Consider the following 461,373-nt stretch of genomic DNA (forward strand, 5'->3'; position numbering starts at 1 on the left):
TTCGTTGGGGGAGATGGAACCGAAGCGGTACGACCTCATTCAGCAGATCAACACTCGAGGCACCTACCTGACGACGCACTATGCGCTGCCCTATCTCCGGGAGAGTTCACACGCCCATGTACTGACCCTCTCCCCGCCGCTGTCCACCGATGCGAAGTGGTTCGCCCCCGGCCCGTACACCGCATCGAAGTTCTCCATGACGATCATGACGCTGGGCGTATCGGAAAGCGAATCGGACAACGGGATTGCCGCCAACTGCCTGTGGCCCAAGACCACGATTGCGACCGCGGCGGTTCGCTACGGCTTGGGCGGTCAGGACATGATCGACCGCAGCCGCTCCGTTGACCTGGTCTCCGACGCGGCGTTGGCGATCTTGAGTCGGAACCCCTCCGATTACACCGGACACGCCACCTTGGCGGAAGACGTCCTGCACGAGGAGGGAATCGACGACCTGTCACCGTACTCGGTGGTCGAAGGTCAGACCGACTTCCATCAAGACCTGTACGTGGAAAAGGACTCCTAAGCGGCAATGGGCCGTCATCCGAAGGTCGCCGGATCGTCTCCTTGACGTTTCCCGGTGTCCAGACGGTCGATGGCGGTCATCTCCGCGTCGTTCAGAGCAAAATCGAACAATTCCAGGTTCTGCCGGATACGGTCGGGGTTTTGGCTCTTGGGAATGGGGAGCAGGCCATGTTGTAGATGCCAGCGCAAAACTATTTGCGCTGGTGTTTTACCATGCTCGGCGGCAATGGAGGTCAGGGTTTTCTCCTCGAACAGGTTGCCGCTGCGGTGGCCCAGCGGACCCCAGCATTGAATCGGGATACCGGCCTCGGCGTGCCAGGACCGCAGGTCCGCCTGATTGAAGTACGGGTGCAACTCGATTTGGTTGACCGCCGGCGTCTGACCGGTTTCGCGAACCAGACGTTCGATGTGTTGGGGGAGGAAGTTCGAAACCCCGATCGACCGAATCAGGCCCTCGTCCTGTGCCTTCAGCATTGACTTCCACGTATCGACGTAGAGGTCCTGCTGTGGCGCGGGCCAGTGAATCAGGTACAGGTCGAGGTAGTCGGTCCCCAATCTCTCCAGACTCGCCTCCAGCGCCTGTCGTGTCGCGTCATAGCCTTGATGATTGTTCCAGACCTTGGATTGAATGATGACGTCACCGCGAGTATGCCCGGACTCTTCGACGCCTTCCCTCACCGCCTCTTCGTTTCGGTACAGTTCGGCGGTATCGAGAAATCGGTACCCGAGGTCGATTGCGGTGCTGACGGCGTTGGGGCCCGAATCGTCGTCCAGCCTCCACGTACCGAATCCGATATGGGGCAGGGTACGGCCATCGTGGAGCGAGACGGTATCGCTGAGTTCTGTCATGGTGTCGATCTTAAGTCGTTGCCTGCCTGAAGGGAAGCGATATCGGCATCAACCATGAGACGGGCCAGGTCGTCCCATTTGGTAGTGGCCTCCCACCCGAGGCCGGCTTTAATACGGCTGGGATCGCCGGTCAACGCGGGTACCTCGGCGGGGCGTTCGTAACGTTTGTCGATCTGAACGTGTTCGCGCCAATCCAAGCCCACGTGCCGGAAGGCGACCTCGGCGAAGTCCCGTACCGTGGCGGGAACTCCCGTGGCGAGGATGTAATCGCGTGGCTCGTCCGCCTGCAGCATGTGCCAGAACGCGGTCACATATTCAGGTGCGTACCCCCAGTCGCGGACGGCGTCGACGTTTCCCAAATAAACGAACTGCTCCAACCCCGCGTGGATGCGGGCCACCGCACGGGTGATCTTGCGGGTCACAAACGTTTCTCCCCGGCGCGGACTCTCGTGGTTGAACGCGATGCCATTGACGGCGAACAGGTCGTAGGATTCGCGATAGTTCACCGTGGACCAGTGGGCGAAGGCCTTGGCGACCCCGTACGGACTGCGGGGATGGAAAGGAGTGTTCTCGTCCTGTGGCGGTTCGATCGTGCCGAACAGTTCCGAACTTCCCGCTTGATACAGCCGAGTATCGATTCCCGAGGCGCGGACGGCCTCGAGCAATCGGATCGTGCCCAGCCCCGTCACGTTCGCGGTGTAATCGGGTAGGTCAAAGCTGACTCGAACATGGCTCTGCGCGGCTAGATTGTAGATTTCCTGCGGCTGCACGTCCCGAATGAGGTTGACCATGAACCCGGCATCGGTAATGTCGCCGTGATGCAGATACAGTTTCCGATTGGATTCATGGGGATCTTGATAGAGGTGATCGATGCGGGTGGTGGAGGCGATCTGGGAGGAACGCCGTACGATTCCATGGACCTCGTACCCCTTACCCAGGAGGAATTCGGCCAGATAGGAGCCGTCCTGGCCGGTGATTCCGGTAATCAATGCGGTACGGGTCGGCAAGGTGAACTCCTTAGTGTGGAGGGTCGGTCTAACCGTGGAACATTACGGCGGAAACTACGTTACACGAACGGAACTCATCCGATTCGAAGTCGTGACGTGGCTTCCACCTGCGACCGGACAGGCGAGCGGAAACACCCATTCGAGATCAAATAACGGTCAGACCCTTATTATGAACCCATGCGTGCAATGACTATCGCGGATGGAACGGTCCGCGTCGATACCGTTCCCGACGTGGTTCCCGGAGACGGGGAGGTACTCATCGAGGTCCGAGCCGCGGGGGTCAACCGGGCCGATCTGCTGCAAGTCTCGGGCAATTACCCGTCCCCACCCGGTGCTCCCTCATGGCCGGGCCTTGAAGTGTCGGGCTCGGTCATCGCGGTGGGCGAAGGAGTGGACCTCCCGCTTGAACAAGAGGTATGTGCCCTTCTCCCCGGCGGTGGTTGGGCTGAGTTCGTCACCGTGGACGCCGGCCTCGTTCTGCCCAAACCGACCGGTGTATCGCTGATCGAAGCGGCAGGGCTGCCCGAGGTGGCCGCCACGGTTCATTCCAACCTGGGCGATCAATTCTCCGAACCGGGTCAACGCGCTCTCATTCACGGGGCGTCCGGCGGAATCGGTACCTTCGCCGTACAGTACGCCTCAAAAGTGGGGCGAGCCGAGGTATGGGCCACGGCGCGCGAGACCTTCGCCTCGGCACTCCATGACCTGGGCGCTTCCGAAGTCATCGACTATCGCCACGACGATTTCGCCGCGCGCCTGCGCGCCGCCGGAGGCGCGGATGTGATTCTGGACGTCATTGGCGCGGCCTACCTGGAAGGAAACGTCGCCGCCTTGCGACCGGACGGCACCCTGGTCGTCATCGGTCTGCAGAAGGGACGACGCGCCGAACTCGACTTGGGAAGCCTGCTTCCCAAACGTCTGACCGTTCGTGGCTCTACCCTGCGGGGACGCCCGCTGGAACAGAAACGTGACATTATGTCCGCCGTTCACCGGGAGGTATGGCCGTATATAGGCGAGTCCATTCACCCGGTGGTCGACAAGGTCGTTCCCATGGAGCGGGCCGCCGACGCCCTACAGAGTCTGCGAGCAGGTGGTCAGTGGGGAAAGATCGTACTCAGTCAATGAGCGCTCGCCCGTTACCGCCGGTCGGGCACATTCAAGCGATGCTGCCTTCGGACGTGGCGGTCGAGGCATCCGGGCCGGTTGCCGCAGTCAGCATGGCCACAAGGCCTTGTGCCGCCGAGGTGGAGTCCATCGTCGGTAGTTTCCCGTCCAGAGACTGGCCGGGTGAGGCGGGAATATGCACGAATCCGGCCCTCAAGTCGGGGCGTTGTGTATTGACCCAGTGCATGAGATGGAAAAACAACGCATTGCAGACATAGGTTCCGGCGCTGTTGGAGGCGGCGGCCGGTACTCCGGATCGGCGTGACGCGACAATACAGGCGTCGAGCGGCAGAGTGGTGAAATAGGCGGCCGGAGCGTGTCCCTCCAAGGTTTCGGCGGTGGGTTGATGCCCGGCGTTGTCGGCGATGGGTGCGGCGGCGAAATTGAGCGCGGCCCTCTCCACGGTGAGGGCATGTCGTCCGCTTGCCTGGCCGGTGGTGACCACGATGTCGGGCTCGACCTCGTCGATGGCGGAAAACAGCTCGCGATGTGCCCCGGCAAAGGTCACCGGTAGACGTCGTAGAACGACGGAGGAGTCGATCTCGGCGGCGTTGCGAACGGCGTCCCAGGAGGAATTCGTGGCGTCGTCGCCGAACGGTTCGAAGCCGGTCAGCAGAATGCGATGTTCAGCCATGTCCCAAGTGTAGAGGCCGGGCCGCGAGGAGGCGAGGCGTGATCCCCGGGGCGTGCTGCTGCTCCGTTTCGATGCCGAAGCGCGGAGTGGTCCGACTCCCATCACGACGCGAAATATCGACTTCATCCCTCGATGCGTCACGGTTTAAGATGGAGAGGGCCCTAATGACGAGGTACGAGACGACATCGCTCGTCCGGTACGAACTCGATCTGCGGCCTAAGTGCACACCAATGTCTACACGAAGAAAAACGAGGGAGAACTGTGGCATCCGCACACGCCGACGTCGGCTCGAACGTCTATGAACCACTCTGGGTCAAGGCCGGCACTACCTGCACCGACGCCGTGACGGACGCGGGGCTCCCTACGCGCGGAAACGACGCCATCGTGGTAGTGCGCGACTCGGACGGCCAGCTGCGCGACCTCGATTGGGCCCCCGAATCCGAGGTGAAGGTGGAGCCGGTCGCGCTGAACAGTCCCGACGGACTGAATGTGATGCGCCACTCCGCCGCACACGTTCTCGCGCAAGCGGTCCAAGAGTTGCATGAGGCAAAGCTGGGTATCGGTCCGCCGGTCACCAACGGTTTCTACTACGACTTCGATGTCGCCGAACCGTTCACCCCCGATGATTTGAAGCAGATCGAGAAGCGGATGCTGCAGATCATCAAGCAGGGTCAGACCTTCCGGCGGCGGCGTTTCGACTCGCAAGAGGAAGCGCGCACGGAACTGGCCAACGAACCTTTCAAACTGGAGTTGATCGAGTCCAAAGGCTCCGATATCGACGCCGAGGAGGTCATGGAGGTGGGAGACGGGGAGCTGACCTCGTACGACAACCTCGACCCCAAATCCGGTGACGTCGTCTGGTCGGACCTGTGCCGGGGCCCGCACCTGCCGACCACCAAACTGATCGGGGCGGTCAAACTGATGCGGGTTGCCGCCGCGTATTGGATGGGTTCGGAGAAGAATCCGCAGTTGCAGCGCATCTACGGGACCGCCTGGCCGTCCAAGGCCGAGCAGAAGGAATACCTCAATCGTTTGGCGGAGGCGGAGAAGCGCGACCACCGCAAGCTGGGGGCGCAGTTGGACCTGTTTTCCTTCCCCGAAGAAGTCGGGTCGGGGCTACCGGTGTTCCACCCCAAAGGCGGTCTGGTGCGCAACATCATGGAGGACTATTCACGTCAAAAGCATATCGACGGGGGCTACTCCTTCGTCAATAGCCCGCACGTGACGAAGGAAAACCTGTTCCAAACCTCCGGCCACCTCGATTGGTATCGCGACGGGATGTTCCCGGCGATGGAAATGGAAGGGGCCGACTACTACCTCAAGCCGATGAACTGCCCGTTCCACTGTTTGATCTTCCGCAGTCGGGGGCGTTCGTACCGGGAACTGCCACTGCGCATGTTCGAATTCGGATCGGTCTACCGGTACGAGAAGTCCGGGGTGATCCACGGTCTGACCCGCGTGCGCGGTATGACGCAGGACGACGCGCACATTTACACCACCAAGGACAAACTGGCCGAGGAACTGACCGGCACGTTGAAATTCGTTCTGGAACTGCTCCAGGATTACGGGCTGGACGATTTCTACCTCGAGCTGTCGACCAAGAACCCGGAGAAGTACGTCGGAGACGACGCCATCTGGGAGGAGGCGACCCAGATCCTGGCCGACGTGGCGGCCGCTTCGGGCCTGGAACTGGTCGACGACCCGGGCGGTGCCGCCTTCTATGGACCGAAGATCTCGGTGCAGGCCAAGGACGCGATCGGTCGGACCTGGCAAATGTCGACCATGCAGTTGGACTTCAACACTCCGGAGCGATTCGATCTGCAGTACATTGCCCCGGACGGTAGCCGGCAGCGTCCCATCATGATTCACCGCGCTCTGTTCGGTTCGATCGAACGGTTCTTCGGGGTTCTGCTGGAGCACTATGCGGGTGCCTTCCCCGCCTGGTTGGCACCGGTTCAGGTGCAGGGTATTCCGGTACGCGAGGAGAACTCCGACTACCTGTGGGACTTCGTCGATCAGCTACGCGCCTCGGGAATCCGAGCCGAAGTCGACGTATCCGACGATCGTATGCAGAAGAAGGTACGTAACGCCCAGCTGCAGAAGATCCCGTTCATGGTCATTGCGGGTGACGACGATCAGAACGCCGGAACCGTGTCCTTCCGTTATCGCGACGGTTCGACGTGGAACGGTGTTCCCATCGCTCAGGCGGTCGAACACGTCGTGGAGGTCGTCGAGACGCGAGTCAACCACGGCCCCAGCAACGCCGAGGCCGCTGCGGAGTAACGTCGATGGAGCGGCGCCGCTGATCCGCGTGTGAATCAGCGGCGCCGCTCGTCATCGGACCGATCGACGTGCCATCCGGTGAGGCGACCCTCTCGCGAGAGCGCCTCGAGGCGTTCCTCTGTAGCGATACGGCAATGGCTCGGCGTGACCACCAACATTTCATCGCCGATCATGAGGCGATCGTCGTCGCCGGGGACGGTCATGATCCCGTTCCGCACGATTCCGGCGACCGAGGTATTGGTGGGCAGTCGCAATTCGAACAGCCACAGCCCCGACAGGCGTGAACCTTCCGGAATGGACACGCTCAGAACCTCACCGTCGATCGTTTCCAACGGTGCCGCCTCCATCTCGAGGTCCTTGACGGGGCTTTTGCCGCGCAGTGGGAGGCGCTTGGCCACCCACGGCAATGTCGGGCCTTGCGCCAACGTGAAAATGATGACCAGGACAAAGACGATGTCCCAGAGGTAACCGGCCCCGGTCAACATGCTGGCGGTGGGGATGGTAGCCAGCACAATGGGAACCGCTCCTCGAAGACCGGCCCAGGAGATCATGATCTGTTCGCTGAAGCGAAACCGGAACGGGGACAGGCATACCGCCACCGCAATAGGACGTGCCACCAGGGTGAGGATCAATCCCACCGCCACCGCGGGCAATACCACGGCGGGGAGACTGGACGGACTGGCCAAAAGGCCCAGCATCATAAAGAGTCCGACTTGGGCGATCCAACCGAGTCCGACGGCAAACGACATGGTGGCGGCGCGGTGGGGGAGAGAGGAATTTCCCAGCACCAGCGCTGCAATATAGGCGGCCAAAATACCCGAGGCGCCCAAGGTTCCCGCCAGAGCGAAGGACGCCAAGGCGATGGAGAACACCGTCAACGGGTACAGTCCGACGACCGGCAAGGCCAGGTGCCGCACCACCGCCGCGCCGACAAATCCCACCGCCAGTCCGATACCGGTACCGCCGGACAGTTGCCACAGAATCTGACCGACGACCTCCCACACCCCGGTCGACTCGGAGGTGGCGTTCAACGCCAAGGTGGTCACCAGAATGAACGCGGGAGCGTCATTGAGTCCGGATTCCGCTTCCAAGGTTCCACTGACTCTTTTGGGAAGGCTGACCCCGCGTAGGACGGAAAAGACCGCGGCGGCGTCGGTGGAGGAGACGATGGCGCCGAGCAGAAACGCGATCTGCCAATTGAAGTCCAGAATATAATGGGCCGCCACGGCGGTGACGCAGACGCTCACACCCACTCCCACCGTCGCCAACACCCCCGCCGGTTGGAGCTGGCGCGAAATGGTGGAGAAACGGGTGGAGAGGCCACCGTCGATGAGAATAATGGCCAACGCCAACGTCCCCAGGGTCTGCGCCAGGGCCATGTCGTCGAATTCGATTCCCAGCCCGTTTTCACCCAGCGCGACCCCGACGCCGAGAAAGACCAGTAGAGCCGGGAGACCGAGCCGGTGCGTCGCCCGCACGACCGCTACGGCGGCCAAAGTCGACACACAGGCGATGAGGAGAACGACGTAGAGCATGGGAAGTGACACAGCGCCAGTCTATAGGCACAAACTAACGGGTGTGGCGCTCTTAGCGACGACATCACACACGTGGGAACCACGCGTCGATTCCAGTAGGATCGGAACCATGACTGATGAGAACGACGACTGTTTTGACCGCCTGTGGACTCCACATCGCATGGCCTACATCAAAGGGGAAGGCAAACCCAGTGGCCCGAGGGCACAAGACGGTTGCCCCTTCTGCGACATCTCCGCCGTCGACGATCGTTCGGGCCTGGTGGTGACCCGAGGCAAGGCAATGTACGTCATTCTCAATAAGTACCCGTACAATTCCGGGCACCTCATGGTGATTCCGTTTCGGCACGTGGCCGACTACACCGACCTCGACAGTGAAGAGGTGACGGAAATGGGAGAACTGACCCAGCAGGCGATGCGTACCGTGCGGGAGGTACTGGGGCCCCACGGATTCAATCTCGGCATCAACCAAGGTCAGATTGCCGGGGCCGGAATAGCCGCGCATCTGCATCAGCACATCGTGCCGCGCTGGGGCGGTGATTCGAACTTCATGCCCGTCATCGCGCGCACCAAGACCATTCCCGAAATGCTGGACGACACCCGCGAGCGCTTGGCCGCCGCCTGGAAAACCGTCGGCTGAACGCGAGTCGCTCCGAAACCCGACCTCCTCCCGAGCCGTCGTCGACCGCCCGGGGTGACCGATACGGCGACGGATACCCTATAAGTGCTTGTGACAACCGGTCGGGGCGCTAGAGTACACATGTCTCCACACCACTGTGTGGACACTTCTTTTCAGTCGGATGTTGTGGGATTATCATGGCGAAATTTCTGAGGACCTCGGGTCGAGCCCGCTTGCGTCGTAGCTTGGAGGCGGTCGCCCGGCCGTTGGCACGCATCGGATTGACCGCCAATATCGTGACCATGCTCGGCACGGCCGTCATCGTCGCCGCCGCGGTCGTACTCATCCCACAAGGGCGTATCCTGACCGCTTTGATCGTGATCACCTTGGCCGCCTTCACCGATCTGATCGACGGGGCCATGGCCCGTGTCAGCGGTGGTGGATCTCGCTTTGGGGCCCTGCTGGATTCGACCTGCGACCGAATCGCCGACGGAGCGCTGTTCGCGGCGCTCGCCTTCTACCTTTTCGCCGAAGGTCGAACCGTGGCCGGCGCTTTTGCATTGTGGACCTTGGTGGCCTCCGAAGTGATCTCCTACGTCAAGGCGCGTGCCGAAAGTCTGGGAGTGCGAGGTTCCGTCGGACTTATGGAACGTCCGGAACGCTTGATACTCATCGGTGTGGTCGCCATCGTCGAACTTCTCGGGGTGCCCTACGCCTGGGAGGCCGGTTTCGCGCTACTGGCGGTGCTGTCCAGCGTTACGGTCGTACAACGGCTACTTTATTCGAAACGGTTCCTGAACTCCGAGGATCGAGTGGATGCACGATAAACTTCACGAATGGGCCTATCTGACCGCCTGGCGCGGAATCCGGCTTCTCCCCGACAACGTTGCCGACCGACTGTTCCGCTATGGAGCCGATCGTTCGTTCCGACGCGGCGGTCCCCGCGTCGATCAACTACGACGCAACCTCGAACGCGTTACCGGAACCGATGTGGACGACGCCATGCTGCGCACCGCACTACGTTCGTACGCGCGGTACTGGAAGGAAGCGTTTCGGCTCCCTTCGATGAGCGACCGCGCGTTCGCCGCCGCCTTTGAAATGAACGGCTTCGAACCGGTCGCCGAACGCGCTCGTCAAGGGATGGGAAGCATCGTCGCCTTGCCGCACACCGGGAATTGGGACCTGGCCGGAGCATGGGTGGCCAAGCAGGGCCACGGCATCACCGCCGTTGTCGAACGGCTGAAACCCGAAGGCGTCTACCGACGTTTCGTGGAATTCCGTGAATCACTCGGAATGCACGTCATCCCCACCGACGGATCCGACACGGCCCCTTTGGCGCTCTTGGGCAATCGATTGCAAGCAGGGGACGTGGTGGCACTCGTGGCCGACCGCGACCTCAGCGACAGTGGCATCGACGTCGACTTCTTCAATGCCACCGCCTCGTTTCCCGCAGGACCCGCCTACCTCGCCGTTCGCCACCAGGTCCCGCTCTACACCGCCTCCATCCACTATGAGGACGACCGCGCCGTCTGCCATATCTCCGGTCCGGTTGATACCGGCCAAGGGCGTCTACGCGAACGTATGAACCATACGACCCAACAGATGGCCGACATGTTTCAAAAGAGTATCGCGGATCATCCCACCGATTGGCACATGATGCAACGTTTCTGGACCGACCAATGACGGAATCAATGCGCGTGGGGATCGTCAGTCCCTACTCCTTCGACGTCGCGGGAGGAGTACAGTTCCATATTCGCGACTTGGCGGAGACCCTGATGGCGAGGGGACATGAGGTGTCAGTGCTCGCCCCCGGTGACGCGAACGCCGACCTACCGTCGTACGTGGTGGGTGCCGGACGTTCGGTGGCGGTGCGCTACAACGGCTCGATCGCCCGACTCGCTTTCGGCCCCCGCTCGGCCGCGCGCGTGCGGCGCTGGCTCAACAAGGGACGCTTCGACGTCATACACGTCCATGAACCCTTGAGCCCCTCGTTGTCGTGTTTGGCCGTACTCGCCTCCGGCGATACTCCCGTCGTCGCCACCTTCCACACCGCTCTCACGCGTTCGCGGGTTCTGGCCGCAGGGAAGTATCTCGCCCAGTTGGTTTTGGAAAGGGTGTCGGCGCGCATCGCGGTGAGCCCCTTGGCGCGCAAGGTCCAGGTGGAGCATCTGGGAGGTGGGGCGACCGAAATCCCCAACGGCGTCGACGTGGGCTATTTCCGTGAGGCGGAACCTTTGGCGGAAGCGGGGCCGGGACCGACCATCGGTTTCGTGGGTCGCTTCGAGGAGCCCCGCAAGGGGTTTCCTTTGTTGGCGGAGGCGTTCAATACCGTCGTCACCGAGGTTCCTACCGCGCGTTTGCTGGTGGTGGGCCCCGGAGAGGCGGAGGCGGTTCGCCGGTACCTCAACCCTCAGGCCGCGGAACAGGTGACGTTCATGGGAGCGGTGGACAACGATACCAAGGCGGCCATGCTGTCGGCTCTGGACGTTTATGTGGCTCCGAATACGGGTGGGGAGTCGTTCGGCATGATTCTCACCGAGGCGATGAGTGCGGGCGCGACCGTGTTGGCCAGCGACATTCCCGCGTTTTCGTCGGTACTGGACGGGGGCCGTGCCGGGCGGCTGTTTCGCTCCGAAGACGTCGTCGATTTGGCGAGCAACCTGGTTGATCTGCTCAAGGCCCCGGATATTCGGCTGCGATATCGCACCGAAGCCGATGCCTGGGTGCAACGTTACGACTGGTCGACCGTGGCGGCACGAGTGTCGGAGGTGTATCGCGCCGCCATTGAGGCGCAGGCCGTGCCGCAGAGCTGACCGCTGGATTTCCTAGATCGACGACAAGACGGTGACGGGCGTCGAATTCGTCCGGACTGATGTCGACTGGTCTTACTTGTCCGTTTAACGTGGGAGTAATGTGGTGGCTGATTGTTGTGGTCGTCGTGGCGGCCGGCCTGGGGGCGTACCTGACCTGGACCGCTGGGCGGGTGGAGAGGCTGCATCAGCGTGCCCGCAGTGCGGAGTCGGCCCTGTTGGGAGCTCTGGACGATCGAGCCGAACTGATTTTGACCTTCATCGGCAGCCCAGACTATGAGAAGCCCTCAGCCCTGGCGCTTTCGGTGGTCGCCGTTCCAGTGGCCACTCCCCAGCAACGGGAGATGCGTGAGTACGCCGAAAACGATCTGACGCGCGCCTTGCGCGATCTCACTGAGGACGCTCCCGGCCATGCCGAAGTGTCCGAGTCGAACCGCAGAGTCTCCTACGCCCGACAGATTCACAGCGATGTGGTCCGTGACGCCTTGGCCGCCCGCGATCTGCCAACGGTGAGATGGCTGGGACTGCTGCGGCGCTTGGAGCGACCCGCCTACTGGGACATCGAAGACCCCAGTCGTTCGTGATTCCTCGGAGGAAACTCGGCCGGGCGGGGAATTGTATGGTGACGGTCACGGAAGTCGGCTCCTACACGTCGAGTGTGAACTGGAACGCGGAGTAAAATGAGAAGAGTCCTATCGTTGACAACCTGCGACAGATGGAGCCACGAGCGTGTCTGAGAACAACTCCGCGAACAGCCAATCGAATGTCGGCACCGCCCGCGTAAAGCGCGGTATGGCCGACATGTTGAAAGGCGGCGTCATTATGGACGTCGTCACTCCCGAACAAGCCAAGATCGCAGAGGACGCCGGTGCGGTCGCGGTCATGGCTCTGGAACGCGTTCCGGCCGACATCCGTGCCGAAGGCGGCGTGACCCGCATGAGCGATCCCGACATGATCGAAGGGATCATCGACGCCGTTTCGATTCCGGTGATGGCCAAGGCGCGTATCGGGCACTTTGTCGAGTCGCAGGTTCTGGAATCGGTCGGGGTCGACTACGTCGACGAGTCCGAGGTCTTGACGCCCGCCGACGAGGCCAACCACATCGACAAGTGGAATTTCACCGTGCCTTTCGTCTGCGGTGCCACTAACCTTTCCGAGGCGTTGCGGCGTATCTCCGAAGGTGCCGCCATGATTCGCTCGAAAGGTGAGGCGGGTACGGGCAACGTCGTCGAGGCGACGCGCCACATGCGCCAGATTCGTGCCGATATCGGCCGCTTGACCACCTTGGATGAAGCGGAGCTCTTCGCCGCGGCGAAGGAGCTGCGCGCTCCTTACGAGTTGGTGGCCGAAATCGCCCGTACCGGAACGCTACCGGTCGTCCTGTTCACCGCCGGAGGCATTGCCACGCCCGCCGACGCGGCGATGATGATGCAGCTCGGTGCTCAGGGTGTGTTCGTAGGCTCGGGTATCTTCAAGTCGGGCGACCCCGCCAAACGAGCGGAAGCCATCGTCAAGGCCACCACCTTCTACGACGACCCCAAGGTGATTGCGGACGTGTCACGCGGACTGGGTGACGCGATGGTGGGAATCAACGTTGACGACCTTTCCGAAGAGGAAAAACTCGCCAAGCGCGGTTGGTAGACCGCCGTTCTCCGGCCGCTCGGACCCCAGTGGGGGAGGAGAGGCCGGAGGCATCTGACGCGATCGGCGCGCTGGAACCGGAAACGCTTTAAGCTGGTCTTATGAACTTCGACCAGCTGGATCAGCTTAGTACGGAAGAACTGCAGTCGCGCGCTTTCGCCCTGGCGCGATCCAAGGGCGATTGGCGATTCTTCCTCGACATCATGCGTCATACGTCGTCGGCGGCCGAAACCGAGGACCTGAACAGTGATCTCGCGGAGGTGGGCAGCATCGTCGACGACTTGGTCGGCATGTGGCGGGAGGCGACGCGAGGCGAATGGGGATCGGTGGAGCCGATGGCCCGGGCCGATTTCATCGATTACCTGATGCGGAACGCGAAGGACGCACCGTCTTCCGGTGAATGAGCTTTGCGGCGCTCGTGTGGAGTTCGGTGCGGGTTCCGATCGGCGTGAGGCATTTCGCTCCCCGGTTGAGGACAGGTCGTTTCAGCCTGTCACGCCGTATTCTGGAAGAGTACCTGAATTCTCTACGCCCGGAGGTAGCCGTGACACCAACCGTCGGGGTTCTCGCCTTGCAAGGCGATGTGGCCGACCACATCGCGATGATGGAAGCGACCGGTGCCCGTGCGGTGGCGGTTCGTCGTCAAGCGGAGATCGAATCCGTGGACGGACTCATCATCCCCGGGGGAGAGTCCACGACCATGAGCCGTCTTCTGCAGGTGTTCGATCTGTTCGATCCCCTGGACGTGCTGTTGAAGGACGGTCTTCCGGTATACGGCTCCTGCGCGGGAATGATCATGCTGGCGTCGGAGGTATGGGACGGACGGCCGGACCAGAGATCGTTCAGTGCTATCCCTATGACGGTGCGCCGTAACGCTTTCGGGCGACAGGTGGACTCCTTTGAAGCTCCGATATCCTTCGCACGCATGGCGGGCGGTCCTTATCCGGGGGTGTTCATTCGCGCCCCGTGGGTGGAATCCGTTTCCGGCGATACCGAGGTCTTGGGAACAGTCACGCCGGGCCAGGGGACGTCGCAGGCGCACACGGGTGCTAGCGTTGACGCAGCTTCCCAGCGAAGTGAAGGCGACCGAATCGTCGCCGTGCGCTCGGGCTCGTGTCTCGCGACGTCATTTCACCCGGAGATGACCCAGGATAATCGGGTCCACGAGTACTTTCTCAGTCTGGTGCGTGCTGCCCGGACTTGAACTGAACGCCGGTATCACACTATGCAACGAGGGGAACTACCTGGATGAGTGGCCACTCTAAGTGGGCGACGACCAAGCACAAAAAAGCCGCCATTGACGCTAAGCGCGGTAAGTTGTTCGCCAAACTGATCAAGAACATTGAAGTCGCGGCGCGTACCGGTGGCCCCGACCCCGAAGGTAACCCCACCCTCTACGACGCGATCCAGAAAGCCAAGAAGAGCTCGGTTCCCAGTGACAACATCGACCGGGCCGTCAAGCGTGGCGGTGGTCTCGACGGTGGTGGCGTCAACTATGAAACGGCCATGTACGAAGGCTATGCTCCAGGCGGAGTGGCCTTGTTGATCGAATGTCTCACCGACAATCGCAATCGCGCTACCAGCGAGGTGCGTGTGGCGCTTACCCGCAACGGCGGAAGCCTGGGGGACGCCGGCTCGGTATCGTACCTGTTCTCCCGTAAAGGGCAGGTCATCGTCCCCAAAACCGCGGACCTGGATGAGGACGAAGTCCTCATGGCGGTGCTCGACGCGGGTGCAGAAGAAGTGCGGGACCTGGGGGAGAATTTCGAGGTGGTCAGCGAACCCACCGATTTGATCGCGGTCCGTACCGCTCTTCAGGAGGCGGGCATCGAATACGACTCCGCCGAGTCGGTATTCCAGCCTTTCACCAGCGTTCCCATGGACGCCGACGGAGCCAAGAAGGTCTTCAAGATCATCGACGCTCTAGAGGACAGCGACGAAGTCCAGAACGTGTACTCCAATATCGACCTCTCCGACGAGGTCTTGGCGGCTCTGGACGCTTAAGCGACGACACGTGTGGGGTGACCGTTCGATTCTCGGTCACCCCACACGTGTCTTGTCATCGAATTAGGCCGCGAGGGCCTGCGGCTGCTTGTAGGTGCGTACGGTCAACGACACCGCTATCGTGGCCAGGGCCGACAGAATCAACATGCCCCAGGCCATGTGTTGCAGATTGACCGTTCCGAACATCACCAGTGCCGGCAGAGCGCCACCGGAGGCCATCTGGAGGCAACCCATCAGAGCCGAAGCGGTGCCGGCGGTGTTGGGCGGTTGCGAACTCATCGCCAAGGCACCGGTATTGGGGAACACCAGTCCGTTGCCGTACATCATCACCACGACGACCACCGTCAGGTTCACGAGGTTGGCCTGTCCGCTGGCATGAAGAGTGAAGAGCGAAACCACGCCGAGAACCGCCAGACTCATTCCCGAGATCATCCGAGTGGGAGCGGGAATCTCGCGTCGCATCAAGAAGACGTTGGTTTGATTGCCCGACAACACCGCGATGGTCCCGATGGCGAAAATCAAGCTGTAGGTCTGCTCCGAGGCGCCGAACTCCACCTGTGAAACGAAGGAGAACGACGAAATATAGGTGAACATCGTCGCGAAGGTGAAGCACACCGTCAGGACGGGGAAGACGAACTGCGGCGTGCGCAGCAGCCGTACGACATCGCGTCCCAGGCTCTTGAGGTTGATCTCGCGACGTTCCCGCTCCGGCAGACTCTCCGGGAGGAAGCGCCAGATGAGCAGGGTGGCGGCAATGGAAATGAGGCCCAGGAGCACGAAGATCATCTGCCACGGTGCCACGACGACGATCTGTCCGCCGATGATCGGTCCCAGCATGGGCGCGAGCATCGTAATGAACATCATTTTTGAGATGAAACGGGTCATGGCGTCGCCGGTGAAGTGGTCACGAATGACCGCACGGGCCACCACCATGCCGGCGGCGCCGGCGAACCCTTGCATGGCTCGGGCGGCGATCAGCATGTAAGCGGTGGTGGAAAGGGCGCTCAACGCGGTGGCCAGGGTGAACACCGTCATGCCTATGATCAGAGGCTTACGTCGCCCATAGCGGTCCGACAGGGGACCGATCAGGGCTTGACCGATGGCCAACCCCACCATGTTGGCCGTCAGAGTCAACTGGATATAGGCTTCGGTCGTGTCCAGACCGTCGGCGATGGCCGGGAAGGCCGGGAGGTACATGTCAGTGGACAGGGGGCCGACCGCGGTCAAGATGCCCAGCACGACCATCAGGAGAAGAACGTAGCGTTTGGAGTGGGTCTGTTCGCTCAGTGGAGCTTCCGCGGTAGAAGAGTTCGCTGGTGGTGTCATAGGCAGCCCTCACTCACTAACAGTTCGATTCGTATCGGGGTGGCAGCGCGCCGGTCGGGATTGCGGTGGCGCCAACGTGATGCTGAATGTCAATTGCCGGTTCGGAAGGATCGACGGCACCGTCGCGCGCCGGTAGGTGACGGCGTCTGATCCAAATACACGCTTTGGCCGTACTATTTGAATTTAACTCAGGCACTAGCCGGTCGGCAAGTAATTTTGCGGGTTCAGGGACGTTTCCTCGCTCACCCACGCCGGGAACAACGCATGCCTGGTCGACGGACATTCCCCACAAAGCACACCTGTGTCGTAGTCAACGCCTAATCTGAATAGCGATGCCGCACTCCGGTGCGGTACAACAACCGTCGGCGACACCACGACACCCGCCCACAACGGCAATGAAACGGAGACAGATGCGCGTAATGGGAATCGATCCCGGCCTTACCCGATGCGGTATCGGAATCATCGAAGGACAACCGGGAAACAAGGGGCGCCTGATCGCCGTCGGAGTCATCCGCACCTCGGCCGACGACGAGACACCGCAACGACTCCGAAAACTGGACGACGAACTCGATCACTATCTCGATACCTACCGTCCCGACGCCGTCGCCGTAGAACGTGTCTTCTCCCAACACAACCTGGCCAGCGTGATTCCCACCGCCCAGGCCGCCGGAATCGCCCTCGTCCACGGGGCCAAACGGGATCTGCCCACCCACAGCTATACTCCCTCGGAGGCCAAAGCCGCCGTCTGCGGCAACGGAGGAGCCGACAAACGCCAAGTCACCACCATGGTGACGCGAATATTGCGCCTGGAAAGCCCGCCTAAACCCGCCGACGCCGCCGATGCGCTCGCCCTCGCCTTGTGTCATCTTTGGAGGGGAGCGCTGAAGAGTCGCCTGAACCAGGCCGGTCGACAACAAGTGGAGGCCAAGAGGAAAGCCGCTCTCGAGCGTTACCGGAACCAAAGGAGTTCACGTTGATCGCACAGCTCACCGGCACCGTTGCCGCCATCGGACCCACCTACGTCACCGTGGACGTGGGAGGAGTGGGCTATGCCGTGCACGCCGGAGCCAACACCCTCGCCAACCTGGCGGTCGGACACGACTACGTACTGCACGTCTCCACCCGCGTCCGCGAAGACGCGATCACGCTCTACGGCTTCACCAGCCTCGACGACCGGGACCTCTTCGAGTTGCTGCAGACGGCCCAGAAAATCGGCCCTCGCATCGCTCAAGACGCTCTGGATGCTCTGGACGCCGACCAAATCCGTAACGCCATTGCCAACGGCGACATCGCGACGCTGTCGCGCATACCGGGAGTCGGAAAGAAAAGCGCCGAACGCATCGTTCTGGACCTCGCCGACAAGGTCGGCCCGGCGTCGAGCCCGACCGGACTGCCACAACAGAGCGGCCGACCCGCCGAATGGCGGCAACAGGTCTCCCAAGGCATCCAAGCACTGGGCTGGAGCGCCAAGGAAGCCGAAGAGGTCATCAAAGAACTTGACAGCGACGGGGCCGGGACCGCCCAAGTCCCCACCTTGCTCAAACAGGCCATCCGAATGTTGGGAAAGAAATAAGTCATGACCGACGAATCAGACATCAGCGCCGACGACTGGGCGAAAGCCCTCACCGCCGCCGAAGCCGGTCCCGAAGACGATGCCGCCGAAAACTCCATACGCCCCGGGAAACTGGACGACGTCGTCGGTCAAACCCGAGTACGCGAGCAGTTGCACCTACTGCTGGAAAGCGCACGACGGCGGGGAAGTGCCCCCGACCATCTTCTGCTCTCCGGCCCACCCGGCCTCGGGAAGACCACTCTTGCGATGATCGTCGCCGCCGAAATGGGCGTCAGCCTGCGACAGACCTCTGGTCCCGCCATCGAACGTTCCGGCGACCTGGCCGCCATTCTCACCAGTCTTGCGCCCGGGGAAGTCCTCTTCATCGATGAAATTCACCGTATGGCGCGGCCCGCCGAAGAGTTGCTGTATACGGCGATGGAGGACTTTCGAGTCGACGTCGTCGTCGGAAAAGGGCCCGGAGCCACCGCCATCCCCCTCGACCTGGAGCCGTTCACCCTGGTGGGGGCGACGACTCGCTCCGGTCTGCTGACCGGACCGCTGCGGGATCGCTTCGGCTTCATGGGCCAACTGGAGTTCTACACCGATGCCGAGCTCGCCACCATCGTGCACCGTTCGGCCGCCATCCTCGAAGTCGAGATCGACGCCGCGGGAGCCGACGAGATCGCGCGGCGCTCGCGCGGCACTCCGCGAATCGCCAACCGGCTCTTGCGACGAGTACGGGACTTCGCTCAAGTGCGGTCGGACGGTTCGATCGACGCCGCGACCGCCGACGCGGCCCTGGATCTCTACGACGTGGATATCCTCGGTCTGGACCGTCTGGACCGTGCCGTCTTGAATGCGCTGGTTGGGACCTTTGGGGGAGGACCGGTCGGTGTGACCACCATAGCGGTCGCGGTCGGTGAACAATCCGACACCGTGGAAGAGGTTAGCGAGCCGTATCTGGTGCGTACCGGTTTGATAGCGCGCACGCCGCGCGGTAGGGTTGCCACAGCCGCAGCCTGGCGTCACCTGGGGAAAACTCCGCCGGACACGATTCCGTTGTAGTTCGCAGCGATCGTCGACCGCTGCGGAACCGCTGGGAAGGCGGTTGTCGTGGGGCGGTCGGAGGCGGCTTCGATATGTCAGATCGCCGTGTGGCGATACTCCTGCGGGAACGGCGTAAGGGTCCTTATTGCCGTTCAGTGAGGTCGGGGTAAACTTCGGCCACGCCCACAGTTTAATTCAATGATACTGGTGAGGTTTATACGACTTCGAGCGATGGGGCCGAGGCACTGGAGCTCGACGGCACGGACGTCCGGCGACTGCGCACGGTTCGACGCCGGATCGGTAGCGGCCTTACCAGATATACACTGCAACGAAAGGCTCAAAAGTGCTCGACGCTCAGATCCAGCTGGCGCAAGACGGCGGCGACAGTGGAAGCTTCATTCCCATGCTCCTGATGATGGTGGCGATTTTCGCGCTGCTGTATTTCGTCATGATCCGCCCCCAGAAGAAACGCCAGCGCCAGCAGGCGGAAATGCAGAACACCGTGGACAACGGCACCAAGGTCGTGACCATCGGTGGGCTCTACGGCACGGTCGTGGACTCCGACGACGACACCATCACCTTGGAAGCTTCGGAGGACACCTTCCTGGTGTTCGCTCGGCAGGCCATCGGACGCGTGATTCCCGAAGAGGAAGCCGCGACCGAAACCGAAGCCGCGGAAGACCCGAAGCTCACCGATGACGACCTTGACAAACTTCGCGACGGAGACGACGACAAGAAAGACCACGGCAAAAACTACTAATCCGACATTCGGGTCGGCATCGGAATCAGCGTGTGATCGATAGGCCGATGTGAGACGGGCCAGGTGTCTGTGATTACATTATCTCGCGCCCCAAAAACGTCCGATGCCGTGGTTTCAGTTCGCACCAAGGCATATCGGCCAGCGCCCCGGCCTGTGAAATTGGATCAAGGAAGAGACTGAGCATTGGCTAGTAAAACGGGCACCAGACGCCCGCAGAAAAAGATTCAGCGGAAACGCCTCCGGCTGGCACCGTATTTCTTGTCGCTTCTGACTGTCATCGCGATCCTCTGGGTGGCCGCATTCGTCGGTAGCGGTAACTGGAAGGATGTGCCCACTCCTAAACTCGGTTTGGATCTGCAAGGTGGGCTGTCGATGACGTTGACGGCCTACCAGGACGGGTCGGATTCACCTCCTGACGAAGAAACCATGGAGCAGGCACGGCAGATCATTGAAAACCGTGTCAACTCCACGGGTGTCGCTGAGCCGGAAATCTACGTCGAAGGCGACGACAATGTCGTCGTCAACGTGGCCGGCCACGATATGGATGAGGATGCGTTGCGTTCGGTGGGTGCCCCGGCCGAACTTCGTTTCCGTATCGTCAGCAACAACACCGTCGACACCTCAAGCACCGTTGACGAGCAGATCGAGGCCGCCGAAGAAGGCGAAGAGGACGCCGAGGAGGAGACCTCCGAACAGGAGGCCACCGAGGACGAGGACGCGGCCCCGGAGGACTCCGAAACGGGCGGCGACATTGAGTCGCTCGTCGAAATGGAACGGGAAGACGCCTCCGATCTCGAGGAACTCGAATCGGGTGAAACCCTGACCGACGTGTTGGAGAAGGTCGGTTACGAGGCGGCCAACACCGCCTACAATCTGAGCGAGATCCCCACCGACCCCGCGACGTTGACAACGCTGAAGCCCTTCGCGGATCTCAGCGCCGAAGAAGTGGCGCTGCTTCCGGCGGGAGTTCAGTTCGGCGTCCCCACGATTTCCTGTGAACAGTTGGACAATCGTCCTCCCGGCGCGGTGCAGAATCCCGATAAGGTCGTGACCTCATGCGGAGAGACGCAGAGCGCGGGAGAAGGCGAAAACTCCGACATTCGCACCAAGTACATTCTGGCCCCGGCCGACGTATTGGGCAGCGATGTGAGCGATGCCAACGTCGGCAGCGACCCGAACCGCCCCAACACCTTCGTCGTCAACGTTCGTTTCACTCCCGACGGAGCCGATCGTTGGGGAACCCTGACGAATGAGAACGTGCAGAACCAGGTCGCGATCGTTCTGGACAACAAGGTGGTGTCGGCTCCGGTCATCCAGGCCCCGACCCGCGATCAGACGCAGATCACCGGCGATTTCACGCCCGGCGAGGCGCAGGAGCTGGCCGATCAGCTCAACTTCGGTTCCCTCCCGACGAACTTCGTCACCGAGACGGTCAACAATGTCACCGCCACCTTGGGTGTACAGCAGTTGAAAGCCGGGCTGATCGCCGGAGCGATCGGGCTTGGCCTGGTCTTTCTTTACTGTCTGGCGTATTACCGGATTCTCGGTTTCATCGTTCTGGGCTCGCTGACGACCGCCACACTCATTCTGTATCCCTTCCTGGCGCTACTCGGTTCGCAGATCGGGTTGACGCTGACCCTGGCGGGAATGGCCGGTTTCGTCGTTTCCATCGGTATTACCGCCGACTCGTTCGTGGTGTACTTCGAACGAATCAAGGAGGAGATGAAGGACGGACGTTCCGCGAAGTCGGCCGTCCCTCGGGCGTGGGAGCGTACCCGGCGTACGATCCTGTCGGCCAACGCCGTATCCATTATTTCGGCGCTCGTCCTGTACTTCCTGGCGATTGGCCCGGTACAGGCCTTCGCCTTCGCCCTGGGGCTCTCCACGCTGGTGAATATCCTGGTGGTCTTCCTGTTCACCCACCCGATCGCCGAATTGCTCGCTCGGGGCAATGTGCTGAACAACCGGCGTCTGTCCGGTTTGCATACGCGGTTGAACCTGTCCACCAAGCCGTCCACCAGTGCCACGCCGAGCACAGTGGCCGCCGAGAACTAAGGAGCACCGGTGAAGACAACGAATGATCCGCAGAAACTCTCGGTGTGGAGTCAGCTTTACCGAGGCCGCAATGATTTTGCTTTCGTAGAGTACCGAAAGCGCTGGTACATTGCCTCTGGAATTATTTTGGCCGCCTGTGTGGTAGTCATGCTTTTCAAGGGTTTTGTGCTCGGGATTGATTTCGCTGGCGGAAACCAGTTCAACGTCACGCCGAACAACGACGTGTCGTTGGAAGAGGTCGAAGACGCCGCCGAGGACGCCGGTGCGAAGGTTGGCAGCGGTCAGGAAGTCGGCAGTGGCGACGAGCGCTCCTACGTCGTGCGTACGGCGGCGACCACGGCCGACGAATCACAGACGATCCGTGACGCCATCGCAGAGGTATCCGGGGTGGAATCCGGTCAGGTATCGGAAACCTCCGTGTCGGCGACCTGGGGACAGGCCGTGTCACAGCAGGCCCTGGTGGCCCTGGCGGTCTTCCTGGTTCTGGTGACGGTCTTCATCTGGATTCGCTTCGAACGCCGCATGGCCTGGGCGGCCCTGATCGCCCTGGCGCATGACCTGGTTCTTACCGCCGGAGTCTTCTCCCTGGTCGGATTCGAAGTCACACCTTCCACGATCGTCGGTATGTTGATGATCCTGGGCTATTCGCTCTACGACACGGTCGTCGTGTTCGACAAGCTGCAGGAAAACACGAAGAACCTCCTGAACACCCGGCGCAAGACCTATTCCGAGGCGACCAACGACGCGATCAACCAGACGTTGATGCGTTCGTTGAACACGTCCCTGATCGGTGCGCTTCCGGTGGCGGGACTGCTGTTCATCGGTGTGGGAATGCTCGGTGTGGGTACTTTGCGGGACCTGGCGCTGGTGCTGTTCGTCGGTATCATCACCGGTACCTATTCCTCGATCTTCCTGGCGGCACCCGTGGTGGCCGATATGGCGAACCGATCGTCGGAGTACAAGCGCCATAACCGCAAGGTCCACAATAAGCGGACGGCCGCCGGTGACGACGATGGCGCGGACGACGGCATCGACGACGATGACGATGACGGCATCGATTTCGAGCTGGAGCCGGAACCGGCAGCGGCGGGTTCGGCCGCTGCGACGGGGAATCGAAAGTCGCGGCGCAGTAGGAACTGACTGAGGTTACCTGCCCATACGATTCACGCGGGGCGCTCCACCTGATCGACGGTGGAGCGCCCCGCGTGTGTGCTCGGTGAGAACGTGGTCGGCCGTTTCAGCGGCCTATTCGTCCTTTTTCTTGGCCTCTTGGGCTTTCTGCTTTGCGGTATCGGCCATGTCCTCAGTCTTGTCTTTACCGGACTCCTTCATGTCCTCGGCCTTATGCTTGGCGTGCGAGGCGGAGTCCTTGGACTTGTTGATCAGGTCTTCGCCCTTGTCCTTAGCGCTGGAGGCCGCGTCGGACATCTTGTCCTTGGCTTCCGAGGTCGCATCTTCGGCTTTGTCCTTCGCTTCAGAGGCGGCGTCGCTGATTTTGTCCTTCATATCCTTGAACTTGTCGCTGATACCCACAGCAATCCTCCTAAAGATGAGTTGATATCACCTTAGGTCTTTTAGCGGCTGCTGTGGGTCAAAACGGCAGACTCAGGTCAGGACGAGGTGTCGGAACTACTGAGTTCGTAGGCGTCGTAGACACCGTCGATTTTGCGGATCACCTTGATGATGTGGTTGACATGCTCGGGATTGGCCAACTCAAAGGTGAAGCGGGACAGTGCCACGCGGTCGCGCGTGGTGGTGACCGTGGCCGAGAGGATCGATACCCGTTCCCCGGAAAGCGCCTGGGTGACGTCGGCGAGCAAACGGTGGCGATCGAGGGCTTCCACTTGCACCGTCGCGATGAAGGTGGACTCCTCGCCGCGGTCGGCCCAGGAGACGTCGACGACGCGGTCGGGTTGGAAGGCCATGCGCTCTTCGGCGTTCTCGCAGTCGGCGCGATGCACACTGACCACGTGGTAGCGCGTGGTGAATCCGACGATCTCATCGCCCGGTACGGGACCGCAGCATTGTGCCAGTCGTACCGGCATGTCGCCTTTGTCCATGCCCGCGACCTTCACCCCGGCTCCCAGATCACCGTGGGCCTCGGGGACGATGCGGTCGGGTTGGCTCGGTCGCGTCACTTCGGCGACGTCTTCGGTGACACCTTCGGAACCGCCTTGGGTTTCCACCAGTTTGGCGATGACCTGCGAGGGTTTGATCTGGTGTTCCCCGATGGAGGCGTAGAGGCTTTCCACGTCCTTTTGATTGAGTTCGCGGGCCACCGTGGTGAGGTTGTCGCCGGAGAGAAGCCGCTGGATGGGGAGGCGACGCTTGCGCATGAGCCGGGCGAGGTCGTCCTGCCCGTTCTGAATCGCCTCTTCGCGCCGCTCGCGATTGAAGAACTGCTTGATCTTGGTGCGGGCGCGCGGGGACTTGACGAAATTGAGCCACGCCCGGTTGGGCGACGCCGATTCCGACTTCTTGGACGTGAAGATCTCTACTACATCCCCGTTGGACAGGGACGATTCCAATGGAACGATCTTGCCGTTGACCGAGGCGCCGATACAGCGGTGCCCGATTTCGGTGTGAACCGCGTAGGCGAAGTCGACCGGGGTGGAGCCGGCGGGCAGGGCGATCACCGCTCCCTTGGGAGTGAAGACGTACAGCTCGGAGGAGGCGAGGTCGAAACGCAGGGCGTCCAGGAATTCCGAGGGGTCGGAGGCTTCGCGTTGCCAATCCAGCAGTTGCCGTAGCCACGCCATGTCGTCGATATGTGCGGCCGCACCCGCCACGGTCGAGCTCTTGGTTTCCTTGTACTTCCAGTGCGCCGCGATACCGTATTCGGCCGTCCGGTGCATGGCCCAGGTGCGGATTTGCAGTTCAATCGGCTTGCCACCCGGACCGATCACCGTCGTGTGCAGGGATTGGTACATATTGAACTTTGGCATGGCGATGTAGTCTTTGAACCGCCCCGGCACCGGCTTCCAATTGGCATGGATGACACCCAAGGCCGCGTAGCAGTCGCGTTCGGATTCCACGAGGAGGCGCAGTCCCACCAGATCGTAGATGTCTTCGAAGTCACGTCCCCGCACTATCATCTTCTGGTAGATGGAGTACAGGTGTTTCGGGCGGCCGTTCACATCGGCCTTGATGTGGGACTCCTTGAGCTTGTCCTCGACTTGGCCGATCACCATCTGCAGGGTTTTCTCCCGCTGCGGTGCGTGGTCGGCAACGAGTCGTTTGATCTCCTCAAAGCGTTTGGGGTAGAGGGTTCGGAACGAGAGGTCTTCCAGTTCCCATTTAATGGTATTCATACCCAGGCGATGTGCCAGGGGAGCGAGAATTTCGATGGTTTCGCGGGCCTTCTGCTCCTGTTTCTTGGGAGGAAGGAACATGAGGGTGCGCATGTTGTGGAGGCGATCGGCGAGTTTGATGACCAGTACTCGCGGATCCTTCGCCATTGCCACGACCATTTTGCGGATCGTTTCGGCTTTGGCGGCATCGCCCAGTTTGACGCGGTCGAGCTTGGTGACCCCGTCGACCAGCAGGCGGATTTCGTCACCGAACTCGTCTTTAAGTTCATCCAGGGTGTATTCGGTGTCCTCGACCGTGTCGTGCATGAGGGCGGCGACGAGGGTGTTGGTGTCCATACCGAGGTCGGCCAGGATTTGGGCTACCGCCAGTGGATGGGTGATGTAGGCGTCGCCCGACTTGCGATACTGTGTCCGGTGCAGTTGTTCGGCGCGTTCGTAGGCCTTTTCCAGCACCTGGACGTTGGCCCGAGGGTGCGATTTACGGTGCGAGGCGACCAATGGTTCCAGCACCTGAGGCACGCTGGGGGATTGCCACGGCGAATTGAACCGCGCCAGACGGGCACGCATCCGCCGTCCGGTATGTGGGCCGGAATCCTTGTTATTGGCGTTCTCGGCGTTCGCGGCCTTGTCGGTCGCCACTGTTGCCCCCTCGTGGAAATGCGAAAACTATATTTTAAGCGTAGAACTTTGCTGCCGACCATGCCAGGATGAGCGTGGGTTCGCCCTGACGGTGGATCGTCACCGGCCCGGAAAGCCGCTTCGGCCGTACGACACCCTGTGGAGGAGCGACCGACACCCTGGAATGACGTTTAAAACGACGGGTAACCCTCGGCGAGGTCGTTGGGAAGGGACCGGGGTGGGACATGGCCGCAGCAGGTCATGATGCTTAGTGTAAAACTCGGCCCCGGGGGTTGGGGCGTAGCGCGTACGCGCGCCCCAACGTGAGCTTAACGACAGGTCCGAAGCCGACGGCTCCGGGCCCGCCTGGTAGCCCCTGATCAACCGTACAACGGTCGAACACTCCGGGAGTATTCCACTTGTCGGTACGAGGGCGTCTGTAGTCTGCGACCTGAGAGGTACGGGCGCCGCGAAGCGGTTCGGCCTAACCCTGCTCAGGAGATTCCACCGACACGATGCTAATGGTGAACACCAAGGTTCCTTCCCCATAGGCCATATCGGAAGGAATGACAAGAGTCAATACTTCGCCCGGCTTGGCTCCTATGAGGCCTTTGTCCCAGCCTTCGATGACCTGACCGCCACCGATATTGTTGATCGGGAGTGCTTCGCCACGGTCCCAGGACGAATCGAAGACTTCACTGTCGTCCCAGTTGACGCCGACATAGTCGGCAGTGACCGTGTCGCCCGCCTTGATCGGTTCGCCGTCGCCCTCGACGAGGGTTTCGGAGACGAGTTCTTCGGGTGGATCACAGTCGGGCTGCACCTGGATTTCAGGGTGCGTGTCGTCGACGTTGGCGATATCGACGGTGCAGTCGCCCGCGACATCGAAACCGGTGTCATCGAACTTGATCGGTTCGGAGGGGACGGTTTCGGGCTGATTGTCCATTTCCGATCCCGGGTCCGAGTCCGATTCCATCTCCGACTCCCCGTCTTCGGCGGTCCAATCGGAGCTCGGATCGTGCGTGGCCACTTGGTAGCCGCCGTAAACGATCAGTCCGAGGAGGAGGAACACCCCGGCGCCGACGCCGGTGAAGATAAGGACGCTACGGCGCTTTTCCTTTTTCTGATTCTCTTCGGCGATGCGGGCCAGCTCGGCGCGCTTCTCGCTCATGCGGTTCTGAATCGCATTCTTTTTATTCTGTGAAGCTGTCATGGTGCCTCTCGCTTGGGGTGCTATTCGTCGGATGTATCGGTATCGGAACCCTCGTCCGATTCGGTCTCGTCAGAAGAGCCGTCCTCGGAACCCGTTTCGCCCTCCGGCTGCTCCTCGGAATCCGGCATGTCCTCCGGCTCCGGCATATCCTCGGGTAGCTCATTAGGGTCGGTGACCGTCGTGGGGTCGTCGTCCAGCTGCGACTCCGCGGGGTCGTCGAAGAAGCCCCCTTGAAACATCAAGAGCAGGGTGATCGCAGCGGCGATGGCCAATATCCCGCCCCCGGCCTGCCACTGGCGGCGGTGACGCAGTTTACGGGCCAACCGCGCGTTCTTTTTCGCTTTGGCAAGACGCTCTTTACGGCGCTGCATATGCCGGGATTTGGCGGGCACGGGCGCAGTCCTCCTTGTGTCGCACAGATGAGTGGTCTAGTCAGGAGTTTATAAGAAACGAGATTCCTCCTCGTGGGCGGCTGGGTCACGATCGTCATACGGGCACCGTCACCGCCACCGTCGTCGGTTTTGTCCGCTCTCCCGAGCGATGTAGCGGCCCCGGCCGCGAACGATCGTGCCGAAACCGCGTCGTCAATACTCCGCCTCCGGCCGATCGCCGTGCCTGCCTGTACACCCTCGGGCCGTTCGTAGCTTACCGTGGTTTTGAGCCGCCTCAAAGCCGATAGGAGTAGAGAGATGTTGATAGAAACGATCGTGGCCGACGCCTTCGGGACGAACTGCTACGTGGTGGCCGACGGCCGCAGCAACGAATGCCTGGTGATAGATCCGGGAATCGGCATCGCCGACCGATTGGACGAGGTATATCACCGCCATCACCTCAAACCGGTGGCCGTGATGCTTACCCACGGACACTTGGATCACACCTTTTCGGTCACCCCGGTGTGCCGTAACAGCGAGATCCCCGCCTACATCCATCCGGACGACTCCGAACTGCTACGCGACCCGCTCAAAGGCTTCAGCGCCAATATGGCTCAGATGATGGGGGCGGGCTTCGAATGGACCGAGCCCGACGACGTCGCCACCCTGACCGACCACGACACGATCGAATTGGCCGGAATGAAACTGCAAGTACAGCACGCGCCCGGACACACCCCCGGTTCGGCCATGTTCAACATGCGGGGGCGCGGTGATGAACCGCCCTACAGTTTTACCGGAGACGTCTTGTTCGCGGGTAGCATTGGGCGTACCGATCTTCCCGGCGGTTCCATGGAGGAAATGACCCGATCCCTCGGGGACAAGGTCTTGCCGATGGACGATAACGTCGTTATTCTCCCCGGACACGGCCCCCGTTCCACCATCGGAGACGAACGCAGGAATAATCGGTTTTTGAAATCCGTAGCGGCGCAACGCTCATCGTAATCATGTGCCGACGGCCGTCGCTGAGACCGTATTCGACCAATCGACAAGGAGATGGCAATGTCCAAACCACAGCCGATATCAGGTTTTCCTGAATTGCTGCCCGGCCAGCGAATCGTGGAGCAACAGGTTGTGGACCATCTTCGGAAGACGTTCGAACTGCACGGTTTCGTCAATATTCAAACCCGCTCGGCCGAACCCTTGGATCAACTGTTGCGCAAAGGCGAGACCTCCAAGGAGGTATACGTTCTGCGGCGACTGCAGGCCGAAGACGAAAGCTCCGACGCGGGTCTGGGCCTCCACTTCGACTTGACCGTACCCTTCGCCCGCTACGTGCTGGAAAACTCCGGAAAGCTGGAGTTTCCCTTCCGTCGTTACCAGATTCAGCCCTGTTGGCGAGGCGAACGTCCCCAGGACGGGCGGTACCGCGAATTCTGGCAGGCCGATATCGACATCGTGGACAAGGGGCACCTGCCCGCCCACTATGAAACCGAGATCCCACTGGTCATCGCCGATGCGCTCGCCGGGCTGCCCTTGCCGAAGATGACCGTCCACGTCAATAACCGCAAACTCTCCCAAGGCTTTTACCAAGGACTGGGAATCGAGGATCCGGAAGAAACCCTGCGTATCATCGATAAATTGGACAAAATCGGACCCGACGCGGTGATCGACATGCTGCGCGACAAGGTGGGTGCCGATGCCGAGCAGGCTGAACAATGCCTGGCGCTCGCCTCGATCAACTCCACCGATACCTCGTTTGTGGAGCGGGTCCGTGAGCTCGGGGTCAAGCATGAGCTGCTGGATCAGGGTCTGGAGGAGTTGGCGACCCTCGTGGAGGCGGCCAACAAGCGCTCACCGGGCCTGGTGCGCGCCAATATGTCGATCGCCCGGGGGCTGGATTACTACACCGGGACGGTCTACGAGACCTTCGTCGACGGCCAGGAAAACCTCGGTTCGGTCTGCTCCGGAGGCCGTTACGACACCTTGGCCGACGACGGTAAGAACACCTATCCGGGAGTCGGCCTATCGATCGGGGTGTCGCGTTTGGTGATTCCGCTGCTGCGTTCGGGGGTGCTGCGTCCCACACGTGACGTTCCCACCTGTGTGCTGGTGGCGTTGAACGACGAAGAGTCCCGTGGCCACAGCATGGATGTGGCGCAACGATTGCGGTCGCGTGGAATCGCCAGTCAGGTGGCTCCGGCGGCGCAGAAGTACGGCAAGCAGATCAAGTTCGCCGACAAGCGTGGGATTCCCTTCGTACTGTTTCTGGACGAGGAGTCCGGTGGGGCTCAGATAAAGGACATTCGTTCGGGCGACCAGTTCGACGTCGACCCGGACGAGTGGTGCCCACCGCAGGACGACCTGCACCCTACGATCGTCGCGGAGTAATGCCGGGCGAGTAGACGGTGGCACGAGGTTTGTCGGGGGATCGAACGCACCGAGCGTTCGATCCCCCGACTTCGTTTCGGCGGTGACGTCCCTGGCAACGCGCTTGGCGTGTAGGTTCCTCCGGGACGGCTCCGGTCAGTCGTTGTACTCCGCGCAAAGAATGCGAAGGAGCTGGTGCTCGTCCGGATCCCATTCCTCCCCGCTCGCCAGGGAGGTGTCCTGATAGACGTAGTCGGCCCAGTCGGTGTCGGAACAGGCCTCCACGGCGGCTTCATAGTGGGTGGAGTCCGAAGGATCGGGGTCCTCAGGGTCGTCCACCCTCTTGACGATGATGAACGCCGCGTCCGGGTGGTCGCAGTCGATGACTTCGATCGTCTCGATGCTGTCGGTGATGCATTCGTCGACGCGGGGAAGACGTACCTCGATGTCGGGCTCGTCGTCCTCGGACACCTGCGCACTCGGCGTGGGATCGGGCTCCTCGGAGGAAGGATCGGTTTCCGGGCTCTCGTCGTCGGTCGAGGTGGAGGGGTCGTCGGTGGCGGTGTCGTTGTCGTCGGAGGCGTTGAGGGCCACCATGGTGACGATTCCGCCCACGATAACGGTGAGTGCGATCACGCCCAGGGTGAGGACAAGTCCGATGCTGGAGTTGTTTCCCGGAGGCGGTCCGGACGGGGCGGAATATTGATAAGGGCCCTGAGGTGGTCCTCCAGGTGGCCCTCCGGGGGCTCCTCCCATCGGTGAGGGGGCGTAGCCCCCGGCGGGGGAGGTGACACCGTGGCCGCCTGCCGAATTCGGATAATGGGGCTGTTGTGGGTGGTAGGGGTCCGTGGTGTAATGCTGCGACCCACTCGGTGGCTGTGAGGGGTCCGGGGACGAATGCGGTTGTGGCGGGTACGTCATCGCTGAGCTCCGTGGGCGGATGGACAGATGTATTTACTACCTAAGCTTATGAGGTTGCAACACATGCCTGATAGGGGCGTCGTTCGTATTTCGGACCATAGTATGGTGGAGGGGCCACGAAGTTAACTGGTGAGTAACTTGTCCTTGTCACCGGCGATAAGGACGAGAGTGAAGTGCAACCGATGTCCGCATCGTAGGACCCGTGTTTCATTACGATGAGCCATGGATTACACTCACAAGACACGCTAGCGGTTTGAACTGTATTCACGTAAGCCAAGGAACGGGCCGACGTCGTCCCGTATCGATCAAGTACCGAGCCTGATCTCCCCGATCGGGTGCGCTGACGACGACGAGGAGGCCCTGCTTGCGCGCTGTATCCGCATTCAAAAGCCACCAGAACGACGATTCCCGTGAGGGTTCGGAGATCCCGCGTTCCGGTCTGTACGACCCTGCGCAGGAGCACGACGCGTGCGGAGTGGCCTTCCTTGCCGACCTGACGGGGCGCGGCAGTCATAAACTCGTGGCCGACGCACTGGGCGCTCTCGAACGAATGGAGCACCGTGGGGCGACCGCACCCGACCCGGACTCAGGAGACGGAGCGGGCATTCTCCTGCAGGTTCCCGACTCCTTCCTGCGTGCCGTGTCCGACATCGAGCTTCCCCCCATGGGCTTTTACGCCACCGGGCTCGTCTTCAGCGACCATGCCGACGACGCCTGTGCGGCCGTGCGCGCCGTCGTGGAAAAATACGCCCGCTCCGAAGGGTGTGAGGTGCTCGGTTGGCGTGACGTCCCCACCGACATGACCGAGCTCGGCAGCGCCTCCCGCGCCACGGCTCCCCGCGTCAGTCAGGTGTTCGTGACCGCCGCCGGTCGCGACGTCTCCGACCTCGATCTCGATCGGATCGTCTACGCGGTACGGAAACAGGCCGAACGAGAACTACGGGAACGTGCCCTGGAACGCGCCGCCGTCATTTCGCTGTCGGCACGCACCATGACCTACAAGGGCATGCTGACGCCGGCGCAGGTCGCCGTCTATTACCCCGATCTGCGTGATAAGCGACTGTCCAGCGCCATCGGCCTGGTCCACTCCCGCTTCTCCACCAATACGTTCCCCTCGTGGGACTTGGCCCACCCCTACCGGATGGTCGCCCACAACGGTGAAATCAACACCATTCGAGGAAACCGCAACTGGATTACCGCGCGCCAGGCCGAACTGGCCACCGGCACCATTCCCGGGCGCCTTCGTCGCCTCTTTCCCATCGCCACGCCCGGTGGATCGGACTCCCTCAACTTCGACGAAGTCGTCGAACTCCTGCACCTCGGCGGACGCAGCCTTCCCCACGCCATGCTGATGATGATGCCGGAAGCCTGGGAAGGCAACCCGCACATGGACCCCAAGCGACGCGACTTTTATCGCTACCATTCCTCCATCATGGAACCCTGGGACGGACCCGCCTGCGTCACCTTCACCGACGGAACGCAGATCGGCGCGGTCCTCGACCGTAACGGACTGCGTCCGGCACGCTGGTGGCGAACCTCCGACGACATCGTCATCCTCTCCTCCGAAGTCGGAGTGGTCGACGTGCCACCCGGCGACGTCGTCGCGAAGGGACGCCTGGAACCGGGGCGAATGTTCCTGGCCGACATCGCTAAAGGTCAGCTCGTCGACGACGACGAAATCAAGCACGGTCTCGCCTGTCAACACCCGTACGGAGACTGGCTGGAAGAAGGCCTCACCCGACTCGAAGAACTCCCCGAACGCAAGCGCGTCGTCTTCAACACCGAATCCTTGCGCCGACAACAACGCACCTTCGGATACACCGACGAGGAAATGCGTCTGCTTCTCGGCCCCATGGCCACTACCGGCGCCGAACCGGTCGTCTCCATGGGAAGCGACACTCCCATCGCCGGGCTCTCCCAACGCCCCAAACAGTTGGCCGACTACTTCACCCAACTGTTCGCACAGGTCACCAACCCGCCGCTGGACGCGATCCGCGAGCAGATGGTGACCGCCACCGGTACCCTCATCGGTCCGGAAGGCAACATCCTCGAACCGGGACCGCACTCCTGTCGGCAAATCGAATTGCCTCGCCCGGTCATCGACAACGACGAACTCGCCAAGATCCTGCGCATCGACGATGACGGCGACCACTCCAGATTGAAGGCCGTCCGCGTCTCCGGGCTGTACAAAGCCAGGCACGGCGCTCGAGGCATGCGCGAACGGCTCGTGGAAATCCGCCGCCACGTCTCCGAAGCCATCGAAGACGGAGTACGCATCCTCGTACTGTCCGATCGGGACTCCAACGCCGACCTGGCCCCCATCCCGTCCCTACTGTTGACGGCGGCCGTACACCAGCACCTGGTGGCCGAACAGACTCGAACCAAGGTGGCGTTGGTCGTCGAAAGCGGCGACTGCCGCACCGTGCACCACGCCTCAGTGCTCCTGGGCTACGGTGCCGCCGCGGTCAACCCCTACCTGGCCTTCGACTCCATCGAAAACATGTGCTCCACCGGAAGCCTCGACGAGGCCCCGGAACAGGCCGTGGAAAACTACATTCAGGGACTGGTCAAAGGCATCGTCAAAGTGATGTCCAAAATGGGGATATCCACGGTGGCCTCCTACACCGGCGCGCAGGTATTCGAAGCCGTCGGACTCGACGCCGACTTCGTAGACCGCTACTTCAAGGGAACCGCCTCCCGCATCGGCGGAATCGGCATGTCCACCATCGCCAAGGCCGTCGCCACCCGACATCGAGACGCTTATAGCCAAGTCACCGACGTGGAAGCCGAGCCCCTGCCGCCGGGAGGCGAATACCAATGGCGGCGTGACGGGGAAAAACACCTGTTCAACCCCGAAACCGTCTTCCTCCTACAGCACTCCACCAAAGCCGGACAGTACGACGTCTTCAAACGCTACACGCGGGAAGTCGACAACCTGGCCGGCGACAACGGGCTGCTGCGCGGGCTCCTCGACTTCGAACACGGCACCCGCCCCGCCATCGGCATCGACGAGGTCGAACCGGTCGAAGACATCGTCAAACGTTTTCACACCGGAGCGATGTCCTACGGAGCACTGTCCGCCGAATCCCATGAAACCCTCGCGATCGCCATGAACCGACTCGGCGGTCGCTCCAACTCGGGAGAGGGCGGCGAATCCCGCGAGCGCCTCTACGATCCCGAACGACGCTCCGCCATCAAACAGGTCGCGTCCGGGCGTTTCGGAGTGACGGCCGAATACCTGGCCACCGCCGACGCCATCCAGATCAAAATGGCGCAAGGGGCCAAACCCGGTGAAGGTGGACAACTGCCCGGGAAGAAGGTTCACCCCTGGATCGCCTCCACGCGAAACGCCACCCCGGGCGTGGGATTGATTTCACCGCCCCCGCACCACGACATCTACTCGATCGAAGACCTGGCGCAACTCATCTACGACCTGAAGCACGCCGGGGGAGGAACCGCCGAGGTCCAGGTCAAACTCGTCAGCGAAGTCGGTGTGGGCACCGTCGCCGCCGGAGTGTCAAAGGCCAAGGCGGACTCGATCCTGGTGTCCGGCTACGACGGCGGCACCGGCGCCGCACCCGCCAACTCGGTCAAACACGCCGGAACCCCCTGGGAGGTCGGTCTGGCCGAAGCCCAGCAGACCCTGGTGCGCAACGGACTTCGGGACCGCGTCCGCCTCGAAGTGGACGGCGCCATGAAGACGGGACGTGACGTCGTCATCGCCGCTCTTCTGGGCGCCGAAGGATACGGCTTCGCCACCGCCCCGTTGATCGTCTCCGGCTGTGTCATGATGCGCGTCTGCCACCTCGACACCTGCCCGGTCGGAGTCGCGACCCAAAACCCCGAACTGCGGAAACGCTTCAACGGTCAGCCCGAGTTCGTGGAGAACTTCTTCCGCTACATCGCCCAAGAAGTCCGCGAAAACCTCGCCGCCCTGGGCTACCGCAGTCTCGATGAAGCAATCGGCCAGGTCAATCGCCTGAAACAACGTGAACGCGACGACCAGAGCAGCCGCATCGACCTCGGACTGGTCCTCGAAGAACCACAGGCGGGACCGCGCTCGCAATTGCGTGGTCAGGAACACGGGGTGGAGACGACGATGGGCCAACATGTCGTCGACCTCAGTGGTTCCGCCATCGCGGAGGGCACTCCGGTGAGTACCGAACTGTCCATCACCAACCGGGATCGCTCCGTGGGAGCTTTGCTCGGTGCGGCGGTGGCCCGTAGCCGCAGCGACGATCCCTTGCCCGACGACACCATCGACATCGGATTCCGGGGTTCGGCCGGTCAGTCCTTCGGTGCCTTTCTACCGCAAGGGGCGACGTTCCGTCTCAAGGGCGACGCCAACGACTATGTCGGTAAGGGTCTGAGCGGCGGTCGATTGAGCCTGCGGCCGGACGAGGCGGCGACGTTCAACCGGCAGACCAACATCATTGCCGGTAATACGCTTTTGTACGGAGCGACCGGTGGCGAGGCTTTCATCTCCGGTTCGGTCGGGGAGCGGTTCGCCGTGCGTAACTCCGGTGCCGTCGCCGTCGTCGAAGGCGTGGGCGATCACGGTTGTGAGTACATGACCGGCGGCCGGGTGGTCGTTTTGGGAGCGACCGGACGTAACTTCGCTGCCGGAATGAGCGGTGGTATCGCCTATGTCTGGCGGCTGGACGAGGCGAAGACGAATCTGGCTCTGGTGGAATGCGAGAGCCTGGACGAGGACGATGAGGACTTCCTGCGTTCCACGCTGTTGACCCACGTGGAGGAGACGGGGTCTCCCTTGGCCAACCAGTTGCTGCAGACCTGGCAGCAGTCCCGTCGTGCGTTCACCAAAGTCATCCCCACCGAGTACAAAGCGGTACTCGCCCAACAAGCGAAGGAGACCGCCCATGCCTAATCCCAGTGGCTTCATGGAATATCCCCGCAAAAACGCCCCACGTCGGCCGGTGCCGATCCGCCTGCGCGATTGGCGTGAGGTATATGAAAAGCCGGATGACGAATTGCTGCACGAGCAGGCTTCTCGATGCATGGACTGCGGTATTCCCTTCTGCCATAACGGGTGTCCCCTGGGGAACCGGATTCCGGAGTGGAACGACCTGGCCCGTGTCGGACAATGGGACGAAGCGCTGAATCAGCTGCACGCCACCAATAACTTCCCCGAGTTCACCGGGCGACTGTGCCCGGCACCGTGTGAAGGGGCCTGTGTTTTGGGGATCGGAGACGATCCGGTGTCGATTAAGACGATGGAGCAGGCCATCGCCGATCACGGTGGAACCGATGAGCCCTTCACCCCGCAGCCGTCGGAACATCGCACGGGCAAACTGGTAGCCGTCATCGGCTCGGGCCCGGCCGGATTGGCCGCCGCACAGCAGCTGGCGCGGGCGGGGCACGCGGTGATCGTCTACGAGCGGGATGATGCTCCCGGCGGTCTGCTGCGATACGGCATCCCTGACTTCAAGTTGGAAAAGCATCTGATCGATCGGCGCATCAAGCAGATGGAGGCCGAAGGGGTGGAGTTCGCCTGCGGTGTGAACGTAGGCGTGGACGTCTCCGCCGACGAGATTCGTGACTTCCATGATGCGGTCGTGATCGCCACCGGTGCGCTGGAACCGCGCGAGACCGATCAGCCGGGGCGTGAACTGACCGGGATTCACCAGGCCATGGAGCATTTGACCGAAGCCAATCGAGTGCAGGCCGGACGCGTTCCCTTCGCCGGGATCGACGCGAAGGACAAGCACGTCATCATTATCGGTGGCGGCGATACGGGTGCGGATTGCCTGGGAACCGCGCACCGCCAGGGAGCCGCTTCGGTGCGACAGTTGGATCTGTATCCCATGCCGCCCGAAACTCGTACCGGGGTCAAAGACCCGTGGCCGACGTGGCCGTTGGTCGTGCGCAACTATCCTGCTCACGAGGAAGGCGGGGAGCGAAACTTCGGCGCCGCCGCTCTGGAGTTCATCGGTGACGACGACGGCCATGTGCGCCAGATGCGCATGAGCGAGGTGACGGTCGACAAATCCACTGGGAAACGCATCGTGAATCCCGTAGAGGGAACGCAGCGTACGGTACCGGCTGATCTGGTTCTGTTGGCGATCGGATTCTCCGGAACCGAGGACCAGCCCATGCTTCCGCAGCTGGGGTTGGAACGCAATGCGCGCAACGTGATCGACTGTGACGACGATTGGCAGACCGACACGCCGGGGGTCTTCGTGGCCGGGGACGCGCAGCGGGGCGCCTCGTTGATCGTGTGGGCCATCGCCGAGGGACGAGCGGCCGCCGCTGCCGCTCATAACCACCTGAGTTCCAACGCCGAGTTGCCCGCGCCGGTGCGCCCGGGCACTCGTGACCTGAGCCTGTAGTCGTGCTCCCCGATCGGGAGCACCCGTGCCGGTCGAGGAGACCGGTCATCGGGCGGTAGGCACAATCGTGAAATCCGCATTTCTAGGGCCGTCGGAATTACCGACGGCCCTAGAAATGCGTGCAATATTTGTGCAGGTCAACTTAGGTATTGTGGCAAAAATTCCGCCGTGAACTTGGCCTCTTAGAGCGTTTGGAGTCGGCCACCGGAGCCGAATGTGGCATAGACTGGCAAGAGTGACACGTAGAGCAAAAATAGTATGTACGATAGGTCCGGCCACGGCCACGCCGGACCGCATGAACGCCCTCATCAATGCGGGGATGAATGTGGCCCGCATGAACTTCAGCCATGGGTCGCGCGCCGATCATGAAGCGGTGTACCAGATGGTACGCGAGGCCTCGCGAGTCGCGGGCAAGCCGGTCGCGATTCTGGCTGACATGCAGGGGCCGAAGATCCGACTCGGTACCTTTGCCGATGGAGAGGTTTCCTGGAACACCGGTGACCACGTCACCATCACCTCTGACGAGGTGGAGGGAACGGCCGAGCGTGTGTCCTGCACGTACAAGAAACTGCCGCAGGAAGTCACCATCGGCGATCGGCTCTTGGTGGACGACGGAAAACTGGCCCTGGAGGTGACCGGGGTCGAGGGAAACGACATCCATCTCCTGGTGGTAGAGGGTGGACCGGTATCCAACCATAAGGGACTGTCGCTTCCCAATGTCAACATCTCCGTTCCCGCCTTGTCGGAAAAGGACATCGAGGACATGAAGTTCGCCCTGAACCTGGGAGTGGACTTGATCGCGATGTCCTTTGTACGTCATCCTCACGACGTGCGGCAGGGCCACCGTGTGATGGACGAGGTCGGGGTGCGACGCCCCATCATCGCGAAGGTGGAGAAACCGGAGGCCGTGGAGAGGTTGGAGGAGATCGTCCTCGCCTTCGACGGCATGATGGTCGCTCGCGGGGACCTGGGCGTGGAGATGCCCTTGGACGAGGTTCCATTGGTGCAGAAGCAGATCATCCGGCTGGCGCGCGCCAACGCCAAACCGGTCATCGTCGCCACGCAGATGTTGGATTCGATGATCGAGAACGCCCGCCCGACCCGCGCGGAGGTATCCGACGTCGCCAATGCCGTTTTGGACGGTACCGACGCGGTCATGTTGTCGGGGGAGACCTCGGTGGGCAAGTACCCTATCGGCACGGTACGTACCATGTCGAGGATCGTGCGCACCACAGAGGACGGGCCGATGTCCTTCGACACCTTGGATCATGATCCGCGTACCAAACCCGGTGCCGTGACGGCGGCAGCCTGGCAGATCGCCGATGCTCTGGACGCCAAGGCACTGTGTGCGTTCACGCAGACCGGCGACACCATCCGACGGCTGGCGCGCCTGAAGCCCGACATTCCGATCATCGGATTCACCCCGATCGAATCGGTGCGCAACCAGATGGCACTGTCGTGGGGAACGAAGGCTTATATTGTGGAGTACGTCGATCACACCGACGCCATGTTCCAGCAGGTGGATCAGGCCATGCAGAGCAACGGCCTCGCCGAGATAGGAGACACTGTCGTCATTGTGGCCGGGTCGCCGCCCGGAAAGCCGGGATCGACCAACACAGTGCGTGTACATCAGATAGGAAGTTAACGTGGTACCAGAAGTGCTCGTCGGACAAGAAGCGGTCGATGACATGCTGGCCGTACTGGATCTCGAAGAGATCGACAGTGACCTGTTCCGCGGTCCTAAGGCGAAAGTCGGCCCACAGCGCGTGTTCGGTGGACAAGTCGCCGGTCAGGCACTGGTGGCGGCCGGTCGTACCGTCTCAGGGGACCGCCATGTGCATTCGCTGCACGGCTATTTCGTCCGCCCAGGCGATGCCGAACGCCCCATTGTGTACGAAGTGGAGAACATTCGCGACGGTCGCTCCTTCTCAGTGCGGCGAACCGTGGCCAAACAAGGTGGGAAGACGATCTTCTTCATGTCGGCGTCGTTCCACCGTGGTGAACAGGGACTGGAACACGAGGAAGGTGGGCCCACCGACGACATCCCACCGCCCGAAGAGGTACCCACACTGCAGGAGCGCCTGCAGACCCATCCCGAACGCCTGGGCATCTGGGCGCGTATACCTCGCCCCATCGACGTGCGTTACGTCGGAACGTCGGGATTTGCCCCGCAAGGTGACCGCCCCGCCGAATCGCGCCAGCGCGTCTGGATGCGAGCCGACGGCAAGCTACCCGACGACCCGCTCATCCACGTCTGCGTCCTCACCTACGCCTCGGATCTAACCCTCCTCGACACCGTTTTGAACCGACACGGCGAGGTATGGGGTCCCGGCGGATTCCTCGGCTCGAGTCTGGACCATGCCCTATGGTTCCACCGCCCGTTCCGCGTCGACGACTGGGTGCTGTACGACTCCAGTTCGCCGACCGCCTCGGAAGGTCGTGGTCTGGCGCAGGGTCGTTTCTTTACCGCCGACGGACACCACATTGCCTCGGCGACCCAGGAAGGACTGTTGCGTCGGATGCCGTCCGACAATATTCCTCCCGGGGTTCCCTAACCGTTCGGTGTCGTTCGGTTCGAGCGGGTGGCAGCGTCTGCGCCGCCACCCGCTCGTCGTCCGTGAGGCATGCCGGGCGAAGCGACTCCTTTAATAGCGTTAGTCGCGAGCGGTGACGCGTTCCAATTCGTCCCCGTCGACCGGAGTTCGCCGCTCCGCCAGTCGGTCGACCGTGTTCTGCAGTTCCTCGAGTCGTGCCAGGAGGAGCTTGGTGTCGTCCGAGGCCTCCCAGGCGATCCCGGAATTCTCTTCCTCGATTTTCTGTGCCTCTTCCATGGAGGCCAGTACGACACCGATCAAGATGTTGAGAAGTAGAAAAGCTCCAAAGACGATGAACGTCAGACAGTAGGGGACCGCCCAGAGACTGTGGGCCATGGCCGTCCGAATGACATTGCCGATGCTGTCAAGTGCCACCATCTGCAAGAGAGTCAGCAAGGCCTGCCCGATGGAGCCGAACTGTTCCGGATTGTCCTCTCCGAAGGCCATCCAACCCAGCATCGCCCAGAGATACATGATGACGCCCATGAGGGCGAAGAGGCCGACGGACTTGGGAACGGCCTTCTTCGCCGCGACGAGGATGATGCGCAGGCTGGGGATATTGCGCAGGAGGCGAGCGATGCGCGCCAGGCGAAGGAGCCGAATGATGGTGATGTTTTCCCGCAACCCGGGGATGTAGGCGGCGACGACGATGGTGAAGTCGAAGATGTTCCATCCGCTGGCGAAATAACGCCACGTCCGTGGCGCATAGGCGATAAGCCCAATGACCACTTCCACGGTGAAAAACGCGAGAAAGACCTTGTCCAGGCGTTCCAGGGCCGCGCCCCACCGAGTGGCGACGGATTCGAAGGTTACCGCGCCGAGGACGAGGCCGTTGAGAATGATGACGGCCATGGACAGATACTGGAATCGGCTGGAGTCGTACCAGCGACGGCATTGCGCCACAATAGGATTGAGGACTTCGGTTCCATTGGGTGACATACCAGAAGGTTAGTGTAAGGCCCGGTTGAGATCGTGTTGGGGCGGAGGAGAGGTGTGGTCGACGTGGAACCGATGACGGCCGAGACGCGAGAGGTACGCGGCACGTCCAATGAGGGTGGCGACAAATAGGCGGGACCGACGGATGTCGATCCCGCCCACCGGGGAGTATTCAGGTCATCGCGCTTTTGAAGCGACCGGGCTACCAGTCCATTGTGTATAGGAGCAGGTTCGGTGTTCCACTTCCCGGGTTGGAAACGGCGCCTGAGGTGGCGCTGGAGGTGATCGCACCGTGGACCTGGCTGGGCGAGGCTCCCGGGTTCGTTTCCAGGTACAGGGCGGCTCCTCCGGCGACGTGCGGGGAGGCCATGGACGTTCCACTCGCCACATAGGTGGAGTCGTCACCGTCGATCCACGCCGACGTAATGTCGACGCCGGGAGCGAAGAGGTCGACACAGCTTCCGCTTGAGGTAAACGACGCCGCGGCGTCGGCATTGTCACTGGCGGCCACGGTAATGGCGTCCGCGACCCGGGCCGGTGACTGCCAACAGGCGGGGAGCCAGGAGGTGTTACCGGCGGCGACGGCCACTGTTACCCCGGAATCGATGAGTCCCTGCACGGCGTCGTCCAGAGTGCTGTTCATGAAGCCGCCCAAGCTCATATTAGCCACTGAAGGACCATTGGCGTTGTCGGCCACCCAGTCGAGTCCACTGAGAATGTCAGCCGAGGTTCCCGAACCCTCACAGTCAAGGACACGCACCGGAACGACGTTGGCCTCCTTCGCCACGCCGAACTCGGAGCCCGCTACGGTTCCGGCGACGTGAGTGCCGTGCCCGTGGCAGTCGGAGCCGTCCCCGCCGTCGACGGCGTCGAATCCGGGTTTCATGCGACCGGTGAAATCGTTGTGGGAGATGTTGACTCCGGTGTCGACGATGTAGGCGTCCACCCCGTTTCCGGTGCGATTGTACTCGTAGGAATCGTCCAGGGGAAGGTTGCGCTGATCGATGCGATCGATTCCCCATGACGACGGGTTGTCCTGAGAGGCCTGCGAACTGAACGGTTCGTCCAGTTCAACCTCGATATTCGCTTCCACGGTGTCCACATGTGGATGCGCGGCGAGTCGCTCGGCTTCGGACTGAGACATGTCGACGGCGAAACCGTTGACGAGATCCCATTTCTCGGTCACCTGCGCGTTGTAGCGCGACATCGACGGTGCCGTGTGTCCGTCCTGCATGGTGACGAGATAAGAGCCGGACACGGCGTCGGGATGTTCGGCGTTGAGAACGTGGCCGTCGGCGTTGGGCTGTGCGGTGGCGGCGGTGGCGGCGAACACCCCGATGGCAAGCGCACCGGTCGCCACTGTACCGATGGCGCGGCGTCGAATGGATTGTGTCATGTGTCGTCTCCCTGTCGTGTTGGCGCGTAGGCGCACCTGTTGTCATACCGTTGGGTACGACATACTAGAGAGTAAAATAAAAGTATAAGCATGTAAATGTAAATGTGTACGGTTGATGAACCGTGCGTTGCGAAACGGGGTTCGCAGCAGCGCACGGTGCCGAATCCGATTGCCGACAGTTCTCGATCGGAGGTCGCACCGCCGCTTGCGGGACAGCGAAACGACCTCCGCTCTCAGGGGTGCGTGTAGACCGCCACGTAGTCGATCAACATGGATTTGCCGTCGACGGTGTCGCTCACCGGGGTCGATCCGGGGCCGTCGTGGTAGGCATCGGGAAATTGTCCGCCGATGGCGACGTTTAGGATCAAAAACACCCCTTGGTCGAGGGCATCGCTCCAGGCCCGAGGTCCGATATCGTCGCGTGTGATCGAATGAAACAGCCGACCGTCCAGATACCAGCGCACCTCACCGACTTCATGGTCGATTTCGGCGGCATAGCGGTGGAAGGACTCCGAACAGCTGTAACAGTCCTGAGGCGGTGACCCGAGTCCGCCGGTTTCCTCCTGGCAGGGACCGTCTTCCAGTGACCCGCAATGCAGTGCTCCGAAGACCGAACCGTTGCCGTTCACGCTCTCCATCATGTCGATTTCACCGGTGGCCGGCCATCCGGTATAGCCGTCACGGAGATCGGCGCCCATCGCCCAGAAGGCCGACCAGTACCCGAGTCCGTCGGATTCGTCGACGTCTGGCAGTCGCAAGGACGCTTCGAGCCGCACGACTCCTTCCGAGTCGGCACCGAAATCATCGCGTGCGGTCTCGATCCGGCCGGACGTCCACCGGCCTTGAGCGTCGCGCCGCGGGGTGATGGCCAGGTTTCCCTTCCCGTCGTGTGAAACATTGTCGATCTCATCGGTGTGGACGGCGATTTCGCCGGTTCCCCAATCGGGTGCCGGACATCCGGGGTAACAGGTGCCCGTGTCGTAGATCCAGTCCTCGCTCAATCCGGTTCCGGCGTCTCGGTCGAAGTCGTCGCGGAAGGCGATCCGCCAATCGTCCCCGGGCTGGACGGTCGTCACGGCGGCCGTGTCCGCTGCGACCAGTCCCGTGGTGGCGAGTTCGTGCTCCAGACGTGCGGTGAGGCGGGAGACCGCCGCTTGGGTCAAGTGTGACTCGTCGCGATAGAGCAGAAGGTTGTCCACGACCGACGGACAGGTATCGGCGGAACACAGGGTCGGCGACAGGTCGATCAAATGAACGTCGTCCCATACGTCTTGGGCGATGCGTTCTGCCGTCGGGTCGGGCCACAGGCCGTCGGTGCGGGGAAATTCGCAGGATTCCCAGTCGCTCGGATCGTTCGATAGACAGGTGGGGACGTCGAATCCCGGATACGGCGTGTCCCGCAGGTAGGCGACCGGTGCGCCGCTGTCGGTCAGACGTGACAGCGATGTCTCCCAAGCGGAGGTGACCTCGTCGGCGTCGGCCGAGTAGCGGTTGAGAGAGGCTACCAGTATGAGAGCGGGCGGGGGACCGGACTCAATTCGCTTGAACATGGCCTCTCTCCAGTCGTCGCATTCGGTGTAGCTGCGATCGAGCTGATCGTTGTGCACCGTCATGGACGGCACCGGGCAACCGGATTTCGTCAGGATCTCGACCGCCGCGTCCCGTTCGTGAGCGATGGCCTCAATCGCGGGCAACCATTGGGACGCGTGTGAATCACCGAATACGACGATCCGGTCTCCGTCTCCCCGGACGCATGTGTCGTGTTCTATCTCGGTGGGTTCGAGCTGACAGTCTCCGGCGGTTCCAAAGTCCTGTGACGCCTCCAAAGGGGACGGCGAAAGCGGTTGCTCGCGGTCGGTCGACACCGGCAGCCCCGCTTCCCAGCGACTTCCGCTTCCTCCGGGATCCAGGTCGGTCCATTGACCCTGCTGTTCCAGAACCTTCATGGCTCCACTTCCTACCAGCAGTGCCACGATCACCGGAATGATCATGGACGACGCTCCGACCGAGAGTCCCGCCGAAACGCGGTGATACCTCGGCTGGTGGAATCTAATGGGCTGCTCCACCGTCACGAGCGTCAGCCAGGCCGGCAGTACCGCCACGGCGACGATGAGGAGATTGACGGCCCAATGTTGTGGCCCCCAGGCGGCGTGGAACAGAATCAACACCGGCCAATGCCAGAGATACCAACCGAAGGAGACTCGTCCCGCCCATCGCAGGGCCGGTAGTCGCAGTAGACGATTGGACTGCGGTCCTACCGCGATCAGGAGCGCGGCCGCCAGGGTGGGGAGTAGAGCGGCGCTACCGGGGAAAGCGGTCGTGGCATCGAACCACACCATCGCCGTGAGCAGCCCCGCCGTTGCCAGCGCGGCCAGACAGTGTTTCAGCCAGGCGGCTTGCTCGTCCAGGAACCTCGGCACCAGCGCCAAGGCCGCACCGACCGCGAACTGCCAGGCACGCGACGGGGTGCTGAAATAGGCGAGGGGTCCAGAAGACTCCACCCACCACAGGTTGAGGAGGAAGGACACGACCGCGATCACGGCAATGGTGACGGCCAAGGCTCGCCGCCATCGTGCGGTCAGGACGCACACGGCGGCGAGCGGTGCCCACAGCAGGTAGAACTGTTCCTCCACCGCCAGTGACCAAAAGTGCAGCAGTGGCGACGGTTCACTGTGTCCCGCCAGGTAATCGGTTTGCTGGTCGATGTAGCGCCAATTGGCCACCGACAGCGCCGACGTCACGGCGTCCCAGGCGATGTCGCGAATACGCAAAGGCGGCAGCAGAAACCACGCGGCCACCAGGGTGGTGACCAGAACCGTGGTGGCGGCGGGCAGCAAACGGCGAGCGCGGCGTCCGTAAAAGGCGGGCAGATTGATTCGTCCGTGGCGTTCTTTCTCTCGTATCAGCAGTCCGGTGATGAGGAAACCGGATACGACGAAGAAGACGTCCACCCCGACGTAACCGCCGAGGGCGAAGGGAACTCCGGCGTGAAAAAGCAGCACGCCGATCACGGCGACTCCCCGCAGCCCTTCGATGTCGGTTCGGAAGCGGTCGTTGTGTTTTAGGTGGTCCATGGGAGCATTCCGTCCATTGTTCCGGAGGCGAGCAGAGTGAACAAAAGGAGTAGGAGGGTGATGGCGGTTCCCTGGGCGAAGCCGCGCTGGTGCGGTGACCTCGGCGGTTTGTCAGTTGGCGATTGCATGGGCTTTCTCCCGATGGGCGAGCGAGTCGGTGGTGGTGGGTGGCTCGGCGGGAACCGGCCGTAGCGTCTTCCATGCCGCTCCGATCAGTGGGGCGTGGAGGACGGTATGGATGCAGATAAAGACGGCCGCGGGCCAAAAGGCGTAGGGATCGTACTGTGCGGCCGCCCATATCAGTGAGCCCCAGAGGCTGAGCAGGGTGATGCTGGACCACACCACGGTCAGCCGGGCCACGGTGGTCGCCAGTCGATTGCGTTTCTTGGTCGTTCCCGTCGGAGTCCATGACGCGGTGCGCTTTCGGATGAGGTGCCAGATCGCTACGACGTGGGTGTAGCTGTACAGCAGTTGGGCGCGCACGACGTTGAGGCGCCATTTGGTTTTATGGGCGGCCGGTAGCAGCACGAACCATACCCACAGCGTGGGAATGAAGGCCACCATGTGCCAGGGGCGTACCTGGTCGGCGTAGGCGGTGGCCATGATGATGGCTGGTATGGGGACGGCGAAGACGTTGACGGCGTTGACGATGTAGGAGGCAAAGCCGTTCCAGAAGCACAGGCGGGTCCGTAGCGGCATGCGGCGACGATGGAACCGGCGGTCGACCAGGAGCTCGAGATTACCCATCGCCCAGCGGTATTGCTGGTTGACGTAGGCGGTGACGGTATCGGGCGAGGCTCCGGTGGCGAGGTTGACGGGAACGTAGGCCGTCTGCCAGCCGAATTTCGACAGTTCAATGGAGGTGAACATGTCCTCGCTGTGCTCCATTCTGGGGAAGCCGTCCAGACGTCGCAGCGCGTGACGTCGGTATACGACGCAGGATCCACAGCAGATTGCGGCGTGGTCGGCGTCGCGGGAGGGCTGAATCCAACGATAGAAGAGTTCTTGGGCGGCACCGGCGGCTTTTTCCAACCACCCCATGCTTTCTGTGGTTCGGAAGTATTGCGGTGACTGCACGATCGCGGTGTCGGGATCGGCGAAGTACGGCATGAGGTGGTAGAGGAAGTCGTCGCGGGGGCAGAAGTCGGCGTCGAAGACGGCGATGAATTCACCGTTCGAGACGCGGTAGCCGTGGTTGATGTTGCCTGACTTCTTGAGGTGCGGCCGGTCGTCGCGGACGTCGTAGTGGAAGCCGTAGGTGGCGGCCAACGCCGCGACCTCGGGTCGGTCGGAGTCGTCGAGAACGTAGACCGATATCGGTCCGTGCCATCGCATGGCCGCGACGTGTCGGTAGGTGTTGCGGAGGATGTCGAAGTCTTCGCCGCAGGTGGGTAGGAGTACGTCGACGCTCGGGTAGTGATGTGGCCGGTACCCGTGCACGAGGAGCCGATGGCTCGTCCGGGTGGTTCGGCGCGACCGTTGGCCGTCCAACAAAGCAAGGGACCAAGCGATCATATTGGCTCCCAGAACGACGAGGAACATCCACAACAGGGGATGACGTAGGGAGAAGAGGAACAGCGAGGTGGCGGTGAACAGGTAGGAGACGGCGATGCCGAGTAGGACCCAGCGTTGCTGCGGCCCCAGGTAGGAATATATTTCGCCGTCGTCGGGCGGTGTCGGTAGAAAGATCTGAGACATGGATATCGCCTGTGGTCGTGAGGTTTCCACGGTCCGGTTGGGGAGTGGCCATTGTGGCGTGGTGGTAGTGGGGAACGAAAGTCCTTGTGGCTGTTGATATGAGGGTTTCCAACTTCACTGTAGTGCGGACACCTAAGAAATAGCAAAGTTTTCTAATAGAAATCACACCGCGAGCCCCGATGTGGCCATGCTTGATGTCACCCGAGGCGCAAAGTCCAGTATATGGGAGTTTCGGAATGCTTTCTCGCTTCCTTGTGCTGGGGCTTCAATAAATTATGGCATGCGACACATAAATATTCTCTTGACTCAGCCAATGTCATACTAATACAATCTATCGCATAAACATGCAATTGGAGGAAGTACGTGACTTATCGCATCGCGGTCGCGGGAGCCAGCGGCTACGCCGGAGGCGAGGCCCTACGGCTCATCTGCGACCACCCCGAACTGGAACTGGCCTGCGCCACCGCACATACCCAAGCCGGTCAAGCGTTGACCGAGGTGCACCCGCACCTGCCGGGGCTCAGCGAGCGATACTTCGACTCCACCGGTAGTGAAACCATCCAGGCGGCCCGCCCCGACGCGGTCGTCATGACCCTGCCGCATGGACAGTCGGCGGCATTGGCCGCTGAACTTCCCGACGACCTGGCGATCGTGGACCTGGGAGCCGATCACCGGCTTGTCGACGCCGACCAATGGGCCAAATACTATTCCGGGCCACACGCCGGCAGCTGGACGTACGGGCTACCGGAACTGCCGGGACAGCGTGAGCGGATTCAGGCGTCCACGCGAGTTGCCGCCACCGGGTGCTACGCGGTAGCCACGATATTGGCCCTGGCTCCCTTGCTCCACAGCGGAATCGCTCAGAAACACGACGTGGTGACCGTCGCGGCGTCCGGGACGACCGGAGCGGGCAACAACCCTGTGAAGCGCCTACTGGCCAGCGAAGTGACCGGATCTCTGACCGGTTACAAGACCGGTCGGCACCAGCATGTACCCGAAATCAAGCAGGCCACCGGCGCCACCGGCCTGTCGCTCACTCCGGTACTGGCACCCATGCCGCGCGGCATTCTCGCCACCGTCACCGCTCTCCCCGCGACGCCCGACATCGACGCCGATGACGTCCGAGACCTCCTGCTCACCACCTACAAGGACGAGCCGTTCGTGCATGTCGTGCCCGAAGGAGCGCAACCGTCCACCAAAGCCGTCTTGGGCACCAACTCCGCTCAACTCCAAGCGACGGTGGACGCGGACTCGGGTCGACTGATCGTCACCTCCGCCGTCGACAACCTCGGCAAAGGAGCATCCGGTCAGGTCGTACAGTGCCTCAATCTCCTTCTCGGACTGCCGGAGACGACCGGTCTGACCGTCAACGGGATCGCTCCCTGAACCGCCATTGCACCTCGCGACACCAAAGGACACAACATGACCGTTACGCAACCGCAAGGGTTCCTCGCCTCCGGGGTGGCCAGTGGACTCAAATCCACCGGTGCGACCGACCTTGCCCTCCTTGTCAACCAGGGCCCCAGCCAAGTGGCCGCGGCTCGATTCACGAAGAACCGCATTCAAGCCGCTCCAGTGCAATGGACGCGTCAGGTCATGACCACCGGGTCCCTGCACGCGGTGGTTCTCAACTCCGGAGGTGCCAACGCCTGCACCGGGCCGGACGGATTCGCCGACACCCATAAAACCGCTGAGAAGGTGGCCGACAAGCTCCATTGCGGAGCGATCGACGTTGCCGTCTGCTCCACTGGACTTATCGGCGAACGCCTGAACATGGATCAACTCCTGCCCGGCGTCGACCAGGCCGCCAAAGAGCTGACCGCCGAGGGCGGATCGGCCGCCGCCAACGCCATACTCACCACCGACACCTCTGCCAAAGAGGCCGTCTACCGCTCAAGCGAAGACTGGACCATGGGAGCAATGGCAAAGGGAGCCGGCATGCTCGCCCCCTCCCTGGCGACCATGCTCGCCGTCATTACCACCGACGCCAAGATCGACGCGCTGGCCGCCGACTCCGCGCTCGCCACCGCCTGTGAATACAGCTTCGACCGCCTCGACTCCGACGGCTCCACCTCGACCAACGACACCGTGCTCCTGCTGTCCTCCGGAGCCGTCGACGTCACGCCCGACGTCGACGAGTTCAACACCGCACTCCAACAGGTGTGCCACACCCTCGCCCAAAGCATGCTCACCGACGCCGAGGGTGCCACCAAGGACATCGCCATTACCGTCACCGGAGCGGACTCGGAGGCAGACGCGGTCGAAACGGCGCGAGCGATCGCGCGCGACAACCTCGTCAAATGCGCCTTCTTCGGGCAAGACCCGAACTGGGGACGCATCCTCGCCGCCGTCGGCTGCACCGACGCGATCTTCGAACCCGACCAGGTCGACGTCGCGATCAACGACGTGTGGATCTGTCGCAACGGCTACGCCGCCGCCGATCGGAATCTCGTCGACCTGAGCTCACGCGACGTCGCCGTCACCGTCAACCTCAACGCGGGTGAGGCTACCGCGACGGTGTGGACCAACGACCTCAGCCACGACTACGTACACGAAAACTCCGCCTATTCCTCCTGAGGTGACCGGTGAACAACAATCTCAACGACGCGCTGAAAAAGGCCGAAACACTCGTCGAAGCCCTACCCTGGCTCCAGGAATTCCACGGCGCCACCGTAGTGGTGAAATACGGCGGTAACGCCATGATCAAACCCGAACTGCAGTCGGCCTTCGCCGCCGACATGGTCTTTCTGCGGTACGCCGGCCTGAAGCCGGTCGTCGTTCACGGCGGCGGACCTCAGATCTCGGCCATGCTCGACAAACTCGGCATCGACAGTGAATTCAAAGGCGGCCTACGCGTCACCACTCCCGAGGCCGCCGACGTCGTGCGCATGGTCCTCGTCGGGCAGGTCGGCCGCGAACTGGTCGGGCTCATCAACAGTCACGGCCCCTACGCGGTCGGAATGAGCGGGGAAGACGCCCAAATGTTCGTCGCCAAACGGCGGTGGGCCACCATCGACGGTGAAAAAGTCGACATCGGTCGGGTCGGAGACGTCGCCGGAGTAAACACTGACGCCGTCGGCGACCTCATCGCCGCCGGACGGATACCCGTCATCTCGACGGTCGCCCTCGACGAAGACGGCGTGCTCTACAACCTCAACGCCGACACCGCCGCCGGCGCACTCGCCGCCTCCCTCAGAGCCGAAAAACTCGTCATACTCACCGACGTCGAAGGTCTCTACACCGACTGGCCCGATAAAGATTCGCTGGTCAGCGAGATCAATACCGACGACCTTGGAGGGCTCCTGCCACGACTGCAGTCCGGCATGATTCCCAAAATGGAAGCCTGCCTCCACGCCGTCAAAGGCGGCACCGACGCCGCCCACGTCATCGACGGCCGCATCCCCCACTCGACCCTGCTGGAAGTATTCACCCACAAAGGAATCGGAACGATGGTGATTCCCAATGACGACTGACTCCACAACGGCACTGCAAAACCGCTACGCCGACGCCCTCATGGACACCTACGGACAACCGCCCGTGGCGCTGGCGTCAGGAAACGGCCGCCACGTCACCGACGTCGACGGACGGACCTACCTCGACATGATCGGCGGCATCGCCGTCTCCACCGTCGGGCACCGGCACCCCGACTACGTCGAAGCCGTCGTGCGTCAGACCGCCACCATCGCCCACACCTCCAACCTCTTCTTCCATCCCACCGAAGTGGAACTGGCCGAAACCCTCGTGAAACTCACCGGAGCCGACGGGCGCGTGTTCTTCAGCAATTCCGGAACCGAAGCCAATGAAGCCGCCCTGAAACTGGCCCTCAAAGCCGGAAAACCCCACGGTAAAACCCGCATCGTCGCCGCCGAGAACTCCTTCCACGGACGCACCCTCGGCACCCTCGCCGTCACCGGTAAAGCAAGCATCCGCGAACCGTTCGCGCCCTTCGGTATCGAAGCCACCTTCGTACCGTACGGCGACACCGCCGCGCTCACCGCCGCCGTCGACGACACCGTCGCCGCCGTGATTCTCGAACCCACCCAGGGCGAAGCGGGCGTCGTCCCCGCCTCCACCGACTTCCTTCACACCGCTCGTGCGCTCACCCACGAACACGGCAGCGCTCTCATCCTCGATGAGATCCAGGCGGGATTCGGACGGACCGGGAGGTGGTTCGCTCATCACGCCGCCGACATCACCCCCGATATCATCACTCTCGCCAAAGGTCTCGCCGGAGGAATCCCCATGGGTGCCACCATCGGCGTCGGGGACTGGGGGAACGTCTTCCAAGCCGGCGACCACGGCTCCACCTTCGGCGGCAACCCCATCGCCGGTGCCGCCGCGCTCGCCGTCATCGACATCATCGAACGAGAAGACCTTTTCGACAACGTCAACACACTGGGGCGAAAACTGGAGAATCGGCTTCACAACCACCCCGCCGTCATCGCGGTACGCGGTGAAGCGCTCTGGCGTGGCATCGTCCTGGACACCGACATCGCCGCCGACGTCTGCGGTCAACTGAGGAATGCGGGGATTCTGGCTAATCCGGTTCGCCCCAACGTCATCCGGATCGCACCGCCCCTCAGCATCACCGCCGCCGAACTCGAGCAGTTCACCAGCGCTCTGACCGACGTTCTCGACCAATATCCGGCTCAAGGAAAGACGCCATGAACACCACTCCGACGCACTTTCTCACAGACACCGACCTCAACGGCGACGAACAGGCCGAGGTGCTCGAGCTTGCCGCCGCCTACAAACAAGGGTCCGGTTCCGCACCGGCTCGACCCCTCGACGGCAAAAGCGTCGCACTCGTCTTTGAAAAGCCCTCCACCCGTACCCGCATCTCCTTCGACGTCGCCGTCCATCAGCTCGGGGGCCACCCGGTCTCCGTTGACGCCACCACCACTCAACTCGGCAGGGGCGAGACGGTCGCCGACACCGCCCGGGTTCTTTCACGTTACGTCGACGCCGTCGTCATGCGCACCTACGAAGACCAACGCCTTGCCGAACTGGCGCACCACGCCAGCGTTCCGGTCGTCAACGCCCTCACCGACGGCCGGCACCCGTGCCAGGTGCTCGCCGACCTGCAGACCATCGCCGAACACCGTCCGCTGGCGGGAACCCACCTCACCTACCTCGGTGACGCGTCCAATAACGTCGCCGCTTCACTGCTCATCGCCGGAGTCACCGCCGGGCTTCACATTCGCCTCGCCGCCCCTGAAGCGCTCTCCCCCGGTGATGAACTGGTGCAGCAGGCCAATGACATCGCCGCCCACACCGGCGGATCAGTTCAACTGCACACCGATCCGCGGGCCGCGGTCCGCGACGCCGATGTCCTCTACACCGACGCCTGGAATTCCATGGGACAGCAGCATGACGACAAGCTGCTGACCTCTCTGCGGGACTACCAGATCAACCGCGCCCTCATCGCAGAGGCACCTGACGCCGTCGTTCTGCACTGTCTACCGGCACACCGTGGAGAGGAAATCACAGACGACATTATCGACGGCCCCTTTTCGCGTGTTTTCGATCAAGCGGAGAATCGTCTGCATGCGCACAAAGCGCTGTTGACTTGGTTGATAGGAGAACACTGATGGCAACGTCGCCAACCAAAGCCGCACGGCTGGCTCTCATCACCGACATCATCAATTCACAGGAGGTGTCCAGCCAGACCGAATTGCAAGACCTCATCGCTGATAAAGGACACAGCGTCACTCAGACGACGTTGTCGCGCGATCTCGAATCGCTCGGCGCGGTCAAGGTCCGCGGTGCCGACGGGTCCACACCCGTCTACGCGATATTTCCCGAGGGCAGTCGACCGCTTCGTGATACCGAACATCCCTCCGACCGTCTCACTCGACTCCTCCGCGAACTCCTCACCGGGGCCGACCACTCCGGAAACCTCGCCGTCCTCTGGGTACCGCCGGGGGCCGCACAGTACCTCGCCAGCGCCATCGATCGATCCGGGTTGACCGACATCATCGCCACCATCGCCGGTGACGACACGGTCGCCGTCATCGCCCGAGACGGCGTCAGCGGGAAAACCATCGCCGACCGCATGTTGGGGTGGGCCGAAGAACCGAATTCACACCGGACCTGACCGCGTCGCGACACGAGTGGACACAGGTTCGGACACACCGAACAACAGTAAAGGAACCGACCCATGACAGAACGCATCGTCCTCGCCTACTCCGGAGGCCTCGACACGTCAGTCGCCATTCCCTACCTCGCCGAGCAATTCGACGCCGAAGTCATCGCCGTCGCCATCGACGCCGGGCAAGGGGGAGAAGACCTGGAAGCCGTCCACGACCGCGCACTTGGTTGCGGAGCGGTCGCCGCCGAGGTCATCGACGCTCGTGAGGAATTCGCCGCCGAATACTGTTACCCGGCGGTGTCCGCCAATGCCCTGTACATGGATCGCTATCCACTCGTGTCGGCACTGTCGCGCCCGCTCATCGTCAAGCATTTGGCTCAAGCCGCCGAAAAGCACGACGCCACCATCGTCAGCCACGGCTGTACCGGGAAGGGAAACGACCAGGTCCGTTTCGAAGCGGGGCTCGCGGCCTTGGCACCCGATCTGAAGATCGTCGCTCCGGCGCGGGACTTCGCCTGGACGCGGGACAAGGCCATCGTTTTCGCCGAGGAGAAGAACCTACCGATCGACGTCACCGCCTCTTCGCCGTACTCCATCGATCAAAACCTGTGGGGCCGTGCGGTGGAAACCGGTTTCCTCGAAGACCTGTGGAACGCTCCGATCGAAGACATCTACTCGTACAGTCACAGTCCGGCCGAACCCGCCGACCCCGACGAAGTCATCGTTACCTTCGATAAGGGGCGGCCGGTCGCCTTGGACGGGGAAACCAAGACCGCCTACCAGCTCATCGATGAGCTCAACCGCAGAGCCGGTGCTCAAGGTATTGGGCGGATCGACATGGTCGAAGACCGTCTTGTCGGCATCAAGAGCAGAGAAGTCTACGAGTCACCGGCGGGTATCGCGCTCATCACCGCCCATATGGAGTTGGAGGCCGTCACCCTCGAACGTGAGCAGGCTCGGTTCAAGCGGACCGTCGATCAACGGTGGGGCGAAATGGTCTACGACGGCCTGTGGTTCTCTCCGTTGAAAAACAGTCTCGAATCCTTCATCGACGACACGCAACGCCACGTCAGCGGGGATATTCGGCTGCACATGCAGCACGGCAAGGCCACCGTCACCGGGCGTCACAGCCACCAGAGCCTGTACGACTTCAACCTGGCCACGTACGACGAGGGCGACAGCTTCAAGCAGGAACACGCCCGTGGGTTCGTGGAACTGTGGAGTCTACCGGCCAAACTCGCCTACGCACGTCAATCGAACTAGACGTGCCTACCGACTCGGGTAGGGCCGAAATTCGTGCCTGAACCAGCGGCCCTACCCGTTCAACACCGAACTCAAGGCAGAAGGACCGAACGATGACCGCACTCTGGGGAGGCCGCTTCACCGGCGGCCCGGCGCAAGCATTGCAGCAACTCAACGACTCCATCGGCTTCGACTGGCGACTCGCGCCATACGACATTCGAGCCTCCCAAGCCCACGCGCGAGTGCTGCACCGGGCCCGCCTGCTCACCGATGCCGAACTCACCGAATTGCTCGGTGCCCTCGATGCCCTGGCCGACGACATCGCCACCGGCGTTTTCCAACCCCAAACGGGGGATGAAGACGTCCACACCGCTCTGGAACGCGGACTGGTCGAACGGCTCGGGACGCTCGGCGGAAAACTACGGGCCGGACGCAGCCGCAACGACCAGGTCGCCACCGACCTCCGCCTATACGCCCGCGATGCGGCCGCCTCACTCACCGCCAAGCTCACCGAACTGGTCGAAGCGCTTGCCGATCAGGCCGAAAAGCACCTCCACGACCCCGCTCCCGGCATGACACACCTGCAACACGCTCAGCCGGTGACCCTGGGCCATCAGCTTCTCGCTCACGCCCAAGGCCTACTGCGGGATCTCGACCGACTCGCCGATTGGGACCGGCGTGCCGCCGTGTGCCCACTTGGTTCCGGGGCACTGTCCGGTTCGTCATTGCCTCTCGATCCCGAAGCGGTGGCGGAGGAATTGGGTTTCACTACGTCGGCCCCCAACTCGATCGACGCCGTCGCCGATCGGGACTTCGCCGTTGAACTGGCCTTTGTGTGCGCACAAATCGGCCTACACCTGTCTCGCCTAGGGGAGGAGTTCATTCTCTGGTCCAGTCAGGAGTTCGGCTGGGTCACTGTGGACGATGCCTTTTCCACCGGATCCAGCATCATGCCGCAGAAGAAGAACCCCGACGTCGCCGAATTGGCTCGCGGCAAGTCGGGTCGCCTGGTGGGTAATCTCAACTCGCTCGTGACGGCGTTGAAAGGGCTCCCCTTCGCCTATAACAAGGATCTCCAGGAAGACAAGGAACCCCTTTTCGACTCTCTCGACAACCTGGAGCTACTGCTTCCGGCCGTGACGGGAATGGTCGCGACGGCCACCTTCCACCCCGACGTTCCCCGGCAGGCCGCCCCCAAAGGCTTCAGCTTGGCAACCGAGATTGCCGATTGGCTGGTACGCAAGGGAATTCCCTTCCGCACGGCCCACGAGGTCGCGGGTGCGTGTGTGGCCGAATGCGAATCACACGGAATCGAACTGCACGAGCTCAGCGACGAACAGTTGGTCGGCCTCAGCGAACACCTCGACGCTTCGGTGCGGGAGGTGCTGACCGTCGACGGTGCTCTGGCCGCCCGCACGACACCAGGGTCGACCGGTCCGCAGGCGGTACGCCACCAGCTGGAGACCGTACGGGCGACGGTGGAGAATCTACGAAAAGTCACTATTCCTTCTCAATAACCACGACATCGCGTGCCGGGGACGGATCACGGTCGCGGGTTAGCGCTCGCTGACCGTGCCGCTGTTGATAGTGGCCGCGAGGCCGTTGAGAAGTACATTCAATCCGAATTCCAGTTCCGAGTATCTTTCGTCGTCCGCAGTGCTCTCGGGGAGCGCCATGGTATCGAAGATTTGGGAGGCATAGGGGTAGCGCTGCGAATTGACCAAGGTACTCATCGCCGTCACCCAGCGCCGTTCCGACTCTGCGAGGTCGACGCCGTCGGTGTGGCGTTTACCGTCCATGTCGTGCATCGTCTGTACGGAGTTCCGCACGAAACCACTCAACAAAACGGTTACTGCAAGTTGATCCGGCAGACTCAACGATGTCTGACTCAAGTGCCTCAAAGCTGTATCCAACCAATCGATTCCATGAGGGCCCTCGGGTGGACCGGTTACCGGCAGTCGCACCAGCCACGGATGCCTCTCGAAGAGCCGAATCTGCGCCCATACCCATTCCCGCAAGCCCGTTTTCCATGAGTCCGTTTCTACGTGCGGTGCGGGTCCATAAGCGTAGTCCTGCATGAGGGTCACCAGCTCGTCCTTCGAACCCACATAGCGGTAGAGCGACATTTTGGTAACTCCGAGCTTATCGCTGACCTTCGGCAAGGTGACCGTTTCTATGCCCTCGCGATCGGCCAGTTCTACCGCTGTGGAGATGACCGTGTCGACGTTAAGTCGAGCGGGGCGACCCCGACGGCTTTCAGTGGGTATTCGCCATAGGCGGGCGATTCCATCCGGGATGTCTTCAGTCATGTCCGTCCTTTAGCTGGTTGATGCGGCCTGATTCGAGTATCGCACAATAATTAATATCTATGATATAGTTTCTCAGAGATAGTAAGTGTTGATACGGGAGTTCTCATGACCGAACATGTACACCCGGCCGACGAAATGCCCCGTCGTTCGCCGCCAATACCAGCCCAAAAATTGAACATCCACCCCGAGTCACCGAAAAAACCGCGAGTTCTAACCCCGGACCTGGCACGCGGAATCATGCTTCTGTGTATCGCCATCGCCAACTCCGCAGGCATCTTTCTTGCACGCACACCCGGCCTCGAAGCCGACCCCGAAGGTATGGAACGGGGAATGAACGCCGTACTCACCCTCCTGGTTCACGCCCGTTCATTTCCGGTATTCGTTCTCGTCTTCGGCTACAGTCTGGTGCTCTTCATACGCCACCGGCAGCGGAGAGGCGACGATCACCGCACTATCCGCCGCACACTCACCCGACGCAGCATATGGCTGGTCCTGTTCGGCGCCGTTCACGGAACCCTGCTCTATGCGGGCGATTTTCTCGGCGCGTACGGAATCCTGGGACTGCTGTTCGTCGTCGTGCTCATGAACCGTGGCGAGCGCTTCCACCGCCTCGCACCCTGTTACCTCGGCGTGGTGGGGCTCTGTGCCGCCGTCTATGCCGTGCTCACCTCTGTCGAACAATCCCAATCCGCTGCGATCGACGCTGCGACACCCTACAGCCTGTTCCCGTCGGCTAGCGCGCCGGACTATCTTTCCGCGGTATCCGAACGGCTCACTGAATGGCCCGTTCACACCCTCATCCTGACCGCCCTGATCTTCCACGTGTGGATCGGCGTATGGGCGGCCCGGAACGGCATCCTCGAACACCCGGAGCAGTACCGACGGCTCCTATGGACTGCCGTCACCATAGGACTGACGCTATCGATGGCCGGAGCGTTGCCAATGGCACTACTCAGCGCCGACCTCTGGCACACCAATAGTGCCGCGGCCGACTGGGCCCGCATGCTTTACGAGGTGACCGGCAGTTTCGGCGCCATCGGATACCTCGCGCTCCTAACCCTGGTCGCCGGTCGAATCGAACGGAAACGCAGCACCGGACCGATCGTGCGATCGCTGAGTGCACTAGGACGGCGATCCCTCTCCGCCTATCTCTTTCAATCAATAGCCTGGCTGCTTCTGGCCGCGTCATTCACCCTGGCACTACCCCAACGCACCGACAGTCCACTCCTCATGGCGATCGTCTGCGCCACAGGCGTATGGTTGATCACATTGATTGGTGCTGAATGGATGCGACGGCGGAATCTGCAGGGCCCGATGGAGGTGCTGCTGCGGCATCTGAGCCACGGTTCGGCCACACGACCGACTCCGCGATCACAACGGTAAGTCGAGACGATGCTTCGTTTTAGCCGTGGCCGGAACCGAAAACGGGTCCTCCGGCCACGGATGTTTCGGGTAGCGGCCCCGCATGTCCTTACGAACCTCCTGATAAGGACCCTCCCAAAACGAAGCGAGATCGGACGTGATCGCCACCGGACGACCCGCCGGATTCAACAAATGCAGCGATACGCCAACCCCCGCGATCAGCGGTGTTTCGGTGGCCCCGAACATCTCCTGTAGCTTGACCGCCACCACCGGCCACTCCTGCCCATAATCGACCCGAACCCGACGTCCACTCGGAACGGTGATCCATTCGGGAGCAACATCGTCAAGCCGAACCTGCCACGGCAAGAGATTCCGCAAGGCCGCCGCGACGTCGATCGCCTCCACATCGCCACGCCGCCGACAATGCGACCACCACGGCTCCAACCAATCGGTGGAATCGACCAGGCTTATATCGTCCACACACGGCCAAGGACTCCCCAGCTGCTCATGGCAAAACGCCATCCGCTGCCGCAAACGCACCGCCCCCTCATTCCACCGAAGAAGGTCCAGGCCCTCGCGGCGCAGGCCCTCCTCCAGAGCCGTCCGCACCAGATCCTCATCCGGTTGAGCGAGCGGAACCGACTCCAACTCAACGGCCCCCACTGTGCGTACTCGCCGAGCACGAACGTCCCCGCGCTCGCGGTCCCAAACCACCTCCGCACGTTCGGCCACCCCGACCAGTTCGCAGGCGACGTCTCCGTCGATGGGAACCGCCGACCTGATGAGCGCCGTCGCCGATCCCCGGGCTCGAGTGGCTTCGGCGATGGCCAGCCAACGATGATCGGACAGGGGCGACCCGGGCGTCACGGTTGCCCCCGTACCGGAGACGGTAAGCCATTGACGAGACGACTGGTCACTGCCGGATTCCCTCCTCCGAGCGACGCGTTCGGGAAAAGCCAAAGCAGTGATGATGGCGGCGGCCTCGTCGTCGCTGGTGGTTCCGTCTATCCGTGGAACCTTGGTCGACAAACGCTTGACTTCCTTGCGCCATTGCCGGTCGCCCTGAGTGCGAAGTCGCTTCCATTCCTGCAGCAAATCGTCGCCGCGCCCACGGCGATCCAAGGCCAGCAAGGCCGTGACCTCCGCTGCCTGGCGGGTCCCTACATATGCAGCACCGTCCAGTAGCGCCCGCGCCAGACGCGGGTGGACGCCGAACCGAGGCATTTCTCTACCACGGGCTGTCACGTGGCACCGCGCATCGATGGCGGACAGGGAAGTCAGTGTTTCCAGTGCCGCCTGCCATGCGCCCTTCGGCGGCGGGGTTGACAAGGGCAGTCGATCGACAGGCGTACCCCAGCAGAGAACCTGGAGGGCGAATGCGGTGAGATCGATGGTCTCGATGTCGGGTTTGGCGTGGGCGGGCCGACGAACATCCTCGGCTTCCGACCAGCAGCGCCACACCACACCTGGCCCTTCCCGTCCGGCTCGACCGGCACGTTGGGCCGTGGACGAACGCGGCGCCGGAATCGTTGCGAGCCCCGGCAAGCCCCGAGCGTGATCGATGAACGGTCGGCGTGCCAACCCCGCGTCGACCACGATGCGAACCCCCGGAACGGTCACACTGGATTCGGCTATGTCGGTGGCGAGAATGACGCGACGGCGCTCGCGTGGGAGCATCGCGTCGTTCTGCTCCGCTGTGGGAACGGAACCGTGCAGGGCCAGCACCTCGGTATCATGGAGGTCCAGGCGTCCGGCCACTCGGTTGATTTCCGCCGTGCCGGGGAGGAAACAGAGGATATCGCCGGTGTCGGTGGCGTGGGCACGCTCGATGACGCCGGTGACGTGGGCGAGAAATCGCGGTGAGACGCCCTTGTCTCCGAGAGGCCGGTCACGATGGGCGGGAGGTGTCCAGTGGATATCGACGGGGTGGTCGAGTGGTTCGGTTTCGATAACGGGCGCTTCAGGGAGCAGGACGCGCCATAGGTCGACGTCGGCGGTGGCGGAGGCGGCGATGAACGCCAGCTCAGGCCGGAGGATCGCGCGGGACTCGGCGATGAACGCGGCGGCGGTATCGGTTTCGATGTGCCGTTCATGGCATTCGTCGAGCATGACCGCGTCGACGTCGGGTAGTTCGGGATCGGCGAGAAGCTGGTTGACAAGGACCCCCGTCGTGACGACCTCGATACGTGTCTTCTGGGACCGACGAGTTTCACCGCGGATTCGATAGCCGACCGTCTCTCCGACGGGTTCGCCCAGAATAGCGGCCATACGCTGCGCGGCGGATCTCGCCGCGAGGCGGCGCGGTTCGGCGACCACGACTCGGCGTGACGGTTCCTCGTCATCGAGCAGTCCGGCAAGGGCGAGTGGCGCAACGGTGGTTTTTCCGGTACCGGGAGGAGCGGCCAGGATGGCTGAGGAGTGGCGGTCCACGGCGGTGGACAGGTCGGTCAAGACCTGATTGATCGGCAGCTCTGGGAGTGTGGGCATGCCTGCAATTATCCCAAATCGAATTCAACGACCATTCCGGCTGCGGTGGTGAGGTGTGGCGCGCGGCCGGTCGAATCCGGCGATCGTGAGAACGTCCAGCACGGTTTTCGGTCTGCCCTGCAGGAACCGGAGGGTGACGTCGTGCTCGGCTACCACCGTCTGCTCAGAATAAGAACCGGCGAGGTCGATTCGATTCCTTGACAGGCAGTGGTTTCTGTCCGAATCGCGACAGCTTGAGCCGACTCTGAACCGTGCGCGAAGCCATGGGCCCGTGCGGCTTCGCCGTAGTAGGCTCTTGCATATGGGCACCCTGGAGGACTTCGAGTCTGCGCGCCCGCGTCTGCTCGCCATCGCCTACCGCATGCTCGGCGCCGTCTCGGAATCCGAAGACGCCGTGCAGGAGACGTATCTGCGCTGGGCGAGAGCCGACCGAGAAAGCATCCGGGTGCCGGCTGCCTGGCTCACCAAGGTGCTCACCAACATCTGCCTCAACTCCCTGACGTCGGCACGCGCACGCCGCGAGGAGTACATAGGCCAGTGGCTTCCCGAACCGGTGCTTGACGGCGACCCTGTAGTGGGCCCCCTCGAGACGGCGGAGCAGCGGGAGTCGGTCTCGCTTGCCGTCCTGTATCTGCTGGAGAAGCTGACTCCGCAGGAGCGAGCGGTCTTCGTTCTCAAGGAGTCCTTCTCTCACTCCCACACGGAGATAGCCGAGATCCTGGAGATTTCGACGGCCAACTCGCAGCAGCTGTTCAGCCGCGCCAAGCGCCACCTGGCGGACGCCAAAAGGTCAGCGGAGGTGGACCGAGACGCGGCCGAGCGGATCATCAAGGAGTTCCTCAAGGCCGCCTCTAGCGGCGACACTGAAACGCTGGTCGCCCTGCTGACCTCCGACGCGGTGGTGATCGGCGACGGTGGAGGCGTCGTGACCGCCGCCCGCAAGCCGGTGCTGGGTGCCGAGCGCGTCGCCAAGCTGATCACCGGTCTGTTCCGCCCGTCGCAGCGTCAGCTGGAGATGATCGGCGGACTGCCGGACCTGTACTTCACCTACGCCAACGGCACGCCGTCGCTGGCCATCACCGTCGGCGAGAAGGTTGTGGGCGTGATCGCCTTCAGCTTCGAGGGCGGATCCGTCTCGGCGATCCACGACGCGGTCAACCCGGGCAAACTTACCGCCTTCGAACGCGCGTGGAACAGCTTCGACCACGGGGAGCCGCTGCACAGTTTCGAGTGACCCACATCGCTCTGAGGACGTGTCAGGTTTTTCGCGGCCGCCCGGTTCAGGGAGCGACAAGAACCGAGGAGGAACCATGAAACACCGCATCGTCGTACTCGGAGCCGGATACTCGGGCGCCCACGCCGCCTCGCGGATCGCCCGTCGACTGCGCCGGGAGGACGTCGAGGTCACGCTCGTCAACGCCGAACCCGACTTCGTGGAACGCGTGCGCCTGCACCAGATCGCCGCCGGACAGGACTTGCTGGTCCACCGGCTCGACGAGCTGTTCGCCGGCACCGGGGTCCGCCTACGTATCGACCGTGTGACGGGACTGGACGTGGAGGACAAGAAAGTCGCTACCGAGACGGGCGAACTCCGCTACGATACGTTGATCTACTCCCTCGGAAGCTTCGGCCGAACTCCTGAGGGCACGTACAGCGTCGCTGACTACCCCGGGGCGCTGCGGCTGCGCAAGAGGCTGTCGAGTCTGGGCGATGGCGAGCGCGTGCCCGTCGTCGGCGGCGGACTGACGGGCCTCGAAGCGGCCACCGAGATCGCCGAGACGCGGCCGGGCCTGGCGGTCACGCTGGCCACGGCGGGCGAACTCGGTGACTGGTTGGCACCCGGAGCGAGGCGGCACCTGCGCCAAGTGGTCGCGAAGCTGGGGATCACGCTCGAAGAGAACCGAGTAGTCGACCCGGGCGAGACCGGGGCGACCACGGTCTGGTGCACCGGGTTCACTGCCTCCACACTCGCGGAAGGCACGGCCCTCGAGACCGATGCCGACGGGCGGATTAAGGTGGACGAGACCATGCAGTCCACATCGCACCCGGACGTTTACGCCATCGGCGACAGCGCCTGCGCTCCCGGACCCCGAGGCCAAGTCAGCCTGATGCGCTGCGGCGCGGGCGTCCCGCAGGCCTGGCAGGCGGCCGGCGCGATCACGGCGCGGCTGACCGGCCGCAAGCCCCGATGCCTTCCGCTGGGCTACGTCCACCAGGCGATCAGCCTGGGTCGCAAAGAGTCGCTCATCCAGTTCGTCACCTGGGACGACCGTCCCCGCCGCGGATTCCTGACGGGAAGAGCGGGCGCCCACTACAAGGAGCTGGTGTGCCGCTTCGCGGTCAATGCGATCCGCTGGCCGCAGCGCATGCCCGGCCGCCGCAGGGCTGTCACGACTACTCCCGCGCTAGACGGCGATCAGGTCCACACCTGATAGGGCGCTCGCGGATAGGAGAGCTGCTCTGAGTGCACAGTTGCACGGAATTGTCGTCGATACCGCTGACCCGGATCGATTGGCCGGGTTCTATGAGGGATTGCTTTCGACGGTTTGGATTCACGACGAGGCCGATTGGGTGATGGTAGGCACGAGTCCCAACGACGTGGAACCGGTCTACCCGCGAGCGCCCGGCCATGTCGCACCGATGTGGCCCGATTCCGCAGTCCCGCAACAGGTGCACTTGGATGTCCGAGTCGAAGATCTGGATGTCGAATATGAACGGTGCGTCTCCTGGGGAGCCGAGTGTCGCAGCGAGTTGAATGACCGTTGCCGAACATATGCCGAACCTTCCGGCCACCCGTTCTGCCTGGTCGCGATCTCAGTGAACATGGTCCGGTAATAGCGACGAACATGTGGCCCCGTCGTAGTGACGGGGCCACGCGGTTTCCTTAATCGAACTGGCCGGGAACGTAGTCGCCGCCGGGTGCGTGGAGCGCGGCGTTTATGCGGTTGAAGGCGTTGATGAGGGCGGCGTTGCCTACCAGCTCGGCAATCGCGTCCTCGTCGAAGTGTTTGGTTACCTCTGCCCACAGTTCGTCGTCCACGTGGTCCCTATCGTCGGTGATACGAGTGATCGCTTCGGTGAACCGCAGCGCAACCCGTTCAGCTTCGGTGAAGCAGTTCGCTTCTTTCCACGCTCCTACCATGATCACGCGCTTCTGGTCTTCACCGGCTGCCAAGGCGTCCTTGGTGTGCATGTCGAGGCAGAAGCTGCATCCGTTGATCTGGCTGGCTCGGATTTTCACCAATTCCGCGATGCTCTGCGGCAAAGCATTCCCTGAGATGGCCGTATTTGCCTGGACGAGCCCTCCTATGAATTTCTTCCCGATCGTATTGGTGTAAATGTCCATACGTGCTTCCATGAGGTTTCCTTCCTTGTTCTAGTTCTGGCTGTGGGACAGTCCGTGAAATTTGTGGGGGTTGCGGACGGCGTCGATCGTCCGGATGCGTCCGTTGCGGATACCGAGGGTGAATACCGTTTCGGTGTGCTCGGTGGAAAACACGACCAGAGCCGGGTTGCCATTGATGATGGTGTGCCGGAGGGAAAAGTGGTCGTCGATAGGGCGAACTCCCGCCAGGAAACGGGCGATTTTGTCGTGTCCCAGGATGGGATTGAGTGCCGCCTGTACGAGACCGCCACCGTCGGAGATGAGCACCGCGTCCGGATCGAGTAGTTGCAAAAGTCGTTGCAGGTCGCCGTCGGTCATGGCGCTTCCAAAGGCTTCCACGACCTCGCGATGATCCCCGGGGTCCACGTCGAAGCGAGGTTTCCTCTCTCGTACGTGTTGTCGAGCGCGAGCGGCCAGTTTGCGGCAGGCCTGTGGACTGCGCCCGAGTGCCGTACCGACCTCGTCGAACGGAACCGAGAACACGTCGTGCAGGACGAAGGCGGCGCGTTCGGACGGGGTTAGTGTTTCGAGAACCACCAACATGGCCCAGGAGAGCGAATCGGCCAGGGTGGCCCGCTCGGCCGGGTCCGACCCGGTCTCCACCGGTTCGGGTAGCCACGGACCGATGTAGTTCTCGCGTTGCCGACGCGCCGAGCGGAGAGTATCCAGAGCCAGCCGCGAAGTGGTGGTGACCAACCAGCCGGTCACGTCCTCGATGGCGTCGGTGTTCGTGCCCTGCAGCCGTATCCATGCTTCTTGGACGGCATCCTCCGCCTCGGGAAGCGTTCCCAGGAGTCCATAGGCGACTCCAATGAGTCGCGGTCGCAACTCCTGATACTCGGCTACGAGTTCGTCGGTGTTCCAAGCCCGTTGTTGTTCGCTCATACCCAGTGGACGAGGCGGCACGCGAAAACGTGACAGAAAAACCGAAAATGTGTCGACAGGCACAAAAAGGGGTGAACGCCCATTGCGTTCACCCCGAACAGATTAACTCAGTGAAGCCGGTACGCGAGGTTTCCGCTGCGTCTCCGCCTGCTCTTCCTCAACCGTCACCCGAGGTAGAAAGCGGTCCAGCCAGCGGGGAATCCACCAGGCGCGAGCTCCGAACAGCCGCATGATCGCCGGCATGGCGAAGGAACGAATCACGAACGCGTCCAGGAAAATCGCCACGGCCATACCGATACCGAACTGCTGCATCATCCGCACGTCGGACAGGACGAAGGAGGCGAACACCGCGATCATGATCGTCGCCGCCGCCGTCACGACCGAACCGGTCGACACCAGTCCTTTACGCACTGCGTACGAAGCGTCTCGCGAACGAACCCACTCCTCACGCATCCGTGACACCAGGAAAACCTCGTAGTCCATCGACAGTCCGAAAACGATGGCGAACAACATAATCGGTACGAAACTCTCCACCGGACCCGGCTCGATTCCAAACCACCCCCGCTGGAAGATCACTGAAACCACACCCAGCGAGGCGGCGATCATCACGACGTTCAAAAGCGCCGCCTTCAGAGGAATGAGCACCGACCGGAACACCAACAGCAGAATGACAAACGTCAGGCCGACGACGAAGAGCAGAAACACCGCCGCCGAATCGCGGATCGCCTCGTTGTAGTCGATCGCGGCGGTCGTCATACCACCGACCAGATGGTCACCCGGAGCCTCAGCGAGGGCGTCGTCGCGCAGCTGATGCACCAGATCGATCGTTTCGTCGGCATTCGGCCCTTCGACGGGAATCGCCGTCGACAGCCAGAACCCGTCGTCCAGTTCCACCGCGGGGGACACCGACTCCACCGCGGACAGCTCTTCCATCGCACCGACCGTCGCCTCCGCGTCCTCACGCGAACCTTCGGTGGAGATCATCAACGGGCCGTTCGCTCCCGGACCGAAACCCTCGGCCATCAGATCGTATGCCTCCCGGGTGGGAAGACCGTCCGCATCACTTCCGGCATCGGCGAAACCCAGACGCAGATTCATGATCGGCGACGCGAGCACCAGCAACACCACGCCGACACCGACCGAGGCGGCCACAGCGTGCCGCTCAATGAATCGAGACCAACCCCACCACCGTGAGTTCTCCTGTCGACGCCCCTTCGCCGCCCGCCGATGAGCATTCTTCTCCAAACGCTTGCCGAACAAAGTCAACAGCGACGGAAGCAAGGTCACCGACGCGATCATGGTCAACAGAACCGTGACCGACACGCCCAAAGCGACACCCTGCAAAGCTGCCAGACCGGTCGCCCACAGCCCCAAGAGAGCCACCATGACCACCGAACCGGCGAACAGCACCGAACGCCCAGCGGTATCGATGGCTTTATCAGTGGCCTCGGCCCGATCCAGGCCGTTCTGAATCTCCGAACGATATCGAGCAAAGATCAACAACGCGTAATCGATACCGACACCCAAGCCCACCAAAAACATGTTCGGCGGCAAATACGTCGGCAATACGATCACGTTCGACACCAACGCCATCACGCCATACGCGCTCCCCACCGCGAAGACAGCCGTAATCAGCGGCATCCCCGCCGCCACAAACGAACCGAACATGACCACCAGAATCACCAAGGCCGCCGTCATCCCGACACCCTCAGCACTACCGCCGGCTTCATCCTCCTGAACCTCAGAGATCACGTCACCGCCGGCCACGGCCGTCACATCGTCATCCGAGGCCCCTTCCACCTGATCCAGCAGATCCAGAGCCTGCGCGTTCGAACCGTCCCACTGGGCTGTGGCATAGGCGATCGTGCCGTCCTCGCTGACCGCACCGGGAACCTCAAACGGTGAATCCACCCCGGCGACCCCAGGGAGAGACTCCACCTCCCTCAGAAGACTCGCAATAGCCGATTCCTGAGAATCAATCCCACCAGCGGCCTCAAAAACAATCCTGACCTCATCCGAGTCGAACCCGGTATCGATCTCTTCCAAACGATCGGACAACTCCTGCGACTGCGAACCGGGAAGCGAATGGTCATCCTCAAACGCCGAACCGACCGAGGTCGCAGCGGCCAACAAACCACCCAGAATCGCCAGCCACGCTACCAAAGCCCACCACGGACACCGCCGCGTCCACGCCGAAACCCGCACCAGAGGCGAGGAGGAACGAGAAGAAATAGCACCTGTCATCATGGGTTCCAGCTTGGTCCACCACGCACCACCCGGCATCGGCCCAAGGCGGGCAATCCACCGACCACCCCGGTCGTACACCAACGGCAACGTACAACCGGGGGAGTAGACCAACTAACGGTCGCGATCCTCACCCCGCGCCCACCCCGGAGTCACCAGACCCGACTCATAGCCCATGACCACCAACTGAGCACGATCGCGCGCCCCCAACTTCTGCATCACCCGCGACACGTGCGTCTTGGCGGTAGCCGGAGAAATATACAGATGTTCCGCCAACTCCCGATTCGACAAACCGGCCGCCACCAAACGCAAGACCTCGCGCTCGCGGCCGGTGAGCACATTGAGGTTTTCAGCGGGTTCGGGACGGCGTACCTGTTGGGCGAATTCGCTGATCACCTTGCGGGTGATGGCGGGCGAAATCAGTGCGTCTCCAGCGGCGACGACGCGTACGGCTCCGGCCAGGTCGTCGGGATCGATGTCCTTGAGGAGGAATCCGCTTGCTCCGGCACGCAGGGCGCGGTAGACGTAATCGTCTTCGCTGAAGGTGGTCAGAATCACCACTTTGACCTCGTCCAACTCCCTGTCGGCGCTGATGATTTCGGTGGCGGTCAGACCATCGGTACCCGGCATGCGGATATCCATCAATATGACGTCGGGCATCCACCGTCGGGCGGCGTTGAGAGCCGACTGGCCGGTATCGGCCTGACCGACGATCTCGATGTCGTCCTCGTCTTCCAAGATCGACGAAAAACCGGCCCGTACCAGCGTTTGGTCGTCGGCAATGACGACTCTTACGGGATTCAGCGCTTCAGTGGCCACGTGACCTCCACAATGGTGCCGCCGGATTGGCGGTTTCGGATGACAACCGTTCCTCCCCAGTTTTGCACTCTTTCGCGCAGCCCGGTGATCCCATTGCCTTCGTGTACTACGCCCCCGACACCGTCATCGGTGACGGTTACCGATATATGATCGCCCTGCCCGCGTAGAACGACCGTCATAAGCGAGGCATGGGCGTGGCGGACCACGTTCGTAATGGCTTCCTGGGTGACCCTGAAGATGTTCTGTTCCAGTTCAGATGGAATGTCCGGTAGATCGTCGAACTCCAGTGCTGTCGTCAAACCGGCACTTTCGGCTGCGCCCACCATGCCACGGATCTGTGCCAGACCCTGCTGCGACGTACCGTCCTCGTCCGATCGGAGTACTCCGACGATCGAGCGCAGTTCCTGAAGTGCGTGTTGACTGGTTTGGGCCACCAATTCGAGTGTGTCGGCAGGCGAATGATCCGGACGTTTGCTGAGCTTGCGTTGCGCCGCCACGCTTTGCACGCGAATGACCGACAGGTGATGCCCCACCGCGTCGTGCAATTCGCGGGCGATACGCAGGCGCTCCTTGTTCACCGCCGTTTCATGGGCGGCCGCAATGCGCGCTTCGGCTTCACTACGATACTGCCGGTTCTTGTGCACCATGCCGCCGACGGCGATGATGGCGACGAACCAACCTGCCAGCAGGAACATATTGAGCGGATCGACGTGCCGAAATCCGGTGGCCATTTGTCCGAAGAACGCCAACGTCAGCGGAACCGCGGTGATGGTGATCGACGTCCAGAGATATCCGCGCGACGCGCTCGTATACAGCGCGATGATGAACGTCAACGCCACTGGACCGTCAATACCGGAGGCCGGGTAGTACACGGTGTTGCACAGTGTCGTAACGATAAGAACCGTCACTGGGAATGAACTGCGAAAATACAGGACAAGACATGCGATGGCCAAACAGATCCAGGCGATCGGTTCGTACAGGCCCGGTTGATCGTCCACGTAACCACCGACGCGTGGCTCGAGCGCCGTCCATGTCACGATGACGACCGACACGACTGTGGCCACTATGAAGTCACCCAGGCGATCGCGAATCATCGCCCACCTCCTCGATCGGTCGGTATCGGCCACCGCATGCGTGTCCTGTTACAGCTGCGAACCGTGTACTAGGCCAGTCCGGCCCGTTTTAGCGCCTCCGCCATGGCACCGCCTTCGGACTGGCGTTGCCGTTTCTGTTTTGACGGCGACTTTTGACCGGAGGCCGGTGCGTTGCCACCTTGGTCGGCCTTGGCCTCGTCGTCCAACCGCATGGACAACGAGATTCGGTTGCGCGCGATGTCCACATCGATCACCTTGACCTGAACGATGTCGCCGGACTTGACGATCTCGCGCGGATCGGAGACGAAACGGTTGGCCATCATGGAGATGTGGACCAAGCCGTCCTGGTGGACACCGACATCGACGAAGGCGCCGAAGGCGGCGACGTTCGTGACCTGACCTTCCAAAACCATACCCGGTTTGACGTCGGAAACGGTCTCCACGCCTTCCTTAAAAGCCGCCGCCTTGAACTCGGGTCGCGGGTCGCGCCCGGGTTTGTCCAGCTCCGCCAAGATGTCCACAACCGTGGGCACGCCAAAGGTGCTATCGGCGAAATCATTGGGGCGTAGCGATTTCAGTGTAGCGGTATCGCCGATCAGTTCGCCGACCTCCTTTCCGGAAGCCGTCGCGATCCGCTCCACGACCGGGTACGCCTCCGGGTGGACCGCTGACGAATCCAATGGGTTGCGACCGTTAAGGATCCGCAGGAATCCAGCGGCCTGCTCATAGGCCTTTGGGCCCAAACGCGGCACCTCAAGCAGTTGGCGACGATCGTTGAACGGGCCGTTCTCATCACGCCAGGCGATGATGTTCTTGGCCACTGATTCACTGAGACCGGATACCTGAGTCAACAAGGGCGCGGACGCGGTATTGACTTCGACTCCGACCCCGTTGACGGCGTCTTCTACGACCGCTTCCAGGGACCGGGACAGCTTGGAACCGGTAATATCGTGCTGATACTGGCCGACGCCGATGTGTTTGGGATCGATTTTCACCAGCTCGGCCAACGGGTCCTGAAGGCGACGTGCGATCGATACCGCGCCGCGCAAGGAGACGTCCATATCGGGTAGTTCTTGCGTGGCATAGGCTGATGCCGAATAAACCGACGCCCCCGCCTCACTGACGACCAACTTGGATACCGAGGCGAACGGTTCCACCAATTTGACGAGATCGGCCGCCAAGCGGTCGGTCTCCCGCGACGCGGTCCCATTGCCGATGGCGACGAGCTCAACGTTGTGCTTCTTCACCAAACTGCCAAGCGTGGTCAGTGCTTCCTCCCAACGGCCCTGTGGCTTATGGGGATACACCGCCGCCGTGTCCAGAACCGCACCCGTGCCGGACACCACTGCGACCTTCACCCCCGTACGATACGCCGGGTCGAGCCCCATGACGGCTCGTTCGCCCGCCGGAGCCGCCAACAGGAGATCCTTTAGGTTGGTGCCGAAGACACCGACGGCTTCCTCTTCCGCGCGTTGCCATAGCCGCATACGGATATCCACCGACAGCTTCACGAGAATACGGGTACGCCATGCCCAGGAGACGCAACCGAGTAGCCAGGAATCGGCGGGTCGACCCGCATCTTGAATCTCAAACGCCCGTGCGATGTCACTGCGGAACGAGGAAGCGGTCTCGTCGTCTCCGTCGGGCATGAGATTGAGTGAAAGAATCTCCTCCTTTTCGCCGCGCATCATGGCCAAGAGGCGATGGGACGGCAAGGTGGTGAAGGATTCCGAAAAATCGAAGTAATCGCTGAACTTGGCGCCCTTTTCTTCGCAGCCGTCGCGCACTGCTGCGACCAAGCGCCCACTCGTCCACATTTTTTCACGGAGCTGCCCGATGAGATCGGCATCCTCACTGAATCGTTCGGTGAGGATCGCACGTGCTCCGTTCAGAGCAGCGGCGGCGTCGTCAATGCCTGCTTCGGAATTGAGGTACGTTGCCGCTTCCGATTCCGGATTTAGGTCGGGGTTCCCCAGCAAAGCGTCGGCGAGAGGCTCTAGTCCCGCCTCACGGGCGATCTGTGCCTTGGTGCGGCGCTTCTTCTTGTAAGGGGCGTACAGGTCTTCGAGACGGGCTTTAGTATCGGCGGAGTTAAGTTGGGCTTCCAATTCATCGGTCAGTTTGTCCTGCTCTTTCAGAGCTGCCTTAATCGTGTCGCGTCTGGAGTCGAGCTCGCGTAGGTATTCGAGTCGTTCGGCCAAGTGGCGCAATTGTTCATCGCTCAAACCTCCGGTGGCTTCCTTGCGATAGCGCGCTACGAATGGAACGGTCGCTCCGTCGTCCAAGAGTGCAATCGTTGATTTTACTTGCTGCGCATCGATCGACAGTTCTGTCGCGATGCGTTCGTCGATAGTTTGAGTCACGTGAAGATTCTGCCAGAAGTCAACGGCTGTGACCTAGGCGAATCCAAAACCCCACCCCGGTGTAGTAGCCCGTGGCAAAGCAAGGTACAGTTTTCTTTGTCGCCGCGGCGAAAGGAAGAGCCCGTTAACGGGCATTCGTCGCATTGTGCGGTAGGCGGATGTAGCGCAGCTGGTAGCGCGACACCTTGCCAAGGTGTAGGTCGCCGGTTCGAGCCCGGTCATCCGCTCTGTGCAACCCAGTGACCTGGGTTGTGGCGGTTACGCCGGTTGTATTGGACGATTAGCTCAGCGGTAGAGCACTTCCTCGACACGGAAGGGGTCACTGGTTCGATCCCAGTATCGTCCACCAACTCTGTTAATGACATTGTGTCAGCATGGTGGAGTGGCCGAGAGGCGAGGCAGCGGCCTGCAAAGCCGTCTACACGGGTTCGAATCCCGTCTCCACCTCCAATTTTTATCTGGAGTCGACCCACAACGTGAGTTCACGTGACATGGGTTATATTAGTTTTTGTTCAAAGGAATCAACCTAAACTCCGTTCGTACACGCTGTCCGCTACCCTGACGGTTCAGCCCTCCCTAGGTCATAATGAAATCGGTTATCAATAATGTCGCCGGCAGCATTATTCAATGCATCATGAGCGGGTGACATTGATTGAATGAGCGACATTCAAATGTTTGGAGGAGTATGAAGGACGGCATACACCCGGATTACGGTTACGTGGTATTCCGTGACGCAGCTGCTGGGTACAGCTTTTTGACTCGATCAACGGCGACCTCGGAGAAAACGATCGAATGGGAGAACGGTAGGACCTATCCTGTCGTCGACGTTCAGATCTCCTCCGCATCACACCCGTTCTGGACCGGCAGGAGCCGTAGTTATGAAGACCAGAGCCGGGTCGCGAAATTCATGCGCAAGTACGGAAAGACGCCTTCCCAGAGTTGAGGGTTTGGCTCGAGTCTGGATTCGATCATGACGGCCGGGGTTCGGGGCTCAGCGGAACCAGCGCAGGGCGGTTTCGTGCGATCACGTTTGTCACGAGACCGCCTTTTATTGCGCAGTGCTCCGTTTTCTGCGGTGTATTGCTGAATTTCGCTTCTGATGCCGAACGGTCTGGAAAAATCTGAAATGGAAAACCAGACCAGTGCGTCACCGCAGGCCGCTTTAAAGTAACTTCGCAGAAGTCCTGAGCGCTGCGAGTGCCACACGCGGACGTCGAACTGTTATCTCAGATAACCAGAGGAGAAGCCGTGACTGTGCCCGACCCAGACCAACCGACCCGACGATTCGATCAAGGTGACTACTACCCCCAGCCTCGGGGGCAGTCCTCAAACAGGCCGACGATTGACGCCGCCAAGCTGTGGGCAGGCGGTATCGCCGCGGCAATCGTTGCGGCTCTAGTGGCGATGGTGGGAATTCTTCTCATCCGCGGCGTCCTGAACATTAATATTTTGGCTCCCGAAAGCGCCGGTACCTACGGATCGGCCTCGACGACGATGTACGTTCTTCTGGCGGCAGGGGCTGCGATAGTCGCCACGGCTCTCCTGCATTTGCTGGTGCTGTCGGTTCCCGATCCACGAAGCTTTTTTAATTGGATCGTTCTGCTGGCCACGCTCGCCGCCGCCATCGTGCCGTGGACGGTCTTTGCCGAAACGGAAGCCAAGATCGCGACGAGTATTTTGAACTTGGTGATCGGACTGAGCGTCTTGAGCATTATCAACACTGTGGGCAATGCGGCTAGTCAGGATTTTTAAGAGAAACTGACATGTATCCCTGGTGAGGGACGGATCATACTATTCCGGGCGGTTGTGAACCGCCCCTTTTCCACGTCGTATTATGGTTCCCGTTGCAGCGGCCGCTCATGACGGCGGACGGTGCGGTAGGCGGATGTAGCGCAGCTGGTAGCGCGACACCTTGCCAAGGTGTAGGTCGCCGGTTCGAGCCCGGTCATCCGCTCTGTGCAGTCCAGTCGAACTGGGTTGTGGCGGTTACGCCGGTTGTATTGGACGATTAGCTCAGCGGTAGAGCACTTCCTCGACACGGAAGGGGTCACTGGTTCGATCCCAGTATCGTCCACCACGTAATTTGAACGCGGGTTCGTTTCGATTGTTATCGAATAATTACTTTTCCACAATGCCTCGGTAATATACTTACTTTCCTGACTACGTCAAGAGTGTGGAGCTCTCCTTCTGGCCGCAGTGGCTCGGACTGTGCTGAATTGCGGGAAGCCTCACCACCTCGAGCACTTGCCGGTCGGCTAAATTATCTTGAGGATGGAGAAGTGACCCATCCTCAGGTAAAATTCTCGCGATTCAGCGACGTCCTGTCCATACCCGGATTTAAGTCATTGCTCTTGGGTGGACTGCTTATTCGCCTACCGTATTCGGCGGCCGGATTGACGTTGACACTGTTTGTTCGTTTCGCGCTGGACTTGAGCTATATTCACGCTGGTTTCATCGGTACCCTGTACGTTCTGGGGCAGGCCACCGGGTCGACATTGATGGGTCGGATTTCCGACAGATGGGGCCTGCGCACTGTCATCGGTGCGACTACTGTCATCAGTACACTGACGTGGCTGTGTATTCCGCTCATGAGCTACGGGCTCCTGGTGACTCTGGCTTTTCCCGCGGGGGTATTGGCCATCCCGGTATTCGTGGTGGTTCGTCAGCCCATCGCGGCCATGATTCCCGATCGCCTGCGGCGCACCGCCTATGCCATGGATTCGATGTTGGTGGAACTGGCGTTCGCCATCGCTCCCGCAGCGGCAACGGTATTGGCCACGGCCATGAACCCGTTTCTTACTCCTGTCGTCGTCGGACTGTTCATTTTCGCGGCGGGCGGTTCCTTGTGGCTGATCAATCCGCCCACTGTCTCCGACGCGGAAAATCAGGACATCTCCGAAAAGCCGGTGCCACTCAAACGGCGAGATTGGTTGAACGGGCGTCTGGTGGCGATGATGTTCGTCGGGATGGGCCTGACGATTGCGGTGGCGGGGACCGACATCGCGATCGTCTCTCTGCTGGAACACCATGACCAGTTGAATATGGCCTGGATGCCGTTGGCTCTCTGGGCGCTCTACTCCTTGACCGGAGTTTTTGTGCTCGCTTCCACCGACCGGCTGGTATCCCCTACGGTTCTGCTGATCACTTTGGCCTTGATGACCGTTCCGCTCGGGTTTACCGGTTCGTGGTGGCTTCTGACCGTTGCTTTGCTTCCGGCTGGATTTTTGACGTCCATGACCGTCGCCTCGAGTACCGACCGGGTATCGCGTTTGGCGCCGCCACAGGTACGTGGAACCGCAATGGGGATGCAAGGATCGGCGATGACGATCGGGGCGGCGTTGGGTGCGCCGCTGGTCGGATCGACCGTAGAGATATTCGGTGCCGAATGGGGATTCACAGCGGCGGGTCTGGGAACACTGCTCGCGGGGTTGAGCGCCCTCGGTCTGGAATGGCGGGCTCGGAACCATGCAGCGCTCGAACCGAGGTCGACCTCTGAAAAGCGGCCCTCGGAAACCGTTTCCGGATGAGGTGTGGTGACCGGCTGTATCGCAGTCAGACCTTATCGATAGCATCGGGACACTGCCGGAGCTACCGGGAGAATCGATGTGACATTGATGGGTGATTTCGACTATGTCCAAGATCTCGGCGGATGTGGCGATTATCGGTGCGGGGCCGACAGGGCTTTTTGCCGCCTATTACGCAGGATTCCGCGGTCTCAAAACGGCGATCGTCGATTCGTTGCCGGAGGCCGGTGGGCAAGTGACGGCAATGTACCCCGAGAAATCGATTTACGACGTCGGTGGGTTCCCTGACATCAAGGGACGCGACCTGGTGGACAATCTGGTCGAACAGGCGGCTCCGTACGATCCCAAGTATTTCCTGGGCAGGCGCGCCGACACTTTGGAGCACACCGAGGACGGGCCGATTCTCGGATTGAACGACGGAACTGAGATCGCTTGCGGATCGGTCATCATCACCGCCGGGCTGGGGAATTTTCGTTCGCGCCCGCTCCCGGCGGCGTCTGAGTTCGACGGAGACGGTATCGCCTATTTCGTACCGGAACTGAATGCGCACGCCGATCAAGACGTGGTCATCGTCGGTGGGGGAGATTCGGCGTTCGATTGGGCCTTGGCACTCCATCCCATCGCCAACAGCGTCACTATGGTGCATAGACGTGACCGATTCCGAGCTCACGAACGCAGCATCGCACGCGTCCGCGATCTGGGGGTGCCTATTCACGTCAACACCGAGATCGAAAAGATTCACGGTGAAGAACGGGTCTCGGGTGTGAGCCTTCGGTCGCAGGAGTCCGGCGTGCCCGATCATGTGCCTGCCGACACGATTGTGGCGGCGCTCGGATTCATCGCCGATTTGGGGCCGTTGAGGGAATGGGGCCTCGAACTGGATCGGCGGCATATCATCGTTGATTCCACCATGGCGACCAACGTCCCCCGAATTTTCGCCGCTGGAGACATCGCGGACTATCGGGGCAAGGTCCGTCTCATCGCGACCGGTTTCGGGGAAGCGGCGACGGCGGTGAACAACGCCGTCATCAGCATGGACCCGTCAGCCCGGTTGTTCCCCGGGCATTCGAGCGACGTCGGTTGACGGATAAGCGCTAGCTACGGATAATCGCGGCGGTCCCTTGACCACCCGCCGCGCACACCGAGACGAGACCGAGCTTCCCTTTTTCGCCGGTCTGGTGCAGTAGTTTGGCGGTAGTGGCGATGATTCTGGCCCCGGTAGCGGCGAACGGGTGGCCGGTGGCCAAGGACGATCCGTTGACGTTGAGGCGGTCGCGAGCGACCGAACCCAATGCACCGTCGAGGTTCAGTCGATCGCGACAGAACTCGTCGTTCTCCCAGGCCTTGAGAGTCGCCAGAACTTGTGAGGCAAAGGCTTCATGGATTTCGATGAAGTCGAAGTCCTCGAGCGAGAGCTCGTTGCGTTCCAAGAGCCGCGGTACGGCAAAAACCGGGGCGGTGAGTAGTCCGTCGTCTCCATCGACGAAATCCACCGCTGCCGACTGCACATCGACCAGATGCGCGAGGACGGGAAGGTCGTGTTCACGTGCCCACTCATCGCTGGACAACAGAACCGTTGCCGCGCCGTCGGACAGGGGAGTGGAGTTTCCTGCCGTCATCGTTCCCTCGCTGCCTCCGAAGGTGGGGGAGAGCTTGGTCAGCTTCTCCATGTTCGAATTCGGCCGCAGAATCTGATCGCGACGCTGATTTTCATATGGGGTCAAGAGATCGTCGAAGAAGCCCGCTTCGTATGCTGCGGCAAGACGCTGGTGACTGGTGGCGGCGAACTCATCCTGGTCGATTCGGCTGATGCCCCATTCCTTGGCGGTCTGTGCTGCATGCTCTCCCATGGACAGACCGGTTCGAGGTTCGGCGTTTCGAGGCATGTCGGGAACCATGTGACTGGGACGCAGTCCGAGAACCGCTTTCATTTTGGCGCCGGTGCTCTTGGAATTGCGCGCATTGAGCAGTAGGCGACGCAGACGGTCGTTCAATCCCAAGGGAGCGTCGGAGGTGGTGTCCACTCCACCTGCGATTCCGGCATCGATTTGCCCGAGTGCGATCTTGTTGGACACGCCGATTGCCGTCTCCATGCCGGTGGTACAGGCCTTCTGGACATCATAGGCGGGAGTGGCGGGATCGAGCCTGCTGCCGAGTACGACCTCGCGAGCGAGGTTGAAGTCGCGGCTGTGCTTCAGCACGGCACCGGCGGAGAACTCGTCAAGCTTCAGCCCCGACAGATGGAATCGATCGATCAGACCGTCCAAGGCGGCGCTGAGCATGTCTTGATTCGACTTCGTTGCGTAGGGTCCGCCTTCCTTGGCGAAGGGGATTCGATTGCCGCCTACGATGGCGACCGGGCGAATGGTGGTCATGGTGTCTACTCCTACCTTACTTGCGAGTAAGATTACTTAGAAGTAATGTTACATTGAGATGTGAGTATTCCGCACCTGGGAGGGGTTATGCCTGATCGATATGTACGGTTTGTCAATTCACGGATGGGGAAAGGGCTGGCCAAAAGACTCGGCCTACCACCCGCCGCCCCACTGCGACGATACACCGTGGGAGAAGCAGAGTTCATCGCCTCGGCCTCACTGGGCAGTGCCCCCGGCGGCACCTGTGAAGCGATTGCCAAGGAAACCCTGACCCAATGCGACATAACGATTCGTCGCCAATCGGACGACGACCGGATCGACGGAATCTTCTATGACGCGAGTGGAATTCGTACGATCACGGATTTGAACGAGCTATACGAGTTCTTCCCCGCCCAACTGAGGCGATTGAACCGGAACGGCCGCGTGGTTATCGCATCCGCTGCCCTGGACGACACCACCGAAAGCGACGAAGCCGTGATCGTGCAGACGGCGCTGGAAGGGTTCGCGCGAAGCCTCGGTAAGGAGGTCCGCCCGGGCGCCACAGTACAACTGATCCGCGTGCCTGCCGGAGCCGAGCAGCACCTCGCCGCGCCGCTCCGGTTCTTCTTTTCGCGACGCAGCGCTTTCGTATCCGGACAGGTGGTGTCCTTGGACGCCCGCTGCACCGCGAGCGCGGACGGGTGGGACCTGAAAGGACAGACCGCCATCGTCACCGGGGCGGTAGGTGGAATCGGACGTTCCACCGTCGAGGTTCTCGCCGCTTATGGCGCACATGTCGTCTGCGTCGACGTCCCGGCGGTGAAAAGCGAACTGGAAAAGCTGGCCCAGGAGATGAATGGAACGGCGGTGGCCCTCGACGTCACCTCTGCCTCCGCGGCGACCGATCTGGCCGCCGCATTGCCGTCGGGCGCCGACGTCATCGTTCACAATGCCGGGATTACTCGCGACAAGACCTTGGCTCGGATGAGCAGAGAACAATGGCAGACGGTATTGGACATCAATTTGGAGGCTCCGCGTCGCATCACCAACGAGCTCCTCAACAGTGGCAAGCTGAATTCGGGCGCTCGCCAGGTCGTTCTGTCCTCGGTATCGGGAATAGCGGGTAACCGAGGCCAGAGCAACTACGCGACGTCTAAGGCGGGGCTGGTGGGCCTGACTCACGCCCTGGCGGGGCCCATGCGTGAGCGAGAAGGATCGGTCAACGCGATAGCGCCGGGTTTCATCGAAACGAAGATGACCGCCAAGATGCCGACCATGACGCGTGAGGTGGCTCGGCGTCTTTCCTCATTGGGGCAGGGCGGTAGCAGTGTCGATGTAGCCGAGACCATCGGATGGCTCAGCTTGCCGGGATCGCGTGCCGTGAACGGACAAACGGTCCGCGTATGTGGGCAGAATCTGATGGGGGCGTGACATGGTGGAGACGACTGCGGCTACGCGCGGATGGATACTCTGGCGTGGGATGCGCGATTTTCTACGCCGCTATCCCGATCCCATGCGAGCCGGATTGCCCGAGGTTCGCCGTGAACTGCGTGACGTCCACGTTGATCGCGCGGCGCTGCGCGAGTTCAATTCGGTATGTGGCTTCCGGGACTCGGCGAATCTGCCGTTTACCTACCCGCACATCCTCGCCTTCAAAACTCAGATGCGGATTATGATGTCGTCGGAATTTCCGATGGCCGTCACTGGAATGCTGCACCTGTCCAACGTCACTCGCCAGTACCGGCCCATTGGGGTCGGCGACCATTTCGACCTGCACGTGTGGGCCGATAATCTCAGCGCTCATCGAAAAGGCGTCACCGTTGACCTACGTACCGAGGCACGGCTGGCCGGCGAGGTGGTGTGGAGCGAGACGAGTACGTATCTCCGCCTGTTGCCCAAATCGGGCCCTCGTCCACCTAAGAAGGGTGGAAGTGAGGAGCCCGAGCTGGAAAGCGACCGGGAATGGTTTGTACCCGCTCGTCTGGGGCGTGACTATGCCGCCGTGTCAGGCGATTACAACCCGATTCACGTCTCGCGGACCATGGCGCGAATGATGGGAAACAAAGATCTGATAGCCCAAGGGATGTGGGGACTTTCCCGCGCCGTCGCGGAAGTGGAGCCCACCGGGTCAATGGAGGACCGCAAAGTCGAAGTCGAGTTTCGCCGTCCGATCGTGTTGCGGCAAAAGATCGGCTTCTACGGTGACTCCACGGAGTACCGAGACGATTTCGCCCTGGTGCGACTGGCAGACGGCAAGGCTTATTTGCGGGGTCGGGTCGAGTTCGACTTGGGCTGAGTATCAAAAATAAGCGCGAGTCCCGGCCACATGAGGTCCATGAGTCGACCGGAAACGTCCTCTACGGTGACGTCGGGTTGTTCGAGCATGTAATCGGCCAGGGACTCGCAGGCTCCTACCAGGGTATGGGCGGCGAGCTTCGTTTCGGCGTCGATATCGGGGCGGTAGTGGGCAAGCAGGCCGGCGATCATGGTCGTCATGTTGCTGCGGAGTTCGTCGACTTCGCTGCTGACCGGTTCTCCCAGTGAACGGGCGCGCCGATAGAGTACGGACCAGGCGCCACGGTGTTGGTCGATGAAACTCAAAAAGGCCCGGATACCGTTCCACAGGTCGTCTTTGGGAGAGCCGCCGCGCGCCACTGCTTCGGTGATCATCGTTATGAGTCGGTCGGACTCCCGTCGAATGCAAGCGATGAACAGCCCTTCCTTCGACTCGAAGTAAAGGTATAGCATGGGCTTCGAGATACCGCAGTTTCGGGCGATCTCGGCCATCCCAGCGGCGTGGAAGCCGTCACGAGCGAAGATCGGTACGGCGGCGTCCAGCATTTGCTGTTCCCGTTCCCGGCGTGGGATGCGCTTTCTGGTCGTGGTCACAAATTTTCTCCCGTGTAGTCTTGCCAGTCTATCTTACTCTGGGGTAAGGTTACGCCCAAGTAATAAGAGTATTGCTCAAGGGCAATATTGAGAATTGGAGATTACCATGAGTGATAATCCGATTGCTGATGTCGATTTTGCAACGATAAGTCCCAGCGATTTCGCGCAGCTGGTCAAAAGCACCCCGAAGAGTCAGATTAACGAGCTCATGGGGCAGGAAGAGATCCGCGCCGCGGTTCTGGACGCCATCTTCGACCGGATGGGTAGTCAATATAAGGGCTCCCGTAAAACAAGTGCCGTCGTGCATTGGAAGATACTCGATCGACCCGACGGTGAATACGATCTTTATGAAACCGTACTCGACAATGGGGAGTGCGTCGTTAATAAAGACGGTGATCGAGACCCTCGCGTCACAATCAAGCTCAACGCCGAGCAATTCCTCAACCTTGCCTCCGGCAACGGTTCACCGCCCATGATGTTCTTCAGTGGAAAATTGAAGCTCCAGGGCGACGTAGGGTTTGCCGCCAGTCTCGGCAACCTGTTCAACATTCCCAAAGCGTAGAAGGCCGGTTTCTCGGAGGTCCGGCTCCGGCATCGGTCGTGATTGTATTCGGCGGTGTCGGCCTGTCACTTCTAAATCGATTATTAGGAAATAAAGCATGTCAGAGTCTTTCAATCTTGAACTCAGTGAAGAGCACGAAGACATTCGGGACTGGGTTCACGGTTTTGCCGCTGATGTCATACGGCCGGCCGCCGCCGAATGGGACGAGCGAGAGGAAACTCCGTGGCCCATCATTCAAGAAGCGGCCAAGATCGGTCTGTACGGTCTCGAAGCGCTAGTGCAGTTCTGGAGCGACGACACCGGACTGCAACTGCAGCTGGTTAATGAAGAACTGTTCTGGGGCGATGCCGGAATCGGAATGGCCATCTTCGGTTCGACCCTCGCGGCAGCGGGCATTTACGCCAATGGAACTCCCGAACAGATCGTGGAATGGATTCCACAGTGTTTCGGGGACGAGAACGACCCGAAGGTCGGAGCGTTCTGCTCCAGTGAACCCGAAGCGGGGTCCGACGTCGCAGCCATGCGCACCCGGGCGAAATACAACGAAGTCGACGACACGTGGACCCTGCGCGGCCAAAAAGCCTGGATCACCAACGGCGGCATCGCCAATATCCACGTCGTCATGGCCGTCGTCGATCCGGAACTGGGAACCAAGGGGCACGCCGCCTTCGTCATTCCGCCCGGTACCCCCGGCCTGGACAGTCCGTCGAAGGTCAAAAAACACGGATTGCGCGCGTCCCACACCGCCGACGTATTTCTCGACGAAGTGACCGTACCCGGTTCGTGCCTGCTCGGCGGAAAAGAAAAACTGGACGAACGACTTGCCCGAGCACACGAGAGGCGCCGTAACCCCGACGCGGCCAAAACCAAGAACCCTTCCATGTCGACGTTCGAGGTCTCCCGACCCACCGTAGGCGCGCAAGCGCTCGGAATCGCCCGTGCCGCCTATGAACACTCCCTCGAATACGCGAGTGAGCGCCACCAATTCGGGCGGCCCATCATTTCCAATCAAGCCATCGGGTTCACGCTGGCCGACATGAAGACCGAAATCGACGCGGCCCGTCTACTGGTGTGGCGCGCCGCCTGGATGGCCCGAAACGGAGGCGGATTCACCTCCGGAGAAGGCTCGATGGCCAAACTAAAGGCCAGCGAAGTGGCCGTCTGGGCCACCGAACGCGCGATTCAGATATACGGCGGAGCGGGCTACAGCCGCGAAAACCCCGTCGAACGCTTGGCCCGCGACGCCAAGATCTACACCATCTTTGAAGGCACGTCAGAGATTCAGCGTCTCGTCATCGCACGGGCGATCTCGGGAATGGACCTTAAATGAGTGGTAGCCGACTCGCCGGTCGTTTCGGAGTGGGATTCCACATCCCACTCACCATGGCCAGACGTGGAATCCTCAATCCGGGGCGCCCCATACGGTTGCTCAAACAGCTGTATTCACTGGCGCGATGGGGAATAAGTCCGGTAGGCGCATTCCGCGCCAACGCTGCCCGGGTACCGCACCACACCGCCGTGATCGATCCATGGGGCAGCCTCACCCACCGCGAACTGTTCGACCGGTCCACCCGACTGGCGCACGCGATACCGAAACTGCACGAGAAACCGCGACTCGGGCTACTGTGCCGAAACCACCGGGGGTTTCTTCAAACCGTCATCGCCGCCTCCCACCTCGGCTGCGACATCGTACTTCTCAATACCGGTGCCAGTCCTACGCAGTTGAAATCCGTCATCGAAGAGCAGGAGATCAACGTACTCATCGCCGATGCGGAGTTCCTCGAAGGCATCACCATGCCGTCGCACACCCGCATCGTCACCACGGGAAACGACGGTCCCGACCTCACCCTCGAAGACGTCATCGCCCCGGAACGGGCCACCACCATCCCACCGGCGAAAAAACAAGGACGAACGATCGTCCTCACCTCGGGTACGACCGGGACGCCCAAAGGCGCTCGACGGCCGCACCCGAAGCTGCGCTCCTTGACGGCAATGCTGTCGCGCATACCTCTGCGGGTCGGAGACAACGTCCACATTGCCGCGCCGCTGTTTCACACGTGGGGATACGCGGCGATGCAGTTGACGATGGCGGTTCGAGGAACGTTTGTCTTCACCGGAAAGTTCGATCCGAACACCTCGCTTCAGGCTCTCGCGAAACATCAGTGCCAGGCGGCGTTTGCGGTTCCGGTGATGTTGCAGCGCATGTTGGAATTGCCTGACCGTGAACGGCAGCAACACCACCTGCGCGCCCTGCGTGCGATCGCGGTGAGCGGATCACGCCTCCCTCCCGAGCTGGCGATCCGCTTCATGGACGAGTTTTCCGATGTGCTGTACAACCTCTACGGGTCGACCGAGGTCTCCTGGGCGGCCATTGCCGGTCCAAAACAACTGCGACAGGCGCCCGACTGTGCGGGTACGCCTCCGTTCGGGACGGTCCTACGGTTGTTGGACGATGCGGATCGGCCGGTGAAGAAGGGTGACAGTGGCCGCATCTTCGTTGGTAATGAAATGCTCTTCGAAGGTTATGTGTCGCATAAGTCGCCGAACCGGCACTCCAATATGCTCCATACAGGCGACTACGGTCATATAAATTCATACGGGTCCCTCGTGGTGGAAGGGCGCACGGACGACATGATCGTGTCCGGCGGCGAGAATGTCATGCCGCGTGAAGTCGAAGAGTGCATCGGCAGGATGCCCGAGGTGGCGGACAATATCGCCATTGGAGTCGACGACGTCGATTTCGGCCAACGTTTGGCGGTTTTCGTGGTGGTCAAAGACGAATGGGAACTGGACGCCGCCACTCTCAAGCACCGCGTGAAAAGCCGTCTGGCGGCCCATAGCGTGCCGCGTGATATATATTTCGTTGAATCCATACCCCGGAACGCGACGGGAAAGGTTCCCGTGCAGAGCCTCCGTGAGCAAATCGCCGCAAGAGAATAGGATCGATCATGTCCTCCCACGAATCACACGATTATGATGTCGTTATCATCGGGTCCGGCTTTGGAGGTTCGGTCGCGGCACTGCGATTGACGGAGAAGGGCTACCGAGTCGCCGTTTTGGAGGCGGGAGATCGGTTCGACGATCCCTCGGAAACCGACCCCGCCCGCCGTCATGCGAAGCTTCCACGTACTTCGTGGAGACTGAGGCGCTACTTGTGGGCACCGCAGTTTGGTTTCCGAGGCATTCAGCGCCTGCACCTGCTCCGTGGCCGTAAAGGAAGTCGGGTGATGGTCCTGGCCGGAGCGGGAGTCGGGGGAGGGTCGTTGGTATACGCCAACACCCTATATCGGCCGTTCCCCAGCTTCTACCAGGACCGACAGTGGGGACACATCACCGATTGGAAGCATGAACTAGCACCCTATTACGATCAGGCCGAACGGATGCTGGGTGTCGTAGAGAATCCGATCGTCACCCCGGCCGACCATGCCATGCGCCGGGTCGCGGATCGTATGGACGCGGCGGACACGTTTAAAATGACCAAGGTCGGGATCACCTTTGGGACGAAGGGATCGTCCGGCTCAATGGACGATCCGTACTTCGGAGGTGCGGGTCCCGCCCGTAGTGGTTGCGTCGCATGTGGAGCCTGTATGACCGGCTGCCGGTACGGTGCCAAGAACATGCTCACCGAGAACTATCTCTACCTCGCGGAGAAGGCGGGTGCGGTCATTCATCCCCTGACGACCGTCACCGATCTGCATCAAGAGAACGGAACCTGGCATGTGACGGCAAAGGCCACCGGCCCGTTTCGACGTTCTCAGCAGAAATTCCGTGCTGATCAAGTGGTGATGGCCGCCGGAACCTGGGGTACGCAGAATCTGCTGCATCGGCTACGGAATCGTGGGCGGCTTCCACACCTATCGACCAAACTGGGCGTCCTGACTCGCACCAATTCCGAAGCCCTGCTGGGAGCGGAACGAATTCGCACCAAAGGCGACGATCACAGTAAAGGAATTGCGATCACCTCGTCGTTCTATCCCGATGAGCACACTCATGTGGAACCGGTGCGGTATGGGAAGGGGTCGAACGCGATGGCTCTGATTCGGACGCTGATGGTGGACGGACCCAGTAATTCGAAACGGTTTCAATTGCCTCGCTGGGTGCGGCTTTTGGGAGTCGTGGCCCGACGACCATGGCTCCTGGGGCTTATCCCGAAGCTACGGCGCTGGTCGGAACGTTCGGTGATTGCGCTGGTGATGCAGCACCGCGATAACTCGGTCACGGTGACGTCGAAGGGGAGGGGCCTGCGGGCACAGCCGGGGCACGGTGAGCCGAATCCGGTGTGGCTTCCCATAGGTCATCGGGCCACCAGAATGTTGGCGGAGGAGATCGGTGCGATTCCGGGAGGTACGTGGTTGGACCTCGCTAATATTCCCACCACGGCGCACTTTCTGGGCGGTTGTCCGATCGGCGACGCTCCGGACAACAGTGTGGTCGATGCGTATCACCGTGCTTGGGGATACCCGAACCTGCACATCGTCGACGGTTCGGCCGTCACCGCCAATCTCGGAGTCAACCCGTCCTTGACCATCACCGCCCAGGCGGAGCGTGCCATGAGCATGTGGCCCAATAAGGATGACCATGATCCTCGACCGGAACAGGGTCAGCCTTACCGGCCCGTTTCGGCTGTCGCGCCTCGGTCACCGATGGTTCCCGAGAACGCGTCCGGGTCACTGCGAATCCAGCATTCCACGGAATAGATCGGCCTTGCTCTGCGGGTGGTACCCGGGTTCGACGCCTTCCACGAGGAAGGCCTCACCGGTGAGATGCGCGGTACGAAGTGGCAGGATTTCCTGGTAAGCGTCGGAGTGGTACCAATTTGTGGCGGACTCGGAATCCGGAAACTCGATCACGACGACATCGCGGTTCCATTCCCCTTCCTTAGGGGTGACCTTGCCTCCGTGGATGATGAAACGGCCGTGGTACGGCTCCAAGGTATCCTGGATTTTCTCGAGATATTCGACCATATCGGAATGCAGTTCCGTCATCTGGAACAAACCGATCGCGTAAACAGCCATGACTATAGCCTCTCTGCTATGTTACTCACTGGTAAACAGGGTGAGTTCATCGTCTCATACCGCCTCCCCCGTGGTATAGCGTGCGGTCGTTGGAAATCACCGATAAGTGGTCGTGCATAAATCGCTTGCGTTGTATACGTGTCTCGCCAATACTTATGAGGAAATGCCCAATTCCATTGGTACATCCGATTCACGCAGGACCCTGCCCTGGGTCGAGATCAATCCATAGTGCGCAATGCGCCATCGTACGCAAAGGAAATAGATGACTGCTATTATCCGTCAGATCGCCATCGACAGTCGCGACTCGTATCGGCTATCGAAGTTCTGGGAGAAGGTGACCGGGTGGCGTGAAGACCCCAACGATCCGAACGAACCGCAACATTCCGAAAATCTGATTCAAAGTCCCGACGGGACCATGTCCCTGTTGTTTTTGAACGTACCCGAATCCAAACAGGTGAAAAACCGGGTGCATCTGGACCTGACCTCCGACACCACCCGCGACGAGGAAGTCGAACGATTGGTCGGCATCGGGGCGACGATCGCAGCGGATTTCAGAACCGACGACGGGCGCGGCTTCGTGGTATTGGCCGACCCGGAAGGCAATGAGTTCTGTATCGTGCGCAATGACGTTGAACGCGCCGACGACCCGTCATAGGCAGGACCACCGAAGCATTCTGTTCGTAGGTTGCCAAAGACTGTAAACGCCTAGCGACGGGTGTTTGAAAGTGGCTGCTTGAACGCCGTCGACGAGAGGCCTAGGAAGTGGTTTGACGGATGTCTACACCGGTCATCGTATTGCGAGGCCTACCCGGCTCCGGAAAGACGACCACCAGCGCGTTGCTTCGCGACCGGTTGGGCACTGCGGTTCGTGTCAGCAACGATGATATTCGGTATCTGGCAAAGCCACGCGATTTCAGTCGGCTGTCCCTGGAAGCGTCGGAACGGGCATGCATTGATCTGGCCGTGTCATACGCGCGAAGTGGGTTCATTCCGGTTGCCGACGGAGTCTTTTACGATCGAGAGTTTCTTGATGCGGTGAGTTGGGAACTAGCCCTGCAGGATATTTCAATGGAAGTGTTCACCCTGGTGGGCGATATCGGGGACCTGCTGCATCGCAATCAATGCCGTGAGGAATTGTCGCAGCTTCCCGCATCACGCATTCGACAGTTGCATCGGGGCTTCCTTGCGGGAGGGACCGCGGTTTCCATAAACGATAAACTCCCCGAAGAGGTGGCCGAGGACGTACATGAATTGATCACCCAATCACGGGTCGACGGTGGGCACCGCAGAGAGCGGGCGGGTATCGATGTGCTGTTCCTGCGCCACGGTGAGGCAGAATCTCCCAGGGAGCCCACGATAGATCCTTCGACGATGCCGCTGTCGACTCGTGGGCGTGCTCAAGCCTTGGCCGCGCAGCGAGCTGTGCAACGGTTTGAGCCCGACGCGGTATACGCCTCCGATTCGTGTTCGGCGGTGGAAACGGCCCAAGTCGCGGTGCAGTCCACAGGTCAACCTGTCGAAGCCGTAGCTGACTTGCGTGAATGTCACGTTACGTCTGATGCGGAATCGCCGGCCCCGGATATCGGTGCCCAGCGTGGCGAAACCGATCGGATTGTTATGGGCGGCAAAGATTCCCAGAAGTCGACCGAGGCCGAGAAGGTGGAGGCGGCCGCGACGAGAATGATGGAGTTTGTGCAAGGTCTTGCTGCCAGATCAGGCGGACCTCGGCGGATTCTATTCGTATCGCACAGTGGCCCGCATACGTGGCTGGTGTGCCGGATTCTGGGTGCTCCCATTGGTTCGGGTCCGGTCATTGACCTGGAATACGCTGCCTTCTCTCGATTCCATTTCAGTCGTGACCATGGACCTGGATCGATTGACTTTATCAATCGACATGCCTCGGGAATTAATCCGTGAACTTGGAATCGTCATGCTATCGGCATATCGGTTTACGCCTCTAGGGGGCGTTTAAGCGGCATGCGGTTCGACAATCATGAGAACGGAAGGCCCTGAGCTTGGATAGGCTGCCCAGTCGCGGGTGCGATGCGAGGATTGGCAATACCGTTCGGGCCATAAGCGCATAGCATTGGTGGATTACGCGGTCAAGTGGCGTTTAGTTCTTTACAAGAGAAATGCACGAGATTCGGCGTGGAATGTGCGTTTTAAGGGCATTTCTCCGCCCGACTGTCCCCAGACGCATCGCAATTGTCCACAGGGCGAGGCGCGAGCCTTGTGGTAGCGCATTGCCTGTCGTGTAATCAGAGTATGGAAGCGATGGAGCAGCTGTGGGGATTGGCCGTAGCGGGGTGCATGCTACTTCTCCAAGCGTTTGTGTACATCGGTCGGCGTGTGGCGATCACTGGCGAGGCGTTGTATGACTATGAACCCGTTGCGAGGCCTAGGGTGCGAAGTATTTGGTTGTCCGGGCGCAGTATCGGCGCGTGCGTTGTCGTGCGGGTGACGTCCGGTCATCGACGACCTTGTGCCGTTTCACTGTCGACCCGGTATCTGCAACTGTGGAGCTGCCGGGGCACCGATACACATATTGCTCACCGATTGTTCTTCGTAGCGCGGTGTCGTGGCCCGCCCACCTGAGAAGTCCCTGGCTGTTGACGCGTCGTGCCGCATCGGCGCTTCAATCGATTTTCCGCATACCCACTGCGATACAGGTGCGGCACACGTCTTGTGACGGCGAAAATGTCGTCGCCGCAAGGCGTGTGCCAACTATATAGCTAAATCTGAATTCGTAATAATAAAGGAAGGCCCGTGGAAATGACCGTTCGTTGCGACGTGAGCGGTGGGCGGACACCGTTGTTGCGGGCCGTCAGCCACCGGCAAAAGGCGGCAGAACCTCGACGGTGGTGCCGTCGGATAGGAGCGTGTGCCCTGCGGTGGCCTGCTTGCCGTCAATGAGAAACGACGATATGGCCAGCACCTTTTCCAATCCGTCGCCGTGCTCGTCAATCAGTTGGTTCTTCAGCTCGGCAAGGTTGGATGCCGTTAGAGTCTGTTCGGCTCTGCCGGCGGCGGCTTTGGCGCCGGCGAAATAACGTACTGTCACGCTCATATCATCCTCCGATTGCCGACATGGGGCGTGCGGGCTTCAGGAACGAGGGGTCGTCGATACCGGCCCCAGCGGCTTTACCCCACATCGCCTGCGCCCAGATATCGGCCAGTTCGTCATCGGTGTGTCCAGCGCGCAAAGCGTCGCGGAGGTCGGTCTCGCCTTGGGCGAAGAGGCAGTTGCGTATCTGGCCGTCGGCGGTGAGCCGAGTCCGGTCGCAATCGCCACAGAACGGACGCGTGACCGTTCCGATGATTCCCACGGTGGCGGGTCCGCCGTTGACGAGCCATTTCTCGGCAGGTGCCGAACCGCGAGGTTCGGTCGCGGGAGTCAGGTCGAACTCCTGCTGTAGCCGATTCAGAATGTCGGCGGCGGTAATCATCGTATCGCGCTTCCATATTCCGTCGGCGTCGAGCGGCATTTGTTCGATGAACCGCAGTTCGTATCCGTGGTGGAGTGCGAAGCGCAGGAGATCGGGTGCTTCGGCGTCATTGATGTCGGGCATGAGCACGGTGTTGATCTTGACCGGATCCAATCCGGCTTCAGCGGCGGCATGGATACCGGTGAGCGTATCCTGTAGCCGGTCACGACGTGCGAGCTTGGTGAAGGTGTCCCGATCAACCGTATCAAGCGAAACGTTGATGCGTTTCAATCCTGCTTCCACCAAAGCGGGAGCGGTTTTGTCCAATCCGATGGCGTTGGTCGTGAGCGACATTTCCACGGTCGGGTGGCGTTCGGCCATATCGGCGATGATGGAGGTGAGTCCCGGACGAAGCAGCGGTTCCCCGCCGGTGAACCGGATTTGGTTGATGCCCAAGCGGTCCACCGCCAAATTCAGCAGGTGTTTAACCTCGTCGTCAGTGAGGATTTCCGGTTTGGGGATCCAGTGCAGACCATCCGCCGGCATGCAGTATTGGCAGCGCAGGTTGCATTTGTCGGTGAGTGATACCCGCAAATCGCGTGCCACTCGACCGTATCGGTCAATCAATTGCTTACGCACAATTCACCCATTCGTCGCTACCGTCGGAAAAGTATTGATGTTTCCATACTGGGACACGATCCTTGACCTCGTCCACCGTTGCCGTCAATGCTTGAAATGCCTCGGCTCGATGAGCGGAGGCAATGACGACCACTAGAGCGGCGTCTCCGAGCGAGAGGTCGCCGAGGCGATGGCTGATCGCGATCGCGTCTAGTTGGAAGCGTTGGCGCATGTCATGCGCGATTTCGTCGAGTACGCTCGCGGCGGAGGGGTGACCTTCATAGGAAAGTGCCGTCACCTGTCGACCGTGGTCGTGGTCGCGTACGACCCCACGGAAGGTCACATGGGCACCGCTGGAAGCGGTTCGGCATTTCTCCTCTAGCACGTCGACGTTGATCGGATCGTCGGTGACTTCGGTGAGAATCATGGCGCTCCTAATAACTGATGCCCGACAAGGACAGAAACGACAGTTCTTGGCCGGCACGGGCCCCGGCATGAGGGGGGACGACGGCGAATCCCCGCGCGGCCGCCACTCCCCGTAGCATGGCCGAACCGTGATGGGCGACCAAACGTCCGTCGTGGTCGACGAGGGCAAGTCGGGTGCAGTCGCCTCGTCCCGCGATGTCGTCGGCGACGGTGACGGTTGAGAGGTCGGGCGGGTCCCGTCGTAGCATTCCGTCGATCAAGGGCGCGACCAGGGTGACGATCGCTATCAACGCTGATTGGGGATTTCCAGGCAGCCCGCATACGATGCCACTGTCGGTTTCGGCCAACAGCATGGGGAAACCAGGTCGAACCGCCACCGTATTGACATGATAGGTGGCATTCAATCGCTGGAGCGTCGGGTGGAGGTAATCGACCGGGCCATGCATGGTTCCGCCAGTGGTCAAAGTGATCGTACTGTGCGGGTTTTCCAACGCACGTAGGTGATCCTCGGGCGTGTCGGCGACATGTACCGCCGCGGATCCAGCGGCCCCGAGAGAGTCGAGGACGGCGGGAAGCATGGGGCCAAGGCTGTCACGGATCTTTCCGTCGCGCGCTGGGCCTTGCGACACCAGTTCGTCTCCGAATACAGCAAGCCGTGTGGTCGGTGGTGACCATACGGACACTTCGTCGTTACCTGCGGCGGCGGCGAAACCGGCGAGCGCGGGGGTGACGGTTCGGCCTGACGAAAACAGGGTGTCGCCGAGGTTGATCTCTTCGCCGACGTGACGCCAGTCGGGTTGGTGAGGCCCGTTCACCTGGCCGTTGGACTCGGTGGAGTCTTCTAGTCGAATGATTCCGTCCGTGCCGGGAGGCAATTGGGCACCGGTGGCGATTCGGCGGGCGTGTCCGCTTGAAAGCGGATCGGCTACGGTCCCGGCAAGTTGGTCGGTGTCTTCCAGCCGCCACGGTCCTTCTCCGCGAATCGCGTAACCGTCCATGGCGACGGTGTCGAAAGCCGGTAGGGGATTGGCTGCTCGGACCGGTTCGGCCAAGGTGTGACCGATGGCGTCGGTCAGAGGAACGCTGTGAGAGGCGAGCGTGATGCCTTGCCCCACGCGGTAGGCGATGTCACGTGCTTTTCTCCAGTCGGTCGCTGTGTTCACGCCTGATTCCTTTCGTGGTCACCGCCGTGCAGTTGGGACACGCAATGACGTAGCAAGTCGGGAGTGAGGACGGCGAGACCGTCGCGTGCGGCACCTGAGGAACCGGCGAGGTTGACGATAAGGGTGGTTCCCACCGATCCGGCGATTCCTCGTGACAATACCGCTTGGGGAATCTTCTGGACACCGTACGCCCGAATGGCTTCGGCGAGGCCCGGTACTTCGCGTGCGATGATGCGCCGGGTGATGTCCGGAGTGGTGTCGGTGGGCGTCAGTCCGGTCCCACCTGAGGTGAGGACGACGTCTATCCGGTCGGTGACGGCGTTCTTGATCGCGGTTTCGACGTCCGCGCCGTCAGCGACGACGACGGGATCGTCAACGTCGAATTCGGCTTCCCTCAGGCCCTGTACGAGGAGGGGACCGGATTTATCTTGGTAGACACCGGTGGCGGCTCGTGTGGAAGCCACAATAACCCTGGCACGCGGGGTGAAGGTCAGTTCCCCACACGGCGAGCGCTGCTCGTTCGTCACTTCTGCCATAGTCCGGTTTTACCGCCTCTCTTCTCCACCACGCCGATATGGTTGAGTTCCGCCCCAGGATCGATGGCTTTAACCATATCGATCAAGGTAAGTCCAGCGACGCTCACGGATGTCAGTGCTTCCATCTCAACGCCGGTGCGGTCGGTGTTCGATACCTCGGCACGGATCAGGACTGTGGTATCGGTGGTGTCAAACTCAACACTAATCGATGATAGGGCAATGGGGTGGCAGAGCGGGACGAGTTCCCACGTCCGCTTGGCCGCCATGATTCCGGCGACCCTGGCGGTCGCCAGGGCATCGCCTTTGGCGAGGTCGTTGTCCCGCAGCCGTTGTACGACCTCCTCGGTCGTGTCGAGACGGCCGGTGGCGATGGCCGTGCGGCGACCGGGGTTCTTGTCGCCGACGTCGACCATATGCGCTTCCCCGGCACTGTTGACGTGTGTTAGTTCAGACATGTCCGTCAGTGTAACGACACCGTCTGACAGGTCGGTTCCTGCGCTTTTCGGGCTTCAAGTGGCTCGGTATTCAAACACACCGTTCCCTGTACGACCGTGACCGAATGGACGGCTACCGTCCAGGGGCCTTCCAAGCACGTGCCGTCGTCGAGACGATAGCTGTGCTTCAACAACGGGGAGACGACCACGCGGTTGCCGTCCTTGTCTCCCAGGAGGCCGCGGCTGAGGACGTTAGCGCCGGTGGCCGGGTCGTGATTGTCGAGCGCGTCAACCGAGTTGTCGCTGTGTCGAAAGAGCGCCAGCTGGTGACCGTCTCGCAGTAGCACGGCCGCACCACGTCCGGGAATCAAGTCGTTCAAGGCGCACAAGGTGATTGTCATAGTGATGACCTCCCAGTCGTTTGCAGGGTGACGGGTACCTTCTGTCCTCGCTCTGACGTGAAACTGATGTCGGGGTCGGGGGTGCCGGGCGCGTTGATGAACGAAGTGAATCGCTCCAGTTTTTCTTGGTCGCGCAGAACGCCTTTCCATTCACATTCGTAGGAGTCGACGTGTTTGGCCATGATGTCGTCGAGCTGTCGGCAGATGCCGAGCTTATCGGCGATGATGACGTCGTGGAGGTAGTCCAGGCCGCCGTCCAGGTCTTCCAACCACGCTGCCGTGCGCATGAGGCGATCGGCGGTCGAGATGTAGAACGCGATGAAACGGTCAATGGTGTGAACCAGTTCCTCATCGGTCAAATCCGAGGCGAACAGCTGCGCATGGCGTGGAGTGAAACCACCGTTGCCCCCGACATAGAGGTTCCACCCGTTTTCGGTCGCGATCACCCCGAAATCCTTCGAGCGGGCTTCGGCGCATTCGCGGGCACATCCCGACACCGCGCCTTTGATCTTGTGTGGACTGCGTAGTCCTCGATAGCGCAGTTCAAGTTCTATGGCCATCGATACTGAATCCTGAACTCCGTAACGACACCAGGTAGTGCCCACACATGACTTCACTGTGCGTACGGCTTTACCGTACGCGTGACCGGATTCGAACCCCGCATCCACCAGCCGGGCCCAGATATCAGGCAGATCCTCGACTCGAGCGCCCAGTAGATCAATGCGCTGGCCGCCGGTGATCTTGGTGTAGAGATCGAAGTCCTGGGCCACTTCGCCGATCACGATCAATTTCTCCGGGGTGACTTCTCCACCTGGAATCCGCGGTACGACCGAATAGGTTCCGTTGCGTTGCATGTTCGCCAGGAAATGATCATTGGTATCCTGCAGCGAGGCCTGTTCACCTTCGAGAATATGCCCCTTGGACAGGCTGGCCAGAATCGATGCCACGGTCGGTTTACAGATGTCGCAGCCCGACCCCTGCCCATACTCCGCGATCAACTCGGAGAACGTGGAGATCCCGGTGACGCGGACGATGTCGAACAGTTCGGCACGGGTGTGCTCGAAATGCTCACAGACGGCCTTGGACACCTCCACTCCGCTATCGGAGAGAATCCGTTTCAACATCGGCAGGCACGAACCGCAACCGGTCCCGGCCTTCGTGCACGATTTCAAGTCGTCGACCGTCTCACATCCCGACGCGATCGCTCCGGTGATGTCGGCCTTGGTGACGGCATTACACGAACAGACCTGCGCGTCCGCCGGCATCTGTACGTCGCCGTCACCAGTCGACAGCAGGTCGGCCAGTGCGGCGGGAGGCGGATGGCCTACCGACGCTCGTAGCACGCCGTACGGTTCATTGTCTCCGACCAGCATGCCGCCCAGTAGCTCCGAAGCATCGTCCGACAACACCAATTTGGCGTATACACCCGAGGCCGGATCGAAATACGTGCTGGTCAACGGCCCGTCCATGGCACCGAATTGTGACACATCGACCCCAAGAAGTTTCAATTTCGTCGATGTGTCTGCGCCGTTGAATTCAATGTCGCGACCCGTCAGGCCGGCCGCCACCACTTCGGCCATTTGGTACCCGGGAGCGACCAGGCCATAACAGACGCCCTCGAACGACGCCACCTCACCGATGGCAAAGACGTTCGGGTCCGTCGTGCGGCAACGTGAGTCGATCGTGGCCCCACCGCGCTCGCCGATTTCCAGACCCGCGGCACGCGCGAGGTCGTCCCTGGGGCGAACCCCGGCGGCGAAAACCACCATGTCCGTCGTGATTTCCGTGTCTGAAGTGGTCGTGACATCGAGGCGACCGTCGTGAGCTTGAATCGCATTCGCGCCTGTGCCGCACTGGACGTCGATGCCGAGACGCTCAATCGTCTGTGCCAAAAGACCGCCACCCGTCTCATCCAATTGCCGTGCCATGAGCCAGGGAGCGAACTCCAGGATCGTCACCTCCAACCCCAACAGCCGCAGCGCGTTGGCGGCTTCCAGGCCCAACAGGCCGCCACCGACCACGACACCGTGGCGTGAATCGTGCGCCCGCGCCTTGATGGCGTCCACATCGTCGATAGTGCGATAAACGAAGACCCCTTCGCCGTCGGCACCTTCGACCGGGGGAACAAAAGAGTACGAACCAGTGGCCAACACCAACTTGTCGTAATGGAACGTGCGCTCAGCCGTCGATACCGTACCGGCCTCACGGTCGATACGCTCGGCACGCTCGCCCAAATGCAACGTGACGTTGTCATTGTCGTACGGCAAGGCCAAATCGTCCACGTCCGCCGATTCGAAGAGACTGGACAGACCCACCCGGTCATAGGCGGCGTACCGTTCCTCGGCGATCACGTCGACGATCCAGTCGCTTTCGGCGAGCTCATTGACAAGGCGACGGCCCACCATGCCGTCTCCCACGATCACCAATCGAGGCTGTCTGGTCATGACCACTCCTTAAACTGGGATACCGGCGTTTTCCGGTTCGGATTGACAGAGAGCGGCTACCTCGGAACGACAGGTTCCGCATCCCGTCGTGGCCGCGGTAGCGGAGGCGACTTCGTCCACGGTTCGGGCGCCTTCGGCACAGGCCCGACGAATCTCATGGCGAGCAACGTTGTTACAGCGGCAGATCACCGCGTCGTCGTCACCACTCGCGGAAGGAGGAGAGTGATAACGCCCCAAAAGGAGCGAACGACGATCCGGAGGAACCGGCCCGCCGCCGTCGAACAGCTCGACGACCTCGCCGACCGAGGGATTGTCTCCCACCAAAACCGCACCGACCAGGCGGTTGTCGTCCACCGTCAACCTGGCGTACGTATTGTTCTCCGGATCGGCGAAAGACACCGTCTCCCCACCGTGATGACGCCCCATGGCCGCGACGTCGATTCCCGGGGCCTTCAGACGAAGAATCGAGGCCGGTGGCGTAAACCGAGGCTCGTCCGGATCGGCCAGAATATGGCGAGCGACCACGTCGGCCTGCTCCCAAGCGGGGGCCACGAGTCCATAAACCGTTCCCTCGTGTTCGGCACAATCGCCCACCGCGTACACGTCAGGGTTGGACGTTCGGCATTGATCGTCGACGACGATACCGCGGTTGACTTTCAGTCCCGCATCGTCCGCCACAGTGGTCTCCGGGTTAACGCCGCAGGAGACGACCATGAAATCGGTTGAAACGGTGCGACCGTCCTCCAGGCGTACATCCACCGACCGATCGGTCTCGACGACCGACGAGGCGACCACACCGCATACGGTGGAGACCCCGTAATCGGCATAGGTTCGTTCGATCGCCGCACCTCCAGCGGGATCCACCTGTCGATCCAAAACATGCTGGCCCACGTGAACGACGGTCACGTCGAGCCCCTGGCCCGACAGGCCCCGCGCCGCCTCCAAACCTAGAAGACCGCCACCCAGAACCAGAGCCGAGTTCGATCTCCGTCCCAACTCGCGCACCTTCTCCGCGTCGTCATAGCTGCGCAAGAGGCTGACTCTCTCTCCACGAGGGTCGAGCCCCGAAACCGGGGGAACAAAAGGTACGGCACCGGTAGCGAAAACGAGCTTATCGAAGCTCCGTCCGTGAACGGTTCTGGAATCAAGATCGACAGAGCTCACGCGCTCGCCGCGTCGTTCGGCGACATGTGATTCCGGGGGAGAGGGGAGGGTGAGCGAACTCGATTCGTGCCCTCCGCCAATGTATTCCGAAAGAAGAACTCGGTTGTAGGCTCGGTGAGGCTCCTCGCCGTAGACCGTCACAGAAATTCCGGCTTCACCAAGTTGCCGCGCAAGGCGATTCGCCGCCATTCCGTTTCCAATGATTGCCACCCGCATGGCTCTCCTTTCGCCGACCCGTTACCGTCGAGCGGGCCCGTCGTGCCGCTGTGCGTCGTGATTGTCAGTGTGACGACGCTGGATTACGTTCCGCAGCGTGGAATGTTTCCGCTGTGCTACGAATCAGGGTCTTTGATGACATTCGTATTGAGCGCGGCTCGCACGGAAACGGCGTTGACTTTGAATTCCGGCATGCCGCTGATGGGATCGACAGCCGTTCTCACCGCACGATTGGCACTGCGGTCTCCGGAGAAATGAAAGGGAACGAACGCGGTATCGCGGCGTATCTTCCAATCCAAGCGCAAAGGCGCCTGACAAGTGCCCTGACCGGATTCCACGTGCACCTCCTGCCCCTCCACAAACCCAAGACGCTGCGCGGTATCGGGATGGAGAGAGATGAAGGGACGCCCTTCCAACGACGACACCCGACTGGTCTGCGTACCCGACTGGTACTGCGTCAGGACACGACCGGTCGTCATCCAGACTTCGTCGTCGTGCCGCAGCTGCTCGCCGCCCCCGGAAACGTCGACAGGAATGAATTGAGCCTTACCGGAATCAGTGGGAAACCGTAGTTGGGAAAACAGGCGCGGCGTCGGATCGGCGTTATGGGGAAACGGCCAGAACGATTCGATTCCATCGAGCTCCTCCCAATCGAGACCGGAATAATCGGCGGTGCCACGGCTGGAGGCGGCCCGGAGTTCGTCGAACACCACACCCGGGTCAGCCGAGAACCTACCCGGAGCGTGGAGGCGTTTGGCCAGCTGCGACGTTATCCACAGGTCACTGCGGCATTCGCCGGGCGGACGGCGGTAAGCCCGTCGACGAATCACCCGTCCTTCCAAGTTCGTCGTCGTGCCGTCCTCTTCGGCCCATTGCGCCGCCGGTAGAACCACATCAGCAAGCTGGGCGGTTTCAGACAGGAAAAAATCGGAGACGACCAGAGTCTCCAAGGAACGAAGCCGGTCCTGAACCCGCATCGAAGCCGGGGCGGAAACGGCGGGATTTGAACCGACTACCAATAGCATGGAGATCTCAGCGCCACACCTGTCGAACAATTCGGTGGCGGGAACCCCCAGCCCCGGAAGCGCCGACTCCTCCACACCCCAGACGGAAGCGGTATGACGACGGTGATCGAGATTGCTGATGGACCGATATCCCGGCAACTGATCGGCTTTCTGACCGTGCTCCCGCCCCCCTTGGCCGTTGCCCTGACCCGTCAAGCAGGCGACACCACTGGACGGGCGTCCCACCAGGCCCAACGCGAGCGCGAGGTTGATCCAAGCAGTAACGGTATCCACTCCACGAGTGTGCTGCTCCGCTCCTCGCGCGGTGAGGATCGTACAGCGGCGCCCTGCGATCAAGTCGATACAACGGTACAGCGACCGAACGTCCACTCCCGTCAGACGTTCGGTACGAGCGGGCCAGAATTGAGTGACTGAGCGTTCGACCTCCTCAAAACCCCGCGTGTGCGCATCGACGTAAGGACGATCGACGTGCCCTCCGGCAATCGCCATCTGAAGCAGGCCGTTGGCCAGCGCAAGATCGCTCCCCGGGCGGGTAGCGAGATGCAGGTCGGCCTGGGCGGCGGTGGCCGTGTGGCGAGGATCGACGACAATCAGTTGTGGTTGATCGAGATGCCGCATGAAAGGCGGCATCGTTTCGGCCGGATTGGCGCCCACCAGAATCACCACATCGCTCTGCGCGAGATCCTCCTTGGGGAACGGCAGGCCCCGGTCGATCCCGAGCGATCGGTTGAAAGCCGCTGCGGCAGAAGACATGCAGAAACGCCCATTGTAGTCGATGTACGGGGTCTGCAACGCCAGTCGGGCAAACTTTCCCAACTGATAGGCCTTCTCATTGGTCAGACCACCGCTACCGAACACCCCGACCGATGTCGTTCCCCTCCGAGCAACCGTCCGGTGATAACGATCGACGATGAACTGGAGAGCGTCATCCCAATCGGCCGGCTCACCGTGAATCAGCGGTGTGGTCAGCCGATCGGGATGGTCGAGCGGTTCGGCCGCCGTCCAACCCTTCTGACACAGGCCGCCCTCGTCAGGTTCAATACGTGGAGTTCGCGTTGCCGTGTCGTGCAGGGTCATTGAGCACTGCAACGCACAGTACGGACAGTGGGTGTTGACGGGTGGTGTCATTGATGCTCCTCAAACGCGCTCGCGGGCAAGGGACGGTATTCGGGTGCCGAAGGCACGCCGCTGGTAGAACCACCAGTTCAAGGTGGCGAGAGCCAGGTAGGCCAGGCTGAATCCCACGAGTGCGCCGGTGATGCTTGCGGATTGTTCGTAGCTGGTTCGCAGGGCCTGATTGATGAGAAAGCCGCCGAGCGCTCCAATACAGGAGATCCATCCCAGTGCGGCGGCCGTGAGCCGCTTGACCGTTGTGGCCGGCAAATGCGAGTGAGTGGCCTGGAAGATGACGGGGATGGATTGATAGGTGGTTCCATTGGCCGTTCCTGCCGCGCAGAAGAGCACGATGAAGGCTAGAAAGAAGACGGTGAAGGAGGATTGGGAGACGGCCCAAACGGCGACGAGAGATCCGATTCCCATAACGGCGAAGCATGTCCCGGTCAAAGGTGCACCGGAGTAGCGGTCGGCCAACCATCCTCCCAGTGGCCGGGCCAGTGCGCCGAGAAGCGGTCCCAGAGCCGTGAGCCAAATGGATTCAAACGCGGGGAACTGTAGGTTGATGATGAGGGGGAACGCGAAGGAATAGCCGATGAAGGAGCCGAACGTCCCCACGTACAGCGCCGACATGATCCAGGTGTGGGGATATTTGAGGACCGGTACCTGTTCGCGCAGGCTGGATCGGGACATCGCGAGGTTGTCCATGCCGCGTCGTGCCCCGGCTATCGCCACCAGAATGAGAAGTAGCCACATGAGGGGAACGTTGTACAACCAGATCCGGTCCCCGGCGTCGGTCAGTGTACCGGTTCCGATGACTCCCACTCCGACGACGACCGGCCCGGTCAATTGCACCATGGGAGCCCCGATGTTCCCACCGGCGGCGTTGACTCCCAGGGCCGTGCCGCGGAGACGATCGGGATAGAAGTAGGAAATGTTGGCCATGGAGGAGGCAAAATTTCCCCCGCCGAGTCCCGCTAGCGCCGCTGCCAGGAGGAACCATCCGTAGGAGGTGTCGGGATCTCGCAAGTTCCACGCCAAAAGGACGGTCGGTGGCACCAGTGCGCTGAGCGAAATGATGGTCCAATTACGTCCTCCAAAGGTGCCGACGGCCGCCGTATACGGCAAGCGGACGAGCGCGCCCACCACATTGGGGACGGCGATGAGCCAAAAGAGTTGAGTTGTGGAGAAGCCGTATCCGATCTCAGGCAGATACGGCGCGACGATGGACAGCATGACCCAGACAGAGAAGCCGATGTGTTCACAGGCGACCGACCAGACGAGATTGCGACGCGCGGTGAGGCGCCCCCAGTCCTTCCACTGCCGTGGGTCCTCGGGGTTCCAGTGGTGAATCCAGCTGCCGTGACGTGTTGGCGAGGTAGCGGCGGTGGTGATCATGGTTCGAGGATCGCGATGAATCGTTTCTGATCCATCGCCGTTGTATGGCGATCGTGTTAAGAAGCCGCTGAATTGTGTAACAGATTCGGTTGCGCCCCAGGAATGCGAGGATTGATTTTTTAGTGGTCACAGTCTTGACTTCACCGTCGGTCATAGCTAAGTTACTAATTAGTAGAGTTACTACCGTGTAACTCTCCGACAGGGGAGCGACTCTGCGGGATCACAATGCGAGAAAGGATGTACCATGTCCGTTTATGCCATGACCACACCGTTCATCGACCAGCCTTTCGAAGACGGTCCGCCTCCACGCGAAGCGGTCGCCATTGCCGCGTATATTCTCGACATCATCACTGGAAAACGGCCGGCGCGCGGGTGTCGCCGTTACGTGACGAATCAGGGCTGGGATTCGTTGCAGTACCTCGGGCGCTTGATAGAAGGGCCGATGAAAGGCATAAGAATGTTGCGGCAGTATTGTACGGAACCGGGAGTGGCGGAGTTCCTCTGGCGATTTTCCATCGGAGAGCGGCGAATGGCGGCGATCATGCACATTCGGCAGATCGGTCTACGTTGGATGCTGACTGAAATTCGAGTCATCGACCACGCTGGTCGGCATCGCCGGTAGCATCTTGTCACATTGATGTTGGGGCGCGGCATCTATTGCCGCGCCCCAACTCAGATTAAGTGAATGATATGTCGAAGGAGATCTCGTCGTTCCCCTTGGTAAGAGGCATGTCCACTCCTTCGGCGGCCCAGACCGCTTCCTGCGGAGGCGTGAAAGTGAACGAATACTCCAGGGCCTCAGCGTCGACTTCGAAGTACTGTGTGACTTCGCGGACCTGGGCACCGCCCTCGGTTACGGTCTCGGCGTCGACCTCAGCGGGTTCGAGCGCCTCTCCGTCCTGTGAGACTTCCACGGCCTCATCGTCGTCCAGGTTCCATTCGAGCTCCCACTCGTCGTTGGTTTCGAACCAACTGTACGACACCGCCAGTTCGACCGTGTCGCCATCGGCCACCCAGCCGTCCTCTTGGCGGAACACCGTCCGTTCGACGAACGCCTGGAAGAATACCCGCACTGAACCAGAGTAGACGTAGCTTCCACTGCTGCCTTCGAACTCGGCGTCTATCGGGTAACGATCGGATTGTTTTGACAGGAGTGATCCGTGGTAGAGCGCGTCAATAACCCCTTCGCGTTCCCCGGTACGAGGATCCATGGCGAACACGTGGTTATTGTCGTTGATTTCAATGCGAATCTCGGTGCTCGCGTCACCGACCCATACAAAGGTGTCACCCGGCTGGGGAACCTCGTTTTCCAGCGTCCAATCCTGTTCTCCAATGGTGATGGTACTGGTGACATTCTCCGGATTGGACTGTTGGTAGAGCGGACGATGTGGATTCGGGTCCGCAAAACGCAGATATACCAAGGAATCACCCGGCGGCAAGGGGTACAGATCGCCCCAATCCTCGCTGTCGGAATCCATCTCCAATTCGTCGAAGGAGTCGGCCTCGCCCACACAATCGACCTTGAGAGCGAAATACGCCCCCACCAGAGTCGCTTCGGCATCCGCATAGGGCATTTCGACGTCGTCGCATGTACCGTCGGCTGAATCGGTAACGATGTAATGCGATCCGGGCGTGATATAGAGCGAGGCCACGGCAGGACCGGTGCACGAGGTGAGTAGGAAAGCCAGTGCGGCCAAGCCGACCAGAGGTAGGGCACGTCGTCTGGGCGGGGTTTTCGTTCGGTTGGGGGACATGTTTCCCAAGTCTAAGGGATGACTTATGGTGATTGAACGGAAACTCCTCCGAGCGTCATCGCTGCTTAGAGGAGACCCGTTTCTGCTTGATCCGCTGGCGAAATCCTGGCCGCAGGTTTAAGAATCGTACGGCCACGCCCATTGCGCGACGGCCGGTATGTCCTCCCCGTGTTGCCGGGTGTACAACCGTGCCTCATGGCGCGCGTCCACCATTCGCTGGCGTAGAGAAGCGTGGCGCTCTCCCAGTCCGGGGACACGATCGATGACGTCGATGACGAGTCGATAACGATCGAGGTCGTTCAACATCACCATGTCAAAGGGCGTGGTCGTCGTACCCTCTTCCTTGTAACCGCGAACGTGGATGTTGTGGTGGTTGGTCCGCCGGTACGTGAGGCGGTGTATGAGCCATGGATAACCGTGATAAGCGAACAGCACCGGCCGATCGGACGTGAATATGGTGTCGAATTCCCTATCCGGCAAACCGTGCGGATGCTCTATCTCGGGTTGCAGACGCATCAGGTCGACGACGTTCACCATCCGGATCTTCAGATCGGGCAGATGCTGCCGCAACAGGTCGATGGCTGCCAGCGTCTCCAAGGTGGGAACGTCTCCTGCGGAAGCGAGCACCACGTCGGGATTGTCACCTGCGTCGTTGGAAGCCCAGTCCCAGATTCCCAGGCCACGTTCACAGAGGCGATCGGCCTCGTCCATGGTGGTGTACTGCAGTGCCGGCTGTTTTCCCGACACGATCACGTTGACGTACTGCCGCGACATCAAGCAGTGATTCATCGTCGACAGGAGTGTATTGGCATCCGGCGGCAGGTAGACCCGAACCACGTCCGGTTTCTTATTGAGTACGTGGTCGATGAATCCGGGATCCTGGTGCGAAAATCCATTGTGGTCCTGCCGCCACACATGGCTGGACAAAAGGTAGTTCAACGAAGCGATCGGCGCGCGCCACGGTAGTTCGTTGGTGGTGGCCAACCATTTAGCGTGTTGGTTGAACATGGAGTCCACAATGTGAATGAAGGCCTCATAGCTGGTGAAGAGGCCGTGTCGACCCGACAAAAGATAGCCTTCCAGCCAACCTTCACAGTTGTGTTCGCTGAGAACCTCCATGACTCGCCCCTGCGGGGCTTCATCTTCGTCCGTGTCGTACAGTACCGCGTCCCATTGACGATCCGTCACGTCAAAAACCGACTGCAAACGGTTGGAGGCGACTTCGTCCGGGCCGAATAGACGAAAACGATCCATGTTGTTCTTGACGACGTCCCGCAGCCAAGCCCCCAGGACACGGGTCGCTTCCGCCACCGTATGCCCGTGCCCCTCCGATTGAACCGCGTAGTCGCGATAGTCGGGAGTCACCAACTCGCGCAGAATGAGCCCGCCGTTGGCATGCGGATTGGCACTCATACGGCGCCGACCCGTAGGCGGAAGGCGTTTCAAGTCATTGACCGGGGAACCGGTGGCGTCGAACAGATCCTCGGGCCGATACGAGCGCATCCACTCTTCCAGCTGCCGCAGGTGCTCAGGGTTGGAACGCACCCCGGGAAGCGGTACCTGATGCGCTCGCCACGTGCCTTCGACCGGGACCCCGTCCACCGTTTGCGGCCCCGTCCAGCCCTTGGGGGTCTGGAAGATGAGCATGGGCCACCGCGGCCGGGGTGGAGTGGACGGTCGGGAGCGTGCGTGGGATCGAATCTCCGAGATTCGGTCGAAGATGCGGTCCAGTACAGCGGCCAGGTTCTGATGGACTTCCATGGGATCGTCACCGGAAACGACGAAGGGTTCGTAGCCCAACCCTCGGAAATACGACAGTCTGTCGTCGTTATCGATGCGTGCCAGGGTGGTCGGATTTGCGATCTTGTAGCCGTTGAGGTGGAGAATGGGGAGAACCGTGCCGTCGGTGACCGGGTTCAGCCATATGTTGGACAGCCATGAACCGGCCAACGGTCCGGTTTCGGCTTCTCCGTCCCCAACGACGGCCGCGACGACGAGGTCGGGATTGTCGAACGCGACCCCGTACGCGTGGGAGACGGCGTACCCGAGTTCACCGCCCTCGTGGATCGACCCGGGTACCTCCGGAGCCACATGGGACGGAATCCCACCGGGGAAGGAAAACTGCCGAAAGAGGCGCCGCATCCCGTCCTCGGTATGACTCACCGACGGATACAGTTCCGGATAGGTGCCCTCCAGCCACGTATTGGCCACAATGGCCGGGCCTCCGTGACCAGGGCCGCAAATGTAGATCATGTCCTGGTCGCGCTGCTTGATGATCCGATTGAGATGAACGTAGAGCATTGACAGTCCCGGACTGGTACCCCAGTGCCCTAGAAGACGTGGCTTGACGTGTTCGGGTCGCAGCGGCTCGCGGAGGAGGGGATTGTCCAGTAGGTAAATCTGGCCGACCGTGAGGTAATTTGCCGCTCTCCAGTAGGAGTCGAGTTGATCCAACTCGGTGGCGTCGAGCGGTTGGGCGGCTCGCAGGTGCTCATGCTGGATGCTCATGATTATGAGACTGCATCAAATTTCGGGGCGCTGGTCGCTATTACATAAAATGACCGCGTTGATTTCGCTCCCGAGGTGAACAGCCTTACATGGGGGGTGCGTGTGGAGCGTGGAAAGCCGTGCGTTAGACTTGAGGGCAGCAGGCGGATGTAGCGCAGCTGGTAGCGCGACACCTTGCCAAGGTGTAGGTCGCCGGTTCGAGCCCGGTCATCCGCTCCAATTCGCGCCACGAGACGGTTGAGTCTCGTGGCCTTTTTTGTATCCGGAGTTCACTGTTCAGCTTCAACGAGGCCGTGTTTGCCGGTATCCCGTCGACCGCGCAGGGAGATCAGGCTGAGATGCCAGGTCCGGGGCAGGGCCAGTGGCCGACTTGGACCCGTTGCATCCGGTCAAGTAGACAAGAGGTGCAGCGATGTCGATAGTAGGGCTTCCTTCGACGGTCCGGATGGTTGCCTGTCGACGGAAGCCCTACGGCTTCTCATCCTGCCGTACAGATGAATCTCTGCTGCCCCGTTACGGATGAGGACGTCCGGGTTACAGCGTCGGTGAACCGACCGGACTGTCGTCGGGAGCAAGCGACGTTAGTTTGCCAGCCGGATTACCTTCTGTGTCAACCAGTTTCGTGCCGAGTAGGAGCGAGTTCATGCTCATCCCCTTAAGGCCGGACTGTATGACGTCGAGAACGCGCTGAACGTCCAGTTCTATCGGTCCAGCGGACTTCAACTCGGTCAATGGCGCGGTCGCGTCGCCCTGCTCGGCGGTACCGCTGTCAGTGCCGATGATGCCGGGCACGAGTATTGATAGACCGTACGGTATATCTTTGAGTTGCTCCGTAGATTCACTGACATCGGCGTCGTCGACCGGTTCAAGGAGCAGACTGGCGGGAAGATCTTCGGTTTCCTCTCCGGCCAGTGGATCGGAATTGAGCGAGATCGTGCCGGTATCGAGCGTGATGGGTAGATCCCCGCCCGGTGGGTCCGGAAGCTGGTCGGTCTGTGCTGAATCTCCCGGCAGATCCCCTCCGGGAAGGTCGCCTGTCGGGTCGTCAACCGTGGGGACGACCGCGGCCTGTCCGGAGAGGTCCTGGAGAGGGAATTCCGAACCGTCCTCTGTAGTGATGACCAGGTTCGTAAGACTCACGTCGAGTTCGATCAACGAGCACGCGAGTTCGGATAGATCTGGAGTGTCACCGTCGGTGACGTCGTCGATGGGATCATCGACGGGAGGTTCGGGCAGTTGGGCATGGGCAGGACCGGCGGCCATGGTCGTGCCGACGGCGACGGTAGCGAGACCCATGGTGAATCGTAGACCGACGGTGCGTTTTCTACTCATAGGATTGAGCTTCCTTTCAACGATGTGTCGTTCGGGTCTGGATTGAATTCACGCCCCAGACGTTCACCTATGAGTTCTAATGCAATTGGCGCCCGAATTATCGTGCTTGTCAGAAATGAATTTCATGTTATTTAAAAGCACTGTAGACGGCGTCGGCACTGCTTCCATGGTTGTTGCCCTGTGGAGTAGACGGGAGTCCGTCCCTCCCCTCGACGAGGCGGATCGCAGCGGATTAAGACCGGGACGAACCTACTCCGGTACGGGAACATCACTGCCTTGACCAACGGAATTAGGGGTTTTGTGACCAGCGAGGTTGGAAGTTCCTCTGGAGGAGGGATAACCGGTCCTGCCGTCGCTCTATTGCTCTGCCGAACCGGTATTCGTGTCGTCGATGTGCATACCCGCTTCCTCGGCCGGCTCGGGGAAACGCAGTGAGGAATCGCGGAAATTCTTACCCGCCTCGGCAGCCGTGTATTCGGTGATGGACCCGTCTCCGTTTAGGGCCCCCTCGAACATGAAGTCCTCCTGCTGACGGCTGGGGTCGTCGATGACGAATCGTTCGGCCAGTTCGATTTCATTTTCCTGTTCGTCATCGCCCAGGTCCGCGTCGGGATTATAGGCTTCAGCGGAATTTCCATCCATGCCCACAGACTACAGCGAGTGGCGGATGCCTGAAGAAGATTCGCATCAATGCCTCAGGCGCTTGCCGCCCCACCGAGATACCCGTACAAGACAAGTACCGCTATCGCCAAAACCGACAGCCACAGGGTGGCCTTACGGAACTTGCGACGGGCCACCGGCGAAAACCAGGCCACAGCAGCCACAATCAACAAAATACCCACTGCCACTCCGGGAGCGGCTTGAAGAGAGTCGGCAGCGAAATACGATTGGCCGTTCATACGTATATGGTGACAGAAGCGTCATAAACAGTCCAGCCACGTGAGCAGTCGATAAAAGCCCGTTTCCGGGAAAAGCCCGCCAGAGCGGACAAACGATACCACCGGACCCATCGTTTCGGGCGTTCACGAACCCTGTCGGGAGACGTCGATATCCATAATATCGACATACGGTACAAGTCATATGTGAGCCGCTATCCAAAAGAGCTGCGACAGAGGACGAGCGTGGCTAGCGTTAAAATGTGGCCACACGAAATCTCTATCTCGCCGGACTCGACGCGGGCAGTGGAAAATCTGCCATAGCGCTCGGAGTTATGGACCTACTGACAAAACAAACCGGGTCGGTCGCCGTCTTCCGTCCCGTCGTCAACGATGAACACGCCGATGACGGCGATCCCATCGTCACCACCCTATCCGAGCACTATCGTCTCGGAGAAAAACATCGCAATTGCGTGGGCGTCACCTACTCCGCGGTGCGCTCCGACTCTGAGGAAGCGCTCGCCACCATAGTGGATCGTTATCGCTCCCTTGCGGAGCGGCACGATGTCATCCTCATTGTCGGAAGTGATTATTCCGCCTCTCCGACTCCGATCGAGTATTCGTTCAACACTCGAATCGCGGTTAATCTGGCCGCCCCGGTTCTGACCGTCATCGGTGGGTACGGGCAGAGTCCCAAGTCGATTTCCGACGCCCTGCATGTGGCGTCGCAGCAAGCCGAAGCCGACCACGCGGTGCAGTTGGGGAGCATTGTCAATCGAGTCGATCCCGAACAGGTCGATCGCTTGCGGGACAATCACCCGGACGTGGACTTCGTCGTCGACGATCCCGCCATTGCCGCCCCGACGGTCGCCGAACTCATCGCCGCTTCGGAGGGGCTGTTGATCAGCGGTGATGAGGAGGTACTGACCCGTACGGTCGGAGACGTCGTCGTAGCGGCAATGACACTTCCCAATCTGCTGACCAGGTTGGCGGACGACAAAGCCGTGATTCTTCCCGGGGATAGGGGAGAGACCTTGCTGGGTCTGCTCGCGGCGCATCATGCCGAGGGGGTGCCGAGCCTGTCGGCCGTCTTTCTAACCGGGGGGATTCGCCCCGATCCGAACATCTTTGACATTGTGGTGCGAACCGAATCGCGTCTCCCCATAGTCCTGGTCGGACACGATACCTTCGAAGCGGCGAACCTGGCCGGATCCATCGAAGGGAGTCTGGCCAACGGGGACGACACTAAATTCGCCGCGGTACTGGCGGCGTTTTATGACGGGGTCGATTCCAGGTCGTTGCTGGAATCGCTCCAGTTGGCGAAGTCCACGGCGGTAACGCCGATCATGTTCGAACATGACATGTTGGAACGAGCTCGTAGCCTGCGTAAACATATTGTGCTGCCGGAAGGCGCGGAACCGCGGATACTACGCGCCGCGGATGTGCTGGCCCGACGGGGCGTGGCGGAATTGACTCTGTTGGGGGAGGAAAACGAGATCCGGGTTCAAGCGGGTCAATTCGGTGTCGATCTGTCCAATGTGAATATACTCAATCCCGGTGATCATGAAATCCGGGAGCGTTTCGCCCGCGAATACAGTGAGTTGCGGTCGCATAAGGGCGTTACGGTCGACGCCGCCTATGACACCATGGCCGACGTTTCCTACTTCGGAACCATGATGGTCCATTCCGGGATGGCCGACGGTATGGTTTCCGGTGCGGTTCACACCACCGCTCATACGATCAGGCCGTCGTTCGAGATCATTAAAACCCGGCCCGACGCAGCGGTGGTGTCGTCGGTGTTCTTCATGTGTTTGGCCGATCGAGTTCTGGTTTACGGTGACTGCGCCGTCAATCCGAACCCGAACGCCGAGCAGTTGGCCGACATCGCGGTGTCGTCGGCGGTGACGGCCGAAATGTTCGGCATCGATCCACGCGTGGCCATGCTGTCCTACTCGACGGGTGCATCGGGACAGGGTGCGGCGGTGGACAAAGTCCGGGAAGCAACCGAGCTGGCGCAGCGTCGACGTCCGGATCTCGCCTTGGAAGGTCCGATCCAGTACGATGCCGCCGCCGACGCCGGTGTCGCCGGTACCAAGATGCCCGATTCTCAAGTGGCCGGTAGGGCGACCGTCTTTATCGTCCCCGACCTCAATACAGGTAATAACCTGTACAAGGCCGTGCAGCGTTCCGCCGGAGCAACGGCGGTCGGACCGCTTCTTCAAGGTTTGAATAAGCCGGTCAATGATCTGTCGCGCGGCGCAACCGTTCCCGATATCGTCAACACCGTGGCCTTGACGGCCATTCAAGCTGGAGAGAGTAACTGATGTCCACACCGGTACTTGTGATCAACTCTGGATCGTCATCGCTTAAGTATCAGCTGATAGACGCCGACGATCTCCATGTCATCGCCTCCGGGCTGGTGGAGCGGATCGGGGAGGAGGACGGCTGCGTTACCCACAAATCCCAGAGCGGGAAACAGGTCGAGGAACGCCCGGTCGTCGACCACGGCGAAGCGATCACGGCAATGGTAGAGGCCTTCCGAAGTGAGGGAAGTGATCTGAATCGAGTGGGACTCAAAGCGGTGGCGCATCGTGTGGTGCATGGAGGGGAACGGTTCATCGAGCCGACGGTGATCACCGATGAAGTCGAGCGGGCCATCGCCGATTTGGCGCAATTGGCCCCTCTGCACAATCCCGCCAATCTGGAAGGCATACGGGTTTCTCGCCGCATGTTTCGCGACCTTCCACAGGTGGCCGTCTTCGATACCGCCTTTCACTCGACCATGCCGCCGCACGCGTACAATTACGCGGTTCCATCCGAATGGCGGGAGGACTACGGGGTACGCCGCTACGGATTTCACGGGACATCGCACTCGTACGTGTCCCGGCAAGCCGCCGGCGAAATGGGAAAAGATCCGCGGGACGTCAACGTGATCGTCGCCCACCTTGGCAACGGTGCCTCCGTCACCGCCGTGTCAGGAGGCCGCTCCATTGACACGTCTATGGGCTTGACTCCGCTCGAAGGCCTGGTGATGGGAACTCGCTCCGGTGATATCGACCCCGCCATCGTTTTCCACATGCATCGCCAGGGCGGGCTGGACGTCAACGAGTTGGACCAGGCGCTCAATAAGCGTTCGGGAATGTTGGCCATGACTGGCATGGTCGACATGAGAGGTATCGAAGCAGCGGCCCACGACGGCGATTCAGCCGCTGATGCGGCGCTGGATCTGTATGCGTACCGCATTCGAAAATATCTTGGGGCGTATATGGCGTCCCTGGGACGTACCGACGCGATCGCTTTCACCGCCGGAGTAGGGGAGAATTCTCCGTCGGTACGGCAACGTGCCTTGGCAGGACTGGAGCCCCTCGGGGTGGTCTTGGACGAGAAGGCCAATGAAATCCGAGGAACGGTAGATGTGACGGGGACCGGCTCCAAGGTGCGAATACTGGTCATTCCCACGAACGAGGAAGGCGAGATCGCTACGCAATCGGCAATGCTGCTACGCGGTGAGGGGAAGATTTCCTAAGTCCGGGCACTGCTTCGCGGAGAGGTGGAAACGGCATTCGCTCGGGGACCGCGGTCGAGCTTGGCAAACGGGCCGGCTGTCGTTCAATCGTTGCTGGACGCATTCAAGGGGCCGGGTACTCCGGCCCCTTGAGCAACCACAGAAGGAAAGTCGTGCGACGTCTCCGTGGACTCGTCGTTTTCCGGTCGCACCGTAGGTACCCCGACGGCTTGACCGGGGTCGAACGAGACCGACGGCCGCAGTCTCGGGTTTAGGTTTCTTCGGTCAACAGCTTGACCAATTCGGCGTCCATGTCGACATATGAATCCTCACGTCCCCGTGGGACCAGGCTGAACGCTCGGCGCAGGAAGCGCTGGATGACCGCCCGGCTGATCTCGAAGAGGGCGTTTCCGTCGGGTGAGGAGAGGGCGAGGGCGACCGATTCGCCCCGAGGAGTCGTCCATGGCCACACCCGGACGTCTCCCATTCCGGTTGGTTCTTCCAGTCCTTCGGCGAAGAGTTCGCGGGAAAACGACCACGCCACTTGCTCCGCGTCGGTTCCGTCGGGGTGGAATACCACACGCACCGCATATGGATCCGCGGGGTCATAATGCAATGAAGCTTTGACCGCTACTGTTGCGAAGTCAGGTGCAACCAACCGCATGGTCGTTGCGATATCGACTGTCGCCGACCGAGCCGTACTCATGACTAAACCCTCCCCGTATGTCAGTCAGCGCAGCTGACGAACAATTCCATTTCGCATATCGTCACCCGGTGTGAGCGCGGCAATACGAATTACCTTGCATCTAGAATTACCATTGAAGCTGCCAAGACGTAGTGCGATCACCGATACCAACCCGTACGAGTTCCGGCGTTTCCTGGGCAAAGCCCGACAAAAGGCCCCACCTTTGTCACTTAAGATGTCGTAATTACAACACCGTGGTTTACTCCCGAGGGTGAGGACGTCCTTGCTGGTAGACATCGCTTCGTGTCATAACCGTGCTCCCGTGGATCCATCGTGAGGTTCAACGAACGGAGGTGTGAGAAGGGTTCGGGAGGAACGGGGGTCGATTGTCTTGTTCCGCGTGGTGGGCGGAGGTGCTTGTATTGCGTGCCGCCGTGGAGTGGCGATGGTCGACCCCGCCCGACCGAGCTGGAATCAGGAGGGTTTCCACAGATATCTTTGTGGGATGTTTTTGCTTGTGGCAGCAGTAAAAGCACTGGTAATAGGCCTGGCTCGGTGGTAGGATTTCGGTCAGACCCGCAGCTCGACAAGAGAGATGAGCACAATGAGCCAATCCCAATGGACCGCTGTCGACGAATACCTCGAACATACCGGAATCGAAGAGGACGAAGCTCTCAAACGCGCTAAAACCTCGTCGCAGGAGGCTGGACTGCCTCCTATTCAAGTGTCGCCGGCGCAAGGAAAGTTCTTGCATCTCTTGGCGAGTGTGCAAGGTGCCAAGCGCATATTGGAGATCGGTACCCTGGGTGGGTACAGCGCCATATGGATGGCACGCGCGCTTCCGGCCGACGGGCATCTGGTGACTCTCGAGGTCGACCCCAAACACGCCAAGGTAGCGGGATCGAACGTCTCGCAAGCCGGACTGACCGGGCTGGTGGATCTACGGGTGGCACCGGCCCTGGAGACGTTGCAGAAGCTGGTGGATTCCCAGGAAGAACCGTTTGACCTGGTATTTATCGACGCGGATAAAGAGTCGTATCCGCAGTATCTGGAGTGGTCGCTGAAGTTGACCCGTCCCGGGTCGGTCATTGTCGCCGATAACGTCGTTCGGGGAGGTTCGGTGGCGGTGACGTCGAGTGCCGATGCGCGCGTCCAGGGTGTTCGTTCGTATTTGGAACAGGTGGCCCGTTGTCCTCGGCTGGACGCGACCGTACTGCAGACGGTCGGCGTCAAGGGCTATGACGGATTCTCCTTGGCCCGCGTGATCGACTAGCGTCTTTTGCACCGGTTAAGTCGCACCGTGACTCCGTCGCTGGACGGTATGGTGTTCACGGCAGGAACGAATCGGACAGTGTGGCGCGAAGGGAGAAACCGTGGACCGGTATTCAAGTGATGAGGACGCGATTTGCGAAATCGTAGTGACGGGACCCGACATCGACACCCTCAGTGCGATCACCAAGAAACTGCTGGAGTCCAATCTGATCGCATGTGGACATCATTCCAGCATTCGCGCGATGTACGAATGGGAAAACGAAACAGTTGACGAATCGGAGGCCCGTGTCCGATTGCATACCGCCGCATCGTTGATCGGAGAGGTGTCGCGCATTATCGAACAGGAACATCCCGACGATGTTCCCTGTGTGCTCGCATTGCCTGTCATCGGTGGGTCCACCGCATATGCGGACTGGGTTCGCCGCACCACGGTCGGGCGGTTGTAAACGACCACGCCGCGTCGGGCGATATATGGAGAATGAACCCCTAAGATAGGGGAATGGAACGCATGCTGTGGTCGGTCGAATTGGTTCACGCGGTCAATTCGTTCAGCGCCGATTGGATCGCTTCGCGCCACCGAGCGCCGAAGGTAGCGTCGGGCTTGGCGGTGTGGCCCCTGTTGGGGGAGCTGGCTTTGGGGGCCTCCGGAACGACGCGTACCGAACTGGTGGAGGCTCTGCGGAAAGAACCGGTCAGTGCGGACGTCGCGGTACTCATCGACCTGATGTCCGAATCCGAGCGTGTATCCGTTGCCCTGGCAACCTGGTTGGGGTCGAACCTTGCCTTGGACCCCGAATGGATTGAGGCTCTTCCCAACGGCACGGTCCGGTCGCTGACAGGAGACTCCACTGTCGACCAAAACCGTATGGATGAGTGGGTACGGAACAGCACCGACGGTAAAATTACCTCAATGCCCGTAGAGGCGCGCCAGGACACGGTCCTGATGCTGGCTTCCGCGGTCAGTCTCGCGACCGAATGGGAGCAGCCCCTGCAGCCAAACCGTCGGGCGATCTCGCAGGGGCCCTGGGCGAACGATCGACCGTACCAGGGTTTGGACGTACTGACGGATGCCGACACCCTCCGTTTTGACGATGACCTCGCACAGTGGACTGCGGCGGGAACAGGCGATGTTGACGTCGCGCTCGTCATAGGTCGGCCGGAGCTGCCTCCCTCCTTTGTGCTTTCTGAAGCGGTGCGGCGTGTGGACGACTCCGGATGGGGACGGTCGGGTTCATCGGTCTCCGTCGGGGACGTTGGTCCCGGGTTCGAAGTCGTGGAACGCGAAAAAGACCATCCCGCAACCGGACAGAAACTGGAAGTGGAGACGGTGGCGTTCGATCTGACCGAGCGGCTGGACCTGCTGGAGGATGCCGCCGTCCTGGGGTTGACGACGGCCTCGAACGCTCAGCGAGCGGACTTCTCACGATTGTGTGCGGACGCGCTTTTCGTCGGGCAGGCCCGGCAGGAATCCCAGGCGACCTTTGGGGCAACCGGGTTCGAAGCGACCAGCGTGACGGCCGTAGGAATGGTTTTGAGTTCGGCGGTCGGCTCCGCGACGCACCGATATCTGCATCAGAGGGTGCTGTTGAAGTTCGACAGACCGTTCGGATACGTGGTCACACATCGGCCGTCCGGCTTGGTGTTGCTCGCGGGTTGGGTCGACGAACCGCGTTTCGACGGTGAATAGGTCGACGTCTCAGAACGTGGCGGTCGGCACGAGGCTTCGGTGATACCGGGTGGTGATTGCTAGGCTGGGTAACGGCATCAATGCCGAGCAACAAGGATTGACGAAGTATGAAAACTTTCGAGCAGCTGTACCACGAATTGACTGACAAAGCCGAACAACGCCCCGCTGGTTCGGGCACAGTCGCCGCGTTGGACGCCGGAGTCCATAGTATCGGCAAGAAGGTCGTGGAGGAAGCTGCCGAGGTCTGGATGGCCGCCGAATACGAGAGTGACGACGCGGCGGCGGAGGAGATGTCCCAGCTTCTTTACCACGTACAGGTGATGATGATCGCCAAGGGAATCTCCCTCGAAGACGTTTACCGCAAACTCTAGACCGAAAGTTCGACTTGATTCATGCTGCGAGTAGCACTACCCAATAAAGGCGCCCTATCGGATGGGGCGAACGAATTGTTCCGCGAAGCCGGTTACCGCCAGAGGCGTACCAACCGGGATCTGACCGCGGTCGACTCCGTCAATGGCGTGGAATTCTTTTACCTGCGTCCCGGGGACATTGCCACTTATGTGGCGTCGGGGGATCTCGATATCGGGGTTACCGGGCGCGACTTGGCACTGGATTCGGGTGCCGACGTGGAGGAAGTCATCGGCCTTGGTTTCGGTCGGTCCACATTCCGTTTCGCCGGGGCGCCCGGCATGGCCGCGACGGCGAGTGATTTGGCGGGCAAACGAATCGCGACGTCATACGCCGGGGTGGTACGAGCCCACCTGGAGGAACAAGGCGTGGAGGCCGAGATCGTGTCCCTCGCGGGTGCGGTGGAGAACGCGATCGCGCTAGGTGTGGCCGACGCGGTGGCCGATGTGGTGGAAACCGGCACGACACTCCGTCAAGCGGGGCTGGAGATCTTTGGAGCTCCCATACTGAAATCCGAGGCCGTGCTGATTCGCAAGGCCGGCAATGACGATTCCGAGGCCTCTGAATTGCTGCTGCGCCGGTTGAAAGGCGTTCTAGTGGCGCGCACGTACGTCATGCTCGCCTACGATGTGAAGGCGGAGTTGCTGGAGAAGGCGGTTGACTTGACTCCGGGGATCGAATCGCCGACCGTATCCCCGCTGCATTCGGAGGGCTGGGTCGCCGTGCAGGCCATGTGTAAGCGCGACACGATTCATCAGATCATGGACGACCTGTATGAACTTGGGGCACGGGGTATTCTGGCGACCGATATCGGAGCCTGCCGCCTCTAAGCGCATCTGCCCGTTGACGTAGTGCGGGTGTGTCGATCGGCAATCATCCCGGATCAGGGGGCATTGTGGTTTCGGGTCGGTACGATAGACTGTGATACGAGGTCATTAAGGCTCTGGCGTTTTCTTTGCGGCCAGAGCCTTTTCTTGTACCCGCGTCAGCCCAACCGAGGAGCTTCGTGAGCGACTGCGAGATCGGCTCGTGAGCGTAGTTCATTGGCGATTTCGACCGCTTCGGCGATGTTGCGATGATGCGCTACGGCATCGAATGAGGCCGATCCGGCGATGCGGGCCCGTACACTGGCCACGCCCTGCAAACGCTGTAGGACCCCTTGCGTGATCCGTACTTCTTGAATGCGTGCGTAGGGGACGAACATGGTGGTTTGAGGAAAGATCCCCTCCCGTACCACGAATGCGGTCGGATTGAGCCCGCAGCCGCGGATTTTGAAGGTGAGCGGATTGCGCCACCATACGCGTCGCGGAATCGCGCTGAGTTCGACGTGCTGGAAATCGACTGCGGGAAGTGCGTGAGCGGCGACCCAACGCGCCTGGTCGTCCAACCCGACAGGAAGTACCGGCGCTCCTCCCGCCACATTGGCCTGCATTCCGAGCGAAGCGGTGGTGACGTCCACCTTGCGCCAGCCGGGGAGACGCCAGAGGACGGGTAGGGAGAATCGGAGTGCGCTGACTCGGTTGAGGGGAACGGTATTGGAGTATTTCTGCAGGAGTCCACGTCGGGTGCGGAGGTCGCCGTCCTGCTCGGTGAGAACGAAATCCCAGTTCTCGTTGAAATCCATGAACCAGACGATGCCCCAGAACCCGACGACGGCCGCGGTGATCCCGAGAGAAACGAAGGCGACCACGGTGGCGGACAGAACGGCACTGATGACGGAAGTCAAAGCCGTAGCCAGAGTGAGAAAGGCGAAGAAGGGAACCGTTTTCAACGCCGCTGCGCCGACGACGCGGCGATTCGGGACCTGTGCGATCGGAGGCACGGCGATGGGGTAGACGTACTCCTCGCCGGCCGATTCCTCATCGCCTGGGGCAACCGATTCGGGTTCCTCCTCGGGATCGGTGCCGGTCCGGCGTCTTTGTCGGGACAAGTCCAGCAGTTCTCCGCGCAGGTGTCGGGCTTCGCCGAGCGTCAGGTAGGCAAGGGGCGCTTCGGTGCTGGAGGCCCCGGCGACTTCCAGGTTGAGCTGAGCGAGCCCGAACATACGCGCCAAGAGCGGTTGGGCGATCTCCACACTCTGCAGTCGGCTGATGGGGATGGAGCGACGTTTGCGGGTGAGGACGCCTTCGATAATCTGGAGTTCCGGCCCTGACCCTGGAGAGGCGACCGTTGGCTCCACAGCGTCGTCGGTCGACTCGTCGGTGTGATCGTGCCCTGAATCAATGCGATAACCAGTGAAATACCAGCTGAAAAAACCTCCGATGACGGAGGCGGCACTGGCGATGAGACCGAACCAGAATCCCATATCGGGTTCCTGCCCGAGCGGTAGGTTGATCACCAATAGAAATACGACCGGGATAAGAACATGGGCGGCTTTGATATACGGGGTGATCGGATGCAGGCGCGTCTTAGCGCCTCCCGACCAGGCTCGGATATCGCTCACAGACCCTCCTTGACCTCAGCGGCCTTGGTGGCGAGTCGATCTCTCAGAGCGGCGGCGACTTCCGGCTGCAGTCCCGGTAGTTCGGTCGTGCGACCCATGGCGGCGGTTTGAATGGTGATTCCGGTCAGACCGAAGATCCGTTCGATCGGGCCGGCTTTAAGATCGACCAACTGGATGCGGCCGTAGGGGACGATACTCAGACGGCGGATCAGCAACCCGTACTTGACGACGATGTCGCGGTCGCGTTCGACCCAGCGCCATGACTTCGCCCAGCGCCATTGGATCCACATTCGCAGTGCGGCCCAAGCGGTCCACAGGCCACCGGCCAACCAGAGCCACTGCAATTCACCCCACCACACAATGCCGACGACCGCCACCACGATGAGAATGAGAAGGCTGATCGCCTGAGCGATCAATTGTACTGCTACGAATTCGGGAGCGAGCCGTTGCCACGGTAGCGGTTCGGGCCAGTCCTCCCAGGCGGGACGGCCTTTAATTGGTGGATTCTGCGTTGAGCTCAAAGTATTCTTCCAGCGTTATCGTGCGGCAGGGAAAACTGCGCGAGGTAAGAAAACCGCGCAGGCTGTCCTCGTGGGTGTCGCAGGCAGCCCAGTATTTGCGGCGATCAACTGAATGTAGACGGGGATTGCGCCATTCCAACATCCATTTGGCGTTCTGGCGGCAGCCTCGGGCCGAACATACAGGCAATTCAACTTCGTGGGTCACGCCACTATTGTGCATCGCCGATTCCCCCTTCGACCGGCAGGCTGTTCGCAAGTGTTGCGAAACATCTTCGATGACGATGTTCGGATAAGAATCCACGCCTCCAGACCTTCGTGTCCAGGAACATCTCTACTGCCTCTATGATATCGGCCAACGCGTGGGCCGACGAGGTCAACGGCCGTCCCGGGAGAAACAGTCCATGGTCCCCGCCGGGGATTTCGCAGATCTCCCCGGGAAGTTCGTCAACCAAAGCCGATTCCCAGGTGGGGTCTTCGGTGCCGCCGACCAGAAGATAGGGGGCCGTGCAGCGGCGTAGAGCCTGGACGATGGGGTACTCCGTCAGCAGTGGACTGAACCAGATCGCCGGTAGCTCGAAGCGCGCGGCGGTACTCACCGCGGCCGTGCCTATTGATTTGCCCACCAAAACAGGTGGAGACGACAGGAAGTCGATCTGGGGCAGGAGACGTTCCACCTGTGTGTTGACTCCCTCCATAAGGGAGCCCGTATCAGCGCACAGGTAGTCGACGTTCTCCCAGCGCATCGGATAGATATGAGCTCCACGCGAACGGAGGGCGACTTGGGAGAACATGAACAGTGGCCCCTGGGAACCGTAATTACGCCCCGGCAGGATAACGGCTTGACGTCGTTGCGGCATGACTCGAAGTATAGCCCTGCTACGTGTCTTCCTCATATATCAATGTCCACCGAAGGTTTTGACGAACACGGTGGGAGCGGAGAGGGGAATGGCCGTTAGCATGAAGGCCACCGCTGCATTACCGTTAAAGTACACACCGATGCAGTTGGTCGGGCAGCGCGTCGAACCTAGCACGGATGCGGCACGCTGGGTGAGTCCAGCGAGCGCCTGACCGGTCACGAACAAGCAGTCATCCCAGCCACGCGAGGAGAACCATGGCCAGCCAGACTGGAGAGTCCACACCCCCACCCACCCCGGCCGAACAGGCGGCACTGCTGGAAAAGGCAATGTTCGAAATCAAAAAGGTCATTGTCGGGCAAGACGCGCTGGTCGAGCGCATCTTTGCCGCCTTGTTGTGCCGGGGACACTGCTTGATCGAAGGTGTGCCCGGTGTGGCGAAGACCCTCGCGGTGGAAACGGCCGCCAATGTTGTCGGAGCCGGATTCAACCGTATTCAGTTCACTCCCGATTTGGTGCCCTCCGACATTCTGGGCACCCGCATTTACAAGCAGTCGTCGGAAACCTTCGCCGTTGAACTTGGACCGGTGTACACGAATTTCGTCCTCGCCGACGAGATCAACCGTGCGCCCGCCAAAGTCCAGTCGGCCATGCTTGAGGTCATGGCGGAAGGGCGGATCGACATTGGCGGGGAATCTCACCGGCTTCCGCAGCCGTTCCTGGTGATGGCCACTCAGAACCCGATTGAGCAAGAAGGCGTCTATCCGCTTCCTGAAGCACAACGGGACCGGTTCCTCTTTAAAATTCTGGTGGACTATCCCAGTGACGCCGAGGAACGTGAAATCATCTTCCGTATGGGTACCGACACTCCCGAGGCCGAAGCCGTGCTCGGTCCGGAGCAGTTGCTGAGCCTGCAACGGACCGCCGACAGCATTTTCGTGCACAATGCGTTGGTGGATTACGCGGTGCGAATCGTCATGGCCACTCGGCACCCCGCGACCCACGGCTTGACCGGTCTGGACAACCTCATCCAATACGGTGCGAGTCCACGTGCCAGCCTCGGGCTGGTACGAGCCACTCGCGCGATCGCTCTGCTTCGCGGGCGCGATTACGCTCTACCCCAGGATCTGGAAGCCATTGCCGCCGAGGTGCTGCGGCACCGTTTGGTGCTCACCTACGATGCGCTGGCCGATGAGGTCGATGCGGACGATATCGTCGCGCAGATATTGTCGGCCGTGCCCGCTCCCAGCGTGACTCCGCGGCAAGACGCTCAGCCGCAGCAGGCCACGCCCGATTCTCCCCGACCGCAGCAACCGGGAGCCTGGTAGGACATGCGTCGTAAACGTGAAGCATCGCCGCGTCCGCCTCGTACGAGTCAATCCGTGCGCTACGGGGCGTTGAATCGGCTGCATCTTCATATCGCCCATCGTTTGGACGGTCTTCTCCAAGGCGAATACCTGGGGCTGCTGCCGGGGCCGGGTAGTGAATCGGGGGAGTCCCGGCTCTATCGGCCGGGAGACGATGTACGTCGCATGGACTGGTCGGTGACCGCCCGGACAACCGTTCCACACGTGCGGACGACGATTGCCGATCGGGAGCTGGAAAGCTGGCTGGTTTACGATAATTCGGCGAGTCTGGATTTCGGGACCACCGAGCTGTTTAAAAACGATCTCGCCCTGCGCGCGGCGATCGCCTTTTCCTATCTCGCTGGTCGGGGCGGAAACCGTGTCGCGGCCGCTCACGCCTCGGCCGAAGGGGCGCGAATCATACCGCCGCACAATGGCCGTAAGGGCGCTCGGGCGGTGATGCATCGCTTGGAACGTCTCTCACCGCAACCGCACACGGATCTGTCTGAATTGCTGGACACGGCGCGCCGTGGCACCAGACGTCGCGGTCTGGCGGTGGTGATCTCGGACTTTCTCGATGACGGCGACTGGTTCGTACAGTTGAAGCGTCTGGCGGCGCGCCATCACGTCATCTGCGTGGAAGTGCTGGATCCGGTCGAATTGGCTCTACCGGACGTGGGAGTCGTCAACTTCACCGACCCGGAGACCGGCGCAGCCGTCGAAGTGCAGACCGGTTCGCGGCGGTTTCGGGCCAAGTACGCCGAAGCCGCTCGGGCACAACGTGAGCGGATTGCCGAATCGATCCGACGCGCGCATTGTGCCCATCTTCAACTGCGCACCGATACCGATTGGTTGCGCACGCTGACGACGTTCATCGCCGCTCGCCGACACATGATCGCCCGCAGGTAGAAGAGGTACCCGTGATACGCATACTTGAACCCGTTTGGCTTCTGGCTCTGATCCCGGTGGCGGCGTTGGCGGCCGTCTACGTATGGGCCCAGTTCCGCCGCGACAGGACCGCGGTTCGATTCGCCAATACCCCCGTGCTGCAGAAACTGGTCACCGGGTCTCCGGGTTGGCGTCGCCATATTCCCGCGTCTCTGTTGATCGTGGCTTTGACGGTGCTGGCCACCGGATTGGCGAAGCCCGCGATCGACAAGCAGGAGGAGCAGGAACGAGCCACCATCATCCTGGCGATGGACGTGTCCCTGTCGATGAACGCCACAGACGTCGACCCCACCCGTATCGACGCGGCCAAGGACGCGGCGCTCAGTTTTGTAGAGGATTTGCCCGAACAGTACAACGTCGGTCTGGTTCAGTTCGCGGGTTTCGCATCGATCGTCGTTCCCCCGACTCAGGATCGAGCGCAGCTCGCGCGGTCGATCAACGGATTGAACCTTGCCGAGGCCACCGCGACGGGGGAGGCGGTGTTCTCCTCGCTCCAAGCGGTGCAGCAGGCGCCGGACGACGGGCAGAACACCTTGGCACCCGCGCATGTACTACTGCTGTCGGATGGATTCCTCACCACGGGGCGCAACCTGGAACAGGCGGCGTCCGCCGCAGAACAGGCGGGGGTCCCGGTGTCGACGGTGGCCTTCGGAACCGATCTGGGCACTGTGGAGATCAACGATCAGATGGTGGGTGTTCCGGTCGACCGCGAGGCTCTCGAAGGGCTGGCCGAAGCGACTCAAGGTAAGTCCTATGAGGCCGCCAGCGCGGAGGAACTGCGTGAGGTGTACGAGTCAATGGGCTCCTCCTTGGGGGAGAAAACCGTTCCCGAAGACATTTCGCGATGGTTCATCGCCGTCGCCATGCTTCTGCTCTTCACCGCGGGCGGCCTGTCGCTGTGGTGGTCTTCGCGTTTGACGTGATCCTGCTATGCGCGGCGTCCAGGGGCGTCGGAGGAATCTCGATCCACCCGGGCTTTGTGAGCGCGAGTCATGTGACATGGTCGGTAGAGGTGGACGGAAGGTGCCATGCCACCACAGTGGCACCACGTTTCACCGGCTGACATGAAACCGATACCATCGGGCGGGACCGAACGAAGGATTTTTAGGGAGATTCGACAATGTCGCGCACTGTATTGGTGACCGGAGGGAACCGCGGGATCGGCCTCGCCATCGCCCGGGCATTCGAAAAGAACGGCGACCGTGTCGCGGTGACACACCGTGGATCAGGTGCCCCCGAAGGCCTGTACGGCGTGCAGTGCGACATCACCGACTCCGATTCGGTCAATGCGGCCTTTGAACAGATCGAAGCCGATCTGGGTCCGGTCGAGGTGTTGGTTGCCAATGCCGGCGTCACCGACGACACTCTGCTCCTGCGCATGAGCGAGGAACAGTTCGAAAACGTGCTCAACACCAATCTCACCGGTGCCTGGCGGTGTGCCAAACGGGCGTCCTCGAAGATGTTGCGGGCCAAATTCGGACGCATGATCTTCATTTCCTCGGTCGTGGGCATGCTCGGAAACGCGGGTCAGACCAACTACGCCGCCTCCAAAGCCGGACTGGTCGGTCTGGCACGGTCGATCACCCGTGAACTCGGATCACGCAATATCACCGCCAACGTGATCGCCCCCGGATTCGTGGAAACCGATATGACCGCTGAACTCAGCGACGATCAGCGGAAGGCCTACCTCGATACGATTCCGGCCAAACGCCTCGCTCAGCCCGAGGAAATCGCCGCCACCGCGACATGGCTGTCCGGCAACGACGCCGGCTATATCAACGGAGCGATCATCCCCGTCGACGGCGGACTGGGGATGGGGCACTAATCCCCAACGTCCCAGGACGAACATCAAACCAAGACTCCACCATCGCGGTGTCGTCTGGAACTTTAGTGAGTAGAAAGCTGCAAGGATTATGGGAATTCTGGACGGAAAAACACTTCTCATCACCGGTGTCATCACCGAACAATCCCTCGGGTTCGGCGTGGCGAAATACGCACAGGAACAGGGAGCCAAGGTCATCCTGACCGGATACGGACGCCTCACACTCGTGAAGCGGATCGCTCAGAAGCTTCCCGAACCCGCGCCCGTCATCGAACTGGATGTCACCGACCCCGAGCATCTCGACAATCTCTCCACTGAACTGCGCGAACACACCGATCGCATCGATGGAGTCCTCCACGCGATCGCCTACGCGCCTGAAACGGCGTTGGGAGGCAACTTCCTGAACACGACGTGGGAAGACGTCGCCAAGGCGATGGAGGTGTCGACCTTCTCCTACAAATCCCTCGCCACCGCCGTACTACCCCTGATGACCGAAGGCGGATCGGTCGTCGGACTGGACTTCGACGCGACCAAGGCCTGGTCGGTATACGACTGGATGGGCGTCGCCAAAGCCGGACTCGAATCGGTCAACCGCTACCTGGCCCGCGACCTTGGACCCAAGGGAATCCGCGTTAACCTGGTGTCGGCAGGCCCGATGAAGACCATGGCGGCGAAATCCATTCCCGGATTCGAACAGTTCGAGGAGGAATGGAAGAACCGGTCGCCGCTGGAATGGGACCTGACCGACTCCGAACCGGTCGCCAAGGCCTGCGCGGTCCTGCTCTCCGACCTCCTTCCCGCCACGACCGGCGAAATGATCCACGTAGACGGCGGTTTCCACGCGATTGGAGCCTAACTGACATGCAGAATTACGACGCCATACTCCTACTGTCCTTCGGGGGCCCGGAAGGACCCGACGACGTTCTTCCCTTCCTCCGCAACGTCACACGCGGAAGAGGCATCCCCGACGAGCGGCTGGCGGAAGTCGCCGAACACTATCGGCACTTCAATGGCGTCTCGCCCCTCAACCAATGGTGTCGTGACCTGATACCCCGATTGCGCGACAGCCTGCGACGATTTGATATCCACCTCCCCGTTTACTGGGGCAACCGCAACTGGAATCCCATGCTGGTGGACACCGTCGCCCAAATGGCCAACGACGGAGTCCGCCACGCCCTGGCGATCGCCACCAGCGCCTACGGTTCGTACTCCTCCTGCCGGCAGTACCTCGACGACATATCCGCCGCCCGAGCGGCCGTGGGAGAGCGTGCGCCCCAGATCGACAAGGTACGGCACTTCTTCGACCACCCCGGGTTTATCGAAGGATATCTTCCCGGAATCGAAAAAGCCCTGAACTCGATCACCGTCGACGACACCACCCGACTCGTCTTCACCGCGCACTCCATACCACAGAGCATGGAGGAATACTCCGGGCCCGAAGGAGCACGCTACTCCGACCAGGTAACCGAAGCCGGTCAACTCGTCGTCGACGCTCTCGGGTGGAAAGGCCCCTGGGACGTGGTCTGGCAATCACGCTCCGGACCTCCGTCGGTGCCCTGGCTGGAACCCGACGTGAACGACCGACTGGAAGAACTCGACACCACCACCTCCGTGGTAGTTTGTCCCATCGGATTCCTCTCCGACCACATTGAGGTGCTCTGGGACCTGGACAACGAAGCAGCCGACACGGCGCGGCGAAAAGGCATCGAATACGCCCGTGCCGCCACCCCCGACATCGACGGTCCTCTGAGCGACACCCTCGCCGAACTGGCCGCCGAACGCATCCAGGGGGCGCCGCTACGCCGCCTTGGGAAACTACCTCTCTGGGACCCCCGCGAAGAAGGCTGTTGCCCAGCGCGGCAAGCCCCACCACGGCCAAAGACCGAATAGTCGCACCGGACGGGGAGCAGCCGATTCAGGTGGCCTAGACCGATAACGCTGCCGCACCCCGACTGTGCAAACCCATTCCAATAAGGGACACTATAGATGTGGAATGGGCAATAATTTGGATCATCGTAGCGGTGATTCTGGGACTAACCGAGTTGACCCTCGGCACATTCGTGCTGGCCATGATCGCAGTGGGAGCGGGCGCCGCCGCGCTCGCGGCGGGTTTGGGAGCGCCGGTCGCCGTTCAGGCCGCGGTGTTCGCCGGAGCTTCCATCGCCTCAATCTACGGTGTGCGGCCATTCCTACGCAAAGCGGTCAAAAGCGGATCTGACAGGCTTGCGCTCGGCCCCCGAGCCTACGAGGGAACCACCGTGACGGTGCTGGAAAAGGTGAATGCCGACGGCGGCATCGTCGAATTGGGAGGAGATCGATGGACCGCCTATCCATTGGAGCCCGAAGTCGCCTATGACGAGGGTGAACAGGTTACCGTCGTAGAAGTCAAGGGCGCAAGCGTCATCGTATGGAGAACCTAGAATGGACGAATTCATGAACGCAGCTGGAATCGTGGGGATCATCCTCGCGGTCTTTGTGGTGCTTGTACTGGTCAAAGCAGTGAAGATCGTTCCGCAACAGTGGAACTACGTTATCGAGCGGCTAGGTAAATACCGTCGTACGCTCGAGCCCGGGCCGCGCGTGCTGGTGCCCTTTATCGACAGTGTGCGCGCCAAGGTCGACCTGCGTGAGCGAGTGGTCAATTTTCCACCTCAACCGGTGATCACCGAGGACAACCTGATGGTGTCGATCGACACCGTGCTGTACTACGTCATCACCAACCCCACCGCCGCCGTCTACAACATTGACGACTATCTGTCCGGTGTGGAGCAGTTGACCACCACGACACTGCGTAACGTCGTCGGTGCCATGGATCTGGAAAAGACCTTGACCAGCCGAGAAGAGATCAACTCCCGACTGGCGGCCGAATTGGACAAAGCCACCGACAAGTGGGGCTTGAAAGTCACTCGCGTAGAACTGCGGGCCATCGACCCGCCGGCCTCGATCCGCGACGCGATGGAAAAGCAGATGCGTGCCGAACGTGATCGGCGTGCGGCCATCCTGACCGCCGAAGGTGTCAAAACCTCGGAGATTCTGCGTGCCGAAGGTGAACAGCAGTCCGCGGTACTCCGCGCCAAAGGTGAACGTGATTCCGAGGTCCTCAAGGCCGACGGTCAGGCCAAAGCGGTGCAGACGGTGTTCGCCGCCATTCACCAGTCGAAGCCGACCGACCGCCTGCTGGCCTACCAGTATCTGCAGACGCTGCCTCAGATCGCCTCCGGTGACGCCAACAAGATGTGGGTCATTCCCGCCGAGCTCACCAAGAGCCTGGGAGCCTTGGGCAACGCTCTAGGCGGGTACGGAGACTCCAAGACCAGTGACGAGGAAGTTGAGGTCGATCCGGCGGCCCTGAACAGTTTCGATGACACCGCCAAGGAGGCGCTGGAAGCCGCCAAACGCGCCGCCAGTCAAGTGGCCGAAGCGGAAAGCAGTAGTGAAAAGCGGAAGAAGGACAAATCCCGGGAACTTCCCGAGGAATAAGGTCATCCGTGAGGATTGTGGCCGGGGCCGACAGGTGCCCGGCCACAATCGCGTCCGGACCGCTCGGTTCTGGACCGGTGGGTAAGGCACACTTGAGCCGTGAATACGACGCCCGCAACGATCAACCATCCAGACGACAGCCGGTTGAACGACTACCGCAACCTCACCGATCTACAGTTGCGAACTCGGATCGAACAGCCCGAAGGTCTATTCATCGCCGAGGGGCACTTGGCCGTGAATCGAGCACATCGTGCGGGCTACCGGATGCGTTCGCTGCTGCTGGATCGCAAGAGGGTGGAACAGTACGGCCATCTGGCCACCGCACCGGACGGCTCTACCGCGCCACTGTACAGCGCGGCTCCCGACGTTCTGGAGAATGTGACGGGCTACGACGTACACCGCGGTGTCCTCGCTTCCTTCCACCGCAAGTCGCTGCCGTCGGTGGAGGACCTCCTCGCCGATTCCAAGCGTCTGATCGTGTTGGAGAACATCAATAATCACACTAATATCGGTGCGATTTTTCGGGTGGCCGCCGCGCTCGGCTACGATGCGGTGGCGCTGGCGCCCGATTGCGCCGACCCCCTGTATCGCCGCAGCGTGCGAGTCAGTATGGGGGAGGTCTTCTCGATACCGTACACCTACCTGGATCCGTGGCCGCAGGCATTGGCGAGCGTGCGGGAAGCGGGATTCTCGCTACTGGGAATGAGCCCTTCCGGTGGAGCCGTCGATATCCGAACCCTTGCTCCCGGTCTGAAAAGGAAGCCGGCCCTGCTGTTCGGCGCCGAAGGGCCCGGACTGACCGCCCATGCATTGACGGCTTGCGATCAGACCGTCTACATTCCCATGCACAATAACGTGGACTCTTTGAACGTGGCGGCCGCCAGTGCGGTGGCCGCCTGGGAGATCGTTCGCGACTTATTCCGAGACGTGCAATTGTTCGAACTCGGATTCACAGGGCGGGCCCCAGGTGTAACGCAGGTGCCCCTCGGAAAGGTTCATGTGTACGGCCATGGCCGTGCTGGACCAGAGTTCGGGTGGCTCCTCCTCGACCACGTGACGGCAGAGACTCAGCTCCGCGTTCTCATGGTCGCGGAGAGCCGATTCCACATCCTTCTCGTCCAAAGGGCCTGTGCCGAGGAGAGTCTCCATGCGTTCCTGACGCACAAAGGTGGACTGTCGACCGGAAGCGAGCCAACTTTGATCGACTCCGAGAGCTTCGGGGGACAGAAAGTGATTGGCGTGGATCAAAGGGTCGGATCCATTTTGGTGGGTCGTCACCGTTCCGTGCGGCGACGTTTCCACGTTGATGACACCTTCATCACGGGATCCGATCAGGAAGTTGGCCGAACAGCCGGGGCGGGGGAGCGACACGGTGGCGAGAGCTTCGGCGAGCGTGGTCGACGACAGAACCTTCCACGTGCGCATATGAACCGGCATCCCGGCAACCTGCCAGGTATCGTCGCTGGAACCCATACCCATCAAGCAGACCCCGATCCCGGCACTGTTCAGACCGATCTTCGGGCCGACAATGCCCGCCTCGGTGAAACCGAGTACATTGACACCACCTTCTCGGTAGCGGAGCCAACCGCCTTTGATCTGTGGAAACCAGTCCCAGTTCTGCGCGATACGGACCGCTCCGTCGGTGAACCCCGGGCTCGTGGCTCCGACGGAAGTGCATTCGCCCTTGACACTGGCGATGGTGGGGCGACCGAATTCGCTCCAAGTGGTGTACAGCAATTCGTACCGGGCGTTGGACATTGCCACGTCCTCGAGCTCCGTGCCCGAGCCACGGGACACGCCCTCCATCATGGCCAGGTAGTCGGGGTCGAAGTCTCCGCAGCGAGTGATGAAATCGCGGCTGCGCCGTTTGATCTCGGCGTCGCTGAGTCCGGCGACACGAATGCGGGAACGGTATTCTCGCGCGTTGGCGGCCACGTCCGCTCCGAAGACGTCGCCTTGGGTCAAACCACGTTCGTACGGAGAACCGGAAACCTCTATCACAGGAATCTGAGTCATGGTCATAACCTTCCCAGATGGTCGCCCGGAAACCAAACCGCTTTTCAGCCGCCGACCAAAGCGCGTTCGACCTGTGAATAATGCAGTGTCCACCACTTGATCAACCCGGTTTGACCGGGAAGTAGGTGGTCACAGGCCGAGTTATGCCGAAGGTAGTGCCATTCGATGATCCAGTTGTCGGTGAGTCGGTCCCACCACAGTTGATGCGCGGCCAGGGAAATCTCCGCCGCGCCGATGTCGAAGGCGGAGCGGTAGCCGGTCGCGAAGGATCGAATGCGATCCGTGTCAAGCCCCTGTTCGTTGCCGTAGGTGAAGTAAAACACCGCCGCACGGGTCATTTCGCGTGCGTAGGACGATACGGAGAGGCGATCCCAATCCAGTATCGCCGAGACGGCGTCGTCGCTGCCGTGTAGGACGTTATGGGGATGAAGGTCGCCGTGAATGTAGCCCAGGACCTGTGGAGACTGCTCCGGTGGACGACGATCTCCCAGTCGGACCAGAAGCCCGCGCTTGAGACGCAGGGTCTTTTCCGCCATAGTCTCGAAACCGGTGTTGTCACCGCGACCGGCGGCCATGAGTTCGAGAAGCCGGTCGACCTTGCGGAGCGCTTCCGCTGTGGTCATGGGGGAGTCGAAGGTGGCCGGACGATCCGCTGGAATGGAACCGTGCAAGGTGCGATGCAGGCGTCCGATGACATTACCCAGCTGTTGACAGGCCGCCGGGGACATGGCCAGTCCCGAACGGTGTTTCCCGGCCACCCAAGGGAAGACTCCGAACTCCTCACCGCCGACGAAGATGGTGGAAGTGCCTCCGCGAGAGGGCACCGGTTGCACGACCGGGACGCCGGAGTTCCACATCGCATGCAGAACCCGAAATTGAAACTGGAGTTCATCCCCTTTCACGTCACGGAACATCTTCAAGAGGTACGGGCCTGAAGCGGTGTCAACGCGCCAACTGCGGTTCATCAGGCCGGTCTGAACCCGCTTCATTTGCATGATCGGCCCTAGCTCCCAATGAGCCAGTGCGGCATCGGGAAGTCCAGGTGCGGCAACTGTCATGCATACAAGCCTAACCATTCTCCGCACGTGGTGCACGTCGCGTTCGAGGGAGACCCCCGGATCCGAGCGAGGAATGAATCCTGTATAGTTTCTTCTCGTTGGAGGGAAACGGCGCGAAGCCGGTAAAACTCCCAAACAACCACATATCCCCGCATTATGCGGGACCAACGCACGGGTGTTACGATGGTTAAGGCCCGGAGTTGATGCGCGGGTGGCGGAATGGCAGACGCGCTAGCTTGAGGTGCTAGTGTCCTATTACTGGACGTGAGGGTTCAAGTCCCTCTCCGCGCACGAAAACGAGTTCGGCGCCTACCGGTTTTCCGGTAGGCGCCGAACTCATATCTCCTGCCTTATCCCGTGTGACGGTCACACATCAAAATTCCGACGGCCAACCGCGGTCATGGACTCCCCGAAGTTTCGCGGTCGCGATACGCCGCCGGAAGTCACTGGACACTGTAGATAAGGCGATGTCATTCAGGTCGGCGATGAAACGGATATGACGTCCCTGATTCGCTTCATGAACGAAGTCCCGTAGTGCCGAACTACGGTCCGTCCAGAAGCTGACGTCGCCGACGATATACAGACGAATCCGATAGTTGACGAACTTCTGCGTGATCTCTCCGGCCAGACCGGTCTCGAGGGAAAAGAACGTCTCATCGAAGCGTTGACAGGGAACGGCCACCGCATCGGCGCAATCGAAGGCCTCTCCGATGAGGTCCAGGGCGTGCTGCGTCGATGAGACGGCCGGGCCGTTTTCGTCGCATACCAGGATCGGCGATCCGCCGCGCTCGATGATCGTTCGGCTCATTTCTGCCTTTCGTATAAGTGAAATCTTCTACCGAAGACCGGTTTTGAAGTCGATCTGGGAAGGTTCGCAGACAACGCGTGCGTTCAGCAAGTGAATTATCGATATCGGACCGGTCGACTCGCGGAAAACCGTGCCGTAGGGGCTGCTTGTGGCCCTAGAATGCACAGCTATGGCAAGAAAATTGAGAATCAGAAAGTCCCTGGTCGCGATCGCCGGTCTGGGATTGACCCTGTCGATCCTCGGAGCTTGCGGGGACGGTGATGGTGACGACGGTGGCGGTCCGTATGGGACCTCAGACGACGAAGGCGCTACTTCGCCCGAGAATTCACCCGAGACGAGCCCCGACGCCGGCGGGGACGGTATGGCCGAGTTGCAGGTGCACTCGAGCGATGTGGGTGACATCCTGACCGACGCCGACGGAATGGTGCTGTACCTGTTCACTCAGGACTCCGACGGAACGTCAACCTGCTATGACGAATGCGCCGAAAACTGGCCGCCCATGATCGTCGAGGAAACTCCGGAGGTCGGTGAGGGAATCGATGAGTCGTTGCTCGGCATCACCGAACGAGACGACGGATCTCAGCAGGTTACGTACAACGACCATCCTCTGTACTACTGGCAGGGTGATGAATCCGCGGGGGACATGAACGGCCAGGGCGTCAACAGTGTCTGGTACGTACTCGATCCGGATGGCGAAGCGGTCGAGGAGACGACCGGATAGGGGAGTCGCTACCAACGCTCGCGGATGCTCCTTTCGGTGCGGCCGAGAGGAGCATATTCTGAATTAGCACATACGTTCTGTCAATACGCTGTGACCGTGTTCTCGATACATATGCAGTGCGATCTCTGAATGTCATTGCTGCCTGAGGGCCTTCCAACGGTCCTGGTAACCCTCTTTTGTCAAGTCCTGGTTGGATTCTTGGGAATATTAGGGACTTATATACAACACTTCGCAAAGTAGTGTTAACAAGACAAACAGTATTTTCCCGGTACGATCAGGGCATGATCAAACAGATCACGAAAACAGTTACCGCATTGTCCATCACAATTATGGCGGTCCTGGCCGTTGGGAACTCCGCTGCTGCTTCGCCCACCGACGAAGAAGCGTTCGGCCTTATGTTGCTGGAGGTCGTCAAGAACGACGGCACCGTTGTCAGCGCGGTGCTGGACTGCCCGCCGGAGCTCAGTGCTTCGGGCCACCCCGAGGCGGAAGCGTCTTGTTCGCAGCTGATCGGTGCCAACGGCTACGTCAGTGACATCGAGCCTGCCTCCGATACGGCCTGTACTATGCATCTGGAGCCGACCACGGTTCGCATGACCGGCATCTGGAACGGAGAGTTCCGCCAGTACGAGGAAACGCATTCGAATCCGTGTGTGGCAATCACCACGACTGGAGGAAACCTCTTCAGTTTCATCAATTAGGACAGATCACAAAGGACCATATAAAGTGTAGGGACGGCGGTGTTCACCCGTCGTCCCCTTTTTTGTTACTCCTTGTGCTGGAGGAAAACATCTGGTTTACACGGCATGACGTGAGTATGAGCCCAGCGTAATGTGGGTGGTCTGGTCGCAGGTGTCCAACAGCGACAAGGTAATCTTGGAGCTGGAACTGTTGGTAGGAATCTACTTTGGTGAGGAGACGCCCATGGCGACTGCCGCAGAATGCCGTGACATTCTCGAAAAGATGGTGGGGTCTGCGAGTAAGAAAGCGGACAAGTACGAAGGTCTGAAAGACTTTAAGCGGAACATGGTCTGCGACATCACCGACCTTGGAGTCCAATTCCGTGGCACCATCGATGATGGAAAATTCAGCGATCTCTCCGAAGGCGACGACCCGGACGCCGAGGTTCGTCTGACGATCGCCTCCGACGACCTGGTCAAGGTGAAGGCCAAGGAGCTAAGCCCGGCCAAAGCGTTTTTGACCGGCAAGGTCAAGATCAAGGCCAGCGTCTCTGACCTCAACAAGATGCGTAAAGCCCTCAAGGTCGATTAAGCTCAGCTGAGCTGAACCGGTCCGGTGAGCCCGCCGGGCCGGAATGGTCCCCCTGAACTGCCGTTTCGATGTAGATCCCCCAAAGTGTCAGTGGGCTGCCATACACTGATGGGAAAAATCTCATGTGAAAGGCAGCATATAATGGCATATCTGGCCGCAATCGGCACCCGTAAAGGGCTATTCCTCGCTACCAGCGATGATCGGCGTTCCTGGTCGGTGGAAGGACCGATCAATGTCGATCCCGACGGTTTCACCGACGCGTCGGAATTCTACTCCATAGGTATCGATCCCCGTACCAATCGGATCATGGTGGGAGCGTCGAGCCCTCACTTCGGGACGAGTCTGTGGAGTTCGGACGACCTCGGGCGAACCTGGCGGGAACCGCAACAGGCACCCATCGCGTTCCCACAGGATCTTCCGTATCGACCCTTGGACTTCAGCGATAACCCCGGGGTGGACCAGCCCGATTCCGACAAGAAGAACACCCTGGCACGGGTCTGGCAGTTGGTCTTCGGAGATCAGCCGGGACGAGTATACGCCGGGGTGGAGCCCTCGGCGCTCTTCATCTCCGACGACGGGGGTGAGACCTTTGAATTCAACCGCTCGCTGTGGAACGTCCCCGAGCACGTCACGTGGGGTCCCGGTGCCGGCGGTGCCGCCGTGCATACGATCGTCCCCGGCGAGGGCGACCAGCTGACGGTCGGAGTCTCCACGGGCGGAATCTATCAGTCCGATGACGGGGGCCGGTCGTGGACGAACGTGTCGAAGGGTATCTCGACCGACTATCTCCCCGAAGAGTATCCCGATTCGGGGCAGTGCATTCACAAGGTAGTCCGAGACACTTCCGGCGGGTACTTCGTGCAAAGCCATGGCCCGGTGTTCTACAGCAATGATCCGGAATCGGGGTGGAAGGAAGTGTCCGACGGTCTTCCTTCTCGATTCGGATTCTCGGTCGTCGCGCACCCCAGCCAAGAGAAGACCGCAGTGGTTTTCCCGGTGGAGGCCAGCCTGCATCGGTTCCCGCCGCAGAATAAACTGCAGGCGTGGCGTACTGAGGACGCGGGGCAGACCTGGAGTGAATGGAGTTCCGGTTTGCCGAGCGAAGCCTATTGCGGCCAGGTCCTGCGCGATGGGGCCAGTGTGGACAACGGTGACGTTCCCGCCTTCTACTTCGGGACCCGGTGTGGTGACGTCTACGCGGCGATCGACGGTCAGGATTGGGTTCCGGTGGCTCAACACCTACCCGACGTGCTGTGCGTCCGAGCCGTCGAGGTGTCCTAATGCCGGTGACGATATTGATTCCGTCTGCTTTGCGTAGTGAAACCGGCGGAGAGGCGCGTTTGAAGCTCACGGTGGAAGGACCGGTGAGTTTGCGTGACGTTCTGGACGCGGTGGCGGTGAGCCACCCTCGCTTGGAACGCCGTCTGCGGGACGAGTCCGGGCTTCTACGTCGTTTCGTCAACTTCTACGTGGGTGATGAGGAGTGCCGTGCCCTTGACGGGCAAGACACTCAGGTTGCCGAGGGGCAGGATGTTCAGATCCTGCCTTCGGTGGCTGGAGGATAACGTCGTGGGACGGTTGCCTCCCGATATGTGACAGTGACTCGGATACCGCTAGGTCGAATGCGACACTGCGGAGGGTGGTGGGAGATAATAGGGCCATTCGATCATATGTGAGGAGTGCTCAGGTGTTCGATTGGTCAACCATCAAAGCTGTATCCTTCGATGGCGACGAGACCTTGTGGAACTTCCAGACCGCCATGCGGGAAGCTCTACAGAAGGCCGTCGACACGATGCGGTCGGAAGGGCTGCGGCGGCCTGACGGCGATGTCTCGGTCGAATGGCTGATCGAGGTGCGTGAGCGACTGGCCGCCCTCCCCAAATACGGGCGGACGACAATGGAGGGGATTCGGCGCGCGGCCTTCCGAGAAGCGGTGGCACAGTGCGGAGGTGACATTGAGTCGGCCGATCGTCTGTGTGACCGCTACTTTGACGACCGACTCAGTGGCCAGCGCCTGTACGACCGCACCATTGAAACCTTGGAATCATTGGCGCACAACTATTCTTTGGCGTTGGTAACAAACGGCAATACCCGCCCCGAAAGCATGGGATTGGGGGAGCGTTTCGACGTCGTAGTCACTGCCGCCGAGTCGGGTTTTGTGAAACCCGACAGTCGAATTTTCGGGGTCGCCATCGAGCGTTTGGATGTTGCGCCGGAGAATTGCGTTCACATCGGCGATCATCCGGTGGAGGACGTCGCGGCGGCTCAGAACGCGGGATTGCGGACGATCTGGTTGAATCGTTCTGGTGGGGAAAGCGACGTGAACATTAAACCCGACGCGGAGATCGGGCGGCTGCCCGACCTCCTCAGTCTCTAACTATGCGGTAAAGGGATCGAGTGATGTCCAGAAACGGTCGACGGCGGCCATGTCACCGACGACGTCGACCGATTCGGTGGAAACGCGCTTCCACAGCCACAGCATGAGATCCGACGGGTCGGCCGAAACGATCGCGTCCGTATCGTCGGAGACGTCGTTTTCGACGTCGATGCCGTCCGGGGCTATGGCGAGCGTCCATGACCGCTGGGGCGCCTTGAGGCCGATACGAAGCCCCTGAAGAGCTTCGAGTATGTCACGTACCTCTTCATTTCCGTCCACGCTGTACCAGGCGAGCATGACGGTGACGAACTCATCGATGCCCTCGAGCGCCAAGTCCTCGTTGTTCACCTTAGGTGAGCCGCCGTCGATCAGCTCCGCGTCGATGCGATGGACCACGGTTTCGAGAGCCATACGACGGATCCAGAAGCCTACCGTTTGATCCGGTCCGTGCCAGGTCCACGTTCGGTCACCGGGTTGCCCTACATTCAGAGTGGCGGATAGATCGGCTACTGCGGCATCGAATCCCGTCGCCGTGTCTTTCCCAATGCGTTCCGGCGGAGGCCAATCGGGGGCCGCATTCGCCTTCATTCCGTTGGTGACGCCGTCGTAGACCTGAGTGCAGTGGTGGAGTAGTTGAGCTCCATTCCAGTCGGGGCAGGTTGGTACCCGGCCGTCAAGATTGGCAGCGGCCGCCTGGCGCAGAAGTCGGGCCTCGGCGAGAAATTCGTTGTGCATATCGGAGAAATCCATACTGCAACAATATCGACGACCGCTGACATGAAGTTCTCAATTACCCGTTCACTTGATGAACCAGGGGCAGATAATCTTGGAACGCCTTTTCGATTTGCTGTGGCTCGAGTCCGTAGCGGAAAATGTCGTATTCATGTCGGCGGTCGCGGATCGGACGGTCGGTGAGCCGATCAAGTTTGTTGGAATCCTCCCGAGTCCAATTCGCTCCGAGCTTGCGGTACAGCTCGGGGACGTAGTTCTGGGGGTCGGACACGAGTTGGTGGTATCCGACGTCGATAATGCCTCCACGTGGGGCGTTGGGACGATGACGACGTCCTTCGTTGACCGACTCACTGAGGACGTCCAACCACATTCGTCCAATATGGTGGCGATCGATATCCTTGACGTGCAATCCGCCGAGCGTTTCCACCAGGCTGCAGAACGATCCCATGACCGTCATGGGATCGCGGTGGGTCCACACGATCGTCGCATCGGGGAAGGTGCGGAAAATGACGTCCAGATCGGCGACGTGACCGGGGTATTTGAGAATCCATCGCTGTGGTTGGCGACCATGTTGGAGGACTTGCAGGGCTTCTTTGAGGTACTGGTAGTCCTCGGTGAGGTCACGTTGAGTCAGCCATTCCCGGTAGTCTTCCATGAGGGCGCAACTGAGGTGGAAATAGGTGTGCGGCAGTAGCGCGAGTGACTCCTCCGGCTGGTCGATGCGGACGGGGTGGATGATGTCGAATGCCGGGGAGAATTTGAAGGTGGCGTCGAGCTGCCGCTGGATGCTTTTGATACGTCGATGTCTCTCGACCTCGTCCAGGTCGAGGCTGGTGTATTGCAGTTCCCACAGCAGCGGACCACGATGGCCGTCACTGCGTGCCAGTATTTTGTGCGTCAAGCTGGTGGCGGTTCTTGGGAGGCCGACGACGAATACGGGACGCTCAATGACCTCGTCGCGAATGGCGGGATTGTCGCGATGCAACTGGCGCACCCGTAGCCGGTTTTCCAAGCGGCTGACGGCTCCGTCGAGCTGGCCTTTCCAACCGATGGGCGTCAATCCGGGTGTGGAGGCGAAGCAGCGGAGTAGGAAATCGAAGTCGTCGACGAACGCCTGATCGTCGTCAATGCTGTATCCGGTGGACTCCACCAGTTTATCAACGGACTCGTACCAGGCACGAGAAGCTTTGTCAGGATCTTGGCGTGCTTTGGTGAAGGGTGAGAGTACTGTATTGAGGAACTTGGCGGTATTGGTAATCCTGCGCATCGAAATGTATCTTTCATGCTTGTCGGGCACCGATAATGAGTACAATGCAGTACAGGGTACTTGACCTTGTGGCACCCCAGGGAAATGAGTGGGCATCACGATCGTGGTTCGTGTGCGACTAGAAATCCCCGCTGTCGAATCGGGCAGAACGTAACTCTCGTATCGTGAACCGCCAAAGGTTAATACGTAAACGTGATGTCCGCTTGAAGCGCAGGGACGACATTCGAGGCGTATTTCAGCAGTGTTCGGCCTCCACACCACACTTTTAATGGTCGAGCAGCGAGTATAGAGATAGCCCTGTTTCCCGAAGGTCTCAACCACCAAGCCGCTCCCAGGGACAATCGCAACTTGCGAGCCGCACGTGCTTCAGCACGATGCGGTGGTAGAGATGCCTGTATTTCATCAAGACGAGCCTGACCACCACACAAGTCTGTTACGTAACTGGCGAGCCGCTAACAGCGCGCGCAGCGCGTGTGCAGCGGCGGTAGAGCTGGAGGGGAGCTCAGGTTGTTCCAGGTGCTGCAGATTTGCGCGAGGAGGATTCGTTGCGACCTTCAGGTCGTGAGAATCCCCCGCAGCGTAAATATGGAGTGCCTGGGGCAAGCTGAGCGGTCACCCACCAACCAAAAAAAGAGTCGGCGGGATCGCCGCCGACTCACACAACAGGACAGAGAAAACAATCGCGCCGTTCAAGCGATATCATCCCCTCTTATATCTATTGTGACGAATGATGCAAGGTTTTGGTTCCGGTCGGCGGGGGTGATAACGTTCTATTCACACGACAGGGGAGCCCTACGGCTGAGAGTGTGAATTACATTCACAGACCCTCACTACCTGAACCGGATGATGCCGGCGGAGGGAGTCGGAGGTCTCGTCTGTGCTGCTTGCCCAAGTAGAAAGGCACAGAAATGACTGACCCTACTTCGCATTCCAAATCTGATAAACCGCAGGGCTTTGCCCCTCTGCGGTGGCGCATGGTGGACATCATCACCTGCGCCGTCCTCGCAGTCGCCTTCGGTGTGGTTTTCTGGGCCTGGAACCTGATGTGGGCCTTTTCCACTCCGGCATTGGAAGCCGTTTACCCGCCCCTGAAGGGAATCCTCTACGGTGTCTGGTTGATTCCGGCGGTCCTGGCACCATTGATCGTTCGGAAAGCCGGTGCCTCGGTCTTCACCGAAGGTCTCGCTGCCAGCGTGAGCCTCTTGATGGGGTCCCAATGGGGTGTGTTGGTGGCCGTCCAAGGTGTCGTGCAGGGTCTGGGCGGTGAACTGGCTTTTGCCGGCGGCCGCTACCGTCATTACAATCGTGGCATCGCGATTCTGGCCGGTGCCTTGGCCGCGACCACCGCTACGATCTGGGACGTATTCGCTTACTACAGTGCCACCGGACTCTGGACCTTCCAGGTTCCATTCGTCCTCATCTCGGCGACCTCGGGTGCCATCGTCGCCGGTCTGGGATCGTGGTACCTGATGCGCGCGCTCTTGCCTACCGGGGCTTTGAACTCACTGGCGGCGGGCGCCGAACGGGAACGGATCTAGAGAACCATGGTCGTCACCGCACGTGGCCTTGGCTTCAGGCATGCCGGTCGCCGCGCCCCGGCGGTGCAGGAGCTCGACTTTCACATCGCGGATGGGGAGAACGTTCTCTTGCTGGGGCCGTCGGGCAGCGGTAAATCGACGCTCTTGGCGCTTCTGGCGGGGCTGGCGGATACCAGAGGCGGCGAGCTCAGTGGAGAGTTGACAATCGACGGCTCCGACCCGGCCGTACGGCGCAATGGATCCGGCATGGTCTTTCAGGACCCACTGAGCCAGATCATTATGGCGCGTTGTGGTGACGATGTGGCTTTTGGCCTGGAAAACCAGGCCACTCCCGAATCCGATATCTGGCCGATGGTGCGGCGTGCGCTGGCGGGGGTCGGATTTCCCTATCCACTCCACCACCCCACCGCGGCCCTGTCGGGCGGCGAAATGCAGCGTCTCGCCATTGCGGGAAACTTGGCTCGCCGCCCGGGCCTGATGCTGTTCGATGAACCTTCGGCCAATCTGGACGCCGAGGGACGCTCGCTGGTGTGGCAAGCGCTCGATCCCATCTTGGCCGATCCTGACATGACGTGTGTGATGGTGGAACACCGGTTGGCCGAGGTCGGTGATCGTTTCGATCGTGCGCTGGTTCTGGACGGTGAGGGGAGACTGTTGGCCTCCGGATCTGCCGCCACCGTTCTCGCCGAACACGATGATCGCTTGATCGAGCACGGTATCTGGAGCCCCAATGTCCCCGTTCCATCGCCACGACGCGGGGACCCCGGCCGGGTGTGCCTGTCGGCGACGAAGCTCGCCTATCGTTATAAACGATCCGATCATAATGCCGTGGAAGGGATTGACCTGCAACATCGATCAGGTGAAATGGTGGCGATCACCGGATCCAACGGATCGGGAAAAAGCACCTTGACGCGCTTGCTGGGAGGACTCGAGAAGCCGCGCACCGGTGCCGTGCGGGTCAGCGACTCGAATGTTCCACTACATCGGATGAAGGCACCGACCTTGGCCGGGCATGTGGGAACGGTGTTCCAGAATCCGGAAAATCAATTCATCACTTCCGAAGTCCGCGAGGAGCTGGCCTTCAGCCCACGCATGGCCGGTTGGGCGGAGAGCCGAACGGAACGTCGAGTGGACGAACTCCTGGAGCGTCTGGGACTGAGCCGTTTGGCCAGAGCCAACCCGTTTACGCTATCGGGCGGTGAAGCACGCCGTCTCTCGGTCGCCGCGGCATTGGCCGCCGCTCCCGGTGTCCTGCTGCTGGACGAACCCAGCTACGGGCAAGATCGGAGAACCTGGGCGGAGATGCTGGACCTGGTGCATCAAGTACGGAGTGAGGGAACCGGAATCATAGCCGTCACCCATGATCGAGACTTCGTGGCGGCATTGAGTGACCGCGAGATCGTCCTATCGGACGGTCGTGTGGCGGAGGAACGACAATGGTGACCGCTCTGCCGTTGTGTCCGCCCGAATCTCTGGTCGCGCGGTTGAACCCACTGTCCAAACTCATCGCCGCCGCGTCTGTCACCTTGGCCGCCTTCCTTCTTGACTCCTGGCAGGAATTGGGGCTCTTGCTGGGTTTCAGTCTGTTGCTCACCGCGGTATCGGGGGTGTCGTGGCCGCGCCTGGCCCACCGACTGCTTTTCTTCTGGTCGGCCGCCGCGATGGTGGTATTCATCAATACCGTCTGGGCAGCGGAGAAAACAGGACAGGTGTGGTGGACCTGGGGTCCGATCACCGTCGCCTCCGACGCTTTGGAAACGGGCACCGTTCTGGGACTGCGAGTGGCGATCGCCGCCCTGGTCGGTTTGGTCGGGTTGACGACGACCGATCCCACCGATATGGCAGACGCCCTGATGCAGCAGTGGCGGGTCTCCGAACGATTCACCATCGGCGCTTTGACCGCATTGCGCATGCTGCCGTTGCTGGCCGAAGAATGGCAGCGCCTCAGTAGCGCTCGTCGCGCCCGAGGCCTGGACGGACGAGGAAATCCCATACGCCGAGTGCGCCTGTTTGCCTCGACCATGTTCGGCCTCCTGGTCATCGCCCTGCGGCGAGGACAACGCCTCGCGCTCGCCGTGGAGGCACGTGGCTTTGATCCGGCGGTCGACCGCACGTATGCGCGCCGATCGCGCTGGCACGGTCGCGACTGGGTATTGGTGGCGGTGGTCCTGGTATCGCTCTCCACCCTATTGGTCGTCTCGTCACGATAAGTATGATTCGATCTCATTCAAATTGACGCCTCTGGGAGTTATCTCCTTTACGATTTGTTACGGCATGGGCGTACATTTCGGACGAAGGGGGTACGGCGTGGCGACCTTGAGTGTATGGATTTTTCCCAATGTGGACGCCGCAGCGAACGCCGAACGCGATTTGATGGGGATGTCCAAGCAGAGGCTCATTGAAGTCGAAGACTTGGCGGTGGTCTCGTGGCCGGACGGTGCTAAAAAACCCCATACCTCGCGATTGGACGATCTGACGTGGACGGGAGCCGGATGGGGAGCGCTGTGGGGCATGCTCCTAGGGATGCTGTTCTTCATGCCGATCCTCGGGTCGGCGCTTGGCGCCGCGATCGGCGGTGTCACCGGGCATTTCGCCAATGTGGGAATCGATAGGGATTTCATCGCCGACGTCACGACCAAAGTGAAACCGGGAACCTCGGCACTGTTTCTCATGAGTGAGGAAGAGGTCGTCGATCGAATTCGAGAGGCTTTTAGCGGTGCCGAGTTGATTTACACGAATCTGAGTGCCGAACAGGAGATGAAGCTGCGGGAGGCGTTCCAGTCGGAACCGTCGTCGGGAGAAGCGCCGACCTCGTAGCAGGGGTCGTTCGAATCCAACGTGTCGGAGTGGACTTCCCGTAAGTGGGGCCCTACGCTCGTGTCGGGCTCGGCTGCGCGTCTTTGGGGACGCAACGCGCAGGCAACATAACGATGCCGTTTTGGAGGAGGTGGCGAATGGACACCGTCATTATGGCCCTATTGCTGGTCTTGTGCGCGGCAGCGTACACAGCACGCCGACGAGGCGTCGTGCTGCTGTTGTGGGGAATCAGCCTGATCGCGATGTTGGCCCTGTTCAGTTACCATGTCACCGATCCGCTGGGATATAGCTGGTAGGGGTGCCCATGACGAATAAACTGGGATTCTGGCTGGCTCATCTTTTCGTGCTGGCATATTTGGCGGTGCTCCTCATGGCGTTTGGAGTGCAATTCGTTGCCGGTGAGTTCCCTTGTCCTCTGTGCATGTTGCAGCGTATGGCGATGATTCTCGCCTGTGTGGGACCGATTTACATCATCTCCAGAGCACGCCACGGCGAAGTGTCGATCGGCGACTTCGCGTTTGGGTACGGTCTGAGTATCGTGGCGGCCGTGGCCGGTGCCGCGATGTCGGCCCGTCAGGTACTACTCCACATCCTTCCGGGCGACCCCGGGTACGGGTCACCGGTCTTGGGGTTGCACCTGTATACCTGGGCCTTTATTACTTTCACCGTGGTGATCGTGTTCAGTGCGGTCATGGTGATCTTCGCCGACCGGCTGCGCCCCAAGACAAGCAAAGGCGGTCTACTGTCCAAACTCTTGATATGGGTGTTCCTGGCTATGCTGGTAGCACAAATCGTCACGGTCTTTGCCTTGGAAGGACTGCATTGGGTCCTGCCGGATAATCCGGACGGCTACCGCCTTTTCGACCGGATCGGGTTATTTGAGCTGCCGGCAGAATCGCTCGACCGTGTCGATCGATTCCTGAGCGGTCAGGATGCGACGGTGCCCGAGGCGGTCGGTAGCGACGAATTCGGCGTTCGGCCATGCTTCGGCCAGCGCTTGGCCCCATTTGATCGGGTTGGGGCGGTCCCAGGAGTCGTGCAGTACCACGGTGGGTGAGGGAACGTCCATGTCCAGCAAGGTGGTTTGGGTTAGCGAGCTTTGAGTGGCGCGGTCGAGTTTGGGTAGGAGTCGTTGCATGGTCCGGGGTCCGGCGGGAACATAGGAGTTGAGAGTGTCGCTGAAGGCTTGTGGTCCGCCGACCCAGGGAGCGACCAGGATCAAGCCGGTCTGGGCGAGTTTGGCGTCCTGTTCCTGTAGCGCTTCGACGGCGGTGAAGCATCCCAGCGAGTGAGCCAAAACCAACTCGGGGTGTCCGAAGTGCTCTATGAGAGCGGCCCAGGTGCCGATCATTTCGGGAGCATTGCTGTGGGTGTCGCCCCACATCCCGGGGCCGGAATTCCCGTGGCTGGGCGCGTCGAAGGAGATCACCCGATAGCCGTTCTCCACCAGAACCTCGGCAAGCCGCTGGGTGTCTCCGGTGCAGCCTCCCCAGCCGTGGAAGGCGAAGGCCAAGGGGCCTTCGCCCCATTCCCAGCCCCACAAGGTGGTCGTGCCGTGCGTGAAGGACAGTTTGGTCGCCCCGGAGGGAACGTTGCCGCGCAGTCGACGACGAGGATTCGGCGGAATGCGGAACCAGCGGTCTTTCATGACCTGTGCGGCCAGATTGGGGGCGATGGTATCGGCGGCCGTGAACACCGCGTTCAACACTGGATTAGACCGAACGGTCGTGCTTTTTTGTTTGTCCGTAGTGGCCACGGCAATGTCCTTTCATGGATGGCTCGGAACCGGGATCGGAACGGCTTCACGCTCGTAGCGAGTCGATGAGGCGGTTCAAGGCGGTCCAGGTTCGTTTATCCGCGTCGGGAAATTCGAGAATCCGATGTGTCCAGTTGTAGGTCATGAGGATTCCGAAGACTTCCTGTCCGATCTGTATCGGATCGGTGGTCGAGGCGAATTCACCTTCGGTGACTGCGGTTGTGACGATCTGGGAGATGCAATCCAGGAGGTCCTTTTGATCGGCGACCATCCGGTCGTTCAAGGGGCCGTCAAGGTCGTCGAACTCGTTGGCGGTAGCGAGGAAGAGGCAGCCTCCCGGGCGTGAATACCAATTCATCCAATGCTGTACCAGCGATTCCAATCGCCGGATACCGCGTGGTGCGGCCAGAGAGGGGCGAATGACCTGATTGATGAATTCTACGCCGTTGCGTTCCATGCAGGCCAGTTGAAGTGCTTCTTTGGACTTGAAATGGGCCCAGACGCCGGATTTGGACATATCGGCGGAGGCGGCGACCGCACCGATGCTCAGTCCGCTCAACCCGTGATATCGCGCTAGACGCACGGCGGTGTCGAGAATCGTCTGCCTCGTCTGATCGCCTTTGCCCATGGTTCTATTAAAGCACGGTCGTGCTAAAAAGTCGATGTGGACTTTATGTGAAACGCATGGCTGCCACGAGGCCGAGCATGACCAGTATTTCGAGTGTGACGGCCGCCGCACCCAGCAGATCGCCATTCGAGCTCAGGTACCGCTCCCAACTGCGATACACCACCTCGGTCACCACTATCAGAAGTGGAAATGCGGCCGCCCACCACCATTGACCGGTCGTCAGGTCCAATGCCACCGCCAGGAACATCATGGTGACGGCGACGGTGAACGTAACGGGCCAACCCCGGGCCTTACGATGCAGATCGTGAGTGAGGGACTGTTCATGTTCGGATGACGTTCGCGACAGCATCCACACCGAGGCGCACCGTCCACACACGGGAATGACGGCTATCGCCATCCAAGCTCCGGCGAACTCCATCACGGTAGCGAGGAGCGCGAATCGGGCGAGAAGAGTGGTAGTGGCCGTTACCGATCCCAAGGCCCCGATACGGGAGTCCTTAATAGCCTGACGCACGCGGTCAGGACGGTGTTTGACCGCCAAACCGTCGGCGGTGTCGGCCACGCCGTCGAGATGAAAACCGCCGGTGACCTTGAGGTCGACGGCCAGAATCGCGGCGGCTGCGACCAAGGGGCCTGCCAAGACATCGCCTACGAGCGCGGCGGCCGCCCAGGCCAATCCCACGACGAGGCCGACGAGAGGAAAGGCGGCCAGGGATCGGCGGGTGAGAGGACCCGCCGACCGAACCGGAAGGGTGGTGAGGAATCCAACGGCGTTACGCATCAGGCGGCGTGACTCCCATTTCCTCCAATGTGGCGACGTGATGGAGGAGTGCGGCCGCACCTTTCAGCAGCGGATAGGCGGAGATGGCACCGGTGCCTTCGCCAAGACGCATGTCCAAGTCCAGTAGCGGCGACAGTCCCAGCCTCCGCAGGCCGATGGTGGCGGCCGGCTCAACGGAGCGGTGCCCGGCGATCATGTAGCCCACCGTGTGAGGCTGTAGCGCCTGGGCAACTAGGGCGGAGGCGACGGCGTTGACGCCGTCCAGAATGACGGGGACCCGATACGAGGCGGCGGCCATGATGAGACCGACCATGGCCGCGTGCTCCAACCCACCGAGAGAAGCCAGCGTAATGAGGGGTTCCCTGGACGACCCGTGCCGTTCGAGTGCCGCGTCGACAACGGTGGTTTTCAATTTCAAGGTGTCGTCGTCGATTCCCGTGCCACGTCCGGTGACTTCGGCGGCCGATGATTTACCGAAGGCGGCTATCAGAGCGGCCGCCGCGGTGGTATTGGCGATTCCCATGTCGCCGGGAATGATGACCTGCGCTCCGCCGTCGATCATTTCTCCCGCCACAGCCGCGGCAAAGGCGATCGACACCGACGCGGTCTCGGTGTCCATGGCGGGCATGCGGCTGAGATCGCGCGTGGGGCCGGTGACCGGCGCGCGGTGGACCTGGAGACCGTGGGGGACCCCACCGTTCACTCCGGCGTCGATGACCGACACCCAGACGCCGTTGGCCTCCGCCAAGGCGTTGGCCGAAGCACCGCCTTGGATGAAATTGGCGACCATGAGGCCGGTGAGCGACTGAGGCCATGGGCTCACCCCTTGGGCGTGGACGCCGTGGTCGGCGGCGGCGATGATGGCGGCCGCGCGAGTAGGAACGGGTGGAGGGCAGTTTCCCGAGATTCCGGCGAGCCGCACCCCCAAGTCCTCCAAAACACCGAGGGAACCGGGCGGCTTGGCCAGCGTCAGGTGGCGTTGGCGAGCCCCCTCTTCGGCCTCGGTATCGGTCGGCGTGATGGAATCACGCCACTGTTGTAGGCGTTCGATGCTCATGGAGCCGGTCCTTTCTTATTGTGAAGTCAAGACCCGGGTCATTGCCTCGGTCAATGCGGCACTGATGCTTTCATCGCGCACGGCGAGGCGGAGGTAGTGGCGGTCGAGGCCGGGAAACGTCTCCCCTCGGCGAGCCGCGAAGCCTTCGTGGAGGAGGCGTTCGCGCAGGTCCGTAACCGCGGTGCGAATAAGGAGGTAATTCGCATGACCGGGCCACACCTCAAGGTCCTTGATCTCTTGCAACCGTTTATAGAGGTAATTCCGTCGTGTGGCAACATCTTCGGCCCGCCCGCGTCTGGTTTGCTCTGCGTCGCAGACGGAATGTACGGCTTCCAAGGCCAAGGAATTCACCGGCCACGGTTGCCGAGCCGCGCGTAGCCGCGCACTCAACACCGGATCGGCCAGTGCGTATCCGACGCGCAGTCCCGCCATACCCCAGAGCTTGGTCAGAGAGTGGATCGTGACCAGACCGGGAATATCACGGCGTGAGGCGAGTTGATCGGGTTGGGGGAGAAACTCAATGAACGCCTCGTCGACGACGACGGTACGGCCCGGGCGAGTCAGTCGGGCGATCGTTTCGACGGGGTCGACGACTCCGGTGGGATTGTCGGGCCGCGTGAGTAGGACGAAGTCCGAATCGGAGGGTATGGCGTCGGGATCGAACGTCCAGTCGTCCTTGCGGCGTAGGTGTCGGTGCACTGGAACGCCGTTTCGGCGCAGCGCGGCCTCACCTTCGGTAAAGGTCGGGTGGACGACCGTGGCCAGCCGGGGACGTAGAACGCGGGCAAGTAGTTCAAAGCCTTCGGCGGCACCGTTGAGGATGACCCCCTCTTCAGGGTGCCGCCCATGCCGAGCAGTCACGTTCTGCTGCGCGACCTCCATGTGCGGGTACCCGTTCACTCCGGCGACGGCACGCACCAGCCGTTCGGTCAGCCACGGCGGCGGGCCGGACTCCACATTGACGGCCAGGTCGACGCAACCCTCGGGGACTTGACGATCACCGTGGTCGGCGAGCGGTTCGGTGACGTCCGACGGGGAGGAGGGAGGAGGAGCGGTCGGCACCGCTTCCGTTTCCACGACCCGACCATGCACGATCAGTCGGGCCGTATTCGCATATTGGGAGATCAGGGCGCATACGTCACCGTGGAGGTCCACCCAGCGGCGCACCACCGAGTCCATTGGCAGCAAACCCCAGCCCGGCTGCCCGGCGACGACGATGACGTTCCCGGGGCGTTCGGCGGCGAGGCGGACCCAGTCCCGGACCGTGTCAAGGAGTTCCCGCTCCGCCGAGGTGGACCGGCCCGAATCGCTCCACATCCCCTTCTCGTCCATCCAACCGGTCAGCCAGTTGTCCACGTCGTCGAACAGGATCGTCGCCTCAGCGGGCACCGTGGTGAGCACCTCGGACACGTTCAGCGATTCCACGGTGTGCCATCCGTCCGGGCGGCGCTCGCGGTGACGAGCAATTCGTTCGGCCATCTCAGGATCGCTGGCACGGCCTGTGGCCAGGTAGTACACCTCGTCCGCGTCGATGAGCGACTCGGCATGCTCGCTTTTTCCCGACCGAGTGCCTCCGGAGATGAATGTCAGTGTCATGGGCTCGCTTTCGATACTGCTGCTGGGCCGTCGTCCCTATCGGCTAGTGATGGTGATGACCGTGGTGATGGTCGTGGTGGCCGTGGGTGTGATCGTCGTCGGGGTGGAAATGCAGGGTCTGCGGGGCGCCCACCTGGTGTTCAAAACCCGGCAAGGTGGCTCGATACAGGCAGGTGTCGCAATTGGCACGTGCCTGTCCGGCGACGGCTTCGTCGGCCCGCGTCCAGACCAGTTCGGCCACCACTTGTTCGGGGCCGAAGTAGTCGGCGTGCGCCACCGTCACCTCCGGGTTCCGCTCGGCCCACTCATCGGCCTGTTGCCGAATCCGCCGTTCCAGCACTCCGGTGAAGAGGAAATACGGAGTGACCACCGCTTGTGACACTCCCAGGGCCTTCATACGATCCAGGCAAGCGGTTACGGACGGTTCGGCGAGACTGACGAATCCGGCTTCCACCTCCTGCCACGGGCGGCCTTCCCACAACAGCCGAGCCACTTTGGCCAGATCGGCGTTGGCGTCCGGGTCGGTGGTACCGCGCCCGATCAGAGCAACCCCGCTGCGTTCGCGCTGTTCTTCGGGCACGGCGTTGCACAGGCGCTCGTCGATCGCTTCGATGAGTTCGGGGCGCACACCCAGCGGGGACGCGTAACTGAAGTTCACCTGGGGATGCCGGCGCCGCTGTAGTTCCATCGCCGCCGGGATGTCTCCCTTGGAATGCCCCGCCCCCAGAAGCATGAGTGGCACTACGGTGATGTCGGTGACGCCGTCGGCCACGGCATCGGCGACGGTGTCGCTGATGGGCGGAGGACAGAGCTCCAGAAATCCCATTTCGACCCGTACGTCCGGGCGGAGGTTGCGGACACTTTGTACCAATTTGTGGCATTCGGCCTGCCCCTCGGCATCGACCGTTCCGTGTCCTACGATCATGACCATGTGGCTCATTCCTCAAGCCCCTTCCTTTTGAGAGCGGTCGATATACAACAAGGCGTTGACGCAACTCGCGGCCACCGCTGAACCGCCGAGCTCGGACATGTTGGAGACGGCGGGGAGCGGTGACTCCCGTAGCGCCTCTTTGGACTCCACCGCCCCCACGAAGCCGACCGGTAGGCCGACGACCAGTGACGGATTTTTTACATAGGACAGAATCGCCTCCAAGGCGGTGGGGGCGTTGCCCACCACCCAGACGGCACCGTCGTCGACGTGATCGGCCGCCCACCGGATCGCGGCCGCACTGCGAGTCAAACCCCAGCGGTGTGCCAAATCCGGTATTTCCGCGTTCTGCAACGGAACATGAACCTCGGTCGACGTGATCCCCGCCGCCACCATGCGGCTGTCGGCCACGATCGGCGCACCGTTCGCCAAGGCCTCCCAGGCGGCGGCCAGATTTGGTTCGTTCATCACCAATTCCTCGGCATATCGCACGTCGGCGGCGGAATGAACGATCCGTTCGGTGATCGCCCGAGACAGAGGAGGCAGGTGCGACAGATCGCAGCGTTTCCGCAATCGGCGCATACTTTCCTTCTCGATCTCATGGACGACGTCACGTCCCATGCGTCGCACGGAGCACCTCCTGAATCGGATAAATGGCTTCAGCCGGACAAACCTCGGCGCATTCCCCGCAGCCGTCGCAGACGTCGTCGAGAATCCGCACCGGAGGTGAGATCCCGGGAGGATTGATACGTAGGCAGCGCAGGTGACACGTCCGCAGGCACGCCCCGCAGGCGGTGCAGGCGGAGGTGACGACGAACCAGGGATCAGCGCTCATGGCTCTCCCGATACCCGCGTGGAGTGACCATGCGTCCCGCACTGTGGCGAGTACGTGAGTTACCCACCAGCACCACCGTCGTCATATGGACTGAATCGACGTCCATATCCGCCAGAGTGGTGTGGACGACCTCCTGATCAGGGCGTTCGGCGTCACTGACGATGCCGACCGGGGTGTCGGGGGAACGATGTTCGAGCAGGATGTGGCGTGCGCGCTCCAGCTGCCAGCGACGCCCGCGCGACCGTGGATTGTAGAAGGCGAGCGCGAAATCGCCCTCCGCGGCCGAGCGCACGCGCCGCTCGATCAGTTCCCACGGGGTCAACAGGTCGGAAAGGGAGATATGACAGTGGTCGTGGCCGAACGGAGCTCCCAGGACTCCGGCGGCGGCCAACGAGGCGGTCACTCCGGGAACGACGACGACCTCGATATCGGCTCCGGCGATCTCCAGCGTCGGCGAGGCCATCGCGTATACCCCGACGTCTCCGGAACCGACCATGGCGACGGCGGCGCCCGAACGTGCCGCCTCGACCGCGAAGCGGGCGCGTTTTTCCTCTTCACCCAAAGCGAACCGCTCGACTCGGGTGCCTTGGCGAATCCAACGTTTGGCCGCGTCCAGGTAGGCCCCGTAACCGACGACGATCTCCGCCTGTGCCAGTTCCTCCTGCGCGCGGGGCGTGGTCAGATCGTCCGAACCCGGGCCCAGCGACACCATGGCCAGGCGTCCGCGCGGTAGGCGGCGTGCCACCGCCACCGTGGCCATCGCACTGCGTTGCTTGGGCACGATCAATTCGTCGCCGTGGCAGAGTGCCGCCGCTTCGCTCACCGAAGGTGTTCCGACGGCGTTTTCCACCACGGTGGATGGATGGGGCACGTCCTGTGCTTTCAGTTCTTCGGGCGTGTGGCACCGTACCGGCCATCCGCGTTCGGCCGCGGCGGTGAGGATACCGTCTTCGTCGCTTTTAGCCGTCACCGTGGCGATTTCGGAGACCGAAGCCGGCGAGAGGTTCGCCTGAGCCAGAGTCGTGTCGATGAGTTCGCCGACCTCGGCGGCACTCACCCCTCGCGACGAACCCACCCCGAGCACCAGGCTCTGTGGACGCAACCACACGGTGGGAACCGTCGTGTCGCTGAGCCTATCGCTGATGCGGATCTGCGGGCAGGTGGAATCGTCGCTGACCCGGTAGGGTAGGTTTCCGGTCGGCCACTCCAGATCGCGCACCACGTGAACAGCGCCGCCGTCCACCACATGGGCACCTACGGCGGCGACGTCACCTTCGACTCGGCAGCCGAATCGTTCCCCGAGTCGTCCCAGGTCGGGGAGATCGACCTGTTCGGAGGCGGTGGTGATCACCGGCGTCGTCGACAGGTGGTCGGCAATGCGGCGTGCGAGCTCGTTTGCGCCGCCTTCATGACCGCCAAGGAGCGACACGACGTGGCGGCCTTCGTCGTCGACGCAGACCACCCCGGGATCGGTTTTCTTCGATTCCAGGTACGGTGCGATGAGGCGCACCGCGGCACCGCTGGCCATCACCATGACCAGGGCGTTCGAATTCGACCAGGCGTGCCGCAGTGCCGGTTTCGGGCTTTGTTCGGCGACGTGCGCGTCGAGGTGATCGCCCAGTCGGGCGGCGAGTCGCCGCCCGCGATTCGTAGCGGCGATGACGGTGATTTGGGTGTTCATGACTGTGTTTCTCCAGTGTTGTCCGGTCCGGCGGCGGTGACGAGGAAAACGGGGTTTTCCGGTTGCAGGCGGTGTCCGTCGGCGAGCGGGCTGAGACGGTTGATCGCCACTTGTTGGGCTTCCGCAGCCCAGCCCAGGTCGGCCAGGTGCCGTAGGATCGCACCTACACGCTCCACAGTGGCCAGGGCAAGCGCGATACGCGATACGCCGCTGCGCGCGACAAGGTCGACAATGTCGAGAAGGGCGCGGCCGCCTCCGCCGATGAAGGCGCCGTCGGCTACGGGCAGATCGGGAAGGGCGTCCTGTGCGTCGGCGTGGATCAGACCGAGTCGTACGTGATGCCCTGCGGAGTTGAGTCGGGCACGTTCGATTTGCTCTCCGTCGCGTTCGATTCCGATGACTCCCGCACCCAGTTGGGCGGCTTCGACGGCCACCGATCCCGAACCGCATCCGATGTCCCACAACAGGCGGCCGGGGCTGGGGGCGAGGTGGGCCAGCGCGAGCGCTCGTACCGCCGGTTTGGTGATTTGGCCGTCGCGGTGGGCGAATTCCGAAACGGGGCGCGCCCACGGTTGGACGCTGCGGCCGCCGGCGAGAACGGTTTTGTCCTCCGGCAATCGAGTGGCGGAAATAAGGACGTTCGGGGAGGCGAATTCGGCGTGAGCCGCTTCGGCCGCCGTCAAACGGACGATGCGTTCGTCGGTGTGCCCCAGGCGTTCTACCACGATGAGCGGACGTTCACCGTGTCCTACCGAGACGAGCAGGCGGGCGAAGTGATCGGGGGAGTGGTCGGGAGAGGTGAGCACCGCGACGTGCGAGTGGTTCAGCAGCGCGGCGAAGGCGGCGCGGGCGTGACGGCCGTGTGCGGAGGCGATCGTGGCCTGTTCCCAGGGCAAACCGAGTCGCGCATAGGCGGCGGCTACCGAGGACACTGCCGGATGGACGGTCAGGGTGGCCTCGGGCAGCAGCCGGTGCAGTTGGCGTACGACTCCAAACCAGCCGGGGTCGCCGGAGGCGAGCACCGCGCACGGTCCGGTGGCCGCGGAGATCGCCGCGCAGGCCGCTTCCATGCCCGTGGTGATGGGAAAGCGCTCGACCTCGGCGGGAGCGTGGGCGTCGAGATGCCGACGGCCGCCCACGATGAGGCTGAGATTCGGCGGCAGAGGTGCGGCCGGTCGTGCTTCGTGATCGATTCCGATGACGGTGACGTCGCGGCTCATGGCGTCCTCCTCAACCGGTGGCCCGCACCGTCGGCGTCACCGACGTGCCGGCCGGCGCGGGCGGACCAGGAGACCGGTTCCAGCGTGTCGAAATCGACCATGACGGCGGCGGTGTCGATGTCTCGGCCGTGGTGGCGGGCCCATCCGGCCAGGTTGGCGGCCACATCGTCGCAGAGCGCGTCCCCGGCGGCGGCGAGTAGTCCGTAATCGCGCCACAGTTCGTAGGCGTGCCGACCGGTGTTGGCCGCAGCCACCTGGTCGGACAGTTCCGCACTGCCGCCGACTCGCGTGGTGACCTCGCAGAGGTATTCCGTGTTGACCCGCGAGCGCGTGTAGTGAGTCATCATGACGCCGCTACCGAGTTTGGCGAGTTTACCGGCCATTCCGACGAACATGAGTCGATCGAGGCCGTTTTCCACGCATTTTTCGACCGCGGCGCCGGTGAAATCGCCGACTTCCACGAAACATCCGGAATCCAGTCCGGGGAGCAGGCGCATGGCCCCGCGTTCGGTGCGTCCACCGGTGGTGAGGACGCAGTTGGGCATATCGCGGGCGGCCATGACGTCGACCGCCTGCAGTACCGAGGCACGCCAGGAAGCGGTGGAGAAGGGACGCACGATACCGGTGGTGCCCAGGATGGAGATGCCGCCCAGAATGCCGAGGCGTGCGTTGGTGGTGCGCTTGGCCATCCGTTCCCCTTCGGGGACCGAGATGACGACGTTGAACCCACGCTCGATATACGGATCGCAGATCTCCTCCAGCGCGATGCGGATCATTTGGCGTGGGGTGCCGTTGATGGCCGGACCCCCGATCTCCAAACCTAGGCCGGGTCGGGTGACGTGCCCGACGCCGGTGCCGCCGAAGAGGTGGACCCCGGTATCGGAGGAACGCGACACCGTGGCGGTCAGGCGTGCGCCGTTGGTGGCGTCGGGGTCGTCCCCGGCGTCTTTGACCACGACGGCTTCGGCGGTGCGGTCGTCGAGCATTTCGCAGCTGTCCACGGGGAACTGCTGCCTACGTCCGATCGGCATCCAGATGTCGGTGACGTCGCGGGTCCTCCCGGTGATAAGGGTCAGAGCGGCGGCTTTGGCCGCTGCCGTGGCACACGCGCCGGTGGTGAACCCCTCCCGCAGTTTCTTGCCGTCTCTGGCTTTGGCCGTACGCGGCAGATCCGGTTCTACCAGCGCCCGGTCGGTCTCAGGCGGCTGCGACGCTCGGTCGGCGTGAACCGGCCCGCTGGTGGCGTGCCGGGGCAGCCGCGACGGTAGGGATCGGCGGGCTCTAGCCATGGCGGCTCACCTGGCGATGCGTATGGGAAAAGTCGGGAGAGTACAGGTGGGAGCGTTTTCCTTCGCTCGCCAGCGCCGGCCCGATCAAGACCATGGTGTGCATGGACACCTTGAGAGCGCGAATCGTGGCGGCGAGCTCATCGAGGCGGCAGTAGCGGAGCTGTTCGTCCGGCCAGGAAACGCGATAGCCCACCACGCAGGGGGTCGACGGAGCGTATCCGCCGTCGATGAGCTCGGACTGTAGTTTCTTTGGCCTTGAGGCGGAAAGGAAAAGAGCCATTGTGGTGCCGTGTGCGGCAAAGGAACGGATGGTTTCTCCGTCCGGCATGGGCGTGCGTGTCGCCATGCGGGTGAAGACGACCGATTGGGCGACTTCGGGAACGGTGAGTTCCTTCTCGGCGGCCGCGGCGGTGGCGGCGACCGAGGTGACTCCGGGGACGATCTCGGAGTCCAAGCCGAACTCCCGCACCACTTCCAGTTGTTCCTGCATGGCCCCGTACAGAGCGGGGTCACCCGAATGGACGCGGGCGACGGTGAGGTCGTCGGCGGCGGCCCGCCGATAGAATTCCTTCACCTCTTCCAAGGTCAGCACTTTGGAGTCGTGGATCTCGGCGTCCGCGCGAGCGTACTCGAGCACGTCCGCGGTGACCAGAGAGGACGCCCAGATGACGATGTCGGCACTGTGCAGAGCATTCGCGGCGCGCACGGTCAGGAGGTCGGCCGCCCCCGGTCCCGCGCCTATGAACCAGACCTTAGCCATGCCGTGCACCTTCTTTCAATCGAACGATCACTGTAGAAAAATAGGGTTCGTCGCCGTCGGGCAGGCGATCGGAGAGACGCTCCTCGGCGCGCCCAAGGTGAGATCCGACGGACACGTCCCGAATCCTGCCGCTGTCGCGGTACTCGGCGAGCAGTTGTCGTACCGACGCCGCGCCTTTATAGATCACGACGGTGCCGCCTCCGTCCAGAGCGTGTTTCACCTGCTCGGATCCGGCCGTGGCGGGGACGATCGTCAAGGGTTCCTCATGCTCGCACAGGACGGTGTGCGAGCGCGCCGCCAGCGCCCCGGCGGCGGTGATCCCGGGAACGGTGGAAATCTCGGCCTCCGGCTCCAAGGACGCCACCTCACGGGCGATATAGGTGAACGTGCTGTAGACGTTGGGGTCCCCGATGGTTCCGAACGCCACCGCCTCGTCACGGCGCAGATGAGCGGCGATCACCTCGGCGGCGGCCCGATGGGACTGTTCCCGCTGGGGCGCTCGCAAGGCGAAGGGCAGACGCTCGATCCGGTCGGCAGGCACATGCTGAGACACGATACGTTCGGCGTACCCGATACCGACGGTGGTCACCGAGACAGGGACGAACACGACCGCGGCCGACGTCAACGCCTTCACTCCGGCCATGGTGACCCACAGGGGATCGCCCGGGCCCAGCCCGACACCGCACAATCGTCCCGACATGGTCGTCACACTCCCAACTTCGCGATACGACTTGCCGAGTGCAGGAGCCCGTCGGCCAATTCGGGGGTACCGATCCACGACGGATGTACGTACGAGGCGTGGATGTTGGCGGTGGAGTAACCCTCACGGCGATCGGCGTCGTCAATCGTCCACGCAGGGGAGTCGGAGGCCTGTGGGTGAGTGGCGGTGCGATGGAACTCGTGGCCGCGCACTCGCAACCCCCGTGCTCCGAATACTCCGGACGTTGCCAGGGTGGCCGTGCGGTATCCCAGTGACATGCGCGAGGTGAAATGCGCCCGAGCGGGAAGCAGACCCAGCATAGGACGCTCGTCCAAGCTCTCACAGAGGTATAGCATTCCACCGCATTCAGCGACGATCGGAGCCCCGGTCGCGGCCAGTGCGCGAATATCGGAGCCCAAAGAGTCGTTGGCGCTCAAGTGGTCGGCGTATACCTCTGGAAAACCGCCCCCGATATAGAGGCCGTGTAGTCCGCTCGGCAGGGACTCATCGGCCAAGGGATCGAATCGAACGACCTCGGATCCGGCGGCTTCCAACAACTCCGTGTGCTCGGTGTAGTGGAAGCTGAACGCCGCTCCCGTCGCCACCGCGATACGTACCGGACGGTTCACCGGCGTCACCCGACTGCCGGGCTCCCACCGCGCGGTTCCCAGCTCGCCCGCCTCGGCCGCAATGGCCTCCACAGCGGGCAGATCCACCTCGCGTGCCATGATCTCGGCCGCCGCGTCGACCGCGTCGGCAGCGGAATGATGCGCCTCAGCGGTGGGAATCAAACCCAGGTGCCGCGAATCCACGCGCAGACGGTCATGACGACGTACCGCGCCCACAACCGGAACGGCGACCTGCGCGGCTGCCTCTCGCAGAAGCGCCTCATGCCGGTCGGAGCCGACCCGGTTGAAAATCACGCCCGCCAGGCCGACCTCGGGGTGGAAGGTGTGAAAACCATGGATCTGTGCCGCCACCGATCGCGATGCCGAAGCGGCGTCGACCACCAGGATCACCGGGGTTCGGGTCAAACGGGCGATATGGGCACTGGACGCCTCGTCACTGGCACCGCGCCCGTCGAACAGCCCCATGACCCCTTCGACCACCGCCAGGTCACCACCGGCCGAACCGTGCCGCAGCAGGGGAGCGATAAGATCGGCGCCGTGCATGAAGGCGTCCAGGTTCCGCCCCGGGCGCCGGGAGGCGAGAGCGTGATAGCCGGGGTCGATGAAATCCGGGCCCACCTTGAACGGGCGCACGCGTCGCCCACGGTTCCCCAGCGCCGCCATCAGTCCGGCGGACAACAGCGTCTTACCGACCCCGGAATGCGTGCCCGCCACCATTACACGCGGTAGATCGGTCACCATTCGATGCCCTTTTGACCGCGCCAACCCTGATCCAGCGGGTGCTTGTGCTTCACCATCTCGGTCACCAAGTCGGCATGCTCAATGAGACGGTCCGGCGCGTCGCGCCCGGTGATCATCACATACTGCCAACCTTCGCGTTTGTCCAAGGTCTCCACTACGTCGTCGACGTCGATCCAACCCCACTTCAGAGGGTAGGTGAACTCATCCAGCAGGTAAAAGCGGTAACGCTGCTCGGCGAGACACCGTTTCACCTCTTCCCAGCCCTCCACGGCCAAATCCTGCGATTCGGTGAGGTTACGCGAGGTCCACGACCAGCCGTCGCCCATCTTGAACCAGTCGATTCCCCCCAGCTTCTCAGCGGCCGCGTGCTCGCCGACACGCCATTTTCCGCTCTTGACGAACTGGAACACTCCGATCGGCCAGCCTTGATTCCAGGCCCGCAGCAACATTCCGAAAGCGGCGGTGGACTTACCCTTGCCCTTTCCGGTATGAACCATGACCAACGGCGTCTCACGCTTGCGGCGTCGCGGTTGTTCATTGGCCGGAGCGGACGCGCTCGCCCCGTCGTAGGTGCTGTGCTTGCGATTCGGATTTTCCCGACTCATAGGACCCCTAACCTCGTGCCGCCAACTCGATGGTGCGGCTCAGTGACTCAGATGCGAATTCTTCCAAACGAACGCAGGACATGCCGAGTTGTTCGGCAATCTCGGCGGCACCGTTGGTGCGTACGAACCCCGATTCGGAGTCGATCACGATTCCACTCACCCCCTGGCGGGCCAGCGCCGTCGATGCCGGAGACGTGGAACGTCCCGCATTCACCCGTCCATCGGTGACCACCACCAGCAGCGGACGACGGAGCGGGTCCTTCCGCCCGTGCCGCACCATGAGATCCCGAGAACGAATCAAACCCTCCCCCAGAGGCGTGCGGCCCCCGGTGGCCAAAACCTGTAGCGAGCGGTCGGCGACCTCCACACTAGAGGTCGGATCGAGCACCGTCGCGGCCGACGAGCCTCGAAAAGTCACCAGCGAAACGAGATCCCGCCGCTGGTAGGCGTCCAACAACAGCGAGCGCACCGCTCCCTTGACCGCCGCCATGCGCTTGCGTGCCCCCATGGAACCGGAGGCGTCGACACACAGAACGATCAAATGCCCCTGCTTGCCCGACCGTTCCCAGATGCGGTAATCGCGTTTTTCGATCCGATCGGACCGTGTGCTCCGCCGTCGCGCCCAGGCGGTCAGCGTGCCGGTCAGATTCAGATCCGAACGCCGCGGGGACTCATCCCAACGACACGGCCGCGAACGCACCGCCGCACCCCGATCGGTAGCCCCCCGTGACCGGCGACCCGCCGAACCCCGAGTACGAGAACGAGAAGACAACTGCGCGATGCGCTGCGGGGCCGCCGACGCGGCGACCGTCTGCTCTCCGGCCGCACTCTGCTGGGAACGATCGTTCGGCGAGTCCTGATCGGACTCCCGGCTCTCCGACGGTGACGTCGATGCCGAGGAGTCCGACGGCTCCTCCTGCTCCGACCCACCCGACGAGGGAGGTGGGGGAGGACCACCCGAGGAATCGTCCCCGTCGTCATCCGGGCCGGGATCGTCGTCGCCGTTGTCCTCCTGTTCGGGAGGCTCCACATCGTCGAGAAGACGGTCAAGTTCATCTTCGTCAATACCCATGTCGTCAAACGGGCCGCGCCGCTTACGATGCGGAAGCGTCAACAGACAGGCCTCCCGCACCTCCGGACGACCTGGCGCGGTCGTCCCGTTCCACGCCGCCAAGGCGACCGCCGTCCGGGCAGTGACGATATCGGCCCGGAGACCATCCACTTCGAACCCCGCACAGACACGTGCGATCGCCGTCAGCCAGCCGTCGGATACGGTGATGCCGCTGACGCGCTCGCGGGCGGCCACGATCCGGTCGCTGAGTTCTTTTTCCCGGGTGGCGAATTCCGCCGCGAAGCTGTCGGGGTCGGTTTCGTAACGTAGACGACGGCGGACGACCTCGGCGCGCTCGTTCGGGTCCCCGGGGGCGTCGGCGGTCACCGAGAGGCCGAAGCGGTCGAGCAGCTGCGGCCGTAGTTCGCCTTCCTCGGCGTTCATGGTTCCCACCAGGGAGAACCGGGCCGGGTGTTCCAGGGACACGCCCTCGCGTTCGACGCGATTGACACCCATGGCCGCCGCGTCGAGCAGGACGTCCACCAAGTGGTCGTCGAGCAGATTGACCTCGTCGACGTACAGCAGGCCACGGTGCGCCGAGGCCAAGAGTCCCGGCTGGAACACGGTGGTGCCGTCCTGGAGAGCGGCCTCCACGTCCACCGAACCGACCAGCCGGTCTTCCCCCGCGCCGATCGGTAGTTCCACCAATGGGGTCGGTACGTCGACACGGCCGGTGTCGCGTTGGCAGGCCTGACAGTAGGGGACGGGTCGATCGGCCTCGCACTGATATTGGCAACCGGAGGCGACGTCGATGTCGGGAAGGAGATGGCGGAGCGCACGTACGGCGGTCGACTTCGCGGTACCCTTCTGCCCGCGAATCACGACACCGCCGATACGTTGGTCGATCGCGCCCGCGATGAGCGCGGTCTTCAATCTGTCCTGCCCGACGATCGCGCTGAACGGGTAGTGCTTAGGATCGCTCACTATCATTGTCCTCTCCTCGCTCTTCGATGAGACCTTCGGCGTCGATGTAGAACTGCTGTAGGCGCTGTACGACCTCTTCGTCGGGCTCCTTCCACAGTCCGCGCTGTTGCGCCTCCAGGAGTCGTTCGGTGACTCCGTGCAGGGCCCAGGGATTGGACTGTTCCATGAACTTGCGGTTGTGGTCGTCGAAGACGTAGGTTTCGGCGACGCGCTCGTACTGCCAGTCGGATACGACCGAAGCGGTGGCGTCGTAGCCGAACATGTAGTCCACGGTGGCGGCCATTTCGAAGGCCCCCTTGTATCCGTGGCGCTGCATTGACTCGATCCACTTCGGATTGGCAACTCGGGCGCGGAAAACCCGGTTGACCTCTTCGGAGAGCGTGCGCGCCTGTGGACGGGACGGATCGCTGGAATCCCCGATGACGGCGTGCACGTCCTGGCCGGTGAGGTGGCGGATCGTGGCGATCATGCCGCCGTGCTCCTGGAAGTAGTCGTCGGAATCCAGAATGTCGTGTTCGCGGGTGTCGGTGTTCTTCACCGCCACCTTGACGCGGCCCAGATTGCGGTGGAAGTCCTCATGCGCCTCCACTCCGTCGAGTCCGTCGCCGTAGGCATGGCCGGACCAGACGGTGTAGACCTCGGCGATGTCGGCGCTGTCGCGCCAGTTACGCGCTTCGATCAACGGCAGTAGTCCCGCGCCGTAGGCTCCCGGTTTGGCTCCGAAAACGCGGGCCGTGGCATGGCGTTCGGCCCAGGCGAGTTCATGGCCCTCTTCCACCAGGCGGTCCCGGTCGGCGGAGCTGTGGGCGGCGACATGATTCGCTGCGCCCTCGTCGTCGCGTTCGGCCACCATGCGAACCGCACGGTCGATCAGGGCCACCAGGTGGGGAAAGGCGTCGCGGAAGAATCCACTGATGCGGACCGTCACGTCGACGCGCGGTCGACCCAATTCCTCCAGGTCGATGACCTCTAGATCCACGACACGTCGCGTTTCGGGATGCCACACCGGTCGAACTCCGAGAAGCGCCAGGATCTCGGCGATGTCATCGCCGTGAGTACGCATATTGGCCGTACCCCACACCACGATGCCCACCGACTCGGGATAGGCACCGTCGTGGGCCTCCCGGTATTCGTTGATCAACGCGTCGGCCAGGCGTTGCCCCACTTCCCACGCCAGGGAACTGGGCAGACCCTTCGGATCCACCGAATAGAAGTTCTTTCCGGTGGGAAGCACGTCGAGACGGCCACGGGTCGGCGATCCGGAGGGGCCGGAGCGAATATAGCGCCCGTCGAGGCCGGAAACGAGCCGATCGATCTCGCCCGAACAGGCCTGGATGCGGGGAATGGCTTCCCGACAGGCAAAACGCAGTACGTCGGCGACCTCGTCGTCGGACCGTCGCAGCACCGAGGTCGTAATATCCTCGGCGGATTCGGCCCTCCACTCGGACTCGGCCAATCGCACGACGAGACGGTCACTGACCGCGTCCACCGCGTCCAAGAGGTCGGAGCGTCGAGCGCCGGGGCCCGGCTGTAGTTCCAGCAGGCGATCGATCTCGGCCTGCCGTCCGGGCAGAGCGACGCCCGCATCGACGGTCTGCCCGGGATCGGTGGACAGTACCCGCTCGTCGATACCGAAATGAGCGGCCACTTGCGATCGCAGGCCGGGGGTGTCTCCCTGCGGCAGCCGCAGCACGGCTTTGAGCAAGCCCTGCAACTGGTCCGAGGCGGGAACCGAACCGAACACATGGAGCCCGTCGCGCACCTGCATGTCCTTGATTTCGCAGAGATAGCCGTCGACGTGGGTGATCATGTCGCCGAAATCGTCGGGGTCGTCGGGCATCTCGGCCGCACCCAAATCCTCGGCAATATGCGAACTCACCAGCAGTTCCCAAATCTGCGACCGCAGACTCGGCAACTTCGACGGATCGAGCAGCTCCAATTCGGCGTACTCGTCCAAGAGCTGTTCGAGGCGGGCGACGTCATCGTAGGTCTCGGCGCGCATCATCGGCGGTACCAGGTGATCGATGATCGTGGCGTGACCGCGACGTTTAGCCTGCGTACCTTCGCCCGGGTCATTGACCACGAAGGGATAGAACAACGGCACGTCGGTCAGGGTGGCGTCGGTGGCGCATTCGGCGGACAAACCCACTCCCTTACCGGGCAACCATTCCAGGGTGCCGTGTTTTCCGATATGGACGATCGCGTCGGCCTGGAAGATGCGTTCGATCCACCAGTAGGCCGCCAAATACTGGTGCGTGGGTGGGAGGTCGGGGTCGTGGTAGATGGCCACCGGGTTGTCTCCGAACCCACGCGGAGGCTGAATGGCCAGAACCACGTTCCCCAGTCCCAGAGTCGAGGTCACGAGGGACTTTCCATCGGGTGACAGGAGAATGTCCCCCGGAGCCGGTCCCCATTTGTCCTCTACCGCTTCCTGGAGCGCTTGCGGCAGTTGCGAAAACCAGTCACGATAATCGGACACCGGGACGTGGGCCTCGGCATGAGCCAACTGCTGGTCCGACAGCTGCTCGGAGTCAAAGCCCCCGCGCGCGATCATTTCGGCGATCAGGGCGTCGGAATCCTCCAGCCATGTCTCGAGTTTCGGGTCGTCACCCAGGCGGTAACCCAGTTCGCGCATGGTGCGCAACAATGCGGTGGTCGACGCCGGGGTGTCCAGCCCCACACCGTTGCCGATGCGGGAATGCTTGGTGGGGTAGTTCGACATGACGATCGCGATGCGCTTGTCGGAGTTGGCCAAGCGTGACAAGCGGGCGTATCGCATGGCGATTCCCGCGACGCGGAGGCAGCGTTCGTGGTCGGGAACGTAGCGCACCAGGGGACCGCCGATACGTTCGTCCACACCCGTGGTCTCTTTGAAGGAGAAGGGAACCGAAACGATGCGTCCGTCGAACTCCGGCATGGCGATCTGCATGGCGGTGTCCAAAGGAGACATCCCGATGTCGGAAGCCTCCCAGTCGGCGCGTGAGCTGGTAGCGGTCAACGCCTGCACGATCGGAATGCCCAACGAGTCGAGCGCACCGGGGCGCCAACTCTGTTCGGTGAGTGCCCCGGCTTCGCGGCCGTGTGCTCCGCCTGCGGCCAGAACGGTCACGACCAGGCCGTCGAGGGTGACGCCCGCCTGTTCGGCGAGGGAGAGAACCTCAATGGCTCCGTCGGCGTTTTCCCGTAGCGAGTAGCAGAACAGGCCGACGGCGTTGGCCCCCTTTCGCTCGACCGACTCGAGCAGGGCGTCGATGAATTCGGTATTGCCACTCAACAGGTGGGAACGGTAGAAGACCACGCCGATGGTGGGTCGGTCCGGGTCCAGATCGGACAGAGCGTCGCCGCGGTGCGGGTGGTAGGTGCCGACCCCTGGCGTCTCTTGCGGATCGGAGAACCCGCAACCGTGCAGCATGACGGTGTCGGCCACGAACCTGAAGAGCTGTTCGGTATTGTCCACCCCTCCCAGACGCAGATATTCGAAGCACTGCGCCACTGAGGCGGTGGGAAGGGTGGAGGCGGCGGTCAACTCCGCGTCCGGCGACGATTCCCCGGACAGGGCCACCAGTGCGATGTCACGTTGCCCGCATTTGTGCCGCAGCTGATCGAACAGTTCGGGAAAGGCCGCTCGGCCGCCCAGGAGCCGTACGACCGCGACGCGGACGTCGGCGAGGTTGTCGTCGATCCACGCACCCACGGCCTCGGAGTCGTCTTTCGGAGCGCGTGCGGGGTTCAACGCTCGCACGGCGACCGTCTCGTCATCCAGCCGTTCCACCGCCTGGGCGGCGGCCAGAATTTCAGTGTCGGCCGTGGTCAGGAACAGTATCGTATCCGTCATCAGGCTTGCTCCGTTGCTTGGGTCGGCGTTGACAGGGCAGGTGCACCACCGGGCGGTGCGATGAAAGGATTGTCGGGGGCACCCTTCTGGATCAGGTTGAAGAGGTACGACATGTCGAGATGTTCGTCCAGAACGTCGGCGAAGGCGTCCAACCGGTTGCGCCGCACCTGAGCGAAATCGACGTCTCCCGGTGCGAACGACAGTCCACGCCGCCGCGCGACCCGGGTGAGGAAGGCACGACGCAGTGCGTTGTTCTCCAGCAGGCCGTGCCAGGAGGTACCCAGGATCGACCCGACGCGACATCCCTCCGCGCCGTCGACGTCGTCGGCCAGCCAGGATTCGCCACCCCAAGGCCGAGGACGTCCGTGCCGGATCGAATAGGCGTCGACCGCCGCATCGTCGAATAGAGGGGCGCGACCGTGATGGCGTCGTAGAGTCTTGTCGCGGTGGAAAACCGTGTCAACCGGCAGAATATCCAGGCCCTTCACCTCTCCACGCCGAGATTCGACCTCGTCGTGCAGACGGCGACCGAGCATTTGATAACCGCCGCAGACTCCCAAGGTGGGTTCATCGGCCGCGCAGCGGCGGCGGACGGCTTCGGCCAAACCTCGTTCGTGCAACCAATCGAGATCGCCTACCGTGTTCTTCGATCCCGGTAGCACGACGAGGTCGGCGTTGGTGATATCGGCGGCCGATTCGCTGAACCGCACCGACACCCCCGGCTCGACGGTGAGGGCGTCGATATCGGTGAAGTTCGAGATGTGTGGAAGACGCACGACCGTCACGGTCAGCGAATCCTTCCCCAGCGGCGGAAGGGCCTCACGACGTTGATCCAGGGCGAGTGAATCCTCCGCGTCGATCGTCAGGCCGCTGACATGCGGAATGACACCGAGACAGGGGCGTTGGGTGAGCTCTTCCAGTTGCCGGATACCCGGGTCGAGAACGGTTCGGTCGCCCCGGAAACGATTGATGATAAATCCGGACACCAGTGCCTGGTCGGCCGGCTCCATGAGGGCCAACGTCCCGTACAGGGAGGCGAAGGCACCACCACGATCGATATCACAGACGATCACTACCGGCATGTCGTGCTGTCGCGCCAATCCCAGGTTCGTCAGATCGTAGGGGCGCAGATTGATTTCCGCCGCGCCGCCCGCGCCTTCGGCGAGAACGACGTCGAAGCGAGACGCCAAATCCCGCAACGACTCCGACACCACCGGAAGGAGCGTTGTCTTGCGAGTGTGGTAATCCCGTGCCCCGGCGTCGAAGGCCGTATGCCCGCGAATCACCACTTGGGAATGTCGCGGTCCGGTCGGTTTGATCAGAATCGGATTCATGGCGATCTCGGCGTCCACTCCGGCGGCGTCCGCCTGAGCGGCTTGGGCGCGGCCGATCTCGCCGCCGTCGAGGGTCACGGCGGCGTTCAGGGCCATGTTCTGAGCTTTGAACGGCGCGACGCGATGGCCCTGTCGGGACAGGAGTCGGCACAGGCCGGACACTAGAACGCTTTTACCGGCATCGGAGGTCGTCCCCGCGACCAGAAGAGTTCCCTTCATCGGCGGCACCTCCAACGAGCCACGACCGCTGTCGCTACGGCGGTCGTATAGATCAACCAGGACAAGCGATTGGCCCGTGCGATGTCGTGTCGTCGTACCCGGCGGCCGCGACCGAGACGGGGACGCCGGTCCCGAGTGTCTCCGTACGTGTTCACCGTGCCTCCGATGCGGACTCCCAGAGCTCCCGCGAAGGCCGCTTCGGCCGTTCCGGCATTGGGGCTAGGGTGCGCAGCGGAATCACGGGACACCACCCGCGCCGCCTCCACGCTCGTACCGCCCACGGCGGGAGCGAACGCGATGGCCGCCAGCGCCGTCAAGCGAGCGGGAACGAAATTCATGACGTCGTCCAGTCGGGCGGCGGCCGTACCAAAACGGCGATATCGCCGAGTGCGATAACCGACCATGGCGTCCAGGGTGTTGACACAGCGGTGTGCCACGATACCGACCGGACCGGCCACCACTCCCCACCACAGCGGAGCGATCGACGCGTCCGAGGTGTTCTCCGCGACCGACTCCACGGTGGCAGCGGCCAGCTCGTCCGCATCGAGGTCGTCGGCTTCTCGAGCGCACAAAGCACCCAGCGCACCACGAGCCTCGGCCATCTCGTTTGCCAGCAGCGGGCGAGACACCGCATCGGCGGCCTCGATCAGGGAGCGTTGTCCCAACGCCGCCCATGTCACCGCGGCGGAGAAGACGAGTTCGCTCCACCGACGTCGCCGTGCCAGCCGATACGCCCACCAAGCAGCACCGGTCGTCGTCCCCACCGTCAACGCGAGGTACGCCGCTCCCGCTGTGCGGTTGTCACGCCACATGCGCTCTTCGAGTTTGGAGGCGAGTGTGCCGAACCCCGCTACCGGGTGCCGGCGACGCGGGTCGCCGCAGCATCGATCCAGGGCCGCGCCTACCGCCAGCCCAAGCGCGGTCGCGTTCATGAAGTGGCCTCCACATTCAGCGAACGCAAGGTCCAGATTCCACTGTGGGCCGTCAGTGTCGTAGCGGTTCCGGGGGCGACGTCAATGCGCCACAAGGAAGCGGTCGGAGCATGCAGAATCGACAGCAGAGCGGCCTTAATCGGACCGGCGCTCGTAATGACCAGAGTATGACCGGCGTGCGAGGCCAGTTCGGACAGGGCCGCATCGACACGCTCGCTGAGAGAGGCGAAGGTCTCGCCGTTGGGTGGGGCGTGATCGAAAGGATCGTCCAGCCACCGGCTCATGGCCTCGGAGTCGGTTTCGGCCGCGTGAGCGAGGCTGTGCCCGCTCCAATCTCCGAAGTCCAACTCCGCCCATCGGCTGTCGACCGTCGGCCGGGTGTATCCGACCAGCTCGGCGGTGTCGAGGCAGCGGGCGGAGTCGGAAGTGACGACATGATCGGTGACCAATCGGCCGCACCAGTGGGCGACCAGTTCACGGCCCGCTCGATCCAGCGGCTCATTGCTGGGAAAGAGGCTGCGCCGCGTTGCCGAGGTCGGGCCGTGCCGTAGCAGGGTGACGGTGGAGCGGTGGCTCATAGTGCGTCGGCCTTCGCGGTTTTCGTTTGTGCGCGTTGCGAGAGCCACGCGAATATGGTCGTCAGCGCCACCCACAGCAGTAGCTGTGTACCGATGGAGGACAGGCGGAATGACCAGAAGACGTCGGCGGGGAAATCGGCACCGCCTGCCGGAGAGGGAAGTAGCAGCCAAGCCGTCCCCAAAACGGCGACCCCCGCTGCCGCCACGGTGATCTGCCGTTGCGGCGGCTCCCATTCCCGAGCATGGAGACGCTTGGCCAGCCACCATAGGAACCCCAGGGTGACCGCTCCAATGGCGAGTGTGGCGAAGTAGAGGGCGGTGCGGTTACCGACGGTTCCCGGATCACCCACTCCAGGTGGATTGGCGGGATAAACCAGTGCCGGATACAGCACCACCGTGGCGGTAACGGCCGCTCCGACCTTCCATGTCGCGGCCCATTCGTCACGTGTCGTCAGGCGCGAGCGCGCCAATCCGAAGGCGAGTCCGAAGACGCCGCCGAAGGCCGCTCCGACCAGGGAGGTGGCCACTGGAAGCATGGCCTCCTGGACGGGACGGGATACCAATTCGTCCTCATGGTCGTGACCTCCGCCCGACTCTTCCGAGCCGTGCGAATGGCCTTCGTCCGATTGCTCTTCGATCTCAATGGCCGCGCGCAAGGTAGGCTCACCCGCGGCCCAGGCAAAGAGACCCGACAAGAGCCCAGCAAGAAGTCCCGCCGCGAGTCCGCGGCGGAGATAGTCGGTGATCATTCGCTATCGGCTCCTAGTGGCAAGGAAAGCCGAGAAGGTGGCGGGCATCGTGGAAGGCTTCATGCAGCCACGGTGTTCCACCGGTGAGCGTGCCCTGTTCGAACGCGACGCCGTAGACGACGGCGGTCAACATGGCAACGGTGAATAGTGAGATGACGAATTCGCGACTGAGGCCAGTCGTCGTATTGAGAGCAGTCATTATTCCTCCACGGGGATAACCTCGTCCCCGAGATCGGGACAACGACGTTAGTATCCTGGCTTTCGGATCGTCGCTTCCCCCTCCGCCTTCCCGGGTCTTCCCAGTGGCGACTCTCTGTCTGGACAGGCTGGGCCTGGAGGAGGAAACTTCCCGAATACAGTGGCGGGACCGCCGCAGATTCGCACTGCGTTCCTAACAGCCGCTATCAGAGCTTCCATCACTTTACACACCGACTCGCGGCTTGTAAACCTACGGTAGTGGCGATGGTGAGCTGTGTGGGTTATCGGATGGAGGTGTGCCGTTTTCCTGGGGAAAGATCGTCTATTGCGCGTTCTTGATAAACAGTACGCGCGTACTGTATGGTGGTGTCATCGCAATCGAAAGGAATCACATGGACGCCACCAACTTCGGCACCGCGGCCGACCTGTACGACAATGTTCGTCCCACCTACCCGCGTGAGGCGATCGATTACCAACTGGGAACCGACCCGGTGACCGTCGCCGATATCGGTGCCGGCACGGGGAAACTGACTCGAATCATTGTCCAAGCTGGACACCGTGTCATCGCCGTCGAGCCCGACTCACGGATGGCCGAACAGCTTAGCGGTCAATCGTCCGACGTGCCCGTCCACGTTGCCGGAGCGGAGGAACTGCCGCTGGACGATAATAGTGTCGACGTCGTCACCGCGGGACAGTCCTTCCACTGGTTCGATAACGACACCGCGCTGCGGGAGATCCGGAGGGTACTGAACCCGGATGGAGTCTTCGCGCCGATCTGGAACATCCGCGATGAAAGCGTCTCCTGGGTGGCGGCATTGTCGGAGATCATCGGGCGCTCCAACGCCGAATACCTCGCTTCACATATCGCCGACGACAGCGACTACTTCGAACCGCACTTCAGTCAGCGTGAACTACAGGTCTTCCGCCATGAATACCCCATAACCCCACAACGATTGTCGGATTTGGTGCGCTCCCGATCGAATTATCTCAACGGCAGTAGCGAATATCGGGCCGACCTGGACACTCGCGTGGCGGATCTGCTCAATGAGCACCCGGATCTGCGGGGCAGAGACGAGTTCGTCATGCCCTATCGGACCTACGCCTTCCGCCTACGTGCCTGACCATCGGCCCGGTATCACGTCGATTCCGCATGGTGTCAGGCGGCGAACGGCCGCGACCGCTGCCGAACCACCCGACGTTCGCATTATTCGGGTGGCTGGAGATGGGGTTTGACCGTCCAGGCGATTTTATCGGTCAACTCCGCCAGCCAGGCGCGGTTGCGGCGGGCGCGAATGTAAAGGCGTTCGCTGTAGAGCACGACGCTAGGGCGAGTCCATTCGTGGCAGTAGGCGACCGCCGCGGGCGGACATTCGCGCTCCGGCCTGGGTTCCTGATCGCATTCCACCGGCAGAAGGTAGACGGTTTTACTCGCCGCATGGAGCCGCACTTGCCATTGGTGTTGATCGTGTTCGAGGGTTCCGATATTGACGGCGTCAGCGGGGAGATAGTTGACCGGCATGAGCGGCAGGCTCCTTTCGCGACGAGACAGGCGATACCGTCGGCGGTAATATGGCGGACTTGGGTATGAACGGTGCGATGGTGGTGGGCGGTTGGAGGTTGGACGACGTTGTCGGTTGTTTCATTGTGTCGGTCATATCGGAATGTGCTGGTTTTCAATCCGGCATTTCTGACGCGTGTCGTTTCCCACCAGATTATGTCCCTTCAGGGGGTTACTCCACATCAACTTCCAGACCGAGTGGCGTGGCGCTGCCCGCGAACAGCCGATGGGCCGCCACCTGATGCCGTGAACGATGCGGACGAGTCCCCCGCACCCCTGTAGCGTTCCCGCCGGTCGTTCAACGTCACGAGCGAGCTCGCTTATGGACGTTGCTGTCGAATTCGTCGGTACGTGTCGGCCCCACGAGGTCTGCCCGTCCGTTTCAACGTCCCTCAACTGCCGGCTTTTCCCTCCGGTCCACTGTACTCGCCAAACGGTCGTCGGCGGCCTCAGAAGTGTTCAGATCGATACGGAGCACACCGATGGCGCTGGCGACGGCGAGCGCGCACAATCCGAGCCACGGCACCCAGTTCCAGGTATCGCCGATGCGATCGATGGCCGTGCCGACGAGGAAGTTGCCCGCGACCAGCATGACGCCGCACACCGTTTGATAAATTCCGTAATGTGTGGCGATCCGTTGTCCGCCGGTGAGAGCGGTGACGGTGTCCATCTCGAACGGGAAGGTGATCATCGTTCCCAACGCCAACAAGCCTCCTGAGACGACGACCGCGACCGCGACCGCAGCCGGCGGGACGGTCCAGGCGGTCACGGCGAGCGTGGGAACGAACGCCCAGCCCAACACCAACAGGCCGACCACGAGGGAGGCACGTCGTCCCAGGAGCGATGTACACCGCGCGGTGATACGCACTTGGAAGACGATCGTCAGCGTCCCGGAGACGGCGAACATCATCGCGATCGTCGCCGTCGACGCAGTGGAAGTCAGATGGTCGCCGAGCAAGAGCGGCAAGGCGAGGTAGGTCTGGAACACGAGAACATACGACCCGGACATGGCCAGAGCGAACGCTATAAACCGTCGATCGGTCAGTACGGTGTGCCAGGCCTCGATCAAGGACGGGCGTTCGCGGCCACCATGTTCGCCGTTGGAGTTCGAGGGCAGTCGGCGTGCCTGGACAATGGTCAGCGCGGTGAAGATCGCGGCAGCGACGGCACAGGCGAACTGGAAGTTCACTGTGGCCAGTGCTACGCCGATGATCGGTCCGGCGAGAATACCGGCTTGATAAAAGACGTTGAACACCGCGAACGTCCCCACGCGATCGTTATCGGAATGTTCGGCCAGACACGCGCGCACCGCCGGGTTGAACAGAGCCCCGGCAACACCGGTGGCGATCATTCCCACTGCCAGGCCCGGAAGGGCGTCGACCGTGGCCAGCAAACCGAACCCGACCGTGCGTAGCAAACACCCGGCCATGATCAGGTTCTTGTACCCCCACCGGTCGGCCAACGCTCCGCCGAGAAAGAACATGCCTTGCTGACTGAAATTGCGCAGCCCCAACAGAATTCCCACTACACCGGCCGCCAGCCCAAGCGACCCGGTCAGATACGCGGCCAGATAGGGCATCAGCATGAAAAAACCGGCGTTGATGCCAAACTGATTGACACACAACAATCGTGCGGTCGCGTCCAGGCGAGAAAAGCGCCTTGGCAAACCCGTCATCGCGCCGCCTCCGCAAGCACCGGATCGACAACGGTCTCGGAACGCGACCATTCCACGACCTGTGTCGATAGTGGAGAAGATATGGTCACCGGTTCGTCGGGCACAGGCTGCCCCAGTATTCCGTTCTCGCGGCAGTAGTCGTCATTGAAGACCGTATCGGCGTAACGGTGCGGGCCGTCGGGAAAGACGGCGACGATTCTAGTACCGGGTTTTTCCTTGCGCGCCAACCAGTCGGCTACCAATCCGACCGCACCGACACTCCAGCCTCCGGTTGTATACGCTCGCCGGGCGAGATCGCGTGCCGACGCCACCGCTGCGCTCGCCGGTACCCAGTGGATCTCGCTGAACGCGTCATAGGCGACATTGCGCGGGAAAATACTCGACCCCAGGCCGCGCATCAGGCGTGGGCGGGCCTCTTGTCCGAAGATCGTCGATCCGGTCGCGTCGACGCCGACCAGGCGCGCGTGTGGGTAGAGACGACGCAGGACGCGGAAGATTCCGGCCGAATGCCCTCCGGTGCCTACCGCACAGACCAGGATGTCGACCCGGCCGGCCTGGAATGCCAGTTCGAGTGCGAGCGCCTCATAGGCGGCGACGTTGTCCGGGTTGTGGTACTGGTCGGGGGACCAGGTGTCGGATCGATCCGCCGTTATGGCATTGACGCGGGCTCGGCGAGCCTCCTGCCAGCCGCCGATCGGATCGGGGCGATCGACAAGGTCGACCTGCGCTCCATAGGCGAGTAGCAATCGTCGCATTGCCGGTTCAAGGCCCGGATCGGCCACCACTGTGAGTGGGTGGCCGAAATTCTGCGCGGCCAAGGCCAATCCGAGTCCGAGTGTACCCGAAGTGGATTCCACGATAGGGCCTCCTGGAACCAGGAGGCCCTTCTCACGCGCCTGTTTCACCATGTACAGGGCGGCGCGATCCTTGATGCCACCCGGGTTGGATCCTTCCAACTTGGCCCAATATCCGCGTGACCGGTCCGGGCCACGGGCAGGAAGGCGGAGCAGGGGAGTCTTACCTATCAATGCGGCGGTTCTGGGGCACGGGTCGAGGTTGGCGAGAGCCTCGGAAGGTGTGGTCGTTTCGTTGCGCAGTGGAAAATCGATGATTGTCACTGGAAAGTGCGTCTTTCGTCGAATCGGTGAGAACGGGAAGAGGTGAGCGGGCACATAAGTGCCGCGTGGTGCTCTAGATTCGCAAGACGCACATGACGAGGTGTCGATCCAGTCCCGATCGGGCGTGCGAGGTGGAAAGGTCGACGTTTGTTCTCGTATCGGGAAAGTCAGGGGATTTGGATTCCGTTACCGGGGTGGTAACCGAGGTGTCGATATGCAGAGAAGGCTGTTGTGCGATCGATTCCGCGCGATGGTGTTCGAGGTGGGAGGGGCAATCGCCGGTATCGACCGCGACAGCGGCCGACGGTTCGAATGCGTCCTGGGGGACGTGTGTTTGGCATGTCTCCAGGGCGGTCAGCAATAGTGCGAGCACGACCAAGCCTGCGACGCCCATTCGTGTCGGCAGGGATCGCCTCCGTTGCGTCTGACCGGCAGTCATAGCGGGAAACCTACCAGAACGGCCTCGTCGTTCCCCGCATTTGCGCTCGTGTCGTCACGTCGACGGTACATGGGTTGCGACAGAACCGTCGGGCATCAACCCGGCGTTGTACGGTGCTGCCGCTCGCCACGCGATTAGAAAGGGTCGGAGTACTCCGACGATCGTGACCGTTGCCGTCGCCTGTTGTTGAGACCAACGGCGACGAGGAAAACGGCGGTTCCAAACGCCAGGATCAGAGCGACCAGGTGAAACTCCATCGCCAACATTGACGACAGGGCCCCCGATATGAAGGGCAAGGCCATGGCGATGGCGGCGATAAGGGCAATCCACTTGGCATAACGTTGCATGAAGCTCATTGAATCGCCTGCGCTCCTTTCCAGGTGAATGAGCGCATGGGCACGCGGCGTACCGATGGCTCTGCTTAAGTAGTTCCATGCGTAGTCTGTGCTCCAGCGTAACGCCTGTGGTTCCGGATCATATGTCGCATGGGTACGGAGCGTCAACGAATCGACGTGAGGTGTTCGGCTCTGACCGTTTCCGAACGTGACGGGCGCTGTGACAGGGTTTCGACTGTTTTCGCCGCACACGCTGTGGTGACGTCGGCGGGGCCGGCTGAAGTCTCATTCGTCGTCGGGTGGGGTCGTCCGTCGCTGGAGATTGTCGCGGACATCGGAGATGATGCCCGCACCGATGCTGACGGCCGCACAGAGAAATTGAAGCATGACGGCCCCGTAACAGGTAAGCGCCATTGTCCACCAGGCCTCGGTGAGAGCCAGCGCGATGACGACGACTCCGTATCCGTCCTGGAACAACCACAACAATACCGTCCAAAGGAACAGCGTCCGCGCCGGCGAGGTCGATGCGTCGGTATGACGATCGCTGTGGAAACGGCGGACTTCGCGTCGGTGCCCGGTCACGATGAGACAGAAGAGGGTGGCGTTGACCGCGAGAGTCACCGTGACGGCCAGACCGACGGACCAATCGGTCCAGGAGAGCAGAGCGTGTGTCCCGCCGACGACGATCGTGGCGACCGGAATCGTCCAGGGCAACAGCGTGCCGATGACAAGGGTGCGGGAGGCGAGTGACATGGGGTGGTCTTTCTTTCCTTCGCTCGGAGAAGCCAGATTTTTAATACCCTCGAATAATGTCACTGCTCTATCGAAAGTCGCGCGACTTGGGTTCGGGGGTGGCGAGCGTCAACCTCGTCAGCTTATCCGCGGTAATATTCGTGGCGCTCAAGACATCACGTCGTGCGTCGTCGGCACGGGTAATCTGCCCGCGTACCCGCAGAGCCGACGCACCGACCGCGACGTCGCGCCACCGTTCCCACAGACCCTCCGAACAGATCACATTGATCAATCCGGTTTCATCCTCCAAACTCACAAACGTGACTCCGCGAGCCGTGGGAGGCCGCTGACGATGTGTCACGATCCCGGCCACCTCCACGCGTTCAGCATCGGGGATATCCAACAACTCCACGATCGCGACCACCCCGGCATCGGACAATTCCTCGCGCACAAAGGCAATGGGGTGGGCCCGAGTGGACAGCCCCAGGCCGTCCCAATCGGCATGCGCCAGCTCGATGTCCGACATGCCAGGCAACACCGGAGCGGGCTGCGACGGCTGCGTTCCCGCGATCATGCCCACATCGTCGCGCGCCATACCCGCCTTCCACATGGCCTGCCGACGTTGTCCCTCCAGAGAATCGACGGCGCCGGCGATCGCGAGCGCCTCCATCTGCTTGGAACCGATTCCGGTGCGGCGGGCCAGATCCCACACATCCCGGTAAGGATGTTCCCGACGTGCGGCAACAATGGTTTGGGCGCTCGCCTTGCTCAATCCTTTCACCTCATCGAGCCCGAGTCGGATATCGGCCCGGGCAAAGACGACGTGGTCCGAACCGGTGATCGGTTCGATATCGGCACTGACGTTACTGGCGTTAACGTCGGCACTGTGGACGGTAATGCCGTGGCGTTGCGCGTCGGCGACCAAGGTGGCCGGAGAGTAGAACCCCATGGGTTGATTGGCCAGCAGCGCGGCGTAAAAAGCCGCCGGATAATGGCACTTCAACCAGGCCGAAGAGTACACCAGATGCGCGAACGAGGCAGAGTGGCTTTCCGGAAAGCCGAAATCGGCGAAGGAGGTGAGCTGTTGAAACACTCGCTCGGCGTCGGCCCCCACGATCCCGCGTTCCGCCATCCCGTCGAAGAGTCGTTCCCGCAGCGCCTCCATTTTGTCGCTGGAACGCTTGGACCCCATGGCGCGACGCAGTAGATCGGCTTCCGAGGCGTCGAACCCGGCGGCGTCAATGGCCATCTGCATCAGTTGCTCTTGATAGAGCGGCACCCCGTAGGTCTTTTCCAATGCCGGGTGAAGAACCTCGGGGACCTCATGCCGCCATTCCTTGCCCGCCCGACGCTGCAGATACGGATGCACCGACTGTCCCTGCACCGGTCCGGGGCGAATCAACGCGATCTCGGCGACCAGATCCTGGAAGCATCGTGGCTTGAGCCGTGGAAGCGTGGACATCTGTGCGCGCGATTCGACCTGGAACACCCCGACGGTGTCGGCCCGGCACAGGAGATCGTAGACCTCGCCGTCATCGGGCGGCAGGCGCGCCAAGTCCACAGTGTGCCCATGCCGGGCGGCGATCAGGTCGATACAGGTGTGCAGTGCCCCCAACATGCCGAGCCCGAGAAGATCGAACTTCACCAGACCCGCGTCGGCACAGTCCTCCTTATCCCACTGCAGAACACTGCGACCGGCCGCTCGAGCCCATTCGATCGGCACGATCTCCGAGACGGGACTTTCGCAGATCACCATGCCGCCCGGGTGGACGCCCAGATGTCGTGGCAGGCGCTGGAACTCCCCGGCCAAATCCGCGACGTCCGGCGGCACCCCCTCCATTTCAGCGGGATCGAAACCCGTCCAACGGTGCAGGCGTTTGCTCCACCTCGTCGCCTGATCCGGATCGTGCCCGTAGGCCTTGGCGGCGTCCTGAACCGCCGACCGGGGTCGGTAGGTGATCACATTCGCCACCTGCGCCGCTCGACGACGGCCGTATTTGGCATAGACGTATTGAATGACCTCCTCCCGGCGACCGGATTCGATATCGAGGTCGATGTCCGGCGGTCCCTCCCTTTCCGCCGAAAGGAACCGTTCGAAGAGCAGACCGAATCCCACCGCGTCCACGTTCGTAATGCGCAACGCATAGCAAACCGCCGAGTTTGCCGCCGAGCCACGCCCCTGACAGTAGATGTTGTGGGCGCGACAGAACCGGACGATGTCGGCGACGATGAGGAAATAGCCGCTGAAACCCAGCTCGCGAATCACGCGCAGTTCGTACTCCAACTGCCGCCACGCCCCTGCAACCCGCTCGGCTCCGGGAGGGCCGTACAGATCGCAGGCCCCCTCGGTCGTCAAAGCCGCCAGGTAGGAGAATTCATCGTGCTCACGCGGCGTATCGAACAAGGGCAGGCGGGGGGCCAAGACCTGAAAATCGAACGCGCAGTCGGCGGCCAATTCCACACTGTGCTCCACCGCCCCGGGTACGTCGACGAATCGCGCCCGCATCTCCTCAGCCGACCGCAGGAACGCCGCCGCACTGGAATCCAAGTACGGATCCGCCTCGTCCAATGAACGGTTCATACGCGTCGCCGCCAAGGCCGCCGCCACTCGTGCGCGTTCCGGACGACTGAAATGCACCCCGTTCGTCGCCACCACCCCGACCCCGGCTTGACGGGCGATACGAGTCAGCACCTCAACCCGGTCGCTGTCGCCGGGACGGTCGTGATGGGTCAGCTCCACCGTGACGCGCTCGCGTCCGAAGAGGTCGATGAGGCGGTGCAGTGCCCGGGAGGCGTGGCGGGGCCCTGAGGCGAGAGCCTGATTGAGCGGGCCTTTGCGGCACCCGGTGAGTACGTGCCAGTCTCCGCCCGCGTGCTCGGCCAGGCGGGAGAGCGAATAATTCGGCAGTTCCTTGTCACTCCCCGCCAGTTTGGCGTCGGTGATGGCGCGGGACAGGCGTCGGTAGCCCGTGGCGTTGCGGGCCAATACGACCAGGTGTGTGCCGGCGGGATCGCCGTTGCCCCGACGACCGTGCGGCATATCGAGGTTGAGTTCGGAGCCGAAGATCGTCCGTACGGAAGAGCGGCGTGCGGCGGTGGCGAACTGGCTGACCGCGTAAAGGCCGTCGTGATCGGTGATGGCCAATCCGGTGAGACCGAGACGTTCGGCCTCGGCGACCAGATCGGCGGGGGAATCGGCTCCGTCGGCGAAGGAAAAGTAACTGTGCGCGTGGAGTTCGGCGTAATCAGTCATACCAGCCTCCCACACGCCACCGATGGTTTTCATACATGAGCAGGGCGGGACGCGTATCGTACGGGTCGACCTGTAGGCGGCTGTAGTGACGCGGTCGATCCCACCAGCGCTCCCAGACCGGCCACGGTCCCGCCCACGACCGGATGCGGAGGCGTCGGTGGCGGTACAGGAGATAGCGGGGAGTCGAATCGAGTAGACCGCGTCCTTTGGGGCGTACGGCCAGCCCGGCAGAATTGAGCAGTTCCACGGGCGATCCGTCCTGGACGGCCGGCGGCAGTCCTTCGAGGCGTCCCGGCCACGGCCCGGGCTGGGGCCGGGGCGGAGCGGTCCCCCACGCTTCCGGCGACGGCGGAGCGGTGATGTCGCGCGCGGTGGCGGTGCGGGCGACGGTCACCGCGTCCGGACCCAGGAGGCTTTGCACGTGAGTCAGGGCTTGCTCGGCGCGGTGACTACGACGGTCGTCGACCTCCCACAGGGCCGTTTGAGCGTCGAGCAGGTCGGTGATCTCCTCGGGAATCAAGGCGACGGAGGCGATGTCGTCGCTGTCCCCACTGGCCAGCCACCCTTCGATCTGCCACCTCGAACGACGTACCACTTCGTCGGTGGTGAGTGAAGGGAGGCGCCATGTGCGTTGCCGAACGTCGGCAGAGGCCGTGGTGGCACGTATGGTCAGGAGACGACAGGTGACGCTGTGCGCCTCCAAGGTGTCGCGTAGTCGTTGTGCGAGTGTTCGAGTGAAGTGAACGGCCCGGTCGGCGGTCGTCAGAGGAGGGTCGCTGTGCTGTTCGACGCTGAGGTCGACAGTGGGCACGCGAGGTCGCAGGAGGCGGTCGGCTTCGCCGCGCGCCAGGCGATGCGCTTGGCGTACCTCGGACCCGAACCGTTCCACCACGGCTTCCGGCGGCAGTTGTGCGAAGGCGCCCAGAGTGTCGATTCCCAGATGACGCAGAAGGACACAGGTGTCCTCGTCGACGAGACCGGTGGTCATGAGTGCGTTGACGTCGGTAGGGGCGAGAAAGGACCGGTCGGTTCCCGACGGGACGATACGACCGTCGAACGCGGCGATCAGGGCGGCGTAAAACCCGTCGGCGATGCCGACGAGGGCGTCCCAAGCGGTCTCGGAGTGGAGAGCATCGATCAAGGACTCGGCGAAGCTGGATTCATCGAGGTGTCGGGGGACGGCCAGGGCGACCGTACCCGGCCATAGCGTCTCCACGAACGCGGCGTGGTCGTCCACCACGCTGACGACAGGGTCGAAATCGGTCAGGGTTCCCTGCCAGTCGGGGAGGTATACGACGGCGATGCGGCGCTTCCGCTCAGGCGGTTCCGCTGTCCGGGTCATGTCACCTCCTGGGAGCCGTAGGGCCAGACGTCACCGCTGTAGCGGTCTCCATTGCGCACCGAAGCCGTCACCGACAAGCGGCAGCCCCGTAGGAGTCCGGAACCGGACACGCGATTGTCGTTGGGCCGGAGACCGAACCATTGGGCCGTATGAATATTCCAAACGACGTCGGTGACGGCGCGTTGCCGTGACCCCCAGAGAACGACGAGGCAACCACGGCGTCGCGCGCGATGTGCGAGGCGGCGTGACTGCGTCGGGGTCAAGACCGAGGAGGGGAGGACGAGCACGCCGAGACCTTCGACGAGAATCCCGGCGGCGTTGGCGACGACGGAGGAGACGGGGGTGTCCGTCGAGGTGGTGATGCGGGCGAGGTGGTCGAGGTTGACCCCGGCGGCGGCCGCCGCGTTGGGGTGGAGCTCGGGCATGTCCAGCAAACCGCACCAGATTTCAGCGGTGGTGGGGCCGGCGAGGAGACGCCAGAGCAGAGAAGTGGCTCCGGGCTGTCGTGGATTGACGGCAAGGAAGCCGTTGACTCCCGAGGGAGGCAGCAATGCGGATACGTCGGGAGTGAGAGGCAGGCGGTCGTGCGTGCGGCGTGCGGGGGTGACCGTTGGGGGAGCGGTGCCCAGTAGTTCGCTGGCGCGCCGTAGCCCGAGGCGCTCGGCGAGGGTGTCGTGTGCGATCGACGTCGGTGGCGAACGGCGTTCGGAGGGGTGGGGGACGGTTGCGGGGTCCATCGCTCTCCTCCTGTCCGTTCTGCACTGCTCCACTACCATTGGTGATCGATGAAATACTTACATAATGCCAGTATAAAGGCCTATGGCAGTTGATCGAACAGTTGTTCTATAAAAACACGCGGAGAGAAGGGCGTCAAGCTTGAATCGAATATTTGTTCGATTACTCTCAAGGATCTGTGCACCGGGACGGAGAATGCTGAACAGCGACAGTAGGTAACGAATAAGTTCGATGAATCCCGGCGAAAAAAGATGTCAGACCCCTTGGGTAGGGGACGGAGAGGAACGGTCGTGACCGAGGCGTGCTTTCTGCGCGGTACGCAAAACGGCACCGGCCGCTGCAGTCGAACCGGTGCCGTCGATATTATGGTCGTCGCGGGAGGTTACGGAATGAGAATGGCCTTGCCGGTGGTCTTGCGCTGTTCGAGATCCTTGTGTGCCTGAGCGGCCTCTTTGAGTGAGTAACGGTGATTGACTCGCACTACGAGGTCATTGTGGGAGATCATGTCGAACAGTTCACCGGCCCGGCGGCGATATTCCTCGGCCGTGGAGATGAAGTCGGCGAGATTGGGGCGCCACAGGCACACCGATCCGGCGGAGTTCAATCGCTGGGGATCGACGGGAGGAACGGCCCCACTGGCCTGGCCGAAGAGTGCCATCGTTCCTCTGGGGCGCAGTGAGTCGAGGGATCCGTCGAAGGTGGCCCTACCGACGCCGTCGAACACCGCCGACACGCCTTCCTCGTCGGTCAGCTCGCGGACTCGGGACGTGAAGTCCTGATATCCGATCACCTCGTCGCAACCGTTGGAACGCGCCAAATCCGCTTTCGAATCGCTTCCGGCGGTTCCGATGACGCGACCGCCTTTCAACTTCACCATCTGAGTCAGCAGGAGACCGACTCCCCCGGCGGCAGCGTGGATGAGGACCGTATCGCCCTCGCCGACCTGGTAGACGTCGTTGCACAGGTAATGGGCGGTCAGGCCCTGCAGCATCACCGCTGCGGCCGTCTCCGGCGCCACTCGGTCGGGTACCGATACGAACTTGCCCGCTTCTCCAATGACGAGGTCGGCGTAGGATCCGGGGACGTTGGACCAGGACACCTGGTCTCCAGGTTGAAATTCGTCGACTCCTTCGCCCACGGCCGCGACCGTACCGGCACCTTCCAGTCCTGGAGTGAAGGGCGTGGGCAGAGGGTATTGCCCGTTGCGGTGGTAGACGTCGATGAAGTTGACTCCGGAAGCGAGAACGCGCACCGAAATCTGTCCGGGAGGGGGACCCGGGTCTTCTCCGCCGTGCAGCTTCATGACCTCGGCGGGTCCAGGCTGTTTCACAATGATGGCGCGCATCGAGTTCCTCCTCATGGATGTGGACTGTCTCGGGAGTCGAGGGTGGCCAAGTCCGGCTGATCGGTGACGTGGGCGAAGCCGCCGAGGTTCCGACGTCGTCTGCCGGGATCGCTTTGCTTCGCCTGATTCCATGTAACCAGCTCCGGCCATGCTAGCGAACCGCCGGGGCATTGTCGTTATCGGTGTGGGTTGACCGAATGCGGTGAGCGGGTGGCGTATTCGAACTTCTCTCTTGTGGTCGTCACCGTGCGAATCGCTGAAGAGGATTGTGGACGGTTGCCGCTGTACCTGTGATTTTACGCGGCCTGTTGTCTTGAGACGTGAGGTGGAAAAGCGTCATTGCGGGATGAATTCTCGAACGGCGAAATGCTCTGTCACCCAGGGTGAAATCCACATTGGTGTTATGCGAATACGCAGTCAAACAATTCGGGGGTGGAAACGAATGTTTCCACCCCCGAATTTAAGGCAATAAGAATCTTATTCTTCGCTCTTATTGCTGCGACGGTTGCCGAGGCCCATGCGGAATTTGCCGCGTGACCACTTGGCAGAATCGCTCTGATTGCTCTGATCTTCCATTTCCTCGCCCACCATGCGGCGAATCGCCTCACGGAAGCCGAGCGAACGCAGTTGACGCCGAAGCGGGTGAGCACCGGGATCGGTACGCAATTCCTTCAGCAGCGCCACGCACATAAACAGCATGACCACCACGAACGGCAGCGCCACGACGATGGTGGCGTTCTTCAGTCCGTTCAGACCACCGCTGAGAAGCAGAACGGCCGCGAGAGCACCGATGGTGAAACCCCAGAACACGACCAAGGGCTTCTTGGGCGTCAGGGAACCGTTGCTGGACAGCGAACCGAGCACCAGAGAGGCCGAGTCGGCACCGGTGACGAAGTAGATCGCGATCAGCAACATGCACACACCGGCGATGAGGCTGTAAGCCGGGAGGTTGTCCAGCAAGGCGAACAGGGCGTATTCCTCACCCTTCGCGTTGGTTGCTTCGAAGTCGAACTTCTCCTGAACCTGCATCCACAGGGCGGATCCACCCATCACGGAGAACCAGGTGATCGAACCCATGGAGGGGATCAGCAGCACACCGATGACGAATTGGCGGACCGTTCGTCCACGCGAGATACGGGCGATAAAGGTACCGACGAAGGGCGCCCACGACAGCCACCATGCCCAGTAGAAGATGGTGTAGCCGCCGACCCAGCCGCTCTCACCGAAGGCCCCGGTGGTGAACGACATGCCGACCAGGTTCTGGAGGTACTGTCCCGCCGATTCCGGCAGGGCGTCCAGAATGAACTGCGTCGGTCCGAAGAAGAACACGAACAGCATGACGAAGGCCGCCAGCAGCACGTTGGTGGTGGACAGCCATTTCACGCCCCGGTGCACACCGGAGAAGGCCGACACCACGAAGGCCAAGGTCAAGGAACCGATGACGATCAGTTCCAAGTACTCACTGTCGTTGACGCCCATGACGACGTCGAGTCCCACCGTCACCTGAGCGGCGCCCAGACCGAGTGAGGCGGCGGTACCGAAGACGGTGGCGAAGATGGCCAGCAGGTCGATCGCGCGACCGGTGGTCTTCTGGAAGGGCTTGCCGTCCAACAGAGGCGTGAACACCTCGGAGAGGTTGTTGCCACGACGCTTACGGAACGTCGAGTATCCCAGGGCGAGACCGGTAATGGCGTAAATGGCCCAGGGGTGCAGTGCCCAGTGGAAGTAGGAGTACACCAGGGAGCCGCGTTCTTGCTCGTTCTCGTAGGAAGGCGAGAAGGGGTCGAGTTCCAGCGGCGAGGGCACGTTGAAGTAGTGAGTCAACGGTTCGGACACACCGAAGAACATCAAACCGATGCCCATACCGGCGGCGAACATCATGGAAATCCAGGGCAGGGTACCGAATTCGGGGTCTTCGTCCGCGTTGCCGAGACGAATATTGCCGTAACGGCTGGCGGCGATGTAGACGGCAAGAATCAAGAAGACGTTGGCCGCGAGAATGAAGAACCAAGCGAAGTTGTCGAGAACCCACTGGAGTGCCGTAGCGGCAGCGGAGTCGAAATTGTCAGGGGCAAAGGCGCCCCAGCCTACAATGCCGAGAATGACAACGGCGGCAATGGAAAATACCACCTTGTCCACTGGCAATGTGGCCGGCCGCCGTGAGGCGGGCTTGACCGTGGCCGTAGGGGCCTTGGTCGGGCTATCAGATTCCGGGTCACTCATAAATTCCTCAGAATATATGGACAATACTTACCTCCTACACCCTAGGGCGTGCATGCACTTTCCGGTGATGTACCGAAAAGTTCTTAACGTGTGTCTCATTTTCGAAGTCAAAACGAAATATTGTGTCCCACGATGTAACCCAGGGCGAGTCCCGGAGTGCGATTGGTGTACGACACAGGCACAATTGAGGTGTGGATGAGGAATTGAGTACACGGACCATTACGGAATTGTCGTTCGGTGCCGACGGGCTGATTCCGGTGATCGTTCAAGACCATCGCAGCGGCACGGTCCTGATGTTGGCGTGGGCCGACGCCGAGGCCCTACGGCGAACCTTGACGACCGAACGTGCCACCTATTGGTCGCGTAGCCGTCAGGAGTACTGGATTAAGGGAGCCACCTCCGGTCATACCCAGGAGTTGGTCGCCGCCTATCACGACTGCGACGGCGACACCGTTCTCTACACCGTGAATCAAAGTGGTCCCGCCTGCCATACCGGCACCGCAAGCTGCTTCGACAACCGACGCCTGGAACAATGACAAGCATGAACATCAGCCGCCTCAAAGGCATCACGGTCGTCTCGGGGATAGCGGTCAACGCGCTGGCGGCGTACCTCGTCACCCGGGATTGGACGACCCGGACGGAGGCCGATGATTTCGGTCTCAGCCGCGACGTCACCCAGAGCGGTACCGACGTCATCGCGTGGGCACTACCGGTGTCCCTCGCCGGGGCAGCCGCTTTCCTGGTGCTGCTGGCCTTGTCGGGCACCGTGACTCGCCGGGTCGTCGCCGCGCTCATCGTCCCCGGCTCGCTGGCGGTGGCGATCGGGGCGGGGCTGCGGTGGCCTGATGGCGTTCAGCCGTTGGTCGTGGCGGCCTGCGCGGTGGTGTCCGCGCTGTTGGCCGTCATCGTGTGGCGCACCGTGCCTCAGTGGCCGAGGCGCGTCGCCAAATACGAGCGTTCCGCTCAAACCGATGTCGGCGACGATCCCGCTGCGCTATGGGCGGCCCTCGATCAAGGCCGGGACCCTTCATCGCCTAATATCGCTGCAACAGCGGATGCCACAGATGCGGACAAAAAGGGGAAAAACACGTGAACGTGCTCCAGGAGATCGTCGAAAACGTAAGAGTTCAACTTGACCAGCGTCAACGTGCAGTCTCCTTGGAGCGGGTCCAAGCGAAGGCCGAAGAGGTTCCGGAAGCGTTGGACGCCTATGCTGCTTTGAAGACTCCGGGAGTCAATGTCATCGCCGAGATCAAGCGTAAGTCGCCCTCCAAAGGCGACCTGGCGTCCGTAACCGACCCCGCTGAGATGGCGGTCGAATACGCGGCCGGGGGAGCCAGCGTCATCAGTGTGCTCACCGAACCCGATTACTTCAAGGGCAGTTTGGACGACCTCGACACCGTACGCGGTACGGTGTCGGTGCCGCTGTTGCGGAAAGACTTCATCGTGTCCGCGTATCAAGTGTGGGAGGCACGGGCGCACGGTGCGGACATGGTGCTCCTCATCGTCGCGGCACTGGAACAGGATCAACTGGAGCAACTGCACCGACTCGTCGAAAGTCTGGGCATGACGGCCCTCGTGGAAGTCCACAGTGAAATCGAAGCCGACCGCGCCATGCGAGCCGGAGCGCGCGTTATCGGCGTCAACGCTCGCGATCTCACCACCCTGGAAGTGGATCGCTCAACCTTCGAACGGATCGCTCCCGGCCTGCCCGGCGACGTCATCAAGGTCGCCGAGTCCGGGGTGCGCTCCGCACGCGACCTCATCCGGTATGCCTCCGCGGGTGCGAACGCCGTTCTCGTGGGCGAAAGCGTCGTTGCCCAAGGAAACCCACGCAGTGCCGTCGCCGCGCTGGTGACAGCCGGATCACACCCAGCGACCCCACGGTCGTGACACAGCCGAATGCCGAGGAGATCATGACTGAACCGGATCAACGAGGACACTGGGGGAACTTCGGGGGACGTTTCGTTCCCGAAGCGCTCATCGCCGCTCTGGACGAGCTCGAAGCCGCTCACTCCAAAGCCATGGCCGACCCGGGATTCCAAGCCGAGCTGTCCCGCCTCAACAGCGAATACGCCAATCTGCCCTCGCCTCTTTACCACGCGGAGCGCCTGTCGCGTGACGTCGGCGCCGACATCTGGTTGAAACGCGAGGACCTCAACCACACCGGAGCGCACAAGGTCCGCAACGTTCTCGGACAGGCGCTCTTGGCCAAACGGATGGGGAAAGAACGGGTCATCGCCGAAACCGGCGCCGGACAGCACGGCGTTGCCACCGCCACCGCCGCGACCTACCTCGGACTGGACTGCGTGGTTTACATGGGTGCCGAAGACACCCGCCGTCAAGCGCTCAACGTCGCCCGGATGGAAATGCTCGGTGCGAAGGTCGTCCCGGTCGACACGGGATCCCAGACGCTCAAGGACGCCATGAACGAAGCGTTGCGGGAATGGGTGGCTTCGGTTCACAACACCCACTACCTCATCGGATCGGTCGGCGGGCCCCATCCGTTCCCCAAACTGGTACGAGACTACTGTCGCGGCATCGGTGACGAAGCACGACGGCAATTTCTCGACACCGTCGGTACCCTGCCGGACGCCGTTGCCGCCTGTGTCGGGGGAGGATCGAACGCGATGGGCATGTTCACCGCCTTTCTCGACGACGAGGTCGAACTCTACGGATTCGAAGCCGGTGGCGACGGTTTCGACACCGGTCGGCACGCGGCCACGATTACGGCCGGAGACCGGGGCGTCCTGCACGGTGCCCGCACCTACGTGCTGCAGGATCCGGACGGCCAAACCATCGAATCACACTCCATCTCCGCCGGACTCGATTACCCCGGCGTCGGCCCCGAACACGCACACCTCGCCGACATCGGACGAGCCGTCTACGAACCCGTCACCGACGACGAAGCCATGCGGGCCCTACGCCGGCTCGCCCGCACCGAAGGAATCATCTGCGCCATCGAATCGGCCCACGCCGTCGCCGGGGCTTTGCGCCACGCCCGCAGACGGCCGGAGAGTCGCATTCTCGTCAACCTGTCGGGGCGTGGAGACAAGGACATGGAAACGGCCGCCTCGTACTTCGGGCTCGCTTAGCGCGACGGTGGGACCCGACCCCGAACGTTCCCGCGCCGTCCGTCCCGTGTGACCCGACCACTTAAGCAACGTCAGGAGAAAGCATGAGCGTCACACCAGCATTCACCGCCGCGCGGAAGGACAACCGTGCGGCCCTGGTCGGATACCTGCCCGCCGGGTTCCCCACCGTCGAAAAATCGCGCGACGCCCTCCGTACGCTGGTGGATTCCGGCGTCGACGTCATCGAAGTCGGTCTGCCGTACTCCGATCCGGTGATGGACGGGCCCGCGATTCAACAGGCCGCCAATCTGGCTCTCCATGAGGGATTTCGGGTCAACGACGTGTTCGACCTCGTCTCGTCGGTGTCAAACCAGGTACCGGTCATGGTCATGACCTACTGGAACCTGGTCGAACACTATGGAGTCGAGGCCTTCGGGACCCGACTCGCCCAGGCGGGAGGGTCCGGGCTGATCACCCCCGACCTGATCCCCGATGAGGCCGAAGAGTGGATGACCGTCTCCGACGCCGCGAACCTGGATCGCACCTTCCTGGTGGCGCCCTCATCGACCGACGACCGTATAAAGTCCACCGTCGACGCGTGCCGTGGCTTCGTATACGCTCAATCGGTCATGGGGGTGACGGGCGCTCGCGATGCGGTCTCCCAAGTGGCCCCGGAGTTGGTGGAAAGGACGCGGCGATTCAGCGATCTGCCCATCGGGGTTGGACTGGGGGTACGAACCGGGGAACAGGCGGCGGCGATCGCACGATACGCCGACGCCGTCATCGTCGGATCCGCCATGGTCAACAGCCTGTTGGAGGCTCCCACTCACGCCGACGGATTGCGTACCCTCGGTAAGCTGACCGAGGAATTGGCCGCGGGCGTGCGTGGTCGCGGTTGACACGACCTCTCGGCGGTGATCCCTTGGGCGGCCGTTCGACCACTTCGTGAACAGCGGAGATAAAGCGTTAACATGACCTCAGCATTGCGCCCGTACTCATCTATAGGAAGTCCGTGACCGTGGACCTATCGTTTATACCCAGCCCATCGGTATCCGAATGGCAGTTCGGACCGCTGACTCTACGTGCCTACGCGCTGAGCATCATCGCCGGAATCGTGGCGGCGGTGTGGATTACCGAGGCACGTTTGCGATCGCGCGGGGCGCCCAAGTGGGCCACCTTGGACGTCGCCGTCTGGGCGGTTCCGTTCGGGATCATCGGAGCCCGGCTGTACCACGTCTTCACCTCGCCGCAAGCGTATTTCGGTGCGGACGGCGACCCGGTCCAAATCCTCATGATCTGGGAAGGCGGCCTGGGTGTTCCGGGAGGTATCGCTCTGGGGGGTGTCGGTGCCTGGATCGGATGCCGTCAAATCGGACTGCCAATGCCCATGCTTGCCGACGCGTTGGCCCCCGGCCTGCCGGTCGCACAGGCGATCGGCCGTCTCGGTAACTGGTTCAATCAGGAACTGTACGGAAAGCCCACCGAAGTGTGGTGGGCGTTGTCCATCGACCCCGGCAACCGGGAACCCGGTTACTATCAGTACGCCACGTTCCACCCCACGTTTCTGTATGAAGCGCTGTGGAACCTCGGCGTCGCCGTGTTGATCTGGGCGGCGGACCGGCGCTTCAAATTCGGAGCCGGTCGGGCCTTCGCACTGTACGTCGGGCTGTACGGCGTTGGACGTTTCTGGGTGGAGGGCCTACGCATCGATGATGCCGCCACCTGGTTGGATCTCCGGCTCAACCAGTGGATGAGCATCGTGATCGTGCTGGGAGCCATCGTTTACCTTCTGATCACTTGGAATAAGCAACGTAGCGTCCTGATCCCCGTCGGAGATCGCGTGGAAATGGTGACCTGGGACTCTGAGCGTGCCGAACACGCCGGTTACGTAAACGGACGTCTGCCGCGTTCCGTGGAGGCGACGAACGCCGACACGACGGCCGAGGCCGATGACGACGACGTGGACGACGACGGCTCGGAACCGAAGCGGGCCACTGAACCCGATGAACCCGAGGTTGACAGCATGAAGGATAATGGGGAGAAACCGAATGATTCGGTTAAATCAGACAAGAATGAGGATTAGCCTTACCCCTGGGCAGGTGTATTTGAAGTGCGCCAACGACGTGCTGTCATTGTAGGAGCCGGAATAGCTGGACTCGCGAGCGCGCTGGCGTTGTCCCGAAGCGGTTGGCGGGTGGCCTTGCTGGAGCAACGGCCCCGCTTTCCCGAACAGTCGGTAGTGATGCTGTTGTGGGAATCCGGTGTCAAGGCGCTTCGGCAGTTGGGCATCGACGCCAAGTTGGACTTGGGCGGTGTCGAACCTGACGACCTGTACATGCGCGACCATTCGGGAGCTCAGGTCGGTCATGTGTCCTTGACCGGGGACGCCGAGCAGGAACATCGCCCGATCTATATTCGACAGGACCGCCTGTTCGACGCCCTGTTGGCCAAACTGGGCCCCGACGTGGAACTGCATAATTCCACTGCCGTGAGCCGGGTCGATCTCATGCATTTGGCGGCCGGTGATGAGACTCGGCGCTGGGACGCCGATTTCCTCGTCGCCGCCGACGGTACGCGGTCGACGATCCGTCCTCTGCTGGAGCGACGTTCTCAGTTGCAGGAAGCCGGGGCGGTGACCTTTCAGGCGCTCATTCCACCGCACCGTGCTCCACGGCGTGAAGGTGACTCTTCGGAAATTTACGGCCCCAATGGGAAGCGATTCTGTTACGCGTCGTTGGGGCACGACGGTGCGGCTTGGATGGCGGTGATTCCGGGTGGACTGCGTCCGGAATCACGCCAAATTCAGCACGAACTGCTCAACCGATGGTTCGACGATTGGCCTGAGCCGGTGGGAGAATACCTGGACGCCACCCGACCGGAAGAGCTGGTGCAAGGGTTGATTCGCACCATCGACCCTCTACCGTCTCGCCTTGACTTCGAAGTGGGGGAGAAGGGAGGGGCGTTGTTGATGGGCGACAGTGCCTCCGGCGTCATCCCGTCGTTTCCCCTGGGGGCGACCGTCGCGCTGGAGGACGCCGCGACCCTGGGGTGGGCCCTCCATCATTATCCTGACGATTTGAACGCCGCTCTGCGTCAGTATCACGAACAGCGCATCGGGCGTATCCGGGCGGTTCACCGCTTCAGCCGTCGCCATCTCAAACTCGGCTCGGGTAAAAAGCGGCTATTGCCGTCCTTGGTACGGGCGACGCCGGACCGTTGGTTGGCGGCCGTCGTCCGCAATCTCGTTTCCTGGGAACTTCCCGACGACATGTGGTGGACGGTTCATGACTGATATACACGATCCCATGACGGCGCTGGCCTACGACGCCTGCCGCGATCGACGCGGCGACGTTACCGTCGAAGCCCCCGCCTCCGATCTGCCTTTCCGTTTGATCAGAGAGTGGGCCGTCTCAGCTCTGCTGGATCCGAAGCGAGACTACCTCGACGCCTGCGACCAACGTGCTACCGGTCTCCTCGAACGCGAACTTGGTGAAGCGGAGGAACGGGTACTGCGAGCACTGGCGTCGCGTCCCCGTCTCACAGTCGAATTGCAGCGTATCACCGGATTTGATGCGAATCGGACGCAAGCGATGCTCAATCGCTTGGCATGGGCCGACATCGTCGCCTGGATACCGAATCCGGCATGGGAGGGGCGCGATTCGTGGCTCTTGATCGATCCGCTGGTACGTTTCCGTTACGGATTCCTAGGGGAACATTACGACAAGTGGCGCCGCGGTCGAATCACCGACACACTGTGGTTGCGCTATCGTCATCGCCTGCACAGTACCGTTTTCCGTCCGCATTTTTACACACTCGCGCGGCAGTGGTTGCTGCGACAACACCCCGACAGTCGGCCCGCGCGTTTGGTGTACCCCGACGCTCGCCGTCAGAAGCTCCTTGCTCTCGACATCGTGACGGTCTCCGACGACGGTGAGGTCGCCGCGATGGGAACGGGCCGTTGGCGGCTTCCTCTCCGGACGGGGCAGGCGGACCGTCTCGCCTATATCAGCCGCCAGGTGGGGTATTCAGGGACGCGGTATCGCTTTCACAGTGTGCCACCGCGCACTGAGACCACGGTTACAGACGTACCTCTGCCGTCCATCATGTCCCACGTGCCACCTCATTCGGAGGAAAGTACAGGTCACGAACGAGTCGGGCGGTGAGAGCAACGACCTCCCCTCGTGTTCCTGCCTGGATCGTGGAGCCGTCGGGAAGGTAAGCTGGGGACTCCCATAACACCTTAAATGTGTAGTAGTCAAGGAGTGACAATGGCGACAGGCGTTGACGCGGTAGTAGCAGGCGCGGGTGGATTCATCGGAGGCCACTTGGTACGCAGCCTTCTCGATGAGGGAAAAACCGTGCGTGCGGTTGATTCCAAGCCGTTCGACCAGTGGTATCAGGTCCACGAACCGGCGGACAACCTACATCGCGACCTGTCCAGCCTGGAGGCCGCCCAAGAATCGGTCGCCGGCGGCGTGACCGAATATTACAACCTGGCCTGCAACATGGGAGGCATGGGTTTCATCGAGAACCACAAAGCCGCCTGCATGCTGTCGGTGCTTCCGTCCACACACACCCTGATGGCCGCACGGGACGCGGGAGCCGAACGGTTCTTCTACTCCTCATCGGCCTGTGTGTACGCCGGATACAAACAGACCGACCCGAACGTGACCGCCCTCAAAGAGGACGACGCCTACCCGGCCGACGCCGAGGACGGCTACGGCTGGGAGAAGCTGTTCACCGAGCGTCTCTGCCGCCACTTCCGCGAGGACTTCTCCTTGCAGACCCGAGTCGCCCGCTATCACAACATCTACGGCCCCGAAGGCACCTGGGACGGTGGACGTGAGAAGGCTCCCGCCGCCGCCTGTCGTAAGGTGGCGCTCGCCGCGTTGACGGGCGACAACGAGATTGAAATGTGGGGCGACGGGGAACAGACTCGCTCGTTCACCTACATCGACGATTGCGTCAAGGGCACCAAGATGATCGCCCGTGGCGACTTCGCCGAGCCGATCAACCTCGGATCGTCGGAGATGGTCTCGATCAACCAACTGTTTGAACTGGTCGCCGAAATCGCGGGCACCGAGATCAAGATCAACCACATCGACGGGCCCCTCGGAGTACGGGGACGCAATTCCGACAACACCCTGATCCAGAAGGTTTACGGCTGGGAGCCGTCCATCAGCCTGCGCGAAGGCATTGAAAAGACCTATGCCTGGATCTATGACCAGGCTAAACAAAGCTACAACCTCTAGGGTTTCGGTCGGTATGAACGAACCACGGATACGGCGCGTCGACGTCTTGGGCGTCGGTGTGTCCACAGTCAACCAAGACATGGCGCTCTCCGAAGTCACTCGCTGGATCAACACCGGCGAGCGACAATACGTGTGTGTCACGGGAGTGCACGGCGTCATGGAATCGCAGCGTGATCGACGACTGCGGGAGATTCACAACGACTCCGGTCTGACCACACCCGACGGCATGCCGATGGTGTGGGCCGGGCATAAAGCCGGTGCTCCGTGGATGGACCGCGTATACGGCCCCGACTTGATGCTGAACGTACTGCACCGTGCCGCTGAACGCGGCTGGTCGTCCTATTTCTACGGGGGTAAGGACGGAGTACCCGAACTCCTGGCGTCGCGCCTGACCGAACGGATCCCAGGATTGAAAGTGGCCGGATGGTATTCACCGCCGTTTCGGCAGCTCTCCGAATCTGAAGACGACGACATCTGCGCTCGCATCAACGATTCGGGAGCCGACCTGGTATGGGTGGGACTCTCGACTCCCAAACAGGAACGCTGGATGGCCTCGCACCGCGAGAAGTTGACCGCCCCAGCGCTGTTCGGAGTGGGAGCGGCGTTCGACTTCCATGCCGGTCTCGTCCCACAGGCGCCGCCCTGGATGCAACAGCGCGGGCTGGAGTGGGCCTATCGGCTCGCGAAAGAACCCAAACGCCTGTGGCGCCGCTACTTCCGTAACAATCCGGCGTATATGTGGCGGATTCGGCGTCGACCGCCGTATTTGCGCGACTAATCCGAGTACACCGTCCACACGGTACGAATACCGTGAAACGGGGCGCGTCACCGCCGTATGGATCGGTGACGCGCCCCGTTTCGTTATGGAACGCTCGCTGGTTTAACTTGTTTCGGCCTGGAACATCCAGGACTGCTTTTCCAGTTCCGCGGTGATGCCGATGAGGATGTCCTGGCTCACGAGGTCGGTGGAATCCAAGATCTCGATGCGCTCGCGCATGTTGGCGATGCAGGTGGTGTACGCCTCGACCATGAAGGTAACGACGTCGGAGTCGAGTAGGGGACCCGATTCCAGTTTGGGTAGGTCGGAATTCTGCGCGACGGTGGCGGCACGTCCGTCGGCGTGAGCGCCAATGGCGATAATTCGTTCGGCCACGGTATCGACCGATTGCCGAGTAAAGTCGACGACTTCGTCGAGCTGCAAATGCAGGGCGCGGAAGTTTTTCCCGTAGATGTTCCAATGCGCCTGCTTGCCGAGCAATGCCAGATCGATGAGTTCAGAGAGCGACTGCTGCAGCGCACTCGCCGTGGTATCGCGGTTCTCGGCGGTCAGCGCCGTGCTGATCGATGCCATATGTCAGTTCCTCCAAAACCTGTGACAGAACACGGTTCGTTCACGATCGTCCGCGTCCATTCTTCAGTTTAGTAGGCTTCTCCCCGTCGTGTCGGGACTCGGCGACAAACCCGAGCCGAGCGGGTGAGAAACGTGGAAAGCGGGTGAGATCGGCCATGCTCGAGGCCATCTCACCCGCTTGTTCGGAACGGTCAAACACGGTCATCGTCTGACGTTTCAGTCGGTTCTAGACGTCCACATCGCGTTCCCGGAGCCACGCGAGCGGATCGGTGGGTTCGCCGTTGATACGGATCTCCAGGTGAATGTGAGGTCCGGTGGAGTCACCGGTGGAACCGACGGCGGCAATGGTCTCTCCCTTGGAAACCGATTGCCCTTCGGAGACGTTGAGTTGTGAGTTGTGGCCGTAGTAACTGGTGACGCCGTTACCGTGGTCGATGATCACCAGCTGCCCGAACCCGCCATTCCAGCCGGTGAAGGTGACGGTGCCGTCGCCGATGGCGGAAACGTCCGATCCCATGTTGGCGGCGAAGTCCGCACCGTTGTGCATGGTTCCCCACCGTTGTCCGAATTGGGAACTGATGCGAGCGGATGAGGGGAGTTGCCAGTCGGGTTCGTTGACCTCGGGTTCTGGGCTCGGCTCGGGCTTTTTCTCGGCGGAGTCGTCGCCTTCCGAGGAGTCCTTGGACTTCTCGTCGTCGGACTTCGACTTTTCGTCGTCCTTGTCGTCTTCTTTTTCTTCCTCGTCCTCCGCTTCGTCGTTCGGAGGAGTGGGGTCGGTGTCGTCCTGCGGCTTGTAGGTGTGGTGGGCCGCATCGCCGGGAATCGACGCCTGTTCCTGAGCGTTGTCGGAACCGGTGCTGGCATATGCGATCGAGCTACCGGTGATGACCACCGCCGTCAGGGCGGCGGCCACGATGCGCCAGGTATTGCGGTCGCGATTCATCAATCGATGCCGGAGGAACGCACGGATACGGAGATTGTCCTTCTGGTCCTTCTCATTATCGGACCGTGTTTGGTGTTTAGCCATGATGCAGGGAAGACTACAAGTAACGATTCGGACACAAATACGACTAACGTCGGATAACACGTGCAATCTGGAACCTACGGGAACGAAAAAGCACCTGCTGGTCAGGTGCCATCGGTCGAACGGATGAACCAACGCCGTGACCTACGTCCCTCGATTGGGAGCCTTCGTTGGTTCGATCGTTGTGCTCGCCGGGAACCGATGGGGACCTGCTTCACCATTGGTGCTTAAGGATTCGCGTATTCAGGGGGAGACACCATACACTGGAGCGTGGTCATCCCGAATCATCCCATTCGACGTCAACCCAGGAGGACTCGTGATTCAAGCTACCGACCTGCAACTACGTGCCGGGTCGCGGATTCTGCTCGAAGAAGTGAGTCTACGGGTGCAGGCCGGCGACCGCGTCGGCCTTGTGGGACGTAACGGTGCGGGGAAAACCTCCACCATGAATGTTTTGGCCGATATCGCCGAGCCGTACAGCGGCAGTGTGGAGCATTCGGGCCCTTTCGAGTACCTGCCGCAGGACCCCCGATTCGCCGATCTCACCCAGATAGCCCAGGACCGCGTCATGTCCGCTCGAGGGCTGGACGAGATTTCGGTGAAGATGAAGAAGACCGAACTGGAACTCGCCGAATGCGTCGATGACAAAAAGCGTGACAAGCTGGTGCACCGTTATTCCCGGCTGGAGGATCAGTTCTCTACCCGCGGAGGTTATTCGGCTCAGGCGGAGGCCGCACGAATCACCTCCAACCTCGGCTTGGAAGACCGCATCCTGACTCAGCCGCTGGAAACCCTTTCGGGTGGTCAGCGTCGCCGTGTCGAACTGGCACGGATTCTTTTCGCCGACGAGGGTGACAGCGTCCTTCTCTTGGACGAGCCCACCAACCACCTCGATGCCGACTCCATCAAATGGCTGCGGGACTTCCTCTCCGCTCACAACGGTGGACTGGTTTTGATCACTCACGACGTGGAACTGCTGGACGAAGTGGTCAACAAGGTCTGGTACCTCGACCCCGCGCGCGCCACGATCGACGCCTATAACCTCGGCTGGACGGCCTATAAACGGCAGCGTGCCGAAGACGCCGAACGGCGCCGACGTGAACGCACGAACGCGGAGAAGAAGGCGGCTTCGCTGCACCGCCAGGCCGATAAACTGGGAGCCAAGGCGACCAAGGCGACGGCGGCCAAGGTGATGGCGCGTCGTGCCGACGCGCTGCTCGACGACCTGGATGACGATCCGGTCGAGGAAAAGATCGCACACGTGCGGCTTCCCAAGCCCGCACCCTGCGGGAAAGTCCCTCTCACGGCCACGGGCCTGTCGAAGTCGTACGGTTCACTCGAAGTGTTTACGGGTGTCGACCTCGCCATCGACCGCGGGTCGCGCGTGGTGATCCTGGGATTGAACGGGGCGGGAAAGACCACCCTGCTACGGATGCTGGCCGGAACCCTGAAATCCGATACCGGGCAGGTCGACGACGGATACGGACTACGGGTCGGATATTTCGCCCAGGAACACGACACCTTGAATCTCGACAGTGACCTGCTGGGGCAGATGCGGGAGGCCTCGACCTCGGCCGGGTCGGATCTCAACGACACCGAATTGCGCAAGATCCTGGGAGCGTTCCTCTTCTCCGGGGACGACGTCTACAAACCGGTCAACGTTCTCTCCGGCGGAGAGAAGACGCGACTCGCACTGGCCTCGCTGGTGACGTCGGGAGCGAACGTCCTTCTGCTGGACGAGCCCACCAACAACCTTGATCCGGCCAGTCGTCAGCAGGTTCTTGACGCGGTGGACGCCTTCGAAGGCGCCATCGTCATGGTGACCCACGATCCCGGCGCGGTCGAAGCACTGCGTCCGGAACGTGCGATTCTCCTTCCGGACGGCGATGAGGACTTCTGGTCCGACGACTTGATGGACTTGGTCGAACTGGCCTAAGTCGTCAAGGTCGGCCCCGGGCGTCAGCCGGCGAACAGCATGGCGATAACCGCACAAGCGCCCACACCCGTGGAGATGAGGGCCGAGTCGTTGTCGTCCTCCCGGCCGGTTCGTGATGCGACGGCCGCGACGACCAACCAGGGACACAGCGCAACCCAGGACAGGTTGGACGTGGTAACGGCAGCGGCCATGAGCGGACTGAACACCAATACCGCGATCGGGCCGACCAACAGTGGCCATACCTCGGCAGACCATCGGCTCAGGCTGGAGACGACCGCTGGGCCCGCCGCGACCACGGCGAGGACCGGGGTGAGCCCCAGCCACCAGAGGTGAACCGGGGTGGCGAGGAGAGCGCCCCACGCACCCGAGTACGTGGTCCACAGTTCGACCGGCCAGGAATAGTCGAACGCCGCGATGACGGCCAGAGTGGTAACCGCCCCGAATGCACTACACCAGATGGCGCCGGCTCGACGGCGGGTGAAGTAGATCGCCAGCATACTGAGGCCGAACCAAGCTGCGCTGTAGGAGAGTAGAACCGCCAGCGAGAGGAGCAGCCCGGCGAGCGTGGCCAGAATCCGCCCGGACGATCGGCTCCGAGTCGGCTCCGTGGCCAGTGCGGCGGTGGCCACGGCACCCGCCACGACCATGGCGTTGATTCCGTCCATCCCCAAACTCATCCAGGCCGCCCATGGGCCCAGTGCCACAACCGGAGCCAGATACACCGCGTAGGTGCGACCGGCCAATGACCGTACGGTCGTCAATATGAAGGGTGTGGTGAGCGCGCTCAGCGCACAGATGATCAGGGCGACGCCGAACCGCGAGCCGGACACGGTGTCGATCAAGTCGATTCCCCACGCCGAAGCCAGGGTGGAATTCGACGGGATATCGGTATCCACATTGGTGTGCAGTGAGGCCGTCCAGGCGAAGGCGACCAGATATGACAGGACGAGAGTGGTGTGCCAGTGCCATCGCTGCGGTCCCCGCCGGGCGGCGACGACCAGGACACCGCCCGCGATGAGCGGGGCCGTGACGTGTCCGAGAAGGACGGTGGTGGGGGATTGGCCCGCGATCGGCCACCAATCGTGCAGACGTTGCGTCAACGCGTTCGACGATCGAGCCGTCACCGCCAGAACGACCGCCGTGAGAGCCACGATCGACAGCCACACACCGACGTCGCGTAGCTGCCGTCGTCGCTCACTCGCTATTGAGGACGGTTCTACTGAGGTAGGCATCATTCGGGCGCTGAACTGTGGTTGTCTCACTTGAGCTGATTTCCGTTCGATTCCTCGCTGTCGTCACTACTGTAACCTCGCAACGGTCTTCGGTTATGATGATTGTTCGTACGGTGTGGTCGTAGGATACGACATCGCCGGGCGAGCGTCATCGACGCCGTTCGTTTCCGACACCGCGCTTCGGGACTGGAGCCGTCCGTCGGCGCTTGGGCGCGCTAACGTTGTGGCGTGCCTTCACTGACCGTTCAACGCCATGACGACCACGTCCAGCTTGATCTGCCACCGCATCTGAATCGCAACACCCTGGGTGAACTCGGAGAGTTCGGCCGGAGCCTGACGGGAAACGAACCCACGGTGGTCGTTCGTCCGCAAACGCCCGGTGGACTGGGCTTCTCGCCTCAGGAGGAATTGATCGAGCTCTGGTCGCGGGCGACGGAATGGATGTCCAGTCCCAGCCATGTGGTGATCTCGGTGCTTCCGCCCGCGACGCTGATCGGCATGGGAGTCAATCTGGCCTTGCACGCGGACGTCTGTCTGGCCGAAGAGACCGGTCGCGTGCGACCGGCCGAACCGGAACTCAACGGTCGCGTCTGGCCCTTGGGAGTTGAACGAATGACGGCCGACATGGGGATCTGGCCGCAGCTGCGGGAGGTGACGGCCGTTGAACTGTGGCGTTCGGGAATCGTGCGCGTGTGCGAAAGCCACGATCGGTTGTCGCGATCGGTCCGAGACCTCATTGCCGCCAATGCCCAATCATTCGAGGCGACCAAGGAGCTTAAAGCGCTCCTGCGGCAGGAGACCACCGCCGACCGGGAACGTCGCCGAAACCACGTCGAAGCCGCTCGCCGTCTTTGGGAAAAGGAGTAATACCGACTGTGTCAGCAATGGGCCCACAGGCGTGGGAGGCCATGCGATCCATGCGACGCAATGGCGATGATCTCGGAAACGTCCGGCTGGACAAACGCACGAAGAAGTTGATTCTGGAGTTCGCCAAACCCTACCGTACTGAAATTACGGTGTTCCTGCTGATGGTCATCGTGACCGCGGCGATTTCGGTGGCCGTACCCGTGCTGGCGGGAAACGTCGTCAATGAGTTGACCCTGGAGGGTGGCACGCGGTCCGGCGTGCTGATCCTGGCGGGCGCGATCGGTGGTCTCGCCGTCGTGGAGGCGGCCGTGTCCCTGATTCAGCGGTGGTACTCGGCCCGACTGGGCGAAGGGATCATTTACGATCTACGCCGTAGCGTATTCGACCATGTGCTGGCGATGCCGATCGCGTTCTTCACGCGGACGCAAACCGGAGCGCTGATCTCGCGACTGAACAATGACGTCATGGGGGCGCAGCGGGCCTTTACCACCACATTGTCCGGCCTGGTGTCCAATGGAATCGCGGTCGTATTGACCCTGGCGGTCATGTTGGTGCAGTCCTGGCTCATCACGCTGTTTTCCCTGATTTTGGTGCCGGTGTTTTTGATTCCGGCCAAACGAGTGGGTAAGAAACTGGCGGGTCTCACCAAGGATTCCTATGATCTCAACGCCCGCATGGGGACTCAGATGACCGAACGTTTCAATGTCGGCGGTGCCACGCTGGTGAAACTCTACGGTCGTCCTAACGAGGAATCGGAGGCCTTTGCGGAACGCGCCGATCGGGTTCGGTCGATCGGAGTGACCACGGCGATGTACGCCCGTACCTTCATCGTCGCGCTCACCCTGGTTGCCGGGCTCTCCCAGGCACTGGCGTACGGCGTCGGTGGTTGGCTGGTCTTCGACGGCCGCCTGGACGCCGGTACCGTCGTGACTCTCGCCCTGTTGTTGACGCGTCTGTACGGACCATTGACCGCATTGTCGAACGTGCGTGTCGATGTGATGAGTGCGCTGGTGAGCTTTCAGCGGGTCTTCGAGGTATTGGGGCTCAAACCGGCGATCGCGGAAAACGACGCAGCGCGTACCCTGCCCGCCGATGCCGCTTCGGTCTCGTTTCGGGAGGTGGACTTCCGTTATCCGAGCGCTGAAGAGGTCTCCTTGGCGTCGTTGGAGGTCGTATCGCGTCCCGATCAGAGTGACAACGGTCCGGTTCTACGGAATGTGAGTTTCGAGGTTCCGGCGGGGAATCTGGTGGCGTTGGTGGGGCCCAGTGGTGCCGGTAAGACCACGATCGCCTCCCTGATACCGCGTCTGTACGACGTCAGTGCCGGTGCGGTGTCGGTGGGAGACGTCGACGTACGCGACGCGAGTTTCGCGAGCCTGGCCGCCCATATCGGAGTAGTCACTCAAGAGGCCCATCTCTTCCACGACACGGTCCGTGCCAACCTCGCCTACGCGAAACCCGACGCCGACGACGCCGAGATTTGGGCGGCATTGGAGTCAGCGCAGGTGGCGCACGTGATCGAACGACTCGACAGTGGACTTGACACTTTGGTGGGAGAGCGTGGGCATCGCTTCTCCGGCGGGGAACAACAACGCCTGGCCATCGCGCGAGTGATGCTGAAGGCGCCCCCGATCGTCATCTTGGACGAGGCGACCGCTCACCTGGACAGCGAATCCGAGGCCGCCGTGCAGGCGGCTCTGAACCGGGTGCTTGAGGGACGTACCGCCATTGTGATCGCGCATCGGCTGTCCACCATCCGCCGCGCCGATACGATTGTGGTTCTCGATGCCGGTCGCATCGTCCAGAAGGGAACTCATCACGAGCTGTTGGCCACCGACGGATTGTATGCCGACCTGTACCGTACGCAGAACCTGGTGGATGGCTAGATCGATGTGACGGTTCGTGGGTCGACTGAAAACCGGTTGCGGATCACAGTGGAATTGATCATGCTCGACCCATGGAGATCACCTATATCGACCCCGACGACACCACCACACTGCGGCTGGCGTTTGACCTGATGCAGCGTGCCATCCAGCATGACTGGCCCCATTCCATGCCGATGGATTTTCGGTTCTACCAGGCGAGCTACCAACGTGGGAAACCCGGATCGGAGCACCGGTATTATCTGGCTCGCGAACAGGGACGACCTGTGGGTGCTCTGACTCTGGGACTGAACCACAAGGCGAACCTTAAAAGCGCTTTCCTTGACGTCTTCGTCGATCCTGACGAGCGCAGGAAGGGTCATGGCACCGCCATGCTCGAATTCCTGTACTCGGAGGGGCGGAAGGCGGGACGTCATACGTTCTATGCCGACACCCATACGGAATTGGACCCCGATCGGAAAGCGGAGGCGCCTGGATTTTCCTTCGCTCAGAAACATGGATTCGATATAGGCCTCGAAGTGGTCAATCGCATCTTCGAGGTGACGGACTTGAGTGCCGACCGGGAACGGGAGCTCACCGAACGAGCGGAGCGGAGTGCCGCCGGCGACTATGAACTGCGCAGTTTCATTGGACATCCGCCCGTCGATTTGAAGCAGGCCGTGGCCGCGCTGACGTCCACCACGATGGACGAGGTTCCCCTGGGCGACCTGGAGCTGGAGTCGCAGAAAGACAGCGTTGCCGACCGGGAACATATCACCGAAACCCGCCTCCAATCCGGGGTTCGACCGATGTACACCGTTGCCTGCCACCGGGAGACGGGTGAACTGGCGGCGTTGACCTTGTTGTTCGTATACGACCGGCTTCCCGACGTCTATCAGGGACTGACGATCGTCACTCCCCGGCATCGTGGGCATAAACTGGGTCTTTGGGTGAAGATGGCCAATCTGCGTCTTCTGCGCCGTGAAGCGGAGTACGCACAACGGATCTGGACGGACAACGCCGATGTCAATGCCCAGATGAACGCCATCAACGCAGCCATGGGTTTTAAACCCGTAGATATGGTACTGGAATTTCAGAAGAAGACGGAGTGATGCGGATCGGGGCGGTTCGACTAAGCGCGGCGTGACTCAAAGCGGTACACGTCACTGCCCCGATCGCGTGAAATCGGGGTCCGGGTGGACGCGAGGAGGTGTCAATACCCACAAACGGCGCTGGAAACGGCAGTCTGATCTCACCATGCGCTATCGTTAACAGTTGGCCCACCGAAGTGGCCATGACCAAATCCTCAGTCTGTTGACGATCAACAGTCCAACCGAGTTGGTTGACACATCAGGCGCGTCCCGCCGTTCACCATCAGAAGTCTGGTGAGAATCAATCGCGGTACGTGCAGTGCGCATCCCGCGAAAGGCTTTAATACAGAATGACCGTGGAAAACACGACCACCGACGCCGTCCAAGAACCGCAAGAGGCCGGTCTGGATCTCGACGCGATCGGCGTTACCCCCGACCCCGAGGCCATCGAACCGCAGAATCAGGTCGAGGCCGACGAGGCACCCGAATCAAACTCCGTCCCCGAACAGAAGAGCCCGGAAAAGCAGGGCGAGGAGGACGTTACCTTCGCCGATCTGGGCCTAGCCGACATCATCGTTTCCTCCTTGGCGGCCAAGGGCATCGTTAAGCCCTTCCCCATTCAGACGGCGACCATTCCCGACGCGATCTCCGGTCGCGATGTGCTGGGACGAGGACGTACCGGCTCCGGCAAGACCCTGGCGTTCGGACTCCCCGCGCTGACCCGCCTGGCGAAATCCCATGACCGCACCGCACCGGGACGTCCGCGCGCGGTCATCCTGACTCCGACCCGGGAATTGGCCATGCAGGTAGCCGAATCTCTGGAACCGTTCGGGGAGTCGATCGGTATCAAAATGAAGGTCGTCTGCGGTGGCACGGCGTTTTCCCGCCAGATCGAAGCGCTGCGTCGTGGCGTGGACGTGCTGGTCGCGACCCCCGGACGGCTTCGTGACCTGATCAACCGCGGTGAGGCCGATCTATCCGACGTCGACGTCGCGGTGCTCGATGAAGCCGACCAGATGGCGGACATGGGTTTCCTCCCCGAGGTGGAAGAACTGTTCGACCAGCTTCCCGAAGGCGGACAGCGCATGCTGTTCTCCGCCACGTTGGAGAAGGAGATCGGCGTTCTCGTCGATCGTTATCTGACCGAGCCGGTCGAGCATTCGGTCGACCCCTCGGCGGGTGCCGTCAGCACGATGACGCACCACCTCCTGCTCATCGGTCCGCGCGACAAGCGTGAAATGACCGCCGCGATCGCCGGCCGACCGGGAAACACGATGGTTTTCGTGCGTACCCAGTTGGCCGTGGACCGCATCGCGGAGGAACTCCAGTCGTCCGGCGTCAACGCCGCGGGACTGCACGGCGGCATGAGCCAGGCCGACCGCAGCAAGACGCTGGACAGATTCAAAGACAATAAATTGGACGCGCTGGTCGCCACCGACGTGGCGGCGCGCGGTATCCACGTCGACGGGGTGGACTTCGTTCTGCACGTCGATCCGCCCAAAAACCACAAGGACTATCTGCACCGCGCCGGGCGCACCGCCCGAGCCGGAGAGTCCGGTACGGTCGGAACGCTCGTCCTTCCACATCAGAACCGGCAGATGTTCAATCTGATCGAACGCGCCGGTGTTGAGGCGGAACGCCACTTCGTGCGGGGTAACTTCGACGCGAAGCTGGTGGACCTGCTGGGAGTTCGCAACTTCACCGAACTGCGGGCCACTCAAGCGGAGCGCCAGGTCAAGGTCAATGAGCGCGAGGTGAAGCGGTTGGAGCGTCAGATCGAGAAGCTGGGCACCAACAACGAACGCCTGCTTGCCGACGCCGCACAACTGCGTGAACGTGCCGAGCGTGAGATCATCGAGGGTCCCAGTAAGGAAAAGCGTGGCGGTGACCGTCGCGGCGGCTACCGTGACGACCGCGGTGGACGTGGACGCAACAACAACCACAAGGGACGCGGCCCGCGCAAGGGCGGCTACCGTGGCGATCGTCGCGAGGGCGGTCGTGACTTCGGCGGTAAGCGTCGCGACGGTGGACGTAAGGGCGATTTCCGCGGTGATCGCCGTGACGGCGGACGCAAATCCGACCGAGGTAACTGGCGCGCCTTCGACGATCGCGACAACGGCGGAGGTCGTGGTCGCGGCGGACAGCGTCGTCGCTGGTAAACGAGAGTAAGACGAAAAGCCACCACGGAAACGTGGTGGCTTTTCGTATGAGCAGTGCGCGTCGTCGGCGACGGGGTGGTCCGTGCCCGTTACCGGCCGTCCGGTTTGCGAACCGCGTCCTCCACGAGACGAAGCACGTTCTCCAATTCGATGTCCTCGCGTCCGGTTGCCAAATAGCGGGTCAGGCCGTCGTAGACCAGCTGGAGAAAACCCGCCAGGACCGGAATCGGCACGTCCTCGCGCAGTACCCCGATGTCACGCTGGTGCTGGAGGCGAGCGCGAGACGCTTCGGCGATGGCGACCCAGCGCTGTCCCCACGCGGCGGCGAATTCGGGGTCGGTGCGTAGGCGGCGGGCGACCTCGAGCTGCGTTCCCAGCCAACCGCGCGTCTCCTGTTTGTCGGCGGCGGCGACTAGGTCCTGCATGACCCCCACCAATCCCCGTTTGGATACCGTGTCCATCATCTGCTCGGCGTCGTCGGACGCGACGGCCAAGAAGAGCGCATCTTTGTCTTTGAAGTGGTGGAAGATCGCGCCACGGGACAATCCGGTGGCCTCTTCCAGGCGACGCACCGTCGCACCTTCGTAACCAAATCTCGCAAACGTGGAACGCGCACCGTTGAGAATCTGGTGGCGACGCGAATCAAGATGCTCCTGGCTAACACGTGGCACAGCACAAAACCCTTAACCGACCGATAGAACGCAAGTGGGACGATGCTAATTTTCCCATCCACCGTTCGCAGCGTTGACACCGCGTCACCTATTCTGGATGGGATGCAAATCAGCGACTTCTGGGCACGCATGGACCAAACCTTTGGATCGGCGTACGCCCAGTCCATTGCCACCGATCATACCCTCTCTGAACTCGGGGGACGCACGGTTGACGAGGCGATGTCGGACGGGGAGAACATTAAACGGATATGGATGGCGGTATGTCGTAACTTCGAAGACAGGGTGCCCAAAAGACTCTGGAGATAAGCGAGCCGCTCGCGCACAATTGTCAAACACGCTCCGGGCCACAATGGCGGCGGGGATGTCATAGGTAAGGTCTACGGTTAAACACATGGCGAAACAATCAAGCTCTCGGTCCAACAGCGCCGGCAGCCCGCAGGACAAGGAAAAGGCCCTCGATCTGGCCTTGGCGCAGATCGACAAGCAGTTCGGTAAAGGGTCGGTGATGCGGCTGGGCGAAAAGCCCAAACAGAACGTCAAGACGATCGACACCGGCTCCATCGCTCTGGACATCGCCCTCGGGGTGGGGGGACTGCCACGTGGCCGTGTCGTCGAAATCTTCGGTCCCGAGTCGTCCGGTAAAACCTCCCTGGCCCTCCACGCCATCGCCGGAGCACAGGCGGACGGAGGAGTGGCCGCCATGATCGACGCCGAACACGCCCTGGACCCCGTCTACGCCGAGGCCATCGGCGTCAACATCGACGACCTCCTCGTCAGCCAGCCCGATACCGGGGAACAGGCTCTCGAAATCGCCGACATGCTCGTGCGCTCCTCCGCGGTCGACCTGATCGTCATCGACTCGGTCGCCGCCCTGGTGCCGCGTGCCGAAATCGAAGGGGAAATGGGCGATTCCCACGTCGGTCTACAGGCACGCCTGATGAGTCAGGCGCTACGTAAAATAGCCGGAGGGCTCAGTCAGACCGGAACCACCGCTCTCTTCATCAACCAGTTGCGTGAAAAGGTCGGCGTCATGTTCGGCAGCCCTGAGACCACGACCGGTGGACGTGCCCTGAAGTTTTACTCCTCGGTACGCCTCGACGTGCGGCGTATCGAGACACTGAAGGACGGCACCGAAGCGGTCGGTAACCGTACTCGCGTCAAGGTCGTCAAAAACAAGGTCGGTTCCCCCTTCCGCCAGGCGGAATTCGACATCATCTACGGCCAGGGCATCTCCCGAGAAGGATCCCTGATCGACATGGGCGTGGAGCACGGGATCGTGCGCAAGTCGGGAGCCTGGTACACCTACGAAGGTGACCAGCTCGGCCAAGGTAAGGAAAAAGCCCGCGCCAACCTGCGCGAGAACCCGGACCTTGCCGAGGAAATCGAAAAGCGCATCAAAGAGAAGCTGGGCGTAGACACCGAAGACACCGACGAGGCGGCGACCAATGGCGACGAAGCGGCGGTTGACTTCTAAACCCGACGATCCCGAAGCGGCCCGACAATACGCGACATGGCTATTGTCGGGCCGACCCCGCACCTCCTACGAACTGCGAGAAGCCATGTTGTCCAAAGGTTTCGACGCAGAAGTGATCGACGAGGTTCTCGCACGTTTTCACGACGTCGGGATGATCGACGACGCGACCTTCGCGCGGATGTGGGTCGATTCACGGCATCGTGTGCGTGGACTGTCCCGTCGGGCGCTTGCGGCGGAACTGCGTCGTAAAGGGGTGGAAGACGAGGCCGTACAGGCCGCTGTGGACGAGGTGACGCCCGAATCCGAGTGGGAGGCCGCCCGAGCCATCGCCGAGCGACGCTTCCGATCGATGTCACATCTGTCCGAAACCGTGATCATGCGTCGCCTGGTGGGCACCCTGGGACGGAAAGGCTACGGACCCTCCGTGGCGATCGGTGTGGTGAAGGAGCTGCTGGCGGAAGCCGACTCACCACTGGCCGATGAGGTGGATGCGGACCAGTTCATCGATCCTGACCAGGGGTGACGCGACCCGTCTGGTGGCACGGTCCGTGGATATGACGGTAGTGGACGACATGGGTGGTCGGTAGGGTCGTATCCTGCGGCCCGCGCAGGTGTATCAATATATGGACCGTTCGTGACCGTGGTGGCAAGGGACGAGGTGGTCCACTACCATTGGGTTTTCAACGACGCAGCGCCGCGCCCGGTCTTTTCGTCTGTTTTCACGAGCTTTCAGCGAGGTATTTTCGCATGGTTGAGGTCCAACCGACCGTAGTAATTGCTGACCCGCTAGCCGATTCCGCCGTCGACGTCCTGTCGCGGGATTTCAATATACGCACCATCGATGGAACCGATGTCGCGACGTTGCACTCCGCCTTGGCAGACGCAGAGGCCGTCGTTGTGCGTTCGGCCACGACGATCGACGCGGCGGCACTCGAAGCGGCACCTAAACTCAAAGTCGTCGCCCGCGCGGGAGTGGGGCTCGACAACGTCGCCGTCTCCGAGGCGACCGAACGCGGAGTCATGGTGGTCAATGCTCCGACGTCCAATATCGTTTCCGCCGCGGAACAGGCTATTACTCTGCTTCTGGCGAGCGCCCGTCACACTTCGGTGGCAAGCCGGTCCTTGCGTGAAGGACGGTGGGATCGTAAGAAGTTCACCGGTGTCGAGGTACGGGGAAAGACGGTCGGCGTCGTCGGGCTCGGTAAGATCGGGCAGCTGGTGGCCGCTCGAATGAAGGCGTTTGACACGGAAATCGTCGCCTATGATCCGTATGTGCAGCCCTCGCGCGCGGCTCAAATGGGGATCAAGCTGATGAGCTTGGAAGAGGTCTTGGCCGTCAGTGATTTTGTCACCGTTCACCTCCCCAAGACGCCGGAGACGGCCGGGCTCATCGCCAAGGACGAACTGGCCCGCATGAAACCCGGGGCCCGTATTATCAATGCGGCACGAGGTGGCCTGATCGACGAGGCGGCGCTCTACGACGCGCTGCAGTCCGGGCATCTGGCGGCCGCGGGCCTTGACGTGTTCGCGACCGAACCGTGCACCGATTCTCCACTTTTTGAACTGGACAATGTGGTGGCCACACCACACCTCGGTGCCTCCACCCGGGAGGCACAGGACAATGCCGGGCTCGCGGTCGCTAAGAGCGTGTCCTTGGCCCTGGCGGGGGAATTCGTACCGGATGCGGTCAATGTTCAGGCCGGTGGCATCGTCGACGAGGACGTGCGTCCGTATCTCACGTTGGCCGAGCGCCTGGGACGTACCGTCACCGCAGTATGCGATGGGGCCTTGCAGTCGGTGACGGTGGAAGTCGAAGGGCCCATCACCGCCTCGGACGTATCGGTTCTGCAGCTCGCCGCTTCTAAGGGGCTCTTCTCCGCCGTAGCCGATTCGGTTACCTATGTCAATGCTCCACTGGTGGCGAAGCAACGCGGTGTCGACGTCGGCCTCCGGGTCAATGCCGATTCACCGGCATTGCAGAATACCGTTACCCTGCGTGGGGCCTTGGTCGACGGCCAGGCGGTGTCGGTGAGCGGTACCGTGGCCGGAATCGGAGACGAACAGCCGAAGCTTCTCGAGGTCAATGGCTTTGACTTGGATATCGACGCTGCTGGCGCCCTGTTGTTCCTGAGCTACAACGACCATCCGGGTGTCGTGGGTTTGATCGGGGGAACCTTGGGTGACCTGGAGATCAACATCGGTTCCATGCAGGTGTCGCGTAAAGCCGCCGGCGGTGAGGCGTTCATGGTGATGACCACCGACGCCGAGGTTCCCGCCGATGTGGCCGCGCATATCCAACGGACCGTGGGGGCCGATGCGGCCGCGGCGGTGACCCTGGAGGATTAAGGGAGCCGTGCCGTCCACAAGCCTTGGAATGCGAGCCTAATTTGTATCCCGTACAGCGGGATACACCAGCCGAAATGCGGGACACGGGGGCTAGTCTAAAGACTACCTACGTGCCCCGTATTTTTACGCTTGGAAAGGCAGTCCATGAGCTCAATAGCGGTCATCCCCGGCGATGGCATCGGCAAAGAGGTAATCGACCAGGCCATGAAGGTGGTTCGCCTGGTGCTTCCCGACTGGGAGGCGGTGGAATACGATCTGGGGGCGTCGCGGTACCACGCGACGGGTGAGGTTCTACCCGACTCGGTCCTGAGTGAACTCGACACGCACGATGCCATCCTGCTCGGTGCGGTGGGCGACCCCAGCGTTCCGCCCGGGGTATTGGAACGCGGTCTCCTCCTACGGTTGCGATTCGAATTCGACCAGTACGTGAATCTGCGCCCCTCGCGCCTGTACCCGGGAGTCGCCAGTCCGTTGGCCAAGGTGCAACCTGGAGAAGTGGACTTCATTGTGGTCCGGGAGGGCACCGAAGGTCTGTACGCGGGCGCGGGCGGAAATCTCCATACTGGAACCGCCGCAGAAATCGCCACGGAGGAAAGTCTGAACACCCGGTACGGTGTCGAACGGGTCGTGCGCGACGCCTTCGAGCGAGCGCGGAGTCGACGTGGCCGTCTGACCCTGGTGCACAAGACAAACGTGTTGTCCCACGCGGGAGGCCTGTGGAATCGCGCTTTCGCGGACGTGGCCGAGGAGTACCGCGACGTGGTGACCGATTACCAGCACGTCGACGCAGCGGCGATGTTCATGGTCAACCGACCGCAGGATTACGACGTCGTGGTGACCGACAATCTGTTCGGAGACATCATTACCGATATCGCCGCGGCCGTCACCGGTGGGATCGGACTGGCCGCTTCCGGTTGTGTCAACCCCGATCGGACTCATCCCTCCATGTTCGAACCCGTACACGGATCGGCACCGGACATCGCGGGTCAGGGTATCGCTGATCCCATCGCGGCGATCATGTCGGCGAGCCTCTTGCTGGAACATGTTGGGGAAGCAAAGGCCGCTACCGTCGTCCAAGAGTCCATTGAGCGGGAACTTTCTTCCCGGTCCCCGGGACAGGCAGTGGGAACCGAAGCGGTGGGAGATCGGGTCGCGTCCGATGTAGAACAACGGCTCTAAAATCAATTCCACCGGTCCTCACCTTGGAAAACAGGGTGGGGGCCGGTGTCGTGTCGCCGTTCGGACGGAGGGAAGTGACCTCGAGGCGGCCCGGTCGGCAATGAAAAATCAGTCCGATAAAGCCGCCACCCGTATCGTCGCGACCTGAACGAGCGCTAAGTTAGAGGCAGAAGAATTTGAGACTGGTCGGGATGGCGAGCTTTGGCGTCACCGCTGAAGTACCCGTGCCCCGGTGGGAAGCGTTCCAGACGACGTCGTACCGGACGTGCCGGTGCTCGACCGACCAGAACTCAAGAATTTGCCGTGTCGCGAAGGAAGACCATGACTGACGACAAGTTGCCCGATTTCGAGGTTATCGCCAATGAACGGCCTCGCAGTGCCGACGAGCGTGCCGAACTGTTGGCCGAGCCCGGATTCGGATCAGTTTTCACCGACCATATGTTCACCATGCGCTGGAGCGCCGATCGAGGATGGCACTCGGCTCGGGTAGAACCGTTCGGTCCGCTGACGTTGTCGCCCGCAACGGCAGTACTGCACTATGCGCAAGAGATCTTCGAAGGGCTGAAGGCCTATCACCGCTCGGACGGGACGGTGGGTCTGTTTCGCCCGGAAGCGAACGCCCAACGTTTCAACGGTTCGGCGCGTCGCCTTGCCATGCCGGAACTGCCGGAGAAATGGTTCCTCGCCTCCATTCGGGAGTTGATCTCGGTGGACCGCGACTGGGTTCCCACCGAAGGTGAATCCAGTCTTTACGTGCGGCCGTTCATGATCGCTACCGAATCGTTCCTAGGGGTTCGTCCTTCGCAGGAATACCTCTACGGTGTTATCACGTCGCCCGCCGGAGCCTATTTCAAGACCGGTCCCAAGCCGGTGACTCTGTGGGTGAGCGAGGATTACACTCGTGCCGCACCCGGCGGAACGGGTGCCGCCAAATGCGGCGGTAATTACGCCGCCTCACTTGCGCCGCATTCCCAGGCGATTGAAAAAGGCTGTGACCAAGTCGTTTTCCTGGACGCCGTGGAACACAAGTACATCGACGAGCTCGGAGGTATGAACCTCTTCTTCGTGTACGGCGATGAGAAAGTCATCTATACACCACGGTTGACGGGCTCGATCCTTCCCGGTATCACCCGCGACGCCATCATCACTCTGTTGAGCGAGGAAGGCTGGGACGTACACGAAACCGACTACAGCTTGGAGAAATGGCGCGCCGACGCGCAGTCGGGTCGATTGACCGAGACGTTCGCCTGCGGTACGGCAGCGGTCATCACCCCCGTCGGTATGATCCGTGAACAGGGCGGGGAGTTCTCCATCAACGAATCGAAAACCGGTGAACTGACACGTCGGCTCCGCAGTCGGATTCTCGACATCCAGCATGGACGGGCTGAGGATACGCATAACTGGACGCAGACGATCGAGTAGAACGGTCCACGTCATGACAGCACGGTGAGGGTTCCTTGCCGTGCTTTTTTCGTAGTACCGACCGAAGACGATCGAGGGCGGTTTCGCGCGTTTCGTCAGCGGGACGTCGCCGCACCGGCCACAATCATTGCAGAGGCCTTCCACTTGACGCTGCCGTACCGACTCAGGTCTCGAATACGTTTCGTACATTGACCGTCTACCGTAGAAAGGATTCTTGAGGTGAGCGATGTCGAGATTCGAGTCAATCGTCTGGGGGCGGAGAAAGGTCGGGGTTGGCAAGCGATCGTACTGGCCGCGCTGCTCGCCCTGCCCCTGGTCGTTTGGCTGGGCGCCGAGGACGTTCTCGGCGTACCTACCGAACGGTTGAGCGAGAACGAGGGCATTGAATTGGAGTCGTTTCCCGGTAAAACCGCGCGACTCGAGGTCGTCGTCGCCGATGGAACGTGGACGGCCCGACCGAGCCTCAATGCCGATTCCGTGACTTTGACACAGGGAACCTCGACGGTCTCCATTGGAGTGTTCGGTTCGGTCGAATCGTTGGAGCGTCTTATCGAACGTCGTGCCGACGTCGTGACCCGAACGCACACCGGGCTGGTGGCCACCTCGTTCAACGACTTCGAATCCAGCGTCGCCGATTTGAACGGCCAACGGGCCACTCTGGTCGGGCGCAACGTCGGCGGCGGGATCTTCGTGGTGGGAAACGACTCCGGTGCGGCCGCGACCATCGTGGCGCTCGGTCCCGCCTCTCAGTCGGCCGATACCACCTTGGCGGTGGTCAACGAGTTCATTTCACGATTTACTTTGGAGGGCGAGTGAGCACCGTCCCTACCGAACACGTGGTTCTCGAAGGTCAGGGGGCCTTCATTCGGGTGCGACGCCCCTCCTATTGGCTGTTCGCCGGTTGTCTCGCTTTCGGGTTGATCAGTCTGGGGAGCACGATCGGGAACGAATACGACGGTGTGGCCGGTGCCCTGTGGATGTCGGTGGCCGTCAATGGTGTGCTCGCCGCCGTTTTCATCTGGATCATCGGGAAGCTCGACCTGTTCGAGAAGGAACCTCCGACGGTTCGGGCCGCCGCGATGTGCTGGGGCGCTCTTCCGGCGGTGGCGTTTTCCATCGTCACCAACAATGCCGCCCTGCAAGTCATGGCCAGCTCAGAGGGGGTGGAGTGGGCGCGTCGCTGGGGACCGGCGATCGCAGGACCGTTGAATGAGGAATGGTACAAGGCACTGGGAATCGTACTGCTGGTGTTGATCGTGCGGGAACATTTCCACCGACCCATCGACGGTTTGATCTACGGGGCGATGGTGGGTATCGGCTTTCAAGTCGTAGAGAACATCACTTACGCGGTAAACTTCGCTCTTGTCAATCCCAATAACGAGTGGGCGGGGTCGATTGCGGTGACGGTGACACGATTGGCCGTCGCCGGACCATGGTCGCATCCCCTGTACACGGCCGTGGCCGGGCTGGGAATCTCGTACTGTGTCACTCAATCGCGTAAACCCTGGACCAGCAGGGTCACCGCCGTAGTGGTCGGTTTCGCCACCGCCGTATGCATGCACGCACTGTGGAACATGCCGTTGTCGGAGAACATCAATCCCGGCTGGGCGATTCTGCTGACGTACGGCAAGGGATTCATCATCCTGGCCTTCTTCATCGTTCTGTACCTGGCGGCCGCCCGCATCGAATTCAGCTGGTTCGTGACCACGATGAGTGATCAGGACACCGATGTCATCACCACCGGGGAACTGACCGCCATGCGCTCCCTCCGCGCGCGCAGAAAGGCACGCAAGGCCGTCGCGAAAAAGTACGGTAAGGATACCGCCCAGCTGCTGCGGCAGTTGCAGAATGAACAGGTCAGTCTGGGGGAGTCGCTGGGGCGCGAGTATCGACGCAGCGCCGACAACGATCCCGACGTCGCTCCGGACGTGGCGGCGGCCAAACGCAACATCGCCGCTATTCGCAGCCGGATGAACGAGCGGACGTCGGCCGAAGAAGAAGGAACTCCGTCACTGCTCGGAGCCGTCGGTCGGTGACGGCGACAAACTCGGATCGCCGCCGTCACCGTCGTCTCCATCGTCGCCGGAATCTCCGTCGTCCCCGTTCGAACCGTCGTCTCCGTCATCGCCGTTGTCGGAGTCGTCGTCATCCGTTTCGTCGGGCGGAGACGGTGTCGGCGAACCCTCCTCCGGAGGCTGTTCGTCCTCGGACTCGCTGGGAGGGTCGATTGGGTCGAGAGCGGTCGTCTCGTCGTCATCCGGCTCAGGATCAGGACTCGGAGAGGTGGACGGTTCACCACGTTCCACCCCGCCGCCATCGGATCTTGGGGGTACGTTCTCCTCCGCGTACGGCTCTTGGGAACGGGTATCGGAGTTGGAATCGGACCATCCGGGGCGAATCGTGGACTCATCGGCGGGTTCCTGTGACGCCAGATAGTCGGGAACGGGGCCGAACAGGGTCCATCCGGCTGCGGCCGCTCCCACCGAGGCGATGGGAAGCGCGACCATCAGGGCCCAGCGACGACGGTTCTTGGCACGCGGATCAGCGGTCACGATGACTCCTTATGAACGACCTGGCTTTGTCGGGTCTAACGAGTCTTCAGTCGGAAGGTTACTGCCGGTCACCCGTCGGTACGACGCCGAATCGACCGCAACTTCGTCCGAAACGGATCACGTGGCGTCACTCGCGGGGGAGGGGAGTCGACGGGGTGAAGTCCTGCTCCGCCAGACGGGGCCAGGCGGCCTGGGACGCGACGATGATGGTGACGTTCGAACCCACGCACAATTCGTAGCGGTTGGAGCATTCCGCCTGCCGCACCCACATCTCCAGAAAAAGTTCGTCGCGAGTAAAACACGCCTCGACGTCCGAACCGCCGGGACAATCGGTTTTGGGGACTACGAGCCAATCGTTGTCGAGCAAGGTTTGCAGGTACTGAATGGAGGTGTCACCGGCCAGTCCGTCGGATTGCCAGGTTCGTACCCGCACGCGGCACTCCTCCAGACACCATCGGCTCCCGTAGGTGTCGTCGTCTCCATGCTGAGCGGCCCACGAGGGGACCCGGAGCTCGTCGAGGGCGCGGCGGGTGGGATCGGTGGTCAGAACATGGCCGGCGGACAGAAGCACCGCCACACCCACCGCTGCCACTGCGACCACGGTCAAACACAGATTTCTCATGCGCTGTATCCGACTGCCGGAGTCGGCCAGACGCTTGCGAACTCGCCCGACCGATCTCCCCGATACCGCAGTCCGGCCGTCCGGTCTCTCCGCCATCATTCTCCTCGTACGATTCGACGCAGTTTGCTCAGGCGATCCGCCAGGGCGGCTTCCTCCCCGTGCCGAGTGGGGCGATAGTAATTCCGTCCACGGACCACCTCGGGGGCGTATTGCTGGCCGACCACACCGCGGGGGTCGTTGTGTGGATAGCGATACCCTTCCCCGTGCCCCAGGTTCCGGGCCCCGCGGTAATGCGCATCGCGCAGGTCGGACGGCACCGGTCCCACCAAACCCGACTTAACGTCGGAAACGGCCTCGTCAACCGCCACGATGACGGCGTTGGACTTCGGTGCGGTCGCAAGATGGGCGACCGCCTGAGCGAGGTTGATGCGGGCCTCGGGCAAACCGATCCGCTCTACTGCCGTAGCGGCGGCGGTGGCCGTTTGCAATGCCGACGGATCGGCGAGACCGACGTCCTCGGAGGCGAATATGACCAATCGTCGGGCAATGAACCGAGGGTCCTCGCCGGCCACGATCATGCGGGCCAAGTAGTGCACGGCGGCGTCGACGTCTGAGCCGCGCAGGCTTTTGATCAGCGCACTCGAGATATCGTAGTGCCCGTCTCCCGAACGGTCGTAACGCAAGGCCGCGGTGTCCAGTGCCGACTCGACCAATGACAGGTCGACGGTGGTCGACCTTTTGGCGGCGGCCGTGGCCGCGGCTGCTTCCAGGGCGGTCAACGCCTTACGCGCGTCCCCGGCCGCCATGCGTACCAAATGTTCGGCCGCGTCGTCGCCCAACTCCAGGGCACCGTCGAAACCACGCGGATCGCTCACCGCCCGTTCCACCAGGTTCGCCACATCCGTATCGTTCAGCTCGTGCAGGGTCAACAGCACACAACGACTCAAAAGCGGACCCACCACGGAAAAGTACGGGTTTTCGGTGGTGGCCGCCAAAAGAGTGATGGTGCGATCCTCCACGGCACTCAGCAGCGAATCCTGCTGAGTTTTGGTAAAACGATGGATCTCGTCGATGAACAGAATCGTCTGCGGCCCACCCGTACGACGAATCCGCCGAGCCTCTTCGATCGCACCCCGTACGTCCTTCACTCCCGAATTCAAGGCGGAGAGAGACTGAAAGCGGCGATCGTCGGCGCGTGCGACGAGATTGGCGATCGTGGTCTTGCCCGACCCGGGCGGGCCCCACAAGATCACCGACATCAATTGGCGTCCCTCCACTATCTGGCGCAAGGGGGACCCTGGAGCGAGCAGATGTTGCTGCCCGACCAGCTCGTCCAAATTCGCGGGGCGCATCCGCACCGCCAAGGGTGCGTCGGCGGAATCAGACGACGCCGAAGACGGCTCAGGCGTCGAGGTTGAGTCGGAAGGAGTGTCAAACAGGCCCGGATTATCCACTCCCACAGGTTAGTGCATATGCAGATTCCAGCCACGTCACCGCGAGAGAAGTTCATCGCACACCACGTTATTCCCCTCACCGGGAGATCTCAAACCTCAATCAAGCTGCGATAACATCCCTGTGGCGCCGCGTGACACTCGCCCGGACGAGGGAGCGTACGACACGCGAGCATCGTCCCCCGCGACGGACCCGCCTCCGCCCCACCTCAAGGGCTCGTAAACCGGACAGGCATAATGTGGCAGAACAAACATCCCAAAAGGACCACCCGCACCGGAAACAGCGAAGCCAACCGTCCGACACCCACCTGGCTTGGACACCACTACGTCACCCCGCAGTGGCCACGCCAGAACCATCGCACGACGAGATCGTTCCGGAGGCTGAACCATGCCGGCATTTCTCTTGGCAATAGGGGTACTGTCCCTGTTCGCCGCAGGATTCCTCATCTATTCACGCTATCTGTCCACCGCCGTCTTCCGCCTGGACGACGCCTACGTGACCCCCGCACACCGCTACCGCGACGGAATCGACTACGTACCCACGAACAAACACGTCCTCTTCGGCCACCACTTCACGTCGGTAGCGGGAGCGGCGCCCATCATCGGACCGGCCATCGCCGTGTTCTGGGGATGGTTGCCCGCCCTCATATGGGTCGTGGTCGGAACCATCGTGGCCGCCGGAGTACACGACTTCGGCTCCCTCGTCCTCTCCGTACGACACCGCGCACGCAGTATCGGCACCATTACCAAGGACGTCATCAGCCCACGGGCCGGAACGCTGTTCCTGCTGATCGTTTTCTTCCTCATCACCATGGTCTGCGCGGTGTTCGCCGTGGTCATCGCCAACCTCTTCCTCGCCAACCCCGGATCGGTGATCCCGATCTTCGGTGAAATCCCCATCGCCATGCTGATCGGCGCCTACATTTGGCGAACCCGGACCCCCGCCCTCATTCCCTCACTACTCGGCGTGGCCGCCCTCTATCTGCTCATCATCGTGGGACACCAGTATCCCGTCGACCTGTCGCCGGTGGCCGAAGCGGTGGGAATGCAACCGCGGACGGCCTGGATTCTCATCATCCTCGCCTATACCTTCATCGCCAGCCGCCTCCCCATCTGGCTGCTGATGCAACCCCGCGACTACATCAACTCCCACCAACTCTTCATCGCCCTCGCCGTGGTTCTGCTCGGGGTCGGAGTCGGCTGGGACCGCATCGTCGCCCCTGCCATCAACAACGTCCCCGACGACTCGCCCAGTATGTGGCCGTTCCTATTCATCACCATCGCCTGCGGCGCCATCTCCGGATTTCACTGCCTCGTTTCATCCGGAACCAGCTCCAAACAACTCGACCGCGAGACCGACGCCCGCATGGTCGGCTACGGCGGAGCTCTCGGAGAGGGGAGCCTGGCGCTATGCTCCATACTCGCCGTCACCGCGGGAATCGCCGGCAGCCGAGGAGAATGGGAAGCCAGTTACGGCAGCTTTACGGAAGCGGGAGCGGGAGCCGTGGGGAACTTCGTCAGCGGCATCGGACACTTCGCCGCCAACCTCGGACTCCCCGAACACTACGCACTCATCTTCGGGGCCGTAGTCGTGATCTCCTTCGCCGCCACCAGCCTCGACACTGGCGTGCGTCTACAGCGCTACGTCATCCAGGAGATCTCCCGGCAGGTCGGATTCAAACCACTCTCCAACAACCTCACCCTGGCCGGAGTTCTCACCGTAGTCCTGGCCGCCGCCCTCGCCCTCGCCCCAGGAGGCGGCGACAAAGGATTCGCCCTGGGCGTGCTGTGGCAGCTGTTCGGAACCACCAATCAACTACTCGCCGGGCTCGCGCTGGCAACCCTCGCCGTCTGGCTGGTGAAACGCAATACCAATCCTTGGGCAATACTGACGCCGATGGTCTTCCTGGTGGCCATGACCTCTTGGGCCCTGGTCGTCAACATCCAGAAATACTGGGAAGCCGCCCGGGAACAGGGCGCGGAAGCGACCCTATGGGTGCTGCCACCGCTTGCGGTGGTGATATTCGCGCTCGCGGTGTGGACCATGATCGAAGCGGCCTCCGCGCTGGGTAAGGCGTGGGGCAACCGCGGTTCGTCGCCGCGTACGTCCGATACGGAGGAACCCAATGTGACTCTGGATTCGTCGCGCGTACGCGACTGATCGAATCGACGAGTCGGCTGTGGCCCGGCACCTCTGTAGGGTACCGGGCCACAGCCGTCACGGAAGGGCGTGGCACCGGAGGAGTTCGGTTCCACGCCGGTATTTCTTCGTTAACCCTCGGTGTCGTCCTCTTCAGGTTCGTAGTCGATACCCGCTTCGGAGCGCTGCTCGGCGGTGATCGGTGTGGGAGCCCCGGTCAAAGGGTCGTGGCCGCCGCCCGTCTTCGGGAAGGCGATGACTTCGCGAATGGAGTCGGAGCCGGTGAGCAGCGAGCAGACGCGGTCCCAGCCGAAGGCGATGCCTCCGTGAGGTGGCGGCCCGAATTTGAACGCCTCCAAGAGAAAGCCGAACTTCTCATGGGCTTCCTCCGGAGTGATACCGAGAACGTCGAACACGCGGGACTGTAGACGGCCGTCGTGAATACGGATCGAGCCGCCGCCGATTTCGTTGCCGTTGCATACGATGTCGTATCCGTAGGTCAAAGCCGAGCCCGGGTCTTGCTCGAATTTCTCCACCCAGTCGGGGTTGGGCGAGGTGAACGGGTGGTGGACGGCGCTCCAACCTCCGTCGTCGGTCGGCTCGAACATGGGCGCGTCGACGATCCAGCAGAATGCCCAGGCCTCTAGATCGATGAGGTCGCGGCGGCGACCGATTTCGAGACGGGCGGCACCGAGAAGCTCCTGGGCCTCACGCCGATCGGGTGAGGCGGCGAAGAAGACGGCATCGCCCGGTTTTGCCCCGGTGGCTTCGGCCAGCCCGTTCAGGTGCTCCTCGGACAGGTTTTTGGCAACCGGTCCCTTCGGCTCCCCGGTTTCGGCGTTAAGCGTGACGTAGGCGAGACCCTTGGCACCACGCGCCTTGGCCCAGTCCTGCCAACCGTCCAGTTCTTTACGGGTTTGTTCGGCTCCGCCGGGCATGACGACCGCACCGACGTATCCGCCCATGTCGATGGCCCCGGCGAAGACGCGGAACTCCGTTCCGCGTAGATAGTCGGTCAGCTCGGTGAGTTCCTGGCCGAAACGCAGATCCGGCTTGTCGGAACCGAAGCGGTTCATTGCCTCGTGCCAGGTGAGATGCGGAATCGGGGTGGGGATGTCGTAGTCGGCCAGCTCCTTCCAGAGACCGGCGACAATTTTCTCACCGATGGAGATGATGTCTTCCTGCGAGACGAAGGCCGCTTCGATGTCCAATTGAGTGAACTCGGGCTGCCGATCGGCGCGGAAGTCCTCGTCACGATAGCAGCGTGCAATCTGGTAATAGCGTTCGAAACCGCCCACCATGAGGAGCTGTTTGAACAGCTGTGGCGATTGAGGCAGGGCGTACCAACTTCCCGGTTGGAGACGCACTGGAACGAGGAAGTCGCGCGCGCCCTCCGGGGTGGACCGAGTCAGGGTTGGAGTTTCGACCTCGAGGAAGTCCTCTTCGGCGAGAATATCGCGAGCGATCTTGGTCGCCTGGGAACGTGTGCGCAGAGCCCGCGATGGTCCGGAACGACGTAGATCGAGGTAACGGTAGTGCAGCCGCACTTCTTCGCTGACGTCGATATGATCGTCGATTTGGAAGGGCAGTGGTTCGGCCACACTGAGGACGGTCAGGTCGGCCACGCTGACTTCGATGGAGCCGGTTGGTATCTCGGGGTTTTCATTGCCGTCGGGTCGGATGGCAACGGTACCGGTTATTTGAATGCAGTACTCATTACGCAATTTTTGGGCCGCTTCGGCCGCTTCGGAGTCGCGGAAAACGATTTGAACGACCCCGGACGAATCGCGCAGATCGACGAACTCCACTCCACCGTGGTCGCGGCGACGGGCCACCCATCCGGCGAGGGTGACTTCTTGGTCGGCGTGTTCGGCACGCAAGGTGCCGGCGCGGTGTGTGCGATACACAGCTATGCTCCTGTTGTCGTGATCGTGCTCGGTGTACGTGAGGCCGGGGGAGACCCTGCCTCGGGAGTCCGGGTTCCGCGTTCGGCCCGGGATAGGCCGGTGTCAGAACCACATACAGTGGTGCCGTTGGGAACGTGGAATGGGCGAGGACGCTGTATTCCGTCCATTCTTGATCAAGCGACTCCACCTGTCCAGCCTATATTGCCATGCCCTTGGCGCGCGGTCGGCACGGTCACGTGCGCGAAGTGCCATAGTGTCATGTGCCATACGACCCACGGGCGTATGGAACGGGCGCTCGAAGGCTCTGGGCAGCGGCGCGGGAATCTGGTGTGTTTGCGACGCGATTGGCGACACGCGCGGAATCCCACGATTGCCGTTGACGCGCTTCTAGGATGTGTCGCGTTATGTCCTGTTTCGGGTGCGCCGCTGCCACATGTGGCGGACTCGAAACTCCGAAACCAATCTCTCGGGAGACTTGAATGACAGACGCTCCGACGCAATCGGATTTCACCCCGCCGCAACAGAGCTCGAACGGATCGGAACCACCGACGGCTCTGGGAACCGCAGCGGCCCGTAATCTGGCCACGACCACCAAGAGTGCGCCGCAAATGCAGGAGATCACCTCACGGTGGTTGCTGCGGGTCCTGCCATGGGTCGAGACAACCGGTGGAACGTACCGCGTCAACCGCCGTTTGACCTACACCGTCGGCGACGGCCGGGTGGAGTTCATTAAAGAGGGTTCCGATGTTCGCGTCATTCCTCAAGAGCTGGGGGAAATCGCCCTGCTTCGTCAATTCGACGACGAGGAGGTTCTATCGGAACTGGCCGGTCGCTTTGAACAGCGGGAAGTGCCCGCGGGAGAGGCGCTGGTACGCCGGGATCAGCCCAAAGACAAGGTCATCCTGGTCGCGCACGGACGCATTGAGAAATTCGGGCCCGGACCGTACGGAGAAGAGGCCTCCCTCGGGCTGTTCACCGATGGGGATCACTTCGGTGACGAGGGGATGCTGGACACGGATGCCGTCTGGGATTACGACGCCGTGGCCGCCACACCCGCGATTATTCTGTCCATGCCGATGGAGCGTTTCCGCTCTCTTGCCGACAACAGTGAAGCGCTGAGTCGGCACATTGATCTGTACCGTGAGCGCATGCAGCAGACCGGTAACAAATACGGTGAGGCCCTCATCGATATTTCCGCCGGACACGACGGGGAGCCGGTGCTTCCACAGACCTTTGTGGATTACGACCTGGAGCCTCGGGAGTACGAATTGTCGGTGGCTCAGACGGTTCTGCGCGTTCACAGTAGGGTTGCCGACCTGTACAACAGCCCGATGAATCAAATGGAGCAGCAGCTCCGATTGACCGTGGAGGCGTTGCGGGAACGTCAGGAAGACGAAATGATCAACAACCCGTCCTTCGGTTTGCTGAACAATGCGGATCTGGGACAGCGCATCCCCAGCCGTACCGGACCTCCCACGCCCGACGACATGGACGAGCTCATCAGCCGACGCCGCAATCCGGAGTACATCCTGGGGCACCCCAGGGCCATCGCCGCCTTCGGTCGTGAGTGCAATAAGCGTGGACTCTACCCGGACACGATCAACTACGCCGGGCACCACATGCCGGCCTGGCGTGGAATTCCGATCCTGCCCTGCAACAAGATTCCGATCTCCGATACTCGGACGACCTCGTTCCTGTGTATGCGGACCGGCGAAAAGAACCAGGGCGTGGTGGGCCTGCACCAGACCGGGCTTCCCGATGAATACGAGCCGAGCCTTTCGGTGCGTTTCATGGGTATCGACGAGAAGGCCATTATGCAGTACCTGGTCAGCGCGTACTTCTCCACCTCGATTTTGGTTCCCGACGCCCTCGGGGTGCTGGAGAACGTCGAAATCGGTCGCTAATCGGTTGTCGGTGTCACCGACTCCGATGACGACTGGGAACCGGCCTGTCGAATCCGCTGAGGAGACAGGCCGGTTCCGCTACGAGAAGAACTCGGTGTCCGCTCACTCAGCGGTGGACGCCCGGGTGGTGCGGCACTGGAGGATTCGGAATCGATTCCGTCGCACAACGGATCAGGGCCATCGCAATGCGGCCTTGAGAAATATAATTTCGATGTATAAGTACACGGATGGGACGGTATCCCATGACTCTCTTCGACGGCCAGTTTGACGACGAACGCAACGCAATCGACTCCGCGCTCCGAAAAAATCTCGCGGCTCTGCCCGAGAAAGTGCGAGACGTCGCCACTTACCATTTCGGATGGACCGACCAAGACGGTACTCCCGTCGAAGGACGGCAAGGTAAACGCCTCAGACCGCTCCTCACACTGTTGATCGGCCGAGGTCTGGGGGCCGATTCCGAACAAGTGCTGCCGGCAGCGGTGGCGGTGGAGTTGATTCACAATTTTTCGCTGCTACACGACGATGTGATCGATGAGGACGAATACCGGCGGGCGCGCCGGACCGCCTGGGCCGCTTTCGGGCGTCCCGCGGCCATTCTGGTCGGGGATTCGCTCCATGCCCTGGCCTTCGAGGTACTGGGGGGAATGGAGGTCGATCGCCTACCCACGGCCACGGCGCTTCTGGGAAACACCGTCAATCGCCTGATCCGCGGGCAGATGAGCGACGTTCATTTTGAGCGTCGCTCGCGGGTCGAGCTCAACGAATGCACCGTGATGGCCACCGACAAAACCGCGTCTCTTCTGGAAACGGCGACCTTGCTGGGGGCGTTGAGCGCGAGTGACGACCATGAGGTCGGGCAGCGTGCCGGAGCCTTCGGGTATCATCTAGGCCTGTTGTTCCAGCACGTCGACGACCTGTTGGGAATTTGGGGTGACCCCGCTAAAACCGGTAAATCCACCTATTCCGACCTGGCCAATCGCAAGAAATCCCTGCCCATTGTGGCGGCGCTGGAATCGTCGCGGGCCGAAGCGACTCTCCTTCGGGACTATTACTACCGAGATACGGCTACCGACGACGCGTCGCTGGCGGACATGGCTCGGCTGGTGGAGGAGTGCGGCGGCCGGGACGCGAGTCGCGAATCGGCTCGCGTCCACCACCGCGCGGCATGCGACGCCCTGGAAGACCTGCCGCTGGAAGAAACCATCAAGGCGCAATTGCACACCGTAGCCACCGACCTGATCAATCGGGAGTCCTAAATGGTTCAACCACGTACCCTCCTCTTGGCCTCCCCACGGTCATTCTGTGCCGGAGTCGAGCGTGCCATCGCTATCGTCGAGCGGCTCTTGGAACAGCACGGCCCACCGATATACGTCTACAACCACATCGTGCACAACCTTCACATTGTGGAAGATTTGTCGCAGCGGGGAGTGGTATTCGTACACGATTTGACCGAGGTTCCTTCGGACGCCCGCCTGGTGTTCTCCGCTCATGGGGTGGCACCTGCATTGCACGAGGAGGCCAAGGAACGCCGTCTCGACACCGTCGATGCCACCTGTCCTCTGGTGTCGAAGGTGCATGCCGGAGTGCATCGTGCGCTTAAAGACGGACGCCACGTCATTCTCATTGGGCACCAAGGGCATGACGAATCAAACGGTGTCGTCGGGATCGATCCCGAACACATTACTCTGGTCGAGACAGTAGCTGATGTCAGACGACTCGACGTCCCCGACCGCCCGTTGGCCTATGCCTGTCAGACCACGCTGTCGCAGACGGAGTCAGCCGACATCATTGCGGAGCTGGAAGCACGCTTCCCACATATCGTTCCGCCCTCGGGCGACGATATCTGTTATGCGACCACCAATCGACAGAATGCACTGGACGCGGTCGTCGACGAGGCGGACGTGGCGTTGATCCTCGGGTCGCGGTATTCCTCGAACACGACCCGACTGTGGGAACTGGCCGCCCGCAACAACACTCCGGCGCACCTGATCGCCGATTCCTCGGACATCCGCGACGAATGGCTGGACGAGGGGGCGACGGTGGCGATCACGGCCGGAGCTTCGTCCCCGCCTACGCTCGTAGACGAGGTGGTGGAACACTTGAGTGAATTGGGTCCGGTCCAAGTGGAGGAACGGGTTCACGCGCGAGAGAACGTGCAGTTTCAGCTGCCTCTGAAAGTGCGTTCATAGAGAGAGGACGGTGGGCACGATGACCTCTCGATTGGCATCGGCGGTACGAGCGATCGGTCGAACGTCGATAGGGCGGGCCGTGACCACTTTCTTTTCGCGGAACCGGACCGATAATGCCGCGGGGTTGACCTACTATTCGGTACTTTCGCTGTTCCCGGCTCTTATAGTGGGAGTATCGGTCATCGGTATGCTCGACCCCGGTGCCACCGGACGTTTCCTGGCGAATTTCAATGACGTGCTCCCCGAATCGGTACTGTCCCTCCTGGATAAGGTCGTGGGAAATCTGCAATCGAACCGCCAGGCCGCAGGTGCGGTGGCATTGCTGGGTACGTTGACGTCGTTGTGGGCGGCGGGCAATTACATCGCGGCCTTCGGTCGAGCCGGAGATTTGGTGACCGGTACCGATACGGGTCGCGCCTGGTGGAAGACGCTTCTTGTCCGCCTCGGATTGACCGCAGGGTGCGGACTTCTGGCGATCGTGGGCGTCATCACGGTCACGTCGGGTAGTTCCGTCGCCTCCACTGTCGGGGGACTGTGGGGGCAGCCCGATGCGACCGCAGCTCTGTGGGGTTGGTTGCGTTGGCTGGTTCTCGCGGCGGTCATCATTACCATTACCGTTGTGCTGTATCGATACGCTCCGAGTCGGAACCTTGCGGCGCGGGAACTGATTCCCGGAGCCTTGCTCGGTATGGTGCTGGCGGTCGCCGCCTCGGCGGCCTTCGGAATGTATGTGTCCTCGGTCGCCGATTACGATGCCACGTACGGTTCGCTGGCCGGCGTCATCATATTTCTCGTCTGGCTCTGGTTGCTCAATACGGTTTTGCTCTTGGGCTTTCAATACGGTGTCACCCGCGGCGAATCCGCTCCTGCGAACGGCGGCGCTGAAGAGGAAGGCTAATTCGGTTCCCACGAACATGCGACGAAGGCGTTCGGTGGCAGTGGGTATGATTTGCGATCCAGTGAGAATGCCCAGCATCACCGCTACGAGAACGGCCAGGGCCGAGCGTGCCGAGTCGGTCGGCTCCACTTCGGCGAAGAGGGCCGTAGCGGCGATGACCACCTCGGTTCCCGGGCCGATAAGCCAGAACACCACCATAAAAGCGATTTGGGCCGGTGGGCCGCGCCAACGACGGTGGACATAGTAGGTCAGGGGAACGATGATGAATCCTCCGACGAACGCGGCCACGACGACGTTGGACAACAGGTCGGTCAGGCTGACCACGCCATAGGCCACCACGAAAACGGCGAGTAGACCGAGGGCCGTGCCCCGAGGTGCGGAGGCGTATAGATACGATCCGCCGGCCATGACTACGAGCCCGACCCAGCCCAACCACGAACCGGGCACCCATCCGATCGGATCGTGGTCGAGGTGGAGCGAGGCGGCGACGCCTCCGGCGATGCCGAAGGTCAACAGCAACAGCGTGGCGCCCGCCAGGAGGAGCCGGGAGGCCCCCGATACCGTCGCACCGGAGGACAGCTCCATCAGACCGACGGTCAGCGCTGTACCCGGTAGCAGGACCACCAGGGCCGCGAATGTGACCTTGTCGGGCTCGCCACCGGTCATGACGTCGGGAACCGAGTACGCGATGAAGGCCACCGTCGCGGCACAGGCGATCGGAAGCAGCATGCCTAGGAGACGAATCCGTGAGGCGGCGAGTTGCAGGCCGGTGGTCAGACCGCCCAGTACCGCTAGAAGCGGCAGTGCGGTGACGGCGGGGCTACGTGTCATTCCCAGTCCCAGCGCGAGAAGTGCGCCGCCGAGAATGGCGACCCACGCGGGGAAACGGGGACGCTGGGTGAGCAGACTGGAGAGCTCTTCGGTGGCGGCGGCCGGATCGCGTGGCCGCTCTTCCAGTCGATCGACGAAGGTGGTGACCTTACCGATCTGGTCGACACGCAAGTGAGTACCACCCGTGATGGCAAAGTCGATTGTTGTGGAGTCGTCGGTATGACGGATGAATATCGAGGTGGGGAAGGCTACGAAGCGAACTCGGAGAAGCCCGTAGGCGTGGGCGATGCGTTGAAGTTGAGCCGTCACCCGATTGGTGGGGGCACCGGCCGCCAACAATGCGGCTCCGATGTGACGCAGCAGCCGAATGACCTCGGGATTCACCGCCCACCTCCCCACGCGAACGAGAACAGGTCTTTCCTTAGATTACTCCCGCAAATGGCGGACATCTCAGGTTCCCGTGGCCGGATACCAGCGTGTGACGGCACCGGTCTGACGCACAGTTGATTACTGTGATCGGCTCGTCACCGTGGAATTGGAGAATATATCGTAAAAGCCAAGGTGGAGCGGTCTTCTTCTATAAAATGTCGAACATCAGACTCAATGTGTCGGGTGATTGTCATGCAAGGTCGGAGGCGCGGGATCGAATTTGTCATTGCCGCTGCCGTCCTGATCGCGGTATCGGTGTTCTCCGCTCCGGCTCACGCCACCGGCCCGATCACCCTCGAAGGCGAGAACATCGTCGATCGCGTGGAGGTCCTGGGAGATCGTCGGGACGAATTGCAGAACGCCATCGATCGGATCGATGTGGAACAGAATATCGGAATCTATGTCGTTTTCATCGACACCTTTGGAGACCGTGGTCCCGATACCTGGGCCCACACGACCGCGCGTCGTTCGGATCTGGGAAGCCGAGATCTGCTTCTGGTCATTGCCACGGAGGACCACCGTTATACCTGGAGTGTTGAGAAAAGCTTTCCTCTGAGCGACAAGCAGTTGGAAGAGGTCGCCAAGAAAGCCGTCGAACCGGAACTCGCGCGGGACCGGTGGGCTCAAGCCGCGTTGGGCGCGGCGAACGGTTGTGAGGCGGCCGCCGCCGGTGAAACGATTCCCTCCGCCAAACCCGACGCCCGAACGACGTATCGGATTATCGCCCTGGCGTCGGCTCTGGCCGTCGTGATCGCCGGAACGGTTGGAATATACCGATGGAAAACCCGTCGCGGCGAGAAGTGAACCGGCGTGAGTCGTGTGACGATCGCTTGCGGCCGAGGAGGTCGAGCCACACTGCGACGGGCCCGATAAACTCGGGTAGGCGATTTCGCCACTGAGTTGAAGCGACGTTCGTAAAGGGGTTTCAGGTGCCGACACCGCCGGAATTGGAATGGCAGGACCGCATCGATCACATCCTGGACAATCTTCCCGCGGCGACGTGGACGGCGTACGGGGAACTAGGGCGAGCCGTGGGGCGTGGGCCACGTCAGGTCGCTCGATATCTCAGTACCGAAGGCACCCGCAACGCCTACCGCGTGCTGCGCTCGAACGGGCGCGTTTCCGACGGGTTCCACTGGAATCATCCCGAACATAAGACCGCACGTGAGGTCTTGAGTGAAGAGGGGATTCACTTTGATCGCTCCGGTCGGGCCGACCCTCACCGTCGGCTTGACGCCGACGACCTCATCGAGCTCATGCGAGACTACGTCCCGTACTTATGTGAGCGTAAAAGGGGACGAGGGCAGCCCGTCTACGGCCTTGTCAGCGGCTCGGCCCGATTCCGCCCGGCCGGTTGCGGGCCGGCGTGCGGTTCGTGAACGATCACCATTGGATCGTGCAGATACCGCTTCCGCAGGCGTCGTAGCCCAGTGGGTTTTTGTGGAGGTATTGCTGGTGGTAGTCCTCCGCGAGCCAAAAATCACCGGCCGTGTCGATATAGGTGGTGATGGGACCGTAGCCGGCCTCGGTGACCGTAGGCTGGAAGGCCTCCCTGCTGGAGGTCGCTTGCTGCTGTTGCTCGTCGGTGGTCGTGAAGATAACCGATCGATACTGCGATCCGACGTCGTTTCCTTGGCGGTGACCTTGGGTGGGATCATGATTCTCCCAGAAGAGGCGCAGGAGCTCCGCGTACGAGACGATCGAGGGATCGTACACGACCTTGACCGCCTCGGCGTGTCCTGTCGTTCCACTGCAGACCTCACCGTACGTGGGATTTTTCCGGTCGCCACCCATGTATCCGACGGCCGTCGTCCATACTCCGTCGGTGCTCCACAACATCCGTTCGGCGCCCCAGAAACATCCCATGCCGAAATAGGCGACTTCTTTCCCTTCGGGAACCGGTCCGTCGATGGGGGTGTGCAATACCGCGTGCTCAATTGTCATATCCCCACTCTAACGCGGGCCGCGGAGTCGGTCGGTTCGAAAGATCAGGCCACGGGTTCCGTCCAGGAATCAGTCCGTATCGCGTTGGTAAAATAGGACATGCTCATTGAGACCCCACGCCTCCGGCTTCGTGAAATGACCGAGAGCGATCTTCCGCGGCTGCGAGCGATACTTCAGGACGCCGAGACGATGACGGCGTATGCAGGCCCGTTCGATGAGGCCATGGTGCGGAATTGGTTCGCACGTATGCTCGAACGCTACCGCAACGACGGGTTTGGACTCTGGGCCGTCAATCGGCGAGGATCCGATGAAATGATTGGGCAGTGCGGGCTCACCAGGCAGCATATTCTCGATAAGGACGTCATAGAAGTGGGCTACCTGTTCAACCGCGCATTCTGGAAGCGGGGTTACGCCGTCGAGGCGGCAATGGCGTGCCGTGACTATGCTTTCGACGACCTCAGGGCCGACCGGGTGTACGCCCAGGTGCGCGATACCAACCTTGGGTCGATGAACGTCGCGATACGTTTGGGAATGACGGTGCGAGGACGTTTCGTGAAACATTATCGTGGCATTGAAATGTCGCACTTTGCCTTCGCGGTGGATCGTCCGGCCGCCACTCGAGAGTAGTCAGATTCCACTGCCGAGGACCATGAGTAATTGCCGTTCCGTTATTCTGTAGCGGGTATTAAATCGGACGCCACGGGAAACCGCGAATCGCGGTCATATAGGAGGTCAACGTTGGCATCCCGGGCAATAGTGGCTAGCGCGTCCGCCGATGACCTTTTTGCGCATTCGGGTGTCACATCGTTTGCACGGCAACCCTTCGCGTCCATAGGCGGACAGCGAGCGTTCAAAATAACCGGACTCGCCGTTGACGTTGACGTACAGCTCGTCGAACGACGTTCCCCCTACGGCGATGGCTTCGGAGAGAACGTCGGTGGTGTGGCGGAGTAGTTCCTTTGCCTTGGTGGAGTTGATGTCACGGCCTTGCCGGGTCGGACTGACACCACTGCGCCACAAGGCTTCGTCGGCATAGATGTTACCGATCCCGCTCACCCAGGACTGATCGAGGAGGACGCGTTTGACATCGCTGTTTTTCGCGCGCAGACGTTCAATCGCCTGTGACGCGCTATAGGCGGGATCGAAAACGTCGGGGGCGATGTGGCTGACTCGATCCGGCAATCCATCGCTGGTTTCGGACAGTTCCATTCCTCCAAAAGTCCGTTGATCGACGAACCACAGCTGGCGTTCGTCTCGGAAACTCATTCGAATGCGCAGATGTCGATGTGGAGAGCGCGGCCGGGTCACCACGTGAAGCTGCCCACTCATGCCGAGATGACAGATGAGGGCTTGGTCGTTGTCGAGATGCAACCAGAGGTACTTTCCACGTCGTCCGGTTCCGGTGATGGAAGCGCCCTTCAATACCTCACTGAAGTAGTCCGCCCCTTCGGCCTGTTTGCGCACGGCCCGGGGGTGGTGGACGGTCACTTGGGCGAATTCGGCCCCGACGAACGCTCTGGCGACGCCCTGGCGAACGGTCTCTACTTCCGGAAGTTCAGGCACGTTGACACTATAGCTCTATTTGGGGTGAACACGAACACCGAGGCCGGCGAACGAGGGCGAGATGAGTCGCACCGAGTACGGGTATGTCGTGCCGTGGGAGCGAATGGGAAAGAATATGGGTGTGGAATTCACTTCGGAATCCGATCGCCCACATGTACGTCGACTGGTCATGGACGGCGTGGTGCAGGCGACGCTCAATATCGACGATCCAACGGAACTGGACGCCGACTATATGCGGCGCATGGGATACGTCATCGATGAGATGGCCCCGTCCGGACTCCCTCTCCGCGCTTTCCATCTGGGCGCGGGAGCGTTGACCTTGGCTCGCTACCTCGCCGCCACGCGGCCGCGTTCGTATCAGCAGGCGGTCGAACCGAGCGATGAGCTGATCGAACTGGTGCGACGTGAAGCTCCCCTGCCTAAAGGAGTACGGGTGAAAATCCGCAGGGGAGACGCGCGTGAGCAAGCGGAGAAGGCACCTGCGGCATGTTATGACCTCATCATCAGCGATGTGTACGATCGGGCCCGGATACCCGGTCACCTCACCACAGAGTCCGCGATCGGCGAGTTCAAACGGGTACTACGTCCCGCTGGTTTCTTCCTGGCGAATTACTGCGACGGGGGTGGGCTGAACTATTTGCGCCGAGCCGTGGCAGGCGTCGTGGCTCAATTTACCCGTGTGGCGCTGATTTCAGAGTCGGCCATCCTGCGGGGACGGCGTTTCGGCAATGCGGTCGTCATTGGCAGTGACGGTGACATTCCAGTGCAATCGATACGGCGTCGCTTGGCGCGTGAGGCTTTCCCCTGCCAATTGCTGGCCGGTGGCGAACTGGAGAATTTCCTCGGTGGGGCGCGACCGCTCCGCGACGACGACCCGCGCGATTCTCCACCTCCGCCCGAGTCGTCCTTCGCTCCACGGCACTAGGGACCGAATCGGGTCCGTGGAGACGGCCAGAATGCTCCACGGACCCGCCTAGGTCTCAGCCGGCTAGGCTATGCAATGGACAGGAGCCGACGGGTGTCGGCTGGAGTGGCCACCTCGCGGCCCGCTATCCGCAGCACGTCGGCGGCCCGCCGTACCAGCTGGGCGTTTGATTCGGCCCTTTCTCCTCGGCGGTACGACGTCGTGTCTTCCAAACCCACCCGCAAGTGGCCACCGGCGGCCACCGACGAAAGCATGACCGGCATGGTGGTTCGACCGATTCCGGTGGCCGAGAAGGTGGTTCCCTCCGGCAGGTATCGGTTGACCGCATCGGTCATGTCGGCCACGGTGGCGGGGTCTCCGGAGGCACCCCCGGGAACTCCGAGCACGAAGTCCACGTGGACGTGACCGCCGTGTGGCAGACCGTCCTTTTCCAGCAATCGAGCGAGATTGGAGAGATGCCCCAGGTCGAAAATCTCGTACTCCGGAACCACGCCGTGGTCCTGCATGGCCTGGTGCAGACGGCGTACGAAGCCCCATCGGTTGAAGAACACGTCGTCGCCGAAATTGACCGAACCCATCGTGCAGGAGGCCATGTCCGGTTCGGCCTCCAAAACGGCGAGACGGTCGGGTTCCGCATCGGTGACGGCTCCGCCGGTGGACAGCTGAATCACCAGGTCGCACGACTCTCTGAGCGCCGATACGGTGTCCTTCAACCGCTGTAGATCCAGAGTCGATGTGGCGTCGTCGTCGCGGATGTGAACGTGAATGATCGACGCTCCCGCCGCCTGGCAGTCGGTCGCGGCGGCGACCAGCTCATCAATGGTTACCGGAAGCGGCGGGCAGTCCGATTTGGAGACCTCGGCCCCGGTGGGAGCCACAGTGATGAATCCCTGGCTCATTGTGCGGGTCCTTCCGGGTTGTCGATCCACCATTGCCGCCCGGATTCGGGGAGTGTATCGATCGGGTCGAAGTACGGGTAATGCCGCTGTAGAGCTTCCGGATCGTCGGCTTCAATCGACGTGCGGTAGTTCTTCGTCCAGTAGGAGATGCCCTTTTCCCGGTCGTAGTCGGCGAGTTGGTGCACCCAGCGTTTTCCGACGAAGGGCACGTCACAGATCAAACGGGGAGTGGCGTATCCCGGGAGGTAACCCATGATCGATTCCTGTAGGAACTGTGCTTTATGGACGGGTAGACGCCAGTGCTCGCTACCGGGGATCATGTCGCACATGTAGAAGTAGTACGGCAGGATCGACGCCTCCCCTTGAAGCGCGAAACACATGTCCAGAAGGTCGGCCGGGGTGTCGTTGACTCCACGCATGAGAACGCCCTGGTTGCGAACATCGCGGACCCCGGCGTCAAGCATCGCGTTAGTCGCCTCGGCAACCGCCGGCGTCACCGAGTTCACGTGATTGACGTGGGTGTGGATGGCCAGGTTGACGCCTTGATCTTGAGCGCGCTTGGCGACCCGGGACATCCCGTCGACGACTTCGGACTGCAACCAGTGCTGCGGGAGCCCCATCAGGGCCTTGGAAGCCAGGCGAATATCGCGGATCGTGTCGATGTCCAACAGGCTTTCGATGAATTCTTCCAGGCGACGCCACGGCATATTCGCCACATCGCCCCCGGAGACCACGACGTCCCTCACTTCATTGTGTTCCCGGAGATAGTTGAGGATGGCCTCTTGGCGACTGACGGGTTTTCCGGCGAGTCGCAGTTTGGCCACCTGCGGCGTCGAATTTCCGACGAGATCCATTCGAGTGCAGTGTCCACAGTACTGCGGACAGGTGGACAGCAGTTCGGCCAGAACCTTCGTCGGATAGCGGTGAGTGAGGCCTTCGGCGACCCACATGTCGTGTTCGTGCAGCGAGTCGCGTGCCGACAGCGGGTGAGACGACCAGCCGGGGAGTCGGTCGCTGGAGACCGGCAGCATGTACCGGCGAATCGGATCGGCGTAAAACGCGTCCGTCCATGAGCCCGGTTGTGCGTCGGTGGCGGAGGGAATCATCGTATTGAGCATTTGGGGTGGCAGGAGCATCGACATCGTAGCGTTGTGCTCCATGTCGTCGGCAATGTCCTCATAGAACCGTTCTGACACCCGATCCCCAAGCACTTCTTTGAGCTGTTTGGGGTTTTTGACACAGTGCGAGCGCTGCCATTGGGCAGAGGCCCACTGTTCTTCAGTCACGTCTTCCCAGCCGGGGAAGCGACGCCAGTCGGGTTCCACCAATTCACGGCGTCGGTACTGGTACGGCTGTTCGATCGCGGTGGCTTGGTGGCCGGCGGTCGGGATGTCTGTCACGGTCGGTCCTCCGTAATTTGTGAGCCAACTGGCCAGGATTTGTGACCAGAATCGTCTTGTGAGTAGGATAACCTTCCGTTACAGTTGTCCGCTAGGTCCCGCATCCTGGGAAAAAGTCTCGCAATATCGAGTTAGAAATTGAGGTCGCCGATGGTGCCGATCGCCTCACCAGTAGGTTTGCATCGAGTTGTCGCGCCGGACGGAGTCTTGCCACAAGCAGCGGAAACCGTCAATTCTGAAGGTGAGATATATGACAACGAGGCTCGAATTCGGGTCGAAAAGCTCAATCTAGATGCTGCTTCGTACCGACAGTTGCATTCAGAACACAATGGAGATTCTGAAGCCATTCGCGCAAACGTGCTTGAAATCATTCAAAAACGCGGAAAAATGCACAATCCCGTGACTGGTTCGGGCGGAATGTTGATTGGAACGGTCGAAGAAGTCGGGCCCGATTGGTCCCTTGATCTCTCCGTCGGACAAAAAATCGCCACCTTGGTGTCGCTGAGTCTCACCCCGCTGGAAATCTATGACGGCCTGGAACAATGGGACGGCCTCAGCGAGCAGATACCCACCGACGGCCACGCCGTACTCTTCGAACGCACCATCGCCGCCGCTCTACCGGACGACTTCCCCGAAAACGTGGCCTTGTCGGCCTTCGACGTATGCGGAGCTCCGGCTCTGACCCGCGACATAGTCACGCGCTTCCGTGACGAAAAGGAGCGCCCACCGACCGTCGCCGTCATCGGAGGGGCCGGCAAATCGGGCAGCCTCGCACTGGCGGCCGCGCGGAAAGCGGGAAGTTCGCAGACCCTAGCGGTGGTTTACGACCACAAGGAGCGCAAAGCCGCCGAGTCTGCGACCCTTGCCGACCACGTCATCGTTGCGGATGCGACCGATCCCATCGCGGTCAGTCAGGCCGTGGCCGAACACGGCGGTGCCGACATCACCGTCGTATGCGTCGACGTGCCCGGCAGCGAACACGGGGCCATTCTGTCGACCAACGCGGGCGGCACGATCATCTTCTTTTCCATGGCCACCTCGTTTTCCGGCGCCGCCCTCGGTGCCGAAGGGCTCGCGGCCGACGTCGAGATGATCATAGGCAACGGCTACCGGCCCGGACATGCCGACTACACCCTAAGCCTGCTACGTGACGACACGTCATTGCGTCGTTATTTCTTTCAACTCGCCCAAGGAGAACAGTCGTGACCGAACTGCCGTTGAACCCCGAACTGGTAGAGCGCGCCCGACAACTCGCCGCTTCCGCCGCCACCCCCATCGTGGACATGGCACACACCCATACCACCGTTTCAGTAGAAAGAGCGACCCTACGTCTCGCCGGCCTGGAAGGAGCCGACACCGAAGGAATTCCATGGGTCAACCGGCTCACCGACACCGTGGCCGAGCAGGTGGGACTGCATGACGGTGTCAGCGAAACCATTTTCCATCAACTGCGCAAAAACGACTATTCCGAGCTCACCGAGCTCGCTCAAGCCGCCGCGGCCGGAGCCGTCGAATTCACCCCGGTGAGCGGAACCGACCGTACCCACGCTCGAAATCTGGCACGCGAGCAGGTAGAGGCCGGTTTGCACCAGGTCAAGGGCCGAAAAGAAGAACGCGACACGATGGTTCGCGATATCGGCGACCCGCCACAGCGCCCCTGGGTGTACCTCATTGTCGCCACCGGCGACATCTATGAAGACATTCCCCAAGCTCAAGCCGCGGCACGCGCCGGTGCCGACATCATCGCCGTGATTCGGTCGACCGGACAGTCCCTACTGGACTACGTCCCCGAAGGTCCCACCCGAGAAGGCTTCGCCGGAACGTACGCGACCGGAGAGAACTTCCGCCTCATGCGAGAGGCCCTGGACGAGACCTCCCGCGAGCTCGGCCGCTATATCCGACTGTGCAACTACGCGTCCGGGCTCTGCATGCCGGAAATGGCGGCCCTCGCCGGTCTCAACCGCCTCGACATGATGCTCAACGATTGCATGTACGGCATTCTGTTCCGCGACATCAACCCCATTCGAACCTTTGTGGACCAGCGTTTCAGCCGCCAGATCCACGCCCTCGGCGGCATCGTCATCAACACCGGCGAGGACAATTACCTCACCACCGCCGACGCGGTGGAATCGGCTCATACCGTCACCGTCTCACAGTTGTTGAACGAACACTTCGCACACGAAGCCGGACTCCCCAACGAGCTTCTGGGACTCGGGCACGCCTTCGAAATCAATCCCGACGTACCCGAATCCTTCCGCCTGGAACTGGCCCACGCTCTCCTAGCGCGCAACCTTTTCCCCGACGCTCCCCTCAAATGGATGCCGCCCACCAAACACATGACCGGAGACGTCTTCAAAGGCAACCTCCTCGACGGATTCTTCAATCTGGCCGGAGCCATGACCGGACAGTCGATCCTCCTGGTCGGGATGATGACCGAAGCGGTCGTGACCCCATGGATCTCCGACCGGGACATCGCGCTGCAGAACGTACGTTACGTGCTCAACGCCTGCGGCGGACTGACGGAGGATTTCCATCCACCACGTGACGGGTTCATCGCCAATCGCGCCAACGACGTGCTCGGCGAATCGGTCAAACTACTCGAAGCCATCGACTCCGACGGACTGCTCAACGCGATCGCCGACGGGACCTTCGGAATCATGAAACGCCCGCCCGAAGGCGGCCGGGGTCTGGACGGCGTCTCCAAGCGCTCCGACGATTACTTCAATCCGGCCACCGACTATCTGGAACAGCTCCCGACCCAGCCACATGAGGAGCGCAAATGAGCGGATCGATCATACGACCTTACGGGGATACCACCGGCGACGGAATGGTGCAGACATCGTTCACCCTGCCGATACCCCACGATAAGAAAGCCGAAGGCGCGGCCCTGCAACTGGCGGGAAAAATGGGTATCTCCGCCCCGATGCTGGTACACGCCAAACAGATGGGGGAGACACACACCTTCTTCGTCGTGTACGGGGCCGTCAACCACCTCGTCAATCTCGACGAAGTCGAAGTGGTGGAACGCGACTTCCCCCTCCTGGGGCCGAAAGAGGTCAACGCCCTCATCAAGGAAAAGCTCGGACGTGAACTGGTCATCGTGGGAGCCTGTATCGGAACCGACGCCCACACCGTCGGCATCGACGCCATCCTCAACATCAAAGGCATTGCCGGAGAAAAAGGACTCGAATACTACCGCGAATTCCGCGTGTTCAACCTGGGGGCGCAAATCAGCGTCCCCGACCTCGTCAATCGAGCGCTCGCCGAGAAAGCCGACGCCGTCCTGGTCAGTCAGATCGTCACGCAACGTGATGCTCATTTGGCCAACACCAAAGAAATGTCGGCCGCCTTCCGCGAGGCACTTCCGCCCGAGAAACGCCCGCTGCTCATTGCGGGCGGTCCCCGTTTCGATGAAAGTTCCACTGAGGAGCTGGGCGTCGATCGGATCTTCTCCCGCCGCACCACTCCGAGTGAAGTAGCCTCCTACATTGTCGCCACCCTGGTGGCCAATGCGAACTGAACCGGCGACGCCGAGCAGCTCACCTCCGTACCGCGACCGGAACCAGCCGGTCGCGCCGACAAGGAAAGTACCACAACATGGCAAATCACGACGGATTCTCCATAGCCCATCGCCGCTACATTCCCCATTCCGAAGCCCACTACGGCGGAAATCTCGTCGACGGGGCCTGGGCCCTTGCCGCCTTCGGTGACGTGGCCACCGAAATCTGCATCCACACCGACGGTGACGAAGGACTGTTCGCCTCCTACAGCGATGTGCAGTTCAAAGCCCCCATTCAAGCGGGCGACATGGTCGAGACCGTAGGGACGATCAGCCGTACCGGTCGACGCTCGCGCACCATCGACTTCGAACTGCGGATCGTCTGTCGTTCCGACTCGGCCGGTAGTACGTCGGCCGCCACCGTCCTCGACCCGCCGATCGTCGCGACCACAGCGACCGGGGTGGTCGTCGTTCCGTGACGGGTTCGCATCTGTGCCTGGACATTGGCTCGACCTACACCAAGGCGCTACACGTTACCTCGGAAGGACGGACCTCCTTTCTCTCGCATCGCACGACTTTGGACACCGATGTGGCCGAAGGAGTGGCGGCGGTGGCCTCAGGGGTATCGCTCCAGTCCGCTTACGCCTGTTCCAGTGCGGGGGGAGGATTGCGCCTCGCGGTAATAGGGAATGAGCCACTGGTGACGGCTCGTGCCGCCTACCAGTCAGGGCTTTCCGCCGGAGCGAAAGTGGTTCACGTGGGTGCTGGAGACGGTTGGGCGGCGGCCGAAGTGGCGGCCGCCCAACCCGACCTGATCCTCTTGGCCGGAGGAACCGACGGAGGCGATGGCGGTCAGGTCGTTTCTCATGCCCGGCGATTGGCTCAGGCCGCGCGCGACCATCCGGAGCTGACCGTTCCGGTGATTTACGCGGGAAATAGCGAGGTCACCGGAGACGTGCGCGACGTACTGTCCGGATTCGAATTCACCTCCTGTGAGAACGTGCTTCCCCGCATCGGTGAACTCAATCCGGAACCGGCTCGCGCCCGCTTGCGCGACGCTTTTCTGGAGCATGTCATCGGCGGTAAACACCTCACCTCGCACACTGAGGTACTCCACGCCATAGCCATGCCCACCCCGGATGCGATGTTGGCCGGAGTCGAATTCATGTCCCGGGAGGTGGATACCGACATCGTGGTCGTCGATGTCGGAGGCGCGACGACCGACGTGTACTCGGCACGCAGACCGGACCCCGAAATCAGCCAGGTCAATGCCGAGGTATCCGGTACGGCGTGGAACAGCCGCACCGTGGAGGGCGATCTCGGTCTGCGCCACAACGCCCGGGGCATCGCCGAGGCCGCCGTCTCCGAAAAGCTTCTCACCGAGGAATGGTATCGACAGTGGGAGCCGCACCTCGACCATCGCGTCGCCCACCCCGAATATCTCGCTTCTCCAGGAGAGGAAGCGGAACTGGATCAACGACTCTGTACTTTGGCCGCTCGCATCGCCGTCCGGCGGCACGCGCGTGGTCAGCGGATCGGAGGTCCACAGCAACCCCGCCGAGGAGCGAAAAACCTCAAATCGACCGGGCTCTTGATTGCTTCGGGGGGATTCTTCCGTGCGCATCCGCGCACGATGATCGACACGTTGCGGTCCGAAGTCATTCGTGACACCGCGGGAGGCATCCAACCCCCGCGAGACGCCGAGGTTCGGGTCGACACCGGTTACCTCCTTTTTGCCATAGGGCTGTTGGGAAAGGACAAACCTCACTTGGCGCAGCGGCTGACTGAGATCGTGGTCGGGTGAATGCCTAATCTGGGCACGTGACCAGTAAAACGCCGATCGAGGCCACCGAACCGGACAGGGCGGCACCCGCCTATGTCATGAGTGCTGCCCTGGCGGTCACGACGGCCAGTGTATTGCCGGTATTTCTCTTCGGCGGTCTCGCCGTCCAAATGGCCGACGACATACACCTGACCCCTTCCATCATCGGCTGGGCCTCAGGGCTGTATTTCACCTCGGCGGGAGCGACCTCGATCCTGGCCGGGCGCTTGGTGGAGAAATGGGGAGCGACCCGTTGTGCCTTCATCGGAGTGGGCCTGGCCGCACTCTGTCTGCTGTCCATCGGCCTGTTCGTGGACAACCGGTTCGCATTGATCGCCGTAATGGTACTTGCAGGACCCGCCAATGGATTCGGCCAGCTGTCGTCGAATGCCTATCTGTCCCGCTGGGCTCCGGTACGACACAAGGGATTGTTCTTTGGGGTTAAACAGGCGGCTATACCGCTGTGTACCTTCATCACCGGACTCAGCGTCCCGGCCATAGCACTCGTCTACGGTTGGAGAGCCGCCTTCGTACTGGCCGCCGCGGCGTCGGTATGCGCCATGTTCCTGATCCGGCGTTTCCACGGCCCCAGCGAACGGGCGGGCCGATCGGTGGGACAACCGGTGCGTGACCGTCGACTGATTCTGATGATGCTGGTGGCTCTCTGCGGAGCGATCGCGGCCACCAGTCTTGGGCCGTTCCTCGCCACATACGCCGTCGCCGAAGGCAATAGCCGCCATTTCGCCGGAATTCTCCTACTGTCGGGCGGGTTCGCGGGAATCGTCGCCCGTACGGTCGTGGGGGGCGTGGCCGATCGCTGGCGCGGCGGGGAACTGAATCTCACCATCGTGATGATGGGCGGTGGAATCATTGGAACGGTTCTGCTGGCGATAAGTACGACACCTTTGATCATCGTGGGTACGGTCTTCGGTTTCGCGTTGGGCTGGGCTTGGCCGGGCCTCCACAATCTCGCGACCACCAAACGTTACGCTCAGCAGCCGGGCGCGGCGACCGGTTTCACGCAGACCGGCGTCTATCTCGGCGGCGCGATCGGACCCATCGGGTTCGGTGCCGTGGTGGAGTACGTCGGCTGGACGGCCGCATGGCTGATGTCCAGTTCGCTGTTTATCCTGGCCATTGCCCTGCTATGGGCGGTCAAACGAATCGAAACCTCCCACGGGGATTCGCCGCGCAGCGACAACGCCGGTTAGAATCTCGCGGGTGGATAGACGCTTGTAGCGGCTCCCGCGACCTGTGTCAATGAACTCACCGGGGTATTTCGGTCGGACTCTGGCATGCACGGGTGGACCGATTGCGGTTAAGCTAGCAAAAGGTAGGTTCAATGGCGAGCTTACCTTTTGTGAGAAATTGGAAAGGTATTGGGAACAGATGTCAAGTACGGTCGCTGACGAGTCACGCAAGCGCGTATTGATCGCCGAAGACGAAGGACTGATTCGGCTTGACCTCGCCGAAATGCTCACCGAAGAAGGATACGAAGTGGTGGGTGAGGCAGGCGACGGGGAACAGGCCGTTCGGCTCGCCAAAGAGACCAACCCCGATTTGGTGATCTGCGATATCCAGATGCCGGTGATGGACGGATTGGACGCGGCCGAGCAAATCGTGGGAGCGCGAATCGCGCCGGTGGTTATTCTGACCGCATTCAGCCAACGGGATCTAGTGAGTCGGGCACAGAACGCCGGTGTCATGGCCTACCTGGTGAAACCTTTCCAAAAGTCGGATCTTGTTCCCGCCATCGAGTTGTCTTTGTCGCGTTTCAACGAGATGCAGGCTTTGGAGAACGAGGTCTCGTCGCTCAACGAACGGCTTGAGGTCCGTAAGCTGGTGGACCGCGCCAAGGGACTGCTGATGACGAAGTACGGGATGAACGAGCCCGACGCTTTCCGGTGGATTCAGCGGGCCGCGATGGATCACCGAATGTCGATGAAGGACGTGGCCAATCGCGTGGTGCAGGAAAGCGAAGACGAGGAGTCCTAGCGCCCTGTAGGGGCTGACGGCGGGTCCGGATACGGGATGAACGCAACGCCGTTCCCGGTGGTGTCGGCTCGTGTCGGTGGCAAACGATACCCTCGAGGGGTGAGTATCGACAAGACACGTTTGCTGCTGATCGACGGCCACTCCATGGCCTACCGCGCCTTTTTCGCCCTTCCGGCGGATCGGTTCTCTACCGACGACGGTCAAACCACCAACGCCGTCTACGGTTTCACGTCGATGCTTTTGAAGCTCTTGACGACCGAAGAGCCCACCCATATCGCCGTCGCCTTCGATCTGTCCCGTCAGACCTTTCGCACGGAGGAGTACCCCGAATACAAAGCGGGGCGGGCGAGCACTCCGGACGAGTTCAAGAGCCAGGTACCCCTCATCCAGAATCTCTTGGACGCCTGCAACATCCCTTGGATGACCAAGGACAACTATGAGGCCGATGACATCATCGCCACCCTGACCAGACAAGGGCGCGAGGCGAACGCCGAAATACTGATCTCGTCGGGAGACCGCGATTCGATTCAACTGGTCAGCTCGCATAGCACTCTGCTTTACCCAGGTCGTAAGGTCGACGAACTGACGCGGTACACCCCGGACAAGGTGGCAGAGAAATACCAGGTAACACCGGACCAGTATCGTATTATCGCCGCTCTTGTGGGAGAGAAGTCCGATAACCTCCCCGGGGTCCCCGGCGTCGGGGCGAAAACGGCCGCCAAATGGGTCAAGAAATACCAATCACTCGACGGTATTATCGACAATCTCGACGCGATCGGTGGGAAGGTCGGGGACAATCTCCGATCGCATGTAGACGACGTCAAACGTAATTATGAACTCAACCGCCTGATCGACGACCTCAGTCTCGATGTCGGCCTGGACGAACTTGAATGGCCCGGCTGGGACGTCAAGGAAGTCAATCAACTTTTCGACGGTCTGCAGTTTCGACAGCTCGGTAAGCGACTGGGCGAACAGTTGGGTGACAAAGCCATTGGTCAAGTGAATGAGGAGCCGGAACCGGCCCGCGAACTGACGATCACGACGATCGATCCGGACGGTTTGAGCGAGTGGCTCACGGACGTCGACGACACGGTGTCCATCTCATTCCGTGGCGAGTTCGGTGCGGGCGTTGGAACGATCGAGGCATTGGCTCTTGCGGTATCGGACCGGGTCGCATGGATCGATCCGACCGGAATGAGTCCCGCCGACGACAAGGCCTGGCGCGACTTCCTGGCCGATGCCGACCGGCCCAAGACACTTCATCATGAGAAGCATTTCCGCTGGGCGGCAAAATATCATGGTTGGTCTGAACCGCGAGGAGTCACCACCGATGTCCACATCGCAGCGTACCTGCTGAAACCGGAGCAACGTAGTTTCGATTTGCCGACTTTGACCGAGCAATACCTGCAGCGCGAGCTCACCTCCACCACGCCGCGCAACGAGGGCGTACTGCCGGGGCTGGAAGGTTCGGAATCGCGGGAGACGCAGCGCGACGACGACGCTGCCGCCGCGGTCGCGATCGGTGAACTGGCCGAGGTGCTGACCGACAAATTGGAACAACGTTCGCAGAAGGTTCTGGCCGATACTTTGGAATACCCCATCATCGGGGTATTGGCGGAGATGGAGAGCGTGGGAATCGCCGCCGACGACGATCACTTCGCCGGAATCGAAAGCTCCTTTGCGGCCAAGGCAAAGGAAGCCACGGAAGAGGCATGGGCGACGGTGGGACGCCAGTTCAACATGCGTTCGCCTAAACAGTTGCAGGAGATCCTCTTCGAGGAGCTCGACATGCCCAAGACCAAACGCACGAAGACCGGTTATACGACCGATGCCGAAGCCCTGAGCGGTCTTTATGCCAAGACCGGACATCCGCTGCTCGAACAACTGCTGCGGTTCCGCGATGTCGAGAAACTCAAACAGATCGTGGCAACGCTGCGAGCGACCGTACAGGACGACGGTCGTATTCACACGACGTTCCATCAGACGGTGGCGGCCACAGGGCGTCTGTCGTCGTCGGACCCGAACCTGCAGAACATCCCGATTCGCAGTTCCGCCGGTCGGGACATTCGCGCCGGTTTCGTCGTGGGATCGGGGTACAGCGAGTTGATGACTATCGACTACAGCCAGATTGAAATGCGTATCATGGCGAGCCTGTCCGAGGACGACGACCTGATCGACGCCTTCAAGTCCGGCGAGGACGTGCACCGAGCGGTGGCGGCGAAGGTCTTCAACTCGAGCGAGGACGCGGTGGACAATGAGCACCGCAGCCGCATCAAGGCCATGTCGTACGGGTTGGCGTACGGACTCAGCGCCTACGGGCTGAGCCAGCAGCTCAACGTCTCGGCTGAGGAGGCCGCTCAACTGCGCGAAGACTACTTCCAACGTTTCGGGAAAGTGCGGGACTACTTGAGAAACGTCGTAGAGACGGCGCGCGAAAGCGGCTACACCGAAACCATCATGGGGCGGCGTCGTTATTTCCCGGATCTGAAGTCCAATAACCGGCAGCGCCGGGAAATGGCCGAACGTGCCGCTCTCAACGCGCCGATTCAGGGCAGTGCCGCCGACATCATGAAGAAGGCGATGCTCGACGTGGACGCCGCCGTTCGCGAACGAGACTTGGAATCGCGCGTGTTGTTGCAGGTCCACGACGAGTTGGTCTGTGAGGTCGCGCCGGGGGAGCGCGATGCTTTCTCCGATCTGGTACGGGCCAAAATGGAAAACGCCGCCGACCTGGCGGTGCCGCTGACCGTATCCGCCGGTTTCGGTCCGTCGTGGGAGGCGGCCGCTCACTAGCCGACGCCATCACGAGTATTACGTCCAGGTGACGATTCGAACACGTCTATGACCTCGAGGAAAGGCGTGGTATCGCACACCTCGATCCAGGGGCCATGGCGTAATGCGGTGAATGCGGGTAGGGTAACAGGTGAATGTCGTTTATCCGCATCCTCGGAGGGGAGCAGGATGCCCAGACCAACGGTTTGCGCCAGGATATTCGGCAGCCGAAACAACGTATGCCCACCGTACTGTGACAGTTCGGTGAGTTCACGCACTAATAAGTATCCGGAGCTATAGCCCACATGACGAGCAGCATCGAGGCCACCTCGAGCAACGCTGAAAACAGCACGGTCGATGAATTCGCTTCCGAAGAGGATCTTCTCGCCGCGATTGATGCGACCATTAAATACTTCAACGACGGCGACATTGTCGAAGGCACTGTCGTCAAGGTCGATCGGGACGAAGTCCTGCTCGACATCGGCTACAAGACCGAAGGTGTCATTCCTTCGCGCGAACTGTCGATCAAACATGATGTTGACCCCGACGATGTAGTCTCAGTCGGCGACCACATTGAAGCACTCGTGCTTCAAAAAGAGGACAAAGAAGGTCGTCTGATTCTGTCCAAGAAGCGCGCGCAGTACGAGCGTGCCTGGGGCACCATCGAAAAGATCAAAGAAGAAGACGGAGTCGTGCGTGGCTCGGTCATCGAAGTGGTCAAAGGTGGTCTCATCCTCGACATCGGTCTGCGCGGTTTCCTTCCCGCCTCTCTCGTCGAGATGCGTCGTGTTCGCGACCTCCAGCCGTATGTGGGCCGGGAACTCGAAGCCAAGATCATCGAATTGGACAAGAACCGCAACAACGTCGTTCTGTCGCGGCGTGCTTGGCTGGAACAGACCCAATCCGAAGTTCGCACCGAGTTTTTGCACCAGCTGGCCAAGGGACAGGTCCGGAAGGGAACGGTCTCCTCGATCGTCAACTTCGGTGCCTTCGTCGACCTCGGCGGCGTCGACGGTCTGGTCCACGTTTCCGAACTGTCCTGGAAACACATCGACCACCCCAACGAGGTTGTCGAAGTCGGTCAGCCTGTGGAGGTCGAAGTCCTGGAAGTCGACATGGACCGCGAGCGCGTCTCCTTGTCTCTGAAGGCTACGCAGGAAGACCCCTGGCGCCAGTTCGCCCGCACCCACGCCATCGGCCAGATCGTGCCCGGTAAGGTCACCAAGCTGGTTCCGTTCGGTGCGTTCGTGCGTGTGGAAGACGGCATCGAAGGTCTGGTGCACATCAGCGAATTGGCCGAACGCCACGTTGAGGTGCCTGAACAGGTCGTCAAGGTCGGAAGCGACGCCATGGTCAAAGTCATCGACATCGACCTTGACCGTCGCCGGATCTCCTTGTCGCTGAAGCAGGCCAACGAAGCGTACGTCGAGAACGAAGAGCAGTTCGACCCGACACTGTACGGTATGGCCGCTCAGTACGACGACCAGGGCAACTACATCTACCCCGAAGGCTTCGACGCCGAGACGGGCGAATGGATGGAAGGCTACGACGAGGCTCGCGAAGAGTGGGAGCGTCAGTACGCCGATGCTCGTGCACGCTGGGAAGAGCACGGTCGTCAGATCGCCGAGCGCGTCATTGCCGACCCGCCCGCCAAGCCGGCAGGTGAAGCAGGCGGTTCCGGAGAGGCCAAGCCTGAGAAGCAGGCGGCCAAGAAGGAAGAGCAGCCGAAGGCGGAGGAATCCGGCAGCGGTGGTGGCGGTGTCGAGCCGTCCGGTACGCTCGCGACCGACGAGGCTCTCGCCGCTCTGCGCGAGAAGCTCGCCGGAAGCTAAAGATCGATTGTCGGCCCTCGTTCGAGTTGGCTGACGTGAAAAGGGCCCTTACCCTGGGATTGGGGTGAGGGCCCTTTTCTGCGTTCGGCTGGATCAGGTGGGGCTTGAACCTGCGTTGATGCTTTGCCGCTGTTAAAAATGCGTTCAGTCCGGCGTCACGCCCCGCTCTTGAGGGCTTCAGATGGCGGGAGTATCCTTTACCATGTGCTAAAGATCGCATTGACCGGTGGAATCGGTGCTGGTAAGAGCACGGCGGCGCGTATGTTCGCGGCGTTGGGCGCGGAGTTGATCGATGCTGACGTTCTGTCGCGGGAAGTCGTCGCCCCTGGAAGCGACGGGCTACGAGCCGTGACGGAACGTTTCGGTTCCGAGGTGTTGGATTCGGAGGGGGCCTTGGATCGGGCCGCATTGGCTCAGGTCGTCTTTCGAGACGGCTCCGCTCGAGCTCGGCTGGAGTCCATAGTTCATCCTCGCGTCAGGGCCAGATCGGCGGAAATCATCGCCGCTCTACCGCAGAATGCCGTGGTGGTGGAGGATATTCCCTTGCTGACGGAGACGGGAGCGGCTCCGAACCATCATCTTGCCCTGGCGGTGGAGGCTCCGCTGGAACTGCGGCTGGAGCGGTTGACCGGGCGCGGAATGGCGCGTGATGAGGCACAGCGGCGCATTGACAACCAGGCTTCGGAGAAGGAACGACGGCGGGCCTGCGATGTGGTCTTGGACAATTCCGGCGATGAACGTGCGCTGGAGTTGCAGGTACAGCGATTGTGGCGGGAACGTATTGAGCCGTTTGCCGCCAATATGATGTCGGCTCGGTCAGCGGCCGAGTCGGAGAAGCTGCGGTTTATCGTGCACGATGAGGGCTGGGAACAGCGCTTTGAGCATACGGCCGCGCGCCTGCGCCGCATCATGGGTTCTTCTGCCGTTCGCATTGATCATGTCGGCTCCACCGCAGTTCCCGGGCTTCCGGCTACGGACGTCATTGACGTACAGGTCACGGTAGTGGCACTGAGCGCGGTGGAACGAATGCAATCGGCGTTGGAACGGGCGGGATACTTCCCCATCGTGGACGGAAGAGACGTATCCCAGTCCGGGCGGATTCCGGATATCGCCGATCCGGAATCCACAGGTGGACAGCAGTTTCTGTACGGATCGGCCGATCCGGGCAATATCGTCCACATTCATTTCAGGGCGATGGACGGCATCGGCCGTCGGCTGGCGGTGTTGTTCCGCGATTGGCTACGGCAGAATGAATCGGCGCGTGTGCGCTATGCTGCGGAAAAGGAGGAATGGGCGGCTCGGGTGGATTCCTATCAGGAGTACCGTGCCGCGAAGGAATCCTGGTTCCGTACGGTGGGTTGTCCTGAAGCACAAGAATGGGCGCATGAGAACGGATGGAGCGCTCCGGTTTGTTAGAACAACCGTGTCAACGGCCACCGTTTAGGGGATACCTACAAAAGTCTTTGTACGGTCAGGGCTTAAACTGTCGTCGTGTTGTTTCGCCTCTGGGATCAACCGGCTCCGACGCAGTCGGTATTTCGTTCGAACGGTCAGGTTGTCGTGTCGTCCCACGCACTGGCGCGGGAGGTTCTCACCGATACCGAGCGGTTCAGCGCCGCCAACGCCTTGGACGCCGTAGAGGCTTTGCCCGCGCGGGTATTGCGTGTACTGACGCGGCACCGATTTCGGCTGCCTCCGACCATGGCCAACAACGACACTCCCACGCACCCGAGAATGCGGGAGCTGTTCGGTGAAGTCTTTGCGCCACAACGGGTGAGCAGTCTTGAGCAGCAAGTCGAAGAGTGGACGAACCAGACGGTGGACGATCTCCGCACGTCATTGGACTGCGATGGAGTCGCCGATCTCGACGCGTTGGTATCGGCCGAGATTCCGCTGCGTGCGCTCGTGCGGTTGTTGGAGTTGCCTGCCGAATCGACCGCGGTGGTTAAAGAATTTTCGCGTTCGGCACTGGAGATGTTCTGGGGCCGACCCGATCTGGATCGGCAGTTGGAACTTGCGGAAATCATCGGCCCTCACCATGCTGAGCTGCGGCATTATGTTCGGCAGGCTAGCGGTCCCGTGGGAAGCGTGCGGGATGAGATAGGTGAAGACGAAGCGACCGGTGCGGTGTTCTTTCTGCTGGTAGCGGGGCAGGAAACCACCGCCCAGTTTGTGACACTGCTCCTGCACTATTTGGTGGAGCACCCCAGAGCCCTTGAAAACGGAGACGGCGCCGCCGTTGTGGAAGAAGGATTGCGCCTCTTTCCCTCGATCGTGTCGTGGCGGCGTCGAGTCCGCTCGGACACCACCATTGGTTCCGAACCGGTGAAGGCGGGTGAATCGGTACTCGTTTGGCTGGCGGAGGCGGGCCGCGACGCCGGGGTGGCGGAATGTCCGCGTGAATTCGTCCCCCACCAACGCGGGTCGCGACGCCATTTGGCGTTCGGTGCCGGCAAGCACCGGTGCCTGGGAAGCCAGTTGACGCGGCTGGAAGCGCGCATCATCGTGGATCGCCTGCGCGAGGTGATTCCGACTCTGCGAACGGTTTCCGCACCGCGGAGCGACGACAACATGTCGTTCCGGATGCCCGGACCCTACATGGTGCGTCGGGTCAGTTGAGGAACGGCCTTTTCGGCGTGACGTTGGAATTCCTCCGGCGTTAGAGCGCCCATTCCGGCGGGAAGTACCGCCAAGCGATCCCCTGGCAGGTCAGTGAGATTTTCCGATTCGGCCAAGTCCGGTTCCGCGGACAACGCCCCGATGACCACCGTCGATTCAATGCCGCGGTGTCGCAAGGCTTCCAAGGTCAGCGCCGTGTGGTTAAGAGTGCCGAGCCCGCTTCGTGCCACGACGACCGACGGACACTCGAGGTGTACCGCTAGGTCGGCCAGCGTCCAGCCGTTCTCGCCCAACTCAACCAGTAGACCTCCGGCTCCTTCGAGGAGTATCACTTCGGCGTCGCTGTCGTAGACCGCGTCGACAACGGTTCCGAGCGACAAGGGTGGGCGCTCTTCGCGGCGAGCGGCGGTCAAGGGGGCCAGGGGGTCTCGGTATTTGACCAGGGCACGTGCCGGGACGTCCGCGAGGCGGGAGATCTCGGCCGCGTCATCGTCGTCCCCCGTCTGGGCTATCTTGATGACTTCCACGGTGCTTCCCTCCAATCGCAGCTGTGAAGCCAGTGCTGCGGTGACGACCGTCTTGCCCACTCCGGTATCGGTTCCGGTAACCAGCACAGGCCCTCTGAAGTCAAACATCGCGCTCCTTTTCAATAGTGGTCAGTGCGGCATCGAATTCGGCCTCGCTGACGGAGGTGTTGATCGTCAATCGCAGGCGGGACACATGGTCTGGCGTCGACGGCGGCCGGAAACATCCCACCGCGACGCCTCGTTCGGAGACGTGACGAGCCCAGCGTGAGGCCGTGTCGGCGTCCCCGGCGGGAATGGACAGAATGGCCCCTTCGCTTTCGGCTACGTGAAACCGTCGTGCGGCCGTCGCGATTCGACGGCGGATGACATTGCGGGCACCGACCGCCTCGGTGGAACGTTCGAGAGCCGCGAGGGCCCCGGCGATGGTGGCCGGTGGTGGGGCGGTGTCATAGATGAACGGACGGGAGGTGTCGGTGAGATGTGCTCGTAGGCTTCGCGGTCCCGAGACGAAACCGCCCGCGGAGGCGAGTGCCTTAGACAGAGTCCCGGTAACGACGATATTGTCCCCGTCGACGGATCCGCTGAGGCCCCCGCCTCGTGTCCCTACCACGCCGAGAGCATGTGCTTCGTCCACCACGAGCAGCGCATCGTAGGCGGAGCAGAGCCGTTGAATCTCCTGGAGCGGTGCGCGGTCTCCCAGCACCGAGTAAACCGATTCCACCGCCACCAGAAAAGGACGGTGCGTTTCAAGTTGGGTTTCCAAATCCTGGAGGTCATTGTGCCGGAAGGACTCGACCTGGAGGTTCGTCATGCGCGCGGCGTCGTGCAGCGAAGCGTGCACGTGAGCGTCAAAGAGGAACGTACGACCGCGAGGAGCAACGGAACCCAGAGCCGTCAGCGCTCCCAGATTCGCCATGTAGCCGGAGGAATACAGCAGGGCCTCGTCCTGCCCGGTCAGGGCCGCCAATTCGTGTTCGAGTCGGCGATGTATATCGGTCGTGCCGCGAACGGCACGGGAGGACCCGGCTCCCAGACCGTAGTGGGTGAGTGCCTCCCGCGCCGCGGCGATGACGTCCGGATGCGTGGACAGCCCCAGGTAATCGTTGGAAGCGAGGTCGGTCAGGTCCGAGCGGGACTCGACGTTCCGATTCAGTCCCCGTTGCCGTCGCAGCCGCGCCTTCTGTTCCAGACGTTGCCATAGACGATGGGTCATCGGGCACCGGCTACGTCGTCGATCGCCTTGCCGAGCCCGTCCACGAGAAGCCGGGTATCGGACTCGTCCAAAGTCAACGGAGGCATCACGATAACCGTGTCCCCCAATGGGCGTAGCCAGACCCCGTGCTCGCGGGCGGCCTGGCAGACCTGGAAACCGGTGCGCTCTCCCAGCGACGTCACCTCCACTCCGACCATGGTGCCCAGTTGCCGGATCTCGGTCACCTCCGGGTGGTCGGCGAGCGGTTTGAACAGGTGGTCAAGCCGTTGCGCCAGGCGACCGGCTTGACCGAGGACGTTGTCACGGTCCATGACCTCGAGATTGGCAATGGCGGCCGCGCAACAGATCGGATTCGCGGTATAGGTGTGTCCGTGGAAGAATGTGCGTGGACCGTCATCGTCAGGTTGCGACAGGAAAGCGTCGTAGACGTGCTGGGCCACCAGGACCGCGGAGAGCGGCAGGTAGCCGGCGGTAATACCTTTCCCGCACGTGAGTAGATCGGGGACGACCTCGGCCTGCTCTGCCGCCCACATCGTTCCAGTGCGCCCGATACCGGTGGCCACCTCATCGAAGATGACCAACGCCCCGTACTTATCGGCCAGGCGCCGCACCGCTCTGAGATAGGACGCGTCGTAGTCGAGCATGCCCGCCGCACCCTGCATGAGCGGTTCGACGATGATCGCACAGGTGTTGTCGCCGTGCTCGGCCATCGTCTCTTCCAAGGCGACGATGGCTCGGGCCACTCGGTCGTCCCCCAAGGAACGATCCCCGGGGGAGGGAACACCGATGGTTTCGAGAAGCAATGGCTTATACGTCGCATGGAAGAGGTCGTGACCACCGACGGCGACGGCGCCCAAGGTGTCGCCGTGGTAGGCGTAATTCAACCGGATGAATTTGTCCCGTGGACGACCGGTCTGGGTCGAATACTGATAGGCCATCTTGAGTGCGATTTCGACGGCGGAGGAACCGTCTCCCGCGTAGAACACCTTGCTGAGTTCGGGGCCGTCCCCGGTGGGAGCCCGGTTGACAAGCATCTCGGACAGCTCGATTCCGGGTTTGTGTGTAGAGCCGAGGAATGTCGAGTGGTCCAGAGTTCGAAGCTGCTTTTCGATGGCGGCGTTAATGTCGGGGTGACAATGACCCACTGTGGTCGTCCACAACGATGATACGCCGTCGAGGAAACGCCGCCCGTCGACATCGGTGATCCACGCTCCCGAGGCTTCGGAGACCACCGTGGGGCCGTCATCTATCCAGAGGCTGTGCTGTGTGAACGGGTGCCACACTGCTGCGGCGTCTCGGTCGATCCAGTGAGAATTAGTGGCCATGCACGACTCCTTTGGAGGGTATAGCTAGTAATATTTGTAGGATACCTCCAAGATGACCGTCGATCGTTTGGGGGAGCGGAGCGATACAACCGTGCGGCCGCGCTGCCGTCGACACCAAACCGGTCTATACGGGACGACGAATCGGCCCGCGCCCCAAACGGATGCGGAGTCATGAACGGAGAAAAACACGTCATATCTCTTCACACCTGCGCGCTTGGACGCGCCGTCAACCGGTTCAGAGCCTTGATCGCACCCGAAGAATCCGACGTCTTACCCGCCCAGGCAACATATCCGTCAGGGCGGACGATGAACGCCGGGGCGATACCGGAATCGGCACCGACCCGAGCGACCAACGGATGCTCGACATTGACGTTCACCGCCAGAAAGCGTCCGTCACGCAGCGCCTCGTACAGGCGCCGACCATCGTGAAGAGGGATATCCGGAACACGACGTCCCACGCGTTTATCGCTACCCGACGGACGTGCGTAGGCGATACTGATTCCCGACACTCGTTCGGCACCCGTTCGTGCGACGATACCCAGATTCGTCACAGGCAGAATCGCATCACGAGTCGCCCGAACCATCACATTGCGCAACGTCCCCATGCGAACCAACGCCCCCGACAGGCGCACCACCATGCGCGCGACCGGTAGGCGCTCCGATTCATAACCATCCAAAACATCGTCCCCCGAGCCGTCGAGCGCCAATGCGATGCGCCACGACAGATTAGCCGCATCCTGCAAGCCCGTATTCATCCCCATTCCTCCGGCAGGAGAGTGGCAATGGGCGGCATCGCCGGCCAAAAACACCCGACCGACCCGAAAGGCTCCGGCCAGGCGTTCATCCGAATGAAACCGAGACAGCCAGCGAGGCGAATGCATGCCGTGATCGGTCCCGGTCACCGAGCGGTACGTCGCCCGCATTCTCTCGAAATCGACGGGGGCATCGTCCTCCCGGTCGTTTCGATTCCATGCGAAGACCCGATACCACCCGTCACCAAACGGCACACTGAATGCCAGTGCCTCGCCATTCGAATCGGCGGTCAGTGAAGAGTCGGGCGGATCGCTCATTCGGACGTCCCCCAACATGATGGACGAGAGAACGGTGACACCGTCGAAGGAAACCGCCAGAGCCCGGCGAACGGCGGAATGGACCCCGTCGCAACCCACGACGAAGCGGGCGTGATAATCACCGGCGGTGGTCTGGACTCGGACGGTGGAGGAGTCCTGGTCAAGCCCGGTCACCTCGGTCCGAAAGCGGAACCTGGCTCCCGCCTGCTTGGCGCGCTCGCGAAGGACGGCTTCAACATCGTATTGCGGGGCGATGAGAACGAAGTTGTAGCGGCTCCTTATATGGTCCATCCGTAGGGTGCCACGTCCGAACAGGCGGAGGCGTCGCACGCGCGTCACTTCTTTACTCAAGAGCGGTTCGGCGAGGCCGCGTATGTCGAAAACCTCGAGCGTGCGGGCATGTACCCCGAAAGCCCGGGAGAGGTTGGAGATGTCCGACGAGCGCTTCTCGAGGACGGTGACGTTTTTGCCGCGTTCGGCTAGGTCGCCGGCCAGAAGCAGACCGGTGGGACCGGCTCCAATGACAATGACGTCACTGCTGTTGAGGTGGTCATACATGGCTAACTCCTTTAAGTCAACGCTTGTTGGCCAATGATTGTTGACTTTAGATTAGGGAGGAACGACTTGTATGTCAACGTCTGTTGACATACAATTTTCGACATGACAGCAGCACGCCGCTCGAGCGATGACACCAAAGAGCGCATTCTGGACGCAGCGCGACGTCGATTTACCGACGTCGGGTTCGCCAAAGCGACGATCCGCTCCATCGCTTCCGAGGCCGACATCGATCCGGCCATGGTGATCCGGTACTTCAGCACCAAGGAACGACTGTTCAGCCTGGCGCTTCCCATCGACCTCGAGGTCCCCGATTTCGCCGCCTTGCCCCCGGACGGCTTGGGGGAGGCGGTCGTTCGACACTTTGTGCTCGTCTGGGAGGACAATTCGACCCTCATTGCCCTATTGCGCACGGCGGCAAGTGATGAGGAGATAACGGAGAAAATACGCGACGTATTCACGCATCAAGTACAGCCGGCAGTACGGCGGGCGGGCATGGCCGCTCATGAAGTTTCCTTGCGGGCGGGGCTGATCGCCTCACAGATTCTCGGTCTGGCACTGACACGATATATTCTGCGGCTGCCCCCGGTGGTGGAGATGGGCACGGAGGACATGGTGGCGGCGTATGGACCGACGATTCAGCGCTATCTCACCGGTGAGGTCACGACCGGCGGTGCGGAGAATTCGGGTTCATCCGACCACAGGCCGATGTCCACGACCTGACCACGCCGCTCGTCAATGACGTCCAGGCGTTGGTCGGATAAACCCGAATCGGTAACCAGGCTCTATCGAACGGTGTCGCCGCAGATCTAGCCGATGACGCTGGTGACCTCCCATGGCGGGTTGAGGTTCGATACATCCTGGGAACGGTCGAGGTCGAGGCGCGCCATACCTGTTTCGGTGTTCATCTCGATGACGGTCAGTTCATTCTGGCTAATGTGATACCGAAAGGCGGCTTGACCCGGCTCGGTTGGTTCGTCACCCTGTATTGGATATTCGACGACGTAGACCGGTTCGCCCTCCTGCTCGTATTCGCGGAGCACAACGCCATGCTCGACCAGTCGCTCCGGATCGTCCGGGGAGTCGGCGGCCATGTCGAGAAGGCGATACAGCAATGCCTCCACCGGACCGAACTCGGCCTGAGCCTCATCACTTCCGGCGGCGATCGTTTGCCAGTCCGACGCGGGAACCGGGAAGGCGAGCGAATCGGAACCGTGCTTGCGAGTGGTGAATCCGCCCGGTTTGACGATTTCGAGTCGATGGCCGTCGCCGTCCGAGACAGCGGAGTAGGCGGTCATATTTCCCCAGTTGATCTGCCCTTTTCCGGTGAGAAGCTCGCCGGTGGGCTGGGGGACGGTGAATTCGAAACCGGCGGTCGACCAGCGGTTCGACGAACGAATCTGAGACACGGTCGTGGCCAGCTCCTCGTCCATGGATTGGGCTTCGCCCGCCGGGCCGCCAAGAAGATCGATCGGTACCAATTCCGCAGAGTCGACTGTCTTTTCAAGGAGGAAATCGATTCGGGCGTTCTCCTCGAAGCCGAGGTTGACTTCAAAGCGCCGCAGTTGTCCCGACCCGTCCACCGAATAACGTGCGTCGGGAACGCCCATCTGGGTATCGCCCTCCACCATGATCGGAGCCTGGAAGACGTCGACGTCGACCCCGTCTATGGCCTCAGTGCCCTGCCAAGTGGCCTCCTGCTGTAGAAAGACCGGGTTGTCCTCTTCAGTCGCCGTCAAGGTGAACAGGGATGAAATCAGGACGTCGAGGTCGGTTTCGGTACGGGTCAAGCCGTAATTGTCTCCCGGCAGGATCGGGCGCACACCCCACCCCTCCTGTGAGACGGCCGCCCGTTCGAAGGCCTCGTGATCGGGACCGTGTGCGACGAGACCGGGTATGGCCTGCAGGAGTCGGGTGTCTCCGTCAAAGTCGTAGCGGGAATAAATGAAGGGGACGGTCCAGTCCACGTAGCCGTCGAGGATGATTTCCTTTTCGGGCGTCGGCACCTTCATTCGGAAGGCCATGGGTTCGGACCCGTGGTTATTCGTACGAACCTGACTCAACAACTGGGCTTCCTCGGTGGTGATGTCGCGAGCGGCCTCGTCCTCCGAACCCCCGGTATAGAGAAATATCAAACCGGCGGCGGCCATGAAGGCGGCGATGAGCATGAGGCCGATGTACTTGCCTTGCCTGTTATGCGAATTATCGTTACTCACAAAGAGATTAACGATTCAGGCGCAGGTGGGTGGCGCGTAGGGCGTGAATCACTACGTGATGTCGGCATTGGGGTGGGTTCGGACCGCCGACTTGATACCCCGTGGCATGGAAAATGTCGGAGGCGGTGGCTAAGGTGGGATCGTGGCTTTTGACATTCCGCGGGCCGACGGCCGATTCGAAGTTATCAGTGATTACGAACCTTCCGGTGATCAACCGAACGCCATCGCCGGGCTGAACGAGCGAGTGCAACGCGGAGATCGCGACACCGTGCTGTTGGGTGCGACGGGTACCGGTAAATCCGCCACGGCCGCCTGGTTGATCGAAAAGCTGCAGCGTCCGGCTCTGATCATGGCCCATAACAAGACCTTGGCCGCTCAGTTGGCCAAGGAATTCCGGGAGCTGCTTCCCAATAACGCCGTCGAATATTACGTATCCTATTACGACTACTATCAGCCCGAAGCCTATGTCGCTCAAACCGACACCTTTATCGAAAAGGACGCTTCCATCAATGAAGAGGTGGAACGTCTGCGGCATCGTACTACCTATTCTCTATTGACCAGGCGCGATGTTGTAGTGGTCGCGACCGTTTCGGCGATTTACGGTCTCGCGACCCCGGTGGAGTATTTGCGTTCGGCCATTGAGCTTGAAGTCGGTCAAGAATGGGAACGTGACCGGCTCTTGCGTCGATTGGTCGACATTCAATACGCCCGAAACGACATTAACCTGGTAAAAGGCAACTTTCGGGTTCGTGGTGACACCATTGAGCTGATCCCCGCGTATGAAGAGCTCGCGATTCGGATTGAAATGTTCGGCGACGAGATCGATCAGCTGTCGTATGTGCATCCCATGACCGGCGAAGAGGTTCGTCGCGTCGATCAGGTTCTGGTGTTTCCCGGTTCGCAGTACGCCATCGGCCAAGAACGTTTGAAAGGCGCGATCGGCGGCATCGAATCCGAATTGGAAGAGCGTCTGACGGAATTCGAAGGTCAGGGAAAACTCTTGGAGGCGCAGCGTCTCCGGATGCGGACGACCTTTGATTTGGAGAATCTGAAGCAGACCGGCTCCACCGGCGGTATTGAGAACTACTCGCGCCATATGGACGGGCGCGAGGCAGGATCACCTCCGCATACGCTATTGGACTATTTCCCCAGCGATTTCATCACCGTCATCGACGAATCGCACGTCACCGTGCCTCAGATCGGAGGCATGTACGAAGGTGATGCGTCACGGAAGCGGAACCTCATCGACCACGGCTTCCGTCTTCCCAGCGCCGCCGACAACCGACCGCTGACCTTCCCGGAGTTTCGCGAACGAGTCGGTCAGAGCGTTTATATGTCGGCGACCCCAGGATCCTGGGAGATGGAGCAGGCCGATGGAGAATTCGTAGAACAGGTCATTCGTCCCACAGGCCTGGTGGATCCGCATGTGGAAATCCGTCCCACGAAAGGCCAGATCGATGATCTGATGGCGGAGATTCGCGAGCGTACCGCCCGCAACGAACGAATTCTTGTCACCACCTTGACCAAGAAGATGGCCGAGGACTTGACCGATTACTTGCTGGACAATGGGATCAAGGTGGAGTACCTGCATTCCGAGGTGGACACCCTGCGGCGAGTGGAACTGTTGAAAGAGCTGCGACGCGGTGATTTCGACGTCCTGGTCGGTATCAACCTACTTCGTGAAGGGCTGGACCTTCCTGAGGTGTCGCTTGTCGGGATTTTGGACGCCGACAAGGAGGGATTCCTGCGGTCGTCCACGTCATTGATTCAGACGATCGGGCGTGCGGCCCGTAACGTCTCCGGAGCGGTGATCATGTACGCCGACAATATGACCGACTCGATGACCCATGCGGTCGAGGAGACGGAGCGACGGCGCGCCAAACAGATCGCCTACAACACGGAACACGGCATCGATCCGACGCCTCTGCGAAAACGGATTGGGGATATCGTCGACGACCTGTACGCCGAAGCGGAGGACACCGAGCAGCTGGAGGCTTCGGAACGGCCGAAGGCCAAACAGCGCAAGTCACAGCCGGGTGACCCGGCAGGTCTGCGCAACGAGATCGTGGAACAGATTTCCGAACGCAATGAACAGATGATGGACGCGGCTCGGGAGCTACGATTCGAATTGGCAGCGGCCTATCGTGATGAGATTGCCGATTTGAAGCGTGAACTGCGGGAAATCGATAATGCGGAAGGCTGACGACCGGTCGACACGGTCGGGTCGGTGAGAGGAGACGGTGCCGGGAGGCGGGACGGCTCTCCCGGCTGTTGCCGGAGGTAAGCGCTTCGCTTGGTCTCCGTTGCGTCGGATCAACCCACGGCTGTAGCCGAGGTGCGGAGATCACGACGGCTCAGTCGATATCGGAGAGGTGCTCCACCTTCGGTGCCTCGGCAAAGTAGCCGCCGATGGCCTCACGCCAGGCGTCAAAGCGTTCGGTCTGACGAAATCCTTGATCATGGGCTTCGATCGAATCCCATTCGATGAGCAGTACGAACCGCGAGGGCGATTCCACACTGCGGGTCATACGCATGTTCCGTAGGCCGGGTGATTGAGCGACGTTATGCCGGGCCTCCCGATAGGCGGAGAGGAATTCGTCCTCTTGTCCGGGGGTAATGTGAATGTCTGCGATTTCAGTGACCATTACCCCAGCGTGTCATGGTTTTTCGTGGTTTCTCATCGTCCACACGATTGATGAGATAACGGTCATATTCACGACGGTACACTTTCCCCTGAATATGAGGCATAATCAGAGATGATCAACCAAGATCGTACATATGGGGAGTATCCCGCAGCTCAGATGCTGTTAGCGTTGCCGTCAATACACGGGGCCGCCTACCGGCCTCCGGTCACGCTGACCCTTTAGGGTTGGGAGAGACCATGAGATACTGTGAGCCGTTTCCGTGATTGCGGAATCATCGTGCTCCCTATCGAGCTGAAAGGCATAGCGTTGGATCTCCCACTGTGGGCTTGGCTTGTCACCGTCGTTGGCTTCAGTATTGTCATCGTGGCCGACCTCATTTATTCGGTGCGCAATCCTCATCGTCCGTCATTTAAAGAATCCGCCACGTGGTCGCTTATCTATTTCCTGTCCGCGATCGCGTTTACCGGGGTCATATTCGCACTCGAAGGAATGACCTATTCGGGGGAATTCCTGGCCGGTTTCCTCACCGAAAAGGCCCTATCGGTCGACAATCTGTTTGTCTTCCTGTTGATCCTGACCGCGTTTAAGGTTCCCGATCGATTCCAGTCCCGGGTACTGCTGATCGGTATCGTCATCTCCATTGTGTTGCGCGCCGTTTTCATTGCCGTCGGTGCCGCCTTGATTTCTCAGTTCAGCTGGGTGTTCTTCATCTTCGGAGCGATCTTGATCTGGACTGCGATTCAGATGATTCAAAGTGATGACGATCATACCGAGGAGTATAAGCCCAACCGTATGACCGTCTTCCTGAAGCGTCACATGCGTTTTTCCGATGAGTACGATGGCGGAAAACTGTTTACCTCGATCGACGGTCTACGGCATGCCACCCCCATGTTGTTGGTGATCATCGCGGTCGGTTCCACTGATGTGTTGTTCGCTCTCGACTCGATTCCCGCCATCTTCGGTTTGACCAAGGAACCCTACATCGTCTTCACCGCTACGGTGTTCGCACTGATGGGTTTGCGCCAGCTGTACTTCCTTTTGGCAGGTCTGCTGCAGAAGTTGCATTACCTCGGTCTGGGGCTGTCGATCATCCTCGGTTGGATCGGGGTCAAACTGATTCTCACCGGGCTGCATGAGAACCACCTGAGTTGGATCAACGATGGTGAACCGGTTCCGGTGCCGGTCATTCCCACGAGTCTGTCCTTGGGCTTCATCGTGGCGGTCCTGGGCATCGTGATCGCGGTCAACTGGTTCATGCTGCGTCGCGAAGGAAAGACGTGGAGTGAGCTGATGTCAGAAGATCCGCTTGACCAGCCCCAGCAGAGTGATTCGGGGCTGACGCGTAAAGAATAATGCGTGACCGTTACGGGAAATTCGTTGCCGGTCGTTCGGGCCCGAAGAGGGTGTGAACGACCGGGCCGTGGAGGCCCGTACGCGGTTCGTCTAATCGAACTCCAAGGGACGGCATACCTGTGGTTCCGCGATGTCGTCGAAGGGGACGATGACGACCTCCCCGGCGTCGGGAGAGGCGTATACCACGTGGAGTGGCTCATTACCGCCGATGTCCACGGCCATCGCCACCTCTTCCTCGGGGTTTTTGAAGAAGACCACGTCACCCGGTCGGGTGGAGGCCACGTCGACCTGTGGGGCGATTTCGTCCTGCCAGCGAGGGTAACGGGGGAGGGGGAGGCCGAACTGCCGGAAGGTCATCCACAGGAGAGCACCGGAATCCAGGCCGTAGGCACTGACCCCGCCACGAACGTACGGCAGACCTACCAGCTGTAGCGCCGGAGCCGAGATTTCGAGCGACCCGGCGACGGGCATGACCGTATCGGTCGGTTCCGGCTTCAAGTCGCGCTCTGGAACCCAACCGGGTTGATTCGGCCCGGGAAGTGAGACGGGGACCCAGCCGCGATAGGCACCGCCGACCACTCGTAGCCTGGTGGACATACTGACTCCGGGCATGATGACGTCCCCACCCGGTTCATCGCGAATCGCGGTAGCGGTGGAGGACACTAGAAACGGCTGATAGTCTCCGTCCGACTGCACCATTGTGGTCAACTGTTCGGAGGGGACCCAACCTGTCACTTCCAGAACCGGATCGTTGACCTGCACTGCGCCGGATTCTTCTGCGAGGACATGCACGACGCTTCCCAACAGCAGTTGCGTCACAATGCGATCATCGGAATCATGACGTTGGTGTGGAGAAAGACCGGCCACCCAGTCCCGTAGCGCTACCGGTACACCGACGGCCAAGCGGTCGTCATCGCTCCACACATGCGGCTGTGTCCACAGCGTCGCACTGGATACGGTGATGACAGCAGGTGAGAAAGACGTCGATGTCACGTGTGGATCTCTCTTGTTGAACGGTGATTGGTTGTGCCGATGTGGTTGCCCGACATGGTCTGCCTCGGAGTCGAAGAATGACTCTCCAACAATGTAGCAAGTGACACGAGAATCGCACAGTGGGTCCCAGGCTGGGATCAGCTCCACATAATGCCCGAAAGTGGACAAAGAAGCGTTTTGGAAACCGTGCTGTGTGGGGGACACTGCGACACCTATGGCAATCGTGACTTGACAAGTAGTATGGATCGCGCCGTCGCAGTGTGAGGTTAGGGCATCGGGATGACAGTGGTGAACAACGGGAGGTACGACAGTGGACAATGCCGCGCACCAGGGCATCATGATCGATTCGGAGGACACGACCGACCGCGACGATGCCATCTGGATTAGTTGGGACGGCGACGAGGTCGAAGCGTGGGTCCACATCACCGCGGCGGCCGATCACATCCCCTGGGGCAGTCGTCTGGACGAACGTTCCCGCCACCGCATGCACACCCAATACCGTCGGGACCACCATCGTTCCATGCTGCCACGCGCATTGGAAGAGCAGGTCAGCCTGTGTGGAAACGTTGATCGGGAACAACCGACCCTAGTGGTTCGGGTTCGTCTCAACAACGCCGGGGAGGTGCTGGGCACCAATGTGGAACGAGGATATCTCTCCACCGCCTGGGCACTCAGTCACCGGGAAGCCGGTCACGTTCTCGACGATGCAAACCACCCCTTGTTCGAACAGATGGCGGCCGCCGATCGGCTCGCGCGCACACTGTTGGAACAGCGCCGGGCGAACGGCGCCTTGGCGTTCTACGATTTGACGTCCGGGTTCGCGACCGACGAAGACGGCCAGCTGATTCGCATCCGTGAGCACAGTCGCAACAGCGGTTACGTCATCGTCCAGGAGTTCATGATCCTGGCAAATCACCAACTGGCGGCCTGGGCGATTGAACAGGACCTGCCGATTCTCTTCCGTAACCACAAAATGTCATTGATGGCGGGATCGAGTTACGATCTTCGTGACGAGCTCGAACAAGTCGCCATCACCGGTGACGTCACCGCCTACAACCTGCTTCGTAGTCGCCTGCGAGTCGTGGCGCGTACCGCCACCTATGATGCCGTCCTCGGAGGTCATCATGGACTGCAGCTCCCGTATTACACTCACGCCACGAGCCCGATCCGGCGATATCCCGACCTGGTCAACCAACACATCGTCTTCGACCATCTCGATCAACGACCCGGGTTTTACTCCTTCGAACAGCTTCGCGCCGTCGCGAGCGACCTGAACGAGCGCCTCGCCGCCGAACGTGAGGCCAAAGCCGATCACTTCCGCAGCGAGGCACGTAAGCGGGCCGGAGATCGCCTGGAACGCGGTGATTATGCCGGTTTGGAAAACGGAGAGTTCGGCCAGGTTCTACGAATGGCACTGCACGGGGACGGCATTCCCGACGCGCTCATCGATGATGCCGCCCGGCGTTTCCGGGAAGGACAACTTGAACTTCGTGATATGGCCGAGGTGTACTTCCACGACCGAGCCGAGCTCAAGCGCCTCCGCAACGACATTCATCGAACCTTGGCCGCTGAACCGCACCGCGCCCCTACCATCCTGAACTGGTATCTGCAGGAACAACATCAGGGTCCTGTCCAGCCCGGTGACCTGGAGTGGACCGAACAGAGTTATTTGCAGGGGAACACACCCGTGCACGAGGCCGTCGTTACCGTCCGCCTGACCGACGCACACCGCCGTTCGCCGCAGCGACTCCAGCCGTCCAAGAAAGAGGCCCGTTCGCAGGCGATCCTCGCCCTGCTTTCGGACCTGACGGGACTGGCTGACCTGTCGTACAACTGGGAACCAGAGGCGATGGAACGCCCCGAACCCACCTTCAAACCACTGCCGGAAGGACTCGATCCGGTTCAGATCGCGACGATTTACGCCGCCCGCCATTATGTGAGTCAACTGCACTTTCATTTCTCGCCCCCACACCAGACCCCGGCTGACCGAAGTTTCTCCTGCACGGCGACGGCGGTGTCCAACGACGATCGACAGGCCTTGGAGGGGCACGGCGAAGCCAATACAAAGAAGCTCGCCAAGAAGATCGCCGCCCAAGCCCTCAACGGTCGCATTGAACAGCATTACGGGTTGTCAGAGACTACATATCACCCCACGGCAACGACGGAATCGACAAGCGATAGGGCACAATAGAGCCGTGCATATTCTCGACGATCTCAGCTGGCGTGGACTGATCCAAGACTCGACCGATCTGGAGGCGTTGCGCAGTGCAATCGACTCTGGACAGGTATCTTTTTACGTCGGATTCGACCCGACGGCGGAGTCTCTGCACGTCGGGCACCTCACGCAGGTTCTCACCGCTCGTCGACTGCAGCAGGCGGGCCTGCGTCCCTATCTGCTGGTAGGTGGCGCCACCGGTCAGATCGGAGATCCTCGTGAGGCCAGTGAACGCAGCCTGAACCCCCCGGACGTCGTATCGGGGTGGGTCAAGAAGATCCAGTCTCAACTTGAGCCGTTTATGAACTTCACAGGTGACGATCACGCCATCATGGTCAACAACCTCGACTGGACCGGTGAACTCGACGTGGTCTCCTTCCTGCGCGATGTGGGCAAACACTTTCCCGTATCGAAGATGATCAACCGGGAGGTCGTCAAGGCCCGCCTGGAATCGGGTATTTCCTTCACCGAATTCGCCTACCAGCTTCTGCAGTCCAACGACTACTACACGCTGTACCACAAGCACGGCGTCAACCTGCAATTCGGTGGCTCCGACCAGTGGGGGAACATCACCGCCGGCGTGGACTACATTCGGCGCCGCACCGGTGAGCACGCGCACGCCTTCGTCACCCCCTTGGTGGTCAAGGCCGACGGAAGTAAATTCGGCAAAACCGAAGGTGGCGCGGTATGGTTGAACGCCGATCTCACCAGTCCGTACGCCTTCTACCAATTCTGGATCAATGCCGACGACCGCGATATCGTGACCTACCTCAAGTACTTTTCCTTTAAGAGTCATGAGGAGATCGACGAACTTGCCCAGGCTACCGCTGAAAAGCCGGCGGCTCGCCTAGCGCAACGGGCGCTCGCGGAAGAATTGACCACACTGCTGCACGGGGCCGAGGAATGCGCCAATGTGCAAAGGGCCTCGAAAGCCTTGTTCGGTCGCGGTGATCTGAACGAGTTGCCCGAAGCGACGTTGCGAGCGGCGTTGAGCGAAGCCGGTTTGGCGTCCGTGAGCGATCGTGAAACGCCGATGGCACACCTGTTGAAGGAAGCCGGAGTGGTGGCATCGATGGGAGAGGCACGACGGGCCGCCAAGGAAGGCGGCATCTACCTCAACAATGAACGGGTCACCGATATCCATCAGCCGATTGAATCCGAGCAGTTGTTGCACGGTCGGTACGCCGTACTGCGGCGAGGAAAAAAGACCATTGGCGGGGCGGAGATTCACTCACAATAGTGGTGTTGTCGCGGGCACGATCGTTGATGAAGTCGGTGCCCGGGTAACCCTGCGTCCATGGTGCGGTAACGAGTGCGTCGCGATCGAGTCGGTCGGAACGGACGGCGAGGCGCAAAGTAATTAAGAGAGACGAACTTTACAGTGAACGAACAAAACAGGCGTGACGACGGCAATCGACGTCATCGTGGATACGGTGACGGACGTGGCGGCCGTGACAATGGGGGCGCGTCCAGGCGAGGACAGGGCCGAGGCAAGAACTTCGGCGGTCAGGACCGTGGTGGTCGAGGCGGTTCCCAGAACCGGCGGAACTTTCGGGACGACCGCGGATTTCGCGGCAAAGACGGCCGCGGGCGTCCCGCCCGCAAGCACGATCGCGGTGGCGACAAACGCGGTTTCAACCGTGACAAGTCACGGGGCGACGACGGGTTTAAGGCGGAAGGTCGTCATGACGGCATCCACCGCAACGACCCTGCGGTTCGCTTGACCGACAATCAGGGCGCTCCGGATCTCCCCGAAGGGCTCGAATACGGTCTGGAGATGCTCGACGGACGGACCCGGGCGGCTCTGCGCACGTTGAACAAGCAATTGGCCGAGCTGGTGGGCAACCGAATGATCGCGACGGCGGCATTGCTTCCCTTCGACCCCGAGGCTGCTTTGGAACAGGCCAAATGGGCACGTAAGAAAGCCAGTCGGGTAGCCGAGGTTCGAGAGGTGGTCGGAGTGGCCGCCTATCATGCCGGTGAATGGTCTCTGGCTCTCAGCGAGTTGAGAGCCGCTCAGCGGCTCTCGGGCACGCTCGACCTCGTCGCCATGATCGCCGATGCCGAACGGGCCGCCGGACACCCGGAACGGGCGGTCGACTTGCACCGCGAACACGGGAAGAACACCAAGATCGACGTGGCCGTCCGCGTCGAACTCCTCATCGTGGCCGCGGGCGCGCGCAGCGATATGGGGCAGAAACGGGCCGCGACGACGATGTTGAAGGTACCCGCACTGCATTCGGCACGCACGGACGGATGGGTGGCGCGCCTGCGCTTTGCCTATGCGGAGGCCTTGCTGGCCGAAGGGCAGTACGATGACGCCCGCGCCTGGCTGGAACAGGCGGCCGCAGCGGATGAGAACGGCGAATCCGGAGCGGCCGAACGCCTCTTGGAGCTCGACGGAGTGAATTTCGAGGACGTGGAACTGGCCGGGGAGAACGCATCAGAACAGGACGACGCCGAGGATACGGATGAGCGGTCCGACCGAAGCTAAACTCAAAAGCACCGATGAGCCCTTGCACCGACGATACGACGTCGCCCTGTTCGACCTCGACGGCGTGGTGTATTTGCTCGACACTCCGGTTCCTGGGGTCCCGGCGGCGTTGGAAACGGTCACCGACGCCGGTTGTGAAGCCGTCTTTGTAACTAATAACGCGTCCCGGGCTCCCGAAGAGGTGGCTGGTGCGCTGACGCGGATGGGAATCACGTGTCCGGTGAATCGGGTGGTGACCTCGGCGCAGGCCGCTGCGGCCGGAATCGCCGCGCACTGTGGCTCCGGGGCGTCGACGTTCGTGGTGGGGTCGAACGCCCTTCGGACGGCCGTGCAGGCAGCTGGTCTGACCCTGGTCGACGATCCACGTGCGGCCGAGGCGGTTGCCATGGGGTACGTGCCCACCACCAATTGGCGTGATCTGGCCGATATCACTCTCGCGGCTCGACACGGGGCTTGGTGGATGGTGGCGAACCTGGACGCCACCCTTCCGACTCCGGACGGCCCGATGCCGGGAATGGGCGCTCTGGCCCAGGCCGTGGCCACAGCGTTGGGACGTTCTCCCGACGCGGCGGCGGGAAAACCGGAACCGGTCATCTATCGGACGGCCCTGGAACGAGTAGGCGGGGAGCGGCCCATCATGGTCGGCGACCGGCCCGATTCGGATATTCGCGGTGCGAACGCTCTTGGATTGGACACGCTGCTGGTGTTCTCCGGTGTGGCTGGTCCGCTCGACGCGGTAACGCTTCCACCCGACGACCGACCGGATTATCTTGGATGGACGGCCGAAGATCTGATTCAACCGCAGCCTACGGTGACGGTGTCCGAACCGGGAGCGGCGGGATGTGGGTCGTGGCGTGTCCACACGGAATCGGGACGATTCGTATTGCGGGGGCAGGGAGACGTTTTGTCAGCATGGCGTGCGGTATGCGCGGCTGCCTGGTCGGCTGCGGACGCCGGGGTCACACGTCTCGATCCCCGGTCTCCTCCTGAGATCCTCGCCGACGGTGAAGCGGCACAAACGGTATTGAAGACCGCGTGACACGAACCGGGCGGCCGAGAACGGGCGATGTCGACAACTTGATCTGACTCGCCTGTTCTCAGCCGCCCGACAAGACCCGCTCGGTGACACGTAGAGCAGGACGTTAGAGGGCGCTGCCCAGCTTCATCATGTCCATCATGTTGGCTTTGACCTTCACCTGGCCGGACGTGAACGCCTTTTTGAAGTCGAGCTCACCGTCGACAAGCGCCTGGAGGTCGTCGGAGGAGACGATCATGCGAATTTGGGCATCGTCGTTGTCGCCTTCGGCAATGTCGACGAGCTTGCCCTTGTCGAAACGTCCGTTGAACGACACGTCGAGGTCGGTGACGTCGCAGGCAAGCGTGCGATCGAAACCGGATAGCTTTTTGGCGGTCTTGGGTTTGGAGGCCAGCAATTCGCCGAATTTCTCCAAAGCGTCGTGGCACTCGGCGGCAGTGGTCATGGGTGCTCCTTTGCGGTTGACTGTACTTCTGTTCCTCACAGGCGTCCCGATAACACGATGGCGACGCCGGTGGTGACCTTCACATGGATCTCATGGTATCCCGGCTCTATGTTACTCGCCAGTATAGATACTTTGTGCGAGGCCCCGGTCGGTACCGTTGAGGTGCGGGGGTGTGCTCGATTAAGGCACAATGGGTTATCCGCATCCCCAGTGCGAAACCGACACCGGGGTCTGAGTTCCGACAGAGAGGTGGAATCCGGTAATGATGACTCATACGGTACAGGCGTATATGGAATCCGCGGCGGGTACGGCCGCGGCAGCGATGCGACGGGTGAAGAATGCGAGCGATCGCTGGATGGAAACCAACCCCCGTTGGCAGGAGGCGCGTACTTGGGTGCGCGACGGCGTTGACGGTGTGGCCGGAAAGTTCGGCTATCATCGCGACCCGGACCAGACCGAACCCGAGTCCCGCGACGACCTCGACGATCAAGTGCGCCAAACTCAGGCGCAGACCAATCGCATGGATGCCAAACTTAAACGGGCCCAGGACGACATAGCCTCCCTGCGTCGCAGGGTCCTCCAACTGGAGGCCAAGGCGGCATTGGCAAAGGACGACGATGAGAAGGATCGGCGATGACCGAGCAGATACGGCACAGTGATATTGACGATGATCTGAGTTCCGTTCTCTCCAGCCTGGAGTCGTTGCAAGAGATTCCGGTGACCGAACACGTCGCGGTATTCGACACGGTGCAACGTCAACTGTCGGATCTCCTTGCGGACGTTGACGATGCCTGACATTCGCTTGGATGTGGCCCTGGTGAACATGGGGTTGGCGCCTTCCCGAACGCAGGCGCACAACTTGATCAAGCAGGGTGTCGTCATGGTCAATAAGACGCCGGTCACCAAACCGTCGCGTTCCATCACGGATACGGACGTCATCGAACGAGAAGGGCCGACGCCGTATGCGTCCCGGGGCGCGGGGAAGCTGCAACCCGTACTGGCGCAGGCGGGTATTGATCCGGACGGCAAAGTATGTCTTGACGCGGGAGCCTCCACCGGTGGCTTTACCGATGTCCTGCTGCGGGCCGGAGCTCTCCGTGTGGTGGCGGTCGACATTGGCCAGGCTCAGTTGCGCGCGGAAATGGCGGACGACGACCGAGTGACCGTCCACGATCACACGAACGTGAGATTCATTTCGGACGGTGATATAGGTGGAAAGGTCGACCTTACTGTGGCCGATCTGTCCTTCATCTCGTTGACGAAGGTGCTGGAGGCCCTGGCCTCGTGTACGCACCTACACGGTTCGCTGTTGCCGATGATCAAACCGCAGTTTGAAGTGGGAAAAGAACGGATTGGTGCTAGCGGTGTGGTGACCGATCCCGACTTGCGGTACGCGGCTGTCATGGACGTCGTGGAGGCCGGGAAGGCTGTGGGGTGGAATACCCAATGGGTGGCTGCGAGTCCCCTGCCGGGTCCGTCGGGCAATGTAGAGTTTTTCGCGCACATGAAGTACGGTCAACCCGATCTGGAGCCTGAGGCGATTCGGGCGATAGTGGACGCAGCCTAAGGAGCGAGCGGTGTCTGAATTGAATGCTGCACCCCAACGAGTTCTCGTCACGACACACCCGTTTCGGGAGGACGTGGGCGAACTTGCCGAATCGATAGCACATACCTTGCGGGCCAACAAGGTAGCCGTACGCATCGTCCCGGGAACCATGGCCAATCTGTGCGATCCCGGCATCATTGAAGTGTCGGATTCACACTCGACAGGCAAGGCCGACATGGTCATTGCTCTGGGCGGTGACGGTACCGTTCTGCGTTCGGCCTCTTTGTCAGGCGAAGCGGGTCTACCACTGTTGGGCATCAATTTGGGAAAGGTCGGTTTTCTCGCGGAGGCCGAGACCGGGGAACTGCCCACCGTCTTGGATCGGCTGTTGCGGGGCGACTTTGCCGTGGAGGAACGGACGACGTTGAGCGTTCATGCCCGTGACGGCAAAGGCGGTGTATGGACCTCGTGGGCGTTCAATGACATCGCAGTGGAGAAGGCTGAACCCGCGCGCATGTTGGAAGTGTATGTGGAGGTGGACGGGACTCGCGTTTCTCGCTACGGGTGCGACGGCGTCTTGTGTTCGACTCCGACCGGCTCCACCGCTCACGCCATGTCGGCCGGTGGTCCTGTCATGTGGCCCAACGTCGACGCCCTACTATTGGTCCCGGTCAATGCGCACGCCCTGTTCACCAAACCGCTCGTCACCCATCCGAGTGCCAAGATCACCATTGGGGTGGAATCGTCCCTGACTCCAGCGGCGCTTATTGCCGACGGGAAGCCGATGGCGACGCTACCGGCCGGGTCAACAGTGGATATTACGAGTAGCGATCGCCCGGTTCACTTGGTGCGTATGTCCAACCGTTCGTATCCGCAACGTCTGGTGTCCAAATTGGCGATTCCGGTCGAGGGTTGGCGCAATAATCGTTGAGGCGTCGATTCCCGTTGCGACGTTGAATTGCCGCACCGAACGGTCAGCGGTTCTTAATGGTTTTCGGGGTAGCCGACCTGCGGTAGGGATATATCGTCCAGGGCCAAGCGAATTTCAGGTGGCAGGAAGAGTTGGTCGCTGCCGAGGGAGGCTTTGAGCTGTCCGGCGTTGCGCGCCCCCACGATGGCTGAGGACACTCCCGGTTGGTCGCGCACCCAGGCAAGGGCGACCTCCAGCGGACTGACTCCCAGGCCGTCGGCCGCGGTGGATACGGCCTCGACGATGGCGGCGCTTCGTTCGTCGAGGTAGGTTTTGACAAAGCGACTCCACGAGGCGGAATTGATGCGGGAGTCGGCGGGACGGCCGTAGCGGTATTTTCCCGTGAGGACCCCACGACCGAGAGGCGACCAAGCCAGCAGTCCGAGCTCCATCGCCAATGCTGCGGGCAGGACCTCGCGTTCCACCCCGCGTTCAAGGAGAGAGTACTCCACTTCGGTGGCCACGATCGGCGCTCGACCGGGCCAGGCGGACTGCCAGGTAGCGGCTCGGGCGGTTTGCCATCCGGTGTGATTGGACAGACCGACGTAGCGAGCTCGGCCGCTTCGCCACGCGGTGTCCAGGGCCGCCATGGTCTCTTCCAACGGGGTATCCGGGTCGTAGACGTGCAGGAGCCAGACGTCGACGTAGTCGGTTTGGAGCCGTTTGAGCGAGTCGTCCAGTGCACGAAGTAGCCAGGTGCGCGAGGTGTCGCGATTACGATTGGTGCTGTCGGTGCGCACCCCGGCCTTGGTGACGATGTGCAGCTGTGAGCGGTCTACCACGGATTTGGTGAGTTGCCCGAGGACGGACTCGGCCGTTCCCCCTCCGAAGACGTCGGCGGTGTCGACGAGTGTTCCGCCCGCTTCCAGGAAGGTGATGAGTTGTCCGGCGGCGTCTTCCATACCCACTTCATCGGTCGTCCACGTCATGGTGCCCAAGCCCATACAGGAGACTTCCAAACCACTGCGGCCCAAAGGTCTACGTTCCATAGACCTAAAAGTACCCGTAGGGTCGGGGAAGTTCCAGTCCGCGGGCGTTCCGTTGGTCGTCGGTCATGAGATGTGTGGCGCACCGGTTTCAGTGTGGCCGCGTCCATCGCATTGAGGCGGATAGACTGTGCAGTCAATTGAGCTTCCCATCGATATCTGTGAGGAAAGAACATTGGAGATCTGGCAGGCGGTCGTGCTGGGGATCGTTGAGGGTATTACCGAGTTTCTCCCGATTTCTTCGACCGGTCACCTGGTCGTGACGGCGGACTTTATCGGCTTGGATCCGTCCGACCGGGCGTTCATCGCCTTCAACGCCCTCATTCAGGGGGCGGCGATCCTTGCCATTTTGGTGTATTTCTTCCAAGACATCCTGCGTATTTCAGTCGGCTGGTGCAAAGGCGTGTTTCAACCTCAGCACCGGGGAATGGACTACCGGTTCGGATGGTATGTGATCGTGGGAACGATTCCCATCGTCATCGCGGGCCTCATATTGTCCGACTACATCGACAAGGTCATGAACATTTGGATCGTGGCCGTGGGCATGATCGGGTTTTCATTCGTCATGTGGTGGGGTGAACGTGTCGCCACTCATCAGCGTACCGAATCGCACGTCTCGATGAAGGACGCGGTTTTTGTGGGACTGATGCAGGTGCTCGCTTTGTTTCCCGGCGTTTCTCGGTCGGCGGCAACGATGACCGGAGGTCTGCTCCGAGATCTTGATCGTGTCGCGGCTACCCGGCTGGCGTTCTTTCTGGGGATTCCCGCACTAGTGGGCGCGGGAATTTTGGAGGCCGATGAGGCGTTTGGAGCATCGGTGCCGCTGGTTTCCCTACTCGTCGGTGCCTTGGTATCGGGCGTGGTGGCTTACGCTTCGGTGGCTTGGCTGATGAAGTTCGTATCGAAGCACACATTCATGCCGTTCGTATACTACCGCCTGGGATTTGGGGCGTTTTTGCTGGTTATTGCCGCTACTGGTGCGGTATCCGGCTAAGCGGACGTCCCGTGGCCGACGAACCGACGGGAGTTGCGCCGAACTCGCTCGGTACCACGGTGAATCAGTTGAACAGTGATGATAGCGCGACAGCTAGAAAATAGGATCGTTTATGGACTCGTGGAACGCACCTGAAATCGCCTCCTTGCCCGGCAAAGGCGAGCCGCTTCGGCTTTTCGACACCTCCAGCCAGGAAGTCATCAATCCTCTACGCCCTGAGGCGACCGAGGCAACCCTGTATGTGTGTGGTATCACTCCGTATGATGCGACTCATCTGGGGCACGCCGCCACGATGATCACATTTGACCTGGTCGCTCGCTATTGGCGTGACCAGGGAATCAGGGTGCGATACGCGCAGAACGTCACCGACGTGGACGAACCGCTCTTCGAGCGTGCGGAACGTGACGGGGAGGACTGGCGTGTCCTCGGCCTGCGAGAGACGGCGCTGTACCGCGAGGACATGGCAGCGCTCGGTATCGTGCCCCCCGATCATTTCGTCGGAGCGATTGAAACGATTCCTGAAATAGGCGAGGCGGTGGCGCGCCTCTTGGAAACCGGGCATGCGTACCGGCATGAATCAGGTGACGTCTACTATTCCGTGGATTCCGAAGCCGATTTCGGCGCCGAATCGAATTACGATCACTCCACGATGGTGAAGTTCTTCGGCGAACGCGGCGGTGACCCCGACCGTGAGGGTAAGCGAAACATTCTGGACCCGATCCTCTGGAATGCCCCGAAAGAGGGAGAGCCGCAATGGGAGTCACCGGTTGGACCGGGCCGTCCCGGCTGGCACATCGAATGCAGCTTGATAGCCATGGGCTACCTGTCCGATTCCATTGATCTACAAGGCGGTGGGACGGACCTGATCTTTCCCCACCACGAAATGTCGGCGTCGCATGCGCAGTCTCTGAGTGGGGAACGGCCTTTCGCACGAGCCTACGTTCACACCGGAATGATCGGACTGGACGGCGAAAAGATGTCGAAAAGTCTGGGAAACCTGGTGTTTGTATCACGACTACGAGCGGACGGAGTCGACCCCAACGCGGTACGCCTCGGGCTGCTGACCGGTCACTATCGCAGCGACCGGCAGTGGAGCGATCAAGTCCTGGCCGAAGCCAAGCAGCGGTTGGCACGCTGGAGTGCGGCGGTGCGACGCGATACCGCTCTACCCGCCGGAGAGATGTTGTGCCGTGTCCGGCAGCATCTTGCCGACGACCTGGATACTCCACGGGCCCTGGCTGCGGTCGATGCATGGGTGGAAGAGGTCGAACGTGACGGCGGTACTGATCCGTCCGCTCCGATTCTGGCACGTGACACCATTGCCGCCCTTCTTGGTATCGAACTCTAGTTCCTGCGGTAGGATTCTGACTCGCGAACGTTCAAGAATTGAAACCGGTCTGGTCGGCCGACGATCGTTCGGCTCACGACAGACGATCGGGCCGAACGATCGTCGGACAGGCGATGAGACGGGATTCGGAGCGGGGCCACGGTGACGACCCCGCTCCTCTTGTCTAACGAGTCGGCTTCTGTATACGCTTAAACAAGCGTCGCCGACTCCTGACAATCGAGGAGTCAGCATTGAAAATCCTATTGCTAGTGTCAGCGTTTAACGGGCTCACTCAGCGTGCTTGGTGCCATCTGCGTGAAGAGGGGCACACGGTGGGCGTCGAACTCGCCCCGACCCATACCGACGAGTCCATGACCGAACTTGTCCGACAACACGACCCCGACCTCATTCTCTGCCCCTTTCTGAAACACCGGGTACCCGAATCCGTATGGGGCCATTACCCGACCGTCATCGTGCATCCCGGTCCCGCCGGCGATCGCGGCCCCTCGTCGCTCGATCACGCGATCCTCGACGAGCGTGTGCGCTGGGGAGTGACGGCCCTGTCGGCAATCGAAGCCATGGATGCGGGACCGATCTGGTCCAGCCACAATTTCACCATGCCCTCACCCCCGATTTCGAAAAGCGCACTGTACAACTCCCATGTCGCCGACGCCGCTATGGCCTGCATCGATGACGTGGTCGCCACGGTCGCACAGGGGAATCCCCGCCCCACTCCGCCGGAGGTCTATCCGAGAGAAATCCCCGATACCGGCGAACGACCTCTCTTGCGTCGTAAAGATTTCGCCATCGACTGGTCTGATACGCCTGAAGAGATCTGCCGTCGCATAGCCGCCGCCGACGGAGCTCCCGGAGCGCCTGCGGTTATCAACGGCAGAGACTACTGTTTGTTCGACGCCACCCACGAGGACATCACGTACTCGGTGCGTCCCGGAACCGTCGTGGCGCGAGACGGTGATCGCATTGCGGTGGGAGCGAACGGTGGCCTGGTATGGGTCGGCTATGCCGCCAAACTCACCGACAACAAACGGGGTATCAAACAGCCGGCCGGTCACGTCATATCCGTCGGAGGAGTACCAAGCACCACTCTGCCGCATCGCAACGTTCCCGAAGAACTGAGCGAAACCGACTATCAGCGTATCGGTGACGTCGGCGTGCTCACCATTCGCTCCTACAACGGGGCCATGCACACCGAACAGTGCGAGCGCATCACCACCGCGGTGGAAAAGGCACTTACCGAAAGCACCCACACCCTCGTCGTCACCGGTACGGAACACTGTTTCTCCAACGGCATTCACCTAGGTGCCATCGAGGCCGCGGTGGACCCCGCTCAGGAAGCGTGGAACAACATCAATGCCATCGACGATCTGTGCGCCGCCCTGGCCGAAGCCCGCCAACTCACCGTCGCTTCGATATCCACCAACGCGGGGGCGGGCGGCGTGATGACCGCCTTGGCCGCCGACGTCGTATACGCCCGTGAAGGAGCCGTACTCAATCCCTATTACGACATGGGACTGTACGGGTCCGAACTGCACTCGTGGAGCCTGCCAGCCCGCGTGGGCCTGGAAACGGCCCATCGGTTGCTGAACGACAAGCTACCCGTCTCGGCACGGCGTGCGCTGGACCTGGGGCTGGTCGATGCCGTCGGGCCGCGACAGTGGGACTCCTACGTCCGGTGGCTGACCCAGCGGGCTCAGGCGTTGGAAGACGACCGGCTGCGGGAACAGCTACGGCACGGTGCGCTCGCCCGCCGATCGGCACGTCCCCTGACCTACCATCGAACGCTTGAACTGGCGGAGATGGCACGAGACTTTTACGACAATAGGAACGGATTCGCCGAGAAACGCAGGGACTTTGTCTTCAAACGCCCCGCCTCCGAAACCCCGCCCCACCTTCGATTCGCCTGACAGGACCCCGGATTGGCTTTTCGTGTGATGGGCACCCGATGTTCTCGGGCGCCCATCACCGTATATCGTTAATCGTCTTTGCTTGAGCCGTCGTATTTGCCGATCGTTTGACTGAAGCCGCCGTCGTCTATCAGGTCCGCCAACAAGGCGATCTCCCGGTCCAAGGGGCGATCGGCCACCAGGAAATCGACTTTGTCACGCACCGAATCCCACAGGACCTTGGTCGCGGGAGAGAGGCGTTCGCTGCCGCGCAGCTCCGCTCCTTGACAGAGAGCATGCAGGTGAATGGCCATGGCGTTGCGGGTCAGGTCGACCACATTCCAAGCGTCCCTCGCTCCTATGGACCCCATGGAGACCTTGTCCTGATTGTGAGACTCGGTTGACCGAGAGAATACCGTTGCCGGGGTGGAGTTCTTCAGCGCTTCGGCTGCGAGCGCCGAACATGCGATCTGCATTCCCTTGTAGCCATGACTCATTCCCGTCTCGTCTCGGTGCTCGTCGACGAGGTTGGAGGGTAGGCCGTTGTTGAACTTGTCGTCGACGATCAGCGCCAACTGTCGGTCCATGAGGTCGGCTACCGAGGAGACGGCGACCTTCAAGGCGTCCATGGCCGCGACGACATGGCCGCCGTAGAAGTTTCCGCCACTGAATACTTCGCCACTGTCGACGTCGAACAATGGATTGTCGTTCGCCGAATTGATTTCCGTTTCGACCCAGCGGCTCGCCCATTCCACGGTGTCGCGCAGTACCCCGGTGACATGCGGTGCGCAACGTACCGAATATCGGTCCTGCACTTGTCGATTGAGTTTGCGAACTTCTTTAGTGTCTCCCGGGACATGCTGTTCGGCCTGGCCGGACATGGTTGAGCCCTCGAGCAGAGTGGAGACGAGTGCGGCGCTGGCGATCTGTCCGGGGTGAGGTTTGTGGTCGGTGAGGAAGGACGCGAAATGCGCGGCGAATCCGCCTAGTACCTGTGACGTCAGTGCGGTGCAGGCGTCGGCACCCAACGCCAGTTCACGGGCCGCGTGGAGGGAGAGCGCGGCGTAGGCGGTCATGAACGAGGTTCCGTTTACCAGGGCCAATGCTTCTTTGGCTTGCAGTTTGACAGGGCGGAGACCGATGGCCTGCAGGGCGGCAGCGGCGGTCGTGGTGGTGCCGTTGAAATGTACCGAGCCCTCGCCCATGAGGGTCTCGGCAAGGTAGGCCGACGGAACCAGGTCTCCCGAGGCACCTACTGAACCGCGCTGTGGGACCAGGGGAGTGATGTTGTGGTTCAACAAATCCACCAGCATTTCAGCGATCAATGGACGGGCTCCGGACACCCCGCGCGCCAGACAATTGGCGCGGACCGCGATCATGGCGCGCGTTACCGAATGCGGGGTGGTTTCTCCCTGGCCGGACAGGAGGAAGCGGATGAGGTCACCTTGCAGCGCATCGGCCTGGTCTGCGGAAATCAACGTCCGGGCGCTGTCGCCGAAACCGGTGGTGACCCCGTAGATGGCGGTATTACTGGCGACGAGCTCGGCGCGCAGGTCGGCACTGGCTTGCATGCGATCTGACGCGTCGGGCGCGAGACGAGCCGTCACGTCCGGGTCGCGGGCGAGACGGGTGAGTTGGTCGATGGTGAGGTTGTAACCGTCGATGTCGATGGTCGTCATGGGTGGCACCTTTCGCCTGTAGGCCAATAGGTTCAGTACTGATACCGGGGGTCGGCATCGAAACGGGGACGCCGCAAGTCCCCATACCATTCGGTACTGAGATAAGTGTCTCAGCCGTGTTGTCCTTGAGTGTACTAAAAATCGGTCCACAACAGGGGGCCCGAACGTTCGAAAATTACCGTCCCTTGAACGAAAGGTATGTCGATCTCGACGGTAATACCGGTACCGTGCAACGCGGTGTCCCAAACCTTGGTACGCGCTTCCCAAAAAGGAACCGGAACTCGTAATCTTGAGGGGTGTCAGTTACCGATCATGTCGTTCACGCCGAAAAACGGCGTGCGAGCGCTTTCTATCAGCACCTGTCCCATCGTGTCCTTGTCGCCGACGGCGGTATGGGGACGATGCTGCACACCTTCGACCCCACGGAGGCCGATTACGACGGCTACGAAGGCTGTTCCGACATGTTGTGCCTGACCAGGCCCGATATTGTGACGTCGGTGCATGACGCCTTTCTTGAAGCCGGATCCGACGCGATTGAGACCAACAGCTTCAACGCCAACTTCGGTGGATTGGTCGAATACGACATCGTGGAACGGGCAGAGGAACTGGCTTATTCCGCCGCTCGCTTGGCGCGCGACTCCTGCGACGCCTTCTCCACCGAGGAGAAACCGCGATACGTTCTCGGTTCAATGGGCCCGGGAACCAAGCTCCCCAGCTTGGGCCACGCGCCGTTCGCCCGGCTACGGGATTCGTACGCCGACTGCGCTCGCGGTCTGCTTCGAGGCGGATCCGACGCCCTGCTGGTGGAAACCAGTCAAGATCTCTTGCAGACGAAGGCGGCCGTGATCGGCGCGCACCGCGCCATCGCCTCTACCGATATCCACGTCCCGATCATCGCTCACGTGACGGTGGAGACCACGGGAACGATGCTGGTTGGGAGCGAGATCGGGGCCGCACTGACCAGTCTTACCGCACTCGGTGTGGACATGGTCGGCCTCAACTGTGCGACCGGACCCGCGGAAATGACCGAGCATCTGCGGTATCTCTCGCGCCATTCGCGGCTGCCGCTGTCGGTCATGCCCAACGCCGGGCTCCCCCAATTGTCCTCAGACGGCGCCTACTTTCCGCTGCAACCGGATGAGCTTGCGGAGGCGCTGGACGAATTCACCGCCGATTACGGCTTCACTCTGGTCGGTGGTTGTTGTGGGACGACCCCCGAACACATCAAGGCGGTCACCGAACGTCTGAACGGTCGGACACCCGTATCCCGCTCTCCACAGCCGGAACCCGGGGTATCGTCCAGCTATCATCACGTCCCCTTCCGACAGGACGCGACGATTCTCAACGTCGGGGAGCGCACAAACGCCAATGGGTCCAAAGCATTCCGGGAAGCCATGCTGGACGCGGACTGGGATGCCTGTGTCGACATAGCTCGGGAACAAAATCAGGGCGGATCGCACCTGCTCGATCTCTGTGTCGACTACGTCGGACGGGACGGCACGGTGGATATGGCCGAATTGGCCGGGCGCTTTTCCACCGCCTCCACCCTGCCGATCATGCTGGACTCCACGGAGCCGGCCGTGATCGAGGCGGGTCTCGAGCAGTTGGGTGGTCGCTGTGTCATCAACTCGGTCAATTTTGAAGACGGTGACGGACCCGAGTCGCGCTTCCAACGGATTATGCCGATCGTGGCCGAGCATGGGGCGGCCGTTGTCGCTCTCTGCATCGATGAGGACGGTCAGGCCCGTGACCGGGACTGGAAGGTCCGGGTTGCCGAAAGGCTGATCTCCGAACTCACAGGCACCTGGGGAATGAACGTTGAGGACATCTTCATCGACGCCCTGACCTTCCCCGTAACCACGGGTCAAGAGGAGACCCGCCGCGACGGCTTGGAGACGATCGCCGCTATAACGGAGATCGCACGACGGTATCCGGGCATCAATTTCACTCTGGGGATTTCCAACATCTCCTTTGGAGTGAACCCGGCGGCTCGACAGGTGCTCAATTCGGTCTTCCTGCACGAGTGCGTCAGCGCTGGATTGAACTCCGCGATCGTGCATTCCACGAAGATTCTCCCCATGGGCCAAATCCCCGACGAACAAAAAGAAGTCGCTCTCGACCTCGTCTACGATCGGCGTGGCGAGGACTACGACCCACTACAACAGCTGATTGAACTATTCGACGGGGTGACCACCAAGGGCTCCAAGGCGGCGCGGGCAGAGGCGCTGAACGCGCTTCCTCTGGAAGAACGTCTCGCTCAGCGCATCATCGACGGTAATAAAGACGGTCTCGAGCAGGACCTCGACGCCGCCTTGAGTCGTCATTCCGCGCTCGACATCATCAACCGGCACCTTCTGGAAGGCATGAAGATCGTCGGTGATCGTTTCGGCTCCGGTCAAATGCAACTGCCGTTCGTACTGCAGAGCGCTGAAACCATGAAAACCGCCGTCGCACAGCTCGAACCCCACATGGAGCAGGACGACGCCGACGGAAAGGGCACGATCGTCCTGGCCACCGTACGAGGCGACGTCCACGATATTGGGAAGAACCTCGTCGACATTATCCTGTCCAACAACGGATACAGCGTCGTCAACCTCGGTATCAAACAGCCCATCGGCGATATCATCGACGCCGCCGAACAGCACGGGGCGGATGCGATCGGGATGAGCGGGTTGCTGGTCAAATCCACCGTCATCATGCGAGACAACCTGGCCGAACTCACCGCCCGTGGGCTCGCGGGCCGTTGGCCGGTTCTTCTAGGCGGTGCCGCACTGACGCGTTCGTACGTTGAAGACGACCTGCGGGAGAACTTCGACGACGGTGAGGTCCATTATGCCCGTGACGCCTTCGAGGGTCTGGAACTCATGGACCGGCTTATGGCACACCAGCGCGGCGATATCGGTGAGATCCTCACCGAGGAACAGAAAGCCAAAATCGCGGCACGTCGGCGACGCCGAGAACGGACCAAGAATCTCAAGCGTGAGCAGCTACCGTCCCTCGACGACACGACTGTTCGCTCCGATACGAGCCTGGACAACCCGGTACCCCGACCGCCGTTCTGGGGGAACCGCATCGTCAAGGGCCTCCCACAAGCCGATTACGCCGCCTTCCTCGACGAACGCGCCACGTTCCTCGGGCAATGGGGTCTGAAAGGCACCCGGGGCACAGAGGGGCCCGGATACGAGGAACTGGTCGAGACCGAGGGCCGGCCGCGACTGCGTTACTGGCTGGAGCGACTGGCCGCCGACAATGTTCTGGATCCACAGATCGTGTACGGGTATTATCCCGCCTACGCCGAGGGCAACTCCGTCGTCGTCCTCGACGAGGATCGAGACAAGCAGATCGCGCGCTTCGACTTCCCACGTCAACGTCACGACAAGCGTCTTTGCCTCTCCGACTTCTTCCACCCCAAAGACGGTGACGATCTCGACGTGATCGCCATGCAACTGGTGACCTTGGGCAGCCAAGTCAGCGACTACACCAACAAGCTGTTCGAAAACGACGAGTACCGCGACTACCTGGAAGTTCACGGCCTCACCGTGCAGTTGACCGAAGCACTGGCCGAATACTGGCACGCCCGGGTGCGGGGTGAGTGGCAATACCCGCAAGGAGGAGCCGTCGCCGACTCAGACCCGGAATCCATCGGAGGCATGTTCCGCACCGAGTACGCAGGCTGCCGATATTCATTCGGGTACCCCGCGTGTCCCAATCTCGCCGACCGGGCCGTCCTGGTCGACATCCTCGGTGCGGATCGCATTGGGGTGCAATTGTCCGAGGGCGATCAACTGCACCCGGAGCAGTCGACCGACGCGGTGATCCTGCACCACCCGGAAGCCAGTTACTTCAACGCCAAGTAGACGGAGTCGTCGAACACGCTGCAGCACCCCTGCCCGGATGCGCATCATCCGGGCAGGTCACAATAGCCAATCGTGTCGTATGAACTAGTCGCGTATCTCGGCGTGATGGACGCCGGAAAATCCACCCTGGCCCTCCAGTACCATCACTCTCTGGGAGGCAACGGTGTGCTGTACACCTGTCTTGATCGCAGTGGGAGCGGGATGATCTCCAGTCGCATCGGGCTCTCTCATGAGGCCCGGGAGGTCGCCCCCGACCTCGATATTTACGATCAACTGGCCGAACTGCAGCCCGAATACGTCGTCGTCGACGAGGTGCAGTTTCTGAACGCGCCGAAACAAATCAATCATCTCGCCGACGCCGTGGACGGCCTTAAAATCAACGTTTACGCCTTTGGGCTGAAAACCGACTTCCTCGGACGTCTCTTCCCGGCTTCGGCACGCCTCCTCGAACTTGCCGATCGGGTCGAAGAGCTACCGGTGCCCGTGCGCTGCTGGTGCGGCGCTCGCGGTACGCACAATGCGCGGGTGCGCGACGGTGTGATGGTTTTCCAGGGCGACGTCGTCGAGATCGGGGACATGGACAGTTACACGGTTCTGTGCCGAAAACACCACCGAGCCGGCTTGGCTTGACAGAATGGTCGAATTCAAGCCGCTGAGGTGTGAAGGACGGAGTACGGGCATGAATCAACTCACGCGACGGTTCGACCTGTCCCACCGAGCACGTATCCTCGAGGATGTGAACGATTATCCGCAGGCGATCCTCTGGGACATGGACGGTACCCTCGTCGATACCGAACCGCTCTGGGACGAGGTCATCATTGAAATCCTCGCCGCATACGGACAGACCATGACCACCGACATCCGAAACAGTCTGATCGGTGCCGCAGAACACCACAGCGTCCCGATCATTCTCGACGTCATAGGTCTTGGGCCCGAGCGTGCCGACGACATTCGTACCCTCATGAACGACAAGATCAGTGCCCGGTTCGACGCCGGTGTGGAACATAAACCCGGGGCACAGGCGCTACTGGATCAAGCCTGCGCGGCGGGAATCAAACAGGCTCTCGTGACGTCTACCAATCGCGCCCTTACCGAGCACCTGTTGCCGCATATCGGGCGGCACTATTTCGACCACACCATTACCTCGACGGAGGTGACACATCCCAAACCCCACCCCGAGCCGTACGCTACGGCGGCACGACTGCTGGAGGTGGACGTCGAACAGTGCGTCGTCGTGGAGGATTCGTCCACCGGACTGCGGTCGGCGATGTCGGCGGGTGCCCACGTGGTAGCGGTGCCGTCGGATGTCGATCTCGACGCCGAGCTAAAGCTGCGCCGCTGCGACACGCTCGACAATTACGATCTGAGCGGACTCTTCGACTGTGCCGTTCGACCGTAGACGTAGATCGGGACCGATCCGACCGACCGGTCCCGACGGAAGTATTTAGACGCCTATCAAGGAATCCGCGGCGATCATCCGTTCCACGTCCTGGCGAACCGCCTGGGTGTCCAGGCCACGAACCGTGACGGTCGTGCGCCGCCGCAGCACGTCCTCGACGCTGTGCGCCCACTCGTGGCGAATCGCCCACACGACCTGCGCCCAAATATCCGGGCCGTCGGGGTGGATCGGTTCCAATAGACGTGGGTCAGACTCTGCCAAAGCCAGTACGCGGTGACTCTGTGAACCGTAATGGCGCGACAAATGCCGCACCGTCGCCTCGGGCAGTTGCGGATGAGCCGCACGAATCACGCGACTGACCAAACCGGGCTGTGCGGCACCCGGGAGTGGAGTCGGAGGAACGATAGGTCCTACCCCGGGCAACTGTGCACGCACCGCTTCGACGATTTTATGACCGATGTGAACGAAAGTAGTCCACTTTCCGCCGGCCACGCTGATCATGCCCTTGGAGCCGACGGAGACCACCGTCTCGCGTGAAGCGCTCTTCGTATCGCCGTCGCCCAGTGGCAGCACTCGCAGGCCCGCAAAACGGTACGTGATGTCGTCTCGGGACAGTTGCTGTCCCATCAATGAAAAGGACGCCTCGCTGAGAATCTGGTCGACGTCGTCGTCAGTGGCGCGCACCTGACCGGGGTCGCCCTCGTATTCCTCGTCGGTCGTACCCAGAAGGAGGTGCCCTTCCCAAGGAATGGCAAAGGAGACCCGCACATCGTCGATCGGAGTGGTGACCGCCGCTTTCCACGGATCCTTCTGTTTGACGACCACGTGAGCGCCCTTGGACAGTCGCACGCTCGGTTGTGCCGATGCGTCCTCCATACGACGGAGATGATCCACCCATGGGCCCGACGTATTGACCACCGTGGCGGCTGAAACGCCGAACTCTGATTCATCGAGTCGGTCACGCAAATCCGCACCACACACCCGTCCATTGGAACTGCGCAGTCCCACCACCTCGGTGTGGTTCAAGAGAACGGCCCCGGATTCCACCGCTGCCTGTGCCACCGAGATCGCGAGACGGCCGTCGTTCATTTGATGATCCCAATACTTCCCCGAACCTTTGAGACCATCCGTGCGCAGAGCGGGAACCGTGGAGCGTGATTTAGTCGGTGAGACAAGACGCCCCATGCCGTCGCCGAACCGCGACAGGGCCGAATACAGGAGCACCCCGGCTCCGATGGCCGCCTTTCCGTGCGGTCCGCCCCGATAGAGCGGGACCATGAACGGCATGGGACGAACCAAGTGCGGTGCCAGATGATCGGCCAATTCCCGACGAGCCTGATGATTCTCCCGAACCAATCCGACCTGTCCCATCGCCATATAGCGGAGACCGCCGTGCACCAGTTTGGAAGACGCCGACGAAGTCGCGCCGGCGAAATCGCCCCGGTCCACTACGGCGACCCGAAGGCCGGAACGAGCCGCCGTCCATGCCGTCGACAGCCCCAGAATCCCACCCCCGATCACCAATACGTCGAACGTTCCATGGCCCAGGCCGGAACGAAAAACCTCACGCTGTTGATCACGTACCCGTTGATGCTGATCAGATTCCATAATCGACTCCTCCTGAAGTGGTGTTCTAGCGGAAATACGGGACCGGGCACGCGAACCGGGCAACGGGTCACACCGGAGCGAAGTTCGTGAACGACTTTCCCGTGGGTGTTGTCAGCGGACTCGCACGGATCCGCAGAATATTCTCATCTCCGTGGGTGGACGGCGATGGTGAATCTCCACCGCCCACCTACCGGAAAATCGACCGGGCGATATCAGACTTAAAATCGGCGGCTGCTAATCGCGCTCGACCCAGTCCAACGTCCGGGATACGGCCTTCTTCCACTGGTGGTATTCGTGATCGCGTTCCCGAGAATCCATGTCCGGCGACCATTCGGCCGCCTTGTGCCAGTTCTCGCGTAGGGATTCGACACTGTCCCAGTACCCGACGGCGAGCCCGGCGGCATAGGCGGCCCCAAGGCACGTCGTTTCGGCGACCATCGGACGAATGACGGGAACGTCCAAAACGTCCGCCAAGTCCTGCATCAAGAGATTGTTGGCGGTCATGCCGCCGTCGACGCGGAGCTCGGACAGTGAGACGCCGGACTCGTCCTGCATGGCATCCGCTACCTCTCGGGTCTGCCACACGGCGGCCTCCAAAGCTGCACGTGCGATGTGGCCCTTCTCGATATAGCCGGTCAAGCCGACGATGACGCCGCGTGCGTCATCGCGCCAATGCGGGGCGAACAGGCCGGAGAACGCCGGAACGACATAGCAACCGCCGTTGTCCTCCACCGTCCGTGCCAGCGTCTCGATTTCGGGTGCCGACGAGATCAATCCCAGGTTGTCACGCAGCCATTGCACCAGGGCTCCCGTAACGGCAATCGAACCCTCCAGGGCGTAGGTAGCGGGAGCGTCGCCCAACTGGTACGCCACAGTGGTCAGAGAGCCCCGAGCTTCCATGACGGGACGCTCACCGGTGTTGAGCAGCATGAACGTACCGGTTCCGTAGGTGGACTTGGCCTCACCCGGAGCAAAACAGGTTTGCCCGAACAACGCCGCTTGTTGGTCACCCAGTGCGGAGGCGACTGGAACACCTGACAGTGGCCCCTTCGCCTCGCCGTAGATCTCCGAGGACGAGCGGATTTCGGGAAGGATCGCGGCGGGAATTCCCATCTGGTCCAGGATCTCTTGGTCCCAATCCAGGCTTCCCAAATCCATCAGCATGGTTCGGCTGGCGTTGGAGACATCGATGGCGTGCACCCCGCCGGTGAGGTTCCAGATCACCCACGTGTCCATGGTCCCGAACAGAACCTCGCCACGTTCGGCGCGCTCGCGCAGGCCCTCGACATTGTCAAGCAGCCACCGGATCTTGGGACCTGAGAAGTATGTGGCGAGGGGAAGCCCGCACTTGTCACGAAAGCGATCGGCTCCCTCGTCGCCGGAGAGTTCGTGCACGATGTCATCGGTGCGGGTGTCCAACCAGACGATCGCGTTGTAGACGGGCTCGCCGGTTTCTTTGTCCCAGATGACGGTCGTTTCACGTTGATTGGTAATGCCAATGGCGGCTACCTGCTCTTTAGCGATGCCGCTCTTGGTCAGCGCCCCCTCGACGACCTCATCGACATTGTCGCGGATTTCCACCGCGTCGTGCTCGACCCATCCGGGCTGCGGATAGATTTGGCGGTGTTCCTTCTGGTCGACCGCTACGATAGTTCCCGCATGGTCGAAGATAATGCAGCGGCTTGACGAGGTGCCCTGATCAATCGCGGCGATGTACTGCTGTGACATGTGTTGTTATTGTCCTCTCAACGTTGAGCGTGATGCTTAGAATCCAAATCCGGTGGCCTGCCAGGCTAGTGCGCCCACGACTCCGCCGGTAATGGGGGCTACGACTGGAATCCAGGCGTACGCCCACTCTGAACTGCCTTTGCCGGAGATGGGAAGTACAGCGTGCATGATGCGTGGGCCGAGGTCGCGTGCGGGGTTAATGGCATATCCGGTGGGACCGCCCAAGCTCATTCCGATGGCGACCACGAGAAGACCGGTCAACAGTGGGGCCATACCGGTCGAGTAGGCCTCCTGCAGGTTGACCTCGACCGACCCCAACGCGGATCCATTGGCTCCGATCGCCAGTACTCCAAAGACGAGAACGAAGGTACCGATGAATTCGCTGATGAAATTGGCAGGGGTGGATTTGATGGCCGGGCTCGTGCTGTAGGCGGCGAGTTTGGCGTCCGAATCGTCGGTCACGGCCCAGTGCTTGAGGTAATGCATATAAACCAGCAGCGCACCAAAGGCACCACCGGCGAGCTGAGCGGCCAGATAACCGGGGACCATCGACCATTCGAACTGCCCCACCGAGGCCAAGCCGATGGTGACGGCAGGATTGATATGAGCGCCGCTGACGTGCCCGACCGAGTAAACGGCCAGTGCGACGGCCAAACCCCATCCCAGGGTAATGACGACCCAGCCGGCCGCCTCGGCTTTAGACTTCTTCAAGACGACACCGGCCACTACGCCATTACCCAGCAGAACCAGCATTGCCGTGCCGATGAACTCGGCGAGATATTCCATCTCCGACCACTCCTTTGTCGTTGGATGATGTTGGGTTCGGCTTCACCGGAACGATCGTTAAGGAATCACCAAATGATTAATAAAACCGAACGTTATTCGATAATGTCGAACGCACTTCGTTGATATTAATTCATGTTCTGTCGGGGCGGCAACCCCGACAGGTCACTATTCGGCAACGAATGCACTACGGAAACAGAACACCACCGACAATGGTGCGCCAATATGAACCTAAAGTATTCAGGTGTACACGACACAGCGCACACGCATTCGACAGTGGCGAACGAAGGACGACTCACAAGGTTAGGGTAGAAGCGTGGCGAAACATATTCAATCGATTGAACGCGCGGCCGAGGTGCTGAAGCTGCTCGCCAAGGGCAGCCGTCCATACAGTCTGGCGGAAATCGCGAACAATCTCGATTTGCCAAAGCCTACGGCGATTGGAATATTGCGCACTCTACAGTCGGCGGATTTCATCGACCAAGACCCCGAAACCTCCCGGTACGGCCTAGGGCCGGCGGTGCTCCACGTCGGGGCCCGCTACCTAGACGGAAACGAACTCCGCACCAAAGCTTTGAACTGGTCCGATTCACTTGCGACTCGAAGCGGTGAAAGCGTGCGTATCGCAACTCCACATCATGACCAAGCATTGGTCGTACACCACGTCTTCCGGCCAGACGACAGTCACCAAACCCTGACAGTGGGGGAGCTGCTGCCTCTTAACGCTACCGCGATTGGAAAGGTACTTCTCGCCTACGGAGGTACGCCGGTGGAGGAAATCGTGGAAGAGTTCGCGGAATATACTCCACAGACCGTTGCGGACCGGTCGGCGCTCGCAGACGAAGGTAAGCGGATCCGGGCGCAGGGTTGGGCGGAGGAAATCGAGGAGTACGTCGTCGGCGAAACCAGCATCGCCGCCCCGATCCGAGATCGACAGGGGATTGTGATCGGCGCCATCGCGATTACCGGGGCGATCGAACGAACTTGTGAAAATGGACAGTCTCGAATGGACCTGGTGTCCTATGTAAGGGACGCGGCGCGCGCGATTTCACGGGAACTGGGCTGTAGCCCTCATATTTGAGCAAAAGGACGTCGAGTTGAAAAAGTGTGAATGGCCAGTCGACACGCAGATTCGCAATGGCGAGTGACCATTCACCGAGATTGACTTATTCCCAGGGGAACTTGTCTGCGAAGGCAGGTTTCAAGTGGTCGACCCAAACCGCGTCTTCGTTGTACTGAGCGAAGAACGGCTTACCCACCAACTCGGGGTTCCGTGCCTGCAACATGCGGAGTGCGTAGACCTTCTCACCGTTGATTTCGGTGACACCGTCTACAGTGATCTTTCCTGGAGTCGCGGACATCGACGGTCCACGTACGGTCCGGCAGAGACCGGACACGTGACTGAACGCTTCCCGGTAGACTTCCCAAGCGCGCCATAGTGGAACCGAGAAGTAATCCTGCGGCCCCGTATCGCGTTCAATGAACATGTAATACGGGATCATGCCCATCTTGTGCTGCGTCCGCCACATTTGCGCCCATTGGTCCGCGGAATCGTTGATGGTGCGAATGAGCGGTGCCTGGGTGCGGATCGTCGCTCCCGTTTCCAGAATGCGCTTGATCGCCGTCTGGACGATTTCCGGCTCCATCTCCTTGTGGTGGGAGAAGTGTGCCATGAACGCGAGGTTCTTGCCCGATTTTACGACCTTCTCGAACAGACGAAGAGTCGCGTCGGCGTCCGGGTCGGTGACGAAGCGCTGTGGCCAGTATGCCAGGGCCTTGGAACCGATACGGATGGATTCGACATGGTCCATTTCGAGCAGAGGGTTGATGTAGCGGCTGAGAACCGGCTCTCCCATGATCATTGGGTCGCCACCGGTCATCAAGACACTGCTGACCTCGGGATGACGTGCCACGTAGCCGGTCATCTCTTCTACATCGTTGTTGGCGATCTTCAGGTCGGCGATACCAACGAACTGCGCCCAACGGAAGCAGTACGTGCAGTAAGCGTGGCACGTCTGCCCTTGTTGGGGGAAGAACAGCACCGTCTCATCGTACTTGTGCTGGATGCCTTCGACGTCATCCTGAGTGTCCTGTTTGTTCTTAGGAACGTTCAGGGCGACTTGACCGGCAGGGTGTGGATTGAGGCGGAATCGAATCTCATTGGCGGCCCCAATGAGTTCCTTCTTGGGAACTTCCTCTTTGAGAAGAGCAGCCATGCGATCGACGTCCTCCGCCGGAAGCATGTCTTCTTGTGGAAATACCAGTCGGAACATAGGGTCATCGAAGGGGTTTTCCCAGTCGATGAGCTCATCCACCACGTAAGCGTTGGTGCGGAATGGCAGCACTGAGGAAACTGCCCGCGTGCGGAGCCGCTGTTCGGCTGTCATAGGGGCCCGTTGTAGTAGCTCGTCCAGATGGCGGTCAGTATAGGCACGGAAACGCCGACCGGTGCTTTCAGCGGTAGTCATGGCGATCTCGACCTCCTCACTCTGCATAGATAATGGGCATGTTCGTCCAGGCTTAATGAGCGCTCGGACGTTGCATTCGGCAACGCGAAACATCATGGCAAACGTATGAGCGAACGAATTGCAAACCATACGAAACGGCTAGTTTGACCACAGCAGCGGCCAAACTAGCGCCTTAGGTATTCTTGTTCGGTGACAATACGTATAAAATCACTCACCTGCACATAAATGGTGCGTTTTTAGTATTAGCTGCGATCTTAACGCAGTGTCGCTTGAAGCGATATAGGCACTGCCTTCAAAGCCTGGCTTACCGGGCAGTTGTCCTTGGTTGCTTCGGCGATCTTGGTGAACTCGTCCAGTCCAAGGTCGGGCACCGTTGCTTCAGTAACCAACGTGATGCCGGTGATACCCGTTCCCGGAGTAAAGTCTACCGATGCCTGCGTGTCGATTTCGCCGGGCGTGTATCCAGCGCCCTCCAGACCATTCGACAAAGCCATCGAGTAGCACGTTGCATGAGCGGCGGCGATAAGCTCTTCAGGACTCGTTTTTCCGTCCGGGTCATTAGCGCGAGAGGCCCACGTGACGTCGGCGTCGGGAATCTCTGACGACACGAAACTGGTGGTGCCTCCACCGTCCTTTAGAGTGCCGGTCCAGCGGGTGCGGGCGTTTCGAGTGACGGCCATTCGGTGACCACTTCCTATCGTTTGAATGTATGCCTTGACTACTGCATGTAACGGAAGACTATCAACGGCCACCGTGTCCCGGGCTGATTCGAAGAGGGTGTCGAATCCTTGAGCCGTTGCTACAGCTTCATGCATTGGGTTGCGATCATTTGAATGCTTGTAACCTGGTGTTTTGTTGTGGGGGTACCCCCGGTTGACGGTGGGGTTTGGGGGTGTGTATATTGGTTGTTGCCCGCGAGGGAACGGACGAGACCGGGAGGGTCGAGGCCGGTGAGCGGATAGTCGAAGTCCCGACGACAACCACTTGAACTTTTGGTTCTAAGGTGTGGCGCGGTTCGCTATCAGATGTGCGGGTGTTCCTGATGCTTTAACGGTTGTGCTGTGGCATGCCTTGTGTGGTGTGTTGCGGTGTCGTTGGTGCGTGTCCTTTGTGGCTGTTTGGCTGCTTGTTGGGGCGTGTGCCGGTTCTGTTAGGGTTTTTTGGGTTGCTTCGGCTGGTGATGCTGTTTTGTGGTGTTGTTGGTTGTGGCGTGTTGTTTGAGAACTGAACAGGGTGTTTGGATAGTCAGCGTGCGGGCTGGCTGGATGATGCTGTTGTTGTGTCTGTTTGGGCATGGTGGTGGTGTTGTTTGGTTGGTTTGTATGACTGTTGATTTCTTTATTCCGATATTTTTTGGATTATTGTGGTCAGGTTGAGTTTTCGGCATTTGCCTTAACATTTTTGTTTTTGGTTTTTGTTGGAGAGTTTGATCCTGGCTCAGGACGAACGCTGGCGGCGTGCTTCACACATGCAAGTCGAACGGAAAGGCCCAGCTTGCTGGGTACTCGAGTGGCGAACGGGTGAGTAACACGTAAGTAACCTGCCTCTGGCTTTGGGATAACTGCTGGAAACGGCAGCTAATACTGGATATGACATGTCATCGCATGGTGGTGTGTGGAAAGTTTTTTCGGCTGGAGAGGGGCTTGCGGCCTATCAGTTTGTTGGTGGGGTGATGGCCTACCAAGGCGGTGACGGGTAGCCGGCCTGAGAGGGCGGTCGGTCACATTGGGACTGAGATACGGCCCAGACTCCTACGGGAGGCAGCAGTGGGGAATATTGCACAATGGGGGGAACCCTGATGCAGCGACGTCGCGTGGAGGATGACGGTTTTCGGATTGTAAACTCCTTTTATTCATGGCGAAGGCAGGCTTGTTGTCTGTTGACGGTAGTGTTTGAATAAGTGCCGGCTAACTACGTGCCAGCAGCCGCGGTAAGACGTAGGGCGCGAGCGTTGTCCGGATTTATTGGGCGTAAAGGGCTCGTAGGCGGCTTGTTGCGTCTGTCGTGAAAGGCAGTGACTTAATCATTGTTTTGCGGTGGATACGGGCAGGCTTGAGGCAAGTAGGGGAGATTGGAATTCTACGTGTAGCGGTGGAATGCGCAGATATGTGGAGGAACACCGGTGGCGAAGGCGGATCTCTGGGCTTGTTCTGACGCTGAGGAGCGAAAGCGTGGGGAGCGAACAGGATTAGATACCCTGGTAGTCCATGCTGTAAACGGTGGGCGCTAGGTGTGGGGCTCTTTTGTGGGTTCTGTGCCGTAGCTAACGCATTAAGCGCCCCGCCTGGGGAGTACGGTCGCAAGGCTAAAACTCAAAGGAATTGACGGGGGCCCGCACAAGCGGCGGAGCATGCGGATTAATTCGATGCAACGCGAAGAACCTTACCTGGGTTTGACATCACCCGGACGCCTGCAGAGATGTGGGTTTCTTCGGACTGGGTGACAGGTGGTGCATGGCTGTCGTCAGCTCGTGTCGTGAGATGTTGGGTTAAGTCCCGCAACGAGCGCAACCCTTATCCTGTATTGCCAGCAGTTCGGCTGGGGACTTGCGGGAGACTGCCGGTGTTAAACCGGAGGAGGGTGGGGATGAGGTCAAGTCATCATGCCCCTTATGTCCAGGGCTTCACGCATGCTACATTGGCCGGTACAGCGGGTAGCGAAGCTGTGAGGTGGAGCGAATCTCTGTAAAGCCGGTCGTGGTTCGGATTCGAGTCTGCAACTCGGCTCGATGAAGGTGGAGTCGCTAGTAATCGCAGATCAGCAACGCTGCGGTGAATGCGTTCCCGGGCCTTGTACACACCGCCCGTCACGTCATGAAAGTTGGCAACACCCGAAGCCTGCGGCCTAACCGGTTTTTGCTGGGGGGAGTGGTCGAAGGTGGGGCTGGCGATTAGGACGAAGTCGTAACAAGGTAGCCGTACCGGAAGGTGCGGCTGGATCACCTCCTTTCTAAGGAGTCTGTTGAGGGATTGCTGATGAAGTTGCTGTTGGGTGCTTTTGGGTGTCTGATGGTGTGCTGCTGGTTGGTTGAGTCTGACTGGTGGTGAGTAGTTGGTGGTTTCTTTATTGTCTGGAATGGTCTGGCTGATGCTGTGTGCAGTTGATGATTGGTGATCATTGGTTTGGTTAGTGGTTGTTGATTGTGGTGTTGGTTGGCGCGAGCGGCGAGTGTCGTTTGTTGTTGTGCTGTTTTGGATGTGGACTGATTGTTTTTTATGGTGTGTCGTTTACTCGTTGACTGTCTATTTACGCATTGATGCTGGTGTTTGCTGGTGTGGTGTTTCTTGTTGTCACTGTTGTTTGATGGTGGTGCTGGGGGTGCTGTGTTGGTGGTTCTGGTGTTGGTGTGGCACCCTGTTTGGGTTCTGAGGCGATAGGCCTTGGAGCGGGTTGATGTTGAGCGTGTGTGGCGTGTGTGCATTGGCTGGCGGATTGCTGCTGTGTTGTCTGTTGTGGATGGTGTGGTGGTGATGTGTTGGTTGGTGTGGTGCGTGTTGTGTGCGTGTGCATTGGCTGGTGTGTTGTTTGAGATTTGTATAGTGTGCGTGAGTGTCTTTATGTTTCTATCCTGACTGACTTGTGCCTACATGTGCTGTGGCGCGTGGGTGGTGTGTTGGTGTGGCTGTTGCGGGGTTGTGTCTTCGTGGTGGTGCATGAGCGGGCTGCTTTGTCGTGTGTGGTGTGTGTGGGTGTGTGTTGGTTAAGTTGTGTAGGGCGCATGGTGGATGCCTTGGTGCCGAATGATGCCGATGAAGGACGTGTGAGGCTGCGATATTCCTGGGGGAGTTGTCAACAGGGCNTTGATCCCAGGGTTTCCGAATGGGGTAACCTAGCCGGCTTGGTGGTCGGTTGCTGCTGGTTGAATGTATAGGCCAGTTGGTGGTGTGCGGGGAAGTGAAACATCTTAGTACCTGTTGGAGAAAACAATAGTGATTTCGTGAGTAGTGGCGAGCGAAAGCGGATGGAGGCTAAACTGTGATCGTGTGAAGAGGCGGTAGCTGTTGCGGTTGCGGGGTTGTGAGGTTGCGCTGGTCGTCTTCTACCGGGGGCGTGCGTGTGTGTGCTGGTTAGCTGAATGGCTTGGGATGGTCAACCGGAGTGGGTGAGAGTCCTGTAGGTGAAGGCTGGTGTGCATGTGTTGGTGTGATGCTCGAGTAGTGCGGGGTTCGTGGAGCCTTGTGTGAATCTGCCAGGACCGTCTGGTAAGCCTAAACGTGTTTGGTGACCGATAGTGGATGAGTACCGTGAGGGAATGGTGAAAAGTACCCCGGGAGGGGAGTGAAAGAGTGCTTGAAACCGTGTGCCTGTAAGCCGTCAGAGCCTGTTGCCTGTCTTTTGGTGGGTGTGGGTGATGGCGTGCCTTTTGAAGAATGAGCCTGCGAGTTAAGGTGTGCAGCGAGGTTAACCTGTTGTGGGGTAGCCGGAGCGAAAGCGAGTCTGAAGAGGGCGTAGAGTTGTGTGTTTTAGACCCGAAGCGGGGTGATCTACCCATGTCCAGGGTGAAGCGCGTGTAAGAGCGTGTGGAGGCCCGAACCCACCTAAGTTGCAAATTGGGGGGATGAGGTGTGGGTAGGGGTGAAAGGCCAATCAAACTCCGTGATAGCTGGTTCTCCCCGAAATGTATTTAGGTACAGCGTCAACATGTTCATGTGATGGTGGTAGGGCTCTGATTCGGGAATGGGCCGTGTTGGTTACTGACTCGAGTTAAACTTCGAATGCTGTTGTGTGGTGTTGGCAGTGAGACTGTTGGTGAAAAGATCAAGGGTCGAGAGGGAAACAGCCCTGATTACCGGCTAAGGCCCCTAAGGGTGTGCTGAGTGGAAAAGGATGTTTGATCGCGTTGACAGCCAGGAGGTTGGCTTAGAAGCAGCCATCCTTGAAAGAGTGCGTAATAGCTCACTGGTCGAGTGGTTGAGCGCCGATAATGTAGCGGGGCTGAAGTGCACCGCCGAAGCCGTAGCGCATGTGGCCACGTTGGTGGTTGTGTGTGGGTAGGGGAGCGTCGTGCATGCGGGGAAGCGGAAGCGTGAGCTAGCCCGTTGGGGTGTGTCCGTGGAGTGTGTGCGAGTGAGAATGCAGGCATGAGTAGCGTAAGGCTAGTGAGAATCTAGTCCGCCGTTTGACTAAGGGTTCCAGAGGACGGTTGTTCCGCTCTGGGTTAGTCGGGTCCTAAGGCGAGGCCGTGAGGCGTAGTCGATGGTTGACCGGTTGATATTCCGGTACCCGAGTGATGCGTGTTGTGCGAAGGCAGTTATGCTAACCGGCTGGTGACGGATGGTTGAGGGGTTTTGCTTCTTGGCTGTTTTGATCTGGTTGGGGTCCTTTCTGTTGGTAGTGTAGTGATGGGGTGACGCATGGGGATAGCAGTACCGTCTGGTGGATGAGGCGGGGNAAGGTGGTAGCCCGTTGTTTAGGTAAATCCGAGCAATGGCCCTTGAGTGGGTGTGGGTGAGCGCTGATGCGTAGACCGTTGGGTTGAATTCTGTGATTCCGTGGTGTCGAGAAAAGCCTCTAGCGAGTGTTGTTCGGCCCGTACCCTAAACCGACACTGGTGGTCAGGTAGAGTATACTGAGGCGTTCGAGTGATGTATGGTTAAGGAATTCGGCAAATTGCCTCCGTAACTTCGGGAGAAGGAGGGCCCTTACTGGTGTAGTCAAGCGACTGTGAGCTGGTGGGGGTTGCAGAGTCTGGTGGGGAACGACTGTTTACTAAAAACATAGGTCCATGCGAAGCCGTGAGGTGAGGTATATGGACTGACGCCTGCCCGGTGCTGGAACGTTAAGAGGATCCATTAGCCCTGTGGGGTGTCGTGGTGAATTGAAGCGCCAGTAAACGGCGGTGGTAACTATAACCATCCTAAGGTAGCGAAATTCCTTGTCGGGTAAGTTCCGACCTGCACGAATGGCGTAACGATTCCCTTGCTGTCTCAACCATATGCTCGGCGAAATTGCAGTACGAGTAAAGATGCTCGTTTCGCGCGGCAGGACGGAAAGACCCCGGGACCTTTACTATAGCTTGGTATTGGTGCACTGTTTGGTTTGTGTAGGATAGGCAGGAGACTGGGAAGCTGGCACGCTAGTGTTGGTGGAGTCGTTGGTGAAATACTGCTCTGGTTTGATGGTGTGTCTAACCTTCGGCCCTGATCGGGTTGGGGGACAGTGCCTGGTGGGTAGTTTAACTGGGGCGGTTGCCTCCTAAATGGTAACGGAGGCGTTCAATGGTGCCCTCGGGCTGGTTGGAAACCAGTTGGTGAGTGTAAGCGTATAAGGGTGCTTGACTGTGAGACTGACGGGTCGAGCAGGAACGAAAGTTGGGGCTAGTGATCCGGCATCAACGTACGGGTGTGGTGTCGCTCAACGGATAAAAGGTACCCCGGGGATAACAGGCTGATCTTCCCCAAGAGTCCGTATCGACGGGATGGTTTGGCACCTCGATGTCGGCTCGTCGCATCCTGGGGCTGGAGTTGGTCCCAAGGGTTGGGCTGTTCGCCCATTAAAGCGGCACGCGAGCTGGGTTTAGAACGTCGTGAGACAGTTCGGTCCCTATCCGCCGCGCGCGTTGGAGATTTGATGAGGGGCTGTCCCTAGTACGAGAGGACCGGGATGGACGAACCGCTGGTGTGCCAGTTGTTCCGCCAGGGGCATGGCTGGTTGGCTACGTTCGGGAGCGATAACCGCTGAAAGCATCTAAGTGGGAAGCGTGCTTCGAGATGAGATCTCCGTCAACATTGGTTTGTTGGTGAGGTTCCCTAGAGATGATGGGGTTGATAGGCCGGGTATGGAAGCAGGGTGACTTGTGGAGTGGACCGGTACTAATGGCCGAGAGCTTAACTAATATTTCCCTTTTGTGGGGGTTGGTTGGGGTAGAAGCGATTGTTCATGCTGGCTGCGTTGGTGGTTGGTGTGGGATGCTCACGTGCATTATATGATTCTGAGGCAACATGCTGGGGTTTGTGTTCCTGGGTGTGTTGGCCTGTGTGTTTTTGTTTGGTGGTGTGTGCGGGAGGGGTACACTCAGTTCCATTCCGAACCTGGTGGTTAAGGCTTTCTGCGCTGATGGTACTGCACTCGTGGGGGTGTGGGAGAGTAGGTCGCTGCCAAACAATTTTATTTTATGTGAGGAGAAGGGGGAGAGGTCACTGTTGTGGTGGCTTTTCCCCCTTCTCCTTTTTGTGTGTTTCAGATGTCGCTTTGTATTGTTTTGTGTGGTTTAAACCAATTCGGGAGCACTTACGGTGACGGTGCCCCAGAACTTTAGTATTCAGGGTGCTTGGCTGGTCGCGGGCTAAATCAGCGTAGTCGTCGGAATCGTATGCGTGTATTTACGTTATCTGCAGGTTTGCTTACGTGAAGCGGTACTATGAACTTTAAGGTAATCAGCGGTTGCGATTGAGCTGTGAGGTCATCATGGCGAGTGCACATCCGGCGGGAATGGTCCATATATGGGGACGACGACCGACCAGAAAGACAAAGCTACTGCAACCACGACGCCCCGCGTTTTGGGTGTTTACGATACTTTTGCTGATCACTGCCTTGATAGCGGTAGGCGAGTGGTACCCAACATTCCTTGACAGCGAGATTAGCGGGTTCGCCTTTTTTGCTTTTGGTATTTGGGCTGCCTGGGCATGTGCTATAGCGTGGCTGGTAGGTCGTATCGACGTATATTCTGAGGTGCCCACATCGATTCGGTTCGGCGCTTTGGGATGGGGTGTATTTGCATCCTTGATCTTGTCGCGTCCTGTTGTGGAGGCGATGGCCGACTGGGTAGCTCCGGTGTTTGGAACCAATGCGGAGGCGATATCGACCGCAGTGCCTGAGGAAGCGGCTAAACTCCTGGGGGTCGTGTTGTTGGCTGCGGTGATCCCTGTTCTGTTTAAACGATACGTGGGTGGCGTCGTCTGTGCACTCTTGGTAGCGGTCGGCTTCAGCGCTGGCCGAGGCTGGGAGGAATCCAATGTGGTATTCAGGGATTCGGTAGCAACCGGGAACTCCGGTTCTGAAGTCCTGCGGACGGTATTTGACGATTTCCTATTCCATGGATTCGTAGCTATGCCGTGGGCACACTTTACATTTGCAGTAGTCGCAGCCATGGGTGTTGTGTATTGGATGCAGAACCCACATAAGACGGTAGCAAACCGGGTTGGTGTCGCGGTTCTCCTGTTCTTTAGTGCGGTCGTGCTGCACGCTTTGACCTCAATGTCGACGCAACTGCCGGATAATAACGAAGTATTGGCCGTGGTGTTTATAGCGGTCGGAACGATCGTTATCCTTGCGGGGATTGTGGTCGCAACCCTTCGCGCGGAACATGAGTGGTTTAGTGACACGATTCGTCAGATGCCTCCTGACAGTGATATGCGTGCGGCGGCGAGCGCTTCTGATCAACATCGGTCACAGAGTGAGTGGATAGAGTTGGACCGGAAGAAGGTCAAGGAAACGAGGCGCGCTTCCATTGCGTACGTCGACGCGATGAGTGATCACGCATCGTCCGGTGAAATGGAACGATTGCATCAAATTGCGGTACACGCAGACGGCGAAGAAGAACAAATGAGACACTGAAATGCATGATTCCTGTGGGGTTGTGATGGCATCCGTTTCGTTGAAGTGTTGAATGCCTGCCCGTAGGCGATCATGACTATACACGGCGACGACGCTTGGCCGATGGTCGACTGTGAAACGTCGTCTAGATCTACGCCTATGCGCACTACATTACCGAATAAGTCCGGAGAAGCATCGTATTCTTCTGCAAACTGGGCGATCGGTACATAAGGTGTTTCTGTGGGTGGTTCTAGCAACGGTGCGACGGTAGACGATCGGACGACTTCTTCTGGTGCGGCTGATGGTACAACAGGCGCTTGGAAAATGACGTTGTCGGTTACCGGTGCGGGCGCCCTGTTTCTGCTTCTACGTTTGTTCGCGGTTGTCGACTATCAGTGGGACGTGGCGTTTGCGGTTTCGGAGACGATCGGAGTTGACGACGTCCCGAGTTTGCTATTTGGAACGATGCTTGCCGAGCGCTTGAGCAACGGTGTGTTTATCGCGCTCCTCTTTCCATTGGCCATGGGGCACCAGGCACGACTCGGTTGGATTCCGCGGCGGGATACGTCCGGTAATTTTGCCTTTATCGTTATCCTGTTTATGCTGCTCGTTTCGCTCTGGATCAGTTTCGGGCAAATTTGGTTGCCGGTTGTCAGCTTCGTGCTGACCGCATCTGTTTTGGTGTTGTTCTATGGCCCTCTGGATACGCCGGAGAAGGTTTTGCGCTTCCTGTCGAGTCATATCTGGCGCATTTCCTTGGCGATCATCTTTGTGCTGGCGGCTCTAGTACGCGCACCGTGGGTGCCTCTGGAAGAGATTGAACTGTCCGACGGGTCCGTTATGGAGGGCTATGTGGTGGCAACGCCATCGGGGTACTTGAAGGTACTGACTGAATCGGACCGGGAGCTGGAAATCTTGATTGCAGCAGACGTCGAGGAACGTACTGAAGTCGAGAGATGAGGGATTGCAGGCGTGAGGGGCCCGCGGGCCGTTGACTACGTCAGCATTTCACGGACTCGATAGGCTCCAAGCGCGAGTGCAAAGGCGCCACCGACTACCAAAAACGCTACTCCTACTACGCTTAGCAGTAGGACCGCAAGGGCGATCGCGCCAAGTAGGCTGAAAAACGAACTCATGGAGCCTCCTTCATTGCAGGCTACGTTGTCAATTTGATCCCGTTAGGATTATTGTCGCATATCAATACAGAACCCGTATTTTACTTCACATGTTAGGTATACCACTATACATGAACGATAAAGAAGATATATCTCGACTCCGAGGTACGCCTTTTCCATCGGAAATGGAGCGTCTGTACAGGAAACTCGGCAGAAAACCGATTAATCTCCACCGCGCTCTTGCACCGGCTCCGGCGGTACTGGAAAAGTATCTGGAGTTGGTGCAGTCCCTCCGCTTTGAGGCGAAATGTCCTCAGAGAGATCGTGAACTGGCTATTTGTCGGGTAGCGAGACTGCGTGGCTCCGACTACGAATGGGCGCACCATTCCCCGGAAGCGCGACACGCGGGTGTGAGCGAGGAGCAACTGAACGCCCTCGACGAGTGGCGGGCGAGCTCCCTGTTTGCCGACCGGGACCGAGTGATCCTGGGGTATGTCGACTATATGGTGGTCGACGCGAAGTTCGACAGCAGAGTTCTCGAGCAATACTACGACGAGCAGGAACAGGTCGAACTGACCATGACGATCGGGATGTATTTGTCCATTGCGGCGGTATTGCGGGCGCTAGAAGTACAGCTGGACGATAATGTCGGAAATTGAGTGCTACCGGTAGGCGAGCACGTAAGCTCAATCGTACTGATGATCCGAACCGTTGTTGAGGTTGGAGAAGGGTAGATGACGAAGGACTCGGGAGAACTGACAGGGGGCGTTCATGCTTCTCCTGTCGCTACGGTGTTCGTGGCGATGGCCGCTGCACTAGGCGGATTTCTATTCGGATACGACACCAGTGTGATTAACGGTACGGTCGATGCCCTGGAAGAGACCTTTGGGATTTCGTCGGTGGCCCTCGGGTTCGTGGTTTCGTCAGCCCTTATCGGTTGTGCGTTCGGAGCGTGGTTTGCAGGGGCCCTGGCGAATAAGGTTGGGCGTACCCGGGTCATGATGGTGGCGGCGACGATGTTCTTCATTTCGTCGTTCGGTTCGGCATTGGCAACAGGACCGTTGGATCTGGTGGCATGGCGTGTACTTGGAGGACTGGCGGTCGGTGCGGCCAGTGTTATCGCGCCGGCTTATATTGCCGAGATCGCTCCGGCGAATATCCGTGGACGCCTGGGGAGCCTGCAACAGATGGCTATCGTCATCGGTATTTTTGCCGCTCTATTGGTCAATTACGTCATCGCTCAGGCGGCCGGCGGAGCCAATGAGGCGGTGCCTTGGGGCGGTACGGCATGGCGATGGATGTTCGCCGCCGAATCGATACCGGCGTTCCTCTATTTCGTCATGGCGCTTCAAATTCCAGAGTCTCCCCGTTACCTGGTCTCCAAGAACAAGTTTCGTCAAGCCAAAAAGGTACTGGCCAAATACGTTGGTGGTGACGTTGACGCAAAGGTCGACAGTATTCGAGAATCGCTGCATTCGGAGACGCCGCCTCGATTCGCCGATATTCGCGGCAGTCGGCTTGGCCTGATGCCGATTGTATGGATCGGGATTCTCCTTTCGGTGTTCCAGCAGTTCGTTGGCATTAACGTCATCTTCTATTACTCCAATACGCTGTGGCAGGCAGTCGGGTTCAGCGAATCTGATTCCTTCTTGACGTCCGTCATTACTTCGGTAACCAATGTGGTCGCTACGATCATCGCCATTGCGCTGATCGATAAGGTTGGTCGAAAGATACTGCTGCTGACCGGTTCGGTGATCATGGCTCTGTCACTGGGAACGATGAGTTACATATTCTCCACCGCACCAGTGGTGAACGGTGACCCGAATCTGGGCGATACCGCGGGACCGATTGCTCTCATCGCGGCTAATGTCTTTGTCGTCGGGTTCGCGTTTTCCTGGGGGCCGATCGTATGGGTGCTTTTGGGGGAGATGTTCCCCAACCGTATTCGTGCCTCGGCCTTGGCCGTGGCGGCTGCGGCACAGTGGGCCTCGAACTGGTTGATCACCACGACGTTCCCGGAGTTGGTAACGATCAGTCTTGGCCTGGCCTATGGCTTGTACGCCGCGTTCGCGGTTCTGTCGTTCCTCTTTGTACTACGCTATGTACCTGAAACCAAGGGCGTGGAGCTGGAAGCGATGGAACAGCTCGAAAGTGAGGCCGAACGACGTCGCTCCAAGCGTCTGACCGAAAAGGGTTAGGTAACGTCCAGTAGACGCAATATCGGGGTCGGCATGGGTATGCCGACCCCGGTTTCCTTTCTGTGTAAAGCCTATGGCGGATCTACTCTGTGGTGATCGCCTGGAGCATGTTGAGCTTGGCTGCTCGGGCGGCGGGTGCCAGTGCCGCAATGAATCCAACGACCAGAGCAGCGATGAGGTAAGTGATCATCAACCCCCACGGCAGGGCGAAGACGGTTATGCCTTCGTCCTTCAGGCCCTGCTGGATGACATAGCCGAGGCCGATGCCGACCGCCAGTCCGAGTATCGCCCCGAATAGACAGATGATGATGCTCTCCGCCGTTACCATCCGTCGAATCTGTGGTCGGGTCATACCGATCGCTCGCAGCATTCCGAGCTCCCGGGTACGTTCCAGAACGGAAAGGACCAGCGTGTTGATGACGCCGATGATGGCGATAAGGACCGCGAGCCCCATGAGCACCTGGACGGCGATGATGACGTTGTCGAGCATCCCCGTCTGCTCGTCGATGAACTCCGCGTTATTGGTGACGGTCAGTTCCTGTTCATCGGCCAAGAGGGTGTCTATCTCATCCTGAACCGCACTCACAGAGGCATCGTCCGATACCTCGATGAAGGTTTGGAACGGTTTGGTGAGTTGGAAATGTTCCGACAGTTCCGGGCTCATCCACCAGGAGCCACCCCAGTTTTCAGACGACGTTACGGCGGTTACGGTCAGGTCGGCCTCGGTACCGTCGAAGAGTGTCAGTGTCACCGTATCGCCGACTTCAAGGTTCTCTTCATCGGCGATGTCTTCCCCAATGAGGACCGAATCACGGTCGAAGTCACTCAAGCTGCCTTCATCGACGGTGATTCCGAGAATCCCGAAGGTGTCCTCGATGTCTCCCGTCGAATTGAACGCCCAATCGGAGTCCTTGCCATCGACTTTGGTGTCGTGGCTGGTGTACATATCGGCGACGGATTCTACCCCGTCGATGTCGGACAGGCCCTCGTTGATATCGGCGGGAATACCCGTCGGCATGGCGGCCATCGAGGCTTGGCTAACGATCAGGTCGGACTGTAGCGTTTCACTGAAGTAGTCCTCGCTGGTCGCTTTGAGACTCGACACGATAGAGGCGATCGCCGTTACCAAGGCAATGGAGATCATGAGTGCCGAGGCCGTGATGGCGGTTCGACGCGGACTGCGGGAGGCGTTGAGCCGACCAAGCTTTGCGGTGATGCCGACTCCGAACAGACGTCCAAGAACGGACACCAACGGGGTCGCGAGAATAGGCGTCAACAGAATGCTGCCGATGAAGGTGATGGCAACGCCGGCGAATGTCGCGGCGAGCGTATTGCCTTCGAACATGCCGTTGAGTCCGCCGAACATCAAGCCCACTCCGATGAGAGTGACGATGCTTCCCACGATAGTGATGCCCCGCAACGGCTTCGGTGGGTTTGCTGCGTCACGCATAGCCGCTACCGGCGGTACCTTGCCAGCACGACGTGCCGGCCCGAACGCCGCTAGGAGCGTCACAATGACACCGATGACGATGGCACTGGTGGAGCTTGCCGGAATGACCATGGAAACCGGCAGGCCCTCAAAGAGAGTGTTGCCCACGATTGCGGACAGGCCTACACCCAAGCCGATCCCTAGGGCGTAACCGATCAAGGAACCGATGATCCCGACGATGAGGGCCTCGAGAAGGATCGATCGCGTCGCCTGACCGCGGGTAGCGCCCATGGCCCGCATGAGAGCCAATTCTTTCTGGCGTTGTGCTACTACGATCGTAAAGGTATTGATGATAAGGAATACTGAGACGATGATGGCGATAACGCCGAAGCCGAAGAAGATGTATCCGATGATGTCGCCGAACATCTGGAGTCCTTCGGCGTTCTGTTCGTCGGCTTCGGCGGAGGTAAGGACTTCGAAGTCCGAACCGGCCGCGTTTTCCAACGCTTCCTTGTCCGCGTCGCCGATGACGGTGATGCTCATGTAGGCATCCCGGTCTTGAGCCATGAGGCTTTGAGCGGCCGACGTGGTAAACGCTACTTGAGTCTCACCCAGGAAGCTGTCGCGGTTGCCGGGCATGTCGTACGTTCCAACGACCGTGTAGGGCTCGCGCTCGGTCGACATGGTGCTGATATCACTCGTATCGCCAAGTTCCAGGCCGGCGTCTTTGAGAAATTTGTTGCTGACGATGATTTCATCGTCAGCACTGGGAGCGTTCCCCTTGTCGAGCTCCATGAAGTCCGCGATCGACTCCCAATTGAAGCCCATGGTCGGCTGCATTCCACCGAGGGTTTTACCGTCGGCATCGCGTGCCGTCACCATTGCGCTGATGTCACCGGTGGCGGTTTCCACTCCGTCAAGTTGACGGATCTCTTCCAACGTGGACGCTGGAATGTACTGGCTCGGGGTAACCGGTGCGCCGTCGGCGGAGGCGCCCGTGGGGTTGGCTTCGGCGTGCTGTACCACGTAGTCCGCCTCCGAATAGATATCGGAGAACATTGTGGTGAGTGATTTGTTCAGCGACGCGGTCAGGACCATCGACGCGGACACGAACATGGTGCCCAGAACAATGGCGATCGAGGTCAGAACGACTCGGCCCTTACGTTTGGCCATCCCCTTCAGTGACGCTCGTAGCATTTAGTTGGCCTCGCTCTCATGCCCGGTCGCCGCACTGGCGTCTTGAGCTACGAGCTGCTCAAAGTGCCGCATCTTGTCGATGACGGAGTCGGCGGTCGGATCGGCCATGTCGTCGACGATGTGGCCGTCGGCCAAGAAGACGACACGGTCGGCATACGAGGCCGCCGCTGGATCGTGGGTGACCATCACAATGGTCTGTCCAAAGGTGTCGACCGATTCCCGGAGGAAGTTGAGAACTTCGGTTCCCGAGTGGGTATCGAGGTTACCGGTAGGTTCATCGGCGAAGATGACCTCGGGTCGGGTCGCTAGAGCGCGTGCGCAGGCAACGCGCTGTTGCTGTCCTCCCGACAGCTCGGTGGGTTTGTGTTCCAGCCGGCTGTCGAGGTCGAGGGTCTTGGTGATCTGATTGACCCAGTCATTGTCGTTGGGGTGGCCGGCGATGGCAGCCGGGAGCGTGATGTTCTCGTACGCCGTCAGGGTCGGGAGAAGATTGAACTGCTGAAAGATGAAGCCGATCTTTTCGCGACGAAGTTTGGTCAGCTCCTTGTCCTTCATCCCGGTGATGACGGTTTCGCCGATGGAGATGGTGCCGCGATTCGTGCTGTCGAGTCCCGCTAGGCAGTGCATGAGGGTGGATTTTCCAGAACCCGAGGGCCCCATGATGGCGGTGAATGCACCCGTTTGAAACTCAACGTTGATTTCTTGTAGGGCATTGACTTGGGTCTCTCCAGACCCGTAGACCTTCCACACATCCGTGGCAGAGGCAGCGGGGGAGTTGGACGTCATTGGTTTCACTCTCTCTTGCTGATGGGCATCAACGAGATAGCGCAATGTGATGCTATCTCAAAACTTAATGACATCATACATGATGTCACATTGACCGTACAACGGCTTTTTAGATGACTCAATCGTATGGGCCGTAGAGTGAAAGCACATCGTCTTGGCGTACGGTTTTGTCACTCCTCCTGTGGTAGGAGGCCTTAGCGCCCTGGTTGTACCAAGCCGGATTCGTAGGCGATGATGACGGCCTGGACGCGGTCGCGTGCTTCGAGTTTAGCGAGAATGTGGCCGACGTGCGTTTTAACTGTCGTTTCGCTGACGACCAACCTCTGAGCGATCTCCGCGTTGGTCAAACCTTGGGCTATATGGACGAGAACCTCACGTTCGCGTGACGTCAGTGATGTCAGATTGTTGTCATTTGCTGCCAGCTGATGTCGTTCTGTTTCGCTAAGACGGCCGAGAAGGCCACTGAGGATATGGGGAGACACCACCGAACCGCCGTGATGTACGGTTCGCAACGCCTGAATCAGGTCGTCGGGTCGTGCGTCTTTGGTGAGAAAACCGGACGCGCCCGCACGCAAGGCTCCGATGACGTAGTCGTCGTAGTCAAAAGTGGTGAGTACCAGGACCCGAGTCGATACTTTGGACGCGATAATGTCGGCCGTGGCCGTGACGCCGTCCTTGCGCGGCATGCGGATGTCCATCAGAACGATGTCAGGCTGTTTGGCGTGGACCAGTTCGAGTGCTTCGACTCCATCATCGGCCTCTCCTACGATGGTGATGTCCGGTTCGGCGCCTAGGACGAGGTTGAAACCGGCTCGCAGGAGTTGTTGATCGTCCGCAAGTACGACTGAGATCGTCTCGGTGTCGGTCATAGTTGTTCCGCTTTCGCCAGGGTAGCCGGGTCTTGAGCATGGGCGCGGGGAAACGTGGCCGTAACGGCAAAACCGCCGTGGTCGTCAACCTCGGCTGACAGAGTTCCCCCGTACAAGTGTGCGCGTTCCCGCATGCCGATGATTCCGTGCCCTCCGGCACGCTGCGGGGAATGAGCACCGTCTCCGACGTCATTGATGATCCGTACCGACAGTTGCTGTGGTTCGTAAGAGAGGATGACCTCGGACTGCGCATTGTGTCCCACGTGCTTGATGATGTTGGTCAGCGCTTCCTGGACGATCCGATAGACCGCCAGGCTGGCTCCCTGGTGTAGATCGAAGTAATCGCCTTTGACCGTATATTTCAGTGGGAGTCCGGCTTCCCGGTTCTGTGCGACCAAACTTCGAATGGAGTCCAATGTCGGGAGAGGCTGGGTTTCCGGCTCTTCGGAACTTCGCAACACCGTCAACAGCGAGCGCATTTGGTTGAGGGCTTCACGTGCGGTTTCGGAAACGGTATCGAGCGCCTCTTTGGACTTGTCGGGTTGAGAGTCGAAGGAGCGTCGTGCACCTTCGGCCATAACCCCGATAACGGCCAAATGGTGCGCTACTACATCGTGCAATTCGCGCGCGATACGTCGCCGTTCGTCGCCGACGGCCTGTTCCGCCAACGCCGCTTGGGTTGCTTCGGCGATATGAGTCCGTTCGGTGAGCTCATGCAACCGCTGTTTTCGGTATCGGACGATCCATCCAATGAAGTACGAGGTTATTCCCATTGCCCAGTTGACCGCCACCATCGCATAGGCGCTTGACGTAGGATCCCAGAACCCGTTGACCACGAATATCCAAGCCGTAGCGGTGATCCAGACGATCAAACCGGTAACGATCGACCATCGCGGAGTCAAATGTACGGCAGCGGTATAGGTGAGGATCAGATAAGCCGTTCCGTCGGCGGCTATAAAATCCCAGCTGGTGAACGCACTGAACGCCGTAGCGACGATCAAAAGCGATACCGCTGCCAGCATGTTCACGCGGCGTAGCGCGATGGGCACCAATCCCAGTGCCAGCTGCGGTAGTGACCACCAGGTGAAGTCATAGGGAGCCGTGTCGTTGGTGCTACTGGCGATGAACATCAACGATGCCATAAACGCCCAGATGACGGTAGCGAATACAATGTCGCTCTGGAGTGGTCTTGTTCGAATCCAGTGGTTGAAACGACTCGGTACAGCAGAAATCCTCACCGTTCAACTGTAAGGACCGAATACAGCCGATAGCTCCTACCTGCGAATGATATTGGCGTCGTTCCGTAAGAGGAGCTAAGCGAGGACGGTGGTCAGCGGGTAGGGCAACTCGTTCCCGCCGAACTCCGGGCAGTACTGCTGAAAATGGCACCAATCACACAAACGGGATTTCCGAGGAGGAAATATACCCGTGTCGATTGCCGCGCTGATGTCCTTCCAGAGCCGGGCCACCTCGGACTCGAAATCCTCCAATTCAACTGAGCTGGGGCGATGGTCGAGGATCTTACCGTCTCCCAAATACACCAAGCGCAGCGTAGCAGGGATCGTGCCTTCCACCCGCCACCACACCAAGGCATAGAAGCGCATTTGAAACAATGCCTTGTCCTGAAATCGCGGCGGTGGGCATTTGCCGGTCTTATAGTCGGTCAGCCGCACCATTCCGTCGTCGTTGACTTCCACGCGATCTATGAATCCCTTGGCCGGTGTGTCACCGTCCAATTGCGTGGTGACCAGGCGTTCGAGGGACTCGGCGCGTAGCCGGTCGGGAGCTTCCAGACGAAAGTACGTTTCGATGTGTCCTCGAACCTTGCGTTTCCATTCGTCGAGTTCACCCGCGGACGGAAACAGTTCATTGAGGTCCAAGGAGTCCTGCATTGACTTCCATCGCGTTGCCACAGCCTGCAACGCCGTTTCCGGAGTCCGTTCCCCCGGGGCGCTACGAAACAGGTCTTCCAGAGCCGAATGGACCAGCGTTCCCGCGACCTGCGCCGTCGACGGCGGTTCGGGAAGGCGGTCGACGCTTCGATAGCGATACAAAAGAGGGCATTGTTGAAAATCGTTGGCGCGCGACGGTGACAATTGCGAAGGACGGCGTGCATGCGACATCGTCCTAGGGTAGGCCATCGGGCGCAGAAACCGTAGCGACCGGTGACCGTACACGTGAGCTCCGGCATTCTCGTCCCAGGAGGCGCCGGCATCGTAATCGCACCGCTACGGCTACGATTGACACCGATGTCTGCACTCACCTCCCTGCGACGGTCGGGCCTGACCGTCGCGCGCGTTCGAAACATTCCCATCACCATCGGGTTCAGCTGGTTCATTCTGGCCCTACTGATCATTGTTCTCTATGGACCAGTGGTGCGCGGGACACTCCTGAACGTCACCTTGGGACAGTCGTACGCCTATGCAGCGGCCTTTGCCGTTTCCTTGCTCGTCAGCGTCTTTCTCCACGAGGTAGCCCATGCCGTCACGGCACGAGCGTTTGCCATCGAAGTTCGCTCGATCACCCTAGACGCTCTTGGTGGGGCTACCGAAATGTCGCGAGACGCGCCCAAACCGTTGCAGTCGGCATTGATCGCACTGGCGGGTCCGGTCATGTCGGTCATCATTGGGCTATCGTTCCTGATCATTACGTCGATGAACGAACCGGGAAGCTTGACCTGGCTCCTAGTCCTGCAAATGTCGCTCGCCAACCTGTTGGTTGCCGCCTATAATCTGTTGCCGGGCCTACCGCTCGACGGAGGCAAAGCCATTCAGGCATTGATTTGGGGAATCACAAAGGACGAATGGTCCGGCTACCGAATCGCCGGATGGATCGGGCGTGGAATCGCCGTCGCCACCGCTCTGGCGGGGCTCTGGCTATACGTGGCCGCCGAGTTCTCATTGCTTGGGCTTGTCATAGTGGTACTGGTGGGAGCCGATCTGTGGCGCGGAGCGGGTGGAGCCATCGCCTATTCGCGACGAGGTCGCCTCGTTCAACGTCTCAATGTCCGCGAACTCCTCAGGCCGATCGTATCGGTGGATTCCGACGTCACTCTGGAGCAGGCCGCTCGTACCGCTCAAGGGCGAACGATCGTGGTCATGAACGGGTCCGAACCCGTCGGTGTCGTCGATGACGCGGCTGCCGCGGCGGTCGCACCCGAACGGATCGCCGACATTAAGCTGTCCGGCCTGCTCCATCCGGCAGCTGAGATGTCCACCGTCGACGTCGACGCTCAAGGTCAGGGGCTGTTGCGGACGCTCGCGGAGGGAACGGGTGATTATTACTGGGTGATCGACGGCGAGCGATTGGTTGGCGTATTGCATGGCGACGATGTACTCGCTCGGTTGAATCAGCGGGAGTGACGTGCGGAAAGGCGGGAAGGGCTCGGCTGTTAACGGCAGAGGTCGCACTGTAGCCTGAATTGTTTACGGATGTTACCGGCGGCTTCTATGTGCCGGGCGGATTCTGGCGTATGATCTATTGTCCAGCCTGTGGCTCCCCGGCTCGAGCCGATGCTTATTCCCACACCAGAAAGGTAGCTTATGCTGCGCGAAGGCGACCGTGTCCAATTGACTGACGCGAAGGGGCGTAAGTCAACGATCACCTTGAAAGAGGGCGGACAATTCCACACTCACCGAGGAAGTATTGATCATGACAAATTGATCGGTCAGCCCGACGGAACCGCGGTGACGTCGTCCGGAGGTACCGCCTATCTGGCCCTCAAGCCTTTGTTGCCCGACTACGGGCTTTCGATGCGGCGTGGGGCGCAGGTTATTTACCCAAAGGACATCTCGCAGATCTTGATCCATGGCGATATCGCCCCCGGAACTCGAGTTGTGGAGGCCGGGGCCGGATCGGGTGCGTTGACGAATTGGCTACTGCGGTCCGTCGGTCCGGAGGGGCATGTGTACTCCTGGGAGATGCGGGACGACTTTGCCCGTATCGCGGAGGAGAACGTTGTGGGGTGGCACGGTCGCAAGCCCGAGAATTGGACTCTGGCCGTGGGCGACGTCGCCGAGGCCGAAGTGAGCGATGTAGACCGGGTCGTGTTGGACATGCTGTCGCCGTGGGAGGTCCTCGAGAAGGCGGAGTCCATCCTGCGTCCTGGTGGTGTTCTGATCGGATATGTGGCCACTACGACCCAGATGTCGGATTTTGTGGAGGCGATACGCGAGCGTAAAACCTTTACCGAGCCCGAAGCCTGGGAATCGATGGTACGCGGATGGCACCTGGAAGGTTTGGCCGTTCGCCCTGATCATCGCATGATCGCGCATACCGCATTCCTGGTGACCGCTCGGAAACTGGCCCCGGGAACTCAGGCACCCAGACGAAAGTTTAAACCTTCCAAGGGGCAGCAGGCACTGCGGGAACGTAAGGCACGGCAGGCGGAATAGCGGAGCCAAAATTCGAAATCCCGACCAATTCGTACAGGTGACGGCATTGGTTTTGCCGTCGTTTTACCGGTGGCCGTCGAACCATTGTGAGCATTCGACGGCCATTCATTGAGTTGTTAAGTTCTTTATTCATTGCACAGGGAGAATCCCGACAATTCCTTTATTCGGGTCCGGCGACTTGCTCCCCATCGGAGTGATGGCGCACGTATATGCATTCCCCCGGACAGTCGTGCGCCGCATTTATGACATCTAGTTTGAGGCGATGTGGTACCGGCACCGTTTGCCCTGGAGCCGTTTGCAGTTCCCCGTCGGAACCTTTGACGTAGGCTAGCCCGTCAATGTCGAATTCAAACACCTCAGTGGCGTATTGAACGCACAATCCATCGCCCGTGCAGGCGTCTTGATCGATGAGAACTTCCAACTCTTCAGCGTCATTAGGCATAGTCTCTAGAATAATTGCTGAAAAGTATCTAGCCAATGTCAGTGCGACAGACTACTATTTAGTTCTTCGATCCGTTAGGGTGGAAGCAAGTACCCTCACGTGGGAGGTGTGACCCGTGGCACGCAATAATGATGACCAACGACAGGAACACGGCCGGACACTGAGCGACGAAGACCTGTCTCAGCAGGTCGAAGAGCTACAGGAAGAACTAGCCGCCGCACGTACGCAACTGAGAGAATCACCCAGACACGTCCAGCTGCTGGAGGAACGACTTAGCTCCGCCCAGGCTCAGGTGGATCGTTTGACTGAGCAGAATGATCGTTTGGTCGCCACGTTGAAGGAAGCGCGCGATCAGATCGTGAACTTGAAGGAAGAGATCGATCGATTGGCGCAACCTCCATCGGGATACGGGGTTTTCCTTCGCGCCGTCGAGGACGGCCTGGCCGACATCTTCACGTCGGGGAGGAAGTTTCGGGTAACCCTGGCACCGTCGATCGATGTCGATAAAATCGAGCGCGGTCAGGAAGTGCTTCTCAACGACGCTATGAATGTTGTTGAGGTACTTGATTATGAGCGCACGGGTGACGTGGCGTCCATTAAGGAGCTGTTGCCCGATCCGGAGAGTGGCGTGGCCGATCGCGCTTTGGTCACCACTCACGCGGATGAAGAGCAGGTGGTTCTGCTTTCCGACGCGTTGATGAATCAGCCGTTGCGCGCCGGTGACGCGGTCATGATGGAACCGCGAGCGGGCTATGCGTACGAACGTATTCAGAAGAGTGAAGTCGAGCAGCTGGTTCTGGAAGAGGTACCGGATGTCGACTACTACGATATCGGTGGCCTCGGCGGGCAGATCGAACTGATTCGCGACGCGGTGGAATTGCCGTTCTTGCACGCGGAATTGTTCACCGAGCACCAGCTTCGTCCTCCGAAAGGCGTTCTGCTGTACGGGCCTCCCGGGTGTGGTAAGACTCTGATCGCCAAGGCGGTGGCCAATTCATTGGCGAAGAAGGTCGTCGACACGACCGGTGCGGGTTCGGCGAAGAGTTACTTTCTCAACATCAAGGGCCCCGAGCTGCTCAACAAGTACGTTGGTGAGACCGAGCGTCATATTCGCCTGGTATTCCAACGTGCTCGGGAAAAGGCATCGGAAGGTATGCCGGTCATCGTATTCTTCGATGAAATGGACTCCATTTTCCGCACCCGAGGTTCCGGAGTGTCGTCGGATGTGGAGAACACGATCGTTCCACAACTGTTGAGTGAGATCGATGGTGTGGAAGGGTTGGAAAATGTGATCGTCATTGGGGCGTCCAACCGTGAGGACATGATCGACCCGGCGATTTTGCGGCCCGGGCGTCTTGACGTCAAGATCAAGATCGAGCGTCCCGACGCCGAATCGGCCCGGGACATCTTCTCCAAGTACATCACCTCCGAACTGCCCTTGCATGTCGACGATCTGGCCGAACACGACAAGGATCGTGAATCGACCGTGCAGTCGATGATTCAAGCCGTAGTCGAGAGAATGTACTCCGATGAGGAGGAAAACCGTTTCCTCGAGGTGACCTACGCCGACGGCGACAAAGAAGTCCTTTACTTCAAGGACTTCAACTCCGGTGCCATGATTGAAAACATCGTCGCACGGGCCAAGAAAATGGCCATTAAGGACTTCCTGACCAATGAGGCGAAAGGGGTGCGGCTACAGCATCTCATTCAAGCCACAGTGGATGAATTCAGGGAGAACGAGGATCTACCGAACACCACCAACCCGGATGATTGGGCAAGGATTTCGGGTAAGAAGGGTGAGCGGATCGTCTACATCCGTACCCTGGTATCGGGTAAGGATTCCGATTCGGGCCGTAGCATCGACACCGTGAGTAACACTGGTCAATACCTGTAGGGCAGAGGTGGTCCGGCCGGTTGCCGGACCACCGGTCCACTGACGACTATCCAACCTCGGTGTAGTGTCGATCGGCCCTGCGTTGATTGAGTATTGACAATTAGATTGGTTGTAATATGTCTGTGCGACGGATAATGGGTACCGAGGTCGAGTACGGGATCAGTGTGCCCGGCCAACCGGGCGCGAATCCAATGATGACGTCATCCCAGATTGTCAATGCTTATGCGTCACATCCGGAATTGGCACGAGGTTCACGAGCGCGCTGGGATTATGAAGAGGAGACCCCACTCCGGGACGCGCGCGGCTTTACCTACAACGGAGCGCTGCACGATCCGGCCGAGAATTTGGCCGACGACGATACCGGTTTGGCCAATGTCATCTTGACCAACGGAGCTCGGTTTTACGTCGACCATGCCCACCCTGAGTACTCCACCCCCGAAGTCACCAACCCCTGGGACGCGCTGCTCTATGACAAGGCAGGGGAGGAGACCCTGGCGGCCGCGGCCGAACGAGCGGCCTCGACTCCAGGGGTCAGTCCCATTACTCTCTATAAGAACAACACTGACAATAAAGGCGCGTCGTACGGCTGCCATGAGAACTTTCTGATGGATCGTTCGGTGCCGTTTAGCGACATTGTCGCCCATCTGACCCCGTTTCTGGTCACCAGACAGGTTTTCGCGGGTGCGGGTCGTGTCGGTATCGGGCAGGACGCGTCCGAACCGGGCTTTCAAATCACGCAACGTTCGGATTTCTTTGAGGTCGAGGTCGGCCTCGAGACGACGTTGAAGCGTCCGATTATCAATACCCGGGATGAGCCACATGCCGATGCCGATCGTTATCGGCGTTTGCACGTCATCATCGGCGACGCGAATATGTCGGAGACGGCCATCTTCTTGAAACTGGGAACGACGTCGTTGATTCTGGCGATGATCGAGGCCGGTGTGCTCGACGGATCCTTGGCGGTCGCCGAACCGGTGGCCGAACTACGCGCCGTCAGCCATGACCCCAGCTTGAAGCACAAGATCGAACTGCGCAACGGTTCGCAGGTGACCGCCGTAGAACTACAGCAGCGTTTCCATTCGGAAGCCGTGGCGTTCTGCGGCGACTCTCCCGACGAACAGACCGCCGAAGTCCTGCGTCTGTGGGGTGAAGTGCTGGCGAAGTTGGAGAACGACCCCTTCGAATGTGCCGACATACTGGACTGGCCGGCCAAACTCAAGCTTTTGAACCGGTATCGGAGTCGGGAGAACCTCGATTGGAATGCCGCTAAGCTTCAGGCTATCGACCTGCAGTACCACGACGTACGCCGGGACAAGGGGCTTTATCACCGTTTGGTCGCTCGGGGGGCGATGAAACGCCTGGCCAGTGATGCCGATATCCAGCACGCAATGGCGGAACCCCCTGCCGATACGCGGGCCTTCTTCCGAGGGCGGTGTTTGGAGAAATTCCCCGCCCAGGTGGTGGCCGCTTCCTGGGATTCGGTGATTTTTGACGTCGGGCGTGATTCTTTGGTCCGCATCCCGATGTCAGAACCGACCCGAGGAACGGCCGAGCACGTGCAGGAGCTGTTTGAGCGCTGCGAATCGGCGGAGGAACTGCTCGACATCATCACTGGCAAGGAATAGGGGGAGTATGGTACAACGTTTTAACGATATGCCGCAGGTTTCGTTACGGGAGTTAAGATACGCCTCATTCGGCACGGTTGAATCTTCGGGTTGTTGGGCGTAAGGAAAGAAGGGGGCCACCATGGCAGCCAAAGAATCTGGCGGGCAATCGCACTCGCAGCGTTCCCGTTCTGAGGAGACTGAGGAAACAACGGAAGCCACCGCTGAATCCGATGCCACGGAACGGCAAGAAGAATTGAATGAGGAAGTGGACGACCTCCTGGACGAGATCGACGATGTCTTGGAAACGAACTCTGAGGAATTCGTTCGATCATTCGTCCAAAAGGGTGGTCAATAAGAGGTGGAAGGGCGTGGCCTGAACGCATGAAACGAAAGGTCATGCTCAACCGCCATGATGAATGTGTCCACTGTTGCCGTCCGACATTATCGTCCACTGGATATGGTGCGGACGAGGGAATTAATATGGGCACGTTATGAAACCACTTCGTTTCGGATTGCCTTTCCGAGCACACTACCTTGCACCCCACGAGGACCGCGAACGCAGCGGGTAATAGGGTGACCATCGGGTCGCCGGAGCGGATTGAACGGCTATCGTGCGTCACGGCGACGGCTACTCGAGTGCACAGAGATTTCAACGATTTCACTACCTTTCAGCTGAGGGGGCAATGTGACCGACCATGCTTTTCCAGATAGGATTCCGGCGCATTTTATGAATGCGGCGACATCCTCGTTTACCGATTTTATTTCTCAAACCGCCCCGGAGTTGGTGCCCGGCAAAATGTCACTTCCCGATGGGAATCATTCCGACTTTTCCGCGCACGCGACCACGATCGTTTCCATGCGATGCCGCGGAGGAGTGGTCATGGCGGGAGATCGTCGTGCCACGATGGGGAACTATATCTCCAGCCGCGACATTGAAAAGGTCTTTCCGGCTGATTTCCACTCTCTGATCGGAATCGCCGGTACCGCGGGCATCGGCTTGGAGATGGTGCGTCTCTACCAGACCGAACTGGAACACTACGAGAAGATCGAAGGTCGACCGCTCACTCTAGAGGGCAAGGCCAACCGCTTGGCCACCATGTTGCGTTCGAACTTGGGAATCGCATTGCAGGGATTGGCGGTCGTGCCGCTGTTTGCCGGGTTTGACCTGGATGCCGAGGACCCCGATACGAGCGGGAAGATCTTCTCCTTTGACGTAGTCGGTGGAGTGTATCAAGAACGGGACTTCGATTCCATCGGTTCCGGTTCCGTATTCGCCAAATCGTCGTTGAAAAAGACCTTCCGGCGTGGAATGGAACGCGAGGAGGCGGTCAAGATTGCGGTGGAGGCGCTCTACGACGCCGCCGACGATGATTCGGCCACAGGCGGGCCCGATCCGATACGGAAGTTGTACCCGGTGGTCATGTCCGCGACCGCGGACGGCACGGATCGTGTAGACGAGGACGAAGTGGCCGCGATCGCCGCCGACATTGTTTCCCGTCGTACCAGTGATGAGGCTTAGATGAGTGTTTCCTAGCGGCGAGGGGCTGTGCAACGAGGGCCGTGCGTGTCACGACTGAGAATGGCGATGTTCGGGCTCATCATTGCAGCCTGAAGCCGGAACGCGTGATGGATACGCGCGTTCGGTGAGCACGGTGTGTCGAGGTTGGAAGCATTCATTGAAAAGGAGAAACAACTATGGCGATGCAGTTTTACACCAGTCCCGAACAGATCATGCGCGATCGGTCCGAATACGCGCGCAAGAACATTTCGCGGGGCCGTAATGTGATCGCCCTGTCCTGTGCGGACGGGGTGTTGATGGTGGCCGAGAACGTCTCTACGGCACTGTACAAGCTCTATGAACTCTACGACCGGATCGGATTCGCGGCGGTGGGAAAGTACATTGAGTTCGAAAACCTGCGTACCGCCGGTGTCCGTATGGCGGATCTTCGTGGGTACTCCTACGATCGGCGTGACGTCACCGCCGTGTCGTTGGCGAAGGCTTACGCGCAAACCCTGGGAGCGATCTTCACCGAACAGACGAAACCGTTTGAGGTTGAGCTGTGTGTGGCCGGTGTCGGTCGGCGCCCTGAAGACGATGAACTGTATCGACTGACGTTCGACGGATTCATCAATCATGAGCCGGGATACTTGGCAATGGGCGGCCAGGCCGAGCAACTGGTGGAGGTGTTGGAAGGTAACCACGACATCAATGCGCCCGTGCGTGAGGCCTTCGCCTTGGCCACACGCGCCTTGGCCGCCGGCGGTGAGAACGGGACACAACGTGAGCTGAATAAGGATGTTCTCGAAGTGGCCATGCTGGAACGCTCTAAGCCGGCGCGGACGTTCCGCCGTATCCAGGGCGCGGCTCTGGAAGCGTTGATGCCCGAGCAGGAGGACGAATCGGACGAGTCGTCTGAATCGGAGTAGGTTTTGGGTGGGATTGTCGTGTGTAGGACAATCCCACCCCATTCGATGAAACATGGTAATGCCGGGGGTTTTCGATTGTCCTCCATTTGGAATGTGCGAGGCCGGAACGCTGTTCTTTTGTCGCCATGAGGTGTAGCCTCATGACATGGACAGGCGAATTTATGGCATTGAGACAGAATACGGCGTGACGTGCACGTTTCGTGGACAGCGGCGCCTATCGCCCGACGAAGTCGCTCGATATCTTTTTCGGCGCGTCGTCTCCTGGGGACGTTCCTCCAACGTTTTTCTCCGCAATGGAGCCCGTCTCTACCTCGATGTCGGTTCCCATCCGGAATACGCCACCCCCGAGTGCGACTCGGTCTCCGACTTGGTGCGTCATGATCGAGCAGGGGAACGCATCCTGGAAGGACTGATGATTGACGCCGAGAAGCGTCTTCACGACGAGGGTATCGCCGGTGACATCTACCTGTTTAAGAACAACACCGATTCGGCTGGCAATTCCTATGGGTGCCATGAGAACTACTTGGTGAGTAGACACGGGGAATTCGCGCGGCTGGCCGAAGTGCTGATCCCGTTTTTGGTGACACGGCAACTGATTTGCGGGGCTGGGAAGGTGTTGCAGACTCCCAGAGGCGCCAAGTTCTGCCTGTCACAACGTGCGGAACATATCTGGGAGGGCGTATCGTCGGCGACGACGCGTTCGCGTCCCATCATCAACACTCGCGACGAGCCCCATGCGGATGCGGAACGGTATCGACGGCTGCACGTCATCGTGGGGGATTCGAATATCAATGAAATGACCACCATGCTCAAGGTGGGGACGGCTGATTTGGTGTTGCGGATGATTGAGACGGGCGTGACGATGCGCGATCTCAGCCTGGAGAACCCCATCCGTGCCATCCGCGAGATCAGCCATGACCCCACGGGACGTAAACCCATCCGGTTGAGTTCGGGGCGGGAGGCGTCCGCTCTCGACATTCAGAAGGAATACTTCGCCAAGGCTTCCGAATTCGTGGCCGCACGCGGGGGCGACGAAGTCACCAAGAAGGTACTTGACCTCTGGGGCCGAGTGCTGGAAGCGGTCGAGACCGACAATCTGTCGTTGGTGGAAACCGAGATCGACTGGGTCGCCAAACGGTTGTTGATCGACCGGTACTGCGCCAAACGTGATGTTGACCTGTCGTCGCCTCGAGTCGCTCAACTGGACCTCGCCTATCACGACATTAGGCGGGGGCGTGGTCTGCAGAGCTTGATGGAACAACGTGGACAGGCTAAGCGGTTCACCCAGGAGGTTCAGGTATTCGAAGCGAAGGCAAAGCCACCAGAATCGACCCGGGCGCGATTGCGTGGTGAATTCATTCGCGCCGCCCAGGAGAAACGGCGTGACTTTACCGTGGACTGGGTGCATTTGAAACTTAACGACCAGGCTCAGCGCACAGTGCTGTGTAAGGACCCGTTCCGCTCGCGTGATGAACGTGTGGACAAGCTCATTGCCTCCATGTGATCGCCTCGGGGGAAACCGATCCGCGCGAGGCGTACCGCGCGGATCGGGTCAGTCGTCGGCCAGCATGTCCGCGGCGCACCGCCCGGCGGCCGCCGCGGCCAGGAAGTAGATCCGGTCGGAATCCATGCCTCTACCCATTGTGGATAGGCGGACGGGAAGCCGTTTCAACTCCTCCTCCAGACCGTCACACGAAACTTCGACCTGTCGGTGGCGGTCTGGCAACTGTGCCAACTGATCGCGCACCTTTGACTGCAATTCCGCCGGGATATCACGCGGAACGGGAACGGTAGCCCCTGCTAGGGCGACTTTGCCGTACGAGGTCATAGAATGGTGGCTGATTCCCCAATGCCGTTCGCGAGCGTCGCCTTCCGAGATACGCAAGGAGGCCACCGGGCGGCCGTGTAGTACCGAGGCGGCATTGACCGCTTCACCGGTCTCCGTACCTGAGAAGCCCCAGATCGTACCGGTACCCAGATTGCCCGGTCCCTGCGCCACTATGGCGATGTCCGCATCCGCCACGGCTTTGGCGGCGATGAGACCATTGTGCACGTTCGTAGCCTCCCATTGCCCGCCAAAGCACTGCCCGGCGGTGATGGTTCCACACAGATAGTCGGACAACTGGTCGAGAGCCTTCGAAAACCAGGCAGGTAGCGAACCGCCGTCGGTCATGATATACGCCACCTTCGCGGTGGGGCGGCTGAAGTGGATTCCGGCCAGTATCGGCGCCAGTGCTGAATGCAGGTCGGCGGTGATCACCGGCATTCCGGCCAGGTCACGCGTCGCTTCCACCGCTTCACGCCAGGGGGAGTCGTCCTCGTCGACCCCCAAGCGCATCGACTGCAGAGGCGTATAGCGTGCTTTGACGATATGACCGGGCCGGTCGACGTCGTCGGGCAATCGATCCGGAATGGCGACCACCAAGGCATAGCCGCCCGTCCCCAACCCTTTGGACAAGGCATTGCAGTTCAACAACAATCGGTCGCCGACCTGAGGAATACCGACCATATCGTTGTAGGCCAGCCCTTTGGCCTGATAGGAGTCCTCACCCTGGCGTGCCTCTACGGTTACCTCCAACTCCGTGCAACCGTTCCAGGCACCTCGAATTCCCGTCACTGTTCCATATCGCCATCTGATCACGGCATTCACGCTAGCACCGCGAACGTTGCACTCCGGGAACAGCCCACCCCAAGCGGCCGAGGCGACCAACGGTTACTCTATATCAGTGGCGAACGATCGTACTGAACGACTCATTAACCTGGTATTCTGCCTGCTGTCGACTAGGCGGTTCCAAACCGCCTCAACGATATCCCGAACCGTGCCGGGCTACGAACACAATCCCGACGATCGCAAACAACGGGAAGCGTTTCAACGCAAATTCGAACGTGATAAGGCCGAACTACGTCGTCTGGGATTCCCCGTTCAGACTGGTACCGATCCTTATCAGGATGAATCCGAGCCCGGTTATCGACTGGCCCGCGACGAGTTCGAACTGCCTGAACTGGAGTTCACCGCTCCTGAAGCGGCCGCCGTTGCCACGGCCATCAATCTCTGGCAGCAGCCCCAGCTGCGCGAAACCGGTCACGGGGCCCTCCGCAAACTCAAGGCCGCCGGTATACACGTCGGACTCAACGGCACCCACGGCAGGGTGCAACCTCGACTGTCCGACGACACCAACCTGGTCACTCTCTTGGAAGCCGCTACCGATCATCGCCAAGTCATCTTTGACTACCACTCGCGCGGCAACGCCGAAGCGGCCCGCCGACGCCTGCAGCCTTGGGGCAGTGCCGCATGGAAGGGCCGCTGGTACGTGGCCGGCTGGGATCTCGACCGGCGCGCTCGCCGCTGTTTCAAACTCAGTCGTATCGTCGGCGAGGTGAGGGCCGTGGGAAATGAGTCGTCCTTCGAACCACCGGCTGACGTCGACGTACTGTCGTTTATCGCCCAAGCGGCGGAACCGGCCGCACCGACCCGTCTCGCCGAGGTCGTAGTACGCCCTCAAACGGCCTGGGCATTGCGTCGATTGGCGATAAAGGTGGGGCCGCGCACCGCCGAAGGCGACGTGCTGGCCTTCGAGTTCAGTGATACGGAGACGACCGCGGCCATGCTGGCGTCGTTCGGGCCCGACGTGACAGTGCGGGAACCACAGGATTTGGTGAAAGCAACCGTATACTGCCTGCAGCGAATCGCGGGAGAGGAGATCGTATGACTCGTTCGACCGACCGATTGGCGCGTCTGTTCAACCTCCTGCCGTACTTGTCGGCCCGCCCCGACGGGGTCGACCTGCGGCAGGCCGCGCACGATTTCTCCATCAGCGTCGAGCAACTCCGGTCCGATCTGATGTTGCTGTTCCTGTGCGGTCTTCCCGGCTATAGCCCCGGGGACCTCGTCGATATCGTCATTGACGCCGACCAGGCCCGCGTACGCTTTGACGCCGGGCTGTCGCGGCCCGTTCGTCTCTCGCAACGCGAAGCATTGGCTCTTACGGTGGCTCTGCAGGCGCTAGCGTCCACCCCCGGGGTCGAGGATGTGGAGTCCATCGAATCGGCGTCGCACAAGATTGCCACGGCCGCGGGAGGGGTACGAGCCCACGCGGATTTCCGCGATCCGGTCATCGAGGACAACGTCGAGGCGGGCCGCGAACTGGTGGCCTCCGGGCGCGCCGCCCGCATCACCTATTACACCGCCAGCCGAGACACCACCAGTGAACGTGTCGTCGAACCGATATCGATGGACATGGTCGACGGTCATGCCTATCTACAGGCATGGTGCCGCTCCGCTGACGCGATACGGCATTTTCGGCTCGACCGGATCGACGCGATGACGATTCTTGACGAGCGAATCGGCGAACACCGCAGGTCCCGGCAGGAATGGGCACCGTTCTGGGAAGACCTGTCGGAAGTCGAGCTGCTTCTCGATGGCGATGCCATGAGTCTGGCCGAGGACTTCTACTGTCGGGACCTGGGGATGCTTGACGGACGTCGCCATATCGCCCTACGTGTATACGACGAAGCCTGGGCGGTGCGGCTGATCTCCAGCTACGCCGGTCATGTGACAGTGCTCTCACCGGAGTCACTGCGTAACACGATCGTCTCCCAAGCTCGGGCAGCGCTCGAGCAATATTGACGGAGGATAGAATGGCGCTATGATTTGGGTGATTTCAGGTGGTTTGGTCTTTCTCGGCCTATTGGCTGTCGGGATGAAAGCCCTGGCGGTGCTGTCCAAGCGCAAGGACCTCACGATTCGTATGGACCGCATGCAACGCCACGTGACGAGCGTGGACGAACTGAAACAGCGCGGAGAGGCGGTGGCCGCACGCGGTGAGTCGCTCGCGACCGAAGCGCAGGACGTGGCGCAGCGGGCGCAGAACATTTCGCGCACGGTCTCGTGAGCCACAAAGTGATAAAGATTCTTAATATATGACCGTGGAACGTTGACGTATTCCGTTACACCAGGCATCCTTGCAGAAGCCAAGCCGATTGCTTTGGCGGTGGTGTCCTGCGGGCGGCTACACTTAAGTAGTAACCACCAAGATCAACAGACGTAAGTCATTTGAAGGGGAACGCAGTATGGGAGCTCTCAAGCCGTGGCACATTATCGTGCTGGTCGTGGTGCTACTTCTGTTGTTCGGTTCGAAGAAGCTTCCGGGCATGGCCCGCGGTCTAGGTCGCTCCATGCGGATTCTGAAGTCGGAAACCGAGCAGATGAAGTCCGAGTCTCACAATCCTGACTCGGAAGCCGATGATTCGGCTGAGCCCAAACACAGTCGGGAGCCGCTGTCGGGCACGGTCGAGGGCGAACACGTCCAAGATAAGAGCGAGCAACCCGACCGGAAAAAGACTTACTAGAACGAGGCACGCCACCCATGGTGAAACTCTGGCCTCGTAAGGGAGGGCGGAAAACAACGTTCCAAAGGGCCGCCACAGGCGATATGACCCTCATGGAGCATATTCAAGACTTTCGTCGTCGTCTGCTGGGTGCGGTATTGGCCATATTGGTCGGCACCGCAGTCGGGATGTACTTCGCCCAGGACGTCATCACCTTTCTCTCGCAGCCCTATTGCGAGGTTAAATCTGATTTGAGTGATGACGAGGCCTCGCTGTGTCAATTCAACCTGGGCTCTCCGATCGACCACATCACGATCTGGCTGAAGATCTCACTGTATCTGGGCCTGATCGCGACCGCCCCGGTGTGGTTGTATCAGCTCTGGGCGTTCCTCGCCCCCGGCTTGCACCGGAATGAACGTAAGTACGCCTATGCCTTCATCGCCATAGCCACCCCACTGTTCCTTGGTGGTGTGGTTCTGGCCTACTTCGTGGTGAAGCACGGTCTGCAATTCATCATGATTTTGAACGGTGCCTTTGACATCACCATTGACCTGCAGAAGTATATTGGCTTCTACGTCGCGGTCATGCTGGTGTTCGGCCTGGGTTTCGAATTCCCATTGATCATGTTGATGCTGAACGTCATCGGTGTTATATCGGCCAAACGCATGCTGGGCTGGTGGCGCATCGTGGTGTTCATGAGCTTTTTGTTCACCGCGGTTTTCACCCCCACGCCCGATCCGTTCGGTATGACCGCGCTCGCGATATGCATGTTGATTCTGTATCTCATGGCCTGTGGTGTGGCGTTTATCAACGACAGACGACGGGCGGCGCGTGACGAGCAGTGGGACGATGATGAAGCCAGTGACATCGGTACGGCCGATCCGGTGGCCCCCAGTCAGGAATCGACCCCGGAATCCGATCTGAACGAACAGTCGGACGAGTCCGAGGACGGATCGAACGTTCGACGCAATCGTCTCGGACGTCCGATTGATTTCGACGACATTACTTAGTCGAGTGATCGCCGCCGGCGAATACCGGTCGGCGGCGATCAGCTTTCTGAACGAACGAGCTTCAGCACGGATCCGAGTCCGACGATTCCACCGGGGTCGGCCTCGGAGACCAAGTACGTGCGAGCACCGACCCGGGTCGCTCCGGCATCGGCCATGGCGTCACCGACCATGAGTACGCGTTTGGGATCGACTCCCAGTTGATGACAGGCGGCGTAGAAGATCTTCTCGTCGGGTTTGCAGTGCCCGATTTCGTACGACAGTATCCACTCGTCAATGAAACGGTCGAGTCCCAGGTACTCTGCGATCGGGCGCAGATCGAATCCGACGTTCGAGACCAGGGCGATGGGGAAACCCTGTGCTTTGAGAGTCATCAGAGTGGAAGCGGCATCGGCGAACGCCACCCAGCCCTCCGGCGAAGCGAGGCGTTCGTACAGTGCCTCGGCCAACGGTGCGCTGACCCCGTGTGCCTGTTGAGCCAAGTGCGAATACGCCAAGCGGTGGCAATCGGGGTCGAGGTCCCTTTCGGCCCAGGCGGCCGCGAAATCGGGGCGGACGCGCGGAGCGGATCCGGATCCGACCCAGCCTTGCGCTCCTATGGCATCGGCGATCACCATGGCCTTCAGTGAGCTCATATTCTCCCCGCATGCTTCGGCGGCGAGTGATACGGCACGTGTCAGCGGCTCCAAGGTCGCCAACGTGCCCTGGAAGTCGAAAAGGACGGCGTCGAAAGCCATTCCGTCCATCTGTTTGCGAAAATGTGGCCAATCCCTATGCACACCAATACGCTACCGTCTCCTGTAGTAGCGGTCACAAGCGGGTAACCGCACCATCACGCTGTTATCACAATGTCATAATCATGCTTTACTCTTGAGATATGGCCTCAGATGAACGAAGTCCCGCCGAACGTTATCGTGACAGCGCGAACAATCGCCGTTTTCCCCGGACGGAGCGTTTCAGCGCCGGTGTCTCCTTTCCGCTCGACGAGTTTCAGGTCGATGCCTGCCGCACGATGGAAAGTGGACACGGCGTCCTGGTATGTGCCCCCACAGGAGCCGGTAAGACGATCGTAGGGGAGTTCGCCGTTTATCTGGCCCTGGCGGAAGGACGTAAGTGCTTCTACACCACCCCCATCAAAGCATTGTCCAATCAGAAGTTCAACGATCTATGCGACGAACACGGTGAGGACCAGGTCGGCCTCCTGACCGGTGACACCGTGATCAACGGGGAAGCCCCGATCGTTGTCATGACCACCGAAGTCCTGCGCAACATGATCTACGCGGGTTCGTATACCCTCAACAACCTCGGATACGTGGTCATGGACGAGGTTCACTACCTGGCCGACCGCTTTCGTGGAGCGGTATGGGAAGAAATCATGATCGAACTCCCTCCCTCGGTGACGGTCGTCAGCCTGTCGGCGACCGTGTCCAACGCCGAGGAATTCGGCGCGTGGTTGGATTCGGTGCGGCCGGTCACCAAGACCGTCGTCTCGGAGACCCGCCCGGTTCCACTGTCACAACACATGCTGGTCGGCAACACACTCCTCGATCTCTTCGACGATTCGCAGGCCAATCGCCTCAACCCGGGCCTCACCAAGAAGATCGCCCGACAACAGGAGCGGGAATGGCGCCAGCACCGGCGCCGTCGACACGTCGATCGTGCGCGCGTGGTCGAACGCCTGGACCGGTCGGACCTGTTGCCGGCGATATACTTCATTTTCTCCCGCGTGGGGTGCGATGCCGCGGTGGAGGAATGCGTACGGTCGGGGATTCAACTGACAACGCCGTCCGAAGCCCAGGCGATACGTGATTACGCCACCGCCGCCACGGCTCATATCGAACCCGGCGATCTGCATGCGGTGGGTTTCAAACGCTGGGTCGACGGCTTGGCGGCCGGCTTCGCCGCACACCACGCCGGACTGCTTCCGGTCTTCAAAGAGGTGGTGGAAGCCCTCTTCGAACGCGGCGAGGTCAAAGTCGTCTTCGCGACCGAAACCCTGGCACTGGGGATCAACATGCCGGCCCGGACAGTAGTCCTGGAACGTCTGATCAAATACGACGGCACCGACCACGTGATGTTGACGCCTGGACAATACACCCAATTGACCGGTCGTGCCGGACGTCGCGGCATCGACGTCGAAGGCCACGCGGTCACGCTGTGGAGCCCCGACATCGCACCCAAACAGGTCGCGGGCCTGGCGACGAAGAGAACCTACCCACTCGATTCCTCCTTCGCTCCCTCCTACAACATGGCGGTCAACCTCATCGCCACGGCAGGACTGAAGCGCGCCGACGCCGTGCTGGCGTCCTCGTTCGCGCAATATCAATCCGATGCTCACGCCGTTCATATCGCGGAAAAGGCACGTGCACTGGGACGCAAAGTCGATCAGGAGGCCGCCGGAGCGGAGTGCGAAAAGGGCGACTTCCTGTCCTATTTCGAATTGACGAAGGAACTGTCACGCCTCGAACGGGCCGCTCAGAAGAAACGCAAAGGCCAATTGCGTGACGCGATGAAAGCCGATATGTCCGGATTGAAACGCGGCGACATCGTATGGCTCGGCGCGGGCCGCCGCTCGGGATGGGCGGTGTATTTGGAACACACCCGCCCACGCCGCAATCGCGGAGCCGAGGCCATCTTCCTGACCACCGACGGGCGAGCCACCGCCTACGCCCTGAAACGGTTGACCGATGTCCTGGTTAACGGTCGAATGCGGGTGAGAAAAGGATTCCGACGTTCTAACGTAGACGATCGAAACGAATTGGCCGCGGCTCTACGGGAAGAAACGAGCGACAAACCGCGCCCCACACGACGGGCAGGCAAAAGCCACGACCCGAAGATCGATGGACTGCGCAAAGAGATCAAACGACACCCGTGCCACAACTGCCCCGATACGGGACAGCACTCCTATCACGCGAGTCGGTGGTGGAAACTGCGCTCCGAGCGACAAAACCTGCAGCGCAAAGCGCAGAAGCGGGAAAACTCTCTGGCACGCCAGTTCACCAACGTCCGCTCCGTACTGATGGAACTGGACTACCTGAACGTGACCGGCGAGGGAGACGTCACGGTCACCGATAGGGGCCGTCTGCTACGCAACCTCTTCAACGAAGCCGACCTCCTCGTCGCACAGTGCCTGCACGACGGGGTCTGGGAAGGCCTGGAACCTCCGGCGCTGGCGGCGCTCGCCTCCACGGTGATGTACGAATCCCGGTTTGAGGAGGAGGACTTCTACGTCGCAGCACCCGGGATCATCGAAGAGCCTCTAGCGGCGACGCTGCGACGGTACGACACCATCAGCCGCCTGGAGCGCGCTCGGGGATTGGAGTTGACCTCGCGGCCGCAACGTGGGATCGCGTGGCCGATGTACCGCTGGGCCTCCGGGGAGGATCTGGCCGACGCGTTGCGGTCGTTCGAAGGGCCGAAGGCCATGCCCGGTGGAGATTTCGTGCGGTGGACGCGTCGTACTCTCGACCTCCTGCACCAGGTTGGTGAAGCCGCACGGACGATCGAAACCGACAGTGCACAGAAACTGGCGAAATCGGCCTTCGATGCGGTGGACGCGATGAAACGAGGTGTGGTCGCCGACCTGTAGGAGGTGGGGTCGGTACTGACCCTCGCTCCGGCAGTGACAGGACCGTATATCGCGACATTGAGGCTTTGTCGCGCAATTTGGGATTATTTCCGCATTGAGGATGAATAATCTCGTTTGCGCGCAATATTCGCCTTGTAACTTCTACGATGTGTACCAATCATGTTAACGCAGCGTAGGAGGAACAATGTGGACCACTACCGTCACGCGGCGAGGAGTGTTGTCTTCCGCGTTCGCGGCGCTGACGGCCTCCTCCAGCCTGGTCTACAGTGTATCGCCGGTGCCGGCGGCGGTACCTCCGTCTACCGTTCGGGCGGTCACGGCCGCCGGTAACGTGATCTACCTACTCAGCCAGACTTCCGTTGGAACCGTGCGCGTGCATACCGCACGCCGTTCCCTCGGCCGAATCGAAATACGGGACGAAACCGTTGTCGATTTCAACGACAACGTCATTGTCACCGATGTATCGGGGTCCGATTCCGAGCTCTGGATCGCCGGATTCAGCTGGAACAAAGGTGAATGGCATCGGTCGATTGATGCGCCCGAAACCCTTCCCGCCCATTGGCAACGGCTGGCGGGGGAGGCCGATCCCGACGCAGGGGAATCGAGACGGTATCGACAGTGGCAAAGTATTCCCGTGCTGGTGCGTTGGCGTCCAGGGCAACCGCCGTCGACGATTTCCCTGGGGTCCTTTCCCTTGCGTCAGAGCTATGTAGTGGCGGCTCATCATAATGGACGCGGTCGTGCCGGAGTTGTTGTGGCCGGCTGTCTGCAGGGCGACACGCAAACGGTGACGAGGGTCTACCAACTCGCCACCACCGACGCAGGTCGGTCGTGGCGAAGAAGAGTGATTCACAAGGATCCCGCCGAAATGCGCCACGTGTCGTCCGCCGCGGATGCGAACGGAAATCATGCGATCGTTGTCCCCACGGCGGACGGGGGTAGCACTGTGCATCTTGGCCGCCTTGGCCGTACGACGACGCAGCGCACATATTCACACCCTGAACGGCGATCGATAGGGGACGAACTCGTACTGCCAAGTATCGACGGTGGAGTATCGATGGTGGAGTCGACCGATCCGGCCATTCGGCTCTTGCCGGTAAACGGCTGGCCCCGGCGATATCTGACGGTGAGTCACGATCACCTCAGCGTCCAGGAAGCGTGAGGTCTCTCATGGCACATCAGACGTTCAACGACCCCTGGGGCTCTGGAGAATGCGAATCGGAACATGTCAGTCACAATTATGTCGAAAGAAGCAACTGGCAACTGTGCCACCGGATCGACTGGAACGGGCTTATCGGGGTCCATGGTGAGCGCCATGCCGAACGATTTCATCCGAACGCCTGGCGGCAACTGGGCCGTGTAGCACGCGACTTGGACGATTTGGGACGTCGCTTTCACCCCTCGGGCCGTTCCTATCCCCTGACATGGCTGGGTGACGTTGGCGTCAAAGTCTGTAAACCGGGCTGGCATCGGTTTGGACTGGCGGTGGATCTGTCCCGGATCAGTTGGGGTAGCCAATACGTGGATTTCAACGCGCACTGGCGCCCGAGCGTCGCGTCCCATCTACGACTCAGGTACCTCGCGGCCGTGGCCGTTTTTCGCTGCCATTTCGGAGTGGTACTACACGCCTACAACGATCCCGACGGCAGTCACGCCAACCACGTGCATCTTGACCGTAGTCGTCATGCTGTGGCATTGGCCAGGGATTACCTGAGCGATCAATCGATCATTCATTTGACCGCCAACTGGCTTCTGGGGCGTAACCTCCGAGTCGCAGAGGGATGGGGCGACGATACGGAGGCGGCCTATCAGGATTTGCTGGAATGCTTCGGCATGGCGTCCCGATCGGATAGTGACGTCGAGCTGGATCCACTGACACGAGCCGACCACTTCCGGATGCTGCTACGACTGATCGCCCGCACCGCATTCCATAATGCCGAGCCGGGGGTGTTCATCGTCCCCAGTACGCCGAACGCCGAGTCGCCCGACGAATCGTGACCAGGGGCGACGAGGCATGCGGTGGCAGGGTGAGGGAATATCAAGGCCATGTCAGGTTCCACCGCCACCGAAGGCAGCGGCGAGACGGTCAACTGATAGTTGAATTCCCCATTCCTCGGTGAGAGCGGCCAGCTGCCTGGAATCGGTCGGTCGCCGGGGAATTGTTCCGGCTACCTCTGGCAGGGCGACATCGCTGACGCACCGGGTCACCTGTTCGGCGCGTCGCAGGTAGTCGGAGGATTCGAGGACGGCGCTGTTCTGCCGACCCTTGAGCTCGCCTTGCTCCGCGGCAGCCACGACGGAATCGAGACTGGGATGCCGATTGACGATCGTGGCCGCACCTTTGTCACCGATTCCCGTCACTCCGGGGAGGCCGTCCGAAGCGTCACCTCGCAGGATGGCGAACTCCACATATTCCGCTGGGGAGACACCGAATTTTTCTTCCACGTCTTCGGCCCGGTACCGGCGCGCTTTGCTGATACCTCGCAACAAGTACACAACACTGGACCGCGCGGTGTCGTCCACCAGTTGAAAGAGGTCGCGGTCGCCGGTGACGACCACGACCTCGTCATCGGTGTTATGGCGCAGGGTGGCGATGACATCGTCGGCCTCGTAATCGGGATGTTCGGCGGTGGCGATTCCCCAGCTGCGCAGAATATCGGTGATGGCTTGAACCTGGTCGTCGAGTCCGTCCGGAGTGTCTTCGCCGCCGTCGCTTCCCACTCGAGCGGTCTTGTAGGTATCGATAAGCTCGACACGCCATTGTGGCCGCCAATTGCCTTCCAGGCAGCAGATCAGGCGGTCCGGCGAGTAATCACGTACGAGGGTGGCCAAGCCGTCGAGAAAACCACGGACCGCTCCGGAACGGCGCCCGTCAGGTGCGGTGATGGAACCGGGTAGCGCGTAGTACGAGCGGTACCAGAGACCGGCTGCGTCAATAAGCATCAACATGGCCCTCATTGTCTCATTGGGGTGTGACACTGTCTGGCAAAGTAATACAATATATATCGACATCGAGGTAGTGACCTCACGGTGGCACCGTTCATCCATCCGAATCGTCCACATTTGTCCGCGATGCGGGCCACACTATAGACCAGAATTTGCGATGATGCCTCAGCAAAATGCATAATTAAAACATCTATAGAATAGTTATTAGGAGATTGAGGATGACTTTTCCACGTGCGGCCGCTACGTTCGCAGCTGCGGCCCTGGCTGTGACCGCCCTTGGGGCGTGCGGCGACGATTCAAGCAATGATCTCACTGTATGCACCAACGTGCCTTTTGAGCCGTTTGAAATGCGCGAGGGAAACGAGATCGTCGGCTTTGACGCCGATATGATGCAGTTGCTGGCTGATCGCCTGGACAAGGATCTCGCGTGGGTGGAACTCGATTTCGCCGCCATTGAATCGGGTGCTGCGTTCAACGCCGGTCGCTGCGATATCGCCGCAGCCGGAATCACCATCAATGATGAGCGTGAAGAAAACCTGGGTATGTCGGACCCGTATTTCCGGGCCGACCAAGCTCTGGCGGTTGAGGACGGATCCGACATCGCATCTCTGGACGATTTGGATGGAAAAAAGGTCGGAGTGCAGTCCGCTTCGACGGGGGAGGCGTATGCCGAGTCCGTCGCGGAGGAATACGGATTCGAGGTGGTCAAGTACGACGACATGGGTACGGTCGCCAATTCCATGTCGGCCGGAAGCATCGACGCGTCGATAGCCGATCTGTTCAATTGGGAAGCCGTGGCCGAGGGCAACGATTTTGCCATCGCCGAGGAAATCGCGACGGACGAATACTATGGCTTCGCGGTCGACTCAGACGACGATGAACTGCTCGACGATGCGAACGAGATGATCGCGGAGGCGTTGGAATCGGGCGAGTACGGCGAGATCTACGAGCAATGGATCGGTGTCGAATACGAGGGGCAGCTGGACGAATAGCATGAGTGTCGAGACTGTCGCGCATCGTCGCCTATTGCCACGTCAACGTCGCGCACTAGTCCGTGGGCTTCAGTACGGCCTGTTCATCATCGTCGTACTCGTCTTGGCGTGGGTGGCGGACTGGAAGGACATCACCGAATCGTTCTTCCGAGTTGACATCGCCGCTGGAATGTTTCCCGCCGTATGGCAGGCTTTTTTCAACACCATTGCCTATACGGTGCTGGCCTTCATCTTCGGAATGATCGTCGGGGTCGTTATGGCCGTGATGCGGATTTCCGAGGTGGCGGTGTACCGGTGGTTCGCCGGTGCCTATATCGAACTGTTCCGTGGGTTGCCCGCCCTGCTGGTGTTGTTCTTGGTGGCATTCGGTTTGCCCCAAGCCTTTCCGGGAATGGATTACCCCGGCGGAATCTACGGTCAAGTCGCCTTGGGCCTTGGATTGACGTCGTCGGCCTATATCGCTGAAACTGTTCGTGCCGGTATCCAGGCGGTTCCGGCCGGTCAAATCGAGGCGGCCCGGTCGTTGGGAATGAGCCACATGCGAACGATGACGTCGATCGTGCTCCCTCAAGCGGTTCGCATCGTCATCCCGCCGCTGACGAATGAATTCGTCATGCTGACCAAGGACTCGTCCTTGGTCTACGTTGTCGGAGTGACGGCGACGACGATGGAACTGTCGAAGTTCGCCCGCGAGGAATTGACCTCAACGGCCAACGCCACCCCGTTGTTGCTGGGCGGCGTGCTGTATCTGCTGATCACCGTGCCGTTGTCGATCGTGGCGCGTCGTATGGAAAACAAGGGAACACGTTTATGAGCACACCACTGGTTCGCATTAACCAACTGCACAAACGTTACGGTGACCTGGAAGTGCTCAGAGGTGTACATGCCGACATCGACGAAGGCGAGGTCGTATGCCTGATCGGGCCGTCGGGTTCGGGAAAATCCACTCTCCTGCGTTGCGTCAATCTACTGGAGACGCCGACTTCCGGCAGCGTTGAGGCGGCCGGGCATCTCATGACCGATCGCGACGTGGACCTTGACGCGGCCCGACGCGATATCGGAATGGTGTTCCAGCAATTCAATCTGTTCTCTCACCTCACTATTCTGGACAATATCGTGCTGCCGCAGCGCCGCGTATTGGGACGTTCTCGTCGCGAGGCGGAGGAGAACGCGCGACGGCGGCTCTCTGAAGTGGGCATTGAAGGCAAGGAGTCGGCGAAACCCGCGCAGTTGTCGGGCGGACAGCAGCAGCGCGTCGGGATCGCCCGAGCGCTGGCGATGGAACCACGCCTGATGCTGTTCGACGAACCCACCTCCGCTCTGGATCCGGAGTTGGTGGGAGAGGTTCTGGCCGTCATGCGTCATCTGGCTGATGAGGGAATGACCATGCTCGTGGTGACACATGAGATGGAGTTTGCCAAGGAAGTCGCGGATCGCGTGCTCTTCCTGTCCGACGGGGTCATCGCCGAACAAGGCCCGCCGGCCGACGTATTGACGAATCCGCGAACGGAGCGGGCGAACTCCTTTCTCCACCGCGTCCTGCATCCGGTAGACGAGTGAGATTCCCGGGCCGTGTGCGCCATGTTCGTCGGCGACGGGACGGGAATCGGCTCGCGGCACTATGATGGCAACGGTCCCCAAGCGGTACGGAATCGCGATGCACGATTGCGACGGTCCCGGGACGGTCGTGAAGTCGTTGTTGCCGTGGAAGGCGTTCGATCGGGAGGTATGGGCTAGCGACCCTCTTCGAGAGGCCGATTGCGACTGCCGTTCACAGTTCCATCATGCGACGAGGGTGCACGTTTGACGATGATCGTGTGCCTCGTACGGAAGGGTGTTCCGGCAGAAGACGAAAACGAGCACCTCGCGCAGTGGATCCGTGCGGTGACGCGAGAAGAGGTCTTGCTGGGGGATATGATGCGGTTGTTTCCCTTGACGGCGACGACGGTTCTGTCGACTGAGGGAATCCTGGCACAATAGTGTCATGACGACATCTACCACGCTGTGGAGGGCCCGCAGCGTTTATACTGCAGCGGCCCCCGGAGCGAATGCGCTTACAGTCAACGACGGCATGATCACCTGGGTGGGGGACGCCGCCGACGCCCCGGCCGCCGATCGGGTCGTGGACTGCCCCGACACGGTTATCACCCCGTCGTTCGTCGATTCACACGCCCATGTCGCCGGAACCGGGGCGCGCCTGACCGGATTCGATCCCACCGGCGCGCGAAACGGCCCGGATCTCATGGATCGCTTGAACCGATATGCGCGCACGATCCCGGCCGACGCGGTGATCATTGCGCACGGTTGGGATGAAACCACCTGGGACGACCCGGAACTGCCGACCGCTGTGGAGCTCGAGCGCGCCGGCGAAGGACGTCAGGTGTACCTGTCACGTACTTGCGGCCACAGTGGAATCGCGTCGGCCGGACTCCTCGAAGCCCACCCGAGCCTGGTCGACTACGACGGCTTTGACTCCAGCGGAGTGCTCACCCGGCAAGCCCACCGCCAGGCACGCGCACGAGCCAATGCTTCGATCGGTCCCGAAGCCCGCCGTGCGATCTCCGAAGCGGCTCTGCGTCATGCCGCTTCTTTGGGGATCACCGCACTGGTGGAACACTTCATCCCCATCGACTCCGATCCATACAAGGAAACGGAATTCACCGATCTGATCGCGCTGGGGCGTCGCCCGGACCTCCCGGAGGTTTTCGGTTGGTGGGGAGAACTCAATGCCGCCGAGCGGGCTCGTGATTTGGGGGCCTACGGTTGCGGAGGTGATCTGTCGGTCGACGGATCCGTGGGGGCTCGCACCGCCGCGCTCCGCGATGACTACGCCGATGCGCCGGGGGAACGAGGCACCTTGTACTACTCGGCCGAACAGGTCGGTGACCATATCGTCAATTGTCACCGTTTCGAAATGCCGGCCGCATTCCACGCGATCGGCGACGCCGCCATCGACACCGTACTGGCCGGATTCGATCGTGCCGCTGAGAAGGTCGACATTGCCGACTTGAGAACCTATCGTCACCGCATCGAACACGTCGAACTGTTGAGTGAGTCCAACGCGGCGGCCATGGTGCATTATGGACTACACGCATCGGTGCAACCGGCCTTCGACGCCACCTGGGGAGGGAAGAGCTCGATGTACGCCACTCGTATGGGCGAAAAACGGGCCCTGGCGGCGAACCCCTGGTCGCATATGTACGGAGTGGGAATTCCCTTGGCGTTCGGTTCGGATTCACCCGTCACCGACATCGACCCGTGGGGAGGCGTACGAGCCGGAACCCACCACCACAATTCCTCACAGAGTCTCTCCGCGGAGGCTTCCTTCGCCGCGGCGACACGCGGCGGCTGGCGTGCGGTGGGACGCGACGACGTCGGCGTACTCGCCCCCGGATTCCAAGCGGACTTCGCGGTGTGGAACTTGACGGACGACACTCTCACCGAATGGAGTGATCCACGCACACCCGAACCGACGTGTCAGGTCACCGTGGCCGCCGGCGAAGTGATTCATGAACTGAGCCAACCTCGAAAATTACAGTTATGTCAGCTTGTGCGGCATCTGCTGTTAAGCTGAGAGGCCGACCCGCTTCAACGTAGAGTAGACTTCTGCCTTACCGTTGAAGACGTCCTCGTTGCTGTCATTCGGACCAGACACCCGGTCAGCAGCGAACGTCGGGGGCGACTCGACTTGCTTTGCTTCCACGCAAACTGGACAGAGGTGGCGGCGCCGGCCGCACCGCCACCAGCGGCCAGGTCCAGCGCGCGTGGTTCGGCGGAGCGGGCGAGCGGTCGCCGAAGGTGAAGGGTCACGGACAGACGGGGCCCCTAGACAACAGTGCGACGTCAGTCAGCCAGGCGGCTGCGCACTGGTCCGAAGGTCACGGCTGAAAGTCTCCGTTCACCACACACAGGGACTGGGAGAAACCCGTGTATCAGGGGCGTAGCGCTCTCAAGCTACGCCCCTTTTTCCTGCCTCAACGGTTTCTGAACGACAGTCATACCGCCGCTCCGCACCCTGCCTGTATCCTTGTCGAACAACACTCCAACACCCGGCAGAAGGACACCATGGCCAACAACCTCGCCTCGAACGACGCTCCAACCGAACCGGCCTCCCCGCCGCGTACACTCCGGAGACTGGTCAACCGTTGCACTACGACCGGCGCACTGGGCCGGCGCCTGAACCTCGCCGTCGCCATCGGGGTAGCGATCGTCGCCGGGCTCGTCGGAGTGCTCGCCTTTCCACCGTACGGACTTTGGCCCCTAGCCGTCATACCCGTCATGGGACTGAGCATCGCGGTCCACCGCCACCGCGCTCGAGCGGGACTGGGAATCGGATTCCTCGCCGGAATGGCCTTCTTCCTTCCGCTGCTTGCCTGGTCGTCCACCCAAGTCGGACAGTGGCCCTGGATATTTCTCAGCGCACTCCAAGCACTCTTCATCGGCCTCCTCGGAGCCGCGCTCGCCGCGTCCAGTCGACTGATCGACCGGCACGTGGCGCTCTGGCCGTTGGCGATCGCGCTGGGCTGGAGTGGTCAAGAAGCTCTACGCGACCGGCAACCCTTCGGGGGATTCCCATGGGGACGTCTGGCCTTCAGCCAAGCCGACGGGCCTCTGGTCAACTACGCCTGGCTGGCCGGTGCACCGATCGTCAGCTTCATCGTCGCGATTATCGCCGGTTACCTCCTGCTGCTCCTCTGGCGTCGGCGTATCGTCGCGCCCCTGGCCGTAAGCGCGGCCCTGATCGCCGGTGGCCTGGTCCTACCCAACCTCGCTCAGGAACCCGGGGGAGATACCGTCAACGTCGCCGTGGTACAGGGAAACGTCCCGCGTATCGGCCTTGACTTCAACGCCCAGCGACGTGCCGTACTGGATAATCACGTGCGTGGCACCCTGGATCTCGCCGATCGTGTGGAACAAGGGGACAGCCCACAACCCGACATGGTGATCTGGCCGGAAAACGCCTCGGATATCGACCCGTTTCAGAACCCCGACGCCGCTGAGATCATTCAAGACGCCGCCGACACGATAGACGCTCCCATCTTCTTCGGGGCCATCGTCACCGACGACGACGGATCACTGACCAACACCTCGGTGGTGTGGGAACCCCAAACCGGGGTATCGGACTCCTACACCAAACAGCATCCGGTGCCGTTCGCCGAATACGTTCCTTATAAGGACTTCTTCCGGACCGTCGCCTCGTGGATCGACGACCGGATGGCGGAGGGAATCGACGGTGTCAACGGTTTCCGGCCGGGAGAAGGCCCCGCTCACGTCAACGTCGACGATACCGTCGTATCCGGAATCATCTGCTTCGAGATCGCCTACGACGGCCTGGTCACCGATTCCGTGCGCAACGGCTCCGAGATCCTCGCCGTTCAAACGAACAACGCCACCTTTGACAACGCGGAAGCCACCCAGCAACTGGCCATGGTACGGCTTCGCGCCATTGAACACGGCCGAGACTCGCTCATGGCCTCCACGGTCGGCGTATCCGCCTTTGTCGACCACACCGGAGCCGTCCACGATCCCGCGGCCTTCAACACCCACGCCATCCTCGAACGCCAACTCACCACGTCCCAACACACCACACCGGCCACCAAGCTTGGGCAAATCCCCGAAGTGGTTCTCATCGTCGGCGGGATTGCCTTGCTAAGCTGGGCCGTCGTCCACAATATCCAGCACCGTCGACGTGAGGCCGTACCGGAATGAGACGTTTGGTAATCATCCCCACCTATAACGAAACCGCTACCCTCGAACCGATCGTGCGACGGACACGTCGAAACGCGCACAACGTCGACGTGCTGATCGTCGACGACAACTCGCCGGACGGAACCGGACGCCTTGCCGACCGCCTCTCCGCCGCCGATCCCGCCGTTCACGTCCTGCACCGAAGCGAGAAAACCGGCCTTGCGGGAGCGTACCTCGCCGGTTTCGCCTGGGCCGTCGCACACGACTACCACCAGGTCGCCCAAATGGACGCCGACGGCTCTCACAATCCCGCCGATCTCCCGCGGCTGTTCAGAGCGCTCGCCGGGTCGGATGTGGCGATCGGATCGCGCTATGTTCCCGGCGGGGGAGTATTGCACTGGCCATGGCACCGCCGGGGATTGTCGCGCGCCGCCAGCGTCTATACGCGGGGCATGCTGGGAATCTCCACCAAAGACGTCACCGCCGGATTTCGCGCCTGGCGTACCGACTCCTTGTACGCCCTGAATCTGGATACAGTTGAATCAGTGGGATACTGCTTTCAGATCGACCTGACGCGCCGCGCGGTGCAGGCGGGCCAGCGCATAGTGGAGATACCGATCGTCTTCACCGAACGGCGGCGGGGAACGTCGAAAATGACGCCGCGAATCGCGTGGGAGGCGGTTCGCAATGTCAGCCGATGGGGCTGGTCCCATCGAACGCAACAATTGAGACCGCAAGGACGACGCTCATGAACCCACAATCCCCGTCGGGGCAGCAGCCTCAACGTGCTCCGTTCGCCATCCGTGCCGTGATCGCCGGGTGGGTGATCGCCGAATTTCTGGCCTTCTTCGTACTGGTGGTCAGCATCGGGCCCGGCTGGAGCGTCCTGGCATTGCTGGGAACCTCTGTGATAGGGGCAGTCGTCCTCGGTTCACTGGGGCGGCGGTCGATGGAGGCGATGCGGGAGGAATTCCGAGCCGCACAAAAAGCGGAAGGTCGACAAGCTCCGGTTCACATGGGTCCGCTACCCAACGGCTCCGCCGTCGCGGGAGCACTCCTGCTGCTTCTACCCGGGTTCGTCACCGACCTCGTCGGCCTCGCCCTGATCCTTCCGCCCACTCGCGGCTTGTTCAAGCCCCTGGTCAAGCGTTTCACCCCGAAACAACCCACGCCGTCGGCCGGGACGGAAAACGACGACGTCATCGACGGAGAGGTGATCTCCGAACATGACGGCTCCACCGCACCAAAGGACCCCGAAGAACGACATGTCATCGAAGGCGACATCGAACCCCCGGACGATGACTCCGGCCCACGGCGATGACCGACCGTTGAACGTGAAAAACCCGGGTATCAGTCGATACCCGGGCACTCACGTCGATACGGTTTACACTTCGCCGCGACGAGCGCGCATTTGCTCCAGACGCTCATCGAGAATGTCTTCCAACTCCTCCATGGAACGCCGTTCCAGCAACATGTCCCAGTGCGTGCGCGGCGGCTTGGCCTTCTTCGCCTCCGGTTCATTACCGTCAACCAGCTTGGCGGAAGAACCGTCGAGGCGGCACTCCCACGTCGTCGGAATCTCAGCGTCGGCAGCGAAAGGCACCTCGAAACGGTGACCTTTCGGGCATACGTAATCACGGCTCTGTCGGGGAGCCAATTCAGTGTTTCGGTCCGACTCATAGCTGACCGCGCCGAGACGGGAGCCTCTCAGCATACGTTCGCTCATATTCCCCTGCACTTTCCCTTCGAGCATTGCTTGTATCGGCATCCGCACCCAACGGCGCTGATGGGCCACTACAACCGCTGGTCAATGGATCCGATTCGGCGCGTACGCACCCTACGGCAGCCATAACCCGCCGCTTCAATACAACAACACAGACCGTGGAATTGTTTCCACCGCGTCGCCGAGGTACACGTGACCCCGGCAACTGATCCCGACTGTTCAGGATACTACCCACCCGGCCATATGACCCACCGGTCAAGTTTGGCGGGCCTTGGCCCAAAAACCAAGTCTATCGCCCAACCGTGTGAGAAGATTCGTAGCTTCTCTAAATCCGACTGGGCACCTCATTACCCGCCGCCACGATCGCGCGTCGCATCGGGACCAGGGACAATAGGACAAAACCGACGACGAAAAAGACCGCGATACCCAATATCCCCACTCGCATACTACCGGTGGATTGCACCACAACCCCCAGCATCAAAGGACCGATCCACGACGTTCCCCGGTCGGCGATCTGATAAATCCCGAAATACGCGGCCTCCCTCCCGGAAGGAATCAGCTGAGTGAACAGCGAACGCGACAGTGCCTGCGTACCACCCATGACCAGACCGAGCGCCACACCCAAGAGAAAGAACGGATACACCTCACCCACCGGCAGCCAGAACGCACCGACCACCACCAAGGTCCAACCCGCCAAACCACCCAGAACAGTACGGTAGGCGCCTACCCGCGAGGCGATGAACCGCATCGTATACGCTCCGGCGAAATTCACAAACTGCACCAGCAGAATCGCCAACGTAACCGTGGAGCTGTCCAAGTTCAACTCCAGATCCGCATACGACGACACCATGACCAGCACCGTCGAAATCCCGTCACTGTAAAGCAAAAACGCCGCCAAGAACAACAACGTGGCCGGAGTCGCCCGCAACTGCACGAACGTCGACTTCAACTGGGCCCACGTCGACCCGGCCGCCTGTGTGGGAACCGGTCGGTCCCGCAGACCCCGGATCACCACAATCGTCCACCCGGCCCACCACAGGCCGGTGGCCGCCATGCCCCATTGAATCGCGGTGAACTCGTCGATCCCCAATTGCGCGGCGAAATTAATGGACAGAACGTTCAACGTCAAAAACACCGCCGCCGCCAAATACGCCCAAGCCCACGCCGTAGCCGACAAGCGGTCACGCCCGTCAGCTCCTACCAGGAGAGGTAGGAAAGAGTTGTACACGACGATCGAACATCCATAACTGACGTTCGCCACAATGATCAATACGATCATCACCTGATACCGTGTCGAATCCGGACCCAGCAACAACAACGACGCCACCGCCAGCGAACCCACCGCCGCGAAACCGGCCAACATCCACCGTTTATGCGAAGAACGATCCGCCCGAGCGCCTACCACCGGCTGCAAAACCACCGTCAACAGCACGCTGATCGACGTCGTATACGCCCACAAAGACCCGATGGGAACCGGCAAACCGAAAAAGGACACTTCCACATTGGAACACTCACCAGAACCACACCCCGCGGCGTTCGACGCCAAGCGCGACAGATAAAAAGTGCCCAGTACCGTCATCACGGTGGTAATGAACGGCTGATTAGCCCAGTCATACACCACCCAGGCAAAACGTTCCCTCCGAGTCGACTGAGCCACCGGCACCCCGGACATCGCAACCCACTTTCCCACGCAAACGTCGACGAACGGGCCCCCGACAATCCGGCCGCACGACCGGAGCACCAAGGACCGCTCACATTCTGACACGAACGCTGACACCGGTGACGGGCCGCACTGCCGCTCCCGGTGATCTCACCTCGTCGCAGCAGGGAGGGTGTGGAGCCGTCGCGAGGAACCAGTATCTTGAAACGAGCGAAGGAGAGAAGAGAGACATGCATGTTATCGGGATGGACTTTGGAACCTCAAACAGCGTCGCGGTGCTGCGCGCACCCGACGGACGTACGCGCTCGCTTTTGATCGATGGACATCCGATCCTTCCCAGTGCGCTTTTTTGTAATAGTGACGACCAGATTCTCGTGGGGCGCGCGGCCGAACGCGCGGCGAATTCGGACCCTTCACGTTTTGAACCCAATCCCAAGCGCCGGATCGATGACGGGTCCATTTTTCTTGGGCTCAATGAAATTCAGGTAGCGGACGCCATAGCCCACGTTCTGAGTGAGATCGCGTCGGAATCGACCCGGCAACTGGGCCAGCGTCCCGCTGAGGTACGCGTGACCCATCCGGCTCGCTGGGGACAGCGTCGGCGCACGATCTTGTCGGAAGCGGCCGTGCAGGCCGGGTTCCAGCCCCCTACGTTGATTCCCGAGCCGGTCGCCGCGGCGTCCTACTTTACGACGGTTCTCGGCACCGAGATTGCGCCGGGGCGTTCTCTTGCCATCTACGACCTCGGTGGGGGAACATTCGACGCCACTGTCGTACGCCGGACGCAAACCGGTTTCGAAGTACTGGCCGAGGAGGGCGTCAGCGACATCGGCGGCCTCGATCTGGACCACGCTATCGTGGAGCACCTGGGATCGGTGTACGGCGTGCAGCAGCCGGAAGAGTGGGAGGCGTTGACCAATCCCACCGATCAGAGTCATCGACGGTATCGGCGTTTGTTGTACGAGGATGTTCGCGCTGCGAAGGAGAACCTGTCGCGTTCGAATAATGCGGAGATACATTTGCCGGCCTTGGAGATCGATGCCCACCTGACCCGGTCGGAGTTTGAACGGGCGGCTCGGCCGAAGTTGGCGGAGACGGTGGACTGCCTGGGTCGGGCGATCTCGGCCGCCCGTCTGCGGCCGCAGGACCTGGTCAACATCTTTCTTGTGGGCGGTTCCTCCCGCATCCCGATGATCTCGCAGCTGATTCACGAAAAGCTGGGAGTTCCGGCGCAAGCGTTTGAACAACCGGAGACGGTCGTGGCCGAAGGAGCGGTCCGCGCGTCGTCGGCACCGCCACCGCCGTCCTCCGCACCCGCCGGACCGGTTTCCGGCGGTACACCGCAAGCGTCGGCGCCTCCGGCGATGCCGCAGTCTCCCGGTGCGGGTATGCCCCCGGGAGGCGGTCAGATGCCCGCTGCGGCACCTGGGAACCCCATGCCGGCCCCTCCTCCCATGCAGTCGGCCTCTCCGCAGGGGCCGCCGCGATCCGGAAAGCGGCCGCTGCATCAAGAACCGGCGGTGTTGGTAACGGCGGCCATCGTGGCCATTTTGATCGTCATCTTCACCGTGATCATCATTCTTCGCTCGACCTAGTCAGGGGACCGCTAACTCTGTTTGGGCGTAGAGACGAGCCCGGCGCGGCGTTCGAGTTCGGTGGCAAGCTGTTCGAGCCACTCGCGTTCAACGCCGTTTCCCGAGCGGTGGATTTTCACCAGCCCAGCGCGGAATGGACCGTCGACCTCGTCGTTGGGGACGGCGTTGCCATTCCGGTCATAGAACAGGGTTGGCTCGCCTCTGAGGAAGTCAAGCCGTTGACGTAGGACTATGGCTTGCTCGGCCGGGTTATCGAGATGATGCAGAAACGCCAGAAGAATGTACCAGCGATTGTCATCGGTGATGAACACCGGCGTCGGATCTCGAAGCCAGCGTCTCAGTTGGTCGGTACCGGCTTGCGTGATTTCCAGCATGTGTCGAGGTGCGGAGACGGTCCCGGGGGCGGTGCGGCGTGTGAGCAGGCCGTTGTCCTCTAGTCGTTTAATCGTGGGGTAGAGGGTGCCGTCCGCGATGGGACGCACGTGGCCGGCCAGGGCGGCGACGCGCTGCTTGAGGTCGTATCCGTGCAAGGGGTAGTCTCTGAGAAAACCCAGAATGGCCGTTTTCAACACTGCTTTCTCCTTAAATATACAATATATATCGCCTTCGAGGTATTCTACCTCATCCTCTCTCATTTCCCGCAACCCAATCTGCAAAAAACAAACAGGCAGCGGCACAGCCGCTACCAAATCCCTAGGTGAACGGTTCTATGCGGGCGCCGATGGTGACGAGACGATTGGCCAGCTGTTCGTATCCGCGGCGAATGACGTTGATATGCCGAAGTTCAGAGGTCCCATTGGCGCTCAACATCGCTAGTAGGAGGACGACGGCGGGACGCAGGGCCGGTGGGCAGATGATTTCATTGTTCAACCACCGGGTAGGGCCGGTGACACTCACGCGGTGTGGATCAAGCAGCTGTACCTGGGCTCCCAACCGGGTGAGCTCGGTCAGATAGATAGCGCGGTTCTCATAGACCCAGTCATGAACCAGGGTTGGACCGTGTGCGCACGCGGCAATCAGGGCAAAGAACGGGAGGTTGTCGATATTGAGCCCGGGGAACGGCATGGGGTGGATCTTGTCGGTCGGAGCATAGAGATCCGATTGAAATACACTGATATCAGTGAGCCGCGTTCGACCGTTGGCGGCGGCGTACTCTGGCGTGGTATCGAATCGCAACCCCATCTCTGTGAGTACGGCCAACTCGATTTCCAGAAATTCGATCGGGCAACGCCGAATGGTGAACTCCGATTCGGTGACGATGGCGGCCGAAATGAGGCTCATCGCTTCAATGGGATCTTCCGAGGGGGAGTAGTCCACATTGGTGTTGATCTCGTCGCGTCCGGTAATTGTTACCGTCGTGGTGCCGATTCCGTCAATGTGCACTCCTAGTCGGCGGAGATAGAAGCAGAGATCCTGGACCATGTAGTTGCAGGAAGCATTGCGTATTACGGTCGTGGCGGGATGGAGGGCCGCGGCCATGATCGCGTTTTCGGTGACGGTGTCTCCCCGTTCGGTCAAGACGATCGTCTTATCGCGCGCCTGTGCGTCCTTCTTAACCGTCGCCTGGTAACTGCCCTGAGTGCAGGTGACGTCCAAACCGAAATGACGCAAGGCGGCCAAGTGCGGCTCCACCGTTCGGTCTCCCAATTCGCAGCCACCCGCGAACGGCAACGAGAACTCCGGACGATGGTGCAGCAAAGGCCCGAGGAACATAATGATCGAACGGGTCCGTCGGGCCGCATCGACGTCGATGTTCTCCAGATCGAGTTCGTCGGGAACGCTGATGTCGATATCGCCCTGGGTTCCCAGCCACTCGTATTCCACGCCCATGCTCGCGAGCACCCGCAGAATGCGATGCACTTCCTCAATGCGTGCCACCCTTCGAAGCACGGTCCGACCGCGATTCAGGAGGGCCGCGCACAACAGAGCGACTCCCGCGTTCTTGGAACTCTTGACATCAATCGCGCCGGTCAGCGGTGCTCCACCGTGGACCCTCAGGTGCAGCGGTTGGGTGTCGGGGGCATTCTTGAGGTTGGTCATGGCGTCATACTAGACGCCTCAGGGCACATTACGGCGCAGAGCTCAGGGATTTTCCACCGGTCCGATGACCTCGGCCTCGCGGACGAAGTTGTCCAAGAGATCCAAGACGGCGGCTACCGCCGGACGGTCGCGGCCACCGCGCAAGGTGACGGCCAGGAAATGCCGAAAAGGCGTGTACGGTCCGGCCACCGGGATTCGTACCAACTTCAGGTGCGGCGGCAGGTCGATCAGTCGGGGAATCAGACCGACTCCTAGACCGTGGGCGATCATGGTGGCGATGACCGACCATTCGCGCGCCTCTCCATAGATGGTCGGACGGAATCCCGCATTCGCACAGGCGGTTAGTACGTGCCGCCGATGTTCCGATCCGGGCACGCCCAGGACCCAGGGTTCGCGTTCCACCGCACGCATATCCACCGAGTGCGACTCCGCCAGTGGATGGGCGTGGGGCACGACCAAGTCGAACGGGTCGTGGAAGATGACCTGTGAATCGAATCGGATGTCTTCGGGGGGTGGATTGTCCGGAGTCGATTCGACGACCGCCAGGTCGGCGTCGCCCGCGAAAAGGAGATCGAAGCTTTCCGGAGCTTCGGCTTCACGCAGTCGTAGCTCCATGGACGGCAGAGATTCTTTAGCCCTCTCCACCAAAGGCGCCAGCAGGGTGGCGATCGCAGTGGGGAATCCGCACAGCCGAAGCAGACCGGACGGTTCGCCCTCTGTGGCTTGAATCTCAGCCTCCGCCAAGCGCCACATGGCTTCAATCGCATCGACATGTGCGATCAAAACCTGAGCCGCAGAGGTGAGTCGAACCCTGCGGCCGTGCGGCTCAAGCAGGGACACACCTAGATCTTTCGATAGCAACCTAATCTGTTGTGATGCCGCTGAAGTGGACATATGGAGAGCCTTTGCGGCCGCGGACACCGTGCCATGATGCGCCACTTCCCGCAACACGTGCAGTCGCCTCAAGTCAATCACTGGGAACCTCCTCTCCCTTAAGTTAGCACTTAACAATTTAGTTCGTAAATTCAAGCTGGATGGTAAGGGTTTTTCCCTTGAAACACCCTAATGCCTGATTTACATTCGAAGGCACGGGATGCGGTTCCCTTTCTTTACTTCGGTCGATTTCACCTCGAGCCATGAAATCGTCCTTCCCAGATACACGACCATCACACCGGAGACCATTATGTTCGATTTTGACGTGCGCATAGCCCTGCAGTTCCTCGGCGCCATCATTTACATCGTGCAGTATATTCTGGTGCAGTCTCATAGGCTCGAGGCCACTCACCCTTCCAGTCTGCTGCTGTTGGGGAGCGGCGCCGGAATACTGTTGGTGTCGTCCTTCATGGGCTACGACTGGGGCTTGATTCTCCTCAATGGAGCCTGGGTCGTTATGGTCACCACGACGTACACGGTGCGCCGGGTGCGCCGCGTCGAAGAGGCCGCATTGGCTGACGCGGTTCTCGTTGAAGCCGAGACACATACGACACCCGCCCAGTCGGCGTCCGAAACCTACTACATTCCCGCTCGAACCGAGACGGCTCAGGCCGTTTCGGTCGGCTAAGGGCCGTAGGGGTCTGTCGGAGGTTGACTGACACGGTTGTTCCCCTACTTCCGACAGACCCCTCGCAACCGCCTTACAATTGGTACTTGTGTTCACCATCGCCACTGACGTACAAACCGAAATAGTGATCAACAAGTCTCGATTCATCTGCTTCCTCAAGCGCATCGACGGTGAACCCGACGCCCGGGCTTTCATTGAGCAGCATCGCAAAGATCATTGGAACGCGAACCACAATTGCACCGCATTCGTCACGGCGGACGGTTTGATTTCGCGTTCCTCCGATGACGGTGAGCCGTCGGGCACCGCCGGCGCTCCGATGTTGGAAATGCTGAACGGCCATCATATGACCGACACACTTGCCATCGTGACCAGATACTTCGGGGGCGTCAAGCTCGGAGCCGGCGGTCTTGTGCGTGCCTACGGCCGAGCGGTCTCAAGCGCTCTCGACACCGCCACCGTCCATGAAATCCGCTACTGGTCGCAGCTGCACGTTACCGTCAACCACGACCTTGCCGGCAGTCTCGAAGGGCGCCTGCGTTCTCACGATGACATCGATCTGCAGGACGTCACCTATTCCAACGTCGTCACCTTCCACCTCGCCGCCGCCGACGAAAAGACGGCTCGCGAGCTCATCAACTCCTACACCGCAGGAGCGGCGACCGTCGTCGACGGCGACGAGGTCCGTATCGAAATCCCGAGCCGAGACTAAGGCCTAAAACCCACCCATGGCCTTGTCCGAGAAGTCCTCAACGTCCGCGACGACTTCACCGGCGTCGTCCGACGCGTCCAGATCGACACGCAACACGATCGCCCAGTCCCGATCCTTGTCCGAATCGTCCACGACCTGACGTACTACCCATTCCCGCCCGTTTCGTTCGATGGACTGAAACTGAGGTGAGCGTGCGTCCTGATCGACATTGATGTCATCGTGGGCGGCGAAGTACTTCTCCAGCGCCTCGTCCCACTTGGTCTCGGTCCACCCCGTACCCAGTTCGGCAAGAGCGTTGGGTCGGTCGGAAGCGGCCAATTCCACGTGACGCCAGGCGAGATTTCGAATGGCGATGGTGAAGGCGCGCTCGTTATCGGTGAAAGCACTCGCGGGGCGTCCCGGATCGAGATCTTCCGTCACCTCGGCGGGGTTGGTCAGTTGTTCCCATTCATTGATCAAGGAGGAGTCGGTCTGACGAATGACCTCGCCCAGCCAATCGGTCAATTCATCGATCTCCTCCCCGCTCACCGATTCCGGCAAGGTTTGCACCAAGGCTTTATAAGCACTGGTCAGGTACCGGAGGAGGAGGCCTTCCGAACGCGAGATTCGATAGGTCGAAATGTACTCTCCGAACGTCATGTGGTTTTCCCACAGCTCGCGCAGGATGGACTTGGGTTGCAAGTGGTAGTCACCGGTCCACGGGTTGGCCGCTTGGTACGCTTCGAACGCCGGTTCCAGCTTTTCCAGAAGCGGCTGCGGGTACTCCACGTCCTCCAAAGCGTTCATTCGATCGTAGTAATCGACTCCGTCGGCCTTCATCGCGTCAATCGACTCGCCACGGGCACGGTCACGCTGTGCCTTGAGAATTTGGCCCGGCCCTTCCAGGGTGGCCTCAACGACCGACACGATGTCCATCGCGTAATCGTCCGCCTCGGGATCAAGCAGCTCGAGTGCCGCCAATGCGAACGGTGCGAGTGGTTCGTTCAAGGCGAAGTGTTCTGGAACGTCGGTGGTCAACCGCACCCCGTCGTCGCCGGTGGTAATGATTCCGGCCTCTCGCATCGAACGGGCTATGGTCAAGGCGGTCCGTTTCAAGCGCAGTTTTTCCACCGTAGTGGAATGTGATGATTCGATGAGCGAGCGGACGTTGTCGAAGGCGTCTCCGTCGCGCTCCAGAAGGTTCAATAGAATCGAGTGGTTGATCTTCATGCGCGACTGCAACGTCTCCGGCGGAGAATCGATCAACTTGTCAAAGGTGTCCTCGCTCCACGACACAAAACCTTCGGGCGGTTTCTTACGTTGCACCTTCCGCCGTTTCTTCGGGTTATCGCCGGCTTTCGCCAGCGCTTTTTCGTTCTCGATGACGTGTTCGGGCGCTTGACAGATGACGTAGCCGACCGTGTCGTACCCGGCACGTCCCGCCCGCCCGGCGATCTGGTGAAACTCGCGGCTGCGTAGGCGACGTTGCCGCCGTCCATCGAACTTGCTGAGTCCGGTGAAGACCACGGTTCGGATCGGCACGTTGATCCCCACACCCAAGGTGTCGGTGCCGCAGACAACCTTCAAAAGCCCCTGCTGAGTCAGTTTCTCTACCAAACGTCGATACTTCGGCAACATTCCGGCGTGGTGCACGCCGATACCCGCCCGAACCAGTCGCGCCAAGGTCTTACCGAACTTAGTGGTAAACCTAAATCCGCCCAAGGCTTCGCCGATCGCGGCTTTCTCCTCCTTGGACACGAGTTTAAGGCTGGCCAGACTGGACGCGGTCTCCAAGGCCGCCGCCTGAGCGAAATGCACCACGTACGCCGGGGCCTGTTCATGATTGACCAGGTTTTCCACCGTTTCGTGCAGCGGTGTCGTCTTCCAGTCGTATTCCAGGGGCACCGGTCGCGTGGCGCCGGTGATCGTGACGCTTTCCCGTCCGGTCAACTCGTCCAACTGCCGTTCAAAACCACTGGTGTCGCCTAGCGTCGCCGACATGAGGGTGAATTGAGTTTGAGGTAGCAACAGAAGGGGGACCTGCCAGGCCCAACCGCGGTCGGGTTCGGCATAGAAATGGAACTCGTCGGCCACCAGGGACGCGCAATCCAATTTGTCGGCCTCACGGAGAGCCAGATTCGCAACGACCTCCGCGGTCGCGCAAATCACCGGAGCATCCGGGTTGACCGAAGCGTCACCGGTCAACATTCCGACGTTGTCCGAACCGAACTGCTCACACATGTCGAAGAACTTCTCCGACACGAGCGCTTTAATGGGAGCGGTATAGAACGACACTCCGTTGGTCGCCAAAGCATGAAAGTGAGCGGCCGACGCGACCAGCGACTTGCCTGAACCGGTCGGGGTGGACACCACGATGTTGTTTCCCGAGACGACGTTGAGGAGAGCCTCCTCCTGATGGGGGTACAGTTCGATGCCCGCATCAGCGGCCCACTCGCTGAAAGCGGAGAAAACATTGTCCGGTGTCGGTTCATTTGGCAAATAGTCAATCAAGCTCACCGAATCAATGATGCCAGCAACCGCGGGCAGGGCCAAAACAGCCGACTCCACCCACGGTCACTCCAAGCGGCGACGGATCGAAGTAACCCGTATATCGCTAGAGGTCGTAGCTCACCAGTACCGGCGCATGATCGGACCACCGAGTGTCGTGGCTGGGAGCACGGTCCACCCAAGCTGTGACGGCCTGCTTGGCCAGGGCCTGATCGACAGCGTGATAGTCGATCCTCCATCCGGTGTCGTTGTCGAACGCCCGGCCTCGATACGACCACCACGAGTACGGGCCTTCTACGTCCGGATGCAGTCGACGAACCACATCCACAAAGCCGCGTTCGTCAAAGAGTCGATCCAGCCAAGCACGTTCCTCCGGCAGAAACCCCGAGCTCTTCTTATTGCCCTTCCAATTCTTCAGGTCCGCTTGAGTGTGCGCGATGTTCCAGTCCCCGCCGATGAGGAAATGTCGCCCCTCGGCCTCCATCTCGCGACGCCGACTCTCCACGTACTCACCGAACTGCTCCAGGAAACGGTACTTTTCGTCCTGTCGCGGTGTGTCCGTTTCACCCGAAGGAAGGTACAGGCTGCCGATCGTCACCGATGGCAGATCGATCTCCATATAGCGTCCGGCCACGTCGAACTCTTCCGAACCGAAGCCGATCCGCGCCTCCGAATCAGCATTACGGGTGAGAATTCCAACGCCGGCCCGACCCTTGGCCGTCTGCGACGGCGCCACCTGCCAGTGCCATTGCCCGGCTTCACGGATGATCGAAGGAATCTGGTGATCCTCGGCCCGAACCTCCTGAAGCAGGACCACATCGGCATCGACGGTGGTCAACCAATCCACCATTCCCTTTTTTGCGGCCGCTCGAATCCCATTGACATTGACGGTGGCTACGGTAAACATGCCTGCCAGCCTAGCGCGGGACCCGGTCCGCGGGTGAGCTGCGTCGGTGTGGTGTGAGGGACGAACGGTGAACAATGACCGACGCCATAGACTGTCATTATGTTTGCGGTGTCAATCCCAAAACACAAGTGGGAAACAAATCACGGAGCCTCGCGCCGGTGGATTCGGCTGTTCAGTGTCGCTGCACTGGTTGCCGCAATGCTGACCTTCGCAGCTCCGACCGCATGGGCGCAGGACTCCGACGACGGAGACGAAGCGGACGCCGAAGGAGTACTCCTCTTCGGAGTACCAGGGCTGACCTGGTCGGATATCGACGAATCCAGAACCCCGGCCATGTGGGACCTCGCCGGAGAAGGCGCGTCAGGCTCAATGAGCGTACGCACCATCGGATCGTGGACCTGCCCCGAAGCGGCCTGGGTCAGTATCTCCGCCGGTGCCCGAGCCGGTGGACTCAACCCGCGCGACACGTCGTGCACCGCACAATCGCGTCTCCCCGAACCCGCGCGCAACAACGACGGATCATGGTATCTGCCCTGGTACGAGCAGCTTAAAGACACCAATACCGCCTACAACTACGGCGCTCGCCTCGGTTCGCTCGCCGACGCGGCTCACGAGAACGAACAATGCGTAGCCGCCATCGGCCCCGGAGCCGCCCTGGTGGCCGCCGACCCCGAAGGACGAATCGACTACTACAGCAGCGAACTGTCCGACATATCCGAAGCCACCGACACCTGCTCCGTCGTTGTAGTCGACCCGGGAATCACCGTCTCCGACTCCTACGAATCCGACCAGACCGACACCGAGGTCGACTTCGACGACATCGGAAACGACGACGCCCACGCGACCCCTCCGATCCCCGAAGACGAGGAACCGACCGCGGACGACCTGCGCCACCAGGCGGCGGCCGACGTCGATCAAGTCCTGGCCGACACCGTCGCCGAACTCGACGAATCATGGCGCCTGCTGCTGTCGGGCGTATCGGACACCTCATACCCCAGCCGACTCCACCCGGTCATGTTCCATGGAAAAGGCATCGACAACGGACAGTTGTCCTCACCGACCACCGGACGCGACGGTTACCTTCAAATCGTCGATCTGGCACCAACACTGCTGGACTCCATCGATACCGACGTTCCAGCGGTCATGTCGGGACGGCCCGTGTCAGTGGACACCAATACCGATCTGACCTCATCAGACGCCGTTGACATCGGGGTAGACGAAGCTCAGGCCTCAGCGGCGGTGGCAAAAGCAATGCCGCACTACTTCAACACCCTGACCGTCATCGGAATCATAGCGGTCGGCGCCGCCACCTGGATGGTCCTGCGGAGACGACGTAACCGTCTGGGCGAGGCCCTTTGCGTCGCCGTCGCGACATTTCCACTAGCCGCCCTCATCGCGGCCATCCCACCGTGGTGGCGGACCGGCCACCCGAACCTGACCTTGTGGGCCATCATCCTGTCGGTCGTCGCAATACTGGTAGCGGCCACCCAGACGCCCTGGCTACGACGCGGCGCCCGACCCGCGATACTACTGGCGTCGCTGACAGTGCTCCTCGTGCTCGTCGACCAGTTCTCCGGAGCCACATGGGCACTGCACACCCCAATGGGCTACACCGCCCAATCAGGGGCCCGATTCACCGGAATCGGGAACTACACCTTCGCCGTCTTCGCCGCCGCAAACGTACTCCTCATCGCCTTCGTCCCATGGGACAGAATTCGAATCGGCAATCTGTCAACGAAGTGGATCACCTACCTCGGCCCCACAATCCTCTCGCTGGCCACCATCGCGACCGTAGGCGCACCAAGTCTCGGCCGGAACGTCGGCGGCACCATCACCCTCGTCGCCTCCCTGACTCTCACCTGCTGGCTGGTATGGGGGCGTCGCCTATCCCTCTCCGTCCTTACCATGGCAGGTGGACTGGCGCTCGCGGTCATAACGTTGGCGGGATTCCTCGATTATCTACGCCCAGCGTCCTCACAATCCCACCTCGGGCGGTTCATCGGTTCGGTTGTTTCCGGAGACGCGGGGGCGATCCTCGAGAGGAAAATGGCCGCCGCCATCGGTACCGTGACGAACACTCCGTTGACCGCCGTCGTTATCGCAGCCCTGGTCGCGGCCATTGTCATTGTGTGGAAACGGGGCCAGCCGACTCGTCCGTCGGTTCACGCCGCTATGATTGGGCTGTCGATCGCCTCGATCATAGGCTTCGCGGTCAACGACTCCGGGGTCGCACTGCCGGCCTTCACGGTGTGCGTGGGGTTCACCCTCCTGTCCTTGGCGTCGACGCGCACGCCTACCGTCGCTGCAGAAGCACCGGTTTCGGCCGACCGACCATTAAGGTAACCAATATGCGCATCGCAACTTGGAACGTCAACTCCATCAACGCGCGGATCGATCGCGTACACGCCTGGCTGAGCGCCAACGACTGCGACGTCCTGTGCCTGCAGGAACTCAAATGTGCGACTGACGACGTACCGGTCGAATCGCTGCGAGAACTGGGCTATGAGGTAGCCGCGCACGGAACCGGACGGTGGAACGGCGTCGCGATCATCTCTCGAGTTGGACTTGACGACGTGCAACGGAATCTACCCCGGCAGCCCACCTTCAAGGACGAGATCGAACCTCGGGCGATCGCGGCCACGTGTGGCCCACTGCGGATCTGGTCGGTGTACGTCCCGAACGGCCGTGATGTCGACGATCCGCATTACCGTTATAAACTCGACTTTCTCCAGACACTCGGCGAGGTCGTCGTCGACGACGAACGTCCCTTCGCCATCACCGGAGACATGAACGTCTGCCCCACCGACGACGACGTGTGGGACCGTTCCGAATGGAAAGGCACCACGCATGTCAGTGAACCGGAACGAGCGGCCCTAGCCGACATAACAGGGCACGGATTGACCGATATCATACCCAGGGCCCTCAAACACGGTAAGCCGTTTACCTTCTGGGATTATCGAAACCTGGATTTCCCCAAAAACAGAGGTTTGAGGATCGACCTCATCCTGGCGAACGAAGCGCTACGCACCGCGGTCACAGACGTCTACGTGGACCGGAATGAGCGAAAGGGAAAAGGCGCCTCCGACCACGCCCCGGTTGTGGCCGAGGTAAACGTCTAACTCCCACCCGTTTCCCAGGCGTATGGACACTTCGCTCCATCGAACTGAACACCGCGCCCCTCGGAAAGGTTTGATTGTGAACAAAACCGCGACCGCCTCCGGACTCGCCGCCGTCCTCCTTCTCAGTTTGACCTCGGCGCTACCCGCTGACGCACAGGACACCGACATCGACGAAGTGCGCACGCAGTTGGCCGAAGCGGCGACGGCAGTGACCGAAGCGGAAGAAGACCTGGAAGAGGCGGAAAACAACGCCGACGACTTGGAAGATGAAATCGAGCAAACCAAGTCCGAATTGGAAGGCATGCGCGAAGAGCTCGGCGAATTCGCCTACGAGATCTACATGCGCGACGACCTTGTCGACACCGCCTCGGTACTGACGTCCGATGATTCCGACAATGCTCTTGAAGCCCTCGCGTATACCGACTTCCTAGGCGAACAGCGAGCCGAAACGGTCAAGAAGAACGCGGAACTGGTGCAACGATTGGAAGATCAGACCGATGCCTACGAAGAGCAGATTGAGCAGGCCGAAAAGGCTCTCAAGGAGGCAGAAGAAGCCGAGAAGGACCTCGAGGACCTCCTCGAAGAGCTGTCCTACCAACCTTCCAACGGCCCTTCCGGAGGTGGGGGAGCAGGAGCGCCCAATCCCGTCACCACCAGTGGACCGGAATCATGTTCCGAATCCGACCCCACCACGTCAGGCTGCCTGACACCCCGCACCCTGCACGTTCTACGTGAGACCCAAAACGCGGGCTTCGACCGCTACGTCTCTTGCTTCCGCAACGAATCCAGCGGAGAACACGGCAAGGGTCGCGCCTGTGACTTTTCGGCCAACTCAAGCGGATTTCAAAACTACGACGCCTACGGAGACGAAAAAACCTACGGCGACAACCTCGCCGGCTGGTATGTCACGCACGCGGACGCCCTATCCGTACAATACGTGATCTGGTACCGCCAATTCTGGTCACCAGCATCCGGCTGGCAGGCGTACTCGGGAACCAACGGGAATCCCAACGCCGACCACACCAACCACGTCCACGTCTCCGTCAATTAGTAGAGGACCCCACATCATGTCCCAAACCCGTAGCTGTTTCCTCGCAACCGCCGAGACCACACTGAAATTCCTAGACCGCCCCGAGACCTCGCGTGCCTGGGACGAACCCAGCGCACTACCGGAGTTTCAGGTGTCCGGCCTGGTGGCCCACACCCTGAGCCAAATCACCAACCCCGTAGTCGCCCTGCAAAACCCCAAACCGGAACAAGAAACCATCGGCCTGTTCGACCACTTCGAACGCGCGGCGTGGACAACGCCCGACATCCACAACGAAGCGAACACCGGTATCCGACAGAGCTCCGATAAAATGGCCGAAAAAGGCTACGAAAAACTGTTCGCCTACGCGGAAGACTGCTACAACCAGCTGGTAACCGACCTACCCCACACCGCGTCCGACGCCACCGGAGCCAGCCCCACCTGGCCGCACAACCTCTCCTTGGACGACTACCTACGGACACGCATTATGGAGATGGTGGTCCACAGCGACGACGTCGCCCAAACCCTCGGCATCGCCGCCCCGACCTTCGCCCCGGAAGCGTACGACCTCACCTATTGGATCCTCACCCGCCTAGCGGCCGCCCGACATGGCCACAGTGCCGTCATCGCCGCAATGGCACGCGGCGAGAGGGCCACCGGCTCCATTACGGCGTTCTGAACCAACGCCATGTCGCGACGTACAATTCTCGTCAGCTGGGCGGTAGCGGCCGTCGCCGTCATCCTGATCGGTACCGTCTGGCTGATCGTCACACTCATCTCACCCACCATCCCCTCCACGGATACGGTCGAATCCGCTACCGGACTGGACCTCCCCGAATCCGCCGAGATCCGTGCCGCGAAACTGGACGACCTCACACCCGGTCAGAGCGGCGATCAGGGAACGGTCGAATTCACCCTCGCCGCAGACGACCTGGAAACGTTCATCTCCGACAACGACCTACCCGCTCCGGTCGTCGTCGGAGACGTCCCCGACGACCGCACCCAAGCCACACTGCAGCATTCCTGCGACAACGACGCCTGCTACGACGGGGACGTCCTCATCGGAAACGACATCCGAATCAACCTACGCGTCACCATCGAATAGGCCACACAACTCACGTCTCCGGCACTTGGAGACGATCCACCGCGTCCCGACGGCGCCGCGACGGACGCCGGTCGTATCGAGCCGTGGTCGCCGGAGAAGCATGCCCCACCAGCGACTGCGTAATCGCAAGGTCGACACCCGAATCAAGAAGATCCCCAATGAACGTACGCCGGAAATCGTGAGGCGTGTACCGCCCTTCGCCCGCCTCCAAAAGGCGTTTCAACACCAAATCGGATACGGCCTGCCCCGACATGTGAGCCAGTCGGTTCTGCCGATATCGAAACCGACCCGCCTTATTAACCGGGCAGAACAAGGCACCGGAAACCCTCGCCCGAACCGCCAGCCACCGATCCAGACGACTCATCGCACCCGCCGCCAAATACACCTGCCGCTCTTTATTACCCTTACCCAGGATCCGAATCGAACGCTCGGACGCGTCCACGTCAACAAAACGCATCGAGGCCACCTCCGAACGACGCGCCCCCGTCGAATACAGCACCGCCAAAACCGCTCCATCGCGAGCACCGGCGGGCGTATCGTCACGATCGCACGCATACAAGGCCCCGGCCAGCACCTCTTTATCAACCGCTCGACCAACCGGAAGCCGATGCTCACGAATGGGAGCGACATCGCAGGCACGTTGATAGTCGGACGCCTCCATCAACTCCAGCCGCCACGCCTCTTTCAACACTCGACGAAGAGCAGCCAAGTGCTTGTTGATATAAGACCCCGACCAACCCTGATCGACCATCACCGCCCGCAACCGCGACGTATGCTCATACCGCAACAAATGCCACGGCTGACCGGCACCCGTCGCATCATCCAACCCCGACAGCAACTGAGCAACCCGATCCAAACAGCCACGCATGGTACGACGCGACTCCGCCGACCCCAACGAATCCAAATAGGCCGTATACGGATCGACCCGAACCGCATTGTCCAACTCGACACGCGCACCAGGACCGTCCACGGCATCCACTCCAGCGGTGAAACCACTCATGAGCTCTCGCGAAACCATGTAGACCATTAGATCACAGACCACCGACCTCACCAGCCGCACAAGGTATCGCGGGAACATCGACTCACCCGAAGCGTACGGCGACTGGGACTCGGCCCCCCGTGTCGGATACGCTCGACACGCTGCACGGCAAGGAGGATCGCATGCACAACCCGATGAACGACAATTCACCGCCCACCCCACAACGACGTTCCTGGACGTCCATCGCGCTCGCATGGGTGATGGCGGTCGCGGGGCTCTGGTTGATTCTTTTCGCCAATGCCGTCACTCCGATTGAATTCAACCAATGGGGGATCACCGCTCGGTCGCTGGACGGGTTGTTTCCGGGGATCGTAGCGGCCCCGTTTCTGCACGTCGGCATCGGTCACTTGGCCTCTAATACGATTCCGCTGTTCGTTCTGGGACTGGTCGCGAGTCTGCGTGATATCCGAGCCTTTGCGTTCGCTCTACCGATCATCGTGGTGATTTCCGGGCTGGGCGCATGGCTGCTGTCCGGGTCGAATTCGATAACGGTAGGTGCTTCCGGGGTGGTATTCGGGCTGCTCGGTTACTTGTTGGGGCGAGGCGTTTTCTTGCGGCACATCAGTGATATCGCCATCGCCGTCTTCGTCATGGTGATATACGGTTCAATGTTGTGGGGAGTACTGCCCACCCGACCGTATATTTCCTGGCAGGCACACTTGTTCGGATTCATCGGCGGCATCCTCGCCGCCTACCTGTTCTCCCGCATGCTGCAAAGAACGTCCGAAACACAGGAGTGGCCCGGCGCGTTACATTCGCACCAGGCCACTTGATCAGGTGAACGACTATTCCACGGTAATTCGGTTGATCTCCGGTGCCGTCACAGGTTCGTCGGCGCTGGAGTTGTCGGCGAACCAGTTGAGCATGGCGTCCAAGTCCAATTCGCCGGTAAGACGGTTCTCGCCGTCGGCGAAGGTATGGAAGGAATCGCCGCCGTCGGCCAGGAATGAATTGGCCGTCACTCGGTAGGTTTGGTCGGCCTCTATAGCCTCACCGTTCAATTCCAAGGAATCCTCTACGAGTCGGTCGGCTCCGGTCTGAGAGTCGTCGATCGTATAGCTGAATCCCTCCGACCACTGCAATATCAGGGGCTCATCGTCTCGATCCGTCCACTGCTGCTGTAGAAGCTCTACCAATTGATCGCCGGTCAAATCCATGGTGACCAGATAATTGGAGAAGGGTTGCACGCTGAAGGCATCCGCATACGTCACTTCGCCATCGTCTCCGACGAGGAGATCGTCGCGAATACCGCCCGGATTCATGACGGCTATATCGGCGCCGCCGGTATCGTCAGATGCCGTTCGTTCCAACTGCATGTCCGCGATGAGGTTACCCAAGGCCGATTCGGCATCGCGCGTTTGGACTCTGACGATATCCTCATCGATGTATCCGACGACTTCGGAACCGATGCCGTCGGCGAGTTCGTCGTAGCGTTCAATGATCTCGGTCTGGTCGGAGTCAGCGGACACCTCCCGGTCGACGACGAGGTTGGAACCTTCCACCGAAGCACGAGCGAAGTCGTTGGACTCGGTGTCGTAGTCGGCCCGAATATCGGTCATAACTCGGCCGTACGACTCCGCGGAGGTAACGAGGCGGTCAGTGCCCTCAGGATCGGGGATGTTGCAGACGTAGTTCTGGTGGGTGTGTCCGGTGACGACCACGTCGATGGCCGAGTCAAGACCCTCGGCGATGTCGACGATCGGGCCGGAGACGCCCGCCGTTCCACCAACCGTGTCACAGTCGTAGTCGGCGTCCTCTTCGACGGGGAAACCGCCTTCGTGCAGCAGGACCACAATGGCGTTGACGCCGTCATCCATCAGCTTTTCGGCGTGCTTGTTGGCCGTCTCGACCTCGTCGAGGAAGTCGACGTCCTTAACGCCTTCCTTGGATACGATGTCGCCGGTACCTTCCAGCGTCATTCCAATGAATCCGACTTCGACGCCGTCGCCAAAGTCCTTGACCCAGGTCGGGTTCAAGACCGGTTCTTCGGTTTTCTTGTCGACGACGTTGGCACCCAGGTACTCGAAGGAAGTGCCTTCCCATTCGTCCGTACCTTCCGGGCAGCCGTCCTCTGGACAACCACCGTCGATCAGGCGTTGCAGTTCGTCCACGCCGCCGTCGAATTCGTGATTGCCCACCGACGATACGTCGAGGCCCATCGCTTCGACGGCTTCCAACGTCGGCTCGTCGTTGAATGCGGCCGACATGAACGGGGTCGCACCGATCAGGTCGCCGGCGGCAACGGTCGCACTGTTCGGCTGACCGTCGCGTGCTTCCGCGAGGTGAGTCGCGAGGTACTCGGTACCACCTGCGGGAACCTCTTCGCCGTCCTCATTGGCCAATAGCATCGAATCGTCTGCGGCCAAACGCCCATGCAGGTCGTTAAAGGCCAGCAGTTGCACTTCGACGTCGGAATCGTCCGCGCCTGATCCGGAACAGGCGCTCATCAACGTCAAGGCAGCAGCGGTACCCGCGACGGCGAGACCGCGACCGCTCCATTGCGATCGGTTCTTTCTCAACAATGTTACTCCCAGGAGGATTCGCATTGAGCTACATGGATGCAGCTTCACTTTCAAATCCGATCATAGGATGAGCAAGCGGCAAATACAAAACCGGCTCAAATCCTGTGGGATTCAGCGTGTTCAACCCAATACGGTGTTGAAGATTCATGTACGGTTCCCGGGCGCCCGCCGTCGTCGTTACTCCTTGGCCACGGTCTCGTAACCGGGTTTGGTTACGAGACCGACATGTCCTTCGCCCTGGGTAGGGGCAGGGTTGCATTGTCAGGCCGACTCCGCTGGTTGACCTCCTCCCCGCGGCTAAGGCCGGGGGATTCCAACCGGTGAGACCGGTTGGCGCACGAGCCCTCGCGGGTGTGCTGGTTCCTGCTTCACAGACTGACTCATGTCTCCGTCTCCACAGGCTGAGACCGCAAGCCCGGCGGCCTTAAGGATGTTTCTCGCCGCGTTCACGTCCGCATTCGCCCGATGCCCGCAGGCCGTGCAGCAGAAACTCGCTTGGCTATCGCGGTTGTTTGCTGCACAGTGCCCGCAGGCATGACAGGTCTGTGACGTGTACGCAGGATGGATCGTGACCAGCTTGGTTCCGGTGTACCGGGCCTTGCTGGACAGTGCGAGTTCGAGCCGGTGCCATCCTTTGTCGAGGATGGCCCGGTTGAGTCCGGCTTTCGCCTTGACATTCCGCTTACTCGCACGCGCAGTCATGTTCGTGGTCTTGAGGTCTTCCAGCACGACCACGGCGTTGTCGGACGCGATCCGGTGCGCCACCTGCGCGGTGAAGTCGCCGCGCCGATCGGTGATCCGGCAGGACAGACGCCGCAGCCGCATCAACGTCCGGCCCCACGACGCCGAGCCCTTCCTCTGCCGGGCCAGCTGCTGCTGGAGGCGCTTATACCGCTTCACCTCGCCGGGCGTGACGAACGCGCGGTCATGGAACCGGCCGTCCGACGTGACCGCCGCATAGGCGACACCCCGATCGATCCCGACCGCCGCGCCAGGGTTGGCGTGCCGCTCAGGCGTGGTCTGGTCGTCGTCCACAAGAAACGATATCCACCACTGACCTGCCTTAAACGATACGGTGGCCGACCGTATTGGGCCACCGAGAGCACGTGTGGAACGGTAGGTGGCCCACCCGAGTTTGGGGAGCTTCACTCTCCCCCATTTCCGGTTGATCCGCTCCACGGCCATGGGTTTCGGGTCAGGAAACCGAAACGACGGAGACCACCGGTGCTTCACTCTCCACCGGACGGTAAACGTCCCATGCTCCCGGCACGCCCGGTCGAGATCACGAAGCGTTTGCTGGAGGAGGTGCGACGGCGCGACTTTCAGCCATTCTAGTCCGGGTTCGCGTTTCGCTTCGGCCAGTTGGCGGGCTTGTGGAACGTAGTTCGCCCATGCTCCTTTGCGACGCGCCTCCCGGCGTTGATCCAGCGCGGCATTCCACACCGCCCGGCAGACGCCTCCGTACTCGGTGCACGCTTGGGCCTGTTCGGGGGTGAGCTTGAGACGAAAACGGCGACCGGTCAACATGCACACCACCTTATCGTTGGGGTCTGACATCGCGGTCATTGATGTGCTTACCCCACGGCTAAAGCCAGGGCCCTGCGCACTACGAACCTCCGATCAGTTCTCGATGGAGACGACAAAAGCGCCCCGGGGAGGTACCGTGCCCGAGGCGCCTTTTCGTGGATGCTTCCACGCAATTATTTAGTGATTTCCATTGGCGGAAGCACCTGTGAAATGATCATTGATTATCAGTGCCTCCTTCCTCACTCGTCGGAAGTCACGCCAGACGAACGTGACGGTCATAAAATTACCAATCACCTTCCCGACCGGCAATCGATTTTTCGACCAGCACAATCGTCAACCGTCGAACCGCGTCATCCCGGTGGGAGCGATACGGAAGCCCCGTTCCCCTTCCGGCGGAAAGCGCACCGATTCCATCTCCCGTACTTCTGCCGCCTCCGGGCCGACCGACATCCATTCCACCATTCGCTCGACCACATCGTCATCACCTTCGAAAACACCTTCAACCGACCCGTCGATGACGTTTCTAACCCAGCCGGAGAGCCCGTCACTCACCGCCCGTCGGGAACACGAATCTCGAAAGAACACACCCTGAACCCGGCCCACCACACGCACGTAAACCCTGATCATGCAATCAGCATAATTGACCGAAACGGCACTGTCGGACAACCGTGAACCTCTGCGACAATGAAACGACGACGACAAAGGAGACCACCATGTCCAAAATCCTCAAGCCCGGCGAGAAAATCGATGACTTCGCCGTGCCGGACCAAAGCGGAACCACCCGTCGACTCTCTGAACTACTTGGCAACGGACCAGTCGTTCTATTCTTCTACCCCAAAGCCATGACCTCAGGTTGCACCGCCGAAGGGTGTCACTTCCGCGACATGGCGGCGGAATTCGAGGAAGCGGGAGCACAGCGCGTCGGCATCAGTATGGACGACACCGATAAACAGAAAGACTTCGCCGCCCAGAACGAATTCGACTACCCACTGCTGTCCGATACCGACGGCACGGTAGCCGACCAATTCGGAGTTCGCCGCCGCCTCAAACTCGGGCCGTTGAGTGTCAAGCGAGTCACCTTCGTCATTGGCACCGACCGGACCCTACTCCACTCCATACACAGCGAAACCAACATGACCAACCACGCCGACGAAGCGCTGAAGGTCATTCTCAATCAAGGCGACTAACACGAGCCCAGCAATACCACACCGATGACGACAAGAGACACGACCACAACGACGCGAATCAACCATCGCAGCATCGGACCTTGAGGTTGACCCATGATCGGAGGTTGTAGTCCCATCGTTTCACCCCCTTAATCCCACCTTAACCGGTGCAATAGCGATAAACTACCCATTAAGAGGACGAAGGGGGGCGATATAGTGCCACGGCTACACGTCGAACACTGGATCACCGGCGTCTATATCGCTCTCTTGCTACTTGTCGCCTTCTACACAGTCGTGGCGACCGAGTTCGACGCTTCCGGGCTTGCCGGAGTCTGGCTGGTTCTTCTCACCGCGCCCACCTCCTACCTCATCTTCCTCACACCCGTCACCGGCCTGCCGGCCCTGGTCGCCTACTTGGCAGCCGGGATGTTCCAAGCCGTTGTCATGTTCAGCCTCCTGGGAAGCATCCGCCGTCATATCGCCGCCCGGCGTCACAGAAAAGACGAACCTCCGCCCGGACTATCGCACTAGGTCTCTGACGCCAGGAATCGCGTCAGGACCTCGTTGAACCGCTCGGGTCTCTCCAGCCCGGGAAGATGCCCACAGTCGTCAAGGTCAACCCGGTTGGCCTGGGCGATCGATTGAGAGACCGCTGTGCCCACTTCCTGAATTTCAGGTACATCCTCCCGCCCGTTAACCACCAAGACCGGGGCCGTCACCTCCGCCAAGCGATTCACTACGTCGACCTCGGGCTCCACCCGAGCAGTCGACGGCGTCGACCAAGTCAGTCGCAAATGTGCGCCGAGCATCCGCTCCACTCCCGCCACCACCTCGGGGTCGAGGGTGTCGGCCCGCCGCCGTGGGCCGGCGACCATCCATTCGATATGCGCTCTGACGTAGGCGGCGATATCCCGGTCCAACTGGACTCCAGGCTCACCTCGACCCTCCAGGTACCGTTTCCGTCGCTCGGCGTCGATCTGCGAGTGGACCCTGGTGCGTACCTGCTCGATGAACGACTGTGGCCATTGGTAACCGGGAAGTCCCGGCGCCGCCACAACCAGACTCTCAATCCGGTGCGGTTCGAGAAGTGCGGCTTCTAGAGCCGTTCCACCGCCCATGGAATTCCCGACCACGATCGCACGCTCGATGTCAAGGCCGTCGAGAAGCGCCAAGAGATCACGGCCTGGGCTGTACGTTCCTTCGCCCAACTCGGACTCACCGTGTCCCCGTGAGTCGTACGACAACACCCGGTGATCCTGACTAAAGTGGTCCAGTTGTTTTTCCCACGACCGACGATCGGTCAAGCCCGCGTGAACGAACACCACTGTGGGGCCGGATCCTCTAAGGTCATAGCCGATACGAACGCCGTTGACGGAAATCGAACTCATACGAGTGAGCATACTTCACGAATAGGATTCACCTGGGAGGTGGAACCAGGGGAGACTCCAAGGACCGCATGCCTACCATGACCGGGCGGCGTCGATGACCGTGCCCCAGACCCACATAAGTCGTCCGGTTCTCGCACATTCACATTCCATCGCTGACGTTCTCTTCCGCGGCAAGCTCGTCCAAAGAGACCCCCAGCGCCCGGCAGAGTCTGGCGATCGAGAAGAAATTGGGACTGAGAATGCGCCCGTTTTCGATTTTCCGCAGTGTCTCCGGAGAGATTTCGGCTTCATAGGCCACATCGTCCAGGCGTCGTTCTCCTCTTGCCGTCTTAAGGGATCGGCCCAGGATCTTTCCTTGTCGTCGTTCCTGCGGCGTCAGTTCAGGTCGAATCATAGTGGTATTATAATACCAATACTGAGTGTGGAAGGAAAGTACATGATTGAGTTCTTCGAGGCGGACGAGATTGAAAAGATGCGCCCCGCGGGCCGATTCGTCGCTGATACATTGACCGAACTGCGGGACGACATCGTTGACGTGGGAACCGACCTCCTGGAAATCGACGCTTTTGTGCGTGACCGGATTAAGAGCCACGGAGCGACCTCATGCTATGTGGACTACCATCCGTCCTTCGGGTCGAAACCCTTCGGCCATTACATTTGCACGTCGGTCAACGATGCGGTCCTCCACGGTCTACCCCACAGGTACCGGCTGCGGGACGGCGATCTGGTGAGCCTCGATCTAGCCGTTAACGTCAACGGGTGGGTAGCGGACAGTGCGATCAGCTTTAACGTTGGCCAACCTCGCACCGACGACCAACGCATGATCGAAACGTGCCGGGCGGCCTTGGACGCCGCCATCGACGTCGCATTGCCCGGCAACCGAATCGGCGACATATCATCCACGATCGGCAATATACTCACTCAAGCGGGATACGGCGTCAACACCGATTTCGGTGGCCACGGAGTGGGGCGAACGATGCACGGTGATCCGCACATACCCAATAACGGCCGTGCGGGTAAAGGTATGACCCTGAAACCGGGTCTCGCCATAGCCATCGAACCGTGGGTCCTCAATACGACCGATCGATACCGCTTTGACTCCGATGGATGGACCTTGCGCAGTGCCGACGGATCTCGTGGCGCCCACATGGAACATACGATCGTCGTCACGGACAACGAACCGATCGTTCTCACCGAACGCGCATGACCCGCTTTTCCACGTTCGCGCCGTTCTGCCGCAGGTGGGGCGGCGCAGGACCCGATTCCTGTTCAAGCGTCAATATCTCCCGATTACCACGTACGGCGAATTTCAGTGCTCCACAATGGCAAGATGAGAATTGTATCCGCCGCTCGACACCGCAGATTCTCGTCCGTACGTGAGCATCTCCGCAACTCCTTCGTCCTGGCGCCCACCGTGGCCATTGTAGCGGCGACCGTGTTGACGGGAATGGTTTGGACAGCCGACGGCGCAACCACTCAGATTCTACGAGAATCCGATCTCGACAGATACATCGACGATCTGTCCATTCTCATCGAACCGGCCGCGACCATGGTCAATACCGTCGCGTCCGCCATGTTGACCTTCGTTGGCGTGATCTTCTCGATCTCTCTCGTAGCGCTTCAGATGGCGGCGAACTCATTTTCGCAACGGGTTCTCCTGCTTTTCGTTCGTTCGCGCATCACTAAAGCCACCTTGTCGATCTTTCTCGGCACCTTCGTATACTCCATGCTCATCACCTTGGAGTTCTCCGAGTATCAAAAGGACTCCGAAGTTACCGCCATACCACTGTTCGGCTCCATCGTCGCCATCGCCTTGGTTTTCGCGAGTCTTCTGCTGTTCGTCATCTACGTCGACTCCACGATTCGGCTACTCCGTCTTTCCAAGGTCATCGAACACATTTCCCGTGACGCTCTGAAGACCGTCCAGTTCCTGAGTCGCAATTACGAACAGGGGAGAGAGGGACCAGAACCACATTTCGACGACGAACCCTTCATTCTGGTTCACAATGGCCGATCCGGAGTTCTGCAGGACATCAATATACGCCGGATAGTCCATCACGCACGCAAACGAGACGTGATCGTCGACATCATCCCACGCGTCGGCGACTTCATTACCACCGGAACACCGGTTGCTCGTATCTCAGGACGAAGGTTTCCTGCTAAGCAGCTTGCTCGATGCATAACGACGGGATCGGATCGGTCCATATACCAAGACGTGGCCTTCGGATTTCGCCAACTCGTCGATATCGGCGCCAAGGCTCTATCCCCAGGTGTCAACGACCCGACCACCGCAGTGCAAGTCATCGATCGTATCCAGGAACTCATCGGCAAGGTAGCCGATGAATCGTTCGAATCGGTCGCGTTCACCGACCGAACGGACCGCGTCCGACTGATAACGCATGATCAAACCTGGACGTCACTGGTGAATTTGGCCTTCACGGAAATCCGCACGTACGGCTCGTCGTCGCCGCAGGTGACCCGACGTCTGACCGCGGCGCTCAATGACCTCATCCGTGTCACGTCCGACGAACGTCGAGAACCGCTGCAACGTCAACTCGACTTGCTACGGACCGATGTCGCCGAATCCGTCCCCAATGCCGACGACGCCGAGTTCGCTTTGATCGCCGACCGGCAGGGAATCGGGTGAATCGTGGGTTCGACGGTACGTTCCACGTCGAACCCACGATTCAGCTTGGTCGTTGTGGATCGCAGATACGGCGGTACTTCCACAGCGATCGTTTCTGGTCGGTTCCCGGGCCTGTTCTTACTCTCCAGAAGTCCTCCGGTGCGTTATGTTGTTCCCGTCGTCATTGTGGAAAACGATGACGACGTTGGCAGAGTCATAGACGAATTCTTTCTCAATGGTGCTGTCGGTTTCCTCGACGGTTCCGGCATGGCGATGTACCAGGTCAAAGTTGATTTCAACAAGCCACACAGCGGGTAACCGGCCGTCCCAGACCGGCTCATGCGATTCAGTGACTTCGCCGTCCGCGCCGAAAACGAGAAAACGGTCGAAGCTGCGGGCGAACCATCGATCGTGTGTAACGGACAGGACGGTTCCCTCGAAGGAGGCCAGGCCTGCTTGGAGGGCCTCGGCACTTTCCAAGTCGAGATTATCGGTCGGTTCGTCGAGAAGCAGGAGTGTGGCACCCGAAAGTTCAAGTATCAGCACCATAAACCGGGCTTGCTGACCACCGGATAGCGTTTTGAATTCCTGTTCGGATTTCGCGGCGAGTTCATAGCGGTTCAGTGCGCTCATGGCCCGTTGACGGTCGAGCGACGGCCGGTCGTCATCGCCCTCCCAGAGGATTTCCCGCAATGTTCGTCCATCGAATTCGGGGTGTTCGTGAGTCTGAGAGAAATGTGCCGGGTGGACTCGGGCGCCAAGCCTAGCCCGCCCCTCGTGTGCCACCGGGTCGAATCTGTGTCGTCCGGCCAAGCCATCATCGGAATCAGAACCGCCTCGGGCCAACAGTCTCAGAAAGTGACTTTTACCTGTCCCATTAGCACCCAGTGCGGCTATGCGGTCGCCATACCAGACCTCTAGATCGAACGGGAACGTCAGGTCCTCAAGCTCCAGCTGTTCACAGATCACCGCTCGCTTGCCGGTCCGTCCTCCTTTAAGTCGCATCTTGAGATTCTGCGGCCTCGGAGGTAGTTGCGGTGGACCAGCGTCTTCGAATTTCTGCAAGCGAGTCTGAGCGGCCCGGTAACGGGAGGCCATGTCGGAATTGAAAGCGGCTTTGTTTTTGTACATGAGCATCAGCTCCCGAAGTTTCTGATGCTCTTCGTCCCATCGACGGCGCATTTCATAGAGGCGGTCGTGACGAGCGAGCCGTGCTTCGTGCCAGGTCGCGAATCCATCACCATGCGTCCAGGTGGTACCGGCTTCCAACGTTACGATCGACTCGGCGGTGTTTCTGAGGACTTCCCGGTCGTGAGAGACGAACAGAATTGATTTGTCGGACTCCCGGATAGCCTGTTCAAGTTCGCGTTTAGCGGGGACATCGAGGAAGTTGTCGGGTTCGTCCAGCACGAGGACCTTGTCGGGCCCACGCAAGAGCAGTTCTAGCGCGAATCGTTTTTGTTCCCCGCCGGAGAGTGTCCGAAGTGGTCGGGATTTCGCAACATCCCAAGAGGAGCCAAGCAGTCCCATCGTGACCGTGTCACATAGAACATCAAATTCGTACCCTCCGACCTCACCCCAATCGGCGAGGGCCTGTGCATATTCGAGCTGCGCGGTTTCGCTGCCTTCGACTACCATCCGTTTTTTGGCAGCTTCATAATGTTCGGCGACCTTGCGAATATTCGAAGGCGCGAGCTCGATAGCAAGGCTCTGCAATGGGAGAGAACCTTCACGCATTCCAACGAGCTGACGCATGACACCCAGACCGCCGGAATGTGTGACCGTTCCATGGGAAGGATCCAGGTCCCCGGTGAGAATTCGCAGCAAAGTGCTTTTGCCAGTGCCGTTGGCACCGATCAATGCGACTTTCCGACCCTCTCCTACCCGAAACGACGTTTCAGAAAACAGCCGACTGCCATCGGAAAGGTGGTACGCGACGTCAGTCAACTCCACGAAGCCCATTCGGTCATCGTACATTAGCCGTATATATTCGAAACCGTTGAGTGGCAGTCGAAATCGGTTCTTGGACCTGCTGCTCTCAGCGCATGTCGTCATAGGAGCCCCCGGTTTACCCTGGAGTCGGCATGACACGATCCAGCTTGTGTAGAAGGCTGTGGGCGTTGTCAGCACGGCGTCCTCGATTCCGGCCACACAGGCGAGCCGCACAGAAGACGATCCGGAACCTGTCAGACACAGACGACCATTGCTGTCCAGGTGTACCGCATAGAAGCGGAAACCGTAGATGGTAACGTCATCACGTGCGTACGACGAATCCGCTTGTGCCAGGAGACAAAGTGGCGGTCGTGTCGCCGTCTTCTGCCTTGCCGGCAGTTCTCCCGCTTCCTTATGAACTAGGGTTGCAACGTCTGCGAGATGATTTCGGTCTCGATCCGGTCGAATACCCCACTACGCGCAAGCTCGGTGCTGCACCGCGGGAACGAGCGGAGGATGTGAACAGCGCCTTCGCCGATCCCAGCATCAAAGCGGTGATCGCGTCAATCGGAGGCGACGACCAGATCACGGTCTTGCCGCATCTCGACAGGGACACTCTCGCAGCGGGGAGCAAGCCGTTCTTCGGAAGCAGTGACAATACCAATCTGCTTGCCTACCTTGCTTCGCTTGGCGTCGTGGGCTATTACGGGGGATGCGTGATGACGTGTTTCGGGCGTCCAGGAGCGATGCACCCCGATACCGAATCGTCATTGCGGTCGGCGTTGTTCTCGCGTGGAGAATTCGTTCTGCCGGAGATCGAGCGGTATACCACGATCGACCGTGATTGGGCCGATCCCACCACGTTTATGTCCGAGCCTCCGACCGAACCCCACCCCACGATCCACTGGCACCATTGCCAGACTGAGGTGGAGGGACAAACCTGGGGTGGTTGCCTCGAGATCGTGTCTTGGCTTTTGATGGCTGACCAATGCGTGCCGGACGATTTTTCCGATATCGTCCTCTTCTTGGAGACTTCTGAGGAAATGCCTAGTGATATCGCGGTGTATCGCATGCTGCGTAATATGGGTGAGCGGGGAATTCTTAAAAACATCAAGGCACTCGTCTGGGGCACCCCGAAAGCATCAAGTCATCGGAATCCGCTGGGGGAGAAGCAGCGAGTTCATTATCACGATTGTCAGTACGCTGCCGTCGCCCGGAGTATGGAGGAATACGCTCCACGGACTCCCTGGGTTTGGGGTGTAGATTTTGGACACACCGACCCGCAGCTGACCATCCCGTATGGAGGACGGATGCGTTTGGGCCTCGACCGCACGATCACGGTGACGTACTAACCTGAAAACGAACAACGTCAACCCTCGACAACATGATGGTGAAGGCAACCGAACATGAGAGTTAGAACCGTTTGGAATCTGCCGCATACCGAGCAACAGACTTGGGGATTGCTATGCAGCTCGCAAATGTCACGAAAGCCATACAGCCCCCTGTTTCACCTTGGTCTCCCGCGCCCGGTCGAATGTCGTATACCGGAGGGCGAAGGAGGCGTCGACCGGGAACGTCGTTGTATATCAGACACCGGGTCGATCCAACAGCGTATTAGCGTATGGGAACCGAACTCCCACCTCCGATTCCATATGGTTCGTTCCGATCTCGCACAGAGCTCAATCTTTGACGAGCTCGTCGAAGATTTTCACCTCGAAAAAGCCACTCGAACGACTACCAGGGTCACGCGAATTACCACGGCACGGCTTAAATCTCGGTACTATGCACTGTGTCCGTTCGTTAAAGTCGGATTTAAAACAGTCCACGGCTATGTATTCTCGAACTGGGCGGTGAATACATAGCCGCAGTTAGGCCACTCTGAACCGGCAACTCATGCGGCCGGCCTCCTCATTGGTACGACCAGCAATAGGTGCAGTGACGGTTTTCCAGCGTATTTGCCGCTATTTCGACGTTTGTGTCAGACGGGAAACCGGAGTCAACGATACTCTGTCCACGACGACACCTCTCATATCGCGCTGGTGGACTCGTTCCACCTCGTCGCCCTTCACTTCCACGAGATACTGCGATCGCGGAACCACACGACGCCTCTTTGAATCCCAATCGCCCGGCCCGGCTTTCACGAAACCAACCTCCATAGTGGGCCTGGCCCCCTCCTTTGCCCGACTGAATGCTACGTACCGCATCACCCGGTAGTGGTTCCACAAGGGCTGATAGCAGTGCAGTAGGCCGTGTTTTTCGGTAGGAACGGCCCAGGTGCGTTTACGGCGAAATCGTGACTCGATCGCCTCGATCATGCTCGCACCCAACAGTGAGGCCACAAGGTCGTCCAACATACCGACACCCCTTCAATTATCATGCAAGTCAATGATTCCAGCATAAATTGAACCGGCCATAGTCAATATTTTCGGGCTGTCACCAGTGCAAACGAAAGGTACCGTCCGCCGTCTGAGGTAAGCATATCGATGATCGGCCCGTTTGCGGTTGCACCGTCAGGATGGAATTCAACCCCCGCCCGTGCCCAACGCAACCGGTCCTTCCAGCCGTCCTGCTGCAGACGAGCCGAGGTAACCTCTACCAACTCGGTGATCTCCCATTGCATACGCCACCACTCGGCCGTATGCCATGCCATCGCCTCCCGTCCGACCACTTCTTTGATATGCGGCGGAATCGTCCCAAGGGCATGCGCCTCCTGCTTCATGGCCGGTGTAGCCATACCCAGCTGTCCTCCCGGTCGGATAAAACGAGTCAAATAGGGCAGGTAACCGTCCGCCGTGCCGAAGTACTCGAACGCATCGATACTGACGACGGCGTCGAAACTTTCCTTTTCAAAGGGCAAGGCGTGAGCTTCCGCCTGTACAGCCGTCACTTGATCGCCGACCCCGACCGTTGTGAACACGTTCTGCGCCGATTCCGCTGGAATCCACCAATCAGCCGCCACTACCTCCACGTCGTATTCGCGGGCGAGAAACACCGATGTGGCCCCTTTACCGGACCCGAGATCAAGAACCCGCATCCCTCGACGGAGATCCAGATCCCGGGCAAGGTCCTCTAGCAGCCACAGAGGATTTGGGCCCATATCCAGATCCAGCAACCAGGCCGGTTCATAGCGAGACGATCGTGGATAACGTTTGGGACGCACGAGGTCGTTCAAGGCAGACACGAACATTAAGCTACGGCCATCCCCGCCAGGGCACAATCGAATTTTGATCGGCGGCATCAAAGCTCACCCCTACACGGGCCAAGACATCGATCAATTCTTCACCGGACCCCAACGACGTATCATTGACACATGACCGGACTGGAAGCGCGGACAACATTCGATCACCGTACTGATGACTACCACACGTTTCGCCCCGGATACCCCGGCGCCATGTTCGCGCGCCTCGAAACCGACACTCATCTCCGACCCAATGCACGAATACTCGAAATCGGCCCTGGAACCGGACAAGCCACCCGCGACCTCCTCGATCGAGGTACAGCCGTTACCGCCGTCGAACTCGGCAGTAAGCTGGCGCAACGCCTGGAAACAGAACTTGGCGATCGCCGTCTCACCGTCATCAATGACACCTTCGAAAAGGTTCCCCTCAAGCCCGAATCGTTCGACCTAGCCACCTGCGCCACCGCTTTCCACTGGATCGACCCACGGGTCGCCGTTCCGAAGATCGCTGAAGCGTTGACACCGAACGGAGCATTGGCGGTGTGGTGGAACGTCTACCAAGACCCCGAACGTCACCACGAATTTCATGCCGACGTAGGGCGGCTCCTCAGGGCCTTTGATGCGGCGACCCCGCGTACCGGAACCGGATCGCTCCCGTTTGCTCTGCAGACCGACGACCGAATAGCCGACCTATCGACGGGTGGGCACTTTACGAACATCAACGCCACTACGTATCGATGGGTCCTCAAATTGAATGCCGACACAGTTCGTGGACTGTTCAACACATTCAGTCATGTCTCCACGATGGCATCTCCACAACGCGAGCGATTCCTCGACAAGCTGGGGGAGATGGTGGAAAACAACTACCAGGGGCACCTCGCCCTCCCATCGATCACCCGGCTGTATATCGCGCAGCGGTAACCATCGCAGGATCCACCGCCACAACGCGTGCAACGAAGTCCGACTGTCAGTTCGATCCAATGCTCGCGGCAGAAACGTCATCGTCACGGACACTGAATCTCCTGCGATACTGTGACGGGCTGAGTCCGAAACGGTCGCGAAAGTGCCGCCGCAGGACGGTTCCTGAACCGAACCCAACCTGCGTAGCCACACGATCGATACCGATATCCGTCGTCTCCAGCCACGTTCTGGCTCGCTCGATTCGCTGCTCCTTTAGCCATTCCGTCGGGCTGAGCCCCGTTTCGGCGCGGAAACGTCGCGTCAAGGTCCGTCGGCTCATACACGCCCGGTGCGCCATTACGTCAATCGACATTCGTCGGTGCAAATTGTCTCCCAGCCACGCCCGCACTTCAGAAGTACTCGTCACCTGAGACGACGGCACCGGACGTTCGATGAACTGTGCCTGCCCACCATCTCGCCACGGCGCCACCACACATTTTCGAGCAGCGACATTCGCAACCTCACTACCGTAATCCTGCCTCACCATATGCAGACAGAGATCTATAGCAGCCGCTGCCCCGGCCGAGGTCAATACCGACCCCTCATCCACGTACAGAACATCCTCGACTACATCCACACCTATGTTCCGCAATCGGTCCGACAACAACCAATGCGTCGTCGCCGACCGGCCCTCCAGGTAACCTAGCTCCGCCAATAGGAACGCCGCCGAGCAAAACGACACCAATCGCGCGTTCGAGCGCATCGTAGCGAGAACGTCCGCCACACCAGGAACCGTCGTTGGGGGATCGTAAGGGTCAGCAGACGTATGAACGGTCGGAACGACCACAATATCGGCCTCGGAAATCAACGATTCATCGCGCTGCGGACCTATCTCCAGCCCACATTCCGTATTGACAGGTCGCCCACCAATTGTGCAGACCTCTGTGCGATATCGAGGAACGTCACCTGGATGGTTTGCAGCGGAGAAAACTCGTGGGGCGATTCCCAAATCGAACGGCACTACGCCATCCAATGCCAATACGGCCACCACCGACGCAGACATGGCCCAATCATATCGAAGAGTGGCCCACGGGCCAATGCCACTTGACCACAACCAAATGGACCATTGACGGGAACAGGAAGGACAACACCACAATGCGACAAGTCATTCAGAACGAACTCGGTGGCCCCGACGTCCTCACCACCGTCAACTCCGACATACCCACACCCCTCCCCGGCGAAGTCCTTATTCAAGTCAAAGCCGCAGGGCTCAACCCGGTCGACTCCAAAACCCGCGAATCCGGAGGGATTCTCGACTCCACACCACCGTTCAGTCTCGGCTGGGACGTCTCCGGAACCATTGCGGCAGTCGGATTCGGCGTCACCATCCACAAAATCGGAGACGAGGTTTACGGATTCCCCAGGTTTCCACACTTCGCCGCAGCATACAGCGACTACATCACTGCTCCCGCTCGCCACTTCACCGCAAAACCGTCACGCCTCAGCCACGTCGAAGCAGCCGCCCTGCCCCTCACTGGGCTGACCGCGTGGCAGGCACTGAACGACCGAACACCAGTACTACCGCAACAACGGGTCCTGATCCATGCCGCTGGAGGGGGAGTAGGGCATCTGGCAGTACAAATCGCCAAAGCAAAAGGCGCCTACGTCATAGCAACCGCGAGCCAAGCCAAACACGACACCGTGCTCGCCCTCGGCGCCGACGAAGTCATCGACTACCGAACCCACAACTTCGAAGACCAGACCGGCGATATCGATATTGCCTTCGACCCCGTCGGAGACGATTACGCCACACGGTCAGCACACCTCGTGGTCGACGGTGGTGCCGTCACCAGTATTCTTCCCGACGCCGAACCAATCAGTGACCACGACGCGCAAAGAGTAGACTATGCGGTATTGCTCGCCGAACCCGACCGCATGGGGCTAATGGCGCTCGCCGACCTAGTGGAACAGGATAAATTGAAACCAATCATCAGTGCGGTGTACCCACTGGAGGACGTAGTCGAGGCCCACCGGGCGCTCGATAATGGGAGCATTTTGGGAAAGATCGTGCTGGAATTGTAACTGTAGCAACTCCTCGGCTAAACAGGTTGAAACCAGCGTACTGAAATCAGCGCTGTTTCATACTTGCAATGCGAAGAGGCCCGAGCGTCCGTGCTGGAAATTGTTACAGCATTACGGTACGGTTGCGGCGCTTACTTGATGTGACTAACCCGTTCGGCTTCATGGTCACTGATCGTAAAGCGGGGAGCGAAGCGCCGCAGCCTAACGTCCTATTCGTCCAGCGGGACACTTACGGTTTATCTTGCCGAAGTATCCGATCGGCCGGTTCGAGGTCGCTTTCGATGGCTGCCCACCCTGCTTTGTCGACCGCCCATCTGCGTATTAGGCCGCCTTCAATGGGGCCATCAGATCGGTGATGTACGCCCACCGAATCATCGTTAAACAATACGAATTCCTCATCGTCGTCGAGTCTGCGACGAGTTTCCCAGCTTTGTGAGCCCACTTTGATAATCGAATATTCCGTCAGTTCAATTCCAGGGCGACCTGTAAAGATGCTTGCACATAGCACCATAACGCATGTGAAGACAGACGAGCCCATGAAGAACCCCTGTGCTGGTGCCAATGCAGATACGATGACGCCAAGATTGAGGAATACCAAACTTACGATCGCTGGAATCAAGGGAATTATCAGCAGTTTCATAGGTCGGTACAGTTTTATCAATAGAGACTTCTGCTCGCTAGAAATTTTCAGTGACGGATCCTCTCTTGGCGGCAATGTTCTCACCACAAGACCGACAACTTGATCTACTGGACACGGCCCAAGCGTGCGGGAGTCAGGTCCATCGTTGTCCGATTTCAACCAAACGTGCCCTCTAGGGATTACTTTCCTAGCGACCGGGTCCCAATCTCCGCCTTTGGCGGTCAAAGTCCGTGCCACGTAGGATGTGGACTGTCCGTCGTGTGGTTCCATCCAGCCACCTGGTTCGGCACGAACCACGACACCGGAAGGTGGAGTGACAGAATCACCAGGTCGAGGTCGGTCGAACAGAACCCGGGTATCAATCTCAGGGGCGGCACGGTATCCGGTGTCGGCCAGTTCAACCCACTTAGGAACGTCTGGCTCGGTCCATTTCATCGCATCTTCGTAGCGGAATCGTATCCACCAGGGTGGGCGTGATGAGGACATCCGGTCGACCTACCTTCCATGCCAGTAGTCGACGAAGGTTGGCAGGCTTCTGCTCAGAAGCAAACTGCACTGGTGAAACCGCAATGAGGGGCGCAATCTCGCTGACCCCACGGCCACAACCTTCGAGGAGCTCGAATTCTATGTTGCACGCTCATATTAGCGCGGGGGAGCGCTCGGAATCGTGGCCTCCAATTAGGAGTTACCCGAGGCGAGGATGCCGCTAGTTCGTTTGCGGCTATGAGAATACGCAATCGATGTCAGGCTGAATTTTGATACGGTGGATCGAAATCCAGTGAGAATGAGGCAATTGTTCGTACCAATTTGCATCCCGTGACGTTCATTGTTCGGCGCGACACAATAAACGTCACGGGATTTCGCCTTAACGCAACTCCCGCTTTAGAACCTTCCCTGTGCTGGTCATAGGTAGTTGGTCGCGGAATTCGACCATGCGAGGATACTTGTAACCTGCCATGTTCTCCTTGCACCATGCAACGAGGTCGTTCTCGGAAATCTCAGTCTCCTGCTCGCGAACTACGACGGCTTTGATTTCCTCTCCATGCCTCTGGTGTGGAATGCCGATGACGGCCACCAGACTGACGGCCGGGTGGGTCATCATGACCTCCTCCAGTTCGCGGGGGTACACATTGAACCCACCACGTACGATCATGTCCTTGGCCCGGTCGACTATTGAATAGTAACCTTCCTCGTCGCGCCGACCGATGTCGCCGGTACGGAACCACCCGTCGCGAATCGATTCAGCTGTCGCTTCAGGCCTGCCGAGGTAGCCCTTCATGATGTTGTGTCCGCGTATCGCAATCTCGCCGGTTTCACCTTCGGGGACATCGTTCCAGTTCTCGTCGACCAGTTTCATCTCGACGCCCCAGATCGGCTGTCCGATGGTACCGGGCTTGACCTTTTTACCCGGGTGGTTGAATGAGGCGACGGGACTGGTTTCCGACAGGCCGTAGCCCTCCCGGATCTGAACTCCGAATTCTTCCTCGACCTGCCGCAGGATCTCCACGGGTAGTGCGGCACCTCCCGAAATCGCTCGTCGTAGATTCTGCGCAATCGCCGATACGTCACGCTTTGATTTGTCGGCCGACAGAAGTCCCCAATACATCGTAGGAACACCGGCGAAGAAGGAGACTTGTTCGCTCTCCATGAGACCGAGTGCCTGATCGGCATCGAACCGGGGGAGAAGTACCAGGGTAGCGCCCGAACCGAACCCGGCGTTCAGTTGCACGGTTTGACCGAAGGAATGGAACAGCGGCAACGCCACCAGATGTACATCGTGGTCGACGGTGCCGAAAAGCTTATGACACGTCACGGCGTTCATTGTCATGTTCGCGTGGGTCAATTCCGCGCCTTTAGGCCGGCCGGTTGTACCACTGGTGTAAAGCACCACGGCAGTATCGTTTGCGTCGACAACGGGTCCTTCGAATGTCGTTGGCAGGTCCTTCGTCGCCTCCGCAAACGTTGTCACGCCTTCGATCGGAGTGGATGCCGTGGGATCGGCGGTAATCATAAAAAAGTGTTCGCACTCGTCGGACTCGGCAAACCCTTCGTAGCCCTCCTGTCCGATCGGCATTTCAGCCGTGCCCTCAAAACAAAAATACGCCTTGGCTCCCGAATCGGCGAGATGGTAGGCGACTTCGCGAGACTTGAAGAGCACGTTGAGCGGAACGACAATCGCACCGGCCTTGAGAATGCCGTAATAGACGATGGGGAAGTATGGCAGGTTCGGGCAGGACAACGCGACCCGGTCTCCCGGACCGATACCACGCGACGACAATAGCTGCGCGACTTGGTTTGCGGCGGCATTGACCGCTGCGTAGGAAAGCCGTTTGTCCCCGAGGACGACCGCATCGCGGTCAGGTAGGCGCCTGGCGGTATCTTCCAGCATCATGGCGAGATTCAGCATCTGGTTCTCCTTTGAACAGAGATCGGCGGGTGTAATGCGGTAGGGAGGTTCAGGGGGCTCGACGCGTCGAACACGTCTCGGCACCCGCCGGGACCTCCTTCTCGCACACCCTACCAATTGACGGGTGGACATACCATTACTGTTCAGTAGCTGCGGGAACAGGGGAGATCCTGCGCCCGCCATTGAAGTCACACACGCCTGAATCGACAATCGCATCAGGGAAACAGTGAGTGCCGATCGGCACTCACGGAACCCACGGGTCGCGCCACGGTCCTTCACCACTCCAATAAATAGCGAAATATAAGTACAATGAATTTGGAGGTGGTACCCATGGAACTGCTATGCGTCATCGTCGTCGCCATCATCATCATTTGGATCGCCGTCAAGGCGTCTGGAGGAAACAACAACTATCGCAACTCGTGTGGTGAATGCCGGTACAGAACCACATGGTCAACGCAGTCCCAGGCAGAACGCGATATCGTCGAGCACTACCGAAACAGTCATCCCGATATCGACCCCGGAGGTAGGCAGCATTACCGTGGCCGGTAACGCCGGTTCTGCGCTGTCGTTATGTAACCATCGCCGTCCGGACTTAATCGGAACGTGCACTGCCGTTGCCATGCTTTCCCTTCTCCAGACTCTTCACGGCAATATCCATCATGCCGAAACAAGATCGCCGCTCCGAACCTCAGACACTTATACTTCCGTCCGCCTGCGAGAGGCTGCGACAAGCTACCGGTGGAGACTGCAGTCCGCCCCCAGAAACAACAGCGGTATCCTGACACCATGGCCGTCACATACCCCGAGGTCGGTGCAACTCGAACCCCGGAGCTCCCCGTCGGATACCGCCATATCGACCAGACCGTCACGCTCACAGGACCGTTTGACGCGCTCGCGGACTTTCTTTTCTCGTGGGGTCTTCATGAGGCGTGCGGACTTCGGCCCAGGAGCAGTGACCACGCAACAGTCGGAACGGACGTCACTTTGTACTTTCACCGGCTTCCTGTCCCGTGCCGTGTGGTGTGGTGTGGTCGGAAAATACCAACAATAAGGCCGCTTTCGCGTACGGCTCGTTGCCTGGGCATCCCGAACAAGGCGAGGCCGCGTTCATCTTGGCGCGCGTCGACGACTACACGGCGACGTTTACTCTCCGGTCATTTTCCCGGCCGGGAGCCTGGTGGAGTAACGCCGTCGCGCCGCTGACTCGACTTCTCCAGACCAGGGCCACTCGACGGTTCATCACTACCATGCGCGACCATGCGATCTACCTGAACGGCAAGTAGCGGACGCAGTCAGTCCACACGCTGCTCGGGATGTTCCAGCGGCTCTATTAGTTCGATGAGATGGCTCATCGGCCCGTTTCCGCTATTTTGCATTCAGGGTCCGTCGACCACCCCTGAATCGCCCACCTCTTGGGGCAGGCGTTTTTCAGGATTACTTGCGGGAACTACACTTCTCGTAAGTTACATTGTGGACAGTCGTGAGTATCTTTTTTAGCTTTTTTATTTTCTTTTTCCCGAAATTAAAAATAATCCAATAAATCGGCCCTCACGATGCCGTTGCTACATTCAGATTACGGAGACACCTAGCTCCCGCCGTATTGACGGATACTTCTGGTCGCGATGCTTTCGCAGCCCTCGTTCGGCCGACCCACATCTCGAAGCCAAGGTCTCCAGACGTGCTCGATAAAAGAGTCTCGCGCCAAATTTCCGGCAGACAGGATCGTTTGTACCTGGGGTTGAGTACGGCCGGCCGCTTTCCGGGCCGTCTACGGCGGCCTCAGGGCGTTAATGCAGTTCAAAGCAGGTGAAAACCGGGCGAGCGTCTGCCCGAACGACATCGTTTTCCTGATCGGAGATTCCAGCGGCGCAGACCTCCGGATTTGTCCGTGGGGTTAGCCGTTCACAACGGTGCGCGGTTGAATACTTGAGTCCGAAGCAAGCCGCCCGCGCAATATCAGTAAACGGTATCCGGGCAACTGCGATAGCCAAGCAACCGCCTACGCCGCAGGGCTTGCGGTGTCAGCCTGTGGAGACCGCGCCACCGGGAGGTCGACGAATCAGGAACCAGTGGCCCCGCGAGGGGACCATGCCAACCTTCGGGTTGGAATCCCCCGGATTTATCCGTGGGGAGGAGGTCAATGTTGTCCGATGCTTCAGCGCCCACGTCGGGATTGATATCAGTGGAGTCGCGTGGAATCCGAGTCAATAACGCTTTAGTGATGTTGTCCTGGCGAACTAGTTACCCAGGACAACATCGAATGTGGGAGCTAATCCACGGGTGTCACCCGGATCAGGTTTCCGTCGGGGTCGGTCGTAATGAAGGTACGTCCGAAAGGGGCGTCTTCGGGTTCCAGCACAACGGTGACGTCTCTTGCCTTCCATTCGGCGAATCTTGTGTCAATGGCTTGTGTACCGCGCAGTATGGTGAGGCAGACCTCGCTCGGTCGCGACGAATCCTCGGCAATCGGTTGTCGGTGCACGCCAATGGCGACGATCAGTGGGTCGAAGCAGATCTTCGGTATCGAGAACTCGATGACGTCAGACAGATCCTGGGATTTGCCACGAGCGTCGAGGTGATCTCGCCCCCGGAGGCCCGTCACCGGTTGACGGAACTCGCACGAGAAATTCTCCACCATTATGGCGAGCGCGCCTTATTCGACCCAACGAGTCTTCTTTCAGGCCCCGTCGGCGGCGCTGTGGTTGTATCTGTGTCTTTCGGCGGTTGATTCGGTTTATCGGAGAGGGTCGGTGGGGCGCGTTTGATGAGGGTTGTGGATGTGGTTTTCCGGCCCTCTCCGATGGCGTTAGTGTGCTGTGGTGAGTTCTCCTGAGAGGGTTTCGTGGATGTCTTTGGAGGCTTTGTTGAATCCGATGATTTCGACTTTCTTGTCGGCTTTGTGGAATTTTTCTTGGACTGCGTCGAGGGCGGCGACGGCGGAGGAGTCCCAGATGTGTGCGTCGGTGAGGTCGATGACGATCGCGTTGGCTTGGTCGTGGTAGTCGAATGCTTCGACTAGTTGGTTGGAGGAGGCGAAGAATAGTTGTCCGGTGACGGCGTAGACTTCGGTTCGGCCGTCGGGGTCGGTGACGCTGGTGACTTCGACGAGGTTGGAGGCTTTTCGGGCGAAGACGATCATGGCGACCATGACGCCTACGCCTACTCCGATGGCGAGGTTGTGTGTGGCGACGGTGGCGGCCACTGTCGCGATCATGGTGATTGTTTCGCTGGTGGGCATTTTTTTGAGTGTTTTGAGGCTGATGGAGTGCCAGTCGAAGGTTACGAAGGCGACGAGGACGGCCATGGGGATCATGCCTACGACGTCGCGGAGTGCGACGACGAGTAGTAGTAGGAATCCTCCGGCTGCGAATGTTGATAGGCGTGTTTTGGCGCCGGATTTCACGTTGACCATTGTTTGGCCGACCATGGCGCAGGAGGCCATGCCGCCGAAGGCGCCGACGAGTGTGTTGCCGATTCCTTGTCCGAGTGATTCGCGGGTTTTGGAGGAGTGGGTGTCGGTGGCGTCGTCGACGACTTTCGCGGTCATGAGGGATTCTAGGAGTCCGACGAGGGCCAGCCCTAGTGCGTAGGGGGCGATGGTTTGGAGTGTTTCGAGGTTGAGTGGTATGCCGGGCAGTGTCAGCCAGGGTAGTCCGCTGGGTAGTTCGCCCATTGATGAGACGGTGGGGACTGCGATGGTGAATACGGCTGTCATTGCGGTGAGGGCGATGATGGCGACCAGTGGGGCTGGGATGGCTTTGGTGATCAGTGGGAATAGTCCGATAATGGCGAGGGCGCCGGCGGCGATGGCCCAGACTGGCCAGGGTTCGCCTTTGAGGTGTGGGATTTGGGCGAGGAAGATGAGGATTGCCAGGGCGTTTTGATGAAGCCGACGAATACGCTGCGTGGGATGTAGCGCATGACTTTGGCGATGCCGGTCAGGGCGAGGATGATTTGGATGATTCCGGCTAGGAGTGTTGCGGCGATCATGTGGCCGACGCCGTGGGAGGCGACGAGGGGTGCGACGACGAGTGCCATGGCGCCGGTGGCGGCTGAGATCATGGCCGGTCGTCCGCCGAGGAAGGCGATGGATACGGTCATGATGATGGGGGAGAATAGTCCTACGCTGGGGTCGACTCCGGCGATGATGGAGAAGGCGATGGTTTCGGGGATGAGTGCGACGGCTACGAGTAGTCCGGCCAGTAGTTCAGTTCGTATGAATGGGATAAATGGTTTGGGTAGCGTAAAGCGGCGCTGTGTGGTGACAGGTTTCAATAATCTTCCAGGGATGGTCGTGGGCGCGCGATGCATCGTTGGGTAGCGCTGGGAATAATTAAGGCCTTTTAGGTAATTTTATCCCGTTGCGTACTCCCATGACCACTGAAAATGACTCTGAACACGTGCCGTCGCTTATGGATCACGACATGTCTTGTGTAGTTTGTTTGGTTTTCTGGTTGGTGTAAAGCCGTATTTAGTCCTTATTGGATTTTGGTTCGCTTGTTATCGTTGTGCGAGATAAACGGTGTTTGAGGATTGTCCTCCCGTGAAGGGGTTGTGGAACCAGACTCGGTGGGCTTCGATGTCGCTGAATGCTGTGTCGAGTACCGCCATGAATTCGTCTTCGGGTGGGTCGTCGGACCACATGGCGAAGATGCCGTCTGGTGCGAGGAAGCGTTCTAGTTCTTGGAGGCCTGACGGCATGTAGAAGGGGCGGTGGGATTCGTTGAGTACGTGTTGTGGCGAGTGGTCGATGTCCAATAGGATCGCGTCGTATTGTCGGCCGGGGTGATCGGGGTCGAAACCTATCTCTCCCGCGGCGGAGGCGAAGAAGTCGGCGCATCTGAGCGTGGTGCGGGGGTCTGCGGCCAGGCCTGCAGTGTCGGGAATGAGGTTGTCTCGGTTCCAATCGATGAGTACATCGGAGTATTCCATGACCGTTAGGTCTGCGACTCGATCGTCGCTCAGGGCCGCCTTTGCCGTGTATCCCAAGCCGAGACCACCGACTAGGACGGATAGCGCATCGCCGTGGAGACGTTCGAGTGCGCGATGAGCCAGTTCTTCTTCGGCAACCGGAAAGAGGCTGGACATGAGGAAATCGTCGTCGAGTTTCACTTCGTATACATCGGTCTGAACGATCGGGTCGTAGCGGCGCCGTAGAGTGATCTCACCGAGAGGTGTCGACTGCCATCCGAGTTCTTCCACGCGTCTATTCACGCCGTTATCTAATCATGACTCCATCGAGGAGAGGCACGGGGATACGGTGTTATCGAACCAAAACGTATGATCGATTTTTGCTCGTTTTAGTTGAAGGGCACACATGGATATTGAGAAGTTGACCGAGAAGGTCGACCAAGTATGCCAAGGATATGTGGACAAATTCGGCATCGAGCCCGACGACAATTGGCACGTTCTGAAACTTCAGGAAGAAGTAGGAGAGCTGACGCAGGTGTACCTGCAGATGAAAGGACAGGCGCGACTTAAAGGCAAGAACAATGAGGAAATTCATGCGGATTTCCGTGCTGAAGTGGCCGACGTGTTCTGCCAGATACTGTTGCTTGCCCATCACCATGGTATTGATTTGGCTGCGGAAGTCGATACGAAATGGCTTGCCTGGCTTCCCAAAGGACAGCAATGATTTATAAGCCAAGCCGTCGCGTCACGGAACGTCCGTGGCGAACCGTAGAGACCCAGTCAGGCTAGAGAATAGTGGTTTCGACCCGGCCACATGCCGAATGGCTACACTCCGAGAACTCCTCGCGCCTCGGGTCCTGAAATCATCGTCGACGGGGCTTGGGCGACGGGAAAGACGCTCCGCGACATGTCCTGCTGCGCACCGTCAATCCAGCGAGCATGATCCGACGGTTGCCGTATCGCCGTCGGACCATCGGCGTCTCCCTAGCCGTTGAGAAAGGTCCGTTCCAGCATGAACGCCAACTTGACGCCGAACTTGTCGCTATCCCAGTTGCGTTCGTTGATCAATGCGTCCATCATGTCGGTCGACACCAACGACCAGAGCATGTCAACGGCATCCTCCACCGTCCATTCGGGCGACAGATTACCTTCGTCGGCCAGCATTCCAATTATGAAACGGCAGTTGTCCAGCTGCCGTTCGGCGGTATCCAGGCGGTATTGCCGCACGACCGGGTCGGATTGCTGCGAGTAGCGCACCGCTCGGTCCACTTCCAACACGTTCGTGTGCACCCGTGCCAGATGATAAGCCCATTCCCGCAAGGCCTCCGGGCCGTTCGCGGCGTTCCATACGTGTTCGAGGGAATCGACCAACCCCAGCTCTTCCACAACGTGGTCGTGCAGCGCGGGAATGAGATCCGGCCGGTTCGCAAAATGCAGATAGACGGCCCGCCGGCTGACTCCGGCTCGTTTGGCCACCTCCCCCATGGTGAGTGCGTCGAATCCGTCGGCTTCAACGATTTCGGCAATGGCGTTCAGCAGAGCGGCCCGAGTCCGCCGCCCGCGGGAGTTTTGCGGATCAGATGTATTTGTCATCACTCATGTCCTTATTTTGCTTGCCTAAAACTTCTCAGGTTGTGTAGTTTACAAGGTACACACCTTGTGAAGTTTAAGGAAGGAACCAGACCAGTGACACACCCCGACGTTCTTCCCCGAATACAGAACCGGTGGATCCATGTCATCGGCGCGGGCCTGCTGCTGTTCATGATCCAATTGGACGCACTGACCGTCAGCGCCTCCATCCCGACGATTACCACCCAGCTCGACACCACACCGGCAGTGGCACAATGGGCACTCTTGGGCTACACCCTCCCGGCGATTGCCTTCGCCTATCCGGCCGGCCGGTGGCTCTCGACCATAGGACAACGAACGGCACTGCTCTATTCCATCACCGGGTTCGCCGGAATCGGAATTCTCGCGGCCTTGTCCCCCACCATCGAATTGCTCATCACCGCTCGGGTCGGTCAGGGCTGTTTCGCCGCCCTGACCTTCGTCCTCATGCCCCTCTGGGCCAGCGACGCAGTACAGCCGGAAAAACGCGGCCGCGCCATGGGAATCGTCTTCACCATCGGACCCCTCGGAGGACTCCTCGGCCCCTTCATCGGTGGACAATTGACCGACCTCTTCGGATGGCAGCCGATCTTCCTTCTCAACCTGCCGGTCGCCGTAGTCACCCTCGCCATCGCCGCCACTCTTCCCGCTGATGGACGCCTCCACACCCCCAACGGAGAGACCATAAAAGACGCGCTACTGATGACCGCTGCAGCCGGCGTGGTCATGGTCAGCCTGACACTCGCGTCGGAAACACATCTCGCCTACCTCGCCGGGCTACTCGTCGCCGTCCCCATTCTGATCACCTGGCTGCGGCTTCCAGCGGGCGAACAGATCAAACGACTGCTGGCCATCACAACCGTTCGCGGCTCACTGACGGCACTGTGGGCCCAGACGGCCGTACAGCTGGGCATCAGCCTACTCATTCCCTTCTTCGCACAACGCGAACTCGGTGCCTCGGCCGGTGAGACCGGAATACTGCTGACCGTATTGGCACTGGGGATGATCGTGGGAAGCCCCGCCTCCGGCTGGCTCAGTGACTACTGGGGAGCACGTCAGACCGCAGCCACCGGAATGATCGGCATCGCCCTGGGCGCTCTCAGCCTGGTGGGGTTGAACGCCGACTGGTCCCTTCTCGACGTGACCTGGCGAATGGGGATCCTCGGGTTGGGAATCGGCTTGTTCGCGGGAGCCCAGACGGCACTGACGATTTCAGCCGTACCCGCCAACCTTGCCTCGGCCGTATCAGGTGCGATCAGTTTGGCACGACAATGTGCGATCGGTACGGCCCCCGCGTTGGCCACCATCGCGTGGAGCCTAGGCGACTACGGGATAACGGGAATGCGCATGGCCATTATCGGTGCCGCGATCATCGCCGTCATCGGATTCGTCGCCGTCGTCAAAGGACGAACGGAACAGGCGGCCCACACCTAACGATCACAACCACGCGTCACACCTAAACCACCCCGCGAGCGCCGATACCGATTCCCGGCATAGTGCCGGAAGGCGCTCGCGGGGTGGTTTAGGTGTTGCTGTTGTCGGCGAGGTGTTTGCCGGTGAGTGTGGTGGGGTTGTCGATGAGTTGTTGTGGTGTGCCTTGGAAGACGATGTGTCCACCGTCGTGGCCGGCTTCGGGGCCGAGGTCGATGATGTGGTCGGCGTGTGCGATGACGGCTTGGTTGTGTTCGATGATGATGACGGTTTTTCCGTTGTCGACGAGGTGGTCGAGTAGGTTGAGGAGTTGTTGGACGTCGGTGGGGTGGAGTCCGGTGGTGGGTTCGTCGAGGAGGTAGGTTCCGGCTTTGTCTTTCATGTGGGTGGCGAGTTTGAGGCGTTGTCGTTCGCCTCCGGAGAGGGTGGTGAGGGGTTGTCCGAGGTGGAGGTAGCCGAGTCCGACGTCGTTGAGGTGGGTGAGGATGGTGTGGGCGGGTTTGAGTGGGGCGGGTCCGTTGGGGTGGAAGAATTGTTGGGCTTCGGTGACGGGCATGGCGAGGATGTCGCTGATGTTTTTGTTGCCGAGGTGGTAGTTGAGGACGTCGGGTTGGTAGCGTTTGCCGTCGCATTCTTCGCAGGTGGTGGTGACGCTGGCCATCATGCCGAGGTCGGTGTAGATGAGGCCGGCGCCGTTGCAGGCGGGGCAGGCGCCTTTGGAGTTGGCGCTGAATAGGGCTGGTTTGACGTTGTTGGCTTTGGCGAAGGCTTTTCGGATGGGTTCGAGGAGTCCGGTGTAGGTGGCGGGGTTGCTGCGTCGGGAGCCGCGGATGGTGCTTTGGTCGATGGCGATGGTGGTGTTGTCGTGTGGCATGGAGTCGTGGATGAGGGAGCTTTTTCCGGAGCCGGCGACTCCGGTGACGGCGGTGAGGATGCCGAGGGGGATGTCGACGTTGATGTTTTTGAGGTTGTGGGTGTTGGCGTTGCGGATTTCGATGGTGCCGTTGGGGGTGCGTGGGTTGGTGTTGAGGGTGATGTGGTCGTTGAGGTGTTGTCCGGTGAGGGTGTTGCTGTTGGTGAGTTGTGGGACGGTGCCTTCGAAGCAGATGTGTCCGCCGTCGGGTCCGGCTTTGGGGCCGAGGTCGACGATGTGGTCGGCGATGGTGATGGTTTCGGGTTCGTGTTCGACGACGAGGACGGTGTTGCCTTTGTCGCGTAGTCGGGTGAGGAGGGTGTTCATGCGTTGGATGTCGTGGGGGTGGAGTCCGGCGGTGGGTTCGTCGAATATGTAGGTGATGTCGGTGAGTGGGGAGCCGAGGTGGCGGATCATTTTGGTGCGTTGGGCTTCTCCTCCGGAGAGGCTTCCGGTGGGTCGGTCGAGGGAGAGGTATCCGAGTCCGATTTCGACGAAGGAGTTGAGGGTGTGTTGGAGGGTGTTGATGAGGGGTGTGACGGTGGGTTCGTGGAGGGTTGTGGCCCATTCGGCGAGGTCGTTGATTTGCATGGCGCAGGCGTCGGCGATGTTTTTTCCGTTGATGGTGGAGGTTCGGGCGGTTTCGTTGAGGCGGGTTCCGTGGCATCCGGGGCATTCGGTGTAGGTGACGGCGCGGTCGACGAAGGCGCGGATGTGGGGTTGCATGGCGTCGGGGTCTTTGTTGAGGAATGATTTTTTGACTCTGGGGATGAGTCCTTCGTAGGTGAGGTTGGTGTTTTCGATTTTGATTTTGGTGGGTTCGCGGTAGAGGAAGTCGTTGAGTTCTTTTTTGGTGTAGTTGCGGATGGGTTTGTTTCCGTCGACGTATCCGGATTGGGTGATGGTGCGGACGAGCCAGCCGTCGGGTTTGTAGTTGGGGATGGTGATGGCGCCTTCGTTGAGAGTTTTGGTGTCGTCGTAGAGTTCGGTGAGGTCGAGGTCGGTGATGTGGCCGCGGCCTTCGCAGTGTGGGCACATTCCGCCGTTGACGGTGTAGGTTTTGTGTTCTGTTTTGCGGTTTCCGCGTTCGACGGTCATGGCTCCGCTGGCGCGTATGGTGGGGACGTTGAAGGAGTAGGCGTTGGGTGGTCCGATGTGGGGTTGGGCGATGCGGCTGTAGAGGATGCGTAGGATCGCGTTGGCGTCGGTGGCGGTTCCGACGGTGGACATGGTGTTGGCTCCCATGGGTTCTTGGTCGACGATGATGGCGGTGGTGAGTCCTTCGAGGACGTCGACGTCGGGTCGGGCGAGTGTGGGCATGAATCCTTGGAGGAAGGCGCTGTAGGTTTCGTTGATGAGTCGTTGGGATTCGGCGGCGATGGTGTCGAAGACGAGGGAGCTTTTTCCTGATCCTGATACGCCGGTGAAGACGGTGAGTCGGTGTTTGGGTAGTGCGATGTTGATGTTTTTGAGGTTGTGTTCGCGGGCGCCTTGGACGCGGATGTGGTTGTGTTGGTCGGCGCGGTGTTGTGCGGTGTTCATGGTGTGCTCCTTCGTGGTGGTTGGTTGGGCTCGGGTCGTTTTTATCGTGTGGGTGTGACGTTTATTTAATCTGATTTGTGGGTTGGTTGGGTGGGTTTGGTGGTGTTGGAGTGAGTGAGTGGTAGTCGGTGATTTGGTATCGGCGTTGTTGTTGTGTTTGGTAGAGGGCGAGTGCTGTGGCGGTCCAGCTGGTGGATTGCCAGTGTTGTAGTGGGGTGGTGTCGTTGGGGTGGGTGTTGTGGGCGAGGGTGAGGTGTGGGAGGAATGGGCGGGTGTCGTGGTGTAGTCCTCGGTTGTTGAGTTGGTGGCGGAGTTCGTTGGCGAGGTTGGTGAGGGTGGTGATGTCGCCGTCGAGTCCGGTGCAGAGGTGGCCGCTGAGGTGGAATGCTCCGGTGCAGGTGAGTGTGGGTGCGGGGTGGTGTTGGGCGGTGTGTCGTAGGATTTCGGTGGTGGTGTGGTGTTGGTCGTTGGTGAGGTTTCCGAGGTAGGCGAGGGTGATGTGCCAGCTGTCGGGGTCGTAGAGTGTGGTGTTGGCGTTGAGGGTGGGGAGTTCGTTGTATATGGTTGTGGGGACTGGGAGTCCGATGAAGTAGTGCATGTGGGGACCGCCGATTCTGTTACTGGTGGGTATCACTTCAGGAATTGAGTCATTACCGGTGGTATATACTCAAATAATGTCTAATGTTAGTGATGATCGCCCGATTGCGTTGGTAACGGGCGCGACGGCGGGTATCGGTACGGCGTTTTGTCGGGCGTTGGCGGCCGACGGATATCGTTTGGTCCTTTCGGCACGCAATGAGGAGCGCTTGAAGGAATTGGCGGAGTCGTTCGACGGCGCTGAAGTGTTGCCACTGGATCTGTCCACTGACGATGGTATGGGCCGACTGGAGCGGTTCGCCGCCTCACGTCGTATCGATATGCTGGTGAACAATGCGGGTTTCGGTTTGAGCGGCACGTTTTTGAAGGTGCCCGCCGCGGATGAAGTGGCGATGCACCGCCTGCACACCGAAGCGGTGCTACGGGGGACCTTGGCGGTTCTGCCCGGCATGGTGGAGCGCGGCGGCGGTCGTATCGTCAATACCGCCTCGGTGGCGGCGTTCTTCCCCGGCAGCACCTATGCGGCGTCGAAATCGTGGGTGGTGAGCTTCAGCCAGTCGGTGGCGTCGGAAGTGGCCGCCCACGGAGTCAACGTCACCGCCCTGTGCCCGGGTTTCACCCGCACGGAGTTCCACCAACGCGCCGGAATGAATATGAGTAAGCTTCCGGAGTTCATGTGGTTGGACGCCGATCGAGTCGTCAAGGTCGGTTTGCACCATAACCGTCACGGCAAAGCCGTCTCGGTGCCCGCCCTGCAGTACAAGGCCATGTCGACACTGGGTCGATTGTTGCCCATGGGCCTCAGCTCCAAGGTGTTGGGGACCATCAGCCGCCGGCGCGTCGAATCGGCACGCCACTGAGCCTGATCGGATCACAATCATTATGTCGTCCGAGGGACGATCAGGCGGTCCGTTACTCGGACGACATAAGATAAGCGATAGGCAAACGTTCAGCTTTGTCATTGCCCGGTATCGTTAATACCATGCACGCGACTTCGACAACCTCCGCCCTGGGTATCGACTTCGGAACGACTCATACGGTCGCCCACCTACGTCACCACGACAATCGCATTACCGCGCAATTGTTCGACGGGAATACTCTGTTGCCATCGGCCGTCTTCGCCGAAACCGACGGCTCTCTCACCACCGGTCGCGATGCGGTCGACAGTGGACGACATAACCCCGAACGTCTCGAACTCAACCCCAAACGCCGCATCGACGACGGCAGTGTCTTCCTCGGAGCCGACGACTACCCCCTGGAACAACTGGTCGCCGCCGTCCTATCGCGAGTAAAAACCGAATGCGAACGCACCGCCGCCGCGCTGGGACCGGTGACGATCACCGTTCCCGCCTCATGGGGTGCGACCCGGCGCCTGGTGATTCAGGATGCCGCCTCACAGGCCGGTTTCGGCCAGGTGACGTTGGTACCCGAGCCGGTAGCCGCAGCCAATCATTTTCTGAGCCTCAGCAATGTTTCGGTGCCCGACGGTGGCGCGGTGGTCGTGTACGACTTCGGCGCGGGCACGTTCGACGCTACCGTTCTACAACGACAGGGTGGTGCGTTGAACGTGGTGGCATTGGACGGTTCTGATTCTCTCGGTGGTTTGGACGTCGATCAGGCGTTGGTGGAATACCTGGTCGGTCAATATCCGGATGAGGATTGGTCATGGCTGAACTCCCCCGCTGGCACGCAACAACAACGTTGGGTACGGGAATTCTTCGACGCGGTTCGTACCGCGAAAGAACGGCTGTCACGGCAGACGACTGCAGAGGTTCATCTACCGCATGGCAGCTCCGCCACTCATCTCACCCGTGCTGAGCTCGACGAGGTGGTCGCTCCGCTGATTCGTCGTACGGTACGCACCACGCAAGGAGTGATTCGCGCCAGCGGTATCGGCCCTGACGCCGTAGCGGGTATTTTTCTAGTCGGCGGTTCTTCACGTATGCCCATTGTGGCCACAACCGTTCATGAACAGTTGGGCATGGCTCCCGTTGCTCTCGAACAGCCCGAGTTGGCCGTATCAGAAGGGGCGTTGGTCAATCCCGCCGCGGCAGCATCACCGCCTTCTCCTCCCCCTCAGGCATTTAGTCCTCCAGCCCCAGTGGAGCCGAATCGACCTCGTCGCCTACGTACGATGGCGGCCGTCAGTTCCGTCGCGGCCGTGGCAGTGGTAGCTCTAGTGGTCGCATTCGTGTTGCTTCCCGGTGACGACAACGGTGACGGGACCGGTGGCCACATCGATGATGCCGCGAATTCGTCCTCTAGCGACGATACGACGGAGAGCTCGTCTCCCTCTACCGGACCGGACGATGAGGTCGTCGACGATCCCGATTCAGACGTCGTCGACATCGATCAAGCGGCCTGGAACGACCCGGTATTGGAAGTCGACCCCGAGTTCACCGGAAATATCACCGCTACCACCTCGGTCGAAACCGCCTCCGGTCGAATGTTCGCCCTCGGCAGTCAAGGAGGGCGCGTGAGCCTGTGGGACGACGAGATGGGCCAGCACATCGGTACCTTCACCCAACATTCGGAGGAAATACACACCATCCGTTTCGTCAGCTATGACGACACGCTTTGGGTTCTGTCACAGACCGACAGCGACGTGTACGTGTGGAACAGCTCCGATACCGGCGATTACACTGAAATCGAGCAGGATTACGACTACGACGCCGTTAAATGGGTCGGCCAGTATCGCGGCCAGATCGCCGTAGCCGAAGGCCATAAAAACGTGACCTTCCGAGGTCTTTTCACCGGCGAAAAAATCGATACCGTCCGTGGCGGCTGTTCCAACAACGCAGGTTCGGCCGTTGTCGAACAGGACGATACCGTCTACGTCGTTGCCATGTTCGACTGCGATGACGAACGCATCGGTGTCGTCAACGCTTCCGACGACGACGCCCCCACCGTCGTCGAATCACAAATCCTCGACGAAACGGTCCGCGAACTCGGCGTCAACATCGTCAACGACAAAGCCTACGTCGCTTCCTATCAATCCAACGGACGCCTCCGGCTATGGTCGTTGGACAACCTGACGTTGATCCCCAATAACGTCACCGACCAATATCAAACCGTTGAGTGGGTAAAACCAATCAGACTGGACGGACACGTCGGGCTCGCGTGGAACGGCGATCAAGGGAGCGTGAAGTTCGCCGGGACCGAAAGCCCCACACCCGTCGGAGAGATCGAGCTGGACTCCGACGCGACGCTCGGGCCGGTTTTCACCTACCGTGGCCATCCCGTGGTCTTGATCGCCACCGCGCAAGGAATGATCGAGTTCCGAAGTCTCGCTCACTGATCGAGTGGTCGCCCCTCGCGGTAGGCTCCCTCCACCTCCCGCACGAACGCCCAACGCGTGCCGATCCATACCTGCCAGGCGTCGTAGGCACCGCTCGGTGAGCCGGTCAAGGCCCGCATCGCCGCCGACGGAGTGCGAAACCGCCCCAAATGCGCGATCCTAATGTAGCCGTCACGTTCCACGCTCGCCTCAATCGTCCGCGAACCCACACGAATACGCATCTGAGCACCCGGATCGAACAGCCCGTCGGCCATGAAGTCGGCGAACTTCACATACATGGCGTCTCGGCGGTGGGGACGCCGCCAGCTCAACGGCGGCGTCCCCGGCAGAAACTCACGCGGCGGCGGTGGAATCTCATCGTCACTCACTCCCCCACCGTATCCGCCCCACAACGTGCCGACTCTCAATTGAGACCAACCCCGCCTCCCCCGCTGGGAGTTATCGCAACGCCGCCAACGCCGCGTCGGCATGGCGGTTCATATTGGATTCGTCGTGAACGTGCGTGACGACGCGCCGGTCGGTACCGATCACAAAGGTATCGCGGGTCACTTGTGTCGAACCGTCGGCGTTGGTGATGAGAACTCCGAACAGTTCGGCAACCCTGCCCTCGACATCGGACAGCAAGGGGAAATCAAAACCATGAGTATCGGCGAACTCCGTCTGCCGCGCAACATCGTCCATGCTGATACCCACACTATGAGCTCCCGCCTGCCGAAACTCCGCGTTCATGTCACGAAAACGGCACGCCTCAGCCGTGCATCCCGGCGTCATCGCCGCCGGATAGAAAAACAACACCACGGGACCGTCGACAAGCAGTTCGGACAGTCGTTGGGCACGACCCCGCTGGTCAGGGAGAGTGAAGTCGGCGACGGTATCGCCCTCGGAAGGTGGTGTGGTCATGTGTCACTCCTTGTCGTCGTTGTCGTCGATACGTCCCCAATTATGGAGAACCGTCAGCGTGTTCAAGGTGATAAAACCAGCCCATTCACAGCGGACAGCATCTGTCCACATAGGGAAGTTAGCAGGCCATCCGCCGTCGTCCTGTTGCGCCTCGACCAACACGTCAAGGTGCCGATCGATCGTTGCGGTGTCGAACAACCCCGCAGCGAGAGTACCGGGACGGCCGGCCAGGTCGAGCGGAAAATGCACATGGCCGGACGCGTGTGGATCAAGACTGACGGTCGCGAGAATCTCTGGAATACACCGCTCCAGGGCCCGCAGCGCGCGCTCGCGGTCGGGAACGTATTCGAGAAAGGTGAGCAGGCACTTAGCCGCATAACCGTCGGAGACGGTTCCGTGTTCGGCGTAGTCCCAGCAATACTGTTCGGCGCTCGCGCGCCAGGCGGAATCATGATGCAAGGCGTGTAGGAAACCGACGACGGCACCGGTGGGATTGATAGAGGCCTTCAGACTCCCGTCGGAGTAGGTCTGCGGCTGCCACCAGGGCGCGTGAGGTTGATCGGTAATGGTGTCGAGGACCCACGGGAGCGCCTTGTCAATGGCGTGGGAGTCACACCATCCGGTGAGACCGTCAAGAACCGTGGAATCGGACGAGCTTATCTCATTGAGGTGATGAAGCGCGATTTCGGCGTGCTGCGGTTGACTGGTGGGCCCACGCAGATCCGGCTCCAACGCCCAGGCGAAACCACCGTCAGGGTTTTGGTACCCCCGCAGAACGTCCAGGACGGGAGCGCTCGGACCACCGCGGTGCAGGTATTCGGAACGCCGCAGGTCGATCAGGCGAGCGTTACGGTACAGAAAATCAACGGCGTTATGGTACGCCTGCGGAGAAAGAGTCTTCATGGCCGTAGCCTAACGATAGGCTCCGACATCCACCCGGTATTCCAGGTAGGAGACGCTAGTGTGGAGAGTATCGTCTACTGTGAGGAGTATTGTGTCATGCGTGTGGTTATAGCCGGCGGTCACGGTCAGATAGCTCTGTTGTTGGAACGCCTTCTAGCCGACCGAGGCGACACCCCGGTAGGGATCGTCCGCAATCCCGACCACGTCCCCGACGTCACCGCCACCGGCGCCGAAGCGGTGGTATTGGATCTGGAGGAGGCCTCCGTCTCCGAACTGGCCGAGCAACTGTCCGGAGCCGACGCGGTCGTATTCGCTGCCGGAGCCGGGCCCGGCAGTGGTATTGAACGGAAGGAAACAGTGGACAAAGCGGCGGCGGTTCTACTGGCCGACGCCGCCGAAAGAGCCGGAGTACCCCGATATGTGATGATATCGGCGCGGCGCGTCGACGACCCGACCGCCGCCGATCAGTCGAATCCGGTGTTCGCCGCCTACCTACGAGCGAAAGCCGCCGCCGATCAAGAGGTGCGCGCGCGTCGTTCCTTGCAGACGACGATCGTGCGTCCCGGCAAACTGACCGACGAGACGGCGACCGGTCGAGTGCGGGTCGCCCGCCAGACGGGCACCGGCTCGATTCCACGGGCCGACGTGGCCGCCATGGTGGCGGAGACGTTGAACCGACCCGAAACAGCCGGTCACACCTTCGAACTCGTGTCCGGTGACACCTCGATCGATCAGGCGTTCGCCCAAGTCGCCGGATGGTAACCGCTCCAGCAACGTTGGAAGGTCGATTTCGGCGACCGTCTGCGCCTGGACGCGAAATTCACTAGGCTCTTGACCAGCTATGGCCCCAGCGAACAGCTGGGGCTCACACTTCAGTATTGGTGCCGCATCGGCTCGATGCGGTGGTGAGGAGCCGATAGATGAGTGACGACCCGAAGACGACATTGACGTCAGGCATTGAAGTCGCCAGCGACGAGAACTCGTTGAGTGTGGGCCGTGACGGCCCACTCCTGTTGCACGACGTACATCTGGTGGAAAAACTCGCACAGTTCAATCGCGAGCGCGTTCCGGAGCGGGTGGTGCATGCGAAGGGTGGTGGGGCGTATGGTGCGTTTGAAGTGACCAATGACGTCAGTGATTTCACGTCGGCGTGTGTTTTTCAGCCGGGGGCGCGGACTCCTATGTTGGCGCGGTTTTCGTCGGTGGCCGGGGAGTTGGGGAGTCCGGATACGTGGCGTGATCCGCGTGGTTTTGCTTTGCGGTTTTTTACCGATGAAGGTAATTACGACATGGTGGGTAATAATACCCCGGTGTTTTTCATGCGGGATCCGACGAAGTTCCCTGATTTTATTCGGTCGCAGAAGCGGCATCCGGTGACTCATTTGCGTGATCATGATATGCAGTGGGATTATTGGTCTTTGTCGCCTGAGTCGGCGCATCAGGTGACGTGGTTGATGGGGGATCGTGGGCTTCCGGCGTCGTGGCGGCATATGGACGGGTTTTCGTCGCATACGTATATGTGGATCAATGCGGCGGGGCGGCGGTTTTGGGTGAAGTATCATTTCCGCACCGATCAGGGTAATGATTTCTTGCCGCAGGATGAGGCGGATCGTTTGGCGGGGGTGGACGCGGATTATTATCTGCGTGATCTGTATACGGCGATTTCGCAGCGGGAGTGTCCTTCTTGGACTTTGTCGGTGCAGGTGATGCCGTTTGAGGATGCGGCGGATTATCGGTTTAATCCGTTTGATTTGACGAAGGTGTGGCCGCATGCCGATTATCCGTTGATCGAGGTGGGTCGGATGCGGTTGGATTCGGTTCCGGAGAATTATCATGTTCACATTGAGCAGGCGGCGTTTTCTCCGTCGAACTTTATTTCCGGGATTGGTCCGTCTCCGGACAAGATGCTGCTGTCGCGTATGTTCGCTTATGCCGATACGCATCGTTATCGGGTGGGTGTGAACGCGGGTGAGTTGCCGCCGAACCGTCCTGCTTCGGTGGTGCGGTCGTATGCGAAGGATGGCGCGATGCGGCAGGTCCCGGCGAACGTGGGGGCGGTGTATCACCCGAATTCGTATGGTGGCCCGTCGGCCGGTGGGCAGGAGAGGACGGCTGAGGCGACGTGGACGGTGGAGGAGGCGGATTTGGTGTTTCATGCCTATTCCAAGCGTCGCGATGACGATGATTTCTCGCAGGCGGGCACGTTGGTGCGGGAGGTTATGGATGATGCCGCTCGTGACCGGTTGGTGTCGAATGTGGCGGGGCATTTGTCGCAGGACGTGTCCGAGCCGGTATTGCAGCGTTCGTTGGAGTATTGGCGTTCGATTGATGCGACGGTGGCTGATCGGGTGGCGCAGCGGCTGTCGGAGGCGTAGTTGTCCGGGCGGGGCTACACCAAGCCCCGCCCGGTTGTGGTTATCCGGCGGTGTGTGCGGTGTTGAACGGCCGGAGGGCGGCCGTTCCGATGCCGGTGGGACCGACGAGACCGGGACGAGGTGGTAGTTCTTCGTCGCGGTAGCGGTTGGTTTCTTTATGCCAGTTCATGATCGCTGACATCCACCGTTGTAGTTCAATCGCGTAGGTGTCGATGGCGTGGCGTGCGTCGTCGTTGAGCTGATGGTGTTCGTACAGTTGTGGCAGGTCGTGGTCGATGATGTATTGGAACTGTCGCATACGTTCGCGCATGAGGTGGGCGACGTGGCCGAAGGCCTCGTTGGTGGGGCATTCGAGGAACTGTTCACATACGGCTACTCCGTTGAGTAGTTCGCCTTCGAATTCGATTTCCTTGCGGTAGGAGTACACGTCGTTGGTCAGGCAGGCATAGTCGGCGGCGGAGTTCTCCAGTTCGCGTATCGGTCGGGTCTGGTAGATCTCGTCGGGTACCTGACGTCCGTGTTTCATTCGCGCTAGGGCCATGGTCATATCGGATCCGAAGGTCTTGCGTCGCATTTCCATGTAGTCGATGGGGTCGGGGGTGCGGTTTTGGCGGTGTTGATGCAGTTCCCACACCCAGCTGTCGATCATGGTGATCACCGCGTCGCGGAATTCTCCGTATTGGTGTCGATTGCCGTTGGCGGTGGTCCGGCGCCACAGGTCGTCGAGACCCGCTTCCAGGGGGTTGAGTGGGCCGGGAGTCTCGGTGTCGTCGAGGGGCATGAACAGGCGTAGTCGTTTGTTCTGTGCATGTGCGCCGCCGAGGTCGCCGCTGTGTCCGAATACGATGGGATAGTAGTCGTCGCCGTAGGTGCCCCAGGCGAGCCAGTCGGACGACAGGTTGAGATTGTCGCCGTCGCATTCGGGGTCGATTCCGGCTGCGCACAGTGCGAGGTCCATCCCGTCGAACTGGTCGTAGCCCCAGATTCCGGGGAGGCCGGGAAGGCTGGCGAGCATTCCCATTTTGTCGGCCCAGGCGATGTTGTGGTCGCGCGCGGCGGGCAGGTGCGGGTTGAGTTCGAGCCCGTAGGGCATGTACAGCTCGGGCAAGGTCACCGGTCCGACCGGGCGGGGCCGTGGCGTGGCGTGTTGTCGTGGGCCGTCGAGGTAGGTTTTCCACTGCGCGGTGGGGTTGGGTGTGGTGTTTTCCTTCATGTACCTGCTGGACCGCATGTGCCATTCGTGGCCGCCCGCTTGCCAGTCTTGGAGCCCTTTGGCCCAGGCGGCGATGGCCGTTTGCGCGTCCGCTCCGGCTCCCATGGCCGCACAGGTGGGTCCGACCTCGGTGAGTGCGGTGTTGTCGAATTGGTGGAGTCGGCTGGTGAGGAGAGAACCGGTGATGTCGGCGGCCCGTTGTGTGTCGGTGTCGAAGAATCGCTCGAACACGAGGACGGCGTTGGCGCATTCACCTTCGTCGTTGACTTCTCTCTGATAGGAGAATAGGTCATTGCGCAGGTGGACGGCGTCGGAGAAGGTGTCGCGGAGGACTTCGACGGGTCGCGAGCGCGCCACGTCGGCCGGTAGGGCCATGCCGTTGGCGTATTCGACGAGGTTGGCCGACCATGGTGCACCGCCGACCTTGCGGCGCATGGTGACGTATTCGATCGGGTTGGCGACGCGTTGATCGTTGATGTTCGACAGTTCCCACAGTGATTCGATCATGAGGTTGTGGGTTGAGGTGATGAAGCGTTGTTGCCAGTCGTCGCTCATGTCGGGGGCGGTACGTTGCCACAGGTCGGCCAGACCGGCTTCGGCGGGATTGGTGACTTCGGGCATCGTCTGCGATCCGGTCGGCATGAACGTCTCCAGGCGTTCCAGGTAGTCACGGCCGCCCTCGATGTCATGGGTGTATTTGTAGGCGTCGAGGAAGTGGTCGTCGAAGTAAAACACCCACACGTACCAGTCGGTGATCAGTTGGAGGGTCTGTTCATCGCAGTCGGGGTGGGTGTAGGCGCATAGAAGGCCGTAATCGTGACGTTCGAGTTCCGCGCGGTCCCAGATGACGCCTCCGCCGGTGGAAGGAGCGTCAAGCATCCCCATTTGCTGTGCCCATTCGGTCGAATGACGGCGTGCGCTGTCGAGATGTGGGTTCAGGCGAGCCGGATAAGGGGTGTAAAAGGACGGCAGGGTGAACGGTGCCTGCGACATGGTACTCCTCAGGTCGGGTTGGACGGGATATATCACTGTCACTGTAGGTACTGACCGGTTCGGATCGTGGCAGCGGAACTTCCGCGCGGGTGTCGTGTTGCGGCGGCGATTAATTCACGGCGGCCGTATCGTCTATACAGGCGACTACCGAAGGAGAAATCATGAAAAAGATCATCACGAACCTGTGGTATGACACCGACGCCCTCGCGGCGGCCGAATTCTATTGCTCGCTGTTTGACGACTCCGAGATCATCTCAACCAGCTATTTCGGTGAAGCCGGGCCGCGTGAGGCCGGAATGGTGTTGGAGGTGCACTTCCGTCTGGCCGATCAGGAGTTCGTCGCACTCAACGGCGGTCCGGGCTATACCTACACTCACGCGATGAGCCTGTATGTCAACTGCGACGATCAGGCCGAAATCGATCGATTGTGGGAGGGGCTGCTCGCCGACGGCGGTTCTGAGATCGAATGCGGCTGGCTCAAGGACCGTTGGGGTGTGCATTGGCAGATCATTCCCACCGTTCTGCCTGAGCTGATCAGCGCGCCCGACCGAGACGCGGCCAACCGAGCCATGAAGGCGATGCTGGGGATGAAGAAAATCGACATTGCCGCGCTCCACAGCGCCTACGACGGAAAATAGACCATTGTGTCTGGTCGTGTATTGCATTGACCAGACACAATGGATTCAACATGGACGCTACTTTTATTGCACACCATGCAAAAATCCAGCGCTTCCCGCCTCTTCAATGGACCTACAAGTCGAACAAAAGTAGGAATATGCTACTCTCTGGTGGCCCATTTGAAAGAATCTCTCAAGGAGTAAAAGCATGGCCGCACCACAGGCCCCCGAAAAGAAAAGTAACGGCTTGGCCGTTACCGGTCTCGTTCTCGGTATCATCGCCCTCGTTCTCGGTATCATCCCCCTTGTCAACGTCATCTCGTTCATCATCGCCCCCTTGGCGATCATCTTCGGCATCATTGGCATGGTCAAGGCCAAAAAGGCCGGAACCGGAAAAGGCATGGGAATCGCCGGCCTGGTGACCGGTGTCCTCGCGCTCGCCATCACCACGATCATGTACGTGGCGTTCTTCAGTGCAGTCAGCGAGGTCTGTGAAGACTACGAAGCAGAAACCGGCCAGAGCTGCGAGGACCTCGATAAGGATACCGAAGAGCTCGAAAAGGAACTGGAAGAGCTCCAGAACAAGTAATTCCGTATGTCAAGATCCACCCGTGTGGTGGGTCTTTTATTTTATCCACAATCGTCGATGACGATGTCGAATTCCTCCTCCACCGCTCCGATGGGATTGGCGATGCCGCTCAGGCCGTCCGGTGTACCGGCGAAATACAGTCCCACGATACGTCGATCCGGCCCCAGAACCACCGAACCAGAGTCGCCGCCCAGGCCGAACGCCTCGGAATCGGCCGCCACCGACAACTGATCGACCAGGCGATGACGGCCCACGTCGCCACCGTAATCAATCGACACGTTCGCTTCGATGCCGTCGATGATTCCACTCCGCACTCCGGTCGTACGCCCGACCTTGGACACCTCCATTCCCAACTCGGCGGCCGTCGATCCCGCCGTCAGCCCCATCCCGCGCACGTAGGGCACCGCTTCCCTCGCCTCACATGACACGAGCGCCGCATCGACGCGCTCATTCAGCACCGCCGCTTCAAGAGACCCGAAAACATCGTCCGGACACGATCCACCATCCAATTGAGATGGTTGAACCATGTCGTCTCGCGGCGACCAGTCACCGTCGACGGCGGCCACGTGCCAATTGGTCAAACCAAACCACACCCCGTTCGAACGCGACCGTACGATCGCTCCCAACGTTCCCGCCAAGGGTGATCCGTGCGGCTGTCGGCACGGGCCCATCGACACCCCTCCGATCAACGGCCGGTAACGCCGCTCGTCGGCATTCGGCCGCACGGCGCGTTCCACCACATCGGTCGCCACGCCGTCGAGATCGGATGGTAGATGCTGCCCTGCGGGGATGTAGCCGCCTTTACGTTCCACCCACAGCCGCAGGCACACTTCGTCGCGCCTCGTGCCCTCACGGAAACGGTATCCGATATCGACACCCGTCACGCCCGCGAACGACAGGAGGCGATCGGCATGTCGCTGCTTGACCGCACGGACGTCATCGATACGAGCCATCGCTACACCACCTCACACAATGTTAGATGTATCGATTATTTTCCCCTGAAAATACGGCGAAGGCAACCTCCGCCGTTGTAGAGCCGTTTACGGACGGGTGACGGCCACTTTCCAGACGTTCAAACGCTCACCGTAACGCTGCTGTGCCACGGCGGCCGCATCACGCTGATGGGGAACCATGGTCGCTTCGATTCCACAGTCACAGCCCTCGTCCTCACAGGCGAAACGATCGTCTTCGCCGATACGGCCCTGCTGGCGAACGCGGTGCACCAGCACCTGCAAAAACATCTGCCAGTCCTGGACGCTTCCGTCCAGGCCCGACGTGGCGTCCATGTACAGCTCGGGCAGACCGTGGTCGGTGAGACCGATGGAGTACACGTGAGCATCGTCGTGGTCGACGCCGAGGAACGTCACCCCGTACTGCTCCAAGCGCGAATCAATCTGAGCCAAAAGATCGTCGGGAGCCTGCCCTTCGCAGATCTGACACATGGGAACCTCCTGCTGGATACGTTTTCAATCCTCCACATTGTCACTCGATCCCGGTCGTGAGCGCGGTATCGCGGTGGGCGATTTGGGCGTTTTCAACGTCGCCGGCCGATCCGACGTCGCCTCCATCCGGACGTTTGCGCCCTAGCGCCGACCGCGATCGCCTACGATCGTCCACACCAGCCGAGTCAGTCAGGAGAGACGATGTCTAAAACGTCATTGCCCGCTATAGGTCGACAGCTCGCCCACCAGGCCCAAGAGGCCACGTCCGGTCGCGCGGCCATATCTTTGACCCCCGGACACGACAAGCACCTACGCCATACGCTGATGTACCTCACCGACGGCACCTCCACGTCGCCGCACAACGGTCGTGACGAGGCAACCGTGCACGTATTGGAAGGACGTATCCGACTGTCGACCGACGACGACCAATGGGACGTACTGGCAGGAGACCTGTTGCCCCTCCCCCACAACAGCCACCACATCACCGCTCACTCCGACAGCCTGGTGTTGCTCACCACCATCGTCGTAGACGAGTAACCACACTGCGCCAAACATACTTAACCGCCTGGAATCTCCATTGTGTCCTGCCGCGCCCGGACCTGTCCTGCTCTCGCGGTGTCTGACCGGTGCGATATCAATGAACCAAAGAGAGTTCGTTGACCCGCAGGGAGAGAAGACATGTCGCTATCGGACCACGATGTGGACCATATCGAGCAAGTAGTGCGATCGGGGAAACGCCCCCGAGTCGTCTTTTGTGACAGTGCCGGTCAAATCGCCGGACAGGTCGGCAAGGTCGTCGCGATCGCCGACGACCGCACCGGCGAGTTCCTGACCGTCGAATTCGGCTCCGACCGCTTGGAGTTCGGCCCCGACGAAATCCGCCTACCCGAACGCGGGGAACTGTCACGGCGCAAGAAGAAAACAGACGAACCCGCAGCCGAACCACGACAACCCTCCGGACCACCGTTGCTGGACGACACCACCGAACCGCCGGAAAAAACGACCCGGGCCACACCACAACCACCGAAAACACCTCCACAGCGCGCCACCACACCACGGCAGTCCACGCCACGACGCAAACCGAAAACCCGCGGCCAGTCGGTGTCGGTAACGGTCTCGTTTGACGGCGAGAAATGGACCATGAGCGCCTCACGCGGAGCGAAAACAGCAGTAAAGGCCCACGACATCGACCATCGACGGGCCCTGGAAGTGGCACGGGCATCCGGCAGTGCCGAGGTGGAACAAGTGGTGTTCGACGTGTTGGAACAGATCAAAACCGATGCCGAGGCCGAAGCCGAACGCCTACGGGCGCAACTGTCGGAAGTCGAAGAACGGGTGGCCGATCTCGGTCAGCTCTGATCGCCAATGCGATTGGTGAAGGCGATGACGGCCTCCCGAGTCGTGGTGACACCGAGTTTCTTCCGCGCCGCGGCGATCCGCCGATTGGCCGTACGCAGAGCCACGAATTCGGCCTTCGCGGCGGCGGCGATGGTGGAACCGTCCGCCAGATGACGCAAAAGGGCCTCCTCTTCGACCGTCAGGATGGACGCGGGGGCGACGTCGGCGGCGCTCGCGGGTGCTTCCAAGCGGTGTAGGTCGTCGGCGAGCGCCTCGGCCAGTGGGGTGTGGGCGGTGGCGATGATGCCGCATCCTCGGGTGGCGGCGAGGAGGGCTTGGCCGAGTGCGTGTTCGTCGGCCACGGGGCCGTGGCAGACGATGCGTTGTTTTTCGAGGTCCCAGGTAGGGGTGGGGAGGGCGAATCCGGCGTGGGCCCGCCAGCCGCCGCGTACGGCGGTGCGGAGGAGGCCGGCGGCGTCGTTGGGATTGTTGCACACGTGTAGGGGCCGGTCGGTCATGTTGTGTGTCCCTTTTGGTATTTGACGGCGGCTTCGGTGCGGGTTTTTGCTCCGAGTTTACGCATGGCGCTGCGGATGTGTGTTTCGACCGTTTCGGAGGTGATGCCGAGGGTTTCGGCGATGCGTCGGGTGGGGTGGCCGGCGGAGATGTGGTGGAGGATTTGTTGTTCGCGGCCGGTGAGGTCCATTCCACGGCTGGAGCGTTGGTCGCGTCGTAGTCCGAGACGGCGGAGGGCGCGTTTGATTTTGCCGTCGAGGACGGTCAGTCCGGCGTCTTCGGCGAGGTTTTCGGCGTCGAGGAGCAGTTGGGTGGCGGCGTCGCCGTCGGCGTGGTAGCCCGCGGCGAGGAGGGCGCGGATTTTTTCGCGAAGGCTGATGCCGTCCCATTGTTCGGCGGCGGTGTGGAAGTCGTCGGCGCGGCGTTGTTTCCAGGCGGTGAGGGTGTTGTCGACGGGGGTGGGCCAGCGGCCGCTGAGGGGAGTGGTGGGGGTGTGTCCTTGGTCGTAGGACAGCCATTGGTTGGTGATGTGGGTGAGTCCGGTGGCGAGGTCGACGGTGGGGGCGGTGTGTCGGGGTGGTTGGTGTTGGCCGTCCAGCCAGGCGTATTCGGCTTCGATCCAGGAGACGAGGGGGTGGGTGCGTCCGATGCCGTCGAGGTGGCGGGCGGCTTGGCCGAGGTCGCCGGTGTCGGCGGTGGCGAGGGCGAGGGTGGCGGCCAGGAGGGTGGCGATATCGTCGGGGAGGGGTCCGGATTCGGCGCGTTTGACCGAGGCGATGAGGTTGTCCAGTTGGGTTGACGATAGGGCGTTGGTGAGGGCGGCGAGGGCGAGGAAGCGGGCTTTCCAGGTGAGGTGTCCGCTGTTTCCGGCGTCGGCGGCGGCGGTGAGGGCGCGTTGTTTGGCGTCGGGCAGTTGGGCGTTGTTGACCGCTTGGTTGGTGCTTTTCCAGCGGCACCAGTAGGCGATGGTGTAGGCGCCTTCGGAGGCGGCTTGTTCGGCGGCGGCGTCGAGTCCTTGTCCGCGGGTGGCGGCGAGGGCGGCGTGGAGCGTGGGGTGGTCGGGTTCGCTGCCGTGGCGTTTGGTGATGTCGTCGATCATTTCGCTGGGGTTGGGGTGGGTGAGGAGGCGGAGGGCGTCGGTTTCGGGGTGGGTGTCGTTGAGTTGGTCGGTGAGGCCGCGGGCGGCGAGTGGGTTGGCGAGGGTGAGGTGGGCGTAGATTTTGGTGCGGACGGCGGCGGGGGTGTCGTCGTCGGCGAGGAGGCGGAGGGCGTGGGTGGGTTGGTGGTCTTTGATGGCGGCTTTGGCGGCGGGGAGTTTGTGTTGGTCGTTGATGGTGGCGGCGAGGGTGAGGGCGGCGGTGGCGTGGGTGGGTTCGCTGTCGGCGGCGGCCAGTGCGGTGGTTTCGGCTTGGGTGAGGTTTCCGGCGGCCCAGTGGTGGCGGGCGGATTCGAGTCCGTTGGTGGCTTCGGCGAGTTTGGCGTGGAGGGCGAGTCGTTGGGTGTCGTTGAGTGCACCGGCGGCGATGGCGGCCATCCAGGGGCTGGTGGGTGAGAGGTAGTCGCCGTCGGTGTCGGCGAGTCCGGAGTCGCGGAGGCCGGTGGTGGCGGTGTCGCCGAGGAGGCTGTGGTGGGCGGGGCGGCCGAGGAGCCCGAGGGTGGCCAGGCCGGTGCGGAGGCCGGCGTCGGCGGCGGCGAGCGCGGTGGCGATGGAGTGGGCGGGGTCGCGTGGGGTGGTGTCTTTGGTGGTGTCGGGGGTGCGGGCGAGGGTGGCGAGGGCGAGGGGGTGGACGCCGGCGTGTTGGCGGATGTGTTGTTTTTGGTTGTCGGTGAGGTGGGGGTTGACGGTGTGGAGGAGGGTGTTGATGCTGTTGTCGTCGAGGGCGGGGATGCGGTGTATGTGGGCGCTGTCGGTCAGGTCGCGGGCGAGTTCGATGCCGGTGGTTCCGGCGGCGAGGATGGGGAGGTGTTGTGCCAGGTGTGGTAGCGCGGCTTGGGTGTGCGGATCACACCATTGAATATCGTCGATAACGAGGGTGGTGTTTTTCAGTCGTGATAGGGCCGCGGCGGCGAGGACGGTGGGTGAGTCGCTGGGTAGTCCGGCTTTGGTGGCGCGGATGAGTGCGAGGGCGGGGTGGTGGCGGAGGGCGGCGAGTCCTCCGGTGTGGACGACGCGTTGTCGCAGTTGCGCGCTGATGCGCTGTAGTAGGTGGGTGCGCCCCCACCCGGGTGGTCCGGTGAGGAGCTGCAACCCTGGTTGGGTGAGAGCGTGGACGGTGTGGTCGATAAGTTTGTCACGATCAGCAGGTGAACGCACCGCGTCTCCTTGGTAGTGGCACGAATCAGGGATGATGACTGTGCGAAGGGTCGTTTACGGTAGGGGTGAACACTATTTTATTGGCTGTTAACTTGTGCGAAAGGACGGGTAAGTGTCGGGTTCGTTGGCGATGAAACTTAAACAGGCGGCGGAAGCGGTGTCGGGGTCGCTCACTCCTGAATCGAAGTCGGTCGCCGATGAAGTCGCCCAACGACTCTCTCAACCACTCACCGTAGCAGTAGCTGGACGTCTTTCCTCAGGCAAGTCCACCCTCGTGAATGCGCTCATCGGCCAACGGGTCGCGCCGACCGCCGCGGGTGAATGCACCCGTGTGGTGACTCGTTTCCGTTATGGTCCGGCCGATCGCATCGAGGTGGTCACGAAATCGGGTGAACGGACACCTGTGCTGTTCGATGCCGACCATATGATACCCGCCTCGTTGCCGTGCCCGGTGGAGGAGGTTGACATGGTCGACGTGCAGTTGGCCTCCCAGGTGTTGGAAAATCTCGTGGTGCTGGATACGCCCGGTTTGCAGTCGGTGAACTCCGAGGTGTCCGATAAGGCCGCCGACACGCTTTTCGCCGCACCGTTTTCCGCCTCCACCGACGAGGGTTCGAAGGGAGCGGTCGCGGCCGCTGAGGCGATCATCTATGTGTTCACTCAGGCGGTGAAGTCCGATGACGTGGAGGCGTTGGAGGCGTTTTCCGCGGCCTCACATGCCGTATCGGGAACGCCCATGAATTCTTTGGCTCTGTTCAACAAGGTCGACAAGCTTGCTGCCGACGCCGGTTCCGACCCGTGGCCGGTGGCGACACCGTTGGCCGATGAACAGCTGACCTTGCTGCGACGTGTCGTTTGTGATGTGGTCCCGTTGGTGGGCCTGTTGGCCGAAACGTCCCAGGCGGGCCTGTTGACCGCCGCTGACGGTGAGGCTTTGCGGACTCTGGCGGGGATGGATGAGACCCAGTTGACCGTCATGTTGGCGTCGACCGAATTGTTCCACACTCAACCGGCCCCTGTCGACGGTGAGGTTCGGCGTCGTCTTTTGGATCGTCTGGACCTGTACGGCATCAGCTTCGCCATCGCGCAGTTGCGTTCGCAGCCGCGCATGTCGACCGGTGAACTGGTGCGTCTCCTGCAGGCCGCCTCCGGTCTGCCCCGTCTGCATTCCACTCTGCACCAGGTGTTCGCCAGTCGTGCCGACGTCATCAAGGCCGGCTGGGGTCTGTCGCGGTTGCGTTCGCATGCGGCACAAGCGCAGGAGTCCGATCGCGATCTTCTCCACAACCTGGTGGAAGACATCGTTGCCGACCCCGCTTATCATCGACTTAAGGTCCTGCAGGCGGCCGGTCAGGTCACCAGCGGTCAGGTACGTCTCGAACCCGACATGGAAGCCGAGGCCGCTCGGCTGGCGCTGTCTCAGGATCCCGCGACGGTCTTGGGGATGCCTTCCGCCGGGACACAGGATCTGGCCGAGGCCGCCATCAAGGCGGCGGGCCGGTGGCGGGCGTTCGCCAATGGTGCCGCCTCGCCCCCTCAAGCGCGCGTCGCCCAGGAGATGGTGCGTGGCTTCAGCCTGATAGCGCGACAGCTGCGTTCTGCCGACAACCAGTGACCGAACGACCCAACCGGCGGTGAGAAGAAAGTACACACTATGACCGACAGCGACAACGACAGCAGCAATACCGAAAAACTGGCGAATCTGCGGGCCCTGTGCACCAAGGCCGCTTCCGCCGCGCAGGCTTCTCTCCGGTCGGTGGACTCCGCGGCCGCCGCCGAGGTCGACCAGGTGGCCCGCTGGCAGCCCGATCGTCCTGTCACCGTCGTGGTCGGAGAAACCAAACGCGGGAAGTCGTCGCTGGTCAATTCGCTTCTCGGTACCCCCGGTCTCTCCCCTGTCGACGTGCGGGTCGCCACCAACTCCTACCTCGAATTCGCCTACGCCGAAGCCTCCAGTGTCCGCGCCTGGCTGCCGGGCAACAGTGAGCCGCTGCTGCTGTCGACCGGCGATCTTCGCAACTGGGCCACCGCGCTCGGCGACTATCCGACCGGCTACGACCTGCCGCGTCGCATGCTCGTCGGTCACCCCGCGCCGTTGTTGAAATACGTCTCCCTGGTCGACACCCCTGGAACGGGTGGGTTGGAACCCGATCACGCGCAGATTGCTTTGGAGGCCGTCTCGCGTGCCACGTGTCTTCTCATGGTCACCGACGCGTCCTGTCCGTTGACCAAAACCGAACTTGATTTCCTCGCCGAAGCCTCCAGCCGAGTCAACTTCGTCGTCTTCGTGCTCACCAAGACCGACTCCTACCCCGGTTGGAGAGACATCCTCGCGGAAAACCGGGCTCTGATCGACGCGCACGCTCCCCGGTTCCGTACCGCCCCGCATTTCCCCGTCTCCGCGTTGTTGGCCGAGAAAGCCCTCGCGTCCAACGGGACGGTCCGCCAAACCCTCGCGAAGGAATCCGGGATCGGCACGTTGCAGCGTTCGCTCGCCAAAATGGCCAACGCGGGCGAGGCCCTGTTGGCCGCCAACGTCGCCCGAGCGGCTCGGTCCGAGTTCGCCCGTCTGGCCGCCAACGCCTCCGAAGAGGTCAAAGCCTATAATCCCGACCCTGACAAAGCCAAGGAACTCAAAGCGGAGAAAAAACGCGTCCTGGAAACCAAACAGGCCGAAACCCGCAAAGCCAATCTCGCCCTGCAGGTGGAAACCAACCGCGCGAAGGTCGAGATGACCACCACCGCACGCGAACACTTGACCGCGTTGCAGGAGCAGATCACCGGAGAGCTCGAAAAAGCCGATAAAACCACCATCGAAGCGATGCCGCAGCGCATGGACATCGCTCTGCAAGCGGTATCGTCACGTCTGAGCGAGCAACTGCACCACCGGTTCATGCTGCTGGCCGACCGGGTTCTGCGGCAAGTGTTCACCGACGCGGAAATGCAGCAGGCGACCTCGCAGATTCAAACGCAACTACGTGCCGCCGAAGCCGGCCGCGCCACCAAGGACTCCAACCCCGACGGGGCGCTCATGGTCGCCAGCGTCGGCGGTATGGCCTTCATGGCCGGACGTACCGCCGCAGGCGGACTCAGCGCCGGGCTCGGAGCCGTCGGCCTCGGTGTCGCCGGAGGAGCCGCCGGGATCGCACTGTCGGCCACCGGAGTCGGCCTTGGACTCGCCGCCGGGGCGTTTCTCCTCGCCAAACGTAAAATCGCCGGAAACCGGCAGGCCGCCAAAACCTGGGCGCGTGAAGTCATCACCGACGCCCGGGCATCGTTGAACGAAGAGATCTCTCTGCGGTTCAACGAAGTGCAGTACATCTTCTCCTCCACCCTCGATGAGGCGCTCCGCAGGCGCGGCAACGAATACGACTCCCGCATCGACGCCGCAGAAAGCGCCGTCGCCGCCGACAAAGCCGCGCGCAAAAAGAAACAGGAATCCCTCAAACAGCGGCGCGACTCCATGACCAAAAAAGTCAAACAACTCGACGAAGTACTCGCCAAAACTCGCGGCCTACTACCGAAGGAGAGCACCGATGGATGAGTTCGACGTACCCGATGACAACAACGACAATGCCGATACCTCCCCCTCGCCCGGCATTGACGACACCGATCCGTTCGACCTCACCGACATCGCCGTGCCCGACGACCTCAACACCGACCACGACGGTGACCTCAACGTCGACGACGACCCGTGGGACGAACACACCGACACGACCGACAACGACCCCACCGGCACCGACGACCTCGGTGACGCCGAACCCGACCTGTTCCTCGACGGCCCCGACCCCACCGCCACCGGAGACGTCGACGCCGGCACCGACCCCGATACCAACCCCTACCAAAGCGAAACCCTGCCGCCACCGGCCGACCCCACCGGCCACTGGCCCGAACAGCTCGACTTCCCCACCCCCAACACCCACGACGGATCCGACTGGATCAACCTCGACGCCCTCGGCGACACCGAAACCCAACCGTGGCAACCCACCATCGACACCGACGCCCTCCCCGACGTGATCGACGCCCTCCAACACCTCACGTGACCGCGCTTGCTAGGCTGACAACCCCTCACATGACGACACCGCCCCCGGCGAGAGTCCGAAAGACACCACCGTGAAAAAACGACCACCGCACTACCAGACGCTCGACATACCCACCGACGCCGACCACACCACCGTCAAAGCCGCCTGGCAACGCGCCGCCCGCGCCACCCACCCCGACCACGGCGGTGACGCCGAACAGTTCCAACGCGCCGCCACCGCCTACGCCGTCCTGTCCGACCCGCACTCCCGCGCCGAATACGACCTCCAACACCTCCCCCACAAACGCCGACGCCACCGGCCGAAACACCGCATCAAATCCTATAACCTCTCCCCCACCGAAAGCACCGGCACCGACCTCGCCCCCGTCCCCTGGCACCAACGCCACGCCACCTACGCGCGCCCCCGCCCCACACCCGTCAGCGCCCTGACACAACTGGCCGCCTGCGTACTCCTCTACCTCACCGGAGCCACCGCACTGCTCACCATCGCCGCACCCACCGGACTCATCGCCGCGGCCGCCACCCTTCCAGCCACCCTGATCTGCAGCTTCATCACCGTCGCGATCACACTGTCAACCAACGGACACTACACCCCACAACAACCGCCCCGCCCCACCGCCGCCCACCTCATCGCCCCCAGCGTCAGCGCCACCGCCGCACTCCTCATCATCGGCGTCGACCACCCCGGAGCATGGGCCGCCGCACTCACCCTCGCGGCCGCCACCCTCATCCCCTTCACCGCCCGACGCGCCCACTACACCACCACTATATGGAAAAACGTCAAAGAAGCCGCGCGCAGCTACAACACCTTCGCCCCACCCGGACCACAACCCACCGTCCCCACCCCCGTCACCACCGTATTCAAAGAAATCCTCACCCACGTACACGGAACCAAACTATTCATCAACCTCCCCGCCGCCGACCGCACCATCCCCTACACCCTCCTCACCGGACGCCACCTCGCCCTCCTCACCACCACCGACACCCAGCCACAACAACACACCCCACACACCCTCCACCACGCCGAACACGCCCTCCAAGCCGCCTACCCCAACATCACCGTCACCACCCACACCCTCTACCAACACCACCAACCCACCGGCCCCCACCACACCACCCTCCACGACCTCGACGACCGCCCATGCGAACAAATCGGCCAACTACTCACCCACCACAACCACCACATCGACAACCAACTCCTCTACCTCCTCCGCCGCCGACTCGCCCACACCCCACAACCCCACCCCAGTCACACACCATGAACCACGACGCCGACACCGTCCTCACCCAACGACTCACCCACAACGCCCGCCTCGAAAACCTCCCCACCCCACCCCACAACGACACCACCGCCCACCTCATCGCCGCCCACATCAGCGCCCACCACCCTCACCGACGACGCTTCACCACCGACATCGCCCGCGCCCACACCGGCACCCGCCTCGCGCTCGCCGCCGCCACCACCCACCCCGACCGGCCGTGGAAACACGCCCACCACGCCCACCACGACGACAGCGTCTGGTTTGAACAGTGCCTCCTTCTCGGCCACCCGCTCCACCCCCTCGCCCGCCTACGCGGCCATTTCAGCGCCGACGACATCATCGCCTACGCACCCGAACATCAAGCCCGATTCCCACTCGGCCTCTACCGGCTCCCACAGGTCACCGCCGACAACGACTGGCCCTGGTCCGACCGACACGGCCCCCTGCTCCCCCTCCACCCCTGGCAGGCACGCCGCTACGGCCTCACCGCCGTCGACGCCATCGACCAAGCCGCCCCACTGTCGGGCCTGCGCACAGTATCGACCGGAACCCACCACGTCAAATGCTCCCTCGACGCTCAACTGACCTCGGCGATACGACACGTCTCCCCCACCGCACTACACGCCACCCGACTCACTCCCCGCCTCGCCGGTGTCCTCGACGATTTCGACATCACCCTGCAGAAAGAAACCGCCTGCTACGCCCACGACGCCACCGGCAGGCCCCTGCCGCATTTGGCCGCCATCAGCAGACAGGCACCACCGGCCCGCACGCTACCGCTCGCCGCCGGCTGCGAGACCTGCCCGACCACCGGCGAACCACTGCTGGCTAAACTCCACCCCCATAACCCCCGGCAATGGTTCACCCGCCTGCTCGACCGCTGGCTGACTCCCTGCCTACGCCTGTTCGACCACACCGGAGTCGCCCTGGAAGCCCACGGTCAAAACTGCCTGACAACCTGCGACGACGACGGACTCCCCGACCGGCTCGTCTACCGCGACCTCGGAGGAGTCGCCTTCAGCCGCCACCACCACGCTCCCGACGGACTGACCCCGTCATTCCCCGAGGCACGTCGCCGCCTCACCGCCGCCGTATCCACCACCCTCCACCAATACGTCGACATCCTCGGCCACCACACCACCACGCCCGCACCGACCTGGTGGACACTGGTCGCCGACCACCTCACCAACCTCGGCGGCCCCACCGCAGAATTCCTCCTCACCCGACCCTGGCCACACAAAGCCCTCCTGAGGATGCGACTAGCCCATCGGCCCACCCACAACCAATGGGTTGACCGCCCGAACCCCTTGGGTCACAATATTGAACCATGATCGACCCACCGGTGGCATCGACATGGTGACCCCCGCCGAACAACTTCTCCGCGCCGCCTGGCGCGAAGGACTCGGTGACGTACGAGCCCAACCCCCCGACGGCTACCGCCTCACCGACCTCCCCCTCAACCAAGCCCGCGTCGTCGAGCGCCCCACCACACCGCCCCACCCCGCCGACCTATCCGAGCACCTGTTCGGTCCCCATCCGGGGCTACAGGCCGAACTCCACAGCGCCCACACCGGCCACACCCTCGCCCACCAACGCCGGCAACGCCGCCAACACCTGTGGCGAGCGCTCGCCCGCCACAACCACCTGACCACCTTCGTCGACCTCGTCACCCGTTACGTCGACGACCCCAACCGTCGAGCCCGCTGGTTCGAACTCCTACAACCGCTCGGCCACCCCCTGCACCCGTGCGCACGCACCCGACTCGGCTGGACACACCATGACATGCGCTCCTACGACATCGAAACGCCACGCCCGGTCGCCCTCGTCGTCGCCTATCACGACGGAGCCCTCCACCGCCACGACCCGGACGGCTTGTTGACCGTCGACGGCCGACCGGCAACGGTCATGCACCCATGGCAATGGCGGACGACCGACCGGGGCGATCTCATCGATTCGGGCCGACGCCTACCGGCCTGGCCGACCACGTCGGTACGCACGCTGTACAGCCCTGATCTCAACGCCTATCTCAAAACCTCTCTTGACGTGTCGATTACCTCGACCCGACGAACCATCACCCCCCGCACCGCACGCTTGACCCCGCCGCTCAGCCAACATATTCAGCGCCACCTGGCCCTACCGTCCCACCGCCTGCTGGAGGAACGCGCCTCCACCTGGCATCCCGCCGACGGCAACCACACCCTCGTGCTGCGCGCTCCGCTCCCCGACACCAACGACGGGGTGACGGTTCCGTGCCATGCGCTTCCGTCCGCTTCCCCGGTGACCGGACGCAGTATCGCCGCGGAGTTGGCGCTTGCCGATCGTCGGGGGCCGCGCCGGTGGTGGCGTGATTATGTGTGGACGGTGTTGCCGCCGTTGTTTCATCTTTTGGTGGGGCACGGTATTGCGTTGGAGGCTCATGGGCAGAATTGTCTGGTGGAGTTTCGTTCGTCGCGGTCGTGGCGTTTGTGGAGTCGCGATTTCGGTGGGGTGCGGTTGTATCGGGCCCATGTGCCCGCTGTGGTGCGGCCGGAGTCCGTCGGTGTGTGGTTGACGGATTTTTGGGGCCTGCGGCACCATCTGTCGGCGAGTTTGTTTCATAATCATTTGGCGCCGATTGTGGTGGCATTGTCTGATGACGTGGGAGGGTCGCCGTCGTCGTGGTGGAGGACGGTGGGTCGTTGTCTGCGTGGCATGGGTTTGCCGCGAACCGATCGGGATTTCTTCGAGCGTGCGCCGTTGCCGGGGAAGGCTTTGTTGACCGCGAAGCTGAAGGGCGCGACCGGCGTGATGTTGTCGGCTCCCAATCCTTTGTGGAGCGCGTCGTGACGCGGTTGTGGGATTGGGTTGGTAACCGGTGTCGTTCGGGTGCGATGTGGGTGTGGGAGCCGTGGCGGTTTGTTGAGCGTATGGAGCTGTTGCGGCGTTGTTTTCCGCAGTGGACGTTTCTTTACGCGCAGAAGGCCAATCGTAGTTTCGTGGATGTTGCCGCTCGTGTCGCCGACGGGGTCGAGTGTGCGTCGGCCGGTGAGGTCAAGCGGGCGTTGGCGGTGGGGGTGCGTCGTATTGCGGTGGCCGGTCCGGTGATGACGCGGGAGTTTCTGGCGTGGTTGTCTGGGTGTGCGGTGGAGGTGACGGTGCATGTGGAGAGCCTGCAGCAGCTGCGGTTGTTGGGAAGTGTGGACTGGTCGCGCCCGGTGGCGTTGCGGGTGAACGCGTCGGTGGCGTCTGAACTTCCGGCGACGCATCATATGACCGGTCTGGTGCCGTTCGGTATTGAGCCCGAGCGGATTCCACTCGCGGTGGAGATGGCGCACGCCGTGGGGTTGGAAGTGATGGGGTTCAGCCATCATGCCGTGTCCAATTGCCTGGATGCCGAGGCGTATGCGGAGCATGTGGCGCGGTCGGTAGGTCTGTCGTGGGAGTTGGCCCGCCTCGGCGGTATCGAGTTGCGTTATATCAATGTCGGGGGAGGTTTGGGTTCGGATCCGAGGGGAGAGTGCATTGATGTGGTGCGGCTGGCGGGTTTGGTTCCCTCACTTCCCGCCGGGGTGGAGTTGGTGTGTGAGCCGGGGCGGTTTCTCGCGGCTCCGGCGGGCCACTACGTCTGTGAGGTGGTTGATGTCAAGTCCGCCGGTGGTCTGACGTTTGTTCTGGTCAAGGGCGGTACGCATCATTTTCGTCTGCCGGCGGCGTGGGGTTACGGGCATCCGTTCACCGTGGTGCCCGATGGGTGGTGGCCGTATGAGTGGGATCGCCCGGAGGTGGTCGATCGCGAGGTGCGGGTGTGTGGGGAGTTGTGCACGCCGCGGGACGTGTTGCATCCGGGGCAGTATGTGTCGCGGTTGCGGGTGGGCGATCGCCTGGTTTTTTCACACGCGGGCGCCTATGGACGCGATATTTCCCATTCGCAGTTTCTGTCGCATGAGAAAGCCGGAACCGTCACTCTCGATACGTGGCGTTAGTCACTTAAATTGGGCCTTGCGGTTGACGCGATGTCAACGGACATGCTGGTGAAGCAATGGCAACAGCGAGAGGAACGGTATGAGCGAGGAATGGTCGATCGGTGAGCTCGCGCGAATGTCGGGCCTGTCGACGCGGACGTTGCGACATTGGGACGCGAAGGGACTACTGACTCCGGTGCGTACCGATGCCGGTCGTGTGCGTTATTACGGCCGAGCGGAACTATTGCGTCTGCAGGAAATCGTCTTGTATCGACGCATGGCTATGAGCTTGGATTCGATTCGATCAATTGTCGACGGCCATACCGATCATGTGGACGCATTGCGTGGTCATCGTGAACGGCTGCGGCAGGCGCGGGAGCACGTCGCGGCGTTGGAACGCACCGTTGCGTCCACTATCGCGCAATTGGAGGGAGACGAAGCGATGGAACCGGCAACATGGTTTGACCGATTGGACGGAGAGACAGTGGAACGTTATGAGGCGGAGGCTCGCACCCGGTGGGGCGACGAACGCGTCGACCGTTCCCGGGAGAATCTGGAGGCGATGACCGATCGGGAGCGCGACGAGGTGATAGAGCGTTTTCAATCCATCGTCGACCGTCTCGCGCGCCTGTACCGCGACGGTGCCTACAGTGACGATACGGCCGTCGACACGGTTATCGGCGATCACTATTCCTGGTTGAGCGGAATGTGGGAGGCCGACCGCGAGGCGTACGTGGGCTTGGGTCGCCTCTATGCCGACGATGAGCGATTCGCCCGACAATTCGATGCCGCCACCGACGGCCTGGCCGCCTTCACCGCCTCGGCGATGGAGGCATGGGCGCAACGTCATTTGTCGTAATCGTTCACAGGGAGGCGTCACGAAAAACCTCTTGCGCCTCCCCACGCGAGGCGATACAGTAAGATCGTTCGTGTTCCCGACCGAAGGATGATCAGTGAAGTCATAACCGACAGGCACCGCGTCGCTTGGTTTCGCGCCCCGTCTATGAGACGTGTGCGCCCATGTGTGACGTTCTGTTCGGTTATGGTCCGGTGATTCGGTCGCATTCCCTCAAACGCTCTCTTTTGCGCCCTGCGGCGCGATGCCTTGATAGATGTTCGTAATTCTCTGTGACATCAATTCATCCGATTTCTGAGGTCCCCGGTGACGTGTGCTTCCTACCGCGCATGGTCACCTACTCGACCGTCGGATGCGAAAGGAATCGCCCATGTTGACAACCGTGGCAGCGCATCGACTCAGTTTTTCCTGGCCGGACGGCACGTCGGTATTCAGTAACCTTGATATGGCCTTGTCTCACGGAGTCACCGCTCTCATCGGGGACAACGGCTCTGGTAAATCAACCTTGCTGGAGGTCGTAGCCGGGCTACGGCCGGCCGGTTCAGGGCATGTGGAACGCACCGGACGGATAGCCTACGTGCCACAGCACCAGTCGGTACGGTCGGCCCCCACCGTGGCGCACCTACTGGGAGTCGCCGACGTGTTCCACGCCTTGGCCGCAGTGGAGAGTGGACAGACCGATGCGGAGTTGTTCGACCGCATCGGCGACGACTGGGACATCGTCGAACGCACCCACCGGCACCTGGACCGCCTGGGACTGGGCCACATCGAGCCCACCCGAGCCACCGACGGACTCTCAGGCGGCGAGCGCACGCTTGTAGCGTTGGCCGGTCGATTGCTGCAGCGTCCCGACATCCTACTGCTCGACGAACCGTCGAACAATCTCGACGCCACGGCACGCGGCTATCTCTACCGAGCAATCGAGACGTTCGGCGGTACGGTCCTGGTCGTCTCACACGACCGTGAACTACTCGACCGGGTCGATACGATCGCGGAGTTGCGGTCTGGTCGCCTGCGCACGTTTAAAGGCAATTTCGCCGATTACCGCCGGGCCATCGAGACCGAACAGAACGCGATTCGACGCGACGTTCGCGACGCTACCGCTCATTTTCGCAAGCAGAAACAGGAATGGATCGAAGCGCAAACCAAATTGGCGCGACGCGAACGCACCGGCCGCAAACGCTATAACAACGCCGCCGAACCACGTGCGGTCATGCGGGAACGTCAACGTGCCGCACAGGTATCGGGCGGCAAACATCGCATAGAAAAGGAGGATGACCTGTCCGAAGCCAAGAGCGCATTGGAAGACACCAAAGACCGCCTACGCGACGATACGTCCATCCGAATCGATCTGCCGGAAACACACCTCGCGCCGTCGGCGCTCGCGGTACGACTGAACGCATGGGCCCGCCACGGAGTCTACGACGGTACATTGACATACGGACCCGACGGAGTCGACCTCGACATCGTGGGACCCGAACGGATCGCGATATCAGGAGACAACGGCAGCGGTAAAACGACACTGGTCAACGAACTATTGCAGCAAAGCCGAGTCACGGCCGGCTACCTGACACAAACGATGGATCTACCGCTTCCCGACGGCACGGTATTGGACAATGTGCGCCACCGCGCCCCCGACGTCGATCAGGGACTTCTGCGAACCCGACTGTCGCGGTTCCATTTGCGGCGCCGCTCGGTCTTCCGTCCCGTCTCCACACTGTCGGGAGGCGAACGCCTGCGGACAGCCCTGGCGACCGTCCTGTCGGCCGAACCGCCGCCACGCCTACTGGTGTTGGACGAGCCGACCAACAACCTCGATTTGACGTCGGTCGAACAACTACGACAAGCGCTGAGCGCCTTCGAGGGGGCTCTGGTGGTGATCAGCCACGATCAAGCGTTCGTCGACGGCCTCGGAGTGACGCGCCGGATTCACCTGGAACGAAACCGCGGAGTCGTCAGTGACGTCCGAGGCGGGGTGGAAACCGTGCATCGCCCCGCCGAGCCGGCGGCGAACAACGGCGGATTCTGAAGCGCTCACAAAAGCGGTGTGGGGTGACCTGATTTGTCCAGGTCACCCCACACCGTGGTTTAAACCGATGCGATTAACGAGCCGCCATTCCCGCCTTGCGGAAGTCGCGGTTCAATTGACCGATCACATCGAGACCGATTTCCTTCGGACAGGCGGCAGAGCATTCCCCGGTGTTGGTGCAGCCACCAAAGCCGGCGTTGTCGTGCTCTTCGACCATGCCGATAACCCGAGTGTTGTGTTCGGGCTGTCCCTGCGGCATGAGCCCCAGGTGCGCGACCTTAGCCGCCATGAACAGCATTCCCGAACCGTTCGGGCAGGCCGCAACACAGGCCCCGCAACCGATACAGGCGGCCGCCGAGAACGCCGCGTCGGCGTTCTGCTTCGGCACCAGGTGGGTGTGGGCGTCAGGGGCGGTACCGGTCGGTGCGGTGACGTACCCTCCGGCCTCAATGATGCCGTCGAAGGCGCTGCGATCCACCACCAAGTCCTTCACCACGGGGAAAGGACGGGCCCGCCACGGTTCGATGTCGATGACATCGCCGTCTTTATAGTGGCGCATGTGCAGCTGACAGGTCGTCGTCGCCGCATTCGGGCCGTGCGGCTGACCGTCGATCACCAACGAACAGGCACCGCAGATGCCTTCACGACAATCGTGATCGAAGGCGACCGGGTCCTCTCCGTCGGAGATCAGACGTTCGTTGAGTACATCCAGCATCTCCAGAAAGGACATGTCCGGGTTGACGTTTTGAATTTCGTACGTGACCATCCGGCCACTGGCGTCTGCGGAGGGCTGACGCCAAATACGCAGCGTAAGATTCACTTGTAGCTCCGTTGGGTGGGCTTGACATAATCGAATTGAAGTTGTTCTTTGTGGAGAGTCGGCTTGTCGCCGTATTCCCACGCCGCGACATAAGAGAAATTCTCATCATCGCGCTTGGCCTCCCCGTCCTCAGTCTGCGACTCAGCGCGGAAATGACCACCACACGACTCCGAACGGTGCAACGCGTCAATACACATCAATTCCGCCAACTCGAAGAAGTCCGCCACACGACCGGCCTTCTCCAACTGCTGATTCAACTCAGAACCACTACCGGGCACCTTCAGACGAGTCCAGAACTCCTCCCGCAGATCCCGAATCAGCCCAATGGCCTTCCGCAAACCCGCATCAGTGCGCTCCATACCGCAGTACTCCCACATGAGACTACCCAGCTCACGGTGGAACGAATCCGCCGAACGATCCCCATCGATCGACAAGAACTTCTCCAGCCGATCGTCAACAGCCTGGCGCGCCGCCGCCACCTGCTCATTCGACTCATCCAAGTCCTCAAAAGGACCCGCAGTAAGATAATTGCTGATCGTATTCGGCAAAACGAAATAACCATCAGCCAACCCCTGCATCAACGCACTCGCACCCAAACGGTTCGCACCATGATCAGAGAAGTTCGCCTCCCCCGTCACAAACAACCCGGGGATATTCGACTGCAGATCATAATCAACCCACAGACCACCCATCGTGTAATGCACCGCAGGATAAATACGCATCGGACGCTCATACGGATTCTCACCGGTAATCCGCTCATACATATCGAACAGATTCCCGTACTTCGCCTTCACAGCATCCTGACCAAGACGCTTAATGGCATCCGCGAAATCCAGATACACACCCAGACCCGTCGGACCAACCCCACGACCCTCATCACAAACGGCCTTCGCCGCCCGCGAAGCGATATCACGCGGCACCAAATTACCGAACGCCGGATAACGACGCTCCAGATAGTAGTCGCGCTCGCTTTCCGGGATGTCCCACGGCTTACGATCGTCGCCCGCCTTCTTCGGCACCCAGACGCGACCGTCGTTACGCAGCGACTCACTCATCAAGGTCAGTTTCGACTGATAATCCCCCGACACCGGAATACAGGTCGGGTGAATCTGCGTGTAACAGGGATTCGCGAAATACGCGCCCTTGCGATGCGCCCGCCAGGCGGCCGTCACATTGCAGCCCTTGGCATTGGTCGACAGGAAGAACACGTTCCCGTAACCACCGCTGGCCAATACGACCGCGTCGGCCAACTCGGTCGAAATCTCACCGGTCACCAAATCACGCACGACAATACCGCGAGCGCGACCATCGACGACGACCAGTTCCAACATCTCATGACGGGTATGCAAATCGACCCGACCGGCGGCCACCTGACGTTCCAAGGCCTGATACGCCCCCAGCAGCAACTGCTGACCGGTCTGACCACGTGCGTAAAACGTACGCGACACCTGTGCGCCCCCGAACGAACGGTTATCCAGTAGACCACCGTATTCGCGAGCGAACGGCACTCCCTGGGAGACGCACTGATCGATAATATTGCCCGACACCTCCGCCAAACGATGCACGTTCGACTCACGGGCGCGGAAATCCCCGCCCTTGATCGTGTCGTAGAAAAGACGGTGGACGCTGTCGCCGTCGTTGCGGTAGTTCTTAGCGGCGTTGATACCGCCCTGAGCCGCAATCGAATGCGCCCGACGCGGAGAATCCTGGAAACAGTAGTTACTCACGCGGTAACCCAGTTCGCCCAACGTCGCGGCAGCGGACGAGCCGGCCAGACCCGTACCCACCACAATCACATGGAGCTTACGCCGGTTCGCCGGATTCACCAGCTTGCCGGAAAAACGACGCTTCTCCCACCGCTGATCGATCGGCCCCTCCGGAGCCGCCTCATCGGCGATATCGGCACCGTGTTCAAAAAAGTCTTCAGCCATGTCAGCTCACCAATCCGAAAGTGACGGACAAGGGAACGACCAGGAATCCCACCAACAGGACCACCGCCGTTACCCAAGCAATAATCTGAGTGCGTCGACGCCACGCGTTGCCCGGCCCCGCGATCGTCTGCACCGCCGACCAAATTCCATGCCGCACGTGAAGAGATACGAAGATGACCGCGAGGACGTAGAAAATCGTGACCCACCAACGCTCGGGAGCAAAACCCTGCACCACGGCGTTGTACACGTCCGGAACCTCATCCACCGGATTCACCACGCGAAGCGTCAAATCCAGCAAGTGCCAGACGACGAACAGAAAGATGATCACGCCGCCCCACCGCATGGTGCGAGCCGCATACGACCCCTCCCCCTTGACCGGAGGACGGTGTGCGTACTTCACCGGGCGGGCCGCCTTGGCCCGTCGAGTCAATACCACGGCGCTGGCGATATGGGCGATCACCGACGCCAGCAGCACCACACGCACGATCCACAACAGGCCCTCGTGCGGCAAAATCGGTTCACCGAAACTCCGCAGACCTTCCGCGTACTTGTCCAGATCGGCGGCACCGGCAAAGGCCTTCAGATTGCCCAGCATATGGACAATCAAATACGCCACCATGATCAGGCCGGACACTGCCATCGTAATTTTCGCTCCAATGGACGAGACCCGTACAGGTTTCGCCCGCGTTGGAGGCTTTGATTTAACTTCCAAAGACACGCCCACCAGACTAGGAGAGGGCGGCGTCACTCGTCTAATTCATGGCAGCCGGTGTGATCATTCCATACAGTTATCACCATGCGCCCGCAACAACTCAAAACCTTCCTCACCGTTGCTGACAACAGGCACTTCACCCGAGCCGCCGAACAACTCAATATCAGCCAACCCGCGCTCTCCAAACAAATCCAGGCCCTGGAAGCCACCATCGGTGCGAGCCTTTTCACACGACACGGCGGTCAAGTACACCTCACCGACATCGGCCACACGCTTGTTCCTCACGCTCGCCGCATCGTCACCGCCACCGACGACGCACTCAGCGACCTACACAATCACGTCGCGCTTGCCAAGGGGAGGCTACGGATCGGCGCGACGCCGACGATATGTTCCTGGTTGATACCACCGCTGTTGGCCACCTACCACGAGAACCACCCGGGAGTGGACATCAGCCTCACCGAATCCGGATCCTCCGACCTCACCGAGTTGTTGAAACGTGGAGACGTCGAGGTCGCCTTGACCGCACACCCCTTGCATTATGAAGCGTCGGCGGCGATCGACAGCACCCCGCTTCTCCATGAGTCCCTCGTGATCGCCCAGACGAATCGGCAACCGCCTCTGGCCGCCCAAGCCTGTATCGGGCTCGGGCAACTGTCCCAGCAGCCGTTCATCCTTCCCACCACCGGTTTCGATTTGCGCACCTTGACCTTGGAAGCCTGTCGCCAGGCCGGTTTTCAACCGAGAATCGCCATCGACGGGGGAAACACCGACACCATCGTCGACCTCGTGGCCACCGGAATGGGAGTGGCCCTGCTACCGGCCATGACCGCCACCCAGGACCCACGCATCCGCACCACCCCGCTGGCACCGCCCGGCGCGGTGCGGACGATCGCGATGGAACGCGCTTGTGACACTCCGAGGACCAAGGCGGCCGCCGCCTTCGAGAAAACCCTTGACGAGCACCTCATGCGGCGCCATGCCTGGGGTCAGATTCCCTCCGGTCTGCACATCATCTGAAACCTACAGATCCACCGACGGGCGATTGAACATCCCGGCGATCTCCTTGGCGTTCGGACTGCCGGCTTCCGGGTCGGCACCGTGTCCCAGCAGGACGGTCACGACTTCTCCATAGTCTTTGAAGACCGCACCGGCCAGGGGCGACTGGCCACGGTCGTTCAGTTTGTTCACATCGGCTCCACGGGCGATCAAGGCTCGAACCGTGGCCGGGTGGCCATGATAGGCCGCCAGCATCAACAGTGAATCTCCGCTGCCGTTCACCAAGTCGATCGGCAGTCCCGCGTCGAGAAACTGTTCCAGACGGACGGTTTCGCCCATTCGGGCGAGATCGAACGCCCGATCGGCGATCTCTTGAAAATCTTCCTCGTCACTCACGACAACATTGTCCCATATCCGTCTCATCGCCAATGTCAAAAGATCCGGCGGTCACGACGCAACCGCTTCCGCCCTACTGAGAGCCCTGACAATCGGTTTCCACCCGCGCGGACGTCGCTCGCCGGGACGATCGCGCGGACATGTGTATTGACAATCCTCGACCGGACCCACCACTATAAGAGTCGTCACAGCGTACAGCTGCAGATCCACCGCTACCGACAGCAACCAACGCGGTGAGATCCGATTACAGGTGGGAATGACAATGAGGATGACAATGAACCGACACGAATCGACCAGTCTTGGTCGGTTTCAATTGGGGCACCGCACCATTGAGGCCACCAGAGGCAATGGCACGACCGTCTGGATCAAACGGCTCCATCCGTTTCCGGAAATGGAGCTAGGGTGCGTCACACAGGTGGATACCCCCACCCCACGATTGCGCCTCGACCTCGCCGAATGGGACGACACCACTCGTCGTGAGGCTAAAGAACACGTCCAGAAGCTCTGGGAGGAAGCCGGAAACGCCGTCCATTCCAGCTGACGAGCGACCGCGCCCCATGGAGACCGGACCGTGGGGCGCGGTCTCATCGCTACGCCAACGATGACATTGTCAACCCGGAGTGTCGTCAGCCGCTCGCAGTGCGGAGCGAACGCCTTCGGCTTTGGCCGTCGCCTCAGCGACTTCCTCGGCCGCGATCGACCGCCACGTTATTCCCCCACCTGCCCACAAATGCAGGCGAGAATCGTCGCCCGCTATCGTGCGAATCGACAGACCCAGCCGGACGTCGGACGGCGAGGCGGCAAAACCCATCGCTCCCATCGCCGGTCCTCGCCCCACCGGCTCCAGGTGAGCGATCACCTCGGCCGCCCGCGGCTTAGGCGTACCCGTCACCGATCCGGGCGGGCAGAGCGCGCCGATGACGTCGCTCAACACGGATCCGGAGCGCAGTCGGCCCACAATAGCCGACTCGGCCTGCCACAATGCTCCCCATCGGCGCAGATAGAAAAGACGCTCAACGTCGACCGAACCAGGCTCACATACCTGGGACATGTCGTTGCGCAGGAGATCGACGACCATGGTGTGTTCGGCGCGTTCTTTCACCGAACCAAGCAACCGTTCCCGACCCGCGGGAGTGGCCGGAGCCGTTCCTTTAATGGGATAGGTACGGATCTCCCGACCGGTTACCCGCACAAAACATTCCGGGGAACCGGAGGCGACAAACCATTCCGGCCGTCCCGAATCCGTCGCTGGGCCGAACAGGGCTCCACCCCAGCGCGCTCCCTCAATCGACGCCACCCGTTCGGCCGCCGTGTACATGGATCCGGCCCAATCCGCCTGCCAATGTCCCACCACATTGAGCACGTACACCTCGCCGGAGCGAATGTTGTCGATGACCTCGGCGATGGCCCGCTCATGACGGAACGTCGACCACGATCGGGACCACTCGCCCACGCGTACACCTGGGTCTTGGTCTTGGGTGTGCGATTCGGCTGTGACCGGTCCGGGTGTCGTGTGCCGGTAGGCGATCAGAACGATATCGGGTACCGCAACCGGAGAAGGCGGTCCCACGTCGGTTCCCAGCCGCCACGCCCCCGCGGCATGGGATACCAATATCGCCACTCCGCAGGCGGATCCGGGACGACCATGATCGTCCCGGCGACCGTACCGCCGTATAAACGAGTCAATCGACGTGTCGATATCGACCGTCGTGGCCGCCGTTTCCGCAGCGACCGTCCATTGCCACCGATCGACTTCCTCCACGGCGCCGAGGCATTCCGTCTCAATCCCGACCGGTGCGACAGGGGACACTTATACCCCCAGAACCAGCGCCAGTAGGTCCTCACCGTTGACTCCGTCGGTGGCATCCACATATCCTCCGCCGGTCGCTTGAGCGATCTCCGACAACAACTCGCCGTCGGCTCCACCGTATCCGACGATGTTGACCCGCAGAGTCGAATCGGACTCGGCAATTCTGTTCAACAGATCGTCCTGCGACAGGGGACTCACCGGGTCACCGGTCGCGGCGGTGAAGATCAGGATCGAATCCGTCGCTTCCTCTACCTGGCGTTCCTCCATATATGACAGAGACGAATCGATGACCGCGTACAGAGGACTGCCCCCGGAACCCGGCAGGATGTTCGAGATGGCCGTATCGATCGAACCGCGTTGGTCGTCCTGTCCAAGAGTTTTCGGCTGAACCAGCGCCTGTTGGTATTCACCGCTCACGTCATCGGTGAAACTCCACAGACCCATCTGAGACGAGTCCTGCAGTTGTCCGGTCAGTTCACGTAGGTCTTCGGAGGCCAGATCGACATTGGTGAGACCGTTCGCGTCGGTCAATCCCATATGCTCCGAACGATCCATAACCGCCAGAACATTGGCCTGCCGACGCTGCAGATACCATTCCTGAACAGCCGACCGAACCGTTTCACCACGTATCACGCCGTCATTGCTCCGAGTGCTCACCTCCGGTGCTTCGGTAGCCGAACGCGCCGTTCCTTCGAGGTTTTGCTCCAGATACTCCCCGAACTGTGAGGCGACCTCGGCGTCGATGTCGTTGACCCAACCGGCTGATTCCAACACCAAGTAGGGATAGATCGGGTCCGGCAACGATTCCTGTGGCTCGACGGTCTCCAACTGGAATTCGTTGGCCCCTTGGTTGAAGGACTCCACTTCGTAATCAAAAGCCACATAGGCGTCGGCAAAGGTCTCGGGATCGCCTTCCTCCGCGATGATATCGGTGACTTGACCGAACAGCTTACCCGTCGTCACCGCGGTACGCCCGTTGTCCAGGGCGTCCGACCAGGCCGTCACCGATTCACGTTCGATCTCGCCCGTGTCGTTCAGAGCGACGTTCAACAACGCCTGCAGCCCCGCCGACGACCGTCGCGGTTCCGCCGCAGCCACCGAAATATCCCCCGCGGCGCTACGTGCGACGATCTCGTCCCAATTCGCCCCCGCCAACCAGGGGTGTTCTTCCAGCGACGCCTCGGATGCCGCGACCACCAGGTGTGAACTTCCGATGATGACCGGATCGGCCGCACTGATGTCCTCCACGGAACCGGAATCGGCGATCCAGTCGATCCAAGCCGAAGAGTCCGGTACCCAGGCGGCGGGCCGGGAGCCGAAGTTCCGTTCGTTCCAATCACCCGACAGGCCCGCAGCCGCGTCCCCGGACGCGACCCGGTTCACCTCCACCCCGATGCAACTTCCCTCGTAGTCGGGTGACGTCTCTTCCCAATTCCGGGCCTGTTCTTCGAGAACGGGAACGATGGAATTGGCCGCGGCCACCGGAACCCGGTAGGTCGACCCGTCACAGCCCGACCGCACGGCATTGACGAAGACCACCGTCACCGCCGACATGGTAATCACCGCTACAGCCACCATGACCATCCATGGCGCCACCGGAAGGCGACGGCTCGTCCGGCGCCGCCGACGACCGCCACCACGGTGCGACTTAACCGTGCGATCTTCGAAGATCATTCCGTCTCCCCACCATCGGACCAGTTACCAAGACATGAATCACTCGCTCATATGAGCTCTACTCACCTCGAGGTTTCGTACAGCCCGTTCGAGTGAATTATGAATCCTACCCAGTCTAAAGGGGTGCCTCAACTGCGCAGTTGAGGCACCCCTGAACGGTCGGGCGGCTCGCCCTGTGACGGATTCCTGACCGACGTCTGACCACCGAATCCTGGGATCAGAGTCGATACGACACCGGACGACCGGTGGCACCGAGCGATCCAGTGACGCGCCTACTGTTCGTCATAGGCGTTGATGTCGGGGCAGGAACAGGCCAGGTTCCGGTCTCCCCAGGCATTGTCCACGCGTGACACCGGCGGCCAGTACTTCGCCTCGCCCGTATCGAAGGTGGACCCCTCCACCGTCGACGTCCTCGGCCACGCGCCCTGACGGCGGGTGTATGAACGGTCCCAGTCCTCGGAGGTGAGGTCGAACGCGGTGTGTGGAGCATGGCGGAGCGGCGAGTCCTCCGCGGTCCAGTGCCCGGACGCCACCTGGTCGATCTCGGACTTGATGGCGATCATCGCATCGCAGAAGCGATCCAATTCGGCCAAGTCCTCCGATTCGGTCGGCTCGACCATGAACGTACCGGCGACCGGGAACGACATCGTGGGAGCGTGGAAACCGTAATCGATCAGGCGCTTCGCGACGTCGTCGACCGTCACGCCCGTCTCCTTGGTCATCGTGCGTAGGTCGAGAATGCATTCGTGCGCCACCAAATCCTCATTGCCCGTGTACAGAATCGGATAGTGCGCCCCCAGGCGTGCGGCAATGTAATTGGCCGACAGAACCGCGTTGGCCGTCGCCGCGCTGAGTCCTTCCGGACCCATCATCCGCAGATACATCCATGGAATCTGCAGGATTCCGGCCGACCCGTACTTGGCCTGAGCGACCGCTCCGACCGCTCCGTCCCCGTCGATGGGGTCGGACGGGAGGAACTCCTGCAAATGCGACGCCACCGCGACCGGACCGACACCGGGTCCTCCGCCGCCGTGCGGAATGCAGAAGGTCTTGTGCAGGTTCAAATGGCTGACATCGGCCCCGAAGTGCCCCGGCTTCGCCCATCCGAGCAGGGCATTGAGATTCGCTCCGTCCACATACACTTGGCCGCCGGCCTCGTGAACCCGGGCGCAGATGTCGGCGATATCGGTTTCGTAGACGCCGTGAGTGGAGGGATAGGTGACCATGATGGCGGCCAGGTCCGTCGCGTGTTTGGCGATCTTGGCCTGAAAGTCGTCGACGTCGATGCTTCCGTTGTCGTCACAGGCGACGACCACGACCCGCATTCCCGCCAAGACCGCCGAAGCGGCGTTCGTGCCGTGGGCGGACGACGGGATCAGACACACGTCCCGACGTTCCTCACCGCGATCCCGCTGCCACGCGCGAATCGCGAGCAGACCGGCCAGCTCCCCCTGGGAACCGGCGTTGGGCTGCACGCTCACTGCCGCGTAACCGCAGACGTCCGCCAACCACTCCTCCAGTTCGTCGATCAGCTCGCGCCATCCGACCGTCTGATCGTCCGGGGCCAAAGGGTGAACGGAGGCGAAACCGGGCCAGGAAATCGGCTCCATTTCAGCAGCGGCGTTCAGCTTCATCGTGCAGGATCCCAAGGGGATCATGCCGCGATCCAGCCCATAGTCCTTATCCGACAGACGCCGCAGATAGCGCATCATGGCCGTTTCGGAATGGTAGGCACGGAACACCGGGTGGGTCATGAATTCGTCGGTACGGCGCAGCGCGGTGGGAATCAAGTCATCGCGTTCGGCGGGGATCGTCACGTTGAAGACGCGTCCGAGCGCGTCCAGGTCCGCCTGTGTCGTCGTTTCATCCACCGAAACGGATACCGAATCGTCGTCCACGCGCCAGATGTTGATTCCTTCGGACAAAGCACGACGTACCCGGTCGTCGGCTCGTCCCGACTCTCGCACCACGACGGTGTCGAACGCCGAGTCGGCAGCGAGTTGGTAGCCCGCTTCCTGCAAGGAACGGTGCAGCGCCGCGGCCTTTCGCCCGATCCGCCCGGCAATCGCGGTTAGTCCCTTCGGTCCGTGCCAGAGCGCGTACATGGACGACACCACCGCGGGAAACACCTGAGCGGTACAGATGTTTGACGTGGCACGGTCACGGCGGATGTGCTGTTCCCGTGTCTGGAGCGCGAGTCGCAGAGCGGGGCGGCCGTGCGAGTCGCGGCTGACTCCGACCAAGCGTCCCGGAAGCTGGCGTTCCAATCCTTTGGCGACGGACATGTACGCGGCGTGCGGGCCGCCGTATCCCAACGGCATACCGAATCGTTGCGTGGAACCGACCACGATGTCGGCACCCCACGAACCGGGGGACGACATCAAAGTCGCGGCCAGCAGATCACAACCGACGGCCATGTATCCGCCCCGTTCGTGTACTGCTTCAGCGACCGCCGACCAGTCACGGACCGATCCATCGGCGGCGGGGTACTGTACATAGGCGCCGAACAACGCATCGGGCAGCTGATTCGGATCGTCCAGGTCCATCACCTGCAGAGTGATCCCCACCGGTTCGGCCCGAGTACGTAGCACTTCCAGAGTCTGCGGCCAGACTCGTGAATCCACCACGAAGACACCGGACTTGTCACGCCGCGCGGCACGACGGGCCAACAGCATCGCTTCGGCCGCCGCTGACGCCTCGTCTAGTAGTGACGCGCCCGCCACCGGCAAGCCGGTGAGGTCGGAGACCATGGTCTGAAAATTCAGCAGGGCTTCCAGGCGCCCTTGACTGATCTCGGGCTGGTAGGGGGTGTAAGCGGTGTACCAGGCGGGGTTCTCCAAGACGTTACGACGGATCACCGCGGGGGTGTCCGTTCCGAAATACCCCTGGCCGATCATCGGGGTGACCGAGCGATTCCGCTCAGCGTAGGCTTTCAGCTGGTCCTGCGCTTCGGACTCACCGACGGCGGCGGGGAGAGCCAGGTCGTCTTTACTGCGAATAACCTCCGGCATCGCCGTTTCCATCAGAGCTTCGAGGGAAGAGACCCCGATCGCTTTGAGCATGGAATGACGATCGGATTCGGACAAACCGATATGGCGCGCGACAAACGGACCAAGGGACGACATATACCCTCCAGGAACAGTCAGAAACAGGTGCGACGCGGAGTTCTCCGCGCTCAAATGTCTCCTCAACTGTCACCACGTTTGGCTTCCAGTTCAGCCAGTCCATACAGTCCGGGTACCTGAGAGCTTCGGAGGAGCACTTTCCCCTTCGGTGCCGCGGCTGAAGCGCGAACTCTCCTGCACGGATATACGGCTTAACGGGACACGCCCGTGTGCCTTCCATCCTAGTGCAAAGAAAAAAATTCACAGTTCACCCCCTACGGGACTCACTGCGGTTCGCTGGAGGAGGCCACGCCGACCGGAGGCGGAACGAAGGCCTGTTCCGGAGGCGCTACCGGCACTTCCGCACACGAAAGCGTGGAAAGTCGATTCATGACCTCACTGATCGATTGCTTGATCGAGATGCCGAACACACCTTGACCACACTTAATGAGGTCGATCACTTCACCGGCCGTGCGGCATTCGTGCACGACCGACCCGTCGCAGAGAAGCGTGACTTCACTGAGGTCCTTGACTCCGCGCCGATGCAGAAGGTCGACGACCATTCGAATCCGCCCGAGCGATACTCCGGCGTCCAGCAGTCTCTTGATGACCTTCAGAAACACCACATCACGGAAGGAGTAGAGCCGGTTCGAGCCCGAACCCGTGGCCTGCCGGACACTTGGCTGCACCAGGCCGGTTCGAGCCCAGTAGTCCAATTGTCGATAGGTGATCCCGACCGCGCGACAGGCCGCACGCCCGCGCCAACCGCGAATAACACGAATCGGATCGCGTACCTCGCCTCGAATTTCCACAGCAATCCCGCACCTTCTTGACACAACCACGAACAATCCATCACAAGGGGTGATGAAGGTGAGACTATCGCCAACGACGCCTCTTGGGGACCGAAAACGACATATTTCCTGCCCAAAAGGGACGGTTACTGTTGCCTGTGGAGACCGCGGCCCGGGCTTTCGTTCGCGTCACCGACGATGAATCGGCCGGAGTCGCACCTGGGACGAGATCAGCGAGCGCTAGGCCTGACCGCGTTCGAAGTCCTCCGGAGTGACGTCCTCCAGAAATTGGCGGAACTGTTCCACTTCCTCTTCCTGGCTGTCGGGAAGACTGATACCCGCCTCGGTCAGAATGTCCTCTTCGCACAGAATCGGAACATCGGCTCGCAGGGCGAGCGCGATGGCATCCGAGGAACGCGACGGAATACGCACCTCCTCGTCGATGACGAGCTCGGCGTAAAACACCGCATCTTTCAGTTCAATGATCTCAACACGCGTCAAAGTGGAACCGAGCTCCTCTATCACGGTATTGAGCAGATCGTGAGTCAGTGGACGCGGCAACGGAGTGTCGTTGTGGTGATAGGCGATCGCTGCGGCCTCCACGGTTCCGATCCAGATAGGCAGAAAGCGCGTGCCGTCTTCTTCCTGTAGAAGAACCACAGGTTGTTTACTGGGGAGCTCGACTCGGACGCCCACGACATCCATCTTTTTCACAGAGATCCACCACCCGTTCAGGTCTCGGTTACCGGAGAGTACGAGACAGGACTTCGCCTGGGACGCTCTCCAAGTCCAGACTACAAGTTTTTCGCTACGGGGGAAAGCATGTGTCACTGCATCGGGAAGGTCCGCACAAGCAATCAGCCTCCTTCGGGCCGATGTGTCGGCCCGAAGGAGGCTGGAAGAATTCGCTTCTGTACATCGTGTCCGCAGGACACTCGATTGACGTCGGTTCTGAGACGTATATGACGGGAGGCGCACGTTCGTGTCGGTTCAAGCCGTGCGATCGCAGTGTCACCGTTATGTCTTCAGTCACTTCGTGTGGGTGAAGTGTCTCGAACCCGCCGCAACGGCCGTTTCAGCCGCGGCCCGATCAGTTCATCTGCGGTTTCGGTCCGGAAATGAACTGCAGGCGGAACTTCCCGATCTGCACTTCGTCCCCGTCTCCGAGAGTGGCCGTCTCGACCCGCTCCCGATTGACATACGTTCCATTGAGGCTTCCCATGTCGCGAACCGTAAACCCGGCGGTGTCACGGTGAAATTCGGCGTGGCGACGGGACACCGTGACGTCATCGAGAAAGATGTCTGACTCGGGGTGTCGCCCCGAGGCGGTCACTTCGTTGTTGAGGAGAAAACGCGCTCCCGCGTTGGGACCCCGGTTGACCACCAAAAGCGCTGTTCCCACCGGCAGAGAGTCGGCAAGCTGAGCGGGCGGTACATCGGTGTCTCCCTCCACGACATCATTGATGGCGGCCAGGTTCATCGTGGCCGTGGCATCCGGCGGAGGAAAGTCTTCGTTTGCACGACTCATCAGTAGTCTCCTCGTCTACGCTTTAACAACTCGCTACTCAGTAAGCTTCGCATACGCACTGGCGTCGAGCAATCCCTCGAGTGCCGCGGCGTCGGCGAGTTCGACCTCGAACAACCAGCCTGCGTTATAGGGGTCTGAATTGACCTTTTCAGGCTCTTCAACCAGTCCGTCGTTGATGGCCAGAATCTTACCTGTTACCGGAGAGTACACTTCCGAGACGCTCTTGGTTGACTCGACCTCTCCCACAACATCACCGGCGGAGTACTCCGTACCGGCCTCGGGCAGCTCGACGAATACGACGTCGCCGAGGGAGTCCTGCGCGAAGTCGGTGATGCCTACCCGCACCACGTTCGGCTCCGAGCGTTGTTCGATCCATTCGTGTTCAGCTGTGTATCGTAGCGATTCGGGAATCACCCAAAGCTCCTCTCACTGTCACCGCGAGCGCGGCGGTTCGGACGCTATGACCGTATCGTCACGTGACGTGGAGGCGACACGCGGGTCAGGCGGACGCGACGGATCTCGCTTCGATTCGGGCGGAACGAATCAGTCGAGCGCCTTGAACCATGTACATAATGGCCCCGAGCCAGTACAACGCCAGGCCCCACCAGGCCAGCGCCCAGGCGAGTGCGGTCGCACCGGTGAACGAGGGACCGCCGAAGTACGCGATCACGAACACGGGGAACGAGGCGAAGACCATGGTGGTGGCGACCTTACCGAGGAAATGCACTTGCAGGGGCGGGTATCCGTGCCAGCGCAGAACGATCACCAGGGTGGCGAGTACGACTTCACGAAGTAGAACGGCGAGCGTGAACAGCCCGGGCAACACTCCCACGTAGGTCAAGGCCAACAGGGCGGTCATAATGTACAGGCGGTCGACCATGGGGTCGAGCATTTTTCCCAATTTCGAGACTTGACCCAGGCGTCGGGCCAGTTGACCGTCGACCCAGTCGGTGCCACCTCCGATGGCGAGTACGGTCGCCGCTTGCCAGTAATGGTCCGTCGCCACTAGCAGGTAACAAAACAAGGGGATTCCTGCCATGCGAACGGCCGTGACCAGGTTCGGCCACGTCCAGATACCCCAACCTTCAACGGTCTGTGAATTTCCCACTGCCACCTCGAATGAATGAACCAAATAACCAATAAAATCTTAACGGTCACGCACCGGTCTGCGATACCGGAAATTCAGGCTTTGAGGTGTGGCTGACGGGCGAAGCCCGTCGTTTTTGTCGGTAATGTGTGGATTACTGTACCGATTTCAGGTACGGAGTACCTCGATGTCGATATATATTGTTTATATCGTGATAGAACACTCCACCCAAAGCGTACTGTTTCTCACATTCTACGGGTTTTCTCATCGGATGATTCCACGCGTGCGGGCCTCCGCGACCGCGGCCGTCCTACTCTGGGCACCCAATTTGGCAAGAATGTGCACGACGTGGGTTTTGACCGTGGCCTCGGTGATGAACAGTCGACCGGCGATGTCGGCGTTGGTCAAGCCCTCGGCGAGAAGACCGACGATCTCCCGTTCGCGGGACGTCAGTTCGTCTCGCGGCCGTGTCATACGCTTTACCAGCCGGGAGGCCAACTGTGGGGATACGACGTGTTCGCCTCGAGCTGCGGCGCGTATGGAGTCGAAGAGCTCCTGAGGCGGACACGCCTTCAACAGATAACCGACGGCGCCCGCGTCCATCGCGCGATGCAGATCGTCGTCGGAGTCGAAAGTGGTCAGCACCAATACCCTGGGCGCCGCTTCCAGCCGGCGGAGGCGACGTGTGGCCTCGATGCCGTCCGTGCCCTTCCCCAATTGCAGGTCCATCAGTACCAGATCGGGACGATACCGCTCGGCCTGTGCGACGGCCTCATCCGCGGAGACGGCACGGGCGACAAGATGGAAATCCTCCTCCCCCGCCAGCAAAGCGGCCAAACCGGCCCGCACCACCGGATGATCGTCGACCAAGAGAATCCTCACGTCTCCCCCTCGTTTGTCCGCCGATACTCGGCGCCCACGACCGTACCGCCTCCGGGCGGGCTCTCGACCCGCAAGGTGCCGCCCAAATCCTCCATCCTGCGACGCATCGTGTCGATACCGAATCCGCGGTGCGCAGTCCCGCGACGCGGCTCTGCGGTGCGACCGGCCGCTCCGCGCCCGTTGTCGTAGACGTCCACGTACACGGCCTCGTCCATATAGCTCACCGTTACGGCTGCTCGGGACGCCTCGGCATGTTCCACGACGTTGGCCAGAGCGCCCTGGACCACGCGGAGCAGCGCCGCGGAGGCCCGCTCGGGTAGATCCACTCGTGCACCGTCCTCTCGGAAGCTCACCTCCAAGGAGAATCGATGCGCAAAACTGGCCGAGAGATCCCGCAGCGCTTCCCCGAGCGAACGGTCCCGCAGCTGCGACGGCCCCAGTCCGGAAACGAACCGGCGAGCTTCGGTGAGATTTTCCTCTGCCATCTCCGCGGCCTGTCTGAGCAATACATCCCGTTCGGCGGCGGACTCGTTCCGTTCGGCCGCCTGCAAGAGAAGACCGATGCTGGACAGTCCCTGTGCCAGGGTGTCGTGAATTTCTCCGGCCAGGCGCTGTCGTTCCTCCAAAACGGCGCGTTCGGCTTGGGACTGCGCCAGGGAATCCTGTGAGGCCAACAATCGATCGATCAACTCCTGACGCCGAGCGATGCCGTCGTGGAGAGCCCACAGGACGGCCGTCATCATCCCGGCGATCGCGATCGGAGCCAACACGAGACTGGGTTCCAACACCGTCGCGATACGCAGTTGCCCCACGATGACGGCGGCGGTCAGCCCCACGGCCGCCGCCACGGTCAGGTGACGTGGCAGGGTCTCCAGACACAGGAAGTACAGCGGGATCGCGCACCAGGCGAATGATGGAGCCAGGACGATCAGTACGACCGACAACACCAGGACGGCACCAAGCCACGGGACCCGGACCTGCTGCAGGCGATCGCCCGCGGCCACGCCCACCGCATAGGCAACCGCCAGCACCCCGGCCACCACAAGCGACGTCATGGTCAGGCGTCCGCTGAATTCATGCCTGATCAACAGGCGTAGGGCCGACGCCGTCAACAGCAGGAAGAATCCCGCGTGCATTGCGGTCGCGACCCACTGCCGCTGCGTCATGGGATTCCCGCCTTCCGTCTCGGCCTCGCGATCCATGGTTCACTCTCACCGGCGCGGTGTCGCCGGAATCGGCACACCCGCCGCCATCAAGCGTGTCACCTCCCTCGATAATCCACCTCCATCGAAAGGTGGAGCCATAGACCGTCGCGGCGATCGAGGAAAGTCCGGCCGCCGAGTCGATGTTGGGATCGGGTGTGCCCGGAAGACTGGAAGACATTCACAACCACGTCTCACCACAGGAAAGGGTGCGGAACATGAAAAAGAACATCGCCGTGGGCGCGGCCGCCTTCATCGCCGTCGGAGCCGTCGGACTCGGAGCCTTTGCGCTGTCGGACGAAGGCGACAATGCCGCCAACGCCGACACGGTACCGGTTGCCGAGGTATCGACCGACGACGTCGTCTCCACCGACCGTTTGAGTCAGGAGGCCGTCCTTGACATGCTCGAGGCCGCCGTAGAGGAGGCCGAGGCACAGGACCAACGAGTCACTGTCGCCGTGGTTGACCGGGACGGAAACACCATCGGACAGGTGACCATGACGGGAGCCGGGCCTCAGACGGAGGACTCCGCCGTACGCAAGGCCTTCACCGCCGTCGGATGGAACAGTCCGACCGGGGAACTGACCGACGCCGCGACGGGCGACGGCCCGACCATCGACGACATCGGAAACACCCTGTTCCTCACCGGCGGAGTGCCGGTATCCCACGACGGAGCACCCATCGCCGGTATCGGCGTCGGCGGTGCCCCGAGTGGAGACATCGACGAAGAGATCGCCCTGGCGGGACTGGAGGCTCTCGACACCGAATAGACGACGTCAACGAACGGCAGGTGGCCTTGTCGCGCCCGAGGGACAAGCGGTGACAGGGCCACTTTGCCGCGGTCACCACTAGCGCCGACGACGTGTTGATATCCAAGCCGCCGACACGACCGAGCTGTGGCACGGGTGTCGTACCTTGAGGACAGACAGTTATCAACAGATGATCGATCCGCAGAAAGGCTGATCATGGCGCAATCGCCCCCTGACAATTTCAACCCCGCGCAGAGCCCACCCCCGGCCACTGTAGACTCCCCCACCCGACCCCCGTATTCGAAATCGGTTGCCGTCGTCATCGCCATCCAATTGTTCCTGGCGCTTGCGATCATTCTGCAAACGGTAGGGATATGGAAGTTCACCGGAGAGGCGATCCGGGGCTTTTCCAACTCCATAGAAGACCAAGTCCGCGACGTCGCCCAGACCATCGCCCTCGAGAAGGCCGAGGACATGGGCGTCGACAAGGAGGAAGCGAAGCGTCAGGCCGAAGCCGAGGTGGAGGAGAAACTCGAGGAAGCCGACATCGAAGGCGCTTTCGACCAAGGCCTGGAATCGGTCGGATTGGAAACCGACGACCTCAATCCCCCGACGTTCACCACTCTGCCGTTCTTCTTCGCCGCCGGCATGCTGATATTGAGTGCACTACTGCTCGCGACCAGACGTAAGAGCGGTCGCATCATCAGCTTTATTCTGCACCCGTTTCTGTTCGTCGGCTGCGGCTTGACGTCGTTTCTCTTGGTATCGATTCCCGTAACGATCAAACAGGGCATGACGTCGGCCATGCCCGTGTCCCTAGCCGGCCCCGTCGGTCAGGCGGTGGACAAGGAGATCGACGCGATCGCCGGAAGCATCTACGGCTCCTATCCGGTATGGTTCCAGCCGGCAATGTACGCGACACTGATTCTGTCGACCGTGGGTTCGATCGCCGCGATCGTCCTTCTGGTGCTCCGAGGCGCACGGCAACACTTCAACGGGCCTCAGTAACCGCTGCAACCCCTGTGCCGGTCACTCGGGGACCTCATCCATTCCCTCGGCACAGGGGGCCAGGTTGGCCTCCACTCTTTCCAGCAACCGCACCAGCTGATCCTGTTCGGCGGCACTCAGCCCATCTCCGGTGCGCTGTTCCAGACTCCGCCATGCCTGCCGCGCCTTGTCAATGATCGCCTCCCCCTGCTGACTGAGACTGACGAGAGTGGCGCGCCGGTCGTCGGGGTCGGATCGACGCTCGACGAAACCGCTCTTCTCCAGACGTTGAATCATTCGCGTCACAGTCGACGGATCGAGATTCACCGCAGTGACGATATCGCACGGGCGACTCGGGCCATTGACGTTAAGGTGCTGCAGAACCACTTCCTGCCCGGGGTAAAGCCCGATGTCCCGCAGTTCGCGCGCAGCCGCGAGGCGGTGGCCGCGCGCCGCTGTACTCAGTGCTAGCCCGACGCGCCCAAGCCCGATGGCTTTGTCACATACCTGCGGCTCAGGCACGGAACCGGTGGAATCTGGCATATTTCGGAGCCTCGATTTCTATCGTGGTGGCAGAGAGGTGTGAGCTCTATTCCGCGTCGATACCATAGTCTAGCGCTTTCGGCGACGTCTGGAATATGATTGGCTGACCAAATGTTTATATGGTCAGCCAAATGATTTGGCCCGATCATGTCATTTTAACCTTCAGGAGGCTCCCATGCCAGCGGTCAGCACATCCAACATCCTGGCGCTCCCACGCGTCGACGCACCCGCATTCGAGGCACGTCCGCGCCGCGTTCGGACCGTCACACCCTCGCAGCACACCTTTGAGGGTGCCGGATTCCCGGTACGCCGCCCCACCGCCGACCCACGGGCCTGGGAGGCGCTCGATCCGATCCTCATGCTCGACCACATGACAGCGGCCTACGAGCCCCATGAGGCCAAAGGCGCGCCGTGGCACCCGCACCGTGGCTTCGAAACGGTCACCTACCTCATGGACGGGACCTTCGTTCACACCGACAGTCACGGTGGCGGCGGAGTCATCGGTAACGGCGACACCCAATGGATGACCGCCGGGTCGGGTCTTCTGCACGACGAGCTGCCCAGTGAGTATCTGGTGATGAACGGCGGCGAGTTCGACGGTATCCAGATGTGGGTCAACCTACCGGGTTCCGCCAAAATGCACCGTCCGCGTTACCAGGACATCGTCGGCGACCGCCTGACTCTGCTGAGCAGCGCCGACGGCGGGACCCTCATCCGCGTCATCGCCGGCCGAGTAGGTGAGCACGAGGGGCCGGGCAAGACGTTTTCGCCCATCAACCTCATCCACCTATCGCTGGCACCCGGGGCGCAGGTGCGGATCCCGTGGGTACCCGGATGGTCGGCCATGGCCTATTCCCTGCACGGCGACGGCTACGTCGGCGACGAACGTCGCCCCCTCGACGAATCGGATATGGCGGTGTTCTCCACCGACGGCAACTATCTCACCGTCGAGGCGGCGCGGGAACAGCATTGGAAGACCGGTGCGATGGAGGTCGTGCTCTTCGGTGGGCAGCCGATTCGCGAGCCGGTCGCCCGTTACGGCCCCTTCGTCATGAATTCCAAGGACGAGATCTACCAGGCGATCGAGGACTTTCGTTCCGGTCGTATGGGGGAGGTCCCGGCCGGTTACGAAGGACGCGACTGGGCTCCGGCTCCCGATGAGTTCAATCAACCGGCCGCTCAAGGTTGCGAAATCATGTTCGGCCCCGAGTGGCGTCGCGACTCGCGGTCGAACGAACAATAGAATGAGCCCTGTGAGGAAGCAGTATCACTTCCTCACAGGGCTCTTCGAGCGCTCCGGTCGGTAACCGGTATCGGCCGATCGGCGTTACGACGCCGCCGTCGCCGTCGTCTGACGCTCGTGCGCGTCCTCCGAAGCGTGATCCAGACGCTCCACCAGACGTTCCCCCTCCACATCGAAGTTGGGAAGCACTCGGTCCAGCCACCCCGGCAACCACCAGGCCGCCTTCTTCGTCACGGCGAGGAACGCCGGCATCAGAGCCATCCGAACCACAAAGGCGTCGAACAGCACCGCGGCGGCCAAACCGAACCCGATGGGCGGAATCATCGATTCGTCGCTGAGCAGGAACGCGGCGAAAACGCTGATCATGATCAACGCGGCAGCTACCACGACTCGGGCGGTCAACGCGAAGCCGGTGATGATCGCCTGGACGGGGTCTTCCCCGTGAACATAGGCCTCACGAATACGTGTCACCAGGAAAATCTGGTAGTCCATCGCCAGGCCGAACACGATGCCGACCATGATGATGGGCATGACCGACATGATCGGCCCCGGCTGGTCGACTCCGAAGATCGACGACGCCCAGCCCCACTGGAAGACCGCGACCAACGCACCGAAAGCGGCGAAGACGCTCAGCAGGAACCCGAACGTGGCCGCCAACGGCACCAGGATCGAGCGGAACACCAGCACCAAGAGCACAAACGCCAGTCCGACCACAATGGCCAGATACGGCAGTAGCGAATCCAGAATGCGCTGCGATACGTCGATGTTGATGGCCGTCTGACCCGTCACCGACCAATCGACCGTCGTACCGTCGCCCAGGATGGAACGAATGTCGTCGACCAATTCCGTCGTCTCGTGGTCGGCCGGGCCGGTCGTCGGACTCACCGACACGATCATCATATCGTTGTCGGGTTGATTGACGATCGGGTCGCCCACCACAGCGACACCGTCGAGCGGCTCCAGTTCGGATTTCAACTCGGCGTAGGCGGCTTGGGGGTCCTCCTGACCGTCCATATCGCCCACGACCATCAGCGGTCCGTTGAACCCGGGGCCGAAGGCGTCGGCGATCAGATCATAGGCCTGCCGCTGCATCGTGTCCTCATTGGCCATACCGTCGTCGGGAAGCGCCAACTCCAAATCCGTCATGGGGTAGGCGATGGTGCCCAAACCGATCAATGCCGCCACCCCTAGGAGGACGGGGTGTCGTGACACGAAACCGGCCCAACGGCCACCCGCCGGGTTCGGTTTCTCGGCGTCCACCGCCTGCCGACGCTGCTTCCCCGGCAGAATGCGCTTGCCCAGCAGGCGAGCCAGAGCGGGCAACAGAGTGATCGCGATGACGACGGCCAATACGATCGTGGCCGCCGCGGCAATCGCCATCGTGGTCAAGAACGGAATCCGGACCACCGACAGGCCCAAGAGGGCAATGGCCACGATCAAGCCCGCGAAGACGACCGCTCCCCCGGCGGTGCCGTTCGCCCGCCCGATCGCGTCGGCACGACCGTCATGGCTGGTCACAGTATCGGCATTGAGTTCCGATCGGTAGCGGAACAGAATGAACAGGGCATAGTCGATCCCCACGGCCAGTCCCAGCATGGTGGCCAAGGTGCCGGTCGATTCGTTGACGTCGGCGAAGGCGGTCGCCGCCGCGATGGCGGCCGTGGACAATCCCACCCCGAGCACCGCGGTCAACAACGGCAGACCGGCGGCGACGAAGGTCCCGAAGGTGATGATCAAAACGACGGCCGCCACGGCGATACCGATGATTTCACTGGAACCGACGTCGGGTTCGCTCATGAGCGCGTCACCGCCCACTTCGACCCGCAGGTCGGACTCTTCACCGGCATCGACCACCGACTCCAGCGAGTCCGTGGCTCCGTCGGTCAGGTTGAAGGTCGGTTCGTCGAAGGAAATCTTCGCGACCGCCAGAGACTGATCCGGCGCGATCAACTCGTTCTCGAAAGGGTCCTGGACGGCGGCTACCTGGTCCACACCGTCCATGTGGGCCAGGCTCTCCTGTACCGCGACGACGTTCTGCTCCGCGGTGATCTTCTCACCGTCGGGAGCTACGAACACCACGTTCGCCGTGGCCCCGTCCGCATTGAATTCAGGGAAACGCTCGTCGATGAGATCGAACGCCTCCTGGGACTCCGTGCCGGGAATGCTGAAGCTTGGATCGGTCTCCTCCGACAGTTGCGCCGAAGCGATGCCCACTCCAACCGCGACCGCCAGCCAGAGCCCGATCACCAGCCAAAATTTTCGGTAGGCCCCGCGACCTAGTCGGTAGAGAAATGTGGCCATTGGTTTCCCTTCTTATCGGTAAATCGATGGTCGTCGCCGGGCTGTCGGATGGGTGTTGCCGCCCGCGACGAGGCAGCTCAGTCGGATTCGGACACGGTGGCCGTGTCACCGACCGAAGCGATCAATCCGTGTTCCAGCATGGCGAAGGAACGCCGAACCTGATCGGGAAGACGCGACTCCGGCTGGGCGTACCACCGCTCCTGACCGGCGCGGAACGCCACGATCGCGCTTCCGGCGACCAAGGTGGTTTCCGCACTGCGCGAGTCAAAACCGGTCGCGTCCGCTATCGCCGCACTCAATCGATCGCGCAGCGAGTCGTACTGGGCCGCCAGGCTGGACAACAGTTCCGGATAGGAACGAATGAGCTGCTCTTTACGCCGCATCTGGTCATCGGTCACGCCGCGATCCTCAACCACTTGAATAAAGGCCTCGCACAGAGCCGTCCAGACCGGTTCGCGCTCCTGCCGGTGCTGAAAGATATCGATGAAGTGCTCGGCGCCTTCCACATAATCGTGAATCACGGCGGCATCACGATTGGCGAAATAGTTGTGAAAGGTGCGCGCCGATACCCCGGCGTCTTCGGCGATTCGCTCGGGAGTCGCGGCTCGAAGCCCTTCTGTCTGAGCGATCGACAGTGCCGCGGACGCCAAGGCGGCGCGCGTCTCGTGTTTCTTTCGCTCACGCAGACCACTTCGGTAAGGCATGCAGGCTACAATATGCGAGAAACGCTCGAGCTACAAGTTGCATGGACAGAAAATTTGCGTTCAGTGCATGTTTTTTATCCCACAGGAAGCACCCGGGACGCTCCCGGAACCCGCCAGATCGTTCGCGGCTCCCGCGCACCACTGACATCAACGTCGGTCACGACCCCGTCGAACTGACACGCCACCCGCACGCACCCCGGTCGCAGCAAGACCGCGTCACGCGGCCATCGCCCGCCACACGGCACGTTTCCCGTCACCGCAAAAGACGTCATATCCACCGAGACCACCGTGTCACTCCCACGCACGGGCACGTACACCGCACCGCGATCGGAGTCGATCACCGGCACGAGCGGATAACATCGTTGTGACGAGCGCGGGAGCTCGAGAAATTCAGCCGTCGTCAGACGACCGTTGTCGGTGGTGTTTTCGGAAATGTAGCAGCGTGCCAATTGATTCGATAGCTCGGATGCGATATATATCGTATTACCATCGATGGCGGCATGGCGGGGACCGAAGCCTGGCGGGAGAGCGTGACTTTCCAGCACTTCGATGTCGCCGGCCGCACTCATGCGGCCGCGCAGCACGGCATCACCACCCAGGTCGACGATGTAGATCGCGCTGCCGTGAACCAGGATTTGATGTGGGTGGGACGTCTCTTGGCGCTCCGAATCGGGGCCGCTGCCCTCCAGGTGCAGTACCGAATGCACGTCACCCAATTCGCCGGACGGCTCGACGCCGAAAACACTCACTGAGGCGGAGCCGTAGTTGGCCACCATGAGCCATTGACCGGAGGAGTCCAATGCTCCGTGGCACGGTCCGGTCCCCGCCGTCGCGCGCGGCGCCCCCAACGGCCGTAGACCGTCACGGTAGTCGATCGCCTGCACGGCGCCCGCGTCCCGTTCCAGCACCGCATAGGCTAGACCCGTACGTCCGGGGACGATCCAACTGGGGTCGGCCAACCCCACGGGTCGACCGAGGCCGTTCTCGTCGGCTTGCACCACCCCGGGGCCGCCCTCAGAGGTGTAATTACCAAGAAGATAGCTCATGCCTAAAAATTGTAAGGCTTACTATCTAATAGTACGACGGTACCCCTGTCCTTGCGCACCACCGGGATCGTCGCACGCCGCCCTCATGTCACCGGTTCGGCGGCCTCCATCGATCCGACGCGCGTCGCACGCAGCCGTTCGGGAAGACGGTCCACATCGCAGCCACGCAGATACAGCACCAGGGTGGCGTCGTCGTCCATGCGGGCCGCCGAGGCCAAGGCCAGGGCCATCGCATGGCCACAGACCGGACGCGGGTCGCTACAGGTGCATTCGGCTTCCAGAAGATCCTTCTCGGCCATCGCCGTCTTCTTCGGGATGAGGCGAATACCGACTTCGGCCAGCACCCCGTCGGTGCGTTTGGACAGTGTTCCCGTCAACAGTGCGGCGGTGGCGGACGGGGACAGGGCGAGTCGAGTCAGTCCCTCACGCCACTGGTCTGACGTGTACGTGGGAATAGTGAGCACCGTTTCATAGACGTCGGCGCCGTCGGTAACGAAACCGGTCACCGCCCCGGGATGAATTTCGACCTCGTGAACGTCGCCGCGAGTGGCAATGGCCCGCCCTTTCGAGATGCGCGGATCGGGAAACCCGAGTCCCAAGGTCTCCAGCGACCGCCACCATTTGCGACCCCACCAGGTCTGTCCGAATGGATCGGCCATTATCCGACTCCTTCCCCATCGAGTTCAATGAGTTTGCGGAACTGCAGGTCGTCCATCTCTCCCAGCCAGTCTTCGCCGGTCCCCACCACCTGCTGGGCGACGAAACGCTTGCGGGACAACAACTCGTCGATGCGCTCTTCCAAGGTTCCCGCGGTCACGAGCTTGTGGACGTAGACCGTTTGGCGCTGCCCGATACGGTGAGCCCGGTCGGTGGCCTGATCCTCCACGGCGGGGTTCCACCAACGGTCGTAATGGACCACGTGATTGGCGTTGGTGAGGTTGAGACCGGTACCGCCCGCACGCAGAGATACCACGAGTACAGCCGGTTCGGTCGCCGATTGAAAGGCGTCCACCAGCCGTTCCCGCGATTCACTGTCCAGTCCGCCGTGCAGGAAGGGCGCTTCGATGTCGAGATGGGAGTTGAGGTGGCGGGTCAGCATTTCGCCGGTGGCGCGGTACTGGGTGAAGATGAGTGCCCGACCGTTGCTGTTGATCAACTCGGTGCACATTTCGGTAAGTCGATCCAGCTTCCCCGAACGGTCCGACAGTTTCCCGTCCAGCTGTCCCATCGCCTGTCCAGGGTGGTTGCAGATCTGCTTCAGCTCGGTGAGCAGTTTGAGAATGCGCCCACGTCGAGCGATTCCTTCCCCGAGCCCCTCCTCGAAGGCGAGATTGATCGCCTCGCTGTACAGCCGCGCCTGTTCCTCCGTGAGAGTGCACGCGACGGTGGCTTCGATCTTGTCGGGAAGATCGGCGGCGACGTCCTCTTTGAGCCGGCGCAGCACGACCGGATCGATGTGGGCCCGCAGCTGCGCGGCCGCCGAACGGTTGTGATTGGATTCGATGGCGTCGGAGTAACGGCGCTTGAACTCCGACTGCGTACCCAGCAGGCCGGGGTTGACGAACTCCGAAATCGACCACAGTTCGTGGAGGTGATTCTCCACCGGGGTGCCCGTCAGGGCCAGTCGCACCCGAGCGGTGAGGTCGCCGATGGCGACCGCCGTACGGGAGCGGTGATTCTTCACCGCTTGCGCCTCGTCGATGACCACGGTGTCGAACACCCACTGACGCAATGTCTTGATGTCGCGCAAGGCGATCGAGTACGACGTGACGATGATGTCGACATGGGGCAACGAGGCCAGTTTGCGAGCCCGTCCGGGACCGTGGTGCACGTGGACGGTCATCTGAGGGGCGAATTTGGTGATTTCACGCCGCCAGTTGCCGACCAGTGAGGTCGGGCAGATGACCAGGTGCGGGGTTTCTCCGGCACGGCGGGCCAGTAGACCGATGGCTTGCAGGGTCTTTCCGAGTCCCATATCGTCGGCCAGGATGGCTCCGGAGCCGACGTCGGCGACCGCTTCGAGCCAAGCGATGCCGTGGTTTTGGTAGGCGCGGAGTTCGGCGCGGAGGTCAACGTCGCCGGGGTCGGCGTGTTGCGAGGTGATGAGGTGGGTGTTGGCGTGAGAGTCGCTGCGCATGAGTTCGGCGTAGCTTTCGTAGAATGCCGAGACGGTGGCGGCGGCGCTCCAGGTGTGGCCTTCGGAGTGGTAGGCGGCGTGACCTTCGGCCGGTAGTTCGTGGGCGAGGTTGTCGAGGGAGTCGTGCTTGCGTTCGACGACGGCATTGGCGATGCGGGCCCAGGCGGCGATGGAATGGGAGATGTCGGGCCGGGAGGCGATGCGCTCGAGGGGCGCGAGCGTAGGGCGAACGGGTAGTTCGCGGCCGTGGACTTCGGTGAGTGTCCCGTCGAGATAGATTTCGGTATCGACCGGGTCGCCGGGGGGTAGGGCCAGTTCTTGGGTGGCGGCGAACGGATCGGGGGTGCCGTAGAAGAAGAATCGTCCTTCTGCCGGGTTGGTGTGGTCCGGGAGGAAGGTGAGATGCAGCTCGTCGAGTGGCAAACCTGGCTCCATTCTTGTCGCCGAGTAACCCGTCACCACTGGTGACGGCATCTGGTGTAAATCAGCCAGACGAGCTATTGTGCCACAACTTGGGGTTGCTTTCCAAGTATTGGGTGTCACGTCGTCCGGTGGTGTTCCTTGCGGTGGCGGGGTGCGTTACAACTTTCCCAGCAGGGTGTCGACGGGGTGGCCGCTGAGGCGGGCGCTTCCGTTGAGGGATTCGACTTCGAGTAGGGCGAGGCATCCGGCGACGGTGCCACCGAGTTGTTCGATGAGGCGCGCGCCGGCGGCCATGGATTCGCCGGTGGCGATGACGTCGTCGATCAGAAGGGTGCGGTCACCGGGTTGAATCGCGTCGCGGTGTATTTCGATGGTGACGTCGGAGTATTCGCCCTGGTAGGTTTCCCGGGCAGCGCTGCGGGGTAGTTTTCCACTCTTTCGTATCGGCACGAGGGGCAGTGCGGTGCGGTCGGCCAGTGGGGCGGCCCAGAGGAATCCACGAGCATCGAAGGCGGCAATGCGGTCGTGGGGGTGGGCGGCGGCGAGGCGCTGCAATCCGTCGAGAGAGGCGCGAAAGGCAGGCGGGTCGTTCAGTAGCGGGGTTATGTCGCGGAATCCGACTCCGGGTTTGGGGAAGTCGGGTACGACGGGCACGTATTCTGTCAGATCCACCCGCCCACTTTAGCGTTTAGACGGCTGAACGGGGTCGGTGACGAGTGTTGTTGTGGTGTTTTTCCCTTTGTTTGACGGCTGTCACCGTCATGGTGGGTTTAGAAGTAGGTGAGGTAGGCGTCGATGACGTGGGTATCGTCGACGACGGGGATGAGGCGCCATTTGTCGAACATGGTGCACGGATGGGACATGGCGAGGTCGACGGTGTCGCCGACGGCGAGCGCGGTGGTGTCTCCGGTGACGATGAGGTGTTGGTCGGCGATGGATTGTGTGTGGGCGTTGAGGTGGAGGGGTTGCGGCAGGCCTTGGTCGAAGGAGTAGTCGCGGCGTCCGCCGTCGAGTATTGCGGTGTTGGCTTCGGGTAGGGAGATGACGCGGGCTCGGCCGCGGACGGCGGGGTGGAGTCGGGGGCCGTCGTTGCCGCGTTCGGCGGGGGCGATGTGGCCGTAGAAGCCGTGGTCGTGGACGACGTAGGCTCCGGCGCGGAGGATGACGCGGTGTTGGTCGGCGAGGAGGGCGGCGATGCGGTCGTAGTAGGTGCTTCCTCCGACGGTGATGGCGGGGTTGGGGACGTCGTAGTCGAGGGTGTGGTGGGCGGTGGCGAGTTGTTGGAGGTAGGTGTCGATGGCGGCGAGGGCGGCGGTGTCGGTTTGTCCGGTGACGCTGCCTTCGTAGCCGCCGACTCCGACAAGTCGTAGGTGGTGGGAGTGGTGGACGGCGGTGGCGGTGGCGGTGAGTTGGGTGAGGTCGCGGGCGCCGCAACGTCCGCCGGTGGTGCCGAGTTCGGCGTAGACGTCGAGGGGGCCGTGGGCGTGGGCGTCGAGGTGGGTGACGGTGTCGGGGTGGTCGGCGAAGACGCTGATGGTGGCGCCGTGTTCGGACAGTTGAGAGAGCCAGGCGATGGCGGCGGGGTCGGTGATGTCGTTGGCGATGAGGATGTTGTGGATTCCGGCGTGGTAGGCGATGGCGGCTTGGGGCCCGTTGGCGACGGTGATGGCCGGTGCTCCGTGGTCGATTTGTTGTTTCCAGACGGCGGGGGCCATGGTGGCTTTTCCGTGGGGGGCGTGTTCGATTCCTTTTTCTTTGCACCAGGAGGACATGGCGGTGATGTTGTGGCGCAGGGTGGGGGCGTGCAGGGTGATGGTGGGGGTGGGTAGGTCGGTGATGGCCGGTTTGGTGGCGAGCCATTGGTGGAGGGTGAGTCCCCATGCGCTGGGTGGTAGGGCGTGGTAGGCGGGGGTGAGTGTGTCGGGTGTGGAGGGAAGTGCCATGGTGTCCGCTTTCCGATCTGCATTATTTGTAAGCTATCCTAACAACATGACTGAGAAACAGGCAATCCGAACCGACCAGGCACCCAAGCCCGCCCACGCGTTCCCGCAAGGCATCCGCAAGGGGCCGATCGTGCAGGTATCCGGCCAGGGGCCGGTGGACCCGGAGAGCGGCGAATACCTGTATCAGGGTGATATTAAAGCTCAGACCCGCAGGGTCTTGGAAAATCTCACCGCCATCGTGACCGCCGGCGGTGCCGGGTTCGACGACATTGTGATGTTGCGGGTCTACGTCACCGATCGCGCTCACTTCGCCGGGCTCAATGAGGCCTATGCGGAGTTCGTCGAAAAACACACCACCACCGGCGTCCCTTACCCGTCACGCACGACCGTCGTCTGCGATCTTCCTCGCCCGGAGATGCTGGTCGAGATCGATGCCATGGCGGTTGTGGACTAGGCTTCGGTCGACCGCCGTCGTCACGTCCCCGAGTTCGATCACCTCCTCCACCCCACAATGGAAAGTAGGTTCTCCATGTTGGACGCCGTCTGCCTCGGTGAATCCATGGTCGTGGGATCGGTCGTTCCGCCGTTGCGCCTGCGGGACGCCGATTCGGTGGCCCTAGAGTGTGCCGGAGCCGAATCGAACGTCGCCATCGCCTTGGCGGCGCTGGGACACGACGTCGCCTGGGTCGGTCGTCTCGGCGGTGATCCCTTTGGCGGACGAATCATCGACACGCTCCGTCGCGCGAACGTAGATGTTCGTGGCGTGGAATACGATTCGTCCGCGCCGACCGGGATGTACTTCAAAGACCCCACCAGGGACGGAACCCGCGTCCACTATTACCGATCCCAATCGGCGGCGTCCACGATGAGCCCACGGTTTTTGACGCGGCTTCCCTCCACACGCCTGGTACATCTATCAGGCGTCACCGCCGCTCTCTCACCATCGTGTGCTGACATGATGACCGCGGCCATCGTCGATCGTGCGGTGGGGGCCGACGCCGTGGTCAGTTTCGACGTCAACCAACGCAGCGCCCTCTGGCCCGCCGAACGGGCCGGGCCGGTTCTCAAGGCACTGGCAGACGCGGCGGACATCGTCTTCGTCGGCCTCGACGAGGCGAATAAGCTCTGGGGACTCGACACCGCCGAAGCGGTTCGAGCACTTCTGCCCCACCCCACCGCCCTGATCGTCAAGAACGCCGACGTGGGAGCGACGCTCTTTCTCCGCCACGACGCACCGCGCTTCGTTCCGGCGCTGGACGTCGACGTCGTCGAACCGGTCGGGGCCGGCGACGCGTTCGCCTCCGGAGTCTTGAGCGCGGTATTGGCGGAAGCGCCGGCGTCGGCCTGGCTCCAGATGGGGCACTACATGGCCTCCCTGGCTCTGAGCCGCACCGGAGACATCGTCACCGACCCCGACCTCGGCCATGTCCGTGCGATCATGAGTGCCCCGTCGTCCACCGACCAACGCGCCACCGATTCCGTGTAGATCCCAAGTGACAGGAACACCGTGAGTACCTTCGACGAACTGTTCGGCACCGAAAGTGTCATGCTCATCCTCCGCAATCTCTCCGCGACCGACACCGTGGCCACCGCAGAGGCCGCCTGGGAGCTCGGCGTGGTTCTGGTGGAAATTCCCATTGGACAAACCGATCAGATTCCCGCCCTGCGTGCCACCGTGTCGGCCGCTCAAGCCCGCGGTTTGACCGTCGGGGCAGGAACGGTCACCACTCCTGCCCACGTGTCGGCGGCGGTGGAGGCCGGCGCCGCCTACGCCGTCTCCCCCGGACTCTCCGAGGAGGTAGCGTCCGAGTGCCGCCGTGTCGGCATTCCCTACCTTCCGGGGGTCGCCACGCCCACCGAGGTACAGCGAGCGCTCGATCTGGGATTGGAGTGGGTCAAGGTCTTCCCCGCCTCCACCCTGGGTCCACGCTGGTTCAAGGCCGTACGCGGACCGTTTCCCGACGTGAAAATGGTCGCCACCGGCGGGATAGCTCCTGCGGTAGCCGACGACTATCTCGACGCCGGAGCCCGGATCGTGGGAATGGGATCGGCCCTCAACGAGCCCGAACAGCTACGCCCCCTCCTGCGGCGGTGACATCGGTGCTGCTGATCAAAAACGCCACCGTCGTCGACGGCACCGGACGCGCCGCACAACGTGGCGACGTGGCCGTCTCCGGCGGCATCGTCCACTCCGTTGGAACCGACCTTCCTACTCCCCGCCACGGCCGCGTCATCGACGCCACCGGTCTCACCGTCACCCCCGGTTTCATCGACATGCACGCCCACTCCGATCTCGCCGCACTCGACAGCGACCACGAGGGAAAGATCGCCCAAGGCTGCACCACCGAAGTCGTCGGACAGGATGGACTGTCCTATGTCCCCAGCACCGACGGGATCGCCGAGGAACTGGCCGAAACGCTCAGCGCCTGGAACGGCCCCGGTAGGCCCCCGTGGCGCACCGTCGCCGACTACCTGAACGCCGCCGACGAGGACGCGGTCACCAACCTCGCCTATCTCCTGCCGCATGGAACGATCCGTATGGCGGCCATGGGGTGGCAACGGCGCCCACCCACTGCCGTCGAGATGGAGGCGATGCACTCGGCCGTCACCGTCGGAATGCGGCAGGGAGCGTTCGGGCTGTCGGCGGGGCTGACCTATGCGCCCGGAATGTACGCCGACACGGACGAACTGGTGGAACTCTGCCGCGTCGTCGGCCGACACCACGGCTTCTTCGCTCCCCACCAACGCTCCTACGGAGCGGGAGCCCTGGACGGATACCGCGAAATGCTTGATATCGGGCGGCAGTCCGGATGCGCCGTTCACCTGGCCCACGCCACCATGAACTTCCCGGTCAACGCCGGACGGGCCGAAGAATTCCTTACCGCGGTCGACCAGGCACGACATTCCGGAGTCGACGTCAGCCTCGACTCCTATCCCTACCTCGCCGGAATGACCAAACTGTCGGCCCTACTACCCGGATGGGCCGTCACCGGCGACCTCGACGAACAACTGCGCCTGCTGGCCGACCCGGATATACGACAACGCATCGTTCACGACCTCGACGTGGTCGGTTCCGACGGCGCCCATGGGGTCCCAGTCGACTGGGACGGCATAGAAATCGCCGGAGTCGTCGCCGACGAACTGCGCCACCTCTCGGGAACGACCGTCAGCGCCGCTTCCGGTTCCCGATCGAGCGCGGAATACTATCTGGACCTACTGATCGCCGATCGACTACGGTCGACTTGTTTGATGCACGTGGGCCACGAGGACAATCTCCGCCGGATCATGCGCCACGAGACGCATACCGGTTCCAGCGACGGCCTCCTGCACGGTTCGCGGCTTCACCCGCGCGCCTGGGGTTCGTTTCCGCAATATCTGGGCCGCTACGTGCGCGAAGAAAACGTTCTCTCACTTGAGGAGTGCGTTCACCACCTCACCGGTCGCGCCGCACGGCGACTCGGGCTCGTCGACCGGGGAACGCTCCAACCCGGGGCGGCCGCCGACATAGCGGTGTTCGACGCCGACCAGGTAGCCGCCACGGCGACGTTCACCGAGGCGAAGCAACGACCGGTCGGCATCCCCTATGTGTTCGTCAACGGTGAAGCGGTCGTCGACGACGGTGACCTAACCGGTCGTCGGCCCGGGCACGCGCTACGCCGACCGACCGGCTGACACGAATAGTTTGATTCGGTCCGAGACGTAGCGGACGCCTGCGTCTCGGACCGGGCGTTAAAAGCGACGTATGGCGCCGAAAAGACGGTCGCCGGCGTCCCCCAGGCCTGGAACGATATAGGCGTCCGAGTTGAGTCCCTCGTCCACCGACGCGGTCGTCATGCGCAATGGGAGTCCCGACTCCTTCAATCGGTCGATCCCTTCCGGCGCCGCCAAGGCACAGATGACGGTGATGTCGTCGCAACCGCGATCGGCCAGCAACGAACAACTGTGCACCAGCGAACCGCCGGTCGCCACCATCGGGTCCAGCACAATGGCACGTGCGCCGGTCAGATCCTCCGGCAACGACTCCATGTAGGCGCGCGGCTCAAAGGTCTTCTCATCACGTGCCAGACCCACGAACCCCATGGTCGACTCGGGAATCAACTTCCGCGCCGCATCGGCCATCCCCAATCCCGCACGCAGGACCGGAACCAACAGCGGCGGATTGCTCAGACGATAGCCGTCGGTGGCGGCCACGGGAGTCGAGATCGGCTCGGTGCGTGCCGCCATATCCCGAGTGGCCTCGTACACCAACAGGGACGTGAGTTCATCCAGGGCGGAACGAAATTCGCTGCCGCCGGTTTCCTTGTTTCGCAGGACGCTCAATCGGGTCGCGACCAACGGGTGACTTACTACGTTTACATCCACGGTCCCCACTGTAAACGGCCATTACCGGCGGTGGAGAACCCGCGAGTCCCGCTGTGGTCGCCACGTCCCCATACCGGGCGTCTAGGCGAGGGAATCGAGTCGTTCACGCCACTGTCGCACCTTGGCCGCCTCCACCGGACGGTCCCAGCCCGAACGAGCCGCCGAACCGATATGGAAGGCACGCAGACCCGCCTGATAAAGACCCTCAAGATGGTCGGGCTTCAAACCCCCACCCACCAGAGTCCGATCCACCGGACGTCGGGTCGTCAAAGTGTCCGTCCCGACCGGCACTCCGTCAGCCGAACCCGCCGTCAAAACGGCGTCCAGACCGGGAAGGGAGGCCACCTCCTCCCACACCGCCACCGCATCGGCGGCGTGATCGATGGCGCGGTGGAACGTCCACGGACGGCCCACCGCACGGGCCAGACGCTCGGTCGCCGACCGGTCCAGTTCGCCCGAAGAAGTAAGGAAACCGAATACGAACCCCTCCGCACCGGCGCGGCGCAGCAGTTCGGCCTGCCGTTGCAGCGCCTCCAGATCGGCATCGGTGGTGGTGAACCCGTCTCCGCTACGCAGCATCACCCGCTGTGGCAGATCGGTGGCGGCCGCAATGGCCTCCACCGTCTCGACCGCCGGAGTCAGACCGTCGCGATCCATGTCGGCGACGACCTCCAACCGATCCGCACCACCCGCCTCGGCGGCGGCCGCATCGGCGGCGTCCAAAGCGATGACTTCCAACAAGGCTCGTGATGTGTTCGTGCTATTCACCACTCGAGTGTGCCATTGAGGTCACGTCACCGCCGCAAAAACGGTCAGTGATCTTTACCGTTTATGGAAACCGCCGCGTTGCCACTGCGCGTGATAGGCGATGACGGCCAAGGACGTCGACACGTTCAATGAATCGGCGTATCCGATCATGGGGATCACGATCCGCTCACTCGCCGCCTCCACCAGCGACGACGTCAATCCAGCGTGCTCGGCTCCCACCGCCACAGCGACTCCGCCGGAATAGTCGACCTCACCGTAAAAGCGCGCCGAGTCCGGGGTCGCCGCGATCAGGCGGATGTCGCCTTCGGCCAGCCAGGTCAGCGTCTCGGCCAAGCCCGCCGAGGCGTGCGGAACGGAGAACACCATCCCCTTCGACGCACGCACCACATTCGGATTGCCCCAATCCACCACCGCATCGGTGGCAATCACCGCGTCGGCTCCCACCCCGTCGGCGGTACGGAGAATCGCACCGAGATTGCCCGGCTTTTCAACACCCTCCACCACCAGCACCAGTGGGTCGGAGCCAACGCTCAGATCGTCCAGATACCGCTCCGGCAAAGGGGCCGTCGCCAACCAGCCGTCCGGCGACTCCCGGTAGGCCATCTTGGCGAACACCTCGGAACTCACCGATACCAGCGTCGAACCGGCCTCACCGGCGGCGGCCGCGAATTCCGACACCTCGTCATCATTCACGAGATCAGGGCTGTAAAACACCGTCCTGGGGCGCACCCCGGCGGCAAACGCCGCCCGCAGCTCCGCCTTGGCCTCCACCACCGTCAATCCGGTACGCCGCCGGGCACGTCGCTTCTTCAGCGCGACGACGTTCTTTACCTGTTCATTATGGAGACTGGTGATGTGTTTGGGCTTCGCGTTCACGACTTCAGCCTAGCGTCGTCACGATCGCCGCCACCCGCACCGTCGGCCATCTGTAGCACGGCGCAACCGGCATCGGTCCGCCAGTCCGGATTGGCGGCACTGAGCTCGCGCACCGTCACAGGGTCGATACCGACGGCCAGATCGCTCTTCATCACCCGCAGTGCCACGACCGCGGTGGGAAACGTCGCCACCGCCTCCCCGAAATCCTGGTCGTAGTCGTGGTGGCGGTCCTCCATGAGACGGCGATAATTCAAGTCCCCCTTCAATACCACCAGCGACGCCCGACGGAAACGCTCCCACAGGTCGGTCGGCACATGCGTGAACGTCCGCGGCGCGGTATAAAACCAGTGCGTATCGATCACCAGGCGACCGCTCGCGATCCACTCGCGCAGCCGTTCGGCGATCGCTCGCACCGAATCGTGTGGAGCGTCCGCCAACGCGCGCAGGGCGGAAACCAAGTCCCCGCCGGTGGCGTCGGAGACGAAATACGGGTGGTTCTTCACATGAATCTCCACCCGTGCGGCCGTTTCCTCCCGTAGCAGTTGGTCGACCAACACCAGGTCGGCGATGATTTCACTGCCGGCATTATCGGCCACGATGATGACCGTGCCGGGCGCAGCGGCGTCGAGATAGCCCCATAGGGCGTCACCGTCGTCGGCCAGCAGGCGACGCCGAGTCGACGCGTCCCCCACCCCCGGATCGTCGATGCTCACCGCGAGGTCGGCCAGATTGCCCCACAGCGAACCACGCAGCACCGCCTGACGGCGCTCGTCGCGGCCGAGCCCGTTCAACGCGGCCAGATTGTTCCAGCGGTCCCGCAATCGGTCGATTTCCAGCTCCCGGTTCTTCTTTGGACCGAACGGGTCGATCCCCCACCAGGGAGAATCAATGCTGAAATACTCCAACGCCAACAGCAGCTTGCGGTAGAAAACCGATTCCGCCCAGAAGAAGTTCACCTCACTCCACCGACGTCCGATCGCCGGCTTCACCTCGTGTTCCCACTGGGCGGCGTGCGGCCCGACGGCGGGAAGGGGCTGAACGGTACCCGTGGTGGTCTCTTCTAGGAGGTCGTCCAGGGCCGCCCGCACCGAATTCGGATAGGGGAAGGTGTCAACCAACTCCGCCAGCATCGCCGGATGTCGCCGGTGGAAGACGCCCCAACCGTAGTCGTCCGGGCTCTTGATGCCGATGGGTTCGTTGCGATGGGGATGCGACACGGTAAAGCCAATCTGTGCACTCGAATGTCGACGGTCAACGCCATGGTACCGCCGCGTGGAGGGAATCCTCGCGGGCAAAAACGCGAATCCCACTTCCGGCGGCGACCGAGGCTCCATACTGTTCGAGCAGAATTCTCATATTAGTGAGGTGGGTTATGTTCGATCTGTTGACCCGCAATTGGGGCTGGATACTGGCACGCGGGGTGTTGCTGGTCCTCTTCGGCCTCTTTGCCCTGATATGGCCCGATGTGACCCTGCTGGTTCTCGTGGTCATGTTCGGTGCCTACGCCTTGGTCGACGGGATATTCGCGATCGTCTCCGGAGCGAGCGGTCAAGGCGAGGGCCGCGGCCTGCTGATTTTTTCGGGGATTCTCGGCGTTCTCATCGGTCTCATGGTCTTTCTTTGGCCCGAGTCGAGCGCCCTGGCGCTGCTGATCCTGATAGCCGTCTGGGCGATCATCATCGGTGTCGCCTATATTGCCAAGGGGATCAGCTTGACCGGCGACAACGGGGGACGTTGGCTGCTGATCCTGTCGGGAATCCTGGGCGTCGTTCTCGGTTTCCTGCTCATGCTTCGTCCCGGCGAAGGCATCCTGGCGATGCTGTGGCTCATCGGAGTGTTCGCGATTCTATGGGGTGTGGTGGCCATCGTTTCGTCCATCCGTCTGAAGAAACTGCGGGACACTGCCACGATTTCCACCACCTAGTCGTGTGCCGGGGCGAGTGATGCGATCGCTCGCCCCGGTGCGCTGGCAACAGCGTCTAGCGCCCCACCTCAAGAACGATCTTCCCTCGGGTTCGCCCCGTTTGGCTTTCCTCCCACGCTTCGGCGGCATCGTCCAGATCGAACACCTGGGAAACATTGACGTACAGCATCCCGTCTTCGCACATGCGCGCGAGAGTATCCAAGTCGTCGGCGTCCGGCTCCACGAACACGTAGGTCCCGCCCACCGAAGTGACTTCCCGATCGGCGATCGACACGATTCGCTTGGGGTCGGAGACCAGAGGAAGGGAAGCCCGTACCGCCTCGCTTCCAATGAAGTCCAGCACCAGTGACGGCTGGTCGTCTCCCAGGCATTCCTGAATGCGTTCGATGACTCCCGGGCCGTACGTCACCGCTTCGGCACCCAGGCCGTTCAGGTAACCGTGATTACGTTCCGAAGCGGTACCCACAATGCGCTTGGCTCCCATAGCCCGAGCCAATTGCACCGCCATGGTTCCCACTCCCCCGGCCGCGGCATGAATGACCACGACATCGTCCTCACGCATCTGCGCGGCCGTCAGACATTGATAGGCCGTCAACCCGGCCAGGGGCAGTCCGGCGGATTCCTCCCAGCCCAGGTTCTGCGGGCGTCGCGTGATCATATGCGGTTCGGCCTTCGTATATTCGCCGTACGTTCCCCAACGGGCACGCGGATAGCGTACGTACCCCATGACCTCGTCGCCGACGGTGAAATCGGTGATGTCACCGCCTACGCCCTCGATGACCCCCGCGACGTCCCAGCCGGGGATCAGGGGAAACTCACCCGGTATGGCAGCGTCCAGGTACCCGGCCGCCACCTTCCAGTCGACCGGATTCACCCCCGCGTTCACCACCCGGATCAGTACTTCCCCGTCCGAAATCGTCGGGGCGGGTACCTCGTCCATGCGCAATTTCTCGACCGACCCGTATTCGGGCATCACTACAGCTCTCATGCCTTCCATCTCATCATGCTTCGCCTGGTTCCGACCTCCAAAGGACAAACCTGCGAGTCGTGATCGACGACTGAGGTCGATCGCGCGCCTGGGAACGACGCCGTGTTTTACAGTAGGGTTCATGTTGGCTTGGGTGGTATTGGCGATTTCCGGGGCATTCGAAACCGTATGGGCGATCGCCCTGGACCGGGCCGAGGGTTTCACACGGCTGTGGCCAAGTATCGTCTTCCTGGTCGCCTTGGCCATCAGTATGAGTGGACTCGGCTGGGCGATGAAGGAAATTCCCGTGGGCACGGCCTATGCGGTGTGGGTCGGTATCGGTGCGTCCTTGACCGCGTTGTACGGAATGATCGTTCTGGACGAGCCGGCCACCATTGCCCGTGTCGTGTGCCTGGTTCTTATCATCGCAGGCGTCGCCGGTCTGAAATTCCTGCACTTACTCCTTCACCGAACCGTGGCGGGTTCGGGCCAAGACCTGCCTTCGAACACACCCGCCTCGGGCGGATGCGGCCTAATATTGTTGCTGCACAATACGAATGGCAGAATACGACCAAGGGGGGTACTTAGGGTAGCTGGAAGAATATGTACTATAAATCTCGGTGAGTAATCCTCGTCCTACAGAGAGATGATACTCACCGAGACCGAACAACTCAAGCGGCGTCGACCTGGCAAGTACGTACGCCGCCGAACGTTGAAAGGACATTTTATCATGTCAAACGTAAAGAAATCGCTGCGCGTCACGGCAATTACCGGATTCGCGGCCATGGCGGCATTCGCCGCGGCGTCGCCCGCTGTCGCAGCCACAGTCGATACATGGTCCGACAACCGAGAAGCCAGAGCCACTAGCAACGATTCGTGGGTGCGAGCTTACGACGAGGAGGCTAACGGCGAGAGCGCGTATGCCATATACAACCTGCCGGGCGAGCACGACGGCAACACCCACCGTGTCGAAGTTTTCAGCGGCGCGGGTACGTATGAACAGTCCGCGGATCACGGTGAGATCGACTGGTTTAAGGCCTGCGCTAACAACAACTTCCCGGATGACTGCGGCAATGCAGTCTGGCCGCACTTCTAGCACCTAGATAGCTACAACAACTCAATTGAGGGGGTGGAGCTGCGGCTCTACTCCCTTGAGGGGGATATCATCACTTCACATGAAGACGGAGATGCGCCACTGGACCTGCGAGACGTGTGTATTTCGGTGGGGAACCGGGTACTGTTTACCGATTTGAATCTGTCGGTGGGACGAGGGCAATCCGTCGCTGTCCTAGGCCCCAGCGGGTGCGGCAAAAGCACACTCCTGGCGTCCATTTTGGGCTTGGTGAAACCGGACTCCGGTTCCGTATCTATAGTCGGAAACCGGATGGACCGCCTCAAGGGCGACCGGCTGGCCTCCGCCCGGTCCTCGCACATCGGTATGGTGTTCCAGTTTGGGGAGCTCATTCCAGAGCTCACCCCGGTGGAGAACATCATGTTGCCCGCCCAACTGAGTAACCGATCCGGCTCGGAGACGGACGATCGCGCTCACGAGCTACTCGACGAGTTCGGTGTGGACTCCACCGCCGATACTGACGAGTTGTCCGGTGGCGAACGTCAACGAGTGGCGGTGGCGCGTGCTCTGACGAATCGCCCCACTGTCGTTCTTGCCGACGAGCCGACAGGGGCCCTGGATGAGGAGAACCGCGAGCGTGTGGCCGACTTCTTGTTCGATGTGCCTAGACAGCATGACTGCGTACTCATTGTGGTGACTCACGATCGACACGTCGCACAACGAGCCGACCGGATACTTTCGATCAAGAATGGAGCTCTTGTCAACGCGGCCGTGGGGGAGGGCCGATGATAGGGAAGCCACCTCGTATTCGGACCATGTGGCGGGTGGGACGAGGCATTGCCGCCAATTCGCCCTCACGCCGTTTGCGCGCAGTGACGTTGACCGTTGGTGTAACGATTCTTATCGCCGGAGCGGTCACACTGGCGGCCTCCCTGAGCCTCAATACCTTGCGACAGGACCGCATATCCGGAGTCGGGCTTTACTTCACCGATGAATCAACTCCCGATTCCGAGGTAACCAACGTTACGGCCAAGTCCGATTCGCTAAACGACAGCCGATCGTATCAAGTCGTCTATCTGGATCAGCTCTCCGAGTCCTCCCCCGCACCGCCAGGAATCCCCGACAGGATAAGGGACGGCGACGTATACCTTTCACCCGCATTGCACGAGATGGATCATTCGGTCGCGGATCGCTATGGACGCTTCACCGGTCTGATCGCGCCCGCCGGATTGGCCGATCGCGGTGAACTCCTCGTCTACGTCGGGGACGAGTTTCGTCCATCGGTCGAAGCAGTCCCCTTGACAACCGAAGACTCCGCTCCTCCACATGCAATTGAATGGTCGCCGCACGGTAGCCTGATCGGTCAGGACTTCTACCCTTCCCTGATTCCCGTTGTCATCGTCGTTGCGGTGCTTATACCGGCCACCTGGTTGACCGTAGTCGCAGCACGGGTGGGTGACGGGCCCCGAGGCAAACGGATGGCCGTCCTATCTACTTTGGGCGCCAAACGCAGTGACCACGTTATGGTTTCCATTGCGGAATCAGCGGTGCCGCTGGCCATCGGAGCCACCCTCGTGTCAGGGCTCCTTGCAATGTTCCTGACGACAGACGTTCGGCTGCCGTACGTCGAGTACTGGGTATTCGCCAAGGATGTGCGGACATCGGCATTGATACTCGTCGGCGCTGTGGTGGCCGGGATGATGGCGGCCACGTGGATTGCTACGACAGGTTCGTATTCTCGTATGTCGGGTCGAAACAAGCGGACGCGACCCGATGTGAGACAACGGGTCCGATTTGGACTGTTGTGGGTCGGCTTGTTCGCCGCGGCTCTCATTTTCTCGGTCATTGCTCCGGAATACTTCCGCGGAGGTGCGCAGTACTACACCTCCGTCTGGGGCACCACACTTGCGCTGATAGTGCTTCTGCCGTTGGCCGTCACCGCCACTTGTGCACTGGTCGCTCGACGAGCTCTGCGGAGCGGGGCCCATGACCGCGACCCGTCCCGAACCATCGTTTTTCGACGGATACGGTTTCGCCCCAAGAGCTTCGGCCGTCCGCTCGCAGTGGTGGCCATGAGCGGGTTTCTCACCGTTATGTTGGGCACCTATGCAGGGCTGTTGGCCGACTCCGGTATGGAAGCGCGGAAGTGGTTGGACAACGCATCCCTGACGACCATGACCGTTTACGGAGCGGACCTCAAGACTCATGGCGATCTAGCAGGCATCAGAGAGAAGCTCCCGGAATCGACGGATATCGCCCTTCTGCACATCACCGGAGACGATACCCCAAACCCTGAGGTTCCTAGGGACGTTGAGATATTCATGGACTGCGACATCGTAACCTGCCAGGAGGACCTGGGAAACCAAGGGATGGACGGATTTCTGGATTCCCTACCCAATAGAGAACTGGCAGCCGCTTTGTCCGATCAGCTCGAATTCCATTCCACACTGGGATCGGTACGTATCGCCGATCTCGAAGAAACGGGACTTGGCGAATACTACCCAAACATTTTCGTATACAGTACCAACGGCGACGCTCTCAAGGACTCCAAAGTAACCAGGGCGTTTTCGGTCCTCCCCGGGGGCGCCCAGGTGTCCCACCCCGTGCAGAACGCCAAGCTTGGTGCGATCCCGACTCTGGAGCAGTCTCGGTGGTTGACGGGACTTGGCGCGATTGGCGTGCTCATCATGTCACTTGCGGTGTTGACGGCCTTTGGTCACTCATTCCGAGAAACCGGGCGGCAATTGGCACCGTTGTCGGTGATGACCGGTGATCGCCGCGTGTATCGCAGTTATTCGCGCCTGGCGGTCGGAATTCCGATCTCTGTGGCACTGATCGGTGGGATTGCGGTCGCGAATCTGGCATCGATACCCATGCAGACCCATGGCGGGACCGTGGTGCCGTACTACTTCACCGCCATCCTGGTGGCCTTGAATCTGGTCATTGCCGCGTCGATGACCAAGTGGTCGGAACGGATAGCCCTACGGGAAAGAGACGCCTGGCGTCCGTAATACGAATCCGGACACGGACTGGGGACCGGCTTATTCCGCCGCCCCGGTCGGTGCATCGTTCTGAGGGGCTGCGGAGCCGTCATCGCACCGGATAGGGCAGCATACCTCCTGCTCCACAGCGGAAAACGCGGTATGCATGCAATACGTGAGAGTCTTACCAAAACTGTGGTATACGACAATTGTGTCGGTCGACACTTACGGTTTAGACAGGCGAAAATCTGCCCGTAGCATGGGCGGTCGATTCATTTAGCGTTATCCGTTCCCGAGGTACGCCCTCCTGTTCTCATTTGGACTTGAATTGACGATTCTCGCGCGCTTGAAGCGGTTTGCGCTGCCCAAACCAAGCTTCGCCTTTCTCCGCATCGAACTGCTCGCCGGGTTGTTGGTCGCTTTGTCGATGATTCCGACCTCGATCGCGTTTTCGATCGTGGTCGGTGTCGATCCCAGCGTCGGCCTGTTCGCCTCGGCGGTCATGGCCTGTTCGATAGCCGCGTTCGGGGGACGCCCGGCCATGGTGTCGATCGCGACCGCCGCCATGGCCCTCATCCTGGCGCCGCTCGGCCACACGTACGGGGCCGGGTATGTCATGGCCGCGACCATTGCCGCCGGGGTCGTCCAAATACTCCTGGCGACCACCGGGGTCACCAAGCTGATGCGCTACATCCCGCGCAGCGTCTTCACGGGTTTCACCAATGCCCTGGCCATTCTCATCTTCCTCTCTCAGATGCCGTATCTGATCGGCCAACCGTGGCCGGTGTGGGCACTGGCCGCCGCGGCGCTCGGCATCATCGTTCTCTTCCCGTACCTCACCAAGGTCATCCCCGCTCCGCTGGTCGCCATCGTGGTCCTCACGACCGTGACGGTCGTGTTCACCGTTTCGGTTCCCACCGTCGGTTCCATGGGGAATCTGCCCGACGGGCTGCCCTGGGTCGCCCTTCCCGACGTGCCCTTCACACTGGACACCGTCCGGATCATCGCCCCTTACGCCGTCGGGCTGGCCATCGTCGGTCTCCTCGAATCGTTGATGGCGGCGGGGCTGGTCGACGACATGACCGACACCGAATCCAATAAGACCCGCGAAGCCGCCGGTCAGGGTGCCGGCAACATCATGGTGGGTATTTTCGGCGGGTTCGCCTCCTGCGCGGCGATCGGCCAGACGGTCATGAACGTCAAATCCGGGGCTCGTTCCCGCCTGTCGACCTTCTCGGCGGGAATCTTTCTGCTCATCCTGGTGGTCGCTCTGGGCGACGTCGTCGGACATATCCCCATGGCCGTCCTGGTGGCCATCATGGTGTTCGTCGCGGCGATCACCTTCGACTGGCACTCCGTACGGCCGTCAACATTGAAGCGCCTGCCGATCAGTGAAACGGTCACCATGGCCTCCACGGTCGTCGCCACGGTCACCACACACAATCTGGCCATCGGCGTCGGGGTCGGAGTCATCGTCGCCATGATCATCTTCGCCCGTAAGGCCGCCAAGGTCGTCAACGTCACCTCGGTCACCGACCCCGACGGATGTACGGAGTTCTACGCCGTCAGCGGGGAGTTGTTCTTCGCGTCGACCAACCAGTTGATCGAGTCGTTCGACTACCAGTGTGCTGCGGAAACGGTGATCGTCGATCTTACCGAAGCACACGTGTGGGACGCCTCGGCCGTCGCCGCGCTGGACGCCGTCACCGACAAGTATCGGCGGCGGGGAAAGGACGTGGACATCATCGGGTTCAACGCTCCCAGCAAGCAACTGCACGACAATCTCTCCACCCGTCCTCGGCAGGACGCTTAGCGGTAAAAACGATTTGCCCAAGCCGCACCCGCGTTCGACAATGTGAGCGTGCATCAACCTTTTAACGACGACGCTATTGCCGAGCTGTACGACCTCGAATTCCGCTGGGCTCGCGAAGACGACTACTATCTCGACGCGATTATGAACTCCGAACGGGTGCTGGACATCGGGTGCGGCACGGGCCGGATGCTCCACGCCGCGCGTGACCGAGGGTTCTCCGGACGGCTCGTCGGTATCGACCCCGCCGAGTCCATGCTCCGGCGAGCGCGGCGTCGCCCTGACATCGAATGGTACGAGGGATACGCTCCGGATTTCGCGTGGCGCGACGAGTTCGATCTCGTCTTCATGACCGGTCACGCCTTTCAATACCTGCTGAGCGATACCGATATCGCCGCTACGTTGGGGGCGGTCGCGACCTTCCTGTCGCCTGGCGGACGGTTCGTCTTTGAGACCCGCAATCCTGCCGATCGGGCCTGGGAGCGGTGGGCCGAACGGTATTCCACGACGGTGACGACATCGGATGGTGCGGTGGTCGACTGCGATTACACGGTGGATCCGATCACCGACGAACGCTGGATATCGACCACGACGGTGAACTCCTCCGCGCAATGGGAGGAGCCGGTGATCATGCGTCAGACGCTGCGGTTCGTCACCGTGGAGGAATTGGACGACCGCCTCCGCTCGGCCGGACTTAAGGTGGTGCACCGGTACGGCGATTGGGATCTGTCCCCGATGTCGTCGTCGAGCCCTGAAATCATCACCGTCGCCGAGAGGGGGCGCTGATCGTGTTCACCCTTCGGCGGTGGAGCCGTGAGGATCGTGACGCCGTAATCGACGCCTTCGCCGATCCTCTCATGACCTCGCAGTTTCAGCGGCGCGGAACGATTGAGGAGAGCGCGACTCATTGGCTCGCCACCGCGCACAGTCGATATTCGCGCCGCGACGGCGGCTATTTCTTCTGCGTGGTCGACCGGGACGATACGGTTCTGGGTAACGTCGCCTGCGTTCCGGTCGATGATCATTCGTGCGGTTGGGTGTCGTATTGGACGGTTCCGGCGGCACGTTCCCGGGGCGTTGCCGGAGCGGCTCTGGCCGCCGTGGTGCCTTGGCTACACGACCGGGCAGCGATCGAACGTCTGGAATTGGGGCATCGGGTCAATAATCCGACCTCGGGATCGGTCGCGCGGAAGGCGGGATTCGCCTTCGAAGGCCGCCAACGCGGAAAACTGAGCTATGGCGGGCAACGTTATGACGTTGACTTGTACGGACGGCTCGGCACGGACGAAAGGGCCGGAGTTCCGGTAACCGTTGCGTTGGACGATCGCCTGATGCCTTCGGCGGAACGGTCGTGACGGAACGCCACGGCGTTGGTGGGGCGACACCGGTGTGATGTCGCCCCGTGGTCATTAGGCTTGCAGATTGTCGTGGATGGCGGTGATCAGTTCACCTGAAGCGGTGTCTCCCGACAATTCCCAGAAGAACGCTCCCGCGAGTGATTCCGAATGCAGGTAATCCATTTTGTCGGCTATGGTTTCGGGGGTGTCGTAGCCCCACCACTCATTGCCGCATTGGGCGAACGCGGTTCCTCCCATCTGCCCGGTGGTCGGGCATCGTTCGCTGATGACTTTGTAGTCCTCGATCCCCTGTTCGTACGTGCCGGGAGCGGGCCCGTTCCCTTCGCCTTCCCCGGCTTGGGTGGCATTCCACCCGCGCCCGTAGAAGCCGATCCCCAGCAAGAGTTTGTCGGCCGGGACTCCCAGTGACTTGTATTTGGCGATGCTGGCGCTGGCGTTGAACTCGCCGATCGGGACGTCGGGGTACGCCTGGAGTGGAGAGTGAGGAGCGACGTCGTCGTTCCAGGCCCCGAAGTAGTCGTAGGTCATGACCATGTAGAAGTCCACGTATTGTGCCGCCGCCCCGTAGTCGGTGGCGTCGATCTTGCCGCCCTCGGTCGCGTCGGCAGTGACGGCGGCCGTAACCAGCTCGTCGGAGCCGAATCGATTACGTAGCGCCGACATCAGGTCGCCGAACGCGTTTGGACCGGATGAATCGCAGGTCTTGCCGCAGGCGTTCGGGTATTCCCAGTCGATGTCGATTCCGTCGAACAGGCCGGACCATTGGGAATCATGGACCAGGTCGTAGCAGGCGTCCGCGAAGGCCTGGGGGTTCTGCGCGGCTTGACCGAAGCCGTCCGACCAGGTCCATCCGCCGAAGGACCAGAGGATCTCCAGGTGCGGATACATCTCCTTCAGTTTCAGCAGTTGATTGAAGTTGCCGCGTAGTGGATCGTTCCAGTTGTCGCCTTCACCGTCGACCGACTCCGCCGCACTATAGGTGCGCTGGGTAGCGGCGTAATTGTCGCCCATGGTGCATTGGCCGCCCTGTACGTTCCCGAAGGCGTAGACAATGTGGGTCAGTTTTTCGGCCGAACCCGAGTCGACGATGTTCTTGGCGTGATAGTTGCGGTCGTATACTCCCCATTCGGTGAAGTAGCCGATGTTGTAGTGGTCCCCCGGCGGTTCACCGGGGTCACCCGGATCATCGGGGTCGTCGGGGTCGTCCGGTTCATCGGAACAGGACCCGAGATCCAGCCACACGCCCCATTCGCCCGTCGTCCCGGGTTCTTCTCCTTGTGTCCACCATTTCGCTTCGTATTGACGCCCGTTGTGGCTGACTTGGTCGCCACCGTGGTAGACGGCGGTCGATTCCCAGGCCGAACCGCATTCGTCCAGTACCGTCTGTGCGGTCGCGCCAGAAGCCGTCAGACCGAGCGCGGCGGTCATGATAACCGCCGCCAGCACGGCACCTGCGCGTCGTGACAATGTCTTTCGCACCGCTCCCCCTTAACAGTAAAGACAATTATCTTATCTAAAGATCTATCTTCCTCTATTTCGTGAGGTGAGTCAAGTAATGATGGGAATAAATGTCATGGCGGAGTCTGCACGCGGATCGAGCGACAATGCGTCCAAGGCGGCAACCGAGCGGGCCGCGCTGTGTGGCAGAGCGCCCGTGGAACCTATTCCACCGTCACACCGAGTCGCTGTGCTTGGCGCTGAAATGCGCGATAGGCGGCCTGATCGTAGAGCACGAACGTTACCTCTGTAACCTGTGTATCGGCTTGAACGACCGTTTCCAGCGCGGTCCGCGCGGCGGACTCGATCGGCCAGCTGAACGCTCCAGCAGATATCGCGGGAAAAGCAACACTACGCGCACCGAGGTCATCGGCGACGCGGAGCGACTCCCGGTAGGAGGACGCCAGGACATCGCTGCGATCGTCCTGGGGCGAATAAACCGGGCCCACGGTGTGAATGACCCATTGCGCCGGCAGTCGACCAGCGGTCGTCGCTACCGCCTGCCCGGACGGCAATCCCTTCGGGAAACGCTCCTCACGCAGGCGTCGACATTCGGCCATGATTTCGGGGCCACCGGCGGAATGTATGGCTCCATCCACTCCACCGCCACCCAGAAGACTGGAATTGGCGGCATTGACGATGGCGTCGGCACTGTACGCCGCGATGTCTCCTCGGACCAATCGCACGGTGAGCACTGTCGTCCCCTTCCCGAGATCACTGTTTCCTCAGCATACGGCAGCGTCAACCGCTCCGACGTCACAGCTGACTGTTAAGCTCAGGATTTTCGCCGTCCAAGGAGGATATGGACATGACACAGCGCCGTCGATCTCAGGTACCCCGGCCGCCGGCCATCGACGATCACAACCTCCGTGAGGTCGAATTTGAACCTGAGAGTGACTTCGACGAGGTCCGGATTGTCGATCAGGACTGCTCTCAGTACCAAGGGGGCGGCTCGCTGCGATTCAGCCGTGTCGATTCCACGGACTTTACCGACAGCACGGTGCGCCCCATGGAGTTGGTCGACGTCGCGCTGACCAAATCGATTTTCGCCAACGCGCAGTGGTCGAATGTCGTCGCCCGTCGCGTCGCTTTGAACGGCTGCCAAACCATCGGCTGGAATCTGCACTGCGACGTCGCCGAAGACCTGCGTTTTCACGAATGCCGACTCGATTATGCGGGCCTGTCCTTTACTAAGACCAAGGGACCGGTGGTATTCGAACGCTGCCGTTTTCGTGAGGCCACATTCGTCGGCGACATCTCCCGCGTCGCATTCGTCGAGTGCGAATTCGATGCGACGGATTTCAACCGGATAACCTCGGCCCGCGGTGTCGACCTGCGCCGCAGTCCCTTGGACGGCATCGTGGGGATCAATCGCCTCCGTGGGGCGCGTATCAGCCCCGACCAGGCCGTCGCCGCCGCAGGCACCTTCGCCCGTGAACTGGGATTCGAACTGTCGAACCCGTCCTGAAATCGGTCATGCGTCGAGGTGTTCCGAGGCTCCGAAGAGGTTAGCCGGAGTGTCGATTGTGCGGTCGAAACGCACCGCCATCATCAAGCGATACTTGAATACCGGTCACCATGGCGTGCCCGGTCCGGATTGCAGCTTCGCGAGCGAACCTGCCCGGTCGGGACACGGCGTTCCATCGCAGAGCCACCTCAATGACGGTGCGCCAAAACGCCCCGCGCACTCCTGCTCTTCAGTCCTACCTCATTCGGACGAATCCACTGGTCATATGCGCCTATACGAAAAAGCTCCGAAATACCGGAACACCTCCACTCACCGATTTAGTCACGATACTTTCTACTCTAGATTCGACATATCTATTTTCATTATTTAGTACAATACCCGACTTGACGTAATTATATCGTTACAAACAGCATAACGTGTGCCATGCTCATATATATGCAGGATCGCCCTGCACGCCAATAAGATAGGAGAATTCGTGAGAAACCGGATAACACTCGCTTTGGCAACGCTATTGAGCATTATCGCCTTGGGAGCGACGACTACCGCTGCTTCGGCAGCTCCTGCCAACTCCACCAACACGGCAGAGTCAATCGTGGCGGAGGACGATGCCGCGACTCAAGCCACCAAATGCACCTTCGAGGTCATCTCCAACAACCTGAACATTCGCTCTCGCCCTTACACGTGGGCGAACATTGAACTGCGAGTGAGCAAGGGATTCAGAATCCACGGCTACTGCGGAGACGTCGGCGGAGGTAGCTACAGCTCCTGTGTCTACAGCGACAACATGGGCTGGCGAAGCACCAAATCGGGCTGGTACTTCGCCCGAGGATGCACCACCTTTGTCGGAGGCGGCTGGACGTAACACCGTCAAATCGATCCGCTGCGGATGGGGCAATGCTGCCCCATCCGCAGCGTCGGCCATCGACGATCGATAAGCGCTTGGCCACCTCGACCGGGGAATCCTCACGTTTCGGCTTCGGATCGTATTTCGCCACGATAACGCCCAACAGGCATACTCCACTACCGATGAGAGCGAGCATTGCGGGGAACTCTCCGAGAAAGATCCAGCCCATCGCGATGGCCAACGGTGGAATGAGATAGGTGAAACTTCCCGCCACACTGGCACCGATCTGGTTAACGGCATAGGCCCAGGCGACAAACCCGACCGCCGTCGGAATCACCCCGAGATAAACAAGCATCCACCAGCCGGAGGCACTCACCTCCGAATAATCGGCCACCGCAACGGTAAAGGGAACGGCGGCCAACGACCCCGCCGTAGCGGTCCAGATGGTGACGCGCAGTGCGGAAGCGTGCCGCAGAAGCGGCTTTTGAGTGAGAGCACCGAACGCGTACAGTCCGGCGGCAGCAGTACACAAAGCCACTCCCACCCAGCTGACCTCGGTACTTGAATCCGAGGAGAATCCGATAAGCATGACGCCGACGAACGCCATGGACACACCTACAACGAGGTTTCGGCTTGCCGTCTCGCCATAGATCAGGACCGCGAACGAAATGATGAACAAGGGGCCGATATTAATCAGAATCGACGCCGTACCCGCGTCGATGAAATGAACCCCGTAGTTCAACGCAACGTGATAGACGAAAAACCAGCCGATGCCGCACAATACGACGTAGATCCACTGCCGCCCGCGGGGAAGCACCGGGTCCCTTCGCACCGCCGCGTTCCAGCGGGCGGCCACCAAACTGATACCGATGAGAATGACGGCGGCAATGAGATTGCGCCACATGGCAATAGATACGGGGTCGAATTCCAGACGGAGATATCGGGTGAAAACGAAGGCCGACGACCAGCTGGTCACCACCAAGGCAACCGCGACATACGCGAACGTTCGCGTCAGCTTCGCATCTTTTGTGGGTGTTTCCGGGGTGTCGCTTAGTGTTTTGGTCACCGTCTAACTATTACACGGCCTTATGACGGCCCGCCTTATTCCTTGAATTAACTCATACCAATGTGCAGACAAACTACGCGCACCGTGCGCCTAGCGAAAAGGGCAACAGTCCCGGTGTCTACCGCTATAGATTCACACGGAGAACATTGCAACGGAAGCGAACCGGCCATTGCGGTTGCCATTTCGTCTTTCCCGCGCCAGGATGGCATTACCTTGAACCCAACGTTGTAGAAAGAATCGATGGAGTCTCCCCTACGTAACGCACTCATTGTGGTGGACATGCAAAACGCCTTCATCAATCCGACGGCGGGGCTGGCCGTCGAAGGGGCCGATGAAGTCGTCGAAGCGGTCAACCGTTTCGTCACCGCTACCCGAGACCGTGACGACCCTGTGTACTACACCCGCGATATCGAGCCGACCGCACTGCCGCCCGGTGATCCGAACGGTGATACCGAAATTCATCCCGACGTTCGTTTCGACGGGGTGGAGGTGCCGAAGGGCCCGGGACGCCACGGCGGCTTTTCCGGTTTCGTCCTGTCGCCCGCTTCCAACGATACGACCGCCGTTCCGGGGACCGGTGGCCTCGGTCCACTCGCCGCGCATCTGCGAGGCGATAGCGTCACGGCGGTCACCGTGGTCGGTTTCGCTGCGGACGTCTGCGTATCCGCCACCGCTCGGGACGCACGCCGCCTCGGCTACGACGTCACGGTACCTCTGGAGGCCAGCGCATTCGTTCACGCGCATCCCAAGGGAGACCGCGAAGCGGTCAACGAGATGCGCGCCGAAGGCATAACGGTGACTCCCTAAGACGGACCTAATGGAGAAGGTGGCTCTTCCTCACCACTCCAACCGTTAGAATAATGAGGTCACATCCGACGGTCGCCCGGGTCCACGGCGCATGTCGCCGAAACCGGGCGAATCTCCATTCAACGAGGAGCCTCATGGCCGAGTTCGATCGCGATTATTGGGAAGAACGTCACCGGAGTTCGCGCTTCGCCGATACTCGGAAACCACCGAATCCACACCTGGCAGGCGAAACCTCCGAGCTGCCGCCGGGCCGGGCCCTCGACGCCGGCTGCGGCGACGGCACTGAAGCCATGTGGTTGGCCGAGAACGGATGGTACGTCACCGCCGTCGACCTTTCTCCCACCGCATTGGACCGAGCTCGCCGGCGTGCCGAGGAGTTGCCTGCAAATGTGTCGCACCGAATCGAATGGCGGCAGGCCGACCTGACGGAGTGGACGCCCTCGGAAGCGTCCTTCGACCTAGTCACGTCGAATTTCGTTCACCCCGCCGGTTCGCCTTCGGACATGTACCTCAAGCTGGCGCGTGCGGTGGTTCCAGGTGGAACTCTGGTCATCACCGGACACGATTCCGCCGAACGGCATTCACACGTATACGACACCTCCGCACCGGAGGCCTTTTCAACTCCGGAGGCGATCGCCGCGCTGTTCGAACCATCGCAGTGGACCGTCGTCACCGCCGAAACTCGGAGCCGCACGGCCGTACACCACGACCACGATGTTACGGTCAACGACATCGTGGTCACCGCGCATCGACGTCGTTGACTCGTTGCTACGAATGTGGGCCCGTGGGGCACTCCGTTTCTCGAATTCCAACCCGGCGATCAGTGTTTCAAAGCAGTGAATCTACGTACCGCAAGAGGGAGAAACAACGCCGTAATCACCATCGGAAACATGATCGCGGCGGCCACCGCGTGCGTTTCCGGCCAACTGCCGCCCGCCGACACGGGGTTGCCGAACAGCTCCCTGATCGCGGTGGCGGTCGACGAAACCGGATTCCACGCCGAGATCGTTCCCAACCAGGACGGCATCAGGTGGGGCGGAGTGAATACGCTCGAAATCATCGCGACGGGGAACACCACCGCGAACAGGTTTCCCGCGCTTTCGGTGTTCTTTAGACACAGCCCCAGCCAGACTCCCACCCAAATCAGGCTGAAACGCAGCAACAACAGGAGCCCGAACGCCGCCAGAGTAGCCGGCGGTCCCCCGTCCGAACGCCAACCGATCAGCAACGCGATACAGGCCAACACCGTGAGGTCCAACATCGCCGACACGGTATCGCCGAGTCCGCGTCCAACCACGACCGCACTCGACGCCATCGGCATGGCTCTGACACGATCGATGAATCCCTTTTCCTTAGCGTGGGCAACTGCCACAGCGGTGTTCATCAGACCGAAAACCATAGTCATGGCAAACATTCCGGGCATGGCATAGTCAACGTAGTCCACTCCGGCGCCCTGACCGGTGACGTCCATTGCCGACCCGAAAACGTAGACGAACAGCAGGACCATGACTACCGGGGTTCCCACCTGCCAGGCGATGTTGGCCGGCTGCCGGGCGTGGTGCAGCAGTTCCTGCCCTACGAGCGTTCGGTAATCACGCAGAGTCCATATCAATCGCTCAGTAGCGGTTTCATTTATTATCGTCATTGTAGATGTCCTTCCCAGGTTACGTGGCGTTGCCGGCGGATCGGTCGCCGGTCAGAGTGAGGAATGCTTCGTCCAAAGTGGCGCGCCGCAAACCGAAGTCCGCGACATCCACATTCTTCTCGCGGATATCGCCCGCCACGGCGGTCAAACTGCGGATGGGATTGTTCGATCCACTCGACAGGCGAAGTCTTTCCTCGTCGATCTGGACGAATTGACCGGTGTGCGTGGTTATGATGTCGCTCAATATCGGCAGATCATCCGGATCGGTAGCCACCACCTCAAGCCGTTCACCCCCGATCGCCCGTTTCAAGGCGGTGGGAGAATCCTCCGCGACCTTACGGCCGTTGTCCACCACGGATACCTGATCGCACAACCTGTCGGCCTCGTCGAGATAATGCGTAGTGAGCAAGACCGTCGTTCCACCGTGAGCGAGATTTTCGACGGCCGACCACACGTCGCGCCGACCTCCCGGGTCCAGCCCGGTGGTCGGTTCGTCCAGGAAGAGGACCTTCGGCGCACGGATCATAGAGGCCGCCAGATCGAGGCGACGACGCATGCCACCGCTGAACGTCTTCGGCGATGCGTCGGCCACCTCGGACAGATCGAATTGATGTAGTAGTTCCTCCGCTCGGCTACGAGCCTCGGGTTTCGGCAGGTGGTAGAGCTTTCCGAAATAGACCAGATTCTGCCGGGCGGTCAACACGTCGTCGAGAGTGGTCTCTTGACCGGCGAGCCCGATCGACGCCCTGACTTGTCGCTCCTGCGTCGTCACGTCGAATCCGGCGACACGCGCACTCCCCGCATCGAATCGCAATAGCGTGGAAAGAATGCGCACCGTCGTGGTTTTCCCAGCCCCATTGGGCCCTAGTAGTCCATGCACCGAACCCGACTCAACGTCGAGATCCAGATCGTCAAGGGCCGTTTTACCGGAATACTGCTTACGCAGCCCCGACGCGGCAATGGTGGTCGGCATAACCGAACCTCCTGAAATAACTGCGTACGTTGTACCTAAAAATATTAGCGTACACCGAACGCAGTTGTCAACGCAATAAAATGGGTATCATTGCAAGCGATGAACAGGACAGGTACCGGAGATCCCCGTAAGACACTCGAACTACTGTGGAGAGAATGGACCGACACTCCGAAGCGGCGCGGCCCCAATCCCCGCTTCACCATCGACGACATCCTCCAAGCAGCCGTGAGGATTGCCGACGACGGCGGAATCGACGCACTCTCCATGCGGGCCATCGCTACCGAACTCAACGTCGGAACCATGAGCCTCTATCGCCACGTCCCCGGAAAACCTGAACTCATCGACCTCCTCGTCGATCACATCGATACCGAAGGCGACGAACTACCCGATACTTCCACCATGAACTGGCGTGACGTTCTGGAAATATTGGCCCGCCACACCTTGGCTCAATATCGCCGACACCCGTGGCTACTCGACATCGTGCAACACCGACCGGTGTTCGGGCCACGCACCATGACAAGTTTCGACTTCG

General features: G+C 61.0%; 405 protein-coding genes, 7 tRNA genes, 3 rRNA genes, 10 pseudogenes and 3 riboswitches (2 of these 428 running past the window's edge). Of the genes and pseudogenes, 237 read left to right on the forward strand and 188 right to left on the reverse strand.

Going from position 1 to position 461,373, the window contains the following annotated elements; translation table 11 throughout:
* Window positions 1-523: the 3' portion of an SDR family oxidoreductase gene (locus HALAL_RS0112495; RefSeq protein WP_025274323.1), read on the forward strand. 317 nt of this gene lie to the left of the window's left edge; 523 of the gene's 840 nt are visible here — the last part of the coding sequence; the start codon falls outside the window, past its left edge; its stop codon occupies window positions 521-523.
* Window positions 524-537: 14 nt separating this feature from the next.
* Here HALAL_RS0112495 and HALAL_RS0112500 read toward each other — a convergent pair whose 3' ends face one another.
* Window positions 538-1,371 (reverse strand): aldo/keto reductase, encoded by an 834-nt coding sequence (locus tag HALAL_RS0112500; protein ID WP_025274324.1) that lies wholly within the window; start codon window positions 1,369-1,371, stop codon window positions 538-540.
* Window positions 1,368-2,378: a GDP-mannose 4,6-dehydratase gene (gene gmd, locus HALAL_RS0112505; RefSeq protein ID WP_025274325.1), complete on the reverse strand. Its 1,011-nt coding sequence runs from the start codon at window positions 2,376-2,378 to the stop codon at window positions 1,368-1,370. The genes HALAL_RS0112500 and gmd overlap by 4 nt, the downstream gene beginning before the upstream one ends.
* Before the next feature lie 177 nt (window positions 2,379-2,555).
* Here gmd and HALAL_RS0112510 point away from each other — a divergent pair, with 177 nt between their 5' ends.
* Complete coding sequence (locus HALAL_RS0112510; protein WP_025274326.1) at window positions 2,556-3,503, forward strand: NAD(P)H-quinone oxidoreductase; 948 nt, start codon at window positions 2,556-2,558, stop codon at window positions 3,501-3,503.
* Between the two features lie 31 nt (window positions 3,504-3,534).
* Here the strand turns inward: HALAL_RS0112510 and HALAL_RS0112515 are convergent, their stop codons facing one another.
* Complete coding sequence (locus tag HALAL_RS0112515) at window positions 3,535-4,176, reverse strand: pyroglutamyl-peptidase I (protein ID WP_025274327.1); 642 nt, start codon at window positions 4,174-4,176, stop codon at window positions 3,535-3,537.
* A 261-nt stretch (window positions 4,177-4,437) separates the two neighbouring features.
* On the opposite strand from HALAL_RS0112515, the gene thrS reads away from it, so the two are divergent.
* Window positions 4,438-6,459, forward strand: coding sequence for a threonine--tRNA ligase (thrS, locus tag HALAL_RS0112520; protein WP_025274328.1), 2,022 nt, complete (start codon window positions 4,438-4,440; stop codon window positions 6,457-6,459).
* A gap of 35 nt (window positions 6,460-6,494) precedes the next feature.
* On the opposite strand, the gene HALAL_RS0112525 is transcribed toward thrS, so the two are convergent.
* A complete protein-coding gene (locus tag HALAL_RS0112525; protein ID WP_025274329.1) occupies window positions 6,495-8,006 on the reverse strand; it encodes a potassium/proton antiporter in 1,512 nt (503 codons plus the stop codon).
* A gap of 97 nt (window positions 8,007-8,103) precedes the next feature.
* Here HALAL_RS0112525 and HALAL_RS0112530 point away from each other — a divergent pair, with 97 nt between their 5' ends.
* From HALAL_RS0112530 to HALAL_RS0112570, 9 genes are all read left to right on the forward strand, one after another.
* Entirely contained in the window at window positions 8,104-8,631 is a 528-nt protein-coding gene (locus HALAL_RS0112530) for an HIT family protein (RefSeq protein ID WP_025274330.1), read from the forward strand.
* A 176-nt stretch (window positions 8,632-8,807) separates the two neighbouring features.
* Window positions 8,808-9,437 carry a phosphatidylinositol phosphate synthase gene (gene pgsA, locus HALAL_RS0112535; protein ID WP_025274331.1) on the forward strand — a complete coding sequence of 210 codons (630 nt, stop codon included), beginning with the start codon at window positions 8,808-8,810 and terminating at the stop codon, window positions 9,435-9,437.
* Window positions 9,427-10,293: a phosphatidylinositol mannoside acyltransferase gene (locus HALAL_RS0112540; RefSeq protein WP_025274332.1), complete on the forward strand. Its 867-nt coding sequence runs from the start codon at window positions 9,427-9,429 to the stop codon at window positions 10,291-10,293. The genes pgsA and HALAL_RS0112540 overlap by 11 nt, the downstream gene beginning before the upstream one ends.
* A gap of 8 nt (window positions 10,294-10,301) precedes the next feature.
* Window positions 10,302-11,423 (forward strand): glycosyltransferase, encoded by a 1,122-nt coding sequence (locus HALAL_RS0112545; RefSeq protein WP_025274333.1) that lies wholly within the window; start codon window positions 10,302-10,304, stop codon window positions 11,421-11,423.
* Between the two features lie 98 nt (window positions 11,424-11,521).
* Window positions 11,522-12,004 (forward strand): hypothetical protein, encoded by a 483-nt coding sequence (locus HALAL_RS0112550; protein ID WP_025274334.1) that lies wholly within the window; start codon window positions 11,522-11,524, stop codon window positions 12,002-12,004.
* 145 nt (window positions 12,005-12,149) lie between these two features.
* On the forward strand, window positions 12,150-13,061 hold the full coding sequence (gene pdxS, locus HALAL_RS0112555) for a pyridoxal 5'-phosphate synthase lyase subunit PdxS (RefSeq protein WP_025274335.1): 912 nt from the start codon (window positions 12,150-12,152) through the stop codon (window positions 13,059-13,061).
* A gap of 101 nt (window positions 13,062-13,162) precedes the next feature.
* Window positions 13,163-13,465: a hypothetical protein gene (locus HALAL_RS0112560; protein ID WP_029767890.1), complete on the forward strand. Its 303-nt coding sequence runs from the start codon at window positions 13,163-13,165 to the stop codon at window positions 13,463-13,465.
* Complete coding sequence (gene pdxT / locus HALAL_RS0112565) at window positions 13,462-14,265, forward strand: pyridoxal 5'-phosphate synthase glutaminase subunit PdxT (protein WP_025274336.1); 804 nt, start codon at window positions 13,462-13,464, stop codon at window positions 14,263-14,265. The genes HALAL_RS0112560 and pdxT overlap by 4 nt, the downstream gene beginning before the upstream one ends.
* 44 nt (window positions 14,266-14,309) lie before the next feature.
* Entirely contained in the window at window positions 14,310-15,065 is a 756-nt protein-coding gene (locus tag HALAL_RS0112570) for a YebC/PmpR family DNA-binding transcriptional regulator (RefSeq protein ID WP_025274337.1), read from the forward strand.
* A gap of 63 nt (window positions 15,066-15,128) precedes the next feature.
* Here HALAL_RS0112570 and HALAL_RS0112575 read toward each other — a convergent pair whose 3' ends face one another.
* Window positions 15,129-16,391: a multidrug effflux MFS transporter gene (locus HALAL_RS0112575; protein WP_025274338.1), complete on the reverse strand. Its 1,263-nt coding sequence runs from the start codon at window positions 16,389-16,391 to the stop codon at window positions 15,129-15,131.
* A 410-nt stretch (window positions 16,392-16,801) separates the two neighbouring features.
* On the opposite strand from HALAL_RS0112575, the gene ruvC reads away from it, so the two are divergent.
* The 6 genes from ruvC to secF all read left to right on the forward strand — a co-directional run bounded on the left by ruvC (window position 16,802) and on the right by secF (window position 22,948).
* Window positions 16,802-17,368 (forward strand): crossover junction endodeoxyribonuclease RuvC, encoded by a 567-nt coding sequence (gene ruvC, locus HALAL_RS0112580; RefSeq protein WP_025274339.1) that lies wholly within the window; start codon window positions 16,802-16,804, stop codon window positions 17,366-17,368.
* Complete coding sequence (ruvA, locus tag HALAL_RS0112585; protein ID WP_025274340.1) at window positions 17,365-17,964, forward strand: Holliday junction branch migration protein RuvA; 600 nt, start codon at window positions 17,365-17,367, stop codon at window positions 17,962-17,964. Before ruvC ends, ruvA begins: the two co-directional genes overlap by 4 nt.
* Before the next feature lie 3 nt (window positions 17,965-17,967).
* Complete coding sequence (gene ruvB / locus HALAL_RS0112590) at window positions 17,968-19,011, forward strand: Holliday junction branch migration DNA helicase RuvB (protein ID WP_025274341.1); 1,044 nt, start codon at window positions 17,968-17,970, stop codon at window positions 19,009-19,011.
* Between the two features lie 325 nt (window positions 19,012-19,336).
* Window positions 19,337-19,753, forward strand: coding sequence for a preprotein translocase subunit YajC (gene yajC, locus HALAL_RS0112595; RefSeq protein ID WP_211240466.1), 417 nt, complete (start codon window positions 19,337-19,339; stop codon window positions 19,751-19,753).
* Window positions 19,754-19,936: 183 nt separating this feature from the next.
* Window positions 19,937-21,808: a protein translocase subunit SecD gene (gene secD / locus HALAL_RS0112600; RefSeq protein WP_025274343.1), complete on the forward strand. Its 1,872-nt coding sequence runs from the start codon at window positions 19,937-19,939 to the stop codon at window positions 21,806-21,808.
* Between the two features lie 9 nt (window positions 21,809-21,817).
* On the forward strand, window positions 21,818-22,948 hold the full coding sequence (gene secF, locus HALAL_RS0112605; RefSeq protein ID WP_025274344.1) for a protein translocase subunit SecF: 1,131 nt from the start codon (window positions 21,818-21,820) through the stop codon (window positions 22,946-22,948).
* A gap of 105 nt (window positions 22,949-23,053) precedes the next feature.
* On the opposite strand, the gene HALAL_RS0112610 is transcribed toward secF, so the two are convergent.
* From HALAL_RS0112610 to HALAL_RS0112625, 4 genes are all read right to left on the reverse strand, one after another.
* Complete coding sequence (locus HALAL_RS0112610) at window positions 23,054-23,341, reverse strand: YtxH domain-containing protein (RefSeq protein WP_025274345.1); 288 nt, start codon at window positions 23,339-23,341, stop codon at window positions 23,054-23,056.
* A gap of 77 nt (window positions 23,342-23,418) precedes the next feature.
* On the reverse strand, window positions 23,419-25,758 hold the full coding sequence (locus HALAL_RS0112615) for a RelA/SpoT family protein (RefSeq protein ID WP_051462944.1): 2,340 nt from the start codon (window positions 25,756-25,758) through the stop codon (window positions 23,419-23,421).
* Between the two features lie 463 nt (window positions 25,759-26,221).
* Complete coding sequence (locus tag HALAL_RS17770) at window positions 26,222-26,950, reverse strand: FKBP-type peptidyl-prolyl cis-trans isomerase (protein WP_025274346.1); 729 nt, start codon at window positions 26,948-26,950, stop codon at window positions 26,222-26,224.
* Between the two features lie 20 nt (window positions 26,951-26,970).
* Window positions 26,971-27,342 carry a hypothetical protein gene (locus tag HALAL_RS0112625; protein ID WP_156937738.1) on the reverse strand — a complete coding sequence of 124 codons (372 nt, stop codon included), beginning with the start codon at window positions 27,340-27,342 and terminating at the stop codon, window positions 26,971-26,973.
* Window positions 27,343-27,639: 297 nt separating this feature from the next.
* Between HALAL_RS0112625 and HALAL_RS0112630 the strand changes: the two genes are divergently transcribed.
* Together HALAL_RS0112630 and hisS are read left to right on the forward strand one after the other, a co-directional pair.
* Window positions 27,640-28,323: an MBL fold metallo-hydrolase gene (locus HALAL_RS0112630; protein ID WP_025274348.1), complete on the forward strand. Its 684-nt coding sequence runs from the start codon at window positions 27,640-27,642 to the stop codon at window positions 28,321-28,323.
* A gap of 57 nt (window positions 28,324-28,380) precedes the next feature.
* Complete coding sequence (gene hisS, locus HALAL_RS0112635) at window positions 28,381-29,709, forward strand: histidine--tRNA ligase (protein ID WP_025274349.1); 1,329 nt, start codon at window positions 28,381-28,383, stop codon at window positions 29,707-29,709.
* Between the two features lie 135 nt (window positions 29,710-29,844).
* Here hisS and HALAL_RS18685 read toward each other — a convergent pair whose 3' ends face one another.
* Window positions 29,845-30,609: a hypothetical protein gene (locus HALAL_RS18685; protein ID WP_156937739.1), complete on the reverse strand. Its 765-nt coding sequence runs from the start codon at window positions 30,607-30,609 to the stop codon at window positions 29,845-29,847.
* Window positions 30,610-31,033: 424 nt separating this feature from the next.
* Between HALAL_RS18685 and gltB the strand changes: the two genes are divergently transcribed.
* From gltB to HALAL_RS0112660, 4 genes are all read left to right on the forward strand, one after another.
* Window positions 31,034-35,497 carry a glutamate synthase large subunit gene (gene gltB / locus HALAL_RS0112645; RefSeq protein ID WP_035535525.1) on the forward strand — a complete coding sequence of 1,488 codons (4,464 nt, stop codon included), beginning with the start codon at window positions 31,034-31,036 and terminating at the stop codon, window positions 35,495-35,497.
* Entirely contained in the window at window positions 35,490-36,959 is a 1,470-nt protein-coding gene (locus tag HALAL_RS0112650) for a glutamate synthase subunit beta (RefSeq protein ID WP_025274352.1), read from the forward strand. The genes gltB and HALAL_RS0112650 overlap by 8 nt, the downstream gene beginning before the upstream one ends.
* A 214-nt stretch (window positions 36,960-37,173) precedes the next feature.
* Entirely contained in the window at window positions 37,174-38,604 is a 1,431-nt protein-coding gene (gene pyk / locus HALAL_RS0112655; RefSeq protein ID WP_084472001.1) for a pyruvate kinase, read from the forward strand.
* 43 nt (window positions 38,605-38,647) lie between these two features.
* The gene (locus HALAL_RS0112660; protein WP_051463085.1) at window positions 38,648-39,514 is read left to right on the forward strand and encodes an acyl-CoA thioesterase domain-containing protein; all 867 of its coding nucleotides are present in this window, start codon (window positions 38,648-38,650) and stop codon (window positions 39,512-39,514) included.
* A gap of 99 nt (window positions 39,515-39,613) precedes the next feature.
* Here HALAL_RS0112660 and HALAL_RS0112665 read toward each other — a convergent pair whose 3' ends face one another.
* From HALAL_RS0112665 to HALAL_RS0112680, 5 genes are all read right to left on the reverse strand, one after another.
* Window positions 39,614-40,492 (reverse strand): ion transporter, encoded by an 879-nt coding sequence (locus HALAL_RS0112665; protein WP_025274355.1) that lies wholly within the window; start codon window positions 40,490-40,492, stop codon window positions 39,614-39,616.
* 199 nt (window positions 40,493-40,691) lie between these two features.
* Window positions 40,692-41,885 carry a S8 family peptidase gene (locus HALAL_RS0112670; RefSeq protein ID WP_025274356.1) on the reverse strand — a complete coding sequence of 398 codons (1,194 nt, stop codon included), beginning with the start codon at window positions 41,883-41,885 and terminating at the stop codon, window positions 40,692-40,694.
* A gap of 233 nt (window positions 41,886-42,118) precedes the next feature.
* Complete coding sequence (locus tag HALAL_RS0112675; RefSeq protein ID WP_025274357.1) at window positions 42,119-44,959, reverse strand: SGNH hydrolase domain-containing protein; 2,841 nt, start codon at window positions 44,957-44,959, stop codon at window positions 42,119-42,121.
* Entirely contained in the window at window positions 44,947-45,087 is a 141-nt protein-coding gene (locus HALAL_RS18690) for a hypothetical protein (RefSeq protein ID WP_156937740.1), read from the reverse strand. Before HALAL_RS18690 ends, HALAL_RS0112675 begins: the two co-directional genes overlap by 13 nt.
* The gene (locus tag HALAL_RS0112680; RefSeq protein ID WP_156937741.1) at window positions 45,071-46,657 is read right to left on the reverse strand and encodes a glycosyltransferase family 2 protein; all 1,587 of its coding nucleotides are present in this window, start codon (window positions 46,655-46,657) and stop codon (window positions 45,071-45,073) included. The genes HALAL_RS18690 and HALAL_RS0112680 overlap by 17 nt, the downstream gene beginning before the upstream one ends.
* Before the next feature lie 363 nt (window positions 46,658-47,020).
* Here HALAL_RS0112680 and argC point away from each other — a divergent pair, with 363 nt between their 5' ends.
* From argC to argH, 8 genes are all read left to right on the forward strand, one after another.
* Window positions 47,021-48,043, forward strand: a complete 1,023-nt coding sequence (gene argC, locus HALAL_RS0112685; protein ID WP_025274358.1) for an N-acetyl-gamma-glutamyl-phosphate reductase — start codon at window positions 47,021-47,023, stop codon at window positions 48,041-48,043.
* 36 nt (window positions 48,044-48,079) lie between these two features.
* On the forward strand, window positions 48,080-49,234 hold the full coding sequence (gene argJ, locus HALAL_RS0112690) for a bifunctional glutamate N-acetyltransferase/amino-acid acetyltransferase ArgJ (protein WP_025274359.1): 1,155 nt from the start codon (window positions 48,080-48,082) through the stop codon (window positions 49,232-49,234).
* An 8-nt stretch (window positions 49,235-49,242) separates the two neighbouring features.
* A complete protein-coding gene (gene argB, locus HALAL_RS0112695; protein ID WP_025274360.1) occupies window positions 49,243-50,130 on the forward strand; it encodes an acetylglutamate kinase in 888 nt (295 codons plus the stop codon).
* Entirely contained in the window at window positions 50,120-51,325 is a 1,206-nt protein-coding gene (locus HALAL_RS0112700) for an acetylornithine transaminase (RefSeq protein WP_025274361.1), read from the forward strand. Before argB ends, HALAL_RS0112700 begins: the two co-directional genes overlap by 11 nt.
* Complete coding sequence (gene argF, locus HALAL_RS0112705; protein ID WP_025274362.1) at window positions 51,322-52,248, forward strand: ornithine carbamoyltransferase; 927 nt, start codon at window positions 51,322-51,324, stop codon at window positions 52,246-52,248. Before HALAL_RS0112700 ends, argF begins: the two co-directional genes overlap by 4 nt.
* The gene (locus HALAL_RS0112710) at window positions 52,248-52,754 is read left to right on the forward strand and encodes an arginine repressor (RefSeq protein WP_025274363.1); all 507 of its coding nucleotides are present in this window, start codon (window positions 52,248-52,250) and stop codon (window positions 52,752-52,754) included. Before argF ends, HALAL_RS0112710 begins: the two co-directional genes overlap by 1 nt.
* A 63-nt stretch (window positions 52,755-52,817) precedes the next feature.
* Window positions 52,818-54,011 (forward strand): argininosuccinate synthase, encoded by a 1,194-nt coding sequence (locus tag HALAL_RS0112715; protein WP_025274364.1) that lies wholly within the window; start codon window positions 52,818-52,820, stop codon window positions 54,009-54,011.
* Between the two features lie 92 nt (window positions 54,012-54,103).
* Window positions 54,104-55,507: an argininosuccinate lyase gene (argH, locus tag HALAL_RS0112720; protein ID WP_025274365.1), complete on the forward strand. Its 1,404-nt coding sequence runs from the start codon at window positions 54,104-54,106 to the stop codon at window positions 55,505-55,507.
* Between the two features lie 39 nt (window positions 55,508-55,546).
* On the opposite strand, the gene HALAL_RS0112725 is transcribed toward argH, so the two are convergent.
* The gene (locus HALAL_RS0112725; protein WP_051462946.1) at window positions 55,547-56,299 is read right to left on the reverse strand and encodes a TetR/AcrR family transcriptional regulator; all 753 of its coding nucleotides are present in this window, start codon (window positions 56,297-56,299) and stop codon (window positions 55,547-55,549) included.
* 105 nt (window positions 56,300-56,404) lie between these two features.
* On the opposite strand from HALAL_RS0112725, the gene HALAL_RS0112730 reads away from it, so the two are divergent.
* Window positions 56,405-57,682 carry a DUF418 domain-containing protein gene (locus tag HALAL_RS0112730; RefSeq protein ID WP_025274367.1) on the forward strand — a complete coding sequence of 426 codons (1,278 nt, stop codon included), beginning with the start codon at window positions 56,405-56,407 and terminating at the stop codon, window positions 57,680-57,682.
* Here the strand turns inward: HALAL_RS0112730 and hrpB are convergent.
* Window positions 57,671-60,148, reverse strand: a complete 2,478-nt coding sequence (hrpB, locus tag HALAL_RS0112735) for an ATP-dependent helicase HrpB (RefSeq protein ID WP_025274368.1) — start codon at window positions 60,146-60,148, stop codon at window positions 57,671-57,673. The genes HALAL_RS0112730 and hrpB overlap by 12 nt on opposite strands.
* 301 nt (window positions 60,149-60,449) lie before the next feature.
* Here hrpB and sigJ (HALAL_RS0112740) point away from each other — a divergent pair, with 301 nt between their 5' ends.
* The 3 genes from sigJ (HALAL_RS0112740) to HALAL_RS19500 all read left to right on the forward strand — a co-directional run bounded on the left by sigJ (HALAL_RS0112740) (window position 60,450) and on the right by HALAL_RS19500 (window position 62,983).
* Window positions 60,450-61,382 (forward strand): RNA polymerase sigma factor SigJ, encoded by a 933-nt coding sequence (gene sigJ, locus HALAL_RS0112740; protein ID WP_029767911.1) that lies wholly within the window; start codon window positions 60,450-60,452, stop codon window positions 61,380-61,382.
* Window positions 61,383-61,458: 76 nt separating this feature from the next.
* On the forward strand, window positions 61,459-62,580 hold the full coding sequence (locus HALAL_RS0112745; protein ID WP_025274370.1) for an NAD(P)/FAD-dependent oxidoreductase: 1,122 nt from the start codon (window positions 61,459-61,461) through the stop codon (window positions 62,578-62,580).
* 40 nt (window positions 62,581-62,620) lie between these two features.
* Window positions 62,621-62,983: a VOC family protein gene (locus HALAL_RS19500; RefSeq protein WP_051462948.1), complete on the forward strand. Its 363-nt coding sequence runs from the start codon at window positions 62,621-62,623 to the stop codon at window positions 62,981-62,983.
* A gap of 49 nt (window positions 62,984-63,032) precedes the next feature.
* Here the strand turns inward: HALAL_RS19500 and HALAL_RS0112755 are convergent, their stop codons facing one another.
* The 6 genes from HALAL_RS0112755 to HALAL_RS0112780 form a co-directional block, all read right to left on the reverse strand.
* Window positions 63,033-63,506 carry a carboxymuconolactone decarboxylase family protein gene (locus HALAL_RS0112755; protein ID WP_025274372.1) on the reverse strand — a complete coding sequence of 158 codons (474 nt, stop codon included), beginning with the start codon at window positions 63,504-63,506 and terminating at the stop codon, window positions 63,033-63,035.
* Between the two features lie 18 nt (window positions 63,507-63,524).
* Complete coding sequence (gene sigJ, locus HALAL_RS0112760) at window positions 63,525-64,418, reverse strand: RNA polymerase sigma factor SigJ (RefSeq protein ID WP_025274373.1); 894 nt, start codon at window positions 64,416-64,418, stop codon at window positions 63,525-63,527.
* A 102-nt stretch (window positions 64,419-64,520) separates the two neighbouring features.
* The gene (locus HALAL_RS0112765; protein ID WP_051463086.1) at window positions 64,521-66,665 is read right to left on the reverse strand and encodes an MMPL family transporter; all 2,145 of its coding nucleotides are present in this window, start codon (window positions 66,663-66,665) and stop codon (window positions 64,521-64,523) included.
* Window positions 66,666-66,776: 111 nt separating this feature from the next.
* Window positions 66,777-67,481, reverse strand: coding sequence for a response regulator (locus HALAL_RS0112770; RefSeq protein ID WP_025274375.1), 705 nt, complete (start codon window positions 67,479-67,481; stop codon window positions 66,777-66,779).
* Window positions 67,463-68,575 (reverse strand): sensor histidine kinase, encoded by a 1,113-nt coding sequence (locus HALAL_RS0112775; protein ID WP_025274376.1) that lies wholly within the window; start codon window positions 68,573-68,575, stop codon window positions 67,463-67,465. Before HALAL_RS0112775 ends, HALAL_RS0112770 begins: the two co-directional genes overlap by 19 nt.
* 68 nt (window positions 68,576-68,643) lie before the next feature.
* Entirely contained in the window at window positions 68,644-70,938 is a 2,295-nt protein-coding gene (locus tag HALAL_RS0112780) for a Tex family protein (protein WP_025274377.1), read from the reverse strand.
* Window positions 70,939-71,092: 154 nt separating this feature from the next.
* Between HALAL_RS0112780 and HALAL_RS0112785 the strand changes: the two genes are divergently transcribed.
* The 9 genes from HALAL_RS0112785 to HALAL_RS0112825 all read left to right on the forward strand — a co-directional run bounded on the left by HALAL_RS0112785 (window position 71,093) and on the right by HALAL_RS0112825 (window position 75,546).
* A tRNA-Gly gene (locus HALAL_RS0112785) sits at window positions 71,093-71,165 on the forward strand.
* A 47-nt stretch (window positions 71,166-71,212) separates the two neighbouring features.
* Window positions 71,213-71,287: transfer RNA gene (locus tag HALAL_RS0112790), tRNA-Val, on the forward strand.
* Window positions 71,288-71,314: 27 nt separating this feature from the next.
* Window positions 71,315-71,388 (forward strand) — tRNA-Cys (locus tag HALAL_RS0112795).
* 235 nt (window positions 71,389-71,623) lie between these two features.
* Window positions 71,624-71,881 carry a type B 50S ribosomal protein L31 gene (locus tag HALAL_RS0112800; protein ID WP_025274378.1) on the forward strand — a complete coding sequence of 86 codons (258 nt, stop codon included), beginning with the start codon at window positions 71,624-71,626 and terminating at the stop codon, window positions 71,879-71,881.
* Between the two features lie 305 nt (window positions 71,882-72,186).
* Window positions 72,187-72,690: a DUF6069 family protein gene (locus HALAL_RS0112805; RefSeq protein WP_211240467.1), complete on the forward strand. Its 504-nt coding sequence runs from the start codon at window positions 72,187-72,189 to the stop codon at window positions 72,688-72,690.
* 129 nt (window positions 72,691-72,819) lie between these two features.
* Window positions 72,820-72,892, forward strand: a tRNA-Gly gene (locus HALAL_RS0112810).
* Between the two features lie 48 nt (window positions 72,893-72,940).
* Window positions 72,941-73,015 (forward strand) — tRNA-Val (locus tag HALAL_RS0112815).
* 202 nt (window positions 73,016-73,217) lie between these two features.
* Window positions 73,218-74,465, forward strand: a complete 1,248-nt coding sequence (locus HALAL_RS0112820) for an MFS transporter (protein WP_025274380.1) — start codon at window positions 73,218-73,220, stop codon at window positions 74,463-74,465.
* Between the two features lie 103 nt (window positions 74,466-74,568).
* Window positions 74,569-75,546: an NAD(P)/FAD-dependent oxidoreductase gene (locus HALAL_RS0112825; RefSeq protein WP_025274381.1), complete on the forward strand. Its 978-nt coding sequence runs from the start codon at window positions 74,569-74,571 to the stop codon at window positions 75,544-75,546.
* A gap of 10 nt (window positions 75,547-75,556) precedes the next feature.
* On the opposite strand, the gene HALAL_RS0112830 is transcribed toward HALAL_RS0112825, so the two are convergent.
* Entirely contained in the window at window positions 75,557-76,837 is a 1,281-nt protein-coding gene (locus HALAL_RS0112830; RefSeq protein WP_025274382.1) for an acetyl-CoA C-acetyltransferase, read from the reverse strand.
* Window positions 76,838-76,924: 87 nt separating this feature from the next.
* Here HALAL_RS0112830 and HALAL_RS0112835 point away from each other — a divergent pair, with 87 nt between their 5' ends.
* A complete protein-coding gene (locus HALAL_RS0112835; RefSeq protein WP_025274383.1) occupies window positions 76,925-78,247 on the forward strand; it encodes a 3-oxoacyl-ACP reductase in 1,323 nt (440 codons plus the stop codon).
* Window position 78,248: 1 nt separating this feature from the next.
* The gene (locus tag HALAL_RS0112840; protein WP_084472003.1) at window positions 78,249-79,112 is read left to right on the forward strand and encodes a MaoC/PaaZ C-terminal domain-containing protein; all 864 of its coding nucleotides are present in this window, start codon (window positions 78,249-78,251) and stop codon (window positions 79,110-79,112) included.
* Here the strand turns inward: HALAL_RS0112840 and HALAL_RS0112845 are convergent.
* The gene (locus tag HALAL_RS0112845) at window positions 79,076-79,705 is read right to left on the reverse strand and encodes a TetR/AcrR family transcriptional regulator (RefSeq protein WP_025274385.1); all 630 of its coding nucleotides are present in this window, start codon (window positions 79,703-79,705) and stop codon (window positions 79,076-79,078) included. The genes HALAL_RS0112840 and HALAL_RS0112845 overlap by 37 nt on opposite strands.
* A gap of 106 nt (window positions 79,706-79,811) precedes the next feature.
* On the opposite strand from HALAL_RS0112845, the gene HALAL_RS0112850 reads away from it, so the two are divergent.
* The 4 genes from HALAL_RS0112850 (at window position 79,812) to HALAL_RS0112865 (ending at window position 84,964) form a co-directional block, all read left to right on the forward strand.
* A complete protein-coding gene (locus HALAL_RS0112850; RefSeq protein WP_025274386.1) occupies window positions 79,812-80,267 on the forward strand; it encodes an SCP2 sterol-binding domain-containing protein in 456 nt (151 codons plus the stop codon).
* A gap of 97 nt (window positions 80,268-80,364) precedes the next feature.
* Window positions 80,365-81,597: an acyl-CoA dehydrogenase family protein gene (locus HALAL_RS0112855; RefSeq protein ID WP_025274387.1), complete on the forward strand. Its 1,233-nt coding sequence runs from the start codon at window positions 80,365-80,367 to the stop codon at window positions 81,595-81,597.
* Window positions 81,594-83,207 carry an AMP-binding protein gene (locus tag HALAL_RS0112860; protein ID WP_029767924.1) on the forward strand — a complete coding sequence of 538 codons (1,614 nt, stop codon included), beginning with the start codon at window positions 81,594-81,596 and terminating at the stop codon, window positions 83,205-83,207. Before HALAL_RS0112855 ends, HALAL_RS0112860 begins: the two co-directional genes overlap by 4 nt.
* 8 nt (window positions 83,208-83,215) lie before the next feature.
* Window positions 83,216-84,964: an FAD-dependent oxidoreductase gene (locus HALAL_RS0112865; protein ID WP_025274389.1), complete on the forward strand. Its 1,749-nt coding sequence runs from the start codon at window positions 83,216-83,218 to the stop codon at window positions 84,962-84,964.
* On the opposite strand, the gene HALAL_RS0112870 is transcribed toward HALAL_RS0112865, so the two are convergent.
* Complete coding sequence (locus HALAL_RS0112870) at window positions 84,935-85,282, reverse strand: DUF1330 domain-containing protein (protein WP_025274390.1); 348 nt, start codon at window positions 85,280-85,282, stop codon at window positions 84,935-84,937. The two genes, HALAL_RS0112865 and HALAL_RS0112870, sit on opposite strands and share 30 nt — an antisense overlap.
* Before the next feature lie 262 nt (window positions 85,283-85,544).
* On the opposite strand from HALAL_RS0112870, the gene HALAL_RS0112875 reads away from it, so the two are divergent.
* Window positions 85,545-85,937, forward strand: coding sequence for a VOC family protein (locus HALAL_RS0112875; protein ID WP_025274391.1), 393 nt, complete (start codon window positions 85,545-85,547; stop codon window positions 85,935-85,937).
* A 119-nt stretch (window positions 85,938-86,056) separates the two neighbouring features.
* On the forward strand, window positions 86,057-87,199 hold the full coding sequence (locus HALAL_RS0112880; protein WP_025274392.1) for a histidine phosphatase family protein: 1,143 nt from the start codon (window positions 86,057-86,059) through the stop codon (window positions 87,197-87,199).
* 907 nt (window positions 87,200-88,106) lie between these two features.
* Here the strand turns inward: HALAL_RS0112880 and HALAL_RS0112885 are convergent.
* From HALAL_RS0112885 to HALAL_RS0112935, 11 genes are all read right to left on the reverse strand, one after another.
* Window positions 88,107-88,349: a MoaD/ThiS family protein gene (locus HALAL_RS0112885; RefSeq protein WP_025274393.1), complete on the reverse strand. Its 243-nt coding sequence runs from the start codon at window positions 88,347-88,349 to the stop codon at window positions 88,107-88,109.
* Window position 88,350: 1 nt separating this feature from the next.
* Window positions 88,351-89,346, reverse strand: coding sequence for a GTP 3',8-cyclase MoaA (gene moaA / locus HALAL_RS0112890; RefSeq protein ID WP_025274394.1), 996 nt, complete (start codon window positions 89,344-89,346; stop codon window positions 88,351-88,353).
* Window positions 89,339-89,752, reverse strand: coding sequence for a molybdenum cofactor biosynthesis protein MoaE (locus HALAL_RS0112895; RefSeq protein ID WP_025274395.1), 414 nt, complete (start codon window positions 89,750-89,752; stop codon window positions 89,339-89,341). Before HALAL_RS0112895 ends, moaA begins: the two co-directional genes overlap by 8 nt.
* Window positions 89,753-89,759: 7 nt before the next feature.
* Window positions 89,760-90,914, reverse strand: a complete 1,155-nt coding sequence (locus HALAL_RS0112900) for a molybdopterin molybdotransferase MoeA (protein WP_025274396.1) — start codon at window positions 90,912-90,914, stop codon at window positions 89,760-89,762.
* The gene (locus HALAL_RS0112905) at window positions 90,911-91,450 is read right to left on the reverse strand and encodes a MogA/MoaB family molybdenum cofactor biosynthesis protein (RefSeq protein ID WP_051462952.1); all 540 of its coding nucleotides are present in this window, start codon (window positions 91,448-91,450) and stop codon (window positions 90,911-90,913) included. The genes HALAL_RS0112900 and HALAL_RS0112905 overlap by 4 nt, the downstream gene beginning before the upstream one ends.
* Entirely contained in the window at window positions 91,438-91,905 is a 468-nt protein-coding gene (moaC, locus tag HALAL_RS0112910; protein WP_025274398.1) for a cyclic pyranopterin monophosphate synthase MoaC, read from the reverse strand. The genes HALAL_RS0112905 and moaC overlap by 13 nt, the downstream gene beginning before the upstream one ends.
* A 5-nt stretch (window positions 91,906-91,910) precedes the next feature.
* Window positions 91,911-92,285: a nitrite reductase small subunit NirD gene (nirD, locus tag HALAL_RS0112915; RefSeq protein WP_025274399.1), complete on the reverse strand. Its 375-nt coding sequence runs from the start codon at window positions 92,283-92,285 to the stop codon at window positions 91,911-91,913.
* The gene (nirB, locus tag HALAL_RS0112920; protein WP_025274400.1) at window positions 92,282-94,729 is read right to left on the reverse strand and encodes a nitrite reductase large subunit NirB; all 2,448 of its coding nucleotides are present in this window, start codon (window positions 94,727-94,729) and stop codon (window positions 92,282-92,284) included. The genes nirD and nirB overlap by 4 nt, the downstream gene beginning before the upstream one ends.
* Before the next feature lie 9 nt (window positions 94,730-94,738).
* Window positions 94,739-96,109, reverse strand: coding sequence for an FAD-dependent oxidoreductase (locus HALAL_RS0112925; protein WP_025274401.1), 1,371 nt, complete (start codon window positions 96,107-96,109; stop codon window positions 94,739-94,741).
* Between the two features lie 116 nt (window positions 96,110-96,225).
* A complete protein-coding gene (locus tag HALAL_RS0112930) occupies window positions 96,226-98,262 on the reverse strand; it encodes a molybdopterin oxidoreductase family protein (protein WP_025274402.1) in 2,037 nt (678 codons plus the stop codon).
* A gap of 9 nt (window positions 98,263-98,271) precedes the next feature.
* Window positions 98,272-99,645 (reverse strand): MFS transporter, encoded by a 1,374-nt coding sequence (locus tag HALAL_RS0112935; RefSeq protein ID WP_025274403.1) that lies wholly within the window; start codon window positions 99,643-99,645, stop codon window positions 98,272-98,274.
* A 244-nt stretch (window positions 99,646-99,889) separates the two neighbouring features.
* Here HALAL_RS0112935 and HALAL_RS0112940 point away from each other — a divergent pair, with 244 nt between their 5' ends.
* On the forward strand, window positions 99,890-100,267 hold the full coding sequence (locus HALAL_RS0112940; protein ID WP_025274404.1) for an Rv3235 family protein: 378 nt from the start codon (window positions 99,890-99,892) through the stop codon (window positions 100,265-100,267).
* Between the two features lie 55 nt (window positions 100,268-100,322).
* On the opposite strand, the gene HALAL_RS0112945 is transcribed toward HALAL_RS0112940, so the two are convergent.
* Window positions 100,323-101,399 carry a hypothetical protein gene (locus HALAL_RS0112945; RefSeq protein WP_025274405.1) on the reverse strand — a complete coding sequence of 359 codons (1,077 nt, stop codon included), beginning with the start codon at window positions 101,397-101,399 and terminating at the stop codon, window positions 100,323-100,325.
* Between the two features lie 117 nt (window positions 101,400-101,516).
* A complete protein-coding gene (locus HALAL_RS0112950) occupies window positions 101,517-103,907 on the reverse strand; it encodes a phosphoketolase family protein (protein WP_025274406.1) in 2,391 nt (796 codons plus the stop codon).
* 143 nt (window positions 103,908-104,050) lie between these two features.
* Here HALAL_RS0112950 and HALAL_RS0112955 point away from each other — a divergent pair.
* Window positions 104,051-104,126 (forward strand) — tRNA-Gly (locus HALAL_RS0112955).
* Window positions 104,127-104,441: 315 nt separating this feature from the next.
* Here HALAL_RS0112955 and HALAL_RS0112960 read toward each other — a convergent pair.
* From HALAL_RS0112960 to HALAL_RS0112970, 3 genes are all read right to left on the reverse strand, one after another.
* A complete protein-coding gene (locus HALAL_RS0112960; RefSeq protein ID WP_025274407.1) occupies window positions 104,442-105,239 on the reverse strand; it encodes a hypothetical protein in 798 nt (265 codons plus the stop codon).
* 357 nt (window positions 105,240-105,596) lie between these two features.
* A complete protein-coding gene (locus HALAL_RS0112965; protein WP_025274408.1) occupies window positions 105,597-105,881 on the reverse strand; it encodes a hypothetical protein in 285 nt (94 codons plus the stop codon).
* Between the two features lie 53 nt (window positions 105,882-105,934).
* Complete coding sequence (locus HALAL_RS0112970; protein ID WP_025274409.1) at window positions 105,935-106,138, reverse strand: hypothetical protein; 204 nt, start codon at window positions 106,136-106,138, stop codon at window positions 105,935-105,937.
* Window positions 106,139-106,377: 239 nt separating this feature from the next.
* Between HALAL_RS0112970 and pta the strand changes: the two genes are divergently transcribed.
* Both pta and HALAL_RS0112980 read left to right on the forward strand, forming a co-directional pair.
* Complete coding sequence (pta, locus tag HALAL_RS0112975; protein ID WP_025274410.1) at window positions 106,378-108,438, forward strand: phosphate acetyltransferase; 2,061 nt, start codon at window positions 106,378-106,380, stop codon at window positions 108,436-108,438.
* On the forward strand, window positions 108,438-109,640 hold the full coding sequence (locus HALAL_RS0112980; protein ID WP_025274411.1) for an acetate/propionate family kinase: 1,203 nt from the start codon (window positions 108,438-108,440) through the stop codon (window positions 109,638-109,640). Before pta ends, HALAL_RS0112980 begins: the two co-directional genes overlap by 1 nt.
* A 250-nt stretch (window positions 109,641-109,890) precedes the next feature.
* Here the strand turns inward: HALAL_RS0112980 and HALAL_RS0112985 are convergent, their stop codons facing one another.
* Window positions 109,891-110,325 (reverse strand): SsgA family sporulation/cell division regulator, encoded by a 435-nt coding sequence (locus tag HALAL_RS0112985; RefSeq protein WP_025274412.1) that lies wholly within the window; start codon window positions 110,323-110,325, stop codon window positions 109,891-109,893.
* Between the two features lie 583 nt (window positions 110,326-110,908).
* Between HALAL_RS0112985 and HALAL_RS0112990 the strand changes: the two genes are divergently transcribed.
* The 5 genes from HALAL_RS0112990 (at window position 110,909) to hisG (ending at window position 114,501) form a co-directional block, all read left to right on the forward strand.
* On the forward strand, window positions 110,909-111,577 hold the full coding sequence (locus HALAL_RS0112990; protein WP_025274413.1) for an O-methyltransferase: 669 nt from the start codon (window positions 110,909-110,911) through the stop codon (window positions 111,575-111,577).
* A 100-nt stretch (window positions 111,578-111,677) separates the two neighbouring features.
* Window positions 111,678-112,022 (forward strand): divalent-cation tolerance protein CutA, encoded by a 345-nt coding sequence (gene cutA / locus HALAL_RS0112995; protein ID WP_025274414.1) that lies wholly within the window; start codon window positions 111,678-111,680, stop codon window positions 112,020-112,022.
* 53 nt (window positions 112,023-112,075) lie between these two features.
* Window positions 112,076-113,263, forward strand: a complete 1,188-nt coding sequence (locus HALAL_RS0113000; protein WP_025274415.1) for a serpin family protein — start codon at window positions 112,076-112,078, stop codon at window positions 113,261-113,263.
* Between the two features lie 107 nt (window positions 113,264-113,370).
* A complete protein-coding gene (locus tag HALAL_RS0113005; protein ID WP_025274416.1) occupies window positions 113,371-113,634 on the forward strand; it encodes a phosphoribosyl-ATP diphosphatase in 264 nt (87 codons plus the stop codon).
* 21 nt (window positions 113,635-113,655) lie between these two features.
* Window positions 113,656-114,501 carry an ATP phosphoribosyltransferase gene (hisG, locus tag HALAL_RS0113010; protein ID WP_025274417.1) on the forward strand — a complete coding sequence of 282 codons (846 nt, stop codon included), beginning with the start codon at window positions 113,656-113,658 and terminating at the stop codon, window positions 114,499-114,501.
* A 155-nt stretch (window positions 114,502-114,656) separates the two neighbouring features.
* Here hisG and HALAL_RS0113015 read toward each other — a convergent pair whose 3' ends face one another.
* Genes HALAL_RS0113015 through HALAL_RS0113025 form a run of 4 tightly spaced genes read right to left on the reverse strand, consistent with a single transcriptional unit; the run spans window position 114,657 to window position 117,492 of the window.
* Window positions 114,657-116,114, reverse strand: a complete 1,458-nt coding sequence (locus HALAL_RS0113015; RefSeq protein WP_025274418.1) for a PH domain-containing protein — start codon at window positions 116,112-116,114, stop codon at window positions 114,657-114,659.
* Window positions 116,111-116,635 (reverse strand): PH domain-containing protein, encoded by a 525-nt coding sequence (locus tag HALAL_RS0113020; RefSeq protein ID WP_025274419.1) that lies wholly within the window; start codon window positions 116,633-116,635, stop codon window positions 116,111-116,113. Before HALAL_RS0113020 ends, HALAL_RS0113015 begins: the two co-directional genes overlap by 4 nt.
* Window positions 116,607-116,840 carry a hypothetical protein gene (locus HALAL_RS18235; RefSeq protein WP_211240468.1) on the reverse strand — a complete coding sequence of 78 codons (234 nt, stop codon included), beginning with the start codon at window positions 116,838-116,840 and terminating at the stop codon, window positions 116,607-116,609. Before HALAL_RS18235 ends, HALAL_RS0113020 begins: the two co-directional genes overlap by 29 nt.
* 4 nt (window positions 116,841-116,844) lie before the next feature.
* A complete protein-coding gene (locus tag HALAL_RS0113025) occupies window positions 116,845-117,492 on the reverse strand; it encodes a dienelactone hydrolase family protein (RefSeq protein WP_025274420.1) in 648 nt (215 codons plus the stop codon).
* Window positions 117,493-117,746: 254 nt separating this feature from the next.
* On the opposite strand from HALAL_RS0113025, the gene HALAL_RS0113035 reads away from it, so the two are divergent.
* The 9 genes and pseudogenes from HALAL_RS0113035 to HALAL_RS19350 all read left to right on the forward strand — a co-directional run.
* Window positions 117,747-118,817: an AAA family ATPase gene (locus HALAL_RS0113035; protein ID WP_025274422.1), complete on the forward strand. Its 1,071-nt coding sequence runs from the start codon at window positions 117,747-117,749 to the stop codon at window positions 118,815-118,817.
* Between the two features lie 3 nt (window positions 118,818-118,820).
* A complete protein-coding gene (locus HALAL_RS0113040) occupies window positions 118,821-119,744 on the forward strand; it encodes a DUF58 domain-containing protein (protein ID WP_029767935.1) in 924 nt (307 codons plus the stop codon).
* Between the two features lie 11 nt (window positions 119,745-119,755).
* Window positions 119,756-120,706 (forward strand): VWA domain-containing protein, encoded by a 951-nt coding sequence (locus HALAL_RS0113045; protein WP_025274424.1) that lies wholly within the window; start codon window positions 119,756-119,758, stop codon window positions 120,704-120,706.
* A gap of 197 nt (window positions 120,707-120,903) precedes the next feature.
* The gene (fabG, locus tag HALAL_RS0113050) at window positions 120,904-121,608 is read left to right on the forward strand and encodes a 3-oxoacyl-ACP reductase FabG (RefSeq protein ID WP_025274425.1); all 705 of its coding nucleotides are present in this window, start codon (window positions 120,904-120,906) and stop codon (window positions 121,606-121,608) included.
* Between the two features lie 85 nt (window positions 121,609-121,693).
* A complete protein-coding gene (gene fabI, locus HALAL_RS0113055; RefSeq protein WP_025274426.1) occupies window positions 121,694-122,461 on the forward strand; it encodes an enoyl-ACP reductase FabI in 768 nt (255 codons plus the stop codon).
* Window positions 122,462-122,466: 5 nt separating this feature from the next.
* Entirely contained in the window at window positions 122,467-123,495 is a 1,029-nt protein-coding gene (locus tag HALAL_RS0113060) for a ferrochelatase (RefSeq protein ID WP_025274427.1), read from the forward strand.
* Between the two features lie 98 nt (window positions 123,496-123,593).
* A complete protein-coding gene (locus tag HALAL_RS0113065; RefSeq protein ID WP_025274428.1) occupies window positions 123,594-124,025 on the forward strand; it encodes an NfeD family protein in 432 nt (143 codons plus the stop codon).
* A gap of 1 nt (window position 124,026) precedes the next feature.
* The gene (locus HALAL_RS0113070; RefSeq protein ID WP_025274429.1) at window positions 124,027-125,085 is read left to right on the forward strand and encodes an SPFH domain-containing protein; all 1,059 of its coding nucleotides are present in this window, start codon (window positions 124,027-124,029) and stop codon (window positions 125,083-125,085) included.
* Between the two features lie 99 nt (window positions 125,086-125,184).
* Window positions 125,185-126,000, forward strand: a pseudogene (locus tag HALAL_RS19350) (TrmH family RNA methyltransferase); the annotation flags it as partial.
* On the opposite strand, the gene HALAL_RS0113080 reads toward HALAL_RS19350, so the two are convergent.
* Complete coding sequence (locus tag HALAL_RS0113080; RefSeq protein WP_169732452.1) at window positions 126,001-127,101, reverse strand: C45 family autoproteolytic acyltransferase/hydrolase; 1,101 nt, start codon at window positions 127,099-127,101, stop codon at window positions 126,001-126,003.
* 44 nt (window positions 127,102-127,145) lie between these two features.
* A complete protein-coding gene (locus tag HALAL_RS0113085) occupies window positions 127,146-128,159 on the reverse strand; it encodes a phosphotransferase enzyme family protein (protein ID WP_169732453.1) in 1,014 nt (337 codons plus the stop codon).
* A gap of 205 nt (window positions 128,160-128,364) precedes the next feature.
* Here HALAL_RS0113085 and HALAL_RS0113090 point away from each other — a divergent pair.
* Window positions 128,365-128,450: transfer RNA gene (locus HALAL_RS0113090), tRNA-Leu, on the forward strand.
* A gap of 82 nt (window positions 128,451-128,532) precedes the next feature.
* On the opposite strand, the gene HALAL_RS0113095 is transcribed toward HALAL_RS0113090, so the two are convergent.
* The gene (locus HALAL_RS0113095) at window positions 128,533-128,967 is read right to left on the reverse strand and encodes a DUF4180 domain-containing protein (RefSeq protein ID WP_025274433.1); all 435 of its coding nucleotides are present in this window, start codon (window positions 128,965-128,967) and stop codon (window positions 128,533-128,535) included.
* 169 nt (window positions 128,968-129,136) lie between these two features.
* Between HALAL_RS0113095 and HALAL_RS0113100 the strand changes: the two genes are divergently transcribed.
* The 6 genes from HALAL_RS0113100 to HALAL_RS17780 all read left to right on the forward strand — a co-directional run bounded on the left by HALAL_RS0113100 (window position 129,137) and on the right by HALAL_RS17780 (window position 133,337).
* Window positions 129,137-129,688 (forward strand): COG4315 family predicted lipoprotein, encoded by a 552-nt coding sequence (locus HALAL_RS0113100; RefSeq protein ID WP_025274434.1) that lies wholly within the window; start codon window positions 129,137-129,139, stop codon window positions 129,686-129,688.
* Window positions 129,689-129,969: 281 nt separating this feature from the next.
* A complete protein-coding gene (locus tag HALAL_RS17775) occupies window positions 129,970-130,389 on the forward strand; it encodes an SSI family serine proteinase inhibitor (protein WP_025274435.1) in 420 nt (139 codons plus the stop codon).
* Window positions 130,390-130,612: 223 nt separating this feature from the next.
* Window positions 130,613-130,960 carry an SCP2 sterol-binding domain-containing protein gene (locus tag HALAL_RS0113110; RefSeq protein WP_025274436.1) on the forward strand — a complete coding sequence of 116 codons (348 nt, stop codon included), beginning with the start codon at window positions 130,613-130,615 and terminating at the stop codon, window positions 130,958-130,960.
* A gap of 141 nt (window positions 130,961-131,101) precedes the next feature.
* Window positions 131,102-132,241 carry a WD40/YVTN/BNR-like repeat-containing protein gene (locus HALAL_RS0113115; protein ID WP_025274437.1) on the forward strand — a complete coding sequence of 380 codons (1,140 nt, stop codon included), beginning with the start codon at window positions 131,102-131,104 and terminating at the stop codon, window positions 132,239-132,241.
* Window positions 132,241-132,525, forward strand: coding sequence for a MoaD/ThiS family protein (locus HALAL_RS0113120; RefSeq protein WP_025274438.1), 285 nt, complete (start codon window positions 132,241-132,243; stop codon window positions 132,523-132,525). Before HALAL_RS0113115 ends, HALAL_RS0113120 begins: the two co-directional genes overlap by 1 nt.
* A 122-nt stretch (window positions 132,526-132,647) precedes the next feature.
* The gene (locus HALAL_RS17780) at window positions 132,648-133,337 is read left to right on the forward strand and encodes an HAD family hydrolase (protein ID WP_025274439.1); all 690 of its coding nucleotides are present in this window, start codon (window positions 132,648-132,650) and stop codon (window positions 133,335-133,337) included.
* Here the strand turns inward: HALAL_RS17780 and HALAL_RS17785 are convergent, their stop codons facing one another.
* Both HALAL_RS17785 and HALAL_RS0113135 read right to left on the reverse strand, forming a co-directional pair.
* Window positions 133,338-134,087 (reverse strand): maleylpyruvate isomerase N-terminal domain-containing protein, encoded by a 750-nt coding sequence (locus HALAL_RS17785; RefSeq protein ID WP_025274440.1) that lies wholly within the window; start codon window positions 134,085-134,087, stop codon window positions 133,338-133,340.
* Between the two features lie 40 nt (window positions 134,088-134,127).
* Window positions 134,128-135,336 carry a sulfotransferase family protein gene (locus HALAL_RS0113135; RefSeq protein ID WP_025274441.1) on the reverse strand — a complete coding sequence of 403 codons (1,209 nt, stop codon included), beginning with the start codon at window positions 135,334-135,336 and terminating at the stop codon, window positions 134,128-134,130.
* Between the two features lie 773 nt (window positions 135,337-136,109).
* A riboswitch (TPP riboswitch) is annotated at window positions 136,110-136,214 on the forward strand.
* Between the two features lie 30 nt (window positions 136,215-136,244).
* Between HALAL_RS0113135 and HALAL_RS0113140 the strand changes: the two genes are divergently transcribed.
* From HALAL_RS0113140 to HALAL_RS19355, 6 genes and pseudogenes are all read left to right on the forward strand, one after another.
* On the forward strand, window positions 136,245-136,874 hold the full coding sequence (locus HALAL_RS0113140; RefSeq protein WP_025274442.1) for an ECF transporter S component: 630 nt from the start codon (window positions 136,245-136,247) through the stop codon (window positions 136,872-136,874).
* 6 nt (window positions 136,875-136,880) lie between these two features.
* Complete coding sequence (locus HALAL_RS0113145; protein WP_025274443.1) at window positions 136,881-138,317, forward strand: ABC transporter ATP-binding protein; 1,437 nt, start codon at window positions 136,881-136,883, stop codon at window positions 138,315-138,317.
* A complete protein-coding gene (locus tag HALAL_RS0113150) occupies window positions 138,311-139,084 on the forward strand; it encodes an energy-coupling factor transporter transmembrane component T family protein (protein ID WP_025274444.1) in 774 nt (257 codons plus the stop codon). Before HALAL_RS0113145 ends, HALAL_RS0113150 begins: the two co-directional genes overlap by 7 nt.
* 97 nt (window positions 139,085-139,181) lie before the next feature.
* On the forward strand, window positions 139,182-139,691 hold the full coding sequence (locus HALAL_RS0113155) for a DUF1269 domain-containing protein (RefSeq protein WP_025274445.1): 510 nt from the start codon (window positions 139,182-139,184) through the stop codon (window positions 139,689-139,691).
* Between the two features lie 137 nt (window positions 139,692-139,828).
* Window positions 139,829-139,987, forward strand: coding sequence for a DUF5993 family protein (locus HALAL_RS18695; RefSeq protein ID WP_156937742.1), 159 nt, complete (start codon window positions 139,829-139,831; stop codon window positions 139,985-139,987).
* Between the two features lie 8 nt (window positions 139,988-139,995).
* Window positions 139,996-140,568 (forward strand): annotated as a pseudogene (locus HALAL_RS19355) (disulfide bond formation protein B); the annotation flags it as partial.
* Here HALAL_RS19355 and HALAL_RS18935 read toward each other — a convergent pair.
* From HALAL_RS18935 to HALAL_RS0113280, 22 genes are all read right to left on the reverse strand, one after another.
* Window positions 140,566-141,339: an alpha/beta fold hydrolase gene (locus HALAL_RS18935; protein ID WP_342670479.1), complete on the reverse strand. Its 774-nt coding sequence runs from the start codon at window positions 141,337-141,339 to the stop codon at window positions 140,566-140,568. The pseudogene HALAL_RS19355 and the gene HALAL_RS18935 overlap by 3 nt on opposite strands.
* A 154-nt stretch (window positions 141,340-141,493) precedes the next feature.
* On the reverse strand, window positions 141,494-142,075 hold the full coding sequence (locus tag HALAL_RS0113170; RefSeq protein WP_025274447.1) for a TetR/AcrR family transcriptional regulator: 582 nt from the start codon (window positions 142,073-142,075) through the stop codon (window positions 141,494-141,496).
* Between the two features lie 43 nt (window positions 142,076-142,118).
* Window positions 142,119-142,856, reverse strand: coding sequence for an adenosylcobinamide-GDP ribazoletransferase (locus HALAL_RS17790; RefSeq protein WP_025274448.1), 738 nt, complete (start codon window positions 142,854-142,856; stop codon window positions 142,119-142,121).
* Entirely contained in the window at window positions 142,849-143,913 is a 1,065-nt protein-coding gene (gene cobT / locus HALAL_RS0113180; RefSeq protein ID WP_025274449.1) for a nicotinate-nucleotide--dimethylbenzimidazole phosphoribosyltransferase, read from the reverse strand. The genes HALAL_RS17790 and cobT overlap by 8 nt, the downstream gene beginning before the upstream one ends.
* A 15-nt stretch (window positions 143,914-143,928) precedes the next feature.
* On the reverse strand, window positions 143,929-145,509 hold the full coding sequence (locus HALAL_RS0113185) for a bifunctional adenosylcobinamide kinase/adenosylcobinamide-phosphate guanylyltransferase (protein WP_084472011.1): 1,581 nt from the start codon (window positions 145,507-145,509) through the stop codon (window positions 143,929-143,931).
* Window positions 145,510-145,552: 43 nt separating this feature from the next.
* Window positions 145,553-146,440, reverse strand: coding sequence for a sirohydrochlorin chelatase (locus HALAL_RS0113200; protein ID WP_211240469.1), 888 nt, complete (start codon window positions 146,438-146,440; stop codon window positions 145,553-145,555).
* A gap of 12 nt (window positions 146,441-146,452) precedes the next feature.
* Window positions 146,453-147,058, reverse strand: a complete 606-nt coding sequence (locus HALAL_RS0113205; RefSeq protein WP_025274451.1) for a precorrin-8X methylmutase — start codon at window positions 147,056-147,058, stop codon at window positions 146,453-146,455.
* Complete coding sequence (locus HALAL_RS18250) at window positions 147,048-147,272, reverse strand: 4Fe-4S binding protein (RefSeq protein WP_025274452.1); 225 nt, start codon at window positions 147,270-147,272, stop codon at window positions 147,048-147,050. Before HALAL_RS18250 ends, HALAL_RS0113205 begins: the two co-directional genes overlap by 11 nt.
* A complete protein-coding gene (gene cobJ / locus HALAL_RS0113215; protein WP_025274453.1) occupies window positions 147,262-148,953 on the reverse strand; it encodes a precorrin-3B C(17)-methyltransferase in 1,692 nt (563 codons plus the stop codon). Before cobJ ends, HALAL_RS18250 begins: the two co-directional genes overlap by 11 nt.
* A complete protein-coding gene (cbiE, locus tag HALAL_RS0113220) occupies window positions 148,950-150,173 on the reverse strand; it encodes a precorrin-6y C5,15-methyltransferase (decarboxylating) subunit CbiE (protein ID WP_025274454.1) in 1,224 nt (407 codons plus the stop codon). The genes cobJ and cbiE overlap by 4 nt, the downstream gene beginning before the upstream one ends.
* The gene (locus HALAL_RS0113225; protein WP_025274455.1) at window positions 150,170-151,462 is read right to left on the reverse strand and encodes a cobalt-precorrin-5B (C(1))-methyltransferase; all 1,293 of its coding nucleotides are present in this window, start codon (window positions 151,460-151,462) and stop codon (window positions 150,170-150,172) included. Before HALAL_RS0113225 ends, cbiE begins: the two co-directional genes overlap by 4 nt.
* Window positions 151,455-152,222, reverse strand: coding sequence for a precorrin-4 C(11)-methyltransferase (cobM, locus tag HALAL_RS0113230; RefSeq protein WP_025274456.1), 768 nt, complete (start codon window positions 152,220-152,222; stop codon window positions 151,455-151,457). The genes HALAL_RS0113225 and cobM overlap by 8 nt, the downstream gene beginning before the upstream one ends.
* Entirely contained in the window at window positions 152,215-152,922 is a 708-nt protein-coding gene (gene cobI / locus HALAL_RS0113235) for a precorrin-2 C(20)-methyltransferase (protein ID WP_025274457.1), read from the reverse strand. Before cobI ends, cobM begins: the two co-directional genes overlap by 8 nt.
* 5 nt (window positions 152,923-152,927) lie before the next feature.
* Complete coding sequence (locus tag HALAL_RS0113240) at window positions 152,928-154,292, reverse strand: cobyrinic acid a,c-diamide synthase CobB (protein ID WP_025274458.1); 1,365 nt, start codon at window positions 154,290-154,292, stop codon at window positions 152,928-152,930.
* A complete protein-coding gene (gene cobO, locus HALAL_RS0113245; protein WP_025274459.1) occupies window positions 154,286-154,897 on the reverse strand; it encodes a cob(I)yrinic acid a,c-diamide adenosyltransferase in 612 nt (203 codons plus the stop codon). The genes HALAL_RS0113240 and cobO overlap by 7 nt, the downstream gene beginning before the upstream one ends.
* Window positions 154,898-154,904: 7 nt before the next feature.
* Window positions 154,905-156,938, reverse strand: coding sequence for a magnesium chelatase subunit D family protein (locus HALAL_RS0113250; RefSeq protein ID WP_342670462.1), 2,034 nt, complete (start codon window positions 156,936-156,938; stop codon window positions 154,905-154,907).
* The gene (cobN, locus tag HALAL_RS0113255; protein WP_025274461.1) at window positions 156,919-160,767 is read right to left on the reverse strand and encodes a cobaltochelatase subunit CobN; all 3,849 of its coding nucleotides are present in this window, start codon (window positions 160,765-160,767) and stop codon (window positions 156,919-156,921) included. The genes HALAL_RS0113250 and cobN overlap by 20 nt, the downstream gene beginning before the upstream one ends.
* On the reverse strand, window positions 160,767-162,320 hold the full coding sequence (locus HALAL_RS0113260) for a cobyric acid synthase (protein ID WP_025274462.1): 1,554 nt from the start codon (window positions 162,318-162,320) through the stop codon (window positions 160,767-160,769). The genes cobN and HALAL_RS0113260 overlap by 1 nt, the downstream gene beginning before the upstream one ends.
* Complete coding sequence (gene cbiB / locus HALAL_RS0113265) at window positions 162,317-163,252, reverse strand: adenosylcobinamide-phosphate synthase CbiB (protein ID WP_025274463.1); 936 nt, start codon at window positions 163,250-163,252, stop codon at window positions 162,317-162,319. Before cbiB ends, HALAL_RS0113260 begins: the two co-directional genes overlap by 4 nt.
* The gene (locus HALAL_RS0113270) at window positions 163,249-163,830 is read right to left on the reverse strand and encodes a histidine phosphatase family protein (protein WP_025274464.1); all 582 of its coding nucleotides are present in this window, start codon (window positions 163,828-163,830) and stop codon (window positions 163,249-163,251) included. Before HALAL_RS0113270 ends, cbiB begins: the two co-directional genes overlap by 4 nt.
* The gene (locus HALAL_RS0113275) at window positions 163,827-164,579 is read right to left on the reverse strand and encodes a CbtA family protein (RefSeq protein ID WP_025274465.1); all 753 of its coding nucleotides are present in this window, start codon (window positions 164,577-164,579) and stop codon (window positions 163,827-163,829) included. The genes HALAL_RS0113270 and HALAL_RS0113275 overlap by 4 nt, the downstream gene beginning before the upstream one ends.
* A 13-nt stretch (window positions 164,580-164,592) precedes the next feature.
* Window positions 164,593-164,778, reverse strand: a complete 186-nt coding sequence (locus HALAL_RS0113280; RefSeq protein WP_025274466.1) for a CbtB domain-containing protein — start codon at window positions 164,776-164,778, stop codon at window positions 164,593-164,595.
* Window positions 164,779-164,806: 28 nt separating this feature from the next.
* Window positions 164,807-165,013, reverse strand: a riboswitch (cobalamin riboswitch).
* 156 nt (window positions 165,014-165,169) lie between these two features.
* On the opposite strand from HALAL_RS0113280, the gene HALAL_RS0113285 reads away from it, so the two are divergent.
* Window positions 165,170-165,898 (forward strand): class I SAM-dependent methyltransferase, encoded by a 729-nt coding sequence (locus HALAL_RS0113285; protein WP_025274467.1) that lies wholly within the window; start codon window positions 165,170-165,172, stop codon window positions 165,896-165,898.
* Between the two features lie 83 nt (window positions 165,899-165,981).
* Here the strand turns inward: HALAL_RS0113285 and HALAL_RS0113290 are convergent, their stop codons facing one another.
* The 11 genes from HALAL_RS0113290 to HALAL_RS0113340 form a co-directional block, all read right to left on the reverse strand.
* Entirely contained in the window at window positions 165,982-166,296 is a 315-nt protein-coding gene (locus tag HALAL_RS0113290) for a hypothetical protein (RefSeq protein ID WP_025274468.1), read from the reverse strand.
* A 421-nt stretch (window positions 166,297-166,717) separates the two neighbouring features.
* Window positions 166,718-168,010 (reverse strand): MFS transporter, encoded by a 1,293-nt coding sequence (locus tag HALAL_RS0113295; RefSeq protein ID WP_025274469.1) that lies wholly within the window; start codon window positions 168,008-168,010, stop codon window positions 166,718-166,720.
* Entirely contained in the window at window positions 168,007-169,128 is a 1,122-nt protein-coding gene (locus HALAL_RS0113300; RefSeq protein WP_025274470.1) for a PLP-dependent cysteine synthase family protein, read from the reverse strand. The genes HALAL_RS0113295 and HALAL_RS0113300 overlap by 4 nt, the downstream gene beginning before the upstream one ends.
* Window positions 169,129-169,201: 73 nt before the next feature.
* Entirely contained in the window at window positions 169,202-169,567 is a 366-nt protein-coding gene (locus HALAL_RS0113305) for a hypothetical protein (RefSeq protein ID WP_156937744.1), read from the reverse strand.
* Window positions 169,568-169,701: 134 nt separating this feature from the next.
* Window positions 169,702-169,923, reverse strand: a complete 222-nt coding sequence (locus HALAL_RS0113310; protein WP_025274472.1) for a hypothetical protein — start codon at window positions 169,921-169,923, stop codon at window positions 169,702-169,704.
* A gap of 264 nt (window positions 169,924-170,187) precedes the next feature.
* Window positions 170,188-170,655 (reverse strand): hypothetical protein, encoded by a 468-nt coding sequence (locus HALAL_RS0113315; protein WP_025274473.1) that lies wholly within the window; start codon window positions 170,653-170,655, stop codon window positions 170,188-170,190.
* A 67-nt stretch (window positions 170,656-170,722) separates the two neighbouring features.
* Window positions 170,723-173,887 carry an error-prone DNA polymerase gene (locus tag HALAL_RS0113320; protein WP_025274474.1) on the reverse strand — a complete coding sequence of 1,055 codons (3,165 nt, stop codon included), beginning with the start codon at window positions 173,885-173,887 and terminating at the stop codon, window positions 170,723-170,725.
* Window positions 173,880-175,229 (reverse strand): DNA polymerase Y subunit UmuC family protein, encoded by a 1,350-nt coding sequence (locus HALAL_RS0113325; RefSeq protein ID WP_025274475.1) that lies wholly within the window; start codon window positions 175,227-175,229, stop codon window positions 173,880-173,882. Before HALAL_RS0113325 ends, HALAL_RS0113320 begins: the two co-directional genes overlap by 8 nt.
* Window positions 175,226-175,966, reverse strand: coding sequence for a hypothetical protein (locus tag HALAL_RS0113330; protein WP_025274476.1), 741 nt, complete (start codon window positions 175,964-175,966; stop codon window positions 175,226-175,228). The genes HALAL_RS0113325 and HALAL_RS0113330 overlap by 4 nt, the downstream gene beginning before the upstream one ends.
* Before the next feature lie 380 nt (window positions 175,967-176,346).
* Window positions 176,347-177,309: a quinone oxidoreductase family protein gene (locus tag HALAL_RS0113335; protein ID WP_025274477.1), complete on the reverse strand. Its 963-nt coding sequence runs from the start codon at window positions 177,307-177,309 to the stop codon at window positions 176,347-176,349.
* 477 nt (window positions 177,310-177,786) lie between these two features.
* Complete coding sequence (locus HALAL_RS0113340) at window positions 177,787-179,532, reverse strand: BCCT family transporter (protein ID WP_025274478.1); 1,746 nt, start codon at window positions 179,530-179,532, stop codon at window positions 177,787-177,789.
* Window positions 179,533-179,723: 191 nt separating this feature from the next.
* On the opposite strand from HALAL_RS0113340, the gene hisI reads away from it, so the two are divergent.
* The 10 genes from hisI to HALAL_RS0113390 all read left to right on the forward strand — a co-directional run bounded on the left by hisI (window position 179,724) and on the right by HALAL_RS0113390 (window position 188,636).
* Window positions 179,724-180,068, forward strand: coding sequence for a phosphoribosyl-AMP cyclohydrolase (gene hisI / locus HALAL_RS0113345; protein WP_025274479.1), 345 nt, complete (start codon window positions 179,724-179,726; stop codon window positions 180,066-180,068).
* Between the two features lie 5 nt (window positions 180,069-180,073).
* A complete protein-coding gene (locus HALAL_RS0113350; protein ID WP_025274480.1) occupies window positions 180,074-180,625 on the forward strand; it encodes a Trp biosynthesis-associated membrane protein in 552 nt (183 codons plus the stop codon).
* 2 nt (window positions 180,626-180,627) lie between these two features.
* Window positions 180,628-181,425, forward strand: coding sequence for an indole-3-glycerol phosphate synthase TrpC (gene trpC, locus HALAL_RS0113355; RefSeq protein ID WP_025274481.1), 798 nt, complete (start codon window positions 180,628-180,630; stop codon window positions 181,423-181,425).
* Between the two features lie 23 nt (window positions 181,426-181,448).
* Entirely contained in the window at window positions 181,449-182,627 is a 1,179-nt protein-coding gene (gene trpB, locus HALAL_RS0113360) for a tryptophan synthase subunit beta (protein ID WP_029767962.1), read from the forward strand.
* Between the two features lie 83 nt (window positions 182,628-182,710).
* Window positions 182,711-183,505 (forward strand): tryptophan synthase subunit alpha, encoded by a 795-nt coding sequence (trpA, locus tag HALAL_RS0113365; protein ID WP_025274482.1) that lies wholly within the window; start codon window positions 182,711-182,713, stop codon window positions 183,503-183,505.
* A 113-nt stretch (window positions 183,506-183,618) separates the two neighbouring features.
* Window positions 183,619-184,689 carry a prolipoprotein diacylglyceryl transferase gene (gene lgt / locus HALAL_RS16985; RefSeq protein ID WP_245598109.1) on the forward strand — a complete coding sequence of 357 codons (1,071 nt, stop codon included), beginning with the start codon at window positions 183,619-183,621 and terminating at the stop codon, window positions 184,687-184,689.
* A 27-nt stretch (window positions 184,690-184,716) separates the two neighbouring features.
* Window positions 184,717-185,898: an FAD-dependent oxidoreductase gene (locus tag HALAL_RS0113375; protein ID WP_025274484.1), complete on the forward strand. Its 1,182-nt coding sequence runs from the start codon at window positions 184,717-184,719 to the stop codon at window positions 185,896-185,898.
* Window positions 185,891-186,769, forward strand: a complete 879-nt coding sequence (locus HALAL_RS0113380) for a hypothetical protein (RefSeq protein ID WP_025274485.1) — start codon at window positions 185,891-185,893, stop codon at window positions 186,767-186,769. Before HALAL_RS0113375 ends, HALAL_RS0113380 begins: the two co-directional genes overlap by 8 nt.
* A 105-nt stretch (window positions 186,770-186,874) precedes the next feature.
* Window positions 186,875-187,858: an NAD-dependent epimerase/dehydratase family protein gene (locus HALAL_RS0113385; RefSeq protein ID WP_025274486.1), complete on the forward strand. Its 984-nt coding sequence runs from the start codon at window positions 186,875-186,877 to the stop codon at window positions 187,856-187,858.
* Between the two features lie 13 nt (window positions 187,859-187,871).
* Window positions 187,872-188,636 carry a WecB/TagA/CpsF family glycosyltransferase gene (locus tag HALAL_RS0113390; RefSeq protein WP_025274487.1) on the forward strand — a complete coding sequence of 255 codons (765 nt, stop codon included), beginning with the start codon at window positions 187,872-187,874 and terminating at the stop codon, window positions 188,634-188,636.
* A 102-nt stretch (window positions 188,637-188,738) separates the two neighbouring features.
* Here HALAL_RS0113390 and HALAL_RS0113395 read toward each other — a convergent pair whose 3' ends face one another.
* Window positions 188,739-189,209 (reverse strand): Dps family protein, encoded by a 471-nt coding sequence (locus HALAL_RS0113395; RefSeq protein WP_025274488.1) that lies wholly within the window; start codon window positions 189,207-189,209, stop codon window positions 188,739-188,741.
* Window positions 189,210-189,435: 226 nt separating this feature from the next.
* A complete protein-coding gene (locus tag HALAL_RS17795; RefSeq protein WP_051462964.1) occupies window positions 189,436-190,236 on the reverse strand; it encodes a M23 family metallopeptidase in 801 nt (266 codons plus the stop codon).
* Between the two features lie 313 nt (window positions 190,237-190,549).
* Between HALAL_RS17795 and HALAL_RS0113410 the strand changes: the two genes are divergently transcribed.
* Window positions 190,550-192,169, forward strand: a complete 1,620-nt coding sequence (locus tag HALAL_RS0113410; RefSeq protein WP_025274489.1) for an ABC-F family ATP-binding cassette domain-containing protein — start codon at window positions 190,550-190,552, stop codon at window positions 192,167-192,169.
* Between the two features lie 23 nt (window positions 192,170-192,192).
* On the opposite strand, the gene HALAL_RS0113415 is transcribed toward HALAL_RS0113410, so the two are convergent.
* Window positions 192,193-193,401 carry a hypothetical protein gene (locus tag HALAL_RS0113415; RefSeq protein ID WP_156937745.1) on the reverse strand — a complete coding sequence of 403 codons (1,209 nt, stop codon included), beginning with the start codon at window positions 193,399-193,401 and terminating at the stop codon, window positions 192,193-192,195.
* Between the two features lie 228 nt (window positions 193,402-193,629).
* Here HALAL_RS0113415 and HALAL_RS0113420 point away from each other — a divergent pair, with 228 nt between their 5' ends.
* The 4 genes from HALAL_RS0113420 (at window position 193,630) to HALAL_RS0113435 (ending at window position 199,380) form a co-directional block, all read left to right on the forward strand.
* Window positions 193,630-194,268, forward strand: coding sequence for a Clp protease/crotonase-like domain-containing protein (locus HALAL_RS0113420; protein ID WP_025274491.1), 639 nt, complete (start codon window positions 193,630-193,632; stop codon window positions 194,266-194,268).
* A 17-nt stretch (window positions 194,269-194,285) separates the two neighbouring features.
* The gene (locus HALAL_RS0113425) at window positions 194,286-196,154 is read left to right on the forward strand and encodes an ABC transporter ATP-binding protein (RefSeq protein WP_035534562.1); all 1,869 of its coding nucleotides are present in this window, start codon (window positions 194,286-194,288) and stop codon (window positions 196,152-196,154) included.
* 71 nt (window positions 196,155-196,225) lie between these two features.
* Window positions 196,226-197,242 carry a GNAT family N-acetyltransferase gene (locus HALAL_RS0113430; RefSeq protein WP_025274493.1) on the forward strand — a complete coding sequence of 339 codons (1,017 nt, stop codon included), beginning with the start codon at window positions 196,226-196,228 and terminating at the stop codon, window positions 197,240-197,242.
* 335 nt (window positions 197,243-197,577) lie between these two features.
* Entirely contained in the window at window positions 197,578-199,380 is a 1,803-nt protein-coding gene (locus HALAL_RS0113435) for a DEAD/DEAH box helicase (RefSeq protein WP_245598110.1), read from the forward strand.
* Window positions 199,381-199,469: 89 nt separating this feature from the next.
* Here HALAL_RS0113435 and HALAL_RS0113440 read toward each other — a convergent pair whose 3' ends face one another.
* Window positions 199,470-200,051, reverse strand: a complete 582-nt coding sequence (locus HALAL_RS0113440) for a TetR/AcrR family transcriptional regulator (RefSeq protein WP_025274494.1) — start codon at window positions 200,049-200,051, stop codon at window positions 199,470-199,472.
* A gap of 102 nt (window positions 200,052-200,153) precedes the next feature.
* On the opposite strand from HALAL_RS0113440, the gene HALAL_RS0113445 reads away from it, so the two are divergent.
* From HALAL_RS0113445 to HALAL_RS0113480, 8 genes are all read left to right on the forward strand, one after another.
* Window positions 200,154-200,357, forward strand: coding sequence for a DUF3046 domain-containing protein (locus tag HALAL_RS0113445; RefSeq protein WP_025274495.1), 204 nt, complete (start codon window positions 200,154-200,156; stop codon window positions 200,355-200,357).
* 85 nt (window positions 200,358-200,442) lie between these two features.
* Window positions 200,443-201,525 (forward strand): recombinase RecA, encoded by a 1,083-nt coding sequence (gene recA / locus HALAL_RS0113450; protein ID WP_025274496.1) that lies wholly within the window; start codon window positions 200,443-200,445, stop codon window positions 201,523-201,525.
* Complete coding sequence (locus tag HALAL_RS0113455) at window positions 201,497-202,048, forward strand: regulatory protein RecX (RefSeq protein WP_025274497.1); 552 nt, start codon at window positions 201,497-201,499, stop codon at window positions 202,046-202,048. The genes recA and HALAL_RS0113455 overlap by 29 nt, the downstream gene beginning before the upstream one ends.
* 224 nt (window positions 202,049-202,272) lie before the next feature.
* Complete coding sequence (serA, locus tag HALAL_RS0113460) at window positions 202,273-203,871, forward strand: phosphoglycerate dehydrogenase (RefSeq protein ID WP_025274498.1); 1,599 nt, start codon at window positions 202,273-202,275, stop codon at window positions 203,869-203,871.
* A gap of 144 nt (window positions 203,872-204,015) precedes the next feature.
* Window positions 204,016-205,050, forward strand: a complete 1,035-nt coding sequence (locus HALAL_RS0113465) for a 3-isopropylmalate dehydrogenase (RefSeq protein ID WP_029767971.1) — start codon at window positions 204,016-204,018, stop codon at window positions 205,048-205,050.
* 321 nt (window positions 205,051-205,371) lie between these two features.
* A complete protein-coding gene (locus HALAL_RS0113470; protein ID WP_025274501.1) occupies window positions 205,372-206,472 on the forward strand; it encodes a branched-chain amino acid aminotransferase in 1,101 nt (366 codons plus the stop codon).
* A 219-nt stretch (window positions 206,473-206,691) separates the two neighbouring features.
* Window positions 206,692-207,288, forward strand: a complete 597-nt coding sequence (locus HALAL_RS0113475; protein WP_025274502.1) for a hypothetical protein — start codon at window positions 206,692-206,694, stop codon at window positions 207,286-207,288.
* A complete protein-coding gene (locus tag HALAL_RS0113480; RefSeq protein WP_025274503.1) occupies window positions 207,285-208,508 on the forward strand; it encodes a PrsW family intramembrane metalloprotease in 1,224 nt (407 codons plus the stop codon). Before HALAL_RS0113475 ends, HALAL_RS0113480 begins: the two co-directional genes overlap by 4 nt.
* Here the strand turns inward: HALAL_RS0113480 and HALAL_RS18700 are convergent.
* From HALAL_RS18700 to HALAL_RS0113495, 3 genes are all read right to left on the reverse strand, one after another.
* Complete coding sequence (locus HALAL_RS18700; RefSeq protein WP_025274504.1) at window positions 208,482-209,024, reverse strand: hypothetical protein; 543 nt, start codon at window positions 209,022-209,024, stop codon at window positions 208,482-208,484. The genes HALAL_RS0113480 and HALAL_RS18700 overlap by 27 nt on opposite strands.
* A 127-nt stretch (window positions 209,025-209,151) precedes the next feature.
* Window positions 209,152-209,742 (reverse strand): hypothetical protein, encoded by a 591-nt coding sequence (locus tag HALAL_RS17800; protein WP_025274505.1) that lies wholly within the window; start codon window positions 209,740-209,742, stop codon window positions 209,152-209,154.
* A complete protein-coding gene (locus HALAL_RS0113495) occupies window positions 209,742-211,100 on the reverse strand; it encodes a replication-associated recombination protein A (RefSeq protein WP_025274506.1) in 1,359 nt (452 codons plus the stop codon). Before HALAL_RS0113495 ends, HALAL_RS17800 begins: the two co-directional genes overlap by 1 nt.
* 385 nt (window positions 211,101-211,485) lie before the next feature.
* Here HALAL_RS0113495 and HALAL_RS0113500 point away from each other — a divergent pair, with 385 nt between their 5' ends.
* Window positions 211,486-213,258 (forward strand): carbon starvation CstA family protein, encoded by a 1,773-nt coding sequence (locus HALAL_RS0113500; protein ID WP_025274507.1) that lies wholly within the window; start codon window positions 211,486-211,488, stop codon window positions 213,256-213,258.
* A gap of 110 nt (window positions 213,259-213,368) precedes the next feature.
* Here HALAL_RS0113500 and aspS read toward each other — a convergent pair whose 3' ends face one another.
* Window positions 213,369-215,144 (reverse strand): aspartate--tRNA ligase, encoded by a 1,776-nt coding sequence (gene aspS / locus HALAL_RS0113505; protein ID WP_025274508.1) that lies wholly within the window; start codon window positions 215,142-215,144, stop codon window positions 213,369-213,371.
* A gap of 479 nt (window positions 215,145-215,623) precedes the next feature.
* Here aspS and HALAL_RS0113510 point away from each other — a divergent pair, with 479 nt between their 5' ends.
* The 4 genes from HALAL_RS0113510 (at window position 215,624) to HALAL_RS19505 (ending at window position 220,135) form a co-directional block, all read left to right on the forward strand.
* Window positions 215,624-217,048 (forward strand): family 2B encapsulin nanocompartment shell protein, encoded by a 1,425-nt coding sequence (locus tag HALAL_RS0113510; RefSeq protein ID WP_025274509.1) that lies wholly within the window; start codon window positions 215,624-215,626, stop codon window positions 217,046-217,048.
* Window positions 217,049-217,290: 242 nt separating this feature from the next.
* Window positions 217,291-218,304 carry a polyprenyl synthetase family protein gene (locus tag HALAL_RS0113515; RefSeq protein ID WP_029767974.1) on the forward strand — a complete coding sequence of 338 codons (1,014 nt, stop codon included), beginning with the start codon at window positions 217,291-217,293 and terminating at the stop codon, window positions 218,302-218,304.
* Window positions 218,305-219,237 (forward strand): 4-hydroxy-3-methylbut-2-enyl diphosphate reductase, encoded by a 933-nt coding sequence (gene ispH, locus HALAL_RS18260; RefSeq protein WP_029767975.1) that lies wholly within the window; start codon window positions 218,305-218,307, stop codon window positions 219,235-219,237.
* Window positions 219,238-219,256: 19 nt separating this feature from the next.
* Entirely contained in the window at window positions 219,257-220,135 is an 879-nt protein-coding gene (locus tag HALAL_RS19505) for a YihY/virulence factor BrkB family protein (RefSeq protein ID WP_025274510.1), read from the forward strand.
* Between the two features lie 498 nt (window positions 220,136-220,633).
* Here HALAL_RS19505 and HALAL_RS19510 read toward each other — a convergent pair.
* Window positions 220,634-221,365 (reverse strand): annotated as a pseudogene (locus HALAL_RS19510) (threonine/serine exporter family protein); the annotation flags it as partial.
* 222 nt (window positions 221,366-221,587) lie between these two features.
* Here HALAL_RS19510 and HALAL_RS0113535 point away from each other — a divergent pair.
* Both HALAL_RS0113535 and HALAL_RS0113540 read left to right on the forward strand, forming a co-directional pair.
* Window positions 221,588-222,199, forward strand: a complete 612-nt coding sequence (locus HALAL_RS0113535; protein WP_025274512.1) for a TPM domain-containing protein — start codon at window positions 221,588-221,590, stop codon at window positions 222,197-222,199.
* 125 nt (window positions 222,200-222,324) lie between these two features.
* Window positions 222,325-222,774, forward strand: coding sequence for an MGMT family protein (locus HALAL_RS0113540; RefSeq protein ID WP_025274513.1), 450 nt, complete (start codon window positions 222,325-222,327; stop codon window positions 222,772-222,774).
* Window positions 222,775-222,778: 4 nt separating this feature from the next.
* On the opposite strand, the gene msrA is transcribed toward HALAL_RS0113540, so the two are convergent.
* Window positions 222,779-223,339 carry a peptide-methionine (S)-S-oxide reductase MsrA gene (gene msrA / locus HALAL_RS0113545; protein ID WP_025274514.1) on the reverse strand — a complete coding sequence of 187 codons (561 nt, stop codon included), beginning with the start codon at window positions 223,337-223,339 and terminating at the stop codon, window positions 222,779-222,781.
* Between the two features lie 99 nt (window positions 223,340-223,438).
* Between msrA and HALAL_RS0113550 the strand changes: the two genes are divergently transcribed.
* Window positions 223,439-223,966: a GNAT family N-acetyltransferase gene (locus tag HALAL_RS0113550; RefSeq protein ID WP_025274515.1), complete on the forward strand. Its 528-nt coding sequence runs from the start codon at window positions 223,439-223,441 to the stop codon at window positions 223,964-223,966.
* Window positions 223,967-224,071: 105 nt separating this feature from the next.
* Here the strand turns inward: HALAL_RS0113550 and mutM are convergent, their stop codons facing one another.
* Window positions 224,072-224,902: a bifunctional DNA-formamidopyrimidine glycosylase/DNA-(apurinic or apyrimidinic site) lyase gene (mutM, locus tag HALAL_RS0113555; RefSeq protein ID WP_029767978.1), complete on the reverse strand. Its 831-nt coding sequence runs from the start codon at window positions 224,900-224,902 to the stop codon at window positions 224,072-224,074.
* 61 nt (window positions 224,903-224,963) lie between these two features.
* On the opposite strand from mutM, the gene HALAL_RS0113560 reads away from it, so the two are divergent.
* Window positions 224,964-225,827 carry a spermidine synthase gene (locus tag HALAL_RS0113560; RefSeq protein WP_025274516.1) on the forward strand — a complete coding sequence of 288 codons (864 nt, stop codon included), beginning with the start codon at window positions 224,964-224,966 and terminating at the stop codon, window positions 225,825-225,827.
* Window positions 225,828-225,895: 68 nt separating this feature from the next.
* On the opposite strand, the gene HALAL_RS0113565 is transcribed toward HALAL_RS0113560, so the two are convergent.
* Together HALAL_RS0113565 and HALAL_RS0113570 are read right to left on the reverse strand one after the other, a co-directional pair.
* Window positions 225,896-226,726: a beta-keto acid cleavage family enzyme gene (locus HALAL_RS0113565; protein ID WP_029767979.1), complete on the reverse strand. Its 831-nt coding sequence runs from the start codon at window positions 226,724-226,726 to the stop codon at window positions 225,896-225,898.
* On the reverse strand, window positions 226,723-228,126 hold the full coding sequence (locus HALAL_RS0113570; RefSeq protein ID WP_025274518.1) for a KamA family radical SAM protein: 1,404 nt from the start codon (window positions 228,124-228,126) through the stop codon (window positions 226,723-226,725). Before HALAL_RS0113570 ends, HALAL_RS0113565 begins: the two co-directional genes overlap by 4 nt.
* A gap of 150 nt (window positions 228,127-228,276) precedes the next feature.
* On the opposite strand from HALAL_RS0113570, the gene kdd reads away from it, so the two are divergent.
* From kdd to polA, 8 genes are all read left to right on the forward strand, one after another.
* Window positions 228,277-229,332 (forward strand): L-erythro-3,5-diaminohexanoate dehydrogenase, encoded by a 1,056-nt coding sequence (kdd, locus tag HALAL_RS0113575; protein WP_029767981.1) that lies wholly within the window; start codon window positions 228,277-228,279, stop codon window positions 229,330-229,332.
* A complete protein-coding gene (gene kamD / locus HALAL_RS0113580; protein ID WP_025274520.1) occupies window positions 229,329-230,909 on the forward strand; it encodes a lysine 5,6-aminomutase subunit alpha in 1,581 nt (526 codons plus the stop codon). Before kdd ends, kamD begins: the two co-directional genes overlap by 4 nt.
* Complete coding sequence (kamE, locus tag HALAL_RS0113585; protein WP_025274521.1) at window positions 230,906-231,646, forward strand: lysine 5,6-aminomutase subunit beta; 741 nt, start codon at window positions 230,906-230,908, stop codon at window positions 231,644-231,646. The genes kamD and kamE overlap by 4 nt, the downstream gene beginning before the upstream one ends.
* Before the next feature lie 77 nt (window positions 231,647-231,723).
* Window positions 231,724-232,104: a 3-aminobutyryl-CoA ammonia lyase gene (kal, locus tag HALAL_RS0113590; RefSeq protein ID WP_029767982.1), complete on the forward strand. Its 381-nt coding sequence runs from the start codon at window positions 231,724-231,726 to the stop codon at window positions 232,102-232,104.
* Window positions 232,101-233,429: a glutamate mutase L gene (locus HALAL_RS0113595; protein ID WP_029767983.1), complete on the forward strand. Its 1,329-nt coding sequence runs from the start codon at window positions 232,101-232,103 to the stop codon at window positions 233,427-233,429. Before kal ends, HALAL_RS0113595 begins: the two co-directional genes overlap by 4 nt.
* Before the next feature lie 17 nt (window positions 233,430-233,446).
* Entirely contained in the window at window positions 233,447-234,658 is a 1,212-nt protein-coding gene (locus HALAL_RS0113600; protein ID WP_025274523.1) for an MFS transporter, read from the forward strand.
* Window positions 234,659-234,836: 178 nt separating this feature from the next.
* The gene (locus tag HALAL_RS0113605; protein ID WP_025274524.1) at window positions 234,837-235,442 is read left to right on the forward strand and encodes an ANTAR domain-containing response regulator; all 606 of its coding nucleotides are present in this window, start codon (window positions 234,837-234,839) and stop codon (window positions 235,440-235,442) included.
* Between the two features lie 99 nt (window positions 235,443-235,541).
* Window positions 235,542-238,235 carry a DNA polymerase I gene (gene polA / locus HALAL_RS0113610; protein ID WP_025274525.1) on the forward strand — a complete coding sequence of 898 codons (2,694 nt, stop codon included), beginning with the start codon at window positions 235,542-235,544 and terminating at the stop codon, window positions 238,233-238,235.
* On the opposite strand, the gene HALAL_RS18705 is transcribed toward polA, so the two are convergent.
* Complete coding sequence (locus HALAL_RS18705; protein ID WP_025274526.1) at window positions 238,232-238,492, reverse strand: hypothetical protein; 261 nt, start codon at window positions 238,490-238,492, stop codon at window positions 238,232-238,234. The genes polA and HALAL_RS18705 overlap by 4 nt on opposite strands.
* 27 nt (window positions 238,493-238,519) lie before the next feature.
* Here HALAL_RS18705 and rpsA point away from each other — a divergent pair, with 27 nt between their 5' ends.
* The 3 genes from rpsA (at window position 238,520) to HALAL_RS0113630 (ending at window position 242,665) form a co-directional block, all read left to right on the forward strand.
* Complete coding sequence (gene rpsA / locus HALAL_RS0113620) at window positions 238,520-240,046, forward strand: 30S ribosomal protein S1 (RefSeq protein WP_025274527.1); 1,527 nt, start codon at window positions 238,520-238,522, stop codon at window positions 240,044-240,046.
* Between the two features lie 204 nt (window positions 240,047-240,250).
* The gene (gene coaE / locus HALAL_RS0113625; protein WP_025274528.1) at window positions 240,251-241,462 is read left to right on the forward strand and encodes a dephospho-CoA kinase; all 1,212 of its coding nucleotides are present in this window, start codon (window positions 240,251-240,253) and stop codon (window positions 241,460-241,462) included.
* Window positions 241,463-241,537: 75 nt separating this feature from the next.
* Complete coding sequence (locus HALAL_RS0113630) at window positions 241,538-242,665, forward strand: cytochrome P450 (RefSeq protein ID WP_025274529.1); 1,128 nt, start codon at window positions 241,538-241,540, stop codon at window positions 242,663-242,665.
* On the opposite strand, the gene bioD is transcribed toward HALAL_RS0113630, so the two are convergent.
* From bioD to HALAL_RS0113650, 4 genes are all read right to left on the reverse strand, one after another.
* Window positions 242,641-243,300: a dethiobiotin synthase gene (gene bioD / locus HALAL_RS0113635; protein WP_051462980.1), complete on the reverse strand. Its 660-nt coding sequence runs from the start codon at window positions 243,298-243,300 to the stop codon at window positions 242,641-242,643. The two genes, HALAL_RS0113630 and bioD, sit on opposite strands and share 25 nt — an antisense overlap.
* The gene (locus HALAL_RS0113640; RefSeq protein WP_025274531.1) at window positions 243,293-244,405 is read right to left on the reverse strand and encodes an aminotransferase class I/II-fold pyridoxal phosphate-dependent enzyme; all 1,113 of its coding nucleotides are present in this window, start codon (window positions 244,403-244,405) and stop codon (window positions 243,293-243,295) included. The genes bioD and HALAL_RS0113640 overlap by 8 nt, the downstream gene beginning before the upstream one ends.
* Entirely contained in the window at window positions 244,402-245,730 is a 1,329-nt protein-coding gene (gene bioA, locus HALAL_RS0113645) for an adenosylmethionine--8-amino-7-oxononanoate transaminase (protein ID WP_025274532.1), read from the reverse strand. Before bioA ends, HALAL_RS0113640 begins: the two co-directional genes overlap by 4 nt.
* A 200-nt stretch (window positions 245,731-245,930) precedes the next feature.
* The gene (locus tag HALAL_RS0113650) at window positions 245,931-247,358 is read right to left on the reverse strand and encodes an FAD-dependent oxidoreductase (protein ID WP_025274533.1); all 1,428 of its coding nucleotides are present in this window, start codon (window positions 247,356-247,358) and stop codon (window positions 245,931-245,933) included.
* A 102-nt stretch (window positions 247,359-247,460) separates the two neighbouring features.
* On the opposite strand from HALAL_RS0113650, the gene HALAL_RS0113655 reads away from it, so the two are divergent.
* On the forward strand, window positions 247,461-248,078 hold the full coding sequence (locus HALAL_RS0113655; protein WP_025274534.1) for a TetR/AcrR family transcriptional regulator: 618 nt from the start codon (window positions 247,461-247,463) through the stop codon (window positions 248,076-248,078).
* Between the two features lie 86 nt (window positions 248,079-248,164).
* On the opposite strand, the gene HALAL_RS0113660 is transcribed toward HALAL_RS0113655, so the two are convergent.
* On the reverse strand, window positions 248,165-249,571 hold the full coding sequence (locus tag HALAL_RS0113660; protein ID WP_025274535.1) for a hypothetical protein: 1,407 nt from the start codon (window positions 249,569-249,571) through the stop codon (window positions 248,165-248,167).
* A 142-nt stretch (window positions 249,572-249,713) separates the two neighbouring features.
* On the opposite strand from HALAL_RS0113660, the gene uvrB reads away from it, so the two are divergent.
* Complete coding sequence (gene uvrB / locus HALAL_RS0113665; RefSeq protein WP_025274536.1) at window positions 249,714-251,774, forward strand: excinuclease ABC subunit UvrB; 2,061 nt, start codon at window positions 249,714-249,716, stop codon at window positions 251,772-251,774.
* Between the two features lie 151 nt (window positions 251,775-251,925).
* Here the strand turns inward: uvrB and HALAL_RS0113670 are convergent, their stop codons facing one another.
* A complete protein-coding gene (locus HALAL_RS0113670; protein WP_025274537.1) occupies window positions 251,926-252,216 on the reverse strand; it encodes an antibiotic biosynthesis monooxygenase family protein in 291 nt (96 codons plus the stop codon).
* A 306-nt stretch (window positions 252,217-252,522) separates the two neighbouring features.
* Between HALAL_RS0113670 and HALAL_RS0113675 the strand changes: the two genes are divergently transcribed.
* Window positions 252,523-253,569, forward strand: a complete 1,047-nt coding sequence (locus HALAL_RS0113675; RefSeq protein ID WP_025274538.1) for a TerC family protein — start codon at window positions 252,523-252,525, stop codon at window positions 253,567-253,569.
* A 90-nt stretch (window positions 253,570-253,659) separates the two neighbouring features.
* Here HALAL_RS0113675 and HALAL_RS18265 read toward each other — a convergent pair whose 3' ends face one another.
* Window positions 253,660-254,562, reverse strand: a complete 903-nt coding sequence (locus HALAL_RS18265; RefSeq protein WP_169732454.1) for a C40 family peptidase — start codon at window positions 254,560-254,562, stop codon at window positions 253,660-253,662.
* 310 nt (window positions 254,563-254,872) lie between these two features.
* Here HALAL_RS18265 and HALAL_RS17805 point away from each other — a divergent pair, with 310 nt between their 5' ends.
* From HALAL_RS17805 to HALAL_RS0113700, 4 genes are all read left to right on the forward strand, one after another.
* Window positions 254,873-256,753, forward strand: a complete 1,881-nt coding sequence (locus HALAL_RS17805; protein WP_025274540.1) for an RNB domain-containing ribonuclease — start codon at window positions 254,873-254,875, stop codon at window positions 256,751-256,753.
* Between the two features lie 4 nt (window positions 256,754-256,757).
* Window positions 256,758-258,017: a tyrosine--tRNA ligase gene (gene tyrS / locus HALAL_RS0113690; RefSeq protein ID WP_025274541.1), complete on the forward strand. Its 1,260-nt coding sequence runs from the start codon at window positions 256,758-256,760 to the stop codon at window positions 258,015-258,017.
* A 141-nt stretch (window positions 258,018-258,158) separates the two neighbouring features.
* The gene (locus tag HALAL_RS0113695) at window positions 258,159-259,271 is read left to right on the forward strand and encodes a hypothetical protein (protein WP_025274542.1); all 1,113 of its coding nucleotides are present in this window, start codon (window positions 258,159-258,161) and stop codon (window positions 259,269-259,271) included.
* Window positions 259,249-260,310: an HAD-IIA family hydrolase gene (locus HALAL_RS0113700; protein ID WP_025274543.1), complete on the forward strand. Its 1,062-nt coding sequence runs from the start codon at window positions 259,249-259,251 to the stop codon at window positions 260,308-260,310. Before HALAL_RS0113695 ends, HALAL_RS0113700 begins: the two co-directional genes overlap by 23 nt.
* Before the next feature lie 103 nt (window positions 260,311-260,413).
* Here HALAL_RS0113700 and HALAL_RS0113705 read toward each other — a convergent pair whose 3' ends face one another.
* Window positions 260,414-260,752, reverse strand: a complete 339-nt coding sequence (locus HALAL_RS0113705; protein ID WP_025274544.1) for an SCP2 sterol-binding domain-containing protein — start codon at window positions 260,750-260,752, stop codon at window positions 260,414-260,416.
* 265 nt (window positions 260,753-261,017) lie between these two features.
* Here HALAL_RS0113705 and HALAL_RS0113710 point away from each other — a divergent pair, with 265 nt between their 5' ends.
* Genes HALAL_RS0113710 through HALAL_RS0113725 form a run of 4 tightly spaced genes read left to right on the forward strand, consistent with a single transcriptional unit; the run spans window position 261,018 to window position 263,229 of the window.
* Window positions 261,018-261,389 carry a hypothetical protein gene (locus HALAL_RS0113710; RefSeq protein ID WP_156937748.1) on the forward strand — a complete coding sequence of 124 codons (372 nt, stop codon included), beginning with the start codon at window positions 261,018-261,020 and terminating at the stop codon, window positions 261,387-261,389.
* Entirely contained in the window at window positions 261,386-261,547 is a 162-nt protein-coding gene (locus HALAL_RS18710; protein ID WP_156937749.1) for a hypothetical protein, read from the forward strand. The genes HALAL_RS0113710 and HALAL_RS18710 overlap by 4 nt, the downstream gene beginning before the upstream one ends.
* Window positions 261,540-262,319 (forward strand): TlyA family RNA methyltransferase, encoded by a 780-nt coding sequence (locus tag HALAL_RS0113720; RefSeq protein ID WP_025274546.1) that lies wholly within the window; start codon window positions 261,540-261,542, stop codon window positions 262,317-262,319. The genes HALAL_RS18710 and HALAL_RS0113720 overlap by 8 nt, the downstream gene beginning before the upstream one ends.
* A gap of 10 nt (window positions 262,320-262,329) precedes the next feature.
* Window positions 262,330-263,229 carry an NAD kinase gene (locus HALAL_RS0113725; protein WP_025274547.1) on the forward strand — a complete coding sequence of 300 codons (900 nt, stop codon included), beginning with the start codon at window positions 262,330-262,332 and terminating at the stop codon, window positions 263,227-263,229.
* A gap of 53 nt (window positions 263,230-263,282) precedes the next feature.
* Here the strand turns inward: HALAL_RS0113725 and HALAL_RS0113730 are convergent, their stop codons facing one another.
* Window positions 263,283-264,257 (reverse strand): aldo/keto reductase, encoded by a 975-nt coding sequence (locus tag HALAL_RS0113730; RefSeq protein ID WP_025274548.1) that lies wholly within the window; start codon window positions 264,255-264,257, stop codon window positions 263,283-263,285.
* A 127-nt stretch (window positions 264,258-264,384) separates the two neighbouring features.
* Here HALAL_RS0113730 and HALAL_RS0113735 point away from each other — a divergent pair, with 127 nt between their 5' ends.
* The 3 genes from HALAL_RS0113735 (at window position 264,385) to HALAL_RS0113745 (ending at window position 268,500) form a co-directional block, all read left to right on the forward strand.
* A complete protein-coding gene (locus HALAL_RS0113735) occupies window positions 264,385-265,248 on the forward strand; it encodes an undecaprenyl-diphosphate phosphatase (RefSeq protein WP_245598114.1) in 864 nt (287 codons plus the stop codon).
* A 112-nt stretch (window positions 265,249-265,360) separates the two neighbouring features.
* A complete protein-coding gene (mshC, locus tag HALAL_RS0113740) occupies window positions 265,361-266,596 on the forward strand; it encodes a cysteine--1-D-myo-inosityl 2-amino-2-deoxy-alpha-D-glucopyranoside ligase (protein WP_025274550.1) in 1,236 nt (411 codons plus the stop codon).
* A gap of 248 nt (window positions 266,597-266,844) precedes the next feature.
* The gene (locus tag HALAL_RS0113745; RefSeq protein ID WP_245598116.1) at window positions 266,845-268,500 is read left to right on the forward strand and encodes an enoyl-CoA hydratase-related protein; all 1,656 of its coding nucleotides are present in this window, start codon (window positions 266,845-266,847) and stop codon (window positions 268,498-268,500) included.
* 68 nt (window positions 268,501-268,568) lie between these two features.
* Here HALAL_RS0113745 and HALAL_RS0113750 read toward each other — a convergent pair whose 3' ends face one another.
* Window positions 268,569-270,158 carry an HAL/PAL/TAL family ammonia-lyase gene (locus HALAL_RS0113750; RefSeq protein WP_025274552.1) on the reverse strand — a complete coding sequence of 530 codons (1,590 nt, stop codon included), beginning with the start codon at window positions 270,156-270,158 and terminating at the stop codon, window positions 268,569-268,571.
* A 359-nt stretch (window positions 270,159-270,517) separates the two neighbouring features.
* On the opposite strand from HALAL_RS0113750, the gene metH reads away from it, so the two are divergent.
* The 3 genes from metH to HALAL_RS0113765 all read left to right on the forward strand — a co-directional run bounded on the left by metH (window position 270,518) and on the right by HALAL_RS0113765 (window position 275,414).
* On the forward strand, window positions 270,518-274,015 hold the full coding sequence (metH, locus tag HALAL_RS0113755) for a methionine synthase (RefSeq protein ID WP_029768000.1): 3,498 nt from the start codon (window positions 270,518-270,520) through the stop codon (window positions 274,013-274,015).
* A 72-nt stretch (window positions 274,016-274,087) separates the two neighbouring features.
* Window positions 274,088-274,645, forward strand: a complete 558-nt coding sequence (locus HALAL_RS0113760) for a thymidine kinase (RefSeq protein WP_025274554.1) — start codon at window positions 274,088-274,090, stop codon at window positions 274,643-274,645.
* A gap of 49 nt (window positions 274,646-274,694) precedes the next feature.
* Window positions 274,695-275,414: an HAD family hydrolase gene (locus HALAL_RS0113765; protein ID WP_025274555.1), complete on the forward strand. Its 720-nt coding sequence runs from the start codon at window positions 274,695-274,697 to the stop codon at window positions 275,412-275,414.
* A gap of 45 nt (window positions 275,415-275,459) precedes the next feature.
* Here HALAL_RS0113765 and HALAL_RS0113770 read toward each other — a convergent pair whose 3' ends face one another.
* The 3 genes from HALAL_RS0113770 to HALAL_RS0113780 all read right to left on the reverse strand — a co-directional run bounded on the left by HALAL_RS0113770 (window position 275,460) and on the right by HALAL_RS0113780 (window position 279,536).
* Entirely contained in the window at window positions 275,460-277,022 is a 1,563-nt protein-coding gene (locus HALAL_RS0113770; protein ID WP_025274556.1) for a glycerol-3-phosphate dehydrogenase/oxidase, read from the reverse strand.
* A 234-nt stretch (window positions 277,023-277,256) separates the two neighbouring features.
* The gene (glpK, locus tag HALAL_RS0113775) at window positions 277,257-278,750 is read right to left on the reverse strand and encodes a glycerol kinase GlpK (RefSeq protein ID WP_025274557.1); all 1,494 of its coding nucleotides are present in this window, start codon (window positions 278,748-278,750) and stop codon (window positions 277,257-277,259) included.
* Between the two features lie 36 nt (window positions 278,751-278,786).
* A complete protein-coding gene (locus HALAL_RS0113780) occupies window positions 278,787-279,536 on the reverse strand; it encodes an MIP/aquaporin family protein (RefSeq protein WP_025274558.1) in 750 nt (249 codons plus the stop codon).
* A gap of 313 nt (window positions 279,537-279,849) precedes the next feature.
* Here HALAL_RS0113780 and HALAL_RS0113785 point away from each other — a divergent pair, with 313 nt between their 5' ends.
* A complete protein-coding gene (locus tag HALAL_RS0113785) occupies window positions 279,850-280,614 on the forward strand; it encodes an IclR family transcriptional regulator (protein ID WP_025274559.1) in 765 nt (254 codons plus the stop codon).
* Between the two features lie 85 nt (window positions 280,615-280,699).
* On the opposite strand, the gene HALAL_RS0113790 is transcribed toward HALAL_RS0113785, so the two are convergent.
* On the reverse strand, window positions 280,700-282,001 hold the full coding sequence (locus HALAL_RS0113790) for a KamA family radical SAM protein (RefSeq protein WP_025274560.1): 1,302 nt from the start codon (window positions 281,999-282,001) through the stop codon (window positions 280,700-280,702).
* Window positions 282,002-282,255: 254 nt separating this feature from the next.
* Window positions 282,256-282,681 carry an OsmC family peroxiredoxin gene (locus tag HALAL_RS0113795; protein WP_025274561.1) on the reverse strand — a complete coding sequence of 142 codons (426 nt, stop codon included), beginning with the start codon at window positions 282,679-282,681 and terminating at the stop codon, window positions 282,256-282,258.
* A gap of 734 nt (window positions 282,682-283,415) precedes the next feature.
* Between HALAL_RS0113795 and HALAL_RS0113800 the strand changes: the two genes are divergently transcribed.
* The 7 genes from HALAL_RS0113800 to HALAL_RS0113840 all read left to right on the forward strand — a co-directional run bounded on the left by HALAL_RS0113800 (window position 283,416) and on the right by HALAL_RS0113840 (window position 293,849).
* Window positions 283,416-284,950 (forward strand): 16S ribosomal RNA (locus HALAL_RS0113800).
* A gap of 749 nt (window positions 284,951-285,699) precedes the next feature.
* Window positions 285,700-288,836 (forward strand): 23S ribosomal RNA (locus HALAL_RS0113805).
* 151 nt (window positions 288,837-288,987) lie between these two features.
* Window positions 288,988-289,104 (forward strand): 5S ribosomal RNA (rrf, locus tag HALAL_RS0113815).
* Together the 16S, 23S and 5S rRNA genes form the textbook arrangement of a ribosomal RNA operon.
* Window positions 289,105-289,432: 328 nt before the next feature.
* A complete protein-coding gene (locus HALAL_RS0113820) occupies window positions 289,433-290,557 on the forward strand; it encodes a PrsW family glutamic-type intramembrane protease (protein WP_245598206.1) in 1,125 nt (374 codons plus the stop codon).
* Between the two features lie 219 nt (window positions 290,558-290,776).
* Window positions 290,777-291,496: a hypothetical protein gene (locus HALAL_RS0113825; protein WP_156937750.1), complete on the forward strand. Its 720-nt coding sequence runs from the start codon at window positions 290,777-290,779 to the stop codon at window positions 291,494-291,496.
* Window positions 291,497-291,782: 286 nt separating this feature from the next.
* The gene (locus tag HALAL_RS0113835; RefSeq protein WP_169732456.1) at window positions 291,783-292,310 is read left to right on the forward strand and encodes a carboxymuconolactone decarboxylase family protein; all 528 of its coding nucleotides are present in this window, start codon (window positions 291,783-291,785) and stop codon (window positions 292,308-292,310) included.
* A gap of 75 nt (window positions 292,311-292,385) precedes the next feature.
* Complete coding sequence (locus tag HALAL_RS0113840; protein ID WP_025274565.1) at window positions 292,386-293,849, forward strand: sugar porter family MFS transporter; 1,464 nt, start codon at window positions 292,386-292,388, stop codon at window positions 293,847-293,849.
* 82 nt (window positions 293,850-293,931) lie between these two features.
* Here the strand turns inward: HALAL_RS0113840 and HALAL_RS0113845 are convergent, their stop codons facing one another.
* The 5 genes from HALAL_RS0113845 to HALAL_RS0113865 all read right to left on the reverse strand — a co-directional run bounded on the left by HALAL_RS0113845 (window position 293,932) and on the right by HALAL_RS0113865 (window position 300,253).
* Window positions 293,932-296,475 carry an ABC transporter permease gene (locus HALAL_RS0113845; RefSeq protein ID WP_025274566.1) on the reverse strand — a complete coding sequence of 848 codons (2,544 nt, stop codon included), beginning with the start codon at window positions 296,473-296,475 and terminating at the stop codon, window positions 293,932-293,934.
* The gene (locus HALAL_RS0113850; RefSeq protein ID WP_025274567.1) at window positions 296,476-297,261 is read right to left on the reverse strand and encodes an ABC transporter ATP-binding protein; all 786 of its coding nucleotides are present in this window, start codon (window positions 297,259-297,261) and stop codon (window positions 296,476-296,478) included.
* Between the two features lie 194 nt (window positions 297,262-297,455).
* Window positions 297,456-298,130, reverse strand: coding sequence for a response regulator (locus tag HALAL_RS0113855; protein WP_025274568.1), 675 nt, complete (start codon window positions 298,128-298,130; stop codon window positions 297,456-297,458).
* Entirely contained in the window at window positions 298,127-299,368 is a 1,242-nt protein-coding gene (locus HALAL_RS17810; protein WP_425402650.1) for a sensor histidine kinase, read from the reverse strand. Before HALAL_RS17810 ends, HALAL_RS0113855 begins: the two co-directional genes overlap by 4 nt.
* Window positions 299,369-299,443: 75 nt before the next feature.
* Window positions 299,444-300,253 (reverse strand): RecB family exonuclease, encoded by an 810-nt coding sequence (locus tag HALAL_RS0113865; protein ID WP_025274570.1) that lies wholly within the window; start codon window positions 300,251-300,253, stop codon window positions 299,444-299,446.
* Window positions 300,254-300,379: 126 nt separating this feature from the next.
* Here HALAL_RS0113865 and HALAL_RS0113870 point away from each other — a divergent pair, with 126 nt between their 5' ends.
* Window positions 300,380-301,492 (forward strand): M50 family metallopeptidase, encoded by a 1,113-nt coding sequence (locus HALAL_RS0113870; RefSeq protein WP_025274571.1) that lies wholly within the window; start codon window positions 300,380-300,382, stop codon window positions 301,490-301,492.
* Between the two features lie 180 nt (window positions 301,493-301,672).
* Window positions 301,673-302,524, forward strand: coding sequence for a tRNA (adenine-N1)-methyltransferase (locus HALAL_RS0113875; RefSeq protein WP_025274572.1), 852 nt, complete (start codon window positions 301,673-301,675; stop codon window positions 302,522-302,524).
* Window positions 302,525-302,684: 160 nt separating this feature from the next.
* On the opposite strand, the gene HALAL_RS0113880 is transcribed toward HALAL_RS0113875, so the two are convergent.
* A complete protein-coding gene (locus HALAL_RS0113880) occupies window positions 302,685-302,966 on the reverse strand; it encodes a ferredoxin (protein WP_025274573.1) in 282 nt (93 codons plus the stop codon).
* Window positions 302,967-303,081: 115 nt separating this feature from the next.
* Here HALAL_RS0113880 and arc point away from each other — a divergent pair, with 115 nt between their 5' ends.
* The 6 genes from arc to pafA all read left to right on the forward strand — a co-directional run bounded on the left by arc (window position 303,082) and on the right by pafA (window position 310,398).
* The gene (gene arc, locus HALAL_RS0113885) at window positions 303,082-304,860 is read left to right on the forward strand and encodes a proteasome ATPase (RefSeq protein WP_025274574.1); all 1,779 of its coding nucleotides are present in this window, start codon (window positions 303,082-303,084) and stop codon (window positions 304,858-304,860) included.
* 116 nt (window positions 304,861-304,976) lie between these two features.
* A complete protein-coding gene (gene dop / locus HALAL_RS0113890) occupies window positions 304,977-306,485 on the forward strand; it encodes a depupylase/deamidase Dop (RefSeq protein WP_035534587.1) in 1,509 nt (502 codons plus the stop codon).
* Window positions 306,486-306,606: 121 nt separating this feature from the next.
* Window positions 306,607-306,822: a ubiquitin-like protein Pup gene (locus tag HALAL_RS0113895; RefSeq protein WP_025274576.1), complete on the forward strand. Its 216-nt coding sequence runs from the start codon at window positions 306,607-306,609 to the stop codon at window positions 306,820-306,822.
* A 372-nt stretch (window positions 306,823-307,194) separates the two neighbouring features.
* Window positions 307,195-307,986, forward strand: coding sequence for a proteasome subunit beta (gene prcB / locus HALAL_RS0113900; RefSeq protein WP_051462983.1), 792 nt, complete (start codon window positions 307,195-307,197; stop codon window positions 307,984-307,986).
* A gap of 176 nt (window positions 307,987-308,162) precedes the next feature.
* Window positions 308,163-308,894, forward strand: a complete 732-nt coding sequence (gene prcA / locus HALAL_RS0113905; RefSeq protein WP_025274578.1) for a proteasome subunit alpha — start codon at window positions 308,163-308,165, stop codon at window positions 308,892-308,894.
* Between the two features lie 145 nt (window positions 308,895-309,039).
* Window positions 309,040-310,398 carry a Pup--protein ligase gene (pafA, locus tag HALAL_RS0113910; RefSeq protein WP_025274579.1) on the forward strand — a complete coding sequence of 453 codons (1,359 nt, stop codon included), beginning with the start codon at window positions 309,040-309,042 and terminating at the stop codon, window positions 310,396-310,398.
* Between the two features lie 48 nt (window positions 310,399-310,446).
* Here pafA and HALAL_RS0113915 read toward each other — a convergent pair whose 3' ends face one another.
* The gene (locus HALAL_RS0113915) at window positions 310,447-311,535 is read right to left on the reverse strand and encodes a DUF3866 family protein (RefSeq protein WP_025274580.1); all 1,089 of its coding nucleotides are present in this window, start codon (window positions 311,533-311,535) and stop codon (window positions 310,447-310,449) included.
* A gap of 85 nt (window positions 311,536-311,620) precedes the next feature.
* Between HALAL_RS0113915 and HALAL_RS0113920 the strand changes: the two genes are divergently transcribed.
* The 5 genes from HALAL_RS0113920 to tatC all read left to right on the forward strand — a co-directional run bounded on the left by HALAL_RS0113920 (window position 311,621) and on the right by tatC (window position 315,232).
* Window positions 311,621-312,604 carry a helix-turn-helix transcriptional regulator gene (locus tag HALAL_RS0113920; RefSeq protein ID WP_025274581.1) on the forward strand — a complete coding sequence of 328 codons (984 nt, stop codon included), beginning with the start codon at window positions 311,621-311,623 and terminating at the stop codon, window positions 312,602-312,604.
* Window positions 312,601-313,521, forward strand: a complete 921-nt coding sequence (locus HALAL_RS0113925; RefSeq protein WP_025274582.1) for a helix-turn-helix transcriptional regulator — start codon at window positions 312,601-312,603, stop codon at window positions 313,519-313,521. The genes HALAL_RS0113920 and HALAL_RS0113925 overlap by 4 nt, the downstream gene beginning before the upstream one ends.
* A 19-nt stretch (window positions 313,522-313,540) precedes the next feature.
* Entirely contained in the window at window positions 313,541-313,786 is a 246-nt protein-coding gene (locus HALAL_RS0113930; RefSeq protein WP_025274583.1) for a hypothetical protein, read from the forward strand.
* A gap of 178 nt (window positions 313,787-313,964) precedes the next feature.
* On the forward strand, window positions 313,965-314,243 hold the full coding sequence (gene tatA, locus HALAL_RS0113935; RefSeq protein ID WP_025274584.1) for a Sec-independent protein translocase subunit TatA: 279 nt from the start codon (window positions 313,965-313,967) through the stop codon (window positions 314,241-314,243).
* Between the two features lie 92 nt (window positions 314,244-314,335).
* A complete protein-coding gene (gene tatC / locus HALAL_RS0113940; RefSeq protein ID WP_245598123.1) occupies window positions 314,336-315,232 on the forward strand; it encodes a twin-arginine translocase subunit TatC in 897 nt (298 codons plus the stop codon).
* Window positions 315,233-315,270: 38 nt separating this feature from the next.
* Here the strand turns inward: tatC and HALAL_RS0113945 are convergent, their stop codons facing one another.
* Window positions 315,271-316,008, reverse strand: a complete 738-nt coding sequence (locus HALAL_RS0113945) for an HAD family hydrolase (protein WP_156937751.1) — start codon at window positions 316,006-316,008, stop codon at window positions 315,271-315,273.
* Window positions 316,009-316,106: 98 nt separating this feature from the next.
* Between HALAL_RS0113945 and HALAL_RS0113950 the strand changes: the two genes are divergently transcribed.
* The 3 genes from HALAL_RS0113950 to HALAL_RS0113960 all read left to right on the forward strand — a co-directional run bounded on the left by HALAL_RS0113950 (window position 316,107) and on the right by HALAL_RS0113960 (window position 320,816).
* Entirely contained in the window at window positions 316,107-318,818 is a 2,712-nt protein-coding gene (locus HALAL_RS0113950; RefSeq protein ID WP_025274587.1) for a DEAD/DEAH box helicase, read from the forward strand.
* 184 nt (window positions 318,819-319,002) lie between these two features.
* Window positions 319,003-319,980: a hypothetical protein gene (locus HALAL_RS0113955; protein ID WP_025274588.1), complete on the forward strand. Its 978-nt coding sequence runs from the start codon at window positions 319,003-319,005 to the stop codon at window positions 319,978-319,980.
* A gap of 8 nt (window positions 319,981-319,988) precedes the next feature.
* The gene (locus HALAL_RS0113960; RefSeq protein ID WP_025274589.1) at window positions 319,989-320,816 is read left to right on the forward strand and encodes a hypothetical protein; all 828 of its coding nucleotides are present in this window, start codon (window positions 319,989-319,991) and stop codon (window positions 320,814-320,816) included.
* Between the two features lie 51 nt (window positions 320,817-320,867).
* Here HALAL_RS0113960 and HALAL_RS0113965 read toward each other — a convergent pair whose 3' ends face one another.
* Window positions 320,868-321,767 carry a 5'-3' exonuclease gene (locus tag HALAL_RS0113965; protein WP_051462988.1) on the reverse strand — a complete coding sequence of 300 codons (900 nt, stop codon included), beginning with the start codon at window positions 321,765-321,767 and terminating at the stop codon, window positions 320,868-320,870.
* A 215-nt stretch (window positions 321,768-321,982) separates the two neighbouring features.
* Here HALAL_RS0113965 and HALAL_RS0113970 point away from each other — a divergent pair, with 215 nt between their 5' ends.
* The 8 genes from HALAL_RS0113970 (at window position 321,983) to HALAL_RS0114010 (ending at window position 329,765) form a co-directional block, all read left to right on the forward strand.
* Complete coding sequence (locus HALAL_RS0113970) at window positions 321,983-322,756, forward strand: transporter substrate-binding domain-containing protein (protein ID WP_025274591.1); 774 nt, start codon at window positions 321,983-321,985, stop codon at window positions 322,754-322,756.
* A 1-nt stretch (window position 322,757) separates the two neighbouring features.
* A complete protein-coding gene (locus tag HALAL_RS0113975) occupies window positions 322,758-323,570 on the forward strand; it encodes an amino acid ABC transporter permease (RefSeq protein WP_025274592.1) in 813 nt (270 codons plus the stop codon).
* A complete protein-coding gene (locus HALAL_RS0113980; RefSeq protein ID WP_025274593.1) occupies window positions 323,567-324,316 on the forward strand; it encodes an ATP-binding cassette domain-containing protein in 750 nt (249 codons plus the stop codon). Before HALAL_RS0113975 ends, HALAL_RS0113980 begins: the two co-directional genes overlap by 4 nt.
* Before the next feature lie 243 nt (window positions 324,317-324,559).
* A complete protein-coding gene (locus tag HALAL_RS18715; protein WP_156937752.1) occupies window positions 324,560-324,736 on the forward strand; it encodes a hypothetical protein in 177 nt (58 codons plus the stop codon).
* Between the two features lie 4 nt (window positions 324,737-324,740).
* A complete protein-coding gene (locus HALAL_RS0113995; RefSeq protein WP_025274594.1) occupies window positions 324,741-326,330 on the forward strand; it encodes an amidohydrolase in 1,590 nt (529 codons plus the stop codon).
* A 353-nt stretch (window positions 326,331-326,683) separates the two neighbouring features.
* The gene (gene lnt, locus HALAL_RS0114000) at window positions 326,684-328,465 is read left to right on the forward strand and encodes an apolipoprotein N-acyltransferase (RefSeq protein WP_025274595.1); all 1,782 of its coding nucleotides are present in this window, start codon (window positions 326,684-326,686) and stop codon (window positions 328,463-328,465) included.
* Window positions 328,462-329,196 (forward strand): polyprenol monophosphomannose synthase, encoded by a 735-nt coding sequence (locus HALAL_RS0114005; RefSeq protein ID WP_025274596.1) that lies wholly within the window; start codon window positions 328,462-328,464, stop codon window positions 329,194-329,196. The genes lnt and HALAL_RS0114005 overlap by 4 nt, the downstream gene beginning before the upstream one ends.
* Window positions 329,193-329,765 (forward strand): FxsA family protein, encoded by a 573-nt coding sequence (locus tag HALAL_RS0114010; protein ID WP_025274597.1) that lies wholly within the window; start codon window positions 329,193-329,195, stop codon window positions 329,763-329,765. Before HALAL_RS0114005 ends, HALAL_RS0114010 begins: the two co-directional genes overlap by 4 nt.
* A 63-nt stretch (window positions 329,766-329,828) precedes the next feature.
* Here HALAL_RS0114010 and HALAL_RS0114015 read toward each other — a convergent pair whose 3' ends face one another.
* Together HALAL_RS0114015 and HALAL_RS0114020 are read right to left on the reverse strand one after the other, a co-directional pair.
* The gene (locus HALAL_RS0114015; RefSeq protein ID WP_025274598.1) at window positions 329,829-330,170 is read right to left on the reverse strand and encodes an RNA polymerase-binding protein RbpA; all 342 of its coding nucleotides are present in this window, start codon (window positions 330,168-330,170) and stop codon (window positions 329,829-329,831) included.
* A gap of 322 nt (window positions 330,171-330,492) precedes the next feature.
* A complete protein-coding gene (locus HALAL_RS0114020) occupies window positions 330,493-331,824 on the reverse strand; it encodes an MFS transporter (protein WP_211240477.1) in 1,332 nt (443 codons plus the stop codon).
* A 233-nt stretch (window positions 331,825-332,057) separates the two neighbouring features.
* Here HALAL_RS0114020 and HALAL_RS0114025 point away from each other — a divergent pair, with 233 nt between their 5' ends.
* On the forward strand, window positions 332,058-333,422 hold the full coding sequence (locus tag HALAL_RS0114025; protein WP_025274600.1) for an Hsp70 family protein: 1,365 nt from the start codon (window positions 332,058-332,060) through the stop codon (window positions 333,420-333,422).
* Window positions 333,423-333,433: 11 nt separating this feature from the next.
* Here HALAL_RS0114025 and HALAL_RS0114030 read toward each other — a convergent pair whose 3' ends face one another.
* The 3 genes and pseudogenes from HALAL_RS0114030 to HALAL_RS0114040 form a co-directional block, all read right to left on the reverse strand.
* Window positions 333,434-333,994, reverse strand: coding sequence for a PadR family transcriptional regulator (locus tag HALAL_RS0114030; RefSeq protein ID WP_025274601.1), 561 nt, complete (start codon window positions 333,992-333,994; stop codon window positions 333,434-333,436).
* A gap of 121 nt (window positions 333,995-334,115) precedes the next feature.
* A pseudogene (locus HALAL_RS0114035) lies at window positions 334,116-335,429 on the reverse strand (UDP-N-acetylglucosamine 1-carboxyvinyltransferase); the annotation flags it as partial.
* Between the two features lie 75 nt (window positions 335,430-335,504).
* The gene (locus HALAL_RS0114040) at window positions 335,505-336,437 is read right to left on the reverse strand and encodes a LysR family transcriptional regulator (protein WP_025274602.1); all 933 of its coding nucleotides are present in this window, start codon (window positions 336,435-336,437) and stop codon (window positions 335,505-335,507) included.
* 208 nt (window positions 336,438-336,645) lie between these two features.
* On the opposite strand from HALAL_RS0114040, the gene HALAL_RS0114045 reads away from it, so the two are divergent.
* Both HALAL_RS0114045 and HALAL_RS0114050 read left to right on the forward strand, forming a co-directional pair.
* Complete coding sequence (locus HALAL_RS0114045) at window positions 336,646-337,023, forward strand: CBU_0592 family membrane protein (protein ID WP_156937753.1); 378 nt, start codon at window positions 336,646-336,648, stop codon at window positions 337,021-337,023.
* A 124-nt stretch (window positions 337,024-337,147) separates the two neighbouring features.
* The gene (locus HALAL_RS0114050) at window positions 337,148-337,732 is read left to right on the forward strand and encodes a YigZ family protein (RefSeq protein WP_245598125.1); all 585 of its coding nucleotides are present in this window, start codon (window positions 337,148-337,150) and stop codon (window positions 337,730-337,732) included.
* A 3-nt stretch (window positions 337,733-337,735) separates the two neighbouring features.
* Here HALAL_RS0114050 and HALAL_RS0114055 read toward each other — a convergent pair whose 3' ends face one another.
* Together HALAL_RS0114055 and HALAL_RS0114060 are read right to left on the reverse strand one after the other, a co-directional pair.
* Window positions 337,736-340,228: a DEAD/DEAH box helicase gene (locus HALAL_RS0114055; RefSeq protein ID WP_025274605.1), complete on the reverse strand. Its 2,493-nt coding sequence runs from the start codon at window positions 340,226-340,228 to the stop codon at window positions 337,736-337,738.
* Window positions 340,229-340,325: 97 nt separating this feature from the next.
* Window positions 340,326-341,126: an exodeoxyribonuclease III gene (locus HALAL_RS0114060; protein WP_025274606.1), complete on the reverse strand. Its 801-nt coding sequence runs from the start codon at window positions 341,124-341,126 to the stop codon at window positions 340,326-340,328.
* Between the two features lie 198 nt (window positions 341,127-341,324).
* Between HALAL_RS0114060 and HALAL_RS0114065 the strand changes: the two genes are divergently transcribed.
* From HALAL_RS0114065 to HALAL_RS0114085, 5 genes are all read left to right on the forward strand, one after another.
* The gene (locus HALAL_RS0114065; RefSeq protein WP_025274607.1) at window positions 341,325-343,469 is read left to right on the forward strand and encodes a hypothetical protein; all 2,145 of its coding nucleotides are present in this window, start codon (window positions 341,325-341,327) and stop codon (window positions 343,467-343,469) included.
* 5 nt (window positions 343,470-343,474) lie between these two features.
* Window positions 343,475-344,245, forward strand: coding sequence for an exodeoxyribonuclease III (locus HALAL_RS0114070; RefSeq protein ID WP_025274608.1), 771 nt, complete (start codon window positions 343,475-343,477; stop codon window positions 344,243-344,245).
* A 76-nt stretch (window positions 344,246-344,321) separates the two neighbouring features.
* Window positions 344,322-345,296: a coiled-coil domain-containing protein gene (locus HALAL_RS0114075; RefSeq protein ID WP_029768024.1), complete on the forward strand. Its 975-nt coding sequence runs from the start codon at window positions 344,322-344,324 to the stop codon at window positions 345,294-345,296.
* 16 nt (window positions 345,297-345,312) lie between these two features.
* Window positions 345,313-345,951, forward strand: coding sequence for a maleylpyruvate isomerase N-terminal domain-containing protein (locus tag HALAL_RS17815; protein WP_025274610.1), 639 nt, complete (start codon window positions 345,313-345,315; stop codon window positions 345,949-345,951).
* A 9-nt stretch (window positions 345,952-345,960) separates the two neighbouring features.
* The gene (locus HALAL_RS0114085; RefSeq protein WP_025274611.1) at window positions 345,961-346,377 is read left to right on the forward strand and encodes a hypothetical protein; all 417 of its coding nucleotides are present in this window, start codon (window positions 345,961-345,963) and stop codon (window positions 346,375-346,377) included.
* A gap of 10 nt (window positions 346,378-346,387) precedes the next feature.
* Here HALAL_RS0114085 and HALAL_RS0114090 read toward each other — a convergent pair whose 3' ends face one another.
* The gene (locus tag HALAL_RS0114090; protein WP_211240478.1) at window positions 346,388-347,395 is read right to left on the reverse strand and encodes a tyrosine-type recombinase/integrase; all 1,008 of its coding nucleotides are present in this window, start codon (window positions 347,393-347,395) and stop codon (window positions 346,388-346,390) included.
* 101 nt (window positions 347,396-347,496) lie between these two features.
* On the opposite strand from HALAL_RS0114090, the gene HALAL_RS0114095 reads away from it, so the two are divergent.
* Window positions 347,497-348,189 carry a rhomboid family intramembrane serine protease gene (locus tag HALAL_RS0114095; RefSeq protein ID WP_025274613.1) on the forward strand — a complete coding sequence of 231 codons (693 nt, stop codon included), beginning with the start codon at window positions 347,497-347,499 and terminating at the stop codon, window positions 348,187-348,189.
* A gap of 12 nt (window positions 348,190-348,201) precedes the next feature.
* Here the strand turns inward: HALAL_RS0114095 and HALAL_RS0114100 are convergent, their stop codons facing one another.
* The 3 genes from HALAL_RS0114100 to HALAL_RS0114110 all read right to left on the reverse strand — a co-directional run bounded on the left by HALAL_RS0114100 (window position 348,202) and on the right by HALAL_RS0114110 (window position 352,092).
* Window positions 348,202-349,935, reverse strand: coding sequence for a bifunctional metallophosphatase/5'-nucleotidase (locus HALAL_RS0114100; RefSeq protein ID WP_029768030.1), 1,734 nt, complete (start codon window positions 349,933-349,935; stop codon window positions 348,202-348,204).
* Window positions 349,936-350,235: 300 nt separating this feature from the next.
* Window positions 350,236-351,465 (reverse strand): RNA-guided endonuclease InsQ/TnpB family protein, encoded by a 1,230-nt coding sequence (locus HALAL_RS0114105; protein WP_025274615.1) that lies wholly within the window; start codon window positions 351,463-351,465, stop codon window positions 350,236-350,238.
* Window positions 351,466-351,798: 333 nt separating this feature from the next.
* Window positions 351,799-352,092 (reverse strand): acylphosphatase, encoded by a 294-nt coding sequence (locus HALAL_RS0114110; protein ID WP_025274616.1) that lies wholly within the window; start codon window positions 352,090-352,092, stop codon window positions 351,799-351,801.
* Between the two features lie 86 nt (window positions 352,093-352,178).
* Between HALAL_RS0114110 and HALAL_RS0114115 the strand changes: the two genes are divergently transcribed.
* Together HALAL_RS0114115 and HALAL_RS0114125 are read left to right on the forward strand one after the other, a co-directional pair.
* Entirely contained in the window at window positions 352,179-352,652 is a 474-nt protein-coding gene (locus HALAL_RS0114115; protein ID WP_025274617.1) for a peroxiredoxin, read from the forward strand.
* Between the two features lie 195 nt (window positions 352,653-352,847).
* Window positions 352,848-353,162, forward strand: a complete 315-nt coding sequence (locus tag HALAL_RS0114125) for an SCO4225 family membrane protein (protein ID WP_025274618.1) — start codon at window positions 352,848-352,850, stop codon at window positions 353,160-353,162.
* On the opposite strand, the gene HALAL_RS0114130 is transcribed toward HALAL_RS0114125, so the two are convergent.
* Window positions 353,159-354,019 (reverse strand): alpha/beta fold hydrolase, encoded by an 861-nt coding sequence (locus HALAL_RS0114130; RefSeq protein ID WP_025274619.1) that lies wholly within the window; start codon window positions 354,017-354,019, stop codon window positions 353,159-353,161. The two genes, HALAL_RS0114125 and HALAL_RS0114130, sit on opposite strands and share 4 nt — an antisense overlap.
* Before the next feature lie 139 nt (window positions 354,020-354,158).
* Window positions 354,159-354,413: a helix-turn-helix domain-containing protein gene (locus tag HALAL_RS0114135; RefSeq protein ID WP_025274620.1), complete on the reverse strand. Its 255-nt coding sequence runs from the start codon at window positions 354,411-354,413 to the stop codon at window positions 354,159-354,161.
* Window positions 354,414-354,455: 42 nt separating this feature from the next.
* Between HALAL_RS0114135 and map the strand changes: the two genes are divergently transcribed.
* Together map and HALAL_RS0114145 are read left to right on the forward strand one after the other, a co-directional pair.
* Complete coding sequence (map, locus tag HALAL_RS0114140; RefSeq protein WP_025274621.1) at window positions 354,456-355,226, forward strand: type I methionyl aminopeptidase; 771 nt, start codon at window positions 354,456-354,458, stop codon at window positions 355,224-355,226.
* A 123-nt stretch (window positions 355,227-355,349) separates the two neighbouring features.
* Window positions 355,350-356,666 (forward strand): DUF2254 domain-containing protein, encoded by a 1,317-nt coding sequence (locus HALAL_RS0114145; protein WP_029768031.1) that lies wholly within the window; start codon window positions 355,350-355,352, stop codon window positions 356,664-356,666.
* 303 nt (window positions 356,667-356,969) lie between these two features.
* Here HALAL_RS0114145 and HALAL_RS0114150 read toward each other — a convergent pair.
* Window positions 356,970-358,607: pseudogene (locus tag HALAL_RS0114150) on the reverse strand (ATP-binding cassette domain-containing protein); the annotation flags it as partial.
* 341 nt (window positions 358,608-358,948) lie between these two features.
* Between HALAL_RS0114150 and HALAL_RS0114155 the strand changes: the two are divergent.
* Window positions 358,949-359,929 carry a S66 family peptidase gene (locus tag HALAL_RS0114155; protein WP_245598151.1) on the forward strand — a complete coding sequence of 327 codons (981 nt, stop codon included), beginning with the start codon at window positions 358,949-358,951 and terminating at the stop codon, window positions 359,927-359,929.
* Between the two features lie 609 nt (window positions 359,930-360,538).
* On the opposite strand, the gene HALAL_RS0114160 is transcribed toward HALAL_RS0114155, so the two are convergent.
* Together HALAL_RS0114160 and HALAL_RS0114165 are read right to left on the reverse strand one after the other, a co-directional pair.
* The gene (locus tag HALAL_RS0114160) at window positions 360,539-360,931 is read right to left on the reverse strand and encodes a hypothetical protein (protein WP_025274625.1); all 393 of its coding nucleotides are present in this window, start codon (window positions 360,929-360,931) and stop codon (window positions 360,539-360,541) included.
* A 62-nt stretch (window positions 360,932-360,993) separates the two neighbouring features.
* Window positions 360,994-361,758, reverse strand: coding sequence for an SAM-dependent methyltransferase (locus tag HALAL_RS0114165; RefSeq protein ID WP_025274626.1), 765 nt, complete (start codon window positions 361,756-361,758; stop codon window positions 360,994-360,996).
* A 129-nt stretch (window positions 361,759-361,887) separates the two neighbouring features.
* On the opposite strand from HALAL_RS0114165, the gene HALAL_RS0114170 reads away from it, so the two are divergent.
* Window positions 361,888-362,676 carry a class I SAM-dependent methyltransferase gene (locus HALAL_RS0114170; RefSeq protein WP_025274627.1) on the forward strand — a complete coding sequence of 263 codons (789 nt, stop codon included), beginning with the start codon at window positions 361,888-361,890 and terminating at the stop codon, window positions 362,674-362,676.
* A gap of 46 nt (window positions 362,677-362,722) precedes the next feature.
* On the opposite strand, the gene HALAL_RS0114175 is transcribed toward HALAL_RS0114170, so the two are convergent.
* Complete coding sequence (locus tag HALAL_RS0114175; protein WP_025274628.1) at window positions 362,723-363,718, reverse strand: GlxA family transcriptional regulator; 996 nt, start codon at window positions 363,716-363,718, stop codon at window positions 362,723-362,725.
* Window positions 363,719-363,810: 92 nt separating this feature from the next.
* Between HALAL_RS0114175 and HALAL_RS0114180 the strand changes: the two genes are divergently transcribed.
* Window positions 363,811-364,737 (forward strand): NADP-dependent oxidoreductase, encoded by a 927-nt coding sequence (locus tag HALAL_RS0114180; RefSeq protein ID WP_025274629.1) that lies wholly within the window; start codon window positions 363,811-363,813, stop codon window positions 364,735-364,737.
* 229 nt (window positions 364,738-364,966) lie between these two features.
* Here HALAL_RS0114180 and HALAL_RS18940 read toward each other — a convergent pair whose 3' ends face one another.
* Together HALAL_RS18940 and HALAL_RS0114190 are read right to left on the reverse strand one after the other, a co-directional pair.
* Window positions 364,967-365,377 (reverse strand): hypothetical protein, encoded by a 411-nt coding sequence (locus HALAL_RS18940; RefSeq protein ID WP_025274630.1) that lies wholly within the window; start codon window positions 365,375-365,377, stop codon window positions 364,967-364,969.
* A gap of 865 nt (window positions 365,378-366,242) precedes the next feature.
* Window positions 366,243-367,784, reverse strand: coding sequence for a long-chain-fatty-acid--CoA ligase (locus HALAL_RS0114190; protein WP_025274631.1), 1,542 nt, complete (start codon window positions 367,782-367,784; stop codon window positions 366,243-366,245).
* Between the two features lie 330 nt (window positions 367,785-368,114).
* Here HALAL_RS0114190 and HALAL_RS17015 point away from each other — a divergent pair, with 330 nt between their 5' ends.
* From HALAL_RS17015 to HALAL_RS19360, 3 genes and pseudogenes are all read left to right on the forward strand, one after another.
* Window positions 368,115-368,333, forward strand: coding sequence for a hypothetical protein (locus tag HALAL_RS17015; protein ID WP_169732381.1), 219 nt, complete (start codon window positions 368,115-368,117; stop codon window positions 368,331-368,333).
* Window positions 368,334-368,570: 237 nt separating this feature from the next.
* Window positions 368,571-368,744: pseudogene (locus tag HALAL_RS19515) on the forward strand (DUF1990 family protein); the annotation flags it as partial.
* A gap of 29 nt (window positions 368,745-368,773) precedes the next feature.
* A pseudogene (locus HALAL_RS19360) lies at window positions 368,774-369,067 on the forward strand (DUF1990 family protein); the annotation flags it as partial.
* 986 nt (window positions 369,068-370,053) lie between these two features.
* On the opposite strand, the gene HALAL_RS17820 reads toward HALAL_RS19360, so the two are convergent.
* Window positions 370,054-370,386, reverse strand: a complete 333-nt coding sequence (locus HALAL_RS17820; protein ID WP_425402651.1) for a VOC family protein — start codon at window positions 370,384-370,386, stop codon at window positions 370,054-370,056.
* On the opposite strand from HALAL_RS17820, the pseudogene HALAL_RS19520 reads away from it, so the two are divergent.
* Window positions 370,321-370,512 (forward strand): annotated as a pseudogene (locus HALAL_RS19520) (WCX domain-containing protein); the annotation flags it as partial. The gene HALAL_RS17820 and the pseudogene HALAL_RS19520 sit on opposite strands and share 66 nt — an antisense overlap.
* A 78-nt stretch (window positions 370,513-370,590) precedes the next feature.
* Here HALAL_RS19520 and HALAL_RS19365 read toward each other — a convergent pair.
* A pseudogene (locus HALAL_RS19365) lies at window positions 370,591-372,095 on the reverse strand (SulP family inorganic anion transporter).
* A 189-nt stretch (window positions 372,096-372,284) separates the two neighbouring features.
* A complete protein-coding gene (locus tag HALAL_RS0114215) occupies window positions 372,285-372,998 on the reverse strand; it encodes a polyamine aminopropyltransferase (RefSeq protein ID WP_025274635.1) in 714 nt (237 codons plus the stop codon).
* Between the two features lie 103 nt (window positions 372,999-373,101).
* On the opposite strand from HALAL_RS0114215, the gene HALAL_RS0114220 reads away from it, so the two are divergent.
* Window positions 373,102-373,419, forward strand: a complete 318-nt coding sequence (locus HALAL_RS0114220) for a nucleoside triphosphate pyrophosphohydrolase family protein (protein ID WP_025274636.1) — start codon at window positions 373,102-373,104, stop codon at window positions 373,417-373,419.
* Between the two features lie 260 nt (window positions 373,420-373,679).
* On the opposite strand, the gene HALAL_RS18725 is transcribed toward HALAL_RS0114220, so the two are convergent.
* Window positions 373,680-374,288, reverse strand: a complete 609-nt coding sequence (locus HALAL_RS18725) for a TetR/AcrR family transcriptional regulator (protein WP_025274637.1) — start codon at window positions 374,286-374,288, stop codon at window positions 373,680-373,682.
* 93 nt (window positions 374,289-374,381) lie between these two features.
* Here HALAL_RS18725 and HALAL_RS18275 point away from each other — a divergent pair, with 93 nt between their 5' ends.
* A complete protein-coding gene (locus HALAL_RS18275; protein ID WP_025274638.1) occupies window positions 374,382-375,737 on the forward strand; it encodes an MFS transporter in 1,356 nt (451 codons plus the stop codon).
* A gap of 88 nt (window positions 375,738-375,825) precedes the next feature.
* Here HALAL_RS18275 and HALAL_RS0114235 read toward each other — a convergent pair whose 3' ends face one another.
* Together HALAL_RS0114235 and thpR are read right to left on the reverse strand one after the other, a co-directional pair.
* On the reverse strand, window positions 375,826-378,189 hold the full coding sequence (locus tag HALAL_RS0114235) for an ATP-binding cassette domain-containing protein (protein WP_025274639.1): 2,364 nt from the start codon (window positions 378,187-378,189) through the stop codon (window positions 375,826-375,828).
* 61 nt (window positions 378,190-378,250) lie between these two features.
* Entirely contained in the window at window positions 378,251-378,787 is a 537-nt protein-coding gene (gene thpR, locus HALAL_RS0114240) for an RNA 2',3'-cyclic phosphodiesterase (RefSeq protein ID WP_025274640.1), read from the reverse strand.
* 76 nt (window positions 378,788-378,863) lie between these two features.
* Between thpR and HALAL_RS0114245 the strand changes: the two genes are divergently transcribed.
* Complete coding sequence (locus HALAL_RS0114245; protein ID WP_025274641.1) at window positions 378,864-379,646, forward strand: SDR family NAD(P)-dependent oxidoreductase; 783 nt, start codon at window positions 378,864-378,866, stop codon at window positions 379,644-379,646.
* A 122-nt stretch (window positions 379,647-379,768) separates the two neighbouring features.
* The gene (locus HALAL_RS17825) at window positions 379,769-382,084 is read left to right on the forward strand and encodes an Hsp70 family protein (RefSeq protein WP_025274642.1); all 2,316 of its coding nucleotides are present in this window, start codon (window positions 379,769-379,771) and stop codon (window positions 382,082-382,084) included.
* Here the strand turns inward: HALAL_RS17825 and HALAL_RS0114255 are convergent.
* The 3 genes from HALAL_RS0114255 to HALAL_RS0114265 all read right to left on the reverse strand — a co-directional run bounded on the left by HALAL_RS0114255 (window position 382,078) and on the right by HALAL_RS0114265 (window position 383,887).
* Complete coding sequence (locus HALAL_RS0114255; RefSeq protein WP_156937758.1) at window positions 382,078-382,452, reverse strand: restriction system modified-DNA reader domain-containing protein; 375 nt, start codon at window positions 382,450-382,452, stop codon at window positions 382,078-382,080. The genes HALAL_RS17825 and HALAL_RS0114255 overlap by 7 nt on opposite strands.
* Window positions 382,453-382,522: 70 nt before the next feature.
* Window positions 382,523-382,984, reverse strand: a complete 462-nt coding sequence (locus tag HALAL_RS0114260) for a peroxiredoxin (protein WP_025274644.1) — start codon at window positions 382,982-382,984, stop codon at window positions 382,523-382,525.
* Between the two features lie 3 nt (window positions 382,985-382,987).
* Window positions 382,988-383,887: a hypothetical protein gene (locus HALAL_RS0114265; RefSeq protein ID WP_025274645.1), complete on the reverse strand. Its 900-nt coding sequence runs from the start codon at window positions 383,885-383,887 to the stop codon at window positions 382,988-382,990.
* 96 nt (window positions 383,888-383,983) lie between these two features.
* Between HALAL_RS0114265 and HALAL_RS0114270 the strand changes: the two genes are divergently transcribed.
* Window positions 383,984-384,649, forward strand: a complete 666-nt coding sequence (locus HALAL_RS0114270) for an NAD(P)H-binding protein (protein WP_025274646.1) — start codon at window positions 383,984-383,986, stop codon at window positions 384,647-384,649.
* Between the two features lie 158 nt (window positions 384,650-384,807).
* Window positions 384,808-386,262: a catalase gene (locus HALAL_RS0114275; RefSeq protein WP_025274647.1), complete on the forward strand. Its 1,455-nt coding sequence runs from the start codon at window positions 384,808-384,810 to the stop codon at window positions 386,260-386,262.
* 40 nt (window positions 386,263-386,302) lie between these two features.
* Here the strand turns inward: HALAL_RS0114275 and HALAL_RS0114280 are convergent, their stop codons facing one another.
* Window positions 386,303-388,468, reverse strand: a complete 2,166-nt coding sequence (locus HALAL_RS0114280; RefSeq protein ID WP_025274648.1) for a terpene synthase family protein — start codon at window positions 388,466-388,468, stop codon at window positions 386,303-386,305.
* Between the two features lie 161 nt (window positions 388,469-388,629).
* Here HALAL_RS0114280 and HALAL_RS0114285 point away from each other — a divergent pair, with 161 nt between their 5' ends.
* Together HALAL_RS0114285 and HALAL_RS0114290 are read left to right on the forward strand one after the other, a co-directional pair.
* Window positions 388,630-389,106: a VOC family protein gene (locus tag HALAL_RS0114285; RefSeq protein WP_025274649.1), complete on the forward strand. Its 477-nt coding sequence runs from the start codon at window positions 388,630-388,632 to the stop codon at window positions 389,104-389,106.
* A 187-nt stretch (window positions 389,107-389,293) separates the two neighbouring features.
* Window positions 389,294-389,674, forward strand: coding sequence for a DUF4190 domain-containing protein (locus HALAL_RS0114290; protein ID WP_025274650.1), 381 nt, complete (start codon window positions 389,294-389,296; stop codon window positions 389,672-389,674).
* Window positions 389,675-389,715: 41 nt separating this feature from the next.
* Here HALAL_RS0114290 and HALAL_RS0114295 read toward each other — a convergent pair whose 3' ends face one another.
* Complete coding sequence (locus tag HALAL_RS0114295; protein WP_025274651.1) at window positions 389,716-390,627, reverse strand: chymotrypsin family serine protease; 912 nt, start codon at window positions 390,625-390,627, stop codon at window positions 389,716-389,718.
* Window positions 390,628-390,714: 87 nt separating this feature from the next.
* The gene (locus HALAL_RS0114300; RefSeq protein ID WP_025274652.1) at window positions 390,715-391,116 is read right to left on the reverse strand and encodes a DUF4262 domain-containing protein; all 402 of its coding nucleotides are present in this window, start codon (window positions 391,114-391,116) and stop codon (window positions 390,715-390,717) included.
* A gap of 201 nt (window positions 391,117-391,317) precedes the next feature.
* On the opposite strand from HALAL_RS0114300, the gene HALAL_RS0114310 reads away from it, so the two are divergent.
* Both HALAL_RS0114310 and HALAL_RS0114315 read left to right on the forward strand, forming a co-directional pair.
* Window positions 391,318-391,653, forward strand: a complete 336-nt coding sequence (locus HALAL_RS0114310; RefSeq protein WP_025274653.1) for a cupin domain-containing protein — start codon at window positions 391,318-391,320, stop codon at window positions 391,651-391,653.
* Window positions 391,654-391,794: 141 nt separating this feature from the next.
* Entirely contained in the window at window positions 391,795-392,475 is a 681-nt protein-coding gene (locus HALAL_RS0114315; protein WP_025274654.1) for a hypothetical protein, read from the forward strand.
* Here the strand turns inward: HALAL_RS0114315 and HALAL_RS0114320 are convergent.
* The gene (locus tag HALAL_RS0114320; RefSeq protein ID WP_025274655.1) at window positions 392,466-392,972 is read right to left on the reverse strand and encodes a helix-turn-helix domain-containing protein; all 507 of its coding nucleotides are present in this window, start codon (window positions 392,970-392,972) and stop codon (window positions 392,466-392,468) included. The genes HALAL_RS0114315 and HALAL_RS0114320 overlap by 10 nt on opposite strands.
* Window positions 392,969-395,284, reverse strand: coding sequence for a LuxR C-terminal-related transcriptional regulator (locus HALAL_RS19240; RefSeq protein ID WP_025274656.1), 2,316 nt, complete (start codon window positions 395,282-395,284; stop codon window positions 392,969-392,971). Before HALAL_RS19240 ends, HALAL_RS0114320 begins: the two co-directional genes overlap by 4 nt.
* A 112-nt stretch (window positions 395,285-395,396) precedes the next feature.
* Here HALAL_RS19240 and HALAL_RS0114330 point away from each other — a divergent pair, with 112 nt between their 5' ends.
* From HALAL_RS0114330 to HALAL_RS0114370, 9 genes are all read left to right on the forward strand, one after another.
* Window positions 395,397-396,899, forward strand: coding sequence for a dynamin family protein (locus tag HALAL_RS0114330; protein ID WP_025274657.1), 1,503 nt, complete (start codon window positions 395,397-395,399; stop codon window positions 396,897-396,899).
* A gap of 39 nt (window positions 396,900-396,938) precedes the next feature.
* A complete protein-coding gene (locus tag HALAL_RS0114335; protein ID WP_025274658.1) occupies window positions 396,939-398,828 on the forward strand; it encodes a dynamin family protein in 1,890 nt (629 codons plus the stop codon).
* Entirely contained in the window at window positions 398,821-399,327 is a 507-nt protein-coding gene (locus HALAL_RS0114340; protein ID WP_025274659.1) for a hypothetical protein, read from the forward strand. The genes HALAL_RS0114335 and HALAL_RS0114340 overlap by 8 nt, the downstream gene beginning before the upstream one ends.
* 70 nt (window positions 399,328-399,397) lie before the next feature.
* Window positions 399,398-400,588 (forward strand): J domain-containing protein, encoded by a 1,191-nt coding sequence (locus HALAL_RS18955; RefSeq protein WP_025274660.1) that lies wholly within the window; start codon window positions 399,398-399,400, stop codon window positions 400,586-400,588.
* Window positions 400,585-401,919 carry an IucA/IucC family C-terminal-domain containing protein gene (locus tag HALAL_RS18735; protein WP_025274661.1) on the forward strand — a complete coding sequence of 445 codons (1,335 nt, stop codon included), beginning with the start codon at window positions 400,585-400,587 and terminating at the stop codon, window positions 401,917-401,919. Before HALAL_RS18955 ends, HALAL_RS18735 begins: the two co-directional genes overlap by 4 nt.
* The gene (locus HALAL_RS0114355) at window positions 401,909-403,414 is read left to right on the forward strand and encodes an IucA/IucC family protein (RefSeq protein ID WP_025274662.1); all 1,506 of its coding nucleotides are present in this window, start codon (window positions 401,909-401,911) and stop codon (window positions 403,412-403,414) included. The genes HALAL_RS18735 and HALAL_RS0114355 overlap by 11 nt, the downstream gene beginning before the upstream one ends.
* Complete coding sequence (locus HALAL_RS0114360; protein WP_084472030.1) at window positions 403,411-404,550, forward strand: type III PLP-dependent enzyme domain-containing protein; 1,140 nt, start codon at window positions 403,411-403,413, stop codon at window positions 404,548-404,550. Before HALAL_RS0114355 ends, HALAL_RS0114360 begins: the two co-directional genes overlap by 4 nt.
* 79 nt (window positions 404,551-404,629) lie before the next feature.
* Window positions 404,630-405,388 carry a MerR family transcriptional regulator gene (locus tag HALAL_RS0114365; RefSeq protein WP_025274664.1) on the forward strand — a complete coding sequence of 253 codons (759 nt, stop codon included), beginning with the start codon at window positions 404,630-404,632 and terminating at the stop codon, window positions 405,386-405,388.
* A gap of 367 nt (window positions 405,389-405,755) precedes the next feature.
* Entirely contained in the window at window positions 405,756-407,414 is a 1,659-nt protein-coding gene (locus tag HALAL_RS0114370; protein WP_025274665.1) for an ABC-F family ATP-binding cassette domain-containing protein, read from the forward strand.
* A 73-nt stretch (window positions 407,415-407,487) separates the two neighbouring features.
* Here the strand turns inward: HALAL_RS0114370 and HALAL_RS0114375 are convergent, their stop codons facing one another.
* Genes HALAL_RS0114375 through HALAL_RS0114385 form a run of 3 tightly spaced genes read right to left on the reverse strand, consistent with a single transcriptional unit; the run spans window position 407,488 to window position 410,823 of the window.
* A complete protein-coding gene (locus tag HALAL_RS0114375; protein WP_025274666.1) occupies window positions 407,488-408,234 on the reverse strand; it encodes a succinate dehydrogenase/fumarate reductase iron-sulfur subunit in 747 nt (248 codons plus the stop codon).
* A complete protein-coding gene (locus HALAL_RS0114380; RefSeq protein ID WP_025274667.1) occupies window positions 408,231-410,165 on the reverse strand; it encodes a fumarate reductase/succinate dehydrogenase flavoprotein subunit in 1,935 nt (644 codons plus the stop codon). Before HALAL_RS0114380 ends, HALAL_RS0114375 begins: the two co-directional genes overlap by 4 nt.
* A gap of 1 nt (window position 410,166) precedes the next feature.
* On the reverse strand, window positions 410,167-410,823 hold the full coding sequence (locus tag HALAL_RS0114385) for a succinate dehydrogenase cytochrome b subunit (RefSeq protein WP_425402662.1): 657 nt from the start codon (window positions 410,821-410,823) through the stop codon (window positions 410,167-410,169).
* Window positions 410,824-410,961: 138 nt separating this feature from the next.
* On the opposite strand from HALAL_RS0114385, the gene HALAL_RS0114390 reads away from it, so the two are divergent.
* Complete coding sequence (locus HALAL_RS0114390; RefSeq protein WP_025274669.1) at window positions 410,962-411,894, forward strand: LysR substrate-binding domain-containing protein; 933 nt, start codon at window positions 410,962-410,964, stop codon at window positions 411,892-411,894.
* Window positions 411,895-411,897: 3 nt separating this feature from the next.
* Here the strand turns inward: HALAL_RS0114390 and HALAL_RS0114395 are convergent, their stop codons facing one another.
* Entirely contained in the window at window positions 411,898-412,212 is a 315-nt protein-coding gene (locus HALAL_RS0114395; RefSeq protein ID WP_342670481.1) for an ankyrin repeat domain-containing protein, read from the reverse strand.
* A gap of 331 nt (window positions 412,213-412,543) precedes the next feature.
* On the opposite strand from HALAL_RS0114395, the gene HALAL_RS0114400 reads away from it, so the two are divergent.
* Complete coding sequence (locus HALAL_RS0114400) at window positions 412,544-412,810, forward strand: hypothetical protein (protein ID WP_025274670.1); 267 nt, start codon at window positions 412,544-412,546, stop codon at window positions 412,808-412,810.
* A gap of 69 nt (window positions 412,811-412,879) precedes the next feature.
* Here HALAL_RS0114400 and HALAL_RS0114405 read toward each other — a convergent pair whose 3' ends face one another.
* The 10 genes from HALAL_RS0114405 to HALAL_RS0114450 form a co-directional block, all read right to left on the reverse strand.
* Entirely contained in the window at window positions 412,880-414,079 is a 1,200-nt protein-coding gene (locus HALAL_RS0114405; RefSeq protein ID WP_025274671.1) for a chorismate-binding protein, read from the reverse strand.
* Window positions 414,080-415,753 (reverse strand): VWA domain-containing protein, encoded by a 1,674-nt coding sequence (locus tag HALAL_RS17835; protein ID WP_025274672.1) that lies wholly within the window; start codon window positions 415,751-415,753, stop codon window positions 414,080-414,082. It abuts the gene before it with no gap.
* A gap of 272 nt (window positions 415,754-416,025) precedes the next feature.
* A complete protein-coding gene (gene gcvP / locus HALAL_RS0114415; protein WP_025274673.1) occupies window positions 416,026-418,878 on the reverse strand; it encodes an aminomethyl-transferring glycine dehydrogenase in 2,853 nt (950 codons plus the stop codon).
* A gap of 94 nt (window positions 418,879-418,972) precedes the next feature.
* A riboswitch (glycine riboswitch) is annotated at window positions 418,973-419,065 on the reverse strand.
* Window positions 419,066-419,141: 76 nt separating this feature from the next.
* Window positions 419,142-419,669 (reverse strand): MerR family transcriptional regulator, encoded by a 528-nt coding sequence (locus tag HALAL_RS0114420; RefSeq protein WP_025274674.1) that lies wholly within the window; start codon window positions 419,667-419,669, stop codon window positions 419,142-419,144.
* 219 nt (window positions 419,670-419,888) lie between these two features.
* On the reverse strand, window positions 419,889-420,362 hold the full coding sequence (locus HALAL_RS0114425) for a bifunctional nuclease domain-containing protein (RefSeq protein ID WP_025274675.1): 474 nt from the start codon (window positions 420,360-420,362) through the stop codon (window positions 419,889-419,891).
* 376 nt (window positions 420,363-420,738) lie between these two features.
* Window positions 420,739-421,176: an FHA domain-containing protein gene (locus HALAL_RS0114430; protein ID WP_029768050.1), complete on the reverse strand. Its 438-nt coding sequence runs from the start codon at window positions 421,174-421,176 to the stop codon at window positions 420,739-420,741.
* A gap of 33 nt (window positions 421,177-421,209) precedes the next feature.
* A complete protein-coding gene (gcvH, locus tag HALAL_RS0114435) occupies window positions 421,210-421,590 on the reverse strand; it encodes a glycine cleavage system protein GcvH (protein ID WP_025274676.1) in 381 nt (126 codons plus the stop codon).
* A gap of 85 nt (window positions 421,591-421,675) precedes the next feature.
* Window positions 421,676-422,284 (reverse strand): CDP-alcohol phosphatidyltransferase family protein, encoded by a 609-nt coding sequence (locus HALAL_RS0114440; protein ID WP_029768051.1) that lies wholly within the window; start codon window positions 422,282-422,284, stop codon window positions 421,676-421,678.
* A 243-nt stretch (window positions 422,285-422,527) separates the two neighbouring features.
* Complete coding sequence (locus HALAL_RS0114445) at window positions 422,528-423,145, reverse strand: response regulator (RefSeq protein WP_025274678.1); 618 nt, start codon at window positions 423,143-423,145, stop codon at window positions 422,528-422,530.
* Entirely contained in the window at window positions 423,142-424,347 is a 1,206-nt protein-coding gene (locus HALAL_RS0114450) for a sensor histidine kinase (RefSeq protein ID WP_245598155.1), read from the reverse strand. The genes HALAL_RS0114445 and HALAL_RS0114450 overlap by 4 nt, the downstream gene beginning before the upstream one ends.
* A 218-nt stretch (window positions 424,348-424,565) precedes the next feature.
* On the opposite strand from HALAL_RS0114450, the gene HALAL_RS0114455 reads away from it, so the two are divergent.
* Both HALAL_RS0114455 and HALAL_RS0114460 read left to right on the forward strand, forming a co-directional pair.
* Complete coding sequence (locus tag HALAL_RS0114455) at window positions 424,566-425,117, forward strand: GlcG/HbpS family heme-binding protein (RefSeq protein WP_025274680.1); 552 nt, start codon at window positions 424,566-424,568, stop codon at window positions 425,115-425,117.
* Window positions 425,118-425,312: 195 nt separating this feature from the next.
* On the forward strand, window positions 425,313-426,104 hold the full coding sequence (locus tag HALAL_RS0114460) for a hypothetical protein (RefSeq protein ID WP_025274681.1): 792 nt from the start codon (window positions 425,313-425,315) through the stop codon (window positions 426,102-426,104).
* 21 nt (window positions 426,105-426,125) lie between these two features.
* On the opposite strand, the gene HALAL_RS17035 is transcribed toward HALAL_RS0114460, so the two are convergent.
* Window positions 426,126-426,626 carry a MarR family winged helix-turn-helix transcriptional regulator gene (locus tag HALAL_RS17035; protein ID WP_025274682.1) on the reverse strand — a complete coding sequence of 167 codons (501 nt, stop codon included), beginning with the start codon at window positions 426,624-426,626 and terminating at the stop codon, window positions 426,126-426,128.
* Window positions 426,627-426,801: 175 nt separating this feature from the next.
* On the opposite strand from HALAL_RS17035, the gene HALAL_RS0114470 reads away from it, so the two are divergent.
* Complete coding sequence (locus HALAL_RS0114470) at window positions 426,802-427,869, forward strand: pirin family protein (RefSeq protein ID WP_025274683.1); 1,068 nt, start codon at window positions 426,802-426,804, stop codon at window positions 427,867-427,869.
* Between the two features lie 84 nt (window positions 427,870-427,953).
* On the opposite strand, the gene HALAL_RS0114475 is transcribed toward HALAL_RS0114470, so the two are convergent.
* From HALAL_RS0114475 to HALAL_RS0114505, 7 genes are all read right to left on the reverse strand, one after another.
* On the reverse strand, window positions 427,954-430,170 hold the full coding sequence (locus tag HALAL_RS0114475; protein ID WP_025274684.1) for an MMPL family transporter: 2,217 nt from the start codon (window positions 430,168-430,170) through the stop codon (window positions 427,954-427,956).
* 77 nt (window positions 430,171-430,247) lie between these two features.
* A complete protein-coding gene (locus HALAL_RS0114480; protein WP_025274685.1) occupies window positions 430,248-430,874 on the reverse strand; it encodes an acyl-CoA-like ligand-binding transcription factor in 627 nt (208 codons plus the stop codon).
* Window positions 430,875-430,948: 74 nt separating this feature from the next.
* Complete coding sequence (locus tag HALAL_RS0114485; protein ID WP_084472031.1) at window positions 430,949-431,920, reverse strand: lactonase family protein; 972 nt, start codon at window positions 431,918-431,920, stop codon at window positions 430,949-430,951.
* Window positions 431,921-432,003: 83 nt separating this feature from the next.
* Window positions 432,004-432,579 carry an SWIM zinc finger family protein gene (locus HALAL_RS0114490; RefSeq protein WP_025274687.1) on the reverse strand — a complete coding sequence of 192 codons (576 nt, stop codon included), beginning with the start codon at window positions 432,577-432,579 and terminating at the stop codon, window positions 432,004-432,006.
* Window positions 432,579-434,480 carry a DEAD/DEAH box helicase gene (locus HALAL_RS0114495; protein ID WP_035534604.1) on the reverse strand — a complete coding sequence of 634 codons (1,902 nt, stop codon included), beginning with the start codon at window positions 434,478-434,480 and terminating at the stop codon, window positions 432,579-432,581. The genes HALAL_RS0114490 and HALAL_RS0114495 overlap by 1 nt, the downstream gene beginning before the upstream one ends.
* Before the next feature lie 156 nt (window positions 434,481-434,636).
* A complete protein-coding gene (locus HALAL_RS0114500; protein WP_025274689.1) occupies window positions 434,637-435,152 on the reverse strand; it encodes an adenine phosphoribosyltransferase in 516 nt (171 codons plus the stop codon).
* A 98-nt stretch (window positions 435,153-435,250) separates the two neighbouring features.
* Window positions 435,251-436,423 carry a type III PLP-dependent enzyme domain-containing protein gene (locus HALAL_RS0114505; protein ID WP_025274690.1) on the reverse strand — a complete coding sequence of 391 codons (1,173 nt, stop codon included), beginning with the start codon at window positions 436,421-436,423 and terminating at the stop codon, window positions 435,251-435,253.
* A 46-nt stretch (window positions 436,424-436,469) separates the two neighbouring features.
* On the opposite strand from HALAL_RS0114505, the gene HALAL_RS0114510 reads away from it, so the two are divergent.
* The 4 genes from HALAL_RS0114510 to HALAL_RS0114525 all read left to right on the forward strand — a co-directional run bounded on the left by HALAL_RS0114510 (window position 436,470) and on the right by HALAL_RS0114525 (window position 440,095).
* Window positions 436,470-436,877: a RidA family protein gene (locus tag HALAL_RS0114510; protein ID WP_025274691.1), complete on the forward strand. Its 408-nt coding sequence runs from the start codon at window positions 436,470-436,472 to the stop codon at window positions 436,875-436,877.
* A gap of 75 nt (window positions 436,878-436,952) precedes the next feature.
* The gene (locus HALAL_RS0114515) at window positions 436,953-437,909 is read left to right on the forward strand and encodes a sugar kinase (RefSeq protein WP_025274692.1); all 957 of its coding nucleotides are present in this window, start codon (window positions 436,953-436,955) and stop codon (window positions 437,907-437,909) included.
* Window positions 437,910-437,930: 21 nt separating this feature from the next.
* Window positions 437,931-438,518 (forward strand): bifunctional 4-hydroxy-2-oxoglutarate aldolase/2-dehydro-3-deoxy-phosphogluconate aldolase, encoded by a 588-nt coding sequence (locus HALAL_RS0114520; RefSeq protein ID WP_025274693.1) that lies wholly within the window; start codon window positions 437,931-437,933, stop codon window positions 438,516-438,518.
* Window positions 438,519-438,523: 5 nt separating this feature from the next.
* Complete coding sequence (locus HALAL_RS0114525; RefSeq protein WP_029768063.1) at window positions 438,524-440,095, forward strand: N-acyl-D-amino-acid deacylase family protein; 1,572 nt, start codon at window positions 438,524-438,526, stop codon at window positions 440,093-440,095.
* Window positions 440,096-440,152: 57 nt separating this feature from the next.
* Here HALAL_RS0114525 and upp read toward each other — a convergent pair whose 3' ends face one another.
* The 4 genes from upp to HALAL_RS0114545 form a co-directional block, all read right to left on the reverse strand.
* Complete coding sequence (gene upp / locus HALAL_RS0114530) at window positions 440,153-440,785, reverse strand: uracil phosphoribosyltransferase (protein WP_025274695.1); 633 nt, start codon at window positions 440,783-440,785, stop codon at window positions 440,153-440,155.
* 81 nt (window positions 440,786-440,866) lie between these two features.
* The gene (locus HALAL_RS0114535; RefSeq protein ID WP_025274696.1) at window positions 440,867-441,553 is read right to left on the reverse strand and encodes a copper homeostasis protein CutC; all 687 of its coding nucleotides are present in this window, start codon (window positions 441,551-441,553) and stop codon (window positions 440,867-440,869) included.
* 54 nt (window positions 441,554-441,607) lie between these two features.
* Complete coding sequence (locus HALAL_RS0114540) at window positions 441,608-442,429, reverse strand: TrmH family RNA methyltransferase (protein ID WP_025274697.1); 822 nt, start codon at window positions 442,427-442,429, stop codon at window positions 441,608-441,610.
* Window positions 442,426-443,646, reverse strand: a complete 1,221-nt coding sequence (locus HALAL_RS0114545) for a damage-control phosphatase ARMT1 family protein (protein ID WP_025274698.1) — start codon at window positions 443,644-443,646, stop codon at window positions 442,426-442,428. Before HALAL_RS0114545 ends, HALAL_RS0114540 begins: the two co-directional genes overlap by 4 nt.
* Window positions 443,647-443,801: 155 nt before the next feature.
* On the opposite strand from HALAL_RS0114545, the gene HALAL_RS0114550 reads away from it, so the two are divergent.
* Window positions 443,802-444,353, forward strand: coding sequence for an HdeD family acid-resistance protein (locus HALAL_RS0114550; RefSeq protein ID WP_025274699.1), 552 nt, complete (start codon window positions 443,802-443,804; stop codon window positions 444,351-444,353).
* A 55-nt stretch (window positions 444,354-444,408) separates the two neighbouring features.
* Here the strand turns inward: HALAL_RS0114550 and HALAL_RS0114555 are convergent, their stop codons facing one another.
* Entirely contained in the window at window positions 444,409-445,341 is a 933-nt protein-coding gene (locus tag HALAL_RS0114555) for an NADP-dependent oxidoreductase (protein WP_025274700.1), read from the reverse strand.
* 124 nt (window positions 445,342-445,465) lie between these two features.
* On the opposite strand from HALAL_RS0114555, the pseudogene HALAL_RS19370 reads away from it, so the two are divergent.
* The 7 genes and pseudogenes from HALAL_RS19370 to HALAL_RS0114590 form a co-directional block, all read left to right on the forward strand.
* A pseudogene (locus HALAL_RS19370) lies at window positions 445,466-445,777 on the forward strand (QacE family quaternary ammonium compound efflux SMR transporter); the annotation flags it as partial.
* 273 nt (window positions 445,778-446,050) lie between these two features.
* Complete coding sequence (locus HALAL_RS0114565; RefSeq protein WP_156937761.1) at window positions 446,051-446,416, forward strand: hypothetical protein; 366 nt, start codon at window positions 446,051-446,053, stop codon at window positions 446,414-446,416.
* 33 nt (window positions 446,417-446,449) lie between these two features.
* Entirely contained in the window at window positions 446,450-447,181 is a 732-nt protein-coding gene (locus HALAL_RS0114570) for an ABC transporter ATP-binding protein (RefSeq protein WP_245598157.1), read from the forward strand.
* 35 nt (window positions 447,182-447,216) lie between these two features.
* Window positions 447,217-449,403, forward strand: a complete 2,187-nt coding sequence (locus HALAL_RS0114575) for a hypothetical protein (protein WP_156937762.1) — start codon at window positions 447,217-447,219, stop codon at window positions 449,401-449,403.
* 298 nt (window positions 449,404-449,701) lie between these two features.
* Window positions 449,702-451,186 (forward strand): SulP family inorganic anion transporter, encoded by a 1,485-nt coding sequence (locus tag HALAL_RS0114580; protein ID WP_051463000.1) that lies wholly within the window; start codon window positions 449,702-449,704, stop codon window positions 451,184-451,186.
* 48 nt (window positions 451,187-451,234) lie between these two features.
* Window positions 451,235-451,969: a class I SAM-dependent methyltransferase gene (locus HALAL_RS0114585; protein WP_025274706.1), complete on the forward strand. Its 735-nt coding sequence runs from the start codon at window positions 451,235-451,237 to the stop codon at window positions 451,967-451,969.
* Window positions 451,970-451,971: 2 nt separating this feature from the next.
* Complete coding sequence (locus HALAL_RS0114590; protein WP_025274707.1) at window positions 451,972-452,538, forward strand: GNAT family N-acetyltransferase; 567 nt, start codon at window positions 451,972-451,974, stop codon at window positions 452,536-452,538.
* 54 nt (window positions 452,539-452,592) lie between these two features.
* Here HALAL_RS0114590 and HALAL_RS0114595 read toward each other — a convergent pair whose 3' ends face one another.
* Complete coding sequence (locus tag HALAL_RS0114595; protein ID WP_025274708.1) at window positions 452,593-454,020, reverse strand: glycosyl hydrolase family 18 protein; 1,428 nt, start codon at window positions 454,018-454,020, stop codon at window positions 452,593-452,595.
* Between the two features lie 182 nt (window positions 454,021-454,202).
* The gene (locus HALAL_RS0114600) at window positions 454,203-454,733 is read right to left on the reverse strand and encodes an O-acetyl-ADP-ribose deacetylase (protein WP_025274709.1); all 531 of its coding nucleotides are present in this window, start codon (window positions 454,731-454,733) and stop codon (window positions 454,203-454,205) included.
* Between the two features lie 113 nt (window positions 454,734-454,846).
* On the opposite strand from HALAL_RS0114600, the gene HALAL_RS17840 reads away from it, so the two are divergent.
* Window positions 454,847-455,506 (forward strand): pentapeptide repeat-containing protein, encoded by a 660-nt coding sequence (locus HALAL_RS17840; protein WP_156937763.1) that lies wholly within the window; start codon window positions 454,847-454,849, stop codon window positions 455,504-455,506.
* Window positions 455,507-456,222: 716 nt separating this feature from the next.
* On the opposite strand, the gene HALAL_RS0114610 is transcribed toward HALAL_RS17840, so the two are convergent.
* Window positions 456,223-457,416, reverse strand: coding sequence for a DMT family transporter (locus tag HALAL_RS0114610; protein ID WP_025274711.1), 1,194 nt, complete (start codon window positions 457,414-457,416; stop codon window positions 456,223-456,225).
* 240 nt (window positions 457,417-457,656) lie between these two features.
* Here HALAL_RS0114610 and HALAL_RS0114615 point away from each other — a divergent pair, with 240 nt between their 5' ends.
* Both HALAL_RS0114615 and HALAL_RS0114620 read left to right on the forward strand, forming a co-directional pair.
* Complete coding sequence (locus HALAL_RS0114615) at window positions 457,657-458,223, forward strand: cysteine hydrolase family protein (RefSeq protein WP_025274712.1); 567 nt, start codon at window positions 457,657-457,659, stop codon at window positions 458,221-458,223.
* A gap of 134 nt (window positions 458,224-458,357) precedes the next feature.
* The gene (locus HALAL_RS0114620; protein ID WP_025274713.1) at window positions 458,358-458,984 is read left to right on the forward strand and encodes a class I SAM-dependent methyltransferase; all 627 of its coding nucleotides are present in this window, start codon (window positions 458,358-458,360) and stop codon (window positions 458,982-458,984) included.
* A gap of 59 nt (window positions 458,985-459,043) precedes the next feature.
* Here the strand turns inward: HALAL_RS0114620 and HALAL_RS0114625 are convergent, their stop codons facing one another.
* The gene (locus tag HALAL_RS0114625; RefSeq protein WP_025274714.1) at window positions 459,044-459,868 is read right to left on the reverse strand and encodes an ABC transporter permease; all 825 of its coding nucleotides are present in this window, start codon (window positions 459,866-459,868) and stop codon (window positions 459,044-459,046) included.
* A gap of 19 nt (window positions 459,869-459,887) precedes the next feature.
* A complete protein-coding gene (locus HALAL_RS0114630) occupies window positions 459,888-460,841 on the reverse strand; it encodes a daunorubicin resistance protein DrrA family ABC transporter ATP-binding protein (protein WP_025274715.1) in 954 nt (317 codons plus the stop codon).
* Between the two features lie 99 nt (window positions 460,842-460,940).
* Between HALAL_RS0114630 and HALAL_RS0114635 the strand changes: the two genes are divergently transcribed.
* On the forward strand, window positions 460,941-461,373 hold the 5' portion of the coding sequence (locus HALAL_RS0114635) for a TetR/AcrR family transcriptional regulator (protein WP_025274716.1). 332 nt of this gene lie beyond the right edge of the window; the window shows 433 of its 765 coding nt (coding positions 1-433); the start codon lies at window positions 460,941-460,943; its stop codon lies beyond the right edge, outside the window.

This window comes from Haloglycomyces albus DSM 45210 (assembly GCF_000527155.1).
Lineage (GTDB): Bacteria > Actinomycetota > Actinomycetes > Mycobacteriales > Micromonosporaceae > Haloglycomyces > Haloglycomyces albus.

Excerpts from the sequence above, each read along its gene's own strand:
- HALAL_RS0112500 (WP_025274324.1), bottom strand. The coding sequence starts at position 1,371 with ATGACAGAACTCAGCGATACCGTCTCGCTCCACGATGGCCGTACCCTG.
- HALAL_RS0112510 (WP_025274326.1), top strand. The coding sequence starts at position 2,556 with ATGCGTGCAATGACTATCGCGGATGGAACGGTCCGCGTCGATACCGTT.
- HALAL_RS0112515 (WP_025274327.1), bottom strand. The coding sequence starts at position 4,176 with ATGGCTGAACATCGCATTCTGCTGACCGGCTTCGAACCGTTCGGCGAC.
- HALAL_RS0112530 (WP_025274330.1), top strand. The coding sequence starts at position 8,104 with ATGACTGATGAGAACGACGACTGTTTTGACCGCCTGTGGACTCCACAT.
- pgsA (WP_025274331.1), top strand. The coding sequence starts at position 8,808 with ATGGCGAAATTTCTGAGGACCTCGGGTCGAGCCCGCTTGCGTCGTAGC.
- HALAL_RS0112540 (WP_025274332.1), top strand. The coding sequence starts at position 9,427 with ATGCACGATAAACTTCACGAATGGGCCTATCTGACCGCCTGGCGCGGA.
- HALAL_RS0112545 (WP_025274333.1), top strand. The coding sequence starts at position 10,302 with ATGCGCGTGGGGATCGTCAGTCCCTACTCCTTCGACGTCGCGGGAGGA.
- HALAL_RS0112550 (WP_025274334.1), top strand. The coding sequence starts at position 11,522 with ATGTGGTGGCTGATTGTTGTGGTCGTCGTGGCGGCCGGCCTGGGGGCG.
- HALAL_RS0112560 (WP_029767890.1), top strand. The coding sequence starts at position 13,163 with ATGAACTTCGACCAGCTGGATCAGCTTAGTACGGAAGAACTGCAGTCG.
- pdxT (WP_025274336.1), top strand. The coding sequence starts at position 13,462 with ATGAGCTTTGCGGCGCTCGTGTGGAGTTCGGTGCGGGTTCCGATCGGC.
- HALAL_RS0112570 (WP_025274337.1), top strand. The coding sequence starts at position 14,310 with ATGAGTGGCCACTCTAAGTGGGCGACGACCAAGCACAAAAAAGCCGCC.
- HALAL_RS0112575 (WP_025274338.1), bottom strand. The coding sequence starts at position 16,391 with ATGACACCACCAGCGAACTCTTCTACCGCGGAAGCTCCACTGAGCGAA.
- ruvC (WP_025274339.1), top strand. The coding sequence starts at position 16,802 with ATGCGCGTAATGGGAATCGATCCCGGCCTTACCCGATGCGGTATCGGA.
- ruvB (WP_025274341.1), top strand. The coding sequence starts at position 17,968 with ATGACCGACGAATCAGACATCAGCGCCGACGACTGGGCGAAAGCCCTC.
- HALAL_RS17770 (WP_025274346.1), bottom strand. The coding sequence starts at position 26,950 with ATGACAGCTTCACAGAATAAAAAGAATGCGATTCAGAACCGCATGAGC.
- HALAL_RS0112630 (WP_025274348.1), top strand. The coding sequence starts at position 27,640 with ATGTTGATAGAAACGATCGTGGCCGACGCCTTCGGGACGAACTGCTAC.
- hisS (WP_025274349.1), top strand. The coding sequence starts at position 28,381 with ATGTCCAAACCACAGCCGATATCAGGTTTTCCTGAATTGCTGCCCGGC.
- HALAL_RS18685 (WP_156937739.1), bottom strand. The coding sequence starts at position 30,609 with ATGACGTACCCGCCACAACCGCATTCGTCCCCGGACCCCTCACAGCCA.
- HALAL_RS0112650 (WP_025274352.1), top strand. The coding sequence starts at position 35,490 with ATGCCTAATCCCAGTGGCTTCATGGAATATCCCCGCAAAAACGCCCCA.
- pyk (WP_084472001.1), top strand. The coding sequence starts at position 37,174 with ATGTGGCATAGACTGGCAAGAGTGACACGTAGAGCAAAAATAGTATGT.
- HALAL_RS0112660 (WP_051463085.1), top strand. The coding sequence starts at position 38,648 with ATGCTGGCCGTACTGGATCTCGAAGAGATCGACAGTGACCTGTTCCGC.
- HALAL_RS0112665 (WP_025274355.1), bottom strand. The coding sequence starts at position 40,492 with ATGTCACCCAATGGAACCGAAGTCCTCAATCCTATTGTGGCGCAATGC.
- HALAL_RS0112670 (WP_025274356.1), bottom strand. The coding sequence starts at position 41,885 with ATGACACAATCCATTCGACGCCGCGCCATCGGTACAGTGGCGACCGGT.
- HALAL_RS0112675 (WP_025274357.1), bottom strand. The coding sequence starts at position 44,959 with ATGGACCACCTAAAACACAACGACCGCTTCCGAACCGACATCGAAGGG.
- HALAL_RS18690 (WP_156937740.1), bottom strand. The coding sequence starts at position 45,087 with ATGCAATCGCCAACTGACAAACCGCCGAGGTCACCGCACCAGCGCGGC.
- HALAL_RS0112680 (WP_156937741.1), bottom strand. The coding sequence starts at position 46,657 with ATGTCTCAGATCTTTCTACCGACACCGCCCGACGACGGCGAAATATAT.
- argJ (WP_025274359.1), top strand. The coding sequence starts at position 48,080 with ATGACCGTTACGCAACCGCAAGGGTTCCTCGCCTCCGGGGTGGCCAGT.
- HALAL_RS0112700 (WP_025274361.1), top strand. The coding sequence starts at position 50,120 with ATGACGACTGACTCCACAACGGCACTGCAAAACCGCTACGCCGACGCC.
- argF (WP_025274362.1), top strand. The coding sequence starts at position 51,322 with ATGAACACCACTCCGACGCACTTTCTCACAGACACCGACCTCAACGGC.
- HALAL_RS0112710 (WP_025274363.1), top strand. The coding sequence starts at position 52,248 with ATGGCAACGTCGCCAACCAAAGCCGCACGGCTGGCTCTCATCACCGAC.
- HALAL_RS0112715 (WP_025274364.1), top strand. The coding sequence starts at position 52,818 with ATGACAGAACGCATCGTCCTCGCCTACTCCGGAGGCCTCGACACGTCA.
- argH (WP_025274365.1), top strand. The coding sequence starts at position 54,104 with ATGACCGCACTCTGGGGAGGCCGCTTCACCGGCGGCCCGGCGCAAGCA.
- HALAL_RS0112725 (WP_051462946.1), bottom strand. The coding sequence starts at position 56,299 with ATGACTGAAGACATCCCGGATGGAATCGCCCGCCTATGGCGAATACCC.
- HALAL_RS0112730 (WP_025274367.1), top strand. The coding sequence starts at position 56,405 with ATGACCGAACATGTACACCCGGCCGACGAAATGCCCCGTCGTTCGCCG.
- hrpB (WP_025274368.1), bottom strand. The coding sequence starts at position 60,148 with ATGCCCACACTCCCAGAGCTGCCGATCAATCAGGTCTTGACCGACCTG.
- sigJ (WP_029767911.1), top strand. The coding sequence starts at position 60,450 with ATGGGCACCCTGGAGGACTTCGAGTCTGCGCGCCCGCGTCTGCTCGCC.
- HALAL_RS0112745 (WP_025274370.1), top strand. The coding sequence starts at position 61,459 with ATGAAACACCGCATCGTCGTACTCGGAGCCGGATACTCGGGCGCCCAC.
- HALAL_RS0112755 (WP_025274372.1), bottom strand. The coding sequence starts at position 63,506 with ATGGAAGCACGTATGGACATTTACACCAATACGATCGGGAAGAAATTC.
- sigJ (WP_025274373.1), bottom strand. The coding sequence starts at position 64,418 with ATGAGCGAACAACAACGGGCTTGGAACACCGACGAACTCGTAGCCGAG.
- HALAL_RS0112765 (WP_051463086.1), bottom strand. The coding sequence starts at position 66,665 with ATGATGACAGGTGCTATTTCTTCTCGTTCCTCCTCGCCTCTGGTGCGG.
- HALAL_RS0112775 (WP_025274376.1), bottom strand. The coding sequence starts at position 68,575 with ATGATTCGCGATCGCCTGGGTGACTTCATAGTGGCCACAGTCGTGTCG.
- HALAL_RS0112800 (WP_025274378.1), top strand. The coding sequence starts at position 71,624 with ATGAAGGACGGCATACACCCGGATTACGGTTACGTGGTATTCCGTGAC.
- HALAL_RS0112825 (WP_025274381.1), top strand. The coding sequence starts at position 74,569 with ATGTCCAAGATCTCGGCGGATGTGGCGATTATCGGTGCGGGGCCGACA.
- HALAL_RS0112830 (WP_025274382.1), bottom strand. The coding sequence starts at position 76,837 with ATGACCACCATTCGCCCGGTCGCCATCGTAGGCGGCAATCGAATCCCC.
- HALAL_RS0112835 (WP_025274383.1), top strand. The coding sequence starts at position 76,925 with ATGCCTGATCGATATGTACGGTTTGTCAATTCACGGATGGGGAAAGGG.
- HALAL_RS0112840 (WP_084472003.1), top strand. The coding sequence starts at position 78,249 with ATGGTGGAGACGACTGCGGCTACGCGCGGATGGATACTCTGGCGTGGG.
- HALAL_RS0112850 (WP_025274386.1), top strand. The coding sequence starts at position 79,812 with ATGAGTGATAATCCGATTGCTGATGTCGATTTTGCAACGATAAGTCCC.
- HALAL_RS0112855 (WP_025274387.1), top strand. The coding sequence starts at position 80,365 with ATGTCAGAGTCTTTCAATCTTGAACTCAGTGAAGAGCACGAAGACATT.
- HALAL_RS0112860 (WP_029767924.1), top strand. The coding sequence starts at position 81,594 with ATGAGTGGTAGCCGACTCGCCGGTCGTTTCGGAGTGGGATTCCACATC.
- HALAL_RS0112865 (WP_025274389.1), top strand. The coding sequence starts at position 83,216 with ATGTCCTCCCACGAATCACACGATTATGATGTCGTTATCATCGGGTCC.
- HALAL_RS0112870 (WP_025274390.1), bottom strand. The coding sequence starts at position 85,282 with ATGGCTGTTTACGCGATCGGTTTGTTCCAGATGACGGAACTGCATTCC.
- HALAL_RS0112875 (WP_025274391.1), top strand. The coding sequence starts at position 85,545 with ATGACTGCTATTATCCGTCAGATCGCCATCGACAGTCGCGACTCGTAT.
- HALAL_RS0112880 (WP_025274392.1), top strand. The coding sequence starts at position 86,057 with ATGTCTACACCGGTCATCGTATTGCGAGGCCTACCCGGCTCCGGAAAG.
- HALAL_RS0112885 (WP_025274393.1), bottom strand. The coding sequence starts at position 88,349 with ATGAGCGTGACAGTACGTTATTTCGCCGGCGCCAAAGCCGCCGCCGGC.
- HALAL_RS0112895 (WP_025274395.1), bottom strand. The coding sequence starts at position 89,752 with ATGATTCTCACCGAAGTCACCGACGATCCGATCAACGTCGACGTGCTA.
- HALAL_RS0112905 (WP_051462952.1), bottom strand. The coding sequence starts at position 91,450 with ATGGCAGAAGTGACGAACGAGCAGCGCTCGCCGTGTGGGGAACTGACC.
- moaC (WP_025274398.1), bottom strand. The coding sequence starts at position 91,905 with ATGTCTGAACTAACACACGTCAACAGTGCCGGGGAAGCGCATATGGTC.
- nirD (WP_025274399.1), bottom strand. The coding sequence starts at position 92,285 with ATGACAATCACCTTGTGCGCCTTGAACGACTTGATTCCCGGACGTGGT.
- nirB (WP_025274400.1), bottom strand. The coding sequence starts at position 94,729 with ATGACCAGACAGCCTCGATTGGTGATCGTGGGAGACGGCATGGTGGGC.
- HALAL_RS0112925 (WP_025274401.1), bottom strand. The coding sequence starts at position 96,109 with ATGCGGGTGGCAATCATTGGAAACGGAATGGCGGCGAATCGCCTTGCG.
- HALAL_RS0112930 (WP_025274402.1), bottom strand. The coding sequence starts at position 98,262 with ATGACACCACCCGTCAACACCCACTGTCCGTACTGTGCGTTGCAGTGC.
- HALAL_RS0112935 (WP_025274403.1), bottom strand. The coding sequence starts at position 99,645 with ATGATCACCACCGCCGCTACCTCGCCAACACGTCACGGCAGCTGGATT.
- HALAL_RS0112940 (WP_025274404.1), top strand. The coding sequence starts at position 99,890 with ATGTCCGTTTATGCCATGACCACACCGTTCATCGACCAGCCTTTCGAA.
- HALAL_RS0112945 (WP_025274405.1), bottom strand. The coding sequence starts at position 101,399 with ATGTCCCCCAACCGAACGAAAACCCCGCCCAGACGACGTGCCCTACCT.
- HALAL_RS0112950 (WP_025274406.1), bottom strand. The coding sequence starts at position 103,907 with ATGAGCATCCAGCATGAGCACCTGCGAGCCGCCCAACCGCTCGACGCC.
- HALAL_RS0112960 (WP_025274407.1), bottom strand. The coding sequence starts at position 105,239 with ATGAGTAGAAAACGCACCGTCGGTCTACGATTCACCATGGGTCTCGCT.
- HALAL_RS0112965 (WP_025274408.1), bottom strand. The coding sequence starts at position 105,881 with ATGGATGGAAATTCCGCTGAAGCCTATAATCCCGACGCGGACCTGGGC.
- HALAL_RS0112970 (WP_025274409.1), bottom strand. The coding sequence starts at position 106,138 with ATGAACGGCCAATCGTATTTCGCTGCCGACTCTCTTCAAGCCGCTCCC.
- HALAL_RS0112980 (WP_025274411.1), top strand. The coding sequence starts at position 108,438 with ATGTCCACACCGGTACTTGTGATCAACTCTGGATCGTCATCGCTTAAG.
- HALAL_RS0112985 (WP_025274412.1), bottom strand. The coding sequence starts at position 110,325 with ATGAGTACGGCTCGGTCGGCGACAGTCGATATCGCAACGACCATGCGG.
- HALAL_RS0112990 (WP_025274413.1), top strand. The coding sequence starts at position 110,909 with ATGAGCCAATCCCAATGGACCGCTGTCGACGAATACCTCGAACATACC.
- HALAL_RS0113000 (WP_025274415.1), top strand. The coding sequence starts at position 112,076 with ATGGAACGCATGCTGTGGTCGGTCGAATTGGTTCACGCGGTCAATTCG.
- HALAL_RS0113005 (WP_025274416.1), top strand. The coding sequence starts at position 113,371 with ATGAAAACTTTCGAGCAGCTGTACCACGAATTGACTGACAAAGCCGAA.
- hisG (WP_025274417.1), top strand. The coding sequence starts at position 113,656 with ATGCTGCGAGTAGCACTACCCAATAAAGGCGCCCTATCGGATGGGGCG.
- HALAL_RS0113025 (WP_025274420.1), bottom strand. The coding sequence starts at position 117,492 with ATGCCGCAACGACGTCAAGCCGTTATCCTGCCGGGGCGTAATTACGGT.
- HALAL_RS0113035 (WP_025274422.1), top strand. The coding sequence starts at position 117,747 with ATGGCCAGCCAGACTGGAGAGTCCACACCCCCACCCACCCCGGCCGAA.
- HALAL_RS0113040 (WP_029767935.1), top strand. The coding sequence starts at position 118,821 with ATGCGTCGTAAACGTGAAGCATCGCCGCGTCCGCCTCGTACGAGTCAA.
- fabG (WP_025274425.1), top strand. The coding sequence starts at position 120,904 with ATGTCGCGCACTGTATTGGTGACCGGAGGGAACCGCGGGATCGGCCTC.
- HALAL_RS0113060 (WP_025274427.1), top strand. The coding sequence starts at position 122,467 with ATGCAGAATTACGACGCCATACTCCTACTGTCCTTCGGGGGCCCGGAA.
- HALAL_RS0113070 (WP_025274429.1), top strand. The coding sequence starts at position 124,027 with ATGGACGAATTCATGAACGCAGCTGGAATCGTGGGGATCATCCTCGCG.
- HALAL_RS0113080 (WP_169732452.1), bottom strand. The coding sequence starts at position 127,101 with ATGACTCAGATTCCTGTGATAGAGGTTTCCGGTTCTCCGTACGAACGT.
- HALAL_RS0113085 (WP_169732453.1), bottom strand. The coding sequence starts at position 128,159 with ATGACAGTTGCCGCACCTGGACTTCCCGATGCCGCACTGGCTCATTGG.
- HALAL_RS0113095 (WP_025274433.1), bottom strand. The coding sequence starts at position 128,967 with ATGAGCCGAACGATCATCGAGCGCGGCGGATCGCCGATCCTGGTATGC.
- HALAL_RS0113100 (WP_025274434.1), top strand. The coding sequence starts at position 129,137 with ATGGCAAGAAAATTGAGAATCAGAAAGTCCCTGGTCGCGATCGCCGGT.
- HALAL_RS17775 (WP_025274435.1), top strand. The coding sequence starts at position 129,970 with ATGATCAAACAGATCACGAAAACAGTTACCGCATTGTCCATCACAATT.
- HALAL_RS0113110 (WP_025274436.1), top strand. The coding sequence starts at position 130,613 with ATGGCGACTGCCGCAGAATGCCGTGACATTCTCGAAAAGATGGTGGGG.
- HALAL_RS0113115 (WP_025274437.1), top strand. The coding sequence starts at position 131,102 with ATGGCATATCTGGCCGCAATCGGCACCCGTAAAGGGCTATTCCTCGCT.
- HALAL_RS0113120 (WP_025274438.1), top strand. The coding sequence starts at position 132,241 with ATGCCGGTGACGATATTGATTCCGTCTGCTTTGCGTAGTGAAACCGGC.
- HALAL_RS17785 (WP_025274440.1), bottom strand. The coding sequence starts at position 134,087 with ATGGATTTCTCCGATATGCACAACGAATTTCTCGCCGAGGCCCGACTT.
- HALAL_RS0113135 (WP_025274441.1), bottom strand. The coding sequence starts at position 135,336 with ATGCGCAGGATTACCAATACCGCCAAGTTCCTCAATACAGTACTCTCA.
- HALAL_RS0113140 (WP_025274442.1), top strand. The coding sequence starts at position 136,245 with ATGACTGACCCTACTTCGCATTCCAAATCTGATAAACCGCAGGGCTTT.
- HALAL_RS0113145 (WP_025274443.1), top strand. The coding sequence starts at position 136,881 with ATGGTCGTCACCGCACGTGGCCTTGGCTTCAGGCATGCCGGTCGCCGC.
- HALAL_RS0113150 (WP_025274444.1), top strand. The coding sequence starts at position 138,311 with ATGGTGACCGCTCTGCCGTTGTGTCCGCCCGAATCTCTGGTCGCGCGG.
- HALAL_RS18695 (WP_156937742.1), top strand. The coding sequence starts at position 139,829 with ATGGACACCGTCATTATGGCCCTATTGCTGGTCTTGTGCGCGGCAGCG.
- HALAL_RS18935 (WP_342670479.1), bottom strand. The coding sequence starts at position 141,339 with ATGAAAGACCGCTGGTTCCGCATTCCGCCGAATCCTCGTCGTCGACTG.
- HALAL_RS0113170 (WP_025274447.1), bottom strand. The coding sequence starts at position 142,075 with ATGGGCAAAGGCGATCAGACGAGGCAGACGATTCTCGACACCGCCGTG.
- HALAL_RS17790 (WP_025274448.1), bottom strand. The coding sequence starts at position 142,856 with ATGCGTAACGCCGTTGGATTCCTCACCACCCTTCCGGTTCGGTCGGCG.
- cobT (WP_025274449.1), bottom strand. The coding sequence starts at position 143,913 with ATGAGCATCGAACGCCTACAACAGTGGCGTGATTCCATCACGCCGACC.
- HALAL_RS0113185 (WP_084472011.1), bottom strand. The coding sequence starts at position 145,509 with ATGACACTGACATTCATCTCCGGAGGCACTCGGTCGGGAAAAAGCGAG.
- HALAL_RS0113200 (WP_211240469.1), bottom strand. The coding sequence starts at position 146,440 with ATGGTCATGATCGTAGGACACGGAACGGTCGATGCCGAGGGGCAGGCC.
- HALAL_RS0113205 (WP_025274451.1), bottom strand. The coding sequence starts at position 147,058 with ATGGGACGTGACGTCGTCCATGAGATCGAGAAGGAAAGTATGCGCCGA.
- HALAL_RS18250 (WP_025274452.1), bottom strand. The coding sequence starts at position 147,272 with ATGAGCGCTGATCCCTGGTTCGTCGTCACCTCCGCCTGCACCGCCTGC.
- cobJ (WP_025274453.1), bottom strand. The coding sequence starts at position 148,953 with ATGAACACCCAAATCACCGTCATCGCCGCTACGAATCGCGGGCGGCGA.
- cbiE (WP_025274454.1), bottom strand. The coding sequence starts at position 150,173 with ATGAGCCGCGACGTCACCGTCATCGGAATCGATCACGAAGCACGACCG.
- HALAL_RS0113225 (WP_025274455.1), bottom strand. The coding sequence starts at position 151,462 with ATGGCTAGAGCCCGCCGATCCCTACCGTCGCGGCTGCCCCGGCACGCC.
- cobM (WP_025274456.1), bottom strand. The coding sequence starts at position 152,222 with ATGGCTAAGGTCTGGTTCATAGGCGCGGGACCGGGGGCGGCCGACCTC.
- cobI (WP_025274457.1), bottom strand. The coding sequence starts at position 152,922 with ATGTCGGGACGATTGTGCGGTGTCGGGCTGGGCCCGGGCGATCCCCTG.
- HALAL_RS0113240 (WP_025274458.1), bottom strand. The coding sequence starts at position 154,292 with ATGGTGACCGATCTACCGCGTGTAATGGTGGCGGGCACGCATTCCGGG.
- cobO (WP_025274459.1), bottom strand. The coding sequence starts at position 154,897 with ATGAGTCGGGAAAATCCGAATCGCAAGCACAGCACCTACGACGGGGCG.
- HALAL_RS0113250 (WP_342670462.1), bottom strand. The coding sequence starts at position 156,938 with ATGATAGTGAGCGATCCTAAGCACTACCCGTTCAGCGCGATCGTCGGG.
- cobN (WP_025274461.1), bottom strand. The coding sequence starts at position 160,767 with ATGACGGATACGATACTGTTCCTGACCACGGCCGACACTGAAATTCTG.
- HALAL_RS0113260 (WP_025274462.1), bottom strand. The coding sequence starts at position 162,320 with ATGAAGGGAACTCTTCTGGTCGCGGGGACGACCTCCGATGCCGGTAAA.
- cbiB (WP_025274463.1), bottom strand. The coding sequence starts at position 163,252 with ATGAACGCGACCGCGCTTGGGCTGGCGGTAGGCGCGGCCCTGGATCGA.
- HALAL_RS0113270 (WP_025274464.1), bottom strand. The coding sequence starts at position 163,830 with ATGAGCCACCGCTCCACCGTCACCCTGCTACGGCACGGCCCGACCTCG.
- HALAL_RS0113275 (WP_025274465.1), bottom strand. The coding sequence starts at position 164,579 with ATGATCACCGACTATCTCCGCCGCGGACTCGCGGCGGGACTTCTTGCT.
- HALAL_RS0113280 (WP_025274466.1), bottom strand. The coding sequence starts at position 164,778 with ATGACTGCTCTCAATACGACGACTGGCCTCAGTCGCGAATTCGTCATC.
- HALAL_RS0113285 (WP_025274467.1), top strand. The coding sequence starts at position 165,170 with ATGGACGCCACCAACTTCGGCACCGCGGCCGACCTGTACGACAATGTT.
- HALAL_RS0113290 (WP_025274468.1), bottom strand. The coding sequence starts at position 166,296 with ATGCCGGTCAACTATCTCCCCGCTGACGCCGTCAATATCGGAACCCTC.
- HALAL_RS0113295 (WP_025274469.1), bottom strand. The coding sequence starts at position 168,010 with ATGACGGGTTTGCCAAGGCGCTTTTCTCGCCTGGACGCGACCGCACGA.
- HALAL_RS0113305 (WP_156937744.1), bottom strand. The coding sequence starts at position 169,567 with ATGACTGCCGGTCAGACGCAACGGAGGCGATCCCTGCCGACACGAATG.
- HALAL_RS0113310 (WP_025274472.1), bottom strand. The coding sequence starts at position 169,923 with ATGAGCTTCATGCAACGTTATGCCAAGTGGATTGCCCTTATCGCCGCC.
- HALAL_RS0113315 (WP_025274473.1), bottom strand. The coding sequence starts at position 170,655 with ATGTCACTCGCCTCCCGCACCCTTGTCATCGGCACGCTGTTGCCCTGG.
- HALAL_RS0113320 (WP_025274474.1), bottom strand. The coding sequence starts at position 173,887 with ATGACTGATTACGCCGAACTCCACGCGCACAGTTACTTTTCCTTCGCC.
- HALAL_RS0113325 (WP_025274475.1), bottom strand. The coding sequence starts at position 175,229 with ATGACCCGGACAGCGGAACCGCCTGAGCGGAAGCGCCGCATCGCCGTC.
- HALAL_RS0113330 (WP_025274476.1), bottom strand. The coding sequence starts at position 175,966 with ATGGACCCCGCAACCGTCCCCCACCCCTCCGAACGCCGTTCGCCACCG.
- HALAL_RS0113335 (WP_025274477.1), bottom strand. The coding sequence starts at position 177,309 with ATGCGCGCCATCATTGTGAAACAGCCTGGACCCGCCGAGGTCATGAAG.
- HALAL_RS0113340 (WP_025274478.1), bottom strand. The coding sequence starts at position 179,532 with ATGAGTGACCCGGAATCTGATAGCCCGACCAAGGCCCCTACGGCCACG.
- HALAL_RS0113350 (WP_025274480.1), top strand. The coding sequence starts at position 180,074 with ATGAACATCAGCCGCCTCAAAGGCATCACGGTCGTCTCGGGGATAGCG.
- trpB (WP_029767962.1), top strand. The coding sequence starts at position 181,449 with ATGACTGAACCGGATCAACGAGGACACTGGGGGAACTTCGGGGGACGT.
- trpA (WP_025274482.1), top strand. The coding sequence starts at position 182,711 with ATGAGCGTCACACCAGCATTCACCGCCGCGCGGAAGGACAACCGTGCG.
- HALAL_RS0113380 (WP_025274485.1), top strand. The coding sequence starts at position 185,891 with ATGACTGATATACACGATCCCATGACGGCGCTGGCCTACGACGCCTGC.
- HALAL_RS0113385 (WP_025274486.1), top strand. The coding sequence starts at position 186,875 with ATGGCGACAGGCGTTGACGCGGTAGTAGCAGGCGCGGGTGGATTCATC.
- HALAL_RS0113390 (WP_025274487.1), top strand. The coding sequence starts at position 187,872 with ATGAACGAACCACGGATACGGCGCGTCGACGTCTTGGGCGTCGGTGTG.
- HALAL_RS0113395 (WP_025274488.1), bottom strand. The coding sequence starts at position 189,209 with ATGGCATCGATCAGCACGGCGCTGACCGCCGAGAACCGCGATACCACG.
- HALAL_RS17795 (WP_051462964.1), bottom strand. The coding sequence starts at position 190,236 with ATGGCTAAACACCAAACACGGTCCGATAATGAGAAGGACCAGAAGGAC.
- HALAL_RS0113415 (WP_156937745.1), bottom strand. The coding sequence starts at position 193,401 with ATGCCTACCTCAGTAGAACCGTCCTCAATAGCGAGTGAGCGACGACGG.
- HALAL_RS0113425 (WP_035534562.1), top strand. The coding sequence starts at position 194,286 with ATGGGCCCACAGGCGTGGGAGGCCATGCGATCCATGCGACGCAATGGC.
- HALAL_RS0113430 (WP_025274493.1), top strand. The coding sequence starts at position 196,226 with ATGGAGATCACCTATATCGACCCCGACGACACCACCACACTGCGGCTG.
- HALAL_RS0113445 (WP_025274495.1), top strand. The coding sequence starts at position 200,154 with ATGCAAATCAGCGACTTCTGGGCACGCATGGACCAAACCTTTGGATCG.
- recA (WP_025274496.1), top strand. The coding sequence starts at position 200,443 with ATGGCGAAACAATCAAGCTCTCGGTCCAACAGCGCCGGCAGCCCGCAG.
- HALAL_RS0113455 (WP_025274497.1), top strand. The coding sequence starts at position 201,497 with ATGGCGACGAAGCGGCGGTTGACTTCTAAACCCGACGATCCCGAAGCG.
- serA (WP_025274498.1), top strand. The coding sequence starts at position 202,273 with ATGGTTGAGGTCCAACCGACCGTAGTAATTGCTGACCCGCTAGCCGAT.
- HALAL_RS0113465 (WP_029767971.1), top strand. The coding sequence starts at position 204,016 with ATGAGCTCAATAGCGGTCATCCCCGGCGATGGCATCGGCAAAGAGGTA.
- HALAL_RS0113470 (WP_025274501.1), top strand. The coding sequence starts at position 205,372 with ATGACTGACGACAAGTTGCCCGATTTCGAGGTTATCGCCAATGAACGG.
- HALAL_RS17800 (WP_025274505.1), bottom strand. The coding sequence starts at position 209,742 with ATGGCGGAGAGACCGGACGGCCGGACTGCGGTATCGGGGAGATCGGTC.
- HALAL_RS0113500 (WP_025274507.1), top strand. The coding sequence starts at position 211,486 with ATGCCGGCATTTCTCTTGGCAATAGGGGTACTGTCCCTGTTCGCCGCA.
- HALAL_RS0113510 (WP_025274509.1), top strand. The coding sequence starts at position 215,624 with ATGACAGACGCTCCGACGCAATCGGATTTCACCCCGCCGCAACAGAGC.
- HALAL_RS0113515 (WP_029767974.1), top strand. The coding sequence starts at position 217,291 with ATGACTCTCTTCGACGGCCAGTTTGACGACGAACGCAACGCAATCGAC.
- ispH (WP_029767975.1), top strand. The coding sequence starts at position 218,305 with ATGGTTCAACCACGTACCCTCCTCTTGGCCTCCCCACGGTCATTCTGT.
- HALAL_RS19505 (WP_025274510.1), top strand. The coding sequence starts at position 219,257 with ATGACCTCTCGATTGGCATCGGCGGTACGAGCGATCGGTCGAACGTCG.
- HALAL_RS0113535 (WP_025274512.1), top strand. The coding sequence starts at position 221,588 with ATGCAAGGTCGGAGGCGCGGGATCGAATTTGTCATTGCCGCTGCCGTC.
- msrA (WP_025274514.1), bottom strand. The coding sequence starts at position 223,339 with ATGACAATTGAGCACGCGGTATTGCACACCCCCATCGACGGACCGGTT.
- HALAL_RS0113550 (WP_025274515.1), top strand. The coding sequence starts at position 223,439 with ATGCTCATTGAGACCCCACGCCTCCGGCTTCGTGAAATGACCGAGAGC.
- HALAL_RS0113560 (WP_025274516.1), top strand. The coding sequence starts at position 224,964 with ATGAGTCGCACCGAGTACGGGTATGTCGTGCCGTGGGAGCGAATGGGA.
- HALAL_RS0113565 (WP_029767979.1), bottom strand. The coding sequence starts at position 226,726 with ATGAGCCAGGGATTCATCACTGTGGCTCCCACCGGGGCCGAGGTCTCC.
- kdd (WP_029767981.1), top strand. The coding sequence starts at position 228,277 with ATGGTGCCGATCGCCTCACCAGTAGGTTTGCATCGAGTTGTCGCGCCG.
- kamE (WP_025274521.1), top strand. The coding sequence starts at position 230,906 with ATGAGCGGATCGATCATACGACCTTACGGGGATACCACCGGCGACGGA.
- kal (WP_029767982.1), top strand. The coding sequence starts at position 231,724 with ATGGCAAATCACGACGGATTCTCCATAGCCCATCGCCGCTACATTCCC.
- HALAL_RS0113605 (WP_025274524.1), top strand. The coding sequence starts at position 234,837 with ATGTCAAGTACGGTCGCTGACGAGTCACGCAAGCGCGTATTGATCGCC.
- rpsA (WP_025274527.1), top strand. The coding sequence starts at position 238,520 with ATGACGAGCAGCATCGAGGCCACCTCGAGCAACGCTGAAAACAGCACG.
- bioD (WP_051462980.1), bottom strand. The coding sequence starts at position 243,300 with ATGTTTGACTTCAGAGGGCCTGTGCTGGTTACCGGAACCGATACCGGA.
- HALAL_RS0113640 (WP_025274531.1), bottom strand. The coding sequence starts at position 244,405 with ATGACCCATCGTCTATGGCAACGTCTGGAACAGAAGGCGCGGCTGCGA.
- bioA (WP_025274532.1), bottom strand. The coding sequence starts at position 245,730 with ATGGCCACTAATTCTCACTGGATCGACCGAGACGCCGCAGCAGTGTGG.
- HALAL_RS0113650 (WP_025274533.1), bottom strand. The coding sequence starts at position 247,358 with ATGTATGACCACCTCAACAGCAGTGACGTCATTGTCATTGGAGCCGGT.
- HALAL_RS0113655 (WP_025274534.1), top strand. The coding sequence starts at position 247,461 with ATGACAGCAGCACGCCGCTCGAGCGATGACACCAAAGAGCGCATTCTG.
- HALAL_RS0113670 (WP_025274537.1), bottom strand. The coding sequence starts at position 252,216 with ATGGTCACTGAAATCGCAGACATTCACATTACCCCCGGACAAGAGGAC.
- HALAL_RS0113700 (WP_025274543.1), top strand. The coding sequence starts at position 259,249 with ATGAGCGGTCCGACCGAAGCTAAACTCAAAAGCACCGATGAGCCCTTG.
- HALAL_RS0113705 (WP_025274544.1), bottom strand. The coding sequence starts at position 260,752 with ATGACCACTGCCGCCGAGTGCCACGACGCTTTGGAGAAATTCGGCGAA.
- HALAL_RS0113710 (WP_156937748.1), top strand. The coding sequence starts at position 261,018 with ATGACTCATACGGTACAGGCGTATATGGAATCCGCGGCGGGTACGGCC.
- HALAL_RS18710 (WP_156937749.1), top strand. The coding sequence starts at position 261,386 with ATGACCGAGCAGATACGGCACAGTGATATTGACGATGATCTGAGTTCC.
- HALAL_RS0113720 (WP_025274546.1), top strand. The coding sequence starts at position 261,540 with ATGCCTGACATTCGCTTGGATGTGGCCCTGGTGAACATGGGGTTGGCG.
- HALAL_RS0113730 (WP_025274548.1), bottom strand. The coding sequence starts at position 264,257 with ATGGAACGTAGACCTTTGGGCCGCAGTGGTTTGGAAGTCTCCTGTATG.
- mshC (WP_025274550.1), top strand. The coding sequence starts at position 265,361 with ATGGACTCGTGGAACGCACCTGAAATCGCCTCCTTGCCCGGCAAAGGC.
- HALAL_RS0113750 (WP_025274552.1), bottom strand. The coding sequence starts at position 270,158 with ATGACGACCATCGACATCGACGGTTACAACCTCACCATCGACCAACTC.
- HALAL_RS0113765 (WP_025274555.1), top strand. The coding sequence starts at position 274,695 with ATGAATCAACTCACGCGACGGTTCGACCTGTCCCACCGAGCACGTATC.
- HALAL_RS0113770 (WP_025274556.1), bottom strand. The coding sequence starts at position 277,022 with ATGGAATCTGATCAGCATCAACGGGTACGTGATCAACAGCGTGAGGTT.
- glpK (WP_025274557.1), bottom strand. The coding sequence starts at position 278,750 with ATGTCACAGCAGTACATCGCCGCGATTGATCAGGGCACCTCGTCAAGC.
- HALAL_RS0113780 (WP_025274558.1), bottom strand. The coding sequence starts at position 279,536 with ATGGAATATCTCGCCGAGTTCATCGGCACGGCAATGCTGGTTCTGCTG.
- HALAL_RS0113790 (WP_025274560.1), bottom strand. The coding sequence starts at position 282,001 with ATGACTACCGCTGAAAGCACCGGTCGGCGTTTCCGTGCCTATACTGAC.
- HALAL_RS0113795 (WP_025274561.1), bottom strand. The coding sequence starts at position 282,681 with ATGGCCGTCACTCGAAACGCCCGCACCCGCTGGACCGGCACTCTAAAG.
- HALAL_RS0113820 (WP_245598206.1), top strand. The coding sequence starts at position 289,433 with ATGGTCCATATATGGGGACGACGACCGACCAGAAAGACAAAGCTACTG.
- HALAL_RS0113835 (WP_169732456.1), top strand. The coding sequence starts at position 291,783 with ATGAACGATAAAGAAGATATATCTCGACTCCGAGGTACGCCTTTTCCA.
- HALAL_RS0113840 (WP_025274565.1), top strand. The coding sequence starts at position 292,386 with ATGACGAAGGACTCGGGAGAACTGACAGGGGGCGTTCATGCTTCTCCT.
- HALAL_RS0113845 (WP_025274566.1), bottom strand. The coding sequence starts at position 296,475 with ATGCTACGAGCGTCACTGAAGGGGATGGCCAAACGTAAGGGCCGAGTC.
- HALAL_RS0113850 (WP_025274567.1), bottom strand. The coding sequence starts at position 297,261 with ATGACGTCCAACTCCCCCGCTGCCTCTGCCACGGATGTGTGGAAGGTC.
- HALAL_RS0113855 (WP_025274568.1), bottom strand. The coding sequence starts at position 298,130 with ATGACCGACACCGAGACGATCTCAGTCGTACTTGCGGACGATCAACAA.
- HALAL_RS0113865 (WP_025274570.1), bottom strand. The coding sequence starts at position 300,253 with ATGTCGCATGCACGCCGTCCTTCGCAATTGTCACCGTCGCGCGCCAAC.
- HALAL_RS0113870 (WP_025274571.1), top strand. The coding sequence starts at position 300,380 with ATGTCTGCACTCACCTCCCTGCGACGGTCGGGCCTGACCGTCGCGCGC.
- HALAL_RS0113875 (WP_025274572.1), top strand. The coding sequence starts at position 301,673 with ATGCTGCGCGAAGGCGACCGTGTCCAATTGACTGACGCGAAGGGGCGT.
- HALAL_RS0113880 (WP_025274573.1), bottom strand. The coding sequence starts at position 302,966 with ATGCCTAATGACGCTGAAGAGTTGGAAGTTCTCATCGATCAAGACGCC.
- dop (WP_035534587.1), top strand. The coding sequence starts at position 304,977 with ATGTCTGTGCGACGGATAATGGGTACCGAGGTCGAGTACGGGATCAGT.
- HALAL_RS0113895 (WP_025274576.1), top strand. The coding sequence starts at position 306,607 with ATGGCAGCCAAAGAATCTGGCGGGCAATCGCACTCGCAGCGTTCCCGT.
- prcB (WP_051462983.1), top strand. The coding sequence starts at position 307,195 with ATGAATGCGGCGACATCCTCGTTTACCGATTTTATTTCTCAAACCGCC.
- prcA (WP_025274578.1), top strand. The coding sequence starts at position 308,163 with ATGGCGATGCAGTTTTACACCAGTCCCGAACAGATCATGCGCGATCGG.
- pafA (WP_025274579.1), top strand. The coding sequence starts at position 309,040 with ATGGACAGGCGAATTTATGGCATTGAGACAGAATACGGCGTGACGTGC.
- HALAL_RS0113925 (WP_025274582.1), top strand. The coding sequence starts at position 312,601 with ATGACTCGTTCGACCGACCGATTGGCGCGTCTGTTCAACCTCCTGCCG.
- HALAL_RS0113930 (WP_025274583.1), top strand. The coding sequence starts at position 313,541 with ATGATTTGGGTGATTTCAGGTGGTTTGGTCTTTCTCGGCCTATTGGCT.
- tatA (WP_025274584.1), top strand. The coding sequence starts at position 313,965 with ATGGGAGCTCTCAAGCCGTGGCACATTATCGTGCTGGTCGTGGTGCTA.
- tatC (WP_245598123.1), top strand. The coding sequence starts at position 314,336 with ATGGAGCATATTCAAGACTTTCGTCGTCGTCTGCTGGGTGCGGTATTG.
- HALAL_RS0113950 (WP_025274587.1), top strand. The coding sequence starts at position 316,107 with ATGGCCTCAGATGAACGAAGTCCCGCCGAACGTTATCGTGACAGCGCG.
- HALAL_RS0113955 (WP_025274588.1), top strand. The coding sequence starts at position 319,003 with ATGTGGACCACTACCGTCACGCGGCGAGGAGTGTTGTCTTCCGCGTTC.
- HALAL_RS0113960 (WP_025274589.1), top strand. The coding sequence starts at position 319,989 with ATGGCACATCAGACGTTCAACGACCCCTGGGGCTCTGGAGAATGCGAA.
- HALAL_RS0113965 (WP_051462988.1), bottom strand. The coding sequence starts at position 321,767 with ATGTTGATGCTTATTGACGCAGCCGGTCTCTGGTACCGCTCGTACTAC.
- HALAL_RS0113970 (WP_025274591.1), top strand. The coding sequence starts at position 321,983 with ATGACTTTTCCACGTGCGGCCGCTACGTTCGCAGCTGCGGCCCTGGCT.
- HALAL_RS0113975 (WP_025274592.1), top strand. The coding sequence starts at position 322,758 with ATGAGTGTCGAGACTGTCGCGCATCGTCGCCTATTGCCACGTCAACGT.
- HALAL_RS0113980 (WP_025274593.1), top strand. The coding sequence starts at position 323,567 with ATGAGCACACCACTGGTTCGCATTAACCAACTGCACAAACGTTACGGT.
- HALAL_RS0113995 (WP_025274594.1), top strand. The coding sequence starts at position 324,741 with ATGACGACATCTACCACGCTGTGGAGGGCCCGCAGCGTTTATACTGCA.
- HALAL_RS0114005 (WP_025274596.1), top strand. The coding sequence starts at position 328,462 with ATGAGACGTTTGGTAATCATCCCCACCTATAACGAAACCGCTACCCTC.
- HALAL_RS0114010 (WP_025274597.1), top strand. The coding sequence starts at position 329,193 with ATGAACCCACAATCCCCGTCGGGGCAGCAGCCTCAACGTGCTCCGTTC.
- HALAL_RS0114015 (WP_025274598.1), bottom strand. The coding sequence starts at position 330,170 with ATGAGCGAACGTATGCTGAGAGGCTCCCGTCTCGGCGCGGTCAGCTAT.
- HALAL_RS0114025 (WP_025274600.1), top strand. The coding sequence starts at position 332,058 with ATGCATGTTATCGGGATGGACTTTGGAACCTCAAACAGCGTCGCGGTG.
- HALAL_RS0114045 (WP_156937753.1), top strand. The coding sequence starts at position 336,646 with ATGTTCGATTTTGACGTGCGCATAGCCCTGCAGTTCCTCGGCGCCATC.
- HALAL_RS0114060 (WP_025274606.1), bottom strand. The coding sequence starts at position 341,126 with ATGTTTACCGTAGCCACCGTCAATGTCAATGGGATTCGAGCGGCCGCA.
- HALAL_RS0114065 (WP_025274607.1), top strand. The coding sequence starts at position 341,325 with ATGCTGACCTTCGCAGCTCCGACCGCATGGGCGCAGGACTCCGACGAC.
- HALAL_RS0114070 (WP_025274608.1), top strand. The coding sequence starts at position 343,475 with ATGCGCATCGCAACTTGGAACGTCAACTCCATCAACGCGCGGATCGAT.
- HALAL_RS17815 (WP_025274610.1), top strand. The coding sequence starts at position 345,313 with ATGTCCCAAACCCGTAGCTGTTTCCTCGCAACCGCCGAGACCACACTG.
- HALAL_RS0114085 (WP_025274611.1), top strand. The coding sequence starts at position 345,961 with ATGTCGCGACGTACAATTCTCGTCAGCTGGGCGGTAGCGGCCGTCGCC.
- HALAL_RS0114090 (WP_211240478.1), bottom strand. The coding sequence starts at position 347,395 with ATGGTTTCGCGAGAGCTCATGAGTGGTTTCACCGCTGGAGTGGATGCC.
- HALAL_RS0114105 (WP_025274615.1), bottom strand. The coding sequence starts at position 351,465 with ATGTTGACCGGTCGCCGTTTTCGTCTCAAGCTCACCCCCGAACAGGCC.
- HALAL_RS0114110 (WP_025274616.1), bottom strand. The coding sequence starts at position 352,092 with ATGATCAGGGTTTACGTGCGTGTGGTGGGCCGGGTTCAGGGTGTGTTC.
- HALAL_RS0114115 (WP_025274617.1), top strand. The coding sequence starts at position 352,179 with ATGTCCAAAATCCTCAAGCCCGGCGAGAAAATCGATGACTTCGCCGTG.
- HALAL_RS0114130 (WP_025274619.1), bottom strand. The coding sequence starts at position 354,019 with ATGAGTTCGATTTCCGTCAACGGCGTTCGTATCGGCTATGACCTTAGA.
- HALAL_RS0114135 (WP_025274620.1), bottom strand. The coding sequence starts at position 354,413 with ATGATTCGACCTGAACTGACGCCGCAGGAACGACGACAAGGAAAGATC.
- map (WP_025274621.1), top strand. The coding sequence starts at position 354,456 with ATGATTGAGTTCTTCGAGGCGGACGAGATTGAAAAGATGCGCCCCGCG.
- HALAL_RS0114145 (WP_029768031.1), top strand. The coding sequence starts at position 355,350 with ATGAGAATTGTATCCGCCGCTCGACACCGCAGATTCTCGTCCGTACGT.
- HALAL_RS0114160 (WP_025274625.1), bottom strand. The coding sequence starts at position 360,931 with ATGTTGGACGACCTTGTGGCCTCACTGTTGGGTGCGAGCATGATCGAG.
- HALAL_RS0114170 (WP_025274627.1), top strand. The coding sequence starts at position 361,888 with ATGACCGGACTGGAAGCGCGGACAACATTCGATCACCGTACTGATGAC.
- HALAL_RS0114175 (WP_025274628.1), bottom strand. The coding sequence starts at position 363,718 with ATGTCTGCGTCGGTGGTGGCCGTATTGGCATTGGATGGCGTAGTGCCG.
- HALAL_RS0114180 (WP_025274629.1), top strand. The coding sequence starts at position 363,811 with ATGCGACAAGTCATTCAGAACGAACTCGGTGGCCCCGACGTCCTCACC.
- HALAL_RS18940 (WP_025274630.1), bottom strand. The coding sequence starts at position 365,377 with ATGAAACTGCTGATAATTCCCTTGATTCCAGCGATCGTAAGTTTGGTA.
- HALAL_RS0114190 (WP_025274631.1), bottom strand. The coding sequence starts at position 367,784 with ATGCTGAATCTCGCCATGATGCTGGAAGATACCGCCAGGCGCCTACCT.
- HALAL_RS17015 (WP_169732381.1), top strand. The coding sequence starts at position 368,115 with ATGGAACTGCTATGCGTCATCGTCGTCGCCATCATCATCATTTGGATC.
- HALAL_RS0114220 (WP_025274636.1), top strand. The coding sequence starts at position 373,102 with ATGGATATTGAGAAGTTGACCGAGAAGGTCGACCAAGTATGCCAAGGA.
- HALAL_RS18725 (WP_025274637.1), bottom strand. The coding sequence starts at position 374,288 with ATGACAAATACATCTGATCCGCAAAACTCCCGCGGGCGGCGGACTCGG.
- HALAL_RS0114235 (WP_025274639.1), bottom strand. The coding sequence starts at position 378,189 with ATGAACACCGCACAACACCGCGCCGACCAACACAACCACATCCGCGTC.
- thpR (WP_025274640.1), bottom strand. The coding sequence starts at position 378,787 with ATGCACTACTTCATCGGACTCCCAGTCCCCACAACCATATACAACGAA.
- HALAL_RS0114245 (WP_025274641.1), top strand. The coding sequence starts at position 378,864 with ATGTCTAATGTTAGTGATGATCGCCCGATTGCGTTGGTAACGGGCGCG.
- HALAL_RS17825 (WP_025274642.1), top strand. The coding sequence starts at position 379,769 with ATGCACGCGACTTCGACAACCTCCGCCCTGGGTATCGACTTCGGAACG.
- HALAL_RS0114260 (WP_025274644.1), bottom strand. The coding sequence starts at position 382,984 with ATGACCACACCACCTTCCGAGGGCGATACCGTCGCCGACTTCACTCTC.
- HALAL_RS0114265 (WP_025274645.1), bottom strand. The coding sequence starts at position 383,887 with ATGAAGACTCTTTCTCCGCAGGCGTACCATAACGCCGTTGATTTTCTG.
- HALAL_RS0114270 (WP_025274646.1), top strand. The coding sequence starts at position 383,984 with ATGCGTGTGGTTATAGCCGGCGGTCACGGTCAGATAGCTCTGTTGTTG.
- HALAL_RS0114275 (WP_025274647.1), top strand. The coding sequence starts at position 384,808 with ATGAGTGACGACCCGAAGACGACATTGACGTCAGGCATTGAAGTCGCC.
- HALAL_RS0114280 (WP_025274648.1), bottom strand. The coding sequence starts at position 388,468 with ATGTCGCAGGCACCGTTCACCCTGCCGTCCTTTTACACCCCTTATCCG.
- HALAL_RS0114285 (WP_025274649.1), top strand. The coding sequence starts at position 388,630 with ATGAAAAAGATCATCACGAACCTGTGGTATGACACCGACGCCCTCGCG.
- HALAL_RS0114290 (WP_025274650.1), top strand. The coding sequence starts at position 389,294 with ATGGCCGCACCACAGGCCCCCGAAAAGAAAAGTAACGGCTTGGCCGTT.
- HALAL_RS0114295 (WP_025274651.1), bottom strand. The coding sequence starts at position 390,627 with ATGGCTCGTATCGATGACGTCCGTGCGGTCAAGCAGCGACATGCCGAT.
- HALAL_RS0114300 (WP_025274652.1), bottom strand. The coding sequence starts at position 391,116 with ATGTGTCAGATCTGCGAAGGGCAGGCTCCCGACGATCTTTTGGCTCAG.
- HALAL_RS0114310 (WP_025274653.1), top strand. The coding sequence starts at position 391,318 with ATGTCTAAAACGTCATTGCCCGCTATAGGTCGACAGCTCGCCCACCAG.
- HALAL_RS0114315 (WP_025274654.1), top strand. The coding sequence starts at position 391,795 with ATGTCGCTATCGGACCACGATGTGGACCATATCGAGCAAGTAGTGCGA.
- HALAL_RS0114320 (WP_025274655.1), bottom strand. The coding sequence starts at position 392,972 with ATGACCGACCGGCCCCTACACGTGTGCAACAATCCCAACGACGCCGCC.
- HALAL_RS0114335 (WP_025274658.1), top strand. The coding sequence starts at position 396,939 with ATGACCGACAGCGACAACGACAGCAGCAATACCGAAAAACTGGCGAAT.
- HALAL_RS0114340 (WP_025274659.1), top strand. The coding sequence starts at position 398,821 with ATGGATGAGTTCGACGTACCCGATGACAACAACGACAATGCCGATACC.
- HALAL_RS18735 (WP_025274661.1), top strand. The coding sequence starts at position 400,585 with ATGAACCACGACGCCGACACCGTCCTCACCCAACGACTCACCCACAAC.
- HALAL_RS0114365 (WP_025274664.1), top strand. The coding sequence starts at position 404,630 with ATGAGCGAGGAATGGTCGATCGGTGAGCTCGCGCGAATGTCGGGCCTG.
- HALAL_RS0114370 (WP_025274665.1), top strand. The coding sequence starts at position 405,756 with ATGTTGACAACCGTGGCAGCGCATCGACTCAGTTTTTCCTGGCCGGAC.
- HALAL_RS0114380 (WP_025274667.1), bottom strand. The coding sequence starts at position 410,165 with ATGGCTGAAGACTTTTTTGAACACGGTGCCGATATCGCCGATGAGGCG.
- HALAL_RS0114390 (WP_025274669.1), top strand. The coding sequence starts at position 410,962 with ATGCGCCCGCAACAACTCAAAACCTTCCTCACCGTTGCTGACAACAGG.
- HALAL_RS0114395 (WP_342670481.1), bottom strand. The coding sequence starts at position 412,212 with ATGGGCGAAACCGTCCGTCTGGAACAGTTTCTCGACGCGGGACTGCCG.
- HALAL_RS0114400 (WP_025274670.1), top strand. The coding sequence starts at position 412,544 with ATGAACCGACACGAATCGACCAGTCTTGGTCGGTTTCAATTGGGGCAC.
- HALAL_RS17835 (WP_025274672.1), bottom strand. The coding sequence starts at position 415,753 with ATGATCTTCGAAGATCGCACGGTTAAGTCGCACCGTGGTGGCGGTCGT.
- gcvP (WP_025274673.1), bottom strand. The coding sequence starts at position 418,878 with ATGTCGTCCCTTGGTCCGTTTGTCGCGCGCCATATCGGTTTGTCCGAA.
- HALAL_RS0114430 (WP_029768050.1), bottom strand. The coding sequence starts at position 421,176 with ATGAGTCGTGCAAACGAAGACTTTCCTCCGCCGGATGCCACGGCCACG.
- HALAL_RS0114450 (WP_245598155.1), bottom strand. The coding sequence starts at position 424,347 with ATGGATCGCGAGGCCGAGACGGAAGGCGGGAATCCCATGACGCAGCGG.
- HALAL_RS0114455 (WP_025274680.1), top strand. The coding sequence starts at position 424,566 with ATGAAAAAGAACATCGCCGTGGGCGCGGCCGCCTTCATCGCCGTCGGA.
- HALAL_RS0114460 (WP_025274681.1), top strand. The coding sequence starts at position 425,313 with ATGGCGCAATCGCCCCCTGACAATTTCAACCCCGCGCAGAGCCCACCC.
- HALAL_RS17035 (WP_025274682.1), bottom strand. The coding sequence starts at position 426,626 with ATGCCAGATTCCACCGGTTCCGTGCCTGAGCCGCAGGTATGTGACAAA.
- HALAL_RS0114470 (WP_025274683.1), top strand. The coding sequence starts at position 426,802 with ATGCCAGCGGTCAGCACATCCAACATCCTGGCGCTCCCACGCGTCGAC.
- HALAL_RS0114475 (WP_025274684.1), bottom strand. The coding sequence starts at position 430,170 with ATGGCCACATTTCTCTACCGACTAGGTCGCGGGGCCTACCGAAAATTT.
- HALAL_RS0114480 (WP_025274685.1), bottom strand. The coding sequence starts at position 430,874 with ATGCCTTACCGAAGTGGTCTGCGTGAGCGAAAGAAACACGAGACGCGC.
- HALAL_RS0114485 (WP_084472031.1), bottom strand. The coding sequence starts at position 431,920 with ATGAGCTATCTTCTTGGTAATTACACCTCTGAGGGCGGCCCCGGGGTG.
- HALAL_RS0114490 (WP_025274687.1), bottom strand. The coding sequence starts at position 432,579 with ATGGCCGATCCATTCGGACAGACCTGGTGGGGTCGCAAATGGTGGCGG.
- HALAL_RS0114505 (WP_025274690.1), bottom strand. The coding sequence starts at position 436,423 with ATGGCACTTCCCTCCACACCCGACACACTCACCCCCGCCTACCACGCC.
- HALAL_RS0114510 (WP_025274691.1), top strand. The coding sequence starts at position 436,470 with ATGACTGAGAAACAGGCAATCCGAACCGACCAGGCACCCAAGCCCGCC.
- HALAL_RS0114515 (WP_025274692.1), top strand. The coding sequence starts at position 436,953 with ATGTTGGACGCCGTCTGCCTCGGTGAATCCATGGTCGTGGGATCGGTC.
- HALAL_RS0114550 (WP_025274699.1), top strand. The coding sequence starts at position 443,802 with ATGTTCGATCTGTTGACCCGCAATTGGGGCTGGATACTGGCACGCGGG.
- HALAL_RS0114555 (WP_025274700.1), bottom strand. The coding sequence starts at position 445,341 with ATGAGAGCTGTAGTGATGCCCGAATACGGGTCGGTCGAGAAATTGCGC.
- HALAL_RS0114565 (WP_156937761.1), top strand. The coding sequence starts at position 446,051 with ATGTCAAACGTAAAGAAATCGCTGCGCGTCACGGCAATTACCGGATTC.
- HALAL_RS17840 (WP_156937763.1), top strand. The coding sequence starts at position 454,847 with ATGACACAGCGCCGTCGATCTCAGGTACCCCGGCCGCCGGCCATCGAC.
- HALAL_RS0114615 (WP_025274712.1), top strand. The coding sequence starts at position 457,657 with ATGGAGTCTCCCCTACGTAACGCACTCATTGTGGTGGACATGCAAAAC.
- HALAL_RS0114620 (WP_025274713.1), top strand. The coding sequence starts at position 458,358 with ATGGCCGAGTTCGATCGCGATTATTGGGAAGAACGTCACCGGAGTTCG.
- HALAL_RS0114625 (WP_025274714.1), bottom strand. The coding sequence starts at position 459,868 with ATGACGATAATAAATGAAACCGCTACTGAGCGATTGATATGGACTCTG.
- HALAL_RS0114630 (WP_025274715.1), bottom strand. The coding sequence starts at position 460,841 with ATGCCGACCACCATTGCCGCGTCGGGGCTGCGTAAGCAGTATTCCGGT.